The sequence below is a fragment of the Halomonas sp. CH40 genome, from assembly GCA_041875495.1.
Taxonomy (GTDB): domain Bacteria; phylum Pseudomonadota; class Gammaproteobacteria; order Pseudomonadales; family Halomonadaceae; genus Vreelandella.
The window spans coordinates 2,073,075-2,534,447 of the sequence record CP112982.1; the positions used below are offsets into that span (position 1 = coordinate 2,073,075).

427 protein-coding genes, 9 tRNA genes, 1 other RNA gene and 3 pseudogenes (2 of these 440 running past the window's edge) are annotated in these 461,373 nt (G+C 55.8%); 145 read left to right on the top strand and 295 right to left on the bottom strand.

Annotated features, from left to right (window positions below):
• From OR573_09535 to OR573_09545, 3 genes are all read left to right on the top strand, one after another.
• A protein-coding gene (locus tag OR573_09535) for a cobyrinic acid a,c-diamide synthase (GenBank protein XGA78762.1) crosses the window boundary here: on the top strand, positions 1-936 show its 3' portion. Its footprint begins 6 nt before the window's first position; only the last 936 of its 942 coding nucleotides appear in the window; its start codon lies beyond the left edge, outside the window; it ends in the stop codon at positions 934-936.
• A gap of 14 nt (positions 937-950) precedes the next feature.
• On the top strand, positions 951-2,123 hold the full coding sequence (locus tag OR573_09540) for a toxic anion resistance protein (GenBank protein ID XGA78763.1): 1,173 nt from the start codon (positions 951-953) through the stop codon (positions 2,121-2,123).
• Positions 2,124-2,326: 203 nt separating this feature from the next.
• Positions 2,327-3,580 (top strand): DEAD/DEAH box helicase, encoded by a 1,254-nt coding sequence (locus OR573_09545; protein ID XGA78764.1) that lies wholly within the window; start codon positions 2,327-2,329, stop codon positions 3,578-3,580.
• Between the two features lie 161 nt (positions 3,581-3,741).
• On the opposite strand, the gene OR573_09550 is transcribed toward OR573_09545, so the two are convergent.
• From OR573_09550 to OR573_09560, 3 genes are all read right to left on the bottom strand, one after another.
• Positions 3,742-4,032, bottom strand: a complete 291-nt coding sequence (locus tag OR573_09550) for a type II toxin-antitoxin system RelE/ParE family toxin (GenBank protein ID XGA78765.1) — start codon at positions 4,030-4,032, stop codon at positions 3,742-3,744.
• Positions 4,022-4,264 (bottom strand): CopG family ribbon-helix-helix protein, encoded by a 243-nt coding sequence (locus tag OR573_09555; GenBank protein ID XGA78766.1) that lies wholly within the window; start codon positions 4,262-4,264, stop codon positions 4,022-4,024. The genes OR573_09550 and OR573_09555 overlap by 11 nt, the downstream gene beginning before the upstream one ends.
• A 133-nt stretch (positions 4,265-4,397) precedes the next feature.
• The gene (locus OR573_09560) at positions 4,398-5,882 is read right to left on the bottom strand and encodes a bifunctional 2-methylcitrate dehydratase/aconitate hydratase (protein ID XGA78767.1); all 1,485 of its coding nucleotides are present in this window, start codon (positions 5,880-5,882) and stop codon (positions 4,398-4,400) included.
• A gap of 167 nt (positions 5,883-6,049) precedes the next feature.
• Between OR573_09560 and OR573_09565 the strand changes: the two genes are divergently transcribed.
• On the top strand, positions 6,050-7,345 hold the full coding sequence (locus tag OR573_09565; GenBank protein ID XGA78768.1) for an MgtC/SapB family protein: 1,296 nt from the start codon (positions 6,050-6,052) through the stop codon (positions 7,343-7,345).
• Here the strand turns inward: OR573_09565 and OR573_09570 are convergent.
• From OR573_09570 to OR573_09580, 3 genes are all read right to left on the bottom strand, one after another.
• A complete protein-coding gene (locus OR573_09570; GenBank protein XGA78769.1) occupies positions 7,342-7,815 on the bottom strand; it encodes a DUF1456 family protein in 474 nt (157 codons plus the stop codon). The genes OR573_09565 and OR573_09570 overlap by 4 nt on opposite strands.
• On the bottom strand, positions 7,805-8,248 hold the full coding sequence (locus OR573_09575) for a tetratricopeptide repeat protein (GenBank protein XGA78770.1): 444 nt from the start codon (positions 8,246-8,248) through the stop codon (positions 7,805-7,807). Before OR573_09575 ends, OR573_09570 begins: the two co-directional genes overlap by 11 nt.
• A 142-nt stretch (positions 8,249-8,390) precedes the next feature.
• Positions 8,391-10,220, bottom strand: coding sequence for a diguanylate cyclase (locus OR573_09580; GenBank protein XGA78771.1), 1,830 nt, complete (start codon positions 10,218-10,220; stop codon positions 8,391-8,393).
• A gap of 202 nt (positions 10,221-10,422) precedes the next feature.
• Here OR573_09580 and OR573_09585 point away from each other — a divergent pair, with 202 nt between their 5' ends.
• Positions 10,423-10,899, top strand: a complete 477-nt coding sequence (locus OR573_09585; GenBank protein XGA78772.1) for a tryptophan-rich sensory protein — start codon at positions 10,423-10,425, stop codon at positions 10,897-10,899.
• Between the two features lie 4 nt (positions 10,900-10,903).
• Positions 10,904-11,851: a 2-dehydropantoate 2-reductase gene (locus tag OR573_09590; protein ID XGA78773.1), complete on the top strand. Its 948-nt coding sequence runs from the start codon at positions 10,904-10,906 to the stop codon at positions 11,849-11,851.
• Between the two features lie 65 nt (positions 11,852-11,916).
• Here OR573_09590 and OR573_09595 read toward each other — a convergent pair whose 3' ends face one another.
• The 9 genes and pseudogenes from OR573_09595 to OR573_09635 all read right to left on the bottom strand — a co-directional run bounded on the left by OR573_09595 (position 11,917) and on the right by OR573_09635 (position 21,314).
• Positions 11,917-12,822, bottom strand: coding sequence for an Rpn family recombination-promoting nuclease/putative transposase (locus OR573_09595; protein ID XGA78774.1), 906 nt, complete (start codon positions 12,820-12,822; stop codon positions 11,917-11,919).
• Between the two features lie 118 nt (positions 12,823-12,940).
• Positions 12,941-13,843 (bottom strand): annotated as a pseudogene (gene mmsB, locus OR573_09600) (3-hydroxyisobutyrate dehydrogenase).
• 39 nt (positions 13,844-13,882) lie between these two features.
• Positions 13,883-14,998, bottom strand: a complete 1,116-nt coding sequence (locus tag OR573_09605; GenBank protein ID XGA78775.1) for an enoyl-CoA hydratase/isomerase family protein — start codon at positions 14,996-14,998, stop codon at positions 13,883-13,885.
• Between the two features lie 47 nt (positions 14,999-15,045).
• Positions 15,046-16,200, bottom strand: coding sequence for an acyl-CoA dehydrogenase family protein (locus tag OR573_09610; protein ID XGA78776.1), 1,155 nt, complete (start codon positions 16,198-16,200; stop codon positions 15,046-15,048).
• A 278-nt stretch (positions 16,201-16,478) separates the two neighbouring features.
• Positions 16,479-17,471 carry a branched-chain amino acid ABC transporter permease gene (locus OR573_09615; GenBank protein ID XGA78777.1) on the bottom strand — a complete coding sequence of 331 codons (993 nt, stop codon included), beginning with the start codon at positions 17,469-17,471 and terminating at the stop codon, positions 16,479-16,481.
• Positions 17,472-17,473: 2 nt separating this feature from the next.
• Positions 17,474-18,361 (bottom strand): branched-chain amino acid ABC transporter permease, encoded by an 888-nt coding sequence (locus OR573_09620; protein XGA78778.1) that lies wholly within the window; start codon positions 18,359-18,361, stop codon positions 17,474-17,476.
• A gap of 84 nt (positions 18,362-18,445) precedes the next feature.
• Positions 18,446-19,669: an ABC transporter substrate-binding protein gene (locus OR573_09625; protein ID XGA78779.1), complete on the bottom strand. Its 1,224-nt coding sequence runs from the start codon at positions 19,667-19,669 to the stop codon at positions 18,446-18,448.
• A gap of 113 nt (positions 19,670-19,782) precedes the next feature.
• Complete coding sequence (locus OR573_09630) at positions 19,783-20,523, bottom strand: ABC transporter ATP-binding protein (GenBank protein ID XGA78780.1); 741 nt, start codon at positions 20,521-20,523, stop codon at positions 19,783-19,785.
• Positions 20,520-21,314 carry an ABC transporter ATP-binding protein gene (locus OR573_09635; protein XGA78781.1) on the bottom strand — a complete coding sequence of 265 codons (795 nt, stop codon included), beginning with the start codon at positions 21,312-21,314 and terminating at the stop codon, positions 20,520-20,522. Before OR573_09635 ends, OR573_09630 begins: the two co-directional genes overlap by 4 nt.
• Positions 21,315-21,663: 349 nt before the next feature.
• Here OR573_09635 and OR573_09640 point away from each other — a divergent pair, with 349 nt between their 5' ends.
• The 8 genes from OR573_09640 (at position 21,664) to OR573_09675 (ending at position 31,579) form a co-directional block, all read left to right on the top strand.
• Entirely contained in the window at positions 21,664-22,122 is a 459-nt protein-coding gene (locus tag OR573_09640; protein ID XGA78782.1) for a MerR family DNA-binding transcriptional regulator, read from the top strand.
• Positions 22,123-22,273: 151 nt separating this feature from the next.
• The gene (locus tag OR573_09645; protein ID XGA78783.1) at positions 22,274-23,443 is read left to right on the top strand and encodes an isovaleryl-CoA dehydrogenase; all 1,170 of its coding nucleotides are present in this window, start codon (positions 22,274-22,276) and stop codon (positions 23,441-23,443) included.
• A 52-nt stretch (positions 23,444-23,495) separates the two neighbouring features.
• Positions 23,496-25,103: a methylcrotonoyl-CoA carboxylase gene (locus tag OR573_09650; GenBank protein XGA78784.1), complete on the top strand. Its 1,608-nt coding sequence runs from the start codon at positions 23,496-23,498 to the stop codon at positions 25,101-25,103.
• A 10-nt stretch (positions 25,104-25,113) separates the two neighbouring features.
• Positions 25,114-25,944 carry an enoyl-CoA hydratase-related protein gene (locus tag OR573_09655; GenBank protein ID XGA78785.1) on the top strand — a complete coding sequence of 277 codons (831 nt, stop codon included), beginning with the start codon at positions 25,114-25,116 and terminating at the stop codon, positions 25,942-25,944.
• Positions 25,945-25,967: 23 nt separating this feature from the next.
• Positions 25,968-28,025 (top strand): acetyl/propionyl/methylcrotonyl-CoA carboxylase subunit alpha, encoded by a 2,058-nt coding sequence (locus OR573_09660; GenBank protein XGA81713.1) that lies wholly within the window; start codon positions 25,968-25,970, stop codon positions 28,023-28,025.
• Positions 28,026-28,058: 33 nt separating this feature from the next.
• Positions 28,059-28,967: a hydroxymethylglutaryl-CoA lyase gene (locus OR573_09665; GenBank protein XGA78786.1), complete on the top strand. Its 909-nt coding sequence runs from the start codon at positions 28,059-28,061 to the stop codon at positions 28,965-28,967.
• A 78-nt stretch (positions 28,968-29,045) separates the two neighbouring features.
• A complete protein-coding gene (locus tag OR573_09670; protein ID XGA78787.1) occupies positions 29,046-30,761 on the top strand; it encodes an AMP-binding protein in 1,716 nt (571 codons plus the stop codon).
• Between the two features lie 5 nt (positions 30,762-30,766).
• Positions 30,767-31,579: a class I SAM-dependent methyltransferase gene (locus OR573_09675; GenBank protein XGA78788.1), complete on the top strand. Its 813-nt coding sequence runs from the start codon at positions 30,767-30,769 to the stop codon at positions 31,577-31,579.
• Positions 31,580-31,619: 40 nt separating this feature from the next.
• Here OR573_09675 and rluF read toward each other — a convergent pair whose 3' ends face one another.
• From rluF to cysM, 7 genes are all read right to left on the bottom strand, one after another.
• Positions 31,620-32,642 (bottom strand): 23S rRNA pseudouridine(2604) synthase RluF, encoded by a 1,023-nt coding sequence (gene rluF, locus OR573_09680; protein ID XGA78789.1) that lies wholly within the window; start codon positions 32,640-32,642, stop codon positions 31,620-31,622.
• 25 nt (positions 32,643-32,667) lie between these two features.
• Positions 32,668-33,213 (bottom strand): DUF924 domain-containing protein, encoded by a 546-nt coding sequence (locus OR573_09685; GenBank protein XGA78790.1) that lies wholly within the window; start codon positions 33,211-33,213, stop codon positions 32,668-32,670.
• Positions 33,214-33,295: 82 nt separating this feature from the next.
• Positions 33,296-35,944, bottom strand: coding sequence for a phosphoenolpyruvate carboxylase (gene ppc / locus OR573_09690; GenBank protein XGA78791.1), 2,649 nt, complete (start codon positions 35,942-35,944; stop codon positions 33,296-33,298).
• A 32-nt stretch (positions 35,945-35,976) separates the two neighbouring features.
• Entirely contained in the window at positions 35,977-36,846 is an 870-nt protein-coding gene (mazG, locus tag OR573_09695; GenBank protein ID XGA78792.1) for a nucleoside triphosphate pyrophosphohydrolase, read from the bottom strand.
• On the bottom strand, positions 36,847-39,123 hold the full coding sequence (gene relA, locus OR573_09700; GenBank protein ID XGA78793.1) for a GTP diphosphokinase: 2,277 nt from the start codon (positions 39,121-39,123) through the stop codon (positions 36,847-36,849).
• 70 nt (positions 39,124-39,193) lie between these two features.
• Entirely contained in the window at positions 39,194-40,612 is a 1,419-nt protein-coding gene (gene rlmD / locus OR573_09705) for a 23S rRNA (uracil(1939)-C(5))-methyltransferase RlmD (GenBank protein ID XGA78794.1), read from the bottom strand.
• Positions 40,612-41,508, bottom strand: a complete 897-nt coding sequence (gene cysM, locus OR573_09710; GenBank protein XGA81714.1) for a cysteine synthase CysM — start codon at positions 41,506-41,508, stop codon at positions 40,612-40,614. Before cysM ends, rlmD begins: the two co-directional genes overlap by 1 nt.
• A 91-nt stretch (positions 41,509-41,599) precedes the next feature.
• Here cysM and OR573_09715 point away from each other — a divergent pair, with 91 nt between their 5' ends.
• Complete coding sequence (locus tag OR573_09715; GenBank protein XGA78795.1) at positions 41,600-44,302, top strand: ATP-binding protein; 2,703 nt, start codon at positions 41,600-41,602, stop codon at positions 44,300-44,302.
• A 52-nt stretch (positions 44,303-44,354) separates the two neighbouring features.
• On the opposite strand, the gene OR573_09720 is transcribed toward OR573_09715, so the two are convergent.
• From OR573_09720 to rpoE, 11 genes are all read right to left on the bottom strand, one after another.
• Positions 44,355-44,606: a hypothetical protein gene (locus tag OR573_09720; protein ID XGA78796.1), complete on the bottom strand. Its 252-nt coding sequence runs from the start codon at positions 44,604-44,606 to the stop codon at positions 44,355-44,357.
• Positions 44,607-44,985: 379 nt separating this feature from the next.
• A complete protein-coding gene (acpS, locus tag OR573_09725) occupies positions 44,986-45,363 on the bottom strand; it encodes a holo-ACP synthase (protein ID XGA78797.1) in 378 nt (125 codons plus the stop codon).
• A complete protein-coding gene (pdxJ, locus tag OR573_09730; GenBank protein ID XGA78798.1) occupies positions 45,363-46,172 on the bottom strand; it encodes a pyridoxine 5'-phosphate synthase in 810 nt (269 codons plus the stop codon). The genes acpS and pdxJ overlap by 1 nt, the downstream gene beginning before the upstream one ends.
• A gap of 70 nt (positions 46,173-46,242) precedes the next feature.
• Positions 46,243-46,962, bottom strand: a complete 720-nt coding sequence (recO, locus tag OR573_09735) for a DNA repair protein RecO (protein XGA78799.1) — start codon at positions 46,960-46,962, stop codon at positions 46,243-46,245.
• Positions 46,963-46,969: 7 nt separating this feature from the next.
• The gene (gene era, locus OR573_09740; GenBank protein ID XGA78800.1) at positions 46,970-47,869 is read right to left on the bottom strand and encodes a GTPase Era; all 900 of its coding nucleotides are present in this window, start codon (positions 47,867-47,869) and stop codon (positions 46,970-46,972) included.
• The gene (rnc, locus tag OR573_09745; GenBank protein ID XGA78801.1) at positions 47,866-48,558 is read right to left on the bottom strand and encodes a ribonuclease III; all 693 of its coding nucleotides are present in this window, start codon (positions 48,556-48,558) and stop codon (positions 47,866-47,868) included. Before rnc ends, era begins: the two co-directional genes overlap by 4 nt.
• 51 nt (positions 48,559-48,609) lie before the next feature.
• Entirely contained in the window at positions 48,610-49,413 is an 804-nt protein-coding gene (gene lepB / locus OR573_09750) for a signal peptidase I (protein XGA78802.1), read from the bottom strand.
• Positions 49,414-49,428: 15 nt separating this feature from the next.
• Positions 49,429-51,243 (bottom strand): translation elongation factor 4, encoded by a 1,815-nt coding sequence (lepA, locus tag OR573_09755; GenBank protein ID XGA78803.1) that lies wholly within the window; start codon positions 51,241-51,243, stop codon positions 49,429-49,431.
• Between the two features lie 197 nt (positions 51,244-51,440).
• Positions 51,441-52,862: a DegQ family serine endoprotease gene (locus tag OR573_09760; protein XGA78804.1), complete on the bottom strand. Its 1,422-nt coding sequence runs from the start codon at positions 52,860-52,862 to the stop codon at positions 51,441-51,443.
• Between the two features lie 380 nt (positions 52,863-53,242).
• Entirely contained in the window at positions 53,243-53,968 is a 726-nt protein-coding gene (locus OR573_09765) for a sigma-E factor negative regulatory protein (GenBank protein XGA78805.1), read from the bottom strand.
• Positions 53,969-54,194: 226 nt separating this feature from the next.
• Positions 54,195-54,797, bottom strand: coding sequence for an RNA polymerase sigma factor RpoE (gene rpoE, locus OR573_09770; GenBank protein XGA78806.1), 603 nt, complete (start codon positions 54,795-54,797; stop codon positions 54,195-54,197).
• A gap of 493 nt (positions 54,798-55,290) precedes the next feature.
• Here rpoE and OR573_09775 point away from each other — a divergent pair, with 493 nt between their 5' ends.
• Entirely contained in the window at positions 55,291-56,367 is a 1,077-nt protein-coding gene (locus OR573_09775) for a 3-deoxy-7-phosphoheptulonate synthase (GenBank protein ID XGA78807.1), read from the top strand.
• A gap of 71 nt (positions 56,368-56,438) precedes the next feature.
• On the opposite strand, the gene dinG is transcribed toward OR573_09775, so the two are convergent.
• Both dinG and rhlB read right to left on the bottom strand, forming a co-directional pair.
• Positions 56,439-58,571 carry an ATP-dependent DNA helicase DinG gene (dinG, locus tag OR573_09780; protein XGA78808.1) on the bottom strand — a complete coding sequence of 711 codons (2,133 nt, stop codon included), beginning with the start codon at positions 58,569-58,571 and terminating at the stop codon, positions 56,439-56,441.
• A 5-nt stretch (positions 58,572-58,576) separates the two neighbouring features.
• Complete coding sequence (gene rhlB / locus OR573_09785) at positions 58,577-59,851, bottom strand: ATP-dependent RNA helicase RhlB (protein ID XGA78809.1); 1,275 nt, start codon at positions 59,849-59,851, stop codon at positions 58,577-58,579.
• Between the two features lie 165 nt (positions 59,852-60,016).
• On the opposite strand from rhlB, the gene OR573_09790 reads away from it, so the two are divergent.
• Positions 60,017-60,256, top strand: a complete 240-nt coding sequence (locus OR573_09790; GenBank protein XGA78810.1) for a hypothetical protein — start codon at positions 60,017-60,019, stop codon at positions 60,254-60,256.
• Positions 60,256-61,089, top strand: a complete 834-nt coding sequence (gene xthA / locus OR573_09795) for an exodeoxyribonuclease III (GenBank protein XGA81715.1) — start codon at positions 60,256-60,258, stop codon at positions 61,087-61,089. The genes OR573_09790 and xthA overlap by 1 nt, the downstream gene beginning before the upstream one ends.
• Before the next feature lie 16 nt (positions 61,090-61,105).
• On the opposite strand, the gene OR573_09800 is transcribed toward xthA, so the two are convergent.
• The 9 genes from OR573_09800 to OR573_09840 form a co-directional block, all read right to left on the bottom strand.
• Complete coding sequence (locus OR573_09800) at positions 61,106-61,915, bottom strand: TonB family protein (protein ID XGA78811.1); 810 nt, start codon at positions 61,913-61,915, stop codon at positions 61,106-61,108.
• The gene (locus tag OR573_09805) at positions 61,912-62,319 is read right to left on the bottom strand and encodes a biopolymer transporter ExbD (GenBank protein XGA78812.1); all 408 of its coding nucleotides are present in this window, start codon (positions 62,317-62,319) and stop codon (positions 61,912-61,914) included. The genes OR573_09800 and OR573_09805 overlap by 4 nt, the downstream gene beginning before the upstream one ends.
• The gene (locus OR573_09810; GenBank protein ID XGA78813.1) at positions 62,312-62,854 is read right to left on the bottom strand and encodes a MotA/TolQ/ExbB proton channel family protein; all 543 of its coding nucleotides are present in this window, start codon (positions 62,852-62,854) and stop codon (positions 62,312-62,314) included. Before OR573_09810 ends, OR573_09805 begins: the two co-directional genes overlap by 8 nt.
• Before the next feature lies 1 nt (position 62,855).
• Positions 62,856-64,217: a MotA/TolQ/ExbB proton channel family protein gene (locus OR573_09815; GenBank protein XGA78814.1), complete on the bottom strand. Its 1,362-nt coding sequence runs from the start codon at positions 64,215-64,217 to the stop codon at positions 62,856-62,858.
• Positions 64,214-64,984 (bottom strand): DUF3450 family protein, encoded by a 771-nt coding sequence (locus OR573_09820; GenBank protein XGA78815.1) that lies wholly within the window; start codon positions 64,982-64,984, stop codon positions 64,214-64,216. Before OR573_09820 ends, OR573_09815 begins: the two co-directional genes overlap by 4 nt.
• 581 nt (positions 64,985-65,565) lie before the next feature.
• On the bottom strand, positions 65,566-65,865 hold the full coding sequence (locus OR573_09825) for a type II toxin-antitoxin system RelE/ParE family toxin (protein XGA78816.1): 300 nt from the start codon (positions 65,863-65,865) through the stop codon (positions 65,566-65,568).
• Positions 65,866-66,135, bottom strand: a complete 270-nt coding sequence (locus OR573_09830; protein ID XGA78817.1) for a type II toxin-antitoxin system Phd/YefM family antitoxin — start codon at positions 66,133-66,135, stop codon at positions 65,866-65,868.
• 299 nt (positions 66,136-66,434) lie between these two features.
• Positions 66,435-66,749 carry a HigA family addiction module antitoxin gene (locus tag OR573_09835; protein ID XGA78818.1) on the bottom strand — a complete coding sequence of 105 codons (315 nt, stop codon included), beginning with the start codon at positions 66,747-66,749 and terminating at the stop codon, positions 66,435-66,437.
• 484 nt (positions 66,750-67,233) lie between these two features.
• A complete protein-coding gene (locus tag OR573_09840; GenBank protein ID XGA78819.1) occupies positions 67,234-67,497 on the bottom strand; it encodes a hypothetical protein in 264 nt (87 codons plus the stop codon).
• Positions 67,498-67,566: 69 nt separating this feature from the next.
• Here OR573_09840 and OR573_09845 point away from each other — a divergent pair, with 69 nt between their 5' ends.
• The 3 genes from OR573_09845 to OR573_09855 are packed head-to-tail and all read left to right on the top strand — an operon-like array spanning position 67,567 to position 68,411.
• On the top strand, positions 67,567-67,851 hold the full coding sequence (locus tag OR573_09845) for a type II toxin-antitoxin system RelB/DinJ family antitoxin (protein XGA78820.1): 285 nt from the start codon (positions 67,567-67,569) through the stop codon (positions 67,849-67,851).
• The gene (locus OR573_09850) at positions 67,838-68,107 is read left to right on the top strand and encodes a type II toxin-antitoxin system YafQ family toxin (protein ID XGA78821.1); all 270 of its coding nucleotides are present in this window, start codon (positions 67,838-67,840) and stop codon (positions 68,105-68,107) included. The genes OR573_09845 and OR573_09850 overlap by 14 nt, the downstream gene beginning before the upstream one ends.
• Positions 68,082-68,411, top strand: coding sequence for a CcdB family protein (locus OR573_09855; GenBank protein XGA81716.1), 330 nt, complete (start codon positions 68,082-68,084; stop codon positions 68,409-68,411). The genes OR573_09850 and OR573_09855 overlap by 26 nt, the downstream gene beginning before the upstream one ends.
• A gap of 60 nt (positions 68,412-68,471) precedes the next feature.
• On the opposite strand, the gene OR573_09860 is transcribed toward OR573_09855, so the two are convergent.
• From OR573_09860 to OR573_09895, 8 genes are all read right to left on the bottom strand, one after another.
• Positions 68,472-68,789: an antibiotic biosynthesis monooxygenase gene (locus OR573_09860; GenBank protein ID XGA78822.1), complete on the bottom strand. Its 318-nt coding sequence runs from the start codon at positions 68,787-68,789 to the stop codon at positions 68,472-68,474.
• 342 nt (positions 68,790-69,131) lie between these two features.
• Positions 69,132-70,235: a class 1b ribonucleoside-diphosphate reductase subunit beta gene (gene nrdF / locus OR573_09865; protein XGA78823.1), complete on the bottom strand. Its 1,104-nt coding sequence runs from the start codon at positions 70,233-70,235 to the stop codon at positions 69,132-69,134.
• A complete protein-coding gene (nrdE, locus tag OR573_09870; protein ID XGA78824.1) occupies positions 70,135-72,303 on the bottom strand; it encodes a class 1b ribonucleoside-diphosphate reductase subunit alpha in 2,169 nt (722 codons plus the stop codon). The genes nrdF and nrdE overlap by 101 nt, the downstream gene beginning before the upstream one ends.
• Entirely contained in the window at positions 72,285-72,719 is a 435-nt protein-coding gene (gene nrdI / locus OR573_09875) for a class Ib ribonucleoside-diphosphate reductase assembly flavoprotein NrdI (protein ID XGA78825.1), read from the bottom strand. The genes nrdE and nrdI overlap by 19 nt, the downstream gene beginning before the upstream one ends.
• Before the next feature lie 8 nt (positions 72,720-72,727).
• The gene (gene nrdH, locus OR573_09880) at positions 72,728-72,949 is read right to left on the bottom strand and encodes a glutaredoxin-like protein NrdH (GenBank protein XGA78826.1); all 222 of its coding nucleotides are present in this window, start codon (positions 72,947-72,949) and stop codon (positions 72,728-72,730) included.
• A gap of 322 nt (positions 72,950-73,271) precedes the next feature.
• The gene (locus tag OR573_09885) at positions 73,272-73,883 is read right to left on the bottom strand and encodes a superoxide dismutase (protein XGA78827.1); all 612 of its coding nucleotides are present in this window, start codon (positions 73,881-73,883) and stop codon (positions 73,272-73,274) included.
• 355 nt (positions 73,884-74,238) lie between these two features.
• Positions 74,239-75,165: an FAD-binding protein gene (locus tag OR573_09890; protein ID XGA78828.1), complete on the bottom strand. Its 927-nt coding sequence runs from the start codon at positions 75,163-75,165 to the stop codon at positions 74,239-74,241.
• Between the two features lie 33 nt (positions 75,166-75,198).
• Positions 75,199-75,948, bottom strand: coding sequence for an electron transfer flavoprotein subunit beta/FixA family protein (locus tag OR573_09895; protein XGA78829.1), 750 nt, complete (start codon positions 75,946-75,948; stop codon positions 75,199-75,201).
• A gap of 481 nt (positions 75,949-76,429) precedes the next feature.
• Between OR573_09895 and OR573_09900 the strand changes: the two genes are divergently transcribed.
• The 3 genes from OR573_09900 to OR573_09910 all read left to right on the top strand — a co-directional run bounded on the left by OR573_09900 (position 76,430) and on the right by OR573_09910 (position 79,035).
• Positions 76,430-78,070 (top strand): electron transfer flavoprotein-ubiquinone oxidoreductase, encoded by a 1,641-nt coding sequence (locus tag OR573_09900; protein XGA81717.1) that lies wholly within the window; start codon positions 76,430-76,432, stop codon positions 78,068-78,070.
• Positions 78,071-78,319: 249 nt separating this feature from the next.
• Positions 78,320-78,622: an Arc family DNA-binding protein gene (locus OR573_09905; GenBank protein XGA78830.1), complete on the top strand. Its 303-nt coding sequence runs from the start codon at positions 78,320-78,322 to the stop codon at positions 78,620-78,622.
• Positions 78,619-79,035: a type II toxin-antitoxin system VapC family toxin gene (locus OR573_09910; protein ID XGA78831.1), complete on the top strand. Its 417-nt coding sequence runs from the start codon at positions 78,619-78,621 to the stop codon at positions 79,033-79,035. The genes OR573_09905 and OR573_09910 overlap by 4 nt, the downstream gene beginning before the upstream one ends.
• 30 nt (positions 79,036-79,065) lie before the next feature.
• Here OR573_09910 and OR573_09915 read toward each other — a convergent pair whose 3' ends face one another.
• The 15 genes from OR573_09915 to OR573_09985 all read right to left on the bottom strand — a co-directional run bounded on the left by OR573_09915 (position 79,066) and on the right by OR573_09985 (position 92,467).
• On the bottom strand, positions 79,066-81,294 hold the full coding sequence (locus OR573_09915) for an ATP-dependent helicase (protein ID XGA78832.1): 2,229 nt from the start codon (positions 81,292-81,294) through the stop codon (positions 79,066-79,068).
• Between the two features lie 5 nt (positions 81,295-81,299).
• Positions 81,300-81,851, bottom strand: a complete 552-nt coding sequence (locus OR573_09920) for a DUF1285 domain-containing protein (GenBank protein XGA78833.1) — start codon at positions 81,849-81,851, stop codon at positions 81,300-81,302.
• A gap of 35 nt (positions 81,852-81,886) precedes the next feature.
• Positions 81,887-82,720: a TatD family hydrolase gene (locus OR573_09925; GenBank protein XGA78834.1), complete on the bottom strand. Its 834-nt coding sequence runs from the start codon at positions 82,718-82,720 to the stop codon at positions 81,887-81,889.
• Positions 82,721-82,783: 63 nt separating this feature from the next.
• A complete protein-coding gene (locus OR573_09930; protein ID XGA78835.1) occupies positions 82,784-83,119 on the bottom strand; it encodes a PilZ domain-containing protein in 336 nt (111 codons plus the stop codon).
• A 23-nt stretch (positions 83,120-83,142) separates the two neighbouring features.
• Positions 83,143-84,129 carry a DNA polymerase III subunit delta' gene (locus tag OR573_09935; GenBank protein ID XGA78836.1) on the bottom strand — a complete coding sequence of 329 codons (987 nt, stop codon included), beginning with the start codon at positions 84,127-84,129 and terminating at the stop codon, positions 83,143-83,145.
• Positions 84,120-84,773 carry a dTMP kinase gene (gene tmk / locus OR573_09940; GenBank protein XGA78837.1) on the bottom strand — a complete coding sequence of 218 codons (654 nt, stop codon included), beginning with the start codon at positions 84,771-84,773 and terminating at the stop codon, positions 84,120-84,122. The genes OR573_09935 and tmk overlap by 10 nt, the downstream gene beginning before the upstream one ends.
• A gap of 44 nt (positions 84,774-84,817) precedes the next feature.
• Positions 84,818-85,828 carry an endolytic transglycosylase MltG gene (gene mltG, locus OR573_09945; GenBank protein XGA78838.1) on the bottom strand — a complete coding sequence of 337 codons (1,011 nt, stop codon included), beginning with the start codon at positions 85,826-85,828 and terminating at the stop codon, positions 84,818-84,820.
• Positions 85,829-85,890: 62 nt separating this feature from the next.
• Entirely contained in the window at positions 85,891-86,709 is an 819-nt protein-coding gene (gene pabC / locus OR573_09950) for an aminodeoxychorismate lyase (protein XGA78839.1), read from the bottom strand.
• Between the two features lie 16 nt (positions 86,710-86,725).
• Positions 86,726-87,964, bottom strand: a complete 1,239-nt coding sequence (gene fabF / locus OR573_09955; protein ID XGA78840.1) for a beta-ketoacyl-ACP synthase II — start codon at positions 87,962-87,964, stop codon at positions 86,726-86,728.
• Between the two features lie 318 nt (positions 87,965-88,282).
• Positions 88,283-88,516, bottom strand: a complete 234-nt coding sequence (gene acpP, locus OR573_09960) for an acyl carrier protein (protein XGA78841.1) — start codon at positions 88,514-88,516, stop codon at positions 88,283-88,285.
• Positions 88,517-88,638: 122 nt separating this feature from the next.
• Positions 88,639-89,382 carry a 3-oxoacyl-ACP reductase FabG gene (gene fabG, locus OR573_09965; GenBank protein XGA78842.1) on the bottom strand — a complete coding sequence of 248 codons (744 nt, stop codon included), beginning with the start codon at positions 89,380-89,382 and terminating at the stop codon, positions 88,639-88,641.
• A gap of 93 nt (positions 89,383-89,475) precedes the next feature.
• Complete coding sequence (fabD, locus tag OR573_09970) at positions 89,476-90,447, bottom strand: ACP S-malonyltransferase (protein ID XGA78843.1); 972 nt, start codon at positions 90,445-90,447, stop codon at positions 89,476-89,478.
• A 163-nt stretch (positions 90,448-90,610) separates the two neighbouring features.
• Positions 90,611-91,657: a phosphate acyltransferase PlsX gene (gene plsX, locus OR573_09975; GenBank protein XGA78844.1), complete on the bottom strand. Its 1,047-nt coding sequence runs from the start codon at positions 91,655-91,657 to the stop codon at positions 90,611-90,613.
• A gap of 61 nt (positions 91,658-91,718) precedes the next feature.
• Positions 91,719-91,889, bottom strand: coding sequence for a 50S ribosomal protein L32 (gene rpmF, locus OR573_09980; GenBank protein XGA78845.1), 171 nt, complete (start codon positions 91,887-91,889; stop codon positions 91,719-91,721).
• Between the two features lie 29 nt (positions 91,890-91,918).
• On the bottom strand, positions 91,919-92,467 hold the full coding sequence (locus OR573_09985; protein XGA78846.1) for a YceD family protein: 549 nt from the start codon (positions 92,465-92,467) through the stop codon (positions 91,919-91,921).
• Positions 92,468-92,606: 139 nt separating this feature from the next.
• On the opposite strand from OR573_09985, the gene OR573_09990 reads away from it, so the two are divergent.
• Positions 92,607-93,215 carry a Maf family protein gene (locus OR573_09990; GenBank protein ID XGA78847.1) on the top strand — a complete coding sequence of 203 codons (609 nt, stop codon included), beginning with the start codon at positions 92,607-92,609 and terminating at the stop codon, positions 93,213-93,215.
• A gap of 10 nt (positions 93,216-93,225) precedes the next feature.
• Here OR573_09990 and sppA read toward each other — a convergent pair whose 3' ends face one another.
• Genes sppA through OR573_10005 form a run of 3 tightly spaced genes read right to left on the bottom strand, consistent with a single transcriptional unit; the run spans position 93,226 to position 95,971 of the window.
• Complete coding sequence (gene sppA, locus OR573_09995) at positions 93,226-94,338, bottom strand: signal peptide peptidase SppA (GenBank protein ID XGA78848.1); 1,113 nt, start codon at positions 94,336-94,338, stop codon at positions 93,226-93,228.
• Between the two features lie 13 nt (positions 94,339-94,351).
• The gene (locus OR573_10000; protein ID XGA78849.1) at positions 94,352-95,014 is read right to left on the bottom strand and encodes an HAD-IA family hydrolase; all 663 of its coding nucleotides are present in this window, start codon (positions 95,012-95,014) and stop codon (positions 94,352-94,354) included.
• Positions 95,015-95,029: 15 nt separating this feature from the next.
• Positions 95,030-95,971: an RluA family pseudouridine synthase gene (locus OR573_10005; GenBank protein ID XGA78850.1), complete on the bottom strand. Its 942-nt coding sequence runs from the start codon at positions 95,969-95,971 to the stop codon at positions 95,030-95,032.
• 766 nt (positions 95,972-96,737) lie between these two features.
• Here OR573_10005 and rne point away from each other — a divergent pair.
• Complete coding sequence (rne, locus tag OR573_10010) at positions 96,738-100,028, top strand: ribonuclease E (GenBank protein ID XGA78851.1); 3,291 nt, start codon at positions 96,738-96,740, stop codon at positions 100,026-100,028.
• Between the two features lie 109 nt (positions 100,029-100,137).
• Here rne and murB read toward each other — a convergent pair whose 3' ends face one another.
• The 7 genes from murB to OR573_10045 are packed head-to-tail and all read right to left on the bottom strand — an operon-like array spanning position 100,138 to position 107,753.
• Positions 100,138-101,148: a UDP-N-acetylmuramate dehydrogenase gene (gene murB / locus OR573_10015; protein ID XGA78852.1), complete on the bottom strand. Its 1,011-nt coding sequence runs from the start codon at positions 101,146-101,148 to the stop codon at positions 100,138-100,140.
• The gene (locus OR573_10020; protein XGA78853.1) at positions 101,145-101,609 is read right to left on the bottom strand and encodes a low molecular weight phosphotyrosine protein phosphatase; all 465 of its coding nucleotides are present in this window, start codon (positions 101,607-101,609) and stop codon (positions 101,145-101,147) included. The genes murB and OR573_10020 overlap by 4 nt, the downstream gene beginning before the upstream one ends.
• Positions 101,606-102,382 carry a 3-deoxy-manno-octulosonate cytidylyltransferase gene (kdsB, locus tag OR573_10025; GenBank protein ID XGA81718.1) on the bottom strand — a complete coding sequence of 259 codons (777 nt, stop codon included), beginning with the start codon at positions 102,380-102,382 and terminating at the stop codon, positions 101,606-101,608. Before kdsB ends, OR573_10020 begins: the two co-directional genes overlap by 4 nt.
• A 48-nt stretch (positions 102,383-102,430) precedes the next feature.
• On the bottom strand, positions 102,431-102,640 hold the full coding sequence (locus OR573_10030) for a Trm112 family protein (GenBank protein ID XGA78854.1): 210 nt from the start codon (positions 102,638-102,640) through the stop codon (positions 102,431-102,433).
• Positions 102,633-103,658, bottom strand: coding sequence for a tetraacyldisaccharide 4'-kinase (gene lpxK, locus OR573_10035; GenBank protein XGA78855.1), 1,026 nt, complete (start codon positions 103,656-103,658; stop codon positions 102,633-102,635). The genes OR573_10030 and lpxK overlap by 8 nt, the downstream gene beginning before the upstream one ends.
• Positions 103,658-105,421: a lipid A export permease/ATP-binding protein MsbA gene (msbA, locus tag OR573_10040; protein ID XGA78856.1), complete on the bottom strand. Its 1,764-nt coding sequence runs from the start codon at positions 105,419-105,421 to the stop codon at positions 103,658-103,660. Before msbA ends, lpxK begins: the two co-directional genes overlap by 1 nt.
• A gap of 52 nt (positions 105,422-105,473) precedes the next feature.
• Positions 105,474-107,753: a DNA internalization-related competence protein ComEC/Rec2 gene (locus OR573_10045; protein ID XGA78857.1), complete on the bottom strand. Its 2,280-nt coding sequence runs from the start codon at positions 107,751-107,753 to the stop codon at positions 105,474-105,476.
• Between the two features lie 139 nt (positions 107,754-107,892).
• Between OR573_10045 and OR573_10050 the strand changes: the two genes are divergently transcribed.
• The gene (locus tag OR573_10050) at positions 107,893-108,450 is read left to right on the top strand and encodes a DUF2062 domain-containing protein (protein XGA78858.1); all 558 of its coding nucleotides are present in this window, start codon (positions 107,893-107,895) and stop codon (positions 108,448-108,450) included.
• A gap of 5 nt (positions 108,451-108,455) precedes the next feature.
• Here the strand turns inward: OR573_10050 and OR573_10055 are convergent, their stop codons facing one another.
• Together OR573_10055 and OR573_10060 are read right to left on the bottom strand one after the other, a co-directional pair.
• Complete coding sequence (locus OR573_10055) at positions 108,456-109,169, bottom strand: ATP-binding cassette domain-containing protein (GenBank protein ID XGA78859.1); 714 nt, start codon at positions 109,167-109,169, stop codon at positions 108,456-108,458.
• A gap of 10 nt (positions 109,170-109,179) precedes the next feature.
• Entirely contained in the window at positions 109,180-110,421 is a 1,242-nt protein-coding gene (locus OR573_10060; protein XGA78860.1) for a lipoprotein-releasing ABC transporter permease subunit, read from the bottom strand.
• Positions 110,422-110,662: 241 nt separating this feature from the next.
• Here OR573_10060 and OR573_10065 point away from each other — a divergent pair, with 241 nt between their 5' ends.
• Positions 110,663-111,691: an agmatine deiminase family protein gene (locus tag OR573_10065; protein XGA81719.1), complete on the top strand. Its 1,029-nt coding sequence runs from the start codon at positions 110,663-110,665 to the stop codon at positions 111,689-111,691.
• 83 nt (positions 111,692-111,774) lie between these two features.
• Positions 111,775-112,665, top strand: coding sequence for a carbon-nitrogen hydrolase (locus OR573_10070; protein XGA81720.1), 891 nt, complete (start codon positions 111,775-111,777; stop codon positions 112,663-112,665).
• 27 nt (positions 112,666-112,692) lie between these two features.
• On the opposite strand, the gene OR573_10075 is transcribed toward OR573_10070, so the two are convergent.
• Genes OR573_10075 through OR573_10090 form a run of 4 tightly spaced genes read right to left on the bottom strand, consistent with a single transcriptional unit; the run spans position 112,693 to position 118,137 of the window.
• Complete coding sequence (locus tag OR573_10075) at positions 112,693-113,649, bottom strand: Nudix family hydrolase (GenBank protein XGA78861.1); 957 nt, start codon at positions 113,647-113,649, stop codon at positions 112,693-112,695.
• Between the two features lie 42 nt (positions 113,650-113,691).
• Complete coding sequence (gene argJ, locus OR573_10080) at positions 113,692-114,921, bottom strand: bifunctional glutamate N-acetyltransferase/amino-acid acetyltransferase ArgJ (GenBank protein ID XGA78862.1); 1,230 nt, start codon at positions 114,919-114,921, stop codon at positions 113,692-113,694.
• A gap of 37 nt (positions 114,922-114,958) precedes the next feature.
• A complete protein-coding gene (gene secA, locus OR573_10085) occupies positions 114,959-117,706 on the bottom strand; it encodes a preprotein translocase subunit SecA (protein ID XGA78863.1) in 2,748 nt (915 codons plus the stop codon).
• A 59-nt stretch (positions 117,707-117,765) separates the two neighbouring features.
• The gene (locus OR573_10090) at positions 117,766-118,137 is read right to left on the bottom strand and encodes a hypothetical protein (GenBank protein ID XGA78864.1); all 372 of its coding nucleotides are present in this window, start codon (positions 118,135-118,137) and stop codon (positions 117,766-117,768) included.
• A 103-nt stretch (positions 118,138-118,240) separates the two neighbouring features.
• Between OR573_10090 and OR573_10095 the strand changes: the two genes are divergently transcribed.
• Entirely contained in the window at positions 118,241-118,699 is a 459-nt protein-coding gene (locus tag OR573_10095) for a DciA family protein (GenBank protein XGA78865.1), read from the top strand.
• Positions 118,700-118,774: 75 nt separating this feature from the next.
• On the opposite strand, the gene lpxC is transcribed toward OR573_10095, so the two are convergent.
• From lpxC to rsmI, 17 genes are all read right to left on the bottom strand, one after another.
• Positions 118,775-119,686, bottom strand: coding sequence for a UDP-3-O-acyl-N-acetylglucosamine deacetylase (gene lpxC, locus OR573_10100; protein XGA78866.1), 912 nt, complete (start codon positions 119,684-119,686; stop codon positions 118,775-118,777).
• 204 nt (positions 119,687-119,890) lie between these two features.
• On the bottom strand, positions 119,891-121,063 hold the full coding sequence (gene ftsZ / locus OR573_10105; protein ID XGA78867.1) for a cell division protein FtsZ: 1,173 nt from the start codon (positions 121,061-121,063) through the stop codon (positions 119,891-119,893).
• A gap of 34 nt (positions 121,064-121,097) precedes the next feature.
• Positions 121,098-122,384 carry a cell division protein FtsA gene (ftsA, locus tag OR573_10110; GenBank protein ID XGA78868.1) on the bottom strand — a complete coding sequence of 429 codons (1,287 nt, stop codon included), beginning with the start codon at positions 122,382-122,384 and terminating at the stop codon, positions 121,098-121,100.
• A 369-nt stretch (positions 122,385-122,753) separates the two neighbouring features.
• Positions 122,754-123,467, bottom strand: coding sequence for a cell division protein FtsQ/DivIB (locus tag OR573_10115; protein XGA78869.1), 714 nt, complete (start codon positions 123,465-123,467; stop codon positions 122,754-122,756).
• On the bottom strand, positions 123,454-124,410 hold the full coding sequence (locus OR573_10120; GenBank protein XGA78870.1) for a D-alanine--D-alanine ligase: 957 nt from the start codon (positions 124,408-124,410) through the stop codon (positions 123,454-123,456). Before OR573_10120 ends, OR573_10115 begins: the two co-directional genes overlap by 14 nt.
• A gap of 14 nt (positions 124,411-124,424) precedes the next feature.
• The gene (gene murC, locus OR573_10125; GenBank protein ID XGA81721.1) at positions 124,425-125,837 is read right to left on the bottom strand and encodes a UDP-N-acetylmuramate--L-alanine ligase; all 1,413 of its coding nucleotides are present in this window, start codon (positions 125,835-125,837) and stop codon (positions 124,425-124,427) included.
• A gap of 49 nt (positions 125,838-125,886) precedes the next feature.
• The gene (murG, locus tag OR573_10130; protein XGA78871.1) at positions 125,887-126,984 is read right to left on the bottom strand and encodes an undecaprenyldiphospho-muramoylpentapeptide beta-N-acetylglucosaminyltransferase; all 1,098 of its coding nucleotides are present in this window, start codon (positions 126,982-126,984) and stop codon (positions 125,887-125,889) included.
• Between the two features lie 41 nt (positions 126,985-127,025).
• Complete coding sequence (gene ftsW, locus OR573_10135) at positions 127,026-128,207, bottom strand: putative lipid II flippase FtsW (protein ID XGA78872.1); 1,182 nt, start codon at positions 128,205-128,207, stop codon at positions 127,026-127,028.
• Positions 128,204-129,598 (bottom strand): UDP-N-acetylmuramoyl-L-alanine--D-glutamate ligase, encoded by a 1,395-nt coding sequence (murD, locus tag OR573_10140; GenBank protein ID XGA78873.1) that lies wholly within the window; start codon positions 129,596-129,598, stop codon positions 128,204-128,206. Before murD ends, ftsW begins: the two co-directional genes overlap by 4 nt.
• Positions 129,599-129,607: 9 nt before the next feature.
• A complete protein-coding gene (gene mraY / locus OR573_10145; protein XGA78874.1) occupies positions 129,608-130,690 on the bottom strand; it encodes a phospho-N-acetylmuramoyl-pentapeptide-transferase in 1,083 nt (360 codons plus the stop codon).
• A gap of 14 nt (positions 130,691-130,704) precedes the next feature.
• Positions 130,705-132,066 carry a UDP-N-acetylmuramoyl-tripeptide--D-alanyl-D-alanine ligase gene (locus tag OR573_10150; protein ID XGA78875.1) on the bottom strand — a complete coding sequence of 454 codons (1,362 nt, stop codon included), beginning with the start codon at positions 132,064-132,066 and terminating at the stop codon, positions 130,705-130,707.
• Positions 132,057-133,568, bottom strand: a complete 1,512-nt coding sequence (locus tag OR573_10155; protein XGA78876.1) for a UDP-N-acetylmuramoyl-L-alanyl-D-glutamate--2,6-diaminopimelate ligase — start codon at positions 133,566-133,568, stop codon at positions 132,057-132,059. The genes OR573_10150 and OR573_10155 overlap by 10 nt, the downstream gene beginning before the upstream one ends.
• A gap of 12 nt (positions 133,569-133,580) precedes the next feature.
• A complete protein-coding gene (locus tag OR573_10160; protein ID XGA81722.1) occupies positions 133,581-135,281 on the bottom strand; it encodes a penicillin-binding transpeptidase domain-containing protein in 1,701 nt (566 codons plus the stop codon).
• 2 nt (positions 135,282-135,283) lie between these two features.
• On the bottom strand, positions 135,284-135,583 hold the full coding sequence (gene ftsL / locus OR573_10165; protein ID XGA81723.1) for a cell division protein FtsL: 300 nt from the start codon (positions 135,581-135,583) through the stop codon (positions 135,284-135,286).
• Positions 135,584-135,621: 38 nt separating this feature from the next.
• Positions 135,622-136,578 (bottom strand): 16S rRNA (cytosine(1402)-N(4))-methyltransferase RsmH, encoded by a 957-nt coding sequence (rsmH, locus tag OR573_10170; GenBank protein ID XGA78877.1) that lies wholly within the window; start codon positions 136,576-136,578, stop codon positions 135,622-135,624.
• Between the two features lie 100 nt (positions 136,579-136,678).
• An RNA gene (rnpB, locus tag OR573_10175) (RNase P RNA component class A) lies at positions 136,679-137,030 on the bottom strand.
• A 32-nt stretch (positions 137,031-137,062) separates the two neighbouring features.
• A complete protein-coding gene (gene rsmI / locus OR573_10180; GenBank protein ID XGA81724.1) occupies positions 137,063-137,920 on the bottom strand; it encodes a 16S rRNA (cytidine(1402)-2'-O)-methyltransferase in 858 nt (285 codons plus the stop codon).
• 199 nt (positions 137,921-138,119) lie between these two features.
• Between rsmI and OR573_10185 the strand changes: the two genes are divergently transcribed.
• The 4 genes from OR573_10185 to OR573_10200 all read left to right on the top strand — a co-directional run bounded on the left by OR573_10185 (position 138,120) and on the right by OR573_10200 (position 141,343).
• A complete protein-coding gene (locus OR573_10185; GenBank protein ID XGA78878.1) occupies positions 138,120-139,625 on the top strand; it encodes a penicillin-binding protein activator in 1,506 nt (501 codons plus the stop codon).
• The gene (locus OR573_10190) at positions 139,612-139,986 is read left to right on the top strand and encodes a YraN family protein (protein ID XGA78879.1); all 375 of its coding nucleotides are present in this window, start codon (positions 139,612-139,614) and stop codon (positions 139,984-139,986) included. The genes OR573_10185 and OR573_10190 overlap by 14 nt, the downstream gene beginning before the upstream one ends.
• A gap of 22 nt (positions 139,987-140,008) precedes the next feature.
• Positions 140,009-140,602, top strand: a complete 594-nt coding sequence (locus OR573_10195) for a phosphoheptose isomerase (protein XGA78880.1) — start codon at positions 140,009-140,011, stop codon at positions 140,600-140,602.
• Between the two features lie 168 nt (positions 140,603-140,770).
• A complete protein-coding gene (locus OR573_10200) occupies positions 140,771-141,343 on the top strand; it encodes a BON domain-containing protein (protein ID XGA78881.1) in 573 nt (190 codons plus the stop codon).
• Positions 141,344-141,441: 98 nt separating this feature from the next.
• Here OR573_10200 and OR573_10205 read toward each other — a convergent pair whose 3' ends face one another.
• The 8 genes from OR573_10205 to zapE all read right to left on the bottom strand — a co-directional run bounded on the left by OR573_10205 (position 141,442) and on the right by zapE (position 147,837).
• A complete protein-coding gene (locus OR573_10205) occupies positions 141,442-141,969 on the bottom strand; it encodes a ClpXP protease specificity-enhancing factor (GenBank protein ID XGA78882.1) in 528 nt (175 codons plus the stop codon).
• Positions 141,970-142,033: 64 nt separating this feature from the next.
• On the bottom strand, positions 142,034-142,660 hold the full coding sequence (gene sspA / locus OR573_10210) for a stringent starvation protein A (GenBank protein XGA78883.1): 627 nt from the start codon (positions 142,658-142,660) through the stop codon (positions 142,034-142,036).
• Between the two features lie 155 nt (positions 142,661-142,815).
• Positions 142,816-143,583, bottom strand: coding sequence for a cytochrome c1 (locus tag OR573_10215; protein ID XGA78884.1), 768 nt, complete (start codon positions 143,581-143,583; stop codon positions 142,816-142,818).
• The gene (locus tag OR573_10220; protein ID XGA78885.1) at positions 143,583-144,842 is read right to left on the bottom strand and encodes a cytochrome bc complex cytochrome b subunit; all 1,260 of its coding nucleotides are present in this window, start codon (positions 144,840-144,842) and stop codon (positions 143,583-143,585) included. Before OR573_10220 ends, OR573_10215 begins: the two co-directional genes overlap by 1 nt.
• Positions 144,842-145,441 carry a ubiquinol-cytochrome c reductase iron-sulfur subunit gene (gene petA / locus OR573_10225; protein XGA78886.1) on the bottom strand — a complete coding sequence of 200 codons (600 nt, stop codon included), beginning with the start codon at positions 145,439-145,441 and terminating at the stop codon, positions 144,842-144,844. Before petA ends, OR573_10220 begins: the two co-directional genes overlap by 1 nt.
• A gap of 208 nt (positions 145,442-145,649) precedes the next feature.
• Positions 145,650-146,039: a 30S ribosomal protein S9 gene (gene rpsI, locus OR573_10230; protein ID XGA78887.1), complete on the bottom strand. Its 390-nt coding sequence runs from the start codon at positions 146,037-146,039 to the stop codon at positions 145,650-145,652.
• Positions 146,040-146,052: 13 nt separating this feature from the next.
• A complete protein-coding gene (gene rplM / locus OR573_10235; GenBank protein XGA78888.1) occupies positions 146,053-146,481 on the bottom strand; it encodes a 50S ribosomal protein L13 in 429 nt (142 codons plus the stop codon).
• 204 nt (positions 146,482-146,685) lie between these two features.
• On the bottom strand, positions 146,686-147,837 hold the full coding sequence (gene zapE / locus OR573_10240) for a cell division protein ZapE (protein XGA78889.1): 1,152 nt from the start codon (positions 147,835-147,837) through the stop codon (positions 146,686-146,688).
• Positions 147,838-148,069: 232 nt separating this feature from the next.
• Here zapE and OR573_10245 point away from each other — a divergent pair, with 232 nt between their 5' ends.
• Positions 148,070-148,537, top strand: coding sequence for a DUF1043 family protein (locus tag OR573_10245; GenBank protein XGA78890.1), 468 nt, complete (start codon positions 148,070-148,072; stop codon positions 148,535-148,537).
• 95 nt (positions 148,538-148,632) lie between these two features.
• On the opposite strand, the gene OR573_10250 is transcribed toward OR573_10245, so the two are convergent.
• Positions 148,633-149,397, bottom strand: a complete 765-nt coding sequence (locus tag OR573_10250) for a Nif3-like dinuclear metal center hexameric protein (protein XGA78891.1) — start codon at positions 149,395-149,397, stop codon at positions 148,633-148,635.
• Between the two features lie 218 nt (positions 149,398-149,615).
• Here OR573_10250 and OR573_10255 point away from each other — a divergent pair, with 218 nt between their 5' ends.
• A complete protein-coding gene (locus OR573_10255) occupies positions 149,616-150,881 on the top strand; it encodes a Do family serine endopeptidase (protein XGA78892.1) in 1,266 nt (421 codons plus the stop codon).
• A gap of 89 nt (positions 150,882-150,970) precedes the next feature.
• Here OR573_10255 and hisD read toward each other — a convergent pair whose 3' ends face one another.
• From hisD to OR573_10300, 9 genes are all read right to left on the bottom strand, one after another.
• Entirely contained in the window at positions 150,971-152,290 is a 1,320-nt protein-coding gene (hisD, locus tag OR573_10260; protein XGA78893.1) for a histidinol dehydrogenase, read from the bottom strand.
• A gap of 39 nt (positions 152,291-152,329) precedes the next feature.
• The gene (gene hisG, locus OR573_10265) at positions 152,330-152,986 is read right to left on the bottom strand and encodes an ATP phosphoribosyltransferase (protein XGA78894.1); all 657 of its coding nucleotides are present in this window, start codon (positions 152,984-152,986) and stop codon (positions 152,330-152,332) included.
• 27 nt (positions 152,987-153,013) lie between these two features.
• Positions 153,014-154,276 (bottom strand): UDP-N-acetylglucosamine 1-carboxyvinyltransferase, encoded by a 1,263-nt coding sequence (gene murA / locus OR573_10270; GenBank protein ID XGA78895.1) that lies wholly within the window; start codon positions 154,274-154,276, stop codon positions 153,014-153,016.
• A gap of 11 nt (positions 154,277-154,287) precedes the next feature.
• On the bottom strand, positions 154,288-154,539 hold the full coding sequence (locus OR573_10275; GenBank protein XGA78896.1) for a BolA family transcriptional regulator: 252 nt from the start codon (positions 154,537-154,539) through the stop codon (positions 154,288-154,290).
• Between the two features lie 120 nt (positions 154,540-154,659).
• Positions 154,660-155,001 (bottom strand): STAS domain-containing protein, encoded by a 342-nt coding sequence (locus OR573_10280; protein XGA78897.1) that lies wholly within the window; start codon positions 154,999-155,001, stop codon positions 154,660-154,662.
• Positions 154,998-155,666, bottom strand: coding sequence for an ABC transporter substrate-binding protein (locus OR573_10285; GenBank protein ID XGA78898.1), 669 nt, complete (start codon positions 155,664-155,666; stop codon positions 154,998-155,000). The genes OR573_10280 and OR573_10285 overlap by 4 nt, the downstream gene beginning before the upstream one ends.
• A 64-nt stretch (positions 155,667-155,730) precedes the next feature.
• Positions 155,731-156,195, bottom strand: a complete 465-nt coding sequence (mlaD, locus tag OR573_10290) for an outer membrane lipid asymmetry maintenance protein MlaD (GenBank protein ID XGA78899.1) — start codon at positions 156,193-156,195, stop codon at positions 155,731-155,733.
• Between the two features lie 15 nt (positions 156,196-156,210).
• A complete protein-coding gene (gene mlaE / locus OR573_10295; GenBank protein XGA78900.1) occupies positions 156,211-157,011 on the bottom strand; it encodes a lipid asymmetry maintenance ABC transporter permease subunit MlaE in 801 nt (266 codons plus the stop codon).
• Positions 157,012-157,833, bottom strand: a complete 822-nt coding sequence (locus tag OR573_10300; protein XGA78901.1) for an ATP-binding cassette domain-containing protein — start codon at positions 157,831-157,833, stop codon at positions 157,012-157,014.
• A 247-nt stretch (positions 157,834-158,080) separates the two neighbouring features.
• On the opposite strand from OR573_10300, the gene OR573_10305 reads away from it, so the two are divergent.
• From OR573_10305 to OR573_10350, 10 genes are all read left to right on the top strand, one after another.
• Entirely contained in the window at positions 158,081-159,070 is a 990-nt protein-coding gene (locus tag OR573_10305; protein XGA78902.1) for a KpsF/GutQ family sugar-phosphate isomerase, read from the top strand.
• Between the two features lie 49 nt (positions 159,071-159,119).
• A complete protein-coding gene (locus OR573_10310) occupies positions 159,120-159,662 on the top strand; it encodes an HAD-IIIA family hydrolase (protein XGA78903.1) in 543 nt (180 codons plus the stop codon).
• A gap of 2 nt (positions 159,663-159,664) precedes the next feature.
• Complete coding sequence (gene lptC / locus OR573_10315; GenBank protein XGA78904.1) at positions 159,665-160,246, top strand: LPS export ABC transporter periplasmic protein LptC; 582 nt, start codon at positions 159,665-159,667, stop codon at positions 160,244-160,246.
• Between the two features lie 20 nt (positions 160,247-160,266).
• Complete coding sequence (gene lptA / locus OR573_10320) at positions 160,267-160,770, top strand: lipopolysaccharide transport periplasmic protein LptA (protein XGA81725.1); 504 nt, start codon at positions 160,267-160,269, stop codon at positions 160,768-160,770.
• 9 nt (positions 160,771-160,779) lie between these two features.
• Positions 160,780-161,547 (top strand): LPS export ABC transporter ATP-binding protein, encoded by a 768-nt coding sequence (gene lptB / locus OR573_10325; GenBank protein ID XGA78905.1) that lies wholly within the window; start codon positions 160,780-160,782, stop codon positions 161,545-161,547.
• Positions 161,548-161,679: 132 nt separating this feature from the next.
• Complete coding sequence (locus OR573_10330) at positions 161,680-163,095, top strand: RNA polymerase factor sigma-54 (protein XGA78906.1); 1,416 nt, start codon at positions 161,680-161,682, stop codon at positions 163,093-163,095.
• 139 nt (positions 163,096-163,234) lie between these two features.
• On the top strand, positions 163,235-163,543 hold the full coding sequence (raiA, locus tag OR573_10335; GenBank protein XGA78907.1) for a ribosome-associated translation inhibitor RaiA: 309 nt from the start codon (positions 163,235-163,237) through the stop codon (positions 163,541-163,543).
• A gap of 4 nt (positions 163,544-163,547) precedes the next feature.
• A complete protein-coding gene (gene ptsN / locus OR573_10340) occupies positions 163,548-164,015 on the top strand; it encodes a PTS IIA-like nitrogen regulatory protein PtsN (GenBank protein ID XGA78908.1) in 468 nt (155 codons plus the stop codon).
• 61 nt (positions 164,016-164,076) lie between these two features.
• Positions 164,077-164,985, top strand: a complete 909-nt coding sequence (gene rapZ / locus OR573_10345; protein ID XGA78909.1) for an RNase adapter RapZ — start codon at positions 164,077-164,079, stop codon at positions 164,983-164,985.
• A gap of 36 nt (positions 164,986-165,021) precedes the next feature.
• Positions 165,022-165,291, top strand: a complete 270-nt coding sequence (locus OR573_10350; GenBank protein ID XGA78910.1) for an HPr family phosphocarrier protein — start codon at positions 165,022-165,024, stop codon at positions 165,289-165,291.
• Between the two features lie 17 nt (positions 165,292-165,308).
• Here OR573_10350 and pmbA read toward each other — a convergent pair whose 3' ends face one another.
• Positions 165,309-166,649: a metalloprotease PmbA gene (gene pmbA, locus OR573_10355; GenBank protein XGA78911.1), complete on the bottom strand. Its 1,341-nt coding sequence runs from the start codon at positions 166,647-166,649 to the stop codon at positions 165,309-165,311.
• A 97-nt stretch (positions 166,650-166,746) separates the two neighbouring features.
• Here pmbA and OR573_10360 point away from each other — a divergent pair, with 97 nt between their 5' ends.
• Positions 166,747-167,268, top strand: coding sequence for a DUF615 domain-containing protein (locus tag OR573_10360; protein XGA78912.1), 522 nt, complete (start codon positions 166,747-166,749; stop codon positions 167,266-167,268).
• Positions 167,269-167,280: 12 nt separating this feature from the next.
• On the opposite strand, the gene tldD is transcribed toward OR573_10360, so the two are convergent.
• The 7 genes from tldD to OR573_10395 all read right to left on the bottom strand — a co-directional run bounded on the left by tldD (position 167,281) and on the right by OR573_10395 (position 177,253).
• The gene (tldD, locus tag OR573_10365) at positions 167,281-168,732 is read right to left on the bottom strand and encodes a metalloprotease TldD (protein XGA78913.1); all 1,452 of its coding nucleotides are present in this window, start codon (positions 168,730-168,732) and stop codon (positions 167,281-167,283) included.
• Positions 168,729-172,580, bottom strand: a complete 3,852-nt coding sequence (locus OR573_10370) for a DUF3971 domain-containing protein (protein XGA78914.1) — start codon at positions 172,578-172,580, stop codon at positions 168,729-168,731. Before OR573_10370 ends, tldD begins: the two co-directional genes overlap by 4 nt.
• A 4-nt stretch (positions 172,581-172,584) precedes the next feature.
• Complete coding sequence (gene rng, locus OR573_10375; protein XGA78915.1) at positions 172,585-174,048, bottom strand: ribonuclease G; 1,464 nt, start codon at positions 174,046-174,048, stop codon at positions 172,585-172,587.
• An 82-nt stretch (positions 174,049-174,130) separates the two neighbouring features.
• Positions 174,131-174,727, bottom strand: coding sequence for a Maf family protein (locus tag OR573_10380; GenBank protein ID XGA78916.1), 597 nt, complete (start codon positions 174,725-174,727; stop codon positions 174,131-174,133).
• Between the two features lie 24 nt (positions 174,728-174,751).
• Positions 174,752-175,237 carry a rod shape-determining protein MreD gene (mreD, locus tag OR573_10385; protein XGA78917.1) on the bottom strand — a complete coding sequence of 162 codons (486 nt, stop codon included), beginning with the start codon at positions 175,235-175,237 and terminating at the stop codon, positions 174,752-174,754.
• Entirely contained in the window at positions 175,237-176,190 is a 954-nt protein-coding gene (mreC, locus tag OR573_10390; GenBank protein ID XGA78918.1) for a rod shape-determining protein MreC, read from the bottom strand. The genes mreD and mreC overlap by 1 nt, the downstream gene beginning before the upstream one ends.
• A gap of 25 nt (positions 176,191-176,215) precedes the next feature.
• Complete coding sequence (locus OR573_10395) at positions 176,216-177,253, bottom strand: rod shape-determining protein (protein ID XGA78919.1); 1,038 nt, start codon at positions 177,251-177,253, stop codon at positions 176,216-176,218.
• 236 nt (positions 177,254-177,489) lie between these two features.
• On the opposite strand from OR573_10395, the gene gatC reads away from it, so the two are divergent.
• From gatC to gatB, 3 genes are read left to right on the top strand one after another with little or no spacing between them, the layout of a single operon-like run.
• Positions 177,490-177,777 carry an Asp-tRNA(Asn)/Glu-tRNA(Gln) amidotransferase subunit GatC gene (gatC, locus tag OR573_10400; protein ID XGA81726.1) on the top strand — a complete coding sequence of 96 codons (288 nt, stop codon included), beginning with the start codon at positions 177,490-177,492 and terminating at the stop codon, positions 177,775-177,777.
• 51 nt (positions 177,778-177,828) lie between these two features.
• Positions 177,829-179,289 (top strand): Asp-tRNA(Asn)/Glu-tRNA(Gln) amidotransferase subunit GatA, encoded by a 1,461-nt coding sequence (gene gatA / locus OR573_10405; GenBank protein ID XGA78920.1) that lies wholly within the window; start codon positions 177,829-177,831, stop codon positions 179,287-179,289.
• A complete protein-coding gene (gatB, locus tag OR573_10410; GenBank protein ID XGA78921.1) occupies positions 179,289-180,743 on the top strand; it encodes an Asp-tRNA(Asn)/Glu-tRNA(Gln) amidotransferase subunit GatB in 1,455 nt (484 codons plus the stop codon). Before gatA ends, gatB begins: the two co-directional genes overlap by 1 nt.
• A gap of 68 nt (positions 180,744-180,811) precedes the next feature.
• Here gatB and sixA read toward each other — a convergent pair whose 3' ends face one another.
• From sixA to OR573_10430, 4 genes are all read right to left on the bottom strand, one after another.
• Positions 180,812-181,306, bottom strand: a complete 495-nt coding sequence (sixA, locus tag OR573_10415; protein XGA78922.1) for a phosphohistidine phosphatase SixA — start codon at positions 181,304-181,306, stop codon at positions 180,812-180,814.
• Positions 181,287-182,366 (bottom strand): NAD(P)H-dependent glycerol-3-phosphate dehydrogenase, encoded by a 1,080-nt coding sequence (locus tag OR573_10420; protein ID XGA78923.1) that lies wholly within the window; start codon positions 182,364-182,366, stop codon positions 181,287-181,289. Before OR573_10420 ends, sixA begins: the two co-directional genes overlap by 20 nt.
• Before the next feature lie 156 nt (positions 182,367-182,522).
• Positions 182,523-184,427, bottom strand: a complete 1,905-nt coding sequence (gene htpG / locus OR573_10425; protein ID XGA78924.1) for a molecular chaperone HtpG — start codon at positions 184,425-184,427, stop codon at positions 182,523-182,525.
• A 112-nt stretch (positions 184,428-184,539) separates the two neighbouring features.
• A complete protein-coding gene (locus OR573_10430) occupies positions 184,540-184,887 on the bottom strand; it encodes a DUF1232 domain-containing protein (protein ID XGA78925.1) in 348 nt (115 codons plus the stop codon).
• Between the two features lie 121 nt (positions 184,888-185,008).
• On the opposite strand from OR573_10430, the gene OR573_10435 reads away from it, so the two are divergent.
• Positions 185,009-186,979 carry a transglycosylase SLT domain-containing protein gene (locus OR573_10435; GenBank protein ID XGA78926.1) on the top strand — a complete coding sequence of 657 codons (1,971 nt, stop codon included), beginning with the start codon at positions 185,009-185,011 and terminating at the stop codon, positions 186,977-186,979.
• A 14-nt stretch (positions 186,980-186,993) separates the two neighbouring features.
• Here OR573_10435 and OR573_10440 read toward each other — a convergent pair whose 3' ends face one another.
• Positions 186,994-187,650, bottom strand: a complete 657-nt coding sequence (locus tag OR573_10440; protein ID XGA78927.1) for a LysE family translocator — start codon at positions 187,648-187,650, stop codon at positions 186,994-186,996.
• A 215-nt stretch (positions 187,651-187,865) separates the two neighbouring features.
• Here OR573_10440 and OR573_10445 point away from each other — a divergent pair, with 215 nt between their 5' ends.
• Positions 187,866-188,069 (top strand): cold-shock protein, encoded by a 204-nt coding sequence (locus tag OR573_10445; GenBank protein ID XGA78928.1) that lies wholly within the window; start codon positions 187,866-187,868, stop codon positions 188,067-188,069.
• 109 nt (positions 188,070-188,178) lie between these two features.
• Here the strand turns inward: OR573_10445 and OR573_10450 are convergent, their stop codons facing one another.
• The 4 genes from OR573_10450 to OR573_10465 form a co-directional block, all read right to left on the bottom strand.
• A complete protein-coding gene (locus tag OR573_10450) occupies positions 188,179-189,024 on the bottom strand; it encodes a hypothetical protein (GenBank protein ID XGA78929.1) in 846 nt (281 codons plus the stop codon).
• Positions 189,025-189,067: 43 nt separating this feature from the next.
• The gene (yegS, locus tag OR573_10455) at positions 189,068-190,063 is read right to left on the bottom strand and encodes a lipid kinase YegS (GenBank protein XGA78930.1); all 996 of its coding nucleotides are present in this window, start codon (positions 190,061-190,063) and stop codon (positions 189,068-189,070) included.
• A 42-nt stretch (positions 190,064-190,105) separates the two neighbouring features.
• On the bottom strand, positions 190,106-192,736 hold the full coding sequence (pepN, locus tag OR573_10460) for an aminopeptidase N (protein ID XGA78931.1): 2,631 nt from the start codon (positions 192,734-192,736) through the stop codon (positions 190,106-190,108).
• A gap of 80 nt (positions 192,737-192,816) precedes the next feature.
• Complete coding sequence (locus tag OR573_10465) at positions 192,817-193,302, bottom strand: YajQ family cyclic di-GMP-binding protein (protein ID XGA78932.1); 486 nt, start codon at positions 193,300-193,302, stop codon at positions 192,817-192,819.
• Positions 193,303-193,590: 288 nt separating this feature from the next.
• Here OR573_10465 and cobO point away from each other — a divergent pair, with 288 nt between their 5' ends.
• On the top strand, positions 193,591-194,190 hold the full coding sequence (cobO, locus tag OR573_10470) for a cob(I)yrinic acid a,c-diamide adenosyltransferase (protein ID XGA78933.1): 600 nt from the start codon (positions 193,591-193,593) through the stop codon (positions 194,188-194,190).
• A gap of 65 nt (positions 194,191-194,255) precedes the next feature.
• On the opposite strand, the gene OR573_10475 is transcribed toward cobO, so the two are convergent.
• The 11 genes from OR573_10475 to OR573_10525 form a co-directional block, all read right to left on the bottom strand.
• Positions 194,256-195,551, bottom strand: coding sequence for an adenylosuccinate synthase (locus OR573_10475; protein XGA78934.1), 1,296 nt, complete (start codon positions 195,549-195,551; stop codon positions 194,256-194,258).
• Positions 195,551-196,744: an ATP phosphoribosyltransferase regulatory subunit gene (locus OR573_10480; GenBank protein ID XGA78935.1), complete on the bottom strand. Its 1,194-nt coding sequence runs from the start codon at positions 196,742-196,744 to the stop codon at positions 195,551-195,553. Before OR573_10480 ends, OR573_10475 begins: the two co-directional genes overlap by 1 nt.
• Positions 196,745-196,945: 201 nt before the next feature.
• Positions 196,946-197,833, bottom strand: a complete 888-nt coding sequence (gene hflC / locus OR573_10485) for a protease modulator HflC (GenBank protein XGA78936.1) — start codon at positions 197,831-197,833, stop codon at positions 196,946-196,948.
• The gene (gene hflK, locus OR573_10490; GenBank protein XGA78937.1) at positions 197,834-199,081 is read right to left on the bottom strand and encodes an FtsH protease activity modulator HflK; all 1,248 of its coding nucleotides are present in this window, start codon (positions 199,079-199,081) and stop codon (positions 197,834-197,836) included. It abuts the gene before it with no gap.
• A 148-nt stretch (positions 199,082-199,229) separates the two neighbouring features.
• A complete protein-coding gene (gene hflX, locus OR573_10495) occupies positions 199,230-200,540 on the bottom strand; it encodes a GTPase HflX (protein XGA78938.1) in 1,311 nt (436 codons plus the stop codon).
• A gap of 37 nt (positions 200,541-200,577) precedes the next feature.
• Complete coding sequence (hfq, locus tag OR573_10500; GenBank protein ID XGA78939.1) at positions 200,578-200,823, bottom strand: RNA chaperone Hfq; 246 nt, start codon at positions 200,821-200,823, stop codon at positions 200,578-200,580.
• A gap of 172 nt (positions 200,824-200,995) precedes the next feature.
• Positions 200,996-201,934, bottom strand: a complete 939-nt coding sequence (gene miaA / locus OR573_10505; GenBank protein ID XGA78940.1) for a tRNA (adenosine(37)-N6)-dimethylallyltransferase MiaA — start codon at positions 201,932-201,934, stop codon at positions 200,996-200,998.
• 36 nt (positions 201,935-201,970) lie between these two features.
• Positions 201,971-203,986, bottom strand: a complete 2,016-nt coding sequence (gene mutL / locus OR573_10510; protein ID XGA78941.1) for a DNA mismatch repair endonuclease MutL — start codon at positions 203,984-203,986, stop codon at positions 201,971-201,973.
• A 105-nt stretch (positions 203,987-204,091) separates the two neighbouring features.
• Positions 204,092-205,504: an N-acetylmuramoyl-L-alanine amidase gene (locus OR573_10515; protein ID XGA78942.1), complete on the bottom strand. Its 1,413-nt coding sequence runs from the start codon at positions 205,502-205,504 to the stop codon at positions 204,092-204,094.
• Positions 205,505-205,668: 164 nt separating this feature from the next.
• Positions 205,669-206,130 (bottom strand): tRNA (adenosine(37)-N6)-threonylcarbamoyltransferase complex ATPase subunit type 1 TsaE, encoded by a 462-nt coding sequence (gene tsaE / locus OR573_10520; GenBank protein XGA78943.1) that lies wholly within the window; start codon positions 206,128-206,130, stop codon positions 205,669-205,671.
• 12 nt (positions 206,131-206,142) lie between these two features.
• Entirely contained in the window at positions 206,143-207,636 is a 1,494-nt protein-coding gene (locus OR573_10525; GenBank protein ID XGA78944.1) for an NAD(P)H-hydrate dehydratase, read from the bottom strand.
• Positions 207,637-207,739: 103 nt separating this feature from the next.
• Between OR573_10525 and queG the strand changes: the two genes are divergently transcribed.
• Positions 207,740-208,879 carry a tRNA epoxyqueuosine(34) reductase QueG gene (queG, locus tag OR573_10530; protein XGA78945.1) on the top strand — a complete coding sequence of 380 codons (1,140 nt, stop codon included), beginning with the start codon at positions 207,740-207,742 and terminating at the stop codon, positions 208,877-208,879.
• Positions 208,880-208,887: 8 nt separating this feature from the next.
• On the opposite strand, the gene orn is transcribed toward queG, so the two are convergent.
• Positions 208,888-209,469, bottom strand: a complete 582-nt coding sequence (gene orn / locus OR573_10535) for an oligoribonuclease (protein ID XGA78946.1) — start codon at positions 209,467-209,469, stop codon at positions 208,888-208,890.
• 135 nt (positions 209,470-209,604) lie between these two features.
• Here orn and rsgA point away from each other — a divergent pair, with 135 nt between their 5' ends.
• The 3 genes from rsgA to asd are packed head-to-tail and all read left to right on the top strand — an operon-like array spanning position 209,605 to position 212,343.
• Positions 209,605-210,630 (top strand): small ribosomal subunit biogenesis GTPase RsgA, encoded by a 1,026-nt coding sequence (gene rsgA, locus OR573_10540; GenBank protein ID XGA78947.1) that lies wholly within the window; start codon positions 209,605-209,607, stop codon positions 210,628-210,630.
• Positions 210,631-210,641: 11 nt separating this feature from the next.
• Positions 210,642-211,493: a sulfurtransferase gene (locus OR573_10545; GenBank protein XGA78948.1), complete on the top strand. Its 852-nt coding sequence runs from the start codon at positions 210,642-210,644 to the stop codon at positions 211,491-211,493.
• Between the two features lie 10 nt (positions 211,494-211,503).
• Positions 211,504-212,343 (top strand): archaetidylserine decarboxylase, encoded by an 840-nt coding sequence (gene asd / locus OR573_10550; protein ID XGA78949.1) that lies wholly within the window; start codon positions 211,504-211,506, stop codon positions 212,341-212,343.
• Here the strand turns inward: asd and epmA are convergent.
• Both epmA and efp read right to left on the bottom strand, forming a co-directional pair.
• Positions 212,340-213,323: an EF-P lysine aminoacylase EpmA gene (gene epmA / locus OR573_10555; GenBank protein ID XGA78950.1), complete on the bottom strand. Its 984-nt coding sequence runs from the start codon at positions 213,321-213,323 to the stop codon at positions 212,340-212,342. The genes asd and epmA overlap by 4 nt on opposite strands.
• Positions 213,316-213,882, bottom strand: a complete 567-nt coding sequence (gene efp / locus OR573_10560) for an elongation factor P (GenBank protein XGA78951.1) — start codon at positions 213,880-213,882, stop codon at positions 213,316-213,318. Before efp ends, epmA begins: the two co-directional genes overlap by 8 nt.
• A gap of 122 nt (positions 213,883-214,004) precedes the next feature.
• On the opposite strand from efp, the gene epmB reads away from it, so the two are divergent.
• Positions 214,005-215,039, top strand: coding sequence for an EF-P beta-lysylation protein EpmB (gene epmB, locus OR573_10565; GenBank protein XGA78952.1), 1,035 nt, complete (start codon positions 214,005-214,007; stop codon positions 215,037-215,039).
• A 70-nt stretch (positions 215,040-215,109) separates the two neighbouring features.
• On the opposite strand, the gene leuA is transcribed toward epmB, so the two are convergent.
• Complete coding sequence (leuA, locus tag OR573_10570; GenBank protein ID XGA78953.1) at positions 215,110-216,816, bottom strand: 2-isopropylmalate synthase; 1,707 nt, start codon at positions 216,814-216,816, stop codon at positions 215,110-215,112.
• 401 nt (positions 216,817-217,217) lie between these two features.
• Entirely contained in the window at positions 217,218-218,084 is an 867-nt protein-coding gene (locus OR573_10575; protein ID XGA78954.1) for an ion transporter, read from the bottom strand.
• 177 nt (positions 218,085-218,261) lie between these two features.
• Here OR573_10575 and OR573_10580 point away from each other — a divergent pair, with 177 nt between their 5' ends.
• Genes OR573_10580 through OR573_10605 form a run of 6 tightly spaced genes read left to right on the top strand, consistent with a single transcriptional unit; the run spans position 218,262 to position 224,095 of the window.
• Positions 218,262-221,093, top strand: a complete 2,832-nt coding sequence (locus tag OR573_10580; protein XGA78955.1) for a monovalent cation/H+ antiporter subunit A — start codon at positions 218,262-218,264, stop codon at positions 221,091-221,093.
• Entirely contained in the window at positions 221,093-221,428 is a 336-nt protein-coding gene (locus tag OR573_10585; protein XGA78956.1) for a Na+/H+ antiporter subunit C, read from the top strand. The genes OR573_10580 and OR573_10585 overlap by 1 nt, the downstream gene beginning before the upstream one ends.
• Positions 221,425-222,936 carry a monovalent cation/H+ antiporter subunit D gene (locus OR573_10590; GenBank protein ID XGA78957.1) on the top strand — a complete coding sequence of 504 codons (1,512 nt, stop codon included), beginning with the start codon at positions 221,425-221,427 and terminating at the stop codon, positions 222,934-222,936. The genes OR573_10585 and OR573_10590 overlap by 4 nt, the downstream gene beginning before the upstream one ends.
• Positions 222,933-223,430, top strand: a complete 498-nt coding sequence (locus OR573_10595; protein ID XGA78958.1) for a Na+/H+ antiporter subunit E — start codon at positions 222,933-222,935, stop codon at positions 223,428-223,430. The genes OR573_10590 and OR573_10595 overlap by 4 nt, the downstream gene beginning before the upstream one ends.
• Entirely contained in the window at positions 223,424-223,693 is a 270-nt protein-coding gene (locus OR573_10600) for a K+/H+ antiporter subunit F (protein XGA78959.1), read from the top strand. The genes OR573_10595 and OR573_10600 overlap by 7 nt, the downstream gene beginning before the upstream one ends.
• 15 nt (positions 223,694-223,708) lie before the next feature.
• Positions 223,709-224,095 (top strand): Na+/H+ antiporter subunit G, encoded by a 387-nt coding sequence (locus OR573_10605; protein ID XGA78960.1) that lies wholly within the window; start codon positions 223,709-223,711, stop codon positions 224,093-224,095.
• A gap of 81 nt (positions 224,096-224,176) precedes the next feature.
• Here the strand turns inward: OR573_10605 and serB are convergent, their stop codons facing one another.
• The 4 genes from serB to pgi all read right to left on the bottom strand — a co-directional run bounded on the left by serB (position 224,177) and on the right by pgi (position 231,409).
• The gene (gene serB / locus OR573_10610) at positions 224,177-225,382 is read right to left on the bottom strand and encodes a phosphoserine phosphatase SerB (GenBank protein XGA81727.1); all 1,206 of its coding nucleotides are present in this window, start codon (positions 225,380-225,382) and stop codon (positions 224,177-224,179) included.
• A complete protein-coding gene (gene parC, locus OR573_10615) occupies positions 225,383-227,635 on the bottom strand; it encodes a DNA topoisomerase IV subunit A (protein ID XGA78961.1) in 2,253 nt (750 codons plus the stop codon). It abuts the gene before it with no gap.
• A gap of 6 nt (positions 227,636-227,641) precedes the next feature.
• Positions 227,642-229,549, bottom strand: a complete 1,908-nt coding sequence (gene parE, locus OR573_10620; protein XGA78962.1) for a DNA topoisomerase IV subunit B — start codon at positions 229,547-229,549, stop codon at positions 227,642-227,644.
• A 180-nt stretch (positions 229,550-229,729) separates the two neighbouring features.
• Positions 229,730-231,409 carry a glucose-6-phosphate isomerase gene (gene pgi / locus OR573_10625; protein XGA78963.1) on the bottom strand — a complete coding sequence of 560 codons (1,680 nt, stop codon included), beginning with the start codon at positions 231,407-231,409 and terminating at the stop codon, positions 229,730-229,732.
• A 119-nt stretch (positions 231,410-231,528) separates the two neighbouring features.
• Here pgi and cmoA point away from each other — a divergent pair, with 119 nt between their 5' ends.
• From cmoA to OR573_10640, 3 genes are all read left to right on the top strand, one after another.
• Positions 231,529-232,272: a carboxy-S-adenosyl-L-methionine synthase CmoA gene (gene cmoA, locus OR573_10630; GenBank protein XGA78964.1), complete on the top strand. Its 744-nt coding sequence runs from the start codon at positions 231,529-231,531 to the stop codon at positions 232,270-232,272.
• A gap of 1 nt (position 232,273) precedes the next feature.
• On the top strand, positions 232,274-233,263 hold the full coding sequence (gene cmoB, locus OR573_10635) for a tRNA 5-methoxyuridine(34)/uridine 5-oxyacetic acid(34) synthase CmoB (protein XGA78965.1): 990 nt from the start codon (positions 232,274-232,276) through the stop codon (positions 233,261-233,263).
• A gap of 96 nt (positions 233,264-233,359) precedes the next feature.
• On the top strand, positions 233,360-233,608 hold the full coding sequence (locus OR573_10640) for a GlsB/YeaQ/YmgE family stress response membrane protein (protein XGA78966.1): 249 nt from the start codon (positions 233,360-233,362) through the stop codon (positions 233,606-233,608).
• A gap of 100 nt (positions 233,609-233,708) precedes the next feature.
• On the opposite strand, the gene OR573_10645 is transcribed toward OR573_10640, so the two are convergent.
• The 5 genes from OR573_10645 to OR573_10665 form a co-directional block, all read right to left on the bottom strand.
• Positions 233,709-234,383, bottom strand: a complete 675-nt coding sequence (locus tag OR573_10645; GenBank protein ID XGA78967.1) for a zinc metallopeptidase — start codon at positions 234,381-234,383, stop codon at positions 233,709-233,711.
• Positions 234,380-235,114: a phosphodiesterase gene (locus OR573_10650; protein ID XGA78968.1), complete on the bottom strand. Its 735-nt coding sequence runs from the start codon at positions 235,112-235,114 to the stop codon at positions 234,380-234,382. The genes OR573_10645 and OR573_10650 overlap by 4 nt, the downstream gene beginning before the upstream one ends.
• A 12-nt stretch (positions 235,115-235,126) precedes the next feature.
• Entirely contained in the window at positions 235,127-235,567 is a 441-nt protein-coding gene (locus OR573_10655) for a DUF1249 domain-containing protein (GenBank protein ID XGA78969.1), read from the bottom strand.
• Positions 235,568-235,725: 158 nt separating this feature from the next.
• The gene (locus OR573_10660) at positions 235,726-236,394 is read right to left on the bottom strand and encodes an NUDIX domain-containing protein (protein XGA78970.1); all 669 of its coding nucleotides are present in this window, start codon (positions 236,392-236,394) and stop codon (positions 235,726-235,728) included.
• Between the two features lie 147 nt (positions 236,395-236,541).
• On the bottom strand, positions 236,542-237,198 hold the full coding sequence (locus OR573_10665; GenBank protein XGA78971.1) for a TRAP transporter TatT component family protein: 657 nt from the start codon (positions 237,196-237,198) through the stop codon (positions 236,542-236,544).
• Between the two features lie 252 nt (positions 237,199-237,450).
• Here OR573_10665 and greB point away from each other — a divergent pair, with 252 nt between their 5' ends.
• Positions 237,451-237,990, top strand: coding sequence for a transcription elongation factor GreB (gene greB, locus OR573_10670; GenBank protein ID XGA78972.1), 540 nt, complete (start codon positions 237,451-237,453; stop codon positions 237,988-237,990).
• Here greB and OR573_10675 read toward each other — a convergent pair.
• Both OR573_10675 and OR573_10680 read right to left on the bottom strand, forming a co-directional pair.
• Positions 237,969-238,988 (bottom strand): methyltransferase, encoded by a 1,020-nt coding sequence (locus OR573_10675; GenBank protein XGA78973.1) that lies wholly within the window; start codon positions 238,986-238,988, stop codon positions 237,969-237,971. The genes greB and OR573_10675 overlap by 22 nt on opposite strands.
• A 39-nt stretch (positions 238,989-239,027) precedes the next feature.
• Positions 239,028-239,864 (bottom strand): methyltransferase domain-containing protein, encoded by an 837-nt coding sequence (locus OR573_10680; protein ID XGA78974.1) that lies wholly within the window; start codon positions 239,862-239,864, stop codon positions 239,028-239,030.
• A 157-nt stretch (positions 239,865-240,021) separates the two neighbouring features.
• On the opposite strand from OR573_10680, the gene cheZ reads away from it, so the two are divergent.
• Both cheZ and katG read left to right on the top strand, forming a co-directional pair.
• Positions 240,022-240,708, top strand: a complete 687-nt coding sequence (cheZ, locus tag OR573_10685; protein ID XGA78975.1) for a protein phosphatase CheZ — start codon at positions 240,022-240,024, stop codon at positions 240,706-240,708.
• A gap of 345 nt (positions 240,709-241,053) precedes the next feature.
• The gene (gene katG / locus OR573_10690) at positions 241,054-243,228 is read left to right on the top strand and encodes a catalase/peroxidase HPI (protein ID XGA78976.1); all 2,175 of its coding nucleotides are present in this window, start codon (positions 241,054-241,056) and stop codon (positions 243,226-243,228) included.
• 126 nt (positions 243,229-243,354) lie between these two features.
• Here the strand turns inward: katG and kynU are convergent, their stop codons facing one another.
• The 23 genes from kynU to OR573_10805 form a co-directional block, all read right to left on the bottom strand.
• The gene (gene kynU, locus OR573_10695) at positions 243,355-244,587 is read right to left on the bottom strand and encodes a kynureninase (GenBank protein ID XGA78977.1); all 1,233 of its coding nucleotides are present in this window, start codon (positions 244,585-244,587) and stop codon (positions 243,355-243,357) included.
• A 29-nt stretch (positions 244,588-244,616) separates the two neighbouring features.
• The gene (gene ppk2 / locus OR573_10700) at positions 244,617-245,696 is read right to left on the bottom strand and encodes a polyphosphate kinase 2 (protein ID XGA78978.1); all 1,080 of its coding nucleotides are present in this window, start codon (positions 245,694-245,696) and stop codon (positions 244,617-244,619) included.
• A 197-nt stretch (positions 245,697-245,893) separates the two neighbouring features.
• Positions 245,894-246,622, bottom strand: coding sequence for an amino acid ABC transporter ATP-binding protein (locus tag OR573_10705; GenBank protein XGA78979.1), 729 nt, complete (start codon positions 246,620-246,622; stop codon positions 245,894-245,896).
• On the bottom strand, positions 246,603-247,259 hold the full coding sequence (locus tag OR573_10710) for an amino acid ABC transporter permease (GenBank protein ID XGA78980.1): 657 nt from the start codon (positions 247,257-247,259) through the stop codon (positions 246,603-246,605). The genes OR573_10705 and OR573_10710 overlap by 20 nt, the downstream gene beginning before the upstream one ends.
• On the bottom strand, positions 247,256-247,933 hold the full coding sequence (locus OR573_10715; GenBank protein ID XGA78981.1) for an amino acid ABC transporter permease: 678 nt from the start codon (positions 247,931-247,933) through the stop codon (positions 247,256-247,258). Before OR573_10715 ends, OR573_10710 begins: the two co-directional genes overlap by 4 nt.
• An 8-nt stretch (positions 247,934-247,941) precedes the next feature.
• Entirely contained in the window at positions 247,942-248,796 is an 855-nt protein-coding gene (locus OR573_10720) for a transporter substrate-binding domain-containing protein (protein XGA78982.1), read from the bottom strand.
• 335 nt (positions 248,797-249,131) lie between these two features.
• Positions 249,132-250,007, bottom strand: a complete 876-nt coding sequence (locus OR573_10725; protein ID XGA78983.1) for a MurR/RpiR family transcriptional regulator — start codon at positions 250,005-250,007, stop codon at positions 249,132-249,134.
• A gap of 180 nt (positions 250,008-250,187) precedes the next feature.
• Entirely contained in the window at positions 250,188-251,228 is a 1,041-nt protein-coding gene (locus tag OR573_10730; GenBank protein XGA78984.1) for a DUF2157 domain-containing protein, read from the bottom strand.
• Between the two features lie 31 nt (positions 251,229-251,259).
• A complete protein-coding gene (locus tag OR573_10735) occupies positions 251,260-251,868 on the bottom strand; it encodes a DUF4276 family protein (GenBank protein XGA78985.1) in 609 nt (202 codons plus the stop codon).
• Complete coding sequence (locus tag OR573_10740; protein ID XGA78986.1) at positions 251,865-252,968, bottom strand: AAA family ATPase; 1,104 nt, start codon at positions 252,966-252,968, stop codon at positions 251,865-251,867. Before OR573_10740 ends, OR573_10735 begins: the two co-directional genes overlap by 4 nt.
• A 106-nt stretch (positions 252,969-253,074) precedes the next feature.
• Complete coding sequence (locus tag OR573_10745) at positions 253,075-256,272, bottom strand: DEAD/DEAH box helicase family protein (GenBank protein XGA78987.1); 3,198 nt, start codon at positions 256,270-256,272, stop codon at positions 253,075-253,077.
• Between the two features lie 30 nt (positions 256,273-256,302).
• On the bottom strand, positions 256,303-256,470 hold the full coding sequence (locus OR573_10750) for a hypothetical protein (protein ID XGA78988.1): 168 nt from the start codon (positions 256,468-256,470) through the stop codon (positions 256,303-256,305).
• A gap of 10 nt (positions 256,471-256,480) precedes the next feature.
• The gene (locus OR573_10755) at positions 256,481-257,437 is read right to left on the bottom strand and encodes a GIY-YIG nuclease family protein (GenBank protein ID XGA78989.1); all 957 of its coding nucleotides are present in this window, start codon (positions 257,435-257,437) and stop codon (positions 256,481-256,483) included.
• Positions 257,434-257,727 (bottom strand): hypothetical protein, encoded by a 294-nt coding sequence (locus OR573_10760; GenBank protein XGA78990.1) that lies wholly within the window; start codon positions 257,725-257,727, stop codon positions 257,434-257,436. Before OR573_10760 ends, OR573_10755 begins: the two co-directional genes overlap by 4 nt.
• Positions 257,728-257,800: 73 nt before the next feature.
• On the bottom strand, positions 257,801-258,997 hold the full coding sequence (locus tag OR573_10765) for an IS4 family transposase (GenBank protein ID XGA78991.1): 1,197 nt from the start codon (positions 258,995-258,997) through the stop codon (positions 257,801-257,803).
• 183 nt (positions 258,998-259,180) lie between these two features.
• Entirely contained in the window at positions 259,181-260,776 is a 1,596-nt protein-coding gene (locus OR573_10770; protein ID XGA78992.1) for an IS66 family transposase, read from the bottom strand.
• Between the two features lie 56 nt (positions 260,777-260,832).
• Positions 260,833-261,168, bottom strand: coding sequence for an IS66 family insertion sequence element accessory protein TnpB (tnpB, locus tag OR573_10775; protein ID XGA78993.1), 336 nt, complete (start codon positions 261,166-261,168; stop codon positions 260,833-260,835).
• Positions 261,169-261,200: 32 nt separating this feature from the next.
• A complete protein-coding gene (locus OR573_10780; GenBank protein XGA78994.1) occupies positions 261,201-261,521 on the bottom strand; it encodes a hypothetical protein in 321 nt (106 codons plus the stop codon).
• 78 nt (positions 261,522-261,599) lie between these two features.
• A complete protein-coding gene (locus OR573_10785) occupies positions 261,600-262,631 on the bottom strand; it encodes a restriction endonuclease subunit S (GenBank protein XGA78995.1) in 1,032 nt (343 codons plus the stop codon).
• A 253-nt stretch (positions 262,632-262,884) separates the two neighbouring features.
• Positions 262,885-264,861, bottom strand: coding sequence for a class I SAM-dependent DNA methyltransferase (locus tag OR573_10790; protein ID XGA78996.1), 1,977 nt, complete (start codon positions 264,859-264,861; stop codon positions 262,885-262,887).
• Positions 264,862-265,019: 158 nt separating this feature from the next.
• Positions 265,020-265,460, bottom strand: a complete 441-nt coding sequence (locus OR573_10795) for a hypothetical protein (GenBank protein XGA81728.1) — start codon at positions 265,458-265,460, stop codon at positions 265,020-265,022.
• A 12-nt stretch (positions 265,461-265,472) separates the two neighbouring features.
• A complete protein-coding gene (locus OR573_10800; protein ID XGA78997.1) occupies positions 265,473-265,607 on the bottom strand; it encodes a hypothetical protein in 135 nt (44 codons plus the stop codon).
• Between the two features lie 40 nt (positions 265,608-265,647).
• The gene (locus OR573_10805) at positions 265,648-266,277 is read right to left on the bottom strand and encodes a Spy/CpxP family protein refolding chaperone (protein XGA78998.1); all 630 of its coding nucleotides are present in this window, start codon (positions 266,275-266,277) and stop codon (positions 265,648-265,650) included.
• 267 nt (positions 266,278-266,544) lie between these two features.
• On the opposite strand from OR573_10805, the gene OR573_10810 reads away from it, so the two are divergent.
• From OR573_10810 to OR573_10825, 4 genes are all read left to right on the top strand, one after another.
• The gene (locus OR573_10810; GenBank protein ID XGA78999.1) at positions 266,545-267,300 is read left to right on the top strand and encodes a glutaredoxin; all 756 of its coding nucleotides are present in this window, start codon (positions 266,545-266,547) and stop codon (positions 267,298-267,300) included.
• 87 nt (positions 267,301-267,387) lie between these two features.
• The gene (locus tag OR573_10815; GenBank protein ID XGA79000.1) at positions 267,388-267,756 is read left to right on the top strand and encodes a copper resistance protein CopC; all 369 of its coding nucleotides are present in this window, start codon (positions 267,388-267,390) and stop codon (positions 267,754-267,756) included.
• A gap of 3 nt (positions 267,757-267,759) precedes the next feature.
• The gene (locus tag OR573_10820) at positions 267,760-268,659 is read left to right on the top strand and encodes a CopD family protein (GenBank protein ID XGA79001.1); all 900 of its coding nucleotides are present in this window, start codon (positions 267,760-267,762) and stop codon (positions 268,657-268,659) included.
• Positions 268,660-268,730: 71 nt separating this feature from the next.
• Positions 268,731-269,006, top strand: coding sequence for a metal-sensing transcriptional repressor (locus OR573_10825; GenBank protein ID XGA79002.1), 276 nt, complete (start codon positions 268,731-268,733; stop codon positions 269,004-269,006).
• Here OR573_10825 and OR573_10830 read toward each other — a convergent pair.
• Positions 268,997-270,202, bottom strand: a complete 1,206-nt coding sequence (locus OR573_10830) for an MFS transporter (protein ID XGA79003.1) — start codon at positions 270,200-270,202, stop codon at positions 268,997-268,999. The genes OR573_10825 and OR573_10830 overlap by 10 nt on opposite strands.
• A gap of 346 nt (positions 270,203-270,548) precedes the next feature.
• Between OR573_10830 and OR573_10835 the strand changes: the two genes are divergently transcribed.
• Positions 270,549-272,282, top strand: coding sequence for an EAL and GGDEF domain-containing protein (locus tag OR573_10835; GenBank protein ID XGA79004.1), 1,734 nt, complete (start codon positions 270,549-270,551; stop codon positions 272,280-272,282).
• 267 nt (positions 272,283-272,549) lie between these two features.
• On the opposite strand, the gene OR573_10840 is transcribed toward OR573_10835, so the two are convergent.
• The 16 genes from OR573_10840 to OR573_10915 all read right to left on the bottom strand — a co-directional run bounded on the left by OR573_10840 (position 272,550) and on the right by OR573_10915 (position 282,511).
• Positions 272,550-273,131 carry a carbonic anhydrase gene (locus tag OR573_10840; GenBank protein XGA79005.1) on the bottom strand — a complete coding sequence of 194 codons (582 nt, stop codon included), beginning with the start codon at positions 273,129-273,131 and terminating at the stop codon, positions 272,550-272,552.
• A 311-nt stretch (positions 273,132-273,442) separates the two neighbouring features.
• Entirely contained in the window at positions 273,443-274,291 is an 849-nt protein-coding gene (locus OR573_10845; protein ID XGA79006.1) for a sulfurtransferase, read from the bottom strand.
• A gap of 489 nt (positions 274,292-274,780) precedes the next feature.
• Complete coding sequence (locus tag OR573_10850; GenBank protein ID XGA79007.1) at positions 274,781-275,518, bottom strand: hypothetical protein; 738 nt, start codon at positions 275,516-275,518, stop codon at positions 274,781-274,783.
• The gene (locus OR573_10855; protein XGA79008.1) at positions 275,515-277,158 is read right to left on the bottom strand and encodes an RNA-directed DNA polymerase; all 1,644 of its coding nucleotides are present in this window, start codon (positions 277,156-277,158) and stop codon (positions 275,515-275,517) included. The genes OR573_10850 and OR573_10855 overlap by 4 nt, the downstream gene beginning before the upstream one ends.
• Before the next feature lie 568 nt (positions 277,159-277,726).
• Positions 277,727-277,814, bottom strand: a tRNA-Ser gene (locus OR573_10860).
• A 107-nt stretch (positions 277,815-277,921) separates the two neighbouring features.
• Positions 277,922-278,434 (bottom strand): YiiD C-terminal domain-containing protein, encoded by a 513-nt coding sequence (locus tag OR573_10865; GenBank protein ID XGA79009.1) that lies wholly within the window; start codon positions 278,432-278,434, stop codon positions 277,922-277,924.
• Position 278,435: 1 nt separating this feature from the next.
• Entirely contained in the window at positions 278,436-278,996 is a 561-nt protein-coding gene (locus OR573_10870; protein XGA79010.1) for a nitroreductase family protein, read from the bottom strand.
• Positions 278,997-279,044: 48 nt separating this feature from the next.
• The gene (gene queF, locus OR573_10875) at positions 279,045-279,878 is read right to left on the bottom strand and encodes an NADPH-dependent 7-cyano-7-deazaguanine reductase QueF (protein ID XGA79011.1); all 834 of its coding nucleotides are present in this window, start codon (positions 279,876-279,878) and stop codon (positions 279,045-279,047) included.
• Positions 279,875-280,648, bottom strand: coding sequence for an ABC transporter permease (locus tag OR573_10880; GenBank protein XGA79012.1), 774 nt, complete (start codon positions 280,646-280,648; stop codon positions 279,875-279,877). The genes queF and OR573_10880 overlap by 4 nt, the downstream gene beginning before the upstream one ends.
• Positions 280,645-281,646 (bottom strand): ABC transporter ATP-binding protein, encoded by a 1,002-nt coding sequence (locus tag OR573_10885; GenBank protein ID XGA79013.1) that lies wholly within the window; start codon positions 281,644-281,646, stop codon positions 280,645-280,647. The genes OR573_10880 and OR573_10885 overlap by 4 nt, the downstream gene beginning before the upstream one ends.
• 153 nt (positions 281,647-281,799) lie before the next feature.
• Positions 281,800-281,874 (bottom strand) — tRNA-Gly (locus OR573_10890).
• A 21-nt stretch (positions 281,875-281,895) separates the two neighbouring features.
• Positions 281,896-281,971 (bottom strand) — tRNA-Glu (locus OR573_10895).
• Positions 281,972-282,058: 87 nt separating this feature from the next.
• Positions 282,059-282,133 (bottom strand) — tRNA-Gly (locus OR573_10900).
• 19 nt (positions 282,134-282,152) lie between these two features.
• Positions 282,153-282,228 (bottom strand) — tRNA-Glu (locus tag OR573_10905).
• Between the two features lie 94 nt (positions 282,229-282,322).
• Positions 282,323-282,397 (bottom strand) — tRNA-Gly (locus OR573_10910).
• Positions 282,398-282,435: 38 nt separating this feature from the next.
• Positions 282,436-282,511 (bottom strand) — tRNA-Glu (locus tag OR573_10915).
• Positions 282,512-282,693: 182 nt separating this feature from the next.
• On the opposite strand from OR573_10915, the gene msrB (OR573_10920) reads away from it, so the two are divergent.
• The 6 genes from msrB (OR573_10920) to OR573_10945 all read left to right on the top strand — a co-directional run bounded on the left by msrB (OR573_10920) (position 282,694) and on the right by OR573_10945 (position 288,726).
• The gene (gene msrB, locus OR573_10920; GenBank protein ID XGA79014.1) at positions 282,694-283,092 is read left to right on the top strand and encodes a peptide-methionine (R)-S-oxide reductase MsrB; all 399 of its coding nucleotides are present in this window, start codon (positions 282,694-282,696) and stop codon (positions 283,090-283,092) included.
• A gap of 98 nt (positions 283,093-283,190) precedes the next feature.
• Positions 283,191-284,147 carry a ribosome biogenesis GTPase YlqF gene (gene ylqF, locus OR573_10925; protein ID XGA79015.1) on the top strand — a complete coding sequence of 319 codons (957 nt, stop codon included), beginning with the start codon at positions 283,191-283,193 and terminating at the stop codon, positions 284,145-284,147.
• Positions 284,144-285,391, top strand: coding sequence for a pyridoxal phosphate-dependent aminotransferase (locus OR573_10930; protein ID XGA79016.1), 1,248 nt, complete (start codon positions 284,144-284,146; stop codon positions 285,389-285,391). Before ylqF ends, OR573_10930 begins: the two co-directional genes overlap by 4 nt.
• Before the next feature lie 131 nt (positions 285,392-285,522).
• A complete protein-coding gene (gene htpX, locus OR573_10935) occupies positions 285,523-286,428 on the top strand; it encodes a protease HtpX (GenBank protein ID XGA79017.1) in 906 nt (301 codons plus the stop codon).
• A 470-nt stretch (positions 286,429-286,898) separates the two neighbouring features.
• Entirely contained in the window at positions 286,899-288,200 is a 1,302-nt protein-coding gene (locus tag OR573_10940) for an IS1380 family transposase (protein ID XGA79018.1), read from the top strand.
• A gap of 322 nt (positions 288,201-288,522) precedes the next feature.
• Entirely contained in the window at positions 288,523-288,726 is a 204-nt protein-coding gene (locus tag OR573_10945; GenBank protein XGA79019.1) for a hypothetical protein, read from the top strand.
• A 161-nt stretch (positions 288,727-288,887) separates the two neighbouring features.
• Here OR573_10945 and pdxB read toward each other — a convergent pair whose 3' ends face one another.
• Positions 288,888-290,024 carry a 4-phosphoerythronate dehydrogenase PdxB gene (gene pdxB, locus OR573_10950; protein XGA79020.1) on the bottom strand — a complete coding sequence of 379 codons (1,137 nt, stop codon included), beginning with the start codon at positions 290,022-290,024 and terminating at the stop codon, positions 288,888-288,890.
• Positions 290,025-290,109: 85 nt separating this feature from the next.
• Between pdxB and OR573_10955 the strand changes: the two genes are divergently transcribed.
• Positions 290,110-290,391: a hypothetical protein gene (locus tag OR573_10955; protein XGA79021.1), complete on the top strand. Its 282-nt coding sequence runs from the start codon at positions 290,110-290,112 to the stop codon at positions 290,389-290,391.
• On the opposite strand, the gene OR573_10960 is transcribed toward OR573_10955, so the two are convergent.
• A complete protein-coding gene (locus OR573_10960; GenBank protein XGA79022.1) occupies positions 290,388-290,723 on the bottom strand; it encodes a glutaredoxin family protein in 336 nt (111 codons plus the stop codon). The two genes, OR573_10955 and OR573_10960, sit on opposite strands and share 4 nt — an antisense overlap.
• Complete coding sequence (rlmKL, locus tag OR573_10965; GenBank protein ID XGA79023.1) at positions 290,720-292,957, bottom strand: bifunctional 23S rRNA (guanine(2069)-N(7))-methyltransferase RlmK/23S rRNA (guanine(2445)-N(2))-methyltransferase RlmL; 2,238 nt, start codon at positions 292,955-292,957, stop codon at positions 290,720-290,722. The genes OR573_10960 and rlmKL overlap by 4 nt, the downstream gene beginning before the upstream one ends.
• Positions 292,958-293,363: 406 nt before the next feature.
• On the opposite strand from rlmKL, the gene rmf reads away from it, so the two are divergent.
• Complete coding sequence (rmf, locus tag OR573_10970; protein ID XGA79024.1) at positions 293,364-293,573, top strand: ribosome modulation factor; 210 nt, start codon at positions 293,364-293,366, stop codon at positions 293,571-293,573.
• Positions 293,574-293,619: 46 nt separating this feature from the next.
• On the opposite strand, the gene OR573_10975 is transcribed toward rmf, so the two are convergent.
• The 5 genes from OR573_10975 to OR573_10995 form a co-directional block, all read right to left on the bottom strand.
• Positions 293,620-294,657 carry a quinone-dependent dihydroorotate dehydrogenase gene (locus OR573_10975; protein XGA79025.1) on the bottom strand — a complete coding sequence of 346 codons (1,038 nt, stop codon included), beginning with the start codon at positions 294,655-294,657 and terminating at the stop codon, positions 293,620-293,622.
• Positions 294,658-294,814: 157 nt separating this feature from the next.
• Positions 294,815-299,638, bottom strand: a complete 4,824-nt coding sequence (locus tag OR573_10980; protein XGA79026.1) for an NAD-glutamate dehydrogenase — start codon at positions 299,636-299,638, stop codon at positions 294,815-294,817.
• A 289-nt stretch (positions 299,639-299,927) separates the two neighbouring features.
• Positions 299,928-301,031: a tRNA (uridine(54)-C5)-methyltransferase TrmA gene (gene trmA / locus OR573_10985; GenBank protein XGA79027.1), complete on the bottom strand. Its 1,104-nt coding sequence runs from the start codon at positions 301,029-301,031 to the stop codon at positions 299,928-299,930.
• A 90-nt stretch (positions 301,032-301,121) separates the two neighbouring features.
• Positions 301,122-301,913, bottom strand: coding sequence for a glutamate racemase (gene murI, locus OR573_10990; protein ID XGA79028.1), 792 nt, complete (start codon positions 301,911-301,913; stop codon positions 301,122-301,124).
• A gap of 118 nt (positions 301,914-302,031) precedes the next feature.
• Positions 302,032-302,577 (bottom strand): hypothetical protein, encoded by a 546-nt coding sequence (locus OR573_10995; GenBank protein XGA79029.1) that lies wholly within the window; start codon positions 302,575-302,577, stop codon positions 302,032-302,034.
• Between the two features lie 254 nt (positions 302,578-302,831).
• On the opposite strand from OR573_10995, the gene OR573_11000 reads away from it, so the two are divergent.
• Positions 302,832-304,196: a replication-associated recombination protein A gene (locus OR573_11000; protein ID XGA79030.1), complete on the top strand. Its 1,365-nt coding sequence runs from the start codon at positions 302,832-302,834 to the stop codon at positions 304,194-304,196.
• On the opposite strand, the gene lolA is transcribed toward OR573_11000, so the two are convergent.
• Together lolA and OR573_11010 are read right to left on the bottom strand one after the other, a co-directional pair.
• On the bottom strand, positions 304,177-304,788 hold the full coding sequence (gene lolA, locus OR573_11005) for an outer membrane lipoprotein chaperone LolA (GenBank protein ID XGA81729.1): 612 nt from the start codon (positions 304,786-304,788) through the stop codon (positions 304,177-304,179). The two genes, OR573_11000 and lolA, sit on opposite strands and share 20 nt — an antisense overlap.
• Before the next feature lie 211 nt (positions 304,789-304,999).
• Positions 305,000-308,125 carry a DNA translocase FtsK 4TM domain-containing protein gene (locus OR573_11010; protein ID XGA79031.1) on the bottom strand — a complete coding sequence of 1,042 codons (3,126 nt, stop codon included), beginning with the start codon at positions 308,123-308,125 and terminating at the stop codon, positions 305,000-305,002.
• A 306-nt stretch (positions 308,126-308,431) separates the two neighbouring features.
• Between OR573_11010 and aat the strand changes: the two genes are divergently transcribed.
• From aat to infA, 3 genes are all read left to right on the top strand, one after another.
• Positions 308,432-309,199 (top strand): leucyl/phenylalanyl-tRNA--protein transferase, encoded by a 768-nt coding sequence (aat, locus tag OR573_11015; protein ID XGA79032.1) that lies wholly within the window; start codon positions 308,432-308,434, stop codon positions 309,197-309,199.
• A 33-nt stretch (positions 309,200-309,232) separates the two neighbouring features.
• Positions 309,233-309,967: an arginyltransferase gene (locus OR573_11020; GenBank protein XGA79033.1), complete on the top strand. Its 735-nt coding sequence runs from the start codon at positions 309,233-309,235 to the stop codon at positions 309,965-309,967.
• Positions 309,968-310,173: 206 nt separating this feature from the next.
• A complete protein-coding gene (gene infA, locus OR573_11025) occupies positions 310,174-310,392 on the top strand; it encodes a translation initiation factor IF-1 (protein XGA79034.1) in 219 nt (72 codons plus the stop codon).
• Between the two features lie 220 nt (positions 310,393-310,612).
• On the opposite strand, the gene clpA is transcribed toward infA, so the two are convergent.
• The 3 genes from clpA to OR573_11040 form a co-directional block, all read right to left on the bottom strand.
• Positions 310,613-312,889: an ATP-dependent Clp protease ATP-binding subunit ClpA gene (clpA, locus tag OR573_11030; GenBank protein ID XGA79035.1), complete on the bottom strand. Its 2,277-nt coding sequence runs from the start codon at positions 312,887-312,889 to the stop codon at positions 310,613-310,615.
• Positions 312,890-313,027: 138 nt separating this feature from the next.
• Positions 313,028-313,351, bottom strand: coding sequence for an ATP-dependent Clp protease adapter ClpS (gene clpS, locus OR573_11035; GenBank protein ID XGA79036.1), 324 nt, complete (start codon positions 313,349-313,351; stop codon positions 313,028-313,030).
• A 330-nt stretch (positions 313,352-313,681) separates the two neighbouring features.
• On the bottom strand, positions 313,682-315,919 hold the full coding sequence (locus OR573_11040; GenBank protein ID XGA79037.1) for an NADP-dependent isocitrate dehydrogenase: 2,238 nt from the start codon (positions 315,917-315,919) through the stop codon (positions 313,682-313,684).
• Between the two features lie 253 nt (positions 315,920-316,172).
• Between OR573_11040 and OR573_11045 the strand changes: the two genes are divergently transcribed.
• From OR573_11045 to OR573_11090, 10 genes and pseudogenes are all read left to right on the top strand, one after another.
• Positions 316,173-316,769: a pseudouridine synthase gene (locus OR573_11045; GenBank protein ID XGA79038.1), complete on the top strand. Its 597-nt coding sequence runs from the start codon at positions 316,173-316,175 to the stop codon at positions 316,767-316,769.
• Complete coding sequence (locus OR573_11050; protein XGA79039.1) at positions 316,766-317,218, top strand: NUDIX domain-containing protein; 453 nt, start codon at positions 316,766-316,768, stop codon at positions 317,216-317,218. Before OR573_11045 ends, OR573_11050 begins: the two co-directional genes overlap by 4 nt.
• A gap of 143 nt (positions 317,219-317,361) precedes the next feature.
• Complete coding sequence (mnmA, locus tag OR573_11055; protein ID XGA79040.1) at positions 317,362-318,474, top strand: tRNA 2-thiouridine(34) synthase MnmA; 1,113 nt, start codon at positions 317,362-317,364, stop codon at positions 318,472-318,474.
• Positions 318,471-319,112: a high frequency lysogenization protein HflD gene (gene hflD / locus OR573_11060; protein XGA79041.1), complete on the top strand. Its 642-nt coding sequence runs from the start codon at positions 318,471-318,473 to the stop codon at positions 319,110-319,112. Before mnmA ends, hflD begins: the two co-directional genes overlap by 4 nt.
• A 112-nt stretch (positions 319,113-319,224) precedes the next feature.
• Positions 319,225-320,610, top strand: coding sequence for an adenylosuccinate lyase (gene purB, locus OR573_11065; GenBank protein ID XGA79042.1), 1,386 nt, complete (start codon positions 319,225-319,227; stop codon positions 320,608-320,610).
• Between the two features lie 50 nt (positions 320,611-320,660).
• Positions 320,661-321,842, top strand: coding sequence for a cupin domain-containing protein (locus tag OR573_11070; GenBank protein ID XGA79043.1), 1,182 nt, complete (start codon positions 320,661-320,663; stop codon positions 321,840-321,842).
• On the top strand, positions 321,839-322,273 hold the full coding sequence (locus tag OR573_11075; protein ID XGA79044.1) for a GNAT family N-acetyltransferase: 435 nt from the start codon (positions 321,839-321,841) through the stop codon (positions 322,271-322,273). Before OR573_11070 ends, OR573_11075 begins: the two co-directional genes overlap by 4 nt.
• Before the next feature lie 153 nt (positions 322,274-322,426).
• On the top strand, positions 322,427-322,729 hold the full coding sequence (locus OR573_11080; protein XGA79045.1) for a type II toxin-antitoxin system ParD family antitoxin: 303 nt from the start codon (positions 322,427-322,429) through the stop codon (positions 322,727-322,729).
• Positions 322,730-322,753: 24 nt separating this feature from the next.
• Positions 322,754-322,954: pseudogene (locus OR573_11085) on the top strand (type II toxin-antitoxin system RelE/ParE family toxin).
• Positions 322,955-323,083: 129 nt separating this feature from the next.
• Positions 323,084-323,320, top strand: a complete 237-nt coding sequence (locus tag OR573_11090) for an addiction module protein (protein XGA79046.1) — start codon at positions 323,084-323,086, stop codon at positions 323,318-323,320.
• 439 nt (positions 323,321-323,759) lie between these two features.
• Here the strand turns inward: OR573_11090 and OR573_11095 are convergent, their stop codons facing one another.
• From OR573_11095 to OR573_11115, 5 genes are all read right to left on the bottom strand, one after another.
• Positions 323,760-324,035 (bottom strand): antibiotic biosynthesis monooxygenase, encoded by a 276-nt coding sequence (locus OR573_11095; GenBank protein ID XGA79047.1) that lies wholly within the window; start codon positions 324,033-324,035, stop codon positions 323,760-323,762.
• Between the two features lie 94 nt (positions 324,036-324,129).
• Positions 324,130-324,393, bottom strand: coding sequence for a Txe/YoeB family addiction module toxin (locus tag OR573_11100; GenBank protein ID XGA79048.1), 264 nt, complete (start codon positions 324,391-324,393; stop codon positions 324,130-324,132).
• The gene (locus tag OR573_11105; protein ID XGA79049.1) at positions 324,390-324,632 is read right to left on the bottom strand and encodes a type II toxin-antitoxin system Phd/YefM family antitoxin; all 243 of its coding nucleotides are present in this window, start codon (positions 324,630-324,632) and stop codon (positions 324,390-324,392) included. The genes OR573_11100 and OR573_11105 overlap by 4 nt, the downstream gene beginning before the upstream one ends.
• 85 nt (positions 324,633-324,717) lie before the next feature.
• Positions 324,718-324,987, bottom strand: a complete 270-nt coding sequence (locus tag OR573_11110) for a CopG family transcriptional regulator (GenBank protein XGA79050.1) — start codon at positions 324,985-324,987, stop codon at positions 324,718-324,720.
• On the bottom strand, positions 324,977-325,240 hold the full coding sequence (locus tag OR573_11115) for a BrnT family toxin (GenBank protein ID XGA79051.1): 264 nt from the start codon (positions 325,238-325,240) through the stop codon (positions 324,977-324,979). The genes OR573_11110 and OR573_11115 overlap by 11 nt, the downstream gene beginning before the upstream one ends.
• Positions 325,241-325,503: 263 nt before the next feature.
• Here OR573_11115 and OR573_11120 point away from each other — a divergent pair, with 263 nt between their 5' ends.
• From OR573_11120 to OR573_11140, 5 genes are all read left to right on the top strand, one after another.
• Positions 325,504-326,448, top strand: a complete 945-nt coding sequence (locus OR573_11120) for an integron integrase (GenBank protein XGA79052.1) — start codon at positions 325,504-325,506, stop codon at positions 326,446-326,448.
• Positions 326,449-326,979: 531 nt separating this feature from the next.
• Entirely contained in the window at positions 326,980-328,578 is a 1,599-nt protein-coding gene (locus tag OR573_11125) for an isocitrate lyase (protein XGA79053.1), read from the top strand.
• Positions 328,579-328,826: 248 nt separating this feature from the next.
• Positions 328,827-329,561 carry an AzlC family ABC transporter permease gene (locus OR573_11130; GenBank protein XGA79054.1) on the top strand — a complete coding sequence of 245 codons (735 nt, stop codon included), beginning with the start codon at positions 328,827-328,829 and terminating at the stop codon, positions 329,559-329,561.
• Positions 329,551-329,859, top strand: a complete 309-nt coding sequence (locus tag OR573_11135) for an AzlD domain-containing protein (protein XGA79055.1) — start codon at positions 329,551-329,553, stop codon at positions 329,857-329,859. Before OR573_11130 ends, OR573_11135 begins: the two co-directional genes overlap by 11 nt.
• Before the next feature lie 234 nt (positions 329,860-330,093).
• The gene (locus OR573_11140; GenBank protein ID XGA79056.1) at positions 330,094-330,561 is read left to right on the top strand and encodes a glycine zipper 2TM domain-containing protein; all 468 of its coding nucleotides are present in this window, start codon (positions 330,094-330,096) and stop codon (positions 330,559-330,561) included.
• A 124-nt stretch (positions 330,562-330,685) separates the two neighbouring features.
• Here the strand turns inward: OR573_11140 and OR573_11145 are convergent, their stop codons facing one another.
• Complete coding sequence (locus tag OR573_11145) at positions 330,686-330,967, bottom strand: hypothetical protein (protein ID XGA79057.1); 282 nt, start codon at positions 330,965-330,967, stop codon at positions 330,686-330,688.
• 184 nt (positions 330,968-331,151) lie between these two features.
• On the opposite strand from OR573_11145, the gene OR573_11150 reads away from it, so the two are divergent.
• Positions 331,152-331,634, top strand: a complete 483-nt coding sequence (locus tag OR573_11150; GenBank protein ID XGA79058.1) for a peptidylprolyl isomerase — start codon at positions 331,152-331,154, stop codon at positions 331,632-331,634.
• A gap of 85 nt (positions 331,635-331,719) precedes the next feature.
• Here OR573_11150 and OR573_11155 read toward each other — a convergent pair whose 3' ends face one another.
• From OR573_11155 to OR573_11170, 4 genes are all read right to left on the bottom strand, one after another.
• Positions 331,720-332,904, bottom strand: a complete 1,185-nt coding sequence (locus OR573_11155) for an MFS transporter (protein ID XGA79059.1) — start codon at positions 332,902-332,904, stop codon at positions 331,720-331,722.
• A 17-nt stretch (positions 332,905-332,921) separates the two neighbouring features.
• Positions 332,922-333,500, bottom strand: a complete 579-nt coding sequence (locus OR573_11160) for an NlpC/P60 family protein (GenBank protein XGA81730.1) — start codon at positions 333,498-333,500, stop codon at positions 332,922-332,924.
• Positions 333,501-333,730: 230 nt separating this feature from the next.
• Positions 333,731-335,737 (bottom strand): YbeU/YbeR family protein, encoded by a 2,007-nt coding sequence (locus tag OR573_11165; GenBank protein ID XGA79060.1) that lies wholly within the window; start codon positions 335,735-335,737, stop codon positions 333,731-333,733.
• Between the two features lie 211 nt (positions 335,738-335,948).
• Complete coding sequence (locus tag OR573_11170) at positions 335,949-336,194, bottom strand: GlsB/YeaQ/YmgE family stress response membrane protein (GenBank protein ID XGA79061.1); 246 nt, start codon at positions 336,192-336,194, stop codon at positions 335,949-335,951.
• A gap of 112 nt (positions 336,195-336,306) precedes the next feature.
• On the opposite strand from OR573_11170, the gene OR573_11175 reads away from it, so the two are divergent.
• From OR573_11175 to OR573_11190, 4 genes are all read left to right on the top strand, one after another.
• A complete protein-coding gene (locus tag OR573_11175) occupies positions 336,307-337,179 on the top strand; it encodes a D-hexose-6-phosphate mutarotase (GenBank protein ID XGA79062.1) in 873 nt (290 codons plus the stop codon).
• An 86-nt stretch (positions 337,180-337,265) separates the two neighbouring features.
• Positions 337,266-337,466: a hypothetical protein gene (locus OR573_11180; GenBank protein ID XGA79063.1), complete on the top strand. Its 201-nt coding sequence runs from the start codon at positions 337,266-337,268 to the stop codon at positions 337,464-337,466.
• A gap of 27 nt (positions 337,467-337,493) precedes the next feature.
• Entirely contained in the window at positions 337,494-338,897 is a 1,404-nt protein-coding gene (locus OR573_11185; protein XGA79064.1) for a YcjX family protein, read from the top strand.
• Complete coding sequence (locus tag OR573_11190) at positions 338,894-339,982, top strand: TIGR01620 family protein (GenBank protein XGA79065.1); 1,089 nt, start codon at positions 338,894-338,896, stop codon at positions 339,980-339,982. Before OR573_11185 ends, OR573_11190 begins: the two co-directional genes overlap by 4 nt.
• Positions 339,983-339,998: 16 nt before the next feature.
• Here OR573_11190 and OR573_11195 read toward each other — a convergent pair whose 3' ends face one another.
• The 7 genes from OR573_11195 to OR573_11225 form a co-directional block, all read right to left on the bottom strand.
• Positions 339,999-341,120, bottom strand: coding sequence for an ABC transporter ATP-binding protein (locus OR573_11195; GenBank protein ID XGA79066.1), 1,122 nt, complete (start codon positions 341,118-341,120; stop codon positions 339,999-340,001).
• 38 nt (positions 341,121-341,158) lie between these two features.
• Positions 341,159-342,037: a carbohydrate ABC transporter permease gene (locus OR573_11200; GenBank protein XGA79067.1), complete on the bottom strand. Its 879-nt coding sequence runs from the start codon at positions 342,035-342,037 to the stop codon at positions 341,159-341,161.
• On the bottom strand, positions 342,030-342,944 hold the full coding sequence (locus tag OR573_11205; protein ID XGA79068.1) for a sugar ABC transporter permease: 915 nt from the start codon (positions 342,942-342,944) through the stop codon (positions 342,030-342,032). The genes OR573_11200 and OR573_11205 overlap by 8 nt, the downstream gene beginning before the upstream one ends.
• Before the next feature lie 82 nt (positions 342,945-343,026).
• The gene (locus OR573_11210) at positions 343,027-344,322 is read right to left on the bottom strand and encodes an ABC transporter substrate-binding protein (GenBank protein ID XGA79069.1); all 1,296 of its coding nucleotides are present in this window, start codon (positions 344,320-344,322) and stop codon (positions 343,027-343,029) included.
• A 154-nt stretch (positions 344,323-344,476) separates the two neighbouring features.
• Positions 344,477-345,949, bottom strand: a complete 1,473-nt coding sequence (locus OR573_11215) for an ATP-binding protein (protein ID XGA79070.1) — start codon at positions 345,947-345,949, stop codon at positions 344,477-344,479.
• 24 nt (positions 345,950-345,973) lie between these two features.
• A complete protein-coding gene (locus OR573_11220) occupies positions 345,974-346,699 on the bottom strand; it encodes a response regulator (GenBank protein XGA79071.1) in 726 nt (241 codons plus the stop codon).
• 76 nt (positions 346,700-346,775) lie between these two features.
• Positions 346,776-347,573, bottom strand: coding sequence for an HAD family hydrolase (locus OR573_11225; protein ID XGA79072.1), 798 nt, complete (start codon positions 347,571-347,573; stop codon positions 346,776-346,778).
• Positions 347,574-347,755: 182 nt separating this feature from the next.
• Between OR573_11225 and OR573_11230 the strand changes: the two genes are divergently transcribed.
• Positions 347,756-349,696, top strand: a complete 1,941-nt coding sequence (locus OR573_11230) for an exoribonuclease II (GenBank protein XGA79073.1) — start codon at positions 347,756-347,758, stop codon at positions 349,694-349,696.
• Positions 349,697-349,827: 131 nt separating this feature from the next.
• On the opposite strand, the gene sucD is transcribed toward OR573_11230, so the two are convergent.
• The 9 genes from sucD to sdhC all read right to left on the bottom strand — a co-directional run bounded on the left by sucD (position 349,828) and on the right by sdhC (position 361,531).
• A complete protein-coding gene (gene sucD / locus OR573_11235; GenBank protein XGA79074.1) occupies positions 349,828-350,700 on the bottom strand; it encodes a succinate--CoA ligase subunit alpha in 873 nt (290 codons plus the stop codon).
• On the bottom strand, positions 350,700-351,866 hold the full coding sequence (gene sucC, locus OR573_11240) for an ADP-forming succinate--CoA ligase subunit beta (protein ID XGA79075.1): 1,167 nt from the start codon (positions 351,864-351,866) through the stop codon (positions 350,700-350,702). The genes sucD and sucC overlap by 1 nt, the downstream gene beginning before the upstream one ends.
• A 154-nt stretch (positions 351,867-352,020) precedes the next feature.
• Complete coding sequence (lpdA, locus tag OR573_11245; GenBank protein XGA79076.1) at positions 352,021-353,460, bottom strand: dihydrolipoyl dehydrogenase; 1,440 nt, start codon at positions 353,458-353,460, stop codon at positions 352,021-352,023.
• Positions 353,461-353,550: 90 nt separating this feature from the next.
• A complete protein-coding gene (odhB, locus tag OR573_11250) occupies positions 353,551-355,104 on the bottom strand; it encodes a 2-oxoglutarate dehydrogenase complex dihydrolipoyllysine-residue succinyltransferase (protein ID XGA79077.1) in 1,554 nt (517 codons plus the stop codon).
• Between the two features lie 38 nt (positions 355,105-355,142).
• A complete protein-coding gene (locus OR573_11255) occupies positions 355,143-357,977 on the bottom strand; it encodes a 2-oxoglutarate dehydrogenase E1 component (GenBank protein XGA79078.1) in 2,835 nt (944 codons plus the stop codon).
• Positions 357,978-358,298: 321 nt separating this feature from the next.
• Positions 358,299-359,009, bottom strand: a complete 711-nt coding sequence (locus OR573_11260) for a succinate dehydrogenase iron-sulfur subunit (GenBank protein ID XGA79079.1) — start codon at positions 359,007-359,009, stop codon at positions 358,299-358,301.
• Between the two features lie 27 nt (positions 359,010-359,036).
• Positions 359,037-360,809 (bottom strand): succinate dehydrogenase flavoprotein subunit, encoded by a 1,773-nt coding sequence (gene sdhA / locus OR573_11265; protein ID XGA79080.1) that lies wholly within the window; start codon positions 360,807-360,809, stop codon positions 359,037-359,039.
• Between the two features lie 3 nt (positions 360,810-360,812).
• The gene (sdhD, locus tag OR573_11270; GenBank protein XGA79081.1) at positions 360,813-361,160 is read right to left on the bottom strand and encodes a succinate dehydrogenase, hydrophobic membrane anchor protein; all 348 of its coding nucleotides are present in this window, start codon (positions 361,158-361,160) and stop codon (positions 360,813-360,815) included.
• The gene (gene sdhC / locus OR573_11275) at positions 361,154-361,531 is read right to left on the bottom strand and encodes a succinate dehydrogenase, cytochrome b556 subunit (GenBank protein XGA79082.1); all 378 of its coding nucleotides are present in this window, start codon (positions 361,529-361,531) and stop codon (positions 361,154-361,156) included. Before sdhC ends, sdhD begins: the two co-directional genes overlap by 7 nt.
• Before the next feature lie 550 nt (positions 361,532-362,081).
• Here sdhC and gltA point away from each other — a divergent pair.
• Together gltA and OR573_11285 are read left to right on the top strand one after the other, a co-directional pair.
• Entirely contained in the window at positions 362,082-363,368 is a 1,287-nt protein-coding gene (gltA, locus tag OR573_11280; protein XGA79083.1) for a citrate synthase, read from the top strand.
• 113 nt (positions 363,369-363,481) lie between these two features.
• Positions 363,482-364,363: an NAD(P)-dependent oxidoreductase gene (locus OR573_11285; protein ID XGA79084.1), complete on the top strand. Its 882-nt coding sequence runs from the start codon at positions 363,482-363,484 to the stop codon at positions 364,361-364,363.
• Between the two features lie 419 nt (positions 364,364-364,782).
• Here OR573_11285 and OR573_11290 read toward each other — a convergent pair.
• From OR573_11290 to gltX, 3 genes are all read right to left on the bottom strand, one after another.
• A tRNA-Glu gene (locus tag OR573_11290) sits at positions 364,783-364,858 on the bottom strand.
• Positions 364,859-364,886: 28 nt separating this feature from the next.
• Positions 364,887-364,962, bottom strand: a tRNA-Ala gene (locus OR573_11295).
• 98 nt (positions 364,963-365,060) lie between these two features.
• Positions 365,061-366,542, bottom strand: coding sequence for a glutamate--tRNA ligase (gene gltX, locus OR573_11300; GenBank protein ID XGA79085.1), 1,482 nt, complete (start codon positions 366,540-366,542; stop codon positions 365,061-365,063).
• 349 nt (positions 366,543-366,891) lie between these two features.
• Here gltX and OR573_11305 point away from each other — a divergent pair, with 349 nt between their 5' ends.
• Positions 366,892-367,422 carry a helix-turn-helix transcriptional regulator gene (locus OR573_11305; protein XGA79086.1) on the top strand — a complete coding sequence of 177 codons (531 nt, stop codon included), beginning with the start codon at positions 366,892-366,894 and terminating at the stop codon, positions 367,420-367,422.
• Here OR573_11305 and OR573_11310 read toward each other — a convergent pair.
• A complete protein-coding gene (locus OR573_11310; GenBank protein ID XGA79087.1) occupies positions 367,419-368,033 on the bottom strand; it encodes a hypothetical protein in 615 nt (204 codons plus the stop codon). The two genes, OR573_11305 and OR573_11310, sit on opposite strands and share 4 nt — an antisense overlap.
• Positions 368,034-368,413: 380 nt before the next feature.
• On the opposite strand from OR573_11310, the gene OR573_11315 reads away from it, so the two are divergent.
• The 5 genes from OR573_11315 to vsr all read left to right on the top strand — a co-directional run bounded on the left by OR573_11315 (position 368,414) and on the right by vsr (position 372,415).
• Positions 368,414-368,572 (top strand): hypothetical protein, encoded by a 159-nt coding sequence (locus OR573_11315; GenBank protein ID XGA79088.1) that lies wholly within the window; start codon positions 368,414-368,416, stop codon positions 368,570-368,572.
• A 76-nt stretch (positions 368,573-368,648) separates the two neighbouring features.
• On the top strand, positions 368,649-368,816 hold the full coding sequence (locus OR573_11320; GenBank protein XGA79089.1) for a hypothetical protein: 168 nt from the start codon (positions 368,649-368,651) through the stop codon (positions 368,814-368,816).
• A gap of 517 nt (positions 368,817-369,333) precedes the next feature.
• Positions 369,334-370,848 carry a DNA cytosine methyltransferase gene (locus OR573_11325; GenBank protein ID XGA79090.1) on the top strand — a complete coding sequence of 505 codons (1,515 nt, stop codon included), beginning with the start codon at positions 369,334-369,336 and terminating at the stop codon, positions 370,846-370,848.
• Entirely contained in the window at positions 370,808-371,944 is a 1,137-nt protein-coding gene (locus OR573_11330; protein XGA79091.1) for a DUF3883 domain-containing protein, read from the top strand. The genes OR573_11325 and OR573_11330 overlap by 41 nt, the downstream gene beginning before the upstream one ends.
• 3 nt (positions 371,945-371,947) lie before the next feature.
• Positions 371,948-372,415, top strand: coding sequence for a DNA mismatch endonuclease Vsr (gene vsr, locus OR573_11335; protein XGA81731.1), 468 nt, complete (start codon positions 371,948-371,950; stop codon positions 372,413-372,415).
• 449 nt (positions 372,416-372,864) lie between these two features.
• Here vsr and OR573_11340 read toward each other — a convergent pair whose 3' ends face one another.
• From OR573_11340 to OR573_11355, 4 genes are all read right to left on the bottom strand, one after another.
• Positions 372,865-374,121: an ISL3 family transposase gene (locus tag OR573_11340; protein ID XGA79092.1), complete on the bottom strand. Its 1,257-nt coding sequence runs from the start codon at positions 374,119-374,121 to the stop codon at positions 372,865-372,867.
• Between the two features lie 257 nt (positions 374,122-374,378).
• Positions 374,379-375,287, bottom strand: coding sequence for a hypothetical protein (locus OR573_11345; GenBank protein XGA79093.1), 909 nt, complete (start codon positions 375,285-375,287; stop codon positions 374,379-374,381).
• A 1-nt stretch (position 375,288) separates the two neighbouring features.
• A complete protein-coding gene (locus OR573_11350; GenBank protein ID XGA79094.1) occupies positions 375,289-376,146 on the bottom strand; it encodes a hypothetical protein in 858 nt (285 codons plus the stop codon).
• Positions 376,147-376,209: 63 nt separating this feature from the next.
• Positions 376,210-377,227 (bottom strand): IS630 family transposase gene (locus tag OR573_11355; protein XGA79095.1). Its coding sequence is split into 2 segments (ribosomal slippage): positions 376,210-376,836 and positions 376,838-377,227, totalling 1,017 coding nucleotides; the frame shifts between segments, so codons are not numbered across the junction.
• 862 nt (positions 377,228-378,089) lie between these two features.
• Here OR573_11355 and dusA point away from each other — a divergent pair.
• Positions 378,090-379,145, top strand: coding sequence for a tRNA dihydrouridine(20/20a) synthase DusA (gene dusA, locus OR573_11360; GenBank protein ID XGA79096.1), 1,056 nt, complete (start codon positions 378,090-378,092; stop codon positions 379,143-379,145).
• Here dusA and OR573_11365 read toward each other — a convergent pair.
• The gene (locus tag OR573_11365) at positions 379,134-380,165 is read right to left on the bottom strand and encodes a succinylglutamate desuccinylase/aspartoacylase family protein (protein XGA79097.1); all 1,032 of its coding nucleotides are present in this window, start codon (positions 380,163-380,165) and stop codon (positions 379,134-379,136) included. The genes dusA and OR573_11365 overlap by 12 nt on opposite strands.
• A gap of 148 nt (positions 380,166-380,313) precedes the next feature.
• On the opposite strand from OR573_11365, the gene OR573_11370 reads away from it, so the two are divergent.
• Positions 380,314-380,934, top strand: coding sequence for a TetR family transcriptional regulator (locus OR573_11370; protein ID XGA79098.1), 621 nt, complete (start codon positions 380,314-380,316; stop codon positions 380,932-380,934).
• An 84-nt stretch (positions 380,935-381,018) separates the two neighbouring features.
• On the opposite strand, the gene OR573_11375 is transcribed toward OR573_11370, so the two are convergent.
• From OR573_11375 to OR573_11385, 3 genes are all read right to left on the bottom strand, one after another.
• Positions 381,019-384,177, bottom strand: a complete 3,159-nt coding sequence (locus OR573_11375) for an efflux RND transporter permease subunit (protein ID XGA79099.1) — start codon at positions 384,175-384,177, stop codon at positions 381,019-381,021.
• Positions 384,174-385,442 carry an efflux RND transporter periplasmic adaptor subunit gene (locus OR573_11380; protein ID XGA79100.1) on the bottom strand — a complete coding sequence of 423 codons (1,269 nt, stop codon included), beginning with the start codon at positions 385,440-385,442 and terminating at the stop codon, positions 384,174-384,176. Before OR573_11380 ends, OR573_11375 begins: the two co-directional genes overlap by 4 nt.
• An 83-nt stretch (positions 385,443-385,525) precedes the next feature.
• Entirely contained in the window at positions 385,526-386,977 is a 1,452-nt protein-coding gene (locus OR573_11385) for a TolC family outer membrane protein (GenBank protein ID XGA79101.1), read from the bottom strand.
• Between the two features lie 203 nt (positions 386,978-387,180).
• Between OR573_11385 and OR573_11390 the strand changes: the two genes are divergently transcribed.
• The gene (locus tag OR573_11390; GenBank protein ID XGA79102.1) at positions 387,181-388,077 is read left to right on the top strand and encodes an alpha/beta hydrolase; all 897 of its coding nucleotides are present in this window, start codon (positions 387,181-387,183) and stop codon (positions 388,075-388,077) included.
• A gap of 11 nt (positions 388,078-388,088) precedes the next feature.
• Positions 388,089-388,400, top strand: a complete 312-nt coding sequence (locus OR573_11395) for a YqfO family protein (protein ID XGA79103.1) — start codon at positions 388,089-388,091, stop codon at positions 388,398-388,400.
• An 18-nt stretch (positions 388,401-388,418) separates the two neighbouring features.
• Here the strand turns inward: OR573_11395 and OR573_11400 are convergent, their stop codons facing one another.
• Positions 388,419-388,976, bottom strand: a complete 558-nt coding sequence (locus tag OR573_11400) for an NUDIX hydrolase (GenBank protein ID XGA79104.1) — start codon at positions 388,974-388,976, stop codon at positions 388,419-388,421.
• Positions 388,977-389,064: 88 nt separating this feature from the next.
• Between OR573_11400 and OR573_11405 the strand changes: the two genes are divergently transcribed.
• The 4 genes from OR573_11405 (at position 389,065) to OR573_11420 (ending at position 392,670) form a co-directional block, all read left to right on the top strand.
• Entirely contained in the window at positions 389,065-389,709 is a 645-nt protein-coding gene (locus OR573_11405; protein XGA79105.1) for a CoA pyrophosphatase, read from the top strand.
• 67 nt (positions 389,710-389,776) lie between these two features.
• Entirely contained in the window at positions 389,777-390,442 is a 666-nt protein-coding gene (locus tag OR573_11410) for a 2OG-Fe(II) oxygenase (protein ID XGA81732.1), read from the top strand.
• 4 nt (positions 390,443-390,446) lie between these two features.
• Positions 390,447-391,973, top strand: coding sequence for a PAS domain S-box protein (locus tag OR573_11415; protein ID XGA79106.1), 1,527 nt, complete (start codon positions 390,447-390,449; stop codon positions 391,971-391,973).
• A gap of 37 nt (positions 391,974-392,010) precedes the next feature.
• On the top strand, positions 392,011-392,670 hold the full coding sequence (locus OR573_11420) for a response regulator (protein XGA79107.1): 660 nt from the start codon (positions 392,011-392,013) through the stop codon (positions 392,668-392,670).
• 15 nt (positions 392,671-392,685) lie between these two features.
• Here the strand turns inward: OR573_11420 and OR573_11425 are convergent, their stop codons facing one another.
• A complete protein-coding gene (locus OR573_11425; GenBank protein XGA79108.1) occupies positions 392,686-393,711 on the bottom strand; it encodes a L,D-transpeptidase family protein in 1,026 nt (341 codons plus the stop codon).
• Between the two features lie 322 nt (positions 393,712-394,033).
• Here OR573_11425 and OR573_11430 point away from each other — a divergent pair, with 322 nt between their 5' ends.
• Both OR573_11430 and OR573_11435 read left to right on the top strand, forming a co-directional pair.
• Positions 394,034-394,168, top strand: coding sequence for a hypothetical protein (locus tag OR573_11430; protein XGA79109.1), 135 nt, complete (start codon positions 394,034-394,036; stop codon positions 394,166-394,168).
• Positions 394,161-394,919 carry a nucleotidyl transferase AbiEii/AbiGii toxin family protein gene (locus OR573_11435; protein ID XGA79110.1) on the top strand — a complete coding sequence of 253 codons (759 nt, stop codon included), beginning with the start codon at positions 394,161-394,163 and terminating at the stop codon, positions 394,917-394,919. The genes OR573_11430 and OR573_11435 overlap by 8 nt, the downstream gene beginning before the upstream one ends.
• A 13-nt stretch (positions 394,920-394,932) precedes the next feature.
• On the opposite strand, the gene OR573_11440 is transcribed toward OR573_11435, so the two are convergent.
• From OR573_11440 to OR573_11455, 4 genes are all read right to left on the bottom strand, one after another.
• A complete protein-coding gene (locus OR573_11440; protein ID XGA79111.1) occupies positions 394,933-395,883 on the bottom strand; it encodes a MotB family protein in 951 nt (316 codons plus the stop codon).
• A gap of 3 nt (positions 395,884-395,886) precedes the next feature.
• The gene (locus OR573_11445) at positions 395,887-396,681 is read right to left on the bottom strand and encodes a MotA/TolQ/ExbB proton channel family protein (GenBank protein XGA79112.1); all 795 of its coding nucleotides are present in this window, start codon (positions 396,679-396,681) and stop codon (positions 395,887-395,889) included.
• A gap of 194 nt (positions 396,682-396,875) precedes the next feature.
• Positions 396,876-397,733, bottom strand: coding sequence for an MOSC N-terminal beta barrel domain-containing protein (locus OR573_11450; GenBank protein ID XGA79113.1), 858 nt, complete (start codon positions 397,731-397,733; stop codon positions 396,876-396,878).
• On the bottom strand, positions 397,733-398,953 hold the full coding sequence (locus OR573_11455) for a cation:proton antiporter (GenBank protein XGA79114.1): 1,221 nt from the start codon (positions 398,951-398,953) through the stop codon (positions 397,733-397,735). Before OR573_11455 ends, OR573_11450 begins: the two co-directional genes overlap by 1 nt.
• 198 nt (positions 398,954-399,151) lie before the next feature.
• On the opposite strand from OR573_11455, the gene OR573_11460 reads away from it, so the two are divergent.
• A complete protein-coding gene (locus OR573_11460; GenBank protein ID XGA79115.1) occupies positions 399,152-399,577 on the top strand; it encodes an organic hydroperoxide resistance protein in 426 nt (141 codons plus the stop codon).
• Positions 399,578-399,719: 142 nt separating this feature from the next.
• Entirely contained in the window at positions 399,720-400,583 is an 864-nt protein-coding gene (yghU, locus tag OR573_11465; protein XGA79116.1) for a glutathione-dependent disulfide-bond oxidoreductase, read from the top strand.
• A gap of 86 nt (positions 400,584-400,669) precedes the next feature.
• Here yghU and OR573_11470 read toward each other — a convergent pair whose 3' ends face one another.
• The 5 genes from OR573_11470 to OR573_11490 form a co-directional block, all read right to left on the bottom strand.
• Positions 400,670-401,209, bottom strand: a complete 540-nt coding sequence (locus OR573_11470; protein XGA79117.1) for a YaeQ family protein — start codon at positions 401,207-401,209, stop codon at positions 400,670-400,672.
• Positions 401,210-401,337: 128 nt separating this feature from the next.
• Positions 401,338-402,111: an enoyl-CoA hydratase-related protein gene (locus OR573_11475; protein XGA79118.1), complete on the bottom strand. Its 774-nt coding sequence runs from the start codon at positions 402,109-402,111 to the stop codon at positions 401,338-401,340.
• Between the two features lie 145 nt (positions 402,112-402,256).
• Positions 402,257-403,105: a 3-hydroxybutyryl-CoA dehydrogenase gene (locus OR573_11480; protein XGA79119.1), complete on the bottom strand. Its 849-nt coding sequence runs from the start codon at positions 403,103-403,105 to the stop codon at positions 402,257-402,259.
• Between the two features lie 39 nt (positions 403,106-403,144).
• Positions 403,145-404,770 (bottom strand): acyl-CoA synthetase, encoded by a 1,626-nt coding sequence (locus OR573_11485; protein XGA79120.1) that lies wholly within the window; start codon positions 404,768-404,770, stop codon positions 403,145-403,147.
• Positions 404,771-404,815: 45 nt separating this feature from the next.
• A complete protein-coding gene (locus OR573_11490; GenBank protein XGA79121.1) occupies positions 404,816-406,597 on the bottom strand; it encodes an acyl-CoA dehydrogenase in 1,782 nt (593 codons plus the stop codon).
• Between the two features lie 207 nt (positions 406,598-406,804).
• On the opposite strand from OR573_11490, the gene OR573_11495 reads away from it, so the two are divergent.
• The 10 genes from OR573_11495 to OR573_11540 are packed head-to-tail and all read left to right on the top strand — an operon-like array spanning position 406,805 to position 416,895.
• Positions 406,805-407,839 (top strand): aminoglycoside phosphotransferase family protein, encoded by a 1,035-nt coding sequence (locus tag OR573_11495; protein XGA79122.1) that lies wholly within the window; start codon positions 406,805-406,807, stop codon positions 407,837-407,839.
• Between the two features lie 23 nt (positions 407,840-407,862).
• The gene (locus tag OR573_11500) at positions 407,863-409,092 is read left to right on the top strand and encodes an ABC transporter substrate-binding protein (GenBank protein XGA79123.1); all 1,230 of its coding nucleotides are present in this window, start codon (positions 407,863-407,865) and stop codon (positions 409,090-409,092) included.
• Between the two features lie 19 nt (positions 409,093-409,111).
• On the top strand, positions 409,112-410,785 hold the full coding sequence (locus OR573_11505; GenBank protein XGA79124.1) for an ABC transporter permease subunit: 1,674 nt from the start codon (positions 409,112-409,114) through the stop codon (positions 410,783-410,785).
• A 33-nt stretch (positions 410,786-410,818) separates the two neighbouring features.
• Positions 410,819-411,241: a nucleotidyltransferase substrate binding protein gene (locus OR573_11510; protein XGA79125.1), complete on the top strand. Its 423-nt coding sequence runs from the start codon at positions 410,819-410,821 to the stop codon at positions 411,239-411,241.
• Entirely contained in the window at positions 411,228-411,551 is a 324-nt protein-coding gene (locus OR573_11515; protein ID XGA79126.1) for a nucleotidyltransferase domain-containing protein, read from the top strand. Before OR573_11510 ends, OR573_11515 begins: the two co-directional genes overlap by 14 nt.
• Before the next feature lie 22 nt (positions 411,552-411,573).
• A complete protein-coding gene (locus tag OR573_11520) occupies positions 411,574-412,212 on the top strand; it encodes an ATP-binding cassette domain-containing protein (GenBank protein ID XGA79127.1) in 639 nt (212 codons plus the stop codon).
• A complete protein-coding gene (locus OR573_11525; GenBank protein ID XGA79128.1) occupies positions 412,160-412,906 on the top strand; it encodes a TIGR04283 family arsenosugar biosynthesis glycosyltransferase in 747 nt (248 codons plus the stop codon). Before OR573_11520 ends, OR573_11525 begins: the two co-directional genes overlap by 53 nt.
• Positions 412,896-413,540, top strand: coding sequence for a TIGR04282 family arsenosugar biosynthesis glycosyltransferase (locus tag OR573_11530; protein ID XGA79129.1), 645 nt, complete (start codon positions 412,896-412,898; stop codon positions 413,538-413,540). Before OR573_11525 ends, OR573_11530 begins: the two co-directional genes overlap by 11 nt.
• 29 nt (positions 413,541-413,569) lie before the next feature.
• Complete coding sequence (locus OR573_11535) at positions 413,570-415,747, top strand: FAD-dependent oxidoreductase (GenBank protein XGA79130.1); 2,178 nt, start codon at positions 413,570-413,572, stop codon at positions 415,745-415,747.
• A complete protein-coding gene (locus OR573_11540; protein ID XGA79131.1) occupies positions 415,744-416,895 on the top strand; it encodes an FAD-dependent oxidoreductase in 1,152 nt (383 codons plus the stop codon). The genes OR573_11535 and OR573_11540 overlap by 4 nt, the downstream gene beginning before the upstream one ends.
• Positions 416,896-416,952: 57 nt before the next feature.
• Here OR573_11540 and OR573_11545 read toward each other — a convergent pair whose 3' ends face one another.
• The 4 genes from OR573_11545 to OR573_11560 all read right to left on the bottom strand — a co-directional run bounded on the left by OR573_11545 (position 416,953) and on the right by OR573_11560 (position 419,229).
• Positions 416,953-417,570: a LysE family transporter gene (locus OR573_11545; GenBank protein XGA79132.1), complete on the bottom strand. Its 618-nt coding sequence runs from the start codon at positions 417,568-417,570 to the stop codon at positions 416,953-416,955.
• Between the two features lie 204 nt (positions 417,571-417,774).
• Positions 417,775-418,251 (bottom strand): META domain-containing protein, encoded by a 477-nt coding sequence (locus OR573_11550; protein XGA79133.1) that lies wholly within the window; start codon positions 418,249-418,251, stop codon positions 417,775-417,777.
• Positions 418,252-418,692, bottom strand: coding sequence for a lactoylglutathione lyase (gloA, locus tag OR573_11555; protein ID XGA79134.1), 441 nt, complete (start codon positions 418,690-418,692; stop codon positions 418,252-418,254). It lies immediately after the preceding gene.
• A 42-nt stretch (positions 418,693-418,734) separates the two neighbouring features.
• A complete protein-coding gene (locus OR573_11560) occupies positions 418,735-419,229 on the bottom strand; it encodes a DUF411 domain-containing protein (GenBank protein ID XGA79135.1) in 495 nt (164 codons plus the stop codon).
• A 75-nt stretch (positions 419,230-419,304) separates the two neighbouring features.
• On the opposite strand from OR573_11560, the gene OR573_11565 reads away from it, so the two are divergent.
• Positions 419,305-420,372: a metal-dependent hydrolase gene (locus OR573_11565; GenBank protein XGA79136.1), complete on the top strand. Its 1,068-nt coding sequence runs from the start codon at positions 419,305-419,307 to the stop codon at positions 420,370-420,372.
• A 64-nt stretch (positions 420,373-420,436) separates the two neighbouring features.
• Here the strand turns inward: OR573_11565 and OR573_11570 are convergent, their stop codons facing one another.
• The gene (locus OR573_11570; protein XGA79137.1) at positions 420,437-420,688 is read right to left on the bottom strand and encodes a transposase; all 252 of its coding nucleotides are present in this window, start codon (positions 420,686-420,688) and stop codon (positions 420,437-420,439) included.
• 572 nt (positions 420,689-421,260) lie between these two features.
• Here OR573_11570 and OR573_11575 point away from each other — a divergent pair.
• A complete protein-coding gene (locus tag OR573_11575) occupies positions 421,261-422,019 on the top strand; it encodes a response regulator transcription factor (GenBank protein ID XGA79138.1) in 759 nt (252 codons plus the stop codon).
• A gap of 98 nt (positions 422,020-422,117) precedes the next feature.
• Here OR573_11575 and OR573_11580 read toward each other — a convergent pair whose 3' ends face one another.
• Positions 422,118-422,375, bottom strand: a complete 258-nt coding sequence (locus OR573_11580; GenBank protein XGA79139.1) for a hypothetical protein — start codon at positions 422,373-422,375, stop codon at positions 422,118-422,120.
• A 348-nt stretch (positions 422,376-422,723) separates the two neighbouring features.
• Here OR573_11580 and OR573_11585 point away from each other — a divergent pair, with 348 nt between their 5' ends.
• Both OR573_11585 and OR573_11590 read left to right on the top strand, forming a co-directional pair.
• Positions 422,724-423,476, top strand: coding sequence for a hypothetical protein (locus tag OR573_11585; GenBank protein ID XGA79140.1), 753 nt, complete (start codon positions 422,724-422,726; stop codon positions 423,474-423,476).
• A 4-nt stretch (positions 423,477-423,480) separates the two neighbouring features.
• Positions 423,481-424,053, top strand: a complete 573-nt coding sequence (locus tag OR573_11590; GenBank protein XGA79141.1) for a FlgO family outer membrane protein — start codon at positions 423,481-423,483, stop codon at positions 424,051-424,053.
• Positions 424,054-424,102: 49 nt separating this feature from the next.
• Here the strand turns inward: OR573_11590 and OR573_11595 are convergent, their stop codons facing one another.
• The 9 genes from OR573_11595 to OR573_11635 form a co-directional block, all read right to left on the bottom strand.
• Complete coding sequence (locus OR573_11595) at positions 424,103-430,441, bottom strand: hypothetical protein (protein ID XGA79142.1); 6,339 nt, start codon at positions 430,439-430,441, stop codon at positions 424,103-424,105.
• Between the two features lie 156 nt (positions 430,442-430,597).
• Positions 430,598-431,383: a YdcF family protein gene (locus OR573_11600; protein ID XGA79143.1), complete on the bottom strand. Its 786-nt coding sequence runs from the start codon at positions 431,381-431,383 to the stop codon at positions 430,598-430,600.
• 148 nt (positions 431,384-431,531) lie between these two features.
• Positions 431,532-432,578: a porin gene (locus OR573_11605; protein ID XGA79144.1), complete on the bottom strand. Its 1,047-nt coding sequence runs from the start codon at positions 432,576-432,578 to the stop codon at positions 431,532-431,534.
• A 237-nt stretch (positions 432,579-432,815) separates the two neighbouring features.
• Positions 432,816-433,595 (bottom strand): ProQ/FINO family protein, encoded by a 780-nt coding sequence (locus OR573_11610; GenBank protein ID XGA79145.1) that lies wholly within the window; start codon positions 433,593-433,595, stop codon positions 432,816-432,818.
• 1 nt (position 433,596) lies between these two features.
• Positions 433,597-434,178: a dihydrofolate reductase gene (locus tag OR573_11615; GenBank protein XGA79146.1), complete on the bottom strand. Its 582-nt coding sequence runs from the start codon at positions 434,176-434,178 to the stop codon at positions 433,597-433,599.
• Positions 434,175-434,948 (bottom strand): thymidylate synthase, encoded by a 774-nt coding sequence (locus OR573_11620; protein XGA81733.1) that lies wholly within the window; start codon positions 434,946-434,948, stop codon positions 434,175-434,177. The genes OR573_11615 and OR573_11620 overlap by 4 nt, the downstream gene beginning before the upstream one ends.
• Before the next feature lie 147 nt (positions 434,949-435,095).
• On the bottom strand, positions 435,096-435,887 hold the full coding sequence (gene lgt, locus OR573_11625; protein ID XGA79147.1) for a prolipoprotein diacylglyceryl transferase: 792 nt from the start codon (positions 435,885-435,887) through the stop codon (positions 435,096-435,098).
• 18 nt (positions 435,888-435,905) lie between these two features.
• A complete protein-coding gene (locus OR573_11630; protein XGA79148.1) occupies positions 435,906-436,703 on the bottom strand; it encodes a sulfite exporter TauE/SafE family protein in 798 nt (265 codons plus the stop codon).
• Positions 436,700-437,875: a response regulator gene (locus OR573_11635; protein XGA79149.1), complete on the bottom strand. Its 1,176-nt coding sequence runs from the start codon at positions 437,873-437,875 to the stop codon at positions 436,700-436,702. The genes OR573_11630 and OR573_11635 overlap by 4 nt, the downstream gene beginning before the upstream one ends.
• Positions 437,876-438,133: 258 nt before the next feature.
• Between OR573_11635 and OR573_11640 the strand changes: the two genes are divergently transcribed.
• Positions 438,134-438,907, top strand: a complete 774-nt coding sequence (locus OR573_11640; GenBank protein ID XGA79150.1) for an NRDE family protein — start codon at positions 438,134-438,136, stop codon at positions 438,905-438,907.
• 69 nt (positions 438,908-438,976) lie between these two features.
• Here OR573_11640 and ptsP read toward each other — a convergent pair whose 3' ends face one another.
• Both ptsP and OR573_11650 read right to left on the bottom strand, forming a co-directional pair.
• Positions 438,977-441,244, bottom strand: a complete 2,268-nt coding sequence (gene ptsP, locus OR573_11645) for a phosphoenolpyruvate--protein phosphotransferase (protein ID XGA81734.1) — start codon at positions 441,242-441,244, stop codon at positions 438,977-438,979.
• A gap of 135 nt (positions 441,245-441,379) precedes the next feature.
• Positions 441,380-441,859 (bottom strand): annotated as a pseudogene (locus OR573_11650) (RNA pyrophosphohydrolase).
• Positions 441,860-442,004: 145 nt separating this feature from the next.
• Between OR573_11650 and OR573_11655 the strand changes: the two are divergent.
• The gene (locus OR573_11655; GenBank protein XGA79151.1) at positions 442,005-442,661 is read left to right on the top strand and encodes an HAD-IB family hydrolase; all 657 of its coding nucleotides are present in this window, start codon (positions 442,005-442,007) and stop codon (positions 442,659-442,661) included.
• Positions 442,662-442,818: 157 nt separating this feature from the next.
• Here OR573_11655 and OR573_11660 read toward each other — a convergent pair whose 3' ends face one another.
• The 10 genes from OR573_11660 to yrfG form a co-directional block, all read right to left on the bottom strand.
• The gene (locus tag OR573_11660; GenBank protein ID XGA79152.1) at positions 442,819-443,793 is read right to left on the bottom strand and encodes a malate dehydrogenase; all 975 of its coding nucleotides are present in this window, start codon (positions 443,791-443,793) and stop codon (positions 442,819-442,821) included.
• A 306-nt stretch (positions 443,794-444,099) separates the two neighbouring features.
• Entirely contained in the window at positions 444,100-444,588 is a 489-nt protein-coding gene (gene rsd, locus OR573_11665; protein XGA79153.1) for a sigma D regulator, read from the bottom strand.
• A 165-nt stretch (positions 444,589-444,753) separates the two neighbouring features.
• Entirely contained in the window at positions 444,754-445,260 is a 507-nt protein-coding gene (locus OR573_11670; protein ID XGA79154.1) for a disulfide bond formation protein B, read from the bottom strand.
• Positions 445,260-446,846 carry a glutamate--cysteine ligase gene (gene gshA / locus OR573_11675; protein XGA81735.1) on the bottom strand — a complete coding sequence of 529 codons (1,587 nt, stop codon included), beginning with the start codon at positions 446,844-446,846 and terminating at the stop codon, positions 445,260-445,262. The genes OR573_11670 and gshA overlap by 1 nt, the downstream gene beginning before the upstream one ends.
• 242 nt (positions 446,847-447,088) lie before the next feature.
• Positions 447,089-449,437, bottom strand: a complete 2,349-nt coding sequence (locus OR573_11680; GenBank protein ID XGA79155.1) for a Tex family protein — start codon at positions 449,435-449,437, stop codon at positions 447,089-447,091.
• Positions 449,438-449,503: 66 nt separating this feature from the next.
• On the bottom strand, positions 449,504-450,001 hold the full coding sequence (gene msrB, locus OR573_11685) for a peptide-methionine (R)-S-oxide reductase MsrB (GenBank protein ID XGA79156.1): 498 nt from the start codon (positions 449,999-450,001) through the stop codon (positions 449,504-449,506).
• A 142-nt stretch (positions 450,002-450,143) separates the two neighbouring features.
• Positions 450,144-451,700 carry a phosphoenolpyruvate carboxykinase gene (locus tag OR573_11690; protein ID XGA79157.1) on the bottom strand — a complete coding sequence of 519 codons (1,557 nt, stop codon included), beginning with the start codon at positions 451,698-451,700 and terminating at the stop codon, positions 450,144-450,146.
• Positions 451,701-452,012: 312 nt separating this feature from the next.
• Positions 452,013-452,888, bottom strand: coding sequence for an Hsp33 family molecular chaperone HslO (gene hslO / locus OR573_11695; GenBank protein ID XGA79158.1), 876 nt, complete (start codon positions 452,886-452,888; stop codon positions 452,013-452,015).
• Positions 452,889-452,947: 59 nt separating this feature from the next.
• Complete coding sequence (hslR, locus tag OR573_11700) at positions 452,948-453,337, bottom strand: ribosome-associated heat shock protein Hsp15 (GenBank protein ID XGA79159.1); 390 nt, start codon at positions 453,335-453,337, stop codon at positions 452,948-452,950.
• Positions 453,338-453,347: 10 nt separating this feature from the next.
• Positions 453,348-454,025, bottom strand: a complete 678-nt coding sequence (gene yrfG / locus OR573_11705; protein ID XGA79160.1) for a GMP/IMP nucleotidase — start codon at positions 454,023-454,025, stop codon at positions 453,348-453,350.
• 85 nt (positions 454,026-454,110) lie between these two features.
• Between yrfG and nudE the strand changes: the two genes are divergently transcribed.
• Positions 454,111-454,764, top strand: coding sequence for an ADP compounds hydrolase NudE (gene nudE, locus OR573_11710; protein ID XGA79161.1), 654 nt, complete (start codon positions 454,111-454,113; stop codon positions 454,762-454,764).
• A 60-nt stretch (positions 454,765-454,824) separates the two neighbouring features.
• On the opposite strand, the gene OR573_11715 is transcribed toward nudE, so the two are convergent.
• The 4 genes from OR573_11715 to OR573_11730 all read right to left on the bottom strand — a co-directional run.
• Positions 454,825-455,868 carry an oxidoreductase gene (locus tag OR573_11715; protein ID XGA79162.1) on the bottom strand — a complete coding sequence of 348 codons (1,044 nt, stop codon included), beginning with the start codon at positions 455,866-455,868 and terminating at the stop codon, positions 454,825-454,827.
• Positions 455,869-455,931: 63 nt separating this feature from the next.
• Complete coding sequence (locus OR573_11720) at positions 455,932-458,103, bottom strand: methyl-accepting chemotaxis protein (GenBank protein XGA79163.1); 2,172 nt, start codon at positions 458,101-458,103, stop codon at positions 455,932-455,934.
• A 217-nt stretch (positions 458,104-458,320) separates the two neighbouring features.
• Positions 458,321-460,849, bottom strand: a complete 2,529-nt coding sequence (lon, locus tag OR573_11725; protein ID XGA79164.1) for an endopeptidase La — start codon at positions 460,847-460,849, stop codon at positions 458,321-458,323.
• A 153-nt stretch (positions 460,850-461,002) separates the two neighbouring features.
• Positions 461,003-461,373: the end of a DUF945 family protein gene (locus OR573_11730; protein ID XGA79165.1), read on the bottom strand. 877 nt of this gene lie beyond the right edge of the window; only the last 371 of its 1,248 coding nucleotides appear in the window; its start codon lies off the right edge, out of view; it ends in the stop codon at positions 461,003-461,005.

The following is a 461,373-nucleotide window of genomic DNA, read 5'->3' on the forward strand; positions in this document are numbered from 1 at the left end:
GGATTCCTGCAGGGGTTTTCCTATGGTCTGTTCATGACCTGTCTGCCCTGGTTGCTGGTAGGGCTGTATAATCCCAGGCTGGCGCTTGCCGTCAGCGCTCCCAACCGTTTGCAGGTCATCCTGCGCTACTGCCTGGGTATTCCCTTTCTGAGCATGCTGCTGTGGCTAACCTCCTTGTGGGGTGGCTTCAGCCCTAGCCTGGTGGGTTGGCTGGTAGGCATTGTGGCCATTCCCATTGCGCTGCCTATTGAACGCAAACTACGTGGCTGGCTGGCACAACGTCGTGAACGGCGTCACCAGCAACAGATGGACTCAGAGGCACGCAAGCGGCGCGCTCAGCAGGAACGCACGGCGTCTGAAGCCGGTGTCCGAGTGCTTGACCCGGACCACCCGCCTGAAAACGCCGACGAACTGGTGCTGGCCATGTGCCAGGCCAAGCAGCGCCTGCTCGATGTGCAGCGGCCTGACCTGGCGATACTGCCTGACCGCCTGTACAGCCGTTACCGGCATGTTATGGAGGTACTCGGGGAGCGTTTCCACAGCGGTGAACTGGCGTTTGAGCGCTCTCGCGGGCTGGTTAGCCAGGTGTGTTATGGCGCCATTGATACCTTTACTAGCATGGCATCCCAGTCGCGTGGCGTGGTCAGCGTGGATGGCCACTATGTGCGCGCACGCCTCTCCCGGGAAGGCCAACGCCTCAGCCATGAAGAACGCACTGCTCTGCAGCGGCGTCTGGATCTGCTCAACGAAACCGAGCAACGCCTGAAGGGGCTCACCGCGCAGATTGAATCGGCGCTGACCGTGCTAGACGATACCGCCGTTTCCATGGCGCAGATTGAAACAGCTCGCCCGCAGGCCTCGGTGACCACTGAACAAGCACTGGAAGATCTACGCCGCTTTGTTGAAGGCGCGGATCGCTATGCCCGCAGGGATTAACCCAAGGAGATGCCATGAATCAGCCAGCCGATGACAACCGCCGCCTTTCGCTGCCGCCGGTTGAAGACATTGCCGCCTCTGTAACCTCTGAATCTGCCGATAGTGACCCTGAGCTTGAGGCGATGGCGAACCGCTTTGTCGCGGATATTCTCGCTACAGACGATCAGGACACACTGGCTCGTCAGCGTCAGGCCGTAGACGACATGGGGCTTGAGTTACAGCAGCAGGCGGCCCACCGCAGTGCCATGCTACAAACACCGCTGCGCCAACTGGCGCATCAGGGCGATGAAGGCGGCCCGGTGGCCAAGGCGCTGAACGACCTGCGCGGACGCATGGAAGGGCTTGATCCATCCCGTCACCGCCTGGCGCCGAGCGCCTTTGATCGGGTGGTTGCCATTATCCCCGGCCTTGATAGCCGACTGCAGCGCTACTTCCGCAAGTTCGAGAACGCCCAGCAGGCGCTCGATGCCATTATCGACGAACTGGAAAGCGGCCGTGATATGCTGTATCGCGATAACCTTACTCTGAATGATGATCAGCAGGCCTTGAATAAGATCCTGTCTGAACTGAATCGTCAGGTTGCTCTTGGCCGCCTGATCGACCAGCGCCTGCAGGAGGAAATACGCACCCTTGACGACACGGCTTCCCAGCGCCAGTTCATCGAGGAAGAACTGCTCTTCCCTCTCCGTCAGCGCATTGTGGATCTTCAGCAACAGCAGGCGGTCAGCCAGCAGGGTGTACTGGCGTTGGAAGTGATCATCCGCAATAACCGCGAACTGATACGCGGCGTGGACAGAGCCATTAATGTGACCGTCTCGGCGCTGACCGTGGCCGTCACAGTGGCCATGGGCATGGCCAACCAGCGCCTGGTGCTGAACCGTATTGAAGCGCTGAACACCACTACCTCGCAGATGATTGGCGGCACGGCTAAGACCTTGCGCCAGCAGGGCGTGGATATCCAACAGCGCGCCTCATCGGCCATGCTGGATATGCAGGTGCTGGAGGAAGCCTTTGGTGACGTCATGGGAGCGATTGATGACCTGTCCAGCTACCGTCAGCAGGCCCTGCCCCAGCTTGATGAGCAGATCGACCGCTTGGCAGCTCTCTCCCGGCAGGGCAATGCCGCTATCGAACGCCTCCAGGAAGGCAACCAGCTGCAGCCAAGCCGCGGGCGCTCTGATGATTGAACCGCCAGAAAACAACCGCTTTACAGACCCCCAGCTTGACGAATTCCGCGCTTGAAGCGCGGAATTGTAAATTGATCATCGCGGTAGAGCGCTTTATCTGGCAAACTTCGCTGCCGCGAAGATGAACCTTCCTCGCCTTTGAACCTTATGCTCAGCGACAGCGCCACTGCGTGCCTTGCTTGTTGAGCGCTTGCGGAGAACGCATGAGCTTTTCTGAACTTGGTCTGCACGACGATTTACTCCGCGCGGTGACCGCGCAAGGCTATACCCAACCTACCCCTATTCAACAAAAGGCCATTCCGGTTGTCCTGGAAGGCCGTGACATGCTGGCCAGCGCCCAGACGGGCACCGGCAAGACCGCTGGCTTCACACTGCCGATGCTACAGCGCCTGGCCGGTGGTAAAAAACCCGGCAAACGCCAGGTAAGGGCCCTGGTACTTACCCCGACCCGTGAACTTGCCGCTCAGGTAGGCGAAAGCGTCAGCGTATATGGCCAGCATTTATCGCTACGCTCGCACATTATCTTTGGTGGCGTGGGCCAACAGCCCCAGGTGGATGCGCTAAAAGCCGGGCTTGATGTGCTGGTGGCCACCCCGGGCCGGCTGCTTGACCTGCACCAGCAGGGCCATGTGGATCTTTCCAGCGTCGAGATCCTGGTGCTGGATGAAGCCGATCGTATGCTCGACATGGGCTTTATCCACGATATCAAGCGGCTGTTACGTTTGGTGCCCAAAAAGCGCCAGAACCTGCTGTTTTCAGCGACCTTCTCCAATGAGATTCAGGCGCTGGCCCAACAGCTTCTGGATAACCCGGCGCTGATCGAAGTAGCCCCGCGTAATACCACCGCCGAAAAAATCCTGCAGACGGTTTACCGGGTCGATCGCGACCAGAAGCGTCACCTGCTGGCGCATCTGATTCAGCAACACGGCTGGTTCCAGGTGTTGGTGTTTACGCGCACCAAGCATGGTGCCAACCGCCTTGCGGAACAGCTTTCCAAGCAGGATATCCCGGCCATGGCGATTCACGGCAATAAAAGCCAGGGCGCCAGAACCCGTGCCTTGGGTGCGTTCAAAAGCGGTGACCTGCAGGTATTGGTAGCCACAGATATTGCCGCTCGCGGACTGGATATCAACGAACTGCCCCATGTGGTGAATTTTGACTTGCCCAATGTCGCCGAAGACTATGTTCATCGCATTGGCCGGACAGGTCGCGCTGGCAGCAACGGCGAAGCGGTATCCCTGGTCTGTGTTGATGAGCACGGTTTGTTAAGCGGTATCGAACGCCTGATCAAGCAGAACCTGCCCAAACGCATTGAACCCGGCTTTGAGCCTGACCCTAACGCCAAGCCCGAGCCCATCGAGAATGGCCGTCGTGGCCAGCAGCAGCCTCGCGCCAAGCGTAAAACCGACGGCCAAGGCGCAAAAGCCGACGGCCAGCGCCGCCGCGCCCGCCGCTAGCAGTTACCAGCTTGCCTAAGGCCTGCCAGCCCTAGCGGTTAGATGTGGGGCTAGGTATGAGGATGGGTGTGAGCTTTGGCTAGCAAATTTCAATATTGCAGCGGTTCACACTTGTCCCTAGCCGATTGGGGGTTAACGCAGATTCTTGCTCAAAGGAGATTCTACCAGCGTTTAGGCGAGCGTCGGGAGGCATGAAAAACACGGAGAATCTCAATACGGTTTAATCGAGGCCTGACGCGATAGGGAATGATATAGCGGGTATCAGGAACAACCAGCTCACGAGTGCCATGGATGCGACCTGGCTTGCCCATGGCAGGGTTGTCGGGCAGTAGGTTGACGGAATCGAAGATCCTCTGAACGACGAGTTTTGCTGCTGCAGAGTCTTCTTGAGCAATGTAGTCTGCTTCGCCATTGAGGTTATGGAGCGCTTTGCTAAGCCATTTAACCTGCATTAACGCCCCATTTGGCAAATGTCTTGTTTACGTCCTGATCACTGGCGAAATCACCATTGTCAGCTTCCTTGATGGCGCCTTCGATCTCTTGAATCTGCCACTCGTTCAACTCGATGAAGTCTCGCAGTGCTTCGGCAGCCAGGAAGGACTTGGATCGGTGGGTGGCTTCGGCCAGCTGTTCAAGTCGTTGCTTTAGATCAACTTCTAAGCGAATAGTCATGGTGGTAGACATGCGAGCACCTCAAAGTGAGTACAATGTGTACAATCTAGCACAAGCAAAAAGGCGCATCTAGCCAAGGACCGTATCATGAATGATGATACGGTCCTTTTGTATTTAAAGTGTTTAAAAGACACTGCCACGATGCTCAGATCATCAATAAATCCATAAATTTATTGACTGGGTAAGCCTCAAGGCGTGCGGGCTCCTTGCACAGCTCAAAAATCTCATCCGTGCGCCCGTGGGGGAAACGCGTTGCCAAGTTACGCCTGAACTTTTTCTCCAGCTCCTTGATCCCTTCAGCACGCCGCCGCCGATGCCCGATAGGATATTCAACCGCGATCTTGTCTGTGGCACTACCATCGTTGAAAAACACTTGGATAGCATTGGCAATCGAGCGTTTTTCCGGGTCGTGATAATCCCTGGAATAGCCCTCGTCCTCGACCACTTCCATCTTGTCACGCAACTGATCAATGATCGGATGACTGGCATGGAAATCATCTTCGTAATGTTCAGCCACCAGGTCGCCAAAGGCTAACGGCACGGCGGTCATATACTGCAGACAGTGATCCCGATCAGCGGGATTGGCCAAGGCGCCCGACTTGGAAATGATACGAATGGCTGAGTCATGGGTCGTCAGCACAATCCGGCTGATATCACTCAGGCGATCTTTCACCTGAGGGTGCAGGGTGACCGCTGCCTCACAGGCCGTCTGGGCGTGAAACTCGGCCGGAAAGGAAATCTTGAACAGAATGTGCTCCATCACATAGCTGCCAAAGTCACGCTGAAAGCTGAACCGGCGCGCTGGCTCGGGTTTCAATGCCAGATCTTTATTGGTCTGACTGAACAGCACATCGTAGAAGCCCCATTGGGGTGCCGTCAGCGCACCTGGAATGCCCATTTCGCCGCGCATGGCAATATCGGCAAGGCGCACGCCTCGGGAAGTCGCATCACCTGCCGCCCAGCTCTTGCGAGACCCCGCGTTGGGGGCATGGCGGTAAGTGCGCAGGCTCTGGCCATCCACCCAGGCGTGTGAAAGAGCAGACAGTAGCTGCTCACGGTTGGCCCCCATCATTTTGGCCGTCACCGCCGTCGTCGCTACTTTCACTAACACCACATGATCGAGACCCACGCGATTAAAGGAATTATCCAGCGCGAGAATCCCCTGAATTTCGTGTGCCATGATCATGGCTTCCAGCACATCGCGCATGGTCAGTGGTTGGCCACCTTCTGCCAGCCTCTTCTGGGAAAGATGATCCGCCACCGCCAGGATACCGCCCAGGTTATCGGAAGGGTGCCCCCACTCTGCCGCCAGCCAGGTGTCGTTATAATCCAGCCAGCGAATGATGGCGCCAATATCCCAGGCGGCTTTTACCGGATCGAGACGAAAGGAAGTGCCAGGAACCCGCGCCCCATGGGGCACCATGGTTCCCTCCACCAGCGGCCCCAGGTGCTTGGTACATTCCGGAAAACGTAACGCCAGCAGGCCACAGCCCAGGGTGTCCATCAAACAGTTGCGGGCAGTATCCCAGGCTTCACTGCTGTTAATCGTGTAGCCAAGCACGTAATCCGCGATTTTCTGCAATTCGTCATCGTAATCCGGACGAACATTGGTTTCGACAGTCGCGCTCATCCTGTTGACTCCTTAGTATTTACAGTATAGATGTTTGAAATCTAGATGTTTAAAACCTAGGCAGTTGAAAACCTAGGTAGTTGAAAACTAAGCTCCGAAAGTAAACTTTTAATACTTGTTTATCAGCGTAGCATCGTTATTGGCAAGGGTCTGTAGCAAGGGGTTCCATGATGGATGAAGTCACCAATCAGTTTATGGCGAACAATCAGACAACGATCGACCTGGCCGTTGCTCTAATGCTGGGGGCCATTATTGGCCTGGAACGAGGCTGGGGTGCCAAGGGGCAAGCCTCTGGCGAGCGGATCGCCGGCATACGAACCTATGCATTAATTGGCCTGCTGGGTGGTGTTGCCGCGCTGCTGAGCGTGGAGGTCACCGAGTGGGCCTTTCCGGTACTGCTGGTCAGCGTCGTCGCCTTTGCGCTTGTCGCTTTCCATGAACGGCTGACACATATTCGCAACTTCAGCATCACCGGCGCGATCAGTATGGTGCTCACTTTCTGTTATGGTGCCATTGCCGTTGCCATTGACCCGGCAATCGCAACCGCCGCTGCCGTGGTGACGGCACTGATTCTGGACAACAAACAGGAAATTCACGGGCTATTAGAAAAGTTACAGGAACACGAACTGGATGCGGCACTGAAGCTGCTGGCCATTTCGGTGGTCATGCTGCCTTTGCTACCCAGTCAGGATCTGGGCCCGGGGGGCGTGCTCAACCCGCGTGAAATCTGGTGGATGGTGGTGCTGATCGCCTCGGTGTCTTTCGTCGGCTACTTTGCGATCCGCCTGGCAGGTACTCGCAAGGGGATTCTGTTTACCAGCCTGTTTGCTGGCTTGAGTTCCTCGACCGCCTTGACGCTTCACTATGCCAGACAATCCAGGCTGTCACCCGATATCAACCCGCAGTTTGCCTGCGGCATCCTGATCGCCTGTGGCACCATGTTTCCGCGTATATTGATCTATTGCGCGTTAATCAGCCCGGCGCTGTTGCCCAGGCTGGTGTGGCCGGTGGTAGTGATGACCCTGCTGCTCTATGTGCCTGCCCTGATTATCTGGAAGCGCTACGCCGGGCGCCTCAACGTCAGCCGGCCGGAACTGACCCAGAACCCGCTGGATCTGAAACCGGCACTATTGTTCGGGATTCTCCTGGTAGGAATTCTCCTCCTCGGAGAATTCTTGCAGTCCTGGCTGGGCGAGTTGGGTATTTATATGCTGGCGGCGACATCGGGTATCGCCGACGTCGACGCCATCACCCTTTCTCTGACCCGGATGTCTCAGGAGTCTCTTGCCCAGCAGACGGCTGTCCTGGGTATTGTGATCGCCGCGGCCACCAATAATCTGGTGAAGTCTGGTATTGCCTGGGCGGTCGGCCAGAGAGCACTGGGAATCAAGGTCGCCGGCCCTATGCTGATGTCTCTGGTCGCAGGGCTAACGGTGGCCTGGCTTCAAGGCAGCGGTAGTTAGTTGCCAGGGCTCTCGGGGCGCATCTGGCGCTGAATGCCCAACAGGAAATTACGCAGGATCTGATCTTTGCACTCCCGGTAATTCTTATGGCTGGGTTTACGGAAAAAGGCACTTAGCTCATGGTGACTTAACGGCAAGTCAACCTGCTCAAACACCGCCAGAATATCGTCAGCTTTCAGGTTTAACGCAATGCGCAGCTTCTGGAAGACCATATTGTTAGTTAAATGTGTTTCCGGCTTAGGTGCCGCCCCATCCCGCTTGCCGCGCTTGAAACTGATAAAGCCGTTAAGAAACGCAGCTAATTCTCTGTCTTTCATGGTAATGAAGTCGTCATCCTCATCTTTTTTCAACCAGGCAGACACCTGGGCTGGCGTCACCTGGCTATCGGCAAGCGCGAAGATATCTACCATGGTGTTATCCTTGATATCAAAGGCATAGCGGATACGGCGGAGAATATCATTATTGGTCAAAATTGGGTTCCTGGCCTTGGGTTAACTGATCAAGCAATTCATCTATTTCTGCTTTCAGGTCATTATCTTCGATCTTATGCGCACTGGCTTTGGCCTGCTGGAGGTTTTGAATGGCAGCCTCTGGCTGACCTGTTTCTACCTGTAATGTTGCCATGGAAAAACCTATCGAAGCGATATGATCTTTAGATGACATGGCAACGGCTTTGTCCAGCGCTTTCTGGTAGATCAATAACGCCTCATCCAACGCTTCGGTGAAGTCAGCCAGGGTTTCCCATTGTTCAGGGTGATCTTTCTCGCTATTTTCATTGGCGAGGCAAAGCGCCTTCAGGTCTGCATAAAGCGCATCAAAAGACGCTCGGTCATCCTTGGCAGCGGCTTTCATCAGCTTTTCAGCCAGCTCATACACTGCTTTGTAGATTTTGGTATTAATCATTCATTGCTCTCTGTTACACCTTTCTGTTTTGGCTTAACCACTGTTTAATCTGTATCCAGCTTAAATAGTAGAGGTTTATCTGTTTGTTCACCAAGCTGTTCCAATGACAACACAACATTGCCTGCTTTCTGGCAAGTTAGCACTAACGGCGTGATGACTTGCGCGATGCCTTATCGAAGTACATGGCATCATCGGCGGCAGTGAACAGGTCATCAATCTGTTGGCCGTCAGCAGGATAGATACTCACTCCGACGCTGAGCGACAAGCCCACAGAACATCCATTGGCAAGCGTAATGGGAGCTCTTGTGCAGGCGATGATTTTTGCGCGCAGCTTATCCAGATCATCGGGCCGAATCGGTGGTGCAAACAGGATCACAAACTCATCGCCGCCAATACGCGCCACAGTGTCAGAGGTTCGCACCTGCTGACTCAAACGTTTTGCGGTTTCAACAAGCATCTGATCACCCGCTGCGTGACCATAGGTGTCGTTGATCGGTTTGAAGCCATCCAGGTCAATGACGGCAAGCGCCAGATACTGATCATGACGATGGGCGTAGGCCAGTGACTGTTCAGCACGGCGATGCAGATATTGGCGATTGGCCAGCCCTGTCAACCCATCGTGGTTGGCCTGGCGCTCGAGTTCTTGCTGGCTGAGCGTGAGCAGACGGTTAGTTTCTTCCAGTTCATGGGTGCGCCGCCTGACACGAGCTTCCAGCTCTTCTTTATGAACCCGCTCGGTTTCAAGCAGTTTCTGACGATTATCCAGTGCTTCTGTTTGCGCTTTGGCCTTCTGGCGTTGCAGGTTCTGGATACGATCGGCCAGCGCCAGCGAAAGCAGCAGCATCTCAACGGCAGACCCTATCATCATGGCATTCGATACGAGGAAAGAACTCGGCAGAATGCCCAGATTATGCAGCGCAATCACCATCACACCGAGTAGGAAAAACAGCCAGGCAAGAACAAAAAAGCGCGCGCCGGGTTCTTTCTGCACCAAGCTAACAATCCCGAGCAATGCTGCTGACACCACAAAAAACAGCGAAATGAGATTGACGGCCAAGGCCGCCAGATTATAGGAAATGAAAATGGCAGTGATCAGCGTCACTGCATACGCAACGCTGATCACCGGCATCAGCCAGTGCAGGCGTAATTTACGCGGAGTTGCCCCCAGAAAGCGCTGGACAAAAAGAGCGCCAAATATCCCTGCTGCTGACACCCCGCCAGTAGGCGTCAGATGGGTTAGCCAGGCCCATTCGGGAAACAGGAACTGGCCGGTAACGCCCGACAAGCCCGCCTGACCAATGGCCAGAAAAAACACATAGCCCGCATAGGTGACATACAGGATGTCGCGCAGGGCAAGGTATAAAAACAGGTTGTAAATCAAAAGGCTAAGCAGTACGCCATAATAAAGCCCCAGCACCATATAATAACCTTGATCACGCTGCCATAAGGCGTCTTTGGTCCATAGCGTCAGTGGTACTGTCAGGGTGCCTTCCGAGCGGATGCGCAGAAGAAGATCCTGCCTCAAGGGGGCTGCTATATCATTCGCCATGGGCCAGGAGATAGCAAAAACAGGGTTCAGATGAGGCAATTGGCGGGTAGAAAAAGGCAGAAGATCACCGGACTCTTCCATCTGCCATTTATTGTCTGCACCGGATACCTGAAATAGTGCCACTTCATCCAGCGAAGCATGCCCTACTTCCAGATACCAGGGCTGAGTGGCATCAGGCAAGCGCTGTAGTGGCACATACAGCCAGATAGTATCTCCAGTCAGGCCAAAGTTACGCTCGCCCCACTGAATAGCGGTATGATTGGGGTCTTGAAAGCGCGCTAATGCCTCTTGAGGGGTAAGCTCCTCGCCCTGATGACGAAAATACGCCACTTCTTCTGAGAGCGTGATGACCGGCGAATGCTTATCAAGCAGAATCGGCGTTTGAGCGAGCACCTGACCCGATAGGAAAAGAGTGATCAACATCAAGATCAAAAGCATCCACTGCCGCAACTGCCATACCCGCATTGCCTATACGCCCTGCCTAACGTCTAAACCGGCTAGGGTACCAGATGTAAGCCGCCAAGACGCTTTCTATCTACGCACTCGTTCAGATAATGCTTGGCTATACCTGCGCCTGGATAGGCTGTTAATCTATTGATTATCATGATTTAACATCAGGTGAGTTATGCTTTATTCGCTGTTGGCTCTGTTAGTGTCTGTTCTGCTGGTAGCTGTAACGGCCTCAACGGGCGCCCGTTTTCGCCCTGATAGCTGGTACCGACAACTGCAAAAACCCAGCTGGACACCCCCTGATATCGTTTTCCCGATTGCCTGGGGAGTGCTTTATTTATTGATGGCCATTGCGGCGTGGCGTATCTATATGGCCGAAGACTCCCATTTTCGCACCGCAAGCCTGGCCGTGTATGGCCTTCAGCTAGTGGCCAATGCGGCCTGGTCGTGGTTATTCTTTGGACGCAAGCAGGTAGCTGCCGCGCTAATGGATATCGCACTGCTTCTAGGCTTGATAACGCTGGCGATTGTGTTGTTTGCAAACGTCAGCGTACTGGCTGCCTGGCTCATGGTTCCCTATGGGCTTTGGGTACTGCTTGCTTTAACGCTCAATGCCACTATTTTGCGCTTGAACCGTCAGGGACAGAGCTGAACCCATGATCACATCCCACTGGATACTCGGCCCTGGGGCCATCGGCCGCCTGTTGGCGCATTCACTGGCACCTTTGGCCGACATCTGCGTTATAAGCCGCCGCCCTCTTCCTTATCAGCAAACGCTAACCATGCCCGAAGGCGAGATAAAGGTGCAGCGCCTTGATATCCTCACAGTGGCAGAGCTGACTGAACAAGCGCTCTCTCCACCGGATTTTGTGCATATCACCACCAAGGCGATGGCGGCAGAGGCAGCGCTGGAAAGCCTGGCCGAGAGCCTGCCTTTCTGCCTTCCCCCTACGACGCCGCTGGTACTGTGGCAGAACGGCTTTCTGGCTCAGCCACAGATTACCCGGGCATGGGCGGGGCCCGTGCTGTGTGCGACCACCACTCAGGGGGCCTACCTGACCGGCGATGATAATGTGGTTCACGCTGGGCGCGGCCCTACCTTTATCGGTGACCTGAATAACCAGCACGGCGCACTGGCAACACTCCTGGCCCAACAGTTGACACAGGCAGGGTTTGAAACCAACGCCGTTGACGATATTCACCAGCGCCTATGGCAGAAACTGGCGGTGAATGCGGCGATCAACCCACTGGTGGCGCTGCATGGCATACGCAACGGTGAGCTGAGCAGTTCACCTTATTGCGGCCAGGTCGATGCAGTAATCAAAGAGGTGGCGGCCATCATGCAGGCTGAAGGCATTCAGCCGCCAGGCGGCGGGCAAGGTGAAGCGGGCTGGCTGAGACTGGTCTGGCAGGTGGTGGAGAATACCGCCAGCAACAAAGCATCCATGCTGCAGGATCTAGAGGCCGGGCGCCTCACTGAGCGCGATGCGATTCTTGGCCCTCTGATAGAAAGCGCTGTACAGCAAGGGTTGCCTTGCACCCGTCTTGAACAGCTGGATCATAAGTTGGCAAAGCAAGAATCCTCATCGATTAAAGAGGAATGATCTGCATAACTTTTGCAAGTCTACTGGGTGGTAGCCACCCATTCATTCGATGATGGCATTTATATTCAGTGCTGCCTCTCGGCTCTCAGTCTGGCAACATCCTCAACGGGCAGTTGCTCAATCTCGGCAATCAGTTGATCCGACATTTCAGTTAACGCTATCAGCTTACGGACAGCATGATATTTCTCTTCAAGGGCACGCTGCTTGGCTTCTTCACGCCCCTCCTCAAGCCCTTCTTCACGCCCTTCTTTGCGCCCTCGGCGTTCAGCATCGTTAATAAAAGAGATTTCATCGCGCAGGGCGCGTTCACGCACAAACGCCAGTCGCCGGGTTTCTTCATCGGCACTAAGTTCTTTCAGGCGCTCCATGGCTTTTTTTACCGGTTCGTAGCTTGTGTCCATCATTGTCAACCCCTCTTTCCAGTGCTCCAGAAAATTAACCCAAGCCCGCAAGGGCCTGTCAGACATGCCTAGGCGGTCGGCTTTCTTCAATTCGATCAGGTTCATCTGCAGCAGGTTCCCAAGCGATATATGTGGCTGAGTACCATCGCGCATCTCAAAACGCCAGATGGCCTGCTGCCGCTCGCCTGCTGTTGCGTTAAACAGATCAAAATCTAGCAGATGAATGCCAACAGCTGAATTCAATGCCTGATAATCTTCTCCGGCGCTTAACTGTTTGCTAAGCAGGCTGGCCAGATAGAAAAGCCCACGTTTATGCCAGGCATCGTATCGGCGCACCTGTATTTCAACATTATAGCAGTGGCCAGAGTTGTCGCGGGCAAGTACATCCAAGATGATATATTTACCCGACAATTCACTGGGCTCAATATTGGGATTGGTGATATCCACTGCGGTGATGGCGGGTAAATCTGGACGCAGATCATTGATCAGCGCCACCAGAAGTTCAGGGGTTTCGCCAAACAGGCGCTTGAAGACGTAATCATTGGTGGGGTCAAGCAAGGTGGTATTCATAAAGCCTTCCTTGGCAGCCATATTATCACTATCAGCTTAGCACAGCCTGCGTGGCTCACTAGGGCATTCAGGGACGATAATATGCACACTCCATTCTGCAAATCGCTACGGCCAACACCTAGGCTTCATCCTTGTAGAACTGCATCAGGCTGGAGAAATCCTTGCTGCCATTGCCCTTGGCGCGGTGCAGGCTGAACAGCGAGCGCGCAGCGGAGCCCATGGGTACCGGTGAGCCGCTGAGCTGGCTGACATCCATGGCAAGCCCCAGATCTTTGAACATTAGGTCAACCATAAAGCCCCCTTGATAGCCATTGGAGGCCGGGGCATTTTCCATCACGCCAGGATAGGGGTTGTAGACATTCAGCGCCCAGTTACCGCCGGAACTCTGCTTCATGATTTCTGACAATACCGCTGGATCAAGACCGTTCTTGACCCCCATATTGATCGCTTCACAGGTGCCTGCCATCAGAATCGACAGCAACATGTTGTTGCATACCTTGGCCACCTGCCCAGCACCATGATCACCGGCGTGGAAGATATTCTTGCCCATGGCCTCAAGCACTGGCTTGGCCTGGGCAAACTGCGCCTCGCTGCCACCGACGATAAAGGTCAGTGTACCGGCCTTTGCACCGCCGACGCCCCCAGAGACCGGCGCATCCACAAAACCGATGCCTTTTTCAGCGCCAGCCGCCGCCACTTCACGGGCGGTGTCAGCGTCGATGGTCGAACAGTCAATTGCCAGTGCACCCTTTTCCATACCATCAAACAGCGCTGCTTCACCGTCGACATAAAGCCCGCGCACATGCTTGCCTGCAGGCAGCATCGAAATCACCACGTCGGCACCGCTGGCCGCTTCCAGGGCAGAGCCTGCCACCTGGCAACCCTGCTGTCTGGCTATATCCAGAGCCTGATCAGACAGATCAAAAGCGCGCACTTCAAAACCTGCTTTGGCAAGGTTGGCTGCCATGGGCCCACCCATGTTGCCTAACCCAATAAATGCAACTGTCGTCATCTTGTTATCCTTGTATGAGTTCCGTTGATTAAAAAAGAGAAAAACTGCTCAGCCCAGGTCATCCAATGGATTTTCTGCCCAGGGTGGCGTCAGCAAGTCATCAATAAAGCTGTCTTCTACCGAGGCCACATCCGGGTATGTCCACTGTGGCTTGTTATCCTTGTCGACCAGTAGCGCACGAACACCCTCCGGGAATTCGCGGTGGCGGCAGCACTGCACTGAAAGCGCCAGCTCAGCCTGGAAGACCTGAGCCAATGACATATGCTTTGAGCGTTTGAGCTGCTCATCGATCAGCTTGACCGACACCGGACTGCCGTGGGCGAGGGTTTTCTGGGCTTTCTGGAACCACTTCTCATCGCTTTCAACCGCAAGAATAGCGGCGACCGCCTGCTCGATGGTGTCATGATCCATCAGCTCGCGAATCAGAGGGCTGAACCTGTGTACTGGTGAGTCCAGCTCGGCAAACGCAGGCTGGGAATCACGCTCCAGCTGGCGAAGTACGCGGTTTACAACGCCTTGGGCATCAATGCTGTCTTCATCGCCCCACTGCGCCTGAGTTAACTGCTCGACTAGAGTGTCGCGTTTTTCGCTGGCAATCAGCCGGTCGGCCAGGCCCAAGTGGTGGGCATCCAGCGCATTGATCTGGCTGCCGGTAATCGCCAGGAAACGCCCGGTGCCGTTGGAGAGACGATTAAGAAACCAGCTGGCACCCACATCCGGGTAGAGGCCAATGGTGACCTCTGGCATCGCCAGGCGCGAGGTTTCAGTGACAATACGATGATTGCTGCCACTTAACAGGCCCATTCCGCCGCCCATAACGAAGCCACTGCCCCAACAGATAATCGGTTTGGAATAGGTATGCAGGCGATAATCCAGGCGGTATTCCCGATCAAAGAAGCGTTGGGGAAACTCAGGGTCGCCCTCACCGCTAATTGCCTTATAAAGGTTGACTACGTCGCCACCTGCGCAAAACGCCTTGTCACCGGCGCTATCGAGCAGAATAGCCACAACATGATCGTTCTTCTCCCACTCATCCAGGCGCGGCAGGATTTCCTCAATCATCTCCAGGGTCAGCGCATTCAGGCTGCGTTCTGCGTTGAGACATATCTCGGCAACAACATGGCCATCCTGGGTTGGGTGTTCACTAAAAATCACACTGCTCATGGGCGCTCCTGGTAGCTCAAGAATCGGGTTGATTGACCTTGGTAAGCTTAAAGCTCAGCGGCGTTATCGGCCAACACACGGCGGGAAATAATCAACCGCATGATTTCATTGGTGCCTTCCAGAATGCGATGTACCCGGGTATCACGCACGTAGCGCTCCATTGGGTATTCCTTGATGTAGCCATAGCCGCCATACAGTTGCAGTGCTTCATCGCACACCTTGAAGCCAATATCCGTGGCATAGCGTTTGGCCATGGCGCAGTACACACCGGCATCTGGCGTACCGGCGTCCAGCTTGGCGGCCGCCATGCGTACCATCAGACGAGCCGCCACCAACTCGGTGACCATATCGGCGATGCGGAACTGCAGCGCCTGGAAATCCGCCAGACGCTTACCGAACTGCTTGCGCTCCAGCATGTGTTCCTTGGCCTTGTTGATCGCCTGCTGCGCCGTGCCGATAGAACAGGTCGCAATATTGATGCGACCGCCATCCAGCCCCTTCATGGCGATCTTGAAGCCGTCACCCTCATTACCCAGCATATTGATCGCCGGCACACGTACGTCTTCAAAGGTGATCATTCGGGTTGGCTGGCTGTTCCAGCCCATCTTGTCTTCCTTGCGGCCGTAGCTGATGCCCGCACTTTTAGCATCTACCGCAAAGGCGGAGACACCGCCAGGACCTTCGCCGCCGGTGCGTGCCATCACCACCAGAAAATCCGTGCTGCCAGCGCCGGAAATGAACATCTTGCTGCCATTGAGTACAAAGTCGTCGCCGTCACGCTTAGCCGTGGTTTTCAGTGAGGCCGCGTCAGAGCCCGCATTGGGTTCGGTCAGGCAGTAGGAACCTAGAAGTTCTCCTGTTGCCAGTTTTTCGCCCCACTGCTCGACCACCTCCGGCTTGCCGAAGTCCGCCAACATCCAGGTCACCATGTTATGAATGGTCAGGTAGGCGGTGGTTGACGTACAGCCCATGGAAAGCTGCTCAAAGATAATGCTGGCATCCAGCCGCGAGAGGCCCAAGCCACCCACATTTTCTGACGCATATAAAGAGCAGAAACCTAACTCGCCCGCCTTGCGGATCACATCGACAGGAAAGATAGCTTCCTGATCCCACTCGGCAGCATGAGGTTCGAGTTCATTAAGCGCGAAGTTGCGCGCCATATCGGCAAAGGCTATCTGATCTTCGTTGAGCTCAAAGTTCATGAGGTTCTCCACTTGGTCAGCCAGGGGCTGATAGCTTGCTGTTATCGTTATTGATTAACTAAAAGGTGGTTGACCAGTCACTGCCGATCGACCAGTTGACGTTTACGTTAACTTACTATCTAACGCCCAAGCAAGCAATGGCTTGGCCAATGCGACTTTTGGCTAGCCAGGGTTCAAGCATCATTAAACAGTAGCCACAAAAAAGGCGCCCTAAAGCGCCAAGACAACGGACAGACAATCGTGGTGCGCCTATTGACTGACGCTGGATAGAAATGTGCTTACTTGAAATTCTTGTTATACATCCGGGTAATTTCACCCACGATACCGCTGCGGAAACTCAATACGCAGATCACAAAGATAAGCCCCAGGATCACACTCACCCAGTTGCCCAGTGGTGATTGCGACAGGACATGCTGCAGGCTGACCACGATACCGGCTCCCATGACAGGCCCCAATAGCGTGCCGACCCCCCCCAGCAGCGTCATCAGGATAACCTCGCCGGACATATGCCAGTGAGCATCCGTCAATGACGCCAGCTGAAACACCACCGTCTTGGTGGAACCTGCCAACCCTGCCAGGGCCGCAGAAATCACAAAGGCCACCAGCTTGTACATATCCGTGTTGTAGCCCAGGGAAACAGCGCGAGGTTCATTTTCACGGATGGCCTTCAGCACCTGCCCATAAGGAGAATGCACCGTGCGCTGGATCACCGCAAAGCCGAACAGGAAGACCGCGAAGACAAAGTAATACATTGCCAGGTTATCGCGCAGGCTGATAAAGCCCAGCAGCTCACCACGCGGCACCCCGTGCAGGCCATCTTCCCCACCGGTAAAAGGCGCCTGAACGAACACGAAATACACCAGTTGCGCCAGCGCCAGAGTCACCATGGCAAAGTAGATGCCCTGGCGACGGATCGCCAGAATACCGAACAGGGCACCCAATACAGTGGCCACCAGCGTACCTGCAATAATGCCAAGTTCCGGCGTCAGACCCGGGTAGCTTGCCAGCAGGTAGCCTGTGATATAGCCGCCCGTGGCCAGAAAGGCCGCGTGCCCGAAAGACAGAAGCCCCGCATAGCCCAGCAGAAGATTAAAGGCACAGGCAAATAAGGCAAAGCACAGCACCTTCATCAGAAAAACGGGGTAGGCCACAAAAGGGGCTACCAAGCCCACAACTATCAGGGCAATGTAAAACAGGTTGCGCCGCATAGTGGCACGCTTCTGACGTTCCATTACCGCCGAAGGTCTTGCTAAGGTTTGAGCGTCTGCCATGGTTATGCCTCCTTACCGAACAGGCCCGCAGGGCGGAACATCAGAACTAGAATCATCACCAGGAAAATTACCGTATTGGCAGCCTCCGGGTAATACACCTTGGTTAAACCTTCGATGATACCCATCGCCAGCCCCGTCATGATGGCGCCAAGAATCGACCCCATACCGCCGATAACCACCACAGCGAACACCACAATCAGCAGGCTGGAGCCCATGGTCGGCGAAACAGGATAAAGCGGTGCCGCCAGTACTCCGGCAAACGCTGCCAGCCCCACGCCAAAACCGTAGGTCAGTGTGATCAACAGGGGCACGTTAACGCCAAACGCCTGCATCAACTGGGAGTTCTCGGTACCCGCGCGTAGATAGGCCCCCAAGCGGGTACGTTCAATCATGAACCAGGTAAACAGGCACATCGCCAATGCCGCGACCAGCACCCAGGCACGGTAGGTCGGCAGGAACATGAAGCCCAGATTCAGGCCACCCTGAAACACTTCCGGCGTGGCATAGCGCGCCCCGGATACACCAAAGAAGTTGACCAGAGTACCTTCGAAAATCAGCGCCAAACCAAAGGTCAGCAGCAAGCCATAGAGATGATCCAGGTGACTGATTCTGCGCAGCAGATAACGCTCCAGCAGCATACCAAAAGCACCCACCACCAGCGGCACCAGCAAAAGCGCCAGCCAGTAGTTGATTCCCAGGCACTGAAAGGCCAACAGCGTGGCAAAGGCGCCAAGCATGTACTGCGCACCGTGAGCGAAGTTGACAATTTTCAGCAAACCAAAAATAACTGCCAGCCCAAGGCTCAGTAGCGCATAAAAGGCGCCGTTGACCAGCCCAAGCGTGAGCTGCCCCATAAATACCGCCAGGGGCACGCCAAATATCATCATCATGGTGTAATACTCCTCGCCGTCAAGCGAAGCAGCCGGTCATCACCGACCGCTTCGGTTACTTATCCTGAAAGACTGCTATCCGGCTCAGTTCTGCACCAGATCGCACTGACTTTCGGATAACGGACGATAAGCCTCGTCGGCAGGAATGGTGCTGAGGATCTTGTAGAGATCCCACTCATTCGTAGACTCTTCCGGGGTTTTCACCTGGGCCAGATACATATCATGCACCATACGACCATCTTCACGGATCTGGCCGTTGCGGGCGAAGAAATCATTGATCGGCTCAGCCGCCATCTGGGCACGCACCACTTCAGGGTCATCCGTACCCGCTGCTTCAACAGACTTCAGGTAATGCATGGTGCTGGAGTAGATGCCCGCCTGCACCATGGTTGGACGTGCACCCACTTCTTCGTAATAGCGGTCTGCCCAGGCGCGTGCTTCCTCGTCCATATCCCAGTACCAGCCGGTGGTCAGCAGCAGGTTCTGAGTCGCCTGGAGGCCAAGTGCGTGAACATCGTTAAGGAAGATCAGTAGACCGGCAAGCTGCTGACCGCTTTGGGTCAGGCCAAACTGGCTGGCAGTGGTAATGGCGTTAACGGTATCAGCACCGGCATTGGCCAAACCAACAATCTTGGCACCAGAGCCTTGCGCCTGAAGAATATAGGAAGAAAAGTCACTGGTCGGGAAAGGATGGCGCACACCGCCAACAATTTCGCCGCCGCTTTCTTCAACCACCTTGGTAACGTCGCCTTCCAGCGCATGGCCGAAGGCATAGTCAGCGGTCAGCATGAACCAGCTATCACCGCCCTGATCGACAACAGCCTTAGCCGTACCGTTAGCCAGCGGATAGGTATCATAAACATAGTGGATATGATTGGGCGTGCAATGCTCATTGGTAATGCTGGACGCGGCTGAACCGGAAATAATAGCCAGCTTGTTGTTTTCCTCAACTACCTTGGTAACAGCAATAGAAACCGAAGAGGCTACCAGGCCGCCCACCATATCGACGTTATCCCGATCGATCCATTCGCGTACTGTATTCGCGCCAACGTCCGCGCTGTTACGGTCATCAGCACTGAAAACCTCAATGGGTGCACCGTTAACACTGCCACCGAAATCATCAATGGCCATCTCCATCGCAGCCAGGCCACCCGGGCCGGCCAGATCACGATAGGTGCCCGACATATCTGCCAGGTAGCCAATGCGTACTTCGCCATCGCTGATTTCAGCCTGGGCGGTCGATATGGCCATGCTGGTAGCAGCGGCAACGGCGATACTGGCGGTCAGCGTTTTTTTCATGAAAGTCATGCTCGTCTCCTGGCCCTTGGGCCTTTGTTGTTGTGTTACGACGTACGTTGATGTGATATTTTCAAGTCTGTGTCTGTTGTCTTTATGGCTTACGTTGTTAATTTTATATGTGCTTACACCCCCAGCATGCTATTGAGATGTTCTCGGCGCGAAGGTAGCTCGGCCGCGGTGATTTCCTCGACAATCTGGCCGTGATCCATCACAAAGTGGCGATCGGCCAGCGGCGCTGCAAAGCGAAAGTTCTGCTCAACCAGCACGATTGTCATACCCCGTTCTTTTAACTGTTCCAGCACTTCCGCCAGTTTCTGGACGATGACCGGCGCCAGGCCTTCAGTAATTTCATCAAGCAGCAGGATACGCGCACCTGTGCGCAGTATTCGCGCCATAGCCAACATCTGCTGCTCACCGCCAGAAAGCCGCGTACCCGGGCTGCGGCGACGCTCATAGAGATTGGGAAACATGGCGTAGATTTCATCCAACGACATGCCATCCGAGCGCACCGTGGGTGGCAGCAACAAGTTCTCATGGACATCCAGGCTGGCAAAAATTCCACGCTCTTCCGGACAATAGCCAATCCCAAGGCGTGGGATATGATGAGGCTTCATCTTCAAGGTTTCGTTGCCATTGATCATGATGGAGCCGGTTCGCCGCCCTACCATATTCATGATCGACTTGAGCGTCGTACTGCGACCGGCACCGTTGCGCCCAAGCAGTGTCACCAACTCGCCGCGCTTGACGTTAAAGTCAACGCCATGAAGGATGTGCGATTCACCGTAGAAGGCATGCAGATCCTGCACCCGGATCATTTCCGCCTGTTGCGGCTGCTGTGTTTCAAGCTGTTCTGCCGTATTCATACCTGCGCCCCCTCTTCTTCCGCTGCCTCACTGCCCATATAAGCCTCGCGTACCAGCGGATTGCGGGAAACGCTGTCATAATCGCCTTCAGCCAGCACCGCCCCACGAGCGAGTACCGTAATACGATCACACAAACGGCTGACAACGCTCAGGTTATGCTCCACCATCAACACAGTACGCCCTTTGGAAACCCGCTGAATCAACTCGACAATACGATCCACGTCTTCAGCGCCCATGCCCTGGGTTGGCTCATCAAGCAACATCATGTCCGGCTCAAGGGCCAAGGTCGTCGCCACTTCAAGCGCCCGCTTACGCCCATAGGGCATTTCAACTGTCAGAATATCGGCGTATTCGCGCAGGCCTACTTCCTCTAGCAGGGCAAGGGCTCTTTCATTGAGGTGGTTCAACGACTTTTCCGACTTCCAGAAATGAAACGAAGTCCCCAGGTTCCGTTGTAGCGCAACGCGCACATTTTCCAAGGCTGTCATGTGGGCGAATACGGCAGAAATCTGGAACGAACGCACCAGCCCCATTCGAGCGATCTCATTGGATTTCAATTTGGTGATCGGCTTCCCACGATAGAGAATCTCACCATGCGTAGGCGGAAGAAATTTGGTCAGCAGGTTGAAGACTGTCGTCTTTCCCGCACCATTAGGGCCTATCAGGGCATGGATGTGCCCTTCCTGAACCTGGAGGTTAACGTCATCAACTGCGGTAAACCCTAGAAATTCTTTGGTCAGGCCGCGGGTTTCAAGCACTATTTCACTGGCCAGAGTTTCGTCTGCACTCATACCGTAACAAGCCTCTTTGTTGTTATTGTGCTGACTGAATCCACCGACCAGAGCAACTTGGTTAGCCGGCGCTCTATCCTTACCTAAACGTAAGATGTAACCTCAAACTAGCAACGCAAATGGGTGCCTGACAATTACAACTTTGGTCTATCCAAGGTATTTTAATCGCTACAAATTACCCATATAGACATTTATATCAGACACTTAACCAAAAACACCGCGACGAAATATTAATCAATTTACCCTTTACGTTAACGTGAACTTGTTTTAGCCTCAGTTAAAAGGTTCCATAATGACGTAGCCCTGACCCCTAACCTCGTCGAGAGAACCTAACAAGAGACATGATGCGATGAGCAAAACTTACACTATCAGCGAACTGGCCAGTGAATTCGATGTGACTACACGCAGCATTCGCTTTTATGAAGACCAGGAACTTCTGCACCCCAGCCGTCGTGGGCAAACCCGTATTTACAGCAGTAAAGATCGCGTTCGCCTAAAGCTCACTCTACGCGGCAAGCGGCTGGGGTTTTCACTGGCAGAAATTCGTGAGCTGTTTGAACTCTGGGATGAAACCCGCAGCGGCAGCGAGAAACAGCTGCATCTGATGCTCAGCAAGATTTCCGAGCGCCGCGCCGCGCTGGAGCAGCAGATGAAAGACATCACCATGGTGCAGCTGGAGCTGGAAAGCGCCGAGATCCGCTGCCGTCAGGCACTTGAAGAACTCAACGAAAAGCAGGACAGCGAGCCCCACAGTGCAGGAAAAAAAACAGCCGCCAAGGAGGGCGGTAAATCGGCCACGGTGCATTGAGTTTTTAAGGTACCCGATGCTTTTATCAAGCAAGGTTTGAACAATTTTCCATCTACTAAATTTTTATAAAACAACGAACTAAACCCAAACAAAACGAGCCAGGGGCAACCTGCCCCGAGTATCTCACGGACACGCGCAAAGGTGATTGACCATGTTTACCCACTACTCAGAACTGAACTTCGGCCTTGATGATGAACTGAACATGCTGCGTGAGCAGGTCAACGCCTTCGCGCGGGATGAAATTGCTCCACGCGCCGCCGAGATAGATGCCAACAATGAATTCCCCAATGATCTGTGGAAGAAGTTTGGCGATATGGGCCTGCTCGGCATTACCGTCTCAGAAGAGGACGGCGGTAGCGGCATGGGTTACCTGGCCCACTGTATTGCTATGGAAGAAATTTCCCGGGCGAGTGCTTCTGTTGCCCTTTCCTACGGTGCTCATTCCAACCTGTGCGTCAACCAGTTGAAGATCAATGGCTCATCAGAGCAGAAAGCCAAGTACCTGCCCAAGCTGATCAGTGGCGATCATGTCGGTGCTCTGGCTATGTCCGAGCCGGGTGCAGGCTCTGATGTGGTTTCCATGCAGCTGCGTGCCCGCAAGGAGGGTGATCAATACATCCTCAACGGCAACAAGATGTGGATCACCAATGGGCCGGATGCGGATGTGCTGGTGGTCTACGCCAAGACCGACCCAGACGCCGGTTCGAAAGGGATTACCGCCTTTATTATCGAAAAAGGCATGCCAGGTTTCACCACCGCCCAGAAGCTCGACAAGCTGGGCATGCGCGGCTCCAACACCTGCGAGCTGGTGTTCCAGGACTGCGCCGTACCGGCAGAAAACATCCTGGGCGATGAAGGCAAAGGCGTTCGCGTATTGATGAGCGGCCTTGATTACGAACGAGCCGTACTAGCAGCTGGTCCGATCGGTATCATGCAGGCGGCCATGGATGTGGTGATGCCCTACATCCATGAACGCAAGCAGTTTGGTCAGTCAATCGGTGAATTCCAGCTGGTTCAGGGCAAGGTAGCGGATATGTACACCACCATGAATGCCTGTCGCGCCTACCTCTACGCAGTTGCCGGTGCCTGCGACCGGGGCCAGACATCACGCAAGGATGCCGCCGGGGTGATTCTCTACTGTGCCGAAAAAGCTACCCAGGTGGCGCTGGATGCCATTCAGCTACTGGGCGGCAACGGTTACATCAACGAATACCCCACCGGTCGGCTGCTGCGTGATGCCAAGCTGTATGAAATCGGCGCGGGCACCAGCGAAATCCGTCGCATGCTGATCGGCCGTGAGCTGTTCAGCGAATCGAACTAAACATGGCTTATATCCTGTCATTTTCACTATCAAGCGTTAATGGAGCCGATCAATGGCCATGTTAAAAACCCAGGTCAACCCGCGTAGCGACGCCTTTCAGGCCAACGCGGCCAGTATGCAGACAGAAGTTTCCAAGCTGCATGAACTGACTGCTGCCATCTGTCAGGGCGGCGGTGAAAAAGCCCGCAAGCGGCATGAGTCACGGGGCAAGCTGTTTGTCCGTGATCGTATTGATCACCTGATTGATGAAGGCTCACCCTTTCTGGAATTTTCGGCGCTCGCCGCCCACGACGTCTACGAAAGCGCCGTACCGGCAGCGGGTGTGGTCACCGGTATCGGGCGGGTGTCCGGGGTGGAATGCGTGATTGTTGCCAATGACGCCACCGTCAAAGGGGGCACCTACTTTCCGCTGACCGTCAAAAAGCATATCCGCGCTCAGGAAATTGCCCGCAAGCATCGCTTGCCGTGTATCTACCTGGTCGATTCCGGCGGTGCTTTCCTGCCACGCCAGGATGAAGTCTTCCCTGACCGTGATCATTTCGGGCGCATCTTCTATAACCAGGCCACCCTCTCCGCTGAAGGCATTCCGCAGATTGCCGTGGTCATGGGTTCCTGCACCGCTGGCGGCGCCTACGTACCGGCCATGGCGGATGAGTCGATCATCGTTAAGGAACAGGGCACTATCTTCCTGGGTGGCCCGCCGCTGGTTAAAGCGGCCACCGGTGAAAGCATCAGTGCCGAAGACCTGGGGGGTGCCGATGTTCACGCCAAGGTCAGCGGCGTAGCCGACCATTACGCCGAGAACGATGCCCATGCCCTGCAACTGGCTCGCGCCTGTGTGTCACGGCTTAACTGGCAGAAACGCGGCCAGCTGGCCATGCAGGCACCCAAGCCGCCGCAGCTTGACCCAACAGAGCTTTACGGCATTGTCGGCACCGACCTCAAAAAACCCTTTGATGTGCGTGAAGTGATTGGCCGCATCGTCGATGGCTCTGATTTTGATGAATTCAAGCGCTACTACGGCGATACCCTGGTCACCGGTTTTGCACATATTCACGGCCACCCGGTCGGCATTGTCGCCAATAACGGCGTGCTGTTTTCAGAAAGTGCCGTTAAGGGCGCGCACTTTATCGAGCTGTGCGCCCAGCGCAAGATTCCGCTGATCTTCCTGCAGAACATCACCGGCTTTATGGTCGGTTCCAAGTACGAGCATGAAGGCATCGCCAAGCACGGCGCCAAACTGGTCACTGCCGTGGCCTGCGCCAAGGTACCCAAATTCACCGTGCTGATTGGCGGTAGTTTCGGTGCGGGCAACTATGGCATGTGTGGTCGCGCCTATGATCCCAATCTGCTGTTCATGTGGCCCAACGCGCGCATTTCGGTCATGGGGGGTGAGCAGGCCGCCGGTGTACTTTCCCAGGTCAAGCGCGAACAGTATGAACGTGAAGGCCGCGAATGGACGCCTGAACAAGAAGAGGCGTTCAAGCAGCCCACTCGCGAGCAATACGAACACCAGGGCCACCCCTACTACGCCAGCGCCCGGTTGTGGGATGACGGTGTGATTGATCCGGCCCAGACCCGAGACGTACTCGGCCTTTCACTGGCGGCGGCAATGAATGCCGAGATTGAAGAAACGCGCTTCGGCGTGTTCCGGATGTAAGGAGCAAACCGTGGCTTATTCCTCACTTGAACTTCACGACAATGGCGTTGCCTGGCTGCTACTCAACCGCCCGGACGTTCACAACGCCTTTGATGACCATCTGATTGCTGAACTCAACGCCCATCTGGGAAAACTGCATGCCCTGGCAGATGCAGGTGACGTGCGGGTCGTCGTACTGGGCTCTGAAGGCAAGAGTTTTTCGGCGGGCGCTGACCTTAACTGGATGAAGCGCATGGTCGATTACTCCCTAGACGATAATCTGGCCGATTCGCGCAAACTGTCTGCCCTGATGCATGGCCTGGATACCCTGCCCTGCCCGACCCTCTGCCGGGTACAAGGCGCGGCGTTTGGCGGTGCTGTTGGGCTAGCTGCCTGCTGTGATGTCGTGATTGCCTCCGAAAAGGCCCGATTCTGCCTGTCAGAAGTCAGGATTGGCCTGTCGCCTGCAGTCATCAGCCCCTATGTGCAGCGTGCCCTGGGCGAGCGTCAGATGCGCCGTTATGCGCTGACGGCGGAAGTCATGGATGCCGCCACTGCGCTGAATCTTGGCTTGGCGCATCAGGTAGTGGCTCCTGACGCCCTGAACGATGCCGTCGATAGCATGCTGGAAACTCTGCTCGGCGGATCGCCTCAGGCCCAGCGCGCCACCAAGGCGCTGCTTGCCAGCGTCGCCAAGGCTTCCGATGCTGACACCACTCGAGAACACACCTGCCAGGTCATTGCCCGCCTGCGCGTCAGTAATGAAGGCCAGGAAGGGCTGGCAAGCTTTTTCGACAAGCGCCGCCCGGCCTGGACGGCCCCTCACAACACAACGACAAACGCTGCGGAGCCACGCTCATGACTTCTGAACATTCTCCCGAACAAATGCCACAACACGTCCGATTCGACACCTTGTTAGTGGCTAACCGCGGCGAGATTGCCTGCCGTGTGATGCGTACCGCTCGTCGTATGGGCCTGAAAACCGTGGCGGTTTATTCGGATGCCGACGCCAACGCCCGCCATGTGCGTGAGGCGGATGAAGCGGTGCGTATCGGCCCGGCCGCCGCCCGCGACAGCTACCTGGATGTGAACGCCGTGGTGGAAGCGGCCAAGCGCACCGGCAGCGGTGCGATTCACCCTGGCTACGGCTTCCTTTCGGAAAACGGTGCCTTTGTGGAAGCCCTCGACAAGGCCGGCATTACCTTTGTTGGCCCGCCCGCCTCAGCCATTGCCGCCATGGGTGATAAATCTTCTGCCAAGGCGCGTATGCATGCCGCTGGCGTGCCGCTGGTGCCGGGCTACCACGGCAATGATCAGGATGACGCCCTGCTCAAAGCCGAAGCCGACAAGATTGGCTATCCGGTGATGCTCAAGGCCAGCGCCGGTGGCGGCGGTAAGGGCATGCGGGTCGTTGAATCCACTGAGGCCTTCCAGGCTGCGCTGGATGGCTGCCGTCGCGAATCCAAAGCCGCTTTCGGCGATGACCGCATGCTGATCGAGAAATACCTGGTGCAGCCCCGCCATGTGGAAGTTCAGGTGTTCTGCGACAGTCACGGCAGCGGGGTTTACCTGTTTGAACGCGACTGCTCGGTGCAGCGTCGTCACCAGAAAGTCCTCGAAGAAGCCCCGGCGCCTGGCATAACACTCGAATTACGCGCCGCCATGGGCGACGCCGCTGTACGCGCCGCTCAGGAAATCAATTATGTGGGCGCGGGCACCGTCGAATTCCTTCTCGACGCTGATGGTTCTTTCTATTTTATGGAAATGAACACCCGTCTGCAGGTAGAGCATCCGGTCACCGAGATGATCACCGGTCAGGATCTGGTTGAATGGCAACTGCGGGTGGCCATGGGCGAGGCACTGCCGCTTTCCCAGGACGCCCTGACCATTACCGGCCACAGCTTTGAAGCCCGGCTTTACGCTGAAGACCCGGAACAGGACTTCCTGCCGGCCACTGGCACCCTGACCCGCTTCGCGCTTGACCTGAAAGGCGCTGGGCTGGGCACGGATCAGGTACGTCTGGACAGCGGCGTGGAAAGCGGCGACGTGGTGTCCATGCATTACGATCCTATGCTGGCCAAGCTGATTGTGCATGGCGTTGACCGCAATGCAGCGCTGGCGACGCTGAACCGCGCCCTGGCGGCGCTGGATGTTCAGGGTGTCGTAACCAACCGGGCATTTCTGCAGCGATTATCCACCCACCCCGGCTTCAAGAACGTTGAGCTTGATACGCGTTTTATCGAGCGTAATGAAGCCACCCTGTTTGCGCCCCGCCAGTACCGGGTCGAGGAATACGCCAGCGCAGCGCTGATTGGCCTGGGCCAGTTGGCCCATGAGTGCGAAAGCGACTCCCCCTGGGATCGGCATGACGGCTTTCGTCTGAACGCCCCGCATACCATCCGGATTGCGCTGTGCGACCCGGATCATGCCAAGGACGATACGTCAGACCAGATAGTGGTCGTTGAAGGCACCCGGGCCAACGGCGCGGCTCCCTGGCAGCTGACATTCAACGGCGGCAATGTCGACGGCCAGACGCTAAAAGCCAGCCTGCAGCAGCTGGCAGGTGATGCCGTTGCAGTAACGCTGGATGGTCACCGCCAACGCCTGCAGGCGCGCCTGGTGGGTGATGAACGCAATCTGGTAGTGCTGTCTGATCCGGCGGGTGAAACCCGTCTGTTCTGGCGGCGTATTGATGCCATCGACCACGGCCACCATGAGGCGGAATCCACCCTGACGGCGCCTATGCATGGCACCGTCGTCACTCTGCTGGTAGAGCCCAATCAGGCGGTCGAGAAAGGCATGCCGCTGATGGTAATGGAAGCAATGAAGATGGAACACACCATGACCGCCCCGGCTGATGGCCATGTAGCGGCCTTCCACTTCAGCGCCGGTGATACGGTGGGCCAGGGTGATGTGCTGCTCGAATTTGCGGCTGACGACTGATCTTCAACCATGATCCAAACACAGGAGATTGCCATGTCACTGCCTGATTCAGTCCGGCTGTTTGAAATGTCGCCCAGGGACGGGCTTCAGAACGAGCCCGGCACCCTGGTGCCCACCGCTACCAAGATTGCCCTGATTGAGCGATTGGCGGATGCGGGCATGACGCATATCGAGGCCGCCAGTTTTGTCTCGCCCAAGTGGGTGCCGCAGATGGGCGACGCCAGCGATGTAATGACGGGCATCCGGCGCAAGGAAGGCGTTGTTTACTCTGCCCTGACGCCCAACCTCAAGGGGCTTGAAGGCGCTATTGCGGCCAACGTCGAGGAAGTGGCGGTCTTTTCCGCCGCTTCTGAAGCGTTCTCACAGAAGAATATCAACTGCTCGATTGCTGAATCCCTGCAGCGCTTTGAGCCGGTCATGGCCCGCGCCAGCGAAGCGGGCGTTCGGGTTCGCGGCTATGTGTCCTGCGTATTGGGTTGCCCCTATGAGGGCGATATCGACCCGGAGCGCGTGGCAGAGGTGGCCAAGGCGTTATTGGATCTGGGCTGCTATGAAATTTCCCTGGGCGACACCATTGGCGTCGGCACACCGCTGAAAGCCAAGCGCATGCTGGAAGCGGTCAACCGCCAGGTACCGATGGGTCAGCTGGCTGCCCATTTTCATGATACCTACGGCCAGGCACTGGCCAACCTGTATGCCGTCCTCGAAGAAGGCATCAGCGTGATTGATGCCTCAACGGCAGGCCTTGGCGGTTGCCCCTACGCTAAGGGCGCCTCGGGCAACGTCGCCACAGAAGACGTTCTCTACCTGCTGGAAGGGCTGGGCATCAACACCGGCATTGATCTGCAGGCCGTGATTGATACCGGCTACTGGATTACCGCTGAACTGGGCCGCACCCCAGGTTCACGGGTAGCGCAGGCAACAGGCCCTTGCCATGCCTAGCGCCTTACCTGGCTTCTTATAATAAAAACTGTGTTGGTATTTCGTTCGGACAACAAAAAATATCTCGGAGACACACCCATGGCACCACAACCTTCAGCCCCCATGCTACCCAGCTACACCAGCAGCACGGCCCAAAAGCCGCTGCTGGGCATGACGATTGGCGACAAGTTTGACCAGATTGTTGCCGAGTATCCGGATAACGATGCGCTGATCGTGCTCCATCAGGATATCCACTGGAGCTATCGTCAACTACAGGAAGAGGTCAACCGCTGCGCCCGCGCTCTGCTGGCGATTGGCGTTAAACCTGGCGACCGTGTTGCCATCTGGGCGCCCAACTGCAGCGAGTGGACGCTGACCCAGTTTGCCACCGCCAAGGTGGGCGCCATTCTGGTTAACATCAACCCGGCGTACCGTACCCACGAGCTTGAATATGCGCTTAACCAGTCCGGCGCCCGTTTTCTGGTCACCGCCGACAGTTTCAAATCATCCGATTACCGCGCCATGCTGATGGAGCTGGCACCGGAACTTGCCGCCAGCGCCGAGGGTAAGCTGAAATCCCAGAAGTTGCCGGAACTGGAGTGCGTGATCAACCTCAGTGCTGACAAGTACGACGGCATGTGGCGCTGGGCTGACTTTATGGAGCAGTCAACCAACGTCAGCCAGACCGATGTGAATGACCTGCAGGCCACCCTGCAATTCGATGACCCCATCAATATCCAGTACACCTCAGGCACCACCGGCTTTCCCAAAGGGGCGACCCTTTCTCACCACAACATTCTCAACAACGGCTTTTTCGTTGCTGAAAGCATGGGCTTCACCAGTGACGACCGTCTGGTGATTCCGGTACCGCTCTACCACTGCTTTGGCATGGTGATGGGCAACCTGGGCTGTATGACCCACGGCGCCGCCATGATTTACCCCGGTGAAGGGTTTGACCCGGAAGCGGTGCTCAAGGCGGTGCATTCACAGCGCGCCACGGCCCTTTATGGAGTGCCGACCATGTTTATTGCCGAGCTCGATCATCCTGATTTCGCGAGCTTTGATCTCTCGACCCTGCGCACCGGCATTATGGCAGGCTCCATCTGCCCTGCCGAAGTCATGCGCCAAGTGATCAACAAGATGAACATGAAAGGCGTGCAGATTGCCTACGGCATGACCGAAACCAGCCCGGTCTCTACCCAGACCGGCGCCGATGACAGCATTGAGAAGCGCGTTTCCACCGTTGGCCGTACCCAGCCGCACCTGGAAACCAAGATTGTCGACCCGGGTAACGGCGGCATTCTGCCACGCGGGGAGATCGGCGAGCTGTGTACCCGCGGTTACAGCGTCATGCTCAAGTACTGGAATAACGACAAGGCCACCCATGAGGCCATCGACGCAGCCGGCTGGATGCACACCGGCGACCTGGCCACCATGGATGAAGAAGGCTATGTGCAAATTGTCGGGCGCATCAAGGATATGGTGATTCGCGGCGGTGAGAACGTCTATCCCAAGGAAATCGAGGAATTCCTGTATACCCATCCGGCGATTTCCGAGGTGCAGGTCACTGGCGTGCCGGACAAGAAATACGGCGAGGAACTGATTGCCTGGGTCAAGCTCAACGGCAGCAACGACGACATCACCAGCGAAGATCTACGGGAGTTCTGCAAGGGCAAGATCACCCACTTCAAGATTCCGCGCTACTTCAAGTTCGTGGATGACTTCCCGATGACCGTGACCGGCAAGATCCAGAAGTTCAAGATGCGCGAAATCTCCATCCAGGAACTCGGCCTGGACGATGGCAAAAAGGACTAGCGCTGATGACGCTTGCCCAGCATTACCAGCAGCACCTCAGCGTTGATAGCGTGCTCGGCCAGGTGGCCGAGCACTACCCCGATGGGCCAACTTTTTTCCAGTTGGCCCCGCTGGATCAGCTGCATATCGGCGGCATCAAGGCCTCTGCCCGGCTGATGGGCCTGCTGGACTCGCAAACCCACCCCAGGGTGCTGGATATTGGTGCCGGTGCCGGTGGTCTGATGCGTCAGGCCGCTGAAGCAGGTTTCGAAATGCTCGGGCTGGATATTACCCATGGTTTTAACCATTTGAATCAGGGGCTTTCGCAGCTGGCCGGGCTTGAACATCGCGCTCACTGCATTACCGCGGATGCGCTAAACTTACCCCTGGCAGACGCCAGTATGGACGCCGTGCTGTTCCAGCACAGCTTTCTGAACATGCCGGATAGCGCTGCTGTGCTGAATGAATGCCGTCGGGTATTACGCCCTGATGGCAAGCTGGTGATGCATGAAGTCGTCCGCGGCCACCATGCAAACGCCATGCGCTACCCAGTACCCTGGGCAAGTGACGCCCAGCACTCTCACCTGGAAAGCGCCGACCAGATGCGCCAACAGCTGGAACAGGCCAGGTTTCATATCGAACATTTTATTGACTGGAGTGACGACGCCCTAGCCTGGCGCCAGCGCCAGCGGGCAAAGGAAACCCAGCAAAGCCGTCAAGCCGTATTATCCCCCCAGCTGGTCTTTGGTGAGCGCTTTTTAACCATGGGCAAGAATCTGGTCAGCAACCTGAGCGATGGCGCCATCAAGGTGGTTGAGGTACGTGCGACTATGTACTAACGGCTCAATCTATTAACGACTCAACGGGCCAGCAGCAACTTTACTTTTTATGCCGCCTGGGCTTTCCGCCTATGGATTTACCACGACCGCCAGCAGCCTTACCCGCTTTACCCGGCTGGCCTTTTGCAGCCGGTTTAGCCGCTTTGGGTTTGGGGAGGTGCTTACCCGCAGGGTTGCCTTTTGGCCCGCTGGATGACTTTCCTGAGGCCTTTTTACCTTTAGCGGCTTTTTTGCCAGGCCCTTTACCAGCACCGCCGTTGTAGTCGGGTCGGGCCGCGTTCGGTCGGGCCGCGTTCGGTCGAGCCTTGTTTGATCGCGCGGGTGATTGTTTATCAGGCGCCGCCTGAGACGTTTCAGTCAGCTGGATAATGGTATCAATTTCTTTGGGCGTCAGATCCCGCCAGTCGCCCAGGGCAATGCCCTTGAGGGAAACATTCATGATGCGGGTACGTACCAGCTGAGTCACTTCATAGCCGAAATACTCGCACATACGGCGAATCTGGCGGTTCAGGCCTTGCACCAGGGTAATGGTAAATACAAAGGTCGATTCCTTGCTGACCCGGCATTTTTTAGTCACCTGGCCAAGAATCGGTACGCCGTTCTGCATGCCTTCAATAAATTCATCGGTAATCGGCTTGTTGACCGTTACCGTATATTCTTTCTCATGATTATTATTGGCGCGCAGGATTTTATTGACCAGATCCCCGTTATTGGTCAGCAAGATCAGCCCCTGGGAATCCTTGTCCAGCCGCCCAATGGGAAAGATGCGCACGGCATGTTGCACGAAATCAACGATATTATCTTTTTCCGCCTTTTCAGTGGTGCTGACGATGCCGACCGGTTTATTCAGCGCAATCAGGATCAGGTCTTCTTCTTCCTGAGGCTCGATTTCCTGGCCGTTGACCTTAACCCTATCCCCGGCCGTTACCTGATCGCCCGTCGTTGCGCGGCGACCGTTGATCCAGACGTTGCCCTGTTCCACAAAGCGGTCGGCTTCGCGGCGTGAGCACAAACCACTTTCGCTGATGTATTTGTTAATACGCGTCGATTTTCGTAATGACATAAAACGCCTGACCACTGAAAAAACGTTAAAAAGAAGAACCCGGCTGATTGAGAAAGTCTACCTCAGCCTGGCTGGAGGCTCTGCCCAGCACGGCATTGCGGTGCGGATAGCGCCCGAAACGCTCAATAATCGCCTTATGGCGCTTTTCGGAGTCAAGGTTCCTTTCCAGCCCCGGCTGACCAAACAGCTGCACGGCATGACGATGAATCACTAATGACTCGCTGTGCATATAGGGCATATACAGAAAACTGCGCTCGACCACTGACAGCGACTGATCAGCACCCTTGGCGACCGCCTCCTGGGCCAGCACCAGAGCCTGCGCATCGCTGGCAAAGGCTCGGGCATCATGACGATAAATATTGCGCGAGAACTGATCCAGCACAATAATCTCGGCTAGGCGCCCACGGGGGGACACACGCCACTCAAAGCATTCACAGGTAACTGCCCGAGCGTGGAGACCCCCAAAGCGCTCGGCAATCTGTTGATCCAATTCCAGATCTTTCCTGAACCACTGTGCGGGCTTCAGCTCCTGAAACCAGAAGGCCAGCACCGCTTCCACGTCTGCTGTCATATAGGGCGCCTTTAATCAAGAACATAAACAGCCGCGCCACTACCCAAGAAGGTAGCGGCGCGGGATGAGCAGAAAAACACGATCAACCGGTATTACGCAGACCTGCCGCTATGCCGGCCATGGTGACCATCAGGGCACGGGAAAGGTCAGCGCTGATCGCACCATCGGCATCACGGTTACGCTGCAGAAGCTCTGCCTGCAAGCCGTGGAGTGGGTCGATGTAAGGATTACGCACATCAATCGCCTGACGAATCAACGGGGTATTCTCCAGCAGTTCCTCCTGCTGAAGGATATCCAGCACCACCTCTTCAAGGCGCTCAAAGCGATCACGCAGTTTCTGACCCAGCGCTTTCAGGGAAGGCTCGTCAACCAGGCGATATTCGTAATAGGCAGCAATCGCCACATCGGCCTTGGCCAGCAGCATTTCCAGCATATCCAGGTAGGTGCCAAAGAAAGGCCACTGGGTACGCATTTCCCGCAGCACCTCACGCCCACCCGGCTCTTCAAGACGGCGTGAAAAGGCTTCTCCACTACCTAACCAAGCAGGCAGCATCAAGCGGATCTGGGTCCAGGCAAAAATCCACGGAATCGCCCGCAGGGTTTCCACTCCGCCGTCCTGACGGCGCTTGGTCGGGCGTGACCCCAGTGGCAACCGGCCAAGCACGCCTTCCGGCGTGACCGCACGGAAATAAGGCACAAAGTCCGGGTCTTCACGCACCACGCCGACATAGGCGGCATGGGCTACTTCAGCCAGGCGATTCATTTCTTCCCGCCAGTGGGGTTCAGGCTCCGGCGGCGGCAATAATGTCGCCTCAAGCACCGCGCAGGCATAAATTTCCATGGAGCGCAGGGCGATATCCGGTTGGCCAAACTTGAAGCGGATCATTTCGCCCTGCTCGGTCACCCTGAGGCTGCCGTTCACCGAACCGGGAGGCTGGGAAAGAATCGCCGCATGAGCCGGGCCGCCGCCCCGTCCAACCGTGCCACCCCGGCCGTGGAACAGGGTCAGGTCGACGCCGTGTTTTTCACATACATTGACCAGCGATTCCTGAGCGCGGTACTGCGCCCAGGCAGCCGCCAGCTGGCCGGCATCCTTGGCGGAGTCTGAATAGCCGATCATGACTTCCTGGCGCTCATCGGTCAGCGCCCGGTAACCGGGCAGTGCCAGCAGCTGATCAATCACATCTGCGGCGTGATCCAGGTCATTCAAGGTTTCAAACAGCGGCGCAATCGGCAGCTTGACCTGGCCCCCCACTTCCTTCATCAGCAATGCCACCGCCAGCACGTCCGATGGCTGAGCTGCCATGGAAATGATATAGGTACCCAAGGCTTCCTGATGCTCCTGGGCAATCACTCTGAAAGTGTCCAGCACTTCCCGGGTTTCCGCCGAGCATTCCCAGCGGCGCGGAATCAGCGGCCGCTGAGAGGCCAGCTCGGCCAGTAGAAACTCCTGGCGCTGGGTCTCGTTCCAGTCGCCATAGTGGCCAAGCCCCAGGGTCGCGGTCAGCTCTTCCATAACCTGAGCATGGCGGCTGCCTTCCTGACGCAGGTCGAGCTTGGTCAGGGTCACGCCGAACACTGCCACCCGGCGTAGCGTATCCAGCAAGGCACCGTTGGCAATCGTATCCAGCCCGACATCGCACAGCGAGCGGTAGCAGGTTAAAAGAGGCGCATACAGCTGGTCGCGGGTTTCAATGATCGGCCCAGGGTCGATCCGCTCGCCATCCAACTGTGCCTTGGCCCAGTCCCGGGTAGCTTCAACCCGCACCAGCAGACGCTTGAGTAGTTCACGGTAAGGTTCGGCCACCTCGCCAACGTCTGCTCTCAGGGCGCTGTTGGCCTTCCACATCGAAAGTTCGGTTTTCAACTGCTCCAGGTCGCGCAGATAAAGGTCGGCGGCCATCCAGCGGCCAAGCAGCAGCACTTCCCGGGTCACCTTGGCGGTAACGTTGGGGTTGCCGTCACGGTCACCGCCCATCCAGGAGGCGTAGCGGATCGGGGCGGCATCCAGCGGCAGGCGCTCCCCGGCCGTTTCCAGCAGCAGGTTATCCAGGTCGCGGTGAAAATCCGGTACCGCCTGCCACAGCGAGTTTTCAATCACCGCAAAACCCCACTTGGCTTCATCAACAGGAGTAGGCCTTTCATGGCGAATTTCATCGGTATGCCAGGCCTGGCTGATCAACTCCTCCAAGCGCCCCTGGGCACGGGTACCGCGTTCCGGATAATCGTCGCTGCCTTCTATGGCAGTCAGGCAGTCGTCAATGGCATCGTATTTCTGGATCAGAGTGCGGCGGATAACCTCGGTCGGGTGGGCGGTCAGCACCAGCTCAACGCGCATATTGGCCAGGGTCTCCACCAGGGTGCGCGGCGAGTTGCCGGCTTTTTCCGCCCGCGCCAGCAACTCACCCAGCACCGGCTGGCTACCGGGCTTGTAGTCTTCCACGCGACGAAAGCGCGCCCGGTAGTGCTGCTCGGCAATATTGGCCAGGTTCAGAAACTGGTTGAAGGCACGGGTGACCGGCAGCAGATCCTGCTCGGGCAGCTTGCGCAGGTAGTCAATCAGTTCTCGCTGATGCAGGCTATCCCCCTGGCGCCCCTGCTTGGCATGGGCGCGTATGGCTTCAATCTTGTTGACGAACGACTGGCCCAGATCGTCTGCAATGGTGCGGCCTAGACTATCACCGAGAATGCGGACGTTATCGCGCAGCGACTCATGTAGGTCATGGCTCATGGCGTGGCCTCCTGGCGGGATCGCATGGGTCGTTAGGTTTCTTGAAAATCATTGTCAAACGCCTGTTTCTTGCACGCTGCCTTTTCCTGTGCCTTGGCAGCCTGCCAATGGGTCTCCATTTCATCCAGTGACGCCTCGGCCAGTGGCTGTCCGGCGGCGGCCAGCGCCTCCTCGACATAACGAAAGCGGCGTTCAAATTTGCCGTTGGTGGCGCGCAGGCACTGCTCCGGGTCAGCCTTTAGCGTACGCGCCAGGTTGGTGACGGCAAACAGCAGATCCCCGACCTCTTCACGAACATGCGCATCATCACCGGCCTCAAGCGCTTCCTCCACTTCGGCCAGTTCCTCACGTATCTTGGCTAGCACACCTCGGCTGTCGGGCCAGTCAAACCCGACCCGGGCAGCCCGTTTGGTCAGTTTGCTGGCTCGGCTCAGCGCCGGCAGTGTTCTCGGCACGTCATCAAGCACCGACGGCGGCTGCTCGGCCCTGTCGGCTCTTTCCTCGGCCTTGAGCGCTTCCCAGCGTGAATTGACCTGTCGGGCCTGAACGTCTTCAGCACTCACACCCGGTGGGCGGCGCGATGCCAGGGTACCGTCAGGAAATACGTGTGGGTGACGACGCAGCATCTTGGCGGTCAGGGTATCCACCACCGTATGGAAATCGAAACGCTGCTCCTCAGCCCCGAACTGGGCGTAATAGACCACCTGAAACAGCAGGTCTCCCAGTTCACCGGGTAGCTCATCGAAGGCACGCCGTTCGATCGCATCAGCGACTTCATAGGCTTCTTCCAGGGTGTGGGGAATGATGCTGTCCCAATCCTGCTTGATATCCCAGGGGCAGCCTTGCTCGGCGTCCCGCAGCACTGCCATCAGTGTCAACAGGTCTTCCAGTTGATAGCGCATTCAGACACCTCCCAGGCGGGAAGACTTGCTAGGGTTGGCATCGCGCAAGCGGCGCACTTCGGTGACATTTGGCAGCTGCTGAATACGCGAGAACAAGCGGCCCAGAGCTTCAAGCCCTTCCACCTCGAGGGTGATACGCAGCCGGGCAATACCTTCGTCGGTATCGGTCAGGGTATTCACCGCCAGTACGTTGACCTTTTCATTGCCCAGAAGGCCAGTCACATCGCGCAGCAACCCGGAGCGATCCCAGGCCTGGATTTCAATGGTGACCGGATAGCGGGTCTGCGCCTGCTCACCCCATTCCACTTCAATGATGCGCTGGGGTTCGTCGACTCGTAACTGCAGAATGTTCGGGCAGTCCTGACGGTGCACGGTGACCCCACGCCCCTGGGTGATAAAGCCGACGATCGGCTCATTGGGCACCGGGCTACAGCAATTGGCCATGCTGGTCTTGAGATTACCCACCCCCAGCACGGTGATATCGCTCTTATTGGCCTTGCTCGGCTGGCGGCGGGGCTTGGCCAACAGGCGGTCAAGCTGTTCCTGGTCGTCGTGTTCACCAAACAGCTGCTGGGCCTGGTGAAGTACTTGGCCAATCCGCAGGTCACCGGCGCCAAGGGCGGCGTACATATCCTCTGCTGATACGTAGTTGACCGCTTTTGCCAGCTGCTTGAGGTCAAGGCCTTCCACATCCAGGCGGCGCATTTCACGCTCGAACAGGGCGCGGCCTTCTTCCACGTTCTGGTCACGGGCCTGATACTTGAACCAGGCCTGGATCTTGGCTCGTGCCCGGGAAGTGCGCACATAGCCGAGGCTGGGGTTCAACCAGTCGCGGCTTGGCCCGCCCTTGCTGGCGGTCAGAATCTCGACCTGCTGACCGGTCTTGAGCTTGTAGGTCAGCGGGACAATTCGCCCGTTGACCTTGGCGCCCCGGCAGCGGTGGCCAATCTCGGTATGCACCCGATAGGCAAAGTCGATAGGCGTGGCGATACGCGGCAGGTCAATGACGTGGCCATCCGGGGTGAAGACGTAGATACGATCAGGGGCAACATCGCTGTTGAGCCCCTCGCGCAGGTCGCTGAAGTCGCCCACCTCGTCCTGCCACTCCAGCACCTGACGCAGCCAGGCGATTTTCTCTTCATAGCTGCGACTTTTGGCGTTGGTATCGTGGCCCTTATAGCGCCAATGGGCGCAGACCCCCAGTTCGGCTTCATCATGCATGGCAAAAGTGCGGATCTGGATTTCCAGCACCTTGCTCTCCGGGCCGAATACCGCCGTATGCAGCGACTGGTAGCCGTTCTTCTTGGGGTTGGCAATATAATCGTCAAACTCGTTGGGCACGTGGTGCCAGCGCGAATGCACAATCCCCAACACGGTGTAGCAGTCGGTCACTTCAGGCACCAGGATGCGCACCGCACGAATATCATGAACCTGGGAAAAGTCGATCTTCTTACGCTGCATCTTGCGCCAGATCGAATAGATATGCTTGGCACGGCCGCTGACATCGTAGTGATGGATATGCTGGGCTTCCATCAGCTGCTTGAGAGTATCCATCACCTCGTTGATGTAGCGGTCACGATCAAGGCGCTTTTCAGCCAGCAGCTTGGCAATCGCCTTGTAATCGTCTTCATGCAGGTAGCGAAACGCCAGATCTTCCAGTTCCCACTTGATCTGTCCGATACCCAGGCGATGCGCCAAAGGGGCATAAATGTCCGATACCTCTCGGGCAACCTGCAGGCTTTTTTCCAGCGGCGCGTCCTTGACCTGGCGCAGCGCGCAGGTGCGTTCGGCAATTTTGATCAGCGCCACACGCACATCGTCCACCATGTTGACCAACATCTTGCGCAGGTTTTCCTGCTGATTGTGTTGATTCATGGTGTGATACGGTGTGTACGGCTGACTGATGGCCGCCATCTGCAACACACCATCAATCAGACCGGCTACTTCTGCCCCGAAGCGCTTTTCAACGGCCTCCAGGGTAATCAGTGCCTCACGTACTGAACGATACAGAACGGCGGCTTCCAGCGCCGTCTGATCAAGCTTGAGTTCCCCCAGGATATCGGCCATCTCCAGCCCCATCCGGAAACTCGACCCCGGCCCTGAACGCACTCTATGGGTGTCAGGTGCCTCGCTTTCCAGCCTCTGGGCCCACTCGCAGGCCTGCGCTAACCGGTCAGGGTCACGCAACCGTACATCCTCTTGCAGACGTGCCAGCCATTGCTGAATATCTACGTTTCCGCTCGAGGTGAGCGGCTGGTCTTCACGCACTTTGACCATCTTGTTTACTCACCTTTATCCAGGCCACCGTCAATGACGGTGCGTCTTGAATTGGAGCTGACTGAACGATCTAGGCCTCCAGCAGCATCACGGTTTCCATGTGGGCCGTGTGTACAAACATATCGGCCACCGCGACCTGTTTGATGCGATAACCGCCATGCACAAGGTGTGCCGTATCTCGCGCCAGGGTCGCCGGATCGCAAGAAATATACGCCACCCTTGGCCGCTGCTCGCCCCGCGCTGCCAACTTACCGAGCGCCTGACAGACCGTTTCAGCGCCATTGCGCGGCGGGTCGAGAATCACTGCATCCGGGCGCAGCGTTTCAAGCAATTCAGCAACACTGCCCGCGTCGTTCAGATCCGCCTGCTGGCCGCTGACCGGCAACTGATGGTGACGGGCATTCGCTGCAATGCGTGCCACCATGGCAGAGTTACCTTCTACGGCGTGCACCCTGGCACCCGACATGGCAACCGGCAAACTAAAGTTACCGATACCGGCAAACAAGTCCAGTATTTGTTCACTTTCAACCGGCGCCAGCCATTCGATTACCTGTGCCACCATGAGCTGGTTGACGTCTGCATTGACCTGAATAAAATCGCCCGCCGCAAACGACAACGCCAAAGCCCCCGTTGTCGGCAAGGTCAGGAGGTCTACCAGCGTCGGCTCTGCACCATGCCAGTGCATTTTTACGCCCTGAGTAGCGCTTTTTTCCCGCCCGACGAGCATGCCCAGCGCCAGTTGATGCTCTTCAGCAAAGGCCTGCCAACGCTGCTCATCGGCTGGCCGTGCGTTCAACTGGCGGACTACCACCATGCATTGCGCTGGCGTTGCCAGCAGTTCAATGTGGCCCACGTCTCTGGGGGCGTCCAGGCTGTTCAACAGCGTTCGTAACGGCGCTAGCAGTGCCTGCAATGCGGGCACCAGAACATGACAGTTGTGTATATCCACCAGACGATGGCTACGCTGGGCACGGAACCCCATCAGCACATGGCCGTCGCGATCCACGTTGACGCCCAGCCGGGCGCGCCGACGGTAGGCCGTTTGGTCAGTGGCCAGGCAGCCTATTTCGCCCGTCCATTCAAGCCCCTGGCGCGCCAACAGCTCAGCCACTACATGACGTTTGTGCTCGCGCTGGGCGGCAAGCGCCATATGCTGTAAATCACAGCCGCCACACTGCCCAAAATGGGCACAGGGCGGTGTCACCCGCTGCGGTGATGACGAATGCAATTCGCGCACATGGGCTTCGTCAAAACGTTTACGGGTGCAATGTACCGCGACGTCGACGCTTTCTCCCGGCAGAGCCTGATCCACAAACACGGCCTTGCCTGAAGGCCAGTGCGCTACGCCTCGGCCATCATGGGCGAGGCGTTCGATAATCAGACGGCTGTCATCGCTTTCAACCTTGGCGGTGTGGGATTTTTCCTGGCGCGCCAGCCCCGACTTTCCCGATGCAGGCCTGGCGGGACGACGTTTACCGAGCATTGCCATTATAGCTCCGGCGCAAAGAGGCCAGTGGAAAGATAGCGGTCACCACGATCACAGACAATAAAGGCGATCACCGCGTTTTCACTCTGCTCGGCGATGCGCAGAGCACCTGCCAGGCCGCCACCAGCAGACACACCGGCGAGAATGCCTTCTTCCCTGGCCAGGCGGCGCATGTGTTCTTCCGCTTCCTGCTGGCCGATATCCAGAGTGATATCCACCCGTGGCGGTTCAAAAATACTCGGTAGATAGGCTTCTGGCCAGCGGCGGATACCCGGAATACTGGCCCCGTCCGCTGGTTGCAAACCGACAATCTGGATATCGGGGTTTTGCTCCTTGAGAAAGCGCGATACCCCCATGATGGTGCCGGTGGTGCCCATGGAGCTGACAAAATGCGTCACTTCGCCCCCCGTCTGGCGCCATATTTCCGGGCCTGTAGTGCGATAATGAGCCAGAGGGTTATCCGGGTTCGCGAACTGATCCAGGCGCTTACCCTCGCCGCGGGAAATCATCGCATTAGCGATATCACGAGCTTCTTCCATTCCGCCTGACTGGGAGGCCGAAATCAGTTTGGCACCATAGGCGGCCATAGCCTGCTTACGCTCGGCAGAGGCATTTTCCGGCATCACCAGCACCATCTTGTAGCCTTTGAGGGCGGCTGCCATGGCCAGAGCGATTCCCGTATTGCCTGAGGTTGCCTCGATCAAGGTATCACCGGGCTGAATTTCTCCACGGGCTTCTGCTTCAACCAGCATGGACAGCGCCGGACGATCCTTGACAGAGCCTGCCGGGTTGTTGCCCTCAAGCTTGCCAAGTAGCGTATTGTTACGCCCCGCCGTGATACGCTTGAGGCGAACCAGTGGCGTATTGCCGACCACATCTTCTAGCGTGGGATAATCCATCATGCATTCCTTATCTTGACCGTTATGCGGCATTATATCGGTGCGAGCCTGGGCTGGACAGGTAACCACACTGAATTACTGAGCGCTTTTCATGTCTTTGAGCACCCGCCTTCTTGTTACATTAATGGGTATTCCATTAGTCGTTTACGCCGCTATGGCGTTGCTGTTTGTGGTTCACAATGATGACAAATCCTACCGCCTGCTGAACGAGCGCCTGTCAAACAGCAGTGAAGTAGCCGCTCCTTTGCTTTCCCAGGCGCTGGCTGATAGCGATGCGGCCACCCTTGACCAGGTGGCACGGCGTTTTTTCGAGCAGTTGGGTCTACGCTCGATGACCCTGTATGACGATCAGGGTAACCATCTGATTTCCCTGGGCCGCTCACCTTTATCAACCTCTCTTGACGCGCCTGAAGAGGATTTCCAGCTGGATGATCAGGCACCTATCTGGCAACTGACCAGAGCTTTGCCCGCTCTGCAGGCAGACGACACATCTCCTGGCTGGATCAGCGCAGAAATGGATTCCCGCATTCTGCGCCTTGAACAGTATCGCTGGATTGCGATCTTCAGCCTGGGCGGCATGGTGCTGGGGCTTGCCCTGTTTCTGATTGCCTTCATCGTGAGCCGCTTTGCCACCCATCCGCTGGAAGAAGCCAACCAGGCACTCTACCGGCTTTCCCGGGGAGATTACCGTTTTGCGCTGACTCCGCCAGCCACTGCCGAACACCGTAAGCTGGCTGACAATATCAACACTCTGGCTGACAACATGCAAAGGGCCCAGCAGGATATGCAGGCCCAGATTGAGCAGGCGACCAGTGAGCTGCAGGAATCGATGGAAACCATCGAAGAACAGAATATCAAACTTGATCTGGCCCATCGCAGTGCTCTGCGCGCCAATGCGGTGAAATCCGAATTTCTGGCCAACATGAGCCATGAAATCCGCACACCCTTAAACGGCATTATCGGCTTTTGCCGTTTGCTAGGGCGCTCAAGGCTGGAAGAGCGCCAACAGGAATGGCTCCAGCATGTGCATCGCGCCTGTGACAACCTCTTGATGCTGGTTAATGACGTCCTCGATTTTTCCAAGCTTGAAGCCAATCGGCTAACGCTTGAAAAAACCAATATTGACATGGTGAAGCTGGTTGAGGAAGTGATCGGCCTGCACGCACCGGAGGCACAGCGCAAACAGCTGCAGATTCTTGGCATGGTGTATGACGATGTACCTACACATCTTCAGGGCGATCCGCTGCGCATCCGTCAGGTGCTCAGCAATCTGGTCAGCAATGCCGTCAAGTTTACCCACCAGGGTGATGTGATTGTGCGGGTTATGCTGGATGATTCAGTGGATGCGTTACAGGATACCCACCGCGCCGTGCTGCGCATCAGCGTTACCGACACCGGTATCGGTTTGAGTGAAGAACAGCAGCAACAGCTGTTCAGAGCGTTTACCCAGGCCGAACCCAGCCACAGCCGTGAGTTTGGCGGTAGCGGCCTGGGGTTGAATATTTGCCGCCAGCTGATTCAGCGCATGGGCGGCGATATCGAGGTGGAAAGCGCCCAGGGGCAAGGCGCCACTTTCTCGTTCACGCTGTCCATGCTGGCTAACAATGCCGAACCCCGCCCCCATGAACTCACTCTGGCAAACCCTGCCATATGCCTGCATGAAAGCCATACACCGACGCGCTTCATGCTGGAACACCTGATTCAGCGCTGGGGCGGTCAGGTCATGCCCATTACTGCTCTGGATCAATGCTGGCTACTGGTGGTGGGCGTCAGCCTTGAAGACTGCCGCTCGCCCTATCATGCTAAGCTGCAAACCATTATTCAATCAGCTCCCTGCCCTACATTAATACTGGCCAACAGCCAGGATATTGATGCCAGTACCTTTCATATGCCCCAGGGCGGTCAGCTGTTATGCAAACCGGTTGGCCGCGATGCCCTGGCAGATGCCATTCAACAACAGCTGTTCAACCAGGCCCCGATGACATTGCCGCCCAGTATCGAGAATAACGCTGCCCCTCAACAGCGCAGCGTGCTGGTCGTCGACGACAATACTTCTAATCGTGAATTACTTCACGCCATGCTCAAGCATGAAGTGATACGGGTGGAAACTGCTGATAGCGGGTCACTTGCTCTGGCAATGGCCAGAGAAGCCAACCCACCTTTTGATCTGATTCTGATGGATATTCGTATGCCGCACATGAACGGCGTTCAGACCCTGCAGGCCATTCGCCGCCTGGGCGGGCCATGGGTCTCCTGTCCGGTGGTTGCCGTCACCGCTCATGCGTTGCATCAGGAGCGCCAACAGTGGCTGGATGCTGGCATGGAGGATGTGTTGATCAAGCCAGTGAATGAGCACCAGCTCGGCCAGCTGGTTCAGCGCTTTCTGGGTATTAACCTTTACCCTGCTGCCGCTGCATCACCAGAGACCTTACCTCGCCAGCGCAATACCCTGCCAATTGTAGATCTGGAACTGGGTGCTCAATTGATCAAGGGTAACGAAGAAACAGCACGGCAACAGCTGCTGGCGCTGATGGATACTCTGGACGATGCCCAAAGCAGCATTATTCAAGCAGTGGATGATCAGGATGAACAGGCGCTGCTCGATGCCGTCCACCACCTCAACGGCAGTAGCCGCTATTGCGGTGCCCCTGAGCTGGCGCTACTGGTTGAAACCCTGGAAACGCGGATTCGCACCGGCGGAATGCAGGATGCCAAGACGTTGCTGAACGACCTTTACACGTCGATTAAACGCCTGGTTGACGAGCGTAAGCGTCTGGAAAGGAAAGCAGAATAGAGGCAAAGTCGTCAGCCAAGGCCATTTGGCGAACCATAAGATTTTCGTTGCTTCATCGGGTTCCGCAAATCAGCAAGCTGTTTTTAAGGTGACCTTTCAGCGCCTCTATCCGCAAGGCTTCACAGAAAGCACTAGCCTCTGCATTGCTTACGTCTAGCGTATGTTTACTGACGGCTTTGTCATCACCTTTTCTGAGTGCTTCACGATTTGCGGCGTGACTGATTTCTGCCTGCTCCTGAGCTTTTTCGTAGTTATCCTGAGCTTGCCATATAGCATCATTAAGTCGTTCTTCTTGGACGGTCATTAGCGATCCCCCCATATCATAAGCGCCACGAGTCAGGTGAACTCAACAATAGACATTAATACAGAAAAGAAAGCTTTTTTCTGTTCGATAACGTACAGAACGTCAATAATCTGGTTGCGATATGATGCCAGGATACTTATCTTACAAGTGGATCAAGAGATGCTTAATGGACGTGGTTAATGCCTGCTGTTCAGACTTTGTGAGAAAATCAACAAACCGGCAACGCGGTTCGCGATGAAACGTCAAAAGACCCTAGCAGGACGGAGCCCATTTCTGAAAACAGATCAGCTTTAGCATGTGGTTCATCACTCTCACGCAGATGCATGGGAGTACATGGCTTAAAGATTACGAAAAATAAAGCATGGCCACTTAAGACCCGTTAACCCTCAAGAATAACAAACGCCAGCGCGTAGTCGGCTTCATCACTCAAGCTGACATGCATGGCGCTTACCTCGAGTTTTTGGGCATATACCTTGGCAAGGCCATCGAGCTGCAGGTAGGGTTTGCCAAGGTAATCGTTGAGCACCTGGATATCCCCCCATTGAATACCGTGACGCAGCCCCGAACCAAGCGCTTTGACAAACGCCTCCTTGGCGGCAAAGCGCTTGGCAAGATAACCGGCTGGTTGAGCATGGCTGGCCAGCACCTGCTGCTCCTCCGGGCCAAGTATACGCTGGGCAAAGCGCTCGCCGTGGCGTGCCATGGCCTGCTCAAAGCGCCCCACCCGGGCAATATCAGAACCTATGCCAACAATCATTAATGCCCACAGCAGCTCTGGTGATCGTCATGGTCGTGGTCGTGCGCGTCCAGCGCCGCCATCAGGCCTGCTTCCTGGCCGGCAATCATCAGCCGTTTCATCTCGACCACGGCTTCCTTGAGGCCCACAAACATTGCCCGGGCAATAATGGCATGGCCGATATTGAGCTCATTGATACCCGGAATGGCAGCAATGATTTCACAATTATGATAGTTCAGCCCGTGCCCGGCATTAACGACCAGACCGACCTCGTTAGCCATGTGGGCCGCCCGGGTCAGGCGTTGGTACTCGGCCTCGGCGGCCTGGCTGCCAATCGGTGCCTCGGCAAAGGCGCCGGTGTGCAGCTCAATGGTCGGCGCGCCCGCACGAACCGCCGCATCGATCTGGTCCTGCTCAGGGTCAATGAACAAGGATACGTCACAGCCTATCGCCGCCAGACGCTGGCAGGCAGCTTCAATGGCCGTAAATCCACCCACCACATCAAGGCCACCTTCGGTGGTCAACTCCTCGCGCTTTTCGGGCACCAGACAGACGTGGGCGGGGCGAACCTCTTCCGCCAGCGCCAGCATTTCTTCAGTGACCGCCATTTCCAGGTTCATACGGGTGTTAAGCACTTCGGCCAGCAGGCGCACGTCGCGGGGCTGGATATGGCGCCGGTCTTCGCGCAGATGAACGGTGATGCCGTCCGCTCCGGCCTCTTCAGCCAGCAAAGCTGCCTGAACCGGGTCCGGATAACGGGTGCCACGGGCTTGGCGCAGGGTGGCAATATGGTCGATGTTCACGCCGAGTAAAATACGGGGGGGATGCATAACGCCTCCAGCTGGGAAAACTTGATAGCTTGGTAATAAAACGTGATGACAGGATCTTGATAATAAGCGATCAGTGAGTCGACCCCACTCCATCATGGTTGGGTCGGCGCCGCTGGGCAAGGTCCAGCATCAGACGGCGGGAACGCAGCTCCTGCGTGCCCAGCAAGGGCGCAAGCGCTGCGCGCATGATCATTTTCAGCGCCTGTGCCAGCGCTGGCTGCTGCCAGTCACCCTGTTCAATGTGTCGCAGCGTGCGCCCTTCCAGGCCGCGCTCAGCAGGCGAAAACCCACGGCTTGCCGCATCAAACCGATAACGCTGGTGAGTATCCAGCACTTCTCCCTGAGGGGTAGTAAAGCGCGGTGTGGCATCCAGAGCTTCCAGCAGCGCCCATTCATAGCGGCGCAGTGCCAGGCCGCGCTCAGCGGGTAACGGCAGTGCCTCGAGCAGAGCCGTATAAAACGCAAAAACATCATTGCTGGGCATTTCAAGCGGCAACAGCCGGGTGGCAATTTCATTGGCGTAAAGCCCACACAGCAAGCCTTCTCCCACCAGCAGTGCTGTATGCCCACGGGATTCCATCACCACCAGGGTTTTCAGCTCGCGCTCGCCCCGCCAGGTAACAAACAGCGGCGTAAACGGCTGTAAGCGCTGACGGGCCTTGGCACTGGGGCGCTGTACGCCCCGTGCAACGGCCCGTATCCGGCCATGGTTGAGGGTGAGCAGATCCACCAGCGCACTGGTCTCGCGATAAGGGCGCCGGTGCAGCAAAAACGCCGGTTCGGGAGTCATGGGGCTATTAATCGAGATCGTAACCGAGGCTTTTCAGGGCGCGTTCATCGTCAGACCAGCCGCGTTTTACCTTGACCCATAAATTCAGCATGACCTTGGTATCCAGCACCCGCTCAATATCCAGACGCGCCTCACGGCCAATATTCTTGATCCGATCGCCGTTGTCGCCAATCAGAATCACCTTCTGGCCCTGGCGTTCCACCAGAATCAGGGCACTGATATGCGTCACCCGCTCGGTTTCGCGGAACTCTTCAATCTCGACCGTTACCTGATAGGGCAACTCATCGCCTAGCTGACGCATGATCTTTTCGCGTACCAGCTCGGCGGCCATAAAGCGCATGCTTTTATCAGTGATCTGATCTTCCGGGAAGAAATGCACGCTTTCCGGCAGATGCTTGGCCACCTCTGCTTCCAGGGTATCTACCTGAGTGCCATGCTTGGCCGAAATCGGAATGATGGCCGCAAAGTCACGCCGTGCGCCAACGTCTGAAAGCCAGGGCAGCAGTGACGCCTTATCCTGCAAGCGGTCGACCTTGTTGACCGCCAGGACGATAGGCGCTTCAACGTGTTCCAGGCGTTTGAGCACGGCCTGATCTTCATCACTCCAGCGGGTCCGGTCAATAATGAATACTACGCAATCCACATCGCGCAGGGCCTGGGTCGCCGCCTGGTTCATGAAATGGTTGATCGCCTTGTTGCGATCCTTGGACATGATATGCATGCCCGGCGTATCCACGTAGACAAACTGGGTGTCACCGTCGGTCTTGATCCCCATGACCTGGTGCCGCGTTGTCTGCGGGCGCCGTGAGGTAATCGATACCTTCTGGCCAAGGATACGGTTCATCAACGTTGATTTACCCACGTTGGGGCGCCCAACGATGGCCACAAATCCACAGGTCTGGCTCATTGGGTGTCTTCTCCAGACGGTTCCAGGAAACTTAGGGCTTCGGCAGCGGCTTGCTGTTCCGCGTGTCGGCGGCTGGGCCCTTTGCCGACGGTATGTTGTTCAAGAAGGTCGATGTGGCACTCCACGGTAAATGTCTGGGCATGAGCTTCGCCCTTAACAGAAACTACCTCGTAACGCGGCAGGGCCGCCTGACGAGACTGCAGGAATTCCTGCAAACGGGTTTTCGGGTCTTTCTGGGTGTCCTGCAAGGAAATGTTATCCATTCGCTGGCTGTACCAGGCCATTACGCGTTCGCGCACGGCATCCATGCCGGCATCCAGATAAATGGCACCAATCACGGCTTCCACGGCATCAGCGAGAATCGATTCACGGCGATGCCCGCCGCTTTTCATCTCACCCGACCCCAGTCGCAAGCACTCTCCAAACGCCATCTCGCGCGCCAGTTCGGCCAACGTCTGGCCTTTGACCAGACGTGCCCTCAAGCGTGAAAGCTGACCTTCACGCGCCTGGGGAAAGCGTTCAAACAGCGCTTCGGCGATCACAAAATTGACAATCGAGTCACCCAGAAACTCCAGGCGCTCATTATTGCGACCACCATAGCTGCGGTGTGTCATTGCCAGCTCCAACAGGCTACTGTCGTTAAACTCATGGCCTATTCGCCGACAAAAAGCGGTCAAGGAATTACTCACGGGACTCCTACGTCATTGACGGTTACCAAAGGGGGCACATCCAACATCCGTTTATTCAATGCGGCGCACCTCGCTGAAACTGGGAAGACCACCATCCCATTGCATCCATACGGCAAAGGCACGGCCAACAATATTCTCTTCCGGCACAAAGCCCCAGTAGCGGCTGTCGTTGGAATGGTCACGATTATCACCCATAGTGAAATAATGGCCTTCCGGAACTTCAACTTCACGCAGCTGCGGGCCAGGGTCACGAGGATTGTTGTATATCCGGTAACGCGCCTGGTCAAGCTCCTCTTCCAGCAGCAACTGCTGAGGCGAGGCATCCGGCCCCTCTTCCAGCAATTGCTTGGCTATTCTTTCACCATTGACATACAACTGCTTGCCTTCATAGCGAATGGTATCCCCAGGGAGGCCCACCACCCGCTTGATGAAATTGACCGAGGGCTCATTAGGGAAGCGAAACACCATGACATCGCCGCGTTCCGGGCTGTCCACTTCCAGAATCCGGGTATGGCTAACCGGTAAGCGCAACCCGTAGGCATACTTGTTCACCAGGATAAAGTCACCCACTTCCAGCGTCGGGCGCATGGACCCGGACGGGATCTGAAACGGCTCGACGATAAAGCTGCGCACCACCAGCACCACAAACAGCACAGGAAAGAAGGAACGTGCATAATCGACCAGCCAGGGCTCTTTTAGCAGGGCGTCGCGGCTGGCATCGTCCAGCCCCTCTTTACTGGCGGCTTTTGCTGCCTCTGCGCGTTTACGGCGCTGGGGTCGAAAAACCAGGATGTCCAGCAGATAGATAGCGCCAGACAGCAGCACCGCGATAACCAGCAATAATGAAAAATCCATGGGGCTTTGTGATCCCTAATCGTTGACCTTGAGCACGGCCAGGAAAGCGTCTTGAGGGATTTCCACACGCCCTACCTGTTTCATGCGTTTTTTACCGGCTTTCTGCTTTTCCAGTAGTTTTTTCTTGCGCGACACATCCCCACCGTAGCATTTGGCCGTAACATTCTTGCGCAATGCCTTGACCGTTGAGCGTGCCACGACCTGCCCGCCAATCGCGGACTGAATCGCTACATCAAACATCTGACGGGGGATCAGTTCTTTCATCTTCTCGACCAGAATGCGGCCGCGAGACTGGGCGTGATCACGGTGGATAATCACCGCCAGCGCATCTACCTTATCCCCGTTGATCAAGACATCCAGGCGTACCAGTTTGGCGGCTTCGAAACGCTCGAAATTGTATTCAAGCGAAGCATAGCCTTTGGAAATGGATTTGAGTCGATCAAAGAAATCCATGACCACTTCTGACATAGGCAGTTCATAGGTCAGCTGGATCTGGTTACCCAGAAACTGCATGTCCAGCTGGGTACCACGGCGCTGCTCGCATTCGGCGATCACATTGCCCACGTAATCCTGTGGCACCAGAATGCTGGCGCGCACGATCGGCTCACGCATTTCATCCACATCGGCAAGATCAGGTAGCTTTGACGGGTTGGAAACATACTGGATATCACCATTTTTCAACGCCAGCTCATAGACCACCGTCGGCGCTGTGGTGAGCAGATCAAGATCATACTCACGCTCCACCCGCTCCTGAACGATTTCCATATGCAGGGTGCCGAGAAAACCAACGCGGAAACCAAATCCCAGCGCATCCGAGTTTTCCGGTTCGTATTCCAGCGATGCATCGTTGAGCGAGAGCTTTTCCAGCGCATCGCGGAAATCTTCGTAATCATCGGCACTGACCGGAAACATGCCCGCATAGACCTGCGGTTTGACTTTCAGGAAACCTGGCAGACGTTCAACATCTGGTGTCTTGGCGTGAGTAATGGTGTCGCCCACTGGCGCACCATGGATATCCTTGATACCCGCGACCAGAAAACCGACCTCGCCTGCACGCAGAATATCCGTCTGCTTACGCAGCGGAGTAAAGATACCCACTTCTGTCGCGCCCCAGTCGCGCCCAGTTGACTTGATGCGGATCTTGTCGCCTTTGCGTAAAGTGCCATCAAACACCCGAACCAGTGACACAACACCCAGGTAATTATCAAACCAGGAATCGATAATCAGCGCTTGCAGGGGTGCCTCACGGTTGCCTTTGGGCGGCGGTATATCGCGCACCAGGCGCTCAAGTAGCTCATCAATACCAATGCCGCTTTTGGCGGAAACCTGACAGGCATCAGTGGCGTCAATACCAATGATTTCCTCGATTTCCTGGGCAACGCGATCCGGGTCTGCCTGGGGCAAATCAATCTTGTTCAGAACCGGCAATACCTCAAGCCCCTGCTCAACGGCGGTATAGCAGTTGGCCACGGACTGGGCTTCAACACCCTGGGCCGCATCCACCACCAGTAAGGCGCCTTCGCAGGCATACAGGGAGCGGGATACTTCATAGGAAAAGTCCACATGCCCGGGGGTATCAATGAAGTTGAGCTGGTAGATCTCGCCGTCGGCTGCGTGATAATCAAGGGTGACTGACTGCGCCTTGATGGTAATGCCTCGCTCACGCTCGATATCCATCGAATCAAGCACTTGCTCTTTCAGCTCGCGTTCACTCAAGCCGCCGCAGGTCTGGATCAAGCGGTCTGACAGGGTAGATTTGCCGTGATCAATATGAGCGATAATGGAGAAGTTGCGTATCTTACTGAGATCTTTAGAATTTTCTGTCATCATTTGCCGATAAATTCCGGTCTGTGTACGCAGCCATGCACAACGCTATGAGCATGCCATTGGGCGCTAGAAAATAAAATTGGGGTGCATTGTACACCGGCGAGACGGGGCTGTCGTCATATCGCCGCTTCTATTGATGCAAGACAGCCCGGCATAAGCCGGGCTGTGACATCAAGGTTAATCAAAAATTATCTCTGGCGTTATTCCATACGCAACGCCACGAACAGTGAACGGCCATCGCGGAAGAGACGCAGCGGAATCGCCCGGTCGTTAGGCAGCTCTTCGACGATATCCCTAAGCTCTGAGGCCGAGGTCACATTGCGATAGTCGATACTGACCAGAATATCACCCGCACGAATACCTGACTGAGCTGCAATGCTTTGCGGCTCAACCGCAGTGACTTCAACGCCCCCTGGGATATTCAGACGCTCGCGGGTTTCCGCATCCACTTCACTGACACTGACACTGACACCCAGGCGCACCTTGTTATCACGCTCGGCCAAACCGCTTTCATTCTCGCTGTTAGGCCAGCTTCCCAGAGCAACTTCCTGAGTGATCTCGCGGCCATCGCGCAGCAGCAAGAGCGTGACATCATCTCCCGGAGACACTCGGCCGATCAAACGTGGCAGCACGCTGGAACGCTCGACCTCTTCACCGTTCACCTCAAGAATCACATCACCTGCCCGCAGACCACCTTCAGCGGCCGGACCTTCAGGGTCGAGATCAGCTATCAGCGCACCGGTGGCGTCATCCATGCCGAAGGATTCCGCCAGATCACGAGAAACCGGCTGGATCATCACCCCCAGCCAACCGCGATTCACGCGGCCATCTTCACGCAGCTGGTCGGCCACATCCATGGCAACATTAATCGGTATGGCAAACGAAACGCCCATGAAGCCGCCACTACGGGTAAATATCTGGGAGTTGATACCGACAACTTCACCTTCCAAGTTAAACAGCGGCCCACCTGAGTTACCCGGATTAATAGCAACATCCGTCTGGATAAAGGGAACGTACACATCACGTGGCAGTGTGCGGTTGATAGCGCTGACAATACCGGCGGTCACAGAATAGTCAAAACCGAACGGCGAACCGATGGCAGCGACCCATTCACCCACCTTGAGATCATCGGAATCCCCCAGCTCAAGCGTAGGCAACTCATCGGCATCCACTTTCAATAAAGCCACATCGGTTTGGGGGTCGCTACCAATGAGCTCGGCTGGCAACTCTCGGCGATCGTTAAGGCGAACAAGAATTTCATCTGCTTCTTCAACCACATGGGCATTGGTAAGGACGTAGCCGTCGTCACTGATGACAAAACCTGACCCTAGCGACTGACGCTCCTGACGCCGCCCAGGCGCACCGTCACCCGGCGGCATGGGAATGCGGTCGCCGAAAAAGTGACGGAAAATTTCCGGAATGTCTTCATTGCTAAAACCATGAAACGAGGGAGAGCTACGACTTGGTAACATTCGAGTAGTGGAAATATTGACGACGCCTGGGGCAGCATCTTCAACAAGTACGGTAAAGTCGGGTAAGGAGTTGGCCTGAGCGGCAACGCTAAAGGTCATCATTACCGTCAAGCTCCACCCGAGCACAGCAGGGACAATCAAACGCTTCATGAACAGCTCCTGTATTTTTGTTAACAAGGCTTTTGCTAACGCCATATTGCAACATCAAGGAATAGCGGAATTCAGGCAAGTGATACAGCGTGCTTTAGATCGCCGCACGATATTTAAAGCCGAACGCACACCCTTTCATTGACCAAATGTAGAGGCAAGCGTTCAGTAACATTTAGCAATAAGTATTTGGGGGCAAGCAAAGTGATATCAAGGAAGAGCTTTCAGCATACTGCCTGGTGTTGGCAACTAGCCTACTCAGCCACGGCAACATGCAGCCCTTTGGGTGCATGTTGCCGTGGCTGAACGGTGGGATTCAGGCGAAGTAAGGCGAGTCATCAACAGGGCACGGGGCGAATTGCTCAGTATTCTGCATGGAGCAGCTATTCAGAGGCGGCTGAAGACGCAGACGCTGACCAGGAATCAGCATCATACTGGCCATGTTCTTCAAAATAGGATTTCAACAGGCGCAACTGTTCGCTGTCCATTGCGAAAGACTGAATATTCATATTTGACGACGGCTGAGCGCTGGGCATTGCCAGGTTGCCTTCACTCACCGTCATTAAACCATTGCCTGCTGTGCCATCGCCGGATAACCGGAACGGCATCTGTTCAAACATAGGCACGTCAGTAGGCGTATCGCTAAGCATGGGGTTGGACGTCGAGAATGACGAAAGATTAACCGGCTGCACCTGCTGGACAGGTTGCGTCGCGTTATTGGCAACATTATTGCTGGGCTGCTCAATCGGGTCAGTACCACTGTTGAAATACTGAACGCCGGTAATCACCATGAGCGATACCGCCGCTGCAATACCGGCGCCACGCGCAAAGGACATTGAGGATACTTTCTGGCGAGGTGTCGTTTCAGCAGGCGCCGCCACCTGTTCAGGTGATTCTTCCTGAATGCGTGCCATGATGCCAGCGGAGAGATCCATGCTGACATCGATCTCTCTATCACGCTGCATCAGGCTGCGGGCCAGATGATAGCGCCGCCAGGTATCTGCTGCATCACTGTCATCGTCAAGCCCCTTAAGTACGCGGCGCAATTCCAGCTCATCACTTTCGCCGTCCATTAAAGCTGACAGTGACTCGTGTGTGTTCTGACTCATACTTCACATCCTCACAATAATCCGGGGCGCACAATTGAAGCTTCCCCGCGCCAAGACCCTATCGTCTTTCTCGCCTTACACAGTGAAGGTCACCTTCTATGGATGACCCTATTCACTGACTCGCCTCTTTGAGACGCCAGATTTTCTTAACAGTTCAATACACACTGGCTGAGCTATCAAAAAAGACCTGTCAAAAAAGACATATCAAAAAACCGCCGTGATACGGTCACGCTTCATCGCGGCTGTTGCGCGCCGTACTCACCAGGGGGCGAATATGCTCATCCACCGCTTCACGGGCACGGAAAATGCGCGAGCGCACGGTTCCCACCGGGCATTGCATCACCTGAGCAATATCTTCATAGGCCAGGCCATCAAGCTCACGCAGGGTAATGGCGGTGCGTAAATCATCCGGCAGGTTTTCAATCGCCTCATAGACAGCGGCTTCCAGTTGATCACGGGCAATGGATGCCTCCGGTGACTCGCTATCTGAAAGGCGTCCGCTCTGATCAACGATTTCCGCATCGCTGATATCCACATCGTTGCCTGGCGGCCGACGACTGCGAGACACCAGATGGTTTTTTGCGGTGTTGATGGCGATACGATACATCCAAGTGTAGAAAGCACTCTCCGAGCGAAAATTTCCCAACGCCCGATAGGCCTTGATAAACGCTTCCTGGGCCACATCCTGAACTTCGGAATGGTCGTGTACGTAGCGGCTGATCAGGCCGATGATCTTGTGCTGATATTTTCTGACCAGCAGATCAAACGCCCGGTTATCACCTTTCTGCGCCCGCTCGACCAATTGCTGGTCTGTTTCACGAGTGCCCATGCAAACACTCCTTCAACCTGCATGGAGTGGCGGTACTGTCCAGATACGGTCCCTGATCAAAATGGGCATTCTCGGCAAACGGCATAGCGTCCCTTGAGCATATGGTTAAACTGTTCATTTCCAGAGCGTCATCAAGCAAAGGCTTGACAACGACAACCCGGAACAACGACGAGCGGAAAGAGATCGTCATTTTTTCGTTTGCTATGACAGTCATCTGACCACTTTCGTTTGGCAATTTATAAAGTGAATAGTGTTACGCGTTCTGGCCTTGGCATCAAGCAGTTGATCCGGTGATCTGTCACAGGATCATGGGCGATTGCACAGCAATTGCCGGTTGATCACTGGCCAAGCGATGCCAGGCACTATAAAGTTGCAGCTACTCCAAGGTTTTAAGCCTTTGCATGTTACAACTTCTTGAAAGCTCAACCACGTTAGCTTATCAAGCATATTTCCAGACCCTTTTATCAACCCTCGTTCAAACACAGGTAGCAAGATGTCAGAACAGCAGGTGAATAACCTTAACGTGCTCGCTCAGGATGTCCTGATCACGCCGGAAGCACTCAAGCAGGCCGTCCCGCTTACCGAAAAGGCCGAGCGCTGCGTTATTGAAGGTCGCCAGACCATTCAGAACATTCTCGATGGCAAGGACCCGCGTCTGCTGGTGGTCGTCGGCCCTTGTTCCATCCACGATGTAGAAGCCGCCAAGGATTACGCCAAGCGTTTACGCGAACTCGCCGACACGGTCAGCGACAGCCTGTATATCGTCATGCGCGTCTATTTTGAGAAGCCTCGCACCACAGTGGGCTGGAAAGGCCTGATCAACGACCCGCACCTTAACGATTCTTTCGAGATCGAGGAAGGCCTGCACATTGCCCGCCGCCTGCTGGTTGACCTGGCAGAAATAGGCCTGCCACTGGCTACCGAAGCCCTCGACCCGATTTCCCCCCAGTACCTGCAGGATTGCATCAGCTGGTCTGCGGTTGGCGCGCGCACCACGGAATCCCAGACTCACCGGGAAATGGCCTCTGGGCTTTCCGGCCCGGTTGGTTTCAAGAACGGCACCGATGGCAGCCTGGATGTGGCCATCAACGCCCTTCAATCGGTTGCCAGCCCGCATAACTTCCTGGGTATCAACCATGCCGGCCAGGTGTCGATCATTCGCACCCGTGGCAATGCTTATGGCCATGTGGTGCTGCGCGGCGGCAATGGCAAGCCGAACTACGATAGCGTCAGCGTGGCACTGGCCGAGCAGGAACTCAAGAAAGCTGGTCTGTCGCCCAATATCATGATCGACTGCTCCCACGCCAACTCTAACAAGGACGCCGCCCTTCAGCCGCTGGTGCTGGAAAACGTCACCAACCAGATTCTCGACGGCAATACGTCGATCATCGGCCTGATGGTTGAGTCCAACATTGGTTGGGGCAATCAAAAGGTACCTGCCGATCTGAGCCAGCTGCAGTACGGCGTTTCCATCACCGATGCCTGCATTGACTGGGATACAACCGTCGACGCCTTCACCCAAATGAATGAAAAGCTGGCAGCCGTGCTGGCCAAGCGCATCGCTGCTTAACCAGCCCGCGCCAGACGCTTCATCAGACGCTGTAACATCCGCCCAGCTTGGCTAAGCTGGGCGGACTCATTTCACACACCCGCGATTTCACGCCGAAACGGTGGCAAGGCATCCAGCAGCGCCTTGCCGTAGCGGCGTGTTAGCACCCTTCGGTCCAACAGGGTAATTCTGCCCCGGTCGCTTTCCTTGCGGATCAGGCGCCCGCAGGCCTGCACCAGCTTGATCGATGCATCAGGCACGCTGATGCGCATGAAGGCGTTACCGCCCTGACTTTCAATCCACTCAGCCAGGGTGGCGCCCACAGGATCATCCGGCACCGCAAACGGCAGCCGGGTAATGATCACATGAGTCAGGTAGTCACCGGGCAGGTCAATCCCTTCGGCAAAACTGGCCAGCCCAAAGATGATACTGCCCTTGCCCGCATCCACAGCATCACGATGACGCTCCAGCAACTCGCGCTTGGGCAGGGCATCCTGAGCCAGTACGCGCTGCTTTACCCTAGCCGGCAATGCTTTCTCGACGGCCCTAAGCTGAGCGCGGGAAGAGAACAGCACCAGGGTGGCTTCGTCCTTGCCCAGCGCCGCCACAAAATCAACAATTGCCTGCTCGTGAACATCACGGTTCCCCGGGTCGGCGGCGGCCTGGGGCACGCTCAGCACCGCATTGGCGTAATCAAACGGGCTGGGCAGCGCCTGATAACGGTAGCGGCTGGCCAGACCCGCGCGCTCCTGCAGGCGCTCAAAACGCCCCAGCGCTGTCAGGGTCGCGGAGGTCACTACGGCGCCGTGGCAACGCCCCCAGAGATTTTTCGCCAGGGTTTCTGCTGCGGAAACCGGGCTGGCCGAAAACTCAATATCCGGCTCGCCGTTGACCCGGTTCAGGCTGATCCAGCGCGCACTGGGTGGCGCCTTGGGCGGGTCTTCTGTGCTGAAGGCAGTCCATAGCGCATGGGCGTCATCAGCCCGGCCATGCGCCAGGGCCACCAGCGGCAACCAGGCTTCCGCCTGCTCACGGGCCAGGCCCGTCTGCTTGTCAGGGTCCAGGCTTTCGCGCAGGATATCGCTGATGCTTTCCAGAGTGCGCGCCAGAGTGGCAAATATCGTCACCAGCTGGGTGGCCTGCTCGCGCAGCCCATCGGGTGCCTTGCCGCCTTCAAAACGCACCTGCTTAAAGGTCTCATCGTCATGCAGACCGTTAGGTCGCTCGGCCAACTGATAGCCAGTCTGAAACACATCGCCAAGCAGCGGCTCAAGCGCTTGCAGGGTATCCGGCAGCGTCGCCAGCAAGCGCGCCACCGTGGTCTGCGCGGCCAGCGCCTGATTGAGTTCTGTCAGGCTGTTCTTAAGGGTTTTCAGCCAGCCCAGGCAACCATGTACGGCAAAACGGTGAGCAAAGTGCGATAGCGCTTTATCAGGCAGATGATGGCCTTCATCAAAGATGAAGATGGCATCTTCCGGATCCGGCAGAATCGCACCGCCACCCAAGGAAAGATCCGCCAACACCAGATCATGGTTAGCGACAATTACATCGGCTTCTTCCAGGTCACGGCGGGCACGAAAGAAGGCGCAGGCCGCAAAGTGACCGCAGCGGCGGTTGGTACATTGGCGGTGATCCACCGTCAATCGCCGCCAGCTCTGGGCATCAATGCTTTCTGGCCAGCTATCCCGGTCGCCCTGCCATTCGCCTTTGCCATAGGCGTCCACCATGTTTTTCGCCAGCGCCTCAAACTCGCTGTTACCGGCGGCCAGATCCTGCTCGAACAATGACATAGCCGGGTTGGGTTCAGCGCCGCCGGTGGCCTGATCAAGGCGCGCTACGCATACGTAGCGGCCACGCCCCTTGGCCAGGGCATAGCGAAAAGCCAAACCACTGTGCTTGGCCAGCATGGGCAGGTCTTGGTTGAGCACCTGCTCCTGCAGAGCAATGGTTGCCGTCGAAAGAATCAGGCGCTTGCCCTGGGCCTTGGCAATCGGCAGCGCGGAAAGCAGGTACGCCAGGGTTTTACCCGTGCCGGTGCCTGCTTCAAGCACGCAGACATGGGTATCATTCTGGCGCTTGCCATCGTTGTCCATGCTGATACCGCCCAGGGTACGGGCGATTTCGGCCATCATCAGGCGCTGGCCATAGCGCGGTGTCAGCGACAGCTGCTCCACCACCCGACGATAGGCCGCCTGTATTTCGCTTTTCAGCGCATCATCCAGCATGACCGTTACAGCAGACCTTCCGGCGGATGTTCGCAGGGTAGTTTCTCATCGATGTAGCGTTCAATTTCTGGCAGCGAGAAGGCATCTTCTTCGCCGACAAAACTGATTGACACACCCTTGGCGCCAGCACGGCCGGTACGTCCGATACGGTGGACGTAATCTTCCGGGTCTTCCGGCAGGGTATAGTTGATGACGTGGCTGACATCATCAATGTGAATCCCGCGCCCGGCCACATCAGTGGCGACCAGCACCTGAATCTCGCCTTCGCGGAAACGCTCCAGCGTCTTGATCCGCTGCGCCTGAGGCACATCACCCGACAGCATGGCGGCATTGATACCGGCTTTGCTGAGCACATCATTGAGCTTGCGCACCAGGTCACGGCGGTTGCCGAAGACCATCACGCGCTCAAAGCTTTCCTGCTCCAGCAGGCTGACCAGCAGGCGCTGCTTGTCATCGTCGGACACCATATACACGCGCTGATCGATATCTGCCTGATTTTCCAGGGTGATTTCGATCTCGACATGCGCCGGGTCAAGCGTCCACTGGCTGGCCAGATTAAGAATATCCTCGGTAAAGGTCGCCGAGAACAGGAAGGTCTGGCGCTCTTCCTTCTGGGGCGTATAGCGGATGATGCGCTTGACGTCAGGAATAAAGCCCATCGACAACATGCGGTCGGCTTCATCCAGCACCAGCACTTCCACTTCACCCAGGTCGATATCCTTTTTCTGATGAAAATCGAGCAGACGGCCCGGCGTGGCCACCAGGATGTCGATTTTCTTGCCCAGGCTATCGCGCTGCTTCTGGTAATCCATACCGCCGACAACGCTGGCGACATTCAGCTTGGTGAAACGCGCCAGCGCACGGGCATCTTTCTCGATCTGCAGGGCCAGTTCACGGGTAGGCGCAATCACCAGCGCTCGAGGAGCACCCTGTTTCTGGCCTTCCGGCGCTGGCTCTTCCAGGAAGTAGGCCAACATCGAAATCAGAAAGGCGGCTGTCTTGCCGGTACCCGTCTGTGCCTTGCCGACAATATCGCCACCGAGCAGCGTCTGGCGCAGGGCTTCAGCCTGAATCGGCGTGCAGTATTCAAACCCTTGGGCGTGAATGGCACGCATCAGGGGAAGCGGCAGATCAAAATCATGAAAGCGCCATTTACCCGCCACAGCGGGCACCTGAAACTGGCGCAGATCCCAGTTCGACTGGCGACGACGCGGTTTGCGACGACGACGCTTGGGCTTACGGTTCTGGGCCGATGCGGGGGTCTGTTCCGGCTCGCTCATAGGCTCTCTATTCGTCAGTTACGGTGAATGTTGCGTGATGAAGACAGTATTGTAACAGGCTTTGCCCGCCAGGCACCCTTCTCGATTGTGTTCTCCATGTGCGATGGCGCCTGGACTGTTAGAATACAGTTCAACACTAACGTTTTTACATCAGCGGAGCGTGATATGACGCGCAAGAAAAAAACCCGTTCACTCGCCGACAAGGTGACAATTCGCACCGGTCGGCGCAAGGATTTCAAGAAGTGGCGCCACGATAACCCGGATCAGGTAGCGCCTTCACGGCGTTTCGTCGCCAAAAAGCAGCAGCAGCGCAAGTTGCAGGCTGCCCGTAAGATGGCGCGCCAGGAAAGCGGACAGTCCATCCAGATTCACCCCGGCGACAAGGATAACAAAGAGGACTCATGATGCGGCTGGTCTCTTTCAATATCAACGGCATTCGCGCCCGGCTGCATCAGCTGCAGGCATTGATTGATCAGCTCAAGCCTGATGTGATCGGCCTGCAGGAAACCAAGGTTCACGATGATGCCTTTCCCCGTGACGCCGTTGAAGCCATGGGCTATCACGTCTTCTATTTTGGCCAGAAAGGCCATTATGGGGTTGCCCTGCTTTGCCGTCAGCGGCCGGAGGCTGTCTTCTACGGCTTTCCCGATGACGAGGAAGACGCCCAGAAGCGCATGATCGGCGCCCGCCTGATCGCCGAGGATGGCGAGGCCGTAACGGTCTGGAATGGCTACTTTCCCCAGGGTGAAAACATCGCTCACCCCACCAAGTTTCCCTATAAGGAACGTTTTTATCAACAACTGGCCCGCCTGCTTGATCAGCAGCATCGCCCGGATGAGCGCCTTGCGGTGATGGGCGATTTTAATATCTCGCCACAGGATCAGGATATTGGCATTGGTGAGCCAAACCGCAAGCGTTGGCTGCGCGAGGGCAAGACCAGCTTTCAGCCGATTGAGCGCGAGTGGCTGGAAGGCATCAAGGCTTGGGGGCTAAGCGACAGCTATCGTCTGATTCACCCTGAGCGCAATGACCATTTCAGCTGGTTCGACTACCGCTCAAAGGGCTTTAACGACGATCCCAAACGCGGCCTGCGGATTGACTATATTCTGGTCACCCAACCGCTGGCAGACTGCGTATCCGGCGCGGATATCGACTACCCCCTGCGCGCCATGGAAAAGCCTTCTGACCATGCGCCTACCTGGAGTGATTTTTCCATCACCCTGAAAGACGCCACCTGATTCCCTCTGGCGCTGTTTACCTTAGCTGAAACTCAATGCGTTGAGTGGCGCGCCTGAGCTGCTCGCTGGCCTCAAACTGCCAGCGAGCAATGGCGTCCAGCGCCGCTTCTTCAAACACCCGCTTCGGCTGGGCCCGGATCACGCGAATCGTCCTGCTGTCCACACTCCCATCACGGCGGATCACAAACTCCACTTCGACAAACCCTTCCAACCCGCGCCGTTGGGCGCGCCGTGGGTAGGTGGGGTTTACCCGGCTGGCCGGGGCCAGCTGGCCGACGCTCACCGGCTCATTTGAAGGCGCAGCCTGCGCCTGGGCAGGCGCGTCTTGCTGGGGTGAAGCAAACGCATGCTCGGCCGCAGACTTGGACGCGGCATCCGCCTGAGGCGTGGGCTCAGGTTTTGCTTCGGGTTCTGATTCTGGCTTGGGTTCAGGTTCAGGTTTAGGCTCTGGCTTTGGTTCGGGCTCAGGTTCTGGTTTGGGTTCTGGCTCAGGCTCTGGTTTAGGTTCCGGTTTAGGCTCTGGTTCTAGCGCTTCACTGTCATTGACCACCACCTGGCTGTCAGCGTCCGGCAATGCGTCAGGCACTTGCTCCACCTGGGGTGGCGGCGTTTCTGTGTCAGGCACGTTTTCGCTGGCCGCAGGCGTTTGTGCGGCCTGTTCAGGTGGCGTTTCGGTTGACTCGGTGGCTTCTAGCAGGGTCATCGACAGTGTCATTTCGGGAGCTTCCACTGGCCGCTCCGGCGGAGTGACCAGCAGGGCTAACAGCCAGAACAATCCCACTGCCAGCGTCATCCCTCCCAGCATGGAAAGCAGATGGCGCATCATCGTTTGCTCCGGCTTGCCGCTACCGCGACCTGTTCAACGCCAGCCTGTTTGAGGCGGTCCATCACTTCAATCAGAAGACCAGTGGTGGACGCCCGGTCCGCCTGAATAACCACAGCGCCATCATCACTCAACATTCCGGCCACCTGTTGGCCAATACGATGCACATCCACCGCTTTGCCATCCACCCAGACAGCGCCTTCAGGCGTAATGGCCACCAGCACCTGAGCATCCAGGCGCGGCGTTGCCGCTGAGGCTTCTGGGCGCTCGATCTCGACGCCGCTTTCCTTGATAAAGCTGGTGGTGACGATAAAAAAGATCAGCATGATAAACACCACATCAAGCATCGGTGTCAGGTTTACCTCGTTGCTGTCTGTCGTGAATTCCATGGAACGGCGTCTACGCATTGTTTTCCTCCAGCGCGCGGGCCAGGCGGTCATTCAGGCGCTGGTCTTCCCGGCGAATCACATGCTCAAGACGGCTGATCAACAAGAGCCCGACCAGCGCAATGGCCATACCGGCCAGGGTGGGCAGCGTGGCCCGCGCCACACCGTCGGCCATGGCCCGAGCCTGATGGGTATCGCTAAGAGCCAGACTATCAAAGACGCTGATCATGCCGGTCACCGTGCCCAATAAGCCGAGCAGCGGGCACAGAGCCACTAACAGTTTGATCCAGGGTAAGGGGCGACGCAGCCTGGCCACCAGTGTTTGCGTCCACACTTGGCGCAGCGTGCGAGCACTCCAGCTGCGATGATCGCTGCGCGCCGTCCAGCGACGGATCAGCTGACGGCGGGCAAGGCGCCAGCTGACGCGGTAATACCACCAGCGTTCAAGTGCCATACCAAAAACCAGCATGGCCACCAGTGCCAATATCCCCAGCACGGGGCCGCCTGCGTCTAACAGGCGCTCAACCGGGGCCAGCCAGAGAGGCAAGTTGGGCATATCACAGCCCTCCGTGCTTATCAGCAGGAAGGGCGTCAGACGGTGAGGTTGAACCTGATTCGAGATGATCCGCCAGGGCAGCGCTGGCTTCGCCTTCCAGGGTCTGAATGATCAAGCGGCTGCGGGTCGCCAGGGCCGTCTGGGCAAACAGCAGCGGCACGGCCGTCACCAGCCCCAGCACCGTGGTGACCAGCGCTTGGCTGATACCGCCAGCCATCAACTGGGGGTCGCCGGTGCCGAATACAGTAATCGCCTGAAAGGTCACTATCATGCCGGTCACCGTGCCTAACAGGCCAAGCAGCGGGGCAATGGCGGCCAGCAGCTTAACGATCGGCTGCCCACGCTCAATACGTGGAAGCTCCGCTAGCACAGCCTCATCCAGGCGGGCCTCCAGCGCCTCCGGCGCCTGATACTTGTCCAACTCCTTGAAGCGCGCCAGCACCCGGCCCAGAGGATTGTTCGCCGATGGCTGACCCAAGGCCTTGCACTGGCGGCGCATCCGCAGACTGACCACGCTCAGGTAGCCATACTGTATCAGGGCCACCAGCATCCCCAGGCCACCCAAAGCGACGACGACGTAGCCCACATAGCCCCCCTGATGGAAGCGCTCCAACAGGCTGGGCTGTTGAGCAAGGGCGTTCAACACGCTTCCCTGGGTCGGGTCGATGGCAAACACGCGGCTGGCCCCTTGGTGATAGTCCGCCAGCACCTCGCTGATTGCCGAAGGCGTTCGCGGCACTTCAGCCAAGTGCCCTTCTTCCTGGGGCATGCTGAGCAAGGCGGTATCGGTAAAGGCCGCAAAATCCCCCAGGCGCACAATATCACGCACGGCAATCTCTCCGCTGGCATCCGCCACGGGCCGCTCAAGGCGCTCGGCCTGCCCGGTGCGCTGAGTCAGCCGCGCCAGGCTATCCACCAGGGTTTCAATCTGCTCAGGCTCCAATACGTCAATATCATCCAGGCGCGGTGGCAGCGTATCGGCCTCGAGAGTTAACCAGCTATCGCCTCCCAGCTCGTTGCGCACGTCTTCACTGTGCCGGGAGAGATCCGCCAGCAGCGCCGTTAGCGTTTCGCCCTGTTCACTCTGACGCTCCGCCAGGGTTTGTGCTCGCCGCATTTGCTGTTGCTGCTGTTCCACCAAGGCTGCCTGCTGCTGCTCAGCGGCCTGGTGCTTGGCTCGGGCATCATCCAGCGCCGCTTCCAGCGCCTGCGGGTCATTCAGCAGCGCTTCAAGCCTGGCTTGATCCAAAGCGCTTGCCGCTTCCCGGGCGTCCTGTAGCGAAATCAGGCCTTCGGTCTGGCTAAGCGCCTTGCCGCTGGTGGCTAGGCTGGCCAGCAAGATTAGACAGATCAGCATTTTCATCGCTGACCTCCTGCGGCGTCTTCCACCATCACCGAAAGCGGTAAACGCAAAAGCTCGGGAGTTCGCTGTTCATCGGCAATTCGCAGGCCGTTTCGCACCTCGCGCCGGGCAGTTTCATCCAGCGCGAGCCATTGGCGGCTTTCGACATCCCATACGCCGCCCTGGCGACCGTCTGGCGTGAGGTAGTACAGGCCAATACGGCCAAGGCGCAGGAACTCGACGTCACGGGGGTTGCCTTCATCCGATTGCAGGCGCCCGCGCCAGCTATCCACTGCGCGGCCGTAGGCCAGTTCGGCGCGCCAGGCTTCCAGCAAGCCCGCAATCCGGGTGGCGCTATTGGCCTGGGCAGGTTCGGCGGGCGCTAAACGCGCCAGGCGCTCGTCTTTTAGAAACGGCAGATCAGCATTGATCCAGGCGGCTAGTTGCTCCCTCATCAGCTGCTCGATCTCTGGCAAGGCAGCGCGGGTGTCATCTAGGTTATTCAGCGCCCTTTCAAGGCGCTGCTGGTGTTGGGCCTCGCTGACCAAGCGGGTAGTCAAGGCAGCGTTGGCGGCTTGCAGCTGGTGGGTATCGCGTTCAAGGCGGCGCAATTCTTCAATAGCTGAGCGGGTCGAGTCATCCGCTGCCTCAATCTGCTGCTGGAACGCAGACGGCGCCCCACCCTGCTCTTCCTGCGCCATGATGTTGCTACTTGCCATCAGCGTGCCGCTGGCCAGAACACCGGCAAGCCAGCATCCCTGCAGGGCTAGTAAAGGCCTTTTCAGCACGTCATGCCTCCGTTACTGGCAGGTGCGCTGAAAAGATCGCGCACCGCTTCAATTAGTTATGAGAACCATTTGTGTTTGATCACAAGGCGCATAGCCTACCACCTATTGAGTAAATAACAATATTTATCATTAACATTTAGTGGAATCGAAACGAAAAGCCAACGCCATGTTGGCAATCTGCCTCAATCGAGGCGAGGCGTACAATTAAGAAAAGGCACAGGAGGGAAAGAAAATAGAGAAAATTACAAGATAACGGTATATTGTTGGTTTCAAGCCCATCTGGTTAGAGCGGCGGAAACCGATGACCGGCAACCGCTGATGATTAGCAGGTTCAGGCTTACGTTTTCGAAGACATCGAAACGGGCCATCAGAACTGACGGTGACGTGCGAGAGGCAAGCCGTTAGCTTCAACATAGGTATTCGAGCTTGCGCATCAATACTGCACAGCGGCAGTTTTTATCTCGGATCACGAACCAGTTATTAGCCGCGAAACGTTGGAAAACGGCCTGACAGCAACGGCTGGTTAAATACTTGACAGAACCGTAGCGCAGCGGAGGTTTTGGCATCCGGTTAAGGTCGAGTTATGTTTCGTTTTCTGGTAATTCGAGCTGCCTCTCAGTCCGCCAGACGCGTATGAGTACAACCTCTTGAGCCTGCCTAAGGTAGACAACCCGAAATGGCGCGTGAATCAATTCACGAATATGATCTAGGTTGAATTCAGGAACAACTCGGCCAGCATCAGGGTGGAGTTGAAGCAGCTCGCTATGCTCCAGAATATTCGTCACGAAACCATCACCGATATGTGGCACATCCTGTTCTTTGTAATACGCCTGAATAGCCTGTAAGTCCTCAATAGCTGACTGTGCGATGCGTAATTCCATTTACTGAATGCCCAACGTTTTCTTGGCATCCTCCAGCGATAAGGTGTTGCCCTCACGAACATTCATCAGCCCCTGCGCCACCGCCTTTACGAACCGCAATTCCTCTGCTGCTCTCTCATAATCCTCAAGCCCCTGAACCACAGCGACCCCACGGCCGCGACTGGTAATCAGGATTGGGCGGTGAGTGTCATGCGCTTGACCCACCACCTTTCCGGGATTGATCTTAAGGTCTGATAGAGGAATGACATCCTCGGAAAATTTAACCTGCATAGTGATTACCTGACCAACGATCTGAAGACCTTTAAATAGCACCTGTTAATAGGTGCGGTCAAGACATATAATGCAGAGCTTTGCAGTAAGTTTGTTGCCGCGAAGCAGTTGAGAAATTGTTTTGAATCTCTCCAAGTTGTAATAACGCATGTACGTCGCAACGTCATTTTTCATATGTTGTCGTGTGGGCTGTGGGATTTTCAGCAGCCAATCATGCTCCAGCCATCCACCATAGACCGCCATCACCAGTGACAAACCCGCAGCGAAGCGGAGGTTTTGGCATCCGGTGCATGGCCTAGTTAAGCAGCGTGTAACGGTTTAATCCGGTCAACTTCCTCTTTGATCGACTGAGCCGCCGTCCACAGATCAACAGCACGCCGCGCATTCAGCCAAAATTCAGGAGAGTTACCAAATAAACGAGCAAGTCGCAGCGCCATTTCAGGACTGACAGCACGTCGTTCTCGCAACAGCTCATTAACTGATTGACGAGAGACACCCAAAGACTCAGCCAGCCCTGCAACCGTCAGGTCATAGTCTGGTAAGAAATCTTCTCTGAGCATTTCACCAGGATGAGTTGGCTTGCGCTGAATACCGTTAGTGTTTGGAATAGCCATGTTCATCACCTTTCTCAGTGGTAGTCGCACACTTCGACTGATCCTTACACTAATATTTATGCCAAGTATAGTGCGCGGATGGCTTTCTAACCATCGTGCAAAAATTGATGAAAAGATACCCAACACAGCAAAAGTACTGAATGTCATAAAGGTAAACTATGCACCCAACAAGAGAGTTTGCAACTCTAGTCACGCTGCTGGGGATACAACGGTTCAAACCTGAGGTTCATCAGCGCTTTATTGGCGTTATAGTGAAGGAATTTCTTCACATCTTCCGTCAGGCCGTGTTCACAGGAGTCTCTCGGCGTGCTGCCAACTGCCGCGCCAATCGGTATCGCCACAATCTACGCGGGCTGTAGAACGTCAGTGGTGAGTGGCGATTGGCCACCTTGGCGTGGAATATCAAGCGGATGCATCGCCTGGCCTCAAGCTGAGGGGCTTCCCCCTTGCATATAATTGAGATCCGTCACCAGTGCTTGGGCTGCTACTGGCGTTTCAAATAGCACCTAATGGTGCCATATTGCTGAAGCAGTCCGGTGGCAACACAAAACGGTGGGAGGTGGGCGCCGTCACTGTAAGCGATGCTCATAATCCGACAGACTGCTAGCTTTTGCTGCCAACGCTTCTGCTCACGCTGTTGTCTTTCAATGTATTCTGATAGTGCCTGATTGATAACCCAGCCTTTGCTCTGGTGGAGCCTGCAGGCGATTGCTTCCAAGTGCTGTTCAACTTCTGCTTGTAGGCGCACGTTTGTTATGTGATATTCAAACCATGTGCTACAATGTCTTACATTGCATCACACCTTGGAGTAATTACCATGAAAAGCGAAATGCTTAGCACACGCATAGATCATGACACAAAGGTTGCTTTTACCAACATTTGCGATGATGTCGGGCTAAGTCCATCTCAGGCTCTTAAACTTTTTGCCCGAGCAGTCATCAACCACGGTGGTATACCCTTTGAGCTTAAGGCGCGTCAACCAAATGCGACAACTACCGCTGCAATTAAAGAATTGGTTGAAGGCAAAGGCAAACAAAGCTCATCTGTCGATGATATGCTCAACGAGCTGACCGAGGGCAAGATTCGAAATGCTCGCTCTTGAATATTCAACACAATTCAAAAAAGATTTTAAAAAAATCACTAAGATGCCTATTCCCGACATTATCGAAGTCGGGAATATTATTTCCCAGTTACAACGCAGTGAAACGCTAGCATCCAAAAATATTGATCATCTACTAACAGGTAACTGGCATGGCTTTCGCGATTGCCACATTCAGCCTGATCTTGTTCTGATCTATAGAATCAACAACGACACACTACAACTTGCACGCATTGGTTCTCACAGCGAGCTTTTCTAGCTGCTGCATACCTCAAATAACGCGAAGCAAAGCGCACTACCCTTACCTTGTCGATGTTCAAAGTAGCCTGCTAAGCGAACTTGCAACCTGCATCGTCATCCCTTTGGGAAAACGCTCCGCCTTCGGTGGCGAAACCCTGCAAGCTCTCACGCCGGACATCAGCTTTGGAGACGAGGCGCTTCTACTGTTAACCCCACAAATTTCCACTGTTTCTGAAAAGCACCTCAAAAACCCGGTGGGTTCTCTATCGCACTTCAAAAAGCAGATTGTTGGAGCCCTGGATAGGGCTATCACCGGCATTTAACGCCGAGGTAACCGGACGCTTTGAAGCGTCAGCGTAAAAGCGGTCCGGTTGACCAACTGGTTAAATGCCGTATTCACGCTCAACCTTGGCCACCCTAACCCTAAAGCTGGAATACCATTGCTGATGGCCAAGTCGCTGGGCCTCTCGATGCTCAGCATTTTTCTTCCAGTTGGTGATTGCTTCAAGACTTGCCCAGTACGACACAGTAATACCTACGCTCTCTCTAGCAGACTCAATGCCCAGAAAGCCGGGTTGCTCTGATGCCAATTTCACCATTCGTTCAGCCATTTCAGAGTACCCATTATCACCCTCCGTGCGATAGCTGCTGAAGATCACCGCGTAATATGGAGGATCAGGTGTGTTGGCAATCTCTGACATAACTCCCTCTAGGCATTTAACAGTGATTGGACTGCACGTCCTGATATTGGATGAACAATCTTGCGCGTTCAATAATATTATCCGACGTGCTTCATCCCCCCCCAACTCATTGATTTTTATAGCACTTAAATATAGCTGGGCCACCTATCCAGAATTCGCGCGCTTGCGCGTTTTGCTCGACTTAATAAAACTGTATATGCATACATTAAATGAAGTGAGGCAACTTGGCACTTGGGATAGCGGTTATTCCAACCACACTTTCAGTCTGAGAATAACAGATTTTGCTTATAAAGAAAGTGGCGAGCACCCCGCTCGCCACTTGCCTGGCGGGAAATCGGCTTCTTAAAACGCCCAGTCGTCGTCTTCAGTGGCGACGGCCTTGCCGATGACGTAGGAAGAGCCGGAGCCGGAGAAGAAATCGTGGTTTTCGTCCGCACTCGGGGAAAGTGCTGCCATGATGGTTGGATCGACATCCGTCACACTGCTGGGGAAGAGTGGTTCGAAGCCAAGGTTCATCAGCGCCTTGTTGGCGTTGTAGTGAAGGAACTTCTTCACGTCTTCCGTCAGGCCCACTTCATCATAGAGCGATTCGGTGTAGCGCACCTCGTTATCGTAAAGCTCCAGAAGCAGTTCATAGGCGTAGTCCTTGACCTCCTGCTGGCGTTCCGGCGTCGCTTCTGCCAGAGCCTGCTGGAATTTATAGCCGACATAATAGCCGTGTACCGCTTCATCGCGAATGATCAGACGAATCAGGTCAGCGGTGTTGGTCAGCTTGGCGTGGCTGGACCAGTACATCGGCAGGTAAAAGCCCGAGTAGAACAGAAACGACTCCAGGAAGACGCTGGCCACCTTGCGCATCAAGGGATCATCCGAGCGGTAACGGCTGAGAATCAGCTCGGATTTCATCTGCAGCGTCGGGTTTTCCTCGCTCCAGCGGAAGGCATCGTCCACGTCACGGGTGTTGCACAAGGTCGAGAAGATCGAGCTGTAGGAACGCGCATGCACGGATTCCATAAAGGCGATATTGGTGTAGACCGCCTCTTCATGGGGGGTGCGGGCGTCGTCCATCAGCACCGGGGCGCCCACGCTGCTCTGGATGGTATCCAGCAATGTCAGGCCGGTGAATACCCGTATGGTCAGCTGTTTCTCCTGAGGGGTCAGGGTATTCCACGACTGGATATCGTTGGACAGCGGCACTTTTTCCGGCAGCCAGAAGTTGCTGGTCAGGCGGTTCCAGACCTCCAGGTCCTTATCATCCTCAAGGCGGTTCCAGTTGATGGCATCAACCCGCGATAAACGTTGCATCATATTCATGTGAATTACCCTTGTCAGTCGCGTGATCAGGTTAGAGGGTGCAGGAAACGCAGCCTTCCACTTCCGTGCCTTCCAGCGCACTTTGGCGCAGGCGGATGTAGTAAAGCGTCTTGATGCCTTTGCGCCAGGCATAAATCTGCGCCTTGTTGATATCCCGGGTGGTTGCGGTGTCCGGGAAGAACAGCGTCAGCGAAAGCCCCTGATCCACGTGCTGGGAAGCCTCGGCGTAGGTGTCGATAATCTTTTCCGGGCCGATTTCGTAGGCATCCTGGAAATAGTCGAAGTTGGCCTCGTTGAGGAAAGGCGCCGGGTAGTAGACCCGCCCCAGCTTACCTTCCTTACGGATCTCGATCTTCGCTGCCACCGGATGAATACTGGAGGTGGAATGATTGATATAGGAGATCGACCCCGTCGGCGGCACCGCCTGCAGGTTGCGGTTATACAGGCCGTGGGCCATAACGGATGCCTTCAGCGCCTGCCAATCCTCCTGAGACGGCAAGGCAATACCGCTGCGCTCAAACAGCTGGCGTACTTTTTCGGTACGCGGCAGCCAGGCCTGATCGGTGTACTTGTCAAAGAAAGTGCCCGAGGCATAGGTGGAATCTTCAAACCCGGCAAAGGCTTCGCCGTGCTCAATGGCCAGCCGGTTGGAAGCGCGAATGGCATGGAAGGCCACGCAGTAGAAATATAGATTGGTGAAATCCAGACCTTCATCCGAGCCGTAATAGATATGCTCACGGGCCAGGAAGCCGTGCAGGTTCATCTGCCCCAGGCCAATGGCACGGGATTTGGCGTTACCTTCAGCAATGGAGGGCACGCTCTGCAGATTGCTCATTTCAGAGACGACGGTCAGCCCGCGAATAGCAATCTCGACGCTGGTACCGATATCCCCTGCATCCATCACCTTGGCGATATTCATCGAACCCAGGTTGCAGGAGATATCCTGCCCCACTTCACGGTAACCAAGGTCATCATCGTATTGGGTGGGCGTGTTGACCTGCAGGATCTCGGAGCACAGGTTGCTCATGTTGATGCGCCCGGCAATCGGGTTGGCGCGATTAACGGTGTCCTCGAACATGATGTAGGGGTAGCCGGACTCGAACTGCAGCTCTGCCAGAGTCTGGAAGAAGGCGCGAGCATTGATCTTGTGCTTGCGGATACGCGCATCAGCGACCATTTCATGATACTTCTCGGTCACGCTGATATCGCCAAAGGGCACGCCATAGACCCGCTCAACGTCATAGGGCGAGAACAGGTACATGTCGTCGTTGCGCTTGGCCAGCTCAAAGGTAATGTCCGGAATCGTCACGCCCAGCGACAGTGTCTTGATGCGAATTTTCTCGTCGGCATTTTCCCGCTTGGTATCCAGAAAACGCAGGATATCCGGGTGGTGAGCATTGAGATACACCGCCCCGGCGCCCTGGCGCGCGCCCAACTGGTTGGCATAGGAGAAAGCATCTTCAAGCAGTTTCATGATCGGGATAATGCCCGACGACTGGTTCTCGATGCGCTTGATCGGCGCCCCCGACTCGCGGATATTGCTGAGCAGGAAGGCCACACCGCCGCCGCGCTTGGAAAGCTGCAGCGCCGAGTTGATCGAGCGGCCAATCGATTCCATGTTGTCTTCGATGCGCAGCAGAAAGCACGACACCAGCTCGCCGCGCTGCTGCTTACCGCAGTTCAGGAAGGTCGGGGTCGCCGGCTGGAAACGCCCGCTGATAATCTCATCCACCAGCGACCTGGCCAAAGCCTGATCACCGCGAGCAAGCGCCAGGGCGACCATGCAGACACGGTCTTCATAGCGTTCCAGATAACGTTTGCCATCAAACGTCTTCAGGGTGTAGCTGGTGTAATACTTGAAAGCGCCCAGAAAGCTCGGAAAGCGGAATTTATAGGCGTAGGCCTGCTCAAACAACCCCTTGATAAATTCGGCCGGGTACTGGGCCAGTACATTGGCCTCGTAATAGCCCTCTTCCACCAGGTAATCGAGCTTTTCTTCCAGAGAGTGGAAGAAAACGGTGTTCTGGTTCACATGCTGAAGAAAGTACTGACGGGCCGCCTCGCGATCCTTATCCAACTGCAACTCACCGTTGGCACCGTAAAGGTTCAGCATGGCATTCAGGGCGTGGTAATCCAGCGCGCGCCGATCAGGGGCGGCAGCGTCAGGTGCTTGCTGTTTCTCTAGGGTTGACGTTTCCAAAATGCATTCACTCCTTCACGGACTCTGATGACATCTTCATCAGTGCCAAACAGTTCAAATCGATACAGAAACGGTACCTGGCACTTTTCGGCAATAATCTGCCCGGCCATTCCATACGCTTCGCCAAAATTGGTATTTCCAGCGGCAATCACCCCGCGGATCAGGCCCCGGTTATGCTTATCGTTCAAGAAGCGGATCACCTGCTTGGGAACGGCCCCCTGGGCATAGCCGCCACCATAGGTGGGGGTGACCAGAATGTACGGCTGCTCTACCTTTAAGGTGGGTTCCTGACGATTCAGCGGCAAGCGCTGGGCGCTAAAACCCAGCTTCTGGATAAAGCGATGGGTATTGCCTGACTTGGTGGAAAAATACACCAGAGTGCCTGCCGGCTCGACGGCCCTATCTGCTATCTGCATGGTGAGTTTCAGGCCAGCGCCTGAATACGGTCCGGGCGGAAACCCGACCAGTGATCTTCACCTGCCACAACCACCGGCAGCTGACGATAGCCCAGGGCTTCAACCTGTGCTTTGGCGTCATCTTCAGCGGTGATATCAATAACGGTGTACGCCAGGCCCTGCTTATCCAGCGCGCGGTAGGTCGCGGTGCATTGGACGCAGGCAGGCTTGCTATAAATCTGGATATCCATGGCTATTTTTCCTTTTCATCGCAGTGTTTTTCAGGTAGGGCATATCTAGTGCCTACCCTCTTTGAAAGGCACAACACATACTATATATAGCACATGGAAAAATCAATTCAGGCATATGTGGTATTTTTAATCCACAGGTTATTGACAGCTATTACCCAATATTCTACCCAGCCGGTGCTTAGAGGCTGCCTCAGCCACCCACTTGGATATCCTTTCAGCACCTGTGTTTTTTTGTTTTTTTCCACAAAAAAACCGCCCCCTTTTCAGGGAGCGGTTTTTTGTGGCGATCTCAGTATGAGGTGCCGTTATCGTCTGCGTTGGATCAGGCGATAGCAGCCTGATAACGGCGCTCAACGTCTTCCCAGTTGATGACGTTGAAGAAGGTTTCAACGTAATCAGGACGCTTGTTCTGGAATTTCAGGTAGTAGGCATGTTCCCAAACATCCAGACCCAGCACAGGCGTATTGCCATGCATGATCGGGCTGTCTTGGTTCAAGGTGTTCTCTACAACCAGTTTTTTCTCAGGTGTGACGGAGAGCCAGGCCCAACCGCTACCAAAACGACCAAGCGCCGCTTTCTTGAAAGCATCCTTGAACGCATCAAAGCCGCCAAGCTCAGCATCAATTGCCTTGGCCACATCGCCCTGCGGCTGACCGCCGCCATTGGGCGACATCATTTGCCAGAACATAGAGTGGTTGGCATGGCCGCCACCGTTGTTGATGACCGCCTGACGCTTTTCTTCAGGAACGCGATCAAGGTCAGCAATCAACTCTTCAACCGGCACGTCTTCAAGGCCAGTGCCTTCAAGCGCAGCGTTCAGGTTGGTGACATAAGTATTGTGGTGACGCGAATGGTGAATTTCCATGGTCATCGCGTCAATATGCGGCTCAAGTGCATCATAAGCGTACGGAAGTTCAGGCAGTGTATGTGCCATTGTTATCATCTCCTTGCGTGGCTTTTACGAATATCACGACGTTCACTAACATGTGTTGTTGCCAATGTCTGAACGCCCTGTCATCAATTCAATGCTAAAAATCTGTGTGTTACGAAACTATGTGCGGACTGTATGACAGTTTTTCAACCATTATAGTCACAATTTTAATTTCGCAGCCCGATTTTGCCTTGCTGCATTGACCGAGTAATTTAATCAACTATTTGAAGTCTACCTAATTTTTCGGCCAGAAAAAAGCCGGCCCTCTTTGAGAACCGGCTAATCAGGCATTAACCTTTAGTCATGTCATACAGTGACCTGCAGGCCAGAAGCGGACAGGCCCGCTGAACCCAAGGGTTTACAGTTTGCTCTCAAGTTCCGGCAGCACCTCGAACAGGTCACCGACCAGGCCGTAATCAGCCACCTGGAAAATCGGCGCTTCTTCATCCTTGTTGATCGCCACGATCACCTTGGAATCTTTCATGCCCGCCAGGTGCTGAATGGCACCGGAAATACCCACGGCAATGTACAGATCCGGCGCGACGATCTTGCCGGTTTGCCCTACCTGCATGTCGTTGGGCACAAACCCTGCGTCCACTGCCGCACGGGAAGCCCCCATGGCAGCCCCCAGCTTGTCAGCAATGCCTTCCAGCAGTTTGAAGTTTTCACCGTTGCCCATACCACGGCCGCCGGAAACCACCACCTTGGCACCGCCCAACTCAGGCCGGTCAGATTTGGCCAGCTCTTCACCAATAAAGGTGGACTGAGTGTTTTCCACTACGATATCAACCGCTTCAATGCTGGCAGCACCACCGTCACCCACGCCATCAAAGGCGCTGGGGCGAACGGTAATCACCTTGAGGGCGTCTTCGCTCTTGACGGTGGCAATCGCATTACCCGCATAAATGGGGCGCTTGAACGTATCAGCGCCTTCCACTGCTATGATATCGGAAAGCTGATTGACATCTTTCAGTGCGGCCAGACGCGGCAAGACGTTCTTGCCCGTGGTGGATGCAGAGGCCAGTACATGGGTGTAGTCATCCGCCAACGCCAGCAGCAGCTTGCCCATGGGTTCAGCCAGCTGATGGGCATAGACAGCATTATCGGCGACCCGCACCTTGCTAACCCCATCAAGTTTGGCCGCTGCGTCAGCCGCTGCCTGGACGTTTTCACCCGCCACCAGAACATCAATATCACCGCCAATTGCCTGGGCGGCGGCAATAACACTTGCCGTAGCGCCCGCCAGTTGACCGTCATGTAAATCAGCCAGTACCAGAATGCTCATGAATTCGGCTCCTATTTAAAGCACTTATATGATTTAAAGTACTTTGGCTTCGTTTTTGAGTTTGTCGACCAGCTCATCTACCGAGGCGACCTTGACGCCTCCCTGGCGCTCGGCGGGCGGCTCAACGCTAACCAGGCTCACCTTACTGGCCAGCTCGACACCCAGGTCTGCCGGTGTTTTGACATCCAGCGGCTTTTTCTTGGCCTTCATGATATCGGGCAGTTTGGCATAGCGCGGCTCATTCAGGCGCAGGTCAGTGGTGACAATGGCCGGCAGGGAAAGCTCGATGGTCTGCAGCCCCCCATCAATCTCACGGGTTACCTTGAGCTTTTCACCTTCTACGCTTACCTCGGATGCAAAGGTGCCCTGAGGCAGGTCGGTCAGCGCTGCCAGCATCTGACCCGTCTGATTGTTATCGCTATCAATTGCCTGCTTACCGAGCACGACAAGGCCGGGCTGCTCTTCTTCTACCAGTTTGGCGAGCGCCTTGGCAGCTCCCAGAGAATCAACCCGCTCATCGGTTTCAATATGAATCGCCCGGTCGGCTCCCAGCGCCAGCGCAGTACGCAACTGCTCTTGTGCTGCCTTGGGGCCAATCGTCACAGCCACCACCTCTGTCGCCACGCCTTTTTCTTTAAGACGTACGGCTTCTTCAACGGCAATTTCACAAAACGGGTTCATGGCCATTTTGACATTGGTGAGATCAACATCGGATCTATCCGCTTTTACGCGAATCTTGACGTTGTAATCAATGACGCGTTTCACCGCGACGAGTACTTTCATGGATTCCTCGCTTGGCTTTCTGGTAAGCCCTTACTGAAAAAGGGTGTTAGCAAACACTTGACCATTTTTAACAAGCATAACGGCCACTATTTAATATTCATGCAAGCGTTTGATAGGTTCAACGCTAAAAAACCTTTTCAACATGCCACAACTGAACACAGTGCCACAAGACTCTATTACCACTCTATGTCTACGTCCTTGGTATCAATCAAACGTGACTTCAGCTGCATCTCGATTCACCCCGCGCTATGCTGCCTGAATAATTCAGAGGTGACGTTGTACTCTTATTATGCCTATCATGACATAGAAGCTGAAGCAAACGACCGTTTAAAATTCAAGCTTATATTCATCTAACGTTATAATTTAACGGTTGTGACGATTACCTCTCTCACAGCCAGACCGCCAGCACAGCCATACGTTGGGACTTGTTAAAGGAGATGCCACCGTGGAACATACTGAAGACACTCTCGAACGCGATGTGATGGAATTTGACGTCGTGATTGTCGGCGCCGGGCCATCCGGGCTTTCCGCCGCCTGCCGCCTGATGCAGCAGGCCAATGCCGCCGAGCAGGAGCTGACCGTCTGCGTGGTCGAAAAAGGCTCCGAAGTCGGCGCGCACATTCTCTCCGGCGCGGTGTTCGAACCGCGCGCCCTGGCTGAGCTGTTCCCCGATTGGGAAGAGCGCGGTGCGCCCTTGACCACCCCCGCTATCCGCGATGAAGTCCATCTGCTCAAGGATGCCGAGAAAAGCCAGCAGATCCCCAACGCTCTGGTGCCCAAGAGCATGCATAACACCGGCGGGGATATGGCCCGCTACGTGATCAGCGCCGGTAACCTGTGCCGCTGGCTGGGCGAGCAGGCCGAGCAGCTGGGCGTGGAAATCTTCCCCGGCTTTGCCGCCCAGGATGTGATCATCGAAGACGACCGCGTGCGCGGCATCCTGATCGGCGATATGGGCGTGGGCGCCGATGGCCAGCCCAAAGACGGCCATATGCCGGGCATGGAGCTGCGCGCCAAATATACCCTGTTTGCCGAAGGCGCCCGCGGGCATCTGGGCAAGCGCTTGATCAGCGAGTTTTCCCTCAATGCCGGCCGCGACCCCCAGCATTACGGCATCGGCCTGAAAGAGCTGTGGGACGTGCCTGCCGAGCAGCACGAGCCGGGGCTGGTGCTGCACGGCTCCGGCTGGCCGCTGGATAAAAACACCCACGGCGGCTGGTTCCTCTACCACGCCGAGAACCAGCAGGTGGTGGTCGGGCTGATTATGGATCTGTCTTACCAGAACCCCTGGCTCTCGCCGTTTGACGAGTTCCAGCGCATGAAGCACCACCCGGTACTCAGCCAACACCTTGAGGGCGGCAAACGGGTGGCCTACGGCGCTCGGGCGCTGACCAAGGGTGGCCTGAACTGCCTGCCGAAAATGACCTTTGCCGGTGGCCTGCTGATTGGCTGCGATGCGGGCACCCTGAACTTTGCCAAGATCAAGGGCCTGCACACGGCGATGAAATCCGGCCTGGTAGCGGCGGAAAGCGTCTTTGAAGCCCTTCAGGCAGGCGATGAAGGCGGCCAGGAGCTGACCACCTTCACCGAGAAGTGGGAAGCCAGCTGGGCCTACGCAGAACTCAAGGCCAGCGCCAGCTTTGGCCCAGCGATTCACAAATACGGCACGGTGGCGGGCGGTGCCTACAACTTCGCCAACCAGCTGCTGGGCAACAAGCTGCCCAACCTGCACGACACCACCACCGACCACGGTGCGCTGAAGCCAGCGGCGGAGTTCGAGAAAATCGACTATCCCAAGCCGGACGGCAAGCTGTCGTTTGACAAGTCGACCTCGGTGTTTCTATCCAACACCAACCACGAGGAAGACCAGCCCTGCCACCTGAAGTTAAGCGACCCGGAACTGCCGATTCGCGATAACCTGCCCACCTACGCCGAGCCCGCCCAGCGCTACTGCCCGGCAGGGGTCTACGAAGTGGTGGAAGACGACGCTGGCAACCCGCGTTTCCAGATCAACTTCCAGAACTGCGTGCACTGCAAGACCTGCGATATCAAGGACCCGACCCAGAACATTACCTGGGTGGCCCCGGAAGGCGGCGGCGGGCCCAACTATCCTAATATGTAAGTGCGAAGGGCCTAATAGATAAAACAGGTTTATAGGCAAGAATGGTCGGACATGCAAAACAGTCCAGAGAGAGTCAATAGCCCCTCGCTGAGGGGCTTAAACGCCTTTCCTGCCCCCTCCTCTCAAGCGCTCTTTTTTAATCTGGCTCTCTAACTGCCAGCATGTCTTTGTTTTCAAGAATGCTTGGTGGTTCTGGATTCACCCACGCTTGTCACATGCAGTCATCATGCTAATATGAATGCATATAATATGCAGTTTATGCTGACGCATGCAAAAGAAGTGAAGGAGGTTTACGCCATGGGCATGATGACTATCAGGAGTATCCCTGACGAGGTACATAATGCACTGAAGGCACGGGCTAAGCAGCATCACCGCAGCACCGAAGCTGAGGTACGGGCTATCTTGAAAGAAGCCACGCAGCCAGAAAACCGCCTCAAAATGGGCGATGCTCTAGCTGAGCTGGGTCGTAAGGTAGGACTTTCTAACCAAGACGTTGAGACCTTAGAGCAAATACGCGACAGGACACCTGCTGAGCCGATGAGGTTTGAATGATCGTTCTGGATACGAACATCGTTTCCGAGGCGATGAAACCCGAACCCAACCCAGCCGTAAGAGCCTGGCTTAACAAGCAGTCAGCCGAAACGCTGTACCTGTCCAGTGTTACGCTGGCTGAGTTGTTATTTGGCATAGCATCGATACCTAACGGCAAGCGCAAGGACATGCTAAGCGAGTCTCTGGACGGCCTCATGCTGTTGTTCAAGAACCGAATATTACCCTTTGACACCGATGCGGCCCGCAAGTATGCCGAGCTAGCGGTGGTCGCCAGAGCCGCCGGCCGCGGCTTCCCTACACCGGATGGCTTTATTGCTGCCATTGCCGCATCAAAGGGTTATCAGGTTGCATCCCGTGATATGGCGCCATTTGAGGCAGCAAACCTAGATGTAATTAATCCTTGGGGAGGCTAATCGAACGGATTTTGCTTTCAGTAAGCACTATCAGGCCTGCTTGATATCCAGCACTTCAATCGGCGCCTGTCTGGCCACCAGACGACGCCTGCCTGCTTCGGCAAAACGCACGTCTATCACCGGATTGTCGGCGCTGCCTTCCACACTGGCAACTTCCCCTTCACCAAAGAAATGGTGGCGCAATCGCTGACCTGGGTAATAGTCCGTGGCGGACGAATAGGCCGTGCTGCTTTCGGCAATATGCGGCGCCTGGGGGTTGGCCACAACCCGGATATCGTCGTGCCCGGCCATCGCCAGATAGCGGCTGACGATAGTAGGCGATGTCACGCTTAATGGGTGTTGCGGGTCTTCTTGCGGCGCATCTTGCAGCTGTTTTGCCACGCGCATACAGTCCTGCCAGGCGCTTTCGGCAATAAAACGGCTCGGACGATGCTCGCCGCCATCATGCAGTAATAAAAGGGTCTGCTGCGCGCGGGTAATTGCCACATAGAACAGCCGACGCTCTTCTTCCAGGCGGTCATCGTTCAGAGGGTTATCGCGGCTGTAATGGGGAAAATCCTCTTCATTTACACCGGCTACAGCCACCAGCGGCCACTCCAGCCCCTTGGCGCCATGCACAGTGCTGATCAGAACGCCATTGGCCTGATTTTCAACCGGCCGTTCCAGCAGTTCAATAAAGGCATCCGGATTTTGGACGCTATCAGCCTGCTCAATCAGCACATCCAACAAACGCACATCCTCTTCGCCTTTATCACGCCGCGCAGCGGCCCGTTTTAAGGTTTTCTCAGCATCAATGCTGTCCACCACATGCTGCAACAGCCTGGAGGTGGACCACTGGCTTAGCCTGGGCAGCTCCAGCAGCAGCATCCAACGCTTTTTGAGGGTACGCCTCTGGCCAGGCTTGATATCCGCCAGAACAGCGGCATCACGCTGGGGCCACTGCTGGGTGCGAGTCAGCTCAAAAGCCAGCCGCTGCAAACGCTCACGGGCAACAAAAGGCGTGGGTTGCGCCAGCAACAGAGTAACCAGCTCAGGGTCGTTAAGCAGGGCCGACTGGCGCGCCAACTTCAGGTAACCGGCCAGCGCTTGAACCAGCGGCAAGCGAAATACAAAGCGGTCTTCTCGCTGCATACGAAACGGGATGCCAGCCTGTAGCAGTGCCAGCTGAACGGGTACCGACAGCGCCCAGCTGCGCACCAGCAGGCAGGCATCACTCAAAGGCCGCCCCTGAGATTTCCAGTCAAACAGGGTATCCAGCAACAGGCGGCTGCCCTGCGCTACGCGAATCTCGGTGGTTGGATTCCCTTCAGCCGCCAGGCAAAGCTGATCCGGGCGGCGCTGGTTGGCGTAAATGGCGTGATTGGCAGCCAGCGCCAGGGCATGGCCATGGCGAAAGGTGGTTGAGAGCGGGTAATCCGTTGCACTGCCAAAGGTCGCGGTGAAATTTTCCAGCATGGTATCCGGTCGGGCGCCCCGCCACTCATAGATGCACTGATTGGCATCCCCTACCGCCATGACATCTGCCCGGCTGCCCGCCAGCACCGCCAGCAGGCGCTGCTGGGCAGTATTGATATCCTGATACTCATCAATGATGACGTAATCCAGAAAGCCTTCCACCCGCTGGCGCAAACCCGCGTCTGCTTCCAGGGCGCGCAGGGGGCGGTAAAGCAGATCCGCATAGGTCATCACCCCTGCCTCGCGCAGCAGTATTTCTGAGGCCTGAAAGGCAGCGGGAAAGTAGTCGGTATCCGGTTCATAACCCAGCCGCTGGTGCAGCTCACCCGGCTCGGCCATCTCGGCTTTGACCAGCCCGCAGAAATGCGCCAATGCCTCAAGCCGCTCACCTTCCAGGGCAGCTTCCCGGCGCTCTGGCTGATGAAAAAGCACGTCTAGACTGGCCTGCTTGAGCAGACGCTCCAATTGCCAGTCAGCGGAGAGCAGGCGGCGTGGCTCAAGCGCTCGCCAACGGCTCAGGCTGTTGGTCAGACGATAACCCAGGGAATGAAAGGTGCGAATGTCCGGCAGCGGCTGGCCCGGCTGCGCCATCTGTTGCAGACGGCGCTGAAAATCATCGCGTGCTGAGCGGTTGAACATCAGCACCAGCATGCGTTTGGGTGCGACCCCTTGAGCCAACAGATACAGCACACGCGCTGCCATGGTGGTGGTCTTACCAGCGCCCGCCACCGCCGCCACCCGGGCATGCCCACCCTGATGTTCTACTACCGCCTGCTGCTGTAGCGTCAGCGGCGTGTCCGTCATGCCATTCACGGCGCCTCGCCAGCGGCAATCACGCCCAGCACCTGCCAATGGCCGCCGCTCCACAGGCCAACGTCACAGTGCCCGTTGGCGCTCTCGCGGGTTTCAGCGGCATCAACCAGCTGATAATAGACATTGCGGCTCAAACGCCCTGCGAGGCCAAAACGCACATTGACCTGAGGCACGTCCTCCCCTTCGGGCGTCGTTGTCACTTGCAGGACATGAGTTTGGTCCAGGCGCAATTGATCGCCGTAGTGGGTGGTTAGCCACCAGTCGCCATCGCGCTGGTCAGCATCAACAATCACAAAGGGGCAATCAGCAACCTCTATGCGCCAGCGTTCAGCCGGCGTCACCAGGCAGGTGCCTTCCGGGTCCTGACGCAACAGGCTTGCCAACATGCGTACCAGCTGTGGGCGAGTAAAGGGTCGGCCTTCATGCAGCCATTGGCCATCTGCCTGGATAAGCAACGGCATATCGCCCAGCAACGGAGGATGCCACTGATCAAGCGGCGGGATTTCCGCTGCCCCATCACAATGATGAAGGAGACGATCAATCTGCATGACGTTACACCTCGCTAACAAAAAGTGGCCTGGGATCAGTTGACCAGGCCTGCCATATTCAGCGCTTCACGCACCTTGGCCGGCGCTTCAGGGACGGCGGAGCGAAATAGATGGTAAAAATTGGCGGTGGTTTGCATGGCCAGCTCGTCCACGCTGATACCACGTACTTCAGCGATACATTCGGCCACCTGCACGACCCAGGCAGGCTGATTGGGCTTGCCACGATGCGGCACCGGCGCAAGATAGGGGCTATCGGTCTCGATCAATAACCGGTCCAGCGGGATCTGCCGGGCAACCTCACGCAGAGAGGCCGCGTTAGCAAAGGTCACCATCCCTGAAAACGAAATATAGAAGCCCAACCTGACGGCTTCCCTGGCCATCTCCAGGTCTTCGCTAAAACAGTGCAGGACACCGCCGACCTTGGGATCAGTGTACTCCCGCAGCAGCGCCAACGTATCTTCCTTGGCCTCCCGGGTATGCACCACTATGGGTAGCTCCAGCTCTCGAGCGGCCAGCAGGTGGCGCTTGAAGCGCGTATGCTGAATATCCACGGGCACGCTGTCACGGTAGTGATAATCCAGCCCGGACTCACCAATCGCTACCGCCCCATACTGGTCGGCGGCGGCGACAATATCATCGACATCGGGTTCTTTTGCAGCGCTATGTAGCGGATGAAGCCCCGCTGAAATCACCACGTCCTGATGCTCCCGGGCAATCGCAGCCAGCCCCGGCACGTCTTCCAGCGTCACTGCGATGGCCAGAAACTGGCTGACATCAGCGGCCCGGGCAGCGTTCAGGGTAGCGGCCAGGTCGCCAGCGTGGGTTTTGTCCGACAAACGGTCCAGGTGACAGTGAGAATCAACAAACATGGGGGCACTCAACAAAATAAATGAAAAAACGTTATAAGACCGTCGTTCACAGGGTGCTTACATTCACAACGTATAAGAAGGCGCCGCCTTATCCAGCTGCCCTGCCAACAAGGCTTCTATGCGGTCGCGGGCATGGTGATCCTGCTGGTTGAAGTGGACGCCGATACCCGGAATACGCCGACCGCTTACACCTTCAGGTGAAATCCAGGCTACCTTGCCATTGATCACCAGGCGTTCGTCGTCGCCCGGCAGGGTCAACAGCAGCACAATCGGCTGACCCAGGGTATAAAGTCGGGGCGTGGGGACAAAAATACCGCCACGTTCCAGAAACGGCATATAGGCAGACAGCAATGTCGGTATATCCGGAATCTGCAATGATAATGCTTTGTGAGCGGTCATTTCAGCAACTCCTCCATGGCGGTTCATGAGCGCAAAAGTGCGGCCCAACGCACCAACCATGCCTCCAGAACCAGCTGCGGATTGGAGTTTGCCCCTACCGCCAGCAGGCGACGCTGTTCCCGCGCATAATCAAGCAGGCGAAACCAGTCCTGAACGCGGCCATTTTTGAGTGCCTGACGGTAAAGCGGGATTAAATCGGTATTATGCAGCCCCGCCGGGTTACCGGAAAGCCCGAAGCGAATCAGATCTTCCAGCCAGGTAATACCGTACCACAGGATGGCATCCAGCGCCTGACGATCAAGCCGGGCTGCCTCACTGACAGGCTCGGCGCCACGCATCAGCTGCTCAAAGGTGTCGTGCAGCTGATGGCGCAGGGTACGCTGATCAGGCGCTGCCAGCTCCACCGCCAGCAGTGGCAGGCCCGCAGAGACCTGCCACCAGAAATGCGCTTCTTCTTCACTGTTCAGCTGCTCGATCAGCCAGCCTCTGCATTGCGCAAAGTCGACCGTCGGCAATGACCACTGTTGGCAACGCGAACGTATGGTCGGCAGCACCCGTGAAGGCACATCCGAGAGCAGGATGAACAGGGTCTTGTCTCCCGGTTCTTCAAGGCTTTTCAGCAAGGCATTGGCCGCGGCGGTATTCATGGCCTCCGCTGGGGAAATCACAATCACCCGGTAACCGCTTTGCTGAGCCGTCTGTGAGACAAAACGGTTCACCTCACGAATCGGATCAATACGGATCTGGCGCTTGCCTTCCTCTGGTGAGATACGCAACAGGTCAGGATGGTACCCGGAGGCTAGCATCTGGCAGCTGTGGCAGTGCCCGCAGGGCATCTTGCCTGGCTGAGCGCATAGCATATGTGCCGCCAGGGCATCCGCGAGCTGCTGCTTGCCGACGCCATGCGGCCCGTTAAACAGGAGCGCATGGGGAAAGCGCTGGCTGTCCTGCAGGCGCATCAGCTGCGCCCAGACCGCCTGATGCCAGGGCAATACCGGGCTTACATCCATACGGACACCCGTTCGGCCAGCACGCGTTGAAGGGAAGCCTGCACGGCTTCCAGCGGCTGGGCAGCGTCAATCACGGCAAACCGCTGTGGGGCTTGCTCAGCGCGTTGCAGATAGGCATGGCGCACGGCGTTGAAAAACGTCTGCTGCTCACGCTCGAAACGGTCGCGCTCGCCGCCGGATTGCGAGAGGCGTGAGGCCACCCGCTGAGCGCCAGCTTCGGCGGGCATATCCAGCAGCAGCGTCAGGTCAGGTTGCAGGCCATGCTGAACGAAGCTTTCAAGGGTGGCGATCCGCTCGGCCTCAATGCCTCGGCCGCCGCCCTGATAAGCATAAGTGGCGTCGGTAAAGCGGTCACACACCACCCAGGCTCCTTGCTCCAGAGCCGGCAGGATCTTTTCATTCAGGTGCTGGGCACGGGCGGCAAACATCAGCAAAAGCTCGGCATCGCTGCTCAGCGGTTCAGTCGGAGACGGGTCAAGCAGCAGCTCACGAATGGCTTCTGCCCGAGGTGTACCACCAGGCTCACGGGTACTGATCACCGTCAACCCTTGCTGCTGCAGCCATTCAACCACCCATTGCAGGTTGGTGGATTTCCCGACGCCTTCGCCGCCTTCCAGGGTAATAAAACGCCCGCGCTGCTTCATGATGGCCTCATATCCATTGGCTTACGGTGACAATAACCAGGTCTTCAGTTATCACGGTTGCGGATGTAGCGATTGACCGCATTATTGTGTTCCCGCAGGGTGCGCGAGAATTGATGGGTGCCATCGCCCTTGGCAACAAAGTAAAGGGTATCGCCCGGCAGCGGATCGACGGCGGCTTCTAAGGACGCCTGGCCCGGCATGGCAATCGGGGTGGGTGGCAAGGCATCAATCACATAGGTGTTGTACGGCGTTGCTTCACGCAGGTCCGCATAGGTAATCCGCCCGTCATAGCGTTCGCCCATACCATAGATCACCGTCGGGTCAGTCTGCAGGCGCATGCCGCGCTCCAGGCGACGCTTGAACACCCCGGCAATCTGGCGACGCTCTTCAGGCGCACCGGTTTCACGCTCGATCAGTGATGCCATGATCAAGGCCTCATAAGGCGATTCGAGCGGAAGTTCGTCCTGACGCTCGGCCCATACCTGTTCAAGCACGCGGTCCATCTTTTCCAGCGACTGACGCAGAATATCCATATCGCTCATGCCCAGATGGTAGCGATAGGTATCCGGGAAAAAGCGCCCTTCAGGGTGTTCGCCTTCACGCCCTAGCAGCGTCATTACCTCGGCATCACTTAGCCCGCGGGTGCGTTGTTCAAGCTTGGCGGAAGCCGCCAGCTGGGCGCGCATCTGGCGGAATGTCCAGCCTTCCGGAATCGTCAGGTCGTAGGTGACCACCTCGTTGTTTTCAAACACTGCCAACAGGTCGCGGCCGTGCATGTCAGGTAGCAACTGGTATTCACCTACGCGGATGGAAGGCACTTCTTCCGGCGCCAGACGGGTCAGTAATCGAAACGCCCAGGCATCGCTGATCACTCCTTGCGTGGCAAGGTCGTTCACCACACGATTAAAGCCTGCACCAGACGGCACTTGATACAGGGTCGGCGTTTCTATGCTCAGCGGCGCATCGAGGCGACTTTGCCAGTAATAATAGCCCCCAGCTCCACCCGCCGCCGCCAACAGGGCAACTGCCAACAACACAGCCAATAAACGTTTCACGACGGCAGTTCTCCTGATCCTGATAGACTTGCTTGAAAATATATTTTAAGGGACGCTGGAACTTATTTATCCGGCGGATAACCCATCAGAGGATGAGCCAGCGCCTGCAGTGAGTCATCCGCTGCCAATGGCCAGCGCTGAAGGCTTTCTCCTGCCGTTGACATCAGTTTCGTCACCGGCCAAACGCCCTGTACCGAATTGGCCACCCAGAGCCGCTCAACGTCATAAAGGCTTGATAGCGGCAGACTGCCTTCTTTCACCCACCCCTGATCAAGCAGTGCCGCCCTCAAGGTGCCGGCAACGCCGCACTGCTTGAGCGTCGGCGTCCACAGTTGGCCGCCCTGCTGCCAGAACACATTCATGCTGGTGGCTTCAATCAGGTTGCCTTGCTGGTCGGCCAGCAGCCCTTCGGCAATGGCCGGGTGCTGCCATTCGCGCCGCGCCATGACGTTTTCCAGCCGGTTAAGATGCTTGATACCTGCTAACAGCGGCTGGTGCCCCAGACGCAACTGGCACACACACACCACAACGCCTTCTTTCCAGCGCTGGGGTATCGGTGTAAAGGGTACGCGATGGCTTAACAGGCGCGGCGTTGGGTCTGGCGGACACGCATAGCCCCGTCCACCGCTGCCCCGGGTGACGATTATCTTGAGCACCTCAAGCCCAGCGTCAGACGCCTGACTTTCAGATGCCTGCCAGCAGGCCTCAAGCGTCTGCTCGCTGGGCGGCGGGATAGCCAGCACGGCACAGCCACGCAACAACCTGGCACGATGGTATGGCCAGAGTACGGGCAAACCATCGCGCAACAGCACGGTTTCAAATACCCCATCGCCGTAAGCCAAACCGCGGTCATCAAAAGGCACCGTGGCCAAGGTCGACATCTGTGCTCCGTTTGCTTCAGACTTTCTTGAACAGTAAAGAGCCGTTGGTGCCGCCAAAACCAAAGGAGTTGGAGAGCGCCACATCGATTTTCATATTGCGGGCCGTGTGCGGCACGTAATCAAGATGGCAACCTTCCTGGGGGTTCTCCAGGTTGATCGTTGGTGGTGCCACCTGATCACGAATGGCCAGAACGCTGAACACCGCCTCAACGGCACCCGCTGCACCCAACAGATGGCCAATCATCGACTTGGTTGAGCTTACCGCTACCTGTTTGGCGGCATTGCCCATCACATATTCAATTGCACGGCTTTCCGCCAGGTCACCGGCTGGAGTCGAGGTGCCATGGGCGTTGACGTAATCCACGTCTTCCGGGTTGAGCTGGGCATCGCGGATCGCATTGCGCATTGAAAGGGCAGCACCCCGACCATCTTCCGGCGGCGCTGTCATGTGGTAGGCATCATCACTCATACCAAAACCGGAAAGCTCAGCGTAGATAGGCGCGCCACGCGCAACCGCATGCTCATATTCTTCCAGCACCATGACACCCGCACCGTCAGACAGCACAAAGCCATCGCGGTCAGCATCCCAGGGGCGGCTGGCCGCCTGAGGGTCATCATTACGGGTCGACAGCGCGCGCGCTGCAGAGAACCCACCCAGCCCCAGTGGGGTGGTGGCCATTTCAGCGCCGCCGCAAATCATCACATCCGCATCACCATAGGCGATGGTACGAGCACTGTAGCCGATATTGTGCGTACCGGTGGTGCAGGCGGTGGTAATCGCGATGTTGGGCCCTTTAAAGCCATGCTGAATCGCAATATTGCCGGAAATCATATTGATGATCGAACCCGGCACAAAAAAGGGCGAAATACGCCGTGGGCCACTTTTCAATAGCGCCGAGTGGTTGTGCTCGATCATCGGCAGGCCGCCAATCCCGGAACCAATCGCCACACCAATGCGCTCAGCGTTGGCTTCGGTGCACTCAATACCTGAATCATTGATTGCCTGAGCACCGGCGGCCATTCCATATTGAATAAAAAGATCCATCTTGCGCGCGTCTTTGGGGTTCAAGTAGGGGCTGATATCGAACGCCTTAATCGAGCCACCAAAACGCGTGTTAAAACCACTGGTGTCAAAGTCATCAATCAAAGCAATACCACTGTTGCCTGCTGTGATATTTGCCCATGATTCATCGACAGTGTTTCCTACAGGGGTCACCAGGCCTAGCCCAGTTACCACTACCCTTTTACGTGCCATTCGTTTTCCTCCAGGCATCCATGGTGACTTAACCCGTTCAGGTTATTGCGGCACCTGCCATCACTGTGACGAGTGCGCCCATTCCATTAGTGAACTGGGCGATGTGAGCTGTAACGCCTTCAGCCATCCGAAAATGACCGCTGACAGAATGCTACGTTGCCACAGCTTCACAGTATAACGAAATTTAACCGCTGCGTTGATGCCCTGTTTGTACGCGGATGCAGGCTTTTCAGGCCTGATACAAGAAAGCCGCCCCATACAAGGGCGGCTTTTCATCAGGCGGTCTCACCGCCTCGGCTCGTAACATCAATGCCGCCCTTACTGGTGGGCGTTGACGTAATCGATAGCTTCCTGAACCGTGGTGATCTTTTCAGCTTCTTCGTCAGGAATTTCGGTATCGAATTCCTCTTCAAGCGCCATCACCAGTTCAACGGTGTCGAGAGAGTCAGCACCCAGGTCTTCGGTAAAGGAAGATCCATTCTGGATATCTTCTTCTTTAACGTTCAGGCGCTCAGCCACTACTTTTTTTACGCGCTCTTCGATTGTACTCATTAACGTACTCCAGTCATTCACGTTAGCCGTTAGGAAAACAGCCAGTTGGAAACCGCAAGCCAAAAGCTGCGGAGTAGTTTATAGACGCCCCTTAATAGACGCAACCGCGAAAATCAAAGGCATCATCGCATATTCATACCACCGTTGACCTGTAGCGTCTCTCCGGTGATGTATCCCGCAGCATCGCTGGTCAAAAAACCGACAGCGGCAGCGATTTCTTCTAGCGCGCCCAGGCGTGCCAGCGGAATCTGTTTCAGCAGCATTTCATGCTGGGCTTCCGGCAATGACTGCGTCATATCGGTGGCGATAAACCCAGGGGCAACATTATTGACGGTAATGTTACGCGATGCCACTTCTCTGGCCAACGATCGGCTAAAACCTTCCATGCCCGCCTTGGCGGCTGCATAGTTGGCCTGCCCCAGATTGCCCATGGTGGCTACCACTGAACTGATCGACACGATGCGCCCGAAGCGGGCCTTTGTCATGCCGCGCAGACATGCCTTGCTAACACGATAGACAGATTTGAGATTGGTATCCATAACATCATCCCATTCGTCTTCTTTCATGCGCATCAGCAGGTTGTCGCGGGTAATACCGGCATTGTTGACCAGAATGGTCGGCGCGCCGAACTGCTCAGCAATCTGCTTGAGCACGCCATCAATGCTGGCCTGGTCGGTAACGTTCAGGCACATGCCCGCGCCGTCGAAACCTTGCGCCTTGAGATCGGCATCAATCTTTTCAGCGCCCGCTTCGCTGGTCGCCGTGCCCACCACTATTCGCCCCTGACGCGCAAGCTCGTGGGCAATTGCCCGCCCGATACCACGGCTAGCCCCTGTGACCAGCGCCACTCTGCGTTCTTCAGTCATCAGTTCAGTCCTTAACTCTGTATTCAGCTCGGCTATCAAGATGATCAGCGGCGTTATCAACCGCGAACTGCATCAATCGCGCCGCACACCCGCCTAGCGTTGTATATCACTGCTACCAGCGACCGTTTCACGTGCCAGTTCCAGCGCCGCACTCAGGCTATCCGGATCGTTAACCGCCAACCCCTTACTGCCACGAACAATACGCTTGTTCAAGCCGGTCAGCACCTTGCCGGGCCCACATTCGATAAAGGCTTCTGCCCCCTGTGCGCTCATGGCTTCCACACACTCGGCCCAGCGTACCGGACGATATAATTGCTCGACAAGCCGGGTACGCAAGGTCTCAACGTCAGCATGCGCTTTGGCATCAACGTTCTGAATCACGCTGTAGCGCGGTGCCCGAAGGTTAATGGCCTGGATCGCTGCAGACAGACGCTCTGCCGCTGGCTTCATCAGGGCGCAGTGAGATGGAACCGACACCGGTAGCGGCATGGCACGTTTGGCGCCCGCTTCCTGACAGGCAGCAATCGCCCTTTCCACGGCGGCTTTCGAACCGGCAATCACCACCTGGCCTGGGGCGTTATAGTTGACTGCCGAGACAACATCCCCCTGAGCGGCTTTAGCACAGGCATCTTCAACCGCTCCATTGTCAAGCCCGAGAATAGCTGCCATCCCGCCCTGACCGGCGGGCACGGCTTCCTGCATGGCGTCACCGCGCAGACGCACCAGCTTGATACCTTCGGCAAAGCTCATGACACCTGCGCACACCATGGCACTGTACTCACCCAGGCTATGGCCTGCCATGACACCTGGACGAGGGCCCTCAAGCTCCTGCCAGACACGCCAGATGGCAACGCTCGACGCCAACAGTGCAGGTTGGGTGCAGGCAGTCGCATTCAATGACGCTTCAGGGCCTTCCTGCACGACCTTCCAGAGGTCATAACTCAAAGCATCCGCTGCTTCTTCAAACGTAGTACCGACTACACTGTAGCGCTCGGCCAGCTCTCTAAGCATTCCCAGCTGTTGAGAGCCTTGCCCGGGAAATATGAGGGCAAGGGGTTGAGACATGGCGTTCACCTTTGCTCTTGTTGGCATTTGCTCTTATGAGCGATAGACAACTGGCGACCAATTTGTGCATTGGACACATTTAGTAGAGAAACCTTCAATGCTCTCTACATTAAGATAACTGTTTTTCAAACTTGCTTTCAGACAATCAGCACAAACGGCTCAGTCATTCACAACGCCCTGGCAACTGCACCAGACGTTGGGCAAGCCGTTCGGGCAACGTTTGAGTCACTTCGTCTATAGCACGCACGACTGCATAGCAAAAACCATCGGCGTGACTGGCACCATGGCTTTTCACCACTGTCCGGGAAAGCCCCAGGAGACTGGCACCATTATAGCGCACCGGATCAAGTTCCTGCTTGAGTCGTTTAAGGGCTGGGCGTGCCAGAAAGCCCACCAGACGCCCGGTCAAACGGGATTCAAACGTTGCCTGAACTCTTTCAACCAACATGCGCGCCAAGCCTTCACTGGATTTAAGCACTGCATTACCCACAAAGCCATCGCAGACGAGCACATCCAGATCACCCTGAAAAAGATCACCGCCCTCAGCGTAGCCCTGATAATCAAATAGCGACGCCTCGCCCATCGAGCGGATAAGTGCGTCCGCCTCGCGCACGACCCGTCCCCCTTTGGTCGCTTCGACACCCACATTGAGCAGTGCAACCCGCGGCCTGGCAATACCATCGACACACTGGGCCATGACCGCTCCCATCAGGGCAAACTCCACCAGACGCTGGGCGGGGGAGTCAACGTTGGCACCCAGATCCAGCAAATAGCAGTGTCTGCCATTGCGGGTCGGAATGGATGTGCTGATCGCCGCTCGGGTAACAGTGGGTAAGGTGCCTATCTCACGGCGCGCCAGGGCGACCAGGGCTGCCGTGTTACCAGCGCTGACGCCCGCATCGGCGCCTGGAACCCCGTCAGGATGCACAAGCGAGCGCAGCATTCGCGCCATGCTCGTCTGTTGGCCATGACGCAGTGCCCAGGCAGCTGAGGCATCTGGCGATACAAACTGAGCAGCATCACATACCACCATACGCGATGCTGCCGCAGCCAAAGGCTGCGGCAGGCGCGAAAGCTCGGCAGTAATCTGCCGGCTCGGGCCAAATAGCAGGAATTGCGCATCGGGATGAAGGCACGCTGCCTTGGCAACACCTCCGATAATTGCGGGCGGCCCTAGATCGCCGCCCATGACATCAATCGCAATGCGCACACTAATGAACCATTTCTAGTGGATCACCGCTGCCTGGCTGAGCCAGCGAACGTTGCAAGCGTTATACTTCAACCACTTTACGGCCACGATAGAAGCCGTCTGCCGCCACGTGATGACGAAGATGGGTAGTGCCCGTTTCCTTGTCCTGGGACAGAGTCGGTGCGCTCAGCGCATCGTGGCTACGACGCATACCGCGCTTGGAACGGGTTTTACGGTTCTTTTGAACTGCCATGGGTAGTTACTCCAAATGTAGAGAAAAGACTATTTATTGCCTTTTGAAGTGCTGCTGTTTTTCAACGCATTCAGCACAGCAAAGGGATTTCTGGCTGATGAAGCACCTGTATCGACATCATCAGCCTTGCTGACCAGCTGTTGTGCTGAAACACCACATTCCTGCTCATCGTGATAGACAACCTGAGGAAGGCTGAGAATCAACTCATCTTCCACTACGGTCAGCAAGTCAAGCTGTTCATTTTCCACCAGCACAGGCTCATGGCTTGACGGCAATTCACCGGCAAGCGCTTCATCGCTGACCATACCTAGCAGGAAATGGCTTTCAACCACCTGCGCCATAGGTTCCAGACAACGGCGACATGCAAGCGAAAGATCCGCCTGCAAATGGCCACGAATTTCACGACGCCCTTGGGCATTGACAGCAAACTCAAGTACCACTTGGCACTGACCGGTTTGCGGGCCAGCCTCTTCGGCCAGTCGCGCCAATGAATCAAGCGCGACGGTGCCTTCAAGGCGTTCGTGGCGGGCTGCAAGCTTATAAGGCTCGACCCGGCTGGGAATTTGTGAGGTCAACATAGGCGCGCAATGATAGGCACTCCCCCCGTCGCTGTCAAAGCCAGCGCGATATTTATTGCAGGTAGGCGTACAAGTTCCGCTTGGTTACACTGCAGCCCAGCACTTGCAACCAGCGTCGATTACCTCTGAGGAACCCAAGATGCCAGCTGACACCCCTTTGATTCTCGCCTCAAGTTCTGCCTCACGCCGCGCCTTGCTTGACCGCCTGCGTATCCCCTATCTGGCGCATTCACCGGATATTGATGAGACTCCTCGCTCTGATGAGACTCCCAAGGCCCTGGTTCATCGCCTGGCATTGAGCAAGGCTCAGGCGGTCGCCGATGAATATCCGCACCATTGCATTATCGGCTCGGATCAGGTGGCCATCTTCGAAAATGATATTCTTGGCAAGCCGCTCAGCGAAGAAAAAGCCTGCGCCAACTTACGCCGGTTCTCAGGCCAGCGCGTCACTTTTCTGACCGGCTTGGCGCTGATCGACACCCGACGCCAGCAGCATCAGGTGCATGTCGAGCCGTTTGAAGTGGTCTTTCGCCGCTTGTCAGAGGACGAAATCCGCTATTACGTTACCCAGGAACAACCGCTTAACAGCGCTGGCAGCTTTCGGATGGAAGGCCTAGGAATTGCCCTGTTTGAGTCCCTTGAGGGGCAGGATCCCAACGCCCTGATTGGCCTGCCGCTGATTGCCCTGTGCCGGATGCTGCGCCAGGCGAGCATTAACCCGCTTGACGCCAGCACCTTTGCACCCTGATCAGACAGTTTCAGTAAGAGGCATCCACTGGCATCTGCAAGGAAACCGGCGACGGCGAGTCTTTCAGGCCCAACAGTTGGGCCGCCGTCTGCGCAAAGCGACGTGACAGGCGCTCAAATGGATCCTGCGCTGGGGTATAGTCCTCCCAGCGCGCCTCATCGAAATACGACCGGGAAAGCGATTCGAGTGAATCAAGGCGATCAATCAGGCCCAGCTCAATTGCCTGCTCGCCGCTCCAGATAAGACCTGAAAATATCTCGTCGTTATCGCTTAACCGATCGCCACGCCCGGCGACTACATCATCAATAAACTGCTGGTGGGTGTTATCCAAGACCTGCTGCCAGAACTCGGTAGTGTCTTCATCCAGCGGCTTGAAAGGATCGAGAAAAGCCTTGTTTTCACCCGCCGTCAGCACACGACGCTCGATCCCAAGGGAGTCAATTGCGCGCTCAAAGCCAAAACCGGAATAAATCACCCCGATGCTACCTACCAGGCTGGCAGGTGAAGCGGCAATCTCATCTGCCGCGGCGGCAATGTAATAGGCGCCACTGGCACCGATATCCTCAATCAGCGCAATAATCGGCTTATCACCCGCTTCGCGCAGACGCATGATCTCCGCATAAATGCGCTGCGATTGGACAGGACTGCCGCCCGGACTGTTGATATGCAGCACCACCGCCTCAGTCTGCTCGGCCTCCCAGGCACGATTCAGGCCACTGATAATGCGTTCGGCATTAGCAGGTGAATCACTGGCAATCGCGCCATCCACCGCGACGATGCCCAAGTGGGGCTCAGCGGGCATGGCGCGCCCCGCCCCGGCCAGTATGACGCTGGAAAAGATTCCCCACAGGGATGCCAGAATAATCGCTACAAATACGAAGCGGAAAAACAGTTTCCAGCGGCGGCTGCGGCGCTGCTCGGTAAGTACACCGCCAATCCAGCGATCCATCATCTCCATCTGCATCAAACGCTGGCGCTCTACCAGTGTCTCAGCATCCTCGCTGGCTGCGGCCTCAGTCGTTACACCCTCGGCATGGTGTTTTTGCCGATCAGGCTCAACCTCCTGAGTCCACGGGTCCGGCTCGGGTTTCGCGTCTTCGTCAGGTGTATTCTCATTGCGCATACCAGCTCCTCGTTCAGGTTTTAAGCTCACGGTTCAGCCAGCCAAACAGGCTATCAACACTATGGGCGATAAATTCCGGCTCACAGGCCGTCAGACGCTCCACGCTGTGCACGCCATAACTCACCCCGACACTAGGCATGCCCAGGGCTCGCGCCATCGCCAGGTCGTATTCGGTATCCCCGACCATGACAGCCCGCTCGGCGGGCAGGGACAGCTCTTCCAATAACTCACTGAGCATTTGCGGATGGGGTTTGGAGCGGGTTTCATCCGCCGTCCGGCTGGCGTGAAACCAGTCACCGCTTCGGGTCTGCTCAAAGATACGCGCCAGCCCTTTGCGGGTCTTGCCGGTCGCCACCGCCATCTTCAGTCCGGAACGCTCTCTAAGTCCATGAATATGCTGCTCAACGCCCTCGAAAAACGTCATTGGCGTGGTATCAGCATGCACAAAGTGATGGGCATAACATTCACGTAAACGCGTGGATTGCACCTCGTTTATGCCAGGAAACAGCGTCGCCACTGCCTCGGGCAACCCCAGGCCAATAATATTTTCGACCGCTTTATCCGTCGGCGAAGGCAGCTGTGCATCCCGGGTAGCGGCCTGCATGCAAGAGACAATTTTTGGCACCGAATTCATCAGGGTGCCGTCCCAATCAAAAATCACAAGATCAAAACGCATAAATAGATATATCCGCTATTGTCGGGCCTGACGTAACACATCTTCCAGCGCGTCAGGCAAGGGAGCCTTGACGGTTACCGGACGCCCATTGGTTGGCTCAGGAAAGGTTAATGCGTGGGCATGCAGAAATAGTCGACCTACCTTCATGCGACGTGATAACTGCTCGCTTTCACGGCTGGGATATTTATCATCGCCTAGCAGTGGGTGCCCTGCGTGGGCGGCGTGAACACGAATCTGGTGGGTCCGGCCGGTTACTGGTTCCGCTTCAATCAGGGTTGCCCGCTCGAAGGTTTCCATCACCGCAAAGCGTGTCCGTGAAACCTTGCCATTCGGGTCTACCCGCACGCGCCGTTCGCCGTTACCTGCATCGTAGCGATCCAGCCGGGCGCTGACGTAGCTTTTCTTGGCGGGCCAGCGGCCACTGACCAGCGCTAGGTAACGCTTTTCCATGGCATGCTGTTTAAGCGCCGTATTCAAGGTTACCAGTGCATCACGGGACTTTGCCAGCAACAGACACCCCGAGGTATCACGATCCAGCCGGTGCACCAGTTCCAGAAACGTCAGGTCGTCCCGCACCTGGCGCAGCGCCTCAATCAAGCCTATCTTGACCCCACTGCCACCGTGCACCGCCAGACCGGAAGGCTTGTTGAGCACCAGCCAGTCCGGCCCTTCCATGATAACGCTACCCAACAATACATCGCGCAGGTTGTCGCTGACCTCCTTGACCGCCTCGCGGGGTGCCAGGCGCAGTGGCGGCACGCGCACCAGGTCGCCTCCCTGCAGACGATAGTCCACCTTGACCCGCTTCTTGTTCACTCGCACCTCACCTTTACGCACGATGCGATAGATCAAGGCCCTTGGCGCCCCTTTCAGGCGCGTCATCAGGAAATTATCGATGCGTTGCCCGGCCTGTTCGGGGGTAATCTCAACCCATTGCACTTCACGCCCTTCGGCCATGCGTCTGCGCTCCTGCTGAATGAACCAAAAGCGGCATTCTAGCCCAGACGCCAACGTATTGCGTCAATTGCTGGTCAGCCGCTTTACTGTTATATTCCAAGTTGCTCACCACAAAAGCGCCTGCTCGACCAACACGTAGGCCTGAGCAAAGCGGAAATGGCCGTGTACGCACGCCCATAAGCGCCGATAAAAAATTGCAGGACTCTGCCGCTAACGTTGGTTTGCTGGCAGTTGCAGTCAGTAATAGGTAATCACTGGTAAGCAGCAAAAACCAGTAGCAGACAAACAGTTAGTAGCAGCTATTCAGTCGTCGATTATCAACTGTGGATAATCAACGGCCAGATACAGACAGTCAGTCATGAAACTCAGGTCACCCGCCAAGCGATAGAATAGCGACAGCCCAGGGTGGCTCGACTGACAGTGAAGATAAAGATGAAAGTTACGCCACGTCAGGTAGCCAGGCGTTGTAATGTCATGTAACGCCTGCCTGCCTGATAACTATGTTCAACGTTGTGCCGGTAGCCGACGTTGGCAAATCGATGAATGCCAGGTGTTGGCGGAGTCAGCAGGGCCGGGGGATATGACATCCACCGAAATATGTCCAGCCTTCGCCACGTACTCAACGACCTCGTCAGCCGAGCGATAACGCTTGCCCGGCCTGATGCGATTGCATACCCATGCGCCGAGCACAAGCACGCAGCAGCGCGATTTGCCACTCGTCTTCCCAACGGGTGGGGCACCGGCACGCATCGCTATGTGAGACAACATGAAACGGATGCTCATCAATGCGACCCAGCCAGAAGAGCTGCGCGTCGCCCTTGTCGATGGTCAACGCCTGTATGATCTGGATATCGAATCCGGAGCACGGGAACAGAAAAAAGCTAACATCTATCGCGGCAAGATCACCCGCGTAGAGCCTTCCCTTGAAGCCGCCTTTGTCGATTTTGGTGCAGAGCGCCATGGCTTTCTGCCGCTTAAGGAAATTTCTCGCGAATACTTCGTTAAGGATGTGTCAGGTCGCCCCAGCATCAAGGAAGTGCTGAAAGAAGGCCAGGAAGTCATCGTTCAGGTCGACAAGGAAGAACGTGGCAATAAAGGCGCTGCGCTGACCACCTTTGTCAGCCTGGCTGGCCGCTTTCTGGTACTGATGCCTAATAACCCACGTGCGGGCGGTATTTCCCGACGCATTGAAGGGGAAGAGCGCAGTCAGCTGAAAGAAGCCATGAACCAGATGACAGTGCCCAACAAGATGGGGCTGATCGTCCGCACCGCCGGGATTGGCCGCTCCCCGGAAGAGCTGCAATGGGATCTCGATTATCTGGTGCAGGTGTGGGAATCCATCACCTCGGAAGCTGCCAAGCGCCCGGCTCCCTTCCTGATCTACCGGGAATCCAACGTCATTATCCGCGCAATGCGCGATTACCTGCGCCAGGATATTGGCGAAGTCCTGATTGATAGCCCTGACATCTATAGTGATGCGCTTAACTTCATTCGTCAGGTCATGCCTTCGTACCAGCAGAAAATCAAACTGTACGAAGATGAAGTACCGCTGTTTTCACGCTTCCAGATCGAATCCCAGATCGAGACGGCTTATCAGCGGGAAGTCAAGCTGCCCTCCGGCGGCTCCATTGTGATTGATCACACTGAAGCGCTGGTATCCATCGATATCAACTCGGCCCGCGCCACCCGCGGCAGCGATATCGAAGAGACCGCCCTGCAGACCAACTCGGAAGCTGCCGATGAAATCGCCCGTCAGCTGCGCCTGCGCGATATTGGCGGCCTGGTAGTTATTGACTTTATCGATATGGGCCCGGCACGCAACCAGCGTGAAGTTGAAAACCGCATGCGCGATGCCTTGAAGCTTGACCGCGCACGGGTTCAGATCGGGCGTATTTCGCGCTTTGGCCTGATGGAAATGTCGCGCCAACGCCTGCGCCCTTCTCTTGGCGAGACCAGCGGCGTGGTCTGTCCACGCTGTAACGGTCAGGGCACCATTCGCGATGTTCGCTCGCTATCGCTTTCCATCATGCGCCTGATCGAAGAAGAGGCCATGAAGGAGCGCAGCGCCCAGATCCGCGCCATTCTGCCGGTACCTGTCGCTACCTATCTGCTCAACGAAAAGCGCAGCGTACTGGCGGATATTGAAGCTCGCCAGGAAGTGCGGGTCGTCCTGCTGCCTAACCCGGAGATGGATACGCCGCATTACGATGTTCAGCGCCTGCGCGATGATCATCTTGATGAAGAAGATTTCCAGTCAGTTTCCAGCTTTGAAATTTCGACTGATAGCGATATCGGCAAAGAGCCCGAGCACAGCTTCAAACCGCCTGCCCAGCGCGCTGAAGCAGCGGTGAAGAGCGTTGTCCACAACGCCCCGGCTCCTGCATCGCTACAGAATGATAGCCAGTCTGACCCCTTGGCACCGGCGCCCGCCTCTTCAACCCTGGTGGGTCGTTTGATCCGCAGCGTGGCTAAACTGCTTGGCGGTGAAGACGAGCAGCCTGCCGAGACCAGCGCAACACGCCCAGCGGCTGCGCGTAAGCCCGTCAGCCAGCGCTCGGGTAACAATGCCAAACCGTCAGCGCGCAGCAATGCCGGTAAAGATACGGGTGGCAAAGACAGCAGCGCCAAGAACGCTGCAGGTCGCGATAGTGCGAATAAAGAAAGCGCAAATAGAGAGATCTCAAGCAGGGATAGCGCAAACAAGGACAGCGGCAACAAGGAAAACCGCGCTCAGCAGGACAAGAGTAATGCCGCGAAATCCCGCCGCCAGGAAAGCAGCCCCCAGCGTGACGTAGCGCCCGCCAAGGATGACAGCAGCAAGGACGATAACGCCGAGAAGCGTAGCGGCCCCAGCCGTACGCGTAACCGCCGCAAGCACCCTCAGCAGGATAAGAACGGCGGCCAGGGTCGTCAGCAAAACGCAGCTGACAAGCCAACAGAAGCCAGCGCTGACGCTGACACAGGCGCCAAATCGCCTGCCAAGGAAGCTGCCAAGCAGGCTCCCCATGAGAGTAAGGCAACGCCGGAGACGGCTCAGGATGACGGCAAGCCCAAGCGCACCCGCAATAATCCGCGCCAGCGCTCACGCCAGCATGCGTTGAGTCAAGACGCGCTGGCCGAGCAGGAAAAACTGCAAAAAGAAGCCGAGGAAACTGCGGCAGAAAGGCAGGCAGCGCTTGCTGAAGCGCCCGCTGCCGATGCGTCAGCCAATGATACACCGGCTGTTGAAAAGCCCGCTGCGGATCAAAGCGCTGCTAACACAGCTGACAATCACCAGCCGACAGCTGAAGAAAGCTCAGAGGTTGAAAAACCTGTCGCTAACCAAACGGCTGACAATGATACAGCTGAACAATCAGTATCTGAACAAGCGGCTGCTGAGCAAGCAACAACTGAACAGCCAGTGCCTGAACAGGCTGATACTGATCAGCACATGCCCAGCGAGCAAAACGCTGAAACGGCCATTGCTGAGCCTGAGATGACTCAAGCCGACGCTGCTACCACTGAGGAATCTGCGCCATTTACGCCTGAAACAGTGCCAGCCACTGACGTTGAATTAAAGCAGGAAGCGGCTGAGGAAAAAGCCCCTGAAACAGAGGCCACAACTGATGTTGAAATAGCGCAGGAAGCGGCTGAAGTGCCCGAGGAAAAAGCGCCTGAAACAGCGCCAGCAACTGACGTTGACGCTGAATCAGACACTCAGCCAGACACAGATGAAGCAGCTGCTGAGCAGCTAACGTCAGATGACAACGCTTCTGTTGACGCCGCTACTGCTGCAGATAAAGCGCCTGAAGTTGCTGATGCACAGCCGACCGTCACCGATGAAGCGTCCAAGCATGAAGAAGTGGCTTCTACATCTGATGATCAAGCGTCTAAGGCTGATGAGGCAGATTCCACAGCAGCCGCTGGTGTGTCACCGGATGATAACCACCAGGCGTCAGCGGATACGGATAGCGCTGAGCAGGCTCAGGAACCTCGCGCCCCACGGCGTCGCCGCCGCGCTCACAACGATCCCCGCGAGCTGCGCAAACGCCAGCAGCAGGACGCTAGCGGCGAGTAACTGCAAACCGTCATATAGCTGCTCAAGGATGAGCGGCTGGCATGAACCAAAAGCCCGAGGCGTTTGCCTCGGGCTTTTTTAATATCTGGCACTCACACTCACTAAAGGGTCAGAGCAGACGCGGCTCAATCTCCAGTAACACGCCAAAACGCGCCTTTACGTCAGCGGCTATCTGCTCGGCGACGGCCAGCAGTTCTGGCCTGTTACCACCGCCAAAGTGTACCAGCACCAATGCCTGACGGTGATGCACACCAAAGGCACCAAAACGAGCGCCTTTCAGGCCACATTGATCTATCAGCCATCCAGCCGCCAGCTTGACGGTACCGTTTTGCTGGGTGAAATGCGGCATGGCCGGATATGCTTCCAGCAACGTCTTGGCCTGTTCAGCGCTAACCAGGGGGTTTTTGAAAAAACTGCCCGCGTTGGCCAGCTGGGCTGGGTCCGGGAGTTTTTCACTGCGCACCTGACACACTGCGTTCGCCACGTCCAGGCTGCTCGGACTTTCTCCCAGCCGCTGAGCCAGATCGCCATAGCCAAGTACTGGGGCAGCATGGCGTTTAAGGCGCAATACAAGCCGGGTAATCACCACTTTACCCAGCAGTTCAGCCTTGAAAACACTCTCACGATAGCCAAAGGCGCACTCCTCAGCGGTGAGCCAGGCCAGATGACCATCCACAAGGTACATCACCTGTACGGCTTCGAGTACGTCAGCCAGTTCAACCCCATAGGCGCCAATATTCTGCACCGGCGCTGCACCGCAATCGCCGGGAATCAAGGCCAGATTTTCAATGCCCCATAGACCTTTCTCCACCGTCGCCATCACCAAGGAGTGCCAGTTCACCCCGGCGCCTACATGAGCCAGCAGAGTATCGCCCTGGGGTTCCAGCCACCACTGTTTCAGCGCCGGATGAACAACCAGCCCCTCCAGATACTCAGGCAGCAACACATTACTGCCTCCACCCAAAAGCTGAATTGCCAGTGCTTCCTGATGCGCCTGGCGAAGACAGTCCTGAAGTGAGTTAAGCGTGGCAGGCGCGCAAAAGTATGCCGCCCGAGCAGGCAGTTGCAGAGTATTGGCAAGGCTCAGATCCGCGTCAGACAGCCAATCACAAGGCTTCATAGGGATAGCCGCAGATGCTGCACCAGGCCGTTTGAGGCAGCTTCAATCATATCCAGAACGTTTTCAAAGCCTTGCTCGCCCCCATAGTAGGGGTCAGGCACGGCGCTATCCGGCTGGCCTGCAAAACTCAAAAATAGACAGCTCATGCCCTGATAACCTTCAGGCTGCATGGCGTGAATAGCGCTCAGGTTGTCATGATCCATCGCCACAATGACATCAAACACGGCAAAATCGTCTTCACTCAGCTGACGGGCACGCAGGCCGCTGATATCAATGCCCCTGCGCTGCGCGGCCTGTTGAGCGCGTGGGTCCGGCGCCTTACCTATATGCCAGTCGCCAATACCGCAGGAATCCACCTCTACCCTGTCCTGCAAGCCCTGAGCTTTCAGCACCTTTCTGAACACGCCTTCTGCGCTGGGTGAGCGGCAGATATTGCCCAGACAGACAAATAGTACCTTCATTTTTCCTCCTGATTGTCAGCGCTTATCAACTGACGCACCCGCTCCAGATCCTCAGCCGTATCAACCCCAGGTGGATTGACCGCGCAGGCCAGCGCCACCTGAATCGCATGGCCCTGCTGCAGCGCGCGCAGCTGTTCAAGTTGCTCCAGCTGCTCCAGCATCGCCGGTGGATAATCACGGTAATCCTTCAGAAAGCCTGCCCGATAGGCATAGATTCCAATATGCCTGAGCCAGGCATCGGTCTCCAGCAGCTCAGGGCGGCTAGCAAAATGCTCACGATCCCAGGGAATTGGCGCTCGGGAAAAGTACAGCGCCCGACCTTGCAGGCTGCGCACGACCTTGACCACATTAGGATTGAACAAAGCCTCAATATCGGTGATGGGCTCTGCCAGAGTAGCGATGGAAGCCGCTGGATCATCCGCTAGCCGCTGGGCAACCTGATTGATCAAGGCCGGTGGGATCAAGGGCTCGTCACCCTGCACATTGACGACCAGGGCATCATCGCCAAGTGCCAGCGTATCAGCGACTTCGGCCAGACGATCAGTACCAGAGGGGTGCTCGGCCGCGGTCATGACCACCTCGGCGCCATAGGGCAATAGCGCTTCACGGATACGCGTATCGTCAGTGGCGACCACGACCCGGCTGGCCTGGCTTTGACAGGCGCGACGCCAGACGTGAACCACCATGGGTTCCTCGGCAATCTCCAGCAGCGGTTTACCCGGCAAGCGGCTGGAACCAAAACGGGCGGGCACGACGGCAATAAATTCAGGCATGGAAGCGATGTCCTCAGCCGCCGATGCCGTTGCTTGTGAGCCAGCCATTCAGCTTTCCCCGGTTCGGCCAGGAGAAGTCGGCAGCTTTTCGTCGGCGTCCATTGCCCGGGCTTCTTCCGGCAACATCACCGGAATATCGTCCTTAATTGGGTAGGCCAGGCCATCATAAAGGCACTGCAGCTCCCCGGACTCACGTACATACTTGAGCTTACCCTTGCACAGCGGGCAAACCAGCATCGCCAACAGTTGCTTATCCATCAGTACGTCTCCTCGCAGAAAGCGTGGCCAGCCGCTCGGCCAACCAGCGCTCGAATTCAGGTGGAAGTCTGGCTTCCACATCCAGGGCCCAGCTGTCAGGCGGGGCAATATGTCGACATTTAACGGCGTCTTTTGCCGTCATCAATAACGGACGAGCGGCCTCTTGCTCAGTGAACTGCAGTGATGACGCCTCAAAAGGATAGTGATCATCAAAAGGATACCAGCATCCGTTAACCCCCAAGGAGCCAAGCGTCTCAAAAAAACGCTCAGGCCGCCCAATGCCGGCAATGGCGTTGACAGGCAAGTTGAACGGCAACGGCGTCAGTGGCTTCTGTTCGCCACTGGCCAGGTGACGCCAGGCAGTGGGCACCAGTTGCATGAGCGTGGCGTTTCCCGATGTCTGGTGTGACGGCGCTCCATTCACCAGAACGGCATCCACCTGCTCCAGACGGCTGGCCGGTTCACGCAGTGGCCCAGCTGGCAGACAGCGCCGATTGCCCAGCCCCCAGTGGCCATCCACCAGAGCCAGTTCAATATCCCGCCCCAGGGCCAGATGCTGCAGGCCATCGTCGCTGACAATAACATCACAGCCGAGCTCTATGAGCTGCCTCGCCCCTCTGGCCCGTTGCGGGTCGGCAACTACGGGCACGCCTGTCTGTTGGGCCAGCATCAATGGTTCATCGCCGCTTTGGGTGACGTCGGTATCTGCATTCACAATGAGCGGATACTGCGCAGCCTTTCCCCCATAGCCACGGGCCACAATCCCGGGCGTATAGCCTTGGTCTTTCAGCCAGCGCACCAGCCAAGCCACCAGGGGGGATTTGCCCGTACCACCCAGGGTGATATTGCCCACCACAATAACGGGCACCGGCGCTTGCCATACGTCACGCTTACCGCCCGCGTAGGCCTGATAGCGGCGCTTCATCCCCCAGCCATACAGGGCGCCCAGCGGGCGTAACGGCGTCAGCCAAAGGCTGCCTTGATAAGCGGCTTGCAGCCAGCGCTGTGAAAGGCTCATTAAACCACGTTCCCTGTTGGCGGTTCGCCACCCGCGTCCTGAAACTGCAGGCGATAAAGTGCCGAATAGGCGCCTTTCTGTGTCAGCAGTTCAAGGTGTGTGCCTTCTTCGATGATCCGGCCCTGCTCCATCACCACAATGCGGTCAGCCCGCTCGATGGTTGACAGGCGATGGGCAATCACCAGGGTGGTTCTGCCCTGGCAGACGTGCTCCAGCGCCTGCTGGATATAGCGCTCGGACTCGGTATCCAGCGCCGAAGTAGCTTCATCCAGAATCAGGATGGGTGCGTCCTTGTAAATCGCCCGAGCAATCGCCAGGCGCTGGCGTTGGCCACCTGACAGCATGACGCCGTTATCTCCCACCCGGGTCTGGTACCCCTCAGGGAGCTGTTCGATAAACTCATGGGCATGGGCCGCCTTTGCAGCGGCTTCAATGGCCGCAGGGTCGGCATTATCCACGCCGTAGGCAATATTATCGGCAATGCTGGTATTGAACAGGGTGATTTGCTGGGACACGATAGCGATGTTATGGCGCAATGGGCTCAGTTGATAATCACCAATATCAACGCCGTCAATGGCAATCCGCCCGCCGGTAGGGGTGTAAAAACGCGGCAGCAGGTTGACCAGCGTCGACTTGCCGCTGCCTGAACGCCCGACCAGAGCCACCAGTTCCCCAGGGGCAATGTGCAGGTCAATGCCATGCAGTACGTCGGGCTGTTCAGGCGCATAGCGAAAACGCACCCCTTCAATGGCTAGCTCGCCACGCAAACGCTTCGGCAGCAGTTTGCCTTCGTCCACTTCGGCCGGCTCATCGAGCAGGGCAAACAGCTCGCTGGCTGCTGCTATGCCTTTCTGTATCTCGCCGTTGATTTCCGTCAATTGCCTGACCGGCTTGACCATCAGCGCCGCAGCGGTAATAAAGGCGACAAACTCGCCCGGCGTCATGTTGTCGAGCAGTGCTGGCGCCATGGCCAACCAGACCAGCAAGGCCATCGAAATGGCCACCAGCATCAGGATCACCGGTGAACTGGCGGCCTTGGTCATGGCTTCCTTCATGCTCTGGCGACGGTTCTCTTCACTGACCCGGGTAAAACGCTGCTTCTCATAGTTTTCAGCACCGTGGGTGCGCACCACCCGGTGCCCGGAGATGGCCTCAGAGGCCACATGAGTAACATCGCCCATGGAATGCTGGATGCGCCTGGAGATACGCCTGAAGCGCTTGCTGACATAATTGACCACCACGCCAATCAGCGGCGTCACCGCCATAAACAGCAGGGTCAACAGCCAGTTGGTCCATAACAGGTAGCCCAGAAGCCCAATCACAAAGAGCCCTTCACGCAGCAGAATGGTGACTGATTTAGTGGCCGCCCCTGCCACCTGCTCAACGTGATAGGTGACCCGCGACACCAGGTGCCCGCTTGAATGATGATCAAAGAAGACGCCGGGCAGGTGCAGCATGTGGGCAAACACATCGCAGCGCAGGGTATGGATGATATAGCGCCCCACATACGCCATGAAATAGGTGCTCAGAAAGGTGCCCAGGCCACGGGCCGAAAACATGATGATCACAAACATGGGCAGAAAGACGCGAAAGGCGGCATCCGGGTTCTGAATCCCGTCAATCAGGCGTTTCATCAACTCAGCCAGTGCCGTGCTTGATGCGGCATAGATGACAAAGCCTAAAATGGCCAGGCTGAAGGCTCGCCAATGCGGTTTTACATAGCTTAGCAAGCGTTTATAGATGGATAACCCAGATTCAGTCACATGCTCTCCTGACCGTTATATATAGCGAAATTCTACCTGATCCGGGCGGACTTCAACACCGCTGGCGTTTGCCACTCAACGCGCGCTGCGGTGTGACCTTAAGCGTTTCCCCCGGGATCAACCAAAGCGTCAAAGCACCATCATGGGCGGTATTCCACAGACAGCTACCCGTACGGCGAAAACGCCTGACCACCGCCTGAGTAGGATGCCCGAAGGCGTTATCCCGACCGGCGCTGAACACCACATGACGCGGCCGAGTGCGGCGCACAAACTGCTCACCGGAGCTGGTATTACTACCATGATGGCCCGCCACCAGCACCGAGACAGGAGTATCCAGCAGCGTCAGCAAGCGTCGCTCGACGTCAACTCCCACATCGCCGGTCAGCAACAGTGAATGCTCTCCCACGGTGACACGCAGCACACAGGAGCGGTCGTTGGCAGACAGCTCATTCTCGCCGGGCGGTGGCCAGAGATAGTCATAGCCGACGCCATCCATCGACCATCCCCGCCCGGCATGACAGGTTCGAGGAGGAGGCATGGCCAACACATCCGGTGCTTCTCCCTGAGGCAGCCACCAGGCTATTACCTTATGCCCATCGAGCAGTGCGCTGATGCCGCCCGCATGATCGTTGTCAGCATGGCTAACCACTACCTGATCAAAGCGCTGGCCGTCAGGCCATAAGGTATCCAACGGCATAAAGCCGGAGCGAAACCGCGGGCCAGTATCATACAGCATGCGCTGGTGTTGACTGCGTAATTCCACCAGCTGACCCTGGCCGACGTCCATTACTCTGACTCTTAGCGCGCCTTCTGGCCAGCTTCCTTCACGCGGCCATACTGCCAGCAGGCTCACGGCCACTACAGCGAAGGCGCGCAGCATCCAGGAAGTGGCTGGCACCCCCCAACACAGCGCCAACCATATAAACCCTACCCCCAGGGTTTTATAATGGCTGGATGAAGGTTCCCACAGCGGTAGATACGCCACGTTGAGCGTCAGTAGCCCGTGAAACAGAGTCAGGGCCTGTTCAAATATCCACCAGCTCAATTCAGACAGAGGCGCAACCGGTATCAGCAACCAGCCCAGCATGGCGCTGGGCACCATCACCAGGCTCACCCAAGGAACTGCCAGCAGATTGATCAAGGGGGCAAGCGGCGCCAGGCGGCCAAAGGCAAGCAAGACCGCTCCCGCCATCAAGGGAGCCAACAGAAGCTGGGTACGCACCAAGGCCCACAGCCAGCCTCTGAGCCCTCGTGGGCGGGGCCGACCGTGCCAGATCACGATCAACCAGGCAACGGCCACAAACGACAGCCAGAAGCCTGGTCGCCAGGCGGCCAGCGGATCAAACATGATCACCAGCGCAACCGCCAACCACCATGCCTGCCAGGGGCCTGGCGCATGCCGCCCACTGGCGACCCATAGCCCCACCAGCGCCATCAGCATGGCACGCAGCGCTGGCGGCGCGAGCCCTGCCAGAGTGGCATACGCCACGGTTGAAGCGGCCGCCACCCACCACGGCCAGGCGCGTAACCGCCAGTTTCCGGGGCTTATCACACGGGCGGCAAGCCTTGCCAAGAGCAGGCTGAAGGTCGCCACCAGCCCCACGTGCAACCCTGAAATCACCACCAGATGGGTCGTACCACTATGATTAAGCAGATCCCAGTCCTGACGTTCCAGCTGATCGCTATCACCCAGCGTCAGCGCCGCCAGCCAGCGTCGAGAGCGCTCCGCTAAAGGTTTTTCGGCCAGGTATTCAAGCCCCAGACGGCGCAGCGAAAACGTCGATTCAGCCAGCCTGATGGGAGGTGGTGACTGGCGCACATAGCCGGTGGCATGCAAACGCTCACGCCACAGCCAGGCCTGATAATCAAAGGTATCGGGATTGCTGAAACCTCGAGGTGGACGCAACCGCAGGGTCATCTCCCAGCGCTCGCCAGGCTGAAAGTGGGTATCCTGGTAAGCACTGACGCGCACTTTGCCAAGCGCCTTACAGCTTGGCTGCCCCGGCGGCGAAACACAGTGAAGTAGCCGCAGGGTCAGGCGCACCACACCGTTATCATCGCTCACGTTGAGCACCCGGGCCTCGACGCTCACATCGCTGCCGCTCAGGCCAGCCGGTAAGGCACGGCCTTGCTCAATCGTCAGCAGGGCGACCAGGATGCCCCATAGCAGCCAAAACAGGAGGCCTGAAAAGTACCGGTTGGCGATCCACAGCCCCGCGAGCAGATACACCGCCAGGAAGAGCCCTGGAAATTGCTGCACGAGCCCGAATGAAACACTCAGCACGCCCCCAAACAGGGCCAGTGCCGCTGGAAGCGCTATGCCTGTGCGCATGTCGCCCTCCCTGGCGAGCCTTTGCCAACACCTTCAATGTATTGATATTTCTTTGCGTTTATCTAACCTACTGCGTTTACATAGCCGAAGGCTGATACTATATGGATAATAGCCTTTTTACCTGGCAAGAGTATCGACTATGCCGCGTCGGTTTTTACATCGCTATATGCCAAAACCCGACACCCTTCGGCGGCAGCGTTCCTTACGGCTGGTGGCCCCTTTACTGGCTGATACTCGGCTATGGCTACTGACCCGCCGCAGCGTTGCCAATGCCTTTAGCGTTGGCCTGTTCTGCGCCATGCTGCCGATTCCCTTTCAGATGGTCATTGCCGCTCTGGGGGCACGCCTGACCCGCTGCAACCTGGCACTTTCCATCGGCCTGGTATGGGTAACCAACCCATTAACCATGCCGCTGATTTTCTACATCAATTACGTGATTGGTGCCTTCTTCCTCGACACCCCGGTGCGCGAGGCGCCGTCACGTATCTCAACCCGCTGGATCGCCGAGCAGATGCAGGACATCATGCCTGCCCTGTTTCTCGGCTCTCTGATCAGTGCAGTCACACTTGCCATTGTTGCCAATATCGCCATTCGCCTGATCTGGCGCTGGAATGTGTCGCGCAACTGGCGCCAGAGACGTGTCAAGCGCCAGCTGCGTCGAGCCAGGATGGAATCCCAGTTTGATGATGAGCGCTGATACCGCTAGCTGCTTACCACCAGTTGGCCGTTATCCAGCTGTAGAACCCTATCCTGATGGGCGGCCAGGTCGCGGTCGTGGGTGACAATCACAAAGGCACAGGCACTTTCCCTGGCCAGCTCATCCATCAGTTCCAGAATGGTCGAGGCGGTCTGCTGATCAAGGTTACCGGTTGGTTCATCCATTAACACCAGACTCGGGTCAGTGACCAGCGCTCTGGCAATCGCCACCCGCTGACGCTCCCCCCCTGACAGCTCGCCCGGTTTATGGTCGCCACGCTCGGCCATACCCACTCTGGTGAGCAGCGCCAACGCGCGTTTTTCAGCATCACGCTTGCGCTGGCCGCGAATGATCAACGGCAAGGCGGCGTTTTCCACGGCGGTAAATTCCGCCAGCAAATGGTGAAACTGATAGACAAAGCCGATATAGCGGTTGCGAAAGCGCCCCATGGCGGCCTCTCCCAAGCCAGCCAGCGACTCACCGGCAATGGTGATGCTACCTGCAGTGGGACGATCCAGCCCCCCCATCAGGTTCAACAGGGTGGTTTTGCCTGAGCCGGAGCTCCCCACAATAGCCACACGCTCGCCTGCATGCACGCTAAGCGACAGCTTGTCCAACACGGTCAGGTCACGCGGGCCTTCGCTATACACCCGGGAAATACCTTCACACACCAGCATTACAGGCGCAGACGGCTGACTTGGCATAGATTCGTTCGACATAGCGGTATCCTTACTCATAGCGCAATACATCTGCGGGCTGCACGCGGGCTGCGCGCCAGGCGGGATAAAGGGTCGACAGGAAGGTCAGCCCGAAAGCAGCGGCAACGATATTACCTACATCGCTCCACAAAAGGCGTGAGGGCAGATCGCTGATGAAATAGACGCCCGCATCCAGGAACTGGATACCCAAGACTGATTCGGCCCAACCAATCAGATCCGCTATGGTCAATGCCAACAAGACACCAACACCAACGCCGACAGCAATCCCGATGATCCCGATCGCCAGACCCTGAACAATAAAGATGCCCATGATAGAGCCTGGGGTGGCGCCTATGGTGCGCAGGATGGCAATGTCAGCACGTTTGTCGGTCACGACCATGACCAGGGTCGACACAATATTGAACGCCGCCACCGCGACGATCACGGTCAGCAGCAGGGCAATCATGCGTTTTTCCATCTGGATAGCCTGGAACAGGTTACCGTGTGAAAACGTCCAGTCGCGGCCCTGGTATTCAGGCCCCAGGGTATTGAGAATCGCCTGGGTTTCCTGCCCGGAGGCAAACAGGTCATCAAGCTCAAGGCGCAGGCCACCCACAGCGTTACCCATACGGGCCAGCGTCTGCATGTCGTCAATGTGGGCATAGGCCAGGCTGGCATCCAACTCGGCGCCGACGCTGAAAATGCCGCTGACGGTAAAGCGCTTCAGACGTGGAAAAACCCCCGCTGGCGTAATAGAAGCTTCCGGCACCAGCAGGGTCACACGATCACCCACACCGACACCCAGCTGACGCGCCAGCATGGAGCCCAGTACAATATGCCACTCACCTGCCTCAAGGTCGCCAAGGCTGCCTTGCTGCATATGATTCCCGATGATCGACACTCGGTCTTCCCATTCGGGATGAATACCGTTGACCATGGCCCCCTGATTGCGACCACCCACCGAAAACATGCCCTGCTGCTCCACATAGGGGGCAGCCCCTATCACCCGCTCGCGCTCAATCAGCTGATTGGCCAGGGCTTCCCACTCCACTAAGCCGTTGCGGGCCTCGATCTTGGTGTGAGGCACCATGCCCAGAATGCGTGTGCGCAGCTCGTGATCAAAGCCATTCATCACCGACAGCACCAGGATGAGCACGGCAACACCCAGCATCAAGCCAAGCATGGAGGTCATTGAGATAAATGAAATAAAATGATTTCGGCGTTTTGCGCGGACATAGCGCAAGCCCACCAGAAAAGGCAAACGATCAAGCATGGCATGATTCCTTATTAGCGAGCGGTCATGGTACGGTTTTTCATTCTGGCTGCACAGGGTTGGCGGCTTGTTTGGAACGTCAAACAGGCGCGGTGTTCCCTTGCCTTGGTTTTCACGCGGTGAATGCTGCAAAAGGCTTGCAACTTGCGCATCACCACCCTACATTGCGCGGCGCAAATAGACGCTGTTACTTAACGCCCCCTACCCAAGAGGCCCCAGGTTGTCGAATACACTTTTTCACATGCTGCCCGAATGGGCGCCTCAGGACGCCATTCAACTTACCTGGCCGCGCAAGGATGGCGACTGGGCGCCGCTGCTGGAACGCATCGAGGCAACTCTGGAGCGTATTGTGCTGGCGACCGCCCGTTATCAGCGGGTACTTATCTGCGTGCCTGATGAGGCAACCCGTCAGCGCCTCGCCCAGCTATTCAGCGGCTACGCGGTCGCCAGCCAGCAGATTCAGCTGCAGGTCAGTGCCAGCGATGACACCTGGGCACGTGACCATGGCCCCATCAGCGTTGCCAATTCAGCGGGTGAACTGAAGCTGCTCGACTATACCTTTACCGGCTGGGGCGGCAAGTTTCCGGCATCTTTGGATAATCAGCTAACCCGCCAGCTGGATGCGGCGCAGTGCTGGGCATGCCCGATTGAAACCCGCGACCTGGTGCTGGAAGGCGGCGGGATTGAAACCGACGGGGAAGGCACCTTACTGACCACCGAAGCCTGCTTACTCAACCCCAACCGTAATCCGAACCTTTCCCGCGCGGACGTTGAAACACAGCTTGCCCAGGATCTGGGCATAGAGCGGTTTCTGTGGCTCAAGAACGGCTACCTGGAAGGTGATGACACCGACAGCCATATCGATACCCTGGCGCGTTTCTGTTCGCCCGACACGATCGCCTACGTGCAATGCGATGATCCGGATGACCCACATTATCCGGCGTTAGCTGCCATGCAAGCCGAGCTGCAGGCTTTCCGCCAGCGTGACGGCCAACCTTACCGCCTGATTCCGCTGCCCTGGCCTGCCCCCTGCTACGCACCGGACGATGGACGGCGCCTGCCTGCCACCTATGCCAACTTCCTGATCATCAATCAGGCTGTCCTGGTGCCGATCTATGGCGACCCGGCTGATAGGTGCGCACTGGAAGCGCTGGGCCGCGCCTTTCCAAGCCACCAACTCATTCCGATTGACTGCACCAGCGTGATCCGCCAACACGGCAGCCTGCATTGCCTGACCATGCAGCTACCCAAGGGAACGCTTCTACGCTGAGATGGCATCAAGCGACGCCTCGATTGCCAAATCATCCAGACATGATTTTATTCAGGACGGGAGACAGTATGCTGGAAAAAACACTGACAGTGGGCATCGTTCAACAACATGCCTGGCCCGACAAAGCCCGCAGCCTGGCGGCGAGCGAAGCCGCTATTCGCGACCTCGCCCAGCAAGGCGCTGAACTGGTGGTATTGCAGGAACTGCATGCCACTCACTATTTCTGCCAGTACGAAGACCCGGCTCTGTTTGACCTTGCCGAGCCCCTGGATGGCCCGACAGGCGAACATCTGGCATACCTGGCCCGCACCCTGGATATCGTTCTGGTCGGCTCGATTTTTGAACGTCGCGCGGCCGGCCTCTACCACAATACGGCGGTAGTATATGACCGCTCTCAGGGTCGAGTGGGCCATTATCGCAAGATGCACATCCCTGACGACCCGGGTTTCTATGAGAAATTTTACTTCACTCCCGGAGATCACGACCCGGCACGCGCCAGTGGCTTCAGCCCGATTGACACCTCAGTGGGGCGCCTGGGCGTTCTGGTATGCTGGGATCAATGGTACCCGGAAGCCGCGCGACTGATGGCGCTGGCAGGTGCGGAAATACTGCTTTACCCGACGGCTATCGGCTGGGACCCAAACGATGATGGCGCTGAACAGGCTCGCCAGAAAGATGCTTGGACCCTGATCCAACGCGCCCATGGGGTGGCTAACGGTGTGCCGGTGCTGGTTGCCAATCGTGTCGGTTTTGAAGCCGACCTTTCTAACGTCGGCAGCGGCATTCAGTTCTGGGGTGGCAGCTTTGCCTGCGGGCCTCAGGGCGAGCTGTTAGCCCACGGTGGTGAAGACGCCGAAAACTTGCTGGTCACTCTGGATATGGCGCGCGGCGAAAATACCCGGCGTATCTGGCCTTACCTGCGCGATCGGCGCGTCGAGGCCTATGCTGACCTGACGCGCCGCTACCGGGATTGATCAAGCACCGTACAAGGCAGCGTTGATCTACTTCCAGAAATCGCGAATAGACGCAATGCCCTGGGCACCTACCGCACGGGCGTGATGCGCATCAAAGCGCGTCATGCCCCCCAGGGCAAATACCGGCATACCGGCGCGCTCCACCAGCTGCTGGAAATCATGCCAGCCCATGGGCGGCACTTCCGGATGTGACGGCGTGGTGCGCAGTGGTGACAGGGTAACGAAATCACAGCCCAGTACAGCGGCCTGGCTAAGCTGCGCCTGATCATGGGTCGAAGCAGATAGCCACTGGTTTTCTGCAATCGGGCGACGTTCAAGGTTCATCAAGCGCGCGCTGGTCAGATGAATGCCGTCTGCATCCACTTCCTGCAGCAGGTCAGGCTCACCGTTCAACAGAAGGCGCGCCCCATGACGCTTGCACAGCGCCAAAGCGCGCTGGGCACGTGCCACATAGGCCGACCTTTCCAGCTGTTTGGCACGCAGCTGCACGAGGCGAATGTTATCTTCGCGCAGGGCACGTTCCAAGCGGGCATCAAAGCGCGCCTCGTCGTCTTCCTCAGCGGTAATCAGATACTCGGTGGGCAGCATGACGGCGCGCAGGATCGGTAGATTCGCGGCCGGAAAGGGGTAGTTTGCCAATTCGTTCATCGGCACCCAGCGCACTGCCTGACCTTCGCGGCCAAAGGGTTCACCGGAAAACTCATGAACCTGCCAGACATCCAGCAGGATATGCTTGTCGGGGTATTCGTGATGAACACGAATCAATGGCTGGGCGTTTCTGATTTCCACCCCCAGCTCTTCGTGCAATTCACGCTTGAGCCCTTCCAGACCTGTCTCGTAGGGTGCGAGCTTGCCACCGGGAAACTCCCAGAGCCCCCCTTGATCCACATTGGAGGGCCGACGCGCAATCAGCACCTGTTGTTGGTCAGCGCTGATAATTGCTGCCGCAGCGACATGCACCCGTCTTTTTACCATTACACTCATTGCGTCAGTACCCACTGTTTTGCTCACCTGCCAGCGTCAAGGCTAGCTGCGATAATCGGCGTTAATCGATACATAATCATGCGAGAGGTCTGTCGTCCAGACAGTGGCGCTCTCTTCTCCGCGATCAAGATCAATCCTTATCGTGATTTCCTCGCGGGCCATCACCGCACTCCCTGCCGCTTCGGTGTAGCTTGCCGCACGGCCACCCTGCTCCACCAGTCTGACCTCATCCAGCTCAATGACGACACGGTTCACATCCAATGCCTCCACCGGCGCCCGGCCAACCGCGGCCAGAATCCGCCCCCAGTTGGCATCAGAGGCATACAGGGCCGTTTTGACCAGCGGCGAGTGAGCCACCGTGAAAGCGACATCCAGTGCTTCCTGACGTGAACAGGCACCTTCCACCTGCAAGGTGACAAACTTGGTTGCGCCTTCGCCATCACGTACGATCGCCTGGGCAAGCTCGGTCATGACCCGCTGCAGGCCATTGCGGAAAATGGCAATCTCATCCTGGCTTGCCACTACGGCACCCTGCCCGGTCGCCGCCAGCATGCAGGCGTCATTGGTTGAGGTATCGCTATCGATGGTAATGCAATTGAACGAGCGGTCGGTGGTCTCGCGCAGCAACTGCGCCAGAAGCGGCTGTTCAATGCGCGCATCGGTCACCACAAACCCCAGCATGGTGGCCATATTGGGGCGAATCATCCCGGAGCCTTTGGCAATACCGTTGATGGTCACTTGCTGATCGCCGATATCCACCACGATACTGGCACCTTTGGGGCGCGTATCCGTGGTCAGGATACCTTCACCGGCCTGCTCCCAGGCATCCGCCTGATCATGGCGCGCCGCAAAAGCCGCAGGAATACCGTCAAGCAGCTTGTCCATTGGCAAGTGTTCACCGATCACTCCCGTCGAAAAAGGCAGGACGCTTTCCATCGGCACCCCGGCGGCGTCAGCCAGGGCAGCACAGCAGCGTTTGGTATCCTCCATCCCCTGCTCACCCGTCCCGGCATTGGCATTACCGGTATTGATCAGCCAGTAACGCGGTGCCTGATGCTTTTCAAGGCACTGGCCAAGGTGTGATTTGGCCACATGCACCGGTGCCGCACAGAAGGCGTTAAGCGTAAACACCCCTGCCATCGTCGCGGTTTCTGGCAATTCGATCACCACCAGATCGCGACGATCGGCTTTTTTAATGCCTGCCATGGCACTACCCAGGCTTACCCCTTCAATCCGGGGCATGGCCGGAAAAGGCACGTTTCCTACTGCCATGCTGATTATCCTCCACCTTTGATGGTCTCAACGCTGACTAATCGAGTTTTCCGCAGCACTGCTTGTATTTTTTTCCGGACCCACATGGGCAAGGGTCATTACGCCCGACCTTGGGGCCTTCACGGCGCACCGGACGGCCATCAGCACCTGGTGGCACAGGCGCTTCATTTCCTTCGGCCTCTGGCGCCTGAGCCTCTGTGGGCTCATCGTGACGGCTGGCGGCTGAGGCCTGTTCACGGGCCAGCGCCTCACGCCGCTGCTGCTCTAGCGCATCGACTTCTTCTGGCTGGCGCACCTGCACATGGCTCAGGATACGGGTGACATCCGCCTTGATATTAGTCAGCAGGTTTTGGAACAGTTCGAAGGATTCACGCTTGTATTCCTGCTTGGGGTTCTTTTGCGCATAGCCGCGCAGGTGAATACCGCGACGCAGATGATCCATGGACTGCAGGTGTTCTTTCCAGCGGGTATCCAGCACTTGCAGCATGACCTGCTTTTCAAAGCGCCGGATCAGGCTTTCACCTGCGGCTTCCACCTTGGCAGCGTAGGCTTCCTGATGCATGGTCTGCAGACGCTCGCGGAGCTTTTCTTCACTGAAGCGCTGATCTTCCTTGGCCCACGCCACGACGGGCGCGTCAAGATTGAATTCGGTCTTGAGGTGGACCTCAAGGCCAGGCAGATCCCACTGTTCCGCCAGACTCTGAGGTGGCACGAACTGGCTGACCGCTTCGTCCATCACCTCTTCACGAATGCCGGCGACCGCCTCGGCCACTTCGTCAGCAGCGAGAATCTCGTTGCGCTGCTCGTAGATAACGCGACGCTGGTCATTGGCTACATCGTCATACTCAAGCAGCTGCTTACGAATATCAAAGTTGCGCCCTTCGACCTTTTTCTGCGCCCGTTCGACGGCGTTGGAAACCATTTTATGCTCAATGGCCTCGCCGCGCTCAAGACCCAATGCCTGCATCAGGCGCTTGACCCGATCAGAGCCGAACAATCGCATCAGACTGTCTTCCAGCGACAGGAAAAAGCGCGTTGACCCCGGATCACCCTGACGGCCTGCACGGCCGCGCAGCTGATTATCGATACGCCGCGATTCGTGACGCTCAGAACCGACAACGTGCAAGCCACCGGCATCCAGCACGGCATCGTGGCGCTTCTGCCACTCAGCTTTAAGCGCTTCTATCTCAGCCTCAGAAGGGTTTTCAAGCCTGGCGGCTTCGGCTTCCCAGTTACCGCCCAGCATGATGTCGGTGCCGCGTCCGGCCATATTGGTGGCAATTGTAATTGCCCCCGGGCGGCCCGCCTGGGAGATAATCTCGGCTTCACTCTGGTGCTGTTTGGCGTTAAGCACGTTGAAGTCGAGCTTTGCTTCACGCATCAGGCCTGCGAGGTATTCCGAAGTTTCAATCGAAGCGGTACCCACCAGCACAGGACGGCCGGCTTCGGTTTCTGCCTTGACGTCCTTGATGATGGCTTCAAACTTTTCTTCAGCGCTCAAGAACACCAGATCGTTAAGATCTTTACGTACCAGCGGACGGTTGGTCGGGATCACGATCACGTCCAGACCGTAAATCTGGCGGAACTCAAAGGCTTCGGTATCGGCCGTACCCGTCATACCAGCCAGTTTCTCATACAGGCGGAAATAATTCTGGAAGGTGGTTGACGCCAACGTCTGGCTTTCACGCTGGACAGTGACGCCTTCCTTCGCCTCAACGGCCTGGTGTAAGCCTTCAGACCAACGGCGCCCGGGCATGGAGCGACCCGTGTGCTCATCAACGATAACCACCTGCCCTTCGTTGACGATATAATCAACATCGCGGTGGTAAAGATGCCTGGCCCGCAGCGCAGAATGCATATGCTGCAACAGATTAAGGTTCTGGGCCGCATACAGGGATTCGTCTTCACCGAGCAGCCCTTCCGAGCGCATCAGCTCCTCAACCTTGTTATGACCCTGCTCAGTCAACTCGACCTGTTTCTGTTTTTCATCCAGCAGGAAGTCACCCGTTACCGTTGACTCTTCATCCTCCATTTCCTCACCGGCTTCCAAATGCTGGGCAAGGCGGTTGACGACGCCATACAGGTCGGTGTTTTCATCCACAGCACCTGAAATGATCAGCGGTGTGCGCGCTTCGTCAATCAGGATGGAGTCAACTTCATCGACAATCGCGTAATGCAGACCGCGCTGAACCTTGTCATCCAGCGAGAAGGCCATATTGTCGCGCAGGTAGTCAAAGCCAAATTCGTTGTTGGTGCCATAGGTAATATCGCACTGATAGGCGTGGCGTTTTTCGGTGCTGGTCTGGCCAGCAAAGATCACCCCGACAGAAAGCCCCAGAAATTCATACAAGGGCCGCATCCACTCGGCATCACGGCGGGCCAGGTAATCGTTCACAGTCACGACGTGTACGCCCTTGGCAGGCAAGGCATTGAGGTACACTGCCAGGGTCGCCACCAGGGTTTTACCTTCGCCGGTCTTCATTTCCGCGATGCGCCCACGGTGCAGCGTCATGCCGCCCACCATCTGCACATCAAAATGACGCATCCCCATGACGCGCTTACTGGCTTCGCGGACTACGGCAAATGCGGTTGGCAGTAAGCTGTCCAGCGGTTCGCCGTCATTCAGGCGCTGGCGTAGCTGGGGCGTTTTTTCCTGCAGTTGCGCATCATCCAACCCTTCAAGCTCGGCTTCGAAGGCATTGATATGCTGAACGCTTTTATGCATTCGTTTAACTTCACGGTCGTTTTTCGAACCGACCACCTTGCGCAATAAATTATTAATCATGAACAGTCCAATTGACGTAGCTTAGCTCAAGGAGCCTAATAAAAATGAGGTTACCAGGGTCATGTTTTCCGACGCCAACCGGGCGGTGGGCCACGACGGGTAAAAACATCTTGAGCCGCCACCAGCCACACAATGATTGCGCCTGGCCTTTTTGCACGCGCCTGTTGGATATCTCCGCTAGGTGGCGAACTTCCCAACCAGCGCTGGTAAACCCGCCGCACCCAGGCAATATGGCGCGACTGAGCTCGCAGCACGGCGGGCACAAAAAACACCACACAGGCGCTGCGCTCGCCGCTGCGCATGACATCCACCGGGGACAAGTTGGCAGGCAACAGACATCCCACCAAGAGACCTGCCAGCCACCATCGCGCCACTCCGTGGCGACGTAAACGGCGCACGGGTATAGGTCGCGATAAAGATGGCAAAGACATACTGTGGCTAAACTCCTGAGCGTGTTAGGCTTTATTTTTAAGCGGCAAACATCATCCTTTCTCCCCCAACGCCCACTTGAGGGTTCGCCGAAGAGCTAAGCGCATGAGTATAAAGGTTAAGCGTTCGCGAGCACAGCCCATCGGGAAACTCCTCGAACAGCGCAGCGGTGCCAGCCTGCTGATTCGTCAGTCTCGCCTGATTGATCAGGCGCAGCGCCACTTAAGGGCTCATCTGCCAGAAGAGATGCGCGCTCACGTTTTCGTGGGCGGATTTCGCCAGGGAAAATTGACCATCATCAGCAGCCAGGCCAGTTGGGTAACCTGGTTGCGCTTTGAACAACAGCGTCTGTTAACGCTTCTACACCAGCTACCAGGGTTTGAAGGCGTCACCGCCTTGACCTTCAAGGTAAGGCCGGTTCATCCCGCCAAGGTACCGGAACGCAATACCCGCAAGCTTTCAATAAATGCCGCCGACACCTTGGCAGCCTGCGCAGAGGAAACCAGCGACCCTGCGTTGAAAGGTGCCTTGAGCAGGCTGGCATCGCATGCCAGAAAACGCTAGAAGCACCGCATTAGCGGTGCTTCAGAAAATAATCAGCCACAATCTCTTACATCAATTCACCCGCATGTTACTTTACTACGCCATCGCTGGGGCCGAATAGGAAATTGGCGCCACTGACGATGCTTCTTCAAAAGTGATGATTTCGTAGGCATCGGGCTGAGCCAGCAATTCGCGACATAGCTGATTATTCAGCGCATGGCCCGATTTAACCCCACGAAACTCACCAATCAGGCTATAGCCCAACTGGTAAAGATCGCCGATGGCATCCAGCACCTTGTGTTTGACGAACTCATCGTCATAGCGCAGACCGCCCTCGTTGACGATGCGGTAGTCATCAACAACAATGGCGTTTTCAAGACTTCCACCCAGCGCCAGATTGTTGGAACGCAGGAATTCAATATCACGCATGAAGCCGAAAGTACGCGCTCGGGACACCTCTTTTACAAAAGACGTGGTAGAGAAATCAATCCGTGTTGTCTGATTCTGCTGATCAAAGACGGGATGATCAAAATCGATGGAAAACGACACCTTAAAGCCCTGGTGAGGCAGGAAGTGGGCTTCCTTGTCACCTTCAACCACAGATACCGGGCGCTTGATGCGCATGAATTTCTTGGCAGCTGGCTGCTCCATGATGCCTGCAGACTGAATAAGAAATACAAAGGGGCTGGCACTGCCATCCATGATCGGCACTTCGGGCGCACTGACATCAATATAGGCATTATCGATACCCAGCCCTGCCAGGGCAGACATCAGGTGCTCAACGGTCGCTACCTTGACGCCTTTGAAGGAAAGCGCCGTACACAGCATGGTGTCTTCCACAAGATCAGCACGTGCCGGGACTTCAACAACAGGATCAAGATCCGTTCTGACAAAGATAATTCCCGTATCGACGGGGGCAGGACGCAACGCCATGTTGACTTTTTTACCGGAGTGCAGGCCGACTCCAGTGGCACGAATAACGTTTTGCAGGGTGCGTTGTTTGATCATGGGCAGTGGTCATACTCTAATTATTTATGAAAGACAGATGATTGATGAAGGACTGCTGCGGTATGAAAGGTTGATCATGAAGACCAGATGACGAGGAATATAGCTTAGGCAACAGTAATCGAACAGCGTTCATTTTAGCAGCAAACGTACGTTTTAACTAATTGAAAACGACGTTTGCTGCCTCCGTGACACTAATGTTAAAGCTTAATCGGCCTGGCGGCGCAGGAAAGCGGGAATATCCAGATAGTCATCAGCCTCAGGCGCACGGCGCTTTTCAGCACGAGGCCTTTGCTCTGGCGCTTCAGCCCGCGCTGCCTGCTGTTGACGCATCACAGTCGGCTGCTGAAGCTTGCGGTAATCTGCCGCATCTGCAGCCGTGCGCCGAACGGCTTCCCGCGCGGGCGGCGCCTTGGCCTTATTGTTATCCAGACCGGCAGCAACGACTGTCACCCGCAACTCGTCGGTCATTTCCATATCAATCGAGGTACCCACAACAATAGTAGCTTCCTGAGAAGCAAACTCCTGAACAGTCGCGCCCACATCATTGAATTCACCGATGGAAAGGTCAGGGCCTGCGGTAATATTAACTAGGATACCGCGGGCACCGTGCAGGTCGATATCTTCCAGCAGCGGGCTGCGGATAGCTTTCTCAGCGGCTTCCCTGGCACGGTTTTCGCCGGTTGCCCCGCCGGTGCCCATCATTGCCATGCCCATTTCAGACATGACGGTGCGTACGTCTGCAAAGTCGACGTTGATGATACCCGGGCTGGTAATCAGTTCGGCAATCCCTTGAACGGCGCCTAGCAGAACATCGTTGGCAGCACTGAAGGCCGTCAGCAAGGTGGCATTCTTGCCAAGCACCGACAGCAGCTTTTCATTGGGAATAGTGATCAGTGAATCAACGTGTTCGGAGAGCTCTTTCATGCCCTCTTCTGCAGCGCGCATTCGTTTGGGGCCTTCAAACGGGAATGGACGAGTAACCACAGCAACGGTAAGAATTCCCAGTTCCTTGGCTACCTGAGCCACCACAGGCGCTCCGCCCGTACCGGTTCCACCACCCATCCCGGCGGTAATAAAGACCATATCGGCCCCATCAAGCAGTTCAGCGATGCGGTCACGGTCTTCCATGGCTGCCTGACGACCTACATCAGGATTGGCGCCAGCGCCCAGCCCCTTGGTGATCTCACTGCCCAACTGCAGGACTGTTTTAGCGGAGACGCGTTTCAACGCTTGGGCATCCGTGTTGGCACAAATAAATTCCACGCCTTCAATGCTGCTTTCCACCATGTGGTTAACTGCATTGCCGCCGCCGCCGCCAACACCAACAACTTTTATGACCGCACTGCTCGAGGGTGCGCTATCTACCAATTCGAACATAAGCCCCGTCTCCTGAACCGTATATACGGTCCTGTCAGAAATTTCCTTTGAACCAGCCCTTGATTTTTGCCAGCGGTGATACATCGATTGTCAGTTCGTGCCGCGAGCTACTATGGCGCCGTGCTGTCGGTATGCCACCGCTTGCGCCGCCATGGCGTTGGCCATGACGCGCCTCTTGCAAAGCATAGTGCAATAAACCGACTCCTGTTGCATAAATCGGGTTACGCACTACGTCAGATAAACCTTTAACATTTTGTGGGGAAGCAATTCTCACCGGCATATGAAAAATTTCTTCGGCAAGTTCGCTTACCCCTTCCATCCGTGAAGTGCCACCTGTCAGCACAATTCCTGCGGCTACCATATCTTCATAACCACTGCGACGCAGCTCATCACGTACCAGCGTAAACAACTCTTCGTAACGCGGCTCGACAACTTCAGCCAAGGATTGACGTGACAGATCACGCGCTGGCCGGTCGCCCACACTCGGCACCTTGATCATTTCATCGCAGGACGCCAGCTGCGTGAGTGCACAGGCATACTTGACCTTGATTTCTTCTGCATGCTGGGTCGGTGTACGCAACGCCATGGCAATATCGTTGGTCACCTGATCCCCGGCAATGGGTATGACCGCCGTGTGGCGGATGGCGCCTTCAGTAAAAATGGCCATATCAGTGGTACCGCCACCGATATCCACCATACACACACCCAGCTCGCGTTCATCTTCTGTCAACACTGCCATGCTTGAGGCAAGCTGCTCAAGGATGATGGCATCCACTTCAAGACCGCAGCGTCGCACGCATTTCTCGATATTCTGAACCGCATTGAGGGCGGCTGTCACCAGATGAACCTGCGCCTCTAACCTGACACCGGACATACCCAGTGGTTCACGAATGCCGCCTTGGTTATCAATGGCAAATTCCTGTGGCAGAACATGCAGCACCCGCTGACCTTCCGATATGGCCCGGGCACGCGCTGAGTCAATCACCCGATCAATATCGGAAGAGGTAACTTCGCGCTCCTTGATGGCGACCACACCATCTGAATTCATTGAGCTTATATGGCTTCCCGCAACCCCAACATAAACAGAATGAATCTCACAGCCGGCCATTAACTCGGCTTCTTCCACTGCGCGCTGAATGGATTGCACCGTGGATTCGATGTTAATCACCACACCGCGTTTCATACCGCGTGATGGATGGGCCCCAATACCTACAATTTCGATACTGCCGTCATCGGTAGGCTGGCCAACAATAGCCACCACCTTGGACGTACCAATGTCCAGCCCGACCACCATATCTGTTGCGTTAGGTGTACCTGCCATGAGTCGGGAAATCTCCTTGGTAGTGGCTAGATGAGAAAATTAAACAAACAGTGCCTGTCTGAACAATGCTAAAAAGCTAATGTGTGACAGAAACGCTATCACTAGTTGCTGCTGGCATCGCACTGATACAGAAATAAAAGCTGCCACGATCAACATCCACTGACCATAGCACTATTTTCCAACCTTCCATACTATAAGATCAATGGATCAATACAAGAAAACTAAAGTAAAGAAGTGATTTTTTTGTATGTTTGACGCTTTTTTTACGATACGTCTCTAGACAAATAATTTAAAGCCTCAATTGCTTTATTGCTAATCTCAATATAGCGGATACTCATCAACCAAGTCGAAACTAATCGCAGAGACCCCTTACTGCGCCAATCTCTCGTAATCTTCATCGCCATGCCAGGAGACAGCCACGCCATTGGGGTAACGCAGGTCAATATAACGGATATCTCCCTTAAAGCGTTTTAATTCGCGTTGCCACGACGACATCAGCCGGGCAAGGCGGATCTCATGCTGCTGACGCCCCAACATCACCCACATATCATTATCAAACTGCAGACGCCAGGCGCCACGCGGCTCCAGCCTTAACTGATTCAGCGAAAGCGCCAGCGAGGCAAATTCCGGCAGAAGGTTCTGGTAATAACTCAGCACCTCCTGACTACTGCCTTCCGGGCCACTCAGATCAGGTAGCCCATCTGGTGCCGCCATTGGCGCAAAAACGAAGGGAACACCCTGTTCATTGAGCAAATAGCGGTCATTCCAACGGGCCACGGGACGCTGTTCGACCAGTTCAAACACCAGGGTATCAGGCCACTCTCTGGATAGTCGGACTTCATACAGCCAACCAATATCCAGTGCATCATCGCGCAATTTGCCAAGGTCCGCAGACAGCCAGGTCGTGTTATTCACCAAAGGAGCCAGCTGGGTGCGCAGGTAGTCAGCGTTGACATAATCCCAGTCTCCGCGAATGGAGACGCGCTCAATCGGCCGATCAAGCCATAACCATAGCGCTCGCCCGCCCGCAACCAGCAGCAACACCAATAAAGCCAGGCCTAGCCAACTGCTACGCCGCTTCATGATCACCCTGCCAACCAGCCGTGGCGAGAATTTCCACCACCAGCTGATCAAACCCGATACCTGCATGGGCAGCTGCCTGAGGAACCAGGCTATGATCGGTCATGCCGGGGACGGTGTTGACTTCCAGCAGCCAGAACTGGCCATCGGCATCGCGCATCACGTCAACACGCCCCCAACCGCTGCCGCCAATAGCGGCAAACGCCTGTTGGCAAAGCTCAGCCAAGGCTTGTTCGTCTTCGCCTGAAAGGCCACAGGGCAGATGGTACTGGGTGGTATTGGAGAGGTACTTGGCCTCGTAATCATAGAAGCCCCCAGGCACCTCAACGCGAATGGCTGGCAGTACCTGTTCACCTAACAGCGCCACCGTGTATTCATCACCGACCACAAACCGCTCAGCCATAACCTGGGCATCAAAACGTGCCGCTTCATGGTAGGCAGATACCAGCTCGTCGCGGGAATTTACGATGGTAATCCCCAAGGTAGAACCTTCATGTACAGGCTTGACGATCAGCGGCAACCCTAGCTGTTCAACGACACTCTGCCAGTCACTTGATCCACTGAGAATAACGCTCTCCGGGGTGGGTAACCCCAGGGCCTGCCAGACCTGCTTGGTGCGCTGCTTGTCCATTCCGAGTGCAGACGCCAGGACGCCGCTGCCGGTATAACGGATACCCAGCAGCTCAAGCGCTCCCTGCAGGCAGCCATCTTCTCCACCGCGCCCATGCAGGGCGATAAATACCTGCTCAGGAGCCAGTCGTTCAAGGCCTGTCAGCCCAGCTTCACAAGGGTCATAGCCCACAGCGTCAATTCCCTGACGCAGCAGTGCCGCAAGAACCGCCTGGCCGCTTTTCAGCGAGACATCCCGCTCTGCTGATGTGCCACCATAGACAACAACAACACTGTTTCCCTGTGCATCTGCTGCTGACGCACTGGCTTTTTGCATAGCTGAACGACTGCTCAAAATGACACCTCATCAAGCATTAACTGTGCCTGAGCAAGCGACTGGGCAATACCGCCTATGTCCCCCGCTCCCTGGGTTATCAAAATATCACCCGGACGTAATACATTCTGCAAGATACCCGGCAGCTCCTGCTTGCTTTCGACAAATAGCGGATCAATTTCACCGCGCTGACGAATCGACCCTGCCAGTGAACGCCCTTCAGCGCCGGGGATAACGTTTTCTCCCGCACTGTAGACGTCCAGCAGCACCAAGGTATCGACCTTCGATAGAACGCGTACAAAGTCTTCATAGAGATCCCGCGTACGCGTGTAGCGGTGGGGCTGGTAGAGCATCACCAGACGTCGATCAGGCCAACCGGCCCTGACGGCCTGAATGACCATATCAACTTCACGGGGATGGTGACCATAATCATCCACCAGCATGACGTCTCCGCCCTGTCCGGGTAGAGCAAAATGACCGTGCACCTGAAAGCGCCGCCCTACCCCGGCAAAATTTTCCAGCCCACGTAAAATCGCCGCATCACTCACGCCAGCATCGGTGGCAACCACGATGGCCGCCATGGCATTCAAGGCGTTGTGCTTACCCGGCATGGCCAGGCGTACCTTCAGGGGGGAAGCATTACCGGGGCGTAACGCCGTAAAGGTGACGTCACCCTGATGCTGGGTAAAATCAGTGATGCGATAGTCAGCGTCAGCAGCAAACCCATAGGTAACAAACTGGCGTTTAACCTGATCACACAGCTCACGTACATGACTATCATCCAGACATAGCACCGCCAGACCATAAAACGGCAGGTTGTGCAGAAATTCGATAAAGGTGGTTTTCAGGCGCTCGAAATCGCCTCCATAGGTCGCCATATGATCAGCATCAATATTGGTGACAATCGATACCAAAGGCTGCAGATGCAGAAATGAAGCATCCGACTCATCGGCTTCTGCCACCAGATAATCACCCTCGCCCAGCCGGGCATTGGTGCCTGCGCTGGTTAACTTGCCGCCAATCACAAAGGTCGGGTCAAGCCCACCTTCAGCCAGCAGGGTCGCAGTTATACTGGTGGTGGTGGTTTTGCCGTGAGTACCGGCCACGGCAATACCATGGCGAAAGCGCATCAACTCTGCCAGCATTTCTGCCCGCCTGACGACGGGTACGCGGTGCTCGTAGGCCCAGTGGATTTCCGGGTTGGTGGCATCAATGGCGCTTGATACCACCACAACGTCAGCCCCCACCACGTTATCCTGCGCATGGCCAATCGCCACCGTTACTCCGCAGTCACGCAAACGCTCCACCACGGGAGAGACTTTCAGATCGCTACCGCTGACCTGATAGCCCTGATTGGCCAGCACTTCGGCAATGCCACACATCCCTGCACCACCAATTCCGACGAAATGGATTCGCCGGATACGTCGCATGCCAGGGCCACTGATACGGCCTGACGGGGAAGCTTCCGATAGTTTTTCTTCAGTCACGCATATGCTCCTTGTCAGCAAGCATTAAACAGCCTTGCATCAGCCGCTCTGTCGCATCCAGATAAGCCGCCCGACGTGCATTGGCCGCTTTGGCTGCCAGCACATCAGGGGATAACAGTTGTTTAAGTTCACTCAGCAAACGTTCCTGGGTCAATTCAGACTGTATCACGCAGACCGCTGCTGATTCGCTGACCAGCGCCTGGGCGTTGACCGTCTGATGATCATCGACCGCATGGGGAAAAGGCACAAACAAGGCTGGTTTAGCGGCGGCGGCCAACTCGGCAACGGTCAAAGCGCCCGAGCGGCAGACCACCAGGTCGGCCCATTGATAGGCCGCCGCCATATCATCGATAAAAGCACTCACCCGGGCGTCAACAGCGTATTCGGCATAGCGCTCACGGGTAGCCTCTTCACGATTCTTACCCGCCTGATGCCAGACCTCAGGGCGAATGGCTACTTGCAGTTCAGCCAGCGCCGGGGCCAGACGTTCATTCAGCGCGACAGCTCCCAGGGAGCCACCCACGACCAGAAGGCGCAGAGGCCGGCCGCGCATGTCCTCCGCCTGACGGGGATGCTCGCCGAGTACTGCAATCTCATCGCGTACCGGATTGCCGATCACTTCCGCCCGCGATCCAAACGCCTGAGGGAAGGCCGCGTAGGTTTTTTTAGCCAGATAGCTCAAGACCCGATTGGTAAGCCCCGCTACTGCGTTCTGTTCGTGGATGACCAGAGGGGTGCGGGTCAGCCAGGCGGCGATGCCCCCCGGCCCGCTGGCAAAACCTCCCAGACCAACCACCACATCCGGGTTGAAGTGGCGAATAATGCGCCGCGCCTCACCCACTGCTCGACAGATGTTCACCGGTGCCTTCAACCAGCCCGCCAGACCATTGCCACGCAGGCCACTGATTTTCAGCTGGTGCAGCGTAATTCCCGCGGCTGGGACCAGCTGGTTTTCAATTCCTCGCGGGCTTCCCAGCCACTCCACTTCCACACCCTGCTGGCGCAGCGCCTTGGCAAGCGACAGCGCGGGAATGACATGCCCGCCGGTTCCCCCTGCCATAATCAATACGCGCTGTCCTGCCGTCATCATCAGTCTCCATCATCATTGGGGCATTATCATTAATAGCGTCATCAAAGCCGTGGCTGGCGACGCATCGGCCTGGCGATGGGGGCACGCTTCGGGCGCTGGCGTGTTTCCACATCGATACGTAATAAAAGCCCGATCATCACGCCCGTTACCAGAAGGCTTGACCCACCATAACTGATCAAGGGCAGGGTCAAGCCCTTGGTCGGCAGCAGGCCGGAGCTGACGGCCATATTGATAAAAGCCTGGGCAGCAATCACGAAAGCAATGCCGTAAGCCACATAAGCGCCAAACAGATGCCCGGCAAGCTCTGCGCGCCGGGCAATCAGCAAAGCGCGCAAAACAAACAGGGTGAACAGAATGATCAGGCTGATCGCTCCCAACATGCCCATCTCTTCCGCCAGTACAGCGAAGATAAAATCGGTATGCGCCTCAGGCAGGTAGTGGAGCTTTTGCACGCTGTTCCCCAGCCCGGTGCCGGTCACCTGACCACGACCAAAGGCAATCAACGCCTGGGTCAGCTGATAACCGGTGGCAAACTGATCAGCCCAGGGGTCAAGAAAACTCGTCCAGCGCGCCAGTCGATAAGGCTCCATAACCACCAAAAGAGCAAAGGCAGCGCCCAACAGAATAGTGATGCCGACAATAATCACCAGAGACGCCCCCGCCATGACCAGCATCCCGATCACACAGACGGTATAAACCACTAGCCCTCCGAAATCCGGCGCCTTGAGCAGCAACACCCCTGGAACCGCCAGAATCATTAACGGGCGCATGATACTCAAGTGATGCTGGCGTAACTCAAGCGCAAATCGGCTCATGAATGCCGCCATATAAACGATCAACCCCAACTTGCCAAACTCGGACACCTGGATACTGGGCAGCGGCCCTGGCAGAGCAATCCAGCGGGTACTGCCGTTCACCTCCTGACCAATAAACAGCACCAGCAGCAACATCACGATACTGATCACCATCAACAAGCCAGCATTCTGGCGCCAGGCCTCTGTTGGCAGGCTGACCACCAGCACAGTGGCCATTAGCGATATTGCCAGGTACAAACCGTGTTGACGGGCATAGTGGTAGCTGTTGTCAAGCAGGCCAATCGAGGCTGAGCTGACCATTACCCAACCGATGGCCGCCAGGGCCGCTGCCGTCATGACCAGCCAGATATCGCAGCTAAGATGACGGGTGGTGACCTTGGCATGCAGCTGCTTGAACATTGGCTTCATGATGGCCCTCCGGCCGGGCGTTGCCTGCTTTCAATCCATTGACAAAACACATCGCCACGCTGCTGATAATCAATAAATTGATCAAGGCTTGCACAGGCCGGAGACAGCAGCACGCAATCACCCGGCTGGGCCAGCTCATAGGCAGCTTGCATGGCGTCTGGCAAGTCATCCATAAGGTGGGTTTCGATATGCTCACCCAAAGCTTTTTCAAGCTGCTCGGCATCTCTGCCAAACAGCAGCACCTGACGGGCGTAAGCGGCCAGGGGATCAGCCAGGGGCGAAAAATCCGCGCCCTTGCCGACTCCGCCTGCCAGCAAAATCAGCTTGCCGTTAAGCTGCGGGCCGATACCTTGAATGGCGGCCAGAGTGGCTCCTACATTGGTGCCTTTGGAATCATTAATCCAGGTCACGCCATTGACCTTTGCCACGTGCTGACTACGATGACGCAGACCTTTGAAATCACGCAGCACCTGCAGCATGGCATCGCGCTTGAAACCGCAGTGTTCACCAACGGCCAGTGCTGCCAGCGCATTGAGGAGGTTGTGCTCACCGCTCATGCCCAGCTCACTGGCCCTTATCCATGGGTGCTGGCCCTGCATCAGCAGCACCTCGCCATCTTGCTTGCCCAGCCCCCACTGATTGCCTTGCCCGGGGGTGCCGCGGGTAAACCGGCTGATGTTTGGCGGCGTATGCCCTGCTTCAGGCCAGGTCGCCGGATCATCACCGTTGACGACAGCGCTGGATGCGTCAATAAAAATGCGCCGCTTGGCAGCGCCATAAGCATTCATTCCAGCATGGCGATCAAGATGGTCTTCACTCAGGTTGAGAAACACGCTGCATAACGCGCCAAGCGCGGGTTTGGTTTCCAACTGGAAGCTGGAAAGCTCCAGAATATAAAGCTCCGCGTGGGGGCAATCTGCCAGTAAATCCAGAGCCGCCGTTCCCAAATTGCCACCTACCGCCGCCTTGATACCCGAGGCCTGTGCCATTTCACCCACCAGGGTGGTGACGGTAGATTTGGCATTGGAACCGGTAATCGCCACAACCGGCGCTTTGGCAGCGCGTTTGAACAGGGCGATTTCACCCACCAGGCGAGGTTCACCCGTGCGCGGATTGATCGTCTCCTGCAAGCCTTCAAGGCCTGGCGTACCCGGGTCAACGCCTGGGCTAAGCACCACCTCCTCAGCCTCCTGAAGATCCAGTCCGGTCAGCGGCCCACAGTAAACCTCAACCTCAGGATAACGCTGTTTTATGGTTTCAAGCCCAGGGGGCTTATTGCGGGTATCGGCAATCATGAAAGGTCTGCCCAACCGGGCCAGATGGCGGCAGATCGCCTGACCGGACACCCCTAGCCCTACCACCAGCGTTGTTCCTTGGGGAATACGCAGCATCTGGGTCTCCTAGCGGATCTTCAGGGTGGCCAGCCCCAACAGCACCAGCACGACAGTGATGATCCAGAAGCGCACGATAACCCGCGGTTCAGGCCAGCCTTTCAGCTCGTAATGATGATGCAGCGGTGCCATACGGAAGATGCGCCGGCCAGTCAGCTTGTAAGAACCTACCTGAAGAATGACGGAGATGGTTTCCAGCACGAAAATGCCGCCCATGATAAACAGGACAATTTCCTGGCGTACGATAACCGCGACCACCCCCAGGGCCGCCCCCAGCGCCAGCGCCCCAACATCGCCCATAAACACCTGGGCCGGATAGGTGTTGAACCACAAAAATCCCAGCCCCGCGCCAGCGATGGTGGCACAGAACACTGCCAGCTCACCGGTGCCGGTAATAAAGGGAATATGCAGATAGTTGGCAAAGACAGCGTTGCCACTCGCGTAGGCAAAGATCGACAACCCCATCGCGACCAACACAGTCGGCATGATTGCCAGCCCGTCCAGGCCATCGGTCAGGTTGACCGCATTGGAGCTACCAACAATCACAAAGTAGGTCAGAACGATGTAAAAAACGCCTAACGGCAGCACAAAATCCTTGAACAGTGGCACCAGCAAACTGGTTTCAACCGGCGTGCTGGCTGTCCAGTAAAGAACAACCGCCGCCCCAAGCCCGACCACCGATTGCCAGAAATATTTCCAGCGTGCCGGCAGACCCCGTGGGTTCTTTTCAACTACCTTGCGATAGTCATCCACCCAGCCAACGGCGCCGAAACCGAGCGTAACGCCCAACACAATCCACACATATAGATTGGTCAGGTCGCCCCATAAAAGGGTACTGACTGCCATGGCAATCAGGATCATCGCACCGCCCATGGTAGGCGTTCCTGCCTTGGAGAGATGTGATTGCGGGCCATCATCACGAATGGCCTGGCCAATCTGCCCTTCCACCAGACGACGAATGACCCAGGGGCCAAGCCATAGACACAGCAGTAAAGCCGTCAAGGCGGCGAGAATGACGCGTAATGTCAGATAGTTAAAGACCTGAAATGCGCTTTGGAACTGACTTAGAAAATTCGCCAAATGAAATAACATGAGCGGCGGTTACCTTATTTTTTATCTACGCGCAGGGCGGCGATCAGTCGCTCCATCCCTGCACTACGAGAGCCTTTGATCAACAGATTGGCATCTGATGGCAGGTGTTCAACGAGATATGTCTGTAAATCAGCATAGTCATCGAAATGTTTACCACTGCCGAATGCCTGACTAGCAGCCTGCGCTGCATCCCCTAGCGTTACCAACGTATCTACTCCGGCTGCGGCGGCATAAGCCCCCACCTCAGCATGCAGCGCCGCAGATTCCGTGCCTAACTCCCCCATGGCGCCCAGCGCGCACCAGCGCGGCCCGGAAAAACTCATCAGCGTATCCAGCGCAGCCTTAACGGCTCCGGGATTAGCGTTGTAGGAGTCATCCAGCAACCGGCTTCCTCTCACCCCCGGCACCAGGTTCAACCGCCCCGGCAGCGACTGCAAATCACTCAACCGTTTGACCACATCGTCTGGTGCTATCTCAAGACTCAGCGCGACGGCAGCTGATGCCAGCGCATTGAGCACATTATGACGGCCGATCAATGCCAGCGAGACCCTACCCAAGACCTTGCCTTGCCAACGAAGTTCAAAGCCATAACGCCCTTCAGGGTCACAGGTCAGTGAAGTAGCGGTGACATCAGCCGCAGGATGAAAACCAAAACTGATGATTCGACGCGGCAATGCACACTGCTGCCAGAATGGAAAGTAATGGTCATCGTGGTTCAGAACCGCCACACCATCGGTGGGCAATCCATTGAGAATTTCGCCTTTCGCCTGGGCAATCATGCCCATACCGCCAAATTCACCCACATGAGCACCGGTGACATTGGTGATGACAGCCACCCGAGGCTGGGTCAGCAGGGTCGTCCAGGCAATTTCACCAATATGGTTGGCACCCAGCTCCACCACCGCCGCACGATGTTGCTCACTCAACCCGAGCAAGGTCAGGGGAGCTCCAAAATCGTTGTTAAGATTACCACGCGTCGCGTGTACCGGCCCCAGTGCCTGCAGCAGCGCTGCGCTCACTTCCTTGACGGTTGTCTTGCCACTGTTACCGGTTATCGCCACCAGCGGCCCGGATGACCACTGCTGACGCCAGTAGCGTGCCAGCAGACCCAGCGCCAGGCGGGTATCCGCACATACCAGCTGAAAATTTTCAGGGCTGTCCACATGCTCTGAGACCAGCGCCGCGCCAGCCCCCTGTCTGAACGCCTCGTCTACATAGGCATGGCCGTCAAAGCGTTCGCCCTTGAGTGCCACAAACAGGCAGCCTGGCACGATATGGCGGGAATCGGTGACCACCGAGGTTATCTTTTGCTCTGCAGCGCCTGGAGGGCATTTCCCACCCACTGCCTTGGCAATTTCTCCCAGCGTCAATTGCATGCGTCATTCCGCCTTGCCAGTGCCTTTCGTACCTCTTCGCTGTCCAGGTAGGGATGCCGCACGTCATTGATTTCCTGATACGCTTCGTGCCCTTTACCGGCCACCAGGATGACATCGTCACTAGCTGCCTGAGCCACCGCGTAGGCAATGGCCTGACGGCGATCAGCAATCTCCACCACCTTCTCGTCAGCAATACTGGCGTCACTGAAGCCTGCCATGATCATTGCACGAATTGTCTCAGGGGCTTCCTTGCGCGGATTATCATCTGTCACCACAGCGATCTCTGCATGTTGCTCGGCTTCTTTGGCCATTTCGGCCCGCTTACCAACATCCCGGTCTCCTCCACAGCCGAACACGCACCACAGTCTGGCCTTGCGACCCAGATGGGCATTCAATGCCACCAGGGCATTATGCAGGGCGTCGGACGTATGTGCATAGTCAACCACCACGCTCGGGGCGCCCGGCTGACGATAGAGCTCCATGCGACCTGGCACAGGCTTGAGCGTTTTGGCCGCGGCTACCAGATCATCAATTGTTTCACCCAGACCATAAAGCGTTGCCATGGCCAGCAAGACGTTATCCAGGTTGAAGCGCCCCATCAGCGCAAGATCCAGCACTTTCTCTTCATCCGGTGTGGCAATAACCGCCTGCTGGCCGTCAGCATGCGGGTGCCATTCCAACACTCTGAGGGTCACCGCCTCATCCTGGCCGCTGGCCAGGACACGCACCTTTTCAGCGCAACCGGAAAGCATCAGGCGGGCCAGCGGATCGTCACCATTCACTACCGCCAGCGACAGCTCCGCCCGACGGAACAGCTTGGCCTTGGCCGCCGCATAGGCCGCCATGCTGCCGTGGTAGTCCAGATGGTCGCGGCTCAGGTTGGTAAACACCCCGACCCTGACATCAACGGCATCAAGACGATTCTGGTCAAGCGCATGGGAAGATGCCTCCAGCGCCACACGCTTGACCCCTTGTGCAGCCAGGCTACCCAGGGTGGCCTGCAGTGCCAGCGGGCCAGGGGTTGTCAGGCCACTCTCTGCAAGCGCGCCACTGCGCCCAACCCCCAGGGTTCCGATCACACCGGCCGGCGTCCCTAAACGGTCGCTCAGCTCGGCGATGTAATGGGTCACCGAGCTTTTGCCGTTGGTGCCGGTCACCGCAATCACATCGAGTCCTTCAGGCACATCAAACAACGTACGCCCCAATTCACCCAGGCGCAGAGAAAGGTGCGGCAGGGTCAAAACCGCACCTTCACAGGTAACCTCACTATTACGTGTGTGGCTCAATATCAGTGCAGCCCCTGCCTCAACGGCAGCATCAATGAAATCACGCCCATCCTGCTGGCTTCCGGGTATTGCTACAAAAACATCGCCTGACTGCACCCTGCGCGAATCGGTTACCAGGCGCACATGATCAGGCAATTCGGGCAACATTTCAGGCAGTTGCGAACCGGGCCAGACCTGCTGCAATGCCTGTATGAGATCGCGAGAGGGTATTGTCATAGCATTTCCTTGTTAAATTGATTCATCATCGGGTGGCACGTCCAGCAGGCGTAGTGCGTTGCCAGTGATGCTCGAAAACACCGGGGCCGCGACGGCGCCGCCGTAAATATCACCAGCTTTGGGATGATCAATCATGATAACCGTGACCACTCTGGGGTCGGAAACCGGCGCAATACCCGCAAAAACACTCCGATATGCGGTTTGTGAATAGCCTGACGCGTCTGTTTTGCGCACCGTCCCTGTTTTGCCTGCAACGCGATAACCTTCCACTCTGGCGCGCCGCCCGCCCGTATTGGGGCCTACCGACGTTTCCAGAAGGCCGAGAAGCTGTTCTGCAACACCTGATGCCACTGCTTGAGTCCCTTGCGGAGTATCGTTCAAGCGCAGCAAGGAAGGCGACATGCGTATGCCCTTGTTGGCAATGGCCGTGTAGGCGCTCGCCAGCTGCAAAGGCGATACAGATAGCCCGTATCCGTAAGAAAGTGCCGCCCTTTCGCTACGCGACCAGTGAATCGGTGCAGGCAAGCTGCCTGCGGACTCACCAGGAAAGCCGGTGCCTGGCGCCTGCCCCAGACCCAGTTGATTATATTTTTCCCAAATGGCCGTATCAGGCATCTGCAGCGCCAGTTTCGACATACCAATATTGGATGATTTTTCCAGGATACCGGAAAAATCCAGTTTGCCGTAGTTACGAATATCACGAATGGTAAACCGGTCAATACGCATCCACCCAGGCGAGGTATCAATGACCTTGTCGGGCGAAAATTGGCCGCTTTCCAGCACGGCCATCATCGCCAACGGTTTCATGACCGAACCTGGTTCAAACACGTCCACGACTGCCTGGTTGCGTAACCCTTGCGGGTCAAGCCCAGCGCGATTATTGGGGTTATAAGACGGATAATTGGCCATGGCCAGCACTTCGCCATTGCGCACGTCCATCATGATGGCAACACCGCCGTCAGCCTCGTTTTCCAGCACCGCGCTGCGCAATTCCCGGTACGCCATATACTGCAGGCGCTGGTCAATCGATAGCACCAATTCGCCGCCAGGCTGGGCTTCCTTGACCACCCCTAACTCCCTGACCAGACGACCACGACGATCCTGAATGATCCGCCTCTGGCCGGTATGTCCGGCGAGGTAGGGCTGGTAGGCAAGCTCCATGCCCTCCTGCCCCTGATCATCCACATTGGTGACCCCTAATATCTGGGCTGCCACCTCACCGGCTGGATAGTAACGTTTGTACTCCGGACGGGAATAAACACCGGACATACGCAAATCAAGCACGCGCTGTGCATCGTCAGGCGTCATATGGCGGCGCAGGTACATGAATTCGTGTTCACTAAAGCGTTCAATACGTGCCTGAAGCGCGTCCAGGCCGATCCCTAACTCACGGGCCAGTACAACTTGCTGAATGCCATCCTCAGGCAACTCCTGGGGGTTCGCCCAGAGCGTCACCACGGGCGTGGAAATAGCCAGCGGCTCACCGTTGCGATCCGTGATCATTCCGCGATGGGCGGGAATGGTCTCGTGACGCAGGGTTCGCGCATCGCCCTGGCTTTGCAAAAAAGGTCGGTCAACCAACTGCAACAGCGTGACACGCCCAATCAATACAGCCGCCACTAGCAGGATTGCCACAACCACCAGGAGAAACCGCCCACCGCGCAGTGGCGAAGCCACCGGAGCGTTGCGCCTGACGTCGCGGTTAGATTGCACTGTCACGGCTGGATCACCTCAACATCATGTACATCGGGAATGCGCATATCCAGGCGCTCAGCAGAGATACGCTCAATGCGCACGGGAGATGACCAGGTGCTCTCCTCGAGCAGCAACTGCCCCCACTCTGTATTGAGCTGGTTTTTTTCCTGATTCAGACGCTGCCATTCAGCAAACTGCATACGCGTTTGATGGGTAGTAGCGACAATGGCTAACCCAGTCGTCAAACAGGCCGCAAAAAGCAGGCACGTCAGAATGGGCCACAGCCCCAGGTGCAGGCGAAAGGGCCACTCTGTACGCATCGACATAATCCATTGTCCAAGGCCAACTTTCTCCATGTCTAAGCTCGTTTTCTGGCGACTCGCATCACAGCACTGCGGGCGCGCGGGTTGTCGGCGACTTCCACTGCGTTGGGCCGCTGGCTTTTACCAACGGCTTCCAGGCGACGGTTCAACTGATCGTCTCGGATCGGCACACCGCGGGGCAGATGAGTATCCCCGCGGACGTGATAGCGAATAAAACGTTTTACCCGGCGATCTTCCAGAGAGTGAAAACTGATCACTACAAGAAGCCCGCCGGGTGCCAATGCTTCAAGCGCCTCGTCAAGAGCGGCATCCAGTTGCTCCAGTTCACCATTAAGAAAAATTCTCAACCCTTGAAAAGCCTTGGTGGCAGGGTGGCGGCCCTTTTCCCAGGCTGGATGCGCGGTTTTCAGAACCTCGGCCAGATCCAGCGTATGCGTGAAAGGCCGCTGTGAACGCCGATCAACCACCGCACGGGCCAACCGCTTGGCAAAACGCTCTTCGCCGTAGGTTTTGAACACTCGGGCAATTTCCGCCTCACGGGCATGGGCCAGAAATTCAGCAGCGCTTTCACCCTGGGTAGGATCCATACGCATATCCAGAGGGCCATCGCGCATGAAACTGAACCCACGTGAGGGATCATCAAGCTGTGGTGAAGAAACGCCAATATCCAACAGGACGCCGGATAGCTGACCGTGAACGCCCTGCTCTCTCGCCACTTCACCTAAACGGGCAAAATCACGTTGTACCAGCAAAAAACGTTGATCCGTAATTTGTTGTCCAGCCTTGATGGCTTCGGGGTCTCGATCGAGGGCTATAAGACGCCCGTCAGGGTTCAAATGTTCCAGAATCAGCCGCGAGTGCCCCCCACGTCCAAAGGTGCCATCAAGATAGACGCCATTTGGATCCTGCACCAGAGCGTCAATAGCACCGTGCAGCAGTACACTGGTATGACGAAAGGGGTCAGCGGTAGTTCCCGCTTCGGGTGATGACATCTGGTTCTCACACTTAAAATGAACACGATACCCGTCAGCAAAGACAAGCGTGGCATATGCAAACATTGTTTACATATTAATATGTTATTGATCAAAAAAGAGGGGGAGTCGGCCGATAAGCCGGGTTCTGTCTAAGACAGCCATTCCTCTAGGCGCTACGTCACCGCAGCGCTCAAGCAACCTACCCGGACCCAGCGCGGGCCACGCCATTGGGTCCCTATTTGGTCTTGCTCCGAGTGGGGTTTACCTTGCCACGCACTGTTACCAGCCGTGCGGTGCGCTCTTACCGCACCCTTTCACCCTTACCGGCCTCGAAAGGCTTAGGCGGTCTACTCTCTGCTGCACTTTCCGTCGGCTCACGCCGCCCAGGCGTTACCTGGCACTCTGCCCTATGGAGCCCGGACTTTCCTCCCCCGCACACAAGGCGCGGCGGCGACTGTCTGGCCAACTCCGAGCGCAAGCATACCAGCGCCCCCGCTCTGCCTCAATCACCGCTTTTGATTGCCTGCAATTTTGTATACCAGTTTTGCTTGCGCCCACCGAGCAAACGCGCGGCCACAGCAGCTCCCTGCTTGACGCCAACGCCCTCACCAAGCAGGGCTTCCAGCAACACATCCTCAGAAAAAGCCAACGCTGTTTGCGGTTCACTGGTTGGTGCTCCTTCAATCATGATGACAAATTCACCTCGCGCCTGATTGGGGTCGCTGTGCATTTCTGCCAGCAAAGCTGCTGGCGAACCTGACAGAAACGTTTCAAAGGTTTTAGTCAGCTCTCGGGCCACCACGACACGGCGCTGGTCAAGCACCTCGGCCATAGCCGCCAGGGTATGCATGATGCGGTGAGGTGATTCATAGAACACTTGGGTCTCTTCACGCGGTTTGATCGCCTCCAACGCCTGAAGGCGCGCCTTGGGCTTGGCAGGCAAAAAGCCATTGAAAGTAAAACGATCAGTTGCAATACCAGCAGCACTCAGTGCAGTTATCAAAGCCGATGCGCCCGGTACAGGCACAATGGTGCGCCCACGTGCTCGCAACTCGTGAACAAGGGTAAAACCGGGGTCACTGATCAATGGCGTTCCGGCATCGCTCACCAATGCAATGCTCTGACCTGCCAGCAAATAAGCATCAAGCTGCTCAAGGCGCTGTTTTTCGTTATGATCATGCAAGGACAGCATGGCAACATTGATACCCAGATGCGTCAGTAGCCGGCCGGTATGACGGGTATCTTCTGCCGCAATCAAGGACACGCTACCCAGCACTCTGACTGCCCGTGCGGAAAGGTCTTCCAAATTCCCAATTGGTGTTGCAACCACGTACAATGTACCTTGAGATGCTGCGTTCAGCTTCACCTTCGTCATCATCACTCCTGAGCAGACTTATTTAAGACAAATGACGTCATAAACGGATTTGTTGATGGCAGCTTCTGACAGCGCGACGCGTGTATTAAAAGCCGGTTAACCCTTGCGTCGTCACCTGTTGTATACCATTAATTTATGTACCACCCATAAAGCGGTAGCGCCATTGAAAACTAAGGAAGGATACATGAAACAGTTATATCGTGGCTTATTTAGCATTGTATTGACGGCGCTTTTTCTCGCCGGTTGCGCCAGCCAACCGTCACCGCCTGACGTGGTTGACCGCGCGCCCCCCAATGCCGAGCAACTGCTGCGCGAAGCGGAACGGCAAGCTCCCGAACAGGCTGTCAGAACACGCCTGGAGGCAGCCTTCTCTTTTGCCCGTCAAGGTCAGCAGTCATTAGCCTTTGAAACAGCAGGCAACATTGATGAAAGCCTCCTGTTGATGGAAGACCGGGTTCGCTGGGCACTGTTCTATTCTGCCATGGCACAAACCGCTGATCAGCCTGAACAAGTGCTACGTGCAACTGATATCCTTGATGATGAGCCGAGTCTAGCGACAGACCAGTTGCAGACATTACAGGAACGTAGGCGTTGGGCGCTGGCTGTATCCAATCAGTTTAACGCCGAACAGCTTGGCTTGGCTGATGTGGGCGATATAAGTCATATTGGCATTTTCCTGCCAGAGTCCGGCGCGCTGAGCAACATTGCCTCAACCATTGAAGACGTCATCAGAACACATCATGACCTCCAGAATAACGCCATCCGGCTGAGCTTTTTTGATACCAGTGACGCCTCACTTAATGAGCTCTATACAAGAGCCCGCCAGCAAGGGGTTGAATTTGTGATCGGCCCCTTAAGCAAACAGGACGTAACGGCACTTGAAACACAAGAAAGTGTGCTCTTGCCTACTCTGGCCCTTAACTACGGCCGCAGTGAACGTAACCAGGCAAAGAGACTGATTCAGTTTGGGCTGTCCGCAGAAGATGAAGCCCGCCAGGTCGCCCAACGCGCCTGGTCTGACGGCCACCGCCAGATGGCTATCATGGTACCGGACAACGACTGGGGGCGCCGGGTGGGGGAAGCTTTCTGGGATGCCTGGAGCGATGCGGGCGGCAGCATTACCAATGCGGTCAGTTATGCCCCTGATGATGCCGTTGCCAATGCGGTCAAACCAGCGCTTGATGTCCGTGGTGATCGGGCTCAGCTGGAAAATATTGATGCGCTTTTCTTACTTGCACTTCCCGAATATGCCCGCCAGGTTCCACCTACGCTGGATTATTACTACGCATCCGATTTGCCCATTTACGCCACCTCGCACCTTCATGAAGGCACGCTGCAGCCGCGCCTAAATCAGGATCTTGACGATGTATTCTTTGTCGACATTCCCTGGCAGATTCCCGATGCGGCGGTGGGCGGAGAGGAAGTCCTCCCACATTACGAGTCCTATCGCACTTTTCGTGAGGAAGGCGAAATTTCGATGTTCCGACTGATGGCCATGAGCGTTGATGCCTATGAAATTGCTGCCAATATTCAGAACTTTATCGAAAGTGGGCGTATGTCTGGCGCTACCGGACAGTTAAACCTGACAAACGATGGTAGGATTTATCGTGAGCTCCCGTGGGCAAAATTCCAGAACGGCATTCCCACTCCGATTCTGACGCCGGATTTCCTGTCTGATGGTGAATCGTAACGCTCAAACGGCACGAGCACGCGGCGCACTGATTGAGCAGTGCGCTGCAAACTGGTTGCAGCAGCAGGGTCTGGTGCTGATAGGTCGCAATCAGTTTGTAAAAGGTGGCGAGCTGGATCTGATCATGAAGGACGGCGACACTCTGGTTTTTGTCGAAGTCAAACATCGCGAAAATTGGCGCTATGGGCACCCGTTAGAAAGCGTGACCCCAACAAAGCAGCGCCGTCTTGTTCATGCAGCTACGATCTACCTTGCACGACATGCGCTGTCTTGTCCTTGCCGATTTGATATCCTTGCCGCCACGGGCACACCTCCCAATATTTCCTTTGAATGGGTCAAAGCCGCCTTTGACGCATTTTGATGCTAAAACACAGGAAGGCCAGATGGACTTTCAGTCTCGGATAATCAGTCATTTCAACGCCAGTATTGATACCAAAACCTACGCCAGTGAGGTATTGCCTCCTTTTATAGAGGTTGCCAGCCAGATGATGGTGCAGTGCCTGGTAAGCGAAGGTAAGATTCTTACCTGCGGTAACGGGGGAAGCGCCGGTGATAGCCAGCATTTTTCTTCGGAGTTACTTAACCGCTTTGAACGTGAGCGGCCTAGTCTGCCCGCCCTAGCGCTAACCACCGACACATCCACGCTGACCTCGATTGCCAACGAATATAGCTACAACGAAGTCTTTTCCAAGCAGATTCGCGCCCTGGGCCAGCCTGGCGATATTTTGCTGGCGATTTCAACCAGCGGTAACTCAGCCAATATTGTCCAGGCCATACAGGCAGCCCACGACCGGGACATGACAGTCGTGGCCCTTACGGGAAGGGACGGCGGTGATATGGCGTCACTGTTAGGCCAGGATGACTGTGAGATTCGTGTGCCGGCAACCTCAACGGCGCGTATTCAAGAAGTTCATTTATTGGTGATTCACTGCTTGTGCGACTTGATTGATGAACAACTTTTTGGCGAAGCCGCCTAAGTGCTTCAGTTCTGTTGCAGACTCAGTTATTTTAAAAACTTAATTTGCGTTGCAAAGCTTGCCGTTGGCTGCCGTCGTGTAGAATGTTAATTATTAAGAAACTTTATTCACGTCAACGACACCTGAAAGCCAGACTGGCTTAGGTTTTATACTTACAGGGATTTCAATATGTTACAGAAAACTTCATCACGCTTTTATCTGGCTTTGGCCATCACCGCCGTTTTGCTGTTAGCTGGTTGCGCCACACAAACGGCACATAATCCAAATAATTACGGCACGCGACCAAGCGACGTTGTGGCAATTGATAATACAATTGCCAGCGAAGTGGAAAGCGCACTTAAACGTGCCGACAGACGCCTTGCCCAGGCCAGAATCAAGGCGCATGCGTTTAACGGTGAGGTTCTACTGGTTGGCCAGGTACCCAGCGAAGAGCTTAAATCAACCGCCACACAAGTAACTCAGGACATTCGCGGCGTCAGCAAGGTACATAACGAACTTGCCATTGCAGCCACCTTACCTGCCGCCCAACGCCTGACCGATAGCTGGATAACCACCAACGTAGTGAGTCAGTTGGCAACCAATAACCGCATCGATTCTTCCAAGATTGAGGTGACGACAGAAAATGCCAGTGTCTACCTGATGGGCATCGTCGCTCGCTCAGAAGCTGACATGATCGTCAATGAAGTATCCACCGTTCGTGGCGTTCAGCGTATTGTCAAGGTATTTGACTATCTGGATTAACCTGATTCAGCCGATCCCTAAAATCACTACCTTGTTGCCAATAAAAAAGCCTCAGTTAACTGAGGCTTTTTTATGACTGACTGAATTCAGGAAACCCTTTACTTGATGACACGTAACGTCGGCTTTTTACTGCCTTTCTTGGTGTCTTTGGTCTCAGCTTGCTTGCTTTCCTGAGACTTAACGCCTTGCTCTTTACCGTCACCAAGCCCAGAAGACGATTCAGCAATTGATAGTGCGGGCTTATGCTCTTGGTCAGCATCCTTTGCCTTGCCCGTGCCCGCAGGCTCACTGGACGCAGCTTCTGGTGCATCAAGTTCAGGCTCATGGCCAAATACCATACCTGCCCCGTTTTCTCTTGCATAGATGGCAATCAAGGCCGGGATAGGAATCATCACCTGCATGGGATGGCCACCAAAGCGGGCATTGAACCCTATGGCATCATTTTCAATCATAAGGTCACGCACAGCGTTCGGCGCAACATTCAGCACAATCTGGCCGTTCTGGACGAACTGACGAGGCACCTCAACGTCAGGCAAAGTAGCATCGACGACTAAATAAGGCGTTAATTCGTTATCTACCAGCCACTCATAAAGTGCTCTTGCCAGATAGGGACGACTAGAGTGCATCTTGCTCCCCTGTTTTAATGCCCGCACCACCCCTGACTCTCCAGGGCGGCGCGGTTAATGTGTGTTAAGCGCGCATCTCTTTTTCAAATTCGTTCAATGCTGCCTGAAAGGTTTCACGCTCAAAGACCCGCGTCATGTAATCAATCAGCGGCTGCACCTGCTTCTCAGGTAGCTCGATATTCAGCTCAGGCAGTCGCCAAAGAATCGGTGCCAGGCAACAGTCAACCAGGGTAAATTCATCACTCATGAAGAAAGGCATGTCTTCAAAAATAGGTGAAATACCCACCAGGCTTTCACGTAATTCCTTACGCGCCTTATCCGCTTCTTTCTTACTCCCCGTACGAATCGTATCCACCAGCGGGCACCATTCACGCTCTACGCGGTGCATCCACAGACGGCTTTGCGCCCGCGCCACAGGATAAACAGGCAACAGCGGAGGATGTGGAAAGCGTTCGTCCAGATACTCCATCATCACCTTGGATTCATACAACACCAGATCGCGATCCAGCAATGTCGGCACGCTGTTATAAGGGTTAAGCTCAGCAAGTTCCTGCGGTGGCTGTTCGTCGTTAACATCGACGATATCCACCGTCACCCCTTTTTCAGCTAATACAATACGCACACGATGACTAAAATGGTCATCATTGCCCGAATAGAAGATCATCGACGACCGTTTGGCCACAACACCCATGAAATCATCCTCACATCAAATCAACTTGACATCATAACACGCAACCAAGGCGAGCGGGTAAAAGCGGGAACAGACTTTGCCTCAACACGCGAAAGGCGCACAGCAAATGCCGTGCGCCTTTCGGTTACCTCTTACTTATATCTAACAACGATCATTTAGTGAACATCGCGCCAGTACTCACGCTTCAGGAAGTAAGCTATCACACCAAAGATAATGATAAAGATCAGAACTTTGGGCGCTAATGCCTGAGCCTGCAGTTTGGAAGGCTCACCCGCATAGGCCAGGAAGTTGGTGAGGTCATAAATGGCCTCTTCAAACTCATCTGGCTCCATGGCACCTGGCTGGGTAACCTTCAGAACGTCACAGGATTGATACTTGCCAGATAATGGATCAGGTGACTGTCCTTCTACCGGCTGATTTGTCTCGGCACACACCATCTCCTGGACCCCCTGTAACGGCTCCAGAACATTAGGCATTGCCGACGCCTGAAGCACCGTATTGTTAACGCCAAGCGGCTGCCCAGGATCCCGATAAAAACCTAACAGGTACGAGTAGATGTAGTCTGTTCCGCGCAGACGGCTCATCAGCGACAGATCAGGCGGCGCCACACCAAACCAGGACTCACCGTCTCCACTATGCATGGCGATCTGCATTTGATCATTGAAGGCCAGATCCGGCGAAAAGATCAGGTTTTCTTCGACAAGATCCTGCGGAATTCCAATGTCCGCTGCTGAGCGCGCAAAACGCTGGTGCTCCATTGAATGACAACCCATGCAGTAGTTGACATATAACTTCATGCCATTCTGCAGCGATGCCTTATTGGACAAGTCAGGATCCATGGAATGCGGGACGCTGGCGCCGCCCGCAGCGAACGCCGTTATTGGAAGCAGTGCAAACAGCAGTGCAAATAGTTGCTTTTTCATTAGCCAGTCACCCTTTCCGGAACGGGTTTAGTCTTCTCCAGCCTGGTATAGATCGGCATCAGCAGGAAGAAAGCGAAATACATGGCCGTACATGCCTGGGCTAACAGAGTGCGGCCTTCAGTGGAAGGTAAAACCCCCAACACCCCAAGAATAACAAAGCTGATGCAGAAAAGAGCCAGCATCACCTTGGATATCCAGCCTTTATAGCGCATGGAACGCACCGGGCTACGGTCAAGCCAGGGGAGTACGAACAGTATCGCTATGGCTCCACCCATAAACAGCACGCCAAGGAACTTGGCATCAAGGCCGAATACAGAGAAGGTAATAGCACGCAGAATCGCGTAGAACGGCGTGAAATACCAGACAGGCGCAATATGATCAGGCGTGACAAGCGGGTTAGCCGGCTCAAAGTTGGGCTTCTCTATAAAGTAGCCGCCGCCTTCAGGGAAGTAGAAGACCACAATACAGAATACAAACAGGAAAATGGCAATACCGACAAGGTCTTTCACCGTGTAATAAGGATGAAAAGCGATGCCATCAAGCGGCTTGCCGGTTTCATCTTTCTTCTGCTTGATGTCGACACCGTCCGGGTTATTGGAACCTACTTCATGCAGGGCAATAATATGCAGCACAACCAGTGCCAGAATGACGATAGGCAGCGCGACCACATGCAGTGCAAAGAAGCGGTTCAGAGTAATACCTGAGATCAGGAAGTCACCACGCACCCACTGGGCAAGATCAGGGCCGATGCCCGGAATGGCAGAGAACAGTGAGATAATAACCTGAGCGCCCCAGTAAGACATCTGACCCCACGGCAGCAGATAGCCCATGAAGGCTTCGGCCATCAGCGCAAGATAGATGGTCATGCCAAATATCCATACCAGTTCGCGCGGCGCTTTATAAGAACCATACATCAAGGCACGGAACATGTGCATATAGATAACGACAAAGAATGCCGATGCACCCGTCGTATGCATGTAGCGTATCAGCCAGCCCCATTCCACATCACGCATGATGTATTCAATAGAAGCAAAGGCACCTTCAGCAGAAGGATTGTAACTCATGGTCAGCCATACGCCGGTCAGAATCTGGTTGATCAATACCAGAAGCGCCAGCACACCAAAGAGGTACAGGAAGTTGAAGTTCTTGGGAGCATAATATTTGGTCAGATGATCCTGCATCATCTGGGTCGCAGGAAAGCGGTCATCCACCCAGCGCATGATACCGCTTTCTGCTTTAGCCTTGTTCGGGTTAGCCATCAGGCAGCCTCCTCATCTTCGCCAACGATAATAAAATCGTCATTCTCGAAGCGGTATGGCGGAACTTCGAGGTTGGTGGGAGCAGGCACACCGGTAAAGACGCGCCCAGCCAGGTCAAAGCGCGAACCATGGCACGGGCAGAAGAAACCACCCGGCCAATTGTCGACACCTACACCTTCAGCATCCGGTTCAGGGCGATACAGTGGTGAACACCCCAAATGTGTGCAGATACCAATCAATACGCCGATTTCACGCTTGACGGAACGCAGTGTGCCCGTCACATATGCAGGCTGCTGCGGCACTGATGAATCAGGGTCTGCCAGACGGCTGGTATCCAGCGCCTCAGTCCGATCAATCATTTCAGTAGAGCGATTGATAATCCACACTGGCTTACCGCGCCACTCCACCGTCATACGCTGCCCGACTTCAAGCTTGGAAATGTCTGCTCGAATAGGTGCACCTGCTGCCCTTGCCTTGGCACTAGGCTGCCAAGAAGCCACAAAGGGAACCGCAACCCCAACAGCGCCCACCGCACCCACTACGGAGGTGGCACCAACAAGGAAGCGGCGCCGACCTTTGTTTACGCCGTTATCTGCCATTTCTGGTTTCTCCCATCAGCTTACCCGTACCGCCACCAGAGTATACCGTGACGACGAATATCAAATATTGTCTATGTTAAAAAAACAAAGCGCATTACACAAGAACAACCGCCATTGACCATGGTGGTAGATGCCATGTAACTTTATGATATTGCATAAAAAAACGCCCAGGCGCATGACCTGAGCGTTGTACTGAATAACGCTGGAATTAACGCTTTGAGAACTGTGGACGACGACGCGCTTTGCGAAGGCCGACTTTCTTACGTTCAACCTGGCGAGCATCGCGGGTTACATAACCGGCTTCACGCAGCGCAGGACGCAGGTCTTCATTGTAGACCATCAGCGCACGGGTAATACCGTGACGAATCGCCCCAGCCTGTGAAGAACCACCACCGCCTTCAACAGTGACGTAGACGTCAAACTGGTTAAGCGTATCGGTAAGTTCCAGCGGCTGGCGAACCACCATACGACCGGTAACGCGACCAAAGTACTGATCCAGTTCGCGGTTATTCACGGTGATCTTGCCGGAACCCGGCTTCAGGAAAACACGGGCGGTGGAAGTCTTGCGGCGCCCGGTACCGTAATACTGCTGTGTCATGGCGAAGATTTCCTTAAATGTTCAGTTCAAGCGGCTGCTGTGCAGTGTGCGGATGCTCGGCGCCAGCATAGACTTTAAGTTTAGAGTACATGGCGCGACCTAGCGGCCCTTTCGGCAGCATGCCTTTGACAGCTGACTCAATGATACGCTCTGGCGCATGATCAAGCATCTTGTCAAACGTCATGGAGCGCAGGCCACCCGGGTAACCGGTGTGACGGTAGTAAGTCTTGGCCTTGGCCTTGTTACCCGTGACATGTACTTTCTCAGCGTTGATGACGACAATGTAGTCACCAGTATCAACGTGAGGTGTAAATTCGGGCTTATGCTTGCCACGCAGGCGGCGAGCAATCTCGGTTGCCAGACGACCGAGCGTCTTGTCCGTAGCATCGACAACATACCAGTCGCGCTGGACGGACTGCGGCTTAGCACTGAACGTCTTCATGGATGAAATCACCAATTAAAGTTGATTGGGTATCTGTGTCCTTTGATCAGGCCAGATACCATCCCTATTTTTTTTGGTTGCTAAAATGTGCACTGTTGCCTGCACATCACAACAACATCAAGCGAGGCGGCATCTTACAGGAGTCGCCCGTACAAGTTAACCCTCAGCCCGATTTTTTTATCCAAGGTCAGCCCATGCAAGCCTTCAGGGCTTGTGCGCCAGCGCCAAATAATCATGTGACTGCATTTCCTGCAGACGTGACAGCGTTCGCTGAAACTCAAAGTTCAGCCTGCCGTCGGTATACAATTCATCAATCGGCACTTGGGCTGACATCAGCAACTTAACGCCACGGTCATAGAACTCATCCACCATATTGATAAAGCGCCTGGCCTGGTCTTCGTTACTGGCGCCCATCTGATTGACATTGGAAACCAGTACAGTGTGGAATTCCCGGGCAAGCTCAATGTAGTCATTCTGGCTACGCGGGCCATCACAGAGCTCCAGAAACTCGCACCAGAGCACGTCATCATGCAGGCGCTTGGCCTTGATAGTACGATGATTCACCTCCAACGGAACGTCCACCTCCCCTTCGTGGCCGGAGATTTCGCGGAAACTGCGCAGCAGTTCGACTTCCGCCGCTTCATCCAGTGGGGAATGGAATATTTCGGCGCGTTCGAGGGCTCGCAGACGGTAATCAATCCCTGAATCAACATTAACTACCTCACAGTGTCGGTTCAAAAGATCGATAGCAGGTATGAAACGCGCTCGCTGCAAGCCGTCCTTGTATAGGTCATCGGGAACGATATTTGAGGTAGCCACCAACACCACCCCCTTCTCGAACAAGGCTTCAAGCAGATTGGCCAGTATCATGGCATCGGTAATGTCCTTGACAAAAAATTCGTCAAAGCAGATGACGCGCGCCTCGGCGGCAAACTTTCCTGCAATCAGCTGAAGAGGATTCTTTTCACCCTTATAGTGATTAAGCTCATTGTGAACTCGCTGCATGAAGCGATGAAAATGAGTACGCATCTTGTCAGCAAATGGCAGAGACTCATAAAAAGTATCCACCAGATAAGTTTTCCCTCTCCCGACCCCTCCCCAAAAATAAAGTCCTTGGAAAGCGGGCTCGTTAGCCAAGGAAGAGTTACTGGCACTACCTTTCCCGAACCAGCTTGTCAGGCGCGCTTTGACACCTTTGCCACCAGCAGGTGCCGAGGGCTGCGGCCGAGCCGTCACCAAGTCATCATACAGCCGTTGCAGATGTTCAACAGCGGCTTGCTGAGCAGCATCATACTGAAAATCATCACGCTGCAGATCAGCACGATACCGTTCTATGGGGGGTGCAAGTCTTGTCACAGTGTCTCCATAGGCAACAGGTCAGTGGTTACTGGCTTGGCCAGCCTTGGCAGCACCAGCGGCAGTCCATTTTGTTACCAGCCATTTTAATGGCAAGAGTTTATACGCTGGCGTCTGATAACGCACATCATGGATTGACCTCAACGTCTTGATGGCGACTATAATAGCTCGGTAACCAATTGATGGGCCGTTCTAATCGGCGCATTGTATTCCCAGACGTTAGGAGATAAGTGTGCAAGCAAGTTCTGAACTGATATTTGCTCTGTCAGGCGTCATGGTAGGCATTATTCTTGGTGTTTTCGGCTATCGTTTGCTCAGCAGAAATCATCGTGAAAGTAACCTGATGCAACAGAAGCTACTGGAAAGCGAACGCCAGGTTGAGGAGCTCAAAGCGCGCATGGGAACCCATCTGCTTGATGCCCATCAGCATATTGACACTTTGCGAACTACCGCACACCAGCTTGAACAACAGCTGGCACAGGAAGCCCGATACTGGCAGCTGGATGATGAAAAGCTCCAACGTCTGAATCTGAGCGACGCCATTCAAAAGGGCTCATCAGAGCCTTCGATTCTAAAAGCAGCGGACAGCACCCTGGAAGCCGGTGTACCCCGCGATTATGCTGACGGCAAAAGTGGCACTCTTTCAGAAGACTTTGGCCTGAAAGAACGCGAGCAGACGCCTCAGCCACCTCGCTACTGAACCAGTGTTATTTATAAGTGAATCATTGATAGGTGAATCATAGCTGAACTGGCTAGCACCCTCAGCGCCAGTTCAGCTCCTTCATTGCCTTCACGTCATGCGGGGTTATCAATATCCACAAAGCGGTGCTCTATCGCAAACCGAGACGCTAACCATTCACCCAGCGCTTCAACCCCATAGCGCTCAGTCGCATGATGCCCGGCCGCAAGATAATGGATACCCATTTCCCGCGCCAGATGTGTTGTTCGCTCGGAAATTTCACCTGAAACAAACGCCTGGGCACCTCCTTCAAATGCCTGAATAATCATGTCCTGCGCACCCCCTGTACACCAGGCAATTCGCTCAATACGCTTGGCTCCGGCGGCTGATTCAATCGTTAACGGTGCACGGTTCAACACCTTTTCCGTTTGGTCTTCAAGCTCTGCCAAGGTGCATGGTTTTGCTGTATGCCCAAGCCATAGCAGGCCTTCGCCCTGCTCTCCGTCTAGGCAACATTCAAACTGCCAGCCAAATCGCTTGGCAAGTTGGGCATTGTTACCCAGCACAGGATGCGCATCGAGAGGCAGGTGATAGGCCAACAGATTGATATCATTGGCTAACAAGGTGCGAATCCGGCGCTGCTTCATACCGGTCAATGCAACGGGTTCGTTTTTCCAGAAGTAACCATGATGAACCAGAACTGCATCAGCCTGCCATTCAACGGCTTCATCCAGCAGTGCCTGACAGGCCGTCACCCCGCTAAGCAATCGTCGTATCTCACCGCGCCCTTCTATCTGCAGGCCATTAAGCGTGTAATCCTTGAAGTCAGGTGCCTTAAGCTCCTGATCACAGGCCGCTACCAAGCGTTCACGTTCAATCATTGCGCTATTCTCACTCCTGCTACGTTGAATCATAGGGTTTAGCCTAAACGAACATTACGTCAATCAGCATCGCTAAACTTACTTTTTTGCTATGCACAAATCCCCCTTGATGTAATGTTATGATACTTACTTTAAATCGCAGCAGCTGTCGCGGTTAGTCAAAGCGGGCTGTGGTTCAACACTATTTTCAACCAGGCTTTAACTGCAAGGAAGAATTCATGCACCGCTATGTAACGCTGTATATTGGCCCTGTTATCATTGGCATATTACTGGCGGTGTTACTGTTGGCGTTGTTTCCTGAGCAGATTCCTAACCCTTTTACTCCGCAGGAACGCACTACCACCACGCCGCCGTCTGAAGGCAGAGCCTTTGTCTCGACCGTCGGCTCTGACCGCAGCCCTCCAAAGCGCCCCATACCGGAGATCACCCAGGCTGAACCGCTAAACCGTGATACAGGCCCCGTCAGCTATTCCCATGCGGTCAACACAGCCGCACCCGCTGTGGTTAATATCTATTCTTCACGGGTAGTCAACCGCGACGACCACCCCTTGCGTTCCGACCCTTTTTTCGAACAGTTCTTTAATGGCGATGATGCCACCAGCCAGCAGCGCATGCTATCCAGTCTCGGCTCTGGCGTTATCGTCAGCCCAGATGGCTATGTGTTGACAAACCACCATGTCATCAATGGAGCTGACAAAATTCAGGTCGCGTTACGCGATGGACGCGAATCAATTGCTGAAGTGATCGGCACTGACCCGGAAAGTGACCTGGCGGTGCTACGCATCCCCCTGGACAACCTGCCGGTGATCAAGCTTAGCAACTCAGAAAACACTGCCGTTGGGGATGTTGCTCTGGCCATCGGCAACCCCTTTGGCGTTGGCCAGACCGTAACCATGGGCATTATCAGCGCCACCGGTCGCAGCCATCTGGGCATTAACGCCTATGAAGATTTCATTCAGACCGATGCTGCTATCAATCCCGGCAATTCGGGCGGCGCCTTGGTTAACCCCAACGGCGCCCTAGTGGGTATCAATACCGCCATTTTTTCCCGCTCAGGTGGGTCACAGGGGATCGGCTTTGCCATTCCTGCCAACCTGGCCCATAGCGTGTTGAATGAACTGGTCACTCAAGGTCGGGTCATTCGTGGCTGGTTAGGTATCGAAGCGCAGACCCTGTCCAGAGAACTGGCCGCCTCCTTTGGGTTACGCAACCCCCAAGGCATGATCATTGCCGGTGCCATCAAAGGTGGCCCGGCGGACAAGGCGGGTTTGCAGCCAGGCGATGTATTGCTGGCCGTGGATGGTCAACCGGTACTTGATGCCCGCGCCACCATGAGCAATATTGCCGCCATCAAACCGGGCACTCGCCTACCCGTCACGATTGTCAGAAATGGGGAACGCCAGGATCTGACCCTTGAGGTAGCAGAACGCCCCATTCCCAGCGTACCGGTCGAAGAGCCAAGCGAACAGAACGCGGAAGAATAAGGCTCTATCGCCTAACCCCGAAAAAACACAGGCCACCCTAAGGTGGCCTGTGCTGTCTTGACAGTAAGTTTGACTAAGTGCTTGTCACCTTAGCGCTTGAGACGATACTCCGCAGAGCGAGCATGGGCCGTCAGTGACTCACCCCTGGCCAGCACTGACGCCACCTCGCCCAGGGTACTGGCGCCATCAGCCGAACAATGAATGATCGACGAACGTTTCTGGAAGTCATACACGCCAAGCGGCGATGAAAAGCGCGCCGTGCCAGAGGTCGGCAGCACATGATTTGGGCCGGCGCAATAATCACCCAGCGCTTCTGCCGTATAACGTCCCATAAAAATCGCACCGGCGTGGCGAATCTCGGGCAGCCAGGCGTCTGGGTCGCTCACTGAAAGCTCCAGGTGCTCGGGGGCAATCCGGTTGATCAATGTCAGGGCTTCCTGCTGGTTCTCACATTGAATCAGGGCACCCCGCTTGCGCATTGAGGCACGCACAATCTCATGGCGCTCCAGCGTTGGCATCAGGCGTTCAATGGCTTCTTCGACCGCATTCAGATGCTCCTCATCCCAGCTGACCAAAATCGCCTGGGCGTCTTCGTCGTGCTCCGCCTGGGAAAACAGATCCATGGCAATCCAGTCAGGATGGGTCTGGCCGTCACAGATCACCAGAATCTCTGACGGTCCAGCGATCATATCGATCCCAACCTGACCAAATACCGCACGTTTGGCAGTTGCCACGTAGATATTGCCGGGGCCCACAATCTTATCGACCCGTGGAACGCTTTCGGTGCCGTAGGCCATGGCGGCAACCGCCTGGGCGCCACCAATGGTAAAGACGTAGTCCACACCGGCCAAGTAAGCGGCCGCCAGCACCATATCGTTGAGAATGCCGTCCGGGGTGGGTACCACCATGACGATTTCCCTGACCCCGGCCACATGCGCCGGAATCGCGTTCATCAACACTGATGACGGATAGGACGCCTTACCTCCGGGCACGTAAATCCCCGCCCGATCAAGCGGCGTCACCTGCTGGCCCAAGACAGTCCCGTCGTCTTCTGTGTACTGCCAGGATGACGGTTTCTGATGCTCGTGATAGCGACGAATACGCTCGGCGGCAGCCGCCAGTGCCTCGCGCTGGTCAGCCGGTAGCGCATGATAGGCGGTTTCCAGCTGCTCCTGCGACAGACACAGCTCCTGCATGGAGGATACCGATAGGCGGTCAAAGCGATTGGTCGCTTCAACAACGGCCGCGTCGCCGCGCTGCTTGACCTGGTGAAGGATATCTTCCACGCGCTGCTGGACAGCGCGATCTGAAACGCCTTCCCAGTCCAGCAAGGCGTCAAGGCGCTGATCAAAATCGGCGTCACGGGTCGCAAGACGTGCCACCGATGACATACTCATGGTTTCGCTCATGGCTACCTCGCTCATGGATAACGGATTCGCTCTCGTGGATCAGTTGCTGACAGCCGTACTTTGACGATCAACGACCGCCGCTCGCAGGCGCTCAATGAGCGGCTTGATCTGACGGTGCTTCATGGTCATGGCGGCCTTATTGACAACCAACCGGGTGCTGATAGTTGCGATCAGCTCGCGTGGCTCCATGCCGTTAGCTCGTAGGGTATTACCGGTATCCACAATATCGACAATTTCATCCGCCAGGTTCATCAAGGGGGCAAGCTCCATGGCGCCGTACAGCTTGATCACCTCGGCCTGAATACCCTGCTCGGCATAGTAGCGCCGTGCAACGTCGACAAACTTGGTGGCCACGCGGCGACGGGCATGCCCTGGCAATTCTCCCTTGATACCAGCGGTCATCAGCTTGCAGCGGGCAATTTCCAGATCCAGTGGCTCATAAAGCCCCTGCTCACCATGCTCAAGCAGGACATCCTTGCCAGCCACCCCAAGGTCGGCGGCCCCTAGCTGTACATAGGTGGGCACATCGGTCGCCCGGATAACAACCAGCTTCACCTCAGGCAGATTGGTATCAAATAACAACTTGCGACTTTTACCCAGATCTTCAAGAGGGGTAATGCCAGCGTCGGCCAATAGCGGCAAGGTTTCCTGCAGAATTCGCCCTTTGGAGAGCGCTAGAATCAATTGCTTACTCATCTTGGTTGCCAATGGTTAGTGCATGACTCAGCCCGGAATACGACGAATGCGCGCCCCTAACTGCTGAAGTTTTTCCTCGATGCATTCGTAACCACGATCAATGTGGTAAATGCGATCTACCAGCGTGTCTCCCTCTGCCATCATGGCGGCAATTACCAGCGACGCCGAGGCGCGCAGATCGGTGGCCATCACGGGCGCTCCCGAAAGCTTTTCAACGCCGTTGATCAGTGCCGTATTGCCTTCAAGTGCAATATCAGCCCCCATGCGGTTGAGTTCCTGAACGTGCATGAAACGATTTTCAAAAATGGTCTCAACGACTCTGGAACTGCCATCAGCAACCGCATTCATGGCCACAAACTGGGCCTGCATATCGGTTGGAAAAGCCGGATAAGGCGCCGTCCTCAGATTGACAGGTTTAGGGCGCTGGCCGTGCATATCCAGGGCAATCCAGTCATCTCCGGTGGTGATGGATGCGCCGGCTTCTTCAAGCTTGGCAAGCACAGCTTCAAGAATATCCGCGCGGGTCCGGGTGACCTTGACGCGCCCACGGGTCATCGCAGCGGCGACCAGAAAGGTACCGGTTTCAATCCGGTCTGGCATCACATCATGTTCGCAGCCGTGCAGACGCTCGACACCGTCAATCACGATAGTATCCGTACCGTGCCCGCGAATCTGCGCGCCCATCTTGATCAGGCACTCGGCCAGATCCACCACTTCAGGTTCCCGCGCGGCGTTTTCAAGTACCGTCGTGCCATCTGCCAGGGTCGCCGCCATCAACAGATTTTCGGTACCGGTCACCGTCACCGTATCAAAGAAAATCGTCGCGCCCTTAAGACGCTTATCAACCCGGGCACGAATATAGCCATTTTCCACGCGAATCTCGGCACCCATGGCCTCCAGGCCGCGAATATGCAGATCAACCGGGCGTGACCCGATTGCACAGCCCCCCGGAAGAGAGACGTCAGCATGGCCGAAATGTGCCAACAGAGGGCCAAGCACCAGAATGGACGCGCGCATTTTCTTGACCAGCTCATAGGGCGCATGACAATCGGTTACCTGAGAGCCATCAAGCTGAATGGTCATTCTATCGCCCATGACCGGCTCAACGCCCATTCTGCCCAGTAGCTCCAGGGTGGTGGTAATATCCTGCAGATGAGGCAGATTACCAATGACCACAGGACCATCGGCCAGCAGGCTGGCACATAAAATTGGCAAGGCCGCATTCTTGGCACCGCTGGCCCACACCTCACCGTCAACTACGCCATTGCCTGTAATCAGTAACTTATCCATAGAATCTGCCGTTATTGGGCGCTTTCAGGCGCACTTTCCCACTGCGTCGGTGTAAACGTCTTGATACTGATGGCGTGTAACGCACCCGACGCTATCTCGTCGCTAAGAGCACCATAAACCAGCTGCTGACGCTTGACCGGCGTCAGGCCGTCAAAAACATTCCCGACGGCCGTTACCTGAAAATTGCAGCCTTCGCCCTGAATGAAAAACTCACATTCTTCAAGACGAGACTCCAGCAAGGCCTTCACTTCACTCGGTTGCATTAGCAAACTCCTGTTGAAAACAGCATAAAATCAAGGCTTATGATAAAGAAAAGCAACCGCTTTGGCGATTGCTCCATTGCATTAGACACTATTACTGCTGCTAGCGAGTCAGAATTGAATTCATGCAGCGCCTGCGGGAGGTGCAGAAAATTTCAGCAAGGTTTCCAACTCTGCCAAGTCAGCCAGCCGACGCAACGGCGCCGACAAGTCAACCGAAACAATATTGAAGGAATATTGGCGACTGATGCGCATCCATTCCAGCAGCACGCTAAGCGCCGCACTGCTGGCCTTGTCGACCCCTTCAAAACTGATACGCAGTTCACGGCTGCTGGTGTTGGCCAGCCACTGGCTGCCAGCCGCCGCTAGTGCGGCGGCCGTCGTTGCGTCCACACCGCCGCTTACCCACAGAGTATCGCCGCGCTGTTCCAGCTCCACCCCCTGATGCGAGAAAAGCTTATTCACGCGCTTCCGCCTTCTTCCAGCTCATCAACGCCCACTGCAGGCGACCAGTTATCAATGACCGCATCATAATCGCGGTTATTGTCACGCATGGCCTGATCAAACTGGTTGCGGAACGTCAGTCCGAGATTGATGCCGTTGACAATGACATTAACGACTCGCCACTCACCATCAGAAAGACGAAGGCTGTAGCTGACGGGATAGATAGTGCCATCATTCGCCACGATTTCCATATCCACGCTGGCTTGGTCTTCATAACGCTGGGCACGCTGGTTGTCCAGAACACGGATCTCATCGTAGTCAAATGTCACCAGACCCTGGGTGTAGGTATCGATTAGGGTCTGGCGGAAAACTTTTACAAACTTACTGCGCTGCTCCGGGGTCGCATTGCGAAAGTAGCTACCCATGACGCTTGCCCCGATATAGCGAAAATCAGCCACATTCTCCAGATTTTCGTCGACAAGCTTTTTCAACTCATCAACGTTATTGGCGTAATAGTCTTTGCGCGATTCCAGCTCACCCATAAAGGTGTCGATATTATTACGCACAACTTCTTCTGGCCCCATGGATTGAGCCTGAGCCGTTGGCGCAAGCGCCAGCAGGAGAGCAAATAAGGCTGCCAGCCATACGATTGGCTTACGAAATCCGTTGTCACTTACTATCATCATGCTGTTCCTTTTCAATTACTGATTCACGCAGTGTCATTTATGGAAAATAAGACACTGCGTAGCGTCAACCGTTCGCCATACTCGACACAAACTGCTGTATCAATTCTTCCAGCACCAAGGCTGACTGGGTATCACGTATGGTTTCCCCATCTGCCAACATCTCCGGGTCACCACCAATGCTCAGGCCAATATACTGCTCACCCAACAGGCCAGCCGTCAGAATCGCGGCGGTTGAATCACGGCTGATCTGCCCTTCAAGATCACTGTTGAGCTTCATGACAACCCGAGCATCGTACCATTCGGTATCCAGCTCAATGGATTCCACCCGCCCTACGGTAACGCCTGCCATGGTGACCCGCGCACGCGGTTTCAGGCTACCGATATTGGCAAAGTTGGCTTCGAGGTGAAATGTCTGCGTTGAAGAAGTGAGCGACAGGCCACTGACCCTCAAGCCTAGAAAAATCAGCCCGACAATACCGGCCAACATGAAAAGTCCAACGCCCAACTCCATGGTTTTACTGCGTTTCATGTATTTTCTCCAACGTTAAAGGCCGCCAAACATCACGGCGGTCAAGACAAAATCCAACCCTAGTACTGCCAGCGACGAATACACCACGGTGCGGGTTGTAGCGCGTGAAATACCTTCGGAGGTTGGCACCAGGTCATATCCCTGAAAAACGGCAATCCAGGTCACCACCACAGCAAACACCATGCTTTTGATCATGCCATTGCCCACATCATTCAAGAAGGTAACGCTGGCCTGCATGTTGCTCCAGTAAGAGCCTTCAAATACGCCCAGCCATTGCACACCCACCAGATAACCGCCCCAGACCCCTACAACGCTGAAACCAACAGTAAGAATCGGCAGCGATACAAACCCGGCCCAAAGACGAGGCGCTACCACACGGCGGAGTGGGTCGACCCCGATCATCTCCATGCTCGACAACTGTTCAGTGGCTTTCATCAGGCCAATTTCAGCGGTCAAGGCTGAGCCCGCTCGGCCCGCAAACAAGAGTGCCGCCACCACAGGCGCCAGTTCACGCAGCAAGGATAAGGCGACCATCTGGCCCAGCGCTTCCTCAGCGCCAAACTCAACGAGGATGGTATAGCCCTGGAGTGAAATCACCATGCCAATAAATAACCCGGACACCAGCACGATCGCCAACGACAAAACACCAACAAAATGCATCTGCTGCATCCATAGCCGCCAGCCTTCCCGCGAAGGAACACTGATCGCCGACTGACCAAGAAACAGGCCAGCCCGACCCAGGGCTTCCAACAGGTCGCATCCCTTGCGTCCCAGCCTGGTCACCCGTGCAAGGGCGTGGGAAAAGTTTGCATCCATCTAACCGATCCTTGTGGTTGCATCGTCATTAAGAATGTCGTCGTAAAACGGCTGTGCCGGATAGTGAAAGGGCACAGGCCCATCCGGCTGGCCATGCATAAACTGCTCGACCCGCGGATCCTGGTGCGTATCCAGCATCTGCGGTGTTCCGTGGGCGACAACCTCACCGTCAGCGATCAGATACAGGTAATCCGCGATACTCAAGGTTTCCTTGATATCGTGAGACACCACCACTGAGGTTAGTTCAAGCGCCTGATTAAGCCGCTTGATCAGCTGCACCAGCACCCCCATTGAAATAGGATCCTGGCCCACAAAGGGCTCGTCATACAGAATCAGCTCAGGGTCCAGGGCTACCGCACGGGCAAGGGCCACTCGGCGAGCCATGCCCCCGGAAAGCTCGGACGGCATCAACTCCCGAGCCCCTCTGAGGCCGACTGCCTGCAGTTTCAGAAGCACGATATCGCGCACCATGGCATCTGGCAGATTGGTATGCACCCGAAGAGGAAACGCCACATTTTCGAACACATCCAGATCGGAAAACAAAGCGCCGCTCTGGAACAGCATCCCCATGCGTTGACGCAGTTTGAACAACGCCTTCCTGGAGAGCGTATTGACATCCTGACCGTCGATCAGTATTCGCCCACTGTCTGGCGTTAACTGCCCGCCAATCAGCTTCAACAGGGTGGTTTTGCCCGTACCGCTCGGGCCCATGATGGCGGTGACTCTACCGCGAGGAATGGACATGTTCACACCACGAAAGATCTCGTGATCTCCTCGCGTAAAGTACAGATCCTGTATTTCAATAAAAGCAGTATCAGTCATATAAAACCCGGCACTCACCTTGTGCGCAGAAATCATCAGATACTTAACAACAGGTTAAGCGTGGCCAAGCATCTGACGTTGAAGGGCGTTCAAAAACGTTATCGAACATTGTATTCTAACTCAATTCAAAGATCCTGAAACGTCTATTGTCGCACGCAAGCGGGAATAAATATGCGGCCATCTGGCTGCAGATGTTAATATTGGATGCCTTCACTTACCGATCTGTGATCGTCAATTGAGTCACACCATGTCCCATGCGATACCCCCAACCACCAGCTTGATGCGTGAAAGCGCACTGCGTACGCTGCAGATAGAACAGGAAGCAATCGGTCATCTACAGGCCAAGCTTGACGAACACTTTGACCGCGCCTGCGAATTGATCCTGGCCTGTAAAGGGCGCGTGGTCGTCACGGGCATGGGCAAATCCGGGCATATTGCTGGCAAACTGGCCGCCACCCTGGCCAGCACCGGCACGCCCGCGTTTTTTGTCCATCCCGGAGAAGCCAGTCACGGTGACCTTGGCATGATTACCCGCAGCGATGTGGTCATTGCCCTGTCCAATTCTGGCGAAACCAGCGAAGTAACCGCCCTGCTGCCGCTTCTCAAGCGCCTGGGAGTGCCATTGATCAGCATGACCGGGCGAGCGCATTCCACCCTGGCGCGCCATGCTGATGCCCACCTTGACAGTGGCGTTGACCGGGAAGCCTGCCCTCTGGATCTGGCGCCGACCAGTTCCACAACAGCAGCGCTCGCCTTGGGGGACGCTCTTGCAGTGGCACTGCTTGAAGCACGGGGATTTACCGCTGAAGATTTTGCCCTTTCCCACCCAGGCGGTACCCTCGGCAAGCGCTTGTTACTGTGCGTCAAGGATGTGATGCACGACGGCGAACGCCTGCCTAGCATCCCCTTGGGCAGCCCATTACGGGATGCCCTGCTGGAAATCACCCGTAAGGGGTTGGGCTTTACCTGTGTGACCGATCCTCAGGGTCGGCTTGCCGGGGTATATACGGACGGTGATTTACGCCGCACCCTGGATCACCACTATGATCTGCGTGACGTTCTGGTGGATGATGTCATGACTCGCCCCGGCAAACGCATCGCTCCCAGCATGCTCGCCGCTGAGGCCGTGCGTCTGATGGAAGAAAGCAAGATTACCGCCCTTGCAGTCGTTGATGATGAACAGCGCCCGATCGGCGCACTGCACATGCATGACTTGCTCGTCAGTGGCGTTATCTAGCATGCTGGCATGCCCAAGACATCAACTACTTTTTTAAACTGGAGCCCTTATGAGCCTACCTGCCAACCTGATTGATCAACTGCGCCGTGTGCGCCTATTCGCCATGGACGTCGACGGCGTGCTGACTGACGGTCGGCTGTATTTTCAGGCTGATGGCGTGGAGATCAAGGCCTTTCATACTCAGGATGGACAAGGCCTTAAGCTGCTCAAACGGGCCGGATTACACGTCGCCATCATCACCGGGCGAGATTCCCCCATGGTCAGCCAACGGGCCGCTGCGTTGGGCATTCCACACGTCTATCAAGGCTGTGAAGATAAACTGACCACCCTGCGTCAGCTTTGCCAGCGCCTTAATATCGAACTCGATCAGGTCGCCTACTGTGGCGATGATCTGCCTGACCTGGCCGCGATCAAGCGTTCTGGCATCGGTATCACGGTACCCAATGCCCCCGATTACCTGCACACCCATGCAGACTGGGTCACTGAGCGGCTGGGCGGACACGGTGCGGTGCGCGAAGTGTGCGATACCCTGCTCGAAGCACAGGGCCACTGGGGTGCCGTGATTGATACCTATCTGCACGGTCGTCGCTAAAAATGTCCCAGGGCAGCCCGATCGTTACCTTGCAGCGCCTGATGCTGGTTGGGCTTGTCCTCGCCCTCGGCGGCCTGCTCGCCTGGTTTGACTGGCAGTCAGGCTCACGCTCGGCAATCGACCCTGACGCAAGAGCTGAAGAGCCCGGGCATGTGGTCGAAAACGCCACTCTCACCCTGTATAACGAGCAAGGCAATCGCCATCAGCGTATAGCGGTCGAGCAACTTACCCACACGCCGCAACGCCAGGTCACTCAGCTTGAGACACCGCGCGCCTTGCTGGTCGATAGCCAGCAGCGCGAATGGCATGCACAGGCGCAGCAAGGTTACATAGACAATCAGGGAGAGCACCTTGTGCTGCGAGGCGATGTGCGTCTTCAGGAGCCTCAGGAAACCTGGCAGCTGACGACTCAACGCCTTGAGTATCACAGCGCCGAGGCGCATGCCTTCAGCAATAGCCCCGTCATATTAGAACAACCGCCTCAATCCATGCAGGCCCAGCGGATGGATTTATGGCTTAATGAAGACCGCTTGCAGCTAGGTGGTCAGGTGCGTGGTTATCACCCGACCGAGACGGCCCCGTAAAGGAGCAATACTTGATGAATATCCATGCCTTGATCCCTCGTCTGTTTTTCAGCCTGATACTCAGCGCTGTCAGCTTTCAGTTACTGCATGCCGCGCCCAGCGACCCTGTTGAAGTGGAAGCCGACCAGTTGGATATCGACCAGAACGCAGGCACCGCCGTTTACAGTGGTGATGTGCGCATCCGTCAGGGTGATCTGCATATCAATGGAGCACGCGTGGAAATTCAGCGCAACGCCAATGGCGAACTATCCAGGGCCATTGCCATCGGCGATCGCGCCTATATCCGCAACCGCTTCGAAGACCAGGAAGGCATCACCGAAGGCCAGGCCAAGCGCATCACCTACCATGTCGCCGAGCGCCGAGTGGAACTGATAGACCGCGCTGAACTCAGCCAAGGAGGCGACCGTTTCACCGGCGGCAAATTGGAATATTTCATCGACCGGGGCGTTGTTCAGGCACGCTCGGATGTCGAAGGCAGTGAAAACCAGCGCATTCGCATGACCCTGCAACCTGAGCAGCAATAGGAGCCTTTAGTGTCTTTTGATGATGTAACGGCCTCAGTGCCGAGCCCATCCGGCAAAACGCTTACGGCACGCCACCTGGCCAAAAGCTATAAACGTCGCCGGGTGGTCAAGGATATCAATCTCGATATTGCCCAAGGCAGCATTGTCGGGCTTCTCGGCCCCAATGGCGCGGGCAAGACCACCTCTTTCTACATGATTGTTGGCCTGGTCAAGGCAGATGCTGGCAAGGTATATATTGATGAACTGGACCTGACTCGGGCGCCCATGCATGAACGCGCGATTGCCGGTATCGGCTACCTGCCACAGGAAGCCTCGATTTTCCGCAAGCTGAGCGTTGCCGACAACATCATGGCGATTCTGGAAACCCGCAAGGGGCTTTCCCGCGCCGAACGCAAAGGCCTGCTGGAGCAGTTACTCGAAGACTTTCACATTACCCATATCCGCGACAACCTTGGCATGAGCCTGTCCGGCGGTGAAAGGCGCCGGGTTGAAATTGCCCGCTCGCTGGCCACTGACCCGCATTTCATTTTACTTGATGAACCTTTTGCCGGGGTTGACCCGATTTCCGTCGGTGATATCAAGACCATCATCCGTGCGCTCAAGGCACGTAATATCGGCGTATTGATTACTGACCACAACGTCAGAGAAACCCTGGATATCTGTGATACCGCCTATATCGTCGGCGATGGCCATATCATTGCCAGCGGTTCCCCGCATACGATTCTGGATAATCAGCAGGTCCGGGATATCTATCTCGGCGAAGATTTCAAACTGTGACTTCTGCTGCTATGCAGCCTGTTAGCCGCTACGCCCACTGGCAACTTTTTATCGATGGCATGCTTATTGCTACTTGCGCCTGAAAGCGGCTGGTTTTAGGGTAAAGCTTTATATGCCACGGGTGGTTCACGAATGGTCATGAAAGCGTCCCTTCAACTGCGTCTTGGCACTCAACTGACGATGACGCCTCAGCTGCAGCAGGCAATCGCCTTACTGCAGCTGTCGACTCTGGATCTTCGTCAGGAAATCCAGAACGCACTCGACACCAATCCCTTGCTGGAACAGGAAGAGGAGTTTGGCGAGCAGGTCAGCCAGGAAGACAAGGAAGCTGACTGGTCAGAAGATATTCCCAGCGAGCTTGCTGTCGACAGCGACTGGTCAGACACCTACCAGGATGTCGCCAGCGCAGGCAGTAGCAGCCAGGAAGGCCCGGACTTCGAACGCGACACAGCGGTACAAAGCCTGCACGGGCACCTGTTGTGGCAGCTTGCCATGACGGATATCAGCGCCCGGGAGTACAGCATCGCCGAAACTCTGATTGATGCCGTCGATAACAACGGCTATCTGTCTTTGTCGTTAAGCGAGATTCGCGAGAGCTTGCAAGCCACTGCCCATGAAGGCATTCAGCAACGTGAGATCGAAAGCGTGCTGTTGCGCCTGCAACAGTTTGAGCCTACCGGCGTATTTGCCCGCGATTTACGCGAATGTCTGATGCTCCAGCTGGCAGCGCTGCCCGACACGACCCCCTTGCTCATCCCAGCCAAGCGGCTGGTCAGACAGTTTCTGGAAATACTCGGCAAAAATGATAGCCGCACCCTGAAGCGCCGCCTGAATCTGGATGACGACCAGCTCAGCGAGGTGATTAGCCTGATACGTAGCCTTGACCCTCGCCCAGGTAGCACCTTTGGCAGCACCGCCAGCGGCTATGTCACCCCGGATCTGGTGGTGCATCACGATCATCAGGGCTGGCATCTGACGCTTAACCCGGAAGCCATGCCCCGGCTGCGCATCCAGCCGGAGTATGCCAGCCTGATCAAGCGTGCTGACAAGAGTGATGATAACCAGTTTCTCAAGGATCACCTGCAGGAAGCACGCTGGCTGATCAAGAGCCTGGCCAGCCGCAACGACACCTTGCTGCGGGTAGGCCAGGAAATCATTATTCGCCAGATCGGCTTTCTGGAACATGGCGAAGAAGCCATGAAACCGCTGATTCTTGCCGATATCGCCAACGCCGTGGACATGCACGAATCAACTATTTCCCGGGTTACCACCCAGAAGTTCATTCATACGCCGCGTGGCGTATTCGAACTTAAGTACTTTTTCTCAAGCCATGTCAGCAACCAGGAGGGTGATCATCATTCCAGCACCGCCATCCGCGCACGGATCAAAAAACTGATTCAGGATGAACCATCTCACAAGCCACTATCCGATAGTCGCTTGGTGGCCCTGTTGAATGAGGATGGTGTCAGCGTGGCCCGTCGCACCGTTGCCAAATACCGTGAAGCCATGGGCATCCCCTCTTCCAGCGAACGCCGTCATCTGAGTTAATTCATAACCGTCGCTAGACAGTCGGCTGAAAAATTTTGTGAAGAAGTCGCTGAGTTAAAAGGAAACTTGCCCTAAAGGGCTTTGCTTCATAAAAAAAAGGGTTACAATCAAAGAACAGTCCGATGAAAGGAGTACGTTAATGCAAGTCAATATTACAGGCCATCACGTAGAATTGACCGACGCCCTGCGCGACTACGTCAATGAGAAGCTCGCCCGCGTCGAGCGCCATTACGACAACATCACCACGGTTCAGGTCACCCTGTCGGTAGAGAAAGAGCGTCAACAAGCTGCCTGTACTCTGCACGCTTCCGGCGCAGACTTGCATGCTGAAGCTACGGATGTCGATATGTACGCAGCTATCGATGCCCTGGCAGACAAGATTGACCGTCAGCTGGTCAAGCACAAGGAAAAAGCACAAGCTCGCGCCCAGGGCGCAGGTGTGCGGTAACCCGATGACATTAGAAACCATCTTGCCTCCTGAGCGCATTCTTTATGATGTGCCTGGAGGCAGCAAAAAAAGGGTGCTGGAATTTTTCAGCACCTTTATTGCCCAGAATACGCCTAGCCTCGACAGCCAGGAGGTATTTGGTCGGCTGATTAATCGGGAGCGACTGGGCAGCACTGGCATCGGCAATGGTGTTGCCATTCCACATGCCCGCAGCCCGCACTGTTCAACCCCGATTGGCAGCTTTCTTAAACTTACCGAAGCCGTTGATTTTGACGCTATTGATGGCGAACCGGTCGATCTGGTATTTGTGCTTCTGGTACCTGAGGAAGCAGACGATACCCATTTGGCGCTGCTTGGCCAGGTCGCCACTATCATGAATGACGCAGACGTTAGGGCTCAACTTCGCAAGGCTGGCAGTCAACGGGAGCTCCTTGACCTGATCAGTGAGAAAATACGCGATAGCGCCTTCTGATCCTGATGCTTTCAGTACACCCGAAAACACTTTCAGGGTGAACCCACGCAAGAGAGACGCTATGCAACTGGTCATTATCAGCGGCCGCTCCGGCTCGGGAAAATCCATTGCCCTGCAAGCACTGGAAGACCTTGGCTACTACGCCATTGATAACCTTCCTGCCATGCTGCTAGGCTCATTGGTTGATGAATTGCGCGACCAAGGAGAACAATCGCGCTTAGCCGTCAGTATTGATGCCCGCAACCTTCCCGGCGCACTTGAAAAACTTCCTCGGCTACTTACCGAGCTGCATCAGCGTGATATCCATTTCCAGATTGTCTACCTGACCACAGATGCACGTATTCTGCTTGAGCGCTACTCGGCAACCCGTCGTCGCCACCCGTTGACCCGCCATAGCGACCTGACGCTTGAGGAAGCCATCAGCAAGGAAGAAGACACATTGAGTGAGGTGCGCGACCTTGCCGACCTGACCATTGATACCTCACGGATGACCGTTCATGATCTGCGTAGCCGCATCACTGACCAGGTAGCGTTGCACAAGAGCGACAAGCTGACCATCACCTTTGAATCCTTTGGCTACAAGCGCGGCGTTCCATTGGATGCCGATCTGGTGTTTGATGTGCGCTGCCTGCCCAACCCCTACTGGGATCCGATGCTGCGCGAGTCCACCGGACGCGATGCCGATGTTCAGGCCTTCTTGAGTGAGTACCCGATTGTCAAAGCAATGGGCGACGATATTCATGCCTGGATCAGCCGCTGGCTACCCGCTTACCAGAGCAGCCAGCGCAGCTATATGACCATTGCCATTGGCTGTACTGGCGGGCAGCATAGGTCAGTGTATACCGTAGAGCAATTGGCCAAACGCATGGCTGAGGATGGCATTGAAACCCATATTCGCCATCGTGAACTGGGGCTGACGTATTCAACCGCGACAGATGCAAAGGTGGCGGATAGCAGTACTACCAAATAAGCTGACCGCCGACACCGCTTGGAAAAAGGAACCAGGGTGCCTGAAAGAACACTGACACTGACCAACAAACGCGGCCTGCACGCCCGCGCCGCCACCAAACTCGTCACTTGCTGTCAACCCTTTGATGCTTGCATCAAGGTGAGCAAAGGCGCTCAAGAGGCGGATGCCAGCAACATCATGGCGTTACTCATGCTTGCCGCCCCCTGCGGCACCCAGCTGAACATCAAGGCCGAAGGGGACGAGGCGGAACAGGCCCTGGAAGCCATAGAAGCCCTGTTCACTGCCCGCTTTGATGAAGACGCCTGACAGCCAACCTTCGTCTGTCAGTCACCGGCAACGGTCATATTGTCAATCAGCCAGCTGCCTGTGTGAATGCTTCCTCGCGTATCGGTATCATTGCCCACCGCCACCAGCCCGCTGAACATGGTGTTCAGATTGCCCGCAATGGTGAATTCTTCAACCGGGTATTGCACCTGGCCATTTTCGATCCAGAATCCGGCCGCGCCCCGGGAATAATCTCCCGTCACGCCGTTAACCCCCTGACCCATCAGCTCGGTTACCCAGACACCACGATCCATTTCCTTGAGCAAGGCCTCAAATGAGCGCAACGGAGCAGTCAGCCGCAAGTTACGCGCGCCGCCAGCGTTACCCGTGGTTTGCATCCCCAGGCGTCGTGCACTGTAGGAAGACAGCATATAGCTGGCTACCTGGCCATCGACAATAAAGCGATTATTGCGGGTCTGTACGCCTTCACCATCAAAGGGGGAACTGGCAGTGGCACCCACTTCCATGGGGCGTTCTTCCAGGCTAAACCACTCAGGGAAAAGAGGCGTACCGAGTCGATCACACAAAAAAGAGGCTTCGCGATACAGGGCACCGCCGGCCAGAGCTCCCATCAGATGACCGACCAGCCCGCTGGCCAGCGTCGGATCAAACAGCACAGGAAAACTGCCGGTTTTAGGCCGCTGCGCGCCCAGGCGACGCAAGGTGCGCCGAGCTGCTTCCTCACCTACTGCACTCGGAGCTTTCAACGCTTGGGGGTCACGCGCCGACGTATAGTCGTAATCACGCTGCATGCCCTTATCGTCTTCAGCGATCAACATACACGAAAGCGAATGGCGACTGCCCTTCTGGGTGCCCAGAAAGCCATGACTGTTGGCATACACCCGCACGCCTTCACCGGTGGAAAGAGAGGCGCCGTCAGACTTGGTGATACCTGGGCAGTCACGCCCTGCCCGTTCGCACTCCAGAGCAATGGCGGTCGCTTCCTCGATGCTCAGTGCCCAGGGGTAATGGACTTTAAGATCCGGCAGCTCACGTGCCATCAGCTCAGCATCGGCCAAACCGGCCGCGGGGTCTTCACCCGTGTAGCGGGCAATCGACAAGGCTTTTTCAACCGTTGCACGGATTGATTCAGCGCCGGCATCGGTTGATGACGCACTGCCTTTACGCTGGCCCACATAGACGGTAACGGCAATCCCCTGATCTCGGGATAACTCGACGGTTTCCACTTCGCCCAGACGCACACTGACGCCAACACCCTGATCGACACTGGCGCCTACTTCAGCACTATCGGCCCCCAGCTGCCTGGCGAGCTGCAGCGCCTGTTCAGCGCGTGAAGCGAGCAGCGCTTGCTGCGCGTTTGCATCAAATGCCTGTGCCATACTGTCTCCTTTACCTTATCTCGATAGGCGAGATAACCTGTTATTTCAAAACGGGCTGTTATAATGCCGTCTTTAAAATCCACGTTGTGAATGATCCATGCCCAAAAAACGTCCGCTGCACGATGAAATTGATGACCAGCCAGTTCCGCCCAGTAAATCGCAGCTCAAGCGGGAAATGCACGCTCTCCAGCAGTTAGGCGAAAGCCTGATTGCCATGACACCTAACGAGCGCAGCCGCTTTCCGCTGTCTGATGACCTGCTGCGGGCCATTGATGAGACTGCGCGTATCCGCTCCCATGAAGGGCGTCGGCGCCATATGCAATACGTTGGCAAGCTGATGCGCAAGGAAGACCTTGATGCCATACAGGCCCAATTCGACGCCATCGAAAACGAGCGCGAACAGCGCGACCATGCCTTTCATCGTCTCGAAAAATGGCGTGACCGGCTGGTCGACGAAGGAGACGCAGCCGTTGATCTCTTCCTTAAAGATTACCCTGAAGCCGATCGCCAGACGCTGCGCCAGTTAGTGCGCAATGCCCAGCGTGAGCGCGAACAGTCCAAACCGCCGACCAGTGCCCGCAAGCTTTTCAAGCACCTGCGCGATGCAGCCGCCCTTTAAACCTGGCGGCTATCAGGACTGAGTGCCGCCGACGGTCAGCTCATCCAACTTGATGGTAGGCTGACCCACCCCTACCGGCACCCCTTGGCCTTCCTTGCCGCAAACGCCGATGCCAGGGTCGATTTCCAGGTCATGGCCCACCATGGAAACATGCTGCATGGCTTCCGGCCCGTTGCCGATCAGGGTGGCGCCTTTTACCGGCGCGGTAATTTTGCCGTCCTCTATCAGGTAAGCTTCGCTGGCAGAAAAGACAAATTTGCCGGAGGTAATATCTACCTGGCCACCGCCAAAACTGACCGCATAAATACCGCGTTTGACGCTGGATATAATGTCATCCGAGCTTTCCTGGCCCGCCAGCATTACGGTATTGGTCATCCTTGGCATGGGCAGATGGGCAAAAGATTCACGCCGCGCATTACCGGTAGGCGCCATACCCATCAAACGGGCATTGAGCTTGTCCTGCATATAGCCGGTCAGGATACCGTCCTCGATAAGCGGCGTGTTCTCCCCCGGCGTGCCTTCATCATCAACGCTCAGCGATCCCCGCGAATCTGCCAAGGTGGCATCATCCACCACTGTCACACCCCGCGCCGCAACGCGCTGGCCCATTTTACCGGCAAAGGCAGAACTGCCCTTACGGTTGAAGTCGCCTTCCAGGCCATGGCCCACCGCCTCGTGCAGCAGAATACCCGGCCAACCTGCGCCCAACACTACCGGCATCTGCCCTGCCGGGGCATCGATGGCCTCACAGTTGACCAGCGCCTGGCGCACGGCCTCCTTGGCGAAACGCTCGGCGACGTTGTCATCACGCAGCCTGGCCATTGAGTAACGTCCACCGCCTCCGGCGCTACCCCGCTCACGACGGCCATTCTTGCTGACAATCACACTGACATTGAAACGCACCAGCGGGCGAATGTCTGCTGCCAGGGTGCCGTCGCTGGCACGTACCAGCACGACTTCATAAGTACCGGAAAGCGAGGCGCTCACCTGGATAACGCTGGGGTCTGCCCCACGGGCAATGCGGTCAGCCTGCTTAAGCATTGCCACCTTGTCATCGGCACTCAAGCCAGCAAGCGGGTCAACGGCGGCATAGAAAGGCATGGCGCTGACAATATTCATCGCCTGCCCAGGCAATTGCTTACCGCTGCGCACGATGCCAGCGGCTGTTTTACCGGTATCCAGCAGAGCATCCGCGGTGATCTGGTTGGAATAGGCAAAACCGGTTTTTTCGCCCGCCAGCGCCCGCACGCCTACTCCACCGTCAATGTTGTAGCTGGCTTCCTTGACCTTACCGTCTTCCAGCACCCAGCCTTCTTCCCAGGTGCGCTGAAAATACAGATCAGCATAATCAATGCCGGCGCCCATGGCATGGCCAAGCCCCACATCCAGAGCATCAATATCCAGGCCACCCGGTGTCAGAAGAACCGAAACAGCCTGATCAAGATCAGAAGCATAGTGCGTCATTGAGAACCTTTTCGAATAACTTGCGGTGCGGCCCAAGGGCCCTGAATAAGATAGTTGATCGTTGTCACTTGCCCCAGCGTATCACCGAACAGGGAGTGTGCAAGCAGCAGCGCACCACCCACCACGGGAGCGCCTACCGCCAGAGCGGCAATCGGCAGGCTCTGGCTGATGGGCAGCGCAATCGACAGACGCTGGTCAAGCTCACGGCTGAGCAGGTCAGCGCTCCCGGTAACGCGGATCTGGGTGGCTGGTGCCTCAATGGTGAGTGGGCCATCAAGACGCAGGTGACCATTACCCACATTGGCGCTGCCGTAAACACGGTCAAATGCCGTACCTTCGCCAGTGAGATCGGAGAAATCCAGACGCAGGCGGCGCAGAATATTGTCCATGTTCAAGAGCCCGACCAGCCGGGCAGTCGTCGAGTTCAAGCTGACAAAACGTCCGTCGCGCACATCGGTTGTCAAGCGCCCCTGAGCACGGGTCAGCGAGAACTGCCAGGGAGCACCGGGCCAGTTCAGGTCGGCCTGCACATCAGTGGTACGGCTGCGCATTACCACCGGCTGGCCAAGGCGCTCAAGCGCCGTCCCCACATCGCCGCCCTGAAGCGTCACATCGGCGCTGGTGGTACTGCGGGCTGATGAGCCTGCCCATTCGAGCTCACCGCGTAGCGAAAGCTGGCCCAGTGTCAGGCCCACCGGGGCGAGGGTAAAACGCTGGCCCTGAGTACGCCAATAGGCTGTCATCGGCCCCAGGCGTTGACCAACAACGCCCACTTCTGCCAGGCGTAAACGCCCATCCGGCAACTTGGAAAGCCATTCAGGCATCCCTGCCAAGGCGGGTTTTTGAGTTTCCACCTCGTCCCACCAGGCGTCCGGCTGAGCGACTTGCGGCACCTCCAGCGGCGATGAAGGTATCTCCAGCAAGGTATCCAGATCGATATGGCCAACCGCTATGTCCAGTGGGTATTGAGCTTGCTGACGGTAGCGCACCCGGCCGGAGAAGACCTCACCATCGACGCTAAGATCAATGCCTTCAGCGGTTTGCTCGCCGCTGGCTGACAGACTACCCAGACAGCTTTCCTGCCACTCAAGGCAGCCGGTATTGAAGGCAATCTGCCAATCAGGCACTCCGCGCGACGGCCCAGCAACTGAAGATGAGCCTTGCCCCAGTGGTCCCAACGCTGCCTGCCAGCCTAATAGATCAAGCCGTTCCAGATCCGCCCGCAGCTGCCAACCCGGCTGAGAAGGCCACTCAGGCGTATCAACTGACTCACCCAGGTGCAGGTTGGCTGCCATCTGGCCGCTGACCGGCTGGCTGCGCCAATGCGCCCGCCCATTCAGGTTACTTTCAATCCGCCCGCTGGCCATATCAACGTTCAGCGTCCACGGCCAGACCTCGCGCGCTGGTTTAGCAAATGGCGCTGGCAGATCCATACGCACCCCCTCTAGCGCGCTTTCAATCTGGAGCCTGGGCTCCTCGCGCCAGTCCAGCTGCCCTTGCCAACGGGTAGTGCCCGAAAGCCATGGCAGCTGTGTTGCCATATTCACCCGGGTCAGCAGGGCCGACAACGCCAACTGTCCTTCAAGCGCCACCTGACGATCAGCTTTGAGTGTCGCCTGCACCTCGCCATCCAGCCAGCGCCCAGCCAGGTTGCCCAGTAGCTCCCCTGGCTGGCCTGCTGCTTGCTGCCAGTTCAGTTCGCCGTCTATGTCCTCGAAACTCAGGTCATGGGGAAGATAGGTCACTTCACGGAGATCGGGAGTAATACGTACTGCCAGCTCAAGTTTTTCAGGCGCATCAATCGGCAGTGCCAGATCAAGTTCTGCTGCAAGCCGCCCTTCAGCGCGAACGTCATCCAGTTGCCCATCGGCCAGCAGAGGCGTCGCCGCAAGAAATTGCTGCAGTGATCCCATGTCACTACCCAGCTGGCCATCCACCTGTAAACGCCCATCCTGAATTCTGAACTCACCCTGGCGGACTTCAACACCCTGGCTGAAGGCCTGCTCAACTTGCGCACGCAGCCCCTCTTCCGGGCGCCAGCTCAGCGTTCCTGCAATATCAGTCAACCGTGGCCAGTCGGGCAAAAGCGGCAGGCTTCCCTGGCTGATATCCAGATCCACAATCGCCGTTGGCGTGGTGTCAAATCCGGAAGCCCCCAACGGCAGGCCGACCTGAATACTGCCCTGATCAACGACGCCGTTGACGCCAGACAGCCAGTCACGCAGCCCGGCATCAATGACCGATACCGGCAGCCATTCATCCAGCGAACGGTTAACCGCATCCACATCGCTAAAGGCCAGATCCAGACCAAAACGCCCCTGCTCTTTGGTATTCACCAGGCCAAAGCCGCCGCTCACCTCAGCGTCATTCCAGTTGACCTTTAGCTGCTTTCCGCTGACCAGCGCCGTCGGGCCATCGTACACCCATTGAATCTCGCCTTCTGCGTGGGTTAACTCAAGCGGGTCTGCAAACAGCTCAGGTAAATTCAGGGTACTTTCCCCTTCGCTTGAAAACAGTACCCGGCCGCGTACATCGCGTGCCTGGACCCAGGCGTCAAAGGGCCCACCGCCGGGCGCCTGCTGCCAGGGAGACGCCATCAGACGGCTGATCGCCGCATCCACGCGCCATTCGCCATCCTGTTGGCCGAGGCGCAGGCCGTTCACCTGACCCCGTGGGTTCAAGGTCCGCAGCGCCCGGGTCACCGATTCAGGCAACAGCATGTACTCCCGCCAGGCGGCCAGAGACGCTAACTCAAACTCGCTGGTCAGCAACTCCCAGCGACCTGGTTGATGAGTAAATTGCCAGTGGCGTGGCAATGCCGGGCCTTCTCCCACCGCCTCCGGCTGCGCCCACTCAACACTTTCAGCATCACCGCTCAGCCACGCCTTGCCGCCTTCGCCATCACGCTGCCAGATCCCGCTGGCCTGGATGTTACTAAGCACAGCGCGCTGCTGATCCTGCTTCAGCGTCAGCCGGGGCATATCCAGCCCAAGGCGAGCCTCCTGCAGCGTTGCTGATTGCCAGCGTCCCCACAGCTGAACCTCACCGCCGGCCTCGGTAAACTGAGGGGTATCTTCTGGCTGCAGAATAGCGGCCAGTAAGGCCAGGTGATCAAGTTGCATATCCAGTTGCATAGCGGCAGAAAAGTCGCGCAGGCCCTGATTGCCCGGCTGAACCTCGGCACGCAAATGGGCGGCTGGCAACTCTGACGCTTGAGTCGTCTGGCTGGCGGGCGTATTGATATTGACCCGCCCCTGCAGGCGGGTGCGACGCTGGTCGCCGGAAAGGCTCAGCAAGGGGGCATGCAAGGTCAGCTGCTCACTGGCACCGTGGAGCACAATGCGTGAATGCTCAACCTGGATTTGCTGACGCAGAATCATGCCTACCCAGGCATCGATCACTGCCAGATCAATATCCGGCTCTTCCCCCAGGGCAAGCGGCAACGTGGCCGGTTTCGGCCACTCCCAGGCCATACCGGATGCCTGGTAAAGATGAACTGCAAAGCCTTGCATATAGGCATCATTGAATACCGGCGTCAGGGTTTTTAGCGTTTGCCAACTGTCCAGCCGCAGGTGTAATTCATCCAGCGCAAACAGCTTCTCTCCCGCCGGGGTAGTGGCGCTGACACCGCTAAGCGTCAGGGAAGGATCATTACCTTTTAGCGATAACGCCAGATGCTGAATATCAACCGGCGCGCCAAGGCGGCTTTCAAGCAGCGTTTCCAGATGCGGTTCCAGCCACTCCGCCTGGCTCATGGCCAGGCGTAGCAACAGCAGGAACCCCGCCAGAATGCCAAGGCAAGACGCCAGAAAAAACACAAGCCATTTGCGCAGGACAGGAAAATTCATCTGTTTACATTAGCACAATATCATACTGCTCTTGCGAGTAGTGTTGTTCAACCTGAAAGCGAATGGTCTTGTTGATAAAGATTTCCAGGTCGGCCACCGAAGCAGATTCTTCATCAAGCAGGCGGTCAACCACCGGTTGCGACGCCAATACCATATAGGTTTCAGCGCTGTAAGCGCGCTCTTCACGTAGAATCTCGCGGAATATTTCATAACAGATGGTTTCAGGGGTTTTCAGCGTACCCCGGCCTGCACAGGTGGGGCAGGCTTCGCACAGGGTCTGCTCAAGGCTCTCACGGGTACGCTTGCGGGTCAGCTGCACCAACCCAAGCTCGGTTACCCCGGTACACTTGGTTTTGGCGTGATCTTTTTCCAGCGCCTTCTCCAACACGCGCAACACCTGACGCTGGTGCTCAACATCCTCCATATCGATGAAATCAATAATGATGATGCCTCCCAGGTTACGCAGGCGCAGCTGCCGGGCAATAGCTGTTGCGGCTTCCAGGTTGGTCTTGAAGATGGTCTCTTCCAGATTGCGGTGCCCGACGTATCCCCCGGTGTTGACATCGATGGTGGTCATCGCCTCAGTCGGGTCAATCACCAGGTAGCCACCTGACTTAAGCTGCACCTTGCGCCCCAACGCTTTCTGAATCTCGTCCTCAACGCTGTAAAGGTCAAAGATCGGCCGCTCGCCGGGATAGTACTCGATGCGCTCCACCGCGTCCGGCATGAACTCCTCGGCAAACTCGACCAGGCGGGTAAAGTTTTCCCGGGAATCAATACGTACCTTCTCGATGTCATCACGCATGACATCCCGCAGAGTGCGCATAAAGAGCGGCAGGTCATCATAGATAACTGAAGACGGCGCGGCGGTCTCCTTGCGCTGGCTGACTTTTCGCCACAAGCGCAAGAGAAAGTACATATCACTGGCAATTTCTTCTTCGCTGACGCCTTCGGCGGCCGTGCGCACAATAAAACCACCGCTGACCTCAATGCTCTGCTGAGCAATGCCTGTTTCCAGGGCGACTTTCAGGCGCTCTCGCTCGCGATCATCTTCAATGCGCTGTGAAACACCGTGATGGGGTGAGTCCGGCATATATACCAGATAACGCGAAGGCACAGACAAATGAGTGGTCAGACGCGCCCCCTTGGAGCCGATCGGGTCCTTGGTGACCTGCACTACCAGGGCTTGGCCTTCGTGCAGTAACTGACCGATGGTTGACTGTTCATCACTGGGCGTCCCTGAGGGCGTCACTTCATGGGCATGGATAAAGGCGGCGCGTTCCAGGCCAATATCGACAAAAGCAGCCTGCATACCAGGCAATACCCGAACCACCTTGCCTTTGTAGATATTGCCCACGATACCGCGACGACGCGACCTTTCGATCAAGGCTTCCTGCAAGACACCGTTTTCAACCAGCGCTACGCGGGTTTCCATCGGCGTCAGATTGATGAGAACCTCACCACTCATTCCCGTTCCTTACTGGTTAGAAAAAGGGTTAAAAGAGATGCTTGTTGATCTACCCGGAAAACCCACCCAGGCCTGACCGCTTCTATCTAAACACATTATTCCATATCGGGACGCCCTGCTGGCGAAGAAGTGTCGCTGTTTCGTATAGGGGCAAGCCCACAACGGCAGAGTAACTGCCTTCAATAGATGCCACAAACACAGACGCTAATCCCTGAATAGCGTAGCCGCCAGCCTTATCGAGAGGTTCTCCCGTCTGCCAGTAAGCGGCTATTTGCTCATCATTGATCTCACCAAGGCGTACCCGGGTTGTCACGCAGCATGTCAACACACCGGCAGGGCCTGTTAGCGCAACCGCCGTCAGCACTTCATGACGACGCCCGGAAAGCGCGGCCAGCATCTTGGCGCCATGCGCCTGGTCACGCGGCTTACCCAGGATATGGCCGTCAAGCACCACGGCTGTATCAGAGCCCAAGGTCGGCAAGGGCGTCAAAGAGTCGGCAGCCAGTGCCTTTTCAACCGCCAGACGCACGACATAATCACCGGGAGATTCGTTAGGCTTGGGTGTTTCATCAATATCGCAGGGACGGATATCGGCGTCCACGCCAATTGACAACAGCAGGTCACGGCGGCGCGGCGATGCCGATGCCAGACACACAAGAGGTTGATGGGCAGGCGTCATCTTCGCACCTCGACTCTATGGCTATCAGGAAAACAGACGACGTTCCAGTGCAAGGAACATGGTCGCCAACCAGGGCCAGAGTACAGCACTGATAAAAGACGGGATCAAGAATGCCAGATGGATTGAAAAATCCCCCGACAGGGTACGCACCCATTGCTCCAGCAACTGCACCAATCCCAGCAGCACCAACACCAGCAGCGCTTGCTGAACCAGTGAATAGGTACGAAAACGCGTGTAGACCAGCGCACACAGAAAGGCCAGCACCGAAAGCGTCAGGGCATTCTGGCCCAGTGGCACGCCTTCAATCAGATCCAACAGCAGCCCAAGCACGAAACCGTGAAAGACCCCCACCCGATCAGGCGCACGCATGCACCAGTAGATAAACAACAACCCTAACCATTCAGGCCGGTATACCTGCCAGCCTTCAGCCAGCGGCATCACCTGCAGGCACAAGGCGAACAGCAGGGTGAACCATACCATTATTAACGGTACGACCGGTGCTTTCGCCATCAGGGCAGCTCCATGGTTGACGGGTCGGCTGACAGCGGGAAGAGCCCATTAATCTGCAGTACACTCTGCAGTGTTTCATAGGACAACGTAAATGACTCATCCCAGATAGCGATTTCCGCATAGGGTAAGGGCTGAGGAAACAGCAACAGGAAATAGCGCGAACGCTGCAAGCGTGCCAGCGGTTCAGCCCGCACCTGGGCAAATGGCTCGCCAGGGTCGTGAACCACAGAAGTGACTCTGGCCACCGGGTAACCGGCAGGAAAACGCCCTGCAAGACCTGACGTGGTGAGCAGGTCACCTTCGCGCACATCGGCCGTATCCGGCACATGGAGCACATTAAGGGCGTCATAGTTGCCCGAACCTTGAACGATATAACGCAGGCCATTGCGGTTGATACGAACTGGCAGCGCATGGCTGGCATCCCCCAGCAGCAGCACTCGGCTGGAATAGGCTGATACCGCCGTCACCTGGCCAACCAGACCAAAGGCATCAATTAACGGCTGACCAACGTACACGCCGTTACGATGACCGCGATCAATCACCATCTGGTGGCTGAAGGGGTCATTGTCGAGAGAAATCAGCTCAGCGCTGATGAAATCAACCTCGCGGTACTCAGCGGCATTCAGCAGGCGACGCAACTCGGCATTTTCAGATACCAGGCTGGCGATGCGCTGGCCACGATGAGACAGGGTCAGCATCTGCTCACGCAACCGCTGGTTTTCATCCAGCAGTGCCTGATGATCAGAAAGCGCCACCGTCCCCCAACTAAGCAAGTCGCTTGGCAGGCTGACCACCCATTGTACCGGGGCCACCACCATCGACAGCTGAGCGCGCACCGCTTCCATTCGCGTAAAGCGTTGGTCGACAAACATCAGAGCACTGGCCGCCAGCACGCAGAAAAACAGCCGATAGCCGGGCAGCGCCCCTTGTGAAAACAGCGGCTTGATAATCAATCCCCCTGCAGATCAAGCGCTGGCGTTAATCACTGGATAGCAGCTCGAAAGTGTGCTGATCAATCATTTCCAGTGCTTTACCGCCACCACGTGCCACGCAAGTCAGCGGGTCTTCGGCGACGATAACAGGCAGGCCGGTTTCTTCAGCAATCAGCTTATCGAGATCACGCAATAATGCGCCACCACCGGTCAGCACCAAGCCCCGTTCAGCAATATCTGACGCCAGTTCCGGCGGAGATTGCTCAAGGGCGCTTTTGATAGCGGCCACGATGGAACTCAGCGTTTCCTGAAGGGCTTCCAGAATCTCATGGGAATTCAGGGTGAAGCTGCGCGGGATACCTTCCGCCAGGTTGCGCCCACGCACATCGATCTCGCGTAGTTCGCCGCCTGGATAGGCGCAGCCAATTTCTTCCTTGATGCGCTCTGCGGTGGCTTCGCCAATCAGGCTGCCATAGTGACGACGCACATAGGCTGTGATGGCTTCATCAAAGCGGTCGCCACCGACGCGGATGGATTCGGAATAAACCACGCCATTAAGCGAAATGATCGCAATTTCGGAGGTTCCTCCCCCGATATCCACCACCATTGAGCCCTGGGCTTCTTCAACGGGCAGACCAGCGCCAATGGCAGCAGCCATGGGCTCTTCAATCAGGAAGACTTCACGGGCGCCAGCCCCTTCCGCTGATTCACGAATAGCTCGCCGCTCGACCTGGGTCGACATGCAGGGCACGCAAACCAGCACGCGCGGGCTGGGTGTCAGAAAAGTACTCTGATGTACTTTACGAATAAAGTGTTGAAGCATCTGCTCGGTGACGGTGAAGTCAGCGATGACGCCATCTTTCATCGGACGGATAGCGGTAATATTGCCGGGGGTACGCCCCAGCATCCGCTTGGCATCGGCCCCGACTGAAGCAACGCTGCGCATGTTGCCTGATTGGCGAATGGCAACGACAGACGGCTCATCGAGGACAATACCGCGACCGCGTACATATATAAGTGTGTTGGCCGTACCCAGATCGATTGATAAATCGCTGGAAAACAGCCCCCTTAAACGTTTGAACATGGATGTTGTTACCTAGTGCAGACCGGGAACCCTGTGCGGATGCAAACGGTATCACCGCAACCCACTGTCAGCAAGCAGAACAGCGGCTGATACTGCCCGACGCAAGGAAATATGGTATATTTTTACGCTATTTGATGATCAGAATGACTCAGCTCCCTATATTGTACAGGGCCTGGGGAAATTTACACTGCGCACAGTCAATGCGCTTATCACTTGTTAACGAGGACGTTCCCACCATGGCGCTTGAAGAAACACACGTGCGCCGGGCTGCCCACCTGGCCCGGCTGGCGGTTAGCGATGATCAGGCCAAGGGGTTTGTTGATGACCTGAGCCAGATCCTGGAGATGGTCGATCAGCTGCAGCGTGTTGACACCCAGGGTGTCGCCCCCCTGGCGCACCCGCTTGATGCAACCCAGCGCCTGCGCGCCGATGAGGTCACCGAAACCGATCAGCGCGATCAATTCCAGCGCTGCGCCCCTGCAGTTGAAAACGGTCTTTATCTGGTTCCCCGAGTGGTTGAGTAAGTTATTTCCTCTCTCCTCTTCTAATCGTCACCCGAACGGAGTTTCCGGGTTATGCATGACAAGACATTGACGCAAGTCGCTGCGGCACTTGCCAGCGGTGAAGTATCCAGCCGCGAACTTACCGCCCACTATCTGAAGCGCATTGAGCAGACCAACAGCGAACTCAACAGCTTTATCAGCGTGACCAGCGAGCAGGCATTGCAGCAGGCCGATCAGGCTGACCAGGCCAGGGCCAGTGGCAATGCAGGGCTGTTAACCGGGGTTCCCCTTGCACTCAAGGATATTTTCTGCACCCAAGGGGTTAAAACCAGCTGTGGTTCCAAAATGCTGGATAATTTTATCGCCCCCTATGACGCCCACGTGGTCGAAAAACTCAAGGCCGCTGGCTGCGTCAGCCTGGGTAAAACCAATATGGATGAGTTCGCCATGGGCTCCTCCAACGAAAACAGCTTTTATGGCGCGGTAAAAAACCCCTGGGATACCACGGCCGTTCCCGGCGGCAGCTCTGGCGGCAGCGCGGCGGCAGTGGCGGCTGGTATAACGCCTGCGGCATTAGGTACCGACACCGGTGGCTCAATCCGCCAGCCAGCCGCATTCTGCGGCATTACCGGCCTGAAGCCGACCTACGGACGGGTCTCTCGTTACGGCATGATTGCCTATGCCTCAAGCCTTGACCAGGCAGGCCCGATGGCGCGCAGCGCTGAAGACTGTGCCCACCTGCTGAACGTGATAGCTGGCCAGGATCTGCGTGACTCCACCAGCGTTGCTCGCGGCGTACCTGATTATACCGACACCCTGAATGCCCCCTTGTCAGGCCTCAAGATTGGCCTGCCAAAAGAGTATTTTGGTGACGGTCTTGATCCCGACGTTGAAAAGGCGGTACGTGAAGCGGTCAAGGTTTATGAATCCCTGGGAGCGACGGTTAAGGATGTCAGTCTGCCGCATACCCATTTTGCGATTCCTGCCTACTATGTGATTGCACCGGCTGAGGCGTCCTCCAACCTTTCACGCTTTGACGGCGTGCGTTTTGGCCATCGCTGCGACGATCCTCAGGATCTGATGGACCTTTACAAGCGCTCCCGCGCTGAAGGGTTTGGCGATGAGGTTAAGCGCCGCATCCTGATCGGCACGCATACCCTGTCGGAAGGCTTTTTTGATGCCTATTACACCAAGGCTCAGCAGGTACGCCGCCTGATTCGTCAGGACTTTCTGGATGCCTTTGAAGATGTGGATGTCCTGATGGGGCCTGCCTCACCCACCCCGGCCTTTGACTTGGGCGCCAAGAAAGACCCGGTTTCCATGTACCTGCAGGATATCTATACCATCGCCGTTAACCTGGCCGGGATTCCGGGTATCAGCGTGCCTGCTGGCATGGTCGGGCGTCGCCCGGTAGGGCTACAGATTCTGGGCACGCATTTTGCTGAAGCCCAGCTGCTGAATGTGGCGCATCAGTTCCAGCAAGCGACCGACTGGCATCAACAACGTCCTACTTTTGCTGAGGAGAAGGCCTGATGGAATGGGAAACCGTAATCGGGCTGGAAGTTCACGTTCAGCTCGCCACTAAATCGAAGATTTTCTCCGGCGCGTCCACGGCGTTCGGCGCAGAGCCCAACTCGCAGGCCTGCGCCGTCGACCTGGGCCTGCCCGGTATCCTGCCTGTCGTCAATGAACAGGCGGTTGCCATGGCCGTGCAGTTTGGCCTGGCCGTGCATGCCGATATTCCTGAAGTGTCAGTGTTTGACCGCAAGAATTACTTCTACCCTGACCTGCCCAAAGGCTACCAGACCAGCCAGATGTATCACCCCATTGTTGGCCCAGGCAGCATTGACGTAACGCTGGATGATCATTCAACCCGGAAGATCCGCATCCATCATGCGCATCTGGAGGAAGACGCGGGTAAATCGCTCCACGAAGACTTCCACGGTATGACCGGCATTGACCTCAACCGCGCGGGCACTCCTCTGCTGGAAATTGTCTCCGAACCGGATATGCGCAGCGCCAAGGAAGCGGCCGCCTACCTCAAGGCGATTCACTCGATTGTTACCTATCTGGGCATATCCGATGGCAACATGGCAGAAGGCTCGATGCGCTGCGACGTCAATGTCTCGGTGCGCCCCAAGGGCCAGGAAAGCTTTGGCACCCGGGCGGAGGTCAAGAACGTCAACTCTTTCCGCTTTGTCGAACGCGCCATTGCCTTTGAAGTCGAGCGCCAGATTGAGTTGATTGAAGACGGTGGCAAGGTCGTTCAGGAAACCCGTCTGTATGACCCGGAGCGCGACGAGACCCGCAGCATGCGTACCAAGGAAGAAGCCAATGATTACCGCTACTTCCCCTGCCCGGACCTGCTACCGGTCGTGCTTGACCAGGCCTATGTGGACCATCTGCGCGAACAGCTACCAGAACTGCCTGCTGACAAGCGCGAGCGTTTTCAGAACGCACTTGGCTTATCCGCCTATGATGCCCACGTGCTGTCAGCCAGCCGTGCCATGGCCGATTACTTCGAAGAGGCCAAGGATGTCTGCGGTGATGCCAAGCAGGCCGCCAACTGGGTTCAGGGCGAGCTCTCCGGCGCCCTGAACCGGGAGAACTTGAGCATTGAGCAGAGCCCCATCAATGCCCGCCAACTGGGTGAACTGCTCGCCCGGGTGATTGACGATACAATCAACGGCAAGGCGGCCAAACAGGTCTTCCAGGCGCTGTGGAATAACCAGGGCGCCAGCGCCGATGAAATCATCGAAGCCAAGGGTCTCAAGCAGGTGACAGACAGCGGCGCCATTGAAGCCATGATTGATCAGGTGATTGCCGACAGCCCCGCTCAGGTGGCGCAGTACTGCGATGCAGAGCCGGACAAGCGTGGCAAGATGATCGGCTATTTCGTCGGCCAGGTAATGAAGGCTTCACGCGGTACTGCCAACCCTCAGCAGGTCAACACCCTGCTCAAGGAGAAGCTCGACGCTAAACTTTAAGCGTGAGGCGTGAGGTAAAGCAGTCATCTACCGGCCCCTCAGTTAGGGGCCGGTTTTTTATATTTTGATCAGCTTAACTGGCGAGGGTCGGTCATACTGATCAGCTCAGCACAGCCCGATGCCCAGACATCGGCGCTTAATTCCGCCACCCCTGCCGTGGCAAAACTGACACCAAAGCCTGCATGCCCTCTAGTCAAGACGCCGGTCAGCTCGCCCAATAGCGGCATATGGCTGACCAGCAACAGGGTATCGCTATCAGGCTGGGCCATCAGCCAGTCACACACGGCATTGGGTGAGTCGTCCGGGGTGATACCCTGATAGGTCTCCACTTCACTCCCCAGGGCCTGGGCAACCGCCTGGGCGCTTTGCTGGGCGCGCGTATAGGGGCTGGCGATGATCCGCAATCGCCCCAACTCCTTGCTGGCCACACGGTCTGCTAGCCAGCGAGCCATCAGGGTGACTTCCTGCTCACCACGTGTGCTCAAACGGCGTATGTTATCCGGCGCCCCGGCAACAGCTTCGCCGTGGCGCATCAATAACAATCTATTGCTGACTTCCTTCATGCCAATCTCCTGTCTCTCGATGAGCCTGCTGGACGGCTTCGCGCGGCAGCACGAATTCAACGTCGCTGCTTTGCTCGCCCATCATCAGCATTCTTGCCATATCCTGTGCCGGAACACCGTCAAACAGCACATGGTACAAACCTTCTGCCATCGGCATATAAACGCCCATCTGGGCAGCCTTGGCGCATACCAGCCTGACGGTATTCACCCCCTCAGCCACCTGACCCAATGCCTCCACTGCCTGATCAAGACTGCGGCCTTCTCCCATGGCGTAACCCACCCGATAGTTACGCGAGAGGTTAGAAGAGCAGGTAACGATCAGGTCGCCAACACCCGCCAAGCCCAGAAAGGTCATCGGGTTGGCACCATGAGCCACCGCAAACCGGCTCATTTCTGCCAGTGCGCGGGTCATCAGCATACTACGAGTGTTTTCCCCCATACCCAGCGCAGCGGCCATACCGGCAGCAATGGCGTAAATATTTTTCAAGGCACCGCCCAGCTCTACGCCGTGGCGGTCATTGCTGGCATACACCCGGAAGTAACGGCACCCCAGCGCCTGTTGAACCCGTGTGCGAGTCAATGGATCGGCACTGGCAATCACTGTCGCCGTTAATTGCTTGTCGGCGATTTCAGAGGCCAGGTTAGGCCCGGCAATCACACCGATATGAGCAAATCCGGTTTCCTGGTGCAGCACATCGCTCATCAACATGAAGCTGTCCTGCTCAATACCCTTGGTGGTACTGACTAGTATCTGCTCGGCGCTGAGGTAAGGTTTGGCAGCCTGAACCACACTACGAAAAGCACTCGACGGAATGGCCACCAGCACCAACTCAGCGCCACTCAAGACAGCGGCAATATCGGTGGAAGCCTCAACGGCTGCGTTAATTTCATAATCGGGCAGATAGCGACCGTTACGATGTTCGTGGTTGATTTGAGCAACCAGACGCTCATCACGCATCCACTGGCGCACCTTGGCCCCATTGTCAGCGGCAATGCTCGCCAGTGCCGTTCCAAAGCTACCGCCACCCAGCACGGCCACACTAATCTGCTGTTCCGCCATATGCCTGTGTCCTTGCTTACTTGAGATATCTGGCCATATTCTGACCGAGAGGTGCTATCAAGACGTCTTGCTAAAGTGCTTTATTAAAAATCAGTCTAGCAAAACAAAGGGCCCGCCAGGGAATCCTGACGGGCCGCAGTCTACTTAAACACGGTTTTAAGCCGTTAGTACGCTGTTAAGGCGTTTGACGTAAGCCGCCGGGTCGTCCAGATGTCCACCTTCAGCAATGATCGCCTGATCCAGCAGGATATGCGCCAGATCCGTAAAGGTATCGCCTTCAGCCCCTTCCAGACGGCCTACCAGGGCATGCTCGGGGTTGAGCTCTAGAATCGGCTTGACCTCTGGCAACGGCTGGCCTGCTGCTTCCATGATGCGGCGCATCTGAAAGCCCATTTCATGCTCAGGCAGAACGACACAGGCGGGTGAGTCGGTCAGGCGATGAGTGACCTTGACTTCCTGCACGCCTTCACCCAGCGCTTCTTTAACCCGCTTGACCAGATCTTCCTTAGATTTTGCGGTTTCTTCCTGCGCCTTCTTCTCTTCTTCGTCTTCCACATCGCCCAGATCAAGTTCGCCCTTGGCGACATCGGCTAATGATTTACCGTCAAACTCGCTGAGGTGGCTCATCAACCATTCATCGATGCGGTCATGCAGCAACAGGACTTCGATGCCTTTCTTGCGGAAGATTTCCAGGTGCGGGCTGTTTTTCGCCGCATTGAAGCCGTCAGCCACAATGTAGTAAATCTTCTGCTGTCCTTCCTTCATGCGCTCAATGTAGTCCGCCAGCGACTGATCCTGGGTACTGCTATCGGTGTGGGTTGAAGAAAAACGCAGCAAGCCGGCAATTTTCTCCCGGTTAGACGGATCTTCACCCGGGCCTTCTTTCAATACGCTGCCGAAGGTGTTCCAGAAGGTCTGATAGCCGTCTTTATCCTTGGCCAGCTTCTTGAGCATATCCAGGGCGCGCTTGGTGAGTGCTCCCTTGATTTTGTCGACCTTGGGATCCTGTTGGAGCAGTTCGCGGGACACGTTCAACGAGAGATCACGGGTGTCCAATACGCCCTTGATAAAACGCAGGTAAAGTGGCAGGAACTGTTCAGCGTCATCCATGATGAAGACGCGCTGCACGTAAAGCTTGACGCCACGGGCACCGTCACGCTCATACAGATCGAAAGGAGCACGGCCCGGCACATACAGAAGGCTGGTGTATTCCAGTTTGCCTTCTACCTTGTTATGGCTCCATGTCAGCGGGTCGCTGAAGTCATGGGCGACATGCTTATAGAAGGCCTTGTACTCTTCATCGGAAATTTCACCCTTGGGGCGCACCCACAACGCCGTGGCTTCGTTGACGGTTTCCCAGGTAGTCACTTCACTACCCTCGATTTCGTTGCCGTCATCATCCTTGGCGGTTTCGGTCTTGGGCATGCGTACCGGAACTTCGATGTGATCGGAGTACTTACGCACCAGGCTCTGCAGGCGGTAATCGTCGGCAAACTCATTGGCATCTTCCTTCAAGTGAAGAATAATTTCGGTGCCATGAATCTCGCGTTCGATATCCGCTACCGTGAATTCGCCCTCACCTTTGGAGCGCCATTCAACGCCTTCGCTTTTTTCACTGCCAGCCTTACGGGTGCGCACAGTTACTTCATCAGCGACGATAAAGCCAGAATAGAAACCCACCCCGAACTGGCCGATCAAACGGGCATCTTTTTGCTGTTCGCCGGAAAGCTGCTTGAGAAAATCAGCCGTGCCGCTGCGCGCAATGGTACCCAGATTGCTGATAACATCATCACGATTCATGCCGATGCCGTTATCGCGTACGGTGACAGTGTTTGCTTCGCTGTCGTGTTCGATCTCGATGCGCAGCTCGCTGTCACCTTCATACAGGGCATCGTTATCCAGAGCGGCATAGCGCAGCTTGTCGCAGGCATCCGCCGCGTTGGAAATCATTTCACGCAGAAAAATTTCACGGTTAGAGTACAGCGAGTGAATCATCAGATTCAGAAGCTGTTTAACCTCTGTCTGAAAGCCAAGTGTTTCTTCGTGGGTGGCGGTGGTCATTCGTTCAGCCCTCAACAAGTGATTGCATATTGTTTATGGAACAGCAGACAACGGACGTTGCCTGTTGCTATGTGAATCAAGTGTTGCAGATATGGGGCTGTACAGTTTTTTTTCAAGGCGTGGTGGACGATGCGTCCTGACCGTCATCAGGCCCCTGCTTCCAGAGGCGGTAATCCGCTAAATGCAGGTCAATACGGTTGAGCAGCCAGCCAACAATCACGACGTCATCCACCAGGCCGATCAACAGCAAAAAGTCGGGAATCAGATCAAAGGGCAGCACAAGATAGGCCACCGCCAACAGCATATAGCCAAAGGCGCGCCACGGAACGGGGCGAAAATCACCCCGCACGACATCCCGGGTCATGGGGAAAAACCATTTCAGCGCACGAACAATGCGTTTAATCACCCAGGCGCGGGAGGTCAGGCGCCGCATCAGCCAGCCACCAGATAAAGGCTTCATCGTAATATCGTTCTCCTTTTTGCTAATATATTGGAAAGTCATTAAAACGATTCGTTCATCTCCTGACCACGTTAAGCTATCTTAAAACATGCCGTTAAACGGCTCCCTGGAGAAATTATTTATGCCACGCTGTTTCCTGCCTAGACACCCAGCTTGCGGCATTGGCCGTGTGCTGGCCTTACTGGGCGCCCTGTCGCTGGCTGCGCCCGCTGCCGGGCAATTCATCAGCGACGCCGATATGCGCAGCGCCCTCAATGATGCCCGCGCCCAACGCTGGGAACGTATCGACACCCAGGTCACAAGCCAGCATATTCTGGGCGGCTATATTGAGTACCATCAGCTTAAAGGGCGTTTGCCCGACTTGGCGCCTGAACGTGTTAAAGATTACATGGACAGACACAGCGACGCCCCCCTGGCGGCCTGGCTTCAGGGGCAGGCCCTCAGTGAGTATGGCAAAGCCCGCCAGTGGGCTGACATCAGGACCATCGCGACACAACCCCCTTCAACGACTGAGCGACAATGCTATTTCTACACGGCCTGGCTGGATCTAACCCCTCAGCAAGCCTACGAGGGCGGAAAAGAGCTATGGCTGACCGGGCGTTCCCAGCCGGATGCCTGCAACAGCCTGTTTGATAGCCTGCGCAGCCGCGGCGTGATTGATCAACAAGCCATCTGGGAGCGCAAGATGCTGGCATGGGAAGCTGGCGAACGCGGCCTGATGAGCTACCTGGGTGGCCTGCTAGACAGCCGCTGGCAGGCTGCCATCCAGCGCGTAGAATCAACGGCTAGTGCTGGTTCCCTCTATGATGCGCCGAGTTGCCTTGGCCCTGAGTGCGCGGCAACCCCTGCTTTTTATCGTGCAGCCATGCAGCGACTGACCAGGGAGAACACCCAGGGTGCCCTATCCGTATGGCCATCGCTGGCCGATCGGCTGTCACTGCCAGCCGACACCCGGCAGGCCATTGAAGAGGAACTGGCTTTCTATGCGTTGCTCAGGGAAGTCTCCAGTTCATACGCCTGGGTCGACCGTACCTTACCGACGCTTGAGAGTGAAAGAGTACTGGAACTAGGTGTGCGCCGCGCCCTGCAAGCCAGGGACTGGACGGCCGTGCAGCAGTGGATCGCCAGCATGAACGATGAACAGCGTAACGACAGCCGCTGGCAGTATTGGCTCGGGCGTGCCAGCGAGCAGCAAGGCAACCAGCAAGCCGCCGAGGCGCACTTCTTTCAGGCCGCAGGCCAACGCGACTTTTTTGGCTTCGCCGCCGCTGAACGCATCAATCAACCGCTTCCCCTGAATATCGAAACCTACACCCCAGACCCTGCCAGCCGCCAGCGTATCGCCAACCTGCCAGCCGTTCAGCGTACTGAGGCCCTGATGCGCATCGGCGAAGAGGGGCTGGCAAACAGTGAATGGCTCAATGCCGCCCGCCACGCCTCAGGTGAGACGGCTCGGGCCATGGCAGATTATGCCGATTCACGCGGCTGGGATGCCCTCTTGGTGCAAACCACCATAGCCGCGCAACTCTGGGATGCCCTTGCCTGGCGTTTCCCCGAGGCTTACCGCGACCAGTTCATGCACTGGGGACGCGTGACAGGCGTGGATCCCTACCTGCTGATGGCCATTGCCCGGCGTGAAAGTGCCTATAATCCGGCAGCACTTTCACCTGCCGGCGCGCGTGGTTTGATGCAACTGATGCCTGGTACCGCCACTCAGCTTAGCCGCGAGTTGGGCATTGCCGACCCTGGCCCCTACGGTGTGCTTGACCCTGAGCTGAACATCCGCCTGGGTAGCACCTATATCCGCGATAAGCTTGAGCGTTACCGGGGCAACCGATTGGCTGCCGCTGCCGCCTACAATGCTGGCCCTGGGCGGGTTGATCGCTGGCTGAGGGAAGAAGGTATCAATGAATTCGACTTGTTTGTTGAACGGATTCCGTTTCGTGAAACCCGTCACTATGTGCAGGCCGTGCTGACCTATCGGGCAATTTTCGCAGCTCTCAGCCAGGGTGGTAGCCCCCAGGGAGTCTCCCTGCTTAACCCGCAAGAGCAAGGCGTACGCTATGATGTCAGCCTGCTGAATCGCCCATAGTGCTAACTGCTCCGTCAGACAGGCCTTTGCTCCATGGCCAGCTTGATGCCAAAAGCCACCAGGACACTGCCTGTCAGACCATTAAGCGCCCGGGCAAAGCGAGCGCTAGCCAACCATTGGCTGGCGCCCCCTATCATCAGAGCAACGCTGATCTGCCAGGCATTGGCAATCATGAAGTGGATACCCGCCAGCCATAAGGATTTGGCCAAGGCGGGGTCGCCGGGGGCAATAAACTGGGGCAGAAAAGCCATATAAAACACTATCGTCTTGGGGTTGAGCACATTGGACAAAAGGCCTTCCTTGGCGGGTTGCCAGCGCCCTACAGACTTGGTGCCATGCAAGACGCCCTCAACCTGCAACCCCTGACCGCGCCATGCGGCTTTCAGGCTGGCCACCCCCAGCCATACCAGGTAGGCCGCTCCCAGCATTTTAAGGGCATGAAAGGCCCAGGCCGACTGAAGCAAAATGAGTGAGATCCCCAGCGCCGAAATAGTGGCGTGGACAAACAGGCCGCTACAGATTGCCAGACTGGTAACAACTCCGTCCTTGACGCCACCGCGGGCGGTGTTACGAATCACCAGCAAAGTATCCACGCCCGGGCTGATTGAAAGTAGCGTTACCGCTATCAGAAATGCCCAGAACTGACCATCAACAAACTCCCAGACTGGCATTGGCCCCTCTCTTGCATAAAGAAAATACTCGACGTTTGATCGAGAATATAAATGATAGGTGCCCAAGATAGCCTATTTACTTATCTTAAGCAGAGTTGAAATATTAAAAAAATCATCTTTATTTCACTGGACGTGCATGCGCAGAACATCTACATTGTCAATGTGAGCAGGAGATGCCTGCTTGCAATATCATTAAGCATGTAAGGAAATTGATAATGGCAACTGGTACTGTCAAGTGGTTTAACGATACAAAAGGTTTCGGCTTCATCTCTCCTGATGACGGCGGCGACGATCTTTTTGCCCACTTCTCTGAAATTCAGGCTGAAGGCTTCAAATCCCTTCAAGACGGTCAAAAGGTTTCTTTTGACGTCACGCAAGGCAAGAAGGGCCTTCAGGCCTCCAATATTCGTCCTGCTTAATAGCAAACGTTTATTGAACTATCACTGACCGCATTGTCACGATAGTTATTAAAAAGGCCCACAGATTTATCTGTGGGCCTTCTCGTTGGAAGGCATTTCCAACTAACCGCTATTCGCTTGCTGATTCTTCGTCTTCCTGACCAGCGCTGCCCTCACTCATGCTGTCCTCGGTGGCCTCACTGGAATCTGACCCGTCACTTCCCTGCTGTTCCTTTAGTTCATTGAACTGATTTTCAAGCTCCTGCTGGGCTTCTTCGAAACGCCGCTCGGTATCATCAATAAATTCCTGAACGTTCTCAGCCGCCTGGCTTTCTCCTTGCTCAAGACTCTCCATCATGCTGTCTGAAGAGGCTTCATCTGAGGTTGCGTTCAGTTCGGCTTCCACTTCATCAGCAATAGCCTCAACCTTTTCGTCAGCTTCATCAGCCAGCGAGTCTATATCTGAACCGAATTCGCTATCCGCTTCGTCAAGCTGATCTTCAGCCTCTTGCAGCGTATCGCTTGTCTGTGAGCGAGCTTCTTCAAACTGCTGATCCAACGCTTCCTGGGCTTCATCAAAACGCTGTTCCGTGGCATTGATCACCTCATCAACGTCTGAGGACGTCACTTCACCAGGCAAGGCAGAATCTTCATCAATCACAGACTCGGGATCAGTTGTCAGCGTTTCCTCATCGGCGGCAACGTCTTCCCCACCGGACTCAACCGGCTCTTCGGATACGTCTTCCGCCTGTTGTTCTACGGATGCTTCCTCAGCAGAGGCATCTTCAGTCTGCTCAGCTGACACTTCATCAGCAGCAGTTTCCTGCTCGGCGGCGGTATTATCCTGCTGCTCTACCTGTTCACTCGCGGTGGTGCTTTCATCTGTAGCCGTGCTTTCAGATTCCGTACTGTCGCCGCAGGCGCTTAACAGAAGTGAAACAGCTATCAGGGTGGGAAGCCAAAAACGGTTTGCCATCTGCGTATTCTCCATATCATCAAATTAATCGCTATGTATTCCTTTAAGGCGCCAGCAGGGCTGAATCGGCTCGCATGGCGACCGACAGTGCCAGTGGCTCAACTTCTGCTGAAAAAGCCTCAAAATGACGTGCCTCACCATCCAGTGTCAACGGCCAGCAAGCCTCCATGGGCTGACTTGTCACCGTGATTTTGCGGGTTGCAAAGTAACTCACAAATTCTCCCTCAGCGGGAAACGACTTTAATTCTTCCATTAACCGGGGCAGTTTGGCCATGCTGCTAAAATCACGCACCATCAGGACATCAAGGTAGCCATCGTTCAACCTTGCCCTGGGGGCTAACAGCTGCCCACCCCCAGACTGGCGTCCATTACCCAACCCTAGCAGCAGCAAGGACGTTTCAACCTCTCCTGCCCCCCAGTTGAGGGTACCCTGATAGCTGCGATGTCGCCACGCCTTGGCTGCCCCCATGATCGAGTAGGCCCCACCCCCCAACAGACGTTTCAACCGCTTGGGCGTGGAAGAGGTCACTTCAGCACCAAAACCGCCCGTCAGCATGTTGACATAGTACTGATTGACATAACGCTGGTTAACAGAGCCTTGGGTGCCTTCGTTCTGGGCCGTAAAGTGGGCTTTTGACTGAGTAGCATTGATCAGCACCACATCAATTGCCTGTGGGTCATACTCGCAGACTGCCTCCAGCGCCTGCTGCGGCGCCAGCGGCAAGCCTATCGAACGGGCAAAATCATTGGCACTTCCCAGCGGCACAACCCCCATTACCGGGCGCTGTTCTCTGGGTAGGCGCATCAAGCCGTTGACGACCTCATTAACGGTTCCATCGCCGCCCCCGGCGATCACATGAGTAAAGCCTTCCTGCCCCGCCTGATGGGTAAACACGGTTGCGTCACCCTCTTCCCAGGTGACGCGCACGGTGAGATCCATTCCGGCTTTGCGCTGCTGATAGACAGCGTTGCGCAGTGCAAGTTCACCTGATGACTTACCGTTGACGATCAAGAGGTAACGAGGAGCAGGCTGACTCAATATGATTTCCTTTATCCGGCTATTGTTGGCGTCCTGATCAATCTAGGCCAGAGCCTTCTCAACGACCTCATAGACATTGGCTGAAAGCGGTTCTTGCTGAATGCGTAACAAGGCCTCTTTCATCAAGGCCTGACGCGTCTCATCAAAACGCTGCCAGCGAGTCAGAGGTGTCACCAGGCGCGCAGCAATTTCAGGATTCAGACGATTCAGCTCAATCACCACATCGGCCAACAGGCGGTAGCCCTCACCGTCAATTCGGTGGAAGTTGACCCGGTTCTGGGTAAAGGCACCAATCAGGGCGCGTACCCGATTGGGATTTTTTAGCGAGAAGGCGGGGTGCTGCATCAGATATTTGACCCGCTCCAGCGCATCTTCCTGAGGTCTTGTGACCTGTACGCTAAACCACTGATCCATCACCAGAGGATCATGTGCCCACTTCTCGCCAAACGCCTTCAATGTCGGGCTCGCCAGATCGTCACGGGAACTATGCACCAGCAGCATCAAGGCATGGCGTACATCGGTCATATTGTGAGCCGCCTCAAACTGCTGCTGGCAAAGCGCAATCGCTTCGGCATCTTCAATCGCCATCAGGTAGGCAAGTGCTACGTTTTTGAGGCTACGCTGGCCAATCTGCTGGGGCGTCGGCGCATAGGGCTCTGCACTGATGTTGGCCTGATAGACAGCCAGCAGCTCATCACGCAGCGCAAAGGCCAGTGACTGCCTGACAAACTCACGCGCCGCATGAATAGCATCCACATCCACCAGCGGCTGCTGCTCGGCAATATAGGCTTCGGACGGCAATGCCAGCATCTCAGCCAGAACCGCCTTATCGTCGGTGTGAGTGGTCAGCAACAGGCGATAGGCGTCGGTGACCCGGCTATCCATGACCTTTTCAACCCCGTTGCGGTGAGCCGCAATCAGGTCATCCAGTGCCAACATGGCAAGGCGCTGACCAGCATCCCAACGGTTGAAGCCATCGCTGTCATGAGTCAGCAGAAAGGCCAGCTCTTCGCGTGAATAGGGGAACTGCAGCTTCACCGGTGCAGAGAAGTTGCGCAGCAGAGACGGCACAGGGGCCTCAGCCACATCGGTAAACACAAAGGTCTGTTCAGCTTCGCGCAAGTGAATAACGCTATCCTTGCCGTGCTTTTCACCGTCCAGCGTCAGGGTCAGATCCTGGCCGGACTTAGTGCCGACAAGCCCCATTCTGACCGGAATATGCAAGGGTTGTTTGTCAGTCTGGCCTGGCGTTGCTGGCGTTCGCTGGCGCAGGGTCAGATGGTACTCGGCATGGGCGTAATCATATTCACCGTGAGCGTCGATTTCCGGCGTACCTGCCTGATCATACCAGCACATGAACTGGCCAAGATCCAGATGGGAAACTTCAGCCATACAGGCAACAAAATCTTCGATAGTCACCGCTTGGCCATCAAAGCGTTCAAAGTACAGATCACTACCCTGACGGAAAGTGTCCCATCCGACCAGATTGCACAGCATACGAACGATTTCAGCACCCTTTTCGTAAATCGTCAGGGTGTAGAAGTTGGTAATTTCAATGTAGTGGTCAGGCCTGACAGGATGAGCGCTCGGCCCCGCATCTTCAGCAAACTGGGCGGTACGGTAAAAGGACACATCCTGAATACGCTTGACCGGCGCTGAGTTGGTATCCGCCGAAAAACATTGGTCGCGAAAAACCGTAAAGCCTTCCTTGAGAGACAGCTGAAACCAGTCACGGCAGGTCACCCGATTACCTGACCAGTTATGGAAATACTCATGGGCCACAATGCCTTCCACCTGCTGAAAGGCCGCATCGGTGGCGGTATCCGGGTGGGTCAGCACTGCAGCAGAGTTAAAAATATTCAGGCCTTTATTTTCCATGGCCCCCATATTGAAGTCGTTGACCGCCACGATCATGAACAGATCCAGATCATACTCGCGACCATAGGTCGTTTCATCCCAGGCCATGGCACGCTTGAGCGAGGCCATGGCGTGGTCAGTCTTGCTGAGGTTTTCTTCTTCCACCCATAGCTGCAGGGTCACCTCGCGCCCATTCATGGTGGTGAAGTGATCTTCAACCTTGCGCAAATCTCCCGCCACCAGGGCAAACAGATAGCAAGGCTTGGGGTGAGGGTCTTCCCAGGTAACAAAGTGGCGCCCACCTTCAAGCGCGCCCTCTTCCACCGGGTTGCCGTTGGCCAACAGCACGGGTTCCTGGTCTTGGTTACCGATCACGGTCACCCGGAAGGTCGCCATCACATCGGGGCGATCAGGATAAAAGGTGATCCGCCGGAATCCCTGCGCTTCACACTGGGTGCAATACATGCCATTTGACTGGTAAAGCCCCTCAAGCGCCGTGTTTTGCTCAGGGGCAATCATCACCTCACTGTCGAGTACAAAGGCAGCCGGTACCGTGTTGATCACCAGCCCGTGGTTATCAACCCGGTATTCATGCTCTCCCAGCGGCTGACCGTCGATCGCCAGCGCTTCAAGAGTGAGCTTTTCACCTTCAAGCACCAAGGGGGTCGTACGGGTTGCTTCTGGGTGGCGCTCTATCGACAGGCGCGCTCGAACGCGAGTATGGGAAGGGTCAAGATCAAAGGTCAGCTCGGTATGGGTCACCCGGTAGGCAGGCGGCTGATAGTCGCTGAGGTAAACCGGCTGGGGTTCGGACATGATGCATGACTCCTGATGCTATGAAAGCCGTTGAAATAATGAAGGGAAGGCAAGCGCCTTCGCTGTCCATGGCGCTGGGTTTAATCGCGGAAGTTGTCAAACTGCAAGGGTAAATCCGGCCCTTCTTCGCTGCGCAAAAGCGCCATGATACCTTGCAGGTCATCGCGCTTTTTGCCGGTCACGCGCACCTTTTCGCCCTGAATCTGGGCCTGCACCTTGGCTTTGGTGGCCTTGATGCGCTTGACGATATCCTTGGCATCGGCAGCTTCCAGCCCCTGTTTGAGCTTAACCGTCTGGCGTGCTTTGACACCTGACAACTCAGGGTCTTCAGGTTCCATGCAGCGCGCATCAATACCGCGGGCAATCAACCGATTGCGCAATACATCAAGCATCTGCTTGAGCTGGAAATCAACTTCCGCTTCCAGCGTTACGCTTTCTCCTTCCAGTGTAAAGCTGGCATCAACGCCCTTGAAATCAAAGCGTGACTGGACTTCGCGGTTGGCTTGATCCACTGCATTAGTGGCTTCGTGCTGATCAAACTCAGAGACAATATCAAATGAAGGCATGGTGTATTCCTGATTTAAGATAGTTTTCCATTCTAGAGCAGCAACCCTGTTCACGGCCAACGCTAAGGCCATTTTGACTGGTCTAGCATTGTCAAAGCCGTTGACTGGTCGGCGAAAAATCCACAAGGCTTCTACATCAGGCGTATTTATTACCAAGAAACCTATACACAAATTGTTGCTGCGGATTCCCTTGGCCATCATCAATCAGGCATACTAGCGCTACTCAATTTTGATCATCAATTCCCAAGAGCAGGCGCAAGCCGCCGTTACTTGGCAAAGAGGAGTTTCATGAGCGATCGCGATTCACGTCACAAGGCGTCGATGGAGAAACTAAAAGCCCATGTCGACGAAAAAGTCGCCAATGCGACCGAGCAGCGCGGACTTTTGCTGATCAATACTGGCAATGGCAAAGGCAAGACCACTGCCGCCTGGGGCACCGTTACACGTGCGCTGGGCTATGGTTACCGCGTTGGTGTCGTACAGTTTATCAAAGGGCTTTGGGAATGCGGTGAACGCAATCGCCTGGAAGACGACAGCAACCTGGAAGTCGCCATCATGGCAACGGGCTTTACCTGGGACACCCAAAACCGCGAAGAAGACACTCGTGCCTGCAAAGAAGTGTGGCAATCAGCCGCCAAAATGCTGGCAGATCCTGACGTCTATCTGGTGGTACTGGATGAAATCACCTATATGCTGAAATTCGGCTATCTAGATATCGAAACGGTCAAGCAGGCGCTGGAAAACCGCCCCCACGAACAGACCGTCGTGATCACCGGACGCAACGCCCACCGTGAACTGATTGACATGGCCGATACGGTGACTGAAATGCAGGAAGTCCGCCACGCTTTCAATAACGGCATCCAGGCCCGTCGCGGTATTGATTACTGAACCATTGAGGCAGCCGTAAAATCAAAAAGGCGCCAGTGGGCGCCTTTTTGCTGTTCAAGCCATTTTCAGCCATCAAACGGATTGCGCAATACAATCGTTTCGATACGGTCAGGCCCAGTCGAAATAATATCAATGCTGGTGCCCACCTGCTCTTCAAGAAAGCTGATGTAGGAACGCGCATTGGCAGGCAGATCTTCCACCCGCTTCACTCCCAGGGTGGACTCTTTCCAGCCCGGCAGATCTTCATAAAGCGGCTCAACCGCTTCATAGCCTTCTGAATCGACCGGCGTATCCAGAACATCGCCGTCCTTGCTGCGATAGCCCACGCAGACGCGGATATTTTCAAGGCCGTCAAGCACATCCAGCTTGGTCAGGCAGATGCCCGACACCGAGTTGATCTGCACCGCATGGCGCAGGGCAACCGCATCAAACCAGCCGCAGCGCCGCGGACGCCCCGTGGTAGCCCCAAATTCATGGCCCCTTTCAGCCAGATGACGACCGTGGTCATCAAACAGCTCGGTCGGGAATGGCCCCGAACCCACCCGGGTGGTGTACGCCTTGGTGATACCCAGCACGTAATCCAGATACAGCGGGCCAACGCCAGAACCTGTTGCGGTGCCGCCTGCCGTGGTGTTGGAGCTGGTCACAAAGGGATAGGTGCCATGGTCAATATCCAGCAGCGAGCCTTGCGCGCCCTCAAACAGGATATTGTCACCCTGACGGCGCAGAGCATGTACCAGGCCTACGGTATCGCTGACCATGGGGCGCAGCTCTTCGGCCATACGCATGGCGTCATCAAGCACTTCCTGGAAATCAACGGCTTCTTCACCGTGATAGCGAGTCAGCACGAAGTTGTGATAGTCGAGCACTTCACCCAGCTTGGAAGCAAAACGCTCACGGTGCAGCATATCACCCAGGCGCAAGCCGCGACGTGCCACCTTATCCTCGTAGGCCGGCCCGATACCACGCCCTGTAGTGCCAATTTTGGCGATACCACGGGCTTTTTCACGCGCCTGATCCAGACGAACGTGGTAAGGCAGAATCAGCGGGCAGGCTGGCGACAGCCGCAGGCGCTTGCGTACCGGTACATCTTTGGCCTCAAGCTCAAGAATTTCCTTGAGCAGCGCTTCCGGTGAAAGCACAACGCCGTTGCCGATGACGCAGGTTTTGTCCTGACGCAGAATCCCCGAGGGAATCAGGTGCAGAACCGTCTTTTCGCCATCAATCACCAGGGTATGGCCAGCGTTATGACCGCCCTGAAAGCGCACTACCGCTGACGCCGATTCAGTCAAAAGATCGACGATCTTGCCTTTACCTTCATCACCCCACTGGGTGCCTAGTACTACGACATTCTTACCCATTATGCTCTCGTCTCATCTGCCAGCGTCGTTGGCTGCCAACGACCATCAATTAACTCAAGATGGCGGTCGCATGAATGCGCCGCCGGCCCGGTGTCCTGCCCAGGCAGCGCCTGAATAACCCTTTCGCCATGCTCACGCAGCGTTGCAATTGCCTGATTCAGTGCTTCATCTTCCTGCGCCGGTGCCCAGATAGCACCCTTGGCGGCTGCAGCGGGTGCCAGGGAAGCCAACTGTTTAAGATCCATGGAAAACCCTGTAGCTGGCCGTGCCCGCCCAAAGGCCCGGCCAGTATCATCATAGCGCCCACCCTTGGCCAGCGCCTTGCCGTAACCCGGCGCATAGGCAGCAAACATCATGCCGGTGTGGTACTGATAGCCACGCAGCTCGGCCAGATCCAGATATAGGTCAACATCATAGCGAACACGAATACCTTCATACAGCGCTCTCAATTCATCCAGAGCAGCGCTCACACTCGGCGGTGCCCCAGCAAACAGATGACGCGCCTGATCCAGCACCGAAATATCACCATGCAGTTCAACCAGCGCATTGAACATGCTGGCCAATGCCGGGTCCTTAACGCTGGCATTTACATGCTCAGCCAGCATCCCAGGGGATTTCAGCGCCAGGGCATCAAAGATGGCCGCTTCCTGATCATCATCAAGTCCGGCAGCTTCCACCAGGCTACGGTAGATGCCGATATGGCCAAGCGCCAGATGAATTTCGTCAGCACCCGCTGCCGTCAGGCTGGAAATCGCCAGATGAATGATTTCACTATCAGCTTCAAGGCCTGCATGCCCAAACAGTTCAACCCCCACCTGAACAGGGCTTCGGCCGCCCTGATTCTGGTCGGCCTGGGCACGTAGCACATTGGTGCAATAGCACAGCCTGACCGGCCCCTGGCGGCGCATTGAATGGGCATCCATGCGCGCGACCTGAGGGGTGACGTCAGCGGTGGCGCCCATCATGCGGCCAGTCAACTGGTCTGTCAGCTTGAAGGTCTGTAGATCAAGATCTGTCCCTGTACCAGTCAGCAGGGAATCCAGAAACTCAACTGGAGGCGGCATTACCAGATCGTAACCCCAACAGTAATAGAGATCCAAAAGGGTACGGCGCAGCTCTTCCATGCGGCTTGCCTGAGGCGGAAGCACCTCATCCATGCCGTCGGGCAATAGCCAGCGGTCAGCAATGGTCATGTCAACAATCCTGCGAGACGACAGTGAAGGCCCAACAATGTAATGACTCAGATCACCATGTTAAGACCACAAGGTATGGACCACAAAAAAACCGGGCGACGCCCGGTTGCTAGGTCAACAGATGTAAAAGTCTATCACGTTTCGTTTATGGGTGAACCCCACCAAGGCAGCAGGGTTACCCGAAACGCATAGGTTATTGCTTCATTCCTCGGCAGAGGAAGGCATGGCACTACGCAGATACTGGAAGAACTCGCTATCCGGCTCCAGCACCAGGAGGTTTTCGCTGTCAGCGAAGCTCTCACGGTAGGCATTCAGGCTGCGCCAGAAGGAGAAGAACTCAGCATCCTGGCTATACGCTTCAGAGAACACTCTGGCCGCTTCCGCATCACCTTCACCGCGTAACGTTTCAGAACGCTCGTTGGCCTGGGCGATCAGTACCGTACGGCGGCGGTCGGCGTTGGCGCGAATCCGCTCAGCCTCTTCCTGACCTTGGGCGCGCCATTCACGAGCTTCACGCTCACGCTCGGAGCGCATCCGGTCAAATACCGCTGCAGATACATCCTGTGGCAGATCGATACGCTTGATACGAATGTCACGAATCGCGACACCCAGTTCGTCGCGCATCAACCTGTCAAGCTCTTCCGTTGGCCCTGTCATCAGGTCATCACGCCGCTCGGAAATGATTTCCTGCAGGTTCAAACGGCCAAATTCATTACGCAGGCTTTCATCGACGCGGGGCTGAATCAAGCGGATGGCCATTAATTCATCGCCCGCCGTTGCCTCATAATAGCGAGTTGGATTAACCACCTGCCATATCACGTAGGAGTCAACAATAACTGCTTTCTGTTCAAGCGTAAGATAGCGGCTGGTATCCGTGTCCAGCATCAGCAGACGGGTATTGAACTTACGAATTGTCTGAGTGATCGGCACCTTGACGTGCAGACCCGGCTGGATATTTTCTTCAACCACTTCACCAAAGCGAAGCTTTACAGCACGCTGCGTTTCGTCGACGACATAAAGGCTGTTACTGGCCAACCAAGCAACGGCGGCTAAACCGCCGACGATCAGCAGGGATCGATTATTAATCATTTAGCGGCCCTCCCTGCGAATAGAGCTATTACTGGAGTTGGATGATGAACTGCTGCTCTGACCGCTGCTCATGCGTTCCAGCACGCGCGGATCAAGTTCTTCATCGTTATTGCTGCTTGAAGACGAATTGCTGTTACCGCGCATCTGATCCAGCGGCAAATACATCAGGGGGGCATTCTCACTGACGTCCAGCAGCACCTTCGGTGTTCCACCAAAGACATCCTCGATGGCATCCAGGTACATGCGCTCACGCATGATGTCTGGCGAGTTACGGTATTCAACCAGCAGGGAATTAAAGCGGTTGGCCTGACCCTGGGCTTCTGCCACCACTGATTCACGATAACCCTGACCTTGCTCAACAATCCGCTGAGCCTGACCCTGAGCTTCCGGAATAATCGCGTTGGCGTAGGCAATGCCCTGGTTGATAATCCGCTGTCGGTCTTCACGAGCGCGGATAACATCATCGAAAGCATCGATGACCGGCTCTGGCGCCGACGTGGACTCGATGTTGATCGTCTGTAGACGAATACCAGCATTGTAAGAATCCAGGTAGGACTGCAAGCGGCTGGATACCGAGCTGCCCAGAATCTCGCGACCTGAGGTTAGAATATCGATCATGTCAGTCCCGCCCACCACGTGACGAAGCGACGAATCGAGGGCATTTTCGATCGACAGGTTCGGGTCACGCAGGTTGAGGACGAAATCACTCGGGTTGGAAACCTGGTACTGAGCCGAAATTTCCACTTCAACGATGTTTTCGTCACGGGTCAGCATGGACTGCGTCTGGGTCAAGGAGCGAACCCGTGTGACGTTAACCATACGCACGTCATCAATCAGTGGCGGATTCCACTGTAGACCCGGCGTGACGACTTCCTGGAATTTACCAAAACGCAGTACGACACCGCGTTCAGACTGGTCAACCAGATAGAAGCCGGAAGCTGCCCAGATGGCCAGACCGACGACAATCAGCAGGCCAGGCAGTGCAAAGGTGTTGCGCGGCTTGTTACCGCCACCGCCTTGGCCGCTGCCACCTTTCTTCTTGCCACCACCGCCCAACATGGTGTTGAGCTTATCCTGAAACTTTTTCAGTGCTTCATCCAGATCAGGCGGGCCCTGGTTGTTTCCACCACCGTTATTCCCACCGTTATTACCGTTCTCAGGCCCCTTGTTGCCACCATTGCCACCGCGGCGGCCGCCGCTGCTCCAAGGGTCGTGCTGGTTACCACCACCAGGCTCATTCCAGGCCATACGTTTTCTCCGCTAAGGTGTCCTACTAAATAATACTGATTGATGCGGCTACAAGAACGACTGATAAAAATTGCTGTTTGACGTCGCTGTAAAATATCATCCAGATAAACTTATACCATTCTAATACAAATGATAAAAGATGTTGTACTCACCATTCCACAGATGTCTGTAATGAAGTAGGTAGATAAGTATCCGCGCGTTCGCCAGTCTGCGCCATTAACTGGTTGAAATCACGCCTTGGCAAACGGATGTCCAGTACAGAGCGTCCCTGTTCATCAAAATATTCTTTCTGCACCGCATTCAGGTCGTGAAGCCCAGCTCTCAACCGTCCCTGTTCCGGGTCAAGCGTCAAAGAAAAACTGATGACATCAACCGCCAAACGCTCACTCAAGGCCTGCTCTAGTAGCTCAAGCCCCTGACGCGTCTGGGCCGACAGCCAGACAACCTCCGGCACACCCTGACCATCGCGCTCAATCCTCGGGGCGCTGTCCAGCTGGTCAATCTTGTTCATTACCTTAAGCATGGGAACATCGTCAGCGCCAATTTCTTTCAGAACGCTGTTGACCTGCTCCACATTCAGGTCACGGTCAGGATCGGCAGCGTCGATCACATGCACCAGCAATGAGGCTTCAGCGGCTTCCTGCAGGGTTGCCTGAAACGCTTCAACCAGCTTGTGCGGCAGGTGACGAATAAAGCCTACCGTATCTGCCATCACCACCGGCCCCACATCGTCAATTTCCAGACGCCGCAGCGTCGGGTCAAGGGTGGCAAATAGTTGATCCGCTGCATAGACATGAGCGTCTGTCAGTGCATTAAAAAGCGTTGACTTGCCCGCATTGGTGTATCCCACCAGCGAGACACTATGAATCTCGGCCCGTGAACGGGCACGACGGTTCTGCTCGCGCTGGCTGCGCACCTTATCAAGGCGCTTATGAATTGACTTGATGCGTCCACGCAGCAGGCGACGGTCGGTTTCAAGCTGGGTTTCACCTGGGCCACGCAGACCAATACCGCCTTTCTGGCGTTCAAGGTGCGTCCAACCACGCACCAGGCGTGTCGACATGTATTCAAGCTGGGCTAGCTCAACCTGCAGCTTACCTTCGTGGGTACGTGCACGCTGGGCAAAAATATCCAGAATAAGCCCAGTGCGATCAAGGACACGGCATTTAAGTTCATGTTCAAGATTACGCTGCTGGGAAGGACTTAAACCATGATTGAAAATCACCAGTTCAGCCTGGTGAGCGGCGAGCATTGCCCGCAGCTCATCAAGCTTGCCTGAACCGATAAAGGTGCGCGAGTCCGGTCGGCTTCGGCTGGCTGTCAGCAGTGTTGCCGCTTCTGCTCCAGCAGAACGCACAAGTTCCAGGAATTCACCGGCGTCTTCGCGTGCCTGGTCATCATGAAAATCAACATGAACAAGAACTGCCGTTTCACCGGCATCTGGGCGCTCAAAAAACAATCAATACCTCATAGATTGGCTGACCGAACTCAAGGCTCTAGTCTTCAGATTCTGCTGCCGGATCCTGCACTGGCAGGCGTACATTACGTGATGGCACTACGGTCGAAATAGCGTGCTTGTAAACCATCTGACTCACGGTGTTGCGCAGCAGGATCACAAACTGATCAAAGGACTCGATCTGGCCCTGCAGCTTAATGCCGTTCACCAAAAAGATGGAGACCGGAATGCGCTCCTTGCGCAAGATATTCAAGTATGGGTCTTGAAGGGACTGCCCTTTGGACATGTTACTCTCCCTAAAACTGTCGTTGGGGTTGGTTATTAAAGGAGTGCCGCCTGGGCACACCACAATCTTGTTACCCGAACGGCCTGCTATCGCATGACCCTTCGAAAGGCTTTCTCATAAGCCGTCATGAAAAACCGCTTAAAAAAACCAGCAATGAATTAACTATCTTACGCTAAGCACTGCTTTCACGCACGAATTTCAGCACCTTATCAAGCGTGTCGGGTTGCTGAATGTTAAACCAGCAGGCATTTTCCCAGCGCCGCAGCCAGGTCAGCTGACGCTTGGCCAGTTGGCGCGTTGCAATAATACCGAGCTCTTCAAGGCTTGCCCTGTCATAGCGGCCTTCAAGATACTCCCACACCTGACGATAACCCACGCTTTTCAATGCGGGTAGGTCTGAGTGTAGATCACTACGCTTTCTGAGGGCACTGACCTCATCAATCAAGCCCTCAGCCAACATTTGTCGAAAGCGTAAGGCAATGCGCTGGTGCAGAAAGCTTCGCTCTTCAGGCGCCAACACCATAGAGACTACTCGCCAGGGAAAAGGTGTCACCGCCTGTTCAGCCCACAGCTCGCTCATTGGCCGCCCTGCCACCCTATAAACCTCCAGCGCCCGCAGTGTTCGCTGCGGGTCGTTGGGGTGTATGCGCTGCCCGGCAAGCGGGTCAACTTGCTGCAGCCTGGCATGCAGGCCTGCCAGGCCATCGCGCGCCAACTCCTGCTCAAGGGCAGCGCGTACGTCAGGTGAGGACGGCGGCAGGTTTCCACCACCTTCCAACAGCTGCTTGAAATAAAGCATGGTGCCGCCTACCAGCAGAGGCACCTTGCCGGCTGCGCTTATTTGTCGCATCTCACGCAGCGCATCGGTACGAAAATCTGCCGCCGAATAAGGGTCAGCCGGATCGCGGATATCAATCAAGCGGTGAGGCGCACGCTGGAGCTCTTCGGCACTGGGTTTAGCGCTACCGATATCCAGCCCACGATAAACCATGGCGGAATCCACGCTGATCAGCTCGCAGCCACACTGCTCGTGAAGTGCCATGGCCGCCTCGGTTTTACCTGCAGCTGTCGGCCCCATCAGAAAAAGCGCCAGCGGGCGTTCATCAGTCATGTATTTACTCTGCTCAATGGCCTTGGCTGAAAAAGGTTACTGTCCACGCAGAAAGAGCTTATCAAGGGCTTTCATGTTCATCTGGGTCCAGGTTGGGCGACCGTGATTGCATTGATCGCTGCGCTCGGTACTTTCCATATCGCGCAGCAGGGCATTCATTTCATCCAGCGTCAGCCTACGGTTGGCGCGCACACTGCCATGGCAGGCCATGGTGGAAAGCAGCGCCTGAATGCGCGCCTCTACCTGCTGAGAACGCCCGAAACGGGCCAGTTCATCCAGCAGGCTACGCACCAGCGGCTCAGGGTCAGCATTGGCCAGCAGCGCGGGAAGCTGGCGTACCAGCAGGGTTTCAGGCCCGGCAATATCTATTTCAATACCCAGCTGAGCAATCGCCGCCTGCTCGCTTTCCACCGTAGCGACTTCCCCTCGGCTGGCTGCCAGTGATGCTGGCACCAGAAGTGGCTGGGTATCAATGCCATTCTGGCCCCACTGCGTTTTCATGCGCTCATAGACAATCCGCTCATGGGCGGCATGCATATCCACCACTACCAGCCCTTCCTGGTTCTGGGCCAGAATATAGACCCCATGCAGTTGACCTAGCGCATAGCCAAGCGGCGGCGCGGCGGTCGGGTCTTCGGCGGGCATCAGATTGGCTAGCGGCTGTTCATTGACCTGGTGCTCGGGGTCAGGTGTCGCGTTTTCTGACGCCCTGGTTTGTGGCGTCAACAGGGATGCTTCATGGTCAGGATGCAGCGCCTGATAGCCTTGCATGAAACGCCGCACCCGTGCCGCACCGGGGTGTCGTTCGCCATGAGATGACAGGGCCATGCCCTGCTGCTCCCAACGCGCCTCAGGCGCTGACGGGGTGCTCGTATCACCCCCTTGCTGAGCAGCGCCTGTTTGATCGCTACCTGCGTCCATGGGTGGGTTATCAATGCTGTGACTATCAGCACCTTGACTATCAGCGCCTTGATTATTGACGTCTTGATTCTCAGCCGCTTCGTGGGGCTGGGTATGCGCCAGACAGTGGTGCAGGCTGGAAAACAGAAAATCGTGCACCATACGGCCATCACGAAAACGCACTTCGTGTTTGGTTGGGTGAACGTTGACATCCACAACATCCGGATCGAGATCCAGATACAGCACGAAGACCGGATGGCGGCCGTTGTAGAGCACATCCCGATACGCCTGGCGCACAGCGTGTGCCACCAGGCGATCCCGCACGACGCGGCCGTTAACAAAGAAATACTGCTGGTCAGCCTGGGAACGGGAGTGGGTGGGCAGGCCAACCCAGCCAGACAGACGCAGCGAACCGGCCTGACGCTCGATATAACGGGCATGTTCAATGAAATTGCGCCTGAGCAGTGAGGCTATCCGGCGTTCACGAGCCGCTGCTGAATCCACCGCCGGTAGCTGATGCACCACTTTCTGGTTATGCCTTAGCACCCAGCCAATGTCATAGCGTGAAAGCGCCTGGCGGCGAAACGCTTCCTCAACGTGGGCAAACTCGGTTTTTTCAGTGCGCAGAAACTTACGCCGTGCTGGCGTATTGAAGAACAGATCGCGTACGCTGACGCTGGTACCCCGCGGGTGAGGTGCAGGCGACACGCGTGCCTCCATGCTGCGTCCTTCTGCTACCACCCGCCAGCCATCGGTAGGGTCTTCGGAGGCATTAGACACCAGCTCGAGGCGGGAAACAGAGCTGATTGAGGCCAGCGCCTCGCCGCGAAACCCTAGCGAACTGACGCCCTCCAGATCCTCTAGGCTGCCAATCTTGCTGGTGGCGTGCCGCGCCAGCGCCAGCGGCAAGTCCTGCTGACCAATGCCAATACCATCGTCACGCACCTTGATCAGGCGAGCGCCGCCCTGCTCAATGTCCACCTCGATACGATGACTACCGGCATCAATGGCATTCTCGATCAATTCCTTGGTCACTGACGCCGGGCGCTCGACCACTTCGCCAGCAGCAATCTGGTTAGCAAGGCGCGCATCCAGTACCTGAATACGCGTTACCGGCGTTTGCGCTGCAGACGCCACCTGAGTATCGGACACAATCACCTCGTGTTTAAAACCTTCTCAGAACCTTCTCAGAAACTTCAGACATATCGTCGGTACCAAAGCCGATTTGTCCGACGTTATCCAGTACAGGAAAGCGGCTCAAGAGCGCGGAATACGTAGCACTTGCCCGACGCGGATCACGTCACCGTTGAGGTTATTGACCTGCTTCAACTGGGGCAGCGGCACTCCGTGACGCGCGGCAATGGTTGAAAGCGTGTCGCCAGTTTCAATGCGGTACTCGTTACCTTGCGGGTTGCGCTGATTATCCCGCTGCCAGGCCAGCAGGCTGGCCGGTGGCGGGTTGCGCTCAAAGTGAGCGCGCAGACCACTGAACACCGCCGTGGCAATATTTTCCTGATGCCGCGCTGTTTTCAGACGACGCTCTTCCTCAGGGTTGGAAATAAACCCGGCTTCAATCAGCAAGGAAGGAATATCCGGCGACTTGAGCACCATAAAGCCGGCCTGCTCGACCCGCGACTTATGAAGCCGGTTAATCCTGCCCAACTGATCCAGCACCTGCCCGCCAATCGACAGGGAATCGTTAAGGGTAGCCGTCATGGTCAGATCTAGCAGTACGCCGCGTAACACATGATCCTTGTCCTTCAACGACAGGCTGCCATCTACGCCGCCGATCAGGTCTGAACGGTTTTCGCTGTCGGCCAGCCACTGGGCCGTTTCGGAGGTGGCACCGCGCTGCGAAAGCGCATACACGGAGCTGCCGTTGGGGCGAGGGCTGGTAAAGGCATCGGCATGGATAGACACAAAGAAGTCAGCTTTCTGGTCGCGGGCCAGCTGGGTGCGCTGGCGCAAACCAATGTAATAGTCGCCATCGCGAATCATCACCGCTCGAAACCCGGGTGTCGCGTTAATCTGCGCGGCCAGACGCTGGCTGATCTGCAGCACAATATCCTTTTCCCGTGTACCCTTAGGCCCAATTGCGCCTGGGTCCTCCCCACCGTGACCAGGATCAACGGCAATAATGATTTTCCGGCGCGGATGTGGCTGCGCCTCTCGGTCGACTACTTCTTCGGAAACTGTCGGTGGGCTGCCACTGGCCGCCGCTTCAACTTTAGAGCGCTGCGCTTCAATTTCCTGCTCGCGAACCAGTGACTCTATTGGATCAATCGGATTTTCAACCGGCGCCTCTCCCGGGTATTCAAGGTCCACCACCAGACGATGACCGTACTGATCATTGGGCGACAGCATAAAATGACGTGGCGATACTTCCCGGTCAAGATCCAGAACAATGCGCAGATCCGTGCCGTTACGGACACCGCTGCGAATACTTGAGATAGCACTGCCTTCCAGTGGCAGAGTGCTGATATCCGTCTCCAATTGGCTATTATCCAGATCAATCACCAAACGGCTCGGCGAGTCCAGTTCAAATACAGTGGCACTGCCAGGCCTGGAAAGATCAAATACCAGGCGCGCATGATCCGGTGCTGCCCATAGGCGCATGCTTTCAACATCCGCCGCCAGTGCCTTCCCAGTGATGGATAACAGCAGCCACATCAGACAGACGCCTGTTAGCTGGCGCCTACCTCCCCCTTTATACGACCACCGCTGGTTCATAACGACTCACTACGTAGATTGACTGGTCAATGGTGACACCTGAATATCGCTACAAAGCTTACCGATTCAGGCCAGCACTATCCGCTCAGTCAGTTAATATATTTTTAAAATTCATCCACCGGCAACTTTTTTAACCATTGCTGGCCGCGCTGAGTGATGCCTTCAAGGGTTGCCAGGCGCCCCGTATCCGCCAGGGCCAGGTGGATATGAAGGTCTGCTTTGGGCAGCCAGCCGTCCCCACGGCTTGGCCATTCCACCAGACACAGGGCGTCATCGTCGAGCACATCGCGCCCACCAATAAACTCAAGTTCTTCCGGGTCACCCAGGCGATACAGATCCAGATGGTAAATCCGCTGACCACCCAGTTCATAAGGCTCGATCAAGGTGTAAGTCGGGCTTTTGACCGCCCCCTGATAGCCATAAGCGCGCAGAATACCACGGGTCAGGGTTGTTTTACCGGCGCCCAGATCACCTTCCAGGTACACCCGACCACTTCCTGCAAATACGCGCCCTAGCGCTTCACCAAAGGCGACATGACGAGACTCATCAACCAAAGCCAGCTGCATACACTCAGAACCTCAAGGGTTGATCAATTGACGTGCATAGAATGCCAGATCACTGGCCAGCAGGCCACGTTCACCCTGAGCGTCCGCTGCTCTGTCAGCCGCCAGGGCATGCACCAGGGTGGCAAGCCAGGCACTTTGTTCAATATCATAGCCTTGTGCCAGTAAGGCGCCCAGAATACCGCTCAAGGCGTCGCCCATGCCGCCGCTCGCCATCCCAGGGTTACCATACGGGCAAACTACCAGGCCGCTGGGCCCGGCCACCAGAGTGCCAGCCCCCTTTAAAATCACGCTTCCACCGTAGTGTTTTTGCAATGCCCGAACAGCGGCCGGGCGATCTTCCTGCACGGCGGCCGTGGTGATATTCAACAGCCGTGCAGCTTCTCCTGGGTGGGGTGTCAACACCCAGTCATCGCGCTGCATATCTGGCCAGTAACGTGCCAAAAGGTTCAAGCCATCGGCATCGACCACCAGCGGGCAAGGCGAGGCCAATGCAGATTGCAGCATTGCCTGCCCCCAGGCGCCCTGCCCCAAGCCAGGGCCGACCACCAGGACATCACTCTGGGTTGTAAGCTCACCCAGATCAGCCACGCCGCGCACACGGTGCGCCATGACTTCAGGGCAGCGTACCAGGCTGGCAGTGATGTGCTCCGGTGCCGTGGCGAGGCTGACCTTGCCCGCTCCAAGACGTGCCGCCGCCTGGGAGGCGATCAGTGCGGCGCCGCCAAAGCCAGGAGCGCCCCCGAGCACCAGCAGATGGCCCATATCGCCTTTATGAGCAATTCGCTGGCGCGGCGAAAAGGCTTCTTCCAGCAGGCATTCATCCAGCAGCCAGGCGCTGGGCGGAATATCAAAAAACGCCTGGGATTTAACCCCCAGCGGGCGAAAATCAATATCGCCAGTGTAGGCCGGCGCATCACCGGTGTGCAGGCCAATCTTGTCGCCAATAAAGGTCACCGTGCAGTCAGACTGGATGGCACACCCGAGCACAGCGCCTGTATCAGCCTCTACGCCAGACGGAATATCAATCGCCAGCACCGGCTTGCGCGCCAGATTAATCGCCTCTATCACCTGGCGAAAAACACCTTCCACCGGGCCACGCAAACCGGTTCCAAGCAGCGCATCAACAATGACCTCACCGTGAAAAGCAGTATCACGGTGCCAGTTTTCACAGCCGACACCGGCTGCTGTGGCCAGTTCGGCGGCCTTGGCAGCATCCCCGCCCAGCTCATCCAGTGGCGCTGTGGTAATACGCTGCACCTTCAGGCCGGACTGGGCAGCCAAGGCGGCCAACACATGTCCGTCGCCGCCATTGTTGCCACGCCCACACACCACGCTGATGCTGCGAACCTGCGGCCAACGGGCACGAAAACCATGCCAGGCGCTGGAAGCCGCTCGTTGCATGAGTGCAAAGCCGTCAATGCCACCGGCAATGGTGCGGCGATCCAGTTCGCGCACCTGCTCTGCGCGGTAAAGCGGTCTCAGCCGGGAGGTATTCAAGAGACTCACGGGCGCTCCTTTAGCCAATAATCAGCGTGCATGTTGTCACTCGGGTTAATCGGTTAGCATAGGACGTTCATTCTGACCGCCTGATGCTTGCGCTGTTCCTATCATGAAGAATACACCTACACCTGCAAACCTTGAAACAGCGGCTCAATCGCGCACTGCGCTAGCTCCTGATCAGCTTACCCAGCTCGCCGCCGATATCAAACGCTGGGGGCAGGAACTGGGGTTTCAGCAGATCGGTATCAGCGATATCGACCTGCATGCCCACGAACAGCATCTGGACGACTGGCTGGCCCAAGGCTATCACGGCGACATGGGCTTTATGGCCAAGCACGGTACCCGCCGCACACGTCCTGCTGAGCTTGAACCTGGCACCCAGCGGGTCATCTGTGCGCGGATGGATTACCTGCCCGCCGATGCCCAAAGCATCGAACAGCTCAACGGCGCCGCAAACGCCTATATTTCACGTTACGCCCTGGGCCGTGACTATCATAAACTGATGCGCAAGCGCCTGGCCCAACTGGCTCAAAAAATTGAACAGGCGGTGGGTTCCATCGGCTATCGCGCCTTTGTTGACTCCGCCCCTGTCATGGAACGCGCTCTGGCTCAGAAAGCCGGGCTTGGCTGGTTTGGCAAAAACGCCATGCTGCTTAACCCGAGCGCCGGTTCGCTGTTCTTTCTCGGCGAGCTGTATACCGACCTGCCGCTTCCCGTTGACCCGGCGTTCGAGAACGAGCACTGCGGCAGCTGCAATGCCTGCCAGACCGCCTGCCCCACCGGGGCTATCGTGGCCGACAAAGTCGTCGATTCACGGCTGTGCATTTCCTACCTGACCATCGAACTGCATGAGGCTATTCCCGAACACCTGCGTCGCGCCATCGGTAATCGCATCTACGGCTGCGATGACTGCCAGCTTTTCTGCCCGTTCACACGCTTTGCAAAGCCGACCCAGGAAGCCGATTTCCACCCCCGCCATCAGCTTGAGCGGGCTGAACTGCTCACCCTGTTTGCCTGGAGCGAGACAGAATTTCTCGACAAGACGGCAGGCAGTGCCATACGGCGCATTGGTTATCAGCGCTGGCTGCGCAATATTGCCGTGGCGCTGGGCAATGCTCCCTGGAGCCAGGCAACCGAAGCCGCGCTGTGGGCGCGCCGCAGTTACCCCAGCGCCCTGGTGCGTGAACATGTGGCCTGGGCGCTCAATGAACAGCATAGCAAACGCCGTGACGTGATTGCTTCAGGCTGAACGCACTGTCACTCTTCTTCATCATTGCCCTCAGGCAGGCGCAGAAAGGTGTTGCGGTAGTGCGCCAACTCATCGATGGATTCCTTGATGTCGTCCATGGCCAGATGCACATTGCGCTTTTTAAAGCCAGCCAGGGCGCCGGGGTTCCAGCGTTTGGCCAACTCCTTGAGGGTCGAGACATCCAGGTTGCGGTAATGGAAAAACGCCAGCAGCTCCGGCATTTCGCGCTCCAGGAAACGACGGTCCTGATGAATACTGTTGCCACACATGGGTGATGACCCCGGCTCCACGTATTGGCGCAAAAACGCCAGAGTTTCACGCTCAGCCGTTGCAGTATCGGTCTGGCTGGCCTTGACCCGGGCCGTCAGGCCAGATTCTCCGTGGGTTTTGGTACACCACTCATCCATGCCTGCCAGCAGCGCATCCGGCTGTTTGACGGCAAGAACCGGGCCTTCCGCCACAACATTAAGGTCGGCATCGGTGATCAGGGTCGCCACCTCGATAATGCGCTCCTTTTCTGGATTCAGGCCGGTCATTTCCAGATCAATCCAGACCAGCCGATCTTTACGCGGCGCGCTTTTTTCGCTCATGCTTTGCTCCATGGATAAAAGGTGTGACAAAAAGTTGTGAAAAGTGATTTTAATAAATAGTGCATCACTCACCTGACGAAAATCCGTACAATGGTGGCTATTGTACCTGTGAATGGTACCGACAATCAGGTGGTCATGAGTAAACGTAAATTAAGTCGCCAACAGCGCTGGCGCGTTGAAAAGATTCAGGCAGAACGCGAAAAGCGTTCCCACAAGCAGCAGGCCAACGAAGACGAGAAGCTGGCAGCCGGTGAATACGGTGCAGAACAGCCTGGCCGCGTCATGGCCCATTTTGGCCGCACCCTGGAAGTACAGGATGCTGACTTCAAGGCAGTGCGCTGCCATTTGCGCGCCAACCTTGATGGCCTGGTCACCGGCGACAATGTGATCTGGCGCGCAGGCCAGGACGGCTCCGGTGTTGTCGTTGCGCGCAGTGAGCGCAACAGCGTACTTAAGCGCCCTGACGCTCGCGGGCAGCTTAAACCGGTAGCGGCCAATGTCGATCAGCTGCTGATTGTGTTTGCCGTGGAACCTGCGCCTCACGCCAACCTGATCGACCGCTATCTGGTCGCCGCTGAGGCAACCGGTATCAAGCCGGTGCTGGTACTTAACAAGGTAGATCTGCTGCCCGAAGATGGCGGCGAACTGGGGTTGCTGCTGGCCCGCTATCAACAGCTAGGTTACCCGGTCGTCAAATCCACCACCGCCACTGAAGCCGGCCTCACGGCCCTGCGCCAGCAGCTTGCCGGGTGTACCTCGGTGTTTGTCGGCCAGAGCGGCGTGGGCAAGTCTTCGCTGATTGATCAGCTGTTGCCGGATGAAACCCTGCGCATTGGCGCCCTGTCAGAAGACTCACGCAAAGGCACCCACACGACCACCACAGCGCGCCTTTACCGCATGCAGAAAGAAGGCAACCTTCAGGGTGAGTTGATTGATTCCCCTGGGATTCGCGAGTTCGGCCTGACCCATCTGGATGAACAGGCCGTCACCGAAGGCTTTATCGAATTCCATGATTTTCTAGGCCATTGCCGTTTTCGCGATTGCCGTCATATCAACGAGCCGGGCTGTGCTTTACTTGAGGCCGTTGAGGCAGGCAAGATTCATCCTCAGCGTTTTACCAGCTACCGCCGTATTCTCGCCAGTCTGGATACCGACCGTTAAAGGAGGCCATCATGAGCCAAGTGTCTCACCCGTCGACAGGGTCTGAAGCCAACCTGCTGCCGCTGATTGTTGAACCCGAGCAGTTGAACGCCCATCTTGATGACCCACAGCTACTGATCATCGATGTGCCGATCAACCCGGACAGCTATGGCGAAGGCCATGTCCCTGGTGCCATCTTCCTGGATTTCCGCTTTCTGATGCGCGGCGAAGGGCCTGTGCCTAATGACGTGCCGGACGTGGAGGCTCTTTCCCGGCTGTTCAGCGCTCTGGGGCTGACCCGGGATACCCACGTGGTGGCCTATGACGATGAAGGCGGTGGCTGGGCCGCACGCCTGCTGTGGACTCTGGAGCTGATCGGCCACACGCGCTACTCCTACCTGAACGGCGGCATTCACGCCTGGCGGGGAGCAGGCATGCCACAAAGCACCGAACCCAGCGCACCGACACCCAGTGATTACCGCGCCGAGATCCTCAATCCGGATACCCTGATTAGCGCTGATGATATCAAGGAAAAGCTGGGTAACCCGGGCTTTGCCATCTGGGATGCCCGCTCAGCGGGTGAATACCGCGGCGAGGCAGGCAATAACCGCCACCTTGGGCACATCCCCGGTGCCGTCAATATGGATTGGCTGAACGCCATGGATCGTCATCGTGATCTACGTATTCGCGATTACGCCGAACTGATCACCGAACTGCAGGCCATCGGCCTGACCCCGGAAATGGAAATCGCCACCCACTGCCAGAGCCACCACCGTAGCAGCTTCACCTGGCTGGTAGGCAAGGCGCTGGGCTTTAACATGCGCGGTTACGCGGGCTCCTGGAATGACTGGGGCAACCGTAATGATACCCCCATAGAGAAGTGAACAAGACACCGTGACTTTTGCACAGCAAGCCTTTGCGCTACTCCAGTACCCACTGCCGCATCATGCCCTTTCGAGGCTGATCGGCAAGCTGGCAGAGTGTGATTCGCCCAAACTGAAGAACGCCTTGATCAAGGCGTTCATCCAGCGTTTTAACGTCGATATGCGCGAAGCGTTGAGCGAAGATATCAATGCCTATACGAGTTTCAATGATTTTTTCACTCGCCCACTGAAAGATGCTGCCCGCCCCATCGGCGAGGGCATTGTCAGCCCGGCGGATGGCACCCTTTCCCAGTTTGGGCCGATTCGTGCTGGCCAGCTGGTGCAGGCCAAAGGGCATACTTTTTCGGCCCAGACCCTGCTCGGCGGTGACGCCAGCCTGGCGGAAGCATTTCTTGGCGGCAGCTTTGCCACTGTGTACCTGTCGCCGCGCGACTACCACCGCGTGCATATGCCAATGACCGGCACCTTAAGGGAAATGATCTACGTTCCCGGCAGGCTGTTTTCAGTCAATCAGGCAACCGCCAACCATGTGCCGGGGCTGTTTGCCCGCAATGAACGGCTGGTGTGCGTATTTGATACTGAACAGGGGCCAATGGCAGTAGTACTGGTGGGTGCCATGATAGTCGCGGCCATTGAAACCGTGTGGGCCGGACAGATCACACCGCTTGCGGGCACACCACAGCGTACCCGCTTTGACCAGCCCGTCACCCTGGAGAAAGGCGCTGAAATGGGCCGTTTCAAACTCGGTTCCACCGTGGTGATGTGTTTTGCAGAACCGCTGGCCTTCGATAATTGGGCAGCCAATAGCAAGATCCAGATGGGTCAGGCGCTTGCTGAGGCAGGAGGTTAACAGCTCGGCGTGGCGAAGCTGATCACATCCTCCAGGCGCGGCTTACCAAGCGCCTGCTGAATCAGTCGATCCATACCCAAGGCAACGCCTGCACCTTCTGGCAGGCCATGTGCCAGCGCCTGAAGCAGCCGCTCATCGATATCGACTTCCTCAAGCCCCAGCGTCTGACGCTGGGCATTATTCGCCTCAAAACGCTGGCGCTGCTCGTCGGCATCGGTCAACTCATCATAGCCGTTGGCAAGCTCAACGCCGTTCAGATAAAGCTCAAAACGTGAGGCTACCCAATCTCCACGGGCATCCTGATGGCGCTTGGCAAGGGCCGCCTGACTGGCCGGGTAATCCACGACGACAGCTAATTCCTGATCGCCCAGATGCGGTTCAATCCGGGCGCTCATCAGCATATCCAGGCACACCTCACGCGGCTCCGCTGCCATACTGGCGGGCGGCATACGGGCATGTTGTTCAGCCAGTTCACGCAAGGACGCCAGGCGCACGGTAAAAGGGTCAATCGCCAGATAGGTATGAAACAGCTCGCGGTAGCGGTAATACCTGACAGGCAGCACCTGCCCCATCAAACGCCTGACCAACGTCGCCGTTTCCTCTATCAGTTGATCCAGGGTAAAGCCAGGGCGATACCATTCCAGCATGCAGAATTCGATGTTATGGCGACTACCCACCTCGCCATCGCGAAAGCTTCTGGCCAGCTGGAAAATCGGCCCGCTACCCGCCGCCAGCAAGCGCTTCATATGGAATTCAGGCGAGGTCTGCAGCCACAGGCGGCGGCGCCCTTTATCAGTGCACGCCAACGTAGCAAGTGATGTCAGGTACACATCGGTGCTGCCTCCCTGGCCAAGCACCGGTGTCTCCACTTCCAGCACGTCACGCTCGGCAAAAAACGCCCGCACTTCGACCAACAGGGCAGCGCGGGCGCGCAGGGTATCCAGGTCGGCCGTTGGCCGCCATGCGGGTCTGTCAGGCACGTGAAACGTAATCACCTGAGCGAGTGTCGATTTTCAGCACCTCGCCCTGATTGATAAACAGCGGCACACGTACCACAGCACCGGATGAAAGCGTCGCTGGTTTGGAGCCGCCCTGGGCGGTGTCACCTTTCAGGCCAGGGTCGGTTTCAACCACTTCGAGCTCGATAAAGTTGGGCGCCGACACCGCAATGGCATTATCATTCCACAGCGTCACCGTGTAGGGAACCTGCTCCTTGAGCCATTTTTCGGTATCGCCAAGGGCTTTTTTCTCGACGGCATATTGCTCAAAGGAACCATCGGTTTTCATGAAGTGCCACATTTCGCCATCGTTGTAGAGATATTCCATCTCCAGTTCCATGACATCGGCGCCTTCAAGGGATTCACCTGATTTGAAGGTGCGTTCCCAGACCCGGCCCGTCATCAGGTTCCGCAGCTTGACGCGGTTGAACGCCTGGCCCTTGCCGGGTTTAACAAACTCGTTTTCGACGATGGCACATGGGTCGCCATCAAGCATTACTTTCAAACCGCCTTTAAATTCATTGGTAGAATAATTAGCCATACTGTCTCTCAATTTCAGTTTTTAAGCGTGTCTTGTGTCGCGCAATATCCAAGGCCTGTCACCTCAGGTAAAACGCAACGCCTGAACAGGTGTGGCGCATGATAACCCGAAGGAGGGATTTTTTGCAGGACAACCTTATTTTTGGCGCGGATGCATCGTCGTATCGCGCCAGCGAGCCACTGCCTTCCTGGCAACGCCAACTTTCCCAGGCCATTCGTGATCCTGCCGAGTTGTGCAGGCGTCTCCAGCTGCCTGACACCTGGCAAGTCGGTGCCAGTGCTGGCCATGCGCTGTTTGAAACCTGCGTACCGGAGGCCTTTCTACGCCGCATCAAACCTAATCAGCCGGATGACCCCTTGCTGCGCCAGGTGCTGCCGCTGGGAGATGAAACCCTGCAAACGCCCGGCTACGTCAATGACCCGCTGGACGAAGTGCAACAGCGCCCAGCCAGAGGGGTCATCCACAAATACGCAGGCCGGGTGCTGCTGATTGCCAGCCCTAACTGTGCGATCAACTGCCGTTACTGCTTTCGGCGCCACTTTCCCTATGCCGATAACTCACCGTCGCGAGCCCAGTGGCAGGAAGCCTTTGACTACCTTCAGGCCGACCCAAGCATCCGCGAAGTGATTCTCTCTGGCGGCGACCCCTTGGCGGCCAACGACCGTCATCTGGCCTGGCTGGTCACGCAGCTGGAACAGATACCCCACCTCAAGCGGCTACGCATTCATTCGCGTCTGCCGATTGTGATTCCGGATCGGGTGGATCAAGCACTGCTGGACTGGTTGGAGGCCACTCGACTGCAAACCGTCATGGTATTGCATGCCAATCATGCCAACGAAATCGATCAGGCCGTACGGGCAGCCTGTCAGCGTTTACAGGGGGCTGGCGTTACCCTGCTCAACCAGAGCGTATTGCTGCGCGGCGTCAACGACAGCAAAGAAGCGCTGGCAGCGCTTTCCGAACGGCTTTTTGACGTTGGCGTACTGCCCTACTACCTGCATGTACTCGACCCTGTTCAGGGCGCTGCGCATTTTAATGTCCCCGACGCTGAAGCCCGTCAGTTGATCACCGCCCTGCGTGACGAGCTGCCCGGTTTTCTGATGCCTCGGCTGGTACGTGAAATCCCAGGCGAAGCCAGCAAAACGCCGCTTGTGTAGTGTCCAGCTTCTTTACAGCGTGGAACCCAGGTCATCATCAATGCCTGGGAACCACGCCGAAAAGCCCAGCTTACGCCAGAGTGTCAGCGGTCACGTTGGCCGCGGGCGCCTGGGTGGAATAATGCCGGTTGATAGCGCTCAGCACTCCTTTCATGGAAGCACTGGTAATGCTCTCGTCCGTGCCAACTCCGAACACCGCTTTACCCTCAATGCGCACTTCCACGTAGGCAATGGCTTCCGCATCAGAGCCCTGGCCCCGTGCGTGTTCGTGGTAGTCAATAATTTCCACATCATGACCGGCCCCTGCCAGCGCCTTGATAAACGCTGCTAATGGCCCGTTGCCTTCGGCTGAATAGGTCTTGCGCTCGCCGCCTTCGGCAATCACAGCTTCAAGGTGCACCGCTGGGCTATCCGGCTCGGAGGACATGCGATGGTTGATCAGGCAGAACGGTGATTCCTGCTCCAGATATTCATCGGCAAACGCCTGATAGATCATCTGCGAGGTGATTTCCTTGGCGGTGCGGTCAGCGACTTCCTGCACCACCTGGCTGAACTCGATTGACAGCCGACGCGGCAGCTCAATGCCGTGTTCCTGCTCCAGCAGGTAGGAAATCCCGCCCTTGCCGGATTGGCTGTTAACGCGAATCACCGCTTCATAGCTGCGTCCGACGTCCAGCGGGTCGATGGGCAGATAAGGAACATCCCAGGGCGCTTCAGGGTGTTCGCGGCGGTCAGCCATACCTTTCTTGATGGCATCCTGATGCGAGCCGGAGAAAGCGGTGAATACCAGATCGCCCACATAGGGATGGCGCGGATGCACCGGCAACTGGTTGCAGTATTCAACCTCACGCATAACTGGCGTGATATTCGAGAAATCCAGTTCAGGGTGAACACCCTGGGTATACATATTCATCGCTAACGTCACGATATCCACGTTACCGGTACGCTCACCGTTACCGAACAGGGTGCCCTCTACCCGGTCGGCACCCGCCATCAAGGTCAGTTCAGCGGCCGCTACACCGGTGCCACGATCATTGTGGGGATGTACGCTGACAATCAGGGTGTCGCGGTTTTTTACGTTACGGCAGAACCACTCAATCTGGTCGGCATAGTTGTTGGGGGTGGCAACCTCAACGGTGGCCGGGAGATTGACGATCATGCGATGGTCAACGCTGGGCGCGTAGGTATCCATCACCGCCTCGACGATCTCAACGGCAAAATCTATCTCAGTGGTGGTAAACAGCTCCGGCGAGTACTGGAACGTCCAGTGGGTTTCCGGGGCAGCGTTCATCTGATCGCGAATCTGACGAGTCGCGTCTACCGCAATCTGGATACATTCTTCCTTGTTAACGTTAAACACCACCCGGCGAAACATCGGGTCAGTGGCGTTGTAAACGTGAACAATGGCATTTTTGGCGCCTTTGAGGGCTTCAAAGGTGCGCTCAATCAGGTGGGGGCGCGCCTGGGTCAACACCTGGATGGTCACATCCTCAGGAATTTTTTTCTGCTCAATCAGTGCGCGCACAAAATCAAAGTCAGTCTGCGAGGCAGAAGGAAAGCCCACTTCTATTTCCTTGAAACCCACCTTGACCAACAGCTCGAACAGACGCTGTTTGCGCTCCTGATCCATGGGGTCGATCAAGGACTGGTTACCATCACGCAGATCAACGCTCGCCCAGATGGGGGCTTTTTCAATACGCTGATTGGGCCACTGGCGGTCGGGAATATCGACGGCAACAAAGGGGCTATATTTTTTAGCGGGATCAGACAACATCATGGCAGTTCTCCTGGTTCGTGGCGGTTTGTAGGTAACCTGTTCAAGAATGATACGCAAATTTAAGGCGCGTGAGTCATACAAAGGCCCAGAGGATGGCTTTTGACCAACGCAAACAATGAAAAACGCCCCATGGCCTGCAAGAGCCATGGGGCGTTCAGAATACGTTCAGCAATATGGGCCGCTCGGCAGAACCGACGGCGGATGCAGCATTGACTATCTGCGCTTTTTTCTGGCTGTGAAAAACACCAATAACTTATATAAACCGCCATAACCACCTCATTATTGAACCCAACGACAATGCCAACCAGCATTGCCCGCCTCTAACCATTCAGAGACGGGCGCTTAGTAGTCGTAGATCCAATATGAGATTCGTTATGGCAATATTCATACCTACTAGAAAATCAATCCTTGACGGTTTTGTCAACACCCTTTTGCCTGATCGGCTGCTCCTGGGCGCTTAACAGTGCTTCCATCCGGTCGAGCTGCGCCTGCAACTGGCGAATATCGTCCTGCACATTGTTAAGCTGCGCCGCCTCCCCTTCACCGTTTTCCAGTTCCTGTTTCGCGCCTTCTTTCTGCATGACATCCAGCACGATACCAATCATCATATTCAAAAAGATGAAGGCCGTCAGGAAGATAAAGGTAAGATAGAAAATCCAGCTCCAGGCGTAGACCTCCTGGGTGGCATACATGACATCGGTCCAGTCCTCAAAGGTCGCGATACGGAACAGGGTCAGCATGGCGGTGGAGATGTTCCCCCACAGAAAATCATCCACATCCTCAAACAGGAAACTGCCCAGAGCGGCGTAAATGTAAAATATGATAAACATAAGCAGAGCCACATAGCCCATCCGGGGGATCGACTTCACTAGCGCGATCAGCAGCAACTGCAATTCTGGAATCATCGACACCAGACGCAACACGCGGAAAATACGTAGCAAGCGGGCCAATAACACCATTTCTGAATCGTCCATCGGAATCAGACTGGCGGTCACAATCAGGACGTCAAACACATTCCAGCCGCGCCGGAAAAAACTGCGCAGGCTTGGCTCTGCGGCCATACGAATCAGGATTTCAACCAGGAAAAATACCGTTACGGCGATATCGAGATACGTCAGCCACTCCTCAAAACGTGAGGTTTCCTCGTAAGTCTTGGCACCGATCACCAGCGCCGAAATAACGATGATGGCAATCACTGCGCCTTCAAAGAATTTATTGGAGCGCAGCGCTTCAAAACGCAACTGCCAGGTACGAAAGGATTCACTCATGCGGTCAACCGACTCTTATCAAAAAGGGATTCATGTTAAAGGGAGCGCTTCAAAATCTCGGTACAGTTGATACTCTGTTAATCTGACTGATGTATCCTAGGTCGATGCATCGCTTGAGCAAGCGGCACATTACAAGATGACATCAATAACTTAAGACATTTTCACTGGATGACCCCCATGATACTGCTGTGGATAGCTTTACTGCCTTTGCTGGGTGTTGTGGTACCCGCATTACTGGGCCAGCGGGATCGTGTTCTGAGCACACGGATCACGGCCATTGCCCCTGCCCTCGCCCTGCTGCTCACCTTCACCCAGGTGCCTGCGCTGCTTGACGGCGAAACGCTGCGCTTTTCAGTCGGCTGGATGCCGGAGCTGGGTCTGGATCTGGCGCTGCGCCTGGACGGCCTGACGTTGCTATTCAACTTGTTGATTCTCGGCATTGGCCTGTTGATTCTGCTTTACGCGCATTTTTACCTCAGCCCAGAAGAGCCGTTCGACCGTTTTTACGCCTACCTGATGCTGTTCATGGCGTCCATGGTCGGCATTGCCATGTCGGACAACCTCATTCTACTGTGGTTATTCTGGGAATTAACCAGTATTTCGTCTTTCCTGCTGATTGGCTACTGGTCTCACCAGAGCGATGCCCGCAAAGGCGCACGTATGGCGCTGACCGTTACCGGCGCTGGCGGCCTTGCCTTGCTGGCGGGGCTATTGCTGCTTGGCGATATGGTCGGCAGCTTCGATATGAATGTGGTGCTGGCAAGCCAGGATGTCATCCTTGCCGATCCACGCTATCCCTTGATGTTGGTGCTGGTGCTGCTCGGTGCCTTCACCAAGTCCGCCCAGTTCCCGTTCCAATTCTGGTTACCCCATGCCATGGCGGCGCCTACTCCGGTTTCCGCCTATCTGCACTCGGCGACCATGGTTAAGGCGGGCATCTTCCTGATGGCGCGCCTGCATCCCGCCATAGCCGGTAGTGAGCTGTGGTCGGTCATTGTCTCACTGATCGGCACCATTACGCTGTTATACGGCGCCTGGTTTGCGCTGTTCAAAACCGACCTTAAGGGCATTCTGGCCTTTTCAACCGTCAGCCATCTGGGTCTGATCACCGTTCTGCTCGGCATTGGCAGCCCCATGGCAGTGCTTGCCGCTCTTTTCCATATTCTCAACCATGCCACCTTCAAGGCAGCCCTGTTCATGAGCGCAGGCATTATTGACCATGAAACCGGCACCCGCGAGCTGAAAATGCTGGGTGGGCTGAAAAAGGCCATGCCGGTGACGGCCCTGCTGACCACCCTGGCAGCGGCCGCCATGGCGGGGGTTCCCTTGTTCAACGGCTTTATCTCCAAGGAAATGTTCTTTACCGAAACCCTTGCCACCCCGGTGCTGGGTGGCCTGAGCTGGCTGCTGCCTGTATTGGCCACTCTGGGCGGCATTCTTTCAGTGGCTTACTCGCTGCGTCTGGTGTATGCCGTCTTCTTTAAACCGGCCCAGAAAACACCGCCTAAATCGCCCCATGAACCACCCCACCTGATGCGCCTTCCGGTTGAAATCCTGGTCGGGCTTTGTGTGGTGGTCGGCCTGCTGCCTGGGCTGATGGCGTCTGGGCTTTTATCACTGGCCGCTCAGGCTGTATTGGCCGAGCCTCTGGAATTTCATCTATCTATCTGGCATGGCTTCAACCTGCCACTGCTGATGAGCTTTGCCGCTCTGGCGTTCGGCATCCTGATGTACTGGCGCCACCCTGACCTGCGCCAGCTGACCCAGCCGTTTGCCAGCGTGGATGCGAGACGGGTATTCGAGCGCACTATTATCAACATGAACCAGAAAGCAGACTGGCTGATCAACAAGATTGAGGGCCATTCGCTGCAGCGCTACATGGGGCTATTGCTGTTATCCGCGCTGGTCATGGGTGTGATCGGGCTGGCGCCGATTGCCCCGCTTACCGGGGAGTTGGGTAACCAGCCGGTTGATGCCATTGTCCTGCTCGGGGCCGCCATGCTGATATTTGGTGGCATCGCTACCGCAGCGACCCACCGCTATCGCCTGATTTCACTGTTGATGCTCTCCGTTGTTGGCCTGTTCGTAGCGCTAACCTTTGCGCGCTTCTCTGCCCCGGATCTGGCCTTGACCCAGCTCTCAGTGGAAGTGGTGACCATGATCCTGCTGATGCTGGCGCTGTTCTTCCTGCCCCAAAAAACGCCTAGGGAATCCAGCCCGCTGCGCAATGTGCGCGATATCCTGCTGGCCTCGGCGCTGGGGCTGGTAGTTGCCAGCCTCAACTATGCGGTGCTGACCACGGATACGCCGTCGATTTCTGATTACTTCCTGGCTAACAGCAAACCCGGCGGCGGGGGCTATAACGTCGTCAATGTTATTCTGGTCGACTTCCGTGGCTTTGATACCCTCGGTGAAATCACCGTGCTGGCACTCGCCGGGCTTGCGATCTTCAAGCTGCTCAACCGCTTGCGTCTGTTCCTGCCCCACAGTGATGGTGAAGGCCGCGTTTGGTCGCCGGATCGCTACCCGGCCATTCTGACGTCGATTTCAATGGCTCTGCTGCCACTGGCACTGTTGGTGTCTGCGTTTATCTTCCTGCGCGGCCATAACATGCCGGGCGGCGGCTTTATTGCCGGGCTGGTGACGGCGGTCGCTCTGATCCTGGTGTATATGGCGCGCGGCGTGGAATGGGCGCAGGAGCGTCTGGACTTCCCCTTCCAGCCGGTGGCCATCGCAGGCGTTGCAATTGCTACCCTTACCGGCCTGGGCAGTTGGGTGTTCGGCTATCCGTTCCTGACATCGACCTTTGCCTACTTCACCCTGCCCCTGGTGGGCACGTTCGAGCTGGCGTCAGCCATGCTGTTTGATCTGGGGGTTTACCTGGCCGTTGTCGGCGCGACCCTGATGATCCTGGCCAACCTGGGCAAGGTCACCACGGCCCACCGCCCAACGCTTGAACCCTCAGAAACCGAGCCTGAAGCCTCTTCGCCCGACAAGGAGACTCGTTAATGGAACTGCTGTATGCCATTACAACAGGGGTGCTGACTGCCTGCGGCCTCTATCTTACCCTGCGTGGACGCACCTTCCCGGTGGTCGTCGGCCTGACGCTATTATCCTACGCGGTCAACCTGTTCCTGTTTTCCATGGGCGGTTTGACCACTGACGGCGCAGCCCTGGTCAATCAGCAACAGGGCGCGATTGCCGACCCCTTGCCACAGGCCCTGGTGCTGACGGCCATTGTGATTGGTTTTGCCATGACAGCCTTTGTTGTCATCCTGGCCATGCGCGCGCGCAGTGAAGCGGGTAACGACCATGTAGACGGTAAAAAGGAAGACCGCGAATGACTCAACATCTGATTGTCCTACCCGTCGTTCTTCCTTTGATTGCCGGTATTCTGCTGCTCTATCAACGTCAGGGGATCGTCCGCTACAAGCGGATTGTCAGCATTGTCTCTACCGCCTTGTTGCTGCTGGTCTCGATTGGCCTGGTCAATCAGGCCGCCAGCGGTGAGATTACCTATTATGCGCTGGGCGACTGGCAACCTCCCTTCGGGATTGCCCTGGTGCTTGACCGCCTGTCAGCGATGATGGTGCTGCTGACCTCTGTGCTGGCGGTCGGTGCGGTTGTTTACGCCTGCGCTGGCGATGATGAAAAAGGCAGCAATTTCCATGGCCTTTTCCAGTGGCAGCTAATGGGTATCAACGGTGCTTTTCTGACCGGCGATCTGTTCAACCTCTTTGTGTTTTTTGAAGTCCTGCTGCTGGCCTCCTATGCCCTGCTGCTTCACGGTGGCGGCAAGGCGCGCATTCAGGCCAGCGTTCACTATGTGGTGCTTAACCTGGCTGGCTCTTCACTGTTCCTGATTGGCGTTGGCGTTCTCTACGGCGCAACCGGCACGTTGAATATGGCAGATATGGCCCAACGCCTGGCGGAACTTCCTCCCGAGCGGGAAGGCCTGGTAACGGCAGGCGCCTTGATCCTGCTGGTGGTATTTGGCCTGAAAGCCGCCATTCTGCCGCTGTATTTCTGGCTGCCGCGCGCCTACGCCAACGCGCCTGCCCCAGTGGCGGCCCTGTTTGCGATCATGACCAAGGTCGGTATTTACGCCATTCTACGGGTTTATAGCCTGATTTTCGGCGATCAGGCAGGTAACCTGACCGCTCTGGAGCAACCCTGGGTGTGGTGGTTCGCGCTGGCCACCCTGGCGATTGCCGGGGTGAGCGTACTGGCCGCCAAGGATCTGCGCCTGCTGGTTGCCTATCTGGTACTGGTCTCGGTTGGCACCCTGCTGGCGGGTATCGGCATGCGCACGCCCGAGGCGGTGTCCGCTCTTTTGTACTACCTGATTCATACCACTTTGGTGACCGGCGGGCTCTTCCTGTTGGCCGATATGATTGGTGCCCAGCGCGGCAAGCCCGGCACCCGGCTGGTCAAGGGGCGCCCGCTGGTTCAGGGCCAATGGCTGGCACTGGCATTTTTCATCGGTGCTATTGCCGTGGCGGGCCTGCCGCCTCTTTCCGGCGCGCTTGGCAAGGCGCTGATGCTCAACGCAGCGGAAGGCATGCAGCGGCTATGGCTGTGGCCGCTATTGCTATTGGCCGGGCTGAGTTCGCTGATTGCCCTTTCACGCGCGGGCTCGACGCTTTTCTGGCGCAGCCAGCGCGGCACCGCCACTGGCAAGAAACTCCCCCGTGAGCAATGGTTTGGGGTCATATGGCTACTCAGTGCCGCGCCGTTGCTGGTGATCTTTGCCGGCCCGGTCAGCCATTACACCGCAGCCGCTGCTGAACAGCTTGCCAATCCTCTGCCGCTGATTGAAGCGCTGATGCCTGACGCAGGAGATAACTCATGATCAAGCCACGCTCCTGGTTACCCACGCCGGTGCTGTCCATCCTGTTGCTGCTGGTCTGGCTGCTGCTGGTGCGCAGCGTCGCTTTTGGCCAGATTGTGCTGGGTAGCGCTCTGGCCGTTGCCATTCCGCTGGCCACTTACCGCTTCTGGGATGCCGAACCGCGTATCGGCAGGCCTCTCAAGCTGCTGCGCTTTGCTCTGCGTGTTCTGAAGGATATCGTTATCGCCAACTTTGAAGTGGCCTATCTGATTTCCAACCCTTGGCGCAAACTACGCCCTCACTTCATCGAGTATCCCCTGATGCTGGAGGAGCGTTTTACCATTACCCTGCTGGCCAGCACGATCAGCCTGACACCCGGTACGGTTTCTGCCAACCTGCGCATGGATGGCAAGTCGCTGCTGATCCATGCGCTGGATGTGGACGACGAGGAAGCCCTGATTGAGCAGATCCGCAAGCGTTACGAACAGCCGCTCAAGGAGATTTACGAATGCTGACCCTTGCCCTTTACATCACCCTGACGCTGGTCAGCGCGGCGCTGATCCTTAACCTTTATCGCCTTGCGGTAGGGCCGGATCTACCTGACCGGGTGCTCGCACTGGACACCATGTACATCAATTCAATCGCTCTGATTGTGTTGCTGGGTCTGTGGCTGAACACCAAGACCTACTTTGAATCCGCCCTCTTGATTGCCATGCTGGGCTTTATCAGTACCGTCGCTGTGTGCAAGTACATTCTGCGCGGCGACATCATCGAATAGACCACAGGAGTTCCCATGGCCTGGATTGTTGAAGCGTTGGCGTCGCTGTTATTGATTGCTGGCGGAGTGTTTCTGTTTATCGGCTCGCTGGGTATGGCGCACCTGAAAGATTTCTATATGCGCCTGCACGGCCCTACCAAGGCCACTACCCTGGGCATTGGTTTCATGCTGGTTGCTTCCATGCTGTATTTCTGGGGCTACGAAGGGTCACCGGATATTCAGGAAATACTGATTACGCTATTCCTGTTTATTACCGCACCGGTCAGTGCCCACCTGCTGGCCAAAACGGGCCTGCATTTGCAGCTCCGGCACATTGATGTGACCGAAGGCAAGCCCGTCGAACTTCGTCCTGAAGAAGTTGGTGAACGTCCTGTCCCTCACCCGGACAAGGGTCACGGTTAAGCGGCACGTCCTGCCTTCCACCACTACACAACGGGGCGCATCAGCGCCCCGTTGTGTAGTGACTCCAAGTTACTCTAGCGACTAATCAAGCAGGTCGCTATGGCGATAGCCAATCAGGTAGAGCACCGCATCCAGCCCCAGGGTGGAAATCGCCTGACGCGCCTGGGCGCGCACCAGCGGCTTGGCGCGATAGGCAATCCCCAGCCCGGCCTTGCCGAGCATTTTCAGGTCATTGGCACCGTCACCAACCGCAATGGTCTGATCAAGCGTCCAGCCTTCACGTAGGGCAATGGCCTCAAGCAGCTCCGCCTTGCGTTCGGCATCCACAATCGGCTCCTGAACCTCCCCAGTAACCTTGCCGTTCTCGATCACCAGTTCGTTGGCATGAATTTCATCAAAGCCAAGCTTCTCCTGTAGATGACGAGCAAAGTAGGTGAAGCCACCGGAGATAATCGCCGTGCGGTAGCCCAGCCGTTTGAGGTTGGCCATCAAACGCTCCACGCCATCCATTAGCGGCAGCTCTTCAGCAATTTCCGCCAACACCGCTTCATCCAGCCCTTCAAGTTTGCTCATTCGCGCGCGAAAGCTCTGTTTGAAGTCCAGCTCGCCGCGCATTGCCTGCTCGGTCACCGCGGCCACTTCATCGCCTACTCCGTGACGACGGGCAAGCTCGTCGATCACTTCAGCCTTGATCAGGGTTGAATCCATATCAAAACACACCAGGCGACGATGACGGCGCCAGATACTGTCTTCCTGAATGGCAATATCCACGCCGTGCTGGGCGCCGAGTGCCAGGGCTTTTTCGTGCAGCGCGGCCAGGTTGACGTCATCGCCTCTTAACCAGCATTCAACGCAGGCACCATTGCCAGGCGCTTCGCCATCCAACGGCTCGCGCCCGGAAAGCCGGTGTACCAGCTCAACGTGCAGACCAAACTCCGCCGTCAAGCCACCCACTTCCGCCAGGATGCCAGCAGGCAGACGCGGCGCCAGCAGGGTCAGGATCAAACGCGGCTGACTGGCTTCCAGGCTCCAGCGGTGATAATCATCCGCACTCACGGCGATGGCCTGAATATCCAGCCCCAGGCTATCGCCTGCTTCGCTGAGCATGGCTTCCAGCGCGCTGTCATGCTCCAGCGCCACCAGTGCCTCCAGCGAGAGCATGCCAAAGGTCACGCTCTGGTTGATATCCAAAAGACGTGCCCCGGTTTTTGCCAATACCTTGCCAAGCCCGGCGAGCTGGTCCGGTCGCGCCCTGCCGGTCGCACGAATCAAACAGCGTTTCATGATTTATTCCCCTGCCTCAAGCCGCTCAACTTTCTGGAAACCGCGTGGCAACTTGTTGCCCCGACGGCCACGTTCACCCCGATAATAGGCCAGATCCTCTGGCTTGAGGGTCAGTTTACGCTTACCGGCATGCAGCACCAAGGCATCCCCCTCACCCAACACGGCGATATCGCACATAAACTCTTCCCGCCGCGCTGCCCGTGGGCCGGGAATATCCAGCATCTTGTTGCCCTTGCCCTTGGCCATTTCCGGCAGCTGATCCAGCGGGAAGACCAACAGGCGCCCTTCGTTGGACACCGTGGCCACCCACAGGGATTCCCCCTCGGGAATCGGCACGGCTGGCATCACGCTGCAGCCCTTGGGAATGGTCAGCACGCTTTTGCCTGCCTTGTTCTTGCCAGTCAGCTCACCTAGACGGGCAATAAACCCGTAGCCACCGTCACTGGCGAGCAGAAAACGGCTTTCCGGTGCAGCCAGCAGAATACCTGCCATCTGTGCCCCGGCGGCGACGTTGGCCCGCCCCGTGATCGGCTCGCCCTGGCCACGGGCACTGGGCAGATTATGGGCACTCAATGTATAGGCACGCCCGGTATCATCCAGCATGACCAGAGGATGGTTGGTCTTGCCCCTGGCCGCCAGCAGGAAGCGGTCGCCCGCTTTATAGGAAAGGCCTTCCGGGTCGATATCATGGCCCTTGGCGGCGCGAATCCAGCCCTTTTCCGAGACCACGACGGTGATCGGATCAGCCCCAAGCAGCTCCACCTCTGACAGTGCCCGGGCTTCGCTGCGCTCAACCAGCGGCGAGCGGCGCTCATCGGCGTGCTCTTTACCGGCGGCGCGAATCTCTTTCTCGATCAGGTTGGTCAGCTTGGTATCACTGCCTAACAGGCCCTGCAGTTGTTTGCGCTCTTTCTCCAGCGCCTCCTGCTCGCCGCGGATTTTCATTTCTTCCAGTTTGGCCAGATGGCGCAGGCGCAGCTCCAGAATGGCTTCTGCCTGGCGTTCGGAAAGGCCAAAGGACGCAATCAGCGCCGCTTTTGGTTCATCCTCTTCGCGAATGATGCGAATCACTTCATCCAGATCAAGATAGGCGGTCAGCAGGCCTTCCAGAATATGCAGGCGATCTTCTACCTTGCCCAGGCGGTGCTCCAGCCTGCGGCGCACGGTAGCACGCCGAAAGCGCAGCCATTCGCCGAGCATATCCGCCAGCGGCATGACCCGCGGGCGGCCGTCCAGGCCAATCACGTTCATATTGACCCGCACGCTCTTTTCCAGATCCGTGGTGGCGAACAGGTGGGCCATCAATACATCCACGTCCACACGATTCGAACGCGGCTCAATCACTAGGCGCGTCGGCGCTTCATGGGTGGATTCATCGCGCAGATCCGCCACCATGGGCAGTTTTTTGGCCTGCATCTGGGCAGCTATCTGTTCCAGCACCTTGGCCCCACTGACCTGATAGGGCAGCGCGGTGATCACGATATTGGCGCCCTCGCGCTCAAAGCGCGCGCGTAGCTTGACCGAACCACGCCCGGCTTCATAAAGCTTACGCAGATCCGCCCGCGGGGTGATGATTTCCGCATCGGTGGGGAAATCCGGCGCTGGCACAAACGCCATCAGGTCGGTGTTGGTGGCCTCAGGGTGGCGCAGCAGATGGCAGGTAGCCTCCACAACTTCTGCCACGTTATGCGGCGGAATATCAGTGGCCATGCCGACGGCAATTCCGCTGCCACCGTTGAGCAGCACGTGGGGCAAACGCGCGGGCAATACCACCGGCTCCTGCATGGTGCCGTCAAAGTTGGGCGTCCAATCCACGGTGCCCTGGCCCAGCTCGCTGAGCAGCACTTCGGCAAACTTTGAAAGCTTGGCCTCGGTATAGCGCATGGCCGCAAAGGATTTGGGGTCATCGGGGCTACCCCAGTTACCCTGGCCGTCCACCAGCGGGTAGCGATAGCTGAACGGCTGGGCCATCAGCACCATGGCTTCATAGCAGGCGCTGTCACCGTGGGGGTGGAACTTACCCAGGACGTCGCCCACGGTACGCGCCGATTTCTTGTACTTGGCATTGGCATGCAATGCCAGCTCGCGCATGGCGTAAATAATCCGCCGCTGCACAGGTTTCATGCCGTCGCCGATATTCGGCAGGGCACGGTCGAGAATGACGTACATCGAGTAGTCGAGGTACGCTTTTTCGGTGTAATCGCGCAGGGCGATGCGTTCAACATCGCCTTCCGCGACCTGGATATCCATGGTCATCTGGGGTTATACCTCGATATCTGCGAGATTGCCGTAATCTTCCAGCCACTTCTTGCGATCACCGGCGCGTTTCTTGGCCAGCAGCATGTCCATCATTTCCTGGGTGCCATCGCCTTCCGAGCGGGTCAGCTGCACCAAACGGCGAGTCTCGGTCGCCATGGTGGTTTCGCGCAGCTGCAGCGGGCTCATCTCACCCAGCCCCTTGAAGCGCTGAACATTGGGGGCGGCCTTCCGTGTGCCGCTTTTTTTCGCCAGCTGTTTGAGTATCGCGGCTTTTTCGCTTTCATCCAGGGCGTAGTGAACCTCCTTGCCCAGGTCGATGCGGTACAGGGGCGGCATGGCCACAAAGACGTGCCCGGCATCCACCAGGCTTGGGAAGTGACGCACAAAGAGCGCGCACAGCAGAGTGGCAATGTGCAGGCCATCGGAATCCGCATCCGCCAGGATACAGATCTTGTGATAACGCAGTTTCTCCAGATTGGCACTGCCCGGGTCGGCACCAATCGCCACGGCGATATCATGAACCTCCTGGGAGCTGTAGATATCGTGGGTCTCGACTTCCCAGGTGTTGAGAATCTTGCCGCGTAGCGGAAGAATGGCCTGGGTTTCGCGGTTACGCGCCTGCTTGGCACTGCCCCCGGCGGAATCCCCTTCTACCAGGAACAGTTCGCTCTGAGCCGGGTCCTGGCCAGAACAGTCCGCCAGCTTGCCGGGCAAGGCCGGGCCTGAGGTCACCTTCTTACGGGCGACCTTCTTGGACTTTTTCTGGCGCTGCTGAGCGGCGCTGATCACCAGCTCAGCGAGCATTTCGCCCTGCTCCACATGGTGATTAAGCCACAGCGAAAAGGCATCCTTGACCACGCCGGAAACAAAGCCCGCAATGGTACGCGATGACAGCCGCTCCTTGGTCTGGCCGGCAAACTGGGGGTCGAGCATCTTGACGGAGAGCACGAAAGACGCCCGCTCCCAGAGGTCATCGGCGGTCAGCTTGATCCCCCTTGGCAACAGGCTACGATACTCACAGAACTCGCGTAGGGCATCCAGCAGCCCGGCACGAAAGCCGTTCACATGGGTACCGCCCTGAGGCGTGGGGATCAGGTTGACGTAGCTTTCCAGCAGCGCTTCACCGCCTTCGGGCAGCCATTGAATGGCCCAGTCAACGCCATGTTCATCGTCGCTGAAATGGCCAACAAAGGGCGCGTTGGGCACCATTTCATAACCATCAGTGGCCTGAGCCAGGTAGTCGCGCAGGCCATCAGCGTAGGCCCATTCAGTGCTGGTGCCATCAGGTTCCACCAGCGTTACGGCAAGCCCGGGGCACAGCACTGCCTTGGCGCGCAGCAGGTGTTTCAGCCGGGAGAGCGCAAGCTTGGGGCTATCAAAATAACTTTCATCCGGCCAGAAGCGCACCAGGGTGCCGGTGGCCTTTTTCGCCGCCTTGCCCAGGTTATGCAGCTCTTCGACCTTGGCGCCAAACTCAAAGGCCATGGCGTGACGCGCGCCGTCGCGGGTCACTTCCACTTCCAATCGGCGTGACAGGGCATTAACCACAGACACCCCGACCCCATGCAGGCCACCGGAAAAACGGTAGCTGGAAGACGAGAACTTGCCACCGGAATGCAGCTTGGTAAAGATCAACTCTACCCCTGACACGCCATGCTCCGGGTGCATGTCTATGGGCATGCCACGGCCATTATCGGTGACCTCGATTCCCCCATCTGCCAGCAGCACGACCTTGATGGCATTGGCATGTCCCGCCAGCGCTTCGTCGACGCTGTTATCAATCACTTCCTGCGCCAGATGGTTGGGCCTTGAGGTATCGGTATACATGCCGGGGCGCTTGCGCACCGGTTCAAGCCCCGATAAGACTTCGATGGAACTGGCGCCGTATTGAGAGGCATCAAACTGAGTCATGAAGCGTATATCCTGAAAGGTCAAACCTGCCTTCGCAGCCGCTGACGAGGCGGCTGCGCAATGGCGTGGCAATCAAATGGGCCTGAAAAATCAAACAGACAGCATAGCGGAAAAGCAAAATACTGTATATATGGTCATAGGATACAGTATCCGGCGCAGCCTAACGCCCGTACTTGACGCTTATTTATCTGCTGCCCAAAAGGCTTCAATCAGGCCGCGAGTGGAGGCGTCCATGTGGTCAGCGGGTGCCTGCCCGTCGATGATCTGCTGGGTCTCGGTGGCAATCTGCTTGCCCAGTTCCACGCCCCACTGGTCAAAGGGATTGATATCCCAGATCACGGCCTGGACGAATACCTTGTGCTCATAAAGGGCAATCAAGGCGCCCAGGGTGTGCGGGGTCAGCTGGTCAAGCAGCACTGTGGTCGATGGCTGGTTGCCGCGATAGCGCTTGTGCGGCGGACGCGGGCCATCGTCATCAATGGCATCGTCGCCCAGCATCAACAGCCGCGACTGGGCAAAGCAGTTGGCCAGCGCCAGCCGGTGCTGGGTCTGCAGGTGGCGACGGGTTTCAGGGTCTTCAACATCATCATAGCGTTTGAGGGGGGCAATAAAATCACACTCTACCGGCTGCATTCCCTGATGCAACAGCTGATAGAAAGCATGCTGGGCGTTGGGGCCTAACTGCCCCCACAGCACCGGGCAGGTCGAGTAATCAATCGCTTGGCCCTGGCGGGTCACGGATTTGCCGTTGGATTCCATTTCCAGCTGTTCCAGGTAGGCGGCAAAATATTCCAGACGGCCATCATAAGGCAAAATGGAGTGGGCGCGGATATCCAGGAAGTTGACGTTCCAGATACCTGCTAACGCCAGCAGTACGGGCAGGTTTTCAGCCATGGGCGCCGCCTGGAAGTGACGATCCATGGCATGGGCGCCGGCGAGCAGCGCGCGGAAATTCTCCATGCCGATGACCAGCGCAATCGGCAGGCCGATGGTGCCCCATAGCGAATAGCGCCCACCAACCCATTCCCAGAAGCGCAGCTGATGCGCCGGGGCGATGCCCCAGGCGGTCATTTTTTCCGGGCTGGCGGAAACGCCGATAAAGTGCTGGCGAATCACCAGCTCTGCACTGATCGGGGTGGCGCCGTGTCGAGTCAAACGCCCCAGGAGCCAATCCTTGGCGGTATTGGCATTGGACAGGGTATCGATGGTGGTGAAGGATTTCGATGACAGCACAAACAGCGTCACTTCAGGATTCAGGCGGCTGAGATAATCCGCCAGCTGGGAGCCATCCATGGTGGAGGCAAAATGCACCTCGACCGGATGCACGTCGTCAGGGCGGTAGTCAGCCAATGCGTGGGTGACCATCAAAGGCCCCAGGTCCGACCCCCCGACCCCCAGATTGACCACATGGCGAATCGGCTTGCCGGTGGCGCCCCGCCACTGGCCTGCGTGCAAACGGCTGACCAGGGCCTCCATTTGCGCAAGGCTGGCATGCACCGCTGCCACCACGTCTTCGCCATCAACCTCAAGGTTTGCCTCGGGCGGCAGGCGCAATGCCGTGTGCAGCGCCGGGCGGTCTTCACTGGTATTCACCCGCTGGCCGCTTAACAGAGCGTCGATAGCGCTTGGCAGCTCGGCTTCTTCTGCCAGGGCCAGCAGTTTGTCCAGCGTTTCATCCTGCCAACGCTGTTTGGAAAGATCCAGCATCACCCCAGCGGCCTGATGCGCAAAGTGATCAAAGCGCGTCGATGACTCGGCAAACAGCGTTTTCAGATGAACGCTTTTCAGCGCATCGGCGTGATTCTGTAATGCTTTCCATGCCGGTAATTGATCCGGCGTTGCGTTAGCAACTGATGACATTGGCCCTCTCCTATGGCGATGTTGGGTGCAGCGGGGTCTGTTCCGGGTGGCGCTTGAAGCGTAAACTATGCGCCCATTGATTATCCACGCTGTCTATTTGCGATGAAACCGGCCTGCCCATGAGTGATGCATCTTACCGTGACGCCATCTTTTCGACACCCCTGGATCGCGTCGCGCGTTTCTCCTTTGATGAGCAGGTCGTCGCCTGCTTTCCTGATATGATCCGCCGCTCGGTGCCGGGTTACGGTCAGATTCTTGGCATGCTCAGCCTGATTGCCCAGCGTCATCTGCGCCACGGTGCCCACGTCTATGACCTGGGCTGCTCGCTGGGCGCCTCTGGCCTGGCTCTGGCGGGCGCCCTGCCGGAAGATGCCTTTCGCTATACCGGGGTCGACCTTTCCCCCGCCATGGTCGAACGCGCCCAGCAAACCTTTGCGGATGAATGCCCCCAGCATAGCCTGCAGGTGATGGAAGCGGATATCCGTCAACTGGACTATCAGCCCTCCGGCATGGTCATCCTGAATTTTACCCTGCAGTTCTTGCCACCTGAAGACCGCGATGCCCTGCTGGCCAGGCTGTATGACGCCCTTGAACCCGGTGGCGTGCTGATTCTGTCCGAAAAAACCATTGATGCCGATGAGCGTGATAACGCCTGGCGCGTCGAGCGCTACCATGATTTCAAGCGCGCTAACGGCTACAGCGAGATGGAAATCAGCCAGAAACGTACCGCGCTGGAAAACGTGTTGATTCCCGATACTCTTGATGCCCTGCATGGCCGTTTGGCCCAGGCGGGTTTTCCGCGTTCAATGACCTGGTTTCAGTACCTGAACTTTACCTCGCTGATTGCCTTCAAGGAGAGCTAAGGTGCCCCTCGCCGACGATCACCGCGTACTTTACCAGGCGTTTCTCGACCAGGAATTAATCGAATGGCTCGCACTGCTACCCGAACAGCTTGCCAAGGGACTGGATCGCCAGCGCCATGGGGATCTGCCGATGTGGGAAAAGGCAGTGCGCAAGCTGCCGCCGTTGCCCGCAGAGCGCGAGGTACACCTTGATCAGGACACCGTCCGCGTGGATATGGCCCTAAGCGACAGCCAGCAGCGCCAGTGTTTCAATCTGCTGCGCAAGCTGGCGCCCTGGCGCAAAGGGCCCTACTCGCTGGGCGGCATTGATATCGATACCGAATGGCGCTCCGACTGGAAATGGCAGCGGGTGGCGCCTCACCTTGCCCCGCTCACCTACCGCAAGGTATTGGATGTGGGCGGTGGCAGCGGCTACCATGCCTGGCGCATGGCCGGCGCCGGGGCGGACTTTGTCCTGGTCATCGACCCGTCACCGCGTTTTTATTGGCAGTTTCAGGCAGTGCGCCATTTTGTGGGCGATGCTGATCAACACCGCACTCACTTTCTGCCGGTTGGTATTGAAGAGGTACCCGCCAAGCTGGGCTTTTTCGATACAGTCTTTTCCATGGGCGTGCTCTACCATCGGCCGTCTCCCCTTGAGCATTTGCAGCAGTTGAAGGAGGCCTTGGCCCCAGGGGGCGAACTGGTATTGGAAACCCTGGTGGTGGAAGGCGATGAACAGGCCGTCTTCATGCCCGGCGAGCGCTATGCGGCCATGCCCAACGTGTATTTCCTGCCTTCCTCAAAAGCGCTTTGCCATTGGCTTTCGCGCTGCGGATTCAGCAATATCCGCGTGGTGGATGAAGCCGTGACAACCCTGGACGAACAGCGCGCCACCGACTGGATGACGTATCAGTCACTAGCAGATTTTCTCGACCCCGATGACCCCTCACTCACCCGGGAAGGCTATCCGGCGCCTCGGCGGGCAGTGATTATGGCAAACCGCAACTGATCAGTGAATGAACCAATCACAGGCCCGACTTGTCACAGGGGACTGTATGAAATAACTCATACTGAAATTTCCGGAACATTCGTCAAGGAGTGAAAAATGGGTTTTCTCGCGTGGATTCTGTTTGGTCTGATTGCCGGTATCATTGCCAAGATGATTATGCCGGGTAAAGATCCGGGCGGCTTTATCATTACCATCCTGCTGGGTATTGCCGGTGCCTTCGTAGGCGGCTGGATTGGCTCACTGGTAGGCTTGGGCGCCGTCGGTGACTTCAGTTTCGGCAGTTTTATCACCGCCATTGTCGGCGCTCTGGTATTGCTGGCAGGTTATCGGATGATCAAGAACTAGGCTTTATTGAATGGCCTTGTTGAATGGCCATCTTGAATTGTCGTCTTATTCAGTTGCAGAAGTTTCTTTTAAAAGCCGCTCTTATGAGCGGCTTTTGGCGTTAACGGCGCAGAATCACCAGCCAGCGCCCCAGGTTGAGAATACTCGCCAGGGAAGCCGCCACATAAGTAAACGCGCAGGCAGTCAGCACATGGCGGGCACCCTGCATATCTTTGGGGGGCACATAGTCTTTCAGAATGGGCAAGGCGCGGTTGAAGCTGGCATCAAACTCCACCGGCAGGGTGACCAGATGAACCACCGCCGCCGTACCAAAGCTGATCACCGCCATGACAATTACCAGTGCCAAACCACCCGGAAGGCGGGTCAGCACAAACAGGAAGGGGGCTGCCATCATCAAGATGGCCCCCACCTTTTCCGCCTTTTGCGCCAGCAGCACCAGACGTGAGCGCGCCAGCAGCGGCGCATAGCCCTGGTGATGCTGCAGAGCATGGCCAACTTCATGGGCTGCTACCGTCACCGCCGTCAAGGTGCGCCCGTCATGGTTCTCCGCCGACAGGCGTACCGTGCGGGCCTCCGGGTCGTAATGGTCACCGTACTCGGTGCGCTCTACCTTCACCCCTTCGACGTTAAAGCGGCGCAGCAGATGCTCAGCCAACTCCGCCCCGGTTCCCGGGTAATCATCGCGACCGCGGGCATGACGCTTGAGCACCCACTTGGCCCACAGATTGGGCAGCACGAAAATGGCCAGTACAAAAGCAATCAGCAGAATAATCATGACGTCACCCGCTCAATACGGGTTTGCCAGCCAGTTCCTTGGATATCCAGCACACGGTAGCCAGGGCGAGCGGCCTCATCCACCGCAAACGCCTCAGCATGGGGCAGAAACTGATCGGCCGTGGCGGGGCTACCGTAAACACTGACGCTGAAACCGTTCAACGCCTTTTCCTCCGCGTAGGCCTGATGGGCATGGCCAAACAGCACCACTTTGACCTGCGGATACTGGCCAATCAACTGCCAGAAAGCGTCTTTATCTTCCAGGCCGATGGCATCCATCCAGGCAGCGCCTACTTCAACCGGCGGATGGTGCATGGCTATCAGCGTTGGCGCCGTTTGGCGATCAAGCTGGGCTGCCAATGCCGCCAGCTTATCGCTTCCCAGGGCACCGCCTGGTTCGCCAGGCACCTGGGTATCCAGCAACAGCAGCCGCCATTCATTCAGCACCAGCGCGTCTGCCAGTGGATGAACCGCTTCCATCAGGGGGCGCTGGTCATGGTTGCCCGGCAGCCAATGCCAGGGGCAAGCCAGACGATTGAGCTGTTCAACTGCCAATGCGTAGGCCTGTGCCGATTCATCCTGGCTGATATCGCCAGTCACGATCACTAGGTCAGGCTTTTCCTGCTTGATGGCGTCCATAACCGCCAGGAACTGACGATAGGGAACCCCCGCCCGTGAACGGGCCAGAGGATCAGCATGCAGGTGCAGGTCAGTCAGCTGTACAAGACGCATTGGTGACGCTCCTCAAGGCACTTCATGCAGGTATTCGCTGCGCCCATGGGCCAGGCCGTGGGCCAACCATTCGCCCAGAAAACGATTGAGCTGAAGTTTTTCATCCGGCTGGTGCATACGCGGATTGGGATAGCGATAGCGGCCATGAAAGTGCCTTTCGCGCTGAAAGTTGGTCACTTCCGCCATACGCACATCATGGTAAAGGTGAACGCGCATCTTGGGGCTTTCCAGCAGATGATCCATCAGGCCCGTCTGGGAAACGTGCACCATGGTGGTATAAGGCGCATTTTCATGGATATACAGATGCAGGGCATTATCGCCCCGTTCTCCCAGCTGAATGGCGCGACGCTGGCCTTCCTCCATATCACCCACCAGCCGAATCAGGCGCAGGTAATTTGCGCTGCATTCACCTTGCAGGGATTTCAGGTCAGTAACGTAAGCGTTTCGAACCATTGCGGGCTCCCATTCTTTTTACATTCGATCTTTAACCACCGATCTTTAAAATATGATCTAAAGACCGATTCTTGGGTACAGACATTTGATACAAGCTTAATACGTACTTAAGGGGTCAGTTTTTAGCCTGTTTGTGGTTCTCTGTTCAAACAGCGGTTTCAACGAAAGCGCGGCGTATTATCCGGCAAGGCACGCAGCGACGCTCGCTGACTTGCCAGCCAGTGCATGCCGATCAGGCTCATGGCGTTATCGAGCCGCCCCTGCACCATCAGCTCCCAGGCATCATGAAAGCTGACCACATGCACCCGGATATCTTCATGTTCCTCGTCCAGGCCGTGGATACCGCCCATGCCCTGACTATTAATCAGGCCACAGAACAGGGTCACGCGCTCGTTGCAGGCCCCAGGGCTTGGGTAATAGGTGTGCAAATGCTTGAGCTCGGTGACCTGGCAGCCCGCCTCTTCCTGTGCCTCACGGCGAGCAACGTTCTCAAGGGTTTCGCCCTCTTCTACCAGGCCAGCGACAAACTCCAGCTTCCATGGCGTTAGGGGGTCATCTACCGCCCCTGCCCTGAATTGCTCGACAAATACCAGCGCATCGCTAACCACATCGTAAAGCAGTACCCCCACCGCATCCTTGCGCATATGGACTTCACGGCGCATGGGCTCGCTCCAGCCGCCCTCAAACAGGCGATGACGCAGGGTAATGGCTTCCAGGCGGAAAAAACCTTGCTGTAGCACATCCCGAGAAATCAGCTCAACGTCCTTACCCGTAAACGCAGGCGACGCTGAAGAAGATGAATCTGGTGCAGGGGACTCGGCGTCCATGGGTCACTCCTGATAAAAAACGTTACCCCATTATCGGGACTTGTTATCGGGAATGCCAATTTACCTGCAGCAAGCAGAGACTATCGCCTTGCAAGGCAGACGCTATCACGCAGGCAGTTATCATTGCCTGCGTGCTGTGTTCGTTGATCAGGATGACAGCTGTTCAAGCAGTTGTTGCGCGTCTTGGCGCAATGCCGCATCTGACGCTTCACGCCCTTGGCGCACATCTCCCTCCAGCGCCCGCTGAGCATGCTCACGCGCTGCCTGAGTGTTGCCTTCCTCGGCCAGAAACGCGGCATAGTAATAATTAACATCTATCCCCGCCGGGCGGATTTCCAGGGCGCGCTGAAACATCTGCTCCGCCTTGTCGCTATCCCCAAAGCCGATGAGGCCACCGGGTACACGGTCGTACAGCGCGCCCAGAGTGACATAGGCTGAGCCTTGATAGCCTTCGGGGTCGATAGTGATGGCCCGCTCCAGCACATCCCGGGCAGCCTTGGCATCGCCCAGCGCACCCAAGCCACCGCGCTCGCGAGCGTAGGCGGCCAGCACAATGCCCTGCCACACCAGCACATCGGCTTCATCGGCATGCTGCCCGGCCAAGGCTTCAGCCTCCCCTGCCAGCGCTTTCAATGCGCCTTCACGCTGGCTAGCGGGCATTTGTGTCACTGTGTTTTCCCAACGGTTCTGCAGTGAAAAAAGCGCGTCCTGATAGGCGCTGGCCGATAACGAAGCAACGCAAACAGCGGTACTCAACAGCGCCAGGCTGAACGTCTTGGTGACCATCTTTTTGGATACTTGCATGGGCGACTCCCAATGAATACTGGTTGGAATTGTTGTTGCGTTGCACGGCTAGCCAAAGCTGAATCCGCCAACCGAGTAACCAATGTAACGAACGTTTGAATGATACGCCAGACAGAATTATAACGCTGTGTTTACCCGTTACGGGAGTATCACTAACAACTTGGCGGTTAGGGATTTAACGCAGTGAGTAGCGTATGCTGGTAGACCCTATCGAGATAGACAACGACATCGCAACATGGAGCAGCGCATCCGATGAAAGGCAGGAATATGACCCGCTGGCGCGACCCGGCAAAAGACCCGCGCCAGGAGCCGAAAAGCAACCTCATCACGCCGGCAGGTGCTCAACGGCTGCGCGGCATATTGGATCATCTTGCACGGGTCAAGCGTCCGGCACTATCTGCCAAGGTCGGCGAAGCGGCCGCCCTGGGCGACCGCTCGGAAAACGCTGATTACACCTACAACAAAAAAGAGCTGAACCGGGTGATTGCGCGGATTGGCTATCTGACCAAGCGCCTGGATGAACTGCAGGTAGTTGACCGCTTGCCCGCCAATACTAACAAGGTGTTTTTCGGCGCCTTCGTGGAACTGGAAGGTGAGGATGGCGAAGAAATCGCCATACGCATTGTCGGCCATGATGAAATCGACACCCAGCAGCGCTGGATCAGCGTAGATGCGCCTTTAGCCAAGGCGCTACTGGGTAAAGAGCTGGACGATGAGGTCAGCGTCAAGACACCAGGCGGTGAGACCACCTACCTGATTACCTCCATTCACTACCGCACACCCGCCCGATAGACTTTAAAGCGGCGGTTATCTGCCAGAACCTCAAAGCTGCCGAAGGTGGCCTCCAGGTGATCTGCATAGGGTAAGAAGGCGTTGGCCACCAGAATCAACTGCCCTCCCCGCGCCAGATGCGCCGGCGCCTCACGTATCAGCTGGCCTGCTGCCCCGTAGTGAATATCCCGCTCCTGATGAAACGGCGGGTTACTGATAATCAGATCAAACTGTTCATCGCCCAGGGCTGAATACACATCACTGGCCAGCACGCGGGCAGACAGCTGGTTGGCGGCCAGCGTTCGACGACAGGCTTCAAGGGCGAAGGCATTGATATCGACGGCGGTCACCTCTTGGCTGCGCTCAGCCAGCCAGGTGCTGATAATGCCATCACCGCAACCGATATCCAGGCATCTTGGCAGCGTGCCAGGCAATTTGTTTGCCTGCAGCTGGCGTTCCAGCGTATCCAACAAAAGCGCGGTGCCCTCATCCAGCTTGCCGTGGCCAAAGACCCCAGGGTGGCTATGCAACTGTATACCGCGCAGATTGAAGGTTTGCCAGGCAGCGTCGTTGGCCGTGGGCAAGGCCTGGGTCTGGGTGGCAAACAGGGAACAGCGCCGCGCATTATCCAGTTTATCACACGGCAGGCCCAGCGCTTCCAGCACCTTGGGTACGCGCTTGATCCCGCCATTATGTTCACCCACGACCTCCAGCGGCGTACCCGGCGGCAACTGCTCGCACAGCCAGGTTAACCACCAGATACCTAGCTGATGGGTTTTTGGCCAGAACAATACCCAGCCCGTGGACGCTGTCATAGCATCCTCGTCCATGGGTGAAGCGGCGGTAATGCCACGCTGCCGGTAGGCGTGCACAATAATGTGATCAGCGCTCACCACGCCTTGCACCTGCTCCGCCAGCCAGTCATCCACGGGGGGTGCGACGGCAACAACCGGTGCATTGGGGCCAGACGAGGGGTGATAGCGTTGCAGTAACTGGCAGGCAGGTGTCTGTGCCTTCATGGTGTCATCTCTATGGGTATGATTGAGTATCGCCGACGTTCAGGTCGCCTTGACCAGGGTATAAAGCAGGTAGCGCCCCAAACGCCAATGGGGTTCGCTGCGGCAAAACTGTTTTTCCAGTGCCACTAAGCGTTCCTGTTCGGCAGCATCCTTGGGCGGCTGGCGCAGGTAGTCCTGAAAAATGCGGATGCCCGCGACCTGGCGGATTTCCAACCCGTTTTCCTGGCTCCAGGCCTCTATCTGGGCGTGGGTCAGCGGAGATATCGGCGTTAGTCGCTGGCCCAGGCCAAACCCTTCCAACCGATCCTGCTGGGCTTTTTGCAGATTTCCTTTCACCACGTTGGAAAAGCGCAGCGCATCACGGTTGAAAACCATCAGGCTGAGCTCGCCTCCCGGTGCCAGCAGTTGGCTTAGCTGGCCCAGCGCCTGGCGGGGGTTACCCAACCATTCCAGCACCGCATGGCAAACAATCAGCCGCCAGGGGCCGGGCAAGGTATCAGGTAAGTGTTGCAGCGCCAGCGGGTAGCAGCGCACACGTTCAGCCACTTCAGGCTCAGCCTGCAGCGCTTTTTCGGCATGCTTCAGCATATCGCGGGAGGGCTCCGTCAGGGTGACCTGAAAGCCACGTTGTGCAAACCATAGCGCCTGCTGGCCAAGTCCACCGCCCACGTCCAGAACGTTTTCTGCTTCTACACAACGCTGAGACAGATCGTGCTTTAAGGCCGTCAACATATCAGGCAGCAAGGCATCCAGTAGCGCCAGGCGTAGCTCCCCACGCGGGGCATTATAAAGTGAACGGGAAAACTTGTCGGCCAGGCCATCAAAATAACGGTCACCGTCAGATGACAGTTCAAACGCGTTTGCAGAAGGTTTCACTCAGGCATCCATGGGAACGCTAAAACGGCTAGTCTACGCTGTTTGAAAGCATAACTTAACGATCAATATAAGCGGCCCAACACCTTATGTAGGCAAGCCCCCTGTTTATCGGGCATGATAAGCAAACCCCAAAATGTTAAGTAACAGGTAACAAATTATGGCCCATTCACAAGATGCGCATAACAGCACCATGCCATCGGTGCTTGATGACCAGAGTGGCGAAGAGGTCATTCAACGTATTGGCCAGTTGACCCGCATGCTACGCGAAAGTATGAAAGAGCTCGGGCTGGATCAACAGATAGAGCAAGCCGCCCAAGCCATTCCGGATGCCAACGAGCGCTTGCATTATGTTGCCAGCATGACGGAACAGGCCGCTGAGCGTTCTCTTAACGCCGTTGAGCGCGCGCAGCCCACCCAGGACAGGCTGGAAGCAGTCAGCCAATCGCTTTCCGCTCGCTGGGAAACCAAACCCGACAGTGATCACATCACAGCAGATGATCAACTAATTGCGGATACGCGCCAGTTTCTGGCCCAGGAAGTGCCTACCCAGGTAGGCTGTGCTCAAAAAGAACTGCTTGAGATCATGATGGCTCAGGATTTTCAGGATCTGACCGGCCAGGTGATCAAGAAAATGATGGAGGTGATCCAGACCATCGAACAGGAACTGGTACAGGTGTTGGTGGACAATGTGCCAGAGGCCAGCGAAAGCATGAAACAGCTTGACCAGCGCGATGAACACGCCCGATTGCGCAATGGCCCACAGATGGATAAAGAAAAGGAACAAGAAGATGTCGTCAACGGCCAGGATCAGGTCGACGATTTGCTTGATGAACTGGGTTTCTGAACCAGGCTTTTGAACAGGCGCTGATCAGCATCAGTCTGGAATCTGCTAGGATCATTTATCGTGCGTTACGCTGCTCATAGCAAAAAACTATCACAAAGGTGTTTATTTGCAAATTGAAACTATAGCGCGCATCGTTTATAAATTATCTGCAAGTAAATAACCTAGTTAATAAAAGATCAATGGCAGGAAGCAAATTCAGTCAGCTTCCTGCATGAAAGTGTCATCAGGATTCGCTTAACATCACCGTTACGCTTGATGCGCGATGGCAGATACAATGATATTCCCTTTAATGTAGGGAAAGATAACAGACGTTATCTATAGCAATACACAGAGTGGAGGCTACGAATGAGCGACAACGCAGGTAAATGCCCCGTCATGCACGGTGGCAACACAAACGCTGATGCATCCAAGGAATGGTGGCCAGAAGCGCTGAATCTGGACATCCTTCACCAGCACGATAGCAAGTCCAACCCTATGGGCGAAGACTTTGACTACCGTGAAGAAGTCAAGAAGCTTGACTTTGATGCACTCAAGAAAGACATGCACGCGCTGATGACCGACAGCCAGGATTGGTGGCCCGCCGATTGGGGTCACTATGGCGGCCTGATGATTCGTCTGGCCTGGCATGCTGCCGGTACCTACCGTATTGCTGATGGCCGTGGTGGCGGTGGTGCCGGTAGCCAGCGTTTTGCTCCGCTCAACAGTTGGCCGGATAACACCAACCTGGACAAGGCGCGTCGTCTGCTGTGGCCGATCAAGAAGAAGTACGGCAACAAGATCAGCTGGGCTGACCTCTTCATCCTGGCAGGTACAGCGGCCTACGAATCCATGGGTTTGCCTGCCTACGGGTTCTCCTTCGGCCGCGAAGATATCTGGCATCCCGAGAAAGATATCTACTGGGGCGCTGAGAAAGAATGGCTGGCCCCGTCTGATGAGCGTTATGAAGACGTTGATCAGCCAGAGACTATGGAAAACCCGCTGGCCGCCGTGCAGATGGGCCTGATCTACGTTAACCCGGAAGGTGTTAACGGCAACCCGGATCCGCTCAAGACAGCCGAGCAGATACGCGTCACCTTCGCCCGTATGGCGATGAATGACGAAGAAACCGTTGCCTTGACCGCTGGCGGCCACACCGTGGGTAAATGTCACGGTAACGGCGATGCTGACAACCTCGGCCCGGAACCTGAAGCAGCAGACGTACACGAACAGGGTCTTGGCTGGAACAATCAGGTTACCCGTGGCGTTGGCCGCGACACCGTGACCAGCGGTATCGAAGGTGCCTGGACCACTAACCCGACCCAGTGGGATAACGGCTACTTCCACCTGCTGCTCAACTACGAGTGGGAACTCAAGAAGAGCCCGGCCGGCGCTTCACAGTACGAGCCGATCAACATCAAGGAAGAAGACAAGCCCGTCGATGTGGAAGATCCGTCCATTCGCCTCAACCCCATCATGACCGATGCGGACATGGCAATGAAAATGGATCCGGAGTACCGCAAGATCTCCGAGCGTTTCTACAACGATCCGGCCTACTTCTCCGATGTGTTTGCCCGCGCCTGGTTCAAACTGACCCACCGCGACATGGGCCCGAAAGACCGTTACATCGGCCCGGAAGCGCCCCAGGAAGACCTGATCTGGCAGGACCCGGTACCGGCAGGCAACACGGATTACAATGTTGAAGCCGTCAAGCAGATGATCGCTGACAGCGGCCTTAGCATCAATGAGATGGTCAGCACCGCTTGGGATAGCGCTCGCACCTTCCGTGGCTCTGACATGCGCGGTGGCGCCAACGGTGCGCGCATCCGCCTTGCACCGCAGAACGAGTGGGAAGGTAACGAACCGGAGCGTCTTGCCAAGGTACTGGGCGTGTACGAAAAGATCTCTGCTGAAAGCGGCGCCAGCATTGCTGACGTGATCGTACTCGGCGGCAGCGTCGGTATCGAGAAAGCCGCTAAGGCGGCGGGTTACGATATTCTCGTGCCCTTCACGCCGGGCCGTGGTGACGCGACCGACGAAATGACCGACGCTGATTCTTTCGAGCCGCTGGAGCCGCTGTCTGATGGCTTCCGTAACTGGCAGAAGAAAGAGTATGTTGTTAAGCCTGAAGAGATGCTGCTTGACCGCGCTCAGCTGCAGGGCCTGACAGCACCAGAAATGACCGTGCTGATGGGCGGCATGCGCGCCCTAGACAGCAACTATGGTGGCAGTCAGGACGGCGTCTTTACCGATCGTCCGGGTCAGTTGACCAATGACTTCTTTGTCAACCTGACTGACATGGGCAACCGTTGGGTACCGGTCAGCAACAACCACTACGAGATCCGCGACCGCAAGACCGATAGCGTCAAGTGGACCGCCTCACGTGTGGACCTGGTATTTGGTACCAATTCGGTACTGCGCTCCTACGCAGAAGTGTATGCCCAGGACGACAACCAAGAGAAGTTCGTCAAAGACTTCGTTGCCGCCTGGACCAAGGTGATGAACGCGGATCGCTTTGACCTGGAAAAATTCCAGCAAGCGTAATGCACTCGCCGCTCAACAGGGCCGAATTTACTCGGCCCTGATCCAAAAACGCTCGGGCTAATTACCCGAGCGTTTTTTTATGCCTGTGCGGCTGTTTTATGCCACAAGCAAATAAATACCCATGATTCAGGTCACCGCGGAGCGGGCCTGAAAACGCTCCTGGCGATACTCTCCTGTTGAGAGAACCTCCCGAAAATGCCTCGCTGCCTGCCACACATCTTCATAGACCAAGTAGAGGGGCGTAAAACCAAACCGCATCAGGCCGGGTTCACGGTAGTCACCTATCACACCTCGGGCGATCAATGCCTGCACCACCGCGTAGCCATTTTCAGGATACATAAGCGCTACCTGGCTGCCGCGCTCGGCCTTCAAGGGCGTAACGTCGTCAATACCGTAGGTAGTTAGCACCTCTGCCAGCAAGTGCCGAAAAAGCTCCGTCATGGCCAGGCTTTTATCACGCAGCGCCTGCATATCCACGTCTTGCCAGATATCCAGCGACGCCTCAAGGGCGGCGTACACCAGTGCCGAATGCGTACCGGTTCGGAAAGCGGTTAACCCGGTGGCAGGCGCATAATCTCCTTCAAACGCAAAGGGCGCGGCGTGACCGTGCCAACCGGTCAGCGGCTGCCAGCCCTGGTTCTGGGCGTCTTCGGCCACATATACAAAGGCGGGCGCCCCAGGCCCGCCATTGAGATATTTATAGGTACAGCCAACGGCAAAGCGAACGCCGCATTGGTTAAGCGCCACGGGCAAGGCTCCGGCGGAATGGGCCAGATCCCAGATCACCTCGGCCCCATGCTGGTGGATAAGCGCTGTGGTCGACGCCATATCCCGCAGCCAGCCGCTGCGATAGTTGACTTGGCTAAGCACCACAACAGCCACCTCGTCGTTGAGATAATCCGCCAGTTCAGCCTCTGGCGGCAAAACGCGATGCTCAAAACCGGCAAAATGGCAGAAACCCTCGGCAATATAGCCATCGGCCGGAAAGTTACTCCCCTCACTTAAAATAACCCGGCGCGCCCCACTCTGTGCCTGGGTGGCATAGCCCAGCAGTTTGTACAGGTTCAGGGTAATCGTATCGGTGACCAGCACCTCATGGCCCTGAGCACCGATCAGCGGCGCCAGCTTTTTTCCCAGGCGTTCAGGCGCGTCAAACCAGCCCTGGTTCCACCCCTTGATCAACTCGTCGCGCCATTGATCCATGGTATCCGCCACATACTGGCGCGCCTTGAGCGGCTGCGCGCCCAGGGAATTACCATCGAGATAGAGGGTGTTGGCGGGTAGGGCAAACTGCGCCTTGAAGCCAGCCAGTGGGTCCTGGCGATCCATTGCGCGCACATCATCAAGGCTGATCGACATGGGAATGCCTTCTCATTGGGCCCTAATTATCAGGAGTGCGAAAACTCGGCGCGCCCGACGATCAAGGGGTCAGCAGCACCGATGTTATTGATGTCCTTGCCTTCATAGTCAAACGCATTGAGCACGTAACGCATGGCGTTCAGGCGGGCGCGCTTTTTGCAGTCTGACTTGATAACCACCCAGGGGCACTCAGAATGGTCAGTGTGGAAGAACATGGCTTCCTTGGCAACGGTGTAGTCTTCCCACTTTTCCAGCGACGCCAGATCAATCGGGCTGAGTTTCCAGCGCTTGAGCGGATGCAGTTCACGCTCCTTGAAACGGCGCTGCTGCTCTTCACGGCTGACCGAAAACCAGAACTTGATCAGGTGCAGGCCGCTGCCCACCAGGTTACGCTCAAGCTCCGGCGCCTGGCGCAGGAAATCCTGATACTGCTGCTCAGAACAGAAGCCCATGACACGTTCAACGCCCGCCCGGTTGTACCAGGAACGGTCAAACAGCACCAGTTCACCCTGGGTGGGCAGGTGCTTGATATAACGCTGGAAATACCACTGACCCTGTTCGGTTTCCGTCGGCTTCTCAAGCGCCACGACCCGCGAGCCGCGCGGGTTCAGGTGCTCCATAAAGCGCTTGATAGTACCGCCCTTGCCTGCCGCATCACGCCCTTCAAACACAATGACAACCCGCTGACCGGTACTTCTGATCCACGCCTGCAGCTTCAGCAGCTCAACCTGCAGATAATACTTCTGCTTTTCATAGGATTTACGGGACAGGCGGTTCTTGTAGGGGTAAGCCGCCGTTCGCCAGTCTTCAACCAGCGCCTCATCCTTGGAAACAGCACGGCCTTTTTCAAACTGCTTCCAGTTGATCAGGGCTTTCTTCAGTTCCGCCACATCATCCAGCGAGGCACCATCGATAATATCCGCCACGGCCTTTAGAGTTTCTTCATGCGGCTCAGGCAACGGGCCTTTCAGCCCCAGAATATCGGCAATCGCCGCCGCCTGGGCTTCCTGGGCACCACGCGTTTTCTGCATGACGCTGAATTCGTCCACTAACGCCGCCTTCGCAGCTGCCTGTTGTGTTGTGTCTTTGGTCTTGTTGGCAAGTGTCATAGCGCTTCCTTGTCGTCGGGTCATTCAACGTGAATCAACCCCTTGCTCACATCATACCCCGCCACGCACAGGGCAAGGTTGATATGTGTCAAGTCGCATTAAGGTGTGACGACCAAGAAACCGAACGAACCTGGCTGAAAACTCAAGCCCAGTCGTTACACTGACCAGTATTCTTGCATACCCCAGCCTGTCATCTGTTAAAGCACCGCCGAAATAAACTGCTGCAATTCAGGCGTTTGAGGGTTACTAAACAATTCACTGGGGGCACCTTCTTCGTGAATGCGGCCTTGATGCATGAATACCACGCGATCAGCAACATCTCGGGCAAAGCTCATTTCGTGGGTGACCAGAATCAGTGTCATTCCTTCTGCGGCCAATGCCTCAAGTACACGCAGTACTTCACCCACCAACTCTGGATCAAGTGCTGACGTCACCTCATCACAGAGCATCACTTTAGGACGCATCGCCAATGCTCTGGCGATGGCAACCCGCTGCTGTTGCCCTCCGGAAAGCTGAGCAGGGTATGCATCGTATTTATCAGATAGGCCTACTTTTTCCAGCACCTCACGGGCAATTTTCTCAACCTCAGCTTTCTCCTCACCGCGTACGACAATGGGGGCCAGGCAAACGTTTTCCCCCACCGTTTTATGCGGAAAAAGGTTAAAGCTTTGAAATACCATGCCAACATTTTCACTGAGCTCTTTAGGCGACATTGATGCAGCATCAAGCTGCTTGTCAGCAATGGTAATCTGGCCACTATCGTGTATTTCCAACTGATTCAGGCAGCGCAGCAAGGTGCTTTTACCCGAACCGCTGCGACCAATAATCGCCACCACTTCGCCTTGTGCGACCGAAAGGCTGATACCTTTAAGCACTTCCAGCTTGCCAAAGGCTTTATGGACATTATCAACGTAGACCAGCGTCATAGAGCTTCTTCTCCAGGTAGCGCGCGTAGCAGGAAAGGGGGTAGCACAGCGCAAAATAAAGCAGCGCCACAAGGGCAAAGATGGTGAAAGGTTCAAAGGTGGCATTATTGAGCATGGTGCCTGCCTTGGTCAGCTCGACAAAGCCAATGATCGAGGCCAGTGCAGTGCCTTTGATGACCTGTACCGAAAAACCTACCGTGGGTGGAATCGAGAGGCGCAGTGCCTGAGGCAAAATCACATGACGCATGGACTGAAAGTAGTTCATCCCCAACACCCGAGCCGCATGCCACTGCCCTTTGGCAACCGCCTCCAGGCAACCACGCCAGATATCGCAAAGAAACGCGCTGGTAAACAGCGTGAGGGCGATAGAAGCAGCCAGCCAAGCAGAAATCGGATGTCCCATGGCAGCAGCACCAAAGAAAATCAAAAACAGCTGCATCAGCAGTGGTGTGCCTTGGAAAAGATCAACATAGAGCGAGGTTAAACGCTGCAGCCAGCGGTTGCTGGAGAGACGCATGAAGGTCAACACAAGCCCCACCACTGCCCCGCCGGCAAAGGCAATTAGTGAGAGCACTATCGTCCAGCGTGCTGCCAATAAAAGGTTGCGCAAGATATCCCAGAAGCTGAAATCAATCATCGTTGCTCTCCTTGCTGATAGGCAAATATCCGCTTACCTACCAACATAAAGCTGCGCCGCATGCCAAAGGCGAGGAGCAAATACAGCAGGGTAATCAACAGATAGACTTCAAAACTGCGGAAGTTGCGCGACTGGATAAAGTTAGCCGCGTAGGTCAGGTCAAATACCGAAATCTGCGATACCACCGCTGAACCCAGCATCACGATAATCGACTGGCTGATTAGCGCCGGATAAACCCGGGCAAACGCAGGTACCAATACCACGTGGCGATAATTTTGCAGCGTCGTCATGCCCAATGCGCGTCCTGCTTCCAACTGTCCTTTGGCCGTTGCATTGATACCGGCACGCAGAATTTCCGCGCTATAGGCGGCCAGGTTCAAGGTCATGGCAATAAACGCCGCGGTAAGCGCATCAATCTTGATACCGAGCCCCGGCAACCCGAAAAAGATAAAGAAAAGCTGCACAATAAAGGGCGTGTTGCGGGTCACTTCGACGTAGCTGCCCAGCCCCCATCGCACCCAAGGCTGCGCATTAACCCGTAGATAGGCCACCGCTACTGCCAGTGCTAACCCTGTCAAGGTGGTCACCACGGTCAGCATGACCGTGGTGGTAAGACCTTTAAGGAGTTCACTGACATAGGGCAACAAAGTAAGGAAGTCGAGTGTTGGCCCCATGATGAACCTCAGCTACCAAAGTTTTCTGGCAAATCAGCGTTAAACCAGCGCTGAGACAGCTCATTCAGGGTGCCATCCTCAAGGGCTTGCTCAATCAGGCGATTCACTTCAGCCATCAGGGCTGGCTCATCTTTGTTCATGCCCACATAGCAGGGTGAATCCTTTAGCTGGTATATCAGCGAAGGCGCACGATCACTATTACGTTCAGCAATCTCAGCGGCTACCACGTTACCAGTCGCCACGTAATCGACCTGTCCGGAAAGAAATGCTGAGATAGTGGTGGCGTTGTCTTCAAAGCGCTGTACTGTCGTCGAGTCTGGCGCAATGTCAGAAAGCTCCATGTCTTCTACGGCACCACGCGTTACCCCGATGGTTTTATCAGCCAAGCCATCCGGGCTATCGATACTTTCATCCGCATCGGCGCTGAAAACGCCCAGGAAAAACGGTGCATAAGCATCAGAGAAATCAATAGCGGCTTCACGTTCAGGGTTCTTGCCCAGGCTTGAGATTACCAAATCCGCCTGGCCTGTCTGTAAATAGGGGATACGGTTAGCACTGGTAACCGGGATCAGCTCTAACTCAACGCCCATTTCGTCGGCAAGGTACTGAGCCATATCAATATCATAGCCGCGAGGTTCCAGATCAGTACCGACTGAACCAAAAGGCGGAAAGTCTTGTGGTACAGCAATACGAATAGTGCCTCGTGCTTCAATCTCTTCCAGAGCATCTGCGTGAACACTTGGAGCGGTCGTCATCGCCCCGAGGGCGACTACCGCACTTAGCCCTGTCGCTAACATCTGGGTCTGTACGCTCTTGAAGCGGCGGATAAATGAGTGATTAATGCGCTGCGCTATCGATTTCATGGTGTTCTCCTGACCAGGACAACCTGGCCCCTGGCAAAGGCATGTTGTTAAGTGATCAGCCGTGGCGGCATGAGCAAGCAATGGAGCGAATGAAAGCTTTGTTTCATAAATTCCAACAAAGAAACTTTCGTTTCACCTGATCACTTAGTAGCAAGCGCGATACCACAAGAAGCTAAATTTTTTTATAACAGTAGCTTAAGAGACACGGGAAATGACGACTCGGCCAGAGCCGAGCTTAAAGAGGGCTTAGCAGATGTGTGAAACAAGATGAATGCAATGCTTTGGTGCACGTTTAGCTCATTCAACGGGGAGATGCACCATGCTTGGATGGAGAACTACTCAGCGTTCCAATCAACATCCATTGAGGAGGTTTCTAGTTCACTGAGATCGGCATAAATATCACTGATTGCGCTAATCCGCTCTCTGCCTTGTGACAAATGCCAGTGCAGCACGCTGTTGGCAAGCAGGCAGATCAGACTGTTGGCCGTTGCGTAGCTATCAAATGCCGAGAGGCTTTCCAGTGGTATATCCACAAACCAATTTACTTGGGCAGTAAAGTTAACCGCTGTCGGATCGGCCACCAAGGCTATTTTGGCAGGCGAGCGCTCTAGGGCATTTACCAGCGTTGGAAACGCCGCTGGCCGTCGGCGAAACCCAAACAGTACAACCAGATCCTGTTCACCAAGATCCACTATTTCTTCAGCGATTGACTGATTGGATTGAGGAATCAACCGAACCTGGGAACGCACCTGTATCAACTGCTGGCGCAAGTGCAACGCCAATGGGTAGCTGTTGCGAAACCCGATCACCAGTACCTGTCGCGCGTTACCAATATGTTGCACGAGGTCAGCAAGATTATCGGCAGACATGCTGTTAAAGCCACGTTGCAGGTTTTCCTTTTCACGTGACAGATGTCGCTGAAACGAACCCACAGCGTCTTCTTGCATGGCATCAGGATCAATGACTAATGGCACACCCAGGTTTCGAAGCTGGCGGGCATGGTCTTTGACTGTACGATAGCTATCAAAACCCAGGCGTTTGAAAAGACGGCTGACCGTCGATTTGGACACTCCGGTTAAACGCGCCAGATCCGCCGCGCTGAATACCGCAAGGTCGTCAAAGTGATCGAGTATAAAGCTCGCTACTCGCTGTTCTTGAGCACTGAGAGTCCCAAACTTAGCGGTAATTCGCTCTCCAATATGCGGCGTCATAGCATCCTGATCAGGTCATTTTTGAAAGACGAATTAGCGTCAAGTGTTGGCGCTGGGTATGTAAAGGCCTGCAAGCCTATTCACATCACAGGCTGTGAATTCTTTCATATTGAATCCAGCAACGGGTCTGATAGTCAAGCTTGACCAGACTAACACCTAAGCAAAATCAAGAGACAACTCTTACCTGTTTATCTCGGGCCTGGACGAAAGCCATTCCCGTATGACGGCAGGTAGCAAGGCACGCAACTTATGAGTAATCGCCTGCTCGTGTTTTTGCCACTGGATGCCCACATAGATAATGCCCAGACCGATGGCGGACAGCGCTATCGGGAACAGCCAGCTATCCTGAAATACATGGAAGGCCAGATAGCCCAGGTAACCGCAGATGCCCAGGGCACCAAAGAGCACAAAGACCCTGCGCAGTAACACCGCCCCCACGCCTACCATGGCCAGATTGATACAGAAATACAGAAACTTTGACAGCTCGCTATCCGATTCCTGAATCGATAGCCCCAACCAGAAGGCCACCACGCCAAAGAGATACAGCCAATAGGCGTAGTCAGCGTGGTGACGGGATCTGATATCCACCCACAACGCCAAGCCTATCATCAACAATCCACCGTACAGTGAAATCAGCCCTCTCGTTAGCAGCGTGATATCTTCGCCTGATACCAGCACTGCAACGTCCATGGTCATATACCAAAGCGTGACAGCAATCGGCATCACCAGAAAGGGGTATCTGTATTTCCACAGCATGACGCTGCCAACGGCCAGCGTTGCGAGTTCCATATATAACCAGTGCCATTTTACGACACGGTGATAATCCTGATAGACACTGTCATCCGGCCAGACCCCCATCCAATGCTGCAGACCATAGATGGCCAATGGCGTCATGCAGACAACAAAAGCCGCACAAATCCCGGCGGGAATCACAAGCTTTCTGGCCGCGAGCCTATGTGTAATGATCAAAGCGATGGCGGCATAGGCGATCGAAATCAAAAAGATACCGGCGCCCCCAAAGGCCTCCCAGCCCAGGGTCATAAAGACACTCATCGCCGCTATCGCTATCAGCCCGCCCAGATAATAAAGCAGATGACTAAAGGTAAAACGTGGCACCTCGTCAGGCTGCGCCTGCAAAAATCTGTAAAGCGCATCCGCCTGCTCGCGGGAGATAATCTGCTCATCCACCGCCTGGCTCAATTGCTTCCTTGTGATCTTCATGCAAGCCCTTCCTGTCGAGTCTGCTGACGTCTCATCGCGAATTTTGGTTCACTTTCAACTGCAAAATATAGTTCAGCCAAGCATCGAAGCGAGGGCAAGCCGCTCTTGCCTCCTGCAAACCGCCTTCTAATGCCACTGGACCATGAAATTTCTTATCATATAAAGGGGCAATAGCCTTGATGCGGCGAGACGGACAGGTTTTATAACCATCGTTGACCAGTTCAGCACCGCCGCTTTGCGCAACTATTTCGCGAAACTGCTCGCCTAGACCATTAACGCCAATGATAATTTCTGCGCGGTCAGGTACAGCTAACACCAGTGCTTCAAATTCGTACTGCTGAACATAAGGGGTAAATCGATGGCGCTTATCGGCAGGCATAAGATCGTTAATAGCTGCCTCTAGCACGTCTACATTTCCTTCAGGCCGTTTGTGAAACCCATAAAAATCATAGAACGTGGTCACATGGTCAAACATCGCGAGCAGCTTGCTGACCTCTTTTTCTACACGCTCCAGCGAAACACGCCCATGCATATCAATGGGGTAGGCGAATACTTGGTTTTGAGCAAGCACCGGTGCCAACACGCGCGTCACAAACTCACGTTCCGTTGCCCCTTCAACGCTAATGCCCAATCGAATCATGCTGGCGTTCCTCCCAGCAAATTTTTCTCCCAGAGTTCCCCTAGGCGATAATCATCTAACCATGCTTCCAGCGAATCCGTATCCAAGCGCCTGAAAGTAGAACGGTTCTCTTGGTGCTCGACAACAACTACATCGTCAGCGCTGAACTCATTGGCTAGCGATACTGACTGAGTAGAAATAATGATCTGGGTAGATTGGCTAACCAGACGCAGCATGGAACCTAATAGTTGAATGGCATAGGGATGCAGCCCTAATTCAGGCTCATCAAGTAATATCAGCGAAGGGAGGATGGGCTGTAATAGCAAGGTAGCCATGCAGATAAATCGCAGGGTTCCATCGGAAAGCGCATGGGCGTCAAAATAGGCATCACTGCCTTTATGTTTCCAACGCAGTCGAATTTTACTGTCATTATGCCGTTCAGGTGCCAGTATGAAATCGTGAAAAAAAGGCGCGACTCGCTGGATAGTGGACACGATCCGCTTATAGGTCTCCGGGCTATGCGCCTGGATGTCATAAAGAAAAGCCGCTAGATTTTCACCCTGCTCACGCAAACGCTCGCTATCTAACAGCTCTCCCGCCTGCTTCATTGGCGCGCTACTGCTAGTGTCATGGAAGTGATACACCTTCCAGTCAGAAATGTGCTTAGCAACATTACCTTCAATGTTCATACCTTGCGGTGCTGGCAACGCTGATTCGTCAGCACCAGGCTTGGAGAGCGCCTTTTTTTTGTCGCCACCTGAAAAGCCTATGGAATCGGCAAAAAACTCACAAAACTCTTCTTTAAAGACTAGGCGTCCGTCTTGCGTTGGGATCAAGGTTGCCCCGTAGCTATTGGGGTCAAAACGTAAATACGTCGACAGAGCAGGCGTCTGCTTACGCCCGAAATGTAGCAGCGCATCTGCTCCACCCTGCTCTGCCACATATAGCTGTAGATCTTTCTGCAGCAACTTGTTCATAAAGCGGAAAAAATTGATGAAGTTCGACTTCCCCGCACCATTCGGGCCTATCAGTACGTTTAGTGGCTTAAGTTCTAGCGAGGTCGACTCGATAGAGCGAAAACCCTTTATTTTTAGGTGCGTGAGGTAGCCAAGCTTAGCCATTCACTGTGCCCTCCAACCCATGTGATATGAAATTCCACCCTAAACCGGGCAGCAGTATTTAGTATTAACGTGATCAAGCCACTGCCCATCTAGCCGTTATCATACGCTAGAAGCGGTTATCTGGCTGCCGCCCCGCCAGCAGCCTGAGTATCAGCAAGGCAAACTGCCGCCCCGTTTCTGCGTTTTCCAGCAGCGGCATGCTGAGTTTTTCGTGGTCGGTGAGGGCATCCAGCACGGCATCGGTCACGCGCTTGGGGAAGAGGCCGTGCATGACCTGATCCTCGCTGTGGTTATTGACCTGAGCCATCACGGCCTCATCCCGCTGGATGCGGTCGGCAATGCCGTTGGCGAAGTGCAGCTTGTCATCGTCGCTGATATCGGCGCCGTAAAGATCGTTCAGACGCTCGATGATCTCGTTGAGGCGCTGGGTTTCCGGGTCATGGGGTTTGCCGGAGCCAACCTCAGAAATCGGTTGTAGGCCGTAGTCGCCGTCCTCTTCTTCCAGTGACAGGCGCTGTTCGGCGCGCTTGGTCAGCCGGTAGCTGTCCAGCTCAAGCTCGCTGACGTCGATGGGGTCATCCACCAGCAGCCGGTCGATTCGCAGCAAGGGGTAGAGGTGCTTGGCGTAGACGCACAGCTGCTCCAGCTCGGTATCGTCAAAGGCGATGATCTGGCTCAGGAATTCATAGGTACGCACAAAGCTCTGCAGGTTCTTGCGGAACAGATCGAGCTCATCGCGGGTCTTGCCAGCATCTTCCAACTCCTGCTCGGCGCGTTTGATGCCTTTATCATCGCCCTGCTGCTCAGCCTGACGGCGAGCGTCTTTCCAGGTAGCCTGCTGCTCGACGATGACCTCGTAACGCTTTTTAAAGCGCTCCTGGGCAGGCTGACAGTGGTAGCTCAGCCGCGAGGCCGGTGCCTTGGGGTCGAAGAAAGCCGTCGCAAAGGCCTCGACTTCCGGCCAGTGATAGATGCCACTGGCATCCAGGGTGCGCTTGAGGTCATACACCACCTGGGGATCGGAGACATCCGCCAGCTCCGCTTTGCGGTAATACGGGGCGAAGGCGTCCAGAATTTCCTGCGCTTCGTTGTAGAAATCGAGGATAAAGGTCTGCTTGCCGGGGAACAGGCGGTTCAGCCGTGAAAGGGTCTGCACACAGTCCACGCCCTGGAGCTTTTTATCCACGTACATGGCGCATAGCTTGGGCTGATCAAAGCCGGTCTGATACTTGTTGGCGGCGATCATCACATTGAAATCGTCAGTATCCAGCGCCTTGGCCAGATCCCGCCCCCGCACGTCGGGGTTAAGCAGTTGGCTGGTCTCGGTGACCTCTTCGGGAATCACCTCATCGGCTGGGACGCTGCCGGAAAATGCCACCAGGGGGTGAACGTCCTGGTAACCCTTGTCTTCCACATACTGGCGCATGGCCAACTGATAGCGCACCGCTTCCTGGCGGCTGGCGGTGACCACCATGGCCTTGGCTTGGCCATCCAGCAGGTGGCGCACATTGGCGCGAAAATGCTCAACAATCACCTCAACCCGCTGGGCGATATTGTACGGGTGTAAACGCACCCACTTGGCCAGGGTACGCGCCGCTTTTTTGGCATCTACCTCAGGGTCGTCTTCCTCGCTGTGGGCCAGCTTCCAGGCAGTGCTGTAGGTGACGTAGTTACGCAGCACATCGAGAATAAAGCCTTCCTCAATGGCTTGGCGCATGGAATAAAGGTGAAACGGCTCTGGCGCGTTATCAGCGCTGGCGGGCAGGCTGGGGTCGGGCACTCGGCCAAATAGCTCCAGCGTTTTCGCCTTGGGCGTGGCGGTAAAGGCGTAATAGTTGATGCGCTGGTTGGGGCGGCGTGAGGCAACGGCGGCGTCCAGCATCATCTCGGCGCTGATCTCTTCATCGTCGTCAGCCGCTTCCCCTCCAGCCGCCAGCAGGGCTTTCAGCTTGGTGGCGGAGCTTCCAGTTTGCGAGGAATGCGCTTCATCGGCAATCACCGCGTAGCGCCCTTCGGCCAGCGTAGGCCTTTTATCCAGCGCATCAAACAGCGCCGGAAAGGTCTGGATGGTGACGATGATAATGCGGGTGTTACTCGCCAGCGCCTCGGCCAGCTGTTCGGACTTGCTCTGGTTGCCTACTTCGCGGGTGATCGGGCAGACCACCCCGTGGGCGTGCTCAAACTGATAGATGGTGTTCTGCAGCTGGGTATCCAGCACGATACGGTCGGTGACCACAATCACTGAATTGAAGCGCTTGTGCTGGCCGCTTTCGTCGTAGAGGTTGGCGAGTTGATGAGCCAGCCAGGCGATGGAGTTGGATTTTCCCGAACCGGCGCTGTGCTGCACCAGGTAGCGCTGGCCGCCCTCCTCGTCCTGGGTGGTATCAACCAACTGGTTGACCACTTCCCACTGATGGTAACGCGGGAAGATCAGGGTTTCCTTGGTCTTGCGCCTCCCGTGGAAGTCTTCACTGGTTGTCTGTTCCAGATGCAGAAAGCGCCCGAGTATTTTCAGCCAGGCATCCGTGGCGAAGACCCGTTCCCACAAGTAGGCGGTGGCGTAGTGGTTCTCATCTTGAGGAGCGGGGTTACCGGCCCCGCCGCCTGGGGTGCCCTGGTTAAAGGGCAGAAAAAAGGTGTTCTTACCCGCAAGCTGAGTGGCCATGGCCACCTCGGCCTGGCTGACGGCAAAATGCACCAGGGCGCCGCGCTTGAACGCCAGCAGCGGCTCGACCTTGCGTGTCACCGGGTCTTTCAGGGGGCGATCGTTGCGGTACTGGCGCTTGGCGTTTTCCACCGACTGCTTGAACTCACTTTTCAGCTCCAGAGTGGCGGTCGGAATGCCGTTGACGAACAGCACCAGATCCAGACGGGGATTATAACTTTCGCCGCTTTTGCCCTTTTCGCGGGCATGGGGCGAGTAGGAGACTTCCGGCACCACTCGCAGGCGGTTGGCCTGGTAGCGGGCAAGCGCGTCCGGGTTCATGGCATGGTCAGGCTTGAAGCTGCACAGATCAAAGGCCACCCCCGGCACCTTGAAGCCGTGACGCAGCACATCCAGCGTGCCCGCCCGCTCCAGCTCACGCACCACCTTCTGCACAAACACCTGCTCAGACGCTTGCGGATTGGCCTTGCAGAACTTGTCCCAGCGCTCGGGCCAGGCGTCCTGCACGTAGCCCAGCAAGTCTTCGGTATACAGCGCCGTGGCGCGGTCATAACCGCTGGCCGTACCCACCCGCCAACCACCGGCGGCCATGGCGTCGATGATATCCTGCTGGAACTGCGCTTCCTTGCTGTTGGCCATGGTGTCTCCTAATCAGCGTGTGTCATTAGCCTAGCGTTCATTTGCATTATCAGGTGCGTCCTCACCAACGAAAACGGGCTTGCCATCCTGCCAAAACACCGCGTATTGGCCCAAGCGACGTTTGCGCTCTAAGGCGTCAGCCACTGCAGTGCGAAGGCTATCCAGCATTTCTTGAGTATCAGGTGAAAGTTGGGTCATGTTGATTTCCCTATTGCTTCTCTGCCGCTGCGCTAACCTGCTGGTCTTGCCATTCACCATACGCTTGGCCGGTGCTTTCTACTTTCCAGTCAAAACGGCCATTGGCGGCTCGACCTGCCACCATTGCTGCTGCTGGACCTGGGCTGCTGAAAGCATAATCGCGGGTAAAGCGTTTAAAGCCATTGCCGTCATCCATCAGCACACCTTCATCACATAACTGCTTATAGAGGTGGCGGTAGCTATGCTTCAGATCTATCCACTCTTCACGAGCCAACGACCCTTCAAACACGACAAAGTCTCCGTCAATGACCTGTGCAAAGGCAACAATGGCGTGCTTTTTTATGTCCATACGTAAAGGTGGCGATTCCGCCGCGTCGGCGACGTTACCGGCTGTTACCGAACTTGGGTTGGCAGTGCTTGGTGAGGGTTGTGATGCACGTGTTGTGGCGTTGCGTAGAAAGTCCAACCCTAGCACCGGCAAAAAGGTGCGGATTTGCTCTATGAAGAATGCCATGTCAGCGCGATCAGACTCTGGCAGGTTACTATATTCGTGAGCGGTGCCGTTGATGAGCTTGCAGCGTCCCGCCTGATTGGCATTCAGGATCAGCAGGCTTTCCAGGTATTTGACGTGGGCCTTGGTGAGGTTTTGATCCTTGCTGGTGACCAGGCAGACCTTCTCCCAGAAGTCCTTGCCGCCTTTATCTTCTGGCCGGTTGTGCTGTTTCAGGCGGGTGCCCACGTCATCGCTCTCGCCGATATACACCTGCGGGCGTGGGCTGCCTTCCAGATCAGGCCCCACCAGAAAATAGATACCGGTGCGGCCGCACTCGGGGCGCTGCACCAGTTCCGTCAGCTTTGTACGCGGGCCAGTGAGTACGTGGCCGGTCCAGTTCATGATCTCGGCGGTGAGCAAGCCGTTGGGCGTGCCATCTACCAGAAACAATCGAATACTGCGCCCCTGCATCATAACGTCTCCTGTTGGCTCGCCACTTTGACGTCAGCTCCCTCCGGAGGCTGCCACCCGCGCACATCAATCTTGCCGGTAACAGCGGCAGAAATTAGGGCAGAGCGTCGCTCTTGGAGATTAGATACTAGAATTTCAGCTTTGTATTGCAGCTTCGCCATCTTACCTAAATCATCATCGAGCCTAGCAATAATAGCTTTCTGCTCATCATAAGGTGGCATTAAGCAGTAGCTATCACCAATTCGGTCTTGGCCAATGTTCGGGTCTTTCCTCGAACTCTCAGCACCAATCATCCAGTATGGCCGGTAGAATTGTAGGTAACGATGGAGGTAGCCTGAAACCTGAAGAATCCCCACGAATTTGGCGCTATGCGTCGCATAATGCCTGATCGTGGGCTTCTTCTCTCAGGCTGGCCTTCAGCGATGTCCAGCAAGGCCAGGGCACAGCGCCGGAAGGTTGTCGACGCAGCCATTCCAGCCCAAGGCGCCATACCGATAAAACATTGCGATGATTGATACTGTTGCTCTGGTAGTGTTTCTGCTGCCCTCTGGTTTTCACGCCCAGGCCAGCGACCATCATCGCCATATTGGCCAACATCGCGATCAGCAGCAGGATCTCGATACGCCTGCCCTGACGCGATTGATGCATACCAAAGCCCAGCCCAAAAAGGGGGCTTTTGACGTCGCGAAAACCTTCTTCGATCTGCATTCGTTGCCGGTAGATGGCGACCACTTTTTTCGCCTGTGTCGAGCGCTTCGGCAGATTAGTGACCAATACCCAGGGTTCTTCCTGACGGCGGGCGATGGCTCTGCTCGCACTGTCCTGAGAGGCCTGTCCACGCTTGTTACGATCTTTACGCCCCTTGGGCGATTGGTGATAGAGCACCATCTGAGTCGTCAGTGGGTTGCTGCGCGCTATCTGAACTTCTCCAAGGGCACTGGGTACCGAGGTGGCTTGCTGAAACAATGAACTGACCGCCTGCCACGCTGCACCGGATGCCTGATAATGGGTGGGGCTACGTACACGCCCGACGTAATACCAGCCACGCTTCTCTACAGCGCGAAACCACGGGTTACGAAAACCGGCATCGGTCACCAGCACAGGCGTTGCCCCTTCAGGCAACAGGCGGGCAATGGCTTCTAATAGATACGCTTCGCAATACGCACATCCATTTTTGTGATGAACCTTTTCAAAGATCGGCAATGAGCGCCCGGCAAAGGGGATAGCAGCACGCAGCAAAAATTGCTGCCCATAATGATCGATAGGCGACCAATCGACCAGAATCAGGGGACGTGTCATATGACCGATCAACACATTAGCCACCAGCCAATAAAACAAGGGGCGCTCCTCGTGCAAATGGTGGTTGCCCAATAGCCGGTCGACGCGCTTAATGGTATGCCGAGGCGCTACCGGCCCTGGCAAAGCACGCCCGAGCGCTGTTAACCCCAATCGACGATCCGTCAGCAAGGCACCCACCGTATCCAGAAGTGCTTGAAGACGTTTGGCATGTATTGAGGGGAGTGCTGATGTGAGCCAATTGTGTAAGAATCGTGGGGCCTGCATGGGTCTCCTTAGGCATATTGTTTGTTTGGCGATTAACAACATGCCGACTCATGCAGGCTCCTTCAACATTACCTGCTGATTTTATTGAAATATTTGTGGGGATCCCTCAGGCCTGAAACAAAGTTCTGATTAGGTAAAAAGTAAGCGCCCTTAAATCGACACACTTGACCTAGCCGTGTTCTTTCACTTTTTTTCGGCGGGCGCCAAGTTCACGTTCCAGGGCAGCAGCGTTTCCAGTGCCTCTAACGTATCAGCGGTGGCGATGTGCTCCAGCACATAATGGATATAGGCAGCAGGCTCCAAGCCATTGGCTTTTGCCGTTTCGATGAGTGAATAACAGGTGGCACTGGCGTGAGCGCCGCGGGAGGTATCCGCGAACAGCCAGGCTCTTCGACCAACGGCAAACGGGCGAATGGCGTTTTCTGCCAGAACATTACTGATATGCAGGTCGCCGCGCGCACAATAGCCGATGAGGAAGTCCCATTGGTTCAGCGTATATTCCATCGCCTGACGCGTCAGGCTGCCTTTCATGACGCGGGTAACATTAGCCTCTAGCCAAGCCTTGAAGGCCTCAAGACGCGGAAGGCTCAGCTCCTGGCGGACACGGTAGCGTTCCACTTCGCTGAGATCCTTGATCTGCCGTTCGATGGCGTAGAGTTTGTTGATATGGCTAAGCCCTACCTCGGCCTTGGCCGGCGTGGCGCCCTTGCCTTTCGCGTTGACCTTGGCTGCCTTAGACGCTTCCACGAACTTGCGTCGCGCATGGTCCCAACAGCCAATGCGGGTAATGCCGTTGGCACGGCATACCTGGCCGTAACCGGCGTAGCCATCGGCCTGCAGGATCCCTGAGAAGTCGTCGAGTAGGCGCACCGGCACGCTGCCGCCGCGGGACGGGTCGTAGGCAAAGAGCACCGACGGTTGATCCGGTGGGCCACCTCGGGTGACCCACATCCATTTATCTGACTGAGCGGTCTTGCCGTCTTCCTTGAGCACTTGCAGCCGCGTTTCATCGGCTTGCAGATACGCGCTGCTGTTTTGCACTTCGCGCATCAGCGTGATCAAGGGCGTGAAGACGTCATTCAGGCGGATGATCCAGTTGGCCATCTGCGTGCGGCTAACAGCGTGGCCTAACCGCTTGAACATGCCTTCCAAGCGGTACAGCGGCAAACCGTCTGCGTACTTGGAGGTGATCACGTACGCTAGCAGTGACGTCGACGCCGTGCACTTGCCTAGCGGATGAACCGGACGCTCCGCAGTAAGGAGATGGTCGTTGCCCTCAAGCGGGAACACCGCTTTTTCCTGCCAGTATTCGAGGACTTTCAGCTGCGCGGGGATGAACTGAAGCTCTTCTTTTACCTTGGCGAAGAAGGTCTTGGTCGCCCCGACTTTTTCTTCTTCGCTGAGCGTAAGCTCAATACGCTCACGGACCAGAGTGTCGGAGAAGCCACGTTGGCGACGTTGACGTGAGGGACGCGGCGCGTCTTGCTCTTCGACATCGTCGGGTAACTGATCGCGTAGCGCCTCGATGTCAGCTTCCAACTCCGTCTCATCGAACAGATGAGCCTGGTTCGCAGACTTTTCACTGCGCGCGGCGAACTGCTGAATGCGCTGCAAGCGCAGCTTCTCTTCGAGCAATTGAATATAGAGATTACGTTGCTGTAACGCCGTCTGTTGAGCCGTCACCTGTTGCTGAAGCCCCGCCACAAGAGCCACTACCTCAGCGGCGGAGAGGCCACTGAGATCAGGCAGTTGGGAGGAGACTTCGGGGTGCTTTTTCATGGGCCAATGATACCAGATTCGGTGTGTTAAAGCACTGAAAATAAGAGCTTTATGGCCTATCCGACGCTGTCGTAATGCAGTGTTTTATGGCCGCGCATCAGGGTGATATCGTAGCCATCCAACAGCCAGTTGATCTGCTCGCCAGTCAACGCCATAACGTCATCCGAGGGGCCGGGCCACTTGAAGCGCTCCTCGGCCAGCGCCTTGTAGTAGAGCACGAAGCCATTGTCTTCCCACATCAGGCACTTGATTTTATTTCGCTGCCGGTTAGTAAAGGCATACAGCGCCCCGCTAAAGGGGTTGTGTCCCAGTTCTTGCTCCACCAGTAACGCCAGGCCGTTGGCTTGCTTGCGAAAATCGACCGGTGCGCGGTACAGGTAGATCTCGGGCATTTCCCACGCGGGGCGTAAATAGCGCGGCCGCTTCACAGTTGCCTCAGGATATCGCCCAGTAACGCCACGTTGCCCGCGTGCAAGCCCGTGACCGTGATACCGCCGGGCAGTGATACCGTAAGCCCCGTGGAGTCTATTTCTTTTGCGGTGCCGGTATTGGGATATGCGACGGTGGCAAAACCGGCGACTGGCTCTTTTGTTGACGATGCGCTGGCCAAGAGCTTTTGACGCCAGTAAGAAAACTGATGGTACTTTAGCGCTTGTTGCTTGCAAAACGCCATGCCGGACAAGCCAGAGGTTTGCCATTCGGTGACTTGTTGCTGCCAATATTGCTCACGTTCTTGATGCGTCATGACACCCCCTCACAAAGATCTGATGGCATCAGTGTGAGGGGATAAAAGCGAGAGCGGTAGATGCCGGTTTAAGGGCGCTTACGGTAAAAAAGCACAAAGAGCTTGGTTAATAGCGGCGTCAAAATCAAGCAACCCATTTTTACCAATGGTTCCGTCACCACCGTACATAGCAATAAGAACAGATCCCTTCGGCACCATTCGACAAGAGGTTTTTTGGAGAGCTTTCAGCGTTACGGAAACCTCATATCTGGTTATAACACCATCATTAAGATCTAAGCTTCGAAGCCATGGTATCCCCCCTCCATAGAACGCTTCCTGTTGCGATGAAGGTGGCGTACCTCCGCTAGTTGTCGAGATATACCATTTTATTTTACCAACACCCCAATGCTCGGGCACTTCCCCCAGCCACTCTACCCCGGAGTCTTTCATCGGCACATCGGGGTCGAGCCCTTTGGTGACAGCATGGGAAATCACCGCCTGGCGCTTTTCCTTGAGCAACTCAATTAACCGCTGCTGCTCTTCCACCAAGGCGTCGATGCGGGCGGTTTCGTGGTCGAGGAAGTCCTGAATTTCAGCCTGTTCCTTAAAAGGAGGCCAGGCGATGGTAAAATTTCGAACAAACTCATCCGGCACACGCTTCTGCCCCCCTGCGCCGTACATCGATGACTCACCTAGCACTCGAAACGGCTCTGAAGAGACGACTCGATAAAGGTAATTGCTTGTAGTCAACTCAGCCTTGGGCCGCATGACAGTGAGCTCGGTTGTGCCAAAACCAACGCGATTCTTAAGACCGCGCATGACAGCCCCTTTTCCATTTTCGAAGCAGGGTGTGATCTTTGCTATGGTGACATCTCCCTCTCGAACATAGGTATACCCTGCCAAGACCTCATTTATTGGTCGGGTTTGGTCAAGTGAAAGCGACCCATCATCTCCCACGGCCTCCATGGGAATAAAACTGACGTAGCTCTTGGCTGGCAGAGAGCGCACTTCAGACTTGGAAGGGTTAAGCTCAGCAACGTATCTCAGGCGTTTTACCTCCCAATGCGTCGGCACTTCCCCCAGCCATTCAACGCCGGAGTCCTTGTATTCTGGATATGCTGAGTAGGTCATGCCTTGCCTCCTCCCCAGAAAGAAACGGTCTTATCCAGCTGTCTGATTATAGCCACAAAAAAACCCGCCAAAGTGTGCTTCTGTGAGAGGCATGGCGGGTATGTCATCAGAGTGGATGTAAAACACTTGCTAAAAAAGTAACCCGCCGGTTTGAGGATGCTGCAAAGAACAGAGCCTTGGCGGGTTTTGTTGCAGAAAATCATAGACGGTGATGCCCATATTATCAACTGCTTATTCAGACGGTTTTTCATCGTCATGCCGATAGCTCCTCAATCATCTGCTTGATCTTGTCGGTGCAGACTTTGAGGTCGGCGTCGATTTCCTCCAGCGGGCGCGGGGGCGTGAACTGGTAGAAATGGCGGTTGAAAGGAATCTCGAAGCCGACAATGCCGATGCGGCCATCCAGCTCGTCGCGCTTGTTCTCGTCTATCCAGGCATCGGGTACGTGGGGCTTCACTTCCCGATCAAAGTAGGCGTAGACCGACTCGCCATAGGGCACGTTCTCGTTATCGCGCAGGCCGCTATCGGGCTCCGGGTTGCCGTGTTTGTCGAGGCAGATATCTGAGTCCGGGTCACGCTCGAATAGCGCATTGAGAATGGCCTTTTGCACTGGCACGCCGACCTTCAGCCCTTCGGCCTTGAGGGCGTTTTTCAGCGCCTTGGTGAAGGCATCGCGGTTGGTATAGCGCTGTTCACCCAGGCTTTCACAGGCGGTTTTAAGCGCGGCTTGCTCGGCGTCCGCCAGCTTCTGAATAGGCTTCTCGTCATCCAGCCGGGCCAGGCGCTCGGCACTGGCTGCAAAGTTGAGGCGTAGCGGCCGTTCGACAGTAATCCGCCGATAACCAAAGGTTTCTACCGGGAAGAGCTTACTTTCATCGGTTTCTTCATAGGCGCCATACAGGCGCACGATATCGTCAATGTTGCGGTCGGTGATGTATTGGCGCTTGCTGCCCAGCGACTTGCGCATTTTGCTGGCCCGGCCGGTGGCGTTGATCAGCTGTACCTTGCCCTTACGCTCGGCGGGCTTGTCGTTGGAGAGCACCCACACATAGGTGGCAATGCCGGTGTTGTAGAACATATCGGTGGGCAGGCCGATAATGGCATCGACCAGATCATGCTGTAGCAGGTAGCGGCGGATCTCGGATTCGCCACTGCCCGCCCCGCCGGTAAACAGCGGCGAGCCGTTAAGGATGATGCCGATCCGCGAGCCGCCATCCTGACGGGTACGCATCTTGGCCACCAGGTGCATCAGAAACAGCAGCGAGCCATCGGAAACCCGCGGCAGGCCAGGGCCAAAACGGCCGTCGTAGCCGCGCTGTTTATGCTCATCGGCGACCTGCTTCTGCACCTTTTTCCACTCCACCCCAAACGGCGGATTGGACAGCATGTAATCAAAGCGCTCGCCCGCCAGTTGGTCGTCAGAAAGCGTATTGCCCAGCTTGATCTGCTCGACTTCCTGGCCCTTGACCAGCATATCGCCTTTGCAGATGGCGTAGGATTCCGGGTTAAGCTCCTGGCCGTGCAGCGAGACGGTCACGCCCTGGCTGACCTGCTGAATATAGTCGTCGCTCTCGGAAAGAAACCCGCCGGTGCCCGCTGTCGGGTCATAAACGGTGACGATACTGTTGGGCGTGAGTTTTTCTTCCTGGCCGGTCAGCACTAGTGAGGTGGTCAGGTGGACGATATCGCGGGGCGTGAAGTGCTCACCAGCAGTCTCGTTGGAGCTTTCAGCAAACTTGCGAATCAGCTCTTCGAAAATGCCGCCCATGCCGTGGTTGCTGACCCGCGCCGGGCTCAGGTCAATTACCGCGAACTGCTGCACCACCTTGTAAAGCAGGTTATTGGCGCTGAGCTGCTGAACAAAGCTCTCAAACTCGAAGTGCTCGAAGATCTCCCGGGCGCTGTGGCTGAACGACTGCACGTAGCTCATCAGGTCATCGCTGGTCTGGGTGTCGGACAGCGACCCCAGCGCCAGCGGTGAGGCATTGAAAAACGGCTGATCCGCGGCGCGCAGTAACAGCTTTTCGCGCACGGCTTCCGGTTTATGCTGATGGGTGTCGGCAGCGGCCAGCACCTCGGCCTTGGTGGGGGCCAGCACACATTCCAGACGACGCAGCCGGGTAAACGGCAGGATGATGCGGCCATACTGGGACTGTTTGAAATCGCCGCGCAAAAGATCAGCGACCGACCAGATAAAGGCCGCCAGCTGAGAGTGACTTTCCGTGTTCACGGTGCGTCTCCACGTCTAAGAACAATGAATGATAGATGACAACATCATACACAGCTTGACGATAGGGATCAGCGGGCCGTCGATAAGTGCCACTGGTTCAGGTTGTGGGGCTACGACTATCGCCCCACAAAAATATAGCCCCACACAAAAATGCTTGATTACAGCGTCATGAATGGCTCGTCTTGCTGTTGTGTAAATGCGTATACCTGATAGGGCTCACTTTGTGGCCCCGGCATCCCCGGTGTGCCAGTTGGCATACCGGCTAAGCCAATACCGTCAATATCAGGCTGTTGGTCAAACAGTGCCGTAACGGCTTCCACCGGAACATGCCCTTCTATCCAATATTTTCCCAGCTTAATGGTGTGGCATGAGCCCAGGCCATGAGGTACGCCCGCTTGCTGCTTGACACTACCCAGTTCAACGTCATCTACAACGGTTACGTCAATGCCCTGCGCTTCAAGGTGGCGCGCATAGGCATCGCAGCAGCCACACTGAGGGTTTTTATACAGCGTGGCTTCTGCTGGCAAGGCCGCCTGGGCAGTTGCCGCCCCTAATAACATGGAGCCAGAAAGCAAAAGCGTGGTGGTCATACGTCGCATCATGTTTGGCTCCTAACGTGAACGGCTGAAGAGATACTTGCCAAGTGCGGCAATCGCAAAGCCAATTAACAACAACATGGCTATCGGCATCAACCAGCCTAACCATCCCATTGACCCCATAAAAGCAAAGCAATCGGCATTCATCATGGCGCATTTACTCCTGAAACAGAAAGATGTTCAGCCAGGCTTATTGCTGGCCTTGGTCATTGAGACCGCCGTGGCCTGACATATTGCCTCTCATCTGGGCGCGTTGCTCATCGGTCAGCAGATCCTGCATCTGATTACGCATGCGCACACTATCGGCCATCATCTCACCATGCAGGCTGGACATCTGGCCGTGCAGCGCCTTCACTTCCTCTGGGTCTGGGCGTTCAGCACGCATGAGTTCCATCATGTCATCGCGCATATTCATCATTTCACCCATCCGCTGCAGATGATTGGCACGATGTTCCTGGCGCATTTCACGCATGCTGCTCCTCTGCTGCTCGTCAAGCATATCGGCCATGCCAGCCATCGATCCCATTCCGCCCATCATGCCGGGGCCCATGCCGTTCATCATGCCACCCATCATCATGCCAGAACCCATACCACCCATCATCATGCCAGAACCCATACCACCCTGGCCGTTCATCATGCTGCCCTGACCTTGGTTCCCCATGCCGTGCATCATCATGCCGGAACCCATTCCGCCCTGGCCGCTCATCATGCCACCCTGGCCTTGGGTTCCCTGATGCATACCTTGAGCGAGCGCAGCGCCGCTTGCCGTCGCAAGGCTTGCCACCAATGCCAAAGCCATCATCTTATTATGCTTAATCATGTTATTTTCTCCCGTTATGTTGCAGGTAAAGAGCTCGCCTTACTCCTGTTTTTTGTCGATAAAAAGGAAGAAAGCAGAACTACTTTGCACTATCAGCCTACAACCTATGGGCCGCACCAAGGTCAAGAAGAAACGCCATTTAACTATTCAACATTGCCACAGGTCATTTTTCTGGATCATTTTCAGCTCGCATAAAAACTTGACTTATAGGCAGCCCAAGGCCCTAAGCTGGTAGATACATCCTTGAGTGACATCAGGAGGCTGATCATGGCATCCACCACGCCCTCTACGGCGCGCGTTTATCGGATGAAAACAGCGGAGCATATGTGTCCGTTTGGTTTGAAAACGGTCGACTTGCTAAGGCGCAAAGGTTACCAAATCGACGACAACCCGCTGACCTCGCGCCAAGAGATCGACGCGTTTAAAGAACAGGCAGGCGTTGAGACGACCCCTCAGGTATATCTGGGCGATGAACGCATCGGTGGCTATGAAGAGCTGCGTGAGCACCTGGGGATGAGCGTTCCCGATGCTGATACCACCAGCTACAAGCCGGTGTTGGCGATTTTTGCTACTGCACTGTTGATGGGTTTTGCCATCAGCTGGGCGGCTCAGGGTTCCCTGTTCAGCGCCAGAATGCCAGAATACTTCATTGCTACCGCCATGGTGCTGCTAGGCCTGCAAAAACTGCAGGACGTGGAAAGCTTCAGCTCCATGTTTCTTAACTACGACTTACTGGCACAGCGTTATGTCCCTTATGCATATCTCTACCCCTACGCCGAAACCCTGGCGGGCCTGCTTATGCTCGCTGGCGCCTTGATCTGGCTTGCCGCGCCACTGGCGCTGTTTGTCGGCACGGTAGGCGCCGTATCGGTGTTCAAGGCAGTGTATATCGACAAACGTGAACTGAAATGCGCCTGCGTCGGCGGTAACAGCAAGGTGCCTCTGGGGTTTGTATCACTCACCGAAAACCTCGTCATGATGGGGATGGGCCTATGGATGCCATTGCGTATACTGCTTGGATAATGGGCTAATATCTTCAGTCGCTAGTGTGTAAAAGCTGTTTGAAAAGCATTGCCCCAACAACTCATTACAAGACGCAAGGAATTAAACATGAGCAATCGCACCAGAATCTTTCCGGCCAGAGCGGCCTTAGCGTCATTGTTACTGACATTGGCAGTACCGGTACTGGCTCATCAGGAAACCACCGAGACCTCGCCGGAGAATGGCACCACTGTAAACGGGTCTCCTGAACAGATTGGTGTTGTGTTTGATGGCGTGATGCGGATTACCCAGTTTGAGGTGACAGGCCCTGACGGTGTTGTGCGCCTTGAGAGCCAACCAGGCAATGAAGAAGTTGAACGCTTTTTTGCCAAACCGCAGCAAGTGCTTCCCGCAGGAGACTACGAGGTCAACTGGCGTGGCCTATCAACTGACGGGCATATGATGTCGGAGAGCTTCAACTTCTCGGTTGAGGACTGACCTGTGGCCTGGTGGTCAGCCATCAAGGAGATCGACGCCTGGAGCGCCATGATGATTGGCGTGGCGGCTGGGGTCTATCTGAGTGCTCTTATTGCTATGGGAGCAGTGCTGTTTCGTCTGGCGTTTCCGACCCTTCCTGATGACGAGCAAAGGCGTGTCGCCCGTATGGGCATTATCACCGCCTGGGTGGGGATTGCTCTGGTGATGCTGCAATGGCCATTACAAGCCGGTTACCTGGGAGGCGGCAATATTACCGCTGCCACTGACCCTATGCTGCTCGGCATTGTGTTTGAGAGCGCCCAAGGTACCCGCCTGATGCTTTCAGTGATCGGGCTGTTGCTGGTTCAGGCATTTCAGTTTAATCAACCCGCCCTACCCAAGCTCAATATCAGCCTGAGCCTGGCGGGCATCCTGCTGTTACTGCTGGCATTTACTCAGGTCGGGCATAGCGTGAATTCCCCACGCCTGCTGCTCGCCGGCTTATTGATGGTGCACCTGCTGGCAGCGGCTTTCTGGGTGGCGTCACTCTGGCCGCTTTACTGCCTGGCAGGCAGCCGTCACGACCCAGCCAACACTGCGCGAATACTTAGCCGCTTCGGGCAAATTGCCATGGTAGTGGTGGGCTTGTTGGTCATTGCGGGTATCACGCTGGCAGCATGGCTAACCGGTGGGCCTGTAGCACTATTGACCACCGATTATGGCCAGCTGTTGGCCGGTAAAATAATGATAGTCGCGATACTGCTGCTGTTAGCGGCGGCCAATAAATGGCGCTGGGTACCCGCCTTTGAACGTGGCGACGTCAACGCTTCCCGGCGGCTACAACGCAGTATTGCCGTAGAGATTCTGCTGGTGATGGTTATCCTGCTGATCACCGCCATACTGACAACAACCACCTCACCGTAGCCCTGGCAGTACTTGGCGACGCGTGTGAAGATGTTTCATTTATTCTTTGGGGATAACAGCAGGAGCGGACAATGACCTCACCCCCACACCAGAGCCATCCTGATATTATCAAACGCCTGAAACGCGCCAATGGTCACCTGCAAAGCGTCACCCGGATGATTGAGGATGAGCGCCCCTGCCTCGATATTGCCCAGCAGCTACATGCTGTTGAAAAGGCCATTCAACAGGCAAAACGAACCTTGATACAGGATCATATTGACCATTGCCTGGAAACCTCGCTGGATGAAATTGACCCACAACAGCAGGTAAAAATAGAGGATTTCAAGGCAATTGTGCGCTATCTGTGAACGGCAGACGTTGCATTGCGCACAGGCCATAGCCGCATCGCTGCCAGGGTGGAGGCCAAGGCTATCGTTCCCAGAACGGCAAACGCCACCGCCATACCCTGAGAAGCCCCAAGCCAGCCGGCAAGGGGGTAACCTATCAGCCAGCAGGCATGGGAAAGTGAAAACTGCGCGGCAAATAGAACGGGGCGCTCGTCAGCCTGGCAGGACTGCTTCAATAGCCGCCCGCTAGGCGTCATGACCATCGACGCCCCCGCTCCCAACACAAACCATAACAACAGCAAGCCATAAAAATCGGGAGACAGCAGCCCGCCGAATAAGGAAGCACTCATCAGCATCCCCCCGGCCAGCATCACAGCCCTCTGGTTCAACCGTTTGAGCAGGCGAGGCATTGATAGCGCGATCAACATCGAACCACTGCCCGCCGCCGCAAACGCAATCGCCACATCGGCCTCCCCCGCTTCAAGCACATGGCGCACATAGACCACAGTATTGACAATCTGCATGGCCCCAGCAGAGGCGACGGCCATATTCAGCGCCAATAAGCCTCTTAACCTGGGGGTACGCAAATAGATACCGATACCCTGGGTCAATCGCGCCCACACGCCCCCGACTACCTTGGCTGGTGCCTGTGATGAGGGCAGCGAAACACTCACCACCAGCAGCGCCGACAGCATAAAAGCAGCGGCGTTAAGCACGAATAACGCATTAAACGACATGACCGCCAATAACATGGCAGCAGACAGCGGGCTCAACAGATTTTCCAGGTCATAGGCAAGGCGCGACATGGAAAGCGCTTTAGTATAACGACGCTCATCTTCAAAAATATCGGGGATAGTCGCCTGAAACACGGGGGTAAATCCCGCTGAAAACGTATTAAGAAGAAAAATAAGCACGTAAACCTGCCATACCGCTGTGACAAACGGCAAGCTGACCACCACCAAGGCGCGCATCAGATCGAGCGCTACCAACAGCGCACGCCGCGGCAGCCGGGTGGCGTAAGCGCCTACTACAGGGGCCACTCCCACATAAGCGATCATCTTGATGGCCAGTGCGGTACCCAACACCTCACCCGCACGGTTTCCCGCCAACTCACTGGCCAGCAAGGCAAGCCCTACGGTGGTCAAGCCGGTACCGATCAGGGCAATCACCTGTGCCGAGAAAAGATGGCGATAGCGCTTATCCTGAAAGAGTTCCATGGCACACCTTACGCGAACAAACACGCCTGCCTGTGGCCTGCTTGCCCCATTATGAGTAAACGTCGTTTTATCCCCCCTAGGGGGATATCAACAGCTTAACAATGATGGGGAGCAGGAACAAAGGCTTGCAGCATATGAAAGCGCAGCGGTAGCCACAGCGCTGAACATATTCCGTCCCGCTGGAAACAACGGGGCGGCGCTGTCGGGTGCCGCCGAAGCCGCCACCGGCAGGCCATAATCACATTGATAATCAAAAAGATAGCCAAGCTCCGGGGAAGCCTGTCATTTTACCGTCACACCTATGCCGCATGATTGTCACTTTAGGTTAAGCGGGGCAGGTACCAGCATGACAGCGCATGAAGCACAATGGTTGGAACGCATTATCGACAAGGAACTGCTTGAGATTGTCTTCCAGCCGATTGTCGATGCCAGTGGGCCACGTATTTTTGGGTATGAAGCCCTGGTGCGTGGCCCTGCTGACTCTCCTCTGCATTCACCCCTGCGGCTTTTTGAGGTGGCCACCGGGACAGGCAAGCTGGTCGAGCTTGATCTGCTGTGTCGACGCCTGGCCATTCAGCGTTATGCCGAGCTTGCCTTACCGGGCATGCTGTTTCTCAACGTCATGCCCTTGACCATTATCGAACGTGATTTTGAAGAGGGCCTGACGCTTGGATTTATCCGCGAAGCCGGTATCCCGGCTGAGCAGGTGGTCATTGAGTTGACCGAACATGTGCCTATTCATGACTATGACCTGATGCGTCAGGCAGTCGATCATTATCGTGATATGGGCTTTCAGGTCGCGCTGGATGATCTGGGAGCCGGGCATTCCAGTTTGCGCCACTGGTCAGAGCTGCGCCCGGATTTCGTCAAGCTTGACCGGCATTTCATTTCCGGCATTGACCGTGATTCCGCCAAGCGTGAATTTCTCGGCTCCATCCTGGGAGTCGCCCGCAGCCTGAACTGTAAATTGATCGCAGAGGGCGTTGAAACAGCGGCAGAACACCTCTGCCTGTGGGAACTTGATCGTGGCCTGTCGCTTCTTCAAGGGTTTTATTTTGCTCGCCCAAGCGCCACACCCATTGAGCGTTTGACCATGCCGTTGCCGGGAACGGCAGATATCAGCCATAACCCTGGGCGCAGCGCGGGCACCCTGTGCAGACAAGTCGAGCCAGTCTCGCCAGAAGCTTCTATCCCACAGCTGGCTGAGCGTTTTCGCAACCATCCGGAGCTGCGTTGTGTCGCTGTGGTCAATGACGGCAAACCTCTGGGGGTTCTGCGCCGCAACCAGTTTTTGGCCCTGTTTACCAACCCCTACAGCCATTCGCTGTATGCAAAAACCCCGGTGATGCAGGTGGCGGATACGCGGATGTTGAGCGCAGAGACAAACATGTTGCTGGAAACCCTCAGCCAGCGCCTGACGGACAGCCACGACATTGAACAGGAAGACTTCGTGATTGTGGATAGCAAGGGCCATTACCAGGGAATGGGGAATATTGTTGACCTGCTACGCGAAATCACGGCCATTCAGGTGCGCCAGGCGCGTCATGCCAACCCTTTAACCGGCCTGCCCGGCAACATTCTCATCAATGAAACGCTGAGTGATCATCTGGCAGCCAGCACAGGTTTTGCTGCCGCTTACGTCGATCTGGATAATTTCAAAGCTTTCAATGATGCCTATGGCTATGCCCGAGGCGACCACGTCATCATCTCAATCGCACGACTGCTTCAGTCTCAGGTGGAAAGCGTCGGCGGTTTTACCGGCCATATTGGTGGGGATGACTTCATGCTGTTGCTGCCCCTGGCGCATTGGGAAAGTGTTATCCAGCAAATTCTGCAGCATGTTGAAACGATGGCACCGGGTTTTTATGAAGAAAGTGACCGCACACAAGGCGGCATCCACGTCGAGAATCGCCAAGGCAACGCCACCTTCTTTCCTTTTTTCAGTGTGTCAGTGGCGGTCAAACCGGTCGCGCCGAGCAGCGGCCTTAAAGCATTGGATATCGCCAGTGAACTGTCTGCACTCAAGCATCAGGCCAAAAAAGTGGCAGGTAACAGTCTGTTTGTTGACCGGCGTACATAAGGGTTGACCGGGAGCCTGAATAGGTTCAGCCACCAGCAGAATAATGCAGACGGTGATACCGGAACCACAGGAAAACACCTCGGTGCAATCTAGCAAATGCTTACAGAAGAGGAATCCACACACGGCCTAATCTTTAGCGCTTGCCGGCAACATGAACCTGACAAGTGATGACACAGCAGTTAAAAGGCTGCCGCAGATCTGCGCTTATGCCCTTGTTGGATGGGCACCATTATCTTGTGCCCACCCTGGCTATCTATCTAGCACAATCTATTTGGAGCGCCCTGCTGCGGTGGCTTCTGGTACTTCAATCAGCTTGCCGTTACTGACGTTATAGATGTAGCCGTGAATCGGAATATCTCCAGGCACCAGAGGATGATTGCGAATACGCTGCACATCTTCCAGAACACTCTGCTCCAGGTTAGAAATAGTCAGCCAACTGATGTGCTCACCCTCCGCAGAGCCACCACCGCCGCCAGCGTCATGCCAACCGGTTGCATCTACGCTGGCGCACTTCAGGCTGCTGCGCAACAGCTTGCGCATCACATCATCAGTAAACGTCTCCATACCACAGTCAGTGTGATGTATAACAAACCACTCGCGTGTACCCAACAATTTGTAGGAAATCACCAGAGAGCGAATCGCATCATCACTGGCTCGTCCTCCTGCATTGCGGATGACATGGGCATCACCCTCAGCAAGGCCAGCATACTTGGCTGGATCAAGGCGGGCATCCATGCAAGTCAGAATGGCGAAGTGCCGCCCTGGAGGCATGGGCAGGTTACCCTTCTCTCCAAAATTAGCGGAATAGTCCGCGTTTGCTGCCAGAACTTCTTCTTTGAGCTTACTCATGCTTATCTCCGTTGGTAGACATACCCGATACCGAGAACGTTAGGGTCTAGCAGCAAGCACCAAGCCTATGTTTTTTGCAGATGTTAATTTAGATTAAATCGAATGTCCAAAACTTACATACCGATTACACTGATAAATAACAGGAAAAGCCCCTTATCAATAAAGAGGGGCTTCACCGATTGTTGTAAGCAAGCAAAATTTCTTTCGAGGTATTCATATCACTCGACTTGGGTGGCAAGTTCACGGGCAATCGTGTCGAAGCTCACTGGCAACCACCCTACATGCAATAAGGGTTGCCCGCACATGCAGCACTAAGCCACTGGCAGCGAATCATCTCTGCCCCACTCTGACCAGGAACCGTCATACAGTGATAGATGATCATACCCGGCCAGCTCAGCTGCCAGCAAAATAATGCAGGCGGTGATACCTGAACCACAGGAAAACACCATCTGCTGCCCATTGCCGGATTGCAAGGTTGGAGCAAGCTGAGTAAATATTGCCTTGAGTTCGCTGGCGGGCTTGAAATGGTAACCCTCCAGCACCTCAGCAAAGGGTAGATTGCAGGAATGGGGAATATGGCCGCCGCGCACACCTGGACGGGGTTCTGGCGCCTGCCCCAGAAAACGCTCACGGGATCGGGCATCAATGACCGTTACCTGATCATCCTCCAGATGGTCTAAAACATATGCCGAGTCCCGAACCCGGTTATGATCAAGATTAGCCACAAAGCTGCCGGATGTTGCCGCATTGGCAACCGGCGCAGACACCACCTCTCGCCCTTCGGCCAGCCACTGCGGCAGCCCGCCATCCAGCACAAAAACGTGTTTGACACCCATCGCCCGAAAAATCCACCAAGCTCGAGGCGCTGAATAAATGCCCTGATTGTCATAGACCACCACCAGACTCTCAGCCGTAATGCCCAGCCTATGCGCTTCCCCAGTGACCTGTTTCTCAGTAGGAAAGGCGTGCGTCTGGGAAGATTGCGTGTCGCAGAGCCTACCCTCCAGGTCAATCTGGTAGCTGCCCGGTATCCACACCGGTTGATCATAAACAATCGGCTCTTTACCAATAACCGTCGCCATGCTCGCGTCAACCAGCACCAACCGTTGGTTATCCAGGTTTTCCTGCAGCCATTGGGTAGTCACAAGGGGTGAAGACATGGTGTTCTCCGGTCAGAGTTGGAAATGCATACGGTCGGTTTAGATACGCATCAGCGGCAAGCGATGCTACTTTCTTTAACCGCGAGCGTCTTGTCCAGTAAGCGTACTGAAACGCCTTGGAGATGTCTTCACCGCCAGAGCCCCAACGTGATTCTGATTAGTCAACATTGGCTAATCCGATTTGAGGATATCCCCGCAGCACGATAGCTGCAAAGTGGTCACACAGCATAGGGCCAGATTACTGGGTGGACATCATCATGATTTCTTTGTTGTAGCTAAAGGCAGCAATCGGCCAGGAGCGGATTTTCAGATTATTCTTATATGATGCCTACCTCACGCGTTGGTTTGAGTACGCAGGGCGTCGGCGGTTCTAGAACTCGTCAATAGCGTTGCACTTGGAACTTGAGACCGCCATGTATACCTTAAATATTAATTAGCCAATACTTAATATAACCTTAGATTCTTTCCATAAGTTCAAAATGAAGTGACTCAAGTATCCGGTAGCTCAATGAAATTATTTTCAGTTACAAAAATAAGAATTTGATGATATAAATCAGAAGGTTGAAGTGCACTTATATCATCACAAATCCGCTCTACGTTTTCTTCAAAGACCGTTCCCATTCTTGGATTATATAGCTCTACATTTCTTATTATGTAAGGTGACCTGCTATAATGATTCAGGGAAAGATATACCAACAACTGCCTTATATCATTGACGCTAAAATTCCTAAATCCAGCTTTAACCTCGATCAAAGAGTCGGCAAAAATAATATCGCCCTCGGCACTATTTAAGATCCCCAACCCTTCAAACTTTGGCGAAAAAGTTATGTCAGTAGCTCCTGCTGGGAAATATTTAACCATGTGAATTGCAATCGAACAAATATCAAGTAGCTCGTCTTTTAAGAGAGGAAGCTTCATAGAATTCCCGCGACTAAATATTTTCAACTTACTCTCGCAATCTTTTGCTAACTTATTGAAAATGACACTTGAAAATATTGACCCAGATCTAAGGTCACCCTCTTGTAATTCTCCAATCCTTACTAGCCGAAAAATCTCGAAAGCAATTGTATTACACAATGCGACATTTTCATTTCTCACTGGTTTTTCTGGCGCGTAAAGTGACTTCACCATTGCTTCATTAACTAACCTTATATAGTTATTGGCATTTGGAAGTAACTGAGACCAAAAGGAAGTAAATTTTTTAGAGAACGTGGTTTCGGAAATCATAAAGCATTCTCCAGATCTTTTTTCCCCACTCGCTCAGCCGCCCAATCTCGGTAAAGGCGCTCTATTGAATTGAAATTTCTCTTATTATGGTCCCGCCAGTGTTTGCCTTCATCGCCTAAAAAATATGATGCCAATATGAATGTTCGCCTTTGACGCGCATCCATTGTAGAAAATGTTTTCTTTATATCAGAAAGCCAGTAATGTGCTTTCCACTTGGTCATTACTTGAGTGACTAACTGACGTATAAGAACGCTGTCAGAGTATTCACCATAAAAAATAAGAAGAATTTCCTCGTTTTCAGCGGAGTGTTCCTGAGCAAGCAATTTTATAAGATAAGCAACATTAATATCTGTCTTTAAAATAAAAGATTTTTCACTTACAAGCCCACTTACTACTGACCGCACCTCTGATTTCGTCTCTTCACTTAGGCGGTTCCAGTTGGTTATAGCAACCTGCATTATAGTTGTGTATATAGGATAAAGGTCATTGAAATTATTAGAAATTACTTGAAAAGCACTTGAAAGCTGTTTGTCATCTGTAACCGCGAAGGCTTTTATCAACTGACGGCTGAAAGTTTGATTTATCTTCGATTTTTGAAGCTCCGAAGTTAGCATCCCAAGAAGATCGAACCCAGATAGTGATTGCTTAATTCCTTCATACTGCTCATCAGCATTCGGAGAATATGGGTCATACCTTATTGGAAGACTCATAAATTTGGCTTTCATCGGGGACTTTTCGTCTTCATCAACTCCTTTGAGTTTAGCTTTTGTAATGTTAACAAATTCATCCTTAGACATTATATTTGTTTTATGCTTCTGGAGCGTAAGTCCTTCGTTCTCCATCAACTTACGACTCAAAAAAGCGAGAGCCGAGTGCGCCTCTTCTTTCGATTTACAGAAAATCACATAATCATCAACATATCGCTTGAACTCAATTCGGTGGAGCTTCATTATTCTATCGACCGAGTCAAGAATCAATTCAGACAAAATCCGAGAAGCCGCGCCCCCGACTGGAAGACCATATGAGTTTGTGCCCGAAAAATACTGAACTAATGCTTTTATCTTAGAAGATATATTTTTTCCTGAGTCCAGCCTGTCCAAGGCATTCTCAAGGCGATGATGGTAAATACGAGTATAAAAATCTGCGATATCACAAACAACAACGTGTGATACGGCATCATTTTTTTCGCATAGCTCCAGACTATCAAACTGAAACTTCCTCCAGTTGACTTCTTCTGAGTAAAGAGAATACCTATCTACATCTAAATATATACGATAGGAATAAACGTATTTCGAAGAAAGCCTCTGATCTTCAATTTTTTTAGCCAAGCTAACAACTAAACCCAGAAAATAAACATTCCAAATAGGATCAATTTGCGTTGCCCACCTAAACCCGTAATACCCAACTGTAGAACAGCAATCCACATTTAACGGAGGAAATGAGTTTAGTGATTCACTAAAACTAGAGTGCACGTCTTTAAATAATTCTAGTATTTGGTTTTCACAGTCATCGAGCATTCTTGTTTCTAAAGGAAACGGAAATATATCCGTATCGCCAAAACTTACAATATTTCTAATGGCAAATCGGATAGAGGACTCAAAATCACCTTTTTCGAGTTTATTTCTGTTAATTTTACTCATAACCATCTACTTCCTTAGCAAGAAATTTACCGAATAAAATTAGCCATCGGATTTTTTTAAAACTAAAATAATTGACAAAACACGGCCTTAATTTTTATTGGAGCTTCATAACGCGAATGTCATATCTTTGCACATACCGAGGTTCATCAGCACCATACCGATGGCTTCTATCGGGTATATCCTCACCGGCTTTATACCAAAGCATATCTACATAATGCTCTCATGAAGTTGATAGCAAGAGTTAGCTATGCCCGTTCAGGGTCGTTATCTGCCTTTCATTCAATCATCTCTGTTACAGAATGTATACCCTGTCATTTGATACAGATCAGCGTGACTGCGGTGATTTTCATGATGTGACGTAGAGATATCAGCCCGCGGAGGATCGCAGGTTTGGATGAGTGATTTGAAAACTCCGGGGCCAAGATTTTTGGTGTCTTGGAAGGACATTCGCCCAAGAACTTCTCTTACGTTTCAATAGAAGCCAATGGGGGGATATGGATCAACGCATGGGTTGACCAAGTTGCGGGCACAAAAAAGCCGCTGAAATCAGCGGCTTAATCTAAATTTTTGGCGGAGGGGGAGGGATTCGAACCCTCGAAGCCTTTCGACTTACACACTTTCCAGGCGTGCTCCTTCGACCACTCGGACACCCCTCCGCGTTTTTTGCTCGGTTGTTTAAGGCGTTGCCTTTCTCAACAGAACGGCGCATATTCTATGCCCTAAGTCGCAAAATAGCAACTCTTTTTCAGCCTCAGGTTCAGCCTCAGGTGCTGGCTAGTACAACGTAGCGCCCTGTTGCTTCAAGGCAGAGGGTGTCGCCACAAAAAAGCTGCTGCTTGAGGGTGATACTGCCCTTCCCACGGGTTTGCAGTTTATCGGCCAATAGCTGAGAGCCTGCAGGCTCCTCGGGGGTACATATCATCCGGTAGTCATCGGTGACCGGGGCGATAAAGCGCTGGCTGGCATCGGCGACGACCACATCACGCTGCAAGCCTTGCTGACGCAGAAAGAGTGTTACCCAGCACCAGCCTTGCAGGGTGGCCTGGGCGGTCAGGGCGCCACCAAAGCCGGTGCCTTTGTCGTTCAGGCTGGGCGCGAGCGCTAGCTGCCATATCAGGGCGCCCTCCTCCTCGCTCATCGCTTGAATCCCCAGCGCAGCTACCATAGGGATCGCCTCTTCCAGCCAGCGCTGAAAGTCTAGCAGGTCTTCCGGGCCTTCCGGCAATGGCAGGCGTGGGTGAGCAATGCCAGGCTGACGTTCGGGTCTGCTGGCCATATCAGTCCCAGCGCTCAACAAAGTCACTGGTGCTGTGTTGGGCAACCGGTTTGTGCCGCCCGCCCAGGGTGCCCAGGTAGATAAAGGCAATCACTTGATCCTCCTCCCCCAGATTCAGCCCCTTGCGTACCACAGGATCGAAGGCGTATTTGCCGCTGCGCCACATGGCGCCGTAGCCCAGCGCATGGGCAGCAAGAAGAATACCGTGTGCGGCACAGCCTGCAGAAATTACCTGCTCAATTTTGGGTACCTTGGGGTTATCCGGGATGACCTTGGCGACCATCGCAATCACCATGGGCGCACGGTGCGGCTTCTTGCGAGCAGCGTTGAGGCTGGCATCATCAGCGTTGGGGTCTTCCTGGAAATCCGCTTCTGCGAACAGTTCTCCCAGTCGGTCCAGGCCTTCACCGCTGAACTCAACAAAGCGCCAGGGGCGTAACTCCTTGTGATCCGGCGCGCGCAGGGCGGCTTGATAGATGGTTTCCATCTCTTCAGATGATGGCGCGGGGGCCATCAATTTACCCATCGAACTGCGCTCATGCAGTAGTGTCAGTGCGTCCATTAGTGGCTCCCTGATCGGAAATAACCGAGCTTTTCGAATTCAATACGCTTATTGGCGTGCCAATCGCAGCGGGCGAGGTGGCGCCATGCCGGGGGTTGCCCGCCAGGGGCTGATATCCAGACCGCCTCGGCGCACATAGCGGGCTAGCACCAGCAGTTCGTCCGGAGCGGCGACACGCATCAGGTCAGTAAAGATATGCTCGACGCAGTGCTCATGAAAATCCTGATGCTGACGATAGCCAATAACGTAGCGCAACAGGCTTTCGCGCTCAATCTTACGGCCTTTATAGCGAATCAGCACGCTACCCCAATCAGGCTGGCCGGTTACCGGGCAGTTGGATTTCAGCAGGTGGGAATACAGGGTTTCTTCCACCTGCTCATCGCCAACTTCCAGATGGGTAGCCGAAGGCGTGTAGGCGGCTACCGCAATATCCAGCTCATCCAGGCACTCCCCTGGTAGTGTTTGAGGCGCAAGCTCTGGGCTGTCGACATCAAGCAACTCAACCTTGACTGGGGCACCGGCAGCCTTGGAAAGATCCTCCACCAGACGCTTGCTAACCGCTGCAGAGCTTGCAAAATGGGTCTGGTTAAAGCTGTTGAGATAGAGTTTCCAGGATTTGGATTCAATCAGGTGCGGCGATTCCGCTGGCGACGTAAAGCGCGCCACGGCGACAATCGGCTTGCCACGCTGGTTAAGCCAGCTCATTTCAAAGGCATGCCATTCATCTTCACCGGTAAACGGCAGCGCAGTGTCATCAATGCCCAGAGGAGCACGATTCGCAGCGCGAGCAATGGGATATAAAAGCCCGGCGTCATACTGCTCCGGGTAGTTTGATTCCCGCCCAAGCGGTGCGTTGGCAAGGGTTTCAGGACGATGACTCATGCGCGAATCCCCTTACCGCGTTCCAGCATTTTCAACGCCACCACAAACAGCACCAGTATAAAGCCAAAAATGGCCGCTAACGCCCAGCCAACCGGTATATCCGACACGCCCAGAAAGCCATAGCGGAAGACGTTGACCATATACAGAATCGGGTTGAGCATGGAAACAGCCTGCCAGAAGTCCGGCAGCATGGAAATCGAGTAGAACACACCGCCCAGATAGGTCAGCGGGGTCAGAATAAAGGTTGGCACGATAGAAATATCATCAAATTTGTTGGCCAGCAGCGCATTGATAAAGCCGCCAATCGAGAACAGTGCCGAGGTTAACACCACCACCAGCAGGGTCAGGAAGGGATGCTCCAGGGTGAGACGGGTAAAAAATAGCGACACAAGCGTCACTATCAGGCCAACCCCCAAACCACGGGCCATGCCGCCAAAGATGTAGCCCGACAGAATGACCCAGCTTGGCATCGGCGAGACCATCATTTCTTCCACCGAACGCTGAAACTTGTTCGAGAAGAAACTAGAGGCCACGTTGGAGTAGCTGTTGGTGATCACCGCCATCATGATCAGCCCCGGCACGATGAAATCCATATAAGTAAAGCCATCCATCGCCCCGATCCGCGAACCGATCAGGTTACCGAAGATGATGAAGTACATCGTCATGGTAATGGACGGCGGCAAAAGCGTCTGTGGCCAGATACGGGTAAAGCGCTTGATCTCTTTAAGCACCACCGTCCACAAGGCGACCAGCGTTTGCATTGCATTCATGCGCGCGCCTCCTTAGCCGATGCAGAGCCCTGGTTGGCTGGAATCCCCTCTTCAGCGGCTTTCTGGTCGATGGCGTGATTGCCCGCCTCTACCATGGAGACAAACATTTCTTCCAGACGGTTGGCACGGTTACGCATGGACACCACCTTGATGCCCTGCTGGCTGAGCGCCTCAAACACATCGTTCAATTCCTGCCCACGATGGAACACCAGGGCTAACTGGGTAGGCTCTACCAGGCTCAGCTCAAAGCCTTCCACTTCCGGGGCTTTATCAAGTGGCTGAGTGATATCGAGCAGGAAGGTTTCTGTATTCAGCTCTTTGAGCAAGGCGCGCACGCTGGTATTACGGATAATATCGCCGTGGTTGATGATGGCGATATTACGGCACAGGCTTTCGGCCTCTTCCAGATAGTGTGTGGTGAGAATAATCGTAGTGCCTTCATCGCGGTTGATGCGGCGCAAGTATTCCCACATGCTACGGCGCAGCTCAATGTCCACACCGGCGGTCGGCTCATCCAGAATCAGCAGTTTGGGGCGATGCATAAGCGCCCGGGCAATCATCAGGCGGCGTTTCATCCCGCCAGACAGCATACGGGCGCTGCCGTTGCGCTTGTCCCATAAGCCCAGATCGGTCAGCAGCTTTTCTGCCCTTGGCAGCGCTTCACGGCGAGTCATGCCATAGTAACCCGCCTGAGCCAGCACGATATCAAGCACTTTCTCGAACTGGTTGAAGTTGAATTCCTGCGGTACCACACCCAGCTGATACTTTGCCTTGGCAAAGTCGCGATCTGTATCGATACCGAAAATAGTGATCTTGCCGCTGGTTTTCTGCACTAGCGAACAGACGGCGCCCAAAGTCGTGGATTTGCCCGCGCCGTTAGGCCCCAGCAGGGCGAAGAAATCGCCTTGCTGCACATCAAGATCAATGCCTTTTAAAGCATGAAAGCCGTTGTCGTAGACTTTGGTAAGCCCACGAATCGACAGTGCCGGTTCGGCCATAAATATGTCCTGTCAGCAATGAAAGTAAATAGGAGAGATATAAGGGCGAATCTGCCGTTTTCAAGCTTTTCGGGAATATACAGATGCGTACAGGAGATAACCATTCGATCAACTTTTCGTTGTCAAACAGATCGGAGAAGGAGGAGTGAAACTTGGAGCGGGAAAGGAGATTCGAACTCCCGACCCTCGCCTTGGCAAGGCGATGCTCTACCACTGAGCTATTCCCGCTTGATGTACCGCTAGAACTGATGGCGTCCCATAGGGGGTTCGAACCCCTGTTACCGCCGTGAAAGGGCGGTGTCCTAGGCCACTAGACGAATGGGACTTATTAAATCTTGGAGCGGGAAGGTGATTCGACCGGGCTGGCGTTCCAGCTCACGACCCTCGCCTACCGTTCCGTACTACTAGATCTTGGAGCGGGAAAGGAGATTCGAACTCCCGACCCTCGCCTTGGCAAGGCGATGCTCTACCACTGAGCTATTCCCGCGTAAAACTGGTCTATCGGATGGCGTCCCATAGGGGGTTCGAACCCCTGTTACCGCCGTGAAAGGGCGGTGTCCTGGACCACTAGACGAATGGGACGCAATTATCGGCTAATTCTGGAGCGGGAAGGTGATGCGATCGGACTGGCGTTCCAGCTCACGACCCTCGCCTACCGTTCTGTACCGCTAGATCTTGGAGCGGGAAAGGAGATTCGAACTCCCGACCCTCGCCTTGGCAAGGCGATGCTCTACCACTGAGCTATTCCCGCAAACCTGACAGCACTTCCGATAACCCTGACTTGATAAGTGGCGTCCCATAGGGGGTTCGAACCCCTGTTACCGCCGTGAAAGGGCGGTGTCCTGGACCACTAGACGAATGGGACGCTGCGTTACCTCGTCGAGGTGGCGCGTATAATAATCAGCCCGTGAATAAGTGTCAAGCATCAATCTCAGCTGGTATCACGAAGGCAGATATCGCATGCTGGCAGATAAGCTAATCAGACACCTGGACACAGAAAATGGATTTTGCCACCCTTTTTAATATCGCCTTTTCAAGGAGGCTGCCATGACCAAACTGGAAAAACCCGCTGAACAATGGCGCGAACAGCTAACCCCCGAGCAATATCGTGTGACCCGCGAAAAAGGCACTGAACCGCCCTTCAGCGGTGATTACAACGTCACTGATGCCCATGGCATCTATCACTGTGTCTGCTGCAATGCGCCGCTGTTTGAAAACGAACACAAATTCAACGCCGGGTGTGGCTGGCCAAGCTTTGACCGTCCTTTCAGCCAGAACCGTATTGAAGAACACACCGATACCAGCCACGGCATGCACAGAACCGAGGTGGTCTGCGCCAAATGTGATGCCCACCTGGGGCACGTCTTCCCGGATGGCCCGACTGACACCACAGGGCTGCGCTATTGCATTAACTCAGTGGCCGTTGAGTTTCACCCTGGCGAATAACCCCCTACTTCAATAGCACAGCGAATTGTTAGTCCGGCAATGCGAGCGCCTTCTGCTAGAATGGTGGCTCGCTTTTTTTGTGCTCTCAGGAGAAACCCATGCTCGGCTGGTTCCCCGGTCATATGAACAAGGCGCGCCGCCAGATCAAGGAAGCGCTGCCCGAAATTGACGTTGTTATTGAAGTGCTTGACGCCCGCCTGCCCTATTCCAGCGCCAACCCGATGCTGGCAGAGCTTGCGCGCCACAAGCCGGTGCTGAAAATTCTCTCCCGGGCTGACCTGGCCGACCCTGAGCGCACTCAGCAATGGGTGGCTTTTTTCGATAGCCAGCCCGACACTCGGGCACTGGCGATCACCACGACCAATAGCCGAGAACTCAAAAGCATCCCGGCGCTTTGCCATAGCCTGGCAGGCGAAGTACGCGCTGACCGCGATGTTCGCGTGATGGTGATGGGCATTCCCAATGTGGGCAAATCGACCCTGATCAACGGACTGGCCAAACGCAAGATCGCCAAGACAGGCAATGAACCCGCCGTCACCAAGCGCCAGCAGAAAGTTCGCATTGATGGCCGGGTGGCGCTGGTTGATACGCCCGGGGTGCTATGGCCCAAGATTGAAGATCAGGCCAGTGCTTACCGACTGGCGGCCAGCGGTGCCATCCGCGATACTGCCATTGAATATACGGATGTGGGTATTGTGGCCTGCGCTGAACTGGCAAAACGCTACCCCGAGGCACTGAAAAGCCGCTACAAGCTTTCTTCCCTGCCTGCCTATGAAGCACTACAGAGCACTCATAACGTTGAGACTGATGGCCCTGAGCGTCCTGACTTTCTGGCCCTGGCCGGCTTTGATGGCCATGCCATTCTCAAGCAGATTGCCAGCCGCCGCGGCGGCCTGAGAGCCGGTGGCGAGGTTGACCTTCACCGCGGTGCAGAAGTGCTGCTGCATGAGCTAAGAGATGGCAAACTTGGCCGCATCACACTGGAAACGCCTGACGACATCCCTGCCCCGGTAGAAGAAACAGACGATAACGACGCTTATTGGAAGACATCATGACGATAACAAAGAGCTCTGAAACGCCCGTGCTACGCAAGTCACACAAGCTCGACAGCGTCTGCTACGACATCCGTGGGCCGGTGCTGGATCACGCCAAGCGCCTGGAAGAAGAAGGCCAGCGCATCCTGAAGCTGAATATTGGCAACCCGGCCCCCTTTGGCTTCGAGGCGCCGGAAGAAATTCTGCAGGATGTGATGCGTAACCTGCCGACAGCCCAGGGCTACTGCGATTCCAAGGGGCTGTATTCTGCCCGCAAGGCCGTCATGCAGGAATGCCAGCGCAAGCAGATACCCGGCGTGGGCATTGAAGATATCTATATCGGCAACGGGGTTTCCGAGCTGATCGTGATGGCCATGCAGGCGCTACTGAATGACGGCGATGAGGTGCTGATTCCTGCGCCGGACTACCCGCTGTGGACAGCCGCCGCCAACCTTTCCGGCGGCCGCGCCGTACATTATCTGTGCGACGAACAGGCAGAGTGGGCACCCGCCATGGACGACATTCGCGCCAAGGTGACCAGCCATACCCGGGCTATCGTGCTGATCAACCCCAACAACCCGACCGGGGCCGTCTATCCGCCGGAGGTCATTCGCGAAGTGCTGGCGATTGCCCATCAACACAATCTGGTAGTGTTCTCCGATGAGATCTACGACAAGATTCTGTATGACGGCGTCGAACACACCGCTACAGGCGCACTCGCCGAGGATGATCAGTTGGTCATCACCATGAACGGGCTATCAAAAAGCTACCGCTGTGCCGGTTTCCGTTCAGGCTGGATGACGATTTCCGGTGGCCTTGCCAAGCAGCGTTCCAGCGACTTCATTCAGGGGCTGACCATGCTGGCCTCAATGCGTCTGTGCGCCAATGTACCGGCCCAACACGCCATTCAGACGGCCCTGGGCGGCTATCAATCAATCAACGATCTGATTCTGCCCGGCGGGCGCCTGCTGGCTCAGCGGGATATTACCTATGACAAGCTGAATGCCATTCCTGGGGTCAGCTGCGTCAAGCCCAAGGGTGCTCTCTACGCCTTTCCGAAACTCGACCCTGGTGTATTTAATATCCAGGACGATCAAAAAATGGTGCTTGATCTGCTGTTACAGGAGAAAATCCTGCTGGTTCAGGGAACGGCCTTTAACTGGCCGGACCCGGATCATGTGCGTATCGTCACCTTGCCCTGGGCAGATCAACTGGGCAATGCGCTGGATCGCTTTGCTGATTTTCTATCTCGCTACCGTCAATAGGCTTGAGCTGCAAAAGCCGTTAAACATTATTAACTAACAAAATGCGGGTGGAGATTTGAAACCTCATCGTCTCTCCCCCATCTAAGCGATATCTCAGGGCCTGTTTCTTATCTCATCAAGGAGATCCCCAAATGCTGCGAATCGTGTTGTTTTTAGCCACCAACCTGGCCGTCGTGCTGGTCGCCAGCCTGACATTGCGCCTGTTCGGTGTAGAAGGCTATTTACGTAGCCAGGGCATCAACTTCACCAGTTTGCTGCTGTTCTGTTTCATCATCGGTATGGCCGGGTCGGTGATATCGCTATTGATATCCAAGTGGATGGCCAAGCGCTCAACCGGCACGGTCATTATCGAAAAACCCTCCAACGCCACCGAGCAATGGCTGGTCGATACGGTGGCCGAACTGGCCCGTGATGCCGGCATCAAAACGCCGGAAGTGGGTATCTTCCCGGCCCAGCAGTCCAATGCCTTTGCCACCGGCTGGAAAAAGGACGACGCCCTGGTGGCGGTTTCAGCCGGGCTACTTAACCGCATGAAACCTGAAGAAGTGCGCGCCGTTCTGGCCCACGAGATTGGCCACGTGGCCAATGGTGACATGGTCACGTTGGCGCTGGTACAAGGCGTGGTTAACACCTTTGTGATGTTCTTTGCCCGCGTAGTGGCCCACCTGATTGATGGCTTCCTGAAAAGCCGCACAGATGGCGAAGGCGGCCTGGGCTTTATGGGCTATTTTGCTGTCGTCATGGTAGCCGAGATTATTTTCGGAATTGCCGCATCGGCCATTGTGGCCTGGTTCTCTCGTTTCCGTGAATACCGTGCCGATGAAGCAGGCGCACGGCTGGCGGGCACGGGTGCTATGGTCAGCGCCCTGGCAAGGCTGAAATCCGAAACTGAGCTACCCGACCAGATGCCCGACACCCTGCGCGCCATGGCCATCACCAAGGGCCAGACACGCTCGCTTGTCGAGCGTCTGTTTGCCAGCCACCCGCCGCTGGATGACCGCATTCGCGCCCTGCAGGAAGCTTCCTACCGTCAATGATTCACGCTTCTGAGTGACGTTACAACAACGCCCACCCATTGAGGTGGGCGTTTTCTTGATGGAACGTCAGGCATAGCGACCAGCACTTCCACCTGAGCGCCGCTGCGTCTAGGGTCTATTGACGTTTCCTCACGGCCGCGACAGAGGCCCTTTTGGTGCAGAGCAAGGCGTGAGGAGCGTGGTTGGGTGGTTCCCAATTAGCGACGAGCAACGCAGGGCTGTGCCAAAAGGGCTCTGTCCCTTCGGGTTGCGCGCCAAAGGACGCCATGCGGCGTTGCGCCACTCGGTAAGGGCACCAATTGCCGTCGTGTCGCGCCTTGCCTGACGCCCTTTGGCGCAGCAACGCGGTTCGCGATGAAACGTCAACAGACCCTAACCCGAATTTCTCATAGGGTATAAAAGAAAGCGGCTGAAAATGTTAAAGTTTCAGGACCTTACACCAAAAACCAACATCAACAGCCGCTTCCAAAATGGTACCTGAAAAACTGACCTTCTCGCCACTCTCACGCCGCCAGATTGAAGCCGATTTCTCCGGTGGCCACATTACCTCCGATGCTGGGTTGCTTCTGCTTCGTGAAATCGACAAACAACATCGCCTGACGCGCCGTTTGGCATCGGTACTGCATGATCCTCGGGCACCGGAGCAGATTCGCCACAAACTCGACACCCTGGTTCGTCAGCGGGTGTTCGGTGTCGCCGCTGGCTACGAAGATTTTAACGACCATGAAGCCCTGCGCTATGATCAGGCCCTTCAGACGGCACTGGATGAAAATGAGGTGCTGGCGGGCAAGTCAACGCTGTCCCGGATAGAGCAGAACGCTGATCGACAAGCGATAGTGAAGGCCCATGAGCTACTCTGGCATCACTTCATCGAGCAGCATGACGAACCACCCAAAGAGATTGTGCTGGACTTTGATGGCACTGATATTCCCGTGCATGGCGACCAACCCGGCAAGTTCTTTAACCGCTATTACAATCACCATTGCTACTTCCCACTGTATGTCTTCTGTGGCCACCATCTGCTGGTGAGCTATCTGCGCACCAGTGACCGCAGCGACAGCCGCCACAGCTGGGCCATCCTCGCCCTACTTGTCCGCTTTATCCGTCAATACTGGCCCGACACCCGCATTGTATTACGCGGCGATAGCCATTTTTGTCGCCCCCGGATGCTGAACTGGTGCGATCGGCATCACGTCGACTACATCGTGGGTATTGGCAAGAACAGTCGGCTGCTCAAGGAAGTGGACGTTCCCATGATGCTGGTACGCAAGACCCAGTGGCAGGTAGGAGGGAAAGTGGCAGAGACGTTCCGCTTCCAATATCAAGCGCACTCTTGGAAGTACCCGCGCTGGGTGGTGGCCCGCCTGGAAGAAGGCGAGCTTGGCTCCAATCCCCGGTTTATCGTCAGTTCCCGTTACGACGATGGCTTCAAGCTTTACTACGAGCAGTACTGTGCTCGGGGCGACATGGAGAACCGAATCAAGGATCAACAACTGAGCTTGTTTGCTGACCGCACGTCCAGCACGCACTGGTGGGCTAATCAATGGCGGCTGATCTTATCAGGCTTTGCCTATACGCTGTTCGAGCGGTTACGGGCTTACCTGAAGAACACGCCCTTCGCACGCATGAGCCCAAGTAGCCTCAGGCTCAAACTCATCAAGGTGGGCGCGGTTATCATCCGCAATACGCGCCGAGTCCGAGTACTCATGAGTGACAGCTATCCCTATAAAACGGCGCTATCCGATCTCGTCAGACAGTTGGTGCCGAACTGAATGCTCGGGCGCCCCCGGCCCGATGCAATGGGGGGAAGGGGGAAGTGTGCCTGAATGACGGAAAATGGTTAAAAAGTAGGCTATTTAAGCCGTGCCAATAGGTGTTTAGCGGCACGACATCCTGAGTGCGGTGCTGGCTGAGGTGCTATGAGAAATCCGGGCTAAGGCTCCGTGTGAGCTTGCGTGAATATTTGAGCTACATTAACCTCTACTTTAATAGTACGCTAAATACAGAAGTTCTTTCTTCGCTGCGTTTTGATGTGACAGAAGTAGGTACACAGTGACGTATATGCAACACCTTGGTTAAAACAGGAGCAAAACCATGCAATCTCACTACAAAATGCCTCGCATCGTGCTTGCAGCAGGTAGTGTCATGGAGGTTTGGCCGGTTGGCGATTATTCACAGCACATGCCAAAAGGTACTGCTCAGGATCGGATTGGCCAACATTGGGTAAATGCTGGATCCCATTTATGTAAAGCGGTCAGCGATTATCAGAAGCAGGCCAAACATGCCGAAACAAACTGAACAGGATGATACGGCAGATAATAGCGCCGCCTCTGATAGGCATGTTGAGTTAACAGAGGGAAAGCTTGAACCTGGCTCTGAGATTGAACTGCTTATCCATAAACTTGAGAGTGGCAGTCTGACGCATGAGCAACAACAAGAATAGGCTTATTAAGCAGCCCCTAGACCCCAAAACCAGCGGCGCCCAGCCCAGGGGCCAGTGAGCTGGCGTCATCACACAGGCGCACCTTGAGGGTGGCGAACTCGCGCCGCAAGGGGTAATCAGCGCGGCAGCGATCAAAGGCGTTGCCAATCGCTTGGTGTTGCATCTCCCGCGCCAAGCGGTCGTGATCGCGGCGCGGGTCGTAAACCGCTCGCATGCACAGCCGTAGAGCGTCTTCGCTGGGTATGGCCTGTTGCAAGGTTAGTTCGCCAAGCGCTGGTGGCGGGCAGATATCGGCCAGCGTCAACGGGCTTTGGCGACCCAAATGCCAGGCCAGGGCATGATGAATCATCAGGCTCCCGCGCAGCTTGCCATCCAGGCTGTAGCCCGCTACATGGGGTGTTGCTAGAGCGGCTAACGCATGTAATTGTGGATCAATCTCCGGTTCGTTTTCCCATACGTCGAGCACAGCAGTAAGATCCGCCTGCTGGGTCAAGCGTTCCGCCAGGGCGGCGCTATCCATACAGTCACCGCGCCCGGCGTTCACCACTATGCTGCCTGGTTTGAGCGCATGGATCTCTGCGGCTCCCAGCAGATGGCGCGTCCTGTAAGGGCCTTCCGTGACCAGCGGGGTATGCAGGCAGAGCACATCACAGTGGCTGATCAGCGTTTGCAGACTTTCAAAGCCTGCGCTGCCTTCCTGGGCCGCTCGCGGCGGGTCACAGGCCAATACCTCGACACCTAGCGCCTGCAAGCGAGCCTGCAGGCGGCTGCCCACGTTACCCACGCCAACAACTCCCACGCAGCGCTGGGTTAATGACCACCCTTGGCGCTCAGCAAGGGTTAACAGGCTGGCCAGCACGTAATCCACCACCGCCTCGGCGTTACACCCAGGAGCGCTGGCAAATGCAATCTCACGTGCTTTCAGGTAGGCGGTATCAATATGATCGGTGCCTATGGTGCAGGTGCCCACAAAGCGCACCGGGCTATCTGCCAGTAGTGCTTGATTGACCTGGGTCACCGAGCGCACCACAAGGGCATCGGCATCCTTTAGATGCCGGGCGGTAATCTCGCGGCCCGGCAGGCGGAGCACGTCGCCAAGCGCAGCAAAGCAGGCCTCACTGGCAGGGATATTGGCATCAACGACAAGTTTCATAGCGTTTTTCATCTTGGGCTTTACAATGGGCGCTCGGCTGCGCAAGGCACCGGCAGACAACGCGCAATCAACAAGAGGACAAGGTGTGATCGTACGCTGGGAAACCGACCATGACTATGTGCTGGTGCATATTCATCAGGATATGTTTGGCGACTGGATCTTCAGCCGCGCCTGGGGGCAGATTGGCACCCAGTTCGGCGGCCTTAAACACCAATTGGCAGAAAGCCGCGAACAGGCCCGGATGTGGCTGGACGACGAGAGCACCATTCAGTCCTCGCGTGGCTTTCGCAAGGTGCTGGATGTGGACGATGACTCCCCGGAAGGCCAGGAAGCCATGCGCCAGCTCTCACTGCTGGATGCCCTCTAGCCAAGATAGCGGCGGCCATTGTGGGTATAAGCAAGTTTGGCGGGTTCTGGCTCAGGCGGCGACGTCAATGCCTGCAGTGCTGCCTGGTCGAGCCAACCACGCGCTTCAAGCCAGGCGGCTAGCCGCTCGACATCAAAGCCTCGATCCAGCTCCTTGCCCTCGGCATCTGCCAGCACCGGGATGCGCTGGGCATAGCGCGCCATCAAGCTATCGTCGCTGCTGATCTCAACCGCTGTCAGCACCACTGCCTGGTTGGCCAGCTGGCGCACCAGGGCCTCCAGCTGCTCGCACAGATGGCACCCCAAGGTTGTGTAAAGCGTCAACGCAATCATGCCGCCTCCTTGTGACGCAAAAGGAAGACATGGTGCAGGTTATGGCGGCGCTGGAAATCAGGGTCAAAGGTCTTGGCGGAAATATCCTCCACCTTGAATTCTTCGCGTAAGGTGCCATCCAGCTCGAAACGCCGCTGATTGTTGGAGAACACCAGAGTGCCCTCCGGCATCAGGCGCGCCATGGCCAATCGCACCAGTTGCGGATGGTCACGCTGAATATCCAGGGTATCGCGCATTTTCTTCGAGTTGGAAAACGTCGGCGGGTCCATGAAGATAAGATCAAACTGGGTGCTGGCGGTTTCCAGCCACTTGAAGCAGTCATCATGTATGACTCTGTGACGGCTAGGATCAAGCCCATTGAGGGCAAAGTTGTCCTGGGCCCAGCTCAGATAGGTGTTGGACATATCGACACTGACGCTGTCACTGGCGCCACCCAGGGCCGCATGCACCGTGGCTGACGCCGTATAACAGAACAGGTTGAGAAAGCGTTTGCCCTGCGCCATCTCACCCAGCAGACGCCGCACCGGACGATGATCCAGAAACAGCCCCGTATCCAGATAGTCACGCAGGTTGACCCATAGGCGTGCGGGTCCTTCCTGCACCTCGAAACGCTCGCCGCTGGCATCACGCTTCTGATATTGCGACTTGCCAGCCTGACGCTCGCGCTGCTTGACATAAATCCGGCTGGCGTCCACTGCCAAGGCGTGAGGCAGGACTTCAAGGGCGTCAAACAGGCGCTTCTGGGCCTGGGCGGGGTTCACCGAGCGCGGCGGCATATATTCCTGAACGTGTACCCGGTCGGCGTAGATATCAATGGCCAGGGCAAATTCCGGCATATCGGCATCGTACAGTCGATAGCAGCTTTCACAGCTTTGTTTGAGCCATTTCTTCAGGCGCTTCTGGTTCTTTTTCAGCCGGTTGGCGAACATCTGGGCGTTATCAGACGAAGCTTGCTGTGGCGCATCTTCCGCCCCCTGTGAGGGAGCATCGCTTGACGTTGACGCGGCATGGCTGTCAGCGCTCTGGGCAGAGGTCCTGTACGCAGTGTCAGCGCCAATTTCCATTAACAGCAGCTTGGCATCCAGCGGGCCATTTTTCAGCGCATACTGCTTGTGAGCTCTCAGCCCTAGCCGGTGGCCAAGATCCGGATTGCCAGTGAACACAGCCAGCGTCCAGCCGGGGAACAGCGCTTTGGCTTTTTCGCCCAGGGTCGCGTAAAGGCCGACCAGCTCCGGCAACTCCCCCAGCCGCTCGCCGTAAGGCGGATTGGTGATCAGCAGACCTGATGCTGATGCCAGACCTTCCGGGCGTTCAAGCTGGGCAACCCCCTGGCCATGAAAGGTGATCAGCGCCGGAATACCTGCGCGCATGGCGTTGGCCTTGGCCGCCGATAAGGCCGCCGGGCTTTGGTCAAAGCCGAACAGTGCATTCTTGCAACGTTTGCGGCCAATGCTGGCCCGCGCCTGGGCTTCACGCTGTAATTCTTCCCACACCGCTTGCTGGTGATGCGCCCAGCCGTGAAAACCAAAGCGCCGACGGTTCAGGTTAGGCGCCTGATCTGCTGCCATCAGCGCCGCCTCAATCAGCAGAGTGCCTGCCCCACAGAGCGGGTCAATCAAAGGCTCACCAGCTTTGGCTCGGGCTTGCCAGCCCGCACGCACCAGCAAGGCAGCAGCAAGGTTTTCCTTGAGGGGCGCATGCCCCACATCCAGACGATACCCCCGCCGATGCAGGCTTTCCCCGGACAGGTCGATGCCCAGAGTCAGGTTGCTGCGGTGCAGATGAGCGTAAAGTCGCATATCCGGGGATTTGGTATCCACCTGTGGCCGCTCGGCGCCCGCCAGCGCCATGGCGTCCACCACGCCATCCTTGACCGTCTGGGCGCCAAAGCGCGTATGGCGGATATGCTCACTGCGGCCATGGAAGTCGACCGCCAGGGTTTTGCCTGCTGCGATATGCTCGGCCCAAGGCACCACAGTGACAGCGCTGAGCAGCTGCGCGGCGGTATCCACCATGGACGCCCGCTGCAAAATGACAATCACCCGGTTGGCCAAGCGTGACCACAGACACAGGCGATACGCCGTCTCCAGGCTGGCGCTGACATAAATACCTGCCACCGTGGTTTTACCCGGCGTGGCGCCCAGCTGAATCAGCTCTTCTTCCAGCAGTTGCTCGATGCCTTTTGGGCAGGTCACCAGCAGGTCAAGTGCTTCGTTTTGATATTGCTCGGTCATAATTACTCAATCTTGGGCGCTTGATCATGGCGAATCAAGCGGGGTGATCATCGTCTGGCAGCGGCGTTTCCAGGCTGATATTACTATTTATGTCAATTCCATGTAGCTCTTATGACAATTTAATGGTCGACAAACCCTGGCCTTATGGTCTAACAATAAAGGGGTAGCTACAGAATAACGCATGCGTTTGTTGTCGGGGATTCAGGGTTCGATTTTTGGCTCATTTTTTTGATTCACGACAACCATATGGCGTTGGGGTTGATGTTTCAGAAATGCAGGTTTGCTGCGTTCAGCACGTGAGTGCTTTACATCATCAGCATGACCTATCTCACCCCAACAGCCAGCTCCTGAAATGGCGGTTTTTTGCTATTTCTCATCAAAGGCTTTCATTAGAAGAGGTTAGCCAATGAAAAGACAAAAACGTGATCGCTTTCAACGGGCTTATGTACACGGCTATAAAGCAGGTGTCACAGGACGCTCACGGGATGACTGCCCCAGTCAGGATGTCAATTTACGAGAATACTGGATGAGTGGTTGGCGTGAAGGACGCGGCGATCAGTGGAGCGGGATGACGGGGGTTTCCGGCATCCACAAAAACCCCATGGTGATGACCTGAACCGGTAATACGCTGAGCGTGTCATCATGGAAGTTGAAGCCTGCCCCTATGCGGCAGGCTTTTTGTTATCTGCACTGACTGCCAACGCAGAAGCGCATGCATTGATCAGGCCTGGCCCCTGATAAATAAGCCCGGAGTAAAGCTGTACCAGATCTGCCCCCGCTTCCAGCTTCTGCTGAGCCGCCTCACCGCTATCAATTCCCCCTACCCCAATAATCGGTATAGCAGGCAAATGCTGTCGCAATAGTCTAATGACCCGGTTGGAGGCTTCAAACACCGGTTTACCTGATAGCCCACCGGCCTCTGTGCTTTGCGGGTCATCCTCTACCGCCTGGCGCTCAATGGTCGTATTGGTCGCAATCACGCCATCAAGGCCGTTACGCTCAATACTTTGTGCCACCAAGGCAATTTCCTCTTCACTCATATCCGGCGCAATCTTGACTAACAGCGGCACACGCTGCTGGCGGGCATCATCCAGCTCAGTGGCGCGCGCTCTGATCGGCCCCAGCAGCGCATCCAGCTGTTCGCCAAACTGCAGGGTTCTAAGCCCCGGCGTATTGGGCGAGGAAATATTCACCGCGATGTAATCCGCCACATCGTGCACGGCGTCCAGGCAAAGCAGATAATCAGCCAGCGCATCCTCTACCGCCGTGCTCAGATTCTTGCCGATATTGATGCCGATAATGCCATCAAAACGGCTTTTCCTGACCTGCTCCACCAGGTGCGCCACCCCTTTGTTATTGAAACCAAAGCGGTTAATGATGGCATCATGCCCGGCAAGGCGAAACAAACGCGGTTTCGGATTGCCCGGCTGTGCCCTGGGGGTAACAGTGCCTACTTCGATAAAGCCAAAACCTAAAGCCCCCAGCGCATCAAGGTGGTCGGCATTTTTATCCAGCCCTGCCGCCAACCCCACCCGGTTGGGAAAACGCAAACCCATCAGCTCTACCGGGTCAGCCACCCTTGCCCCTGCCAGCCGCTTGGCCGCCCCCAGGCGATGCAAGGTATCCAGCATGCCCATGGCCAGGGTGTGTGAGGCTTCGGGGTCAAGACGAAAAAGCGCGGGACGAATAACGTGGTACATGGTGGTTCCTCTGGCCAGGCAGCAATAAGCGGCCAGCATTATAGCGCAAAGCGGGCAAGAGCGGCAGGCTGGCGTGACAGACCAGACGCCCACAACAAGAAACGCCGTGCCCGGCTAACCAGACACGGCGTTATTTCAGCTACTTATGCGTATACGATCAGGCTTCGCTATCACTTTCAGCCAAGTCCACCAGTTCACGCACGGCCACGGCAAAGAGAGCAAAACCGCTTTCACTGCCGCTGCGCACTTCCTCTATCAGGCGGCACCAGCGGCGATGAAGATCGGCATGCTGATCCAGCCATTGTGCCACCCGCTCGTCCACGCCGTGGTTACCGGTTTCAAGCTTCAACACGCTGGTTGTCAGCGCCAGCTGCTGGCGGTCGATATCATCGCGGAAGGTTTCCCGCGCCTGGGCCTGCCAGGCATCGCGCACATCCAACCGGGTGACCTGCTGAATCATCCAGGGCAGTTCCAGGCGGCTGCCGACTTCATAGAACACCTCGGCAACGCGCTGGGGCTTTTCGTTGACATGGCGTGCCGCCTGGATGATACCCAGCCCCGCATACAGGCTGGGCGCTGCAGCAACGCTTCCTGCCAGGGTTTCAGGCACGCCGGCCTCAAGCAGCTCTTCACGGCGCTGCTCCCAGGCGGCCAGCTCTTCACCGCTAAGCAGCTCACCGATTCCTTCCTGCAGCTGAGCCAGGCGCGGGCCAAAGTATTCCACGGCATCCTGGGTGGAAAGCCCCAGATGCTGACGCAGGAACCAACGGGTGGCGCGACGCACCATACGCATCAGGTCCAGCATCATCCCGTACTGCACCTGACTGGATACGATGTTGTCCAGCGCTTCAATTTCCGCCCACAGGCTGGGCAGGTTAAAGCTGTCACGAGCAATGATGTAGGCGCGAGCAATATCAGCGCGACCAGCCCCGGTAGAGTCTATCAGGCGGCGTACGAAGACAACGCCCATATGATCCACCAGATCATTGGCGACCTGGGTCGCGACAATTTCACGCTTCAGGCGATGCTCGTACATCTCGGTGAGATAGTTATCCACCAGTGGCTGTGGGAAGAGGCGCTCAAGATGACGATGAATATAGGGGTCATCCGGCACCTCGGAGACGATCAGGTCACCTTTCAGCGTGCTCTTGGCGTAAGAGATCAACACCGAGAGTTCTGGCAGGCTCATCCCCTCGCCGCTGCCTGAACGCTCTTTCAGGACGTCATCCTGCGGCAGGAACTCAAGCTCGCGGTCAATCTGCCCAACGGCTTCAAGCTCACTGATAAAGCGACGATAAGGGCCAATACCCTGCTGGGAGATCAGCGCCGACAGATCCAGGGCCTGGGTCTGGCGATAGTTGTCGAGAATGACCAGATCTGCCACTTCATCGGTCATATCCGCCAGCAGCTTATTACGCTGCTTCTCGGTCATATCACCGCGCTTGACGATTTCATCAATCAGGATCTTGATATTGACTTCATGGTCAGAGCAATTCACGCCACCGGCGTTATCAATGAAATCGGTGTAAACCAGCACGCCCTTATTGGCAGCCTCCATGCGGCCCAGCTGGGTACATCCCAGATTACCGCCCTCACCGATAACGCGGCAGTTCAGCTCACAGCCATTGATACGCAAGGCATCATTGGCTTTGTCGCCTACCTCGGCGTCGGTTTCCTCCGAGCCTTTCACATAGGTGCCAATACCGCCGTTCCAGAACAGGTCAATCTTCGCCTTGAGCATGGCACGGATCAGGTCATTGGGGGCCATCTGGGATTCACTGATGCCAAAGACGTCCTGCATCTGCGGCGTGATGCTGATGGATTTGGCACTCCGGCTGAAGATACCGCCCCCTTCAGAAATCAGCGACTTGTCAAAATCTTCCCAGCTGGAACGCGGCATAGTGAACAGGCGCTGGCGTTCAGCAAAGGTCGTAGCAGCATTCGGGTTGGGGTCAACAAAGATATGCAGGTGGTTGAAGGCACCCACCAGCTGAATATGTTCAGACAGCAGCATGCCGTTGCCGAATACATCGCCGCCCATATCACCAACACCGACTACGGTGAAGTTTTCGCGCTGGGTGTTCAGCCCCAGATTACGGAAATGGCGCTCAACCGATTCCCAGGCGCCCCGCGCGGTAATGCCCATCTTTTTGTGGTCATAACCATTGGCGCCGCCGGAGGCAAAGGCATCCCCCAGCCAGTGGCCGTACTCGACGGAGATTTCGTTGGCAATATCCGAAAACGTTGCCGTTCCCTTATCGGCGGCCACCACCAGATAGGCATCATCGTCATCATGACGTACCACATTGTCTGGCGGCACAACGCCACTGCCCACCAGGTTGTCAGTGACATCCAGCAAGGCACGAATAAAGGTCTTGTAACAGGCAATACCTTCTTTCTGCACGGTTTCCCTGTCAGCATTTTCGGGCATCCGCTTACAGACAAAGCCACCTTTGGCACCCACCGGCACAATCACGGCGTTTTTCACCTGCTGCGCCTTGACCAGCCCCAGCACCTCGGTGCGGAAGTCTTCCCGGCGGTCAGACCAGCGCAGCCCGCCACGGGCAACCTTACCGCCGCGCAGGTGAACACCTTCCACCCTGGGCGAACAGACGAAGATCTCATAGGCAGGCCGCGGCTTGGGCATGCCGGTCACCTTGGAAGGCTCCAGCTTGTAGGCAATGTAATCCTTGAAGCGCCCCTGCTCACTCAGCTGATAGTAGTTGGTACGCAAGGTCGCCTGAACCAGTTCCACAAAGCGTCGCACCAGCTGGTCATCATTGAGGCTGGTAACCTGTTCAAGGTATTCATTAATACGTGCAAGACAGGCACTGCTGTCGCGATCCTCGCACAGAGGGTCAAAGCGCAGACGGAACAGCTCCACCAACTCACGGGTAATATGCGGGTAGTTGGCCAGGGTAGAGGCAATATAGTTTTGCGACATACCAAAGCGAATCTGCTTGAGGTAACGCGCGTAGCCGCGCAGCATCGCTACTTCACGCCAGTCCAGGTTGGCACCAATAATCAGCCGGTTGAAGGCATCGTTATCGGCTTCACCGCCCCAGATCCGCTTGAACGCCTCAGTGAATGCCTCACGCATTTCGCTCAGGCTAAGGTCGGCGCCACTATGTTCCAGTTCAAAATCGTGTATCCAGTAGCGCTCTGAGGGCGCGTTAATCTCATAAGGGCGTTCGCCGATCACCCGCAGCCCCAGGTTTTCCATCATCGGCAGCACATCCGAAAGCGGAATCTGTGATTCGCGATGGAACAGCTTCAGGTTAAGGCCACCGCCCTGCTCTTCCAGCGGGCGATAGAGCGACAGCGCCAGGTCATCGCCATTATCCAGTGCCAATAGGTGCTGAATATCAAAGACACCGGTACGCGCACTGAAATCCTCCCGATAGCTGGCAGAAAAGGCGCTGCTGAAGCGCTCCATCAACCGGTTGGCACTTTCTTCCCCAAAGCCTTCCACCATGGCGGACTGCAGCTCATCTTTCCAGCTGCGCGCCAACTGCGAGACCTTGTGTTCGATACGTTTCAGGTCAAACTTGCCTGGCTTATCGCCGTTGAAACGCAGGATCAGCTGAATACGCGCCAGCACCGACTCGGAAAGATAGGTATTAAAGTCACCAAAATGCGCATCCATTTCTTCGCATAGCAGGTTCTGAATGCGTTGGCGCAAGTCGGTGGAAAATACATCCCGAGGGACAAAAATCAGACAGGAATAGAATTTGCCGCTCACATCCGCGCGCACAAACAGGCGCACTTGGCGGCGTTCACGAATATTGAGAATGCCCAGCGCTGTTCCGGCCAGAGACTCGGTCGAGGTCTGGAACAGATCATCACGCGGATAGACTTCCAGTACCTGCAGCAACTGTTTGCCGTTATGGCCTTGAGGGTTGAAGCCGGCAATGTCCATCACCGCCTTCAGTTTACGGCGCAGTACCGGAATATTACGCGGTGATTCATTATAGACGGTGGCAGTAAACAGCCCAAAGAAGCGTCTCTCACCTATCACATTGCCGTCATCGTCGTAGCGGTCAATCGTGATGTAATCCGGGTAGGTAGGACGATGAACCCGGGAATGATGAGCACTTTTGGCAAACGACAATAGCTGGGGCACGAGTACGTAATCGTTGTTCTCGTCAACGCCCTGCTCGGTACGGATGCGTTCGCAGTAGCGCGGATAATCCAGCCGGAACACACCCAGAACGCTGTCGTTGTCGCGCACCAGTTCGCCGTCTTGAAGGGTGTATTCGTCATAGCCCAGATAAGTGAAATTATCTTTGACCAACCATTCCAGAAACGCGATCGCTTCTTCGTGATCATCCGGGTCGATCTGCGGCGGGCAGACTTTTTCCAGCTCCTGAATGGCCTCACGGGTACGCGCACACATGCCGTCATAGTCATTGACTGCAGTGCGCACATCACACAGCACGTCATGAAGATTCTGCTCGATAACCGCCAGGGCATCGCGGTCAGTATGGCGATCCACTTCAATAACAATCAGCGATTCGCGGCTGTCAGGCGTATCGTCATTCTGGGATGGAACCAGCCGCTTAAGCTGGTGCTGGCCATCGCGTTCCACTGAGAGGACAGCATTCTGAATCGCATGAACCGTCAAGCCACGGCGGTTAAGCTCGATACGCACCGAATCGACCAGAAACGGCATATCCGCATGCAACACCGCCACAAAGGTGTGGGTCGACTGCCAACCATGCTCTTCAAAATCAGGATTGAAGACGGCTACTTTGGGACTTTCTGGTTCATGATGCTGAAGAAACTGCCAGATGGAGAGGGTGGCGCCGTAAAGGTCATCCAGCCGCCGGTCAATGAGATCCTCGACAGGCACGGTGGCATAAAACTGCCGCGCAAAAGCATCAATCGCCGCCGCTCTAGCGGGCTCCAGACGCGATTCCAGCCGTTCCTTTAACTGTTTGAGAAGATCCTGTCGGCTCTCTTCAATCGCAATGTAATGCATTTATCACCTCAACTGCCAAGGCCATTACCGGCCAAAACGAAGATCGTTGGCTGTTAAGCCACCAAGAGACCGAGCCTACGCGACCTCTTCGGCCAACCCCAGCCAACTGACGTCTTACTCATAACGCATACCAATTGTGCATTGTTATTTATACGTTTTACGAACGGATGACCATTAGCGACCTCTAAATAGCTAAATACACCTTGGCCAGCCCTCACTGAGTAACCTGTTCATTGTGTTATAGATATTGATACTATGGATAAGCCTGTATACATCTTGGCGACACGCGCTAACGACGGGTTAACAGCACACCTGCCTCCATATGATGCGTGAACGGAAACTGGTCAAACAGTGCCAACCGTTCTATGCGATGCGTCTGAATCAGTATGGCCAGATTTTCCGCCAGTGTCGCAGGGTTACACGAAATATAAACAATCGACGGATAAGCGCTGATCTGATGACAGCTGGCCTCATCCAGCCCAGCGCGGGGCGGGTCTACCAAAACGGTTGAAAACTGATAGTCATCCAGCGCCATTTCGGCAACGCGCCGCCCGCCTTTTTCCCCTTTGAGCGCCTGGGCAAACTCTTCCGCAGACATCCTGACCACCTGGGCATTAGTAATCTCATTTGCGGCAAAGTTGACCTTTGCACTGGCCACTGAGGTGCGTGAAATTTCGGTCGCCAATACCCGACGAAAGTTTTCCGCCAGCGCCACGGTGAAGTTGCCATTACCGCAGTATAGCTCAACCAGATCGCCTGCCTGGCTTCCGGCAGTCACTGAACGCGCCCAGCTGAGCATTTTCTGGCAGACTTCGGCGTTGGGCTGGGTAAAGCTGTTTTCGACCTGCTGGTAATGCCATTGCTGGCCATCAACCTCAAGTTTTTCCCATACGTAGTCACGGGTCAGCACCTTACGCTGCTTGCGCGAGCGACCAATGATCATGATGCCTAAGGCTTTTTCCAGCGCGCGCGCCTCTTCTTCCCAGGCATCACCCAGCGGGCGATGGTAGATAAGCGTCACCAGTGCTTCACCGGACAGGGTGGTCAGGAACTCGACCTGAAACAGGCGATGACGCAGCTCATGGCTGGCCAGAAACGCATTGCGTAGCAAGGGCATCAAGGCATTTATCTGGGCACTGGCCACCGGATACTGATCCAACCTGACCACCGCTTTATTGGCTGGGTTTTCAGGGTCCACCTCAAACATGGCGTAAAACAGGTCATCGCCATCATGCCAGATACGGAATTCGCAGCGCTGACGATAGTAGCCTGGCGGCGACTCCATAACCTCCACCGGCGGAGGCGAGAATTCGGCCAGCAGCGCTTCAAGGGTTTCGCGCTTGGCATTCAACTGTTCGCTATAGCGTTCGGGCTCAACCACTGGGATTGCCAAAGATAAGCTCCTTTTTAGTCTGGTAATGATTGGTAGGTCATACTGATGAATAAATGAATAAACGCCTGGTTGGCACACCGCATCAGGGCATCAGCTTTTCAGTCGCAAAAGCTCGGGCGCTGAGAAACCATAATCTGCCAAGCCTGCCTGTAAGCCCTCTGCCGTTGCCGTGGTAAAACTGCGGTTATCACGCCGCCCTGTGTTGAAAGTCTCACTGACTTGCCCCACCCGCCGGGCAATCGCGGCGCCAGAATCTACCCAGTTCAGCTCCACAGGCGACAGGGCTTCCAGCCAGGGCAGCATCAACGGAAAGTGGGTACACCCAAGCACCACGGTATCCATCGGGGGAGTATCATGGGTCGCTTGCCATAACGGGGCCAATAGGGCGTTCAAACGCATCTGATTAGGTGGACTGCCGCTCAGCCAACCCTCGGCTTCCACCACCAGACCATCGGCTGCGACACGCGTAATCCGGCAATCCTTGGCAAAGTTATCAATCAACTGCTGGGTATAGGGGCGCCTTACCGTTGCCGAGGTGGCCAGGAGTGCAATATGGCGACTTGTTGACAGGCGGGCAGCCGGTTTGATGGCGGGCACCGTGCCGACCACAGGAATGCTCAGCGCCGAACGCAGCTGCTCCAGCGCCAGCGTACTGGCCGTATTGCAGGCCACCACCAGCACGCTCGGCTGACAGGCCTGCACAGCCGCCAGACACACCGCGACAATACGTGCGGTCAGCTCGGCATCCTGACGAACGCCGTAAGGCAGCCAGGCATTGTCGCAGGCATAACAAAAGGCCGCTTCAGGGTAGGCGCAGCGCAGCGCATGAGCGACCGAAAGGCCGCCCACGCCTGAGTCAAAGATTAAAATGGGGCCGGTCATGACAGCTTGCCCTTATCAGCTACGGACGTATAAAAAAACGGAGCGGCCAAGTGTAGCACGCTCCGTTGTCAGCCTTGAGAGTGCCTATGCACCCTAGCCTGATATGTTAGCTGGCATGTTAAACAACGGGTACATCAGCACCTTTAAGTTCGGCATACAGTTCCGGGTATGCCTGCTGCAGACGCTCCAACTCTTTTTCTGCACCATCCGGTAACGCTTGGCGCAGAGCATCGATATCCTCTTCAGCAAAGTGCTTTTCAACCAGCGGGAAGAGGGCTTCACGCTCCTGACGCAGATAGGCACGATGAGCTGCCAGATACTGTTTCAGGTCTTCAGCGAAACGATCCATGGGTAACACCATGTCCATCAGGACGGTGTCAATATCCGCAGAAAGCTTCTCAAGCCGCGGCTTGAGTTCCCGATAGTCGCTTAGCATATTCTCGACTTGCGACACCTGATCCGGCGCTTTAGCCTGTAAGCGCTCGACAAATACGCGTTCCAGTGGCGCCGTAAAATCCTCCATATAAGCCAGAATATAGTCCACTACTTCGCGCATTAGCTGAAAATTGGGACGCTCCCCCTTTTCAAGCGTTTTCTGTTTAAGCTGCAGAACGTGGAGCATTCGCGCCATATTGGCATGATCCAGACGCAATTGGTTTAGCATGTTGCCGCCTCCTTTTATCTCAGGCTTGCCGCTGGAGTGTGACCAGTGACACGCGATCATCGCTGGAAAAAGCAAGTCCTGATGTACCAGCGTTATTATTAGATTTCGTTACTATCAGTTAAAACACAAGCAGTCTAGCAGGGCTTTGTAGAGAATAACGAATACAGTAGCCTGATACAGCCCTCGTTAACAATGTTGGCTGTCTAAGGACAATAGCAACCGTTGTTTTGTTCACACCCACATAGGGAGCCGTGATGGATCTGTTTGCCCAGACAAGTGACTCAGCCAGTGACGCCCCATTGGCCTACCGCATGCGCCCTGTCACCCTGAATGATTATATCGGCCAGCAGGCGCTGGTGGGCACAGGCAAACCGTTACGCCAAATGGCCGAATCCGGGGTGGTTCGATCCATGATTCTGTGGGGGCCGCCTGGCGTTGGTAAAACCACCCTGGCGGAAATACTGGCACGCGCTGCTGATTCGCATCTGGAAGCGCTTAGCGCCGTGATGGCGGGGGTCAAGGACATCCGCAACGTTGTAGAGCGCGCCCGGCAGCGGCCTGGAGAAGCGGTGATTCTTTTTCTGGATGAGATTCATCGCCTTAACAAGTCCCAGCAGGATGCTCTGCTACCGCATGTTGAATCCGGCCTTTTGACCCTGATCGGCGCCACCACTGAAAATCCGTCGTTTGAAGTGAATTCGGCCCTGCTTTCCCGAGCGCGGGTGTATGTGCTCAAGCCATTGAGTGAGAGCGAGCTCATAGAGGTGCTACGTCAGGCACTGACTGACCCACAGCGTGGCCTTGGCCAGAGAAACATTCAGGTGGAGGATAAGGTGCTTGAAATGCTGGCCCGCGCCAGCGCAGGCGATGCCCGCCGGGCGCTTGGGCTGCTGGAAACGGCGTGTGATTTTACCCAATCGCAGAAAGGCCAGGAATACCTTGGCCCAGAGGCATTAAAAGACGTGCTGGGGCATCAAGCCAGCGCCTTTGACAAACAGGGTGATGCCTATTACGACCTGTTATCGGCACTGCATAAATCAGTGCGTTCATCTCGGCCCAACGCGGCCTTGCTGTATATGGCGCGTTTTATCCAGGGCGGCGGCGACCCTCTGGATGTGGTACGCCGATTAGCTGCCATTGCCTCTGAAGACGTTGGCAATGCTGACCCACGCGCCCTGCCTCTGGTCATGGCGGCCTGGGATGCCTATTTACGACTGGGAGACTACGAGGGCCAGCGAGCGATTGCCCACGCCTTGATTCACCTGTGCGTCGCCCCGAAAAGCAACCGCATTGACCAGGCCTGGAAAGCCGCCCAGCGCTATGTGCGCCAAACGCCTGAGCTTGAGGTGCCCAGCTACCTGCGCAATGCACCCACCCGTTTGATGGAGCAACTGGGGCACGGTCAGGGTTATCGCTATGCCCACCACGAGCCGGAGGGCTACCCGGCCGGTAGCAGCCATGATTGCTGGCCTGAATCACTGAGCCGCGAAGACCTCTACCAGCCTAGCCCCCACGGCCAGGAAAAACGCTTTGCCGATATCATGGCCTGGCGCAAGGCCAAGGACGAGGAGGCTGACAAAGGGGACGTTTCAGTAAGTCCTAACGGCCCTCACGAATGACATCCGTGCCTTCCGGGATTTCAAAGGTGAAGCGTTCATCGTCAATCTCGCTGTTCTGACAGATGGCGCTGAAAATAATCGCCGTGCGTTGACCGGTACTGTCGGTCATCCACAGCTCGGTCAGGGTCTCACCTTCAAACATCAGGTTCAGCTCTTCAAACAGGGTGTCAGGAGTTGAGGGCACCAGGGTAAAAATATCTTCATCGCCATTTTCGTAGTGCACATCGTAACTTGCCGTCAGATCATCAATATTGCCGGAAATTAGCAACGCCGGCGTATGAGTGATGCGTTCATCAACAGCCTGAACCGTCACTTGCTCAAGATCAGGATCATAAAGATAGACCTCTTCACCGTCTGACATGACGGTCTGTGCGTAAGGGGCATCGACCTCCCAGCGCAACAGGCCAGGGCGCGCCAGCCACATCTCACCTTGCGCTTCCTGCAGATGGTCACCGCTACTATCCAGAATCTTCTGCTCGAAGCTGGCGTGATAGGTTTCCAGCGGCTCCAGCCGCTCGCTCAGGCGTTCAGCGGCATCCTGCGCCCAGCTTTCCGGGCTGACCATCAAGCCCAGGGCGCTAGCCGCCAACATCAATCCAAAGGAGCGCTGACGGCTAACGGAAGCAGCATTTTCAGACGTGTGTGCCACAACAGGCGTATCTGTGCGATTCATAGTGATTTCCTTTATCTGCCTGACGGGATGAGCATTCATCCCCAATAAGGTTGTTGTGGTCTCAGACGCATACCACGCCGCAAGGTTTCACCTGCGGCGTGGTTTTCTTGGTGTTTGCACGATTGGCAGATCAATGACCCGAGGGAGGATTTGCCAACACTTCACGCTGGCCATTGGTGCCCATGGAAGACACAACGCCAGCACTCTCCATGGCATCTACCAGCCGCGCCGCCCGGTTATAACCAATCTTGAACCGACGCTGAACGGCAGAGATCGAGGCTTTGCGGGTTTCCGTAACAAACTGGACAGCTTCATCGTACAGGGCATCCTGCTCGGCATCGTCACCATCAGCACCTTCCGCCTCAAGCCCTGTCAGCGCATCTGCTGACACGCCGCCCGTCAGTATTTCCTCAATGTACTCAGGCTCTCCACGCCGCTTCCAGTCCTCCACCACGCGGTGAACCTCATCATCATCGACAAAAGCGCCGTGAACGCGGTTGGGAGGCCCCGAGCCTGCAGGCAGATACAGCATATCACCGTGGCCCAGCAGGCTTTCAGCGCCGCCTTGATCCAGTATCGTCCGCGAATCAATCCTGGAGGAGACCTGAAACGCCATGCGCGACGGGATATTGGCCTTGATCAGGCCGGTCACCACGTCCACAGAGGGCCGCTGAGTGGCCAGGATAAGATGAATACCGGCGGCACGGGCTTTCTGCGCCAGACGGGCGATCAACTCTTCAACTTTCTTGCCCACAATCATGAACATGTCGGCAAATTCATCTATCACCACCACGATATAAGGCAGCTTTTCCAGCACCGGGGGCGCCTGATGCATTTCCCAGGGCTGGGGTTCCCACAGTGGGTCGGCGACCTGAGCACCTGCCCTGTCGGCTTCATCCAGGCGGGAATTGAAGCCAGCAATGTTGCGCACCCCCATCGCCGCCATCAGCTTGTAGCGGCGTTCCATTTCTGCCACACACCAGCGCAGGCTGTTGGCGGCTTCTTTCATATCGGTGACCACCGGCGCCAGCAGGTGCGGAATGCCGTCATATACGGATAGCTCAAGCATCTTGGGGTCGACCATGATCAGGCGCAGCTCGTCCGGTGTCGCTTTTAAAAGCATCGAGACCAGCATGGCATTGACCCCCACTGACTTACCTGAGCCCGTTGTACCCGCCACCAGCAGGTGAGGCATCTTGCCCAGGTTAGCCACCACGGGGCCACCGCCGATATCTTGGCCCAGCGCCATGGTCAACGGTGAGGTTTCCTGCTGGTAGAGATCAGAGTCAACCACTTCGCGCAGGCGGATCATGGCGCGATTGGGGTTGGGAATTTCAATGCCGACGGTCGGACGACCGGGAATCACTTCCACCACACGGACACTTTTCACCATCAGCGAGCGCGCCAGATCCTTGGCCAGGTTAGTAATCTTGGAAACCTTGACCCCAGCGGCCGGCTTGATTTCAAAGCGGGTAATCACCGGCCCTGGCCAGGTATCCACGACCTCAGCCCTGACGCCATACTCCTTCAGGCGTATTTCCAGCAGTTCCGCCATATCCGCCAACTGCTGTTCGCTGTAGTTGGGTTTCTGCGGCTCGGGAGGCGTCAGCAGGCGCAGGCTGGGCACGTCACCATCAGGCTCCGGCATACCTTCCAGCACTGGCCGCTGATTTTGCAGATGCTCAACCGTCCACAGCGTTAGGGTTTCATCGTCCGCTGGGCCAACGGCTGGTGCTGATGAAGAGACAGGGGCTTCCACTGTCGGTGATGGCGCCACTTGGGCGGGCTCATCCATTTTCTGTGGTTCATCCATTTTCGGTGGTGCATCCGCCTGCGGCTTAGCAGCAAAGGCCGATTCCAACCCAGGCGGCCATTCAGGCTCGTCGTCCAGCACCGGCTCCGGGACAATTTCCGGTACACGCCTTTCAGGCACAGGCTGTTCAGAGGCTTTTTCGACCGCTTCCCTTGGCTCGGGCTCAGAGGGTGGTTCCGGCTCTGAAGCTGACGTTGATTCAGGCGTTGTCTCAAGCTCTGGCTCTGGCATTGGTTCAGATTCAGCTTCGGGGCTGAGCCTCGGTTCAATACGCCCGTGCGTTTTAGCAGGCACCTCCTCGCGAGGCGCAGAAGCAGCCGGATGAATGGCCGACAGCGGCTGCTCTGGAGCACTCTCAGCAGCTTTATTATCAACGTCGTCTACATCGCTATCCCTATCGCTGTCGAGAGGGCTTTCAACAGGACGGTCTACGGCGCTGAAGGGTGGGTAGTCTTCAGAGGTGGTTGGCGTTGGCGATTTTTCAGCCGAAAGATCCGACTCTGCATGCCGAGAGGCTGTCAGGCGTGTGGCCGCCCAAGCACCACCGGCTGCACTGGCACCAGCAGCGGCTGTTCCCCAGGATACATGAGGCTCACGGTGCGCACTGGATGCTTTGGCAGGTGCAGGATCATCAGTCGTGGATTGCTTATAGGTGTAAGGCGTTTCTGGCTCCTCGTCGTAGTCACTCAGATGCGGCCTGCGCTTGGCCTGATGCTCGCGACGCTTTTCGTCCAGACCACCCAGCAATTGACGAACCCAGCGCCCCAGTCGGCACGCCTGAAACCCTACTTCATCCGTCAGGTCGAGCCACGACACCCTGGTAAGAATCGGAAAACCACCCAGTATCAGGGCCGCGGCCACCAGACCCACGCCTGAATGGCTAAGTATCGGTATCAGAGTGGCGACCAGGCCTTCACCGAGAATGCCGCCAGCGCCGTAAGGCAGCATGCTATCCGGGCTGTAGAAATGCAGCGCCCCCAGCAGAGTGGTACCCAGCAGCAACATGACAAAACCGGCGACGCGCACGGCTAGCGCCAGCATATCCAGCTCAAAGGTGACCTGACGCGAACGCATCAACCACCAGGCAGCAAAGCCCAACACCCCTGGAAACCACAGCGCACTGCTTCCCAGCAATGAATACATGACATCCGCCAGCCAGGCACCCAAGGCGCCCATCCAGTTAGCAACCTCAGTTTCGGGGCCGCGATAAGACCAGCCGGGGTCGCCAGCGTGGTAGCTGAACATCGCCAGAAGTAAAAATACACAAAGTGCCAGCAGCACAATGACCACAGCCTCACGCGCCACGCCCTGCAGGCGAACACCGACATGCCTGGCCCCTGCCTTTGCTTTGGCCTTGGCCACATTGACGCGCTCAGGCGATGCTTTACGGGATTCGCCTGAGCCCTGCGATTTTTGCCTGTTAACAGTCTTTTTCACGTTCAAGCAATTCTCCCTTCATACCTGACTGACAACCACAGCCTGCAAGATGACTTTTCAGCGCTGCGGCAATAAATGCTATTGAGAATGAATACCGAAACCAGAACACACTCTCCTGGCAATTTAACAACAGCGTGTATTTTATAGTGTGTGAAAGCACTCTTTTTCAGATTGCCAATTGGCGCTTGCGATATGCCATCATACCGAGCATCCTTCTGCCGTCACAGGGGCGATTACTACTGTTGACAATTGGTATTGAGAATAACAGAGATCAGGATCTGTTGATTTATTCGCTCATTGCAAGGAACCCTTATGCTGCCTTGGCTGGACAGCGCAACACCATATTTTCCCGATGTATCCACGGCACTCAACACCCCTGACGGCCTGCTGGCGGCGGGGGGCGCACTAACACCTGACTGGCTGGTCAGCGCCTATCGCCAGGGAATCTTCCCCTGGTTTAGCGATGGCGATCCTATCCTGTGGTGGAGCCCAGACCCGAGAATGGTGCTCTACCCTGAAAACTTCAGGCAAAGGCGCAGCCTCACCAAACGCCTGCGCAATGGCGGTTTCACGGTCACATTGGATCAATGCTTTGAAAGGGTCATGCTGGCCTGCGCCGCGCCGCGCCAGGATGAAGGCGGCACCTGGATTACTGATGACATGCTCACCGCCTATGCGCATCTGCATCAGGCTGGCATTGCTCACAGCATTGAAGTGCACCGCGACAACGCGCTGGTGGGCGGGCTTTACGGCCTTGCCATGGGGCCAGTATTTTTTGGCGAATCGATGTTTTCACGTCAGGCCGATGCGTCCAAGGTAGCCCTTGCCTATCTGGCAGCCGCCATGCGTCAGGGCGGTGGAACACTGATTGACTGCCAGATGCATACGGCTCACCTTGCCCATATGGGCGCTGAAACCGTTTCACGCACAAGCTTCATCAAGTATCTTGGGCTATGCTTACCCCAGAGAGATTTCCAGCCATCTTCCGGATTGGAGGAAGCGCCCACAGTTCCCCCTTCAAGATGGCTTGAAGCCCTCGCGGCACCGGACAATCAAGGCCTGATAGAGACCGCACACTGATATTTTCACCCATTCATCATCAGGAGGCCAACCGTGAGCAGCAACACGCCACGTCGACCCGTGAGGGATTTGCGCTTCTTTTTAACAGTGCCACATGACTGCAGCTATCTGCCTGGACGCGAGGCCACCACCCTCTTTCTGGACCCCCAGGAAGCCCCGCTGCCCGGCGTTTATGATTCCCTGTCACTGCTGGGCTTTCGACGCAGCGGACGTCACTTGTACCGCCCACACTGCGAAGGATGCAATGCCTGCCGCTCAGTGCGTATTCCGGTGGAGCGCTTTGAGCCCAACCGCACCCAGCGCAAACTGCTGCGCCGCAATGCCGACATTCAGACCCGAGTCGTCAACGCCTGCTTCAACAGCCGCCATTACGCCCTGTATGCGGACTACATCTGCCAACGTCATGCCGACGGCGATATGTATCCTCCCAGCCACGAGCAGTACCGTACCTTCCTGACGCTCAATGAACCCTATGCCTTCCTGCTGGAGTTCACCCTCAACGAGACTCTGGTAGCCGTGGCTGCTTTTGACCAACTGGAGCACGGCATTTCAGCGATATACACCTTTTTTGCGACAGACGCAGCATTTGAAAAACGTTCGCTGGGCACGTTTGCCATTTTGAAACTGATTGAAATGGCAAGAACGCAGGGGTTACCTCACCTTTATCTTGGTTACTGGATTGAAGAATGCCGCAAAATGAACTATAAGCAGCATTTCTCGCCGGTAGAAGTGCTTAGCGGCCGTCATTGGCAGCCCCTGATCACCTGAAATGCTTTTTTGCCCACAAAAAAAGTAAAGCTTTTTTGCCTTGTTGGCGGGCTTGCGGCACAATATAGCGCTGTTAATGCCCATTTGGGCAAATACCGATTGTCTCTACCGACGTACTGAGCCATTTCAGTACTGATCTTGAGTATATATTTTCAGTACTTATTGTCAGTACTCACTTAAAGCACTACAAGCGAGGATCTGCCTATATGGCACGCGAAGACCATATTGAAATGGATGGTGTCATCGTTGACACCCTACCTAATACCATGTTCCGTGTTGAACTGGAAAACGGCCACGTGGTCACTGCCCACATCTCTGGCAAAATGCGTAAGAACTATATTCGTATTCTGACCGGCGACAAGGTCAAGGTTGAATTGACCCCGTATGACCTTTCCAAGGGACGGATCGTCTACCGTTCGCGCTGATAGCTACTTTACCCTGTCGCTGACACTACTCACGTCGCACGAACGCCTGGTCGCGGAAACTGGGCAATCATGTGTTGCCTGGCCAAAATAACGCTCATGCTGGTCGGTAATCAAAAAGACACAGCCTGACGGTTCTGATTCTGCACCTGGAGACGAAAACGCCCCGTCATTGACAGGGCGCTTTTTGGTGCCTGAGAAGGCGTTTAGTGATGCTACCCCTTCAGGGCGCATCAGCCATTTCAGGTTCGGTGGACAGATGCAGCTCACCGTTTTCAAGGCTGACATGCACGATGCCGCCGTACTCTGCCAGCTCACCAAACAGGATCATTTCAGCCAACGGCTTTTTCAGTTTTTCCTGAATCAGACGCGCCATTGGGCGAGCCCCCATATCGGGGTCATAGCCCTGAACGGCCAGCCAATCCCGCGCTTGCTCATCCACTTCAAGCTGAACGCGTTTTTCATCCAGCTGAGCCTGCAGTTCGATCAGGAACTTATCGACCACGTTACGCACCACATCGGTTGCCAGCTCGCTAAACTGGATAATACCGTCCAGACGGTTGCGGAATTCCGGTGAGAAGGTGCGGCGAATGACTTCCATGGCATCCGTTGAGTGATCCTGAGTCTGGAAACCAATTGACCGGCGCGAAGCCTGCTCGGCGCCTGCGTTGGAGGTCATGATCACAATAACGTGGCGGAAATCCGCCTCGCGACCGTTGTTATCCGTCAGGCGACCGTGATCCATCACCTGCAGCAGCAGGTTGAAGACTTCAGGGTGCGCTTTTTCGATTTCATCCATCAACAGCACACAGTGCGGCTGCTTGGTGATCGCTTCGGTCAGCAGACCACCCTGGTCGTAACCAACGTAGCCTGGCGGCGCCCCGATAAGCCGTGAAACGGTATGCCGTTCCATGTACTCGGACATATCAAAGCGTACCAGCTCAATCCCCATGATATGCGCCAGCTGCCTGGCCACCTCGGTTTTACCGACACCGGTTGGCCCGGCAAACAGGAAGCTACCCACCGGTTTGTCGGGAGATTTCAGCCCGGCCCGGGAAAGCTTGATCGCCGCCGTCAGGCTGTCAATGGCTTCGTTCTGGCCAAACACTAGCATTTTCAGGTCACGGTCAAGGTTTTCAAGCAGCTTGCGGTCAGAGCTTGAAACGCTCTTCGGCGGAATGCGGGCGACCGACGCCACAACAGCTTCCACCTGATCCACGTCAATGGTATCGACGCGCATTTCAGTAGGCAGCATACGCTGATGGGCACCTGCCTCATCAATGATATCGATTGCTTTGTCCGGCAGGAAACGGTCATTGATATAGCGGTCTGACAAACGCGCAGCGGCTTCCAATGCAGCATCGGTGTACTTGAGTTCGTGGTGCTCTTCAAAGCGCGAACGCAGGCCTTTAAGAATCTTGATGGTGTCATCCACGGAGGGCGCCAGCACATCAACTTTCTGGAAACGACGCGCCAGAGCGCGATCTTTCTCGAAGATGCCGCGGAATTCCTGGAAGGTGGTTGAGCCGATGCAGCGCAGCTCACCTGATGACAACAGCGGCTTGAGTAGGTTAGAGGCATCCATAACGCCACCAGACGCGGCGCCAGCACCAATCACCGTATGAATCTCATCAATAAACAGAATCGCGTTAGGCAACTTTTTCAGTTCCGCCAACAGACCCTTGAGACGCTTCTCAAAGTCGCCGCGGTATTTGGTGCCTGCCAGCAGCGCGCCCATATCCAGCGCATAAACCACTGCATCGCCAATCACCTCGGGAACATCTTCTTCAACGATGCGTTTGGCCAGACCTTCAGCAATGGCGGTCTTGCCCACACCGGCTTCACCGACCAGCAGGGGGTTATTCTTGCGCCGACGGGCCAGAATCTGAACGACCCGCTCAAGCTCGTGATCACGCCCGATCAAGGGGTCAATCTTGCCTTTTTTGGCTTCTTCGTTGAGGTTGGTGGCATAGCCTGTCAACGGATGCGATGCCATCTCGCCGCTACCCTCTTCGCCATCTTCCTGCTCTGATGGTGACGGTGACGGGGAGCTGCTGTGCCCGGCCACTTTGGAAATGCCGTGGGCGATATAGTTGACCGCGTCCACACGGGCAACACTTTGCTGTTTCAGGAAGTAGACCGCCTGACTTTCCTGCTCGGAAAAAATCGCTACCAGCACATTTGCGCCGGTGACTTCACTTTTACCGGACGACTGAACGTGGAAAACAGCACGCTGCAGCACCCGCTGGAAGCCAAGAGTAGGCTGGGTTTCGCGCTCACTCTGGCCTTCAGGGATTAACGGCGTGGTTGAGTTGATAAAGTCCTGCAGATCAGACCGCAGTTTATCCAGGTTGGCCCCGCAGGCTTTCAGCACATCGACCGCTGACGCGTTGTCCAGAAGCGCAAGCAAAAGGTGTTCAACGGTCATAAACTCGTGGCGTTTTGAACGCGCCACGGTGAAAGCCGTGTTCAGGGTCAGTTCAAGTTCTTTGCTCAGCATGGCAGTCCCCTTTTCGCTTCGACCCAACCGGCTCAATTTTATCGGGTCAGATTGAATCACTATAATTGACCGTCACTCTCAACATCGGGCACAACGTGCGTGGTTGCAAGCCTCGGATAAAAAAATTGTTCAACGCTATCAGTCCGCCGCCTCTATATCGCTCATTAACGGATGCTCACATTCACGAGCATATTCATTAACCTGATAGCTTTTGGTCTCGGCAATGTCGCGGGTAAAAACACCACAGGTCGCCTTTCCCTGGGTGTGCACGGCCAACATCACCTGAATGGCTCTTTCATGATCAAGGTCGAAAAAACTCTGCAAGACTTCAATGACGAACTCCATAGGGGTGTAATCGTCATTATGCAGCACAACCTTGTACATCGGCGGTTTTGCCAGCTCGGGCTCGGCAGGCTTTACGGCCAGGTCGCCATCTTCATCAGGCTGAGATGGGCGTGTCATACCTGCCATCATGCTAGTGTCGGATTTCAGCCTGGCAATATCATCGCCGACTGGAAAACCTGTCATAGGCGACGATGTGGAGGCGGTCAGTGAAAACATACTGAGTTGGAATCGCATAAGAAACATTAGTTCAATTATTTACCTTGGGCGCCCGGTGACAAGCCTTGTGCAATAACTATACACCTTAAGGCGCCATTGTACATATAAGGTTCAGTATAGCACTACCATCAGCACTACCATCAAAAACCCCCCGCCCACTAAAGCGAGCGAGGGGTATCACAGCGTTGTCAGGCATTTTGCCCAATGGCTGTGCGATTGGCTAATACAATGTTAGCCGTTTGCAACCATGGCAAGTGCTTCGTTGAGCGTTTTGCTCGGGCGCATGACCTGATTGGCCAGCTCACCGTTCGGGTGATAATAGCCTTTAAGATCAACCGGTTGCCCCTGAACACCATTAAGCTCTGCAACAATGGTCTCTTCATTGGCTTTCAGCGTTTCCGCCAGGCGAGCGAACAGGGCTTTCATATCCGCGTCTTCATCCTGAGCCGCCAGGGCTTCTGCCCAGTAAAGCGCCAGATAGAAGTGGCTGCCACGGTTATCAAGCTCACCTACCTTGCGTGAAGGCGATTTATTGCTTTCCAGGAACTGGCCAGTTGCTTCATCCAGCGCATTGGCCAACAGCTTGGCACGGTCGTTATCAAAACGCTTGGCAAGGTGCTCCAGAGAAGCAACCAGCGCCAGGAATTCACCCAGGCTGTCCCAGCGCAAGTGGTTTTCTTCCAACAGCTGCTGTACGTGCTTGGGCGCAGAACCACCAGCACCGGTTTCAAACAGGCCGCCACCATTCATCAGGGGCACGATGGACAGCATTTTGGCACTGGTACCCAGCTCCAGGATCGGGAACAGGTCGGTCAGGTAGTCGCGCAGGATGTTGCCGGTGACGGAAATGGTATCCTGGCCGCGAATCACCCGCTCCAGGGTATAGCGCATGGCGCGTACCTGGGACATGATCTGAATGTCGAGCCCTTCAGTATCGTGATCCTTGAGGTAGGTTCTGACCTTCTTGATCAGCTCGTTCTCATGGGGACGATAAGGGTCGAGCCAGAATACCGCCGGCATACCGGAATCCCGGCAGCGGTCAACGGTCAGCTTGACCCAGTCGCGAATCGGCGCATCCTTGACCTGACACATGCGCCAGATATCACCTTCCTCGACGGTCTGGGACAGCAGCACTTCACCGGTATCAAGGTCAGTAATATTGGCGGTACCCGCTGCCGGCGCCTCGAAAGTCTTGTCGTGGGAACCGTACTCTTCCGCTTTCTGTGCCATCAGGCCGACGTTGGGAACCGTGCCCATGGTGGCCGGATCAAAGGCGCCGTGCCACTTACAGAAGTTGATCATTTCCTGGTAGATACGCGCAAAAGTGGACTCGGGCATCACCGCCTTGACGTCCTTGAGTCGACCATCAGCCCCGTACATCTTGCCGCCAGCACGAATCATCGCCGGCATGGAGGCATCAACGATCACATCGCTGGGCGAATGGAAGTTGGTAATACCGCGCGCTGAATCCACCATCGCCAGTTCAGGACGCTCGTCATGGCAGGCGTGCAGGTCACGGATAATCTCGTCGCGCTGGCTCTCGGGCAGGGTGTTGATCTTATCGTAGAGGTTAGCGATGCCGTTATTAACGTCAACGCCCAGCTCTTCAAACAGCTCACCGTGCTTTTCAAACGCTTCCTTGTAGAAGATCTTGACGCAGTGGCCGAACACGATGGGGTGCGAGACCTTCATCATAGTGGCCTTGACGTGAAGGGAGAACATCACACCGGTTTTACGGGCATCTTCAATTTCACGCTCGTAGAAATCCAACAGCGCCTTCTTGCTCATGAACATGCTGTCGATGACTTCGCCTTCCTGAAGCGCAACCTTGGGCTTGAGCACCAGAGTTTCGCCGCTTTCAGTGATCAGCTCCATCTTGACATTGCGAGCGCGATCCAGGGTCATCGACTTCTCGCCGTGATAGAAATCACCGCTGTGCATGTGCGATACGTGAGTACGCGATGCCTGGCTCCATTCACCCATGGAGTGCGGGTACTTGCGCGCGTACTGTTTGACCGCCTTGGGGGCACGGCGATCGGAGTTGCCTTCACGCAGCACCGGGTTGACCGCACTGCCTTTGACCTTGTCGTAACGCGCCCTGACATCCTTTTCTTCGTCGGTGGCTGGCTCGTCCGGGTACTCGGGCAGTTTGTAGCCCTGCTCCTGCAGCTCCTTGATCACCGCGCGCAGCTGCGGCATGGAAGCGCTGATATTCGGCAGCTTGATAATGTTGGCTTCCGGCACCTTGGCCAGAGCACCCAGCTCAGCCAGGTGGTCGTCAATGCGCTGCTCTTCGGTCAGATAGTCGGGGAACAAAGAAAGAACACGGGCCGCCAGGGAAATATCCCGGGTTTCCACTTCAATACCCGCAGCGTCCGTGAAGGCATCAATAATCGGGAGAAAGGAATAGGTCGCGAGCGCGGGTGCTTCATCGGTGAGCGTATAAATGATCTTCGGCGTTGTAGGCATTGTGCGTTAACCTCTTTTGTCTATTGCTGTGATGATAAAGATCCAGCGCGACACGACAGAAAAGCATGCCGCGAAGCAGACGGGATCGGTTTGTATGGTGTTCCCGGTTATCGATTGATGCTTGTAAAGCCATCATAATGGCTGCGCCAATAAGACACAGCTGCTGAATAAAATTGGCTGGAAGTATAGCAGCGCCGCATTTTAATCACATGAGAGATTGTCGACAAACCAAGGACATCCAACCAAAGAGATTATGAGCACCTTATATTTACTGCATAAGCCCTATCGTATGCTATCGCAGTTTACCGACAAACAAGGCCGCGCCACATTAGCCAATGTTATAGATGTTCCCGGCGTTTACGCAGCAGGACGGCTGGATTACGACTCGGAAGGCCTGCTGCTGTTAAGCGATGACGGCAGCCTTATCCACCGTATTGCTCACCCACGCCATAAGCAGCCCAAAACCTACTGGGTGCAGGTAGAAGGCCAAATTGATGACACAGCCCTAAGCGCTTTGGCCAAGGGCATAGAACTAAAGGATGGCCTTACTCAACCGGCCAAGGCGCGGCGCATTGAGCCACCCACCATTGCCCCACGCGACCCCATGATTGACCCCAAACGCCACCCAGAGACCAGCTGGTTGGAACTGACCATTACCGAGGGCCGCAACCGCCAGGTCCGCCGCATGACCGCTCACGTTGGCTTTCCGACCCTGCGCCTGATTCGCGCCGCAATTGGCCCGTGGCGGCTTGATAACCTCAGGCCAGGTGAATGGCGCAAAGAAACCCTTCACGCGCCCGCCAACAAGGCGCGCCGCCCGACCAAGGCCCGCACAAGGAAAAAATCATGAGCATTCGCGCCACTGTCGCCTGTGTGATCGAACAGAATGGCCGCTTTCTGATGGTCGAGGAACAACGTGGCGGCCCATTGACGCAGTTCAATCAACCCGCTGGCCATATTGAAGCGGGTGAAGGGCCGATGGCCGCCGTTTTGCGAGAAGTGGCCGAAGAAACCGCCTGGCGCGTGCGCTTGACGGGTTACCTGGGGCTTTACGTGTTCAATACGCCAGCAGGATTAACCTTTCATAGCCATGGGTTTATCGCCGAACCGACTGAATTCATGAACACCGCACTGGACCCGGACATTCACGCTACCCATTGGTTGAGCAGCGAAGACATCAAGCGTCTTGGCGACCAGCAGCGCTTGCGCAGCCCGCTGGTACTTGCGCGCATCGCCGCCGCCCGGGAAAAGCGCATCTACCCGTTAGGCGTGATCCATGAAGGCCCCGCAAATCAATAGCCATCAGACTCGAAGGCACTCGTCTGCATCGTGTATAATAAGCGGCTATTTATATGCTGTTGGATTCAGACGTCAAATCAGGACATCGCATAAGGCGTCATATAGAAACAATGGCATAAAACCATTTTCAACCGAGGATGCCCATGACATCCACTCAAGGCAAAGTAATCGTTGGCATGTCCGGCGGCGTCGACTCTTCCGTCTCCGCCCTGTTGTTGCTTGAACAAGGCTATCAGGTCGAAGGCCTGTTCATGAAAAACTGGAATGAAGACGACAACACCGAGTACTGCACGGCTAAAGACGACCTGATTGACGCAGCGGCTGTCTGCCGTAAGCTGGGTATTCCCCTGCATACCGCCAATTTTGCCGCTGAATACTGGGATAATGTGTTTGAACATTTCCTGGAAGAATATCGCGCCGGGCGCACGCCCAATCCGGATATCCTGTGTAACCGCGAGATCAAGTTCAAGGTCTTCCTCGACTACGCCGAAAAACTGGGTGCCGACAGGATAGCCACTGGCCACTATGTTCGTCAGGCCGTCAAAAACGGCCGCCCACGCCTGCTCAAGGGCCTGGATGGCAACAAGGATCAGAGCTACTTCCTCCACGCAGTGCCTGAAGCCGCCATTGCACGCACGCTATTTCCAGTGGGCGAACTGGAAAAACCTGCCGTACGCGCCCTGGCTGAACAACACGATCTGATTACCGCCAAGAAGAAGGATTCCACCGGCATCTGCTTTATTGGCGAGCGGCGTTTCCGTGACTTTCTCCAGCAGTACCTGCCGGCACAGCCTGGGCGCATAGAAACCCCGGATGGCGATGTCATTGGCCAGCATATGGGGCTGATGTATTACACCCTCGGCCAACGTCAGGGCCTAGGCATTGGCGGGCTTGCCAACTACCCGGAAGACCCCTGGTATGTGGCTGCCAAAGACCTAAACCGCAACGTTCTTATCGCGGTGCAGGGCAAGCACCACCCGCTGCTCTATTCCAACGCCCTGGCAACCGAAGCCATGGAATGGGTAGCGGGCACAGCGCCCGCAGAACAGGGCCGGTTTACCGCCAAAACCCGCTATCGCCAGGAAGAACAGCCTTGCACCTTACGCAGCCTGCCAGACGGCAGTGCCGAGGTTCACTTTGACGAGCCGCAATGGGCCGTCACTCCCGGGCAATCGCTGGTGATCTACGACGGAGATATCTGCCTGGGTGGCGGTGTCATCCGCACAACTTGGAATGCCCAGGAGGCGGCTGCATGACCTCAACGACCCCGATTCACCGTGCCCCGGATAGCCCGGCGGCCCGCCAGACCCTGGCGCTGGCGGGGGTTTTTCAGGCGGCCAGCCTGGTAGATGAACTGGCCCGCACCGGCCAGGTTGATCAACGCGCCTGGGACACCCTGATCAACGCCACCGTGGATACCAACCCGGAAAGCTTTGAAGCCATCTACGGTGGCCACCCCAACAATCTGCGTCGTGGCCTGGATACACTGGAAGCCCTCTCGGGGCGCCAGCAGGCCAACCCTGTGGTGTTGCGTTACGGCTTCACCCTGTTACTGCTGATGAACAAACTGCGCACCGACAATCAGATGATGGATCAGCTGGGCCAGAAGCTGTCGCGTATTCAGGGGCAGGCCGAACATTTTGGCAACACGCATGAGAATGTGATTGCCAGCCTGGGAGAGGCCTATCAGGAAACGCTTTCTACGCTGAAGACGCGCATCGTGGTGCAAGGCGACCCTTCCATGCTGCAAAGCCGCATGATGCCGGAGCGGGTGCGCGCCTGCCTGATGGCGGGTATCCGCTTTGCGCTGCTGTGGCATCAGCAAGGTGGGCGCCGCTGGAAGCTGGTTTTCCAGCGCAAGGCCATGCGTCGCGCCCTGGATGATCTAAGCTGAACCACTGGCGGGTTAAATTTTCAAAACTGTGGTCTATTTTCAAGACTAGCGTTTATTTTCAATACGATAATTCATTTTACGACTTTTTGCTGACGACCTGGAATCACTGCCCATGCAACTTTCTGCCTTGACTGCCCTTTCCCCTGTTGATGGCCGCTATGCCTCAAAAGCCGAATCGCTGCGCGAACATTTCAGTGAGTTTGGTCTGATCCGCGCCCGTGTGATTGTTGAGGTACGCTGGCTGCAGCGGCTGGCTGAACACAGCCAGATTGTTGACGTTCCCCCGCTTTCAGCGCAGGCCACCGCCTTTCTGGAAAGCCTGATCCGTGATTTCTCGGTTGACGATGCCCAACGTATCAAAGATATCGAACGCACCACCAATCACGATGTGAAAGCGGTTGAGTACTTTCTCAAGGAAAAAGTAGCCGACCAGCCCGAGCTCCATGCGGTCACTGAATTTATCCACTTTGCCTGCACCAGTGAAGACATCAACAACCTTTCCTATGGCGTGATGCTGGCAGACGGCTTGGCCGCTTTGCTGCCCAATATGCATCAGGTGGCTGATGAAATTGCCCGTCTGGCCGACGAGCATGCGAGCCAGCCGATGCTCTCCCGCACCCATGGCCAGACCGCCAGCCCCACTACCCTGGGCAAGGAAATGGCCAACGTCGCCTACCGCCTGAAGCGCCAGCTAAAACAGATCGAAAGCGTGGCCATTCTTGGCAAGATCAACGGCGCGGTGGGTAATTACAATGCTCACCTGACGACCTACCCGGAAATTGACTGGGAAGCCAACGCCCGCACCTTTGTGGAAGGCCTGGGGCTGAGCTTCAACCCCTACACCACCCAAATCGAACCCCACGACTATATCGCCGAACTGTTTGATGCCATCTGCCGTTTCAATACCATCCTGATCGATTTTGACCGCGACGTCTGGGGCTACATTTCACTCGGTTACTTCAAGCAGAAAACCGTGGAAGGTGAAATCGGCTCATCCACCATGCCGCACAAGGTCAACCCGATTGACTTCGAAAACTCCGAAGGCAACCTGGGCCTGACCAACGCGATTCTTGCCCACCTGGGCCAGAAGCTGCCGATTTCACGCTGGCAGCGCGACCTGACTGATTCCACCGTCTTGCGTAACCTGGGCGTTGGCCTGGCCTATGGGCTGATTGCCTACCATGCCTCGCTGAAAGGCATCAGCAAGCTCGAAGCCAACCCGGAACGCCTTGATGCCGACCTGGACAACAGCTGGGAAGTCCTCGCCGAGCCGATCCAGACCGTCATGCGTCGTTACAACATTGAAAAGCCCTACGAAAAGCTCAAGGAACTGACCCGCGGCAAGCGCATTGATCAGGCCGGTTTTGCTGCCTTCATTGATACGCTGGCGTTACCCGAAGACGTTAAACACAACCTGAAAGAACTCTCGCCAGCCCGTTATATCGGCAACGCGGAAGCACAGGCCAAGGCGCTGCTGGCTCATATTGAAGCCTTGTAATCCAGCATCACTGATTTTATTTTTTGCCACATCATCAACAGGACATAGCCATGAGCCAACGCGATAAGCCGCTAACCCTGCTAGGGGATCTTACCCCGGCTGAATTTATGGCCGAATACTGGCAACAGAAGCCGCTGCTTATTCGCGGCGCCTTTCCCGACTTTCTCAGCCCGCTGGAGGCTGACGAGCTGGCCGGGCTTGCCTGTGAAGAAGGCATAGAAGCGCGCCTGGTTGAGGAGAATGGTCCGAACGGCCCCTGGCAGGTTTCTCATGGGCCTTTTGATGACGCCACCTTTGAACGCCTGCCTGAGGAAAAGTGGAGCCTGCTGGTGCAAGCCGTTGACCACTATGTGCCTTCGGTGGCGGCCCTGATGGATGAGTTTGATTTCCTGCCCCGCTGGCGCCTGGATGACATCATGATCAGCTATGCTCCTCCCGGCGGCAGCGTTGGCCCACATATTGACCAGTATGATGTGTTCCTGCTGCAGGCCAGCGGCCAGCGCCGCTGGCAGTTGGGCGGCAAGACCGCCGACGATGCGGCCATCATTCCCGGCATCGACTTGCGTATCCTCAAGGATTTCGAGGTTGAAGCCGGCTCTGACTGGGTGCTGGAACCTGGCGACATGCTCTACCTTCCGCCGGGCTGGGCGCACCACGGCGTCAGCCAGACCGATGACTGCATGACGATTTCCGTCGGTTTCCGCGCGCCTTCCGCGGATGAAGCCGTTACGTCCTATGCGGACTACCTGGGCGAGCAGCTGCTGCCCTCCCAACGCTACAGCGATGCCGCCATGGCACCGGCTGACGATGCCAGCGAGATTGACGATGCCGCGCTGGAGCGCATGCGTCAGCTGATTTTTGAAACCCTGGATAACCCGACTCAACTCAGCCAGTGGTTTGGCCGTGTGATGACTCAGCCCAAATACGTTGACCAGCTGGTGCCGCATGACCCGCCCCTGAGCGTGCCTGAGCTTGTTGCTGCACTACAGGGTGATTCACCCCTCTACCATGCCCCAGGCTCACGTCTGGCCTGGCGCGCCGATGGTGATACCGTCACCCTGTTTGCCGATGGCGATGGCTACCCCTGCAGCCGCGAGCTGGCCCAGCGCCTGGCCAACCCGGCGCCGATTCATGAAGATGTTCTGAGCTTGGCAGGCGCTGATGCCTTGCTGACCCAGCTGGTGAATGTCGGCAGCCTCTACTGGCCCCAGGAGGAGGATGACGACGAGTGACCCTGACCATTGAAACCGGGCGCTGGGAAGCGCTCGGATCACATGCGGCACCTATCCGGCGCCTTGTCTTTGTTATCGAGCAGCAAGTGCCGGAGGAGGAAGAATGGGATGGCATGGACAACCAATGCACCCATTTTATTGCCTGGCAGAACGCGGATGGCGATCAACCCAGCCCCATCGGCACGGCGCGCCTGCTACCGGATGGTCATATCGGCCGGGTGGCTGTGCTGACTGAGCAACGCGGCCAGGGGGTCGGCGTTGCCTTGATGCAGGCCGCCATTGACGCTGCTCGCCAGCAGGGCCACGCCAAGGTAGTGCTCAGCGCCCAGCTGCATGCCTTGGCGTTCTATGAACATCTAGGCTTTGTCGCCTATGGCGACACCTTCATGGATGCCGGCATCCCTCATCGCGAGATGGTGCTCACCCTATAGAACACGTAACGCCCTGCTTTCTTAACCGCTGAACCAGGCCTAGGGTATTGGCAGGTGTTGGCGCGCCCGCAATCACGTGCTTGTCGCGTGGATTGCATTGTTATGCCAGCTGAACCAAAATATACCCATTATTGGTACTAGTGGGGTGACACCATGCAAAAGAACACCAGCATCACTCTAGGCCAACATTTTGATGCATTCATTGCAGAACAGCTCAAAAATGGCCGATACAGCTCAACCAGCGAGGTAGTTCGTGCAGGATTACGCCTGCTTGAGGAGTCTGAAACACGCCTGACCACACTTCGTAAACTGCTCAAGGAAGGCGAGGAAAGTGGTTTTGAAGACTACTCCTATGGCTCGTTTATTCGTGAACTGGACAACGAAAGACGCTGGTGCCAACTTTCCAGGAAGGCCAAAGCTGACCTCAAATCTATTGCCCTATACACGGAGCGTTAATGGGGCCGAGATCAACGAAACCACTATGTTCTCCAGTTCGATCAATGCTTCCACCGCCTGGCTGACAATCCGAACTTGGGGCAAGCTTGCGATGAGATAAGTCAAGGCTACCGACAGTATCCTCAGGGGAGCCACATCCTATTTTATCGGCTAACCACCGAGGGTATTGTTGAGATTATCCGCATCCTACACAAACGTATGTTGCCTGAGGCGCATCTGCTTTAGGGCGTAACGCCCGCCGCACGAGCCGATTTGGAGCCGCAGCGCGGCAGAAAAACGGTCACCGTGCTACCACTTGTTATGGGGTGAGACATCCTGCATGATTTACCTATGTCTATCTCCGCGGGGTGTCAAATGACTACGCTCGAATTCGAAACCCTTAGAAACGCGGCTATGACGCTCTCCGAACAGGAGCGCGCCGCTTTAGCCAAAGTTCTAGTGGCAAGCCTGGATGGCCCTGCAGATGAAGGTGTTGCAGAAGCGTGGGACCGCGAGATTCGCCGACGAATCCACCAGATTGATTCAGGAGAAGCAGAGCTGCTCGATGCAAAAGAAGTTCTGTCCCGCGCCAGAGATCGAATTAGAGGCTGATCATTTTGAGAGTAAGAATCAGCAGGGAAGCTGCTACAGAATTGGAAGAAGCCGCTTCCTGGTACGAGCAGGAAGATGCGGGGCTTGGAGAACGCCTGATCAATGCTTTCGAACAAGCAATAGAGCTACTTGAGGGGCCCCATCCCCCACTGGTTCCAGTCAACCATGACGTCGCAGAATCCGGAGCAAAACAAGTCATCCTGCATAGACTCCCCTTCTACCTGGTAACCATCGAAAGAAACCAAGCTATCATAGTCGTTGCTTTTGCTCACCACTCCAGAAAGCCGGGCTACTGGCGGAGACGGCTCTCCCCATAACGCTGCGTTTAGAGGTGAGCAACGCTACCACCTTACCTAAACCATTGTGCCGTAAACACTAAAGCCGATTCAAACCGAAAATGCCTACGTTGCGAATCCGTCTTAAACGCCTTGTTATGCGTTTACTCAAAGATTTCATAATGACGTTCGACATTCACCGTCACTTTATCCCAATGGGATGTTTTCACTCTATTCTGGTGATATTCAAACGCAGACTTATCTATGAATTCCTCGTAAACATCGAAGCGGCTAGGATTTTCCGAATTTTCAGTCACGCTAAACGTTATACACCCAGGCTCTTTAAGAGTAAGACGTTTATGATTTTCCAACTCAATTTTAATTACTTCAAGTTCTGACTCAGGAATTAAAATAACACCTTTCAATGTTACTTTTGACATAAATATCCCTATTACGCCTAACGCCCGACTCACTCGCCGGTTTGGAGCCGCGAAGCGGTGGAGAAATTGTCCGGCAACAGCAGTTGGTTATGCATTATTCGTAGTGGCTCCAGAGCCTGAGAACTTTCACCATTCGCTCGTCATCGAGCACTTGATAGACCAGACGATGCTGAATATTGATGCGGCGTGAATAGGCCCCCGCAAGATCACCAATGAGCTTCTCAAACGGAGGCGGCTTGCGGTACGGGTCTTCCGATAGCAACGCCAACAGTTCCTGCGCTTTTGGTTTGAGGCCGCTGGAGGCCAGTTTCTTTGCATCTTTCTGGGCTTGCTTGGTGTAAACCAACTTCCATGTCACCAGTCCAGTTCCTTATTGCATTCATCAACGGGGGTATCCATCCCCTCACGAATAGACTCCCGCATACCGGGTACTGAGAGCAGGTAAAGTGTTTCCTGAATTGCAGACCAGTCTTCCTCGGCAACCAGGACGGCTTTGTTCCGCTTACCCATTATGACGATTGGTTGGTGAGACTCGGCGGCCTCGTCAATCAACCTATAAAGGTTGCTGCGAGCCTCAGTTGCTGTGATTCCGGTCATGACGCACCTCTTGCGTGTTCAAACTTGCACCAAGTGTATGCCTCTGGACACGTACGTCAAGACGAACGCTTTGCATAACGCTCCGCTAAAGTGCACCGCTCGCGGTGTCATTTTTCAGCGGCTTGCTAGCAGCTTCAGCACGCAAGCGCTCGACTAGCCAAACTTTAATAATGGATTGGCGAGTGACCCCAATTCGAGCAGCTTCGCGATCAAGCGATTCAACTACCCATGCAGGAAAGTCGACATTAATGCGCTTCGCTTCATGATTTACTCGACGTGCAGTTGTTACATCAAGATCGCCAATGATGTCTTCTACACCCTCATCAAAATTTGAATCAAATTCATTAGCTTTCATATAGCTCTACCTCACTCTTGCGTGAACGTCTTACCGAAATAATCCGTATTTTTTCACCTCGGTAAGTGATCACGGCAGACCAGTGCTTATCACCTATAAGACCAATGACAAGGTAACGAGGTTCATCATCTGACTTAGCTTGAATCTCTAGTAAATCTTGGTCTTGCCACAAGGCCTGTGCATCATGGAAATCAATTCCATGCTTGTGGAGGTTCACTTGGCTTTTTTCACCATCAAATTCAAACGTGCTCATGAGTATAAATTATTCCTTTTTTACTCATTTAGCAAGGAAGTGGGTATGATTGACTGCTAACAGTGATTATACGCCTCGCTACAAAACCCCAATCAACGCTACGGCACATTCACTGGGGTTTTATAGCCAACCAATTTGACTCTACCCCATTGATTCCCAAGAGAGCAAAGCCAATTTTGGCAGCATATCCAAAATTCGCGTGCTTGCGTGTTTTTCCCTGCTCAATAATACTGTATTCATGAACAGTAATAAGAGTGACTCTTATGAAACTAATGGAACGCGTCAAGGCGACCCTCCGGGTCAAGCGCTATAGCCTTCGTACTGAGAAAACCTATTGCTACTGGATTCGCTTTTTCATTCGTTTCCACAGAATGCAGCATCCTGCCAATATGGCGGGCGATGAAGTGCGGCAATTTTTGGAATATCTCGCGTTAGAAAGGCACGTTGCTGCGGCAACACAAAACCAAGCACTCAATGCTATCGTGTTTCTGTATCGCCACGTGCTAGATCAACCGCTGGGTGAGGTGGGTAATTTTAGCCGGGCTAAGCGCCCTAAACGCTTACCTGTCGTGCTTTCCCACCAAGAGGTGATGGATGTGTTTGAGCACCTGTCCGGCTCCATGCTCCTGATTGCATCGCTGATGTACGGCTCGGGGTTACGAGTCTCCGAAGCTTGTCGGTTACGCGTAAAAGATATCGATTTTGCGCGCCACGTCATCACTGTCCGAGCAGGCAAAGGCAATAAAGACCGCACGACGCTGTTGCCACCCTCATGCGCTCAACCATTACATACCCATATACAAATCGCTGAACAACAGCTGACCTCTCGCATTGAAACAAACGCAATTCCTGTATCATTACCCTACGCGCTGGATAGAAAATATCCGAATGCAGGCATTTCCCTCGCATGGCAGTGGCTTTTTCCTTCATCCAAGCCCTGTTTCGATGAGTGGGGGCGTGTCGTGCTACATCACATCCATACTTCTGCCGTACAAAAAGCCGTTAAATATGCCATGCGCTCCTCTTCTTTAACGCGCCCAGGCTCATGCCACTCTTTACGGCATAGTTTCGCGACTCAGCTGCTTAGCCAAGGCACTGACATTCGCACGGTTCAAGAGTTGCTAGGCCATAAAAGCATCGAAACCACCCAAATATATACCCATGTATTGGGCAAGGGCTTTGCCGGTGTACGCAGCCCTTTGGAATAAGGGAGATAAAGGGAAATCGTGGGATTCGAGCACGCTACCGCAAGAGAATGCTGGTCTTCAGCCTCTTCCCTGGCGGTTACAGGCGGCCTGCGCCGTGGTCGTGTTTTCTCTACCGACTCGACCTCGCAGGGCTGCCACTCTCTTAAGCTTAGACCCACAAGCATGCTGATGAACAGGCTAAATGTTATCTAACGTATCCATATCGTAACACACAGGGTTACCAGGTACCGTTACCTCTCTCTGGAAATATCACTACATAGCTGCACCTTTAATGGCAGTCGTGTAGTCAAGCTACAACCCTGTCTGCCCCCAAGGAGCAATTGTTGCAGTGCATTGATTGGGCGATAGTGTCTACATCGCCGCATCACTGAAAGGCATTAGATCAAACGACGCAGATTTAGACCTTTGGATAAGCGACGTTTGACTAAAAGACACAGGCCACCAAATCACTGATGCTAGACGCAATCTCGCAGGTGCAGCATTAGCCATTACGTATCTGCGAACGATAATCATGACACTGAGGGATAGCAAATGACCGGTCTACTCGACGAAATCAAAGCACTCAAGCAACTGCGTGATGCGCAAGGCAGCAAGTGGGACAACATTACGGCAGAACACGCCGCCCGCATGCGCGTTCAGAACCGTTTTCATACCGGCCTGGATATCGCTCGTTACACTGCCAAGATCATGCGTGAAGATATGGCGGCTTACGATGCTGACACTTCAAAGTACACCCAGTCACTTGGCTGCTGGCATGGCTTTATCGGTCAGCAGAAGCTGATCTCGATCAAAAAGCATTTCGGCACCACCAAGCGCAGCTACCTCTACCTTTCTGGCTGGATGGTTGCCGCTCTGCGTTCTGAATTCGGCCCGCTGCCTGATCAGTCCATGCACGAGAAAACCTCCGTCGCTGACCTGATCGAAGAGCTCTACACCTTCCTCAGACAAGCTGATGCCTGGGAACTTAACCACCTATTCCGTGCGCTGGATGATGCCAAAGAAGCCGGTGACGAAGTCAAGCAGCGTGATCTGATCAAGCAGATCGACAGCCACGAAACCCATGTTGTGCCGATCATTGCCGATATTGATGCCGGTTTCGGTAACGCTGAAGCCACCTACCTGCTGGCCAAGAAGTTCATTGAAGCCGGTGCCTGCTGTATCCAGCTGGAAAACCAGGTATCCGATGAGAAGCAGTGCGGCCACCAGGACGGCAAGGTGACCGTTCCTCACGAGGACTTCATCGCCAAGATCAATGCCGTACGTTACGCCTTCCTTGAGCTGGGCGTTGAAGATGGCGTTATCGTCGCGCGTACCGACTCCCTCGGCGCTGGCCTGACCCAGAAGATTGCTGTTACCAATGAGCCAGGTGACCTGGGCGACCAGTACAACAGCTACCTCGACGGTGACTTCATTGATTCTCCTGAAGAGATCAACAACGGCGACGTGGTCATCAAGTCAGAAGGCAAGCTGAAAAAGGTCAAGCGTCTGGCATCCGGCCTTTACCAGTTCAAGCCGGGCACCGGCGAAGATCGCGTGGTGCTCGACTGCATCACCAGCCTGCAAAACGGTGCCGACCTTTTGTGGATCGAGACCGAGAAGCCTCACGTTGGCCAGATTGCCGGCATGGTTAACCGCATTCGTGAAGTTTGCCCGGATGCCAAGCTGGTCTACAACAACTCACCGTCGTTCAACTGGACGCTCAACTTCCGCCAGCAGGTGTTTGATGCCTGGCAGGAAGAAGGCAAGGATGTATCTGCCTACGAGCGCGACAAGCTGATGAGCGAAGAGTACGACAACACCGAGCTTGGCCAGCTGGCCGACGAGTGGACGCGTAACTTCCAGCGTGATGGTGCTCGCGAAGCGGGTATCTTCCACCACCTGATCACCCTGCCGACCTACCACACGGCGGCGCTGTCTACCGACAACCTGGCCAAGGGCTACTTTGGCGACGAAGGCATGCTGGCCTACGTGGCAGGCGTTCAGCGTCAGGAAATCCGTCAGGGCATCGCCACAGTTCGTCACCAGGATATGGCTGGCTCCAACATCGGCGATGATCACAAGGAATTCTTCCACGGTGATGCAGCGCTGAAAGCAGGCGGTAAAGATAACACCATGAATCAGTTCGGCTAATCGCTGAGTCGGCGTTCATCGCGCCAACGGTATTCATGAACGTCGAGGAGGCTCCCAGGAGCCTCCTTTTTTGTTTGGCTTTTATTTATAGTTCTTGTTGTCGAAAATTCCAGCTAATCATATACAATTGCACTATATTACTGGTTATATGCGGTACTTAGTGCTTTTCAGTATAGAAAAGACAGTTACATACACTAATAAAACCTGCAGGAACCCTCTTTTCAAACCTCTTCGAAAGCAGCCGCCCCATGCACAAACAGCAAGACACCTCAAGCGATGAAATAATACTGCATCAGTTCGACAAGGCGTTGGTCTGGGACGGCTTCAAACAGCTGGTTCCTCTGTCCATCTTCGTTATCGCCTTTGGTGCTGCCTTTGGGCTGGCCGCGGCTCAGGCGGGCGTCGATGGCAATATGGCGATTGCCATGAGTACCCTGGTGTTTGCAGGCACCGCACAGTTTGCAGCACTGGATCTGTGGGCCGCTGAAATTCCGCTGTTTACGCTGGTGATTACCGTGTTTGCCATTAATGCCCGCCACCTGCTGATGGGGGCCACCCTTTACCCATGGCTGCATCATCTTCCCAGAGGTAAACGCTATGGCGTTATGCTGGTGGCATCGGATGCTAACTGGGCCATGTCAATGCAGGCCTTCAGCCGTGAAAAGCCTGGCTTTGGCATTCTGCTTGGTGGTGGCCTTGCCCTGTGGCTTTTCTGGGTGATCGGCACCTGGCTGGGGATCTATTTTGGCAATGTTGTCAGCGACCCCAAACGCTTCGGGCTGGATATGGTGATGGGCTGTTTTCTGCTGACCATGGTAGTCAATGGTGAAAAGAATCTGCGTATGCTGTTTATCTGGTCAGTTGCCGCTATTGCCTCTCTTTTGGCGTATCGCTTTCTGCCTGAAAACAGCCACATTATAGTAGGCGCCTTTGCAGGCGGCCTTGCAGGACTGGCATGGGGGTATCAAGGTCATGCTCGTTGAAACCACTGGCACCGGCACCCTGCTGATCATCCTGATTATGGCGGTCGTCACTCTGGCAACTCGCTGGGGCGGCGTCTATATCATGTCATTTATCCCGATTGGCTACCGGGTCAAACAGTTTATTCATGCCATGTCTGGGTCTGTTCTGGTAGCCATACTCGCCCCCATGGCCGTCACTGGCGACAACGGCGCACGCCTTGCCCTGCTGACCACCGCTGTAACTGTACTGGTGCTCAAAAAACCCTTACCCGCTATTTTTGCCGGTATCCTGGTCGCGGCTCTGTTCAGACAGCTTTGAAAACGTGACAATACAAAACTCTGGAATGGTTGTGCTGTCGCTATTAACGATTACACTGGGGTTAATGCCTTGAACTCAGAACAGCAGATTATTTTCCGAGAAAATTTTCGAACACTGTTCTATAATCACGGTCTGAAGTAGCACCTGGCCACAGAATTGCGGTCATAGGCATATGTCAGGCGGTCTCGTTGACATTAATAAACGATTAAACGGAATTAGCCATCGGAGGCTTTAATGAAACGTATTCTTCCTATTGCGGCACTCAGCCTGTTAACCCTGGCAGGCTGTGCCAACACCTCTCAATACTCGGGTGACGTCTATCGCGGCCAGGACGCCAAAACAGCCCAAAGCGTTAAATACGGTACTATCGTAGCTATTCGCCAGGTGCAGATCCAGGCAGATAGCCGCACGGGTAACCTGCTTGGCGGCGGCGGTGGTGCTGTCATCGGCGGGCTTTTGGGTAACCAGGTGGGCGGTGGCAGCGGCCAGCGTATTGCTACAGCAGTAGGCGCCATCGGTGGTGCCCTTGCAGGTACGGCCGCTGAAGATGCCGCTAACCGCATCAATGCCTGGGAAATGGAAATCCGCACCGACTCAGGTGAAGACCTGGTGGTTGTTCAGCGCGCTGACCGCCAGTTTGAACCCGGCCAGCGTGTGCGTCTGATTGGCAGCGGTCGCAACATTAGCGTGGCACCCTACTAGATTTTAGCAACACCTGCTTCAACAACCACTTTAGCAGTGGTTGAACAGCAAAAACCGGTATGGAAGCCCATACCGGTTTTTTTAGTGCTGCTTTTCAATCCTGCTAACGAAGGCTTCTTACTTCTTAATGAGCCGCTTTTCCGGCAGCCCAGCTGGCAAGTTTGACAACCACCAGGGCAATAATACCGATCAGGATGGTTACCAGCAGGATATCAACCGGACGCACCAGCGTCGTTGCCCCTAACACCGCCAGCGAACCTACCCAGACAAGGCGGTTTTCGCCGTGGGTCTTGAGCACCTCAGGCAACATCTTATCCAGGCTGTCGCTGAAACCGTTTTCCCAACGCTTATTGGTGAAATAACCAATCAACACGAATGCAATCACCCAAATCAGAAAAACCGTCATTACAAGCTCCATAAGGTAGTAGGGGGGAAAGGGTTAAAACTGATCCCGCTAGAGTAGCCTTGCACATGGCATCACGCAATACCGCCAACGTTTAAAAGGCAGGCGAAAATCACCTCTACCCCCTGACAAACCCCCTTTTACCGCGTTACCATATAAGGACATGCACTCACCGAAAGGTTATTAAATGCAAATTGCGCAAAACTCGGTTGTCGCTTTCCACTATACCCTGACCAACGACGCAGGTGAGGTGCTTGACAGTTCCGAAGGCCGCGAACCGCTGACTTATCTGCACGGCGCAGGTAACATCATCCCTGGCCTGGAAAAAGAACTCGAAGGTCGTGGCGCAGGTGAAAAACTGGTCGTCAAGGTAGCCCCAGAAGAAGGCTATGGCGAAGTTCAGGAACAGCTGATGCAGGAAGTTCCGCGTGATGCCTTCCAGGGCGTAGAAAGCGTAGAACCCGGCATGCAGTTCCAGGCCCAGACTCAAGGCGGCCCGCTGATGGTTACCGTCAAGAAGGTTGAAGGCGATACTGTTGTTGTTGATGGCAATCACCCGCTGGCAGGTCAGCATCTTAACTTTGATGTTGAAATTGCCACCGTTCGTGAAGCCAGCGAAGAAGAAGTCGAGCACGGCCATGTACATGGAGAAGGCGGCGTAGAGCACTAATTCTACTGTTGTCGAAATATCGCTTGGCATGCATTGCCAAGCGAACAGAAAGCGGCCTTAAGAGGCCGCTTTTTTTGTTGGCGCCTTACCCCCTGGCGCGCTCCATTTGCCACATGCGCATCGCGATCAGCAGCGTGATCGTCAACAGCAGCCAGGAGCCTATGGCAACGCCCGGCCAGCCTGCCCAGCGCCAGAAAGGTTCCAGCCAGAACCCACCCAGACTGGCACCTACATAATAAAACACCAGATACAGCGCAGACGCACTGCCGCGTGCGCCTTTGGCATAGCGCCCTACCCAACCCGACGCCAGCGAATGAGCAAGAAAAAAGCCAAAGGCATTGATCGTCAAGCCCACAATGATCAGCGGCAAGGGTTCAAACAAGGTCACAGCGGTGCCGGTCATCAGAATCACAACGCCAAGGACGATGCAGCGTGCAGGGGAAAAACGGCTGGCCAACCGCCCAGAGAGCGCCGACCCCAGAGTCCCGCCCAGGTAAGTCAGAAAAATCAGCCCCAGGCTGGTGGCTGCCAGTTGATAAGGCGCTTCAGACAGACGGAAAGTCACATAGCTGTACTGATTGATAAAAATCAAAAAGTTAATACCGCCCAGGGCATATGCGGCAATCAGCACAGGTGAACGCAGATGACCCAAGAGCCCTTGCAACGCTGTGGGCAGATGAAAAAGCTGGGGGCGAAAGGCCCGGCTGCGAGGCAGCAGACGCCAGAACAGCATACCGCCCACAAGCGTCATCAGCCCCACCGTCATAAACGCCGCAGTGGCGCCGCCCCATTGGGCTACACTGCCCCCAATGACACGCCCGCTGATACCCCCTAGTGAATTGGCGCCAATATATAGTCCGACGGCGCTGAGTAGCGCCGGCCGGTCAAACTCATCGCCCATCCAGGCAATCGCGACGGCGGGCAAGCCGCCAAGAAAAAAGCCCTGCACAAAGCGCAGCGCCAGAAGGGTTTCGATATTAGGGGCAAAGGCCAGCAGCAAAGAACACAGGCCTGCGATAAACAGGGTGTAGCGCATGATACGCTCTCGGCCAATGGCATCCGATAACGGGCCAAATACCAGAAGCGATAGCGCCAGTGACAAGGTGGCGATCGACATCACCAGGCTGACACCCAGCGTTGAGATGCCGTAGGCTTCACGTAATTCAGGAAGTAGCGGCTGGGGAACGTATAGATTGATAAAGACAACAAACGAGCCAAGGCAAAGTGCAGCGGTTGCCCGCCACCAAGCGGCTGTTCTGGCTTCAATCATACCCTCCCCTTAAAGCTTTAACGCTGTAGTGAATCAGCCAGCCCAGCCAGATGGGTAGGTTCCAGGGTGCGTCGAGACTGCCAGTAATAACGCTGCCAATAGCTGTTATCCAGGCGCGAGATCATCACCCCTTTCGATGAAGAAGCATGCATGAAGCGACCGCTGCCAATGTATATACCGGCGTGCCGACCAACCCCTGGTGGGTTGAAAAACACCAGGTCTCCGGGCTGTAGTTCACTACGGTCAACCGGACGGCCCTGCTTTACCTGTTGGCGGGTAGTGCGCGGCAGCTGCATATTGAACGTATCGCGATATACATTCTGGATGAGTGCCGAACAGTCGATGCCCCGCTCATTGGTTCCACCTAAGCGGTAAGGCGTACCTACCCAACGCTGATGCTGGGCCAGCAAGGCCTGACGCACTGCAGCAGATGTAGAGGAAGAGCCATAATTCTGTAACGCGGTTGAATTATCCGCAGGCGACATCATCAGATCATGGCTGCCCGGCATATCCGGGAGTGACATGGCAAAGTAGTTTTCCGGTGCAGCAGTATTGGCCTGCTTGGTGGAACTGGCGCAGCCAGTCACAAGCAGCATAGTGCTCGCCAGACACACACCCTGTAAGACCTTGTTGCCAGCAACCGGCAAGATGCCATCCAAGGGACGGCTTTCCCCATTGGTAAAATTCATAAACGCGACCATGCCACTTTTTCCTCTCATCCAACCGTGTTTTACCACTGGCTGTAGATCCCTGATTTTGTATAAACAGGACTATAAGCGAAAACACCCCGTATTGGCGAATGAAACAGACGTTTAATTAGCCCTTGTTAATGAAGTGTGCGTTGATCACCCGGTAAGGTATCAATATGCAGTGGTGCAAAATGGCGTGGCTTGTTGCCCGGAAAATCCAGGCTCGCCCAGGGGCCGGCCAATAAGGGGGCTGCGCACAGCCAGGCAGTCAGGGCCTGGCGCAAACTGGCCAGAAAGCTGTCGCGCTCAGGGGTATCGCCCATAAAGAATGAAAATCCGGCGTACAGCCCCTCGGCGTATGTCTGCCAGCTGCTGTAATGCTGGCTTGCCAGCCCATAGGCCTGGTCCAGCAGGCGATTAAACTGAACCAGCGTCAGCCAGCCCAGTTGCCGCCCGGCAATCGCAAGGTCAACCACCTGAGCAATGTCCCAGGCGGTCATATCGAGCTGGTTGCAGCCATCTTCGTCGTCGCGCACGCGCTGCAGGCGCAGCAGGTGCTGATGTTCTTCCGGGCCACACTGCCCTGATTCCAGAATGGCAATTTCAGCATCCAGGCGCTGAGGGTTCAGCGTATAGGGCGCGTAGTTGATCTGATAATCCTGACGGTCGCCGGATTCCAGCATGAAGCGGATAAATTCCTTGAATTCATCAGCGTTCTGTAACTGATAGTGACTGTCGACCCAGGCCAGAATCTCGTGCTGTTCACGCTCACTTTCTGGATAGGGCTCTCCCCAGGCGGCGCTATTCAGCGGCCCGGCAAGCGCCATGGCGGTAAAGTGGCTCAAGGCTGGCCGCACGCCAGGTTCACGCCAGGCGCCAGGCTGCCAGTCGAGCCAGTTGAACAGGCTGCCAGGGTCATCAAGATGCCAGGCAATTTCATGTACCAGCGACTGGCTGTCAGTTTCCGGCAGGCACTGCTCCCAAGCCAACCAAGCCTTGAGCAAGGTATGTGCATCGGGATAAAAACGGCACAGGCTGCTTTTCAGCGCATCAACATAATCCAGCAGTTCGGCCTGATCAAACAGCTGGCTATCCAGCGCCATATGCAGATAAAAGGCGAACTTTTCGGCCATATGAATCGTCGCTGAATGGCGACTGATCGATTTCAGCGCACCACGCTGATCCTGCCATTGCAGGTCAGGTTCACCAAACACACTGCCAAGCGGCGGCCAGATACCATGAGCGGCATCAGCCGCCAGCTGGTTAAGATGATGCGCCTGAGCGGGCAACCAGTAACGCGCCAGCGCTGCTGCGCCTTCATCCGCATGCAGCCCCAGGGTGTCCTGCAGAAAATGTGCGACTTCCATGCGCCTAGCCTCCGGCAACACCAAGGCAACCCCACCCTGACGCAGCATCAGCTCAGGCTCACGTACGCCAGCCAGGGCCAGCAACCAGTGGTAAGGGCTCTCGCGCCAACGCCGTATTGCCTTGCGAGAGGCATCGCGCACCTCGCTGTCCAAAAGGCTCTGCAGTGGCTCGGCCCAAGGGCTGTGGGCAGACGTCAACAACTGCTGTTCATTAGCCGAACAGCCAACGCTGCGGCGATCCTCGCCTTCGAACAGGCTCAAGCCACGCACAAAGGCTTTTACCAGCTCTGTCCAATCCTTATAGCGCTGACTCAAGAGATCTACCGCGTGGGCCGCAAAATGATCAGCATCCTGCTGGGTAAGATAGCCGCAACACGCACCCGCCCAGGCCAGCTCAGCCATACGCAGCCAATCCCAGGCGGCCCAGTCAAGCGGCTCTTGCTGGGCAATAAACGTAGACAGAAGGCGGGCGTGCGGCGCTTCCTGATGTTCATCCAGCCAGGCGTTATGCTCGGCGTCATCCAGGGTTTTCAGCAAGCGCGCTTCAACGTCCCAGCGCTGACGCTCACCCTGGGCACTCAGCCACAGTAGCGCCGTCATCAGGGTGTCACGGTCGTTGACCTCCCAGGCCGAATGCAGCCACTGTGCTGCGTCCGGCCAGGCGTTGCGGCCACCCGGATACTCGGTGACCGACCTGAGTAGCGCACAAACACGCCAGCAGCGAGCCTTTGCAGCCTGTGGCCAGTGTTGAAATGCTTGATTAATCTTCCGGGACATCAGCAATCACGCCTAGGGGTTATCGCATCGACCAAGATTCACCTCGTCTTGCTTCAGGAGTGGCCTGGCACCATGATTTTGACAGCGCCAGCTCATAAGGGGCGCATAGTGTAACCCAGGTGGCAGCGGCCAGCCCACGCCAGGAGCAAAAACACCTCCGCCCGGCATGGCCGGGCGGAATTAACGCGTTGCGCTGGAAGGATACGCCTGCTCAGCCCGATTCCTTGACCTTGCTGATTATCCAGAGTAACACCACAGCACCGACAATCGCGGTGACCAGGGAACCAATAAAGCCACCCGCTTTCAGCCCCAGCAAACCAAACAGGAAACCACCCAATACGCCCCCAACAATACCCACCCCGATGTTGCCCAGGATGCCGAAGCCGCCTCCACGCATAATATTGCCGGCAATCCAGCCTGCCAGCCCGCCAATTATCAACCATGCAATCAAGCCCATATCAGACTCCTAGACTTATCATCTGTGTGGAATTTTACCTGTATCACTCGCATGTTCTACCATAGCATATCCCTCGACAATGTCGCCCGAGCACACAGGAGCAAGATAACTGATGATTCCCGATTCGCTTCGCCATTTGATAAAGGCTACCCAAGGCCAACAGACGGTTATCTGGCAGGAGCGTGAACTGGTGCTCTTCAACCAACCCTGGGGTGAGCTGGCCATTGCCCTGCAGGGTGCCCAGGTGGTGCACTTTCAACCGGCCGATGATGCCGCGCCCTGGCTATGGATGACGCCCACCCCCCAAGCACTGCCCGGTGCACTGCGCGGCGGTATCCCCTTATGCTGGCCGTGGTTTGGTGACGAACGCTATGCCGATGAAAGTGACGACCGCAGCGGCCCCTTCCACGGCCTGGCCCGCCATGCGTTGTGGCATCTGGAGGCAGTTGACGAGCACGAAGAAGGTATTGAAGCCCATCTTTCGCCACAAGATCGCCTGCATAGCCAGCTAAACGTCCGCGTCGTCATTCAGGCCAACGCTCAGCGCCTGCACGTTGAACTGATCAGTGAGAACTGCGGCACCGCTCCGGTCAAGATCAGTGCCGCCCTGCACAGCTATCTGGCGGTTGACCAGATTCAGCAATGCCGTCTTGAAGGGTTGGCCGGTGCGCGCTATCTCGATAAGCGCCGCGGCTTCGCCGAAGACGAGCAGCAAGGCACCCTGGCGATTCGCGGCCCTATCGACCGCATCTACCATAGCAACGCGGCGGTCATTCTGGATGACGGCAGCCGTCAACTGCGGATTGCCAAACACGACAGCGATTCAACCGTGGTATGGCACCCTGGCAGCGAGTTACCCGGTGATACTCCGGCAGAGGCCGCCGAGCACTTTTTATGCGTGGAAGCCGCCAATACCCGGCTCGACCCGGTCTGGCTGGTGCCGGACGCCCAGCACATCCTGGGTACCACTATCAGCCGTGCCTAGCGCCGCCGTTCACCTGCTGTTCACTCAAGCAGGCTTAACATCACCTTGATCTTTGATCACTTTTGGCCAACAAGGAACGCTTATCCATGAACCCTCAGTACTGGCTTGAAGCCGCGACGCTGGTTTTTAATCTGCTCGGCATGGTGGTTTGCCTAGTCGGGCTGACCCTGGCGCAGAAGATGACCCGCCGCTGGCCCGGCTATGTGATTGCCGTGATTGGTTTTCAGATTGCGACCCTGCCGATGTTTTACCAGTTGGTGCAGATGCTGCGCCAAAGTGGCGCATAGCGGCGTCTTCCAGAGGAGCCACGCCAGATGCAATCACCGTTCAACACTGAACGCCTGAGCCGGGAACTCACCAACTTGATGGAACGCACCCGTGACCGGCAGCTCAGGCTAGCCGTCACCGGACTTTCCCAGGCAGGGAAAACCGCTTTTCTGACCTCTTTGGTCAATCAGCTGCGCCATGCCGGGCTTGAGGCGCAACTCGACCTCTTGCCAGCGGCACGTGAGGGCCGTCTGCTCGGCGCTCAACGCTTGACCCAGCCGGATCTGGGCGTCCCGCGCTTTCCTTACGATGCGGCCCTGAGTGCGCTCAACGCCAAACCGCCGCGCTGGCCGGAGCCGACGCGCGGCATCAGCGAGCTGCGCCTGCAGCTACGTTACCGCCCTGCCCAGCGCGGCTGGTTAACGCCGGAATTCAGCCACCTGACCCTGGATCTATTTGACTACCCGGGTGAATGGCTGCTCGACCTGCCCATGCTGGCCCATGATTTCGACAGCTGGTGCCACGCGCAGACCCAGCACAACGGCGTGCATCGCCAGGCGCTGTTTAGCGCTTGGCAAACCGGCGTCGAACAGCTTGACCCCGCCGCTGAGGCAGATGAAGCACAGCTCGCTGACTTGGCAGCGGCCTACGCCGATGGCCTGAAACAGGCCAAACAGGCCGGCTTTTCTGACCTTCAACCAGGGCGCTTCCTGTTACCCGGGGAACTTGACGGGGCGCCGGTACTGCAGTTCTTTCCCTTGCCGGATATCGGGCTATCGATCGAACAGCGCCAAGCGCTGCCTGAAAACAGCGTCTATGCCACCCTGGCCAAGCGGTTCCGCTATTATCAGCAGCATATCGTCAAGCCCTTTTACCGCGACCATTTCCGCCGCTTTGACCGCCAGATCGTGCTGGTCGACGTGCTCGGCGCGCTGAATGCCGGCCCTGAACGGTTTGAAGACCTGTCACGGGCGCTGCAGCAGCTGATGCATAGCTTTGACTACGGCCAGCGCAGCCTGCTGACCCGGCTGTTTTCGCCGCGCATTGACCGCCTCGCCATTGCCGCCACCAAAGCAGACCATGTCACGCCGGATCAGCACGGCAATCTGGTACGCCTGCTGGAAGCGCTACTGGCCGAGCCGCTCAAAGACCTGCGCTTTGCCGACATTCCGGTCAAGGCGCTGTCGCTTGCGGCGATTCGTGCCACCCAGGCCCGCGAGGTCAATCAGCAGGGCCAGCGCCTGGCCGCCCTTTACGGCACCACTCTGGAGGGCGAAGAAGTGCTTATTTACCCCGGCGATGTACCGGCTCGCCTGCCGGATGAGCACTTCTGGCAGCAGCAGGGTTTTGACTTTCCGCATTTTCGTCCCATGGGCTCATCCCATGAAGCACTGGCCCACATCCGCATGGATGCCGCCATTGACTGGTTACTGGGAGACAAGCTCGCATGACCGACCGCCCGACTGACAACAGCACCGAACCCAGGCCTCGCCCGCGGCGTCACTTTTCACTCGATGACACTCAGGCCGACAGCGCGAAGCCCCAAGGCAATGAAACCGAAGATGCCCTGCGCGGTACCCGACGCTTTGATACCCAGACCGCCCACCAGCCGCTGGAACCCACACCGGCAGACCACAAAGCCTTGCCCGAAGAAACCCTGTATCCGCCGCGCAAACGCCGCTGGGGGTTGATATTTTCCCTGGCTGGCGTGGTCGGTTTAGGGTCTGCAGAGCTAGTGACGGGCATCCCCGCGGCTTTTGAGCAAACCCGCTGGCTGGATGCCGCCTGGCAGCTCTTCGCGCTGGGTTTGATGGGTATCGGCGCCGTTGCGCTTCTGCGTGAAGTAGCGCGCCTCAAGCGCCTGAAGCACCACGACAAGCTACGTGAAGCACTGGCGGAACTTCCCCAGCGCTCCCCCAAGCAGGCCATGCAGCAAGCCGATGCCCTGCGCCGTCAGCTGAAGCTCAATGATGACGACCCGCACTGGCAAGCCTTTCAACATGCCAGCCAGCCGCATCACAGCAGCGCAGACATCATGACCCTGCTCGATTACCATCTGCTGGCCCCCCGTGACCGTGAAGCCCAGCGGCTGATTTCGCGCATGTCCGGGGAAACCGCCATCATGGTGGCCGTCAGCCCGCTAACCCTGGTGGATATGGCGTTGGTCGCCTGGCGCAGCCTGGCGATGATCAACCGCCTTTGCCGCCTTTACGGCCTGGAGCTGAGTTTTATCAGCCGCCTGAGGCTGTTTCGCAGCGTGCTTTATCAGATGGCCTTTGCCGGTGCCAGCGAACTTGCCACCGATGCCGGTATGGATATGCTGTCTCTGGATGTGGCCGGACGCATCTCCGCGCGCGCCAGCCAGGGTCTGGCCACCGGCTTGCTGAGCGCCCGGCTGGGGCTGAGAGCCCAGCGGCTGTGCCGCCCGCTGGCCTTTACCCCTGAGCAGCAACCGCGTATGACAGACCTACGCCAGGATCTATGGCGCCAGATCCGCCGCCTCGATACCCAGCGCAGCGCCCAGCCGGAGGACTAGATCCCGTTGACTAAGCTTAGGCCAGACGCTGCTCAGTCTCGGCATCAAACAGCACCGCGCGGGCCATATCAACGCGCAGCGACAGGCGATCACCCGGGGTTACCGCGCACTTGGGCCCGACTCGAGCGGTGATTTCCTGCTCATCCAGCGGCAGGCGCAGCAGAATATCGGCACCGGTCGGCTCAACCACGCTGACCTTGGCTTCCATCAGGGTGCCTTCTGCCTGCTCGCTCAGCCGCAGATCCTCTTCACTGAAGTGTTCAGGGCGCAGGCCAAGAATAATCGGTTTATCCAACTGCCCCACCAACCCTTCTGCGTTGCGTTCAGGGGGCCATGGCAGCAGGACATCCCCTTCATCAGGAGTGGCAATACGCAGGGCATAGCCCTCGCCCGCCGCTTCCAGCGTTGCACGAATAAAGTTCATCGACGGCGAGCCCATAAAGCCTGCCACGAACATATCCACCGGGTTGTTGTACACTTCATCCGGGCTACCCAGCTGGAGGATATGGCCATCGCGCATCACTGCAATGCAGTCGGCCAGGGTCATGGCTTCCACCTGGTCGTGGGTGACATACACAATGGTGGTGCCCAGGCGCTGATGGAGCTTTTTGATCTCGGTGCGCATGTCCACCCGCAGCTTGGCATCCAGGTTGGATAGCGGCTCGTCAAACAGGTACACCTTGGGCTCACGGGCCAGCGCCCGCCCCATGGCGACCCGCTGGCGTTGGCCGCCAGAAAGCTGGGCCGGCTTACGTTCCAGCAGATGGGAAATCTGCAGCAATTCGGCCACGCGCTCGACAGCGGCCACCCGTTCAGCCTTGGGCACCTTGCGCATTTCCAGGCCAAAGCTGATGTTCTGGCGCACTGTCATGCTCGGGTAAAGCGCGTAGGACTGGAACACCATGGCAATATCGCGCTCAGCGGGCGTACGCCAGGTCACGTCTTCGCCGTCGATATAAATGTTACCGCTGGTGACGGGCTCCAACCCGGCAATGGCGTTCATCAGCGTGGACTTACCGCAGCCGGATGGCCCCACCAGAATCAGGAACTCACCGGAATCAATTGAAATGCTGACATCTTTCAGCACCCGCTCGCTGCCAAACTCTTTGCGCACGTTGTGAATTTCTAACGCTGACATAATCAATATCCTGTTGTTATTAGGCTTTTTAAAAAACCTTAGCCCTTGACGGAGCCGGCGGTCAGCCCACGCACGAAGTACTTCCCGGCCAGCACATACACCACCAGGGTCGGCAGCGCGGCAATCATGGCCGCGGCCATATCGACGTTGTACTCACGCACCCCGGTGGAAGTGTTGACCAGATTGTTAAGCGCTACGGTGACCGGCTGGGTGTTGTGGGCCGAGAACGCCACGCCGAACAAAAAGTCGTTCCAAATCTGGGTAAACTGCCAGATCACCGACACGACAATAATCGGCGCGGAAACCGGTAATAGAATGCGCCAGAAAATCCGGAAGAACCCCGCCCCATCTAACTTGGCCGCAGAGACCAGCTCGTTGGGAATGCCCACATAGAAGTTGCGGAAAAACAGTGTGGTGAAGGCGATACCAAAGACCACATGCACCAGAATCAGCCCGGCACGGGAGCTTGATAGCCCCAACCAGCCAAGGGTTTGTGCCATTGGCAAAAGCACCACCTGAAACGGGATAAAGCAGCCAAACAGCATCAGCGCAAAAACCAGCTCAGAGCCTTTGAAACGCCACTTGGTCAACGCATAGCCGTTGAGTGCCCCGACGGTGGTGGAAATCAGCACCGCTGGAATCACAATCGCAAAGGAATTCCAGAAATACCCGCCGACGCCTTCGCAGCGCATACCGGTACAGGCTTCTCCCCAGGCTTTCGTCCAGGGTTCAAGGGTCGGGTTTTGCGGCAGCGATAGCAGTGTCCCCGCGCTGATTTCACTCAACGGCTTGACGGAGGTCATCAACATGACAATCAGCGGTAAGGCATAAAACAGCCCCGCCACAATCAGTACCCCATAGAGCACGCCACGCAACAGCCGGGCAGCGGGCGTTTGCCGACGAATCACGTTAGCCATGTTTGCGGCTCCTTAGTTCGGAATAAAGGTAAGGAATCAGAATGGCCAGCACGCCGCCAAGCATCAGCATGGCACTGGCAGAGCCAAGCCCGATCTGGGCGCGATTGAAGGCGTGGGTATACATGAAGGTCGCTGGCAGATCGGTGGCGTAGCCAGGCCCGCCGCCGGTAAGCGCCACCACCAGGTCGAAGCTTTTGATCGCAATATGGGCCAGGATCATCACCGCGCTGAACACCACCGGCCGCAGGCAAGGCATCACCACGCGCCAGTAGATACGCGGCAGGCTGGCACCGTCCAGCTGGGCGGCTTTGACGATGCTGTCATCAATACCCCGCAATCCCGCCAGAAACAGCGCCATCACAAACCCCGATGCCTGCCAGACGGCGGCAATCACCAGGGTGTAAATGGCCATATCCGGGTTAACGATCCAGTCAAAGCGAAACGACTCGAACCCCCAGCTTTGTACCATGGCCTGAATGCCCAGCTGTGGATTCAGCAACCACTTCCAGACCACACCGGTGACAATAAACGACAGTGCCATAGGGTAGAGATAAATGGTGCGCAGCGCGCCTTCCTGACGAATTTTCTGATCGAGTAAAATGGCCAGGAGGGTGCCTATAATCAGACAAACCGCAATAAACAGCACACCAAATACCATCAGGTTGGTGGAGGCGACCCACCAGCGATCATTGGCCATCAGCCGCGAATATTGGCCAAAACCAACAAAATCATAGCTTGGCAACATACGCGAACTGGTCAGCGATAGCACAAAGGTCCACAGCATGAAGCCGTAAACAAAAAACAGAGAGACCGCCACCGAAGGCGCCAGCACTAGGCGCGGTAGCCAGGCTTGCAGCCAGCCGGACGCCGTCGGCCGCGCTTGAATGCGCGTCGTGGATTTATTCATGGGGTGATTCCTCGTCAGTCAACCACTAGCGCCGCCATTGCGGCGGCGCTGATGACGTTACTGAAATAACCTGCGCAGTGGTTTAAAAAGACGCCGTTTCAGCAGCATTGACCAGCCGCTCAGCGGCTTCTTCAGCGGGCATATCGGTGTCATTGAAGTAGTTGGTCACCACATCGAAGATAGCTCCCTGAATAGAGGCACGGACTGCCATACCATGCGCCATGCTGGGCACCAGGCCACCTTCGTCGGCGGTGCGCTGGAAATCCGCCAGCGACTGCTGGGCACAGCGGTCAAAATCGCTCATATCCAGATCAGGCCGCGCCGGGATGGAGCCTTTGGCAAGATTGAAGGCTTCCTGGAAGGTTGGCTCCAACACCAGGCGTGCCAGGGTTTGCTGGGCCTCTCGCTCAGCGTCATCCGTCACACGGAACATTGCCAGGCTATCGATATTAAACGTAAAGGCATCTTCAGTGCCGGGGGCGGCGGCGCACAGGTAGTCTTCACCGGCGGTCAGGCCAGCGGCGGTGAACTCACCCTTGGCCCAGTCACCCATCAGCTGGAAACCTGCCTCGCCTTCAATCACCATGGCAGTGGCAATATTCCAGTCGCGGCCGGACATACCTTCATCCATCAGCTCACGCATACGCTTGAAGTCTTCCAGAGCGCTGACCATCTGCTCCCCGCCCAGGGCCTCCGGGTCCAGCTCGACCAGCGCCTGCTGGTAGAATTCGGTGCCCTGGCTGCCCAGCACAACACTTTCAAACACAGTGGCGTCCTGCCATGCCTGGCCACCGTGGGCCAGCGGTATGAAACCTGCTTCACGAATGGCGTCACCGGCCGCAAACAGCTCATCCAGCGTAGTCGGCATCTCAACATCGGCCGCTTCCAGCACCTCAGGGTTAGCCCACAGCCAGTTAACCCGATGTACATTGACCGGCACGGCCACGAATTGGCCATCATGACGCATGATATTTGCTACCCGCTCGGGGATCAGATCGTTCCAGCCTTCAGCCGTGGCGACTTCATCCAGATCGCCCAACAGGCCAAGCTCGCCCCACTCCTGAATTTCAGGCCCTTTGATCTGTGCAGCGGAAGGCGGGTTGCCGGACATGGCACGGGATTTAAGCACCGTCATGGCGGTTTCACCGCCGCCACCGGCCACGGCAAAATCCTGCCAGCCGTAGCCTTCGGCTTCCATCAGGTCTTTAAGGACGTTAGCGGCACGGGCTTCACCGCCAGACGTCCACCAGTGCAACACTTCCACTTCGCTGGCCTGGATGGTGCTGGCGGCCAGGGCGGTGCCCGCTGCCAAGGCTAACGCCAGCGCAGACTTCTTGAACGTGGACGGGTTAACAACGGACATATTAATAGTAGGCATGGCTCGCTCCTGCTGTTTTTATTGTGTTGATACGCGGTGGTATCCACTACTGGCCGATTGAACGGCTGCAAGCAGGTTACGCTACCTGAGCGCACAACAGGAGTTACCGAGTCCTGCATAGTCTTGGGCTTTCATTAAAAATGTTAGCGATTTATTACAGCCCTGTAATACTTGTCTGGCGTGAAAGCGTCAAGGTGGCAACAAGCCCGCCCTGAGAGTGATTGGACAACACAATATCGCCGCCATGGGCACGGGCGATATGCCTGGCAATGCCCAGCCCCAGGCCGCTGCCACCGGTGTAGCGACTGCGTGAGGCCTCAAGGCGTACAAAGGGTGAAAACACCCGGGAAAGCTGGTCTTGCGGGATGCCTGGCCCTGCATCATGAATCCGCAACATCACAACATCGGCCTGTTCTTGCAGCGTGACGCTGGCGGTGTGGCCATAAAACACCGCATTTTCAAGCAGGTTGGCCAGGCAGCGCTTCAGCGCCAACGGTTTGACGTTCAGGGGCGCTACGCTGCCATGCACTGACACCTCGCCACCTTGCAGGCGCAGCCCGTCGGCAATTTCTCTCAACAAGGCATTGATATCCGTAGGCTGTGGCTCTTCATGCAGATCCAGTCCTTTTACCGAGGCCAATGCTCCCTTGACCAGCTCTGCCAGCTCGTCAAGCGAGGCGCAGAAAGCTTCCCGCTGAGCGGGATCATCCAACATTTCAGCGCGCAGCCGTAAGCGCGTAATGGGCGTTTTAAGATCATGGGAAATCGCTGAAAAAAGCCGCTCACGCTCATCAATCTGTTCGCGAATACGCCGCTGCATGCGATTAAAGGCCACCGCCGTAGCCGCCACTTCTCTGGGGCCGGTCTCTTTTAGGGGCGGGCTATCCAGGTCATCCCCCAACTGGCGAGCAGCCTTTGACAGCCTGGCCAACGGGCGAGTCACGCTGGTAATGCCCAGCAGTGAAAGAGCCAATACGCTAAGCAGCACCAGCAGGCCAACCAGCAAGCGCTCGCCAGACAGCCAGCGGTAGCCGCTGAAAATATCAGGCACCCCCAGCAAGGTGGCCACGTACAGCCAGGTATCAGGCGCCAGCTCCACTTGCACCACCAGAATCGGTGGCGACAGCGGTTCCATTAACAGGCTGTGCTGCCCCCAGCGCGGTGGTAACTCATAGAGCAGTACTTCGTTATTGAACACCCGCAGGGTTTCCGGGCTGGAGAACTCCACCACCACATCGTCAATCAAAAGCTCTTGGGTAAGGATGGCGCGTACGTTATCAACCACCACCTCTTTTTCTGGGCCGCTGCCAATATCGTCGACGGCAATCCGCCGTTCGTTGACGCTGACAAAAAAGCGCGTACCGCCCATACGCCGCAGCTGATCCAGCACGATATGACGATACTCCACCGGTAGCGAACGGAAAAACCGCATGGTTGAGGCAATGCTGAAAGCCATATTGCTGGAAAGCTCATCCAGCTGTTCAAGACGGCTGTCTCGCACCTGAGACGTCCACAGCGCATAGCTGGCCGCCTGAGCCGCCAGCACCCCCGCAATCATGATGATCACAAAGCGCCCTCGCAGGCTGCCGGGCAGATAGCGTGCCAGCCTGCGTTTCACCCTTCTCATTTCGCTCCTCTCATTTCGCCCTTCTCACGGTGCAAGCTCGACGCTGGCCGTCAGCACATAGCCAACGCCGCGCACGGTGCGAATCAGCTGGGAATGCTGGGCATCTTCCCCCAGGCGCTGGCGCAAGCGGCACACATGCACATCAATCGAGCGATCCAGGGCCGGCGCTTCACGGCCACGGGTCAAGGCATAGAGATCATCCCGGGCAATCACCGTTGCCGGGCGCGCCAGAAACACCTGCAGCAGCTGAAAATCAGCCCCTGACAGCGCCGTGCGAGCGCCGTCCAGGCCGATCAATTCACGGGTCATACGGTCAAGCTGCCAATCACCAAAGCGCACCCAGCGGGCCTCCTGGGTTGCCCCTGCAGCCGCCACAGGCCGGGCACGGCGCAGCACCGCCTTGATCCGCGCCAACAGCTCGCGTGGGTTAAAGGGCTTGCCGATATAGTCATCGGCGCCCAGCTCCAGCCCCAGAATGCGATCGGTATCATCGGCGCTGGCGGTCAGCATGATAATCGGCGTATCGTGGGTCTTGCGCAGTTCCCGACAGATGGTAAAGCCATCATCTCCTGGCATCATGACGTCAATAATCAGCAGGTCTGGCATTTGCTCGGCCAGCTGCTGATAAAGTGACTCCGCCCCGTCGGCGGTCAGCACCTGGTAACCATGCCGCCCCAGGTAGTCAGCCAACAGTTCGCGGATTTCCAGGTCGTCATCAACGACCATCAGGGTAGCAGGCGGGGTTGTCATGGCGGTGTGTCATCCCTTGGTTGTCAGCAGGCATTATTATTGAGTGCGGGATTGTATCAAGCGTTTGCGCCTCGGCTTACAGGGCAAAGCGTTGTGTCAGCCACTGGGCAACACCCGCATTGCTGTGATGGCCGATGCGCCGAGCACCGGTAACGCGCTCAAGCAGCGCCGGGTGGGCATTGGCCATCACCTGGGCTTCACCGGCCAGGTTGAGCATCTCGATATCATTAAGATTGTCGCCAAATGCCAGGCAATCCGGTGCTGTCAGGCCCAGCTTTTCCAGCAGAGCCGTTAACGCCACCCCTTTATTGACGCCACCGGCCATGATTTCCAGGGCATTGGCGGTGGAATAGGTAATGTGTAGCCCCTGCCCATGGGCTTGGTGGGCCTGGGTTTCCAGTTCGGCCAGCGCTGCCGGGGCGCCCAGATACAGCACCTTGCCTACCCCATTGGCATCCATCTGTTCTGGCGGCACTACCTGATAGGTAAAGCCGGTGGTGGCGTGAATCGATAACAGGTGCGGAGCGGGCGCATCTACATGCCAGCCACTTTCACGGTACAGGCTCAGCCGCACCTCAGGTGGGCGAGGCAGCTGGATCAGCGTTTGCGCATGGTCAGGCTCAAGATAGCTGGCATTCAGCAATTGGCCTGCAGGGTCATGGGTATAGGCGCCATTGGTGCTGATCAGATGAATGGGAATATCCAGCTGATCGCGAAACACCCGCATATCGTAGTAGTGGCGACCTGATGCCAAGGCAATATGGTGGCCTTGTTCAGCCAGCAAACGGAGCACCTTGACGGTGCTTGCGTGCAAGCGATGGTCGCTGCCTAACAGCGTCCCGTCCAGGTCAGAAACAATCAGCCGCGCGGTCATCACACCCTCCTCGTTTGAAAGCCAGCAGGCTAGCCTGCGCCTTCAGCAGCTTAACCGATTCACCGAGGCGACGCTAAAGCATTGATGTTAAGCGAACGCGCAGCTTCTGTCAGCGTGGTGATTGGCGTAGCGGGCGGGAATCCGTATAGTGACACCCCTACTCTTGCCAACTGATTGACCTCATGCTGCAAAATAATTCGGTACTTGCCCAACTTAAGCAACAGATTCGTGACACCACCCCGCGCGCGGAAGGCGTTATCAAAGCCACTGAAAAAGGCTTTGGCTTTCTGGAAACCGATGCGGGTGAGTCCTATTTCGTCCCACCGCCTGCCATGAAGCAGGTCCTGCATGGCGACCGCGTTGAAGCCGTTATCCATGAAAATGGCGACAAGAAATCTGTCGAACCGGAAAAACTGCTTGAAGCCGGGCTCGACCGTTTTATTGCCCGCGTACAAAAGCGTGAGGGGCGATTGGCGGTGGTTCCTGATCACCCGTCCATCCGCAATGTACTGAAAGCGCGGATCAAGAACAGTCTGGATGAAGCCAGCATTGCGGACGGCGACTGGGTGGTTGCCCGCCTGGTACGTCATCCGCTGAAAGAGAACGACCGGGGCTTTTTTGCCCAGATTGACGAACTGGTGGCCAAGTCAGATGACCCGGCCGTGCCATGGCGGGTCACCCTGGCCCGCCATGCGCTGGAACAGGAATGCCCGGATGCTGGCACCGACTGGCCGTTGCTGGATGAGGGCCTGATCCGCGAGGACCTGACCGCCCGGCCGTTTTTCACCATTGACGGTGAAAAGACCCGGGATATGGATGACGCCCTGCATGTAGAAACCCTGGAAAGCAGCGGCTGGCGCCTGAGCGTGGCCATTGCCGACCCGACCGCTTACGTCGAAGAAGGCCATGCGGCGGATCTCGAAGCGCGTACGCGCGCCTTTACTGTCTACCTGCCGGGCCAGAATGTCACCATGCTGCCTGAGCAGCTGGCGGATGATCTCTGCTCACTATGGGAAGGTCAGGAGCGTCCTGCCCTGGCCTGTACCCTGGACATTAACGCTGATGGCAGCCTGGGCGAATACCGCTTCTTTGCGGCCAACGTCATGTCGCACGCCAAGCTCGCCTATGACCGTGTCTCAGACTGGATTGAAGGCCAGGGCGACTGGACACCGGCCGACAACATTGCCGAACAGCTCAAGGCGCTGCAGGCGCTGACCGAAGCGCGCACCGCCTGGCGTAACGAGCATGCCTTGGTATTCAAGGATCGTCCGGATTATGTCTTCGACCTGGACGATGCAGGCAATGTGCTGGGAATTCGTACCGAAGAGCGCCGCATCGCCAACCGCATGATCGAGGAATCGATGATCGTGGCCAACGCTTGCTGCGCTGATTATCTGGCCAAGCATATCGGCCATGGTATCTTTAACGTCCACCGTGCCTTTGAGCCTGATAAAGCCGAGGCCGCCCAGGAGTTTCTGGCCGGGCAGGATATTGAAGTGGCCCGTGAAGCGCTGCTTGAACTAGCCCACTACAAGGATCTCAAGCGGGCACTGGAAAGCCGTGACGATGCCTGGCTGGACGCGCGCCTGCGTCGCTTCCAGGGCTTTACCAGCATGTCAGCCCAGCCTGGCCCGCACTTTGGCCTGGGCCTGAATGCCTATGCCACCTGGACGTCACCGATTCGTAAATACGGCGATATGGTCAACCATCGCCTGATCAAGCGCATTCTCAAGGGTGAACAGGCCCCAGCAGAAGCCAGCCAGCAGCTCACCGAGCAGCTCACCGAGCGTCGCCGCCTGAACCGCATGGCTGAGCGCGACGTCAAGGACTGGCTGTATGTACGCTACCTGACGCTCGCCGCCGAGAACCAGGACGCCTTTGATGCCGAAGTGATGGCTATCAATCGGGGAGGCATGCGGGTGCGCCTGCTGGAAAATGGCGCCACTGCCTTTGTTCCGGCACCCTTGATGCACAGTGACCGCAGCAAGGTGGTGATTGATGACAAGGAAGGGCGCATTCAGATTGAAGGCGAGGAACGCTACAAACTGGGCGATAGCCTACGCGTGGCGCTGACCGAAGCTCGTGAGGAAACCCGTTCACTGGTCGCCCGGCCGATTGCCTAGCACCAGCGCCTAGACAACGGTAGGCACTCCGCAAACGGCGCTTTTTCAAGCGCCGTTTTTATTGCCTGCACAAAAAAGAGCACCCGAAGGTGCTCTTTTTGTGCTTTTACAAGCCACTGCAATGCAGCGTCTTACCAACCGGTGACTTCTTTCAGCGCGTCGCCGATTTCAGCCAGAGAACGCACGGTTTTGACACCGGCGTCTTCCAGGGCAGCAAACTTCTCATCAGCGGTACCTTTACCGCCAGAGATGATGGCGCCTGCGTGGCCCATACGCTTACCGGGAGGAGCTGTTACCCCGGCAATGTAGGAAACCACTGGCTTGGAAACGTTGGCCTTGACGTAGGCGGCGGCTTCTTCTTCGGCGGTACCACCGATTTCACCGATCATCACGATGGCTTCAGTCTTCGGATCGTTCTCGAACATTTCGAGAATATCAATGAAGTTGGAGCCCGGGATCGGGTCACCACCGATACCGACACAGGTAGACTGGCCGAAACCGTGATCAGTCGTCTGCTTGACGGCTTCATAGGTCAGGGTGCCTGAACGCGACACGATACCGACCTTGCCCGGCTGGTGAATGTGACCCGGCATGATGCCGATCTTGCATTCACCCGGGGTGATAACACCCGGGCAGTTCGGGCCAATCAGGCGTACGCCCAGTTCGTCACACTTCACTTTGGCTTCCAGCATATCCAGCGTGGCAATGCCTTCAGTGATACACACGATCAGCTTGATACCCGCATTTGCCGCTTCAAGGATGGAATCCTTGCAGAAAGGGGCCGGTACATAGATAACGCTGGCTTCCGCGCCGGTTTTCTCGACCGCTTCTTTCACGGTGTTGAAAACTGGCAGGCCGAGGTGCTCCTGGCCGCCTTTGCCCGGCGTAACACCGCCGACCATCTGCGTACCGTAGGCAATCGCCTGCTCGGAGTGGAACGTGCCCTGGCCACCGGTGAAACCCTGGCAGATGACCTTGGTGTTCTTATCGATCAGGATGCTCATTACTTGCCCTCCGCCGCTTTAACGACCTGCTGAGCCGCGTCGGTCAGACTGGTAGCCGCGATGATGTTGAGACCACTGGAGGCGAGTTTTTCCGCACCCAGTTCGGCGTTGTTACCTTCCAGACGTACGACCACCGGTACGTTAACACCGACTTGCTCAACGGCACCGATAATGCCTTCAGCAATCATGTCGCAACGTACGATACCGCCGAAGATGTTAACCAGCACGGCATTGACGTTGTCGTCAGACAGGATGATCTTGAACGCTTCTGCAACGCGTTCCTTGGTAGCACCACCGCCCACATCGAGGAAGTTGGCCGGTTTGCCACCGTTAAGGTTGACGATATCCATGGTACCCATGGCCAGACCAGCGCCATTGACCATGCAACCGATGTTACCGTCGAGCGCTACGTAGTTCAGCTCCCACTTGGCGGCATCGGCTTCGCGCTCGTCTTCCTGAGACGGGTCACGCATGGCCTGCAGGTCCGGATGACGGTAAAGCGCATTGCTATCGAGGCCAAGTTTGGCGTCGAGGCAGTGCAGGTTGCCTTCATCGGTGATGACCAACGGGTTGATTTCCAGAAGGGCTAGATCCTTGTCGTGGAACAGCTTGGAAAGCCCCAGGAAAATCTTGGTGAACTGCTTGACCTGGTCACCGTTCAGACCCAGAGCAAAGGCCAGTTCACGCGCCTGGTATGGCTGGGCGCCGACCAGCGGATCAATCTCGGCCTTGAGAATCTTCTCCGGCGTTTCTTCAGCGACGGTCTCGATTTCAACACCGCCTTCGGTGGATGCCATAAAGACAACGCGACGGGTAGTACGGTCAACTACCGCACCCAGATAAAGCTCATCGGCGATATCCGTGCAGGTTTCAACCAGAATCTTGGCAACCGGCTGACCGTTTTCGTCTGTCTGGTAGGTCACCAGGTTCTTGCCAAGCCAATGCTCGGCGAAGGTCTTGGCTTCAGCGGGATCCTTGATCAGCTTAACGCCACCCGCCTTACCACGGCCGCCTGCGTGAACCTGGGCCTTAACAACCCACATATCGCCGCCGATCTTTTTACACGCTTCTTCGGCTTCTTCTGGCGTATCCACGGCAAAGCCTTTGGATACAGGTAAACCATAATCGGCAAACAGCTGCTTGCCTTGATACTCGTGAAGATTCATCGATTCATGCCATTGGTTGCATGTGACTCGAACGATGGCAAACGTCAGTGATTACCATCCCCGTGCTTGCGGTTCCTGCCGTCTTTATAACAAGCCGGCATGGCCGAAAGCGTTGCGCCACCTTGCGGTGGCGCTTTGTTATAGATTACCCAGCTTATTTACGCTTTTTACGGTTAGCCATATGGATGGCATGGCCATCGACAGCAAGTGCTGCTTCATGCACGGCTTCCGACATGGTCGGGTGAGCGTAGCAGGTCAGGGCCAGATCTTCAGCGCTGGAACCAAATTCCATAGCGATCACGCCCTGAGCAATCATTTCACCGGCGTGCTGGCCGACGATATGCATGCCCAGAATGCGGTCTGTTTCAGCATCGGCAATGATCTTGGCAGTTCCTTCCGTTGCATTGTTGGCCATGGCACGACCACTGGCAGCAAACGGGAAGGCACCAACTTTAACGTCAATGCCCTTGGCCTTGGCTTCCTGCTCGGTAATACCTACCCAGGCGACTTCCGGGAAGGTATAGACTACATTCGGAATGGTGTCGTAGTTCATCTCGGCTTTATGGCCAGCGATGATATCCGCCACCATAATACCTTCTTCGGATGCCTTGTGTGCCAGCATGGGGCCACGCACACAGTCACCGACTGCATAGACGCCGGGCAGGTTGGTACGGCACTGGTCATCAACAAAGATAAAGCCGCGCTCATCCAGCTCAATGCTGACACCGTCAGCAATAACGCCCTTGGTATAGGGGCGACGACCCACGCAGACAATCAGCTTGTCGAAGGTTGTTTCCTGCTCACCGTTGGCATCGGTGTATTTCACCACCACTTCATCGCCCTTGACCTCGGAACCGGTCACTCGGGCATTAAGCTTGATATCCAGACCCTGTTTCTTGAGGATCTTCTGGGTTTCCTTGGCGATGGAGGCATCTACCATCGGCAGGAAGTCATCCATGGCTTCAAGCACGGTGACTTCTGAACCCAGGCGGTTCCAGACGCTGCCCAGCTCCAGACCGATAATACCCGCACCAATAACGCCCAAACGCTTGGGCGTTTCCTGAAACTCCAGCGCGCCTGTCGAGTCGACAACCTTGCCCTCAACCAGCGGCGTAGGCGGAATTTCAATCGGTACAGAACCCGCTGCGATGATGATGTTATCCGCATCGTAAGTCGTGGTCTTGCCGTCGTGGCCGGTCACTTCAACCTGCTTGCCGGAAGCTACCTTGCCCGCGCCTTCAATGGAGGTGACGCCGTTAGCCTTGAACAGGCCGGAAATACCGCCGGTCAGGTTCTTAACGATCTTGTCCTTGCGGGCCATCATCTTCTTGACGTCCATAGTGACGTCGCCAGCCTGGATGCCCAGGTCGTCAAAGTCATGTTTGGCTTCAACGAACTTGTGTGAGGCTTCCAGCAGGGCCTTGGAAGGGATACAGCCAACGTTCAGACAGGTGCCACCGTGGACAACATTACCTTCCTTGCCAACCCACTTTTCGACACAGGCCGTCTTGAGCCCGAGCTGTGCTGCACGAATGGCGGCCACATAACCACCGGGGCCGGCACCGATTACGATCACATCAAACTTATCAGCCATGTTGGCTCCTTTAGCTTGGTTGCCTCCGCCCTTATGGGGCTGGAGGCGGAGTGCAATTGAACGTGAATGCGTGTTCGTTTGTGGCGAGACTTACACGTCCAGCAACAAGCGTGCAGGGTCTTCCAGCAGCTCTTTGATGGTCACCAGAAACTGGACTGCATCCTTACCGTCGATCATGCGGTGATCATAGGAAACGGCCAGATACATCATCGGGCGGATTTCCACTTTGCCGTTCACCGCCATCGGGCGATCCTGGATCTTGTGCATACCCAGAATTGCGGTCTGCGGCGGATTGATGATCGGCGTCGACATCAGTGAACCAAAGGTGCCGCCGTTAGTGATGGTAAAAGTACCCCCGATCATATCGTCCATGCCCAACTTGCCATCGCGGCCACGCTTACCGAAATCAGCAATATTACGCTCAACATCGGCAATTTTCATGCTGTCGGTATCGCGCAGAACCGGTACGACCAGGCCACGGTCGGTGGACACTGCCACGCCGATATCCTGGTAACCATGGTAAACAATGTCGGTGCCGTCAATTGAGGCATTGACGTCCGGGAAACGCTTGAGCGCTTCAGACGCAGCTTTCACAAAGAAACCCATAAAGCCCAGCTTGATATCATGGGCCTTCAGGAAGGTTTCTTTGTATTGGGAACGCAGGGCCATGATTTCGGTCATGTCCACTTCGTTGTACGTGGTCAGCATGGCCGCGGTTTGCTGTGCCTGAACCAGACGCTTGGCGATGGTCTGGCGTAAGCGGCTCATGGGTACGCGCTTTTCGGGACGCTCACCTTCTTCTATTACAGGTGCTGCTGCCTTGGCTGGCGCGGCCGCTGGCTTGGCCGCTTTCTTGGCGGAGCCATCCTTGACAGCTTTCTGAACGTCTTCTTTCAGGATGCGGCCGCCTTTGCCAGTGCCCGCAATCTTGCTGACATCCAGATCGTGCTCTGCGACCATCTTACGCGCCGCCGGGGCGAGAATCTTGTCGCCGACTTTTTCATCAGCGCTTTCGTCGTCGCTAACAGTGCTTGCCGGTGCAGCCGCTTGCTCGCCATCTTCCCCGCCAGCGCCTTCAACAAAGATCGCCAGCACGGCTTCTGATTCTACCTGGCTGCCTTCTTCGGCTTTGATTTCGCTCAGAGCGCCATCGGCCGGTGCTACCACTTCCAGCACAACCTTATCGGTTTCGATTTCAGCCAGAACCTCATCACGCTTGACCGCTTCACCTACCTGCTTGGTCCAGCTGGCAACCGTTCCTTCCTGAATCGACTCCGGGAATGAGGGCGCCTTGACGTCGTAGGCCTTTCCACCTGCGGCTTCAGACTTGGCCGGTGCGCTTGAGGTGTCCTGCTTCTCTTCAGAACCTTTCTCAGCATCCGCAGCGCCAGATGCCTGCTTGGCACTCCCCTCACCCAGCGTGCCCAGCACCTGTTCGGAGGCAACGGTATCACCCTCTTCAACCATTACATCACTTAAGGTGCCAGCTTCCGGTGCCACCACTTCCAGAACGACTTTGTCGGTTTCAATTTCAACAATCAGTTCGTCACGTTCGACGCTATCGCCCGGCTTCTTATGCCATGCTGCTACCGTACCTTCGGCAACAGACTCTGGAAAGGTTGGCGCTTTAATCTCAGTAGCCATTTCGTTTCCCTTTTAATTGCTTTGAACCCGGTGGGCGCTTATTCGTTGAAAGCGTCTTCCACCAGCTGGCGTTGCTGTTCAGTGTGAACGGACATATAGCCTGCCGCAGGTGCAGCAGATGCGGGACGTCCGGCAAATTTCAACTTGCCCCCCAGACCTTCCTTAAGCATCTCAGCAACGGCACGCATATGGTGCTGGCTGGAATACCAGGCCCCCTGGTTGAGTGGCTCTTCCTGGCACCAGACAATATCTTCAATCCCCGCATACACCTGAAGCGCTTCCAGCAGCTCTTCTTTCGGGAACGGATACAGCTGCTCCAGACGCACAATAGCCGTATCCTGGCGTTCGTTTTCACTGCGCCAGGCAGCCAGGTCGTAATAAACCTTGCCAGAACACAGGACAACGCGCTTGACCTTCTCGGCGTCCAGACCCGCCTGATCCGGTAACACCATCTGGAACTTACCATTCGCCAGATCTTCAAGACTGGAGGTGGCTTCCTTATGGCGCAGCAGCGATTTTGGCGACATAACCACCAGTGGCTTACGCAGCGGGCGGATCACCTGACGGCGCAGCAGATGGAAGATCTGTGCCGGCGTGGTCGGAACACAGACCTGCATGTTGTGCTCGGCACACATTTGCAGGAAGCGCTCAAGACGTGCCGAAGAGTGTTCCGGCCCCTGCCCTTCGTAGCCGTGGGGCAGCAGCATGGTCAAACCACACAGACGCCCCCACTTGGTCTCACCTGATGAGATGAACTGGTCAACCACCACCTGAGCACCGTTGAAGAAATCGCCAAACTGCGCTTCCCAGATCACCAGATCGTTGGGCGCTGTGGTGGCATAGCCATATTCAAAGGCCAGTACGGCTTCTTCAGACAAGTAAGAGTCATGAATGGTAAACGCTGGCTGACCTTCTGCCATCTTCTGCAACGGCACGTAGGTGCTGCCATCTTTCTGGTTATGAATCACCGCGTGACGGTGCGAGAAAGTACCCCGCCCAACGTCCTGACCGGTAATACGCACCGGATGACCCTGATCCAGCAGAGTGGCGTAGGCCAGTGTTTCAGCAAAGCCCCAGTTAAGGGCCAGGCCACCGGCATGCATCTTGCGGCGATCCTGGTAGATCTTGGCCACCTGACGCTGAACGTCGATGCCATCCGGGATGTCACACATCTTGGCGGCGAGACGTTGCAGACGCTTCATGTCGAAAGACGTATCCGCGTTGCCGCTCCACTCATGGCCAATATAGGGTGCCCAATCAACAAACAGCGATGTGTTGGGCTCCTGAACCAGGGCATTAGCAACGTGATTACCTGCCATCAGGTCTTCACGGTACTTCTCCATCATCGCCTTGGTGTCGTCCTCAGTGACCACGCCCTCCTTAATCAAACGCTCGACATAGACACTGCGCGAGGACGGATGATCCTTGATCTTGGAGTACATCATTGGCTGGGTGCCAGAAGGCTCGTCCGCTTCGTTATGCCCGCGGCGCCGGTAGCAGACAAGGTCAATCACCACGTCTTTCTTGAACTGGTGACGGTAGTCCAGTGCCACTTGGGTAGCATGCAGAACAGCATCAGGATCATCGCCATTAACATGGAAAATCGGCGATTGCACCATCTTGGCAATATCGGTGCAGTACTCTGTCGACCGCGCATCCAGCGGATGGGAGGTGGTAAAGCCCACCTGGTTATTGATGACGATGTGGACGGTACCACCCGTCTTGTAGGCACGGGTCTGGGACATCTGGAATGTCTCCATCACCACGCCCTGGCCAGCGAAAGCGGCATCGCCATGCACGCTGATGGGCAGGACTTTCTCGCCGCTTGAATCATTGCGGCGATCCTGACGGGCGCGCACTGAGCCCTCCACGACGGGCGAAACAATTTCAAGGTGTGACGGGTTAAACGATAGCGCCAGATGGACTTCACCGCCCGGCGACATCACATTGGAACTGAACCCCTGATGATATTTGACATCACCCGAGCCACGCTCGATCACCTTCTTGCCGTCGAATTCATCAATCAGATCGGCAGGATTCTTACCCAGAATATTGACCAGCAGGTTAAGACGACCACGGTGGGCCATACCGATAACGACTTCTTTCGTGCCGTATCCCCCTGATCGCTGAATCAGCTCATCCACCATGGGGATGAAAGATTCACCGCCTTCCAGACCAAAGCGTTTGGTACCCGGGTATTTCGACGCCAGATAACTTTCCAACCCTTCAGCGGCGGTCAGACGTTCCAGCACGTGCTTGCGCGTTTCATCACTGAAAGCAGGTGCGCTGCGCACCGACTCAAAGCGACGCTGCAACCAGCGTTTTTCCTCGGTGTCGACAATGTGCATGATTTCACAGCCAATTGAGCGACAGTAGGTTCGCTCAAGAGCGTCTACGATGTCGCGCAACGGGGCTTTATCAATACCCAGGAAAAAGGAACCTGTCTGAAACTCGACGTCCAGATCAGCTTTGGAAAGCTGATGAAAGGAAAGATCAAGATCGGGGACGGGGGTGGGATTACGCAGTCCTAGCGGGTCAATATTGGCCTTCTGATGGCCCCGGAAGCGATAGGCGTTAATCAACTGCAGGACTTTAACCTGCTTTTTGTTCTCACCATTATCGGTCGCCGCAGCGACGCGGCCTGGACGCGTTTCGCGGCCTAGCTGGTAGAACTGATCACGTATCGGGCTTAAGGGTACATCGTGGGAGGCACTGCCCTCGGGGCGAGGAAGCGAATCAAAATAATCGCGCCACTCGTCAGGGACAGCATTGGGATCGTCGAGGTACTGCTCGTAAAGCGCTTCCACGTAGTGAACATTGCCGCCACTTACGTGCGAAGAACGCCACATCAACTCCATTATGCCTTGTTGCATCTCTCGGTCACCCTGCACTGATGGGGTGGTATCGATGTCGCCACACCATGCGACGACAACGCTATAGCCCTGCCGGCGGGGCGGAACATTTGCCGGCGGCACCGGCGCATGGCCGGAAACCCTGTTACTGTTACTCGCGTTCTTGTTTCTGATCAGTCCATGCTCAAAAGCCGGTACCTTTAGCACCGGCTTTTAAACCTGGCTGGCCAGTGGTGCGACTCACCGCCGCACCATCTGACTTGCCCTATGATAACAACTGAAGCGCCACTATTTAAGTGGCTTTGATGCGCAACTTAAGTGGCATAGGCTTTTTTATAACACTCAGGTGGCATCTGCCAACAGCATGTCACGAATTTTACCAATCGCACGAGTCGGGTTTAGACCTTTAGGACATACCGCAACACAGTTCATGATACCGCGGCAACGGAACACGGAGAACGGGTCTTCCAGTTCGCTCAGACGCTGTTCTGTGGCGTTGTCACGCGAGTCCGCCAGGAAGCGGTAGGACTGCAGCAAACCAGCGGGGCCAACGAACTTGTCCGGGTTCCACCAGAAAGACGGGCAAGACGTAGAGCAGCAGGCACACAGGATACACTCGTACAAGCCATCCAGCTTGTCACGGTCTTCCGGTGATTGCAGGCGCTCAATCGCAGGCGCTGGCTCATCGTTTTGCAAATACGGCTGGATACGCTCGTATTGCTTGTAGAACAAGCCCATGTCCACGACCATATCGCGGATGACCGGCAGGCCAGGCAGCGGACGCAGAGTCAGCTTGTTGCCTTTGATGACATCCGACAGCGGCGTAATACAGGCCAGGCCATTCTTGCCGTTCATGTTCATGCCATCAGAACCGCAGACACCTTCACGGCAGCTGCGACGGAAAGCCAGGCCATTATCCTGCTCTTTCATAATATGCAGAACGTCCAGCACCATGAGATCCCGCCCCTTGGTGTCGACCTGAAATTCCTGCATGTAAGGTGCGGAGTCCGTTTCCGGGTTATAGCGGTATATGGATACCTGTAGATTGGACATATTGACTCCCTCTCGTCAGTGCGGAGATTAGTAGGTACGAACCTTGGGTTCGAACGTATCAACGGTCTTCGGCTTAAAGTTGACGTCACGCTTCTTCAGCTCTTTGGTCGCCGGGAAGTAAAGTGAGTGCTTCAGCCAGTTGGCGTCATCACGGTCGGGGAAATCGTAACGCGAGTGGGCGCCACGGCTTTCCTTACGCTCCAATGCAGCAATCGCGGTTGCTTCTGCCACTTCCATCAGGTTATCAAGCTCAAGCGCTTCGACACGGGCCGTGTTGAAAGCATTCGACTTGTCCGGCAGGTAGGCGTTATCAATGCGGCTGCGCAGGTCAGCCAACTTCTGAACCCCTTCCTGCATGTTTTTCTCTTCACGGAACACACCGAAAGAGTTCTGCATGATTTCCTGAAGTTCAGCCTTCAGCGCAGGTACGGTCTCGCCACCTTCGGATTCATTCCAGCGGCTCATGCGCTTCATCGCGAACTCGATGTCAGACTCGCTGGCATCCAGATACTCAATGCCTTCGTTCAGCGCGCTTTCAATGAACATACCCGCTGCGCGGCCAAATACCACCAGATCCAGCAGTGAGTTACCGCCCAGACGGTTAGCACCGTGAACCGATACACAGGCTGCTTCGCCACAGGCGTACAAGCCGTTGACGATCTGGTCGTTGCCGCTTTCGTCCTGCATGATCGCCTGACCATGCACGTTGGTCGGGATACCGCCCATCATGTAGTGGCAGGTCGGCACGACCGGAATCGGATCCTTGGCAGGATCTACGTGAGCAAACGTCTTGGAAAGCTCAACGATACCCGGCAAGCGCTTACCCAGTACATCTTCACCAAGGTGGTCAAGCTTCAGGAAGACGTGATCGCCTTTCTCGCCACAGCCACGGCCTTCGATGATTTCCATGACCATTGAACGGGCTACCACGTCACGACCTGCAAGGTCTTTGGCGTTCGGTGCGTAACGCTCCATGAAGCGCTCGCCGTCCTTGTTGATCAGGTAACCACCTTCACCACGGCAACCCTCGGTGACCAGAGTGCCCGCACCGTAGATACCGGTCGGGTGGAACTGCCACATTTCCATATCCTGCATCGGGAAACCGGCACGCAGTGCCATACCGATACCGTCGCCGGTGTTGATCAGCGCATTGGTGGTAGACGCGTAGATACGGCCCGCACCACCGGTTGCCAGCACTGTTGCCTTGGACTTGACCTGCACCACTTCACCGGTCTCGATGCACATGGCAATACAGCCCACCACATCGCCATCGCTATTCTTTACCAGATCTACCGCATACCACTCGTTCAAAAACGTCGTGTTGTTCTTGAGGTTGTTCTGGTAAAGCGTATGCAACAAGGCATGGCCGGTACGGTCAGCGGCTGCACAGGTACGTGCGGCCTGACCGCCTTCACCGAAGTTCTTCGACTGGCCACCAAAGGGGCGCTGGTAAATACGGCCGTTATCAAAGCGTGAAAACGGCAGCCCCATATGCTCAAGCTCGAATACGGCTTTCGGGCCTTCGGAGCACATGTACTCGGCGGCGTCCTGGTCAGCGATGTAGTCGCCGCCCTTGACGGTGTCGTACATGTGCCAGCGCCAATCATCATCCGGATCTGATGATGCAATTGCACAGGTAATCCCGCCTTGGGCGGAAACCGTGTGTGAACGGGTCGGGAAGACTTTTGACAATACCGCTGTCTTTTTGCCCGACTTCGCCAGTTCCAGAGCGGCACGCAGACCAGAGCCACCACCACCGATGATAATAGCGTCGTATGTCAAGCTACGAAGGTTAGACATGTATCAGGCTCCCCACAGAATTTGAATGCTCCACACCAGAAAGGCGAAGATGGCCAGAATGACGAACAGCTGGGCACCAATACGCACATTGGTCGGCTTGATGTAGTCGGTTGTGACTGTCCAGAGACCGACCCAGGCATGTGCCGACAGTGAAATAAACGCCAACAGCGAGAAAATGCGCATCCAGGTCTGGGCGAACAGACCGCTCCAGGCGTAGTAATCAAGCCCAGGGTTGAACAACAGATAGGCAACAAGGAAAACGGCATAAAATGCCATTACAACGGCAGAAACACGCTGCATCAGCCAATCAGAAAGACCGCTGCGACTAAAACTTGTAATGTTGGTTACCATACCCAGACTCCTGCCAAAATGATCAATACAGCGCTGACCACAACAGTGATCTGTGCTTTCTTCTCGCCGCCTTCAAGGGTTACCCCAATATCAGCGTCCATTACCAGGTGTTTGATACCGGCAACGAAATGGAAGGCAAATGCAGACAACAATCCCCAGGCAATCAGCTTGGCCAGGAAGTTATTGGCTAGCGCACTGCTAACCGCATCGAAACCGGCGGGAGACGAAAGCGATGCACTCAACGCCCAAAAGGCAAAGATCAGACCAACGAACAGGATGACACCGGTGATTCGGTGTGTGATCGACGTCAATGCCGGAAGTGGGAAATGTATCGTAGATAGATCTAGATTTACGGGTCGTTTGCTATTCACGGCTTTTTACACACTCTCTTGGCCCGCTCTGCGACAGGTCGGGCATGGCCCGAGCGGGCAGTGGTTGCTGGAAGGGGCTCGGCCGTTGCCAAGTCGGGCACGAACACCAACCTGCATGGGTGTCGCGCGACTCAGATTATAAGAACCTAATGCCCCGCTGACAAACTGAACAAAAGCGTTACTCGACTATGGTGCAACAAAAATCACACCCTATTAGTCGATTTTGCACTGCAGCATGTCTATAGTAGTCAGGTAAACCACTACTTGAAACACTGACTGGCTTTTTTTCCAAATGCATTGCCTGTCACCCGCATAAAGATATCGCCTTGGCATGCTGAAAAATCGGCTGCCTTGAATGAAAGAGCAATGAACGTCAGGTGATGTAATCATATACAAATATTGTTCAAGGTAACAACCCTGTACTATTGTAGCTAGCATTTAGGCTAATTGACAATCTGTCGCACACTTCTATAGTGGGCAAGCCTTTTCGCCGGCGCGGTATCTAAATAATGACATCACGTCCCCAAACCGAATTCGAAAGGAGGCCTGCATGGCTGACAGGAAAGCAACACTGACGGTAGATGGCCTGGATAAGGCAATTGAACTACCCATTTATTCCGGCTCACTTGGACCAGACGTCATTGACGTCCGTGCTCTGGGTAGTGAAGGCCTATTCACCTATGATCCTGGCTTTATGGCTACGTCCTCCTGCCAATCAGCCATCACCTACATTGATGGCGGGAAAGGTGTCCTTCTGCACCGTGGTTATCCGATTGACCAGCTGGCCAGCGAATCCAACTTTGTTGAAGTTTGCTATACCCTGCTGTTCGGCGAGCTTCCCAGTGAAGAGCAGTATGCTGATTTCGAGTCGCGTATCCGTAATCACACCATGGTACACGACCAGATCAACAACTTCTTCAAGGGCTTTCGCCGCGACGCCCACCCTATGTCGATCCTGTGTGGTGTTGTAGGCGGCCTGGCGGCTTTCTATCACGACCATATGGACATCACTAAAGAAGAAGATCGGGTGATCAGCGCTATCCGCCTGATCGCCAAGATGCCCACCATTGCCGCGATGTCGCACAAGTATAACGTTGGGCAGCCGTTCAACTATCCGCGCAATGATCTGAACTACGCTGAAAACTTCCTTTATATGATGTTCAGCAACCCGTGCGAGGACTATAAGATCAACCCGGTCTGCGCCAAGGCCATGGATCGCATCTTTACCCTGCACGCTGATCATGAGCAGAACGCCTCAACTTCAACGGTACGTCTGGCAGGCTCTACCGGTGCCAATCCGTTTGCCTGCATCAGCGCAGGCATTGCCGCTCTTTGGGGGCCGGCACACGGCGGCGCCAACGAAGCCGTTCTGAACATGCTGGATGAAATCGGTGATGACTCTGAAGAGAACATCCAGCGCTTTGTTGACAAGGCAAAAGACAAGGATGACCCCTTCAAGCTGATGGGCTTTGGACACCGCGTCTATCGCAACTTTGATCCGCGCGCCAAGGTCATGAAAGAGACCTGTGACGAAGTCCTTGCAGAACTCGGCCTGGCTGATGACCCTCAGCTCAAGATTGCCAAGCGTCTGGAGCAGATTGCCCTGGAAGACGAGTACTTCATCGAGCGTAAGCTCTATCCGAATGTCGACTTCTACTCAGGCATCATTCTCAAGGCCATGGGCATTCCCACCAATATGTTTACCGTTATCTTTGCGGTCTCGCGCACAATTGGCTGGATCTCCCACTGGCACGAAATGCATAGCGACAGCTACAAGATTGGTCGTCCTCGCCAGCTTTACACTGGCCATGACCAGCGTGATTATCCCAAGAAATGATCTGCTCGACTGTCGAACCTTGCCAGCGCTTTCTGGCATGATCGAAAAGGCCACCCTAGGGTGGCCTTTTGTTTGCATAAATACTTTGCATAAACATTTAAGGAGACGTTGTAATGCGCACTATTTCTACCGTTGCTTTTATCGGCCTGGGCGTAATGGGCTACCCCATGGCGGGGCATCTGGCTCGCCAGGGACTCACCACACGGGTCTACAACCGCACGACTCAAAAAGCTGAGCACTGGGTCGCCGAATATGGCGGCAGCGCCCATACCACCCCCGCAGAAGCCGCTGAGGGCGCTGACCTGGTATTGGTATGCGTCGGCAATGATAACGATGTACGCGAGGTTATCTGCGGCGAGCACGGCGTTTTACAGAGCATGCAGAGCGGCGCCTATCTGGTCGACCATACCACTGCATCTGCAGACCTTGCACTGGAACTGGATGCCGCCTGCCAGGAACAGGGCATTGCCTTTTTCGACGCACCAGTCTCGGGCGGGCAACAAGGCGCAGAAAATGGCGCCCTAACCATTATGTGCGGCGGCGACGCCGGTCATTTTGAACAGGTCAGACCGGTTCTTGACCACTATGCCCGTGCGGTCACCCTGATGGGCGAGGCCAGCAGCGGCCAGCTCACCAAGATGGTTAACCAGATCTGCATCGCTGGGCTGGTACAAGGGCTGGCAGAAGGCCTGCACTTTGCTGAGCAGGCAGGGCTTGATCAACGCCAGGTAGTCGATGTCATCTCTAAAGGGGCCGCTGGCTCATGGCAGATGGAAAACCGCCACGCCACCATGATTGACGATCACTATGAACATGGTTTCGCGGTCAACTGGATGCGCAAGGATCTGGACATCTGCCTGACACAGGCACGTCGCCTTGACGCTACCCTGCCCGTCACCGCACTGGTCGATCAATTCTACGCCGATATACAGGCAATGGGTGGCGGAAGATGGGACACTTCATCGCTACTAAAACGCTTGCGCAAGCCCGAATAACGCTTGACTTTTTCACCCTCGGGGCAGAAACAGGGTTTTTCCACACCTTCTGTGGATAACCCTGTTCACAACCACTAGAAAACGTCTCAGAATCGCCATTATATGCGGGCTTGCCTTAAATTGATCAATTTTTGACCTAATATAAGCTATTGATTTTAAATAAATTACGCCCAAGCGCCTGTTTTCAGGGCAGTGTTATGGTAGTTGTGCACAACCTGGCGTCGAAGAACAGCAAAAGTGGACAAGTCAAGCCTAAATTGCACACAAACTGGCAATAAAGCGAGAAATCAAAAGACAGGGACGGCAAAAAACAACAATGGAATAACCATTATTGGTATGGGAGAAAAAGGTTCTTTCAGGCTAGCTGATGGAGTAGTTAATACTGCAACTGGATTGCGTGGAAACAGATACAAAAAGAGTGGCGTCCCATAGGGGGTTCGAACCCCTGTTACCGCCGTGAAAGGGCGGTGTCCTAGACCACTAGACGAATGGGACGTAGACACGTTGCTTCGAGTGCAATAAATGGTGGAGCCTAGCGGGATCGAACCGCTGACCTCAACACTGCCAGTGTTGCGCTCTCCCAGCTGAGCTAAGGCCCCACATGCCCTGAAGACGAGACGTATAATACTTATTCGCCCCGTCTTCGTCAACCTATTTAAGGCACTTAATTGGCACTCTGGCCAGTGTGGTGGATTGCTCAGCCAATATCACGAAACTCTTTCTCGAAACGCTTCGCCTGTTTTTTCGAAACACCCCCTAACACCTCAATAGCATGGCGCAAGCGCGCGCGAGTCATGTCTGAGCCCAGAATGACCATGCCATGCAAAACAGAGGTGCTCGTGGTACTGCCTGTAATGGCAATAAACACCGGCCCAAGAAAGGCCTTCATCTTGAGCTCAAAATGCTCTGCCAGAACCTGCACTTCGCCTTGCAGTGATTCCTTGTTCCAGGCAGGGACAACCTCCAATCGCCAGGTCAAAAACTGCAACAGTTTCACCAGAGTTTCCTGTTCAAGCTTGATTGACGCAAACGACCCTTGATCTATCGCCGGCAAACCAGCAAAAAAATGCCCCGCCAACGGCATGACCTGAGACAGGGTTTCCACACGCGGCCTGACTTGAGGGATGATCTGGCGCGCATAGTCCTCGTTAAACGCCCATTCGCGCAACGCCTTGAGAAAGGCCGTATCATCAAGATCCTCGCGGATGTATACACCGTTCAACCAGGTCAACTTCTCAAGATCGAACACCGGGCCGCCCAGCGAAACGCGCTGAATATCAAAAGATGCCAGCATCTCGTCCAGGCTGAACTTTTCACGCTCATCCGGCATGGACCACCCCATCCGCCCAAGGTAGTTGGTCACTGCCTGAGGCAGAAACCCCATGCGCCGGTAATAATTGATAGAGGTGGGATTCTTGCGCTTGGAAAGCTTCGACTTGTCCGGGTTACGCAACAAAGGCATATGGCACAGCTCAGGCATCTCCCAACCAAAGTACTCATAGAGCAACTGATGCTTGGGAGCCGAGTTGATCCATTCCTCGCCTCGCAGTACGTGGGTAATGTCCATCAGATGATCATCCACCACGTTGGCCAGATGATAAGTGGGCATTCCATCAGATTTAAGCAGGATCTGCGCATCGACCTGACTCCATTCCACTTCAATGCGCCCACGCAACATATCCTCTACCACACAGACACCTTCGCTTGGCACCTGCATGCGTACAACGTAGGGCCAGCCTTCCTGTTCGCGGCGTGCAGTCTCTGCTGCATCAAGGGCAAGATCAGAAGGCTTGAGCGCCAGATGCATGCCAGCGGCCTTACGCGCTTCGCGCAACTGATCCAGTTCTTCAGAGGTACGATAGCACTTGAACGCATGGCCAGCGTCAATCAACTGCTGAGCATGCTGAGCATAGATATCGCCCCGCTCACTTTGGCGATAAGGGCCATGCGGGCCACCCACGTCCGGGCCTTCATCCCATTCAAGGCCTAACCAACGCAGCGAATCAAGAATCATCTGCTCAGATTCAGCCGTTGAGCGCGCCCGGTCAGTATCTTCTATTCTCAATATAAATTGGCCGCCATGCTGACGGGCAAAGCAGAGATTGAATAACGCAATATAGGCTGTGCCCACATGGGGGTCACCCGTTGGCGAAGGAGCAATACGAGTTCGTACAGTCATGGAGACTTCCTTGAAAACAGCAGAATGAATCAATTTACGTGAACGCATTATACGCGTTCATACAGATACCGGCAGTAGCCGCACCCACCGTAAATAATTACTGGAACATTAAGACCCAAACAGCATCAAAAGGTTGATTTACCGTTTTATAGGCTAAGATAAAAGCAGTAACAGGGTGACTTTGCATAAGCAACCGCTAAAATGGACAATAGAAGATCAAGCTGACGCTTGGCACATTGCCTCTGACAGCTTTTGCTCAGCAGCTTGTCTGCACAATAATGTTTAAAGTATCGCCGTCAGGCTTCACCAACACCCACCTGAACGCTCAGGTGCTCAATAGGAAAAACCCATGCAATCGCTAGGCGCTCGCATCAAGGAGCTCAGGCTTAGAGCCGGACTTAACAAAGCTGAATTAGCACGAAGAATTGGCGTATCAGACGTCACCATCTCTTATTGGGAATCGGGTGCTATCAAGCAAATCGGGCATGAGCGGCTGGTCGCCCTGGCGGATGCACTCACCTGCTCGCTTTCCACCCTGCTTGAAGGGGACAGTCATTCGGCGCTGCCCGTGCTTAGCCACACAGGGACTCTCCCCTGGGAGCAAATGAACGCCAGCCCGATTGATGTTAGCGACAGCATTCTTCCTGTCAGAGTACCTTGGCAAGCTCCTGCTTTCATCGCCACGCCCGGGCCTGACACCCATTTTGACCCTTTAAAAGCAGGTGACCTGGCGTTACTGGGGCCCACTCAGGTATTCCAGCAGCCAGGCCACTATCTTGTATCCAATGGCTCTCAACTGGCATTGAAGCATTTCGACACCTTACCTGGCAGCGAGTTGACCCTGCATGCCATCCTGCTCTGCCATTGGCGGGTCAGCTAGGCGTCAGGCACTGCCAGAACTTCTACTTCATCACGTGTCCGCCGCGGTTCGGCTCCAATCAGAAAACGGCGCGAATAGTTGATAACCTGCCCCAAACCGTGGCGGGATTGCTCAACCAGCTCGCCCTTCAGGTTTTCGCCTTCAAGGCCGATCCGCTGGCGCACATTCTCAGGCTGAATACTCGACTCCATCAGTTCGACGCTGACGTGGTAACCACCATCAGGCAAGCCGCTGCCTGGGCCCAGAGGCCCCACCCGGAAACGCCCTTCTTCACCCACCCGAGTTCTTTCCCGCCAGCGCACACTGCTTAATTCACGCTCGACCATGACACTGATATTGGAACTCACCGGCAGATTTGTCTGACCGGTAACAATGATCCGACGATCACTACGCAATTCCATGGACGCTTCAACCGACACTTCAAGTGGTTGAGTAGACACTGATGACTGTGTCTCGGATGTTGAAGACTCTTCAGACACCTCATCCGCTGAACGCGTCGTTGTATAGTCTCTGCCAAGGGTGGCTTTCTCTTCATCGCCAGATCCACCACAACCTACCAACAACGTAAACATAACACCTACCACCAGCCACTGCATTTTGATGACCGCCATTCAAGCCTCCTCAGGATTTGGCAATGCTACGGCAACACCAAATAGATAATGCCACGACATTACGCCGATAACACCTCAGCGTACAGGCACATCACGTACAAGTATTGGAAAATAATTTGGCAACTCTTGTGCCGTCTGGCAAGAAGCCCTTCTCACCTCGGTTTAACGCCCAGGCCCGACCCACTTGCGGACACATATAAGACCAGACGGCACAACAAAAGTTGGTGAGAAAGGTTATAAAACCAAGGTCGACATTACGCTCGGGATCATCGATGCCCTACGGGATACCTACAAAATTACGACGCAGAAGCGCGGTGAGCAACAAAAAGCAAGAGCACCATTTTCATGCCATAATGTTCAACTCGGTTTCAGGAGGTCGCATGGGAATAGTGTTTGGTAACAGGGAATTTATCGATGAAACAACACTTCCCAGCGCGCAGATTCAGCACTTTTCGATGGCTGATACGGATTACGGTGCCCTTTTTATTCCCCGCCCGGCTTGGGATGACACCACCGCTATCAAAGTTGTGAGGGAGTAAAGACTCTACCGCCGCTACGGAGCGCATTTCGTCGCCAATGGTCTAACGCCTTGCACCTCTCAAAGAGGAACCTGCTATGCATTCATACGTTAAAGATCAATCAACACAGCAGCGCAAGGCAGCCACCATCAAGGCTGCCCGCACGCGCTATCTTGCTGCTAAAAAGCAAGGCAAAGTTAACGTTACCCTGAGCGCTGAAGAAGCACAGAAACGCGCCCAGAAGACGGTTTTCCGTTTGTCCTAAGTACTTTTGCCCCCAAACGCAAAACCCCAACCAATTCAAGGTGGCACATGAACAGCGACCGTGCTTTGGGTCATATGCTCATTTTATAAAACAATGCCTACTCATCACCATTGTAGGCCGCCTTACCAGCACAGCTAATGGGCTTTCATTGACATTGGAGACGACTACGGACGTCTATACATTACATCATACAGCAAGCTCCTCAGTGTCACACCCAACTGAAAAAGCGCAGACTTAGTGGGTTAAAGCCTGCTTCCCGTGACTGAAATAGCCCGAAGGTCAAACCGACCCGACCCTGAAACCTCAATCATCGTCGAATTCACCCACCAGTTCACGAACATCTGTAACCTTAAAAATCAGAGGGCAGACGCATAGTTAATCGTATAACACGTAAAATAATGCACTGTACGTTATTCCAGTGGTAAAATTACTTATATCTCAATACGCGTATCACAGGAACTGAGAAATCAGTCTCAGATATTGGTGTATACTGGGCAATCGAATTAGGACAGTCTCTATGTGCCGTGTAATCCAGCAAAAAATTGAACGAATTCGAGCAGGCGGGGCCCCCAGGGTGCTCGACTTATTCGCCGGATGCGGCGGAATTTCACTAGGGTTTAATGCAGCCGGATTTCAAAATATTGCTGCTGTAGAGTTTGACCCGGCGGCCGCTCGTTCCCACGCTATGAACTTTCACCGCGATGCCACACCTGAAATGCAGGCAGTTCATGCTAAGGCCAGGGATATTGTCACCACAGAGCCTGAAGACCTGCTGGAAGAGCTAGGCATGCAAGGCAACCCGCAAACCCAGGTAGATATAGTGGTAGGCGGCCCGCCCTGCCAGTCATTCGCTCGTGTTGGGCGCGCTAAATTGCGTGAAGTCGCAGAGCATCCGGAAGCCTATCTGAACGACCCACGCGGCAACCTGTACTTACGCTATCTACATTATGTGACGGCGCTGCGTCCGGTCGCGATTCTTATGGAAAACGTGCCCGACGTACTCAACTACGGTGGCCACAACATTGCTGAAGAAGTCTGTGAAGCGCTTCGAGACCTTGGTTACGAGCCTCGCTACACCATGCTGAACGCCGTGTTTTATGGCGTACCAGAAATGCGTGAGCGGATGTTCCTGGTGGCCTACCGCAAAGAGCTTGAATGCACAGACTGGTTCCCCAGCCCAACCCATTGGATTGACTTACCCCGTGGTTATCACGGGTCGCGTCAGGTAGCGATGAAAACCATTAAGCGCGACCTGCTGGATGAAGAAACCCAGTTCTTCATTGACCCGCCGGAACCAGAACAAGCCGGTTTAAAGCCTGCGGTCACGGCCGAGCAGGCACTGTCAGACCTGCCCACCATTGCCGAAGACTCAGAGCAGAAACTCAAGAAAGGCCCACGCCGTTTCGACACGCTACAGTTTTATCCAGCGAACTTGCACCTCAATGAATACCAACGCATCATGCGAGACTGGCCAAGCTTTGAAGCACTGGATGGTGTGTATGACCATGTGATTCGTTACCTGCCCCGTGATTACAAAATCTTCGCCCGCATGCAGCCCGGCGATCAGTACCCCCAGGCGCATACACTAGCGAATGAAATGTTCGAAGAACGGCTTAAAGAGATTGAAAAGAAAGAAGGCTTCCGCCCACAGGAAGGTACCGAGCGTTTTGAGGCTGAAAAGAAAAACTTCATCCCGCCCTACGACCCGACCAAGTTCCCTAACAAGTGGCGCAAAATGGAAGCGGACCAGCCCGCAAGAACACTCATGGCACACCTGGGCAAAGACAGCTATTCACATATTCATTACGACAGCCAGCAGGCCCGCACCATCTCAGTGAGAGAAGCTGCACGCCTACAGTCTTTTCCTGATGGGTTTGTATTCACAGGACCAATGAATCCCGCCTTTCGACAGATTGGCAATGCCGTGCCACCACTAATGGCAAAGGCGCTTGCTGTAACCATTAAAAAACAACTGACAGGGAATGCTGTGCATGTCGCGCAAGATCGCACTGAAGAAGCTAACGCTATCTGATCTGACTATTTTTGAATACCACTTCCGTCAGGGTAGAGGTAAACAAAAGTCTATAAACCTAAACCGGGACGTTTTTGAAAAGATCTATTACCCAAATCTGACAGCTATTGCCGAAGAAAAAGAATGGGATTCGTTTATCTTAAACTTGACCATTTTTGGTCCTGGCGACTCCCTTTCTCAAGTATTACCACAGAAAATCATCAAAAAGAAAAGTTATAAAAATTGGCGCTTGAACGGTAAATATATAGCCACCCCAGATGATAATATACGGTATCAGGTACTAGATGCCGGCGACTACGCTATCATGGAATTTATCGGTGCAGCTTGGCCTACCCAGATGAAAATGACTTTAGTGGCCGCCAATCATCCAGACGATGCAGGGCTTCACCATACGTTACAAAACCTGTATCAAAATACCAGCATGAAAGCCCTTACGCTTGAAGAATTGGCAGAAGTGGAAAAGCTGGCGGGCAACCTGATGCCTACCAGCCACCCTTTCCGAGACTTACTGGATACCCAGGACCTAGAAGATGCGGCCCAAGGCGGTATTGAAGGTATTCAAAACCTTCGCAAACGGCGTCGCGCCCGTGGAGTCTCTATTGAAGAACTACGTAAAGCCAAAAAAGCGGCTGAAAATGTCGGCCATTTGGGAGAAGAGGTTCTCAACCAATATCTTTCTGAGCAGGTAGGCCTTAGCATCGACAATTACCAATGGGTGGCCAGCGAGAACGCCATCGCGCCCTATGACTTTGAAGTCGTTATCAACAGCGCTAGACAACTGATTGACGCAAAATCCACAGGTGGCCCCTTCACAAACCCTATCCACGTTTCATTGGCAGAACTACGGGAAATGGCAGAGTCTGAATCTCCTTACCGCATTTACAGGCTTTATGAGGTTAAAGAAGATTACGCAAAGCTAGCCATTTCTACACCAATGGCAAACATGGCATCCTCAATCCTGGCATGCGTGGATGCCCCCCTTAAAGACAACGCGCTCAATGGCGTTACGGTTGATAGCGTATCTATTCGACCTGAAACCATTGAATGGGAAAATGAGCTGGTCATCGAAAACCAGGAACTTGAAGAAACGGAGTAACCTATACCCGCTCAATCAAAGGATGTCCTCACGCGGCCCCAACGCACCTATTGTATGAGCCGCATTCAGGGCAAACATACGAAACCAGAAATGGCCGTGCGGCGCTACCTGCACGGCCAAGGCTTCCGCTTTAGGCTTCACCGCAAAGACCTTCCCGGCAAGCCTGACCTTGTGCTGCCACGCTACCGATTGGTGGTCTTCGTTCACGGCTGTTTCTGGCACCGCCACCAAGGCTGCTATTACGCCACCTCACCTGCTACTCGAAAAGAGTTCTGGTTGAACAAACTGGAAGAAAATGTAAAGCGTGATCACCGTCAGCAAAAGGAACTGATCGAACAAGGGTGGCGCATATTAGTGATATGGGAATGCGGTATTCGTCATATCAGCAACGCATTTAGCGACTTCCCAGCCCTGATAACGGGCAATGACGTATTTAGCGAATGGCCTAGCAAGCTACCACGCCAACGATAACATAGCCCCAACGCAGAACCCCCCAGCCATCCATGTCCGGGGGTTTTTCTTGTGTTGCCGCTTCCTTCTGGCGAGCCGGATGCCGTCCCGCGCACTTCAATGCGGCATCTTTAAGATGGCACACGTACAGTCATCACGCCGCAGCTAATAAGCGACAACTTATGCAAGAAAATGCTTACACAGCATCATTACATATATCAGCGCGTACCTGCTTAATCACGACTCCCCGGAACTGAGCTGGCCGAACGAAGTGGCCCTGGCCACCTTTCAACGGCAGCAACCGGCAGCGGCTGCCTGCTCGGTGGGATCGAAACACACAGCATGTTCCTTCAATCTCTGCTAACACTAGGTCATCATGGTCGGGCGAGCTGTCTTTGTTCACTACCGGATGATGGGGCGGTGATAAGTCTCTCATATTGTTGCCTTGTTTTTACTGGCTCTTCGTCATTTCATGTGGATTTGGCCTGATCAAGCAGGCAGCCCACCGGGCTACCAATCAGGTAAATCATAGCAATGAAATTAGCTTCATTTCGGTAGCCCCGTGCACGTGAACGAGCCGCCTGAAACAGACCGTTCATTCCTTCTAGTCGCGCGTTTGTCAGCCCCGAGTGCCAGCGCCTGATTACCGCATCAGCGTGTCGCTCAAGTGTGTCCAGCGCCTTCTTCATTGGCTTCAGTAGGGGCTTTTCAGAAGCCGCCGCCTTCATGATTTTTAGGTAGTTCGTGATCCGCCAACGTGCGGCTCTGGGCGTTGACGCTTTCTGAATCCAGCTTAGCTTTTCCTTGATCACCCAGGCATCGGCCGTGGCGCTTTGATCAGCGACCAGCTCCTGAAGTGCCGATATCTGTTTAGGTGTGTGGTTCTCATTTTCCAGGCTCTTCAACAGTGCCCAGCGCAGCGACTTGGGGTGTTTCTGCTCGCGGCGTTCTTTCTTGCGCACCTCGTCCAGCCGCTTGGTGAAGGTCTGCACGATATGGAACCAGTCGACCGTTACCTCCGCCTTGGGAAGAGACTCGGTGACGCCACTAAGGAAAGCAGGTGACATGTCACAGACAACCTCGACCACATTGTCCACATCGCCACCATGAGCCGCCAGGAAGGCACTGAACGCCTTGATGGTGTCCTTGCCGCAGCCTGGAACAGCGAAAATCACCGGTTCCTGCTTGCGCTGCATATCGAGGAACACGGTGACGTAACGATGCCCGCGTCGGGACGCGGTTTCGTCCACGCCAACCATGGTCACATTGGACAGATCCAGCTCTCCCAGCATGCGGTTCACGTAGTGGTGCACGATGCGCCATAGTCGTTTGTCGGAAATCTCCAACTGCCGGGAGACAGCCAGCACTGGCATCTCCTTGACGAGCGACATGGCCGCCTGCTCGAACAACAGGGTAAAGTCACTGCCGGGCCGCGCCCAGGGCACCTTTATGCGTTTGACGCCATGTTCAGGACACTTTGTACGAGGGACGCGAGCATGCAAGTAACAATGGTGCTGAAAGAAGTTCAGATGTCGCCAGGTTTTGTCAGCAAAGTCGTGGGCTTGGCAGGCCTTACCGCACTCTGGACAGGGATAGAGGCTGCCACGCTCCGCCTCGACATACAGCTCCAGGCGGTGAGGCGACACAGCGGTATCCAGGTGCTGATCCTTGAGAATCCAGGGCGCTTCCAGGCCAAGGCCGAGTGTTAAAATCTGGGTGCCGTCCATGTCGTACCTCCTGCTAATATGGAGGCAATATTCTGGCTCAGCTCAGGGGGCGAATTCCACACCCAACGACGAAGAGCCTTTTTACTTCACATTAAGCAATGGCTGCATCACCTTCCTGCAAAATCAGTGACTATTGAGGGATGGAGAAAGATATTTTTCTTTCTCTGGTTCAACATTCACTAAATGACCGGCACTAATTATATTTAAAATACTACACATCTAAATTATAATTAAAGCCAATATTTAACTTGTGCACGTTATTCATATTTACTAGAAAATATAATAAAGTAAAAATTAGCTAAGAAACACATTCCAATATCGACAAAAACTTCAAAAAATTTATTAGGAAGAACGATTTCACGACCGTCTAAGGAGTAATTTTTAGAATACAAATGGTGAAAATACATATTTCTAACCTTTACCACTAAATCAAAAACACGTCCAAAAATAGTCTCAACTTGTTTTAAGTCATCATTGAAATTAAAATCACTATCACTTTTAAATATTTTCTTCAATGCATTATAGTGTTGTTCTGGATGTTCAGAAAAATCCATCTTGACATTTGCAGAATAAATATTAGAATCCATTATTGACCTAATAAATTTTTTACCGAATCCCATCTCTGACTGACTATTATCATCTCCAAAAAAAGATTTAAAAGCCTCGTATGTCTTTTTGTAACCATCAGAACGCTTTAAATACATAAGAGGTAAGGCATAACTCATATGCTCCAACCCTCTATATATATGCAAAAAACTTTCTACATAGCGCTCATTTTTACTTGCAGCTATTGAATACGAAATTTCTAATAAAAAACTTTCATAGAATTTTTTATTTTCAAGATAACGCCCTCTGAATGAGTTTAAAAACTTTTGTTCATCTAACATTAACGGGGCCAATATATTTCCAACTTCCGCCCAAAGATAAGTACTATCCAGAAACTGATTTTGTGGCTCTATAAGATAGTAATTTTTATCAAAAATAATACTATCTTCACCCGATTTTAAAAAACAAATCCCCCCTAAGAAAGTCCTGAAAACCACATACTCAGGCGAAGAGGATGGGTTTAATCTAGAATTAGCTTCAGGATTAAAGCTATTATAACAATGATGATATCTATCTAGTTCTGAAAATTCACATACGTCGTTAAGTAAATAGCTGGACATATTAAATCACCGATGAAAATTTATGGGTAAAATCCAACTCATCCCAATCTCTATTTTCATCGAAATTAGAAACAAAAAGTTCAGCACAAACCCTTCGAGCATAGCCAACTTTAATTCGTGAAACTTGTAAATTATCAAATGCTAGCTCAAAAACTTTTACTCTATCTAAAAAATCATTACTAGAGGTGTTAGATATCACTTCAAAAGAATCTCTTACACCAGAGCAAAAACCAACAAAGTTATTTTCGCTTTGAAACCATTTTTTTAGCTCAGGCTCATCTTCTGATAAGCGTGATATTAAATCAACCACGTCATAGAAACTGTACTTTACATCTATTATTCCAGAGCCTACAACCTTCCTAGCAATAATTTCGTCCATTTTACTTTCAATAATCTTATTATTGTCGATATTTACACTAGAGCTAAGAAAGGCTAAGTAACCTTTTATAATATCGGCCTTTTTAAAAGCTCCATGCCTTCTTCGCCTACCAGGCTCTCTCTTTTCAGCTTGAACAGATAACTCAACCTCATCAAAATCAAAAATATTGCCAGCAATAACCTCAATTTGATGACGTGCACTCATTGGCTTCTGACCATTATTTAAAGTAATCATTCTGTACAGAAGCAAATCATAAGTACTACAAATAATTATGTTGACGTATAACTTCCTATTTTCAATATCAGAAAATGTTTCCCCCATATCCTGTTTAACTCTATTTAAGGTATTTAACCTCTGTATGCCATCTAAAACAAAAAAATCATCAACCTTATCATTCACGTAACTTCTAAGTTTTAAAATATCAAGGTTTTCTTGTAGAGAAACTTCTTCATCAATAAGAGCAATGGTGATCGGAGGCATAACACATCCAATCTTTATATCGTCATAAAGCCTGGAATAAAATTTTTGATTTTGCTTAAGTGCCTATTCAAAATTAATCGCGTGCAAAACTCCATAGCCGCCGAGTAGGCGATGAACCTCATTGCAGAGGCGGTCAAACGAAAGGTAGGCGCTTAGCGGCAACCATGCATACTTCATCTGCTTCCACAAAATCTCAATCAGATTCAGCTCTGGCGAGTAAGCTGATAGGTAGATCAGATGCACACGATGCGACATCCATTCCACTATTTTTCTTCTGAAGGCCATGGAGCGATGCATACTGGCATTGTCGAGCACCACAACGGCGAAGGTGTCAGGGTCTTTCTGAGCCACAAACTTGTCGAAGGCTTCGATGACCGTCTCGGCCGTCACTGATTCCGTCGTGGTATGGTAGACAAGCTTCCCTGCACGGCTGAGGAACCCTAATACGTTTAGTCTTCGGCTACGAGAGTAGGCGGTCACTTCGCAGGGTTGACCGACAGGGCTCCACGCGTATGGCACTGACGACGATTGGGAAAAACCCGATTCATCAAAATAGTAAAGCTCGTGCTCGCCTTCGTCTTCCTGCTGCTGAAGCGCCTTAAGAAGGCCCTGAGTATTGCGGAAATCCCTTTCGTTACGCCGTGCCTTCAGTGAATGCCGAATGCGCTTGAAGCTGAGATCATTTTTTTTTCAACGCCCGGCGAAGGGTCACCGTGCTAACTGTCTTGCCAGTCTCTTCCTGAAACCGAGCCTGTAAGGATCGAATCTGATGAGGCTGTTCAACAACCATTTCTTTCAATCGCTGGTAGTCGTGCTCGTCCAGAATAGGTGTCCGACCACTGCGGGGCTTATCGGCGAGCCCGTCAAGCCCCAACGTTTCCCATTGTTTGAGCCATCGAGAGACGGCATCGCGGCGAACCTGCAGAATGTCACTGATCTGGTTGATGGTATGGCTCTGATCACTCAGCAGGATGGCGTGCGCACGTCGACGTAAAGCCCGCTTCTCGCTTTGATGATAGGCCGTGGTTAGTGCCTGCTGTTCAGACTTTGTGAGAGGATCAACAAAGCGACGCCTTGCCATAGGTTTATCCGTGTCAGTGATTTTAAAATCGATGTTACACGGAAATTTATGATCAGGCACTTATCTCGCTGTATTTCAAGCCTGTCGATCGCAGGGTAAAGCCCATTTACAGCATCTCTATAATCAATAGAAGCAGTTAAGTAATGACTTTTTATAACTTTATCGTAACAATTATCAAAAATATTAAACATAGAAACCTCACAGAGAATTAATACTCTTTACAAAACCCGCCCAATCCTTATCTCACAGCGCCCCAATATCTCCACGTCGTGCATATCCTCGGGGCAGATCATAACTGGCTGGTAATGATCATTGACACTGATCAAGTAAAGCGCGCCGCCTGCCAGGCGCTGAACCCGCTTGATCCGTCGCTCGTCACTCACTAACAGCAAGAACACCCCTTCTTGCCGTGGGTCGCGCTGGCAGCGGTCGACGCATACTCACTTCGCTACTGGCCCACTCGATACTGAAAAAGCATCAAAAACACACCCTGAGACTGCTCGTATAAATTTGTTTACTTAATTAACCAAGCCTAACCCATGGCCACTGCTAACGCCATTACTACAAGGTCAATTTATGCCCTATAGGGATGCAATTTTTCACATATGCGCAACGCAACAGAGATGAACGTCGCTAGTGGAGAGTGCTTTCGTTATGGGCAATAGCCTGAATAGTCTGGCTAACGACGTCAGCGCGATGCGAATTTACGCTAGATATGAGAGACTGTTAACCTTATTACGGCGCTTACGAATCGTTGCCTTACTTGCCTCTCTGATGTACCCAAACCAAAGCGGCTCAGGTACCCGATATATAGCAACGAATCATATAAAACGCCACCTAATCACTGTAAATATGAACAGTTATGATTGATAATGCAACCCAGCAAAACCGCATAAAGCCTGACATTCCCCGCCCCGCGCTGGATAGAACGTTTTCCGTGGCCCCTATGATGGATTGGACCACACGAGATTACCGAGCATTCGCACGTACCCTGACCCGGCAGGCGCTGCTATATTCCGAGATGGTGACAACGGGTGCTATTTTGCATGGTTCACCGCGTGAGCGTTTTCTGGGCTACAGCGAGGTTGAGCATCCTATTGCCCTGCAGTTGGGGGGTAGCGATGCCGGTGAGCTGGCCGAATGCGCGGCGATTGCCGAAGCCTGGGGCTATGACGAGGTTAACCTGAATGTGGGTTGTCCCAGCGATCGGGTGCAGAACAACCTGATTGGCGCCTGCCTGATGGGCCACCCTGAAAAGGTCGCCGCGGCGGTCAAGGCCATGCAGGCGGCAGTGTCCATCCCGGTCACGGTAAAGTGTCGTATCGGCATTGATGACCAGGACGAGGATGTTGACCTGGAGAACTTTATTCACCAGGTGGCGGATGCGGGTTGCGATACCTTTATCGTGCATGCTCGCAAGGCCTGGCTGCAGGGGCTGTCACCCAAGCAGAACCGTGATGTGCCGCCGCTGAACTATCTACGCGTCCAGCGTTTGAAGCAGCGCCACCCTGAGCTGCATATTGGCATCAATGGCGGCATCAAGACGCTGGATGCCTGTCAGGCCCAGCTTGCCCATGTTGATAGCGTCATGGTCGGCAGAGAGGCGTATCAGAACCCTTGGCTGCTAGCCAAAGTCGATAGTGCTTTTTATGGCCAACCAGACCCGGCCAGCAGCCGTCTGGCAGCGGCTCAGGCGTTTCGTCCTTATATCCAGGCGCGCCTGGATGAAGGCGCCAAGCTGAATCACATTACCCGCCACCTGCTAGGGCTGTTTCAGGGCTGCCCCGGCGGGCGCCGTTTCCGACGTCATCTGTCTGAACATGCCCATCAGGAGGGCGCCGGTTTACGCATCTTTGATGACGCCCTGAGCCTGGTGCGCGAGCCAGAAGAAGTCGCGGCGCCTGTCTTAGTAAAGTGAGTCCGGCGGTGGCTCCAGCGAGGAGTTGAACGACTCTATCGCGGTTTCAGCCTCTTCGATAGCATCAAAGCGGGCAATATGAAACAGCGCTTCACCCTCGTTGGCCAGCGGCAAGCGGCTCATGCCGATCACAATGCCGTCTGCCACGGCGCGCACTTCGTCTTCGTCGTTACCAAAGGGGTCGGCCACTTTGCCCAGCACTTCCCCTTTCGCCACTCGGGCGCCCAGGCGCACCTTGGGGCGCAGGATGCCGTCAATTGGCGCCCGCGCCCAGCTTGAGCCATTGGCAAGCTCTGCAGGAGAAGGACGCCGACGGCGCTGCTCGCCTGTCAGCATGCCCAGGCGGCGCATTACCCTCAATACCCCTCTTACCCCAGGGGCAATGGCCCATTCATCAAAGCGCAGCGCCTCACCCGCTTCATAGGTCAGCACGGGAATCCCCCGGTTCTGGGCGTAATGGCGCAGGCTGCCCTCGCGCAGCTCCGCATTCAGAATCACCGGCGCCCCAAAGGCATCGGCCATTTGCTCGGTTTCACTGCCGGTACTTAACTGGGCGCGAATCTGCGGCAGGTTGGTGCGGTGAATGGCACCGGTGTGTAAATCAATGATGTGGGTAGCGCAATCAACAATCTCCTCCCTGAGCAAGGCGGCAATCCGCCCACCTAAAGAGCCGGATTCACTGCCTGGAAAACAGCGGTTAAGATCGCGACGGTCAGGCAGGTAACGGGTCTGCTGTAAAAAACCGAAGACGTTAACCACGGGAACCGCAATCAGGGTGCCCCGCAGGCTGTTGATGGCCTTTGAGCGCAGCAAACGACGCACAATTTCCACGCCATTGATTTCATCACCATGAATGCCACCGCATACCAGCAATACCGGGCCTTCCTTGCGGCCATGAACCACTTCAACGGGCATATGCAATTGCGTGTGGGTGTACAGCCGGGCAAGGGGAAGGTCAATTTCCAACCGCTGCCCGGGCTGAACCGTCTTGCCCGCTAATGTAAAAGCTGCTCTTGCCATATCAGGTCTGCCTTGACGATGAAAACAGTGTTTGGATTTATCTTACACCTGAAGACCCGCCTAGCGAAGAAAATGGAGCCTCCTCGGCGGGTAAAACCCTGATGAGTCGGGTAAAATAATCACCGTTCTCATCATGGATACTGGCTTTATGGTACGCAAGACAAAAGAGGAGGCTGCTGCAACACGTGAGATGTTGCTGGATGCTGCCGAAGACATGTTCATTGAGCACGGGGTGGCACGTACATCCCTGGAACAGATCGCTCGCCACGCCGGGATGACCCGCGGGGCTGTCTACTGGCATTTCAAGAACAAGGTGGATTTGTTCAACGCCATGCTGGAACGTGTACGCCTGCCCTTTCAGGGGTTGATTGAAGAACTTGATGATCCTGAGCTGGCCAAAAAGCCTCTGGAAGCCATTCGCCTGGCCTGTATCAACGGCTTCAAGCGCCTGGAGCAGCCACGCTATCGGCGAGTACATACCATTCTGATTCACCGCTGCGAAACCTTTGGTGATATTGACCCCATCAGCATGCAAAACGAAATGGCAGAAGACGCCTGCGGCGCTCTGGTCGACTATTTCCGCTGCGCCGCCAATTACCAGCAGTTGCGCGAAGGCCTTGCCCCGGAAATGGCAGCCGATATCATGAATGCCATGCTCAGCGGCCTGTTCCATCACTGGCTGCGCAATCATCAATCCTTCTCGATTTACCAGGAAGGCTCACGCCTGATGGAAACCCAGCTTAAGCTTATGCAGCCTTGCGGGACATAAAACCACCCGTTAGATAGCAAAACACCGGCTCAAAGGCCGGTGTTTGCGTTCTTCAAGCCTCTCAAGGAGAGGCAGTAATACCACTTACGTTTGAGAGGCGTTGTCATTACCCAGGCGCTTGTTGTTGAGCCACTGCGCAATGCTGGCAATCATGGCATAGAAACTGGGGATGAACATGCTACCCAGAATCGCCACTGTGCCCATGCCCACGGCTACCGTGGTGCCGATATGATGACTGCTGACATCACTGGCGCCGGTGGCAAGCGCCAGCGGCAAGGTACCGAAAATAAACGCCAGTGACGTCATGACAATCGGGCGGAAACGCAGCTCTGCCGCGCTTACCGCTGCCTCACGGATGGTTTTACCCAGCTCCTTACGCTGCAGCTCGGCAAACTCGACAATCAGGATGGCATTCTTGGCCGCCAGCCCGACCACCACCAATATGCCGATTTCCACATAGACACTGGTATCCAGGCCACGCAGCACAATGCCACCAATACTGCCCAGGAAGGCAAAAGGGGTTGCGGTTAATACCGCCAAGGGCAACGACCAGCTTTCGTACTGGGCGGCGAGGATCAGGAACACCATGATCAGGCCAAAGATGATCGCCATAGCAGCGGTGTTGCCCAGCTCACTTTCCTGATAGGCAGTACCTGTCCAGCCCATGCCCCACTCGTTGCCCAGGGTATCGCGAACCACCTCCTCCATGGCCTCAATGGCCTGGGTGGAACTATAGCCTTCTGCCGGGCCACCCTGGAACTGGGCACCCAGGTAAACGCCAAAGCGCGACACCACTGCGGGCTTGGCCTGGCGCTCCAGGGTCACAAATTCAGACAGCGGAATCCGCTCACCATTGCCACCGCGAACATAGATATGGTTCAGGTCATCCGGCGTCTTGCGGTATTCGTCTTCGTTTTGCAAATACACCTGGAAGTTGCGGTTCTGGTAACTGAAGAAGTTCACAAAACCATTACCAAAGGTATTCGACAAAGTGGCGTTGAGTGCCTGCAGTGACACCCCGTAGCTCAGGGCCTTCTGCTGGTCGATCTCAGCCCGGTAGCCCGGCACATTGACATTGAAGGTGGTGAAGACACGTTCAAGTGCGGGGTGCTGGTTGGCCGCCTGCATGATTTGCATGGAGGCCTGGAACAGTTCACGCGAATCCGCACCACCAAAGGATTGCAGGTAGCCGGTAAAGCCCCCGGTTGTGGAAAGCCCCATGATAGGCGGCACGTTGAAGGCCATTGCTGAACCGCCAGGAATCTCAGCCCCCAGCTGCATGATCCGGCCGACGAGCCCATCCGCGGTCAGCGAGCGCTCCTCCCAAGGATCAAGGTTAATGAACATGATACCGCGGGCCGTATTGACCGCGCTGGAAAGGATGTCATAGCCCGCCACCGCTGAGGAATAGCGCACGCCATCAATGGCTTCGATCTGGCTACTCAGCTCATCCATATAGGCCTGGGTACGCTCAAGGGAGGCGGAATCCGGCAGCTGCACTGCCGCCAGCACAACCCCCTGATCAGTTTCTGGCACCAGGGAGGCCGGCGTAGTCTGGTACAGCCACCAGGAACCGGCGACCACCAGCCCGGTCAGCAACAGCGCCAGCCCCCAAAAACGCACCAGCACCCTGACAATCGCCATATAACCTGCAGTAATCGCTGCAAACAGGCGGTTAAACAGGCGCAGCGGCAAACCCAGGACATGCATTATCTTCGATTCATTCTTAGGCTTATGCTTGATGAAAATCGCCGAGAGCGCTGGGGTAAATGTCAGTGCCATCAAGGCAGAAAATGCCACCGAAATGGCCACCGTCAGGGCAAACTGCTGATAGATCTGCCCGGTAAAACCACCCAGGAAGGCGACCGGAACAAAGACCGCCGCCATGATCAGGGAGGTCGCGATGACAGGCCCGCCAACTTCTTTCATGGCGCGGATTGTCGCCTGCATGACGCTGATATCTTCGTCTTCGCTCAACACCCGCTCAACGTTTTCCACCACCAGAATTGCATCGTCGACGACAATGCCGATGGATAGCACCAGGGCAAACAGCGTCAACAGGTTGATCGAGAAACCGAACATGTAGAAACCGGCAAAGGTCGCCAATACCGCTACCGGCACCACCGACATGGCAATCACGGTAAAACGCCAGTTCTGCAGGAAGATGAACAGGATCACCCCGACAATCAGGAAGGCCTCAATAAAGACCTTGACGACCGTATTCACCGAGGCATCAATAAACAGGGTGGTATCATAGGGCACCACGTAATCCAGCCCTGGAGGGAAGCGTTCCTTCAGGTCCACCATGGTGTTACGCACCGCCTCGGCGGTTTCCAGCGCATTGGCACCCGGCTGCTGGTTGATGATGATCGGGGTCATGCTGGCGCCGTTCAGCTTGGCATTCACCCCATAGAAGGAAGCACCCAGTTCAATACGCGCGACATCGTCAAGCTGTAATGAGGAGCCATCCGGGTTGGTACGCAAATAGATATTGCGGAAATCATCCACATTATTCAGGCGTCCGCCGGCAGTAATCGTGTAGGTGAAAGCACGCGGGTCACTTTGCGGCGTTGCCGCCAGGCTACCGGCAGGCACTTCGGTATTCTGGGCACGAATGGCGCTGGCCACTTCCGTCGGCGTCAGATCATATTGGGCCAGCTTGTTCGGATCCATCCAGATGCGCATGGCAAACTCACCGCCACCCAGCACCTCGGCTTCCCCCACTCCAGGTACCTGACGCAGCTCGTCAAGGACGTTCAGAGTGGCATAGTTCTGCATGAAAATGCGGTTGTAGTCACCTTCAGGTGATATCAGGGCCACCAGCATCAGAATCGAACTGGAGCGCAGTTCGACCTTGACCCCCTGAGACTGCACGGCCTCGGGAAGCCGCGAAAGCGCCCCCTGAACCCGGTTATTGACGTTGATGGTATTGATATCCCCAGAGGTGCCGATATCAAAGGCCACGTTAAGCGACATCGAACCGTTATCGGCGCTGGTCGAGGTCATGTAGAGCATGTCCTCAACGCCGTTGATCGCTTCTGCCAGCGGAGCCGCCACGGTTTGCGCCACGGTTTCAGCATCCGCCCCGGGGAACTGGGCGCTCACTGAGACGGTAGGCGGTACAACGTTGGGATATTGCTCAACAGGGAGTACCCGCATGCTGACCACGCCGACCAGGGTCAGGATGATCGCCAGCACGGTGGCAAAGATAGGCCGGGCAATAAAGAAATTGGAAAAACTCATGAGGCATCATCTCCGCCCGCTTCTGAATCCTCACCCTGAGGTTCGTTCTGGGCTTCTGCCGCCTCTTCCTGCGTTTCCTCCTGAGTCTCTTCTTTCTCTTCCTCGATATTTTCCACCAGATTGTCAGCGTCACCGTCAAAGGCACGCGGCTCTATCTTGCGGCCCGGCTCGATACCGGCCGGGTCGCCGACAATAACCCGCTCACCCAATTCCAGGCCACCTTCGATCACCTGCCATGGGCCAGCCAACTCGCCCAGCTCCACTGTGCGTGCACGCGCCGTACTATCCTCATCCAGAACAAACACCTGCGGCCCCATCAGCCCCTGGGTGATGGCAATTTCCGGCACGGCGATAACGCCATAACGCTTCAAACCGGCAATGCGAACGCGCACAAACTGCCCGGGTAATACCTGGCCATCCGGGTTATCGACATTGGCATTGGCCTGAACCGTGCTGGTGCCCTGGCTGACCCGGGAGCCAAGGTAATCCATATAGCCTTCAAGCGGCGATTCGTGGCCGGCCACATCCAGCAATACCATGATATCGGCCAACTCAGTGCCGTCATTCAACTGCCGGCGTAATTCGAACGCATCCCGTTGAGGCAGCTGAAAACGCACTTCCAGCGGGTCAAGCGGCGTAATGGTAGTCAACGCCGTACCGGGAGTGACCAGATTACCTACGTTGACCTCACTCAGGCTGATCATGCCAGCGACGGGCGCCTTGACCTCAGAATAAGCCAAGTCGATCTGTGCCCGGGCCAACGAAGCCTCGGCCTGAGCCACACTGGCACGGGCCACCTGCATTTCGGCCAACGCCTGGTCATACTGCTGGCGGCTGACCGAGTTCTGGCTCAGCAGCCGCTCGAAGCGCTGCGCATCGCGCTGGGCGCGAGAAAGCTCGGCGCGGGCACTCTGCAGGTCAGCTTCACGCTGGTTAACGGTCGCCTGATAGACGTCCGGCTCAATGGAATACAGCCGCTGGCCTTCTTCCACCATCTGCCCTGGCTCAAAGTGGCGCTGTTGTAGCACCCCAGTGATCCTGGCCACCAGCGCCACTTCATTATCACTGCGCAACAATGACGAGTAGGAGCGTTCCAGGTCGATGTCCTGACGTTTCACCTCAGTGACCTCCACTTCATGCGGTGGCCGTTCCTGCTGGTCACCGCCTGACTGCGCCAGCACCGGTTGAGGCTGCAGAACATTCAACGTTATGCCTGCTCCGATCACCAGAGCCGCCAACATGCCTCGCTTCGATAGTAACTTCATGGATGATACTTCCGTTTATCCGCTGGATAGGTACACATTTACTTTAATCATACACGCATGAATGTAAATACTGTAGAAATAAATCACCCATTACGGCGTGGACGCTCACCTATATTGGTGACACTACCAAGGTTATCTTCGGGCAGGGTAAACTCGACCCTTTCCTCTCCCAGCCATTCGTTAATCTCTTCAAGCGCCGCCACATCAAGAGTGCCTGCCTGCTGGCGAAGGGTCAGCAGGTTGATCACGTAGTCGTAACGGGCGCTGGCATGGTCTGCAATGGCGTTGTAGAGGCTTTGCTCAGCGTTCAGCACATCGACGATATTACGCGTACCCACCTCATAGCCGGCGCGGGTGGCATCCAGGGCGCTCTGGTTGGATACAATCGCCTGCTGACGCGCCTCAATCGTTGAGACATTATTGCTCAGCTGGGTATAACGCGAACGTATCTGCTGCACGGTTTCACGGCGCTGATCTTCAAAATCATACTGGCTGGCTTCCAGCAGGAAGGTGTTTTCCTGAATGGTCGCTTCTGTGGTGCCGCCGGTGTAAAGCGGCATGCTGACCCGCAGCCCGACTTCACTGGCTGAGTTATAGCCTGATGCCCCACTGCGGTCGTTGTCTGAAAAGTTGTAGTTGGCAAACGCATTCAGAGTGGGGGATTCCTGAGCCTTGGCGATTTCCAGGCTACTACGCCTGAGGGCAACACCGGCTTCGCTGGCCAGCACCAGGGGGTTATTTTTCATTGCCAGTTCAACCCAGTAATCACGGTCTTCCGGAGTAGGTAGAGCAACCGGCATCGCATCAGTCAGGACGTCAATGCTTTCGTAGCGCTGGCCGGTCAAGCGCTCCAGCGCCTCAAAGCGCACCTGGAGGTCACTATCGGCGGCAATCCGCACAGCGCGAGACTGGTCAAACGCTGCCTTGGCTTCTTCCACCTCAGTAATCGCGATCAGGCCTACTTCAAACTGTTCCCTGGCCTGCTCCAGCTGGCGACCGATGGCGCGCTCCTGGGCACGCCGGGCATCGAGCAGTTCATAGGCGCGCAGAATTTCAAAATACGCCGACGCCACATCAATCAGCAGCTGCTGTTCGGTGGCTGCCAGCTGGAAAAGCTGTTGATCAATCTGACGATCGGCCTGTTCCACCTGGCGACGCTTCAGGGCATCAAACAGCGCCTGGGTCGCTTCAAGGGATAGCCCGACACTGTTGACGCTGTCATCGCCACCCACGCCCGCTGTTGGCACGCTGCTTGTCTGGCTCTCATACTGACGACTATGTGAAAGGCTACCGTTGACGCTCACCTGAGGTTTCAATGCGCCCTCGGCAGCATTGCGGGCCGCTTCAGTGCTGCGTGTTACCAGGCGCGCCGATGACAATGCCGCATTGTTATTAATGGCGTCCTGGGTAATGGTCAAAAGGTTAGCTGACCATGCGGGCGCTCCCCAGGCAGCAGCTACCAATGTGGGTAAAAGCGCACGTTTCAGCCAACGACAGCGTGGCAGTGGCTGGGTGTGGGCAGAAGATCTTGGCATGTTAACGTCCTCGGTATAATCCGTCATAAGGAGTGGCGGTTGCGGAGCAAGGCTTGCCAGTGCAAGCGGGCCGATATTGATGAATAATATACATACATTGTCGCATGTTCATAACCAAAGATCTGTCCGCCGGGTGGTTTTCCACGAATTTTGACATATCCTTACCAGAGCCTGATGTTGACCACCTGATGCGAGAAAGCGCTATGGATGCTATGAAATGCCTGAAAGTCGGCCAGCTTGATATCGTCGTGCGCATCTGGAATCCGGATGCGCCCCATAGCGTTATTGCCTGGCACGGCCTGGCACGCCACGGCGGTGATTTTGAGCAACTGGCTCGCCATCTGGGCCCACAGTGGCGGGTACTGGCACCCGACACCCCCGGCAGAGGGCTTTCTGACTGGTCGTTTTATCCTGCCAAAGACTACCTTTACAGTCATTACATGACCGTTGCCACCCAGGTAATGGATGCCTTTGAGCTGGAAAGTGCCCCCTGGATCGGCACCTCCATGGGTGGGCTTCTGGGCATACTACTGGCCGCCGATGATGACACGGCGTCACGCATTCGCTGCCTGGTGCTCAATGATGTTGGCCCTGCCCTTGAGCCCGAGGCGCTGACCCAGATGGCCACCTACTTCAGTACCTTAAAGCGTTTTACCACCTTTGCTGAGCTGCGTGAGGCACTCCAGGAAAATTATCAAGGGTTTGGCATCACTCGGGAACAAGAGTGGTTAAGCATGGCACACTCAAGCGCCCGCCGCCTGCCCGATGGCGCCTGGACCTTTCATTACGATCCACGTATCGCGGAGCAGTTTATTCACGACACACCGCGCGACACCTGGGCCGATTGGGCAAAGATCCGCTGCCCGCTGATGCTGATAAGAGGCGAGCATTCCCCGCTGCTCAGCCAGGCTACAGTGGCTGAAATGTGCCAGCGACAGCCACAGATGGGCTTTCTTGAAGCCCCAGGCTGTGGCCACGCCCCCATGCTCAATGTGCCTGCTCAGGTCGAGCCTATCCGCCAGTTTCTGGAAAAATCCGTGCCGGATGCCAGGCAACCCTGGTGGCAGACGCTGCTGAAACGCTTGAACCCCTCTGATTAAGAGAGCTGACCATGTATAAACTGGCCTTTTTCGTTCCCGTTGAAGACGCTGAAAGCGTCAAGGAAGCGGTATTCTCTACCGGCGCTGGCCGCATCGGCGACTATGAAGCCTGCTGCTTTGCGACCGCGGGCACCGGGCAGTTTCGTCCACTGACGGGTGCCCAGCCGCATATCGGCAATGTCAACCAACTCACTCAAGTGGAAGAACTCAAGATTGAGCTGGTATGTCATGATGAGCTGATCGAATCGGCCATTGCTGCCCTGAAGCTGGCCCACCCGTATGAAACACCTGCTTACGATGTCTGGCGGCTGGCCGATCTTTAAACTAGTCGGCTCCCCGCATCAAGCACTGCCAAAGTAGCGTTCGCGGTCTTCCGGGGTAATCACACCCGTATGCAACGGGTATAGGCCTTTATGGCGATCAGCGTAGAAGTGCCGCAGGGTGTGCTCGATGGTCGGGAAAGCCAGAGAATCCCAGGGGATTTCGTCTTCTTCAAACAGCGCCACTTCCTCACTCTCCGGCCCTGCCGCAAAGCCACCTACCAAGTCTGCCTTGAAGATCATATACACCTGATTGATATGAGGAAGGTCAATCAGCGTATACAGATTGGCTAACGCCACTTCGGCACAGGCTTCTTCCCAGGTCTCACGGGTGGCGGCCTGGACAGTACTTTCGGCGTTTTCCATATACCCGGCGGGCAGTGTCCAATAGCCTTTGCGTGGTGCAATGGCACGTTTGCACAACAGCACCTGAGAGCCGCTGACCGGCAAGGTGCCTGCTACAATACGCGGATTCTGGTAATGAATGGTGCCGCAGGCATCACATAGGTAGCGCGGGCGATCATCACTTTCCGGAATGGCAAAACGGACTTTCTCACCACATTGACTACAAAAGTTCATTGGCACTCTCGCTTGAAGGCAACGCATAGCGCCACTTGACGCCAACGCTCGCTGCTGGGTAAAAGAAAACACAGACTCGGGAAACCTCATGTTAGAGAAACTCAGCCAACGGCTGCAACAGCACCGCCCTCAACGCTTGAAGGATATGAACCTCCCCAGGGCGGCAGTACTGATGCCCATCGTCGACCGTCCGCAGCCAACCCTGCTGCTGACCCGGCGTGCCAGCCATATGGCCACCCACAGCGGCCAGGTGGCGTTTCCCGGTGGCAAGCAGGAGCCGCAGGACCCGGATCTCTATGCCACCGCCCTGCGCGAGGCCGAGGAAGAAATTGCCCTTCCGCCTGATCAGGTCAAGGCACTGGGGCAGCTTTCCGATGTGATTTCCCTGCACGGTATTCAGGTTACCCCCTGGGTGGGGTTGATTCCTCCTGACTTGCCCCTCAAGGCAGACCCCAGCGAGCTGGATGCGATTTTCGAAGTTCCCGTACAACATTTTCTGGACGACCGGCGCACCCATACCGATGTGATCACCGTTGATGGCATTGCCTACTACGTGCCAAGCTACCATGTCGATGGTTTTGTGATCTGGGGGCTTTCCGCCATGATGTTGGTGGAACTGCTGGCAAAGGGTTTTGGCATGCCTATCAGCCTGTATGAAAAGCCTGGCGGCTTGCTACGCCGCCACCCGGTACGCGGGGTTTCCGAGCGCTCAAAACCCATGGCTGATAAATAAAACTGGCGGCGCTGACATTTCATGCTATAACGCATTTTTTCTGACGGATAACTGACTCTTGACCATGATGTCACCCTCATTATCGGCGGCTTCACTGCTTGGCCCGACCACCATCAATCGCATCGTGGATGCTCTTGTCGAGCAGGGCTGGTTTGCAGAAAGTGAGGTGCTGGATCCCGCCCTGTGCCAGCAACTGTATGCTGAAATTTGCCGTCTGGCTGATCATGATGGCCTGAGTCAAGCGGGTATCGGGCGTGGCACAGAGCATCACCTGCGCAAGGATATTCGCGGTGACGCCATTCACTGGCTGAACCGGGAAAGCCAGGCCCAACGCACCTATCTGGCTGGCATGGCCGAGCTACAGCAGTCGCTTAATCAGGCGCTGTTTCTGGGGCTGTTCGAATATGAGGCGCATTTTGCCCACTATCCGCCGGGCGCGTTTTATCAGCGCCATCTGGACAGCTTTCGCGGGCGCGCCAACCGGGTCATTTCCACTGTTGGCTACCTGAACCCAGAATGGCCTGCCGACGGAGGCGGTGAAATGGTGATCTATCACCCTGAAAGCCCCGATCAGGAAGTCGCCCGCATCGTTCCGCAGGCGGGCGCCTTTACCTGCTTCCTGTCAGAGACCGTTCCCCATGAGGTGCTGCCCACCCGCCTGCCCAGAACCAGTATCGCCGGCTGGTTCCGGCGCAATGCCTCCCTGGGCGGTGTTCTCGACCCGGCGAGCTGACGCTATGCAGCAGACCACCGAACAACGGCTCAAGGCCCGAATTGCTGAGCTTGAAGCACACAATCAACAATTACAGGAAGACAAACAGCATTATCAATGGCTGGCCGAAAGCACCACCGACCTGATTTCACGGCATGCCCGGGATGGCACCTTTGTGTACGCGTCCAATGCTGCTCGGGATTTATTGGGCTATGCGCCGGAAGAACTGATCGGCGTTTCCGCCTATCAGCTGTTCCACCCCGCAGATCTGAGTGACCTGCTGAACAAGTCACCTCGAGTGTATTATCACGCTGGTTTTTATCAGCAAACCTATCGCTTTCGCGCCAAAAGCGGCCATTACGTCTGGTTTGAAACCACCAGCCGCACCCGCCGCGACCCTGCCACCGGCGAGTTGATCGATATTCTGTGTGTTTCCCGGGATGTGGGGCGGCGTATTAAGGTGGAAGCCCATCGCGAGCGTCTGGCTCAGGTGGTGGAATCCACCTCTGACTACGTGCTCTTTGTGGCTGAAGATGGTTCCATTTTCAGCGCCAACGAAGCCGCACGGCGACGCTTTAACCTGCCTCGCTCCACCCAAGCTGTTCCGCTGAGCCAGGTTTACAGCGATGCCTCGCTCAGTCTACTCAACAAGGTGGTGTTTCCCGCTGTGGCCCGCTACGGCTCCTGGAGCGGCGAGCTGGAGATGCGCGGTCATGATGGGCTGATCCCGGTGTTAAGCGTCGTTCAGGCCCATCGTGGCCGAGGGGCTGAACCCGGTCATCATTCGTTGCTGAATCACGATATCCGTCTGCGCAAGCACGCTGAAGCCCAGGCGCGCCGCCATCAGGAACAGATTGCCCATGCCAACCGGCTGGCAACCCTGGGCGAGCTGACCTCCAATATTGCTCACGAGCTCAATCAGCCGCTCGGCGCCATCGCCAATTACGCCAACGGCGCCCTACTCACCCTGCAGGCTAACCCTGAGCTGCCTGCGCAGGCGCTTGCCCATCCGCTTACCCAGATTGATCATCAGGTTCAGCGCCTGGCTGAACGCCTGCGCCATATCCGGCGCTTTATTCGCACCGGTGGCACCCAGTGTCGCCGGGTGCAGCTTTCCCGAGTGATTGAAGCCGCCCGGCAGCTTTGCGAATGGCGCTATCAGCAAGCCAATCTGGACATCAGACAATCACACTCTGCTGCCGATTTATACGTCATGGCCGACCCGGTGGCGCTGGAGCAGGTATTCGTCAATCTTTTATTGAATGCACTGGAGGCCAGCCGCCAGCACCCTGGCGCACGCCATGTCCAGCTCAGTGTTGAAACCGATACTCGAAACTCCCTGGTTGTGCGTGTGGATGACCAAGGCCCCGGCGTGCCTGACGAGCAACAGGCCGAGGTGTTTAACGCCTTTCACTCTACCCGTGCCGAAGGCTTGGGGTTGGGGCTGGCCATCAGCCGCTCTCTGATGGAAGCCATGGGCGGCGCACTCAGCGTTAGCCATAGCCCGCTGTTTAGCGGCGCACGCTTTAGCGCTAGACTACGCTGCGCTTAATCTGTGTATGCAAGATGACTAACGGGAAAAGTTCCTGATGGATACGTCGTATCAAGAAAATACGGGCAGGCGCGATAGCACTGACCGTGACATTGCCATTGTGGATGACGACCAGGCGCTGCGTGACTCGCTCGTCTGGCTGCTAGGTTCAGTGGGCCTGGAGGCTGCAGCCTTTGCCGATGGCGACAGCTTTCTGGCCAGCCCGCATAACTGGAAGGTGGTGCTGCTTGATGTGCGCATGCCCGGCCTCAGCGGCCTACAGGTGCAACAGCAATTGGCTGAGCGGGGAGCAACCGCCGTGGTGATCATGATGAGCGGACACGGGGATGTTCCCATGGCCACGCAGGCGCTCAAGAACGGGGCCTTTGATTTTATCGAAAAGCCCTTCAACCATCAGCAGCTGATCGATAGCCTTCAGGAGGCGTTGACTCAGGCGCAATGCCGTCATCAACGCAATCTGCAGCACCATGAACTGAGTCGGCGCTTTGCTACCTTGCGCCCCAAGGAGCAGCAGATCATCACCCTTGTCGCTCAAGGGATGACCAGCCGTGAGATTGCCGAAAAAATGGCCATCAGCGCCAAAACAGTGGAAGTCTATCGACAGAGAGCAATGAAAGCTCTTGGCGCCAACAATCTGGCTGAGCTTGTCAGGCAGGCCGTTGCCTTGGGTCTAGTATCTGCCCTACCTGAAGCTTGAGTCTCAAACAAACTCTCAGATCAAAGGCACAATCTCACCGTTGGAGCTTTCCAGCGTCTGACTAAAACGCTCGAAATCAACGGCTTGATCGCTAGCTTGCTGCTGATTGAGTGCGCTCAACATCCCCAGCAGGGTATCCATGCCGTTTTCCTGCTCTCCCAGCGCTGCAAAGGCCTGTAGATGCGGCACGCTCTGGTCATCAAAGCCCAGCTTGATCGGCGAGTCGATAATATTGACCTGGGTGCCGTCCGGCACACGCCCGAAAATTGATTCGATATCTTCCGGGAACATACGGATACAGCCACGGCTGGCACGCATACCAATACCATCCGGCTGGTTGGTACCGTGAATCAGGTAACCTGGAATATCGAGCAGAATGGCGTGTTCGCCCAGTGGGTTATCCGGGCCGGGTGGCACGACACTCGGCGGTGGCTCGCCCTGGGCGGCGGCTTCTTCGCGCATGGATTCTGGCGGATACCAGGCCGGGTCTTTCAGGCGCATGGTCGTTTCGGTCACTCCCAGCGGGGTATTGTAGCCATCGCGGCCAATCCCGATGGGGTAGGTTTCCACCCTTGCCGTTTCGCCTTCAGCGGGCTCAGGATAGTAATAAAGACGCAGCTCAGCTAGGTTGATTACAATCCCGGTACGCTCGGCATCAGGCAGAATATGCTGCCCCGGAATCACCACCTCGGTTCCTTCACCCGGCACCCAGATGCTCACCTCAGGGTTGGCACGAATAATTTCTTCGTAACCCACATTATGGTCACGGGCGATATCAATCAGCGTATCTTCGTATTCAGCCTCAACGCGATAGACTTCCCCTACCATATTGCCAGCATCTGGCAGCGGATAGTGTCCTTTGGGCCATTCAGATTCTTCCGCCTGAGCAGCCAGAGTAAAACACCAGGATGCCAGCGTCGCCGCCCCCGCCTTGCCAACTCTGCTGGAACAGACACAGCACCCGCCCTTTTTCAGAACGCGAACCAGCCTCTTGAACAACGGCAATACAGGTTGTAAAACGGCATTTACGAATGAGGGCATGACAGTTCCTTCAACAAATCATCTGACAGCATCTTAACAAAGCATCGACAAAAACATTTAACGTTAGTTGCCTGTGTCAGAATTAAAAGGCCTTTTTTTGTAGGCTGCACTGGGTTTTGCGACAGCCCCACCAATGAGAAAAGCGATTACTCCCTGTTTTTGCTAAGCTAGGATGTAGGTATTTGTTGCGAGTTTTGAGACTGATATCAGGCACTTCTCCCATTTTGCACATGAGCCACTTGACGAGGCCTCTATGACAATCGTTCCGAATGAGTTTCCGGAGCTCAGGTTCATTTGTTGGCATAAGTCACCCGAGTTACCCATGGAAGAGCGGGAAGCATTTAACCTCTACGAACGCAACTGGCGTTACGTAGATGTGGGTGCCATGTCCTCTAAAGAAAAAGCCTTAATTAAACGCCTCACCGCGACATATGGCCATGGGGTACTCAATGTCTGAGGATAAACAAGCCCACCATCAACGGATCGCCGCTATTTTGAGACGTATGAATTCTGATGTGCTTGAAAAAACTGAGTGTGTTTTCGGCGGAGGCACCGCGATTGCGCTGCAAATCAACGAATTTCGATTAAGCACCGACATTGACTTTCTGTGTGCAAGTCAAGAAGGCTATCGCATGCTTAGGGGCTTAGTCGATCAATATTCCATAACTGGGCTATCTCGGCTGTTCAACGAGCCCGTTGCGCAATTAAGAGAGGTACGTGCCGACCGTTACGGCATACGTGCTGTTTTGGAATTTGACAATACACCTGTGAAGTTCGAGATCGTGCGCGAGGACAGGATTGGATTAGATCCTCCATCGAAGCACCTTCATGGTGTGCCGCTCATTTCCCGCGACGATGCGTATGCAGAAAAAATGCTCGCCAATTCAGATCGCTGGGGAGATATTGCAGTGCTCAGCCGAGATGTGCTGGATATAGCAGCGATGATACAGGTGTGGGGCCTTATTCCCTTGGAAGCTGAAAACAAAGCTTACCAAGCTTATGGCAGCACGATTATTAAAGACTTGCAGTCGGCTGCGCGACTCCTATTAGACAAGCCCAATTACCGCGAGAAAGCTTTTCGAGAGCTCTCGGTTGAACCCATCATCCAGTCCAACCTTGTCTCTACATTGGAATGCCTGCGTCTGGGTGGCGGCCTAGAATCCTCACCACACAACATAACGGAAATTCCAATGCCTTCTTGCAGATGAGCCACAAGAGCGCTCAACGGTTGAGAGGCAGCGGATTAAGTGGCTCAATCACCTCTTCACCGTCTTGTATTGCGGCATCATCCAACATTTCAGATGTTTCTTCCTGACGATTGGCGCTATCCGTTTCCTGCTCATCCATCTGGCGCAAGGCATCCAGTTCACGCTGCCCACGCTCTTCAATTGCTTCACTCAGATCGATATTGATTTCCACCCGGCGATTCTGCGCACGCCCTTCTGGCGTATCATTGGAAGCGCGCGGCTCGGTATCGGCAAACCCCTGCACCAGAATGCGTTCAGATGCTAGTTCGTCATTGACCAATAGCACATTGGCCACTGACGCTGCCCGCATCGCCGATAGATCCCAGTTACTTTCAAACCGTGCGGTGCGGATAGGCACGTTATCCGTATGCCCTTCAATCGCCACCGTACCTGGCAGGTCAGCGAAGATATCGGCCATATCAGTTAGCAGAATGGCAAAGGACTCCGTCACATTGGAGGAGCCTGACATAAAGCTGCCGCGCTCCTCAATCCGGATCACCACGCGAAAACCATCCACTTCTACCTGGGTAACGTCGCTATTGCCGGTTTCATCAAGCAGGGCGCGGATTTTTTCAGCCAGTTCACGGGTTTGCTGACGACGTTGCTGTTCGAGTATCTGGCGCATGGACTCCAGCTGAGATTGCTCTTCCATAGTGCGCTGGCGAATCTCATCAAGGAGGGTACGGTCGGGCACGGCAGGTGAAAATTTATCCAGTGCAGCACTAGTGCCTTTCGGAATCTGCATGGCTTCAATATCCCGCTGTACGCCGAACGCCTTGGAAAGCTCACCGGCAATACGCCGAAACTTGTTGGCATCAATTTCAGCAAACGACAGCAGCAGCACGAAAAAACACAGCAGCAAACTCATCAGGTCAGCGTAAGTGATCATCCACTGAGGGATATTAGATGTCTTTTTTTTACTCATGAATCACGCTGAGTCGTCTGCTTCGTTTTTGGTGCCGCCACCACCTTCATCGCGCTGGCGATGCTCGGGTGGCAGATAAATCGTCAGCATCTGCTCCAGTACTCGTGGGTTCTTATCGCCTTTAATCGCCAACACCGCATCTATCCACAACTGCTGCATCTTGGCTTCCTGGTTCATCCGCAGCCAGAGTTTGTCAGCAATTGGGCTGGCGAACATGCTGGCGATCATGGCGCCATAAAGCGTTGTCAGTAGCGCCACAGCCATAGCCGGGCCGATCATCGCCGGATCGTCCATATTGGACAGCATCTGCACCAGGCCTACCAAGGTGCCGATCATCCCCATCGACGGTGCTACTTCTGCAAAGGCGGAAAACACCTGTCCACCTGCTTCATTGCGCTCCAGGGTCAAAAGCCGCTCCTTGCCAAGCATGTCCTGGATCATTTCGGCACTGAAACCATCCGCCAGCATCTGTAACCCCTGGGCCAGAAACGGCGAGCTGACATCCTGGCTTTCAAGTACCAGCAGACCCTGCTTGCGTGACAGCTTGGACAGCTCAACCAACTCATCAATACTTTCCTGGGTGCTGGGCAACTTGAACTTGAACGCACGTGCAGCCGCCTTGAGGGCAAATTTGAACTGGGTCAGGGTAAACTTGGCCATGACGACAAAGATCGTGCCGCCTACCACTAACAAAAGCCCTGTCGGATTCATGAAGACTTCAGGAGAAGTGCCAAGAATAACGGCCATGCTGACGAGCACAGCCGCCCCGAGTAGCCCAATTAACGTCGCGAGATCCACAGCAGCTCCTGGGAAATGTAAAAAACTGAAACATTATGCAGGTGGCAGACCATAGAGCCAAGCCTAGTGTGCGTCAACGCTATTATCGCAAAAGCACGCGAAGGCTTGAGTCCTGTTCTGGTATTCTCGCCAGCTTATGCGCCCGTCAGGCACCGCAATTGCCACCGGCATGTTAAGCCTTGAGCGTCTGGGTATCAGGCGTCGGGTAATACCGCGATCGGGTCCCCCACACGAATAAACGCCCCCTCGCGGCTAGCCAGTAACGCGTTCTGGCCAAAGTGGGCGCCCTTGAGTGCGGGCTGGGTATTCAACGCCAACAGGGTTTTCAACGGTTCGGCTGGAACGGGTACCTGCGCGGTCTGCTGGTCAATGGTGGTCACCTTGCAGCGCTGGCAAGGCTCGCAGAAAACAAGCTCAGCTTTTTCACCATCCTCTACTGGCAGCGTCTGAATGCCGCCCCAACGATCTTCACCCCAGGCTTCATCATGCTCGATCACGATATTAGGCCGAAAACGGCTCATGGGCACCGTATCAAGGCCTTTTTCACTAAGCGCCTGGTTAAGCGCCTGTAAAGAAGCCGTTGTGGTGGCCAGATAGGGGTAACCGTCGGCAAAAAAGGTGTGCGCCTGCTGATGACCAAAGGCGTCTTCAGCCACAGCGCGGGTGAACCCATCAGCAAAGCGCATCAAGCGCAGCCCTTGTGCCGCTGACCCGAGGGCCGATTCAAGCCATTCAGTTACATATTCGCTTTCTGGCTGAGCCTGGCAATCATCCTGCCAGACGCGCACGCTCTCCGCCGCAGACGACGGTGCCTCCAGCGGCACCTCAATGCTACCCGCCTGGGGATGTGACAGGACCAGAGCGCTGTCGGTGATCACGACCTTCAACGTCGCCAGGGCGGGCAATTGGCGCTGGGTGACAAAGCATTGCTGGCGGTCAACCAGCATCCAGCGACGATCCCATTCAAACCCGTGGCGATACAGCCGTGCCTGATCAAGGCGAATGCCTTGCATGGATTTGACCGGGTAACAGTAAAGCGCATTCACTTGCATTATGGCGTCTCCGATTTTACTACAAGGCGTTTTACCCAGAAGGGGCCAAACAGCTCAAAAAGAATGGTGGAAGTGACCACTGTCGTCACGATCAATGCACCATGTTCGGGAAAACGCTCGGCGGCCAGCAGTGCCATCCCCATGGCAACGCCTGCCTGGGGTAAAAGCCCCAGGCCAATACGTGGTTCAAGCCCCGTCACATTACGGCTCAACAAGCGAACACCCAGATAACCACCCACAAATCTTCCCAATATGCGCAAGACAACATACGCCGCTATCGGCACAAGCGCCGCATGCAGATTGGCCAGATCCAGGCTGGCCCCGGCCAGCACAAAAAAGAACACCAGAAACGGCCATTCAATCTGCTCAATCTCGGCAAAGGAGCGGGTATGGTGCACTGAAACGTTCACCACCACAAAGCCGGCCACCATGGCCGCCAGCAAGGCAGAAACGTTGAGATACGCAGACAGGCCAGCAATCAATAACATCAGCGCCAGCGCTTCCGCCTGAGTGGGCCGCCCGGGTTTCAGTCGACCGGTCAACCAGGCCGCGGGCAAGCCCAGTGTAATCCCCAGCAGCACGCCACCGCCCAACTCCCAAAGCGAATGCATTAACGAACCTGTGCCACTATCCGCCAGGCTCACCCAGCTCATTGCCGCCATGGTCAGCCCGAAGATAATCACCCCCCAGGCGTCATCAATGGCCACGATCCCCAACATCACCCGTGAATTAAGGTTGGTCTGGCCGCTTTCATCAATGGCTTCACTGACCGCAGCCGGGTCGGTCGCAACCGAAATGGCTGCCAGCGAGGCGGCAACCGCCAGCGGAAAACCCAGGGCCCATAGCCCGGCAAACACAACGGCCAGCGAGCCCAGCACCACGGCGGCCGAGAGCAGCACAATAATTCGCCCGGTTGATTTCAGGCGGGATAATGTCAGCTCGCCCCCCAGCAAGAACGCCACCATCACCAGCGCCAGGTTGATCAGCGGCTCACGCAGGCCTTCCAGAGGAGCTTTGGCCGAGCCAATCACCAGCTGCTGAACGACCGCGTAACCAACCCCTACCAACACTAACAAGGAAATACGCGGCAAGGCGGTGCGCCGTGACACCGTATCAACCACTATGCTTAAAGACAGCAGCACCCCGAGCAGAATCAGCGCCAGGGTGCTCTCGTTAACGGCGTGAAGCTGAGCCTCGATATGGCTCAGTAATGTCATCATGATAAACCTTCTCTTGGGAGTTGATTATTCGCTTGGCGACACCACATTAACATGATGGCATAACGCGGATGACCACGCAGGAAGGTGTTATTCATCCTCGCTTGCTATACCGCTTTCTATACCAAACATGGACACCGGTTAACAATCTGCTACGCTGCATCTGGTCGCAAATGACCATCAATAATAAGGAGTCCCCTCATGACAATTGAAAAAATCGCCTATCGTGCCCATGCCACCGCCACCGGTGGCCGTGAAGGCCATGCTGCCTCTTCCGACGGCGCGCTGGATGTCAAACTCAGCACGCCCACCGAACTGGGTGGCCCAGGCGGTAATGGCACCAACCCTGAGCAGCTGTTTGCCGCGGGCTATTCCGCCTGCTTTCTGGGCGCCATGAAGCACGTCGCCAGCCAGGAAAAGATCCAGCTGCCGGAAGATGTCAAGATTGACGGCCATGTCGGCATTGGCCCGATCCCGACAGGCTTCGGGATTGAAGTCGAACTTAAGATCAGCCTGCCGGGCATGGATAAGGCACAGGCGCAAAGCCTGGTGGATAAAGCACATATTGTCTGCCCTTACTCCAATGCTACCCAGGGCAATATCGACGTCACCCTGACGCTGGTATAAGCCTGCGTTCGTACGTTGGGCATTGGTATTTTTGACAACCTGACTGACCCTTGAACAACATCACCGCGCGGCATTGCCCTGCGGTGATGTTGTTTATCGCCTGCAAACAGGTCTGAGACACACTGACGGCAAGGAGAAACTGATGAGCAACGCAACCTATACGCCCCCACGGGTGTGGCAGTGGGAGCCGGGTAATGGCGGCGAGTTTGCCAATATCAACCGCCCCGTGGCCGGTGCGACGCATGAAAAAGCATTACCAGTGGGTCGCCACCCCTTGCAGCTTTATTCCCTGGCGACCCCCAATGGTGTCAAGGTCACCATCTTGCTTGAGGAGCTGCTCGAAAAAGGCATCAGCAGCGCCGAGTATGATGCCCACCTGATTCGCATCACTGAAGGCGAGCAGTTCAGCAGTGGTTTTGTCGAGGTTAACCCCAACTCGAAAATCCCGGCGCTGATAGATCACAGCACTCAACCACCCCAGCGGGTATTCGAATCCGGCGCCATCCTGCTTTATCTGGCCGAAAAATTTGACGCCTTCCTGCCTGAAGACCCGGCCAAGCGTACCGAATGCCTTTCCTGGCTATTCTGGCAGATGGGCAGCGCGCCCATGCTGGGCGGCGGTTTCGGGCACTTCTATGCCTATGCGCCGGAGCCGCTGGAATACCCGATTGATCGCTTCACCATGGAGGTCAAGCGCCAGCTGGACGTCCTCGACCGCCACCTGGCAGAAAACCGCTTTATGGTCGGCGATGACTACACCATTGCCGATATGGCGATTTACCCCTGGTACGGTGCTCTGGTCAAGAACCGCGTCTATGACGCCGCCGAGTTTCTTCAAGCCCACACCTATACCCATGTGCAGCGCTGGGCCGACGAGATCGACGCTCGCCCTGCCGTTCAACGTGGCCGCATGGTCAACCGCACCTGGGGTGACCCCAGCGAGCAGCTGCACGAACGCCACGATGCCAGCGACTTCGCACACAAAACCCAGGACAAGCTCGACTGATACTGAAAGACAAACCGCGCAACGCAAACGGCCCGCACATTGGCGGGCCGTTTTGGGTCTTGCTGATTCGTTAACGATGCCTCAGGTTAACGATCACACAGCAGCCACTGCGGCGTTATCTCATGCTGGCCATTGGCGTCGGTAATAAATAAAGACCCTTCACTGATCATCACCGCCCAGTCAATAGTGCGCGACAGGCCCGACGCTATGGCGCTCAGGCTTTCCTGGGGCAAGCTGGCCACATGCACATTCTTGAGCGACGACACCGCCGGTAACACCTTACTCTCCCAAATATCCACCCGCCCATACGCCAACAGCGACACCCGCTCTGCCCGGCGTGAGCACCAGGTCAGGCGCTCGGCGTCCGGCAGGCCGACTTCTATCCAGTGCAGCACGCGACCATCCAGGCTTTTATCCCACAGGGCAGGCTCATCCACATCCGAAAGCCCGCGGCCAAAGGCCAGTGATTCGCTGTACCACAACAGGTAAGCGATCAAGCGGCTGCACATCCGGTCTTCTGTTTCAGACGGATGACGGGCCACAGTAAAACGCAATGTCTCGTAGACGTTACGATCAAGGTCGGTCAGGTTCACATCAACTTTATACGGGGTCGCGCTCAACGCCATGGGAGACATCCATCTGAAATTTGCGCCAGTGTAACGGATTTACCGCAACACCGGGTTCAAGGCTCATGCGAAAAAAGGGTAGCCACTCGGCTACCCTTTTGGGATCAGGAAACGTCACGGCTGGCCAATCAGAAATTAGGCTTCCGCTTTTCTACAAAGGCGCTCATGCCTTCGGTCTGTTCTTCTCCTGCGAAGCAGAAAGCAAACAGGCTGGTTTCCAGCGCCAGGGCGCTGTCGAGATCCTGATCCATGCCGTCGTGTACCGCCTGCTTGGCACCGCGCACCGACTGCGGGCCGTTGCCCATCAGCTGCTTGGTCAACTCTGCCACGTAGTCTTCCAGCTCCGCCTGAGGCATCACGCGGTTAACGAGGCCGATACGCAGGGCTTCATGGGCATCGATCTTGCGACCAGTGGTCACCAGATCCAGCGCCATGGCAGGCCCGACGCGGCGCGGCAGGCGCTGGGTGCCGCCGAAACCGGGGATGACCCCCAGCAGCACTTCCGGCTGACCGAAGACGGCGTTATCGCTGGCAACTGCCCAGTCACAGGCCAGCGCCAGCTCGCAACCGCCGCCCAGGCAGAAGCCGTTGACCAGCGCCACCACCGGTACCGGCAGGGTTTCCAGGCGCTTGATGGTACGCAACGCCTGACCAGCGAAAGCACGTGCCTGCTCGGGCGTCTTGTCACGCATTTCGGCGATATCAGCCCCAGCAACAAACGACTTTTCCCCCGCGCCGGTGATCAGCACTGCACGCAGGTTGGGGTGCTGTTCCAGCTCGACCAGCTCTTTTTCCAGCGCGCTCAATACATCGCTATTCAGGGCGTTCAGCGCCTTGGGGCGATTAATCGTCAGGCGAACCACACCGGCGTTATCAACCTTCTCGATGACGGTATCACTCATGGGAGCTCCTTATGTTTTTAAGTACATTTGTTGTTGTGAATGTGTGTTGAACCAGAGGAATTATGGCCCAGAAAAATAAAACTGCCAGCAAAACCCTAGCGAACGCTTGGTTGGCTGGCAATCCCTTCTTTCCGCTGAGCAGTCATTAACTATAGATGTGGAAACCTCGGCCCGACTTGCGGCCTAGGTAGCCCGCATCCACCATGCGCTTGAGCAGTGGGCAGGGGCGGTATTTGGGGTCGCCAAAGCCATCCTGCAGCACTTCCATGATCGCCAGACACACATCCAGGCCGATCAGGTCTGCCAGCGCCAGCGGCCCCATGGGGTGGGCGGCGCCCAACTTCATGGCTTCATCCACGGCTTCCGGCGTGGCGGCACCCTCCTGCACCAGAAACGCGGCTTCGTTGATCATCGGCACCAGCAGGCGGTTAACGGCAAAGCCTGGAGAATCCCCGACTGGAACGGCGGTTTTACCTAACGCCTTGGCCAGATTCTCGATCTGTTCAACGGTGGCATCGCTGGTCTGCTCGGCGCGAATCACTTCCACCAGCTTGAGCACCGGCACCGGATTGAAGAAGTGCATGCCGACGACCCGCTCAGGGCGCTCGCACACCGCTGCCAGCCGGGTCAGTGACAGCGATGAGGTGTTGGAGGCCAGAATCGCCTGACTGCTGAGGTTACTCAGGTCACGAAACAGCTTTTCCTTGAGCGCAGGCTGTTCCGGCGCGGCTTCAATGATTATTGCGCAATCCGCCAGGGCTTCCAGTGCTGTGGTGGTGGAAAGCCGCCCCATGGCAGCATCCTTGTCGGCGGCCGCCATTTTTTCCTTGCTGACCAGCTTGCCAAGCCCTTTCTCAATATTGGCCTGGGCACGGGTGAGCTGTTCATCGGCCACATCGTAAAGGCGGGTCGTAAAACCGCTGGCAGCCACCACCTGGGCAATCCCCTGGCCCATGGTGCCAGCACCCACGACACCAATCATCTGTTCACTCATAACCTGCTCCTTTATGCGTTCGGGTAAGATCTGGTTCAATTACTGATTGCGGGCTTCTTCACGCAATACAAATTTCTGGATCTTGCCGGTGGATGTCTTCGGCAATTCGCTGAAAATGATCGTCTTGGGCAGTTTGTAACTCGCCAGCCGTTCACGGCAATGGGCAATGATGTCCTCTTCGGTCACTTCGCCATAGCCAATCTTCAGTTTGACGAAGGCACAGGGCGTTTCACCCCATTTCTCATCCGGCTTGGCCACCACCGCCGCTTCTTCCACCGCCGGGTGAGAATAGATGGCATCTTCCACTTCAATGGTGGAAATGTTCTCACCGCCGGAAATGATGATGTCCTTGGAGCGATCCTTGATTTCGATGTAACCATCGGCGTGCCAGACGGCAAGATCGCCGGTATGGTACCAGCCACCTTCCAACGCCTGCTCGGTGGCCGCCTTGTTCTTGAGGTAGCCTTTCATGACGTTGTTGCCGCGCATCATGATCTCGCCCATGGTCTTCCCATCCTTGGGCACCGGCTCCAGGGTATTGGGGTCGGCCACGCACAGCGCTTCTAGCATGTGGTAGCGCACCCCCTGGCGGGCTTTCAAGCGCGCGCGCTCTTCCAGCGGCAGCTCGTTCCAGGCATCGTGCCAAGCGCAGACGGTGACCGGCCCGTACACTTCAGTCAGGCCATACACATGGGTGACTTCAATACCCAAAGCCTCTACCCCGGAGATCACTGAAGCGGGCGGCGCGGCCCCTGCAGTGGTGACCTTGACAGTATGCTCAAACTGGCACTGATCCTCTTTGGGCAGGTTGATCAGGCCATTGAGAATAATCGGTGCACCGCTGAAGTGAGTCACTTTCTCCTGCTGAATCAACTGCATGATGCGCTTAGGGTCGACCTTGCGCAGACAGACGCTGACCCCCGCGTTGGCAGCAATCGTCCACGGGAAGCACCAGCCGTTGCAGTGGAACATGGGCAGCGTCCATAGATAGACCGGATGATGGGGCATGGCCCATTCCAGAATATTGCTTACCGCGTTCAGATAAGCCCCGCGATGGTGATAGACCACACCCTTGGGCTTGCCGGTGGTGCCGGAGGTATAGTTCAGAGAAATTGCCTGCCATTCATCCTCGGGCAGCTGATAGGGGTAATCCGCATCGCCTTCTGCCAGCAGCGCTTCGTACTCCACCTCGCCAATACCCGGCACAGCGCCGAGAAATTCTTCATCGGCCACGTCAATCAGCAGCGGCTTGGTGTCCAGGGTTTCCACTGCGGCCTTGACCACATCGGCAAACTCCGGGTCCACCAGCACCGCCTTGGCTTCTCCGTGAGCCAGCATATAACCAATGGCTTCGGCATCCAGGCGAATGTTCAGGGTGTTCAGCACGCAGCCCGCCAGCGGCACGCCAAAGTGCGCTTCAAACATGGCCGGTACGTTGGGCAGCATGGCCGCTACCGTATCCCCCGGCTTGAGGCCACGCCCGGCCAGGGCGGAGGCCAGCTGGCGGCAGCGCGCCCAGGTCTCAGCCCAGTTGCGGCGGATCTCGCCATGCACAACGGCGGGGTAATCCGGGTACACGCTGGCAGAGCGCTCGATAAAGGTCAGCGGCGATAGCGCGACATGGTTAGCCTGAACCTTGGGCAGATCCTGTTCAAAAATTGACATGCTGATACTCTCTTCTGATGATTGGATGGCGTTGATGGTGACTACCTATACCTGGGCGTCAAAAGCATGCAGGCATTGCATACCGGACTCAATCACGGTGCGCTGGGCGCGTCCGACCGGTAGCCACTGGCTGATCACATACTCGGCGCAGGCCAGCTTCTGGGGATAGAAAGGATCATCGCTGCCCTGATCCATCGCGGCCTGGGCCTTGAGTGCTGCTTCGCCCATCTGCCAGGCGCACAGCAGGTGGCCCGCCAGATTCAGAAACGGCGTTGCATACGCCTGCACGGCATCAACGCCCTCAGCTTGACCCTGCTCCAGCACCAGTTTCATGGCTGCGCGTAAATCACTGTTGCCAGCCGCCAGGGCGTCTCCCAGACCGGAAAGCGACGGCTGCGCCTTGAGCTGCTCGGCCGTGGTATCCACATCATCCATCAACGCAGCCAGCGCCGCGCCGTTATCACGCTGCAGTTTACGCCCGGCGAGATCCAGCGCCTGAATGCCGTTGGTGCCTTCATAAATAGGCGCTATGCGCGCATCCCGCAACAGCTGGGCGGCCCCGGTTTCTTCCACATAGCCCATGCCGCCATGCACCTGAATCCCCATGGAGGCAATATCCACGGCCTGATCGGTCGAGAAACTCTTGATCACGGGAATCAGTACATCTACTCGCGCCTGGGCCCTCTCGCGTTCGACATCAGAGGCGCCGTGGCGGGCACTATCCAGCTCGGCGGCGCAGGTCAGCGCCAGGGCGCGCAGGGCATCGGTGCGGGCGCGCATGGACAGCAGCATGCGGCGCACGTCAAGATGATCACTGATTGAACAGTCCGACTTGCCGGAGCGCGGGCTACGCCCCTGGGTGCGGTCAAGGGCGTAAGCAACCGCATGCTGGCAGGCGCGCTCAGCCACTCCGATGCCCTGTACACCCACCTTGTGGCGCGCTTCGTTCATCATGGTGAACATATGATTCAGGCCACGCCCTTCTTCACCCACCAGATAACCAATCGCACCGTCTTTTTCACCAAAGCTCAGGGTGCAGGTAGGTGAGCCGTGAATGCCCAGCTTGTGCTCGATGGAGGCACAGGTCACATCGTTACGCTCACCCAGTGAGCCATCGGCATTAACTAAAAGCTTCGGCACCAGAAATAACGAGATGCCCTTGTTGCCTTCCGGGGCATCCGGCTTGCGGGCCAGCACCAGATGAATAATATTCTCGGCAGCGTCGTGTTCGCCCCAGGTGATATAGATTTTCTGTCCGCTGATGCGGTAGTGGCCCCCCTCAGGTACTGCCTTGGTGCGCACCTTGGAAAGATCCGAGCCGGCCTGGGGTTCGGTCAGGTTCATAGTCCCCGTCCAGGTGCCTTCCACCAGCTTGGGCAGGTAGAGCGCTTTCTGCTCATCGCTGCCGTGGTGGGCGATAGCTTCAATGGCGCCAGCGGTCAGCATGGGGCACAGGCCCAGCGCCATATTGGCGCCGTGGAGCATTTCCTGAACGGCACTGGCCACCACCTCGGGCAGATTCTGGCCGCCCAGGGCTTCAGAAACGCCTATCCCGTTCCAGCCCCCCTCAACATAAGCCTGATAGGCCTCGGCAAAGCCCGGCGCGGTTGTAATACTGCCATCTTCATGGCGCTGGGTGCCCTGCTTGTCACCCACATCGTTGAGCGGCGCCCAGACGTCGTTGGCCAGCTTGGCGGCTTCTTCAAGAACAGCGTCAATCAGATCCGGGGAAGCTTCTTCAAACCCCGGCAGGGCCAGCGAGCGGTGAGAGAGCAGTTCTTCAAGCACAAAGCGCATATCGCGCACGGGAGCAGCGTAGTAATTCATGCAGGGCCTCGATGAAAATGGCGGAATTAGTAAATATTCTACGCGAGATAGTAGATTCCCTAGTACTGGCAGACCATTCACCTAACGTCTTAGAGGCGCTTGAGGTCAATTTTCTTTTGCAAAACGTGTAAGGTTGGTACAAGAACGCTCACTGAGCGTTAAAGACACTTGTAAGATTACACTTTCAGCCATAAACAAGAGCGCTCCATGCCAACATCTTTTGAGGCACAGCAGCAGGCCCTGGCCGCACAGCTGAAACTGGCAGGCATTGACTACCAGTATTTGTCGGCTATGGCGGACACCGGCCTGGCCCACGACCATATCTGGATTCACCGCACCGGCGATGACTGGGTTGCTCGGCTACCCAAACAGAGCCAGATGGATCTGGGCCCCGCCGATAACCTGGCCTATGAAGCCGCATGCTATGAGCGCGCCAGCGCCGGTGGCCATGTTCCCCGCCTGCACGGCATTCTACCGGTTAGCGAGACGCTGCCCCGTGGCGGCTTAGTGGTTGACGCCATCGAAGGCCGGTTGGCGCAACTGCCGGAAGATCTCCCTCGCATCGCGGAAGCGCTGGCCAGTCTTCACAAACTGACTTTGCCCGCGCAGACAGCGCCACTGCTGGCCCCCGACGCCCCCTGGCAGGCGATGCGCGAGGAAGTCAGCCGCCAGGCCGAATGGCTGGACAAGGCCGACCTGAACCCGGACACCATCGCGCGAGTACGTGACGAACTCGATGCCCTGCCGGTTACTCTGCCGGATTCAAAGCGCTGCCTGATCAGTTTTGATACCCACCCCGGTAATTTCCTGATCACTCAGGATGGCCGGGCCGTGCTGGTTGATCTGGAAAAGGGCCGTTATGGCCTGCCGGGGATTGATCTGGCTCACACCTCGCTTTACACCTCAACCACCTGGGATGTGAACAGCCAGGCTGTGCTCACCCACGATCAGGTGATTGACTTTTATCGCCGCTGGAAGGCGCGCATGGGCCAATCACCCAGCGCACAAACCCTGATCGCCTGCCGCCGGGCCACCTGGCTATGGTCGCTGACCTGGTGTGCCAAATGGCGCGCCCAGCATTTACACAGTAAAGATGCCGAGCACCGCGGCCAGGACTGGTCGGCAGAGCTGACCGATGCCAGCGTGATTGCCCATGTGCGCGACCGGGTCGAACACTATCTATCGCCAGCGGCCATCGAACACGTTCACAACGAACTGCTGCACCTGCAAACAACGCTCTAGCCCCTGATTTTACGAGGTTCATAATGAAACGTAAGTCTCTACTCTCGGCGGTTATCGCCACCGCCATGCTGGCCACTGCACTGCCCGGCGCACTCCCTGCTGTGGCCGCACCTGCCCCGGATAACTGGCAGAAGGTGCTGGAAGAGGCCAATGGCCAGACCGTCTACTGGAACGCCTGGGGCGGCGATGCGCGCACCAACCGCTATATTGCCTGGGTCGCCGAGCAGGTGCAGGCAGACTTCGGGGTCGAGGTAGAGCACGTCAAACTGGACGACACCAGCAGCGCGGTGGCACGGGTACTGGGGGAAAAACAGGCTGGCAATGACGACGAGGGCAGTATCGATCTGATCTGGATCAACGGTGAAAACTTCGCCGCCATGCGCGAGCAGGATCTGCTGTTCGGGCCCTTCGCCGATGCGCTGCCCCACTTTGCCCTGACCGACCCGGACAACAACCCGGAAGTAGTTACCGACTTCACCTTGCCCACTGACGGCTACGAATCCCCCTGGGGCAAGGCGCAAATTACCTTTTATTATGACAGCGCCCAGGTGGAGGCACCGCCCCAGAGCATTGACGCCCTGCTGGCATGGGCCAAGCAAAACCCCGGCCAATTCAGCTACCCGCGGATTCCCGACTTTACCGGCAGCACCTTCCTGAAACAGGCGCTGATCGAACTCAGCGATCAGGACGCGGCGCTTTACCAACCGGTGGAAGATAGCGACTTTGCAGAAGTCACCGCCCCGCTATGGGCCTACCTGGATGAGCTTCATCCCCACCTGTGGCGCAGCGGCCGCAGCTTTCCCGATTCCGGCCCCAACCTGCGCACCCTGATGAGCGATGGCGAACTCAGCCTGGCGTTTTCCTTCTACCCCACCGATGCGGCCGTGGCCGTCATGGAATATGAACTGCCCCCCAGCGTGCGCAGCTATGTGTTGGAAGATGGCACCCTGGGCAACGTTCACTTTGTGGCCATTCCCTATAACTCACCCCACAAGGCAGGTGCCATGACGCTGGCCAATTTCCTGCTGTCGCCCGAGGCCCAGGCACAAAAGCAGTCGCTGGACATGTGGGGCGACCGCAGCGTGCTGGCCATCAGCCAGCTGGACGACAGCGACCAGATGCTGTTCGAGCAGGGCGAACAGCACCCCTCAGCGCTGCCAGTGGATGCACTTTCCAACACCCTGGCCGAGCCACACCCCAGCTGGATGACCGCGCTTCAGGACGCCTGGCTTGAGCGCTATGTTGCCAACTGATAGGGGTGTTAACTGATTGATGTTGCGCTATGTGCCGGTCGTAATGATTGCCCTGCTGGTGATCCCGGTCACCGCAGGGCTAGGGATGGTCATGCTGCCTGCCTTTGGCTATCTGCCAGTGCTAGGTGGCGAGCAGTTGAGCCTGGCGCCCTGGCAGGCCCTGTTCAGCCAGCCAGGGCTATGGCGTTCGGTGGCTGTCAGCTTTTCCAGCGGCCTGGCTAGCACGGCGCTGGCCCTTTTGATCGTGGTGCTGTTTCTGGCCGCCAGCCAAGGCACCTGGTTGGATCGCAGCCTACGTCGCCTGGTCTCACCTCTGCTGGCGATTCCCCATGCTGCCGTGGCCTTTGGTTTTGCCTTTCTGATCGCCCCTTCCGGGCTGATGGCCCGGTTGATTTCTCCCTGGCCATCCGGCTGGCAAAGCCCGCCGGATGCGCTGATTGTCAACGACCCATGGGGACTGGCATTAACCTTTGGCCTGGTGCTCAAGGAAGCGCCCTTTCTACTGTTGATGAGCCTGGCGGCACTGCCTCAGCTGCAGGCTGACAAGCGCCTGCAACTGGCGCGTTCACTGGGTTATGCCCCGACCATTGCCTGGCTGAAAGTGTTACTGCCCTCCCTCTACCCGCTGATTCGCCTGCCAGTATATGCCGTGATTGCCTATGCCACCTCGGTAGTGGATATGGCGCTGATACTCGGCCCACGGCTGCCCTCGACCCTGAGTGTCTCGATTCTGGGCTGGTTCAACGACCCGGATATCAATCGGCGCTTCATGGCATCAGCGGCCGCAGTACTCCAGCTTGGCGTCACCCTGGCCGCCCTTATCAGTTGGTGGCTGCTGGAACAGCTGATCCGGCGGTTTAGCCGCCACTGGCTAACCAACGGCAGCCGCCGCCGCGGCGCGGCAACGCTAACAGTGGCAGGCCGTGGTGGCTTGGCCTTGACCAGCCTGACCGCCCTTGCGGCCCTGGTGGGTCTGGCGCTGTTTTCAGTGGCCGGTTTCTGGCGCTTCCCGGAGTTTTTACCGCAATCCCTGGTGCTCGATCACTGGCAGCGCAGCGCCTCCATGCTGGCAGCACCTCTGGTCACCACTGGGGTGGTTGCACTGGTCGCCACCGGCCTGACGACCCTGCTGGTGGTTGCCGCGCTGGAAAACGAACAGCGCCAGCACCTTCATCCCCGCCGGGCACTATGGTTGTTATATTTACCCCTGTTGGTACCGCAGATCGCCTTTCTGTTCGGCCTGGTGGTGGCCGCGGAACAGATCGGCGTGCGCCCGCAGCTGACCTTGGTGATCGCTGGCCATGCGCTCTTTGTACTGCCCTATGTATATCTCTCACTGGGCGAGTCTTACCGTCGCCTGGACCCACGTTGGTTACATATCGCTCAGTCGCTAGGTGTCTCCCGCAACCGGGCATTCTGGAAGGTTCGCCTGCCGCTGCTGCTGGCGCCGCTGCTGACGGCAGTGGCAGTCGGCCTGGCGGTAAGCATCGGCCAGTATCTGCCGACTCAACTTCTTGGCGCAGGAAGGGTCACAACGGTGACCACCGAAGCCGTCGCCCTGGCCTCTGGCGGCAACCGGCGGCTGATCGGCGTCTGGGCGCTGGTACAGGCAGGCCTGCCGCTGATCGGCTTTATCATCGCCCTGGCGCTGCCCCGCTGGATAGGAGTACCCCAGCGGGGTGTTTCTCGCTAGTCTTACACAGCGCTTCAAATCAGGAAGGACAAGATGTCTCAACCTCGCAATATCCGCTGGCATCAGCGCTTACAGAATTTTCGGGCTGCCTTCAACGAGCTCGATGAGGCCGTGTCACTGAGTAATGAACGCGGTCTTTCCAAGCTTGAGGAGCAAGGGCTGATCCAGGCGTTTGAATACACTTACGAGCTGGCGTGGAATACGCTCAAGGATTTCTATCAGCATCAGGGCGAAACGGGCATTCAAGGCAGTCGTGACACACTTCGCCTGGCGTTTGAGCGCGGCATGGTTGAAGACGGTGAGCAATGGATGGCGATGATCAAAAGCCGTACGTTGACCTCGCATACCTACAACCGTGAAACGGCCCGCCTGATTGCTGATCAGATACTCAATAACTACCACCTTTTGCTGACAAAGCTGTTGGAAAAACTGGAGCGTCTGCGTGATAAAGAATGAGGCAATCACAGGACTGCCCGCACACCTTGCAGAGCAGATACAAAGCGAACTGAGCCGCTATCCAGCCCTCCATCAGGCCGTACTGTTCGGCTCGCGGGCCATGGGTACCCACAGGCCGAACTCGGATATTGACCTGTGCCTGGACGCCCCCGACTTGCCTTTTACAGACTTCCTCACGCTTTCAGCGGCTATGGATGATCGGGTCTTACCTTATCGGCTGGACCTGATCCTCAGACACCATATTGAAAACCCTGATCTGCTGACTCACATCGATCAGGTCGGGGTGGTCGTGTATTCAAACTCGCCATAATGCTGGCGACTCAAGGACTCCTGTGAACAACGCTGCGACTGAATCACTGACTCTGGAAAAGGTCTGCATCCGCCTGGCGGGGCAAGCCTTGCTGCAGGTCAACACCCGGATTGCACCCGGCGAGGTGCTGACGGTGATGGGGCCTTCCGGCTCGGGCAAGTCCACCCTGCTAGCCTTTGTGGCAGGCTTTCTGGATAGCACCTTTGACGCCCAGGGCCAGGTGCGCTTGGGCAAGCAGAACCTGCTGGCCCTGCCTGCCGAACAGCGCGGCATTGGCCTGCTGTTTCAGGACCCGTTGCTGTTTCCGCATTTAAGCGTGGCGGGGAATTTGCGCTTTGGCCTGCCCAGGCATGCCCCAGACAAACACAGGCAGATCGCCCAAGCGCTGGAGCAGGTCGGGCTGGCAGGCTTTGAAAACCGCGACCCAGCGACCCTTTCCGGTGGCCAACAGGCCCGAGTAGCGCTGACGCGCCTGCTGCTATCACAGCCCCGTGCCGTGCTGCTGGACGAGCCGTTTTCCAAACTGGACACCGCGCTGCGCCAGGAAATGCGCGCCCTGATATTTGGCCAGCTGCGCGAGGCGGGCTTGCCTACCCTGCTGGTCACCCATGACGAAGCCGATGCCGCCGCTGCCGGAGGGCCGATCATTGCCCTTGGGTAACCAGTGCGCTGACGCGCCGACAGTCAGCATTATCATCCCCATGCTCAATGAAGCGACAGGCATTCAGGCCGCCCTGGCGCCGCTGCAAGTGTTACGCGAAGCTGGCACAGAGATCATTGTGGTCGATGGTGGAAGCAATGATAACAGTGTCGCACTGGCCGCCCCGCTGGCAGATGCGCTGTTGGTCAGCGACCCCGGCCGAGCCCGACAGATGAATCTGGGGGCCGAACACGCCCGCGCAGCGGCGCTGATATTTTTACATGCCGATACCCGGCTTCCCCCAGGGGCTGTTGAACTGCTCACCCAGGCGCTTAACACCCACTGCTGGGGGCGCTTTGATATTCATCTTGAAGGCCAGAGCCGCTGGTTACCCCTGGTCAGCCGGATGATGAACCTGCGCTCGCGGCTGAGCGGGATTGCCACCGGCGACCAATGCCTGTTTATCCGCCACACAACATTCAAGGCCGTGGGCGGCTTTCCTGACCAGCCGCTGATGGAAGATATCGAACTCAGCAAACGGCTGAAACGCCAACAGCGCCCCGCCTGCCTGAACGCGAAAGTGATAAGCTCAGGCAGGCGTTGGGACAAGGGCGGCGCCTGGCCCACCATTTATCTGATGTGGCGGCTGCGTTACCGCTACTGGCGTGGAGTGAGCGCTCACCAACTGATCAAGGAATACCATCATGCCCGCTGAAAGTACGCCAACCCTGCACCTACTGGCCAAGGCACCGATTGCCGGGCAGGCCAAGACTCGCTTGATACCCTTGCTGGGTGCTGAAGGGGCCGCCGAAGCCCATCGCCAGCTACTGCAGCAGTGCCTGGCCAACGCCTGTCAGGCCCTACCCGCTGAACGCATCACCTTATGGACGGCACTTGAACATGAACACCCACTGTTTATTCAACTACAGCAGCAGTTTGGTATTCAGCTAAGACCACAGCCGCAAGGCGATCTGGGCGCGCGTATCCAGGCCTGCCTGCAAGCTGACCCTGGCCCGGCCATGGTGATGGGCAGCGACTGCCCGAGCATTACTCCAGCCATGATCCAGCAATGCGCCGCGCAGCTGGCCCACGCCGAGGTGGTCATACTGCCCGCTGAAGACGGTGGCTACGGCCTGATTGGCACCCGCCACCCGATACCTGAACTGCTGACGGACATTCCCTGGGGCACGCCAAATGTTTTGTCGGTTACCCGCCAACGCCTTGACCACCTGGGGGTTGAGGCCGTCTACCCCGCCATCATCTGGGATGTCGACCACCCCGAAGACTGGCAACGCTGGCAAAAACACGCTGAAAAAAGTAAGGAAACCCACCGCTTGCCCACTGAGTAAGACCTTACCCAAACGCTCTGGAGTTTTTTGTGAACCGACAACGCGTGTTACTCATTCTGATATTAGTGGCGGTAGTCGCTGCTTTTTATCTCAGCGGTGCCCACCAGTATTTCAACCTGGCCACCTTGCAAGCCTACCGTACGGACTTTATCGCCCTGTTTGAGCAATCTCCCTGGCAGGTCGCGGGGGCTTTCTTTACCATTTACGTGGTGATGACCGCGCTGTCTTTACCCGGCGCCACCCTGCTGACCCTGCTGGGCGGCGCCCTGTTTGGCCTGGGTTGGGGGCTTCTGATCATTTCCTTTGCCAGCACCATCGGCGCTACCCTGGCCTTTGTCATTTCCCGTTTTCTGTTTCGCAAACCGCTGGAAAAGCGCTTCCCGCGCCAGCTGGAACGCATCAACCGCGGTGTTGACCGCGACGGCGCCTTTTATCTGTTCACCCTACGCCTGGTGCCGCTGTTTCCGTTTTTCATGATCAACCTGCTGATGGGCCTGACCCGGATCAAGACCGTCACTTACTACTGGGTCAGCCAGCTCGCCATGCTGCCGGGCACAGCGGTGTATGTGAACGCCGGTGGCCAATTGGGTGAGCTAGAAAGCCTGGGTGGGATTGTCTCACCGGGGCTTCTGGCCTCCTTCGCACTGCTGGCGCTATTCCCCTGGGTAGCCAGACGTATTGTGCTGCTGGTGCAGACCCGCAAGGCGTATCAGGCGTACCCCAAACCGGCTTCTTTTGACTATGACATCGTGGTGATCGGCGGCGGCTCCGCTGGCCTGGTCACTAGCTATATCGCCAGCGCTGTCAAGGCCCGGGTAGCGTTGGTTGAAAAGCACAAGATGGGCGGCGACTGCCTGAATACCGGCTGCGTGCCTTCCAAGGCGCTGATTCGTGCCGCCCATGCGGCCCATGAAGTCCGCACTGCCTCACGCTTTGGGGTCAACGCTGGCGAGCCAGAGATCGACTTCGCCAAGGTGATGGGCCATGTGCATCAGGCCATTCGCGATATCGAACCCCACGACAGCGTCGAGCGCTATTCAGGGCTGGGCGTTGAAGTGTATGAAGACACCGCCACCCTGCTCTCGCCCTGGGAAATCCAGATAGGTGAAAAAACTATGACCGCCCGTCATGTGGTGATTGCCACCGGCGCCCGCCCGCGCATTCCCGCCCTGCCGGGGATTGAAGGCGCGCCAGTGGTCACCTCAGAATCGCTGTGGTCACTCAAAGAGCAGCCCCGTCGTCTGGTGGTGCTAGGCGGCGGTGCGATTGGCTGCGAGCTGAGCCAGAGCTTTGCCCGTTTGGGCAGCCAGGTCACTCTGGTGGAAGGCGCCGCCCAACTGCTGGGGCGTGAGGATGACGAGGTTGGCAAGCACATGGCCACCACGCTTGGCCAGGAAGGCGTCAAGGTGTTGATGTCGAGTCACGCCATCGAGATCCTCAACGAGGACGACGGCCATCAACTGGTAGTGGAACACAACGGCGAACGTCTCAGCCTGCCCTTTGATGCCCTGATGGTCAGCGTCGGCCGCCAGGCTAATGTGGAAGGCTTGGGGCTGGAAGCGCTAGGCATCACCACCACAGACGTGGGCACCCTGGAGCTCAATGAGCGTTTGCAGACACGCCTGCCCAATATCTGGGCCTGCGGCGATGTGGCTGGCCCCTACCAGCTGACCCACGCAGCCGCTCACCAAGCCTGGCATGCTGCCGTGAACGCCCTGTTTGGCGAACTGAAGAGCTTTGCTGTGGACTACCGCTTTATGCCAGCGGTGGTCTACACCCAGCCGGAAATTGCCCGAGTCGGGCTGAACGAAAAAGACGCCCAAGCTCAGGGCATCGCTTATGAAGTAACCCGCTACGCCATGGCCGAAAGCGACCGCGCGATTGCCGAAGGGGCCACCCAGGGCTTTATCAAGGTGCTGACCGTGCCCGGCCGCGACAAGATCCTCGGCGCTACCATTGTCGCTGAACACGCCGGTGAGTGGCTGGGCGAGTTTACGATTGCCATGAAGCACGGCCTGGGTATGAACAAGCTGCTGGGCACGATTCATCCCTACCCGACCCTCGGGGAAGCGGCCAAGGCCAGCGCCGGGGTATGGAAAAACGCCCACAAACCTGAACGTGTTCTCGCATTACTAGAACGCTACTTCCGCTGGCGGCGGGGTCATCAGAATACCCAGAAAGAGCGAGAGAAAGGAGAGCAGGTTTGACCCAGCTATTACTGATTGGCGCAGGCCATGCCCATGCCTTTGTGCTGGAAGCCTTTGCAGAGACACCTGACCCTGAGGTGGCGATCACGATGGTCAGCGATAGCTCCCTGGCCGCCTACTCCGGCAGCGTGCCCGCCTGGCTGGCGGGTGACTGCTCACTTCGCGACACCCAGATTGATGTCGCAGCACTGTGTCAACAAGCAGGCGCCACCTTGATCGAATCCCCGGTGGTCACGCTGGATCACCAGGCACGTCAGGTCAGCCTGGCCAACGGCCAGAGACTCACCTTTGACGTTGCCTCGATAAACGTAGGCTCGACGCTGGAACTCCCCGCGACCCATGGCGATGGCCTGCCCTACCTACTGGCCATGCGCCCGCTAAGCTCGTTGCATCAACGCTGGCAGGCGCTGCAGGATCGAATCCAGACCATGCCTGGCGGCTCAACCCAGCAACTCGTCAGCGTTGGCGGCGGCGCGGCCAGCTGCGAAACCCTGATGAGCGTGCTGGCCCAATTACGCCACTACCGCTCGGATATTAACTGGCAGGGGCACCTGCTCAGCGCCGCGCCCACTCTGCTTGGCGAGGCCGGCTGGCTGCCCCGCCAGCTGACCGGCCGCGCTTTGCAGCGAGCCGGTATCCAGATTCACACTGAACGGCGCGGCACAGCACTGGTGAAAGGGGGCGTTGAGGATGATCAGGGCCAGACCCTGCCAGCCGATATCGTGCTCTGGGCCACCGGCGCGGTTGGGCATCCCTGGCTGGCTGACACCAGCCTACCCCTCAATGAAAAGCGCTTTATTCGTACCGAACGCACCTTAGCGGTTGCCGGTGCATCTCGGCTGTTTGCCGCTGGCGACTGTGCCGAACTAACCCCGCCCCTGCCCAAAGCCGGGGTGTATGCCGTGCGCCAGGGGCCTGTGCTAGCTAACAACCTGCGCGCGGCCTGCCATGGCCAGGCTTTGGCCGACTGGCAGCCGCCCAAGCGGGTGCTGGCGCTGATTGGCACGGGCCGCAGCCACGCCATTGCCAGCTACGGGCCCATCGGCTTTGCCGGGCACTGGGTGTGGGAATGGAAAAAGCGAATTGATGCGCGCTTTATTGCCCGCTTCAATCCGCCGGGCGCTATCAAGTTCGACAAACACTCTTGAGCCTATCGGGAGAAAATATATTCAGCTCACATTTTCGAGACATTCAGGTACAAGTGTTTAACGAGATGACACAGCCAAAAAGGCCCCAGCGGATACAAATGCTCCGCCAAAAACCCTGTTCTGTAAGCGCAACATTCGAGTATCTTGGAACCAGTTACTCAACCTACCAGCCAGCAAGGCATAAACGGTCATTATGACGACATCTACCCCCACCATGGTTGCACCGATGATCAGATACTGTGGTAATTGGGGTGCACTGGCATCGATAAACTGAGGAACAAAAGCAGCAATAAAAATGACTGCTTTGGGGTTAGTAAGGTTGACGAGCAAGCCTTGTCGGAAAAGTTTCCTGTTGATGGCAATGTTAAACTTGCTTGTATCAATCGGTTCAACGCTAGCTCGCCATTTTTGAATCCCCAGCCAACATAAGTAAACTGCCCCAATGATCTTCATCATCATAAAGGCGACATTCGAAGTTGCCAGCAGAGCACCAAGTCCAAGTGCGACAATGAAGAGGTGAATCAACAAGGCAAGCTCTAAGCCAAAAAGCGCATGAAAAACAGATTTGTATCGATAACGTAGTCCAGTAGCCAATACAAGCATAGAGCCAGGACCTGGGGTAATAGCAATGACCGCAGCAGCAACAACAAAAGCAAGCCAAAGACTTATGCTCATCGCAAAAACCCCTCCTGCAAAAGGCTATCTCGGTTGTCTAGATAGCGCTCTACAGAAACAAACTTAGAACCCACTTGGACAGTGTGCGAGATGCTGGGTAATTGAGCTTCCTTTTCGAAAGCGGATTGACGCGCGCTTTGTTGCCCGCTTCAATCCGCCTTTTAAGGGTTAACGCTCAGTGTGATGTATCTGTACAGCAGCTGATCAATCAGCCTGACGCCAGCCACCTAACACCCGGCTGTCGGATGCAAAGAATACCAGGCGATCATGGTCAATCAGATAACGGTAAGCGTTCAGCATCATATCGGTTACCCGCTGGGCATCGCCCATATTCGGGCAGGCCATGCGGGTAGATGCCATCTGTTTGAACTCAATGCGCTGATTCTCACCCAGCTCGACCTGGCCAAAGAAACGGTTGCAGCCATCAAAGCCGTTGACGCTGCCGTCGCTACCGATTTCAAAATAAGGCCTCTCGTCAAACTCCAGGCGCTCATCCGTGCCCAGCAGCAGAAAGTTCCAGCGCTGGTCAACCACCGCTGACGGCTGGCTGCTGGCCTCAGCGTTATCAGCATCAACCGGCGCCTCTGGGGTTGAGCCGCAGGCGGTTAACAACAGCATGGCAGCACCTGCAAGGGCAATACGTCCGTCCTTGAAGACGTTCTTAAAGGCACTCTTTTTCACTTACCAACTCCCTGTATTTTCCATTGAGGCCCATGGCTCCTGAGGCGGCTGCGCATCACCTTTCTGCAACAGCTCGACCGAAATGCCATCGGGGGATTTAACAAAGGCCATATGGCCATCTCGGGGTGGCCGATTAATGGTTACCCCGTCGTCCTGCAACTTCTGGCAAAGCGCGTAGATATCGTCAACCCGGTAAGCCAGATGACCGAAATTGCGCCCGCCGCTATATTCCTCCGGATCCCAATTATAGGTCAGTTCCAGCTCAGGCGCCTGTAACTCTCTCGAACGTTCTTCATCGTCCGGCGCGGCGAGAAAAATCAGCGTAAATCGGCCTTTTTCACTTTCCTTGCGACGTACTTCCTTGAGGCCTAACAGATCACAGTAGAAATGCAGGGAAGCGTCAATATCACTGATGCGCACCATGGTATGTAAAAACTGCATACGGACTCCTTTGACGATCTAAAGACTCATTTTTCCGAGGGTTTACTGGAGATACTCGCGGAAAATTTCCGGGGGCTGACTGTCGCGTGTCCAACTCAACACAGCATAGTCATCCACTCGCCCGGTTTCCATGCCTGGTGAGCCGTGAGGCATCCCCGGCACAGCCAGCCCAGCCACCTCGGGGCGTTCTTCCAGTAGCGCCTTGATATCATCAGCGGGCACATGACCTTCAATCACATAGCCATCCACGATCGCCGTATGACAGGAGGCGATCTCAGGAGTGACGCCCTGTTCGACCTTGACGCCGCGAACATCATTATGGCGCTGATGATCCACCTCGAACCCGTTAGCTTCAAGGTGCTCTACCCAGGCACCACAGCAACCGCAGTTGGGGTCGCTATGCACTTCGACGGTAGAAGCGGCCATGGCCGACGTCGTCAAACCAACGAGCGCCAGCGGCACCAGATAGCGCAGGCCAGCGGCCAAAATGCCTGGCTTCTGGGTAGCAAGCCACTTATCTGTACAGTTATTTGACATATAGGCACCCTTATTAAACATTGTGTATAGTTATCACCTTTACATACTAGCGGTGTTTACGCTCAGGAGAAAGCAGTGGACTCAATGACGCAAGCAGCCCTAGGGGCTGCCATCGGTGGTGCTGTGCTGGGCAGACGGCTGGGACGCAAGGCCATTCTGCTAGGTGCGGTTGTGGGCACCCTGCCAGACCTTGATGTGGTGATTGACTACGGCGATGCGGTTGCCAACGTCACCAAGCACCGTGGTTTCAGCCATTCACTGTTTGTGCTGGCCGGGTTAGGCACGCTGCTGGCCCTGCTGAGCGCGCGATTTGCCCCTGCTCGGGATATCCCGCTGCGCCACTGGCTGCTGTTCTTTCTGTTGATTTTGCTTACACATCCAGTGCTGGACGCTTTGACCACCTACGGTACCCAATTGTTCTGGCCAATGACCTCGCCTCCTGTCGCCTGGCCCATCGTGTTTATCATCGACCCCTTGTACACCCTGCCGTTACTAATAGCGCTTGTCTGGGCCTTGTTCGACCGTAAAGTGGTCTATCGCTGTGGCTGGGCTCTGAGCCTTTCCAGCCTTTACCTGGTGTTTGCCCTAGGCGCCAAGGTAAGCGTGGAGCAGCGTCTGGCGCCCGTACTGGCGGCGCAGGGGCTGGAATCGGCCCCGCGTCTGGTACAGCCCGCTCCCTTTACCACGCTGCTTTGGCGCGTGAGTGTGATGGACGGCGATCGCCACTATGAGAGTCTTGTCAGCCTGTTTGACCAGAACCCGCCGCAGCTTGAAGCAATGACGCGACAAACCCAACTGGCAGAAGACTTTCAACAGGATGCTCGTATTCAGCGTCTGAAATGGTTTACCGGCGATTTCCTACGCTATGACAGCCATCAATCAGGTGATCAGGAAACGCTGCAGGTAACCGATGTACGCCTGGGCTTTCCCGGCTTTTACCCGTTCACCTATCAACTGGCGACGCGTTCTGATGCAAACAGCCAATGGCAGGCTGTTGACGTTTCCTTCCAGGTCAGCAGTGAACGCGGCCTCTCTGGCGATACGTTCAAGCGCTTGGGGTTACGGGCACTGGGCAACGAGCAGGCGCTTTGCGCTAGCGCTTTTGTGGAACCACGCTGGAAGCTGGCTTCACCTGCTTGCTGAGGGAAAAGGATTCAGCAAACCATAAAAAACAGCGCACCAGAATGCATAGACCATGGTGCCGCTGTTATGGGCCAGACACCACGATCTCACGGTACAGCTCGTCTGTACTGGGCTCATCGGATTGCTTGCCGACATTCTTCTTGCCTTCGAAAAGGTCGGGAGCGTTCTCCAGCAACTCGCGCTTCCAGGTGCTGACTATGGAGGGGTGGATCTGAAAACGAGCAGCAATTTCGGATGTGGTCTGGTCGCCCTTGAGGGCGGCCAGGGCGACTTTGGACTTGAATGATGCGCTGTATTGCTTGCGTTTCTTGCTCATGATTCTCCTCCTTATGGAGATGATGAATCAGAGCTTAGGCATCTGTCCAAATTTTGGGGTCCACTTCAAATTCACTGGCTTTCCCTGGATCACTTTCTTCAAGATCCAAAAATGTCAGTAAATCTTTAACAATCAGGAAGATAGACAAACCCCTTATCATAAACAAATTGAAATAATTGGCAACATAAAACTGACAACGTAAACTGCAACCTCCCATCGCAAAGTCAATAAAAAATACCCTGCCCCCACTTTCAGACAGTCACTTGTGAACAAAACCAGGTCATTCAATCAGGCTTTTGCGTCACGTAACGCAATTTTTTTAAGGAAAAATGTCGGTAAAACCAGATATTCAACGCCTTTCTAGGCGCTGAGCGCCAATTTTCAGGATGAAATAGAAAAGCGATTCAGCCAAGCTATCCATACAAAAAACTAACCTAGACACAAATTATGAAAAGTATAGAAATGTATGGAAAAAAAATGTATATTAACAAAAGAATTCAATTTGTATCATTATAATATAAATACACCTGTCAATGGAAAGCCACTCATCCGACCGAATTGAAGAAACGCCTATGCGCATTGCAATTGTAGAAGACGACAAAGTGTTACTTCATCGCATCAGCAAAGCATTGCTCGATGGTTTTGAAGAAAGAGAGATCCAGGCCGACGTCACTTTGCTGCAATCCAATAACGCTTTTATAAAAATTGCTAGCCGTAAAAGTTTTGACCTGGTGTTACTGAACTGGGGTCTGTCTGACAACAAAGGGCTTGATCTAATTGACTGGATGGAAACATGCCTGAAGGCCCAGCCCGCCGTTCTGGTAGTCACTCAGCGCGAGACAGAGCGCGACATTGTTGAAGCCCTGGACGCAGGTGCTGATGGCATTGTCACCAAACCGGTTCGTCCACGTGAATTGGCTGCACGCGCCTTCGCTATCACCCGCCGCCACTTATTGCGTACTCACAGCGCTACCAAGCAAAATGAACTGACATTCAGACACTTGAAACTGAATCCCAGCCGTGAAATGGCTTTCGTCAACGGCGAGGAAGTGCCTATGACGCATCAGGAGTTTCGTCTGGCGCACCTATTGCTAACCCAGATGAATAGCTCGCTATCACGTACCTACCTCCATGAGTACATATGGGGACATTGCGATAACCCGAATACGCGCACACTGGATGTACATGTCCACAGAGTACGCCGAAAGCTCAAGTTAACCGTCGAGTACGGATGGAATCTGGTGTCTGTCTATGGCCATGGTTACAGCCTGCAGACCTTGGATAAGCCGCAGGAAAACCAGAGTTCAGGCATGGAAGCCAAAGCGGTATAATTCAGTCAATCGGGTCATGGCATCTTTCGGCAAGACACAAAATGGCCGGTGAAGCGGGCTTTCAAGACGCACACCGGCAACCATCGCCATCAGAGACCCTAGTCGCCCAGAGCACGATCACGTACTTTTACGACCGGCTCGAGCAGATAATCAAGTACGCTACGCTTGCCGTTGAGGATATCTACCTGCGCGTCCATTCCAAGAATCACATCAAGCGGTTGTTCATCTATGCCGTATAAATTGCCACTGGTGCGCATCTGCACGGAGTACATCAATTCAGAAGACTGCCCGCTGGGCACTTCAACGGCATCTACCCAGACATTCTGCCCCGGCGCCAGGCCTAGCAATGCCACCACCGTCCAGGTGCCCCCCTCAAACCGAAAGGCAACAGGAAGGCCAATGCCTTCCTATTTAGCCAGAGGTACCCAATGGGCCTCGGTAACAAAGTGGTAAGAGGTAAAACGCTGCCACATTAAACCGCTGTGCGCCGACCATGAGGGAGAAACTAATGATGCGCCACTCAACATCCTGACTCCTCACATAGTTTAATTTATGCCGTCAAATAAATCAGAAAATTGGCTTTTCAACGTTATCTAGCTTTTGACTCAAATATTATGAATTTAAGTTTCATACCGTATAGCCGATCTTAGAGGGACGTGGCAGACTCGTCTACCAAATGCTGTTTTATCGGGAAGGAACTACCAGTGTCGTCTTATACACTTGATACGCCTTACAAGCAGCCCGCCGGCGCGTTGCTTTGGCTACGCCTGTTCGCCATTGGCGCAGCAGCAGTGACGCTAAGTGGCTGTTTCAGTAAGAATACCTCACAAGCGCCGATTGCGACGACCTACCCCTACAGTGAGCAGCAGCGCATGCAGGCCGCCCACCATTGGGATGTGTTGGCCAACCACCAGGCGGAAGGCATTGTCAGCCAGGCAGACACCCGTTTTCGTGATTTATATATTCTGCCAGCCTCGGAAGATATGTCACCGATGCAGGGTGGTGAATTCAATCGTGGCTTTCGTGACTTACTGACCAGCCAACTGGTCTCACGCGGTGTGCGAGTCGTGCAGGCACCGCATGAAAACAGTGCCTCTATCCAGGTGAATGTAGAGGTTGTCGAACATCGGGGGCGTCGCTTGGTGCGCCCACCCAACGGCGTGCTGACGGCCCTGGCGGGCGGAATCGCCGTGGCTACCTACCCCATCAATCATTGGAAAGAACCGGCTCTGGCCCTGTTACCCCTGGCAGCGGCAGCAGATGTCTCCAGCGGTAGCTGGACAAGCGAAGGTAACGAGGAAATCATTGTCACCACACAGATTATTGATGACAATCAGATCCTCTATTCGTCATCCAATATTTATTACACTAATCAAGAAGACCGCCGCCATTACGCGCCCAATCAAGTGGTTAAACCACCTGCCATACCCACTATTTCCATTTCGGACGCCTGGTAAGCCTATGCACCTGATTCCGTTTTTACCTCTGAACCTGTCTGTATTGCGCGGCATTCTATTGGCGTTCATGACGATTATATTAAGCGCCTGCTCACTGCTGGATACCGGTAGCTCAGCGCCGCCTCCCCAGCCTGATCTTTCGGAACTCGCCCATCAAGCGGCAGAAAAGATCGTGTCAGGTAATCCTGATATTACCAATTACAGCCCGATGATTGCGTCCACCTTTGTGGATATCGATAACCTGAGCCAATCCTCAACCTTTGGCCGCATCAGCTCGGAAATCATGGCATCAGCGCTGGCGCGCTACGGTATGCAGGTGCGTGAAATTAAGATGCGCGACAGCATGTTCATTGAAGAAAGCGTGGGCGAGCTGATCCTCTCACGTCAGGTGCAGCGCCTGAGTGCCCAGCACGACGCCCGTTCAATACTAATGGGCACTTACGCCCAGGGGCAGGATTACATCTACGTAAGCGCGCGAGTAGTAAGCACAGGGAATGCCATGGTGCTGGGAACGGCCGATTTTCGCCTGCCGCTGGATAATAATACCCGTAGCCTGCTCGACGATGGTGGTTGGTAGCAGAAAGAATGGCTGGACCGAAAATCATCGGCCCAGCCACATTCAGGCGCTAACTGCCTGACTGATTGTCGTAACTGGTCAACCAGTTCTCCTCATTGAAGTTATCCAGCGTGACATTCTCGAAGTTGGCCAATAACTGCGCCTCAGGCGAGGTATCCGCCACGCCTTCCACCCGGTATAGCTGGGCATCGTCGCCAATCGTCAGCGTTTCACCGTTACCTGCCAGCAGATAAGCCACCTCGCCATCCTCAAGGCCGAGATCATTCAGCCAGCCGGTGTCTGCACCAGTGAACTCAGCGGTGGTGAAGACCGCAAAAGCCACGTCTGCTCCCAAGGCCTCACTTTCATCGGTGTATTGCGCGAAATTAGCGTTTTCCCAATCAGGGTTATCATAGCCACGCAGTTGGGTAAGCTCGGTTTCAGCCAAGTCTACCAATAACTGATCCGTTCCTTCTGGTGGGGCGCCGGTGGTGAAGTCAGTAAAGCTTTCAGGAGCGCTCCCCGCCGCAGGATTCCCATCCAGGCTGTATTCAACTGTCTCACCCGAACGCACATAGTTATCCAGTGCTTCCAGCTCAGTGAACTGATCCAGGGTAATTTGATCATCAGTGATATTAAGCGCTTCCGACCGTGTGAGATGGCCCACTTCGCCTGCCGCCAGAATCACCTCGGCCGAATCAAGTACCGTCCAATCAAACAGTTCATCCACGTTCGGGTTGCTAGGCGCAAGGGCACCCTCAAGAATGCTTTCGACACGGGCTAAAGTATCGCTGGCTTCGGTGACACTCAGCTCATCCGGCGTATAGGCCTCACCCGGCACGATTTCATAGCGCTCGAAGGGCTCGCCACTCTCCACCGCCTGCGCCAGGGTATAACTCACCCGAGTTTGATCACTCAGCAATAAACTCCCCGTGTTTTCCACTGACCCCAACTCAGACAACAGCGTGTGATAATCGCTGTAGTTAATGACGCTTTGACTGATAAGAACGGTTTGCGCCTGCGCCACTTCCCGTGATGTCAGGTTATCAACCAGGGTGTCAGCACTATCGTCAAGATTCCATTCAAGCGTGTCCAACGGATTATTGGCGGCATCATCCACCACGCTGAGCATCCCACTTGCCTGCGCTACCGTGATGGTATTACTGAGGATGCTGCCAGACGTAATCGCATAATTATCCAGCAAATTACCGCTTGACGCCGGATCAAACCCATCGGTCGTCGTGAAGGCTTCATCAAGGGTGTAAGCCACCGCTTCTGTATCGCGCGCATAGTTATCCAGCGCACTCAACTCGGTGAACTGATCCAGGGTGATCTGATTATTGGCCACATTGATCGCATCGGCCCGGGTGAGATAATCCACATTACCTGCCGCCAGAATTGCTTCAGCCGAGTCACGTACCGTCCAGTTAAACAGCTCGTCTACATTTATGCTGCTGGAGGCCAGGGCACCCTCCAGAATGCTTTCAACACGCGCCAGCGTATCTCTCGCACTGGTGACATTAAGCCCGCTCGGGGTATAAGGCTCATCCGGGGCAATTTCATAGGCTCCGACGAGCTCGTCACTCTCCACTGCCTGCTGAAGAGTGTAGAGCACACGCGTCCCCTCAAGTGACAGGCTGCCGGTATCATCGGCAGCAGACCCCAGATCCGCTAACAACGTCAGATAATCGTTGTAACTGATGATATCGTCCGTCAGGGTAACGGTTTGCGCCTGAGTCACGGCTGGAGTTGCCAGGTTATCAAGCAATGCCTGAACGTTGTCATCAAGCTGCCAGACAAGGTTCGCCAAGGGATCATTGGCGGCCGCATCAACCACATTAACCAGCGTAGTAGCCTGAGCCACCGTAATAACATTCGTGAGCTCGCTCTCTGGTGTGATGGCGTAATTATTCAGCAGCGCATCAACGGAAGCCGGATCAAACTCATTTGTGGCACTGAACGCTTCATCCAGGGTATAGGCCACCGCTTCCGTGCCACGCTCGTAGTTATCCAGCGCATCCAGCGCCGTGAACTGATCCAGAGTGACCTGGCTATCAATGACATTCAGGGTGTCAGCCCGGGTGAGATGATCCACACCACCGGCGGCCAGAATCGCTTCGGCGGAATCGCGTACCGTCCAATTAAACAGCACGTCGGCATCCGCATCATCAGGTGCAAAGGCACCATCAAGAATGCTTTCGACACGTGTCAGAGTATCGCTGGCTTCTGTGACGCTGAGATCATTCCGGGGATAGGTAGCCTCCGGTACAATTTCATAGGCCTCGACAGGCCCGTCATTCTCGACCGCCTGCTGCAGGGTATACAGCACCCGCGTACCGGCCAACGATAGACTACCGGCATCTTCCGCAGAACCCAGAGCATCCAGCAGCGTCTGATAGTCGTCGTATTCAATCACCTCATCGCTGATGGTAACGGTTTGCGCCTGAGCCACTTCAGGGGTTGCCAGGTTATCCAGGAGCACTGGAGTACTGTCATCAAGCTGCCAGTTCAAGGTGGCCAAGGGGTCGTTAGCCGCCTCCTCAACCACCACATTAACCAGAGTACTGGCCTGCTCAACCGAGATAATCTCAGTGAGACTACTGTCTGCCGTGATCGCATAATTATCCAGCAAATTACCCAGTGACGCTGGATCAAAGCCATCGGTCGTGCTGAACGCCTGGTCAAGGGTATAGGCCACCGCTTCCCCATCGCGCACATAGTTATCCAGCGTATTCAGTGCCGTAAACTGCTCCAGAGTGATCTGCTCATCGGTAACATTGATAACATCAGCCCGCGTAAGGGGGGTTATGTCACCGGCAGCCAGAATCGCCTCGGCAGAATCGTTCACCGACCAGCTGAACAGCTCATCCACGTTGGCATCCTCAGGTGCCAGCGCACCCTCCAGAATGCTTTCGACTTGTGCCAATGTCTCCCTGGTCTCGTTGATACTCAGCCCGTTTAGGGTATACGCCTCATCTGGCACAATTTCATAGGCATCGACAGTGCCTCCGCTCTCCACCGCCTGCTGCAGGGTATAGCGCACCAGGGTGTCATCCAGCACAAAACGCCCGCCATCTTCGGCACGTCCAAGGGCATCAATCAGCTGCTGATAATCCAGGTAATTGATGATGTCATCGGTCAGGGTGACCTGATCAGCTGCGGTAATGGCACGATTGTCAGCACTTTCCAGGGTGGGCAGGACGTTGGCCAGCCCATCAAGCACCTGCCACTCCAATGCGTCCAGTGCCACCGTATTCTCGGCATTATCGAGAATTTCCAGCGCTGTCTGGGCACGTGCAACCTCGACCTCGCCCAGAGGTTGACGAATATCAAGCTCATAGCTAGCAGGCAGTGTGTCAGCATCTACCGCACTCAAGGCTTCCTGCATGGTGTAAGAGATGATTTCATCGCCGGCCACATAGTTATCCAGCCCTTGAAGTAACTCATTTTCCCGCAGGGAAATACGCGCGTTAGTGACACTCACTTGGTCAGCATTCTGAATATAGGGCTGGCCTATCGTCGCCTCTGCGGTAATCGCAGCGGCCATATCCTCAATGCGCCAGATGAAGATCTCGCCAATATCCAGCTCGGCGGTATTATCCGCATTCTCTATCAACGCCAACGCCTGAGTATAGGACGCTTGCGCCTGATTAACGCTCAGCGCACCCGGAGGCGCCCACAAAGCGTCAGGGTCAATCGCGTAGGAACCGTCTGGCGATAGCTCTTCAGCAAACGCCTGCTCAAGGGTGTATTGGGGGATCACGCCTTCGCTTGCAAAGTTAGCCAGTTCAATTAACTGCTCATACTCACGAACCGGCACATAGGTACTGGTCACCTGAATACTTTGTGCTTGACTAATATGCGCCTGGCCAATATCCGCCACTACTGCACTGGCGGCGTCCTGGATGCTCCAGGTGAACAGGTCATCTGGCAGCGCATCACGGTTACTTGCTCCTTGTATAAACGGATTTACAAGGGCGTATTCGGTCTCGGCCTGATCAACCGTCAAGGTGCCCGCGTCGATGGTTGGCTCCGCTTCCAGGCGGTAGTTACTGGCGATAGGCTCAGCATCCAGCGCCTGCTGAAGCGTGTAGACGACCAGCGTATCCGCCAGCTCGAAAGGCCCTAAGCTGCTCAGCTCAACAAACTGCGCAGGTGTGAGTTCGCTTTCTTCTACCTGGAAGGAATCAGCCAATGCCAGTTCTGGCCGTTCAGGCGACACGGCTAGAATATTGTCAAGCGTATCCTTGATGCTCCAGTCCAATAACTCGCGCCAGGCATCATCGCGTTCTGGTGAGTTCTGGGCGTTATCCAGAATCCGTGCCGCCGTATCAATCAGCGCCGCCCCTCTCTCCAGGCTAACGTCTTGCTCTGCATAGACGGCATCAAGGTCAATGGTGTAGTTGGCAGGCAGGCTCAGGTCGTTATCCAGGTTATCCATCAGCGCCCGCATCATGGTCATAGGCACCACTGTATCGCCAAGATCGAACTCCGCTAAGGTATCCAGCTCGCGATACTGGCCAATCGTGATAGTGGCATCACGCAACGTAACCGAATCAGCTCCCTGAATTTCAGGCCTTGAGAGCGTGTCGGCGGCCAGAATCAGGTCTGCGGTGGATTCCACCGACCAGCGATACTCTGCGCTGGTGGGAATGCGCTCGCTACCACTTTGTACACTATAAGCTGCGTTATCCAACAGGCTATTGACCTGTTGTAGCTGCTCTCCTGCCCGGGTCAGACCCAGCACGCCCGCATTCAACGGCGACTCTGACGGCAAAATGACATACTCACCCGAGGCTGGCGGCGAAGATAACGCAAGCGCTTCTTCCAGCGTGTAATCAACCAGTTCGGCCCGCTCACTGACTTCTGGGAGAATACTGCTATCAGCGCCTTGCGCTTTTATCTGCGCCTCGCTTAGCGGGTTAGCGTTGCCTTCCCGATAAGTATCCAGCAGGTTTTCATCCGGCGTATCGGCAGCGGTATCAAGATCATCCAGCACGCTGACCACAGGAAGCTCAGCCCCTGGCGACCCAATGGCCGATGCCATTTGCGCATTGCTCAAGGTACTGCCGTTATTCACCGCCTCAACCATCATCTGGTAAAGGTTGGACAGGGTAGCATCTGGGCTTTTACCGGCGGCCTGGGCGGCGGATAACACGCTTGCCACCTTGATGCCCGCCACCAGCAGTTCCAGATTTGCGCTGCCTTCCGCCAGGGGGTCAGTGTTACGTAGGTCAATGGGCGCGTCCTGATCCTGCAACCCCAGCGCTCTTAACACCACGGATTCTGCGTTCGTGCTGTTACTTGCGACCATCAGCGTGGTTAGCGGCGTGACAACTGAAAAGCCTTCTGGTGCGCGCAGGGTCAAGTTAAACGGCTGATTGGTCGCAATATCAACACTGCCCTGCATGCCATCAGCGGCGGCCACCGGGTCTACCTGTATATAACCGCTGCCTTGCAACCCTTCAAAAAAGCCGTCCTCGTTGGTGATGACTTCGTTGCCGTCAAACTGCCGAGTCACTTTAGCGCCAGCAATATAGCCATCAATGACAAAACCACTGATGGTTGAAGGCGTAACCTCAGTGCTGCCACTTCCTCCACCGCCGCCGCCAGCAGCGGCGCCCGCCCCGAGAGCAAGCGTACCGCCACCCACATATACCCAAGGGGAAATACCGCCACCGTCAGTATCAGCTGATGCACTGCTGCGGGTATCGCTACTCACCGACCCACCGGTGCTCACTGCACCACTCGACACTACTTGCCCTACCAGCAATGACGACACATCCTCACTGCTGGCAATACCATAGCGAAGGGCATCGTCAGCACCAATCCAGGCAACGTCACCGGTCACATCAACATCACTGCTGCTCAGCAGCAAACGCGCACCGTCTTCACGGGTCACTTCAACAGCACCACTGGGCAAGGCCTGCCAACTGGCTACATCTGGCAATGAGACTAACGAGGTCTGCAATACCCTGCTCTGGCCCAGCGCCTCCAGCAAGGCATCAAGCTCAACAACCACGTCGCCCTCTTCAAGCGCCACATGGCGAGGGGCAATCTCAACGGCTGTGCCACTTTGCATCTCAAGGGTCACCCCGCCGTTAGACTGGCGAACCACCTCCGACACCCCAATAACATCATTGGCCGAGACCTTCAGCTCGTTGGCCAGCGCCGACTGCGCCAGCAGCGGCATGACCAGCGTACTGCCCACTCCGCCACGCTTGATCGCGCGCTGATTGTTCTTTATCCAGCGACGCACAAAGGCAATGCGCTCGCCAGGGTCAAGCGGGATATCAATACGCCGTGCACCGGGCATATCTGACTGTTCAAGTTTTTTGTCCAGGTTGCCTACACGCACACCCGGTAACTGATGACCGCCCAACACAGCGGGGCGGGTCAACGTTTTCACCAGTGCTGCTATCGATACCATGCCAGCCTCTCAGAAATACTTTTTAATTATTTGCTATATTCGCATGCCTGAGTGCTCGACTGCCAATTAACAATACTTTTGAGTAAAGTGGCATAGCTAAAGTGACATGATTGCCTGTTCCAGGTGGGACATGTGTCACGAATGCTCGCGGCCTACCATCAAAAGCCCCAAGGCCTCATAGATAGCCCGTTCGGTTTTACGCAGGTGGCGGGCAGAGGGTATCCAATAGTTCAGGCTGTTAGGCTCATGGTATTCGCCAAGGTAATGCGTTGGCGCCGCAATAGGCGTCAGCCCCACGGTTTCGAAATGACGCATAGCACGGGGCATATGAGAGGCTGATGTCACCAGCAGGATTCGAGCACCAGCGCCCAAACGTTCACGCACCGCGCCAGCTTCACGGCCGGTATCAGTGGGCCAATCCAACACCTGAATCGCAAGCTCCGGAACGCCAAGGGCATCAGCCGCCTTTGCATAGCCTTCAGCGATAGGCGCTTCACCAGCACGTCGGCTGGCACCGGTGACAATCAAGGGCAAGCGGGGAGCCTGGCGCCATAGCCGGATACCTTCCACCAAACGCATACTGGAACTGCCACTTAACCGCGATGTACTGGCATAAGGGGCGTTGGGCTGCCAACCGCCTCCCAGCACCACAATGGCCTCAACAGGCGCCTCACTCTCCAACAACTGCTCATCCGCCAATGACTGAACCGGTTGATAACGTGTTTCCAAAGGGGCCAGCAAACGCTCGGCGACCGGCCCCCAACTGGCCAAAAACAACACAGCCACCCCCAACCCAAAAGCCGCTGCACCTGCCTGCCGATACCGCCCCCAATACAAGAGGCCACCCAGCGCCAATAGCGCAAAGGTAATCGGTAACGGCATGATCAGCTGCGCTGCCAGAGTTTTCAGCAAAGGGTACATAGTTGTTATCCTTAAACCAATGAAGTTGCCACTTCCGATGATCAGGTTTGCTGGCTTCGCCGAGGCGAAAAAAAAACCGGCCCCCTAAAGGGCCGGTTTTATCACACTGGACGTGTGATGGGATACTAACTTGCTTCAAGCCCAAGGCTTAGAAGAAGTAACGTGCGCCTGTCAGCCAGTAGACATCATCGCCGTCTGCTTCAATACCGCCTGATCCAATAGTAACGTCAGGCTGATCGTCCTGCTGGAGTTCCAGGAAGACGTTGAAGTTGCTGGAAACTGTGTAGTAGCTACCCAGTGCCCAGGAAAGACGATCTTCAGCGCCAGCGCCGTCCGGGTTAATGTCGTAGATGTCAGCAGCAAAACCCCAAGGACCAGTAGAATAACTACCGCCCAGACCTACAGTATCGTAACCGCCGCCGAGTGTGTCACTATGCTCACGACCTTCGTACGCCAGACGTACAGAAGCTTGATCGTTGATCGCGTAAGAGCCGACCAGGCCGCCCAGCAACTCACCGTTACCACCGTCACGAATGGTGTCTTCAACAAAACCCAGGCCTAAAGTTACAGGACCCTGCTCGTACTGGACACCACCTTGTGCGGCGATAACACTACCTTCGTCGCGTACGCCTACAACGTTACCGCGATCGCTCAGGTGCTTGGCGCTCAGGAAGACAGTGAAGCCTTCAAGGCTAGGCGTGTAGTAACCGATAGAATCACCACGCGCTTGAAGATCACCACCGTTGCCAGCAGAAAGCTCAAGGCCACGATCAATATAAACGTCAAACGGAGCTGCAACAAAGGTGTTGTAGAAGCTGTCGTAGTTACCGGCTTGGAAGGTACCGTACTGCGCGCTTTTCAGACCAATGTAACTGTGGCGAACTTCGTTGAATCCAGAAGCAGTGTTACGCTCATCACCAGTGAAGCGCCATTCAACGCGACCAAAAGCAGACAGGTCGTTAGTGATCTGCTGGCTCATTGACAGGCCAAGACGCGAATAAACGTCAACGAACTCAGCGCCGTTATCAATTTTCTGACCAGCACTGTTGTATTCAGGGCCGCCACCACGGATACCCATGGCGATACGGCCATTGACGTCAAGCTTAGAGCCATCTTGGTCATATACGGTAGCAGCCTGTGCGCCTGTAGCGGCCATAGAAGCTGCAACTGCAGTTGCTAAAAGTGTCTTTTTCATGAGTAGGTTCCTTAACTAGCTTACTGTTTCGATCGTTAATCAGGCTATTTTGCCTGTATTGGTTAGCGGGTCTGATTTTTTTGACAGGTTATCTGCCTCAGCTCCTCGCCATCCTTGTTGTATTCCAATGCTCGCAAATAGAACTCTATACCGGGATTTGCAGGAACGCAATAGAAAAAAACACTGTTCTTTAATTAATCGTGATTTTTTCTGGAACCTCACCCAGTCTGACGTGTCTCAGCGGGCTTTAAATTTTGCCTGCAAACTGGCCAGTTTTTCTTCCATGCTCAACGGCTGGCTACGAAAGTCTGTTGTCTGTGGGGTATCCGCAAATTCTTCCTGATACTTTTTTTGTGGCTCAACAGCCGCTTTATTATGTGGCTTGGTTTTTTTGGATACCATCTTACCCACCTCAGCCCTTTTAGCTGAGTGCTGTTTTTCTGAATATGGCTTGCCGGATATTTTTTTGCCCGGCTGCTTCCGCAGGCGAGTGGCTTCTGGAGGTTGGGTCTGCTGGTTTGCTTTGCGCTTTTGAGCCGCAAACTCAGCGGCCTGTGCATCCACCACACCGGCACTGTTACCCTCAAGATCTACACGCTCTACGCCTTCCCGCATCGCCTTGATATAGCGCGGCAAATTGACATAGTTGGCTAATGCACGGCGGATCAACTTGTTCGACCAGGGTTCCCTGTCAGCCAGATCCTGATGAATGCCTACCTTGAGCGGTTGAGTGCGGCCCTTGAAAAACGCCTGTGGGTAGCGCTCATACCACTGATCAAGTAGTTGATGAGGGCTAGGAGGAGTCGGTATGGAATCTGGCGATTGAGGGCTGGCATCTGCCTGGTCTGTTGAAGTTTCATCAACTGAAGGCTCATCAACAGGCGGCTGCACTGGCGTACTTTCAGCCAACTGGCTAGTCAACTCGCGGTTTTGCGCTTCCAGTGCCGCAATGACTTGCTGCGCCTCTTTAAGCCGAGCCTCCAGATCATCCAATAGCTGCATCACACTGGCCGACATTTCAATCTCCTTGGCCTGTCACACCTGACAACGCGGGTGCAAGACGCTCATAGATAACAAAATCGTAATCTGGCTGCCCAGGCGGCGGGGAACCTGCTACCCGCTGTTTTTCCTGCCACTGGCTGTCTGCAAGCTCAGGAAAACGGGTGTCTCCTTCAACCTCGACCTTGACTTCAGTAATGTATAGACGCTGAGCAGTATCAAGCGCTTGCGTATAGATCTCGCCGCCGCCCATGACCATCACCTCTTCAGCCGCTTCAATCGTCGCCTGCTGATCAGCCAGTTCCAGGGCATCCTGCAAACAATGGCAGACTCTCACGCCGGGATGCGACCAGTTTTTATCGCGGGTCACTACAATGTTCAGCCGATTGGGCAGCGGCTTACCAATGGAGGCAAAGGTTTTGCGCCCCATCACCAGAGGCTTGGCCTGAGTCATACGCTTGAAGAACTTAAGATCCTCCGGCAGATACCAGGGCAGCTGGCCATCGACACCAATCACTCGATTCTGTGCCATGGCAACAATCATGGCCACAGGTACTAACGGCTCGAAGCTTGCAGATGATGACGGTTTAACAGTGTTCATACGGCTACCTGTGCCTTGATATGGGGATGAGCCTCGTAGGCATCGATGGCAATATCATCAAATGCAAATGTGAACAGATCGTCAACCTGCGGGTTGAGCCTCAACTGCGGCGGCTCATAGGGCTTGCGCGTCAACTGCTCACGGGCCTGTTCAAAGTGGTTCGAGTAGAGATGGGCATCCCCCAGAGTGTGAATAAACTCACCTACTTTCAGGCCGGTGACCTGCGCTACCATACTGAGCAGCAGCGCATAGCTTGCAATGTTGAAGGGCACACCCAGAAAAATATCGGCACTGCGCTGATAAAGCTGGCAAGACAGGCGACCGCCGGCAACATAGAACTGAAACAGGCAGTGACAGGGAGGCAGCTGCATGGCATCCACTTGGGCCGGGTTCCAGGCTGACACAATCAGGCGCCGCGACATCGGGTTAGCCTTGATCTGTTCGACCAGTTGGCTGATCTGGTCAACGCTACCACCCTCTGGACGCGGCCAGCTGCGCCACTGATAGCCGTAGACAGGCCCGAGGTTACCGTCAGCATCGGCCCATTCATCCCAGATACGCACACCGTGTTCCTGCAGATAGGCAATATTGGTTTCACCACGCAGAAACCATAAAAGCTCATGAATGATGGAGCGCAAATGGAGTTTCTTGGTGGTCAACAGCGGAAAGCCACGCGAAAGATCAAAACGCATCTGATGACCGAACACGGAACGGGTACCGACGCCGGTTCGATCATCCCGGTCAACGCCCTGTTCAAGTACATGGCGCATCAGATCCAGATACGGCTGCTCAAGCGCTTGTTGCGAAGTAGGCGTTACATCAGTCACAGAAAATCCAGATTAAAAAGCATTCGGTTAAACATTCTATACCAGCGAAAACGCCCGCTGCCACTCCAACCACTCACCACTTACTATTCACTATTCACCAACCACATCGACAGCTTGCCGCTGCGACCAGGCAATCAATATCAGACCTAGCGCTATCATCGGCAGCGTTAGCAGCATTCCCATGGTGAACCAGCCAAAGGCAAGATAGCCGATATGAGCATCCGGCATACGCACAAATTCGACCATGAAGCGGAAGATGCCGTAACCGGTCAGAAAAGTCCCAGACACCAGGCCACGCTTTTGTGGCTTGGCGGAAATCCACCACAGCAGCACAAACAGCACAACGCCTTCCAGCAGAGCCTCATAAAGCGCTGAAGGGTGCCTCGGTTCCTGCCCCATTCCGGGAAACGGCATGCCCCAGGGCAGGCTGGTCACTCGGCCTGGCAATTCATGATTGATGAAATTGCCAATCCGCCCAGCTCCCAGGCCAATGGGCACCAGCGGTGCAATGAAATCCATCAAGGTCAAAAATGCCAGCTGTTTCTTACGGGCGTAAAGCCAGGCCGCCAGCAGTACCCCCAGAAGCCCGCCATGAAAGCTCATACCGCCATCCCAGACGCGGAACACCCATAGTGGATCAGCGCTCCACTGTTCAAGGCCATAAAACAGCGCATAACCCAACCTTCCGCCTACCACTACGCCAATGGCTGCGTAAAACAGCAGGTCACCGATATCATCACGGGTAAGGCCAATCCGCGCTGCGCGAACGCTGCCCAGCCACCAGGCGGCCACAAACCCCACTACATACATCAGCCCGTACCAGTGAACCTGAAGGGGGCCGACTGCAATCGCGACGGGGTCAATTTCTGGATAAGCAATCATAAATCTTCTCTAAGGCTATCAACCAAGAATGAAACGTAACCCCACCAGGGTCAGCAGGGTCGCAAAGGCGTAACGTAGGATATGCGCGGATAGAACATGTGCCAGTCTGACCCCGAGCCGGGCAAAAGGAACGCTGGTCAAGACAATCCCCAGAAAAGCGGGCCACATGACAAAGCCGGTCGCCGCCGCAGGCAGCAAAGGATGCCCCCAGCCCACGACAATAAAAGTCAGTGCGCCAAACAGTGCGATAGGCAGCCCGCAGGCAGCAGAGGTTCCCACCGCCTGGGTCATTTTTGCGCCACAGCGTGACAGCCAAGGTACTGTCAAGGTACCGCCGCCAATCCCAAACAGGGCTGAAATAGCGCCAATCACTGCCCCTGCCGCCATCATCACCAGTTTGCCCGGAGCCTGGCTGCCCGGCTTGGGCGAAAGCCCCATCACCATCTTCAGTGCCACCAGCAGAACAAAGACACCAAACAAGGTGCCAAGCAAAGTGCCGGAAAGGGTATCAGCCACAAAAACGCCGGCAATAGCGCCCAGCATCAGGCCAGGCAGCAAAGCCATAAACCAGGGTTTATCGACACTGCCCTTACGAAAATGACCATAAGCAGAGGATGCCCCCGTAATCACTATGGTGGCCAGCGAAGTGCCAATTGCCAGGTGCATAAGTACCTCAGGGGCAATACCTTGCCACTCAAAGGCCAATGCCAGCACCGGCACGATGATCAGACCACCGCCAACACCAAACAACCCAGCCATGGTGCCTGCAACTGCACCCAGCAGCAGATAGACCGCAAACGTCAATATCACCGTCATGGCGTTAAAGCCTCGTTAGGTTCATCAGGAAAATGTTCATCAGGAAACCAGGCAACCACACGGCTGATCAGGCTTTCAGGCTGATAAGGTTTGGCGAGCAGATCATTCATACCTGCCTGCAGGCAACGCTCACGGCCAGCCCCGTCAGCGTTGGCCGTGAGCGCCACCAGAATACTGCTGTCCAGTTGCTGCGCCTGTTCGTACCTACGCCACCGTCGACTGGCTTCCAGGCCATCCATTTCCGGCATAAAAATATCCATGAATACCAGATCAAAATGCTGTTGTTGCTGGCAGGCCAGGGCTTTCTCACCACTGTCCACTGCGGTCACCTCAAGGCCAAGCTTATCCAGCACCTGCTTAGCCAACATCAGGTTGACCGGACCATCATCCACCACCAACACACTGGCCCGCCGGGTCGGCATTTTTAGCCTACTGCTCGCCTCAACCGGGGCGTCATCAACAAGGTTACCCAGCAGTGCGCGAATATCGGCTAAACGTTCTTTAAGCTCACTTACACCTTCCACGCCACCGCCTTCAGTGTGTGCAGCCCAGTGGTCTACATACTTGAAAAGCAGGCTGGTCTCGCGACGCAGAAGATTAAGGTAACCGGACTTTAACCGCGATTCTTCCCTTGCCCGGTCACGCCCTAGCTGCAGGTGGTTCAGCTGTTGCCGCGTATGAGCCAGGTCATCCAACAAGGTTTCACGGGAATCTTCGCCACTATGAGTAACGCCAGGCAACACTTTGTAGCCTGAATGGCGCATCACTGCGAGTTGACGATTGACACTTTCAAGGCGCTCCAGAAGGTGTGCTCTCATCCAGGTATCATCATTCACCACAGCAGCAAGCCCTGCACGGTTACAGTGTGAGCCAATCACCCCGACATGCTCCTCAAGTTCACCGATAGTTTGTTCAAACGCCCGCTCGCTACGCCTAGCCCTGGCGCGCAACAAAACGATAAAGACACCAAGGTTCAGGCTGCTGCCGAGCAGTAGTATCGCCATGATGCTCAGAAGGGGCAGCCACAAGGTTTCTGGAGGCTTGCCGCCCATTATCATGGCGGCTACCAGAATGCACAGCAGCACCAATGCCAGCTGCACCAACAGACAAGGCCACAGAACAGGCCAGATGATGTGACGCCAGAAATGCTCCTTGCGATACGAATAGGTCATCAGGCCGTCCTGTTGGCTGGGTGCCTGTTTACAGTTATATGCTCAATACAGCATGATTGCCCAGTGGTCATCTCGGGAGAGCCAGTTTACGCGGCACAGTCAGTGATGTCATGAAGCGATATCATGAAGCTATGCTGATGGTAGTACCTCTGCATTCTACCAGCAGCGCTGTTACCTATATCTTTAGTTATTAAAATAATTAAGCTATTCAAATAGTTACCTTACTCGCTAACGCATACAGACTTTAGGAAGCCAAGCATGTGCCTTCTTGCCTTTGATTGGCAGCCCCAAACGCTGACCCCGCTACGTCTTATCGGCAACCGCGATGAATTTCACGAACGTCCCACCCAGCCACTGCATGGCTGGAACGACGCTCCTATTATCGGTGGTAGGGATCTTCAGGCCGGTGGCTCCTGGCTGGCGATCAACCGGCATAGTGGCCGAGTGGCAACAGTCACCAATGTTCGCGACCCTTACCTGGTGCCCCCTCGGGGAGCTCCCAGCCGAGGCGAGCTGATCCGCCAGGCATTGACTTGCCCCAACCTCGAAGACTGGCTGGAACAGATGAGTCATGATGCTCACCGCTATGCGGGCTTTAACCTGCTGGTAGCGACGTCTGACACCCTCTGGCATATGCATCGCGGGCGCGAAAAAATCACCCTTGGCCGTGTCAGCAAAGGCATCCACGTACTTTCAAATGCGGATCTGGATACCCCTTGGCCCAAGGCACTTAACCTGCAAGCGGCCATGCAAGCTGATAGACAAATACCGCAGGCTCATTGGCCACAAGTTGCGCTAAGGGCTATTCAGCAAAGCCAGGAGGCACCGTCAGAAGCCGTACCTGATACGGGTATCGAACCGGCGCTGGAAAAAAAGCTGTCAGCGGCCTTTATTGTTGGCGAAAGCTATGGAACCCGGGCGACGACTTGGCTGACATGCCACCAGGGTGGATCTATCAGCATCACGGAACAGAGTTTTGGCCCCATGGCAGCTCCCATGGGTGACATCACGCTCACGTTGGAAGCTGCCTGAGCCTGAGTTTTCCTGAAATGAGCTTTCCTGCAATGGACCAGGGAGCACTCGCGCCCTCAGGCGCATGACTTAGGCACAGGACTTGGGCGGCATCAAATGGCCAAGCTCCCAAGCGTCCATACGCGCATCCAGATGGGCATGTACCTGTGCTGGCGTATCCAGCTGCATGATCTCATCAAGGAGCTGTTTCGCGTCCACCAAGGTAACTCTGCGTATTGCGGCGCGCACCTTGGGTAAATTTGGTGCATTCATGGATAGACTGTTAAAGCCCATAGCCATCAATAAAAGCGCGCCCGCCGGGTCTCCCGCCAGCTCACCGCACAGTGAAATTGGCTTATCCAGGCGTTTGGCATCCTGAGCCAGCTCCACCAGTGCCCCCAAAAGAGCCGGATGCAGTGCATCATAAAGGTCAGCGACCCGTGGATTGTTTCTGTCGACCGCCAACAGGTACTGGGTCAGGTCATTGCTTCCCACTGAAAAGAAATCAACCCGCTTGGCCAGGGCATCCATCTGATAGATCGCCGCCGGCACTTCAATCATGACGCCTACCTTGGGCCGCTCAACCGCGATACCCTCTTCACCCAGCTCCTCAACCGCCCGCTCCATCAGGCGCAAGGCTTCATCAACTTCTTCAACATTGGTAATCATCGGGAACAGCACATACAGATTATCCAGCCCCTGGGACGCTTTGAGCATGGCGCGCAACTGGACCATCAGAACTTCCGGATGATCAAGCGTGACCCGCATACCCCGCCAACCCAAAAAGGGGTTGGCCTCCTCAATCGGGAAGTAAGGCAAGTCCTTGTCTCCACCAATATCCAAGGTACGCATCACCACAGGCAAGGGCGAAAAGCTTTCCAGCTGATCCCGATACAGTCGCGTCTGCTCTTTTTCGCCGGGGAAGCGCTCGGTAATCATGAAGGGCACTTCGGTACGGTACAGCCCCACACCACTGATACGGCTTTTCAGCAAGGCCACCACATCCACGGTCAGGCCCGTGTTCACCATCAGCGGCACCTTGTAGCCATCTGGGGTCTGGCTAGGCAAGTCCTGTTCGTGCTCCAACAGGGCTGTCAGGGCCTTCTCTTCTTCAATCAGGGTGGTATAGTGAGCGGTCAGTTCAGGGCTGGGACGGACGAACAGGCGCCCGCGGTGGCCGTCCAGCACCACTGGGGCGCCGGAAAGGCGCGGCAGCGGCAGGTCAACCATTCCTAATACCGTTGGAATGCCCATGGCCCGGGCGATAATCGCCACATGGGAGGTGCTTGAACCGCGCACGGATACCAGTCCTTTCAAGCGCTCGCGCGGCACCTCACCCAGCATGGCCACGCTGATTTCATCGCCCACCAGAATGGCGTTTTCCGGATAGGTATCCGGTGTAGAGGGCGTATCTTCCTGCAGATGCGCCAGCACCCGACGGCCCAGATCACGAATATCCGCCGCACGTTCGCGCAGGTAGTCGTCATCAACGCGCTCCAGATATTGCACATGACGGCGCACCACATCGGCAAGCGCCCCTGGCGCCCACTGGCCTTCGCGGATGCGTTTTTCCACTTCCTCGGTCAGTGCTGCTTCACCCAGCATCTGCTGATAGACATCAAACAGTGCCAGTTCCTGAGCTGAAATACGATTGACCAGTCGCTCTGCCGCCGCGCGAATTTCACTCCGGGTCTTGCTGACCGCCTCCTTGAGGCGGGACACCTCAAAATCCATGTCACTCGGCACCAGATCTGGCACGCTATTAAGATCTGCCGGTGGCGTGATCACCACCGCCTCGCCTATACCGATACCCGGTGATGCTGCCACCCCCTTGAAAGTTGCCTGGCTGCCTGCCAGCGAAGGTCGCGTAAAGTTGCCGGTAGCCAGGGCATGTGCCAATACGCCCGCTAACTGAGCCGCCATGGTGACCAGAAAGGCTTCATCCTCATCGTCATAACGGCGCTTTTCTGCCTGTTGCACCACCAGTACGCCGAGCATCTGGCGCTGATGAATGATAGGCACACCCAAGAAGCTTGAGTAACGCTCCTCTCCGGTGGATTCAAAGTAGCGAAAATGAGGATGTAATTGGGCATCCTCCAGATTAAGTGGCTCACTGCGCTTGGCCACCAGACCCACCAGACCTTCGCCCAAGGGTAGCACTACCCGGCCAACTGCCTGGGTACGCAGGCCAATGGTCTCCATCAGGATTAATGATTCAAGCTCCTGATCATAAAGATAAAACGAGCACACGTCAGTGTGCATGGCCTTACGGATCCGGCGCACCATAGTCGCCAGGGCCGCATCCAGATTACGCGCGCCATTCACTTCCTGGATGACGCGACGCAGCACCTCGAGCATGGACGTTTTACTTTTCACTATTATTGGCCTCGCTGAGGAAAATTAGGGTTCACCGGACCTTGAAGAACCATCGCTTGCAGAAACATCGCTTGAGTAACCACCACCTGACGACTCTATCAGCGATGAATCGCCCTCCAGGGCAACACGCTGAAGGCGCGGTGAAAGCTCACGTAGCGCTCGGCGATAGACTTCCCGCTTGAACGGCACCACCTGCCCAAGCGGATACCAGTAGCTGACCCAGCGCCAGCCATCGAATTCAGGCTTGGGGGTTGCCGTCATGCAAATCTGGCTTTCCTGGCAGCGAATCTGCAGTAAAAACCACTTCTGTTTCTGGCCGATGCACACCGGCCTGGCATGGGTTCGAATCATGCGACGTGGTAGGCGATAGCGCAGCCACCCTCGGGTGCAGGCGACAATATCAACGTCATTGGCGGTCAGGCCAATTTCCTCATGCAACTCACGAAAGAGTGCTTGATGTGGCGTTTCACTTGCCTTGATGCCTCCCTGAGGGAATTGCCACGCATTCTGCCCTACACGACGCGCCCAAAGCAGTTGCCCCTCGGCGTTGGCAATAATGATGCCAACGTTGGGGCGAAAGCCGTCTGCGTCGATCACGGACGTCACCTTAATAAATTTTTAGTTGCCCCCATTTTTCCACAAGCAAGACAAGCGTATCAATACAATATAACGCTAAGTGGTTAAACCAGGGTGACTCTGCGATAATTCATCGCCTCATAACATAACATTAAAGGGGAGCGCCGTGAGTCTGGCTATTTTCGATCTGGACAACACCTTGTTATCCACCGACAGCGATCACGCCTGGGGCGAATTCCTGCTCGAGCAAGGCGCGGTAGATGCGGTGGCCTACCACGCCGCCAATGAACGCTTTATGGCGGACTATAATGCGGGCACCCTGGATATCCATGCCTTTCTGGAGGTGGCCTTAAAACCACTGGCCGAGCACAGCCCCGAACAGCTTGCCGCCTGGCACCAGCAGTTCATGGCCAGCAAGATTGAACCGCACATCCTGCCCAAGGCCGAAGAGCTTATTGCCCGCCACCGCACGCGTGGTGATACGCTGTTGATTATCACTGCCACCAATCTGTTCATTACCGGCCCGATTGCCGAACGGCTGGGTATTGATCATCTGATCGCCGTGGAGCCAGAGATCATTGATGGCCGCTACACAGGCAGGGTAAGCGGCATTCCGAGTTTTCGTGAAGGCAAGGTCACCCGGCTTGAGCAATGGCTGGAACACCAGGATATGACCCTCGACGGCGCCTGGTTCTATAGCGACTCACATAATGACCTGCCGCTCCTTGAGCAGGTAGATCATCCGATCGCGGTTGACCCCGACGACACCCTGCGCCAGATCGCCGAACAGCGCCAGTGGCGAATCATGAGCCTGCGGGATTGAGTGGTGAGTGGTGAGTGGTGAGTGGTGAGTGGTGAGTGGTGAGTGGTGAGTGGTGAGTGGTGAGTGGTGAAATGTTATCAAACTGAAAAACCCCGCAAGCATGCTCGCGGGGTTTTGCGTATATCGAGCGCTTTTTCAGGCGCTCCATATAACATGCTTAGCCAAGCAGATGCTCGACCGCTGCACGCTCTTCGCGCAGCTCTTTTTCAGTCGCGGCCATCTTCTCTTTGCTGAAGGCGTCCAGCTCAAAGCCCTGGACGATTTCGTACTTACCGCCGTGGCAACGCACCGGGTAAGAGTAGATGATGCCTTCTTCGATGCCATAGCTGCCGTCTGACGGGATCGCCATGCTGACAATGCCCTTGCTGCCCAGCGCCCAATCGTGCATGTGGTCGATGGCAGAAGATGCTGCAGAGGCCGCAGAAGAAGCGCCGCGGGCCTTGATGATGGCTGCGCCGCGCTGCTGTACGGTCGGGATAAAGTCGTTTTCGTACCAGTCGCGCTCAACCAGATCAAACGCTGCCTTGCCGTCAACCGTGCACTGGGCCAGATCCGGGTACTGGGTAGCACTGTGGTTGCCCCAGATAATCATGCCTTCAACATCCGTCACGTGCTTGCCGGTTTTCTGGGCCAGCTGGGTCAGCGCACGGTTATGATCCAGACGCGTCATGGCAGTGAACTGACCAGCATCCAGATCCGGCGCATTGCAGGACGCAATCAGGGCGTTGGTGTTGGCCGGGTTGCCAACAACAAGAACGCGCACATCACGGCTTGCATGATCATTCAGTGCCTTGCCCTGCACCGAGAAGATCGCGGCGTTGGCTTCCAGCAGGTCTTTACGCTCCATACCCGGGCCACGCGGACGGGCACCTACCAGCAGGGCGAAGTCAGCGTCTTTAAAGGCAACGTTCGGGTCATCCGTGGCAACGATATCCTGCACCAGCGGGAAGGCACAGTCGTTAACTTCCATAACAACGCCATTCAGGGCATCCAACGCCTGGGGAATTTCCAGCAGTTGGAGAATCACCGGCTGATCTTTGCCCAGCATGTCACCAGCGGCAATGCGGAAAATAAGTGAATAGCTAATCTGACCGGCGCCGCCGGTAATCGCAATACGAACAGGATCTTTCATCATGACTCCTTGGTTAATTGGCCTTGATACGACCAAGAGCAGAATGCCGTTAATAGCGCTTCTGGCCACCAACGACACAACTCAGGACGAGCTGATGGTATGCGCAGTGCAATAAAAACTCAATCAGACCTGCGGCTAGGTAAGTAAGAACCAGACTGTTTCCTGCTCTGAGTTATCTATTCAGCACCTACTATTCAGACGATTCAGCACCCACTATCTTGGGCAAACACACACAACAATACTGGCAAGCGCCTTTCAGCGCACTGCCAGTGCTCAACATGGAAAGTGAACAGCCAACGCTCGGTATCAGGCCGGTGCCTTGGCCTGTTCCGGGCTGTGGGCGGCATGAAGTTTTGCAATCAGCTGATCTTCCAGCGCGAAGCGTTCGGTAAGCCCTTTTGACAGGCGATCAATCCAGGCTGGCAGACGAATGAGGTTCTGCTGACAGCGAATCGGCGTGGCATAGTCATTATCGAACTCAAGGGTCATTTCCGTTGACATTTCCAGGCGTTCAAGCAGCCTAGCTGCCAGCGCCAGCGCGGCTTCATCATCAAAGGCCTTGGCCTCATCAGCAAGTTGAGGATACACCTCAAAGTGGCCGGCACTGATGTAATCCATCAGCAGTTCACTAAAGCTATCGACGTGGGTTTTGTTCACACCTTCAAGCTCAGCGTCGCAGGCTTGCTGCAACGCCATGAAACTGACCAGCAGCTCCTTGCGCTGCTGTAGCCAGCGGTCAATCAAAGCGTGGACACCACCCCAGCGCTCCTGGGCATTTTTGCAATCTTCGAGCATGGGGGCCATCTCCCTGTTATCAGACCGGATAGATGGATTACACCTGGCAGATCAGGCTGAATCAAATTTCACACGCCCGCTGAAATGTCAGGGTGAACCCATCAGAAAACGACTTGGTTACGCACAATTAATATTGGCCAAGCGTCTCCTGTCCAGCGGCAACTGTCAACCACGCGAAGGTGCAAAAGATAGCCACAGCAACCTGAGTGGCGCCAGCGCCAATATCAAGAACCCCACCAGCGTCCAGGCAGGCAGCGAAAGGCCCAGCAGCATGAAATCAATCTCCGCACACTCCCCCGACCCTGACAGCACGCGGTTGACCACGTCCTGAAGTGGCAGCATATCCATCATGTAGCTGAGATCTGGCCCACAGCTGGGCACTTTATCGGCGGGTAAGGACTGCAGCCAGATATGGCGACCCGCAACAAAGGCACCACCGGCTACGGTCACCAGGCTCAAGACGCTATAAAACGCCCTGCCCCATCGGCCCGACGGGTTATGCACCACCGCCACCAGTAACACAGCGGCCGTGGCAATCACCCCCACCCGCTGAAATACACACAGCGGGCAGGGTGCCAAACCGGCAATATATTGCAGCCCCAATGCTACTGCCATCATCAGGCCACAGAAGGCAATCCCTGCCAGCGCCACGCTGCGCGTCGATAACAACATTACGAAAGCCCTCCGGCCGTGGAAAAAGCTGCAAGACGAGATTCCCGCGCCTGGGTAAAATAGCTATCCAGAAACTCATTGAAGCTGACCTGATCGGCGTCTTCGATATCGTGCTGCTGCTGATGAGAGGTTTCCACTAACTGATCCAGCAGGGCCTGGCGAGCACGCAGCATCGGCTGCTGTTGCAAGGTATCTCCTTGCTGTTTTGCCAGCGTCAGCATCAACTCACTTAGTGACATCTCCTGATCATGCAGCTTCGTAAGCAACTGGGCAGATAGGGTCAGGTCCGGATGCTGCAAGGCAGGCGCCAAGGCGGATACCGCGTCCGCATGCGGCGACCCTTCTTCCATGGCATCCAGCAGGCTGGCAACCGTCATCATCTCAGCACATATCTGCTCACCCCACTCGGCCACACTGACGGCTTCTCCGTGGCGAGTCAGGGTCAACGCCGGGTCACGCCCGCGCTCCACCACCAGACGACGATTATCGTCCAGACGGTCACATTCTTCATCGCTGATCCAGGGGCTTTCGCTCAGCAGGCACCACAGCAAAAAGGTATCCACAAAACGGATCTGAGGCTCGGTAATGCCCAGAGGATCAAAGGGGTTCAGATCCAGACAGCGCACCTCGATATACTCGACGCCCCGCGCTTCCAGCGCCTGGCTGGGCGTTTCGTTATGTTTGGTGACCCGCTTGGGGCGGATATCGCTGTAGTATTCGTTTTCGATCTGCAGGATATTGGCATTCAACTGCTGCCAGTAACCGTCAACGTTGACACCCAGCTTTTCGTAGTCGGGCCAGCTTGAAGAAATCGCGTGGCGCAGGGTATTGACGTAGTTGCCCAGGGAGTTGAAGCAGATCTTGAGCTGCTCCTGCACCTTGTTCTGGTAGCCAAGATCCGACATACGCAAGGTGGTCGCGTAAGGCGCATAGTAGGTTTCATCATCCAGCGTATGCAGCTTTTGCGGCAATTTTCCGCTCGGTAAAAAGCTTTTATCAATGGCCGGAGAAGCGCCAAACAGATAAAGCAGCAGCCAGCTGTGGCGACGGAAGTTGCGGATCAGGGCAAAGTAACGCGTCGAACGATAATCGTTAAGCGCCGTCTGCTCTTCACCTTCAAGGGCCTGCAACGCCTGCCACATGCTATCCGGCAGGGATACATTGTAGTGTACGCCGGCAATGGCCTGCATGATGCGGCCGTAGCGTACATCCAGCCCTCTGCGATAGACCGACTTCATGGTGCCGATGTTGGATGTGCCGTAATCAGCAATCGGAATGCTGTCATTACCTTCCAGGCGGGCGGGCATGCTGCCCGGCCAGATCCACTCATTATCCAGCGCATGATAGGTGAACGTCTGCAGGTCACTCAGAAAAGCCAGCGCTTCGCGGGGCTGCGATGTCACCGGTGTAATGAACTCCAGCAGAGCTTCTGAATAATCCGTAGTGATATGCGGATGAGTCAGCTTGGAGCCGAGTGCATAGGGATGCGGCGTCTGGGCAACGTGGCCCGTCGCGTCTACCCGCAAGCCTTCTTTTTCAATGCCACGCCGCAGGCGACCCAGGCGTCCGGCTTTTGCCACCGGCATGAGACGTTCAACCTTACTATTCAAGGTTGATGACGCAGAAAAGGATGTATCTGTGAGTGGTTCAGACAAAGTGAACACTCCTTGTGTCTGGTCCGCCAGCAACTGACGGATAAACTCGTTTTATATGTCGCCCAGGCGACGCAGAAGCGCAGGATATGGCGCCATTAGTCAAACAATCAAGGCAAGCTGGCAATAGTATTACGCTATCGGCATTCATGTTGAACGAAAATACCTCGAACGGGTTACTTATCCTGCCGCGCTTTTAAAAGCGCTGCCCCCAGTGCACCGACCGCCGCTGGCTCCGGAGTTACCTTGGCAGCCTTACGCTGGCCACGCTCGTTAGCAGTGCGGCTATGCGTTTGCGTGGGGCGCTGGTTCGCCTCACCTGAAGCCTGTTCAGGCTGATCATCCAGGCGCATGGAAAGCCCTACCCGCTTGCGCGGTATATCCACGCTCATTACTTTGACATGAACAATATCGCCCGCCTTGACCACACTGCGCGGGTCGTCGATAAAACGCTCGGAAAGCGCCGAGATATGCACCAGACCATCCTGATGAACACCGATATCCACGAAGGCGCCGAAATGCGTCACGTTGGTGACCGTGCCTTCCAGTACCATGCCTAGCTCTAGATCTTTCAGGGTTTCAACCCCCTCACGAAACTCGGCTGCCTTGAACTCAGGGCGCGGGTCACGGCCAGGTTTATCCAACTCGGCGATAATATCGGTCACGGTGAATACCCCAAAGCGCTCATCGGCAAAGTCGGCGGGCTTGAGCGTTTTCAACGTGGCACTATCACCTATCAGGCCTTTCACATCGCGGCCCTGATGCTTGGCGATCTGCTCTACCAGGCGGTAGGCTTCAGGGTGAACAGCACTGGCATCCAAGGGGTTCTCGGCATTACTGATACGCAAGAAACCTGCGCACTGCTCGAATGTCTTGGGCCCCAGACGGCTGACCTCCAACAGCTCTTTACGGCTATTGAAAGCTCCTTTGGCATTACGCTGGGCAACGATATTTTCTGCCAGCGTAGCTGAAAGGCCGGCAACCCGCGAGAGCAAGGCGCTGGAGGCCGTATTCAAGTCAACACCCACCGCATTGACACAGTCTTCAATCACCGCTTCAAGGGATCTTGAAAGCTGTAGCTGAGAAACATCATGCTGGTACTGGCCCACGCCAATCGATTTGGGTTCGATTTTGACCAGCTCGGCCAGCGGATCCTGCAGGCGGCGAGCAATGGACACGGCGCCCCGCACGGTGACATCCAGATCCGGCAGCTCGCGGGAGGCGTATTCTGAAGCGGAGTACACAGAGGCGCCGGCTTCAGACACCATGACCTTGCTCAGGCGCTGTTCAGGGGCCATCCGCTTGACCAGCTCAGCGGCCAGTTTATCGGTCTCGCGGCTGGCGGTACCGTTGCCTACGGCAATCAGTGAGACGCTGTACTTCTTGACCAGGCGGGCAAGTTCAGCCAACGCCTGATCCCACTGCTTCTGAGGGGCGTGAGGATAAATCGTTGCCTGATCGACAAACTGGCCGGTGGCATCCACCACCGCCACTTTACAACCGGTTCTCAGGCCGGGGTCAATCGCCAGGGTCACTTTCTGCCCGGCGGGTGCGGCGAGCAACAGATCTTTGAGGTTGGCGGCAAAGACCTCAATGGCGGTCAACTCGGCTTGTTCACGCAGACGGCCAAGCAGCTCGGTTTCAAGCGCGGTATAAAGCTTGACCCGCCAGGTCCAGCGCACCACCTCACTCAACCATTTGTCAGCCGGGCGCCCTTCATCACGTACGCCCACCTGGCGGGCAATCGCTACCTGTGCGGGATGAACTGGCGCTTCCTCTTCACCCGGCAGGCGAATCGCCAAGCCAAGCACCCCTTCATTGCGGCCACGGAACATGGCTAATGCCCGGTGCGATGGCACCTTGGCGAGCTTTTCATCATGCTCGAAATAGTCGGAGAACTTGGCGCCTTCCTGTTGTTTGCCATCAAGCACCCGGGCGCTCAGTTCGCCCTCCTGCCACAGCCGTTCACGCAGCTGGCCAATCAGCTCGGGGTCTTCAGCAAAGCGTTCCATCAGAATCTGCTTGGCACCATCCAAGGCGGCCTTGGCATCTTCAATGGCGGCAATGTCACCGTCTGCCGGGCGCAGATAGGCTTGTGCTTCACGCTCCGGGGTTAATGACGGATTGGCCAGCAGCCCATCAGCCAGCGGCTCAAGCCCAGCCTCACGGGCAATCTGCGCCTTGGTGCGGCGCTTTTTCTTGAAGGGCAGGTACAAGTCTTCCAGACGCTGCTTGGTATCCGCGGCGTCTAGCTGGCGGGCCAGCTCGGGCGTCAGCTTGCCTTGTTCCTCAATGGCGGCCACCACGCCAGCACGGCGTTCTTCCAGTTCGCGCAGGTAACGCAGGCGCTCCTCCAGCTGGCGTAGCTGGATATCATCCAGTGCGCCGGTCACTTCCTTGCGATAACGCGCGATAAACGGAACGGTCGAACCTTCATCAAGAAGGGCTACTGTGGCCGACACTTGCTGGGGGCGAACACCGAGCTCATCCGCCAAGCGGGTGAGAATACGCTGATTGACATCCATATATCGCAACAATCTCATGCAGCTTTGATAAAGCCGTCAAGGTATCACAATCAGCGCCTTAACGCCTCAGGCCGGGACAAAACGCAAGGCAGCCCCGTTATTGCACCAGCGCAGACCGGTGGGTTCAGGGCCATCATCAAACACATGCCCCTGATGGCCACCGCAGCGGGCACAGTGATATTCCACCCGGGGCCAGATCAACGAGAAATCGAGCTGGCTGAGCATATGCCCTTCCACATGCTCGAAGTAGCTCGGCCAGCCTGTACCAGAGTCATATTTCATGGCACTGGTAAACAGCACCAGATCACATCCGGCACAGCGGTATTCACCCTCGCGCCATTCTCCATCCAGGGGGCTTGAAAAAGGCTCCTCGGTACCGTGTTCGCGCAGCACGTAAAAGGCTTTGTCGGAAAGTCGTTCACGCCACTGAGCTTCAGTAAGTTCAAGGGTTTCAAGCCCTGGGGCAGCCTCCAGTTTTACACGCGGAAAGCCAAACGAAACCCCTGGCAGCATCCCGGCCAGGCCTGTCAGCCCGGCAAGACCCAAAAAGTGACGACGTTTCATCAAGACAAGACTCCAGATGTTAATAAACAAAAATGGGGCAGCGCCTTAGCACTCCCCCATTGAGACCACATCGCTTACCTAATGTTCTACAGGCCAACTATTTTGTACATGCTAGTTTTGTACACGTTAGCCGGTCGACCTTTCAGGTCAGCTGCGGGCCAGCCTGGACAATCGCTTCATTCACACCTTCAAACTTCTTGAAGTTATCAACAAACTTGGTGGCCAGTTCCTTCATGTGACGGTTGTAAGCTTCTTTATCCTGCCAGGTTTCACGCGGGTCAAGCAGGCTGGAATCAACGCCGGGAACCGCCACAGGCACCTGCAGGTTGAGGCCATCAATCTGCTTGGTGTCTACATCACGCAGAACGCCGGACTGAATAGCGGTAATAATCGCGCGGGTGGTGGGGATCGAGAAGCGCGAGCCGCCTTCACCGTAGGCACCGCCGGTCCAGCCGGTGTTGACCAGATAAACCTGGGCATCCTTCTTTTCAACGCGCTTGATCAGCAGGTCAGCATACTCGCGCGCCGGGCGCGGGAAGAACGGAGCACCAAAGCAGGTTGAAAACGTCGCTGCCAGCCCTTCGGAAGAGCCCATTTCAGTAGAACCCACCTTGGCGGTGTAACCCGACAGGAAGTGATAGGCAGCGGCTTCCTTGGAGAGCACGGAAACCGGCGGCAGCACGCCTGACATATCACAGGTCAGAAAGACAATCGCATTGGGCTCACCGGCACGGTTTTCCGGTACACGTTTTTCAATATGCTCCAGCGGGTAGGCCGCTCGGGAATTCTGGGTCAGGCTGTCGTCGGCGTAATCCGGCTCGCGACGATCATCCAGCACCACGTTTTCCAGCACGGTGCCAAACTTGATAGCGTTCCAGATAACCGGCTCATTTTTCTCGGACAGGTCGATGCACTTGGCATAGCAGCCGCCTTCCATGTTGAACACAGTGTCATCGCCCCAGCCGTGCTCGTCATCACCGATCAGATAGCGCGCCGGGTCTGCTGACAATGTGGTCTTACCGGTGCCGGAGAGTCCGAAGAACAGGCAGGTCTCACCGTCTTCACCAACGTTGGCCGAGCAGTGCATGGGCAGCACATCCGCATCCGGCAGCAGGTAGTTCTGAACCGAGAACATGGCCTTTTTCATTTCACCGGCATAGCGCATACCGGCAATCAGGACTTTTTTCTCAGCAAAGTTGATGATCACGCAGCCATCGGAGTTAGTGCCATCGCGGCTTGGCTCACAGACAAAATGCGGTGCGTTGAAAATCTGCCAGGCGTCTTTGGCGCTCGGGTTATACACCTCAGGGCGCACGAACATGGTGCGGCCAAACAGGTTGTGCCAAGCCGTTTCGGCGGTCACCCGTACGGGCAGATAGTGCTCCGGATCACTGCCCACGTGCAGTTCGGAAACGAAGGTATCATGGCTTTGCAGATAATCATTGACCCGCGCCCACAGTGCAGAGAACTTGTCGGCGTCAAACGGACGGTTAACGCTGCCCCAGTCGATGCTGTCGCGGGTCGATGGTTCATCGACGATAAAACGATCCTTGGGTGAGCGGCCGGTGCGTTCGCCGGTACTCACTACCAGAGCACCGTTCGCCGACAGACGGCCTTCACCACGAGCCACAGCGCGCTCGATCAACTCGGCGGTGTTCAGGTTTACGTGGGCTTGAGGAGCAGCTTGAGTCGTGGTCATGTCGATTCCTGGGCCTTAGGCCATTTATCCGTTTACCCGGCGTCTCCGACGCCTGCAAAAAACATTCCCGACCGGCTTGACCAGGTCGGGTACGCTAAAATCGCGTGCATTATGACAAAAAGAAAGCCCCCGGAAAATGGGGGCTTAAGGCAAATATTTTGTAGTTAAACTACAACACTACCACAATATTTTGTGTTGCAGCGCAACACCGAGTTAAAACAACTGTTCGTTAGAACCGCTAAGTCAATTGATTATCCAATGGCTTATCGGTGGACGCTCGGTGCTGGGTGGCATTCATCCCCGACTACATTTCTAGTGAATGGTCGGGGCCGGTGCCGCCGGGTCTTCCAAAAGAGTTTCGACTTCGGCGGCGGTGTAGTGATATTCCGTGTGGCAGAAATGGCATTGGGTATCTATGGCGCCCTGCTCGGCCAAGATATCGCGCAGCTCCTTGGCGCCCAGCGTGAGCAAGGCGTTAGCCATCCGCTCACGGGAGCAGGTGCAGCCAAAGCGCAACGCCTTGGGTTCAAATACGCGCACTGTCTCCTCATGGTAGAGCCGATAAAGCACCTCGCGTTGCTCAAGCCCCAGCATTTCTTCGCGCTTGACGGTGGCGGCCAACTGCACGCTGCGCTCCCAGGCGTCGACGTCCTGATTCTGCGCTTCACTGGGTAGACGCTGCAACAGCAAGCCCCCCGCTCGCTGGCCATCTGCCGCCAGCCACAACCGAGTGGGCAGTTGCTCAGACTGGCTGAAATAAGCTTCCAGGCACCCGGCCAGATCCTCATGATCCAGCGCCACAATACCCTGATAGCGGTTGCCATCCTTAGGGTCGAGAGTGATGACAATCTGGCCGTCACCGACCAGCTCACGGAAAGGCGCCTCGCCATCAGGCAAGGCGGCGTTTTCGGCCACCCGGGCAATGGCACGCAGCTCTCCTCCAGGGTTGGATTCGGCCATCAACAATGACAGCGTACCCTGACCGCGCACTTCGATGCTCAGGGTGCCATCCAGCTTGACGGTATCCGTCAGCAACGCAACGGCGGCCAGTAATTCACCCAGCAGCGCATTGACGGCATCCGGGTAAGCGTGGCGGTCAAGCACTTCACGGTACGCCTGCTCAAGAGTGACAATCTCACCGCGCACATTGGTTTGGTCAAACAGGAAACGTTGGATTTGGTCAGACATAGAGGCAACCGGTAAAAAAGAGTGGAAGACCAGCCATCAGCAGGGTGATGATGAGGGTGTCATTCGCCCTGCTGACGCTGGAAACGCTGAATATCACGCCGTTGCTTTTTATCCGGGCGCTTAAGCGGATGCTGCATCACTTCATTGGTCAGGCGGCGGGCTTCGGCTTCTTTACTACGCCGCTGGACGCTTTCTTCGGTTTCAGCGTACAGCTTGCGGGCTTCCGGCGCTCCACGGCGCTGGTCAGATAGCGAGATAACTTCCACCTCAAAGATATCCCAGCCCTGAGGTACGCGAATCAGCGCTCCCAGCTCGACGTTCTTGCTGGTCTTTACCCGCGCGCCGTCGTATTGAACCTTGCCACCTTCTATGGCTTTCTTGGCCAGGGCACGGGTCTTGAAGAAGCGCGCTGCCCACAGCCATTTATCAAGTCGAACACTATCACTCATCGCAATACTCCTAGGCAGTCGATGAAGATTGCATCAGGTCTGCAAAACGATCCAGCGCCACAAATTCCTTGAGCACTTTTTCAGGACGCTGACTATCAGGCTCGCGGATCCCCAGCAGGTAACGAATACCGAATTCACGGGCGCTTTCCAATACCTTGGGGTTATCGTCAATAAACAGGGTGCGGGCCGGGTCAAAGGGCTCGACTTCCTGCAAGGCGAACCAGAAGGCCTGCTCCTCCTTGGCGGCGCCTACATCCTGAGAAGAAACGATCGCATCCAGATAGCTTTCCAGCCCTGTCAGCGGCAGCTTGAGTTCCAGGCTTGCCCGGTCTGCATTGGTGGCCAATATCACCCGTGGATGCTGGGTTTTAAGCCACTGAAGAAAATCCAGTGCATCGCTGCGCAGGCCAATCAGATGCTGAACCTCACGCTTTAGGGCGATGATATCCCCCCCCAGCTCCTGGCTCCAGTAATCCAGGCTGTACCAGCTCAAGGTACCCTGCATATCGGTAATACGTGCGATCAGCTGCTCTTTCGTCAATCGCGCTTGCGAGGCTTCATCAAGCTGGTGCAGTTCAACATAGCGGCGCGGCAAATGCTCAAGCCAAAAGTGGCTGTCAAAATGCAGGTCAAGCAGGGTGCCATCCATGTCCAGAAGCACGGTATCTATTGTCTGCCAGTCGATCATATCAACTCCTGCCTGGATCAAAACGTGAATTCAAAACAATGTTATTGTACCGCAATTACCCCAGAACCAGCCACGGAGGCCCCAGATGCCATCCTTTGATTCCTCTTCATCGTCAGAACAGTCACCGTCAGAACAGTCGCCAGCCGATGCGCAAAACGGCTCTCAATACCTGCAGAAGCCCCAGGTTCTTGCCTGCCAGAAGGTGACCCGTAGCCGGCTTTTCGAGGTGGAATCGCTTGATCTGCGCTTCTCTAACGGTGAAGAGCGCACGTTCGAGCGGCTGACCGGCAGTGGCCGGGGGGCTGTCATGATAGTGGCCATGCCGGACCCACAGCATGTGCTGATGATTCGTGAATATGCTGCCGGGTTCGAGGAGTATATTCTCTCGCTGCCCAAGGGCCTGGTCGACCCGGGCGAAGACATTGTCACTGCGGCCAACCGCGAATTGATGGAAGAATGCGGCTTTGGCGCCCATTGTATCGAGCCACTGACCGAACTTTCCCTGGCCCCTAACTATATGGGCCACCGGATGCAGGTACTGCTGGCCACTGACCTATACCCCAAACGCCTGCCCGGCGACGAGCCGGAACCCTTGATAGTGGAAACCCATGCCCTGGAAGAGCTGCCTGCCCTGCTATTGCGCGAGGATTTTCACGAAGCCCGCGCCATTGCTGCCTTGTATATAGCACGGGACAAACTGCGTGCCGATGAGCAGCGTCAAGACACAACTCTGTTATAGAAGACGCCAAACGCTGCTTCCTGAGCCCGATGCCTGAAAGCCTGAGCCTGGGCCGGAGCACTATACCAGTGGTATCCAGCGGCGCTGGCGGTGGCTTTCAATGCCCGCTTCCAGTAGCTGCGTGCTACACAGGGCGTCTTCAATACCGACGGGCAACGGTGCGTTCTCGCGTATCGCCGCGGCCACGCCTTGGTAATAAGCCAGGTAGTCACCCGCCTGAGTGGGGTGCGCGTAACTTACCAGTGGCGCGCCTTCACCTTCCCCTTCGCGAAGCGTCAGGGCACCGGGGGAATCATCACCCCACTGCGGCCTGGGCGTCTCGCCAGCTTTTAAACGATCCTCCTGAGGATCCAGGCCGTATTTGAGGTAGCTGCCCTGGGTGCCGTGAAGGCGAAAACGCGGGGTTGGTTCGGCCATTAGCGTACCCGCACTCAGGCTGACCCGGCAGCTGTCATAGTCGAGCAGGGCCAGAAAGTCATCATCGGCCTTGGCACCCTCCCGGCGTGTACCCAGATCGAGCAGGATGGCATTGGGCATGCCAAACAGCACACAAGCCTGATCCAGCAAGTGCGGCCCCAAGTCATACCAGATACCGCCACCGGGAATGGATTTCTCCCGCCAACGGTCGCGCACTTCGGGCCGAAAGCGGTCAAAGCGGGATTCAAACCCGGTGATCCGCCCCAGGGTGCCGGCTTGCAGCAGAGCCTTGACGGTAAGGAAGTCGCTGTCCCAACGGCGGTTATGAAACACCGATATCTGACGCTGCTGATCCGCCGCCAGCGCTTTTAACTGGCGGGCTTCTGACAGCGTCACCGTAAACGGCTTGTCGAGCACTACGTGCTTGCCTGCCATCAAGGCCGCTTTCGCCAGCGGAAAATGCGTATCGTTCGGGGTCGGGATCACCACCAGTTCGATATCCGGGCGCTGGAAAAGCGCCTTTGCCTGCTGCTCAACCTCAACGTCCAGCGCAGCTTGTACGTCAGATGCCTTGCTGGAAGATACCGCCACCAGTTCCAGGCCATGCGTGGCCTGAATCAGCGGAGCATGAAACGTCTGGCTCGCAAAGCCGTAGCCGACGAGCCCTATCTTGATCGCTGTGTGCATAAAGCCCCTTGCTGGTTATTCCGTGAGCGATTAACGCCGCTTGTGCATTTCCAGGCGTGGCCTTTAGAAGGTTTCCCAGTCCGCATGATCGTTGGCTGAGGACTGCATCGTACTCGACGATGGACGCGCCTTGTCTGCCTGCGCGGACAGCGCCAGTGGCCCCTTACTTTGCGTCAGCTGTTCCTGGCGCTGCAATGCTTTCTCGACGCTTTCTTCTTCACTGCCTTCAACGCGGAACGCCGCTACTACGTTGGCCAACTCATGGGCTTGCTGGGTCAGCTGACTGGCAGACTCGGCAATCGACTGGACACGGCTGGCATTCTGCTGGGTGACGTCATCCATCTCGGCAACAGCGGTGTTGATCTGGGCAATACCACTGCTTTGCTCTTCAGAGGCCTGAGTGATCTCTTCCATCAGGTCGCTCACCTTCATCACCTGGGCAACGACTTTTTCAATCGATGATTCCGCTTCCTGTACCGCTTCACTGCCGCCCTTGATCTCGCTATTCGAGGCATCAATCAATTGGCGAATTTCACTGGCCGCATCAGCGCTGCGGCCGGCCAGCTGGCGCACTTCACCGGCCACGACCGCAAAGCCGCGCCCTGCTTCACCAGCCCGCGCTGCTTCTACAGAGGCATTCAGGGCCAGAATATTGGTCTGAAAGGCAATACCATCAATCACGCCGATAATTTCATTCATTTTTGCAGAACGGTCGGCGATACGTTCCATTCGCTGAACCAACTTCTGCATCTGTTCGCCGGTATCCCGCGTGGCATTGGCATTTTCAACGGCCAGCTTGCTGGCCTGGCGGGCGTTATCGGTGTTCTGATGCACGGTCGCGGTGATTTCATCCATGCTCGAAGCAGTTTCCTGCAATGAGGATGCCTGCTGCTCAGTGCGTGATGCCAGATCTTCGTTTTCCTTGGCGATCCGCTGCGCGGCAGGTGTGACCACACGGACACGCTGCTCTATCTCACTGACGATACCTGATAACGATACCCGCATGGTGCGGATGGAACTGAGCAGATCGCCCAGTTCATCCTGACGTACCTGAGTAATTCGCGCGGCAAGGTTACCCGCAGCAATCTGAAAGGCAACCCGTCGTGCGTCATTCAGTGAGCGTACCAGCGACTTGAGAATCAACACGCTCAGCAACACCATGAGGCCAATTCCCACTACCAGCACGCCTGCCTGTGCAATCAGCATCTGCTGCTGCCCTCTTTCGGCCGCTGCCATCAGGTTGCCTGCCAGTTCGCGCTCGTTGGCCACCAGGGTATCCGCCGAAGCCTGAATATCGCTGAGCAAAGGCACAACGCCGTCATTGAAATGCTCAAATGCGGCAAAGCCTTCGCGGTTTTCAAGTGCCGTATAGGTATTATCAATACGGGTGCGCCATTGCTCCAGCTGCTGCTGGAATTGTTCGACGCCGGGTAAAGAGGTTTGCTCTGAATTGCTGTAGCCCTGCCAGTGAGAAAATATACGTTCCTTATTGGCTTCCCAGTGGGTCATCAAGGCAGCCAGGTCAGCACTGCGCGGGTTGCGTACCGCAGGTTCGAGGTTATTCACCGCCTGATTCACTAGACGTTCAATTGACTGCAGACTGGCAACATCCTCAAGCCCTGACTGATTCAGCCGAGCCAGCCGCTCGCCCGACACCACCAGACCGTAAACTCCTAAACCACCGGCAATGGCCAGTAAAACGACCGACGTCAACACCATGCCCATCAGCTTGGCCTGCATACTGGTGAAACTGAAACGTCCCAGCCATCCCGCCAGGCCAGTGCGCTGGATAACCCCTTTTTCCACCTTGATACCACGAACCTTGCCCTTGTGCAGCATGGCGGCATACACGCGCTCGGCACGCCGGATATCTTTCTCACTGGCCTGCCGACGCACTGAGGTATACCCCACCACCCGGTCAGCATCACGCAGGGGAGCCACCGTCGCCTGCACCCAATAGAAACTGCCGTTTTTGCAGCGGTTTTTGAGTATGCCTTGCCAGGTATGCCCTGCCTTCAGGGTTTTCCACATATCTTCAAACAAGCCAGAAGGCATGTCCGGGTGGCGCATCAGGCTATGGGGGGCGCCAATCAGTTCTGCATGTGAATAACCGCTGACAGCGATAAAAGCAGGGTTAGCGTAAGTTATCACGCCATTGAGATCAGAGCGTGAAATGAGCACGTCATCTTCTTCAAGACGGTATTCCTGATTTGTCACAGCCTGGTTATTTCGCATAGTTGTCTCGTGTTATCACTGTCAGTTCGGCCAAGGCATCAATAACGTTGTCGACCAAATTATTAAAAACAGTGAACAACCCTAAGCAGATTAACGTTAAGAGACAACTACTTTCGTTTAATGCTGTTAACGTTCCAGCACCACGCTATCAGAACGACAAACGCCACCCGGCCAAGGTGGCGTTCAGTCGTATCATTGCCGTGTTACCTGTACGGCATCAGGCAAAGACGATATCGGCAACATCCTGATAGCGCTCAGCAAAGTGCACGGTAACGCCATCGGTAATGTAATCCGGCAGCTCGGCATAATCGCGCCGGTTGGCTTCGGGCAAAATCACCTCGAAGATATCGCTACGCCGGGCGGCAATCACTTTTTCACGAATACCCCCGACCGGTAAAACCTGCCCGGTGAGCGTCAATTCGCCGGTCATCGCCAGGGGACGATTAATCGATTGATGCCTGGCTAGAGACAGCAAGGCGGTGGTCATCGTCACCCCGGCAGACGGGCCATCCTTGGGGGTAGCGCCTTCAGGCACGTGAAGATGCACAAAGGCCGAATCGAAGAAATCCGCATCAGCGCCGTGGTCTTGCAGATGGCCCAGCGTATAGCTGTACGCGATATTGGCCGACTCCTGCATGACATCACCCAGCTTGCCGGTCAGCTTGAAACCACGATCCAGAGTATGCACCTTAGTGGCTTCAATCGGCAGGGTCGCACCACCCATGGAAGTCCAGGCCAGGCCGGTCACCACGCCTTCGCCTTTAAGCACTTTTTCCTTGCGGAAAATCGGCGCGCCGAGAAATTCCTCCAGATTATTGATCGATACCTTGACGCTTTGCTGGTCGTTTTCCAGCAGCTTGACCGCTGCCTTGCGCACAATCCGATGCAGTTGCTTTTCCAATTGGCGCACACCGGCTTCCCGGGCATAACCTTCAATCACCTGCCTGAGAGCCGCATCGGTGAGATTGATACGCTTTTTGGTCAGGTTGTCGCGCTTGAGCAGTTTGGGCCACAGGTGGTGCTTGGCAATCGCGACTTTTTCTTCAGCGATATAGCCTGACAGGCGAATCTGCTCCATGCGATCCAGCAAAGGCCCAGGAATCGAATCCAGGGTATTAGCGGTACACACAAACAGCACCTTGGAGAGATCCAGGCGGACATCCAGATAGTGATCAAGGAAATCCACATTCTGTTCAGGGTCGAGCACCTCCAGTAGGGCCGACGCCGGGTCGCCCTGATAGGACTGGCCCAGCTTGTCGATCTCATCCAGCATGATCACCGGGTTCTCAACCTCAACTTCCTTAAAGGCCTGCACCAGCTTGCCCGGCATGGCACCAATATAGGTACGCCGATGGCCCTTGATTTCAGCCTCATCGCGCATGCCACCCACCGAGAAGCGGTAAAACTTGCGCCCTAAAGCTTCGGCGATTGAGCGGCCAACCGAGGTTTTACCCACCCCCGGTGGGCCAACCAGCAATACCATGGAACCGCCGACATCGCCTTTGAAAGTACCCTCGGCAAGAAACTCGATGATGCGTTCCTTGACGTCCTTAAGGCCGTCATGGTCACGATCCAGCACCGTACGCGCATGGGCCAGATCCAGTTTGTCATCACTGGTCACGCCCCAGGGCAGGCAGGTCAGCCAGTCCAGGTAGTTACGGGTGGTGCCGTATTCCGGTGAGCCGGTTTCCAGCACGCTCAGCTTGTTCAGCTCTTCATCAATGCGCTCCTGAACCCGCTCAGGAACCGTCAGGTTTTCCAGGCGCGCACGGAAGGTATCCACATCGTTTTCACGATCATCCTTGGAAATGCCCAGCTCACGCTGAATGACCTTGAGCTGCTCACGCAGGAAAAACTCCCGCTGGCGCTCCTGCATCTGGGCGTTGACCTGCTCACTGATCTCGCTTTGCAGCTGGGCAACGTCGATTTCCTTGCGCAACAGCGGTAATACTTTCTGCATCCGCTCGCTGACCGGCAAGGTGGCCAGTACATCCTGCAGCTCCGGCCCTTTGGCAGAGGTAATCGCGGCGGCAAAGTCCGTCAACGGCCCTGGCTGATTGGGGCTGAAGCGGTTCAGGTAATGCTTCAGCTCCTCGCCATAGAGGGGGTTGATCGGCAGCAGCTCCTTGATACCGTTGATAATCGCCATGGCGTAAGCGCGGGTTTCTTCATTTTCCGCATCAACGGGTTCTTTGGGGTAGCTGACCTCGACCAGATACGGTGGTTTCCTGGATAGCCAGCGCTGGATTTTGAAACGCTGCAAACCCTGAGCAATGAACTGTACCTGCTCGTCCTCTCTTTTCAGCTTATGAACCTTGACGGCGGTTCCTACCTCAGGAAAGTCGTCTTCACTGAGCGACTCCAGGCCTGCCTCGCCAACAAAGGCCACACCAATCGTATGATGAGGAGTATTGCCGACCCGGCGCATGGTTTCTTCCCAGCGCTCGCGGTTGATGACCAGCGGCTGAACCTGAGCTGGGAAAAACGGCCGATTATGAATAGGCAGCAGATAGATGCGTTCAGGCAGAGCGTCGCTTGCCGAGATCAGTGAATTGACTTTTTCACCGTCTGAGCGGTAATCCTGTGACGACGACGCTTCATAGGCTGATGTTTCCTCTTCTGCCAGCCATTCAGGGGCATCGCTTGTCTGGCCTTCATTATCTTGGCCAGTATTGTCGTCGCGATCACTGGCGTGATGCTCGTTTTCGTCAGTATCGTGGGTATGATTGAAGTCCTGGTCGCTCATGCGCCCTCCATTCAATAAGTTGGCGGCATGATCGCCGCCCGGTGTTGCCTAAAAAATGCGGGCAGGCATGGCAAACTTCAAGGAGGACTAACAAAATAGAGGGTATCAGGCAGGCCAACCCAGGACTTTTATCAACTCAAAGCCTTCATCAACTCAAAATTCAGGTAGCGGGCGGCCGTTGACGCGCCAGCTTCCGGCGATAAGATCAAACGTCAATGAACGCGTGCCTATCGGCAGACCTAGCCACAGGGCAGCCACCGATGGGGCATCATTCCAGGTGATGTCACCATCCAGGCGGGAACGCCAACGTGCCTGCATGGCCTCGTTATCCGCATGCACCAGGCTTAGCTCTTCAAGGTCGCGGGCATCAAAAAATAGCGCACCTTCCGCGCTGGCATTGATCTCGAGCAGCGGGCTTTCAAGGTTGATGGTAGTGATATCCAGCCGGGGAGAATCCTGAAGCGCATTCAGCAGCAGTGGCTCCAGGCGCGTTAACAAACCATCGGCTACAGGCATGGAAGTAT

Bases quoted from the DNA above. Each gene is read 5' to 3' on its own strand.
- OR573_11470 (XGA79117.1), bottom strand. From the start codon at position 401,209: ATGGCGTTGAGCGCGACCCCGTATAAAGTTGATGTGAACCTGACCGAC.
- OR573_09860 (XGA78822.1), bottom strand. From the start codon at position 68,789: ATGTCAGAGATTGCCAACACACCTGATCCTCCATATTACGCGGTGATC.
- rlmD (XGA78794.1), bottom strand. From the start codon at position 40,612: ATGGCAATGCTCGGTAAACGTCGTCCCGCCAGGCCTGCATCGGGAAAG.
- nrdF (XGA78823.1), bottom strand. From the start codon at position 70,235: ATGCCTGGCGCAAAGGCATCAAGACGCTTTACTACATCCGCCTGCGCC.
- tmk (XGA78837.1), bottom strand. From the start codon at position 84,773: ATGAAGCAGCGCGGGCGTTTTATTACCCTGGAAGGCGGCGAAGGCGTC.
- ftsL (XGA81723.1), bottom strand. From the start codon at position 135,583: ATGCGTACAGAGTGGCCCTTTCGCCTGCACCTGGGGCTGTGGCCCATT.
- OR573_11400 (XGA79104.1), bottom strand. From the start codon at position 388,976: ATGAACTTTTGTAGTCAATGTGGTGAGAAAGTCCGTTTTGCCATTCCG.
- rpoE (XGA78806.1), bottom strand. From the start codon at position 54,797: ATGGGCACTCGTGAAACAGACCAGCAATTGGTCGAGCGGGCGCAGAAA.
- OR573_10815 (XGA79000.1), top strand. From the start codon at position 267,388: ATGAGCAATCGCACCAGAATCTTTCCGGCCAGAGCGGCCTTAGCGTCA.
- OR573_09550 (XGA78765.1), bottom strand. From the start codon at position 4,032: ATGCAGGTTAAATGGCTTAGCAAAGCGCTCCATAACCTCAATGGCGAA.
- lpxC (XGA78866.1), bottom strand. From the start codon at position 119,686: ATGATCAAACAACGCACCCTGCAAAACGTTATTCGTGCCACTGGAGTC.
- OR573_10640 (XGA78966.1), top strand. From the start codon at position 233,360: ATGGGTTTTCTCGCGTGGATTCTGTTTGGTCTGATTGCCGGTATCATT.
- OR573_10285 (XGA78898.1), bottom strand. From the start codon at position 155,666: ATGATGATAGTAAGTGACAACGGATTTCGTAAGCCAATCGTATGGCTG.
- OR573_09720 (XGA78796.1), bottom strand. From the start codon at position 44,606: ATGACCGTCCAAGAAGAACGACTTAATGATGCTATATGGCAAGCTCAG.
- rsd (XGA79153.1), bottom strand. From the start codon at position 444,588: ATGCTCGAAGATTGCAAAAATGCCCAGGAGCGCTGGGGTGGTGTCCAC.
- OR573_10650 (XGA78968.1), bottom strand. From the start codon at position 235,114: ATGCGTCTTGTACAGCTGACTGACCTGCACCTGCATGCTGATCCTCTG.
- miaA (XGA78940.1), bottom strand. From the start codon at position 201,934: ATGACTGATGAACGCCCGCTGGCGCTTTTTCTGATGGGGCCGACAGCT.
- OR573_11040 (XGA79037.1), bottom strand. From the start codon at position 315,919: ATGCCTACAACGCCGAAGATCATTTATACGCTCACCGATGAAGCACCC.
- OR573_10480 (XGA78935.1), bottom strand. From the start codon at position 196,744: ATGACCATTGCTGACCGCTGGCTATTGCCCGACGGCATGGATGAGGTG.
- OR573_09810 (XGA78813.1), bottom strand. From the start codon at position 62,854: ATGCCCAACTTGCCTCTCTGGCTGGCCCCGGTTGAGCGCCTGTTAGAC.
- OR573_10120 (XGA78870.1), bottom strand. From the start codon at position 124,410: ATGCAAAAAGCCAGTGCGTCAGCAGCAGATGCACAGGGAAACAGTGTT.
- kdsB (XGA81718.1), bottom strand. From the start codon at position 102,382: ATGCCTGAATTTATTGCCGTCGTGCCCGCCCGTTTTGGTTCCAGCCGC.
- murG (XGA78871.1), bottom strand. From the start codon at position 126,984: ATGATGACGGCAGGACAGCGCGTATTGATTATGGCAGGGGGAACCGGC.
- OR573_11125 (XGA79053.1), top strand. From the start codon at position 326,980: ATGACCGGTCTACTCGACGAAATCAAAGCACTCAAGCAACTGCGTGAT.
- OR573_10825 (XGA79002.1), top strand. From the start codon at position 268,731: ATGACCTCACCCCCACACCAGAGCCATCCTGATATTATCAAACGCCTG.
- OR573_10310 (XGA78903.1), top strand. From the start codon at position 159,120: ATGAGCCTACCTGCCAACCTGATTGATCAACTGCGCCGTGTGCGCCTA.
- OR573_10440 (XGA78927.1), bottom strand. From the start codon at position 187,650: ATGCCAGTCTGGGAGTTTGTTGATGGTCAGTTCTGGGCATTTCTGATA.
- OR573_09885 (XGA78827.1), bottom strand. From the start codon at position 73,883: ATGGCACATACACTGCCTGAACTTCCGTACGCTTATGATGCACTTGAG.
- OR573_11000 (XGA79030.1), top strand. From the start codon at position 302,832: ATGGATCTGTTTGCCCAGACAAGTGACTCAGCCAGTGACGCCCCATTG.
- OR573_11480 (XGA79119.1), bottom strand. From the start codon at position 403,105: ATGAGTGAACAGATGATTGGTGTCGTGGGTGCTGGCACCATGGGCCAG.
- OR573_10420 (XGA78923.1), bottom strand. From the start codon at position 182,366: ATGGCGGAACAGCAGATTAGTGTGGCCGTGCTGGGTGGCGGTAGCTTT.
- OR573_09635 (XGA78781.1), bottom strand. From the start codon at position 21,314: ATGAGTGCAGACGAAACTCTGGCCAGTGAAATAGTGCTTGAAACCCGC.
- OR573_11640 (XGA79150.1), top strand. From the start codon at position 438,134: ATGTGCCTTCTTGCCTTTGATTGGCAGCCCCAAACGCTGACCCCGCTA.
- OR573_10465 (XGA78932.1), bottom strand. From the start codon at position 193,302: ATGCCTTCATTTGATATTGTCTCTGAGTTTGATCAGCACGAAGCCACT.
- OR573_10360 (XGA78912.1), top strand. From the start codon at position 166,747: ATGCCCAAAAAACGTCCGCTGCACGATGAAATTGATGACCAGCCAGTT.
- efp (XGA78951.1), bottom strand. From the start codon at position 213,882: ATGGCTAATTATTCTACCAATGAATTTAAAGGCGGTTTGAAAGTAATG.
- OR573_09565 (XGA78768.1), top strand. From the start codon at position 6,050: ATGATGGATGAAGTCACCAATCAGTTTATGGCGAACAATCAGACAACG.
- OR573_09775 (XGA78807.1), top strand. From the start codon at position 55,291: ATGTCAGAACAGCAGGTGAATAACCTTAACGTGCTCGCTCAGGATGTC.
- rhlB (XGA78809.1), bottom strand. From the start codon at position 59,851: ATGAGCGAGCCGGAACAGACCCCCGCATCGGCCCAGAACCGTAAGCCC.
- OR573_09650 (XGA78784.1), top strand. From the start codon at position 23,496: ATGGCCATGTTAAAAACCCAGGTCAACCCGCGTAGCGACGCCTTTCAG.
- OR573_09850 (XGA78821.1), top strand. From the start codon at position 67,838: ATGCTCGCTCTTGAATATTCAACACAATTCAAAAAAGATTTTAAAAAA.
- OR573_11660 (XGA79152.1), bottom strand. From the start codon at position 443,793: ATGAAAGATCCTGTTCGTATTGCGATTACCGGCGGCGCCGGTCAGATT.
- OR573_10445 (XGA78928.1), top strand. From the start codon at position 187,866: ATGGCAACTGGTACTGTCAAGTGGTTTAACGATACAAAAGGTTTCGGC.
- OR573_10830 (XGA79003.1), bottom strand. From the start codon at position 270,202: ATGGAACTCTTTCAGGATAAGCGCTATCGCCATCTTTTCTCGGCACAG.
- OR573_11215 (XGA79070.1), bottom strand. From the start codon at position 345,949: ATGAGAAGGGTGAAACGCAGGCTGGCACGCTATCTGCCCGGCAGCCTG.
- sixA (XGA78922.1), bottom strand. From the start codon at position 181,306: ATGAAGGAAGTCAGCAATAGATTGTTATTGATGCGCCACGGCGAAGCT.
- rmf (XGA79024.1), top strand. From the start codon at position 293,364: ATGAAAAGACAAAAACGTGATCGCTTTCAACGGGCTTATGTACACGGC.
- OR573_11430 (XGA79109.1), top strand. From the start codon at position 394,034: ATGGAAGAGCGGGAAGCATTTAACCTCTACGAACGCAACTGGCGTTAC.
- OR573_10845 (XGA79006.1), bottom strand. From the start codon at position 274,291: ATGTCTTCACCCCTTGTGACTACCCAATGGCTGCAGGAAAACCTGGAT.
- OR573_10580 (XGA78955.1), top strand. From the start codon at position 218,262: ATGATACTGCTGTGGATAGCTTTACTGCCTTTGCTGGGTGTTGTGGTA.
- OR573_09905 (XGA78830.1), top strand. From the start codon at position 78,320: ATGCAGTTTATGCTGACGCATGCAAAAGAAGTGAAGGAGGTTTACGCC.
- gatB (XGA78921.1), top strand. From the start codon at position 179,289: ATGGAATGGGAAACCGTAATCGGGCTGGAAGTTCACGTTCAGCTCGCC.
- OR573_11410 (XGA81732.1), top strand. From the start codon at position 389,777: ATGTCACCCTCATTATCGGCGGCTTCACTGCTTGGCCCGACCACCATC.
- OR573_11190 (XGA79065.1), top strand. From the start codon at position 338,894: ATGACCGACCGCCCGACTGACAACAGCACCGAACCCAGGCCTCGCCCG.
- OR573_10995 (XGA79029.1), bottom strand. From the start codon at position 302,577: ATGCTAAACCAATTGCGTCTGGATCATGCCAATATGGCGCGAATGCTC.
- htpX (XGA79017.1), top strand. From the start codon at position 285,523: ATGCTGCGAATCGTGTTGTTTTTAGCCACCAACCTGGCCGTCGTGCTG.
- OR573_11255 (XGA79078.1), bottom strand. From the start codon at position 357,977: ATGCAACAAGGCATAATGGAGTTGATGTGGCGTTCTTCGCACGTAAGT.
- parE (XGA78962.1), bottom strand. From the start codon at position 229,549: ATGACTCAGTTTGATGCCTCTCAATACGGCGCCAGTTCCATCGAAGTC.
- OR573_11575 (XGA79138.1), top strand. From the start codon at position 421,261: ATGCGCATTGCAATTGTAGAAGACGACAAAGTGTTACTTCATCGCATC.
- gltA (XGA79083.1), top strand. From the start codon at position 362,082: ATGGCTGACAGGAAAGCAACACTGACGGTAGATGGCCTGGATAAGGCA.
- OR573_10545 (XGA78948.1), top strand. From the start codon at position 210,642: ATGAGCCAAGTGTCTCACCCGTCGACAGGGTCTGAAGCCAACCTGCTG.
- OR573_09910 (XGA78831.1), top strand. From the start codon at position 78,619: ATGATCGTTCTGGATACGAACATCGTTTCCGAGGCGATGAAACCCGAA.
- leuA (XGA78953.1), bottom strand. From the start codon at position 216,816: ATGATGTTGTCTGATCCCGCTAAAAAATATAGCCCCTTTGTTGCCGTC.
- OR573_09925 (XGA78834.1), bottom strand. From the start codon at position 82,720: ATGTTTGTTGATTCTCACTGTCACCTGGACCGTTTGTCGGACAAAACC.
- mreD (XGA78917.1), bottom strand. From the start codon at position 175,237: ATGGCGAAAGCACCGGTCGTACCGTTAATAATGGTATGGTTCACCCTG.
- OR573_11220 (XGA79071.1), bottom strand. From the start codon at position 346,699: ATGACAACCCCGCCTGCTACCCTGATGGTCGTTGATGACGACCTGGAA.
- OR573_10195 (XGA78880.1), top strand. From the start codon at position 140,009: ATGGACTTTCAGTCTCGGATAATCAGTCATTTCAACGCCAGTATTGAT.
- odhB (XGA79077.1), bottom strand. From the start codon at position 355,104: ATGGCTACTGAGATTAAAGCGCCAACCTTTCCAGAGTCTGTTGCCGAA.
- clpA (XGA79035.1), bottom strand. From the start codon at position 312,889: ATGCTGAGCAAAGAACTTGAACTGACCCTGAACACGGCTTTCACCGTG.
- gloA (XGA79134.1), bottom strand. From the start codon at position 418,692: ATGCAGTTTTTACATACCATGGTGCGCATCAGTGATATTGACGCTTCC.
- OR573_10275 (XGA78896.1), bottom strand. From the start codon at position 154,539: ATGCAACCGAGTGAAGTGAAGGCCTTGCTGGAGTCTCGTCTTGAAGAA.
- OR573_09555 (XGA78766.1), bottom strand. From the start codon at position 4,264: ATGTCTACCACCATGACTATTCGCTTAGAAGTTGATCTAAAGCAACGA.
- pabC (XGA78839.1), bottom strand. From the start codon at position 86,709: ATGTCGACCTTGGCCACGGTGCCTTTTGATGACCGCGGTTTGGCTTAC.
- OR573_09715 (XGA78795.1), top strand. From the start codon at position 41,600: ATGTCTTTGAGCACCCGCCTTCTTGTTACATTAATGGGTATTCCATTA.
- OR573_10880 (XGA79012.1), bottom strand. From the start codon at position 280,648: ATGAATGCAATGCAAACGCTGGTCGCCTTGTGGACGGTGGTGCTTAAA.
- fabF (XGA78840.1), bottom strand. From the start codon at position 87,964: ATGGCACGTAAAAGGGTAGTGGTAACTGGGCTAGGCCTGGTGACCCCT.
- OR573_09645 (XGA78783.1), top strand. From the start codon at position 22,274: ATGTTTACCCACTACTCAGAACTGAACTTCGGCCTTGATGATGAACTG.
- OR573_11180 (XGA79063.1), top strand. From the start codon at position 337,266: ATGAACCCTCAGTACTGGCTTGAAGCCGCGACGCTGGTTTTTAATCTG.
- cheZ (XGA78975.1), top strand. From the start codon at position 240,022: ATGGCCCATTCACAAGATGCGCATAACAGCACCATGCCATCGGTGCTT.
- OR573_10020 (XGA78853.1), bottom strand. From the start codon at position 101,609: ATGAAGGTACTATTTGTCTGTCTGGGCAATATCTGCCGCTCACCCAGC.
- OR573_10600 (XGA78959.1), top strand. From the start codon at position 223,424: ATGCTGACCCTTGCCCTTTACATCACCCTGACGCTGGTCAGCGCGGCG.
- OR573_09920 (XGA78833.1), bottom strand. From the start codon at position 81,851: ATGCAGATTGATCGTCTCCTTCATCATTGTGATGGGGCAGCGGAAATC.
- pdxB (XGA79020.1), bottom strand. From the start codon at position 290,024: ATGAAACTTGTCGTTGATGCCAATATCCCTGCCAGTGAGGCCTGCTTT.
- OR573_11680 (XGA79155.1), bottom strand. From the start codon at position 449,437: ATGGATGTCAATCAGCGTATTCTCACCCGCTTGGCGGATGAGCTCGGT.
- OR573_10645 (XGA78967.1), bottom strand. From the start codon at position 234,383: ATGATTATTCTGCTGATTGCTTTTGTACTGGCCATTTTCGTGCTGCCC.
- OR573_10715 (XGA78981.1), bottom strand. From the start codon at position 247,933: ATGGGGCCAACACTCGACTTCCTTACTTTGTTGCCCTATGTCAGTGAA.
- OR573_11340 (XGA79092.1), bottom strand. From the start codon at position 374,121: ATGGACGGCACCCAGATTTTAACACTCGGCCTTGGCCTGGAAGCGCCC.
- OR573_10090 (XGA78864.1), bottom strand. From the start codon at position 118,137: ATGTCTTTGCCATCTTTATCGCGACCTATACCCGTGCGCCGTTTACGT.
- OR573_09900 (XGA81717.1), top strand. From the start codon at position 76,430: ATGGAATTTGACGTCGTGATTGTCGGCGCCGGGCCATCCGGGCTTTCC.
- OR573_10060 (XGA78860.1), bottom strand. From the start codon at position 110,421: ATGCTTGATCGTTTGCCTTTTCTGGTGGGCTTGCGCTATGTCCGCGCA.
- OR573_10710 (XGA78980.1), bottom strand. From the start codon at position 247,259: ATGATTGATTTCAGCTTCTGGGATATCTTGCGCAACCTTTTATTGGCA.
- mazG (XGA78792.1), bottom strand. From the start codon at position 36,846: ATGCGCTATCAACTGGAAGACCTGTTGACACTGATGGCAGTGCTGCGG.
- OR573_11285 (XGA79084.1), top strand. From the start codon at position 363,482: ATGCGCACTATTTCTACCGTTGCTTTTATCGGCCTGGGCGTAATGGGC.
- mraY (XGA78874.1), bottom strand. From the start codon at position 130,690: ATGTTATTTCATTTGGCGAATTTTCTAAGTCAGTTCCAAAGCGCATTT.
- OR573_10605 (XGA78960.1), top strand. From the start codon at position 223,709: ATGGCCTGGATTGTTGAAGCGTTGGCGTCGCTGTTATTGATTGCTGGC.
- OR573_11165 (XGA79060.1), bottom strand. From the start codon at position 335,737: ATGTCCCGGAAGATTAATCAAGCATTTCAACACTGGCCACAGGCTGCA.
- OR573_10930 (XGA79016.1), top strand. From the start codon at position 284,144: ATGACGATAACAAAGAGCTCTGAAACGCCCGTGCTACGCAAGTCACAC.
- OR573_10885 (XGA79013.1), bottom strand. From the start codon at position 281,646: ATGGCCGAACCGGCACTGTCGATTCGTGGGCTTACCAAAGTCTACGAC.
- OR573_11325 (XGA79090.1), top strand. From the start codon at position 369,334: ATGTGCCGTGTAATCCAGCAAAAAATTGAACGAATTCGAGCAGGCGGG.
- hslR (XGA79159.1), bottom strand. From the start codon at position 453,337: ATGAGTGATAGTGTTCGACTTGATAAATGGCTGTGGGCAGCGCGCTTC.
- OR573_11320 (XGA79089.1), top strand. From the start codon at position 368,649: ATGCATTCATACGTTAAAGATCAATCAACACAGCAGCGCAAGGCAGCC.
- OR573_10205 (XGA78882.1), bottom strand. From the start codon at position 141,969: ATGCACTCTAGTCGTCCCTATCTGGCAAGAGCACTTTATGAGTGGCTG.
- OR573_11475 (XGA79118.1), bottom strand. From the start codon at position 402,111: ATGAGTGATACCGTCATCGAGAAGGTTGATAACGCCGGTGTGGTTCGC.
- OR573_11110 (XGA79050.1), bottom strand. From the start codon at position 324,987: ATGAAAGCTAATGAATTTGATTCAAATTTTGATGAGGGTGTAGAAGAC.
- OR573_11350 (XGA79094.1), bottom strand. From the start codon at position 376,146: ATGCCTCCGATCACCATTGCTCTTATTGATGAAGAAGTTTCTCTACAA.
- OR573_09805 (XGA78812.1), bottom strand. From the start codon at position 62,319: ATGCGTAGACGCCGTTCCATGGAATTCACGACAGACAGCAACGAGGTA.
- OR573_11120 (XGA79052.1), top strand. From the start codon at position 325,504: ATGAAACTAATGGAACGCGTCAAGGCGACCCTCCGGGTCAAGCGCTAT.
- katG (XGA78976.1), top strand. From the start codon at position 241,054: ATGAGCGACAACGCAGGTAAATGCCCCGTCATGCACGGTGGCAACACA.
- petA (XGA78886.1), bottom strand. From the start codon at position 145,441: ATGGCAGATAACGGCGTAAACAAAGGTCGGCGCCGCTTCCTTGTTGGT.
- nrdI (XGA78825.1), bottom strand. From the start codon at position 72,719: ATGCAGATAGCAGATAGGGCCGTCGAGCCGGCAGGCACTCTGGTGTAT.
- OR573_11195 (XGA79066.1), bottom strand. From the start codon at position 341,120: ATGTCAGCGTTAGAAATTCACAACGTGCGCAAAGAGTTTGGCAGCGAG.
- OR573_09670 (XGA78787.1), top strand. From the start codon at position 29,046: ATGGCACCACAACCTTCAGCCCCCATGCTACCCAGCTACACCAGCAGC.
- OR573_10330 (XGA78906.1), top strand. From the start codon at position 161,680: ATGGTCATGAAAGCGTCCCTTCAACTGCGTCTTGGCACTCAACTGACG.
- OR573_10740 (XGA78986.1), bottom strand. From the start codon at position 252,968: ATGGCTAAGCTTGGCTACCTCACGCACCTAAAAATAAAGGGTTTTCGC.
- OR573_10575 (XGA78954.1), bottom strand. From the start codon at position 218,084: ATGAGTGAATCCTTTCGTACCTGGCAGTTGCGTTTTGAAGCGCTGCGC.
- OR573_10220 (XGA78885.1), bottom strand. From the start codon at position 144,842: ATGGCTAACCCGAACAAGGCTAAAGCAGAAAGCGGTATCATGCGCTGG.
- OR573_11500 (XGA79123.1), top strand. From the start codon at position 407,863: ATGAAACGTAAGTCTCTACTCTCGGCGGTTATCGCCACCGCCATGCTG.
- rne (XGA78851.1), top strand. From the start codon at position 96,738: ATGAAACGGATGCTCATCAATGCGACCCAGCCAGAAGAGCTGCGCGTC.
- OR573_09830 (XGA78817.1), bottom strand. From the start codon at position 66,135: ATGCAGGTTAAATTTTCCGAGGATGTCATTCCTCTATCAGACCTTAAG.
- OR573_09540 (XGA78763.1), top strand. From the start codon at position 951: ATGAATCAGCCAGCCGATGACAACCGCCGCCTTTCGCTGCCGCCGGTT.
- OR573_10725 (XGA78983.1), bottom strand. From the start codon at position 250,007: ATGACGCCGCATATTGGAGAGCGAATTACCGCTAAGTTTGGGACTCTC.
- OR573_10865 (XGA79009.1), bottom strand. From the start codon at position 278,434: ATGGCCAGCAGACCCGAACGTCAGCCTGGCATTGCTCACCCACGCCTG.
- OR573_10185 (XGA78878.1), top strand. From the start codon at position 138,120: ATGAAACAGTTATATCGTGGCTTATTTAGCATTGTATTGACGGCGCTT.
- OR573_10945 (XGA79019.1), top strand. From the start codon at position 288,523: ATGCAATCTCACTACAAAATGCCTCGCATCGTGCTTGCAGCAGGTAGT.
- OR573_11495 (XGA79122.1), top strand. From the start codon at position 406,805: ATGCCAACATCTTTTGAGGCACAGCAGCAGGCCCTGGCCGCACAGCTG.
- OR573_11070 (XGA79043.1), top strand. From the start codon at position 320,661: ATGAGCCAACGCGATAAGCCGCTAACCCTGCTAGGGGATCTTACCCCG.
- OR573_09580 (XGA78771.1), bottom strand. From the start codon at position 10,220: ATGTTGATCACTCTTTTCCTATCGGGTCAGGTGCTCGCTCAAACGCCG.
- pmbA (XGA78911.1), bottom strand. From the start codon at position 166,649: ATGGCACAGGCATTTGATGCAAACGCGCAGCAAGCGCTGCTCGCTTCA.
- OR573_10835 (XGA79004.1), top strand. From the start codon at position 270,549: ATGACAGCGCATGAAGCACAATGGTTGGAACGCATTATCGACAAGGAA.
- pepN (XGA78931.1), bottom strand. From the start codon at position 192,736: ATGTCCGAACCCCAGCCGGTTTACCTCAGCGACTATCAGCCGCCTGCC.
- htpG (XGA78924.1), bottom strand. From the start codon at position 184,427: ATGACCACCGCCACCCACGAAGAAACACTTGGCTTTCAGACAGAGGTT.
- OR573_11715 (XGA79162.1), bottom strand. From the start codon at position 455,868: ATGCACACAGCGATCAAGATAGGGCTCGTCGGCTACGGCTTTGCGAGC.
- pdxJ (XGA78798.1), bottom strand. From the start codon at position 46,172: ATGCATCCCCCCCGTATTTTACTCGGCGTGAACATCGACCATATTGCC.
- OR573_09800 (XGA78811.1), bottom strand. From the start codon at position 61,915: ATGATGCGCCATCTGCTTTCCATGCTGGGAGGGATGACGCTGGCAGTG.
- OR573_11135 (XGA79055.1), top strand. From the start codon at position 329,551: ATGCTCGTTGAAACCACTGGCACCGGCACCCTGCTGATCATCCTGATT.
- OR573_10980 (XGA79026.1), bottom strand. From the start codon at position 299,638: ATGCATTACATTGCGATTGAAGAGAGCCGACAGGATCTTCTCAAACAG.
- OR573_11425 (XGA79108.1), bottom strand. From the start codon at position 393,711: ATGCCCTCATTCGTAAATGCCGTTTTACAACCTGTATTGCCGTTGTTC.
- OR573_10590 (XGA78957.1), top strand. From the start codon at position 221,425: ATGACTCAACATCTGATTGTCCTACCCGTCGTTCTTCCTTTGATTGCC.
- ptsP (XGA81734.1), bottom strand. From the start codon at position 441,244: ATGCTCGAGGTGCTGCGTCGCGTCATCCAGGAAGTGAATGGCGCGCGT.
- OR573_11375 (XGA79099.1), bottom strand. From the start codon at position 384,177: ATGAGTTTTTCCAATTTCTTTATTGCCCGGCCTATCTTTGCCACCGTG.
- gatC (XGA81726.1), top strand. From the start codon at position 177,490: ATGGCGCTTGAAGAAACACACGTGCGCCGGGCTGCCCACCTGGCCCGG.
- OR573_11315 (XGA79088.1), top strand. From the start codon at position 368,414: ATGGGAATAGTGTTTGGTAACAGGGAATTTATCGATGAAACAACACTT.
- pgi (XGA78963.1), bottom strand. From the start codon at position 231,409: ATGTCATCAGTTGCTAACGCAACGCCGGATCAATTACCGGCATGGAAA.
- cysM (XGA81714.1), bottom strand. From the start codon at position 41,508: ATGGATTATCCCACGCTAGAAGATGTGGTCGGCAATACGCCACTGGTT.
- OR573_11095 (XGA79047.1), bottom strand. From the start codon at position 324,035: ATGTCAAAAGTAACATTGAAAGGTGTTATTTTAATTCCTGAGTCAGAA.
- OR573_09845 (XGA78820.1), top strand. From the start codon at position 67,567: ATGAAAAGCGAAATGCTTAGCACACGCATAGATCATGACACAAAGGTT.
- rluF (XGA78789.1), bottom strand. From the start codon at position 32,642: ATGTCATTACGAAAATCGACGCGTATTAACAAATACATCAGCGAAAGT.
- mnmA (XGA79040.1), top strand. From the start codon at position 317,362: ATGACATCCACTCAAGGCAAAGTAATCGTTGGCATGTCCGGCGGCGTC.
- OR573_11140 (XGA79056.1), top strand. From the start codon at position 330,094: ATGAAACGTATTCTTCCTATTGCGGCACTCAGCCTGTTAACCCTGGCA.
- OR573_10765 (XGA78991.1), bottom strand. From the start codon at position 258,997: ATGCAGGCCCCACGATTCTTACACAATTGGCTCACATCAGCACTCCCC.
- aat (XGA79032.1), top strand. From the start codon at position 308,432: ATGCTGCCTTGGCTGGACAGCGCAACACCATATTTTCCCGATGTATCC.
- OR573_10745 (XGA78987.1), bottom strand. From the start codon at position 256,272: ATGGCCAACAGCAAGGAAGCGCAGTTCCAGCAGGATATCATCGACGCC.
- OR573_09765 (XGA78805.1), bottom strand. From the start codon at position 53,968: ATGAGTCAGAACACACACGAGTCACTGTCAGCTTTAATGGACGGCGAA.
- OR573_11570 (XGA79137.1), bottom strand. From the start codon at position 420,688: ATGAGCAAGAAACGCAAGCAATACAGCGCATCATTCAAGTCCAAAGTC.
- OR573_09685 (XGA78790.1), bottom strand. From the start codon at position 33,213: ATGACAGCAGACGTGGAAGCGGTGCTGGCCTTCTGGTTTCAGGAGCTG.
- OR573_10795 (XGA81728.1), bottom strand. From the start codon at position 265,460: ATGCGACGTATGACCACCACGCTTTTGCTTTCTGGCTCCATGTTATTA.
- OR573_10720 (XGA78982.1), bottom strand. From the start codon at position 248,796: ATGAAATCGATAGCGCAGCGCATTAATCACTCATTTATCCGCCGCTTC.
- ftsZ (XGA78867.1), bottom strand. From the start codon at position 121,063: ATGTTCGAATTGGTAGATAGCGCACCCTCGAGCAGTGCGGTCATAAAA.
- OR573_10200 (XGA78881.1), top strand. From the start codon at position 140,771: ATGTTACAGAAAACTTCATCACGCTTTTATCTGGCTTTGGCCATCACC.
- OR573_10075 (XGA78861.1), bottom strand. From the start codon at position 113,649: ATGAGTGTAATGGTAAAAAGACGGGTGCATGTCGCTGCGGCAGCAATT.
- OR573_10840 (XGA79005.1), bottom strand. From the start codon at position 273,131: ATGAGTAAGCTCAAAGAAGAAGTTCTGGCAGCAAACGCGGACTATTCC.
- kynU (XGA78977.1), bottom strand. From the start codon at position 244,587: ATGTCGATCAGCCTTGATGATGTGCGCGCAATGGATCGCCAGGACCCA.
- OR573_11105 (XGA79049.1), bottom strand. From the start codon at position 324,632: ATGACCGGAATCACAGCAACTGAGGCTCGCAGCAACCTTTATAGGTTG.
- OR573_10515 (XGA78942.1), bottom strand. From the start codon at position 205,504: ATGTGGCTGCTGTTATCCATCACTGGGAAGGCACTGGCGGCGGATGTT.
- clpS (XGA79036.1), bottom strand. From the start codon at position 313,351: ATGACACGCCCATCTCAGCCTGATGAAGATGGCGACCTGGCCGTAAAG.
- OR573_11415 (XGA79106.1), top strand. From the start codon at position 390,447: ATGCAGCAGACCACCGAACAACGGCTCAAGGCCCGAATTGCTGAGCTT.
- OR573_09575 (XGA78770.1), bottom strand. From the start codon at position 8,248: ATGATTAATACCAAAATCTACAAAGCAGTGTATGAGCTGGCTGAAAAG.
- rsgA (XGA78947.1), top strand. From the start codon at position 209,605: ATGAGTAAACGTAAATTAAGTCGCCAACAGCGCTGGCGCGTTGAAAAG.
- OR573_09890 (XGA78828.1), bottom strand. From the start codon at position 75,165: ATGAGCATTCTGGTACTGGCTGATTTACATGACGGTCAACTGGCGGGC.
- msrB (XGA79014.1), top strand. From the start codon at position 282,694: ATGACCAAACTGGAAAAACCCGCTGAACAATGGCGCGAACAGCTAACC.
- mlaE (XGA78900.1), bottom strand. From the start codon at position 157,011: ATGGATGCAAACTTTTCCCACGCCCTTGCACGGGTGACCAGGCTGGGA.
- infA (XGA79034.1), top strand. From the start codon at position 310,174: ATGGCACGCGAAGACCATATTGAAATGGATGGTGTCATCGTTGACACC.
- OR573_11525 (XGA79128.1), top strand. From the start codon at position 412,160: ATGACGAAGCCGATGCCGCCGCTGCCGGAGGGCCGATCATTGCCCTTG.
- OR573_10030 (XGA78854.1), bottom strand. From the start codon at position 102,640: ATGGATAAGCAACTGTTGGCGATGCTGGTTTGCCCGCTGTGCAAGGGT.
- murB (XGA78852.1), bottom strand. From the start codon at position 101,148: ATGAAGCCTTGTGATTGGCTGTCTGACGCGGATCTGAGCCTTGCCAAT.
- dinG (XGA78808.1), bottom strand. From the start codon at position 58,571: ATGCTGGATGATGCGCTGAAAAGCGAAATACAGGCGGCCTATCGTCGG.
- OR573_10065 (XGA81719.1), top strand. From the start codon at position 110,663: ATGCTGCCCGAATGGGCGCCTCAGGACGCCATTCAACTTACCTGGCCG.
- OR573_10300 (XGA78901.1), bottom strand. From the start codon at position 157,833: ATGACTGATACTGCTTTTATTGAAATACAGGATCTGTACTTTACGCGA.
- OR573_11145 (XGA79057.1), bottom strand. From the start codon at position 330,967: ATGACGGTTTTTCTGATTTGGGTGATTGCATTCGTGTTGATTGGTTAT.
- lpdA (XGA79076.1), bottom strand. From the start codon at position 353,460: ATGGCTGATAAGTTTGATGTGATCGTAATCGGTGCCGGCCCCGGTGGT.
- OR573_11050 (XGA79039.1), top strand. From the start codon at position 316,766: ATGAGCATTCGCGCCACTGTCGCCTGTGTGATCGAACAGAATGGCCGC.
- OR573_11200 (XGA79067.1), bottom strand. From the start codon at position 342,037: ATGGCTAACGTGATTCGTCGGCAAACGCCCGCTGCCCGGCTGTTGCGT.
- rplM (XGA78888.1), bottom strand. From the start codon at position 146,481: ATGAAGACGTTCAGTGCTAAGCCGCAGTCCGTCCAGCGCGACTGGTAT.
- OR573_11720 (XGA79163.1), bottom strand. From the start codon at position 458,103: ATGCGAAATAACCAGGCTGTGACAAATCAGGAATACCGTCTTGAAGAA.
- OR573_10730 (XGA78984.1), bottom strand. From the start codon at position 251,228: ATGAAGATCACAAGGAAGCAATTGAGCCAGGCGGTGGATGAGCAGATT.
- fabD (XGA78843.1), bottom strand. From the start codon at position 90,447: ATGTCTCAACCCCTTGCCCTCATATTTCCCGGGCAAGGCTCTCAACAG.
- parC (XGA78961.1), bottom strand. From the start codon at position 227,635: ATGACCATGGATATCCAGGTCGCGGAAGGCGATGTTGAACGCATCGCC.
- OR573_11635 (XGA79149.1), bottom strand. From the start codon at position 437,875: ATGACCTATTCGTATCGCAAGGAGCATTTCTGGCGTCACATCATCTGG.
- OR573_10430 (XGA78925.1), bottom strand. From the start codon at position 184,887: ATGAAGCCTTTATCTGGTGGCTGGCTGATGCGGCGCCTGACCTCCCGC.
- OR573_11530 (XGA79129.1), top strand. From the start codon at position 412,896: ATGCCCGCTGAAAGTACGCCAACCCTGCACCTACTGGCCAAGGCACCG.
- OR573_10595 (XGA78958.1), top strand. From the start codon at position 222,933: ATGATCAAGCCACGCTCCTGGTTACCCACGCCGGTGCTGTCCATCCTG.
- queF (XGA79011.1), bottom strand. From the start codon at position 279,878: ATGAGTCATCGTCCTGAAACCCTTGCCAACGCACCGCTTGGGCGGGAA.
- OR573_09990 (XGA78847.1), top strand. From the start codon at position 92,607: ATGCCAGCTGACACCCCTTTGATTCTCGCCTCAAGTTCTGCCTCACGC.
- OR573_11395 (XGA79103.1), top strand. From the start codon at position 388,089: ATGTATAAACTGGCCTTTTTCGTTCCCGTTGAAGACGCTGAAAGCGTC.
- OR573_11155 (XGA79059.1), bottom strand. From the start codon at position 332,904: ATGATTGAAGCCAGAACAGCCGCTTGGTGGCGGGCAACCGCTGCACTT.
- OR573_09630 (XGA78780.1), bottom strand. From the start codon at position 20,523: ATGAATACGGCAGAACAGCTTGAAACACAGCAGCCGCAACAGGCGGAA.
- OR573_09675 (XGA78788.1), top strand. From the start codon at position 30,767: ATGACGCTTGCCCAGCATTACCAGCAGCACCTCAGCGTTGATAGCGTG.
- ftsW (XGA78872.1), bottom strand. From the start codon at position 128,207: ATGAAGCCAATGTTCAAGCAGCTGCATGCCAAGGTCACCACCCGTCAT.
- OR573_10655 (XGA78969.1), bottom strand. From the start codon at position 235,567: ATGGTTCGAAACGCTTACGTTACTGACCTGAAATCCCTGCAAGGTGAA.
- OR573_10755 (XGA78989.1), bottom strand. From the start codon at position 257,437: ATGATGCAGGGGCGCAGTATTCGATTGTTTCTGGTAGATGGCACGCCC.
- OR573_11045 (XGA79038.1), top strand. From the start codon at position 316,173: ATGAGCACCTTATATTTACTGCATAAGCCCTATCGTATGCTATCGCAG.
- OR573_11080 (XGA79045.1), top strand. From the start codon at position 322,427: ATGCAAAAGAACACCAGCATCACTCTAGGCCAACATTTTGATGCATTC.
- OR573_10380 (XGA78916.1), bottom strand. From the start codon at position 174,727: ATGACGCCTGCCCATCAACCTCTTGTGTGTCTGGCATCGGCATCGCCG.
- OR573_10785 (XGA78995.1), bottom strand. From the start codon at position 262,631: ATGACCTACTCAGCATATCCAGAATACAAGGACTCCGGCGTTGAATGG.
- OR573_11230 (XGA79073.1), top strand. From the start codon at position 347,756: ATGCTGCAAAATAATTCGGTACTTGCCCAACTTAAGCAACAGATTCGT.
- OR573_09815 (XGA78814.1), bottom strand. From the start codon at position 64,217: ATGAAAATGCTGATCTGTCTAATCTTGCTGGCCAGCCTAGCCACCAGC.
- OR573_11305 (XGA79086.1), top strand. From the start codon at position 366,892: ATGCAATCGCTAGGCGCTCGCATCAAGGAGCTCAGGCTTAGAGCCGGA.
- OR573_09615 (XGA78777.1), bottom strand. From the start codon at position 17,471: ATGGCAGACGCTCAAACCTTAGCAAGACCTTCGGCGGTAATGGAACGT.
- lolA (XGA81729.1), bottom strand. From the start codon at position 304,788: ATGTTGGCGGCTAGCGCCCTGGGCTTGATGGTCAGCCCGGAAAGCTGG.
- argJ (XGA78862.1), bottom strand. From the start codon at position 114,921: ATGGCAGTAGGAAACGTGCCTTTTCCGGCCATGCCCCGGATTGAAGGG.
- secA (XGA78863.1), bottom strand. From the start codon at position 117,706: ATGATTAATAATTTATTGCGCAAGGTGGTCGGTTCGAAAAACGACCGT.
- OR573_10855 (XGA79008.1), bottom strand. From the start codon at position 277,158: ATGAGTAAAATTAACAGAAATAAACTCGAAAAAGGTGATTTTGAGTCC.
- OR573_10475 (XGA78934.1), bottom strand. From the start codon at position 195,551: ATGGGTAAGAATGTCGTAGTACTAGGCACCCAGTGGGGTGATGAAGGT.
- OR573_10665 (XGA78971.1), bottom strand. From the start codon at position 237,198: ATGCAAGTATCCAAAAAGATGGTCACCAAGACGTTCAGCCTGGCGCTG.
- OR573_11600 (XGA79143.1), bottom strand. From the start codon at position 431,383: ATGTACCCTTTGCTGAAAACTCTGGCAGCGCAGCTGATCATGCCGTTA.
- OR573_11610 (XGA79145.1), bottom strand. From the start codon at position 433,595: ATGTCGGCCAGTGTGATGCAGCTATTGGATGATCTGGAGGCTCGGCTT.
- OR573_10250 (XGA78891.1), bottom strand. From the start codon at position 149,397: ATGATTGAACGTGAACGCTTGGTAGCGGCCTGTGATCAGGAGCTTAAG.
- OR573_09895 (XGA78829.1), bottom strand. From the start codon at position 75,948: ATGAAAGTACTCGTCGCGGTGAAACGCGTCATTGATTACAACGTCAAG.
- OR573_09625 (XGA78779.1), bottom strand. From the start codon at position 19,669: ATGACTTTCATGAAAAAAACGCTGACCGCCAGTATCGCCGTTGCCGCT.
- OR573_10050 (XGA78858.1), top strand. From the start codon at position 107,893: ATGCCGCGTCGGTTTTTACATCGCTATATGCCAAAACCCGACACCCTT.
- sppA (XGA78848.1), bottom strand. From the start codon at position 94,338: ATGCGCAATGAGAATACACCTGACGAAGACGCGAAACCCGAGCCGGAC.
- OR573_10005 (XGA78850.1), bottom strand. From the start codon at position 95,971: ATGGCCGAAGGGCGTGAAGTGCAATGGGTTGAGATTACCCCCGAACAG.
- OR573_11370 (XGA79098.1), top strand. From the start codon at position 380,314: ATGGTACGCAAGACAAAAGAGGAGGCTGCTGCAACACGTGAGATGTTG.
- murC (XGA81721.1), bottom strand. From the start codon at position 125,837: ATGCGACGTATCCGGCGAATCCATTTCGTCGGAATTGGTGGTGCAGGG.
- OR573_09915 (XGA78832.1), bottom strand. From the start codon at position 81,294: ATGACGGACACGCCGCTGACGCTACAGCAGCAGGCGGTAGTAGAACAT.
- lptC (XGA78904.1), top strand. From the start codon at position 159,665: ATGTCCCAGGGCAGCCCGATCGTTACCTTGCAGCGCCTGATGCTGGTT.
- OR573_10940 (XGA79018.1), top strand. From the start codon at position 286,899: ATGGTACCTGAAAAACTGACCTTCTCGCCACTCTCACGCCGCCAGATT.
- OR573_10095 (XGA78865.1), top strand. From the start codon at position 118,241: ATGAGTATAAAGGTTAAGCGTTCGCGAGCACAGCCCATCGGGAAACTC.
- OR573_10960 (XGA79022.1), bottom strand. From the start codon at position 290,723: ATGATTGCGTTGACGCTTTACACAACCTTGGGGTGCCATCTGTGCGAG.
- OR573_10805 (XGA78998.1), bottom strand. From the start codon at position 266,277: ATGATTAAGCATAATAAGATGATGGCTTTGGCATTGGTGGCAAGCCTT.
- dusA (XGA79096.1), top strand. From the start codon at position 378,090: ATGATTGATAATGCAACCCAGCAAAACCGCATAAAGCCTGACATTCCC.
- sucC (XGA79075.1), bottom strand. From the start codon at position 351,866: ATGAATCTTCACGAGTATCAAGGCAAGCAGCTGTTTGCCGATTATGGT.
- gshA (XGA81735.1), bottom strand. From the start codon at position 446,846: ATGCCGGTGGCAAAAGCCGGACGCCTGGGTCGCCTGCGGCGTGGCATT.
- OR573_11485 (XGA79120.1), bottom strand. From the start codon at position 404,770: ATGTCAATTTTTGAACAGGATCTGCCCAAGGTTCAGGCTAACCATGTC.
- OR573_10395 (XGA78919.1), bottom strand. From the start codon at position 177,253: ATGTTCAAACGTTTAAGGGGGCTGTTTTCCAGCGATTTATCAATCGAT.
- OR573_09560 (XGA78767.1), bottom strand. From the start codon at position 5,882: ATGAGCGCGACTGTCGAAACCAATGTTCGTCCGGATTACGATGACGAA.
- lon (XGA79164.1), bottom strand. From the start codon at position 460,849: ATGAGCGACCAGGACTTCAATCATACCCACGATACTGACGAAAACGAG.
- OR573_10255 (XGA78892.1), top strand. From the start codon at position 149,616: ATGCACCGCTATGTAACGCTGTATATTGGCCCTGTTATCATTGGCATA.
- rpmF (XGA78845.1), bottom strand. From the start codon at position 91,889: ATGGCAGTTCAAAAGAACCGTAAAACCCGTTCCAAGCGCGGTATGCGT.
- OR573_10735 (XGA78985.1), bottom strand. From the start codon at position 251,868: ATGATTCGATTGGGCATTAGCGTTGAAGGGGCAACGGAACGTGAGTTT.
- recO (XGA78799.1), bottom strand. From the start codon at position 46,962: ATGACTCCCGAACCGGCGTTTTTGCTGCACCGGCGCCCTTATCGCGAG.
- rsmH (XGA78877.1), bottom strand. From the start codon at position 136,578: ATGTCATCACCCGAAGCGGGAACTACCGCTGACCCCTTTCGTCATACC.
- OR573_11090 (XGA79046.1), top strand. From the start codon at position 323,084: ATGACTACGCTCGAATTCGAAACCCTTAGAAACGCGGCTATGACGCTC.
- OR573_10760 (XGA78990.1), bottom strand. From the start codon at position 257,727: ATGATTGGTGCTGAGAGTTCGAGGAAAGACCCGAACATTGGCCAAGAC.
- OR573_09585 (XGA78772.1), top strand. From the start codon at position 10,423: ATGCTTTATTCGCTGTTGGCTCTGTTAGTGTCTGTTCTGCTGGTAGCT.
- OR573_10870 (XGA79010.1), bottom strand. From the start codon at position 278,996: ATGGACGCACTGACACTACTGCATGAGCGCAGTTCGATGGGTAAATTG.
- greB (XGA78972.1), top strand. From the start codon at position 237,451: ATGAAAGGCAGGAATATGACCCGCTGGCGCGACCCGGCAAAAGACCCG.
- lepB (XGA78802.1), bottom strand. From the start codon at position 49,413: ATGGATTTTTCATTATTGCTGGTTATCGCGGTGCTGCTGTCTGGCGCT.
- acpP (XGA78841.1), bottom strand. From the start codon at position 88,516: ATGAGTACAATCGAAGAGCGCGTAAAAAAAGTAGTGGCTGAGCGCCTG.
- hslO (XGA79158.1), bottom strand. From the start codon at position 452,888: ATGTCTGACCAAATCCAACGTTTCCTGTTTGACCAAACCAATGTGCGC.
- OR573_11605 (XGA79144.1), bottom strand. From the start codon at position 432,578: ATGAAAAAGACACTTTTAGCAACTGCAGTTGCAGCTTCTATGGCCGCT.
- ptsN (XGA78908.1), top strand. From the start codon at position 163,548: ATGACATTAGAAACCATCTTGCCTCCTGAGCGCATTCTTTATGATGTG.
- OR573_09760 (XGA78804.1), bottom strand. From the start codon at position 52,862: ATGAAGCGTTTGATTGTCCCTGCTGTGCTCGGGTGGAGCTTGACGGTA.
- sdhA (XGA79080.1), bottom strand. From the start codon at position 360,809: ATGTCTAACCTTCGTAGCTTGACATACGACGCTATTATCATCGGTGGT.
- OR573_10045 (XGA78857.1), bottom strand. From the start codon at position 107,753: ATGCGCACAGGCATAGCGCTTCCAGCGGCACTGGCCCTGTTTGGGGGC.
- OR573_11160 (XGA81730.1), bottom strand. From the start codon at position 333,500: ATGCTGCTTGTGACTGGCTGCGCCAGTTCCACCAAGCAGGCCAATACT.
- OR573_11385 (XGA79101.1), bottom strand. From the start codon at position 386,977: ATGCCAAGATCTTCTGCCCACACCCAGCCACTGCCACGCTGTCGTTGG.
- hflD (XGA79041.1), top strand. From the start codon at position 318,471: ATGACCTCAACGACCCCGATTCACCGTGCCCCGGATAGCCCGGCGGCC.
- nrdH (XGA78826.1), bottom strand. From the start codon at position 72,949: ATGGATATCCAGATTTATAGCAAGCCTGCCTGCGTCCAATGCACCGCG.
- OR573_11260 (XGA79079.1), bottom strand. From the start codon at position 359,009: ATGTCCAATCTACAGGTATCCATATACCGCTATAACCCGGAAACGGAC.
- OR573_10000 (XGA78849.1), bottom strand. From the start codon at position 95,014: ATGCGTTTTGATCTTGTGATTTTTGATTGGGACGGCACCCTGATGAAT.
- tnpB (XGA78993.1), bottom strand. From the start codon at position 261,168: ATGCCCGAGATCTACCTGTACCGCGCACCGGTCGATTTTCGCAAGCAA.
- acpS (XGA78797.1), bottom strand. From the start codon at position 45,363: ATGATTGTTGGCATAGGTTCTGATATTGCCCGGGTGGGGCGCTTTGAG.
- OR573_11435 (XGA79110.1), top strand. From the start codon at position 394,161: ATGTCTGAGGATAAACAAGCCCACCATCAACGGATCGCCGCTATTTTG.
- OR573_11150 (XGA79058.1), top strand. From the start codon at position 331,152: ATGCAAATTGCGCAAAACTCGGTTGTCGCTTTCCACTATACCCTGACC.
- OR573_10155 (XGA78876.1), bottom strand. From the start codon at position 133,568: ATGACAATACCCTCTCGCGATCTCATACAGGCATTGCAGCAGGTCTGG.
- hisG (XGA78894.1), bottom strand. From the start codon at position 152,986: ATGAGTAAGCAATTGATTCTAGCGCTCTCCAAAGGGCGAATTCTGCAG.
- OR573_10675 (XGA78973.1), bottom strand. From the start codon at position 238,988: ATGAAGGCACAGACACCTGCCTGCCAGTTACTGCAACGCTATCACCCC.
- OR573_10585 (XGA78956.1), top strand. From the start codon at position 221,093: ATGGAACTGCTGTATGCCATTACAACAGGGGTGCTGACTGCCTGCGGC.
- OR573_10215 (XGA78884.1), bottom strand. From the start codon at position 143,583: ATGAAAAAGCAACTATTTGCACTGCTGTTTGCACTGCTTCCAATAACG.
- rng (XGA78915.1), bottom strand. From the start codon at position 174,048: ATGAGTGGTGAGGTTCTCATCAATCTGACGCCGATGGAAACCCGCGTA.
- OR573_11390 (XGA79102.1), top strand. From the start codon at position 387,181: ATGGATGCTATGAAATGCCTGAAAGTCGGCCAGCTTGATATCGTCGTG.
- relA (XGA78793.1), bottom strand. From the start codon at position 39,123: ATGGTCAAAGTGCGTGAAGACCAGCCGCTCACCTCGAGCGGAAACGTA.
- OR573_09665 (XGA78786.1), top strand. From the start codon at position 28,059: ATGTCACTGCCTGATTCAGTCCGGCTGTTTGAAATGTCGCCCAGGGAC.
- OR573_10800 (XGA78997.1), bottom strand. From the start codon at position 265,607: ATGATGAATGCCGATTGCTTTGCTTTTATGGGGTCAATGGGATGGTTA.
- xthA (XGA81715.1), top strand. From the start codon at position 60,256: ATGCGGCTGGTCTCTTTCAATATCAACGGCATTCGCGCCCGGCTGCAT.
- OR573_10850 (XGA79007.1), bottom strand. From the start codon at position 275,518: ATGATTTCCGAAACCACGTTCTCTAAAAAATTTACTTCCTTTTGGTCT.
- tldD (XGA78913.1), bottom strand. From the start codon at position 168,732: ATGACGCACTATGCTTCTGATCTTGATCAGGCTGTTTCGGTTCTTCTG.
- OR573_11225 (XGA79072.1), bottom strand. From the start codon at position 347,573: ATGACCGCGCGGCTGATTGTTTCTGACCTGGACGGGACGCTGTTAGGC.
- queG (XGA78945.1), top strand. From the start codon at position 207,740: ATGAAGAATACACCTACACCTGCAAACCTTGAAACAGCGGCTCAATCG.
- OR573_10055 (XGA78859.1), bottom strand. From the start codon at position 109,169: ATGTCGAACGAATCTATGCCAAGTCAGCCGTCTGCGCCTGTAATGCTG.
- OR573_11440 (XGA79111.1), bottom strand. From the start codon at position 395,883: ATGAGTAAAAAAAAGACATCTAATATCCCTCAGTGGATGATCACTTAC.
- OR573_11460 (XGA79115.1), top strand. From the start codon at position 399,152: ATGACAATTGAAAAAATCGCCTATCGTGCCCATGCCACCGCCACCGGT.
- ppc (XGA78791.1), bottom strand. From the start codon at position 35,944: ATGAGCCATGACCTACATGAGTCGCTGCGCGATAACGTCCGCATTCTC.
- OR573_10305 (XGA78902.1), top strand. From the start codon at position 158,081: ATGTCCCATGCGATACCCCCAACCACCAGCTTGATGCGTGAAAGCGCA.
- OR573_09610 (XGA78776.1), bottom strand. From the start codon at position 16,200: ATGAACTTTGAGCTCAACGAAGATCAGATAGCCTTTGCCGATATGGCG.
- ylqF (XGA79015.1), top strand. From the start codon at position 283,191: ATGCTCGGCTGGTTCCCCGGTCATATGAACAAGGCGCGCCGCCAGATC.
- OR573_09790 (XGA78810.1), top strand. From the start codon at position 60,017: ATGACGCGCAAGAAAAAAACCCGTTCACTCGCCGACAAGGTGACAATT.
- rlmKL (XGA79023.1), bottom strand. From the start codon at position 292,957: ATGACCGAGCAATATCAAAACGAAGCACTTGACCTGCTGGTGACCTGC.
- OR573_10750 (XGA78988.1), bottom strand. From the start codon at position 256,470: ATGACCCAACTTTCACCTGATACTCAAGAAATGCTGGATAGCCTTCGC.
- OR573_10190 (XGA78879.1), top strand. From the start codon at position 139,612: ATGGTGAATCGTAACGCTCAAACGGCACGAGCACGCGGCGCACTGATT.
- OR573_11560 (XGA79135.1), bottom strand. From the start codon at position 419,229: ATGTCAAATAACTGTACAGATAAGTGGCTTGCTACCCAGAAGCCAGGC.
- purB (XGA79042.1), top strand. From the start codon at position 319,225: ATGCAACTTTCTGCCTTGACTGCCCTTTCCCCTGTTGATGGCCGCTAT.
- OR573_09660 (XGA81713.1), top strand. From the start codon at position 25,968: ATGCCACAACACGTCCGATTCGACACCTTGTTAGTGGCTAACCGCGGC.
- OR573_10435 (XGA78926.1), top strand. From the start codon at position 185,009: ATGCCACGCTGTTTCCTGCCTAGACACCCAGCTTGCGGCATTGGCCGT.
- OR573_11450 (XGA79113.1), bottom strand. From the start codon at position 397,733: ATGCAAGTGAATGCGCTTTACTGTTACCCGGTCAAATCCATGCAAGGC.
- hflK (XGA78937.1), bottom strand. From the start codon at position 199,081: ATGGCCTGGAATGAGCCTGGTGGTGGTAACCAGCACGACCCTTGGAGC.
- mlaD (XGA78899.1), bottom strand. From the start codon at position 156,195: ATGAAACGCAGTAAAACCATGGAGTTGGGCGTTGGACTTTTCATGTTG.
- OR573_09935 (XGA78836.1), bottom strand. From the start codon at position 84,129: ATGGATGTAAGCCCGGTATTGCCCTGGCATCAGGCGGTCTGGGCGCAG.
- ppk2 (XGA78978.1), bottom strand. From the start codon at position 245,696: ATGACACTTGCCAACAAGACCAAAGACACAACACAACAGGCAGCTGCG.
- OR573_09930 (XGA78835.1), bottom strand. From the start codon at position 83,119: ATGACCGCTCACAAAGCATTATCATTGCAGATTCCGGATATACCGACA.
- OR573_11170 (XGA79061.1), bottom strand. From the start codon at position 336,194: ATGGGCTTGATTGCATGGTTGATAATTGGCGGGCTGGCAGGCTGGATT.
- ftsA (XGA78868.1), bottom strand. From the start codon at position 122,384: ATGGCAGGTACACCTAACGCAACAGATATGGTGGTCGGGCTGGACATT.
- msrB (XGA79156.1), bottom strand. From the start codon at position 450,001: ATGAAACGTCGTCACTTTTTGGGTCTTGCCGGGCTGACAGGCCTGGCC.
- OR573_11510 (XGA79125.1), top strand. From the start codon at position 410,819: ATGTCTCAACCTCGCAATATCCGCTGGCATCAGCGCTTACAGAATTTT.
- OR573_11545 (XGA79132.1), bottom strand. From the start codon at position 417,570: ATGAGCATAAGTCTTTGGCTTGCTTTTGTTGTTGCTGCTGCGGTCATT.
- orn (XGA78946.1), bottom strand. From the start codon at position 209,469: ATGAGCGAAAAAAGCGCGCCGCGTAAAGATCGGCTGGTCTGGATTGAT.
- lpxK (XGA78855.1), bottom strand. From the start codon at position 103,658: ATGAGCCTTTCACAGCGCTGGCTGCAAGCCGCTTATCAAGGCAGCCTT.
- OR573_10780 (XGA78994.1), bottom strand. From the start codon at position 261,521: ATGACGCATCAAGAACGTGAGCAATATTGGCAGCAACAAGTCACCGAA.
- OR573_10150 (XGA78875.1), bottom strand. From the start codon at position 132,066: ATGCAATTGACGCTGGGAGAAATTGCCAAGGCAGTGGGTGGGAAATGC.
- OR573_10370 (XGA78914.1), bottom strand. From the start codon at position 172,580: ATGAATTTTCCTGTCCTGCGCAAATGGCTTGTGTTTTTTCTGGCGTCT.
- OR573_11420 (XGA79107.1), top strand. From the start codon at position 392,011: ATGGATACGTCGTATCAAGAAAATACGGGCAGGCGCGATAGCACTGAC.
- OR573_11455 (XGA79114.1), bottom strand. From the start codon at position 398,953: ATGATGACATTACTGAGCCATATCGAGGCTCAGCTTCACGCCGTTAAC.
- OR573_11490 (XGA79121.1), bottom strand. From the start codon at position 406,597: ATGAATTACTACGCTGCTCCCGTGCGCGATATGCGCTTTGTGCTTGAA.
- gatA (XGA78920.1), top strand. From the start codon at position 177,829: ATGCATGACAAGACATTGACGCAAGTCGCTGCGGCACTTGCCAGCGGT.
- OR573_09620 (XGA78778.1), bottom strand. From the start codon at position 18,361: ATGATGATGATATTTGGCGTGCCCCTGGCGGTATTTATGGGGCAGCTC.
- OR573_10770 (XGA78992.1), bottom strand. From the start codon at position 260,776: ATGAAAAAGCACCCCGAAGTCTCCTCCCAACTGCCTGATCTCAGTGGC.
- OR573_11630 (XGA79148.1), bottom strand. From the start codon at position 436,703: ATGACGGTGATATTGACGTTTGCGGTCTATCTGCTGCTGGGTGCAGTT.
- OR573_11185 (XGA79064.1), top strand. From the start codon at position 337,494: ATGCAATCACCGTTCAACACTGAACGCCTGAGCCGGGAACTCACCAAC.
- OR573_09605 (XGA78775.1), bottom strand. From the start codon at position 14,998: ATGAGCAGTGTGATTTTTAGTGAACACCCAACCCAGGATGGCCATGTT.
- OR573_11330 (XGA79091.1), top strand. From the start codon at position 370,808: ATGTCGCGCAAGATCGCACTGAAGAAGCTAACGCTATCTGATCTGACT.
- OR573_09545 (XGA78764.1), top strand. From the start codon at position 2,327: ATGAGCTTTTCTGAACTTGGTCTGCACGACGATTTACTCCGCGCGGTG.
- raiA (XGA78907.1), top strand. From the start codon at position 163,235: ATGCAAGTCAATATTACAGGCCATCACGTAGAATTGACCGACGCCCTG.
- OR573_11130 (XGA79054.1), top strand. From the start codon at position 328,827: ATGCACAAACAGCAAGACACCTCAAGCGATGAAATAATACTGCATCAG.
- hfq (XGA78939.1), bottom strand. From the start codon at position 200,823: ATGTCCAAAGGGCAGTCCCTTCAAGACCCATACTTGAATATCTTGCGC.
- rpsI (XGA78887.1), bottom strand. From the start codon at position 146,039: ATGACACAGCAGTATTACGGTACCGGGCGCCGCAAGACTTCCACCGCC.
- OR573_11590 (XGA79141.1), top strand. From the start codon at position 423,481: ATGCACCTGATTCCGTTTTTACCTCTGAACCTGTCTGTATTGCGCGGC.
- tsaE (XGA78943.1), bottom strand. From the start codon at position 206,130: ATGCAGCTGGCTTTGGTTGATGAGTCTCGTCATGTCGCCTTTGGTGAA.
- OR573_11365 (XGA79097.1), bottom strand. From the start codon at position 380,165: ATGGCAAGAGCAGCTTTTACATTAGCGGGCAAGACGGTTCAGCCCGGG.
- sucD (XGA79074.1), bottom strand. From the start codon at position 350,700: ATGAGCATCCTGATCGATAAGAACACCAAGGTCATCTGCCAGGGTTTC.
- OR573_11310 (XGA79087.1), bottom strand. From the start codon at position 368,033: ATGGCGGTCATCAAAATGCAGTGGCTGGTGGTAGGTGTTATGTTTACG.
- hflC (XGA78936.1), bottom strand. From the start codon at position 197,833: ATGATTAATAATCGATCCCTGCTGATCGTCGGCGGTTTAGCCGCCGTT.
- nudE (XGA79161.1), top strand. From the start codon at position 454,111: ATGCCATCCTTTGATTCCTCTTCATCGTCAGAACAGTCACCGTCAGAA.
- OR573_11505 (XGA79124.1), top strand. From the start codon at position 409,112: ATGTTGCGCTATGTGCCGGTCGTAATGATTGCCCTGCTGGTGATCCCG.
- OR573_11175 (XGA79062.1), top strand. From the start codon at position 336,307: ATGATTCCCGATTCGCTTCGCCATTTGATAAAGGCTACCCAAGGCCAA.
- lgt (XGA79147.1), bottom strand. From the start codon at position 435,887: ATGATTGCTTATCCAGAAATTGACCCCGTCGCGATTGCAGTCGGCCCC.
- gltX (XGA79085.1), bottom strand. From the start codon at position 366,542: ATGACTGTACGAACTCGTATTGCTCCTTCGCCAACGGGTGACCCCCAT.
- OR573_11690 (XGA79157.1), bottom strand. From the start codon at position 451,700: ATGACCACGACTCAAGCTGCTCCTCAAGCCCACGTAAACCTGAACACC.
- OR573_09835 (XGA78818.1), bottom strand. From the start codon at position 66,749: ATGGCTATTCCAAACACTAACGGTATTCAGCGCAAGCCAACTCATCCT.
- OR573_11210 (XGA79069.1), bottom strand. From the start codon at position 344,322: ATGCCTACTATTAATATGTCCGTTGTTAACCCGTCCACGTTCAAGAAG.
- OR573_09825 (XGA78816.1), bottom strand. From the start codon at position 65,865: ATGGAATTACGCATCGCACAGTCAGCTATTGAGGACTTACAGGCTATT.
- rapZ (XGA78909.1), top strand. From the start codon at position 164,077: ATGCAACTGGTCATTATCAGCGGCCGCTCCGGCTCGGGAAAATCCATT.
- sspA (XGA78883.1), bottom strand. From the start codon at position 142,660: ATGGGTGTTGTGGCCAAACGGTCGTCGATGATCTTCTATTCGGGCAAT.
- OR573_11615 (XGA79146.1), bottom strand. From the start codon at position 434,178: ATGAACACTGTTAAACCGTCATCATCTGCAAGCTTCGAGCCGTTAGTA.
- OR573_10450 (XGA78929.1), bottom strand. From the start codon at position 189,024: ATGGCAAACCGTTTTTGGCTTCCCACCCTGATAGCTGTTTCACTTCTG.
- lepA (XGA78803.1), bottom strand. From the start codon at position 51,243: ATGATGACAGAAAATTCTAAAGATCTCAGTAAGATACGCAACTTCTCC.
- hisD (XGA78893.1), bottom strand. From the start codon at position 152,290: ATGAGCGAAACCATGAGTATGTCATCGGTGGCACGTCTTGCGACCCGT.
- OR573_09595 (XGA78774.1), bottom strand. From the start codon at position 12,822: ATGAATACCACCTTGCTTGACCCCACCAATGATTACGTCTTCAAGCGC.
- murI (XGA79028.1), bottom strand. From the start codon at position 301,913: ATGACCGGCCCCATTTTAATCTTTGACTCAGGCGTGGGCGGCCTTTCG.
- OR573_11345 (XGA79093.1), bottom strand. From the start codon at position 375,287: ATGTCCAGCTATTTACTTAACGACGTATGTGAATTTTCAGAACTAGAT.
- yghU (XGA79116.1), top strand. From the start codon at position 399,720: ATGAGCAACGCAACCTATACGCCCCCACGGGTGTGGCAGTGGGAGCCG.
- murA (XGA78895.1), bottom strand. From the start codon at position 154,276: ATGGATAAGTTACTGATTACAGGCAATGGCGTAGTTGACGGTGAGGTG.
- OR573_10660 (XGA78970.1), bottom strand. From the start codon at position 236,394: ATGGACGCCGAGTCCCCTGCACCAGATTCATCTTCTTCAGCGTCGCCT.
- OR573_11405 (XGA79105.1), top strand. From the start codon at position 389,065: ATGTTAGAGAAACTCAGCCAACGGCTGCAACAGCACCGCCCTCAACGC.
- OR573_11205 (XGA79068.1), bottom strand. From the start codon at position 342,944: ATGAATAAATCCACGACGCGCATTCAAGCGCGGCCGACGGCGTCCGGC.
- murD (XGA78873.1), bottom strand. From the start codon at position 129,598: ATGCTGCGTATTCCCCAAGGAACAACGCTGGTGGTAGGGCTAGGGGTG.
- cmoA (XGA78964.1), top strand. From the start codon at position 231,529: ATGAGTGATGCATCTTACCGTGACGCCATCTTTTCGACACCCCTGGAT.
- OR573_10810 (XGA78999.1), top strand. From the start codon at position 266,545: ATGGCATCCACCACGCCCTCTACGGCGCGCGTTTATCGGATGAAAACA.
- OR573_09590 (XGA78773.1), top strand. From the start codon at position 10,904: ATGATCACATCCCACTGGATACTCGGCCCTGGGGCCATCGGCCGCCTG.
- OR573_11380 (XGA79100.1), bottom strand. From the start codon at position 385,442: ATGAAGTTACTATCGAAGCGAGGCATGTTGGCGGCTCTGGTGATCGGA.
- OR573_10705 (XGA78979.1), bottom strand. From the start codon at position 246,622: ATGACGCTGGTCTACGTTGATAATGTCCATAAAGCCTTTGGCAAGCTG.
- OR573_09985 (XGA78846.1), bottom strand. From the start codon at position 92,467: ATGTTGACCTCACAAATTCCCAGCCGGGTCGAGCCTTATAAGCTTGCA.
- era (XGA78800.1), bottom strand. From the start codon at position 47,869: ATGAGCCAGACCTGTGGATTTGTGGCCATCGTTGGGCGCCCCAACGTG.
- yrfG (XGA79160.1), bottom strand. From the start codon at position 454,025: ATGATCGACTGGCAGACAATAGATACCGTGCTTCTGGACATGGATGGC.
- OR573_10975 (XGA79025.1), bottom strand. From the start codon at position 294,657: ATGTACCACGTTATTCGTCCCGCGCTTTTTCGTCTTGACCCCGAAGCC.
- OR573_09640 (XGA78782.1), top strand. From the start codon at position 21,664: ATGAGCAAAACTTACACTATCAGCGAACTGGCCAGTGAATTCGATGTG.
- fabG (XGA78842.1), bottom strand. From the start codon at position 89,382: ATGACTGAAGAACGCAGAGTGGCGCTGGTCACAGGGGCTAGCCGTGGT.
- cobO (XGA78933.1), top strand. From the start codon at position 193,591: ATGAGCGATCGCGATTCACGTCACAAGGCGTCGATGGAGAAACTAAAA.
- OR573_11115 (XGA79051.1), bottom strand. From the start codon at position 325,240: ATGAGCACGTTTGAATTTGATGGTGAAAAAAGCCAAGTGAACCTCCAC.
- OR573_10115 (XGA78869.1), bottom strand. From the start codon at position 123,467: ATGAAGCGGCGTAGCAGTTGGCTAGGCCTGGCTTTATTGGTGTTGCTG.
- sdhD (XGA79081.1), bottom strand. From the start codon at position 361,160: ATGGTAACCAACATTACAAGTTTTAGTCGCAGCGGTCTTTCTGATTGG.
- OR573_11670 (XGA79154.1), bottom strand. From the start codon at position 445,260: ATGTTGTTATCGACGCGCAGCGTGGCGCTGGCAGGGATTGCCTTCTGT.
- OR573_11620 (XGA81733.1), bottom strand. From the start codon at position 434,948: ATGCGCCATGTACTTGAACAGGGCGTTGACCGGGATGATCGAACCGGC.